403 protein-coding genes, 1 tRNA gene, 3 pseudogenes and 1 riboswitch (1 of these 408 only partly in view) are annotated in these 461373 nt (G+C 43.5%); of the genes and pseudogenes, 208 read left to right on the top strand and 199 right to left on the bottom strand.

The window, feature by feature from the left end; genetic code table 11:
* Positions 1–429 precede the first annotated feature (429 nt).
* Positions 430–2694, top strand: a complete 2265-nt coding sequence (locus SNE26_RS26955; protein ID WP_321556941.1) for a glycoside hydrolase family 3 N-terminal domain-containing protein — start codon at positions 430–432, stop codon at positions 2692–2694.
* A gap of 216 nt (positions 2695–2910) precedes the next feature.
* Here SNE26_RS26955 and SNE26_RS26950 read toward each other — a convergent pair whose 3' ends face one another.
* The 9 genes from SNE26_RS26950 to SNE26_RS26910 all read right to left on the bottom strand — a co-directional run bounded on the left by SNE26_RS26950 (position 2911) and on the right by SNE26_RS26910 (position 19493).
* Complete coding sequence (locus SNE26_RS26950) at positions 2911–4197, bottom strand: glycoside hydrolase family 71/99-like protein (RefSeq protein ID WP_321556940.1); 1287 nt, start codon at positions 4195–4197, stop codon at positions 2911–2913.
* A gap of 28 nt (positions 4198–4225) precedes the next feature.
* Positions 4226–5230, bottom strand: a complete 1005-nt coding sequence (locus tag SNE26_RS26945; RefSeq protein ID WP_321556939.1) for a family 43 glycosylhydrolase — start codon at positions 5228–5230, stop codon at positions 4226–4228.
* An 80-nt stretch (positions 5231–5310) separates the two neighbouring features.
* Entirely contained in the window at positions 5311–6456 is a 1146-nt protein-coding gene (locus tag SNE26_RS26940; RefSeq protein WP_321556938.1) for a hypothetical protein, read from the bottom strand.
* Positions 6457–6478: 22 nt separating this feature from the next.
* Entirely contained in the window at positions 6479–7183 is a 705-nt protein-coding gene (locus SNE26_RS26935; protein WP_321556937.1) for a DUF3823 domain-containing protein, read from the bottom strand.
* 19 nt (positions 7184–7202) lie between these two features.
* Complete coding sequence (locus SNE26_RS26930) at positions 7203–9020, bottom strand: RagB/SusD family nutrient uptake outer membrane protein (protein ID WP_321556936.1); 1818 nt, start codon at positions 9018–9020, stop codon at positions 7203–7205.
* Positions 9021–9032: 12 nt separating this feature from the next.
* Positions 9033–12173 carry a SusC/RagA family TonB-linked outer membrane protein gene (locus SNE26_RS26925; protein ID WP_321556935.1) on the bottom strand — a complete coding sequence of 1047 codons (3141 nt, stop codon included), beginning with the start codon at positions 12171–12173 and terminating at the stop codon, positions 9033–9035.
* Positions 12174–13317: 1144 nt separating this feature from the next.
* Positions 13318–14940 (bottom strand): SusD/RagB family nutrient-binding outer membrane lipoprotein, encoded by a 1623-nt coding sequence (locus SNE26_RS26920; RefSeq protein ID WP_321556934.1) that lies wholly within the window; start codon positions 14938–14940, stop codon positions 13318–13320.
* Between the two features lie 18 nt (positions 14941–14958).
* Complete coding sequence (locus tag SNE26_RS26915; RefSeq protein ID WP_321556933.1) at positions 14959–18270, bottom strand: SusC/RagA family TonB-linked outer membrane protein; 3312 nt, start codon at positions 18268–18270, stop codon at positions 14959–14961.
* Positions 18271–18311: 41 nt separating this feature from the next.
* Positions 18312–19493 (bottom strand): ROK family protein, encoded by a 1182-nt coding sequence (locus tag SNE26_RS26910; protein WP_321556932.1) that lies wholly within the window; start codon positions 19491–19493, stop codon positions 18312–18314.
* Positions 19494–19609: 116 nt separating this feature from the next.
* Between SNE26_RS26910 and SNE26_RS26905 the strand changes: the two genes are divergently transcribed.
* Both SNE26_RS26905 and SNE26_RS26900 read left to right on the top strand, forming a co-directional pair.
* A complete protein-coding gene (locus SNE26_RS26905; RefSeq protein ID WP_321556931.1) occupies positions 19610–20959 on the top strand; it encodes an alpha-L-fucosidase in 1350 nt (449 codons plus the stop codon).
* A 418-nt stretch (positions 20960–21377) separates the two neighbouring features.
* Positions 21378–22562, top strand: a complete 1185-nt coding sequence (locus tag SNE26_RS26900) for an alginate lyase family protein (RefSeq protein WP_321556930.1) — start codon at positions 21378–21380, stop codon at positions 22560–22562.
* Between the two features lie 118 nt (positions 22563–22680).
* Here SNE26_RS26900 and SNE26_RS26895 read toward each other — a convergent pair whose 3' ends face one another.
* Positions 22681–23586: a DMT family transporter gene (locus tag SNE26_RS26895; protein ID WP_321556929.1), complete on the bottom strand. Its 906-nt coding sequence runs from the start codon at positions 23584–23586 to the stop codon at positions 22681–22683.
* A complete protein-coding gene (locus tag SNE26_RS26890) occupies positions 23583–24230 on the bottom strand; it encodes an NAD(P)H-dependent oxidoreductase (RefSeq protein ID WP_321556928.1) in 648 nt (215 codons plus the stop codon). Before SNE26_RS26890 ends, SNE26_RS26895 begins: the two co-directional genes overlap by 4 nt.
* 76 nt (positions 24231–24306) lie before the next feature.
* Between SNE26_RS26890 and SNE26_RS26885 the strand changes: the two genes are divergently transcribed.
* The gene (locus tag SNE26_RS26885) at positions 24307–25770 is read left to right on the top strand and encodes a PLP-dependent aminotransferase family protein (protein ID WP_321556927.1); all 1464 of its coding nucleotides are present in this window, start codon (positions 24307–24309) and stop codon (positions 25768–25770) included.
* An 86-nt stretch (positions 25771–25856) separates the two neighbouring features.
* Entirely contained in the window at positions 25857–26291 is a 435-nt protein-coding gene (locus SNE26_RS26880) for a carboxymuconolactone decarboxylase family protein (RefSeq protein WP_321556926.1), read from the top strand.
* A gap of 59 nt (positions 26292–26350) precedes the next feature.
* On the opposite strand, the gene SNE26_RS26875 is transcribed toward SNE26_RS26880, so the two are convergent.
* The 5 genes from SNE26_RS26875 to uxuA all read right to left on the bottom strand — a co-directional run bounded on the left by SNE26_RS26875 (position 26351) and on the right by uxuA (position 33645).
* Complete coding sequence (locus tag SNE26_RS26875; protein WP_321556925.1) at positions 26351–27979, bottom strand: DUF5597 domain-containing protein; 1629 nt, start codon at positions 27977–27979, stop codon at positions 26351–26353.
* A 45-nt stretch (positions 27980–28024) separates the two neighbouring features.
* Positions 28025–28861 (bottom strand): alpha/beta hydrolase-fold protein, encoded by an 837-nt coding sequence (locus SNE26_RS26870; RefSeq protein WP_321556924.1) that lies wholly within the window; start codon positions 28859–28861, stop codon positions 28025–28027.
* A gap of 12 nt (positions 28862–28873) precedes the next feature.
* Positions 28874–29986: a glycoside hydrolase family 43 protein gene (locus SNE26_RS26865; RefSeq protein WP_321556923.1), complete on the bottom strand. Its 1113-nt coding sequence runs from the start codon at positions 29984–29986 to the stop codon at positions 28874–28876.
* Positions 29987–30009: 23 nt separating this feature from the next.
* Positions 30010–32190, bottom strand: a complete 2181-nt coding sequence (locus SNE26_RS26860; protein ID WP_321556922.1) for an alpha-glucuronidase family glycosyl hydrolase — start codon at positions 32188–32190, stop codon at positions 30010–30012.
* A 255-nt stretch (positions 32191–32445) separates the two neighbouring features.
* A complete protein-coding gene (uxuA, locus tag SNE26_RS26855; RefSeq protein ID WP_321556921.1) occupies positions 32446–33645 on the bottom strand; it encodes a mannonate dehydratase in 1200 nt (399 codons plus the stop codon).
* A 158-nt stretch (positions 33646–33803) separates the two neighbouring features.
* Here uxuA and SNE26_RS26850 point away from each other — a divergent pair, with 158 nt between their 5' ends.
* Together SNE26_RS26850 and SNE26_RS26845 are read left to right on the top strand one after the other, a co-directional pair.
* On the top strand, positions 33804–34835 hold the full coding sequence (locus tag SNE26_RS26850) for a LacI family DNA-binding transcriptional regulator (RefSeq protein WP_321556920.1): 1032 nt from the start codon (positions 33804–33806) through the stop codon (positions 34833–34835).
* A 17-nt stretch (positions 34836–34852) separates the two neighbouring features.
* Entirely contained in the window at positions 34853–35599 is a 747-nt protein-coding gene (locus tag SNE26_RS26845) for an SDR family oxidoreductase (protein ID WP_321556919.1), read from the top strand.
* Between the two features lie 251 nt (positions 35600–35850).
* Here SNE26_RS26845 and SNE26_RS26840 read toward each other — a convergent pair whose 3' ends face one another.
* Positions 35851–37371 (bottom strand): acetylxylan esterase, encoded by a 1521-nt coding sequence (locus SNE26_RS26840; protein WP_321556918.1) that lies wholly within the window; start codon positions 37369–37371, stop codon positions 35851–35853.
* Positions 37372–37397: 26 nt separating this feature from the next.
* Positions 37398–39326: a sialate O-acetylesterase gene (locus tag SNE26_RS26835; RefSeq protein WP_321556917.1), complete on the bottom strand. Its 1929-nt coding sequence runs from the start codon at positions 39324–39326 to the stop codon at positions 37398–37400.
* Between the two features lie 193 nt (positions 39327–39519).
* Here SNE26_RS26835 and SNE26_RS26830 point away from each other — a divergent pair, with 193 nt between their 5' ends.
* Positions 39520–41349 carry an ABC transporter ATP-binding protein gene (locus SNE26_RS26830; RefSeq protein WP_321556916.1) on the top strand — a complete coding sequence of 610 codons (1830 nt, stop codon included), beginning with the start codon at positions 39520–39522 and terminating at the stop codon, positions 41347–41349.
* A gap of 471 nt (positions 41350–41820) precedes the next feature.
* Here SNE26_RS26830 and SNE26_RS26825 read toward each other — a convergent pair whose 3' ends face one another.
* Both SNE26_RS26825 and SNE26_RS26820 read right to left on the bottom strand, forming a co-directional pair.
* Positions 41821–43149, bottom strand: a complete 1329-nt coding sequence (locus SNE26_RS26825; RefSeq protein WP_321556915.1) for a vanadium-dependent haloperoxidase — start codon at positions 43147–43149, stop codon at positions 41821–41823.
* Positions 43150–43158: 9 nt separating this feature from the next.
* A complete protein-coding gene (locus tag SNE26_RS26820; RefSeq protein ID WP_321556914.1) occupies positions 43159–46509 on the bottom strand; it encodes a VCBS repeat-containing protein in 3351 nt (1116 codons plus the stop codon).
* A gap of 270 nt (positions 46510–46779) precedes the next feature.
* Here SNE26_RS26820 and SNE26_RS26815 point away from each other — a divergent pair, with 270 nt between their 5' ends.
* Positions 46780–47340, top strand: a complete 561-nt coding sequence (locus SNE26_RS26815; RefSeq protein ID WP_321556913.1) for a thioredoxin family protein — start codon at positions 46780–46782, stop codon at positions 47338–47340.
* A 267-nt stretch (positions 47341–47607) separates the two neighbouring features.
* Here the strand turns inward: SNE26_RS26815 and SNE26_RS26810 are convergent, their stop codons facing one another.
* The 7 genes from SNE26_RS26810 to SNE26_RS26780 form a co-directional block, all read right to left on the bottom strand.
* Positions 47608–48708 carry a phytase gene (locus SNE26_RS26810; RefSeq protein ID WP_321556912.1) on the bottom strand — a complete coding sequence of 367 codons (1101 nt, stop codon included), beginning with the start codon at positions 48706–48708 and terminating at the stop codon, positions 47608–47610.
* A 56-nt stretch (positions 48709–48764) separates the two neighbouring features.
* On the bottom strand, positions 48765–50018 hold the full coding sequence (locus SNE26_RS26805) for a right-handed parallel beta-helix repeat-containing protein (RefSeq protein WP_321556911.1): 1254 nt from the start codon (positions 50016–50018) through the stop codon (positions 48765–48767).
* A gap of 35 nt (positions 50019–50053) precedes the next feature.
* Positions 50054–52822: a TonB-dependent receptor domain-containing protein gene (locus SNE26_RS26800; protein WP_321556910.1), complete on the bottom strand. Its 2769-nt coding sequence runs from the start codon at positions 52820–52822 to the stop codon at positions 50054–50056.
* A 258-nt stretch (positions 52823–53080) separates the two neighbouring features.
* On the bottom strand, positions 53081–54724 hold the full coding sequence (locus SNE26_RS26795; protein WP_321556909.1) for a tetratricopeptide repeat protein: 1644 nt from the start codon (positions 54722–54724) through the stop codon (positions 53081–53083).
* Between the two features lie 157 nt (positions 54725–54881).
* Positions 54882–57998, bottom strand: a complete 3117-nt coding sequence (locus SNE26_RS26790; protein ID WP_321556908.1) for an AsmA family protein — start codon at positions 57996–57998, stop codon at positions 54882–54884.
* Between the two features lie 417 nt (positions 57999–58415).
* Positions 58416–60893, bottom strand: a complete 2478-nt coding sequence (locus SNE26_RS26785; protein WP_321556907.1) for a glutaminase domain-containing protein — start codon at positions 60891–60893, stop codon at positions 58416–58418.
* Between the two features lie 44 nt (positions 60894–60937).
* Positions 60938–62650: an arylsulfatase gene (locus tag SNE26_RS26780; RefSeq protein ID WP_321556906.1), complete on the bottom strand. Its 1713-nt coding sequence runs from the start codon at positions 62648–62650 to the stop codon at positions 60938–60940.
* Between the two features lie 214 nt (positions 62651–62864).
* On the opposite strand from SNE26_RS26780, the gene SNE26_RS26775 reads away from it, so the two are divergent.
* Entirely contained in the window at positions 62865–63332 is a 468-nt protein-coding gene (locus SNE26_RS26775; RefSeq protein WP_321556905.1) for a DinB family protein, read from the top strand.
* Positions 63333–63391: 59 nt separating this feature from the next.
* Here the strand turns inward: SNE26_RS26775 and SNE26_RS26770 are convergent, their stop codons facing one another.
* Positions 63392–63925: an OmpA family protein gene (locus SNE26_RS26770; protein ID WP_321556904.1), complete on the bottom strand. Its 534-nt coding sequence runs from the start codon at positions 63923–63925 to the stop codon at positions 63392–63394.
* 280 nt (positions 63926–64205) lie between these two features.
* Between SNE26_RS26770 and SNE26_RS26765 the strand changes: the two genes are divergently transcribed.
* Both SNE26_RS26765 and SNE26_RS26760 read left to right on the top strand, forming a co-directional pair.
* Complete coding sequence (locus tag SNE26_RS26765; protein WP_321556903.1) at positions 64206–65387, top strand: alginate lyase family protein; 1182 nt, start codon at positions 64206–64208, stop codon at positions 65385–65387.
* A gap of 367 nt (positions 65388–65754) precedes the next feature.
* The gene (locus SNE26_RS26760) at positions 65755–67164 is read left to right on the top strand and encodes a glycosyl hydrolase family 18 protein (protein ID WP_321556902.1); all 1410 of its coding nucleotides are present in this window, start codon (positions 65755–65757) and stop codon (positions 67162–67164) included.
* Positions 67165–67567: 403 nt separating this feature from the next.
* On the opposite strand, the gene SNE26_RS26755 is transcribed toward SNE26_RS26760, so the two are convergent.
* Positions 67568–68380: a hypothetical protein gene (locus tag SNE26_RS26755; RefSeq protein ID WP_321556901.1), complete on the bottom strand. Its 813-nt coding sequence runs from the start codon at positions 68378–68380 to the stop codon at positions 67568–67570.
* Positions 68381–68615: 235 nt separating this feature from the next.
* On the opposite strand from SNE26_RS26755, the gene SNE26_RS26750 reads away from it, so the two are divergent.
* Together SNE26_RS26750 and SNE26_RS26745 are read left to right on the top strand one after the other, a co-directional pair.
* Positions 68616–69635 (top strand): sensor histidine kinase, encoded by a 1020-nt coding sequence (locus SNE26_RS26750; protein ID WP_321556900.1) that lies wholly within the window; start codon positions 68616–68618, stop codon positions 69633–69635.
* The gene (locus SNE26_RS26745; RefSeq protein ID WP_321556899.1) at positions 69632–70342 is read left to right on the top strand and encodes a LytTR family DNA-binding domain-containing protein; all 711 of its coding nucleotides are present in this window, start codon (positions 69632–69634) and stop codon (positions 70340–70342) included. Before SNE26_RS26750 ends, SNE26_RS26745 begins: the two co-directional genes overlap by 4 nt.
* Before the next feature lie 30 nt (positions 70343–70372).
* On the opposite strand, the gene SNE26_RS26740 is transcribed toward SNE26_RS26745, so the two are convergent.
* Positions 70373–70870, bottom strand: coding sequence for a hypothetical protein (locus SNE26_RS26740; protein WP_321556898.1), 498 nt, complete (start codon positions 70868–70870; stop codon positions 70373–70375).
* Positions 70871–70998: 128 nt separating this feature from the next.
* On the opposite strand from SNE26_RS26740, the gene SNE26_RS26735 reads away from it, so the two are divergent.
* Positions 70999–71595 carry a TetR/AcrR family transcriptional regulator gene (locus SNE26_RS26735; RefSeq protein ID WP_321556897.1) on the top strand — a complete coding sequence of 199 codons (597 nt, stop codon included), beginning with the start codon at positions 70999–71001 and terminating at the stop codon, positions 71593–71595.
* Positions 71596–71604: 9 nt separating this feature from the next.
* The gene (locus tag SNE26_RS26730) at positions 71605–72759 is read left to right on the top strand and encodes an NAD(P)/FAD-dependent oxidoreductase (RefSeq protein WP_321556896.1); all 1155 of its coding nucleotides are present in this window, start codon (positions 71605–71607) and stop codon (positions 72757–72759) included.
* 174 nt (positions 72760–72933) lie between these two features.
* Here the strand turns inward: SNE26_RS26730 and SNE26_RS26725 are convergent, their stop codons facing one another.
* From SNE26_RS26725 to SNE26_RS26705, 5 genes are all read right to left on the bottom strand, one after another.
* A complete protein-coding gene (locus tag SNE26_RS26725) occupies positions 72934–73956 on the bottom strand; it encodes an asparaginase (protein WP_321556895.1) in 1023 nt (340 codons plus the stop codon).
* A 37-nt stretch (positions 73957–73993) separates the two neighbouring features.
* Positions 73994–74761: a TatD family hydrolase gene (locus SNE26_RS26720; protein ID WP_321556894.1), complete on the bottom strand. Its 768-nt coding sequence runs from the start codon at positions 74759–74761 to the stop codon at positions 73994–73996.
* A 123-nt stretch (positions 74762–74884) separates the two neighbouring features.
* Positions 74885–75877, bottom strand: coding sequence for an FKBP-type peptidyl-prolyl cis-trans isomerase (locus SNE26_RS26715; RefSeq protein ID WP_321556893.1), 993 nt, complete (start codon positions 75875–75877; stop codon positions 74885–74887).
* A 61-nt stretch (positions 75878–75938) separates the two neighbouring features.
* Complete coding sequence (locus SNE26_RS26710; RefSeq protein WP_321556892.1) at positions 75939–76916, bottom strand: FKBP-type peptidyl-prolyl cis-trans isomerase; 978 nt, start codon at positions 76914–76916, stop codon at positions 75939–75941.
* A 7-nt stretch (positions 76917–76923) separates the two neighbouring features.
* Entirely contained in the window at positions 76924–77934 is a 1011-nt protein-coding gene (locus SNE26_RS26705) for a DHH family phosphoesterase (protein WP_321556891.1), read from the bottom strand.
* A gap of 217 nt (positions 77935–78151) precedes the next feature.
* On the opposite strand from SNE26_RS26705, the gene SNE26_RS26700 reads away from it, so the two are divergent.
* Both SNE26_RS26700 and SNE26_RS26695 read left to right on the top strand, forming a co-directional pair.
* A complete protein-coding gene (locus SNE26_RS26700) occupies positions 78152–78571 on the top strand; it encodes a nucleoside-diphosphate kinase (RefSeq protein ID WP_321556890.1) in 420 nt (139 codons plus the stop codon).
* Positions 78572–78722: 151 nt separating this feature from the next.
* Complete coding sequence (locus SNE26_RS26695; RefSeq protein WP_321556889.1) at positions 78723–78920, top strand: hypothetical protein; 198 nt, start codon at positions 78723–78725, stop codon at positions 78918–78920.
* Here the strand turns inward: SNE26_RS26695 and SNE26_RS26690 are convergent.
* Both SNE26_RS26690 and SNE26_RS26685 read right to left on the bottom strand, forming a co-directional pair.
* On the bottom strand, positions 78907–79197 hold the full coding sequence (locus SNE26_RS26690) for a DUF721 domain-containing protein (protein ID WP_321556888.1): 291 nt from the start codon (positions 79195–79197) through the stop codon (positions 78907–78909). The genes SNE26_RS26695 and SNE26_RS26690 overlap by 14 nt on opposite strands.
* A complete protein-coding gene (locus SNE26_RS26685) occupies positions 79190–80290 on the bottom strand; it encodes a DNA replication/repair protein RecF (protein WP_321556887.1) in 1101 nt (366 codons plus the stop codon). Before SNE26_RS26685 ends, SNE26_RS26690 begins: the two co-directional genes overlap by 8 nt.
* A 236-nt stretch (positions 80291–80526) precedes the next feature.
* Between SNE26_RS26685 and SNE26_RS26680 the strand changes: the two genes are divergently transcribed.
* The 6 genes from SNE26_RS26680 to SNE26_RS26655 all read left to right on the top strand — a co-directional run bounded on the left by SNE26_RS26680 (position 80527) and on the right by SNE26_RS26655 (position 84864).
* Complete coding sequence (locus SNE26_RS26680) at positions 80527–81204, top strand: tetratricopeptide repeat protein (protein ID WP_321556886.1); 678 nt, start codon at positions 80527–80529, stop codon at positions 81202–81204.
* Between the two features lie 159 nt (positions 81205–81363).
* Positions 81364–81858: a 6,7-dimethyl-8-ribityllumazine synthase gene (ribH, locus tag SNE26_RS26675; protein ID WP_321556885.1), complete on the top strand. Its 495-nt coding sequence runs from the start codon at positions 81364–81366 to the stop codon at positions 81856–81858.
* A gap of 229 nt (positions 81859–82087) precedes the next feature.
* The gene (gene ytxJ / locus SNE26_RS26670; protein ID WP_321556884.1) at positions 82088–82417 is read left to right on the top strand and encodes a bacillithiol system redox-active protein YtxJ; all 330 of its coding nucleotides are present in this window, start codon (positions 82088–82090) and stop codon (positions 82415–82417) included.
* Between the two features lie 160 nt (positions 82418–82577).
* Complete coding sequence (gene lipA, locus SNE26_RS26665) at positions 82578–83459, top strand: lipoyl synthase (RefSeq protein WP_321556883.1); 882 nt, start codon at positions 82578–82580, stop codon at positions 83457–83459.
* Positions 83460–83507: 48 nt separating this feature from the next.
* Positions 83508–84035, top strand: coding sequence for an RNA polymerase sigma factor (locus tag SNE26_RS26660; RefSeq protein WP_321556882.1), 528 nt, complete (start codon positions 83508–83510; stop codon positions 84033–84035).
* Position 84036: 1 nt separating this feature from the next.
* Positions 84037–84864 carry an anti-sigma factor gene (locus tag SNE26_RS26655; RefSeq protein ID WP_321556881.1) on the top strand — a complete coding sequence of 276 codons (828 nt, stop codon included), beginning with the start codon at positions 84037–84039 and terminating at the stop codon, positions 84862–84864.
* Between the two features lie 348 nt (positions 84865–85212).
* On the opposite strand, the gene SNE26_RS26650 is transcribed toward SNE26_RS26655, so the two are convergent.
* From SNE26_RS26650 to SNE26_RS26635, 4 genes are all read right to left on the bottom strand, one after another.
* Positions 85213–86718: an NAD(P)H-hydrate dehydratase gene (locus SNE26_RS26650; RefSeq protein ID WP_321556880.1), complete on the bottom strand. Its 1506-nt coding sequence runs from the start codon at positions 86716–86718 to the stop codon at positions 85213–85215.
* 64 nt (positions 86719–86782) lie between these two features.
* Complete coding sequence (locus tag SNE26_RS26645; RefSeq protein WP_321556879.1) at positions 86783–87193, bottom strand: putative toxin-antitoxin system toxin component, PIN family; 411 nt, start codon at positions 87191–87193, stop codon at positions 86783–86785.
* Positions 87190–87432 carry a hypothetical protein gene (locus SNE26_RS26640; protein ID WP_321556878.1) on the bottom strand — a complete coding sequence of 81 codons (243 nt, stop codon included), beginning with the start codon at positions 87430–87432 and terminating at the stop codon, positions 87190–87192. Before SNE26_RS26640 ends, SNE26_RS26645 begins: the two co-directional genes overlap by 4 nt.
* A 117-nt stretch (positions 87433–87549) precedes the next feature.
* Positions 87550–89049, bottom strand: a complete 1500-nt coding sequence (locus tag SNE26_RS26635; protein ID WP_321556877.1) for a catalase — start codon at positions 89047–89049, stop codon at positions 87550–87552.
* A gap of 92 nt (positions 89050–89141) precedes the next feature.
* On the opposite strand from SNE26_RS26635, the gene SNE26_RS26630 reads away from it, so the two are divergent.
* From SNE26_RS26630 to SNE26_RS26615, 4 genes are all read left to right on the top strand, one after another.
* Positions 89142–90077, top strand: coding sequence for a LysR substrate-binding domain-containing protein (locus SNE26_RS26630; protein ID WP_321556876.1), 936 nt, complete (start codon positions 89142–89144; stop codon positions 90075–90077).
* A gap of 261 nt (positions 90078–90338) precedes the next feature.
* Positions 90339–92759, top strand: coding sequence for a TonB-dependent receptor (locus tag SNE26_RS26625; protein ID WP_321556875.1), 2421 nt, complete (start codon positions 90339–90341; stop codon positions 92757–92759).
* 92 nt (positions 92760–92851) lie between these two features.
* On the top strand, positions 92852–95302 hold the full coding sequence (locus SNE26_RS26620) for a TonB-dependent receptor (RefSeq protein ID WP_321556874.1): 2451 nt from the start codon (positions 92852–92854) through the stop codon (positions 95300–95302).
* 3 nt (positions 95303–95305) lie between these two features.
* Positions 95306–96472, top strand: coding sequence for a PepSY-associated TM helix domain-containing protein (locus tag SNE26_RS26615; protein WP_321556873.1), 1167 nt, complete (start codon positions 95306–95308; stop codon positions 96470–96472).
* Positions 96473–96611: 139 nt separating this feature from the next.
* Here the strand turns inward: SNE26_RS26615 and SNE26_RS26610 are convergent, their stop codons facing one another.
* The 13 genes from SNE26_RS26610 to SNE26_RS26550 form a co-directional block, all read right to left on the bottom strand.
* The gene (locus SNE26_RS26610) at positions 96612–97643 is read right to left on the bottom strand and encodes a ferredoxin--NADP reductase (protein ID WP_321556872.1); all 1032 of its coding nucleotides are present in this window, start codon (positions 97641–97643) and stop codon (positions 96612–96614) included.
* 3 nt (positions 97644–97646) lie between these two features.
* Complete coding sequence (locus SNE26_RS26605) at positions 97647–99107, bottom strand: amino acid permease (RefSeq protein WP_321556871.1); 1461 nt, start codon at positions 99105–99107, stop codon at positions 97647–97649.
* A 195-nt stretch (positions 99108–99302) separates the two neighbouring features.
* On the bottom strand, positions 99303–99914 hold the full coding sequence (locus SNE26_RS26600) for a superoxide dismutase (protein ID WP_091172779.1): 612 nt from the start codon (positions 99912–99914) through the stop codon (positions 99303–99305).
* A gap of 191 nt (positions 99915–100105) precedes the next feature.
* Positions 100106–100579: a nucleoside deaminase gene (locus SNE26_RS26595; protein WP_321556870.1), complete on the bottom strand. Its 474-nt coding sequence runs from the start codon at positions 100577–100579 to the stop codon at positions 100106–100108.
* Entirely contained in the window at positions 100580–100915 is a 336-nt protein-coding gene (locus SNE26_RS26590) for a tRNA-binding protein (RefSeq protein ID WP_321556869.1), read from the bottom strand. It abuts the gene before it with no gap.
* Between the two features lie 58 nt (positions 100916–100973).
* Positions 100974–102059, bottom strand: coding sequence for an efflux RND transporter periplasmic adaptor subunit (locus SNE26_RS26585; protein ID WP_321556868.1), 1086 nt, complete (start codon positions 102057–102059; stop codon positions 100974–100976).
* A gap of 4 nt (positions 102060–102063) precedes the next feature.
* A complete protein-coding gene (locus tag SNE26_RS26580; protein WP_321556867.1) occupies positions 102064–105312 on the bottom strand; it encodes an efflux RND transporter permease subunit in 3249 nt (1082 codons plus the stop codon).
* Positions 105313–105328: 16 nt separating this feature from the next.
* The gene (locus SNE26_RS26575) at positions 105329–106687 is read right to left on the bottom strand and encodes a TolC family protein (protein ID WP_321556866.1); all 1359 of its coding nucleotides are present in this window, start codon (positions 106685–106687) and stop codon (positions 105329–105331) included.
* Positions 106688–106879: 192 nt separating this feature from the next.
* Positions 106880–107278, bottom strand: coding sequence for a hypothetical protein (locus tag SNE26_RS26570; protein ID WP_321556865.1), 399 nt, complete (start codon positions 107276–107278; stop codon positions 106880–106882).
* 174 nt (positions 107279–107452) lie between these two features.
* The gene (locus tag SNE26_RS26565) at positions 107453–109711 is read right to left on the bottom strand and encodes a response regulator (protein ID WP_321556864.1); all 2259 of its coding nucleotides are present in this window, start codon (positions 109709–109711) and stop codon (positions 107453–107455) included.
* A gap of 25 nt (positions 109712–109736) precedes the next feature.
* Positions 109737–110333 (bottom strand): AhpC/TSA family protein, encoded by a 597-nt coding sequence (locus tag SNE26_RS26560; RefSeq protein WP_321556863.1) that lies wholly within the window; start codon positions 110331–110333, stop codon positions 109737–109739.
* Between the two features lie 183 nt (positions 110334–110516).
* A complete protein-coding gene (locus tag SNE26_RS26555) occupies positions 110517–111605 on the bottom strand; it encodes an acyltransferase (RefSeq protein ID WP_321556862.1) in 1089 nt (362 codons plus the stop codon).
* A 69-nt stretch (positions 111606–111674) separates the two neighbouring features.
* A complete protein-coding gene (locus SNE26_RS26550; RefSeq protein WP_321556861.1) occupies positions 111675–112133 on the bottom strand; it encodes a DUF1569 domain-containing protein in 459 nt (152 codons plus the stop codon).
* Between the two features lie 219 nt (positions 112134–112352).
* Between SNE26_RS26550 and SNE26_RS26545 the strand changes: the two genes are divergently transcribed.
* The 5 genes from SNE26_RS26545 to SNE26_RS26525 all read left to right on the top strand — a co-directional run bounded on the left by SNE26_RS26545 (position 112353) and on the right by SNE26_RS26525 (position 115741).
* On the top strand, positions 112353–112805 hold the full coding sequence (locus SNE26_RS26545; protein ID WP_321556860.1) for a carboxymuconolactone decarboxylase family protein: 453 nt from the start codon (positions 112353–112355) through the stop codon (positions 112803–112805).
* Positions 112806–112839: 34 nt separating this feature from the next.
* A complete protein-coding gene (locus SNE26_RS26540; RefSeq protein ID WP_321556859.1) occupies positions 112840–113184 on the top strand; it encodes a YciI family protein in 345 nt (114 codons plus the stop codon).
* A gap of 46 nt (positions 113185–113230) precedes the next feature.
* On the top strand, positions 113231–114469 hold the full coding sequence (locus SNE26_RS26535) for a DUF6596 domain-containing protein (RefSeq protein ID WP_321556858.1): 1239 nt from the start codon (positions 113231–113233) through the stop codon (positions 114467–114469).
* Between the two features lie 282 nt (positions 114470–114751).
* On the top strand, positions 114752–115225 hold the full coding sequence (greA, locus tag SNE26_RS26530) for a transcription elongation factor GreA (RefSeq protein ID WP_090530524.1): 474 nt from the start codon (positions 114752–114754) through the stop codon (positions 115223–115225).
* Between the two features lie 123 nt (positions 115226–115348).
* Positions 115349–115741, top strand: a complete 393-nt coding sequence (locus SNE26_RS26525; RefSeq protein WP_321556857.1) for an HIT family protein — start codon at positions 115349–115351, stop codon at positions 115739–115741.
* A gap of 124 nt (positions 115742–115865) precedes the next feature.
* Here SNE26_RS26525 and SNE26_RS26520 read toward each other — a convergent pair whose 3' ends face one another.
* The 6 genes from SNE26_RS26520 to SNE26_RS26495 form a co-directional block, all read right to left on the bottom strand.
* The gene (locus SNE26_RS26520) at positions 115866–116699 is read right to left on the bottom strand and encodes a mechanosensitive ion channel domain-containing protein (RefSeq protein WP_321556856.1); all 834 of its coding nucleotides are present in this window, start codon (positions 116697–116699) and stop codon (positions 115866–115868) included.
* Positions 116700–117297: 598 nt separating this feature from the next.
* Positions 117298–118605 (bottom strand): carbohydrate porin, encoded by a 1308-nt coding sequence (locus tag SNE26_RS26515; protein ID WP_321556855.1) that lies wholly within the window; start codon positions 118603–118605, stop codon positions 117298–117300.
* 36 nt (positions 118606–118641) lie between these two features.
* Positions 118642–119292, bottom strand: coding sequence for an HD domain-containing protein (locus SNE26_RS26510; protein ID WP_321556854.1), 651 nt, complete (start codon positions 119290–119292; stop codon positions 118642–118644).
* 54 nt (positions 119293–119346) lie between these two features.
* On the bottom strand, positions 119347–119586 hold the full coding sequence (locus SNE26_RS26505; RefSeq protein WP_321556853.1) for a helix-turn-helix transcriptional regulator: 240 nt from the start codon (positions 119584–119586) through the stop codon (positions 119347–119349).
* Positions 119587–119838: 252 nt separating this feature from the next.
* On the bottom strand, positions 119839–120336 hold the full coding sequence (locus SNE26_RS26500; protein ID WP_321556852.1) for a hypothetical protein: 498 nt from the start codon (positions 120334–120336) through the stop codon (positions 119839–119841).
* Positions 120337–121512 (bottom strand): THUMP domain-containing protein, encoded by a 1176-nt coding sequence (locus tag SNE26_RS26495; protein WP_321556851.1) that lies wholly within the window; start codon positions 121510–121512, stop codon positions 120337–120339. It lies immediately after the preceding gene.
* An 88-nt stretch (positions 121513–121600) separates the two neighbouring features.
* Here SNE26_RS26495 and SNE26_RS26490 point away from each other — a divergent pair, with 88 nt between their 5' ends.
* From SNE26_RS26490 to SNE26_RS26480, 3 genes are all read left to right on the top strand, one after another.
* The gene (locus tag SNE26_RS26490; RefSeq protein ID WP_321556850.1) at positions 121601–121969 is read left to right on the top strand and encodes a DUF3127 domain-containing protein; all 369 of its coding nucleotides are present in this window, start codon (positions 121601–121603) and stop codon (positions 121967–121969) included.
* 221 nt (positions 121970–122190) lie between these two features.
* On the top strand, positions 122191–124002 hold the full coding sequence (locus SNE26_RS26485) for a HAMP domain-containing sensor histidine kinase (RefSeq protein ID WP_321556849.1): 1812 nt from the start codon (positions 122191–122193) through the stop codon (positions 124000–124002).
* Positions 124003–124116: 114 nt separating this feature from the next.
* Positions 124117–124809 carry a response regulator transcription factor gene (locus SNE26_RS26480; protein ID WP_321556848.1) on the top strand — a complete coding sequence of 231 codons (693 nt, stop codon included), beginning with the start codon at positions 124117–124119 and terminating at the stop codon, positions 124807–124809.
* Between the two features lie 141 nt (positions 124810–124950).
* Here SNE26_RS26480 and SNE26_RS26475 read toward each other — a convergent pair whose 3' ends face one another.
* The 4 genes and pseudogenes from SNE26_RS26475 to SNE26_RS26460 form a co-directional block, all read right to left on the bottom strand.
* The gene (locus tag SNE26_RS26475; protein WP_321556847.1) at positions 124951–125418 is read right to left on the bottom strand and encodes a phosphatidylglycerophosphatase A; all 468 of its coding nucleotides are present in this window, start codon (positions 125416–125418) and stop codon (positions 124951–124953) included.
* A gap of 84 nt (positions 125419–125502) precedes the next feature.
* Positions 125503–126596 (bottom strand): annotated as a pseudogene (locus SNE26_RS26470) (ISAs1 family transposase).
* 199 nt (positions 126597–126795) lie between these two features.
* On the bottom strand, positions 126796–127617 hold the full coding sequence (locus SNE26_RS26465; RefSeq protein WP_321556846.1) for a TerC family protein: 822 nt from the start codon (positions 127615–127617) through the stop codon (positions 126796–126798).
* Between the two features lie 3 nt (positions 127618–127620).
* Complete coding sequence (locus tag SNE26_RS26460) at positions 127621–128583, bottom strand: hypothetical protein (RefSeq protein WP_321556845.1); 963 nt, start codon at positions 128581–128583, stop codon at positions 127621–127623.
* A gap of 548 nt (positions 128584–129131) precedes the next feature.
* On the opposite strand from SNE26_RS26460, the gene SNE26_RS26455 reads away from it, so the two are divergent.
* A complete protein-coding gene (locus SNE26_RS26455) occupies positions 129132–129713 on the top strand; it encodes a sigma-70 family RNA polymerase sigma factor (RefSeq protein ID WP_321556844.1) in 582 nt (193 codons plus the stop codon).
* Complete coding sequence (locus SNE26_RS26450; protein WP_321556843.1) at positions 129710–130216, top strand: hypothetical protein; 507 nt, start codon at positions 129710–129712, stop codon at positions 130214–130216. Before SNE26_RS26455 ends, SNE26_RS26450 begins: the two co-directional genes overlap by 4 nt.
* 319 nt (positions 130217–130535) lie before the next feature.
* Here SNE26_RS26450 and SNE26_RS26445 read toward each other — a convergent pair whose 3' ends face one another.
* On the bottom strand, positions 130536–132809 hold the full coding sequence (locus tag SNE26_RS26445) for a TonB-dependent receptor domain-containing protein (RefSeq protein WP_321556842.1): 2274 nt from the start codon (positions 132807–132809) through the stop codon (positions 130536–130538).
* Positions 132806–133105, bottom strand: a complete 300-nt coding sequence (locus SNE26_RS26440; protein ID WP_321556841.1) for a hypothetical protein — start codon at positions 133103–133105, stop codon at positions 132806–132808. The genes SNE26_RS26445 and SNE26_RS26440 overlap by 4 nt, the downstream gene beginning before the upstream one ends.
* Between SNE26_RS26440 and SNE26_RS26435 the strand changes: the two genes are divergently transcribed.
* Both SNE26_RS26435 and SNE26_RS26430 read left to right on the top strand, forming a co-directional pair.
* Positions 133099–134238, top strand: a complete 1140-nt coding sequence (locus SNE26_RS26435) for a sensor histidine kinase (protein ID WP_321556840.1) — start codon at positions 133099–133101, stop codon at positions 134236–134238. The two genes, SNE26_RS26440 and SNE26_RS26435, sit on opposite strands and share 7 nt — an antisense overlap.
* A gap of 2 nt (positions 134239–134240) precedes the next feature.
* Positions 134241–134945, top strand: coding sequence for a LytTR family DNA-binding domain-containing protein (locus tag SNE26_RS26430; protein WP_321556839.1), 705 nt, complete (start codon positions 134241–134243; stop codon positions 134943–134945).
* A gap of 89 nt (positions 134946–135034) precedes the next feature.
* Here the strand turns inward: SNE26_RS26430 and SNE26_RS26425 are convergent, their stop codons facing one another.
* The 3 genes from SNE26_RS26425 to SNE26_RS26415 all read right to left on the bottom strand — a co-directional run bounded on the left by SNE26_RS26425 (position 135035) and on the right by SNE26_RS26415 (position 137639).
* Positions 135035–135931: an SDR family oxidoreductase gene (locus SNE26_RS26425; RefSeq protein WP_321556838.1), complete on the bottom strand. Its 897-nt coding sequence runs from the start codon at positions 135929–135931 to the stop codon at positions 135035–135037.
* Positions 135932–136005: 74 nt separating this feature from the next.
* The gene (locus SNE26_RS26420) at positions 136006–136503 is read right to left on the bottom strand and encodes a Crp/Fnr family transcriptional regulator (protein WP_321556837.1); all 498 of its coding nucleotides are present in this window, start codon (positions 136501–136503) and stop codon (positions 136006–136008) included.
* A gap of 134 nt (positions 136504–136637) precedes the next feature.
* The gene (locus SNE26_RS26415) at positions 136638–137639 is read right to left on the bottom strand and encodes a glycosyltransferase family 2 protein (protein WP_321556836.1); all 1002 of its coding nucleotides are present in this window, start codon (positions 137637–137639) and stop codon (positions 136638–136640) included.
* An 800-nt stretch (positions 137640–138439) separates the two neighbouring features.
* Between SNE26_RS26415 and SNE26_RS26410 the strand changes: the two genes are divergently transcribed.
* The gene (locus SNE26_RS26410; RefSeq protein ID WP_321556835.1) at positions 138440–139276 is read left to right on the top strand and encodes a glycosyltransferase family 92 protein; all 837 of its coding nucleotides are present in this window, start codon (positions 138440–138442) and stop codon (positions 139274–139276) included.
* Between the two features lie 124 nt (positions 139277–139400).
* Here SNE26_RS26410 and SNE26_RS26405 read toward each other — a convergent pair whose 3' ends face one another.
* Together SNE26_RS26405 and SNE26_RS26400 are read right to left on the bottom strand one after the other, a co-directional pair.
* The gene (locus SNE26_RS26405; protein ID WP_321556834.1) at positions 139401–140222 is read right to left on the bottom strand and encodes an alpha/beta hydrolase; all 822 of its coding nucleotides are present in this window, start codon (positions 140220–140222) and stop codon (positions 139401–139403) included.
* 322 nt (positions 140223–140544) lie between these two features.
* Positions 140545–141420 (bottom strand): winged helix-turn-helix domain-containing protein, encoded by an 876-nt coding sequence (locus SNE26_RS26400; protein WP_321556833.1) that lies wholly within the window; start codon positions 141418–141420, stop codon positions 140545–140547.
* Positions 141421–141544: 124 nt separating this feature from the next.
* Between SNE26_RS26400 and SNE26_RS26395 the strand changes: the two genes are divergently transcribed.
* Complete coding sequence (locus tag SNE26_RS26395) at positions 141545–142150, top strand: YceI family protein (protein WP_321556832.1); 606 nt, start codon at positions 141545–141547, stop codon at positions 142148–142150.
* 81 nt (positions 142151–142231) lie between these two features.
* On the opposite strand, the gene SNE26_RS26390 is transcribed toward SNE26_RS26395, so the two are convergent.
* From SNE26_RS26390 to SNE26_RS26380, 3 genes are all read right to left on the bottom strand, one after another.
* Entirely contained in the window at positions 142232–142735 is a 504-nt protein-coding gene (locus SNE26_RS26390) for an RICIN domain-containing protein (protein ID WP_321556831.1), read from the bottom strand.
* Between the two features lie 240 nt (positions 142736–142975).
* The gene (locus tag SNE26_RS26385) at positions 142976–144247 is read right to left on the bottom strand and encodes a DUF1501 domain-containing protein (RefSeq protein WP_321556830.1); all 1272 of its coding nucleotides are present in this window, start codon (positions 144245–144247) and stop codon (positions 142976–142978) included.
* A gap of 18 nt (positions 144248–144265) precedes the next feature.
* Complete coding sequence (locus tag SNE26_RS26380; RefSeq protein WP_321556829.1) at positions 144266–146209, bottom strand: DUF1800 domain-containing protein; 1944 nt, start codon at positions 146207–146209, stop codon at positions 144266–144268.
* A gap of 164 nt (positions 146210–146373) precedes the next feature.
* Between SNE26_RS26380 and SNE26_RS26375 the strand changes: the two genes are divergently transcribed.
* The 6 genes from SNE26_RS26375 (at position 146374) to SNE26_RS26350 (ending at position 150683) form a co-directional block, all read left to right on the top strand.
* Positions 146374–146754 (top strand): hypothetical protein, encoded by a 381-nt coding sequence (locus SNE26_RS26375; RefSeq protein ID WP_321556828.1) that lies wholly within the window; start codon positions 146374–146376, stop codon positions 146752–146754.
* 125 nt (positions 146755–146879) lie between these two features.
* On the top strand, positions 146880–147347 hold the full coding sequence (locus SNE26_RS26370; RefSeq protein ID WP_321556827.1) for a LuxR C-terminal-related transcriptional regulator: 468 nt from the start codon (positions 146880–146882) through the stop codon (positions 147345–147347).
* A 111-nt stretch (positions 147348–147458) separates the two neighbouring features.
* On the top strand, positions 147459–147998 hold the full coding sequence (locus tag SNE26_RS26365) for a DUF4199 domain-containing protein (protein ID WP_321556826.1): 540 nt from the start codon (positions 147459–147461) through the stop codon (positions 147996–147998).
* 377 nt (positions 147999–148375) lie between these two features.
* Positions 148376–149275 carry a LysR substrate-binding domain-containing protein gene (locus SNE26_RS26360; RefSeq protein WP_321556825.1) on the top strand — a complete coding sequence of 300 codons (900 nt, stop codon included), beginning with the start codon at positions 148376–148378 and terminating at the stop codon, positions 149273–149275.
* A 77-nt stretch (positions 149276–149352) separates the two neighbouring features.
* Positions 149353–150363 (top strand): NAD(P)/FAD-dependent oxidoreductase, encoded by a 1011-nt coding sequence (locus SNE26_RS26355; RefSeq protein ID WP_321556824.1) that lies wholly within the window; start codon positions 149353–149355, stop codon positions 150361–150363.
* A gap of 2 nt (positions 150364–150365) precedes the next feature.
* Complete coding sequence (locus SNE26_RS26350) at positions 150366–150683, top strand: 2Fe-2S iron-sulfur cluster-binding protein (protein ID WP_274986207.1); 318 nt, start codon at positions 150366–150368, stop codon at positions 150681–150683.
* Between the two features lie 178 nt (positions 150684–150861).
* On the opposite strand, the gene SNE26_RS26345 is transcribed toward SNE26_RS26350, so the two are convergent.
* From SNE26_RS26345 to pdeM, 4 genes are all read right to left on the bottom strand, one after another.
* Positions 150862–151647: a succinate dehydrogenase/fumarate reductase iron-sulfur subunit gene (locus tag SNE26_RS26345; protein WP_091210105.1), complete on the bottom strand. Its 786-nt coding sequence runs from the start codon at positions 151645–151647 to the stop codon at positions 150862–150864.
* Between the two features lie 103 nt (positions 151648–151750).
* Positions 151751–153685: a fumarate reductase/succinate dehydrogenase flavoprotein subunit gene (locus tag SNE26_RS26340; protein ID WP_321556823.1), complete on the bottom strand. Its 1935-nt coding sequence runs from the start codon at positions 153683–153685 to the stop codon at positions 151751–151753.
* 41 nt (positions 153686–153726) lie between these two features.
* Entirely contained in the window at positions 153727–154518 is a 792-nt protein-coding gene (locus SNE26_RS26335; RefSeq protein WP_321556822.1) for a succinate dehydrogenase cytochrome b subunit, read from the bottom strand.
* Positions 154519–154700: 182 nt separating this feature from the next.
* On the bottom strand, positions 154701–155360 hold the full coding sequence (pdeM, locus tag SNE26_RS26330; protein WP_321556821.1) for a ligase-associated DNA damage response endonuclease PdeM: 660 nt from the start codon (positions 155358–155360) through the stop codon (positions 154701–154703).
* A gap of 169 nt (positions 155361–155529) precedes the next feature.
* Here pdeM and SNE26_RS26325 point away from each other — a divergent pair, with 169 nt between their 5' ends.
* Positions 155530–155904: a DUF6249 domain-containing protein gene (locus SNE26_RS26325; RefSeq protein WP_321556820.1), complete on the top strand. Its 375-nt coding sequence runs from the start codon at positions 155530–155532 to the stop codon at positions 155902–155904.
* A 154-nt stretch (positions 155905–156058) separates the two neighbouring features.
* On the opposite strand, the gene SNE26_RS26320 is transcribed toward SNE26_RS26325, so the two are convergent.
* Both SNE26_RS26320 and SNE26_RS26315 read right to left on the bottom strand, forming a co-directional pair.
* Positions 156059–156574, bottom strand: coding sequence for a DinB family protein (locus SNE26_RS26320; protein ID WP_321556819.1), 516 nt, complete (start codon positions 156572–156574; stop codon positions 156059–156061).
* Positions 156549–157763, bottom strand: a complete 1215-nt coding sequence (locus tag SNE26_RS26315) for a HAMP domain-containing sensor histidine kinase (RefSeq protein ID WP_321556818.1) — start codon at positions 157761–157763, stop codon at positions 156549–156551. The genes SNE26_RS26320 and SNE26_RS26315 overlap by 26 nt, the downstream gene beginning before the upstream one ends.
* A gap of 208 nt (positions 157764–157971) precedes the next feature.
* Between SNE26_RS26315 and gltX the strand changes: the two genes are divergently transcribed.
* On the top strand, positions 157972–159504 hold the full coding sequence (gene gltX / locus SNE26_RS26310) for a glutamate--tRNA ligase (protein WP_321556817.1): 1533 nt from the start codon (positions 157972–157974) through the stop codon (positions 159502–159504).
* Between the two features lie 83 nt (positions 159505–159587).
* Here gltX and SNE26_RS26305 read toward each other — a convergent pair whose 3' ends face one another.
* Positions 159588–160349: a 2-phosphosulfolactate phosphatase gene (locus SNE26_RS26305; protein ID WP_321556816.1), complete on the bottom strand. Its 762-nt coding sequence runs from the start codon at positions 160347–160349 to the stop codon at positions 159588–159590.
* A gap of 190 nt (positions 160350–160539) precedes the next feature.
* Positions 160540–161625: a glycine cleavage system aminomethyltransferase GcvT gene (gene gcvT / locus SNE26_RS26300; protein ID WP_321556815.1), complete on the bottom strand. Its 1086-nt coding sequence runs from the start codon at positions 161623–161625 to the stop codon at positions 160540–160542.
* Positions 161626–161875: 250 nt separating this feature from the next.
* Between gcvT and SNE26_RS26295 the strand changes: the two genes are divergently transcribed.
* On the top strand, positions 161876–162277 hold the full coding sequence (locus SNE26_RS26295; RefSeq protein WP_321555051.1) for a hypothetical protein: 402 nt from the start codon (positions 161876–161878) through the stop codon (positions 162275–162277).
* Positions 162278–162285: 8 nt separating this feature from the next.
* Positions 162286–163221 (top strand): IS3 family transposase, encoded by a 936-nt coding sequence (locus SNE26_RS26290; protein WP_321554647.1) that lies wholly within the window; start codon positions 162286–162288, stop codon positions 163219–163221.
* A 173-nt stretch (positions 163222–163394) separates the two neighbouring features.
* Here the strand turns inward: SNE26_RS26290 and SNE26_RS26285 are convergent, their stop codons facing one another.
* From SNE26_RS26285 to SNE26_RS26275, 3 genes are all read right to left on the bottom strand, one after another.
* Positions 163395–163883: a hypothetical protein gene (locus tag SNE26_RS26285; RefSeq protein WP_321556814.1), complete on the bottom strand. Its 489-nt coding sequence runs from the start codon at positions 163881–163883 to the stop codon at positions 163395–163397.
* Positions 163884–163922: 39 nt separating this feature from the next.
* Positions 163923–164939 (bottom strand): Gfo/Idh/MocA family oxidoreductase, encoded by a 1017-nt coding sequence (locus SNE26_RS26280; RefSeq protein ID WP_321556813.1) that lies wholly within the window; start codon positions 164937–164939, stop codon positions 163923–163925.
* Positions 164940–165059: 120 nt separating this feature from the next.
* Positions 165060–165668 carry a DUF4142 domain-containing protein gene (locus tag SNE26_RS26275; protein ID WP_321556812.1) on the bottom strand — a complete coding sequence of 203 codons (609 nt, stop codon included), beginning with the start codon at positions 165666–165668 and terminating at the stop codon, positions 165060–165062.
* 198 nt (positions 165669–165866) lie between these two features.
* Here SNE26_RS26275 and SNE26_RS26270 point away from each other — a divergent pair, with 198 nt between their 5' ends.
* Positions 165867–166472 carry a hypothetical protein gene (locus tag SNE26_RS26270; RefSeq protein ID WP_321556811.1) on the top strand — a complete coding sequence of 202 codons (606 nt, stop codon included), beginning with the start codon at positions 165867–165869 and terminating at the stop codon, positions 166470–166472.
* A gap of 40 nt (positions 166473–166512) precedes the next feature.
* The gene (locus SNE26_RS26265) at positions 166513–167172 is read left to right on the top strand and encodes a DUF6624 domain-containing protein (protein ID WP_321556810.1); all 660 of its coding nucleotides are present in this window, start codon (positions 166513–166515) and stop codon (positions 167170–167172) included.
* A gap of 61 nt (positions 167173–167233) precedes the next feature.
* Here the strand turns inward: SNE26_RS26265 and SNE26_RS26260 are convergent, their stop codons facing one another.
* The gene (locus SNE26_RS26260; RefSeq protein ID WP_321556809.1) at positions 167234–168307 is read right to left on the bottom strand and encodes a tellurite resistance/C4-dicarboxylate transporter family protein; all 1074 of its coding nucleotides are present in this window, start codon (positions 168305–168307) and stop codon (positions 167234–167236) included.
* 153 nt (positions 168308–168460) lie between these two features.
* On the opposite strand from SNE26_RS26260, the gene SNE26_RS26255 reads away from it, so the two are divergent.
* From SNE26_RS26255 to SNE26_RS26235, 5 genes are all read left to right on the top strand, one after another.
* The gene (locus tag SNE26_RS26255; protein WP_321556808.1) at positions 168461–170131 is read left to right on the top strand and encodes a molybdopterin-dependent oxidoreductase; all 1671 of its coding nucleotides are present in this window, start codon (positions 168461–168463) and stop codon (positions 170129–170131) included.
* 454 nt (positions 170132–170585) lie between these two features.
* Positions 170586–171983 carry a class II fumarate hydratase gene (fumC, locus tag SNE26_RS26250; RefSeq protein ID WP_321556807.1) on the top strand — a complete coding sequence of 466 codons (1398 nt, stop codon included), beginning with the start codon at positions 170586–170588 and terminating at the stop codon, positions 171981–171983.
* A gap of 87 nt (positions 171984–172070) precedes the next feature.
* The gene (locus tag SNE26_RS26245) at positions 172071–172661 is read left to right on the top strand and encodes a fumarate hydratase (RefSeq protein WP_321556806.1); all 591 of its coding nucleotides are present in this window, start codon (positions 172071–172073) and stop codon (positions 172659–172661) included.
* A complete protein-coding gene (locus SNE26_RS26240; RefSeq protein WP_321556805.1) occupies positions 172661–173455 on the top strand; it encodes a S1/P1 nuclease in 795 nt (264 codons plus the stop codon). The genes SNE26_RS26245 and SNE26_RS26240 overlap by 1 nt, the downstream gene beginning before the upstream one ends.
* 112 nt (positions 173456–173567) lie before the next feature.
* Positions 173568–174047, top strand: a complete 480-nt coding sequence (locus SNE26_RS26235) for a low molecular weight protein-tyrosine-phosphatase (protein ID WP_321556804.1) — start codon at positions 173568–173570, stop codon at positions 174045–174047.
* On the opposite strand, the gene SNE26_RS26230 is transcribed toward SNE26_RS26235, so the two are convergent.
* Complete coding sequence (locus SNE26_RS26230; RefSeq protein WP_321556803.1) at positions 174044–174574, bottom strand: GNAT family N-acetyltransferase; 531 nt, start codon at positions 174572–174574, stop codon at positions 174044–174046. The two genes, SNE26_RS26235 and SNE26_RS26230, sit on opposite strands and share 4 nt — an antisense overlap.
* Positions 174575–174966: 392 nt before the next feature.
* Between SNE26_RS26230 and SNE26_RS26225 the strand changes: the two genes are divergently transcribed.
* The 3 genes from SNE26_RS26225 (at position 174967) to SNE26_RS26215 (ending at position 179453) form a co-directional block, all read left to right on the top strand.
* Positions 174967–176196 (top strand): DEAD/DEAH box helicase, encoded by a 1230-nt coding sequence (locus SNE26_RS26225; protein WP_321556802.1) that lies wholly within the window; start codon positions 174967–174969, stop codon positions 176194–176196.
* 427 nt (positions 176197–176623) lie between these two features.
* Positions 176624–177616, top strand: a complete 993-nt coding sequence (locus SNE26_RS26220) for a glycoside hydrolase family 43 protein (protein WP_321556801.1) — start codon at positions 176624–176626, stop codon at positions 177614–177616.
* 220 nt (positions 177617–177836) lie between these two features.
* Positions 177837–179453 (top strand): aminopeptidase P N-terminal domain-containing protein, encoded by a 1617-nt coding sequence (locus SNE26_RS26215; RefSeq protein WP_321556800.1) that lies wholly within the window; start codon positions 177837–177839, stop codon positions 179451–179453.
* Between the two features lie 186 nt (positions 179454–179639).
* Here SNE26_RS26215 and SNE26_RS26210 read toward each other — a convergent pair whose 3' ends face one another.
* The 5 genes from SNE26_RS26210 to SNE26_RS26190 form a co-directional block, all read right to left on the bottom strand.
* Positions 179640–181547, bottom strand: coding sequence for a family 20 glycosylhydrolase (locus tag SNE26_RS26210; protein ID WP_321556799.1), 1908 nt, complete (start codon positions 181545–181547; stop codon positions 179640–179642).
* 270 nt (positions 181548–181817) lie between these two features.
* Complete coding sequence (locus SNE26_RS26205) at positions 181818–182945, bottom strand: heparan-alpha-glucosaminide N-acetyltransferase domain-containing protein (RefSeq protein WP_321556798.1); 1128 nt, start codon at positions 182943–182945, stop codon at positions 181818–181820.
* A 170-nt stretch (positions 182946–183115) separates the two neighbouring features.
* Positions 183116–184897, bottom strand: a complete 1782-nt coding sequence (locus tag SNE26_RS26200) for a RagB/SusD family nutrient uptake outer membrane protein (RefSeq protein ID WP_321556797.1) — start codon at positions 184895–184897, stop codon at positions 183116–183118.
* 23 nt (positions 184898–184920) lie between these two features.
* Positions 184921–188421: a TonB-dependent receptor gene (locus tag SNE26_RS26195; protein WP_321556796.1), complete on the bottom strand. Its 3501-nt coding sequence runs from the start codon at positions 188419–188421 to the stop codon at positions 184921–184923.
* A gap of 219 nt (positions 188422–188640) precedes the next feature.
* The gene (locus SNE26_RS26190; protein ID WP_321556795.1) at positions 188641–189705 is read right to left on the bottom strand and encodes a FecR domain-containing protein; all 1065 of its coding nucleotides are present in this window, start codon (positions 189703–189705) and stop codon (positions 188641–188643) included.
* 240 nt (positions 189706–189945) lie between these two features.
* On the opposite strand from SNE26_RS26190, the gene SNE26_RS26185 reads away from it, so the two are divergent.
* Complete coding sequence (locus SNE26_RS26185) at positions 189946–190506, top strand: RNA polymerase sigma-70 factor (RefSeq protein WP_321556794.1); 561 nt, start codon at positions 189946–189948, stop codon at positions 190504–190506.
* 406 nt (positions 190507–190912) lie between these two features.
* Here the strand turns inward: SNE26_RS26185 and SNE26_RS26180 are convergent, their stop codons facing one another.
* The 7 genes from SNE26_RS26180 to SNE26_RS26150 form a co-directional block, all read right to left on the bottom strand.
* Complete coding sequence (locus SNE26_RS26180) at positions 190913–193069, bottom strand: DUF2231 domain-containing protein (RefSeq protein ID WP_321556793.1); 2157 nt, start codon at positions 193067–193069, stop codon at positions 190913–190915.
* Positions 193070–193088: 19 nt separating this feature from the next.
* Positions 193089–194114, bottom strand: coding sequence for a hypothetical protein (locus SNE26_RS26175; RefSeq protein WP_321556792.1), 1026 nt, complete (start codon positions 194112–194114; stop codon positions 193089–193091).
* Between the two features lie 243 nt (positions 194115–194357).
* Entirely contained in the window at positions 194358–195815 is a 1458-nt protein-coding gene (locus SNE26_RS26170; RefSeq protein WP_112574662.1) for a DUF1501 domain-containing protein, read from the bottom strand.
* Between the two features lie 4 nt (positions 195816–195819).
* Positions 195820–198138 (bottom strand): PSD1 and planctomycete cytochrome C domain-containing protein, encoded by a 2319-nt coding sequence (locus tag SNE26_RS26165; RefSeq protein WP_321556791.1) that lies wholly within the window; start codon positions 198136–198138, stop codon positions 195820–195822.
* A 233-nt stretch (positions 198139–198371) separates the two neighbouring features.
* The gene (locus SNE26_RS26160) at positions 198372–198875 is read right to left on the bottom strand and encodes a hypothetical protein (RefSeq protein ID WP_321556790.1); all 504 of its coding nucleotides are present in this window, start codon (positions 198873–198875) and stop codon (positions 198372–198374) included.
* A 337-nt stretch (positions 198876–199212) separates the two neighbouring features.
* A complete protein-coding gene (locus SNE26_RS26155; RefSeq protein WP_321556789.1) occupies positions 199213–199890 on the bottom strand; it encodes a TonB family protein in 678 nt (225 codons plus the stop codon).
* Between the two features lie 200 nt (positions 199891–200090).
* Positions 200091–200513 carry a VOC family protein gene (locus SNE26_RS26150; protein ID WP_321556788.1) on the bottom strand — a complete coding sequence of 141 codons (423 nt, stop codon included), beginning with the start codon at positions 200511–200513 and terminating at the stop codon, positions 200091–200093.
* 176 nt (positions 200514–200689) lie between these two features.
* On the opposite strand from SNE26_RS26150, the gene bshA reads away from it, so the two are divergent.
* The 3 genes from bshA to SNE26_RS26135 all read left to right on the top strand — a co-directional run bounded on the left by bshA (position 200690) and on the right by SNE26_RS26135 (position 203963).
* Positions 200690–201832, top strand: coding sequence for an N-acetyl-alpha-D-glucosaminyl L-malate synthase BshA (gene bshA / locus SNE26_RS26145; protein ID WP_321556787.1), 1143 nt, complete (start codon positions 200690–200692; stop codon positions 201830–201832).
* Positions 201833–201939: 107 nt separating this feature from the next.
* The gene (locus SNE26_RS26140; RefSeq protein WP_090530691.1) at positions 201940–202131 is read left to right on the top strand and encodes a hypothetical protein; all 192 of its coding nucleotides are present in this window, start codon (positions 201940–201942) and stop codon (positions 202129–202131) included.
* Positions 202132–202459: 328 nt separating this feature from the next.
* A riboswitch (Fluoride riboswitch) is annotated at positions 202460–202524 on the top strand.
* A gap of 56 nt (positions 202525–202580) precedes the next feature.
* Complete coding sequence (locus SNE26_RS26135) at positions 202581–203963, top strand: voltage-gated chloride channel family protein (protein ID WP_321556786.1); 1383 nt, start codon at positions 202581–202583, stop codon at positions 203961–203963.
* 2 nt (positions 203964–203965) lie between these two features.
* On the opposite strand, the gene SNE26_RS26130 is transcribed toward SNE26_RS26135, so the two are convergent.
* Together SNE26_RS26130 and SNE26_RS26125 are read right to left on the bottom strand one after the other, a co-directional pair.
* Entirely contained in the window at positions 203966–204712 is a 747-nt protein-coding gene (locus tag SNE26_RS26130) for a class I SAM-dependent methyltransferase (protein ID WP_321556785.1), read from the bottom strand.
* A gap of 104 nt (positions 204713–204816) precedes the next feature.
* Positions 204817–205440, bottom strand: a complete 624-nt coding sequence (locus tag SNE26_RS26125; protein ID WP_321556784.1) for a polysaccharide deacetylase family protein — start codon at positions 205438–205440, stop codon at positions 204817–204819.
* Between the two features lie 101 nt (positions 205441–205541).
* Here SNE26_RS26125 and SNE26_RS26120 point away from each other — a divergent pair, with 101 nt between their 5' ends.
* Entirely contained in the window at positions 205542–206987 is a 1446-nt protein-coding gene (locus tag SNE26_RS26120; protein ID WP_321556783.1) for a TolC family protein, read from the top strand.
* A gap of 36 nt (positions 206988–207023) precedes the next feature.
* Complete coding sequence (locus tag SNE26_RS26115; RefSeq protein ID WP_321556782.1) at positions 207024–208361, top strand: efflux RND transporter periplasmic adaptor subunit; 1338 nt, start codon at positions 207024–207026, stop codon at positions 208359–208361.
* 145 nt (positions 208362–208506) lie between these two features.
* Here SNE26_RS26115 and SNE26_RS26110 read toward each other — a convergent pair whose 3' ends face one another.
* On the bottom strand, positions 208507–208896 hold the full coding sequence (locus tag SNE26_RS26110) for a type II toxin-antitoxin system VapC family toxin (RefSeq protein ID WP_321556781.1): 390 nt from the start codon (positions 208894–208896) through the stop codon (positions 208507–208509).
* Positions 208887–209096: a hypothetical protein gene (locus tag SNE26_RS26105; RefSeq protein WP_321556780.1), complete on the bottom strand. Its 210-nt coding sequence runs from the start codon at positions 209094–209096 to the stop codon at positions 208887–208889. The genes SNE26_RS26110 and SNE26_RS26105 overlap by 10 nt, the downstream gene beginning before the upstream one ends.
* Before the next feature lie 141 nt (positions 209097–209237).
* On the opposite strand from SNE26_RS26105, the gene SNE26_RS26100 reads away from it, so the two are divergent.
* The 3 genes from SNE26_RS26100 to SNE26_RS26090 are packed head-to-tail and all read left to right on the top strand — an operon-like array spanning position 209238 to position 210953.
* Complete coding sequence (locus tag SNE26_RS26100; protein WP_321556779.1) at positions 209238–210245, top strand: NAD(P)H-dependent glycerol-3-phosphate dehydrogenase; 1008 nt, start codon at positions 209238–209240, stop codon at positions 210243–210245.
* 30 nt (positions 210246–210275) lie between these two features.
* Positions 210276–210587, top strand: a complete 312-nt coding sequence (locus tag SNE26_RS26095) for a hypothetical protein (protein ID WP_321556778.1) — start codon at positions 210276–210278, stop codon at positions 210585–210587.
* A 45-nt stretch (positions 210588–210632) separates the two neighbouring features.
* The gene (locus SNE26_RS26090) at positions 210633–210953 is read left to right on the top strand and encodes a hypothetical protein (RefSeq protein ID WP_321556777.1); all 321 of its coding nucleotides are present in this window, start codon (positions 210633–210635) and stop codon (positions 210951–210953) included.
* A 363-nt stretch (positions 210954–211316) separates the two neighbouring features.
* Here SNE26_RS26090 and SNE26_RS26085 read toward each other — a convergent pair whose 3' ends face one another.
* Together SNE26_RS26085 and SNE26_RS26080 are read right to left on the bottom strand one after the other, a co-directional pair.
* Positions 211317–213179, bottom strand: coding sequence for a DEAD/DEAH box helicase (locus SNE26_RS26085; protein ID WP_321556776.1), 1863 nt, complete (start codon positions 213177–213179; stop codon positions 211317–211319).
* Between the two features lie 376 nt (positions 213180–213555).
* Entirely contained in the window at positions 213556–214023 is a 468-nt protein-coding gene (locus SNE26_RS26080) for a DUF4293 domain-containing protein (RefSeq protein WP_321556775.1), read from the bottom strand.
* A 129-nt stretch (positions 214024–214152) separates the two neighbouring features.
* On the opposite strand from SNE26_RS26080, the gene SNE26_RS26075 reads away from it, so the two are divergent.
* The 3 genes from SNE26_RS26075 to SNE26_RS26065 all read left to right on the top strand — a co-directional run bounded on the left by SNE26_RS26075 (position 214153) and on the right by SNE26_RS26065 (position 217509).
* Positions 214153–214674 carry a DUF892 family protein gene (locus SNE26_RS26075; RefSeq protein WP_321556774.1) on the top strand — a complete coding sequence of 174 codons (522 nt, stop codon included), beginning with the start codon at positions 214153–214155 and terminating at the stop codon, positions 214672–214674.
* A gap of 56 nt (positions 214675–214730) precedes the next feature.
* Positions 214731–215543, top strand: coding sequence for a tRNA pseudouridine(38-40) synthase TruA (truA, locus tag SNE26_RS26070; protein WP_321556773.1), 813 nt, complete (start codon positions 214731–214733; stop codon positions 215541–215543).
* Positions 215544–215760: 217 nt separating this feature from the next.
* The gene (locus SNE26_RS26065; RefSeq protein ID WP_321560058.1) at positions 215761–217509 is read left to right on the top strand and encodes an ABC transporter ATP-binding protein; all 1749 of its coding nucleotides are present in this window, start codon (positions 215761–215763) and stop codon (positions 217507–217509) included.
* Between the two features lie 121 nt (positions 217510–217630).
* Here the strand turns inward: SNE26_RS26065 and SNE26_RS26060 are convergent, their stop codons facing one another.
* Positions 217631–217843 (bottom strand): hypothetical protein, encoded by a 213-nt coding sequence (locus SNE26_RS26060; protein ID WP_321556772.1) that lies wholly within the window; start codon positions 217841–217843, stop codon positions 217631–217633.
* 365 nt (positions 217844–218208) lie between these two features.
* On the opposite strand from SNE26_RS26060, the gene SNE26_RS26055 reads away from it, so the two are divergent.
* The 5 genes from SNE26_RS26055 (at position 218209) to SNE26_RS26035 (ending at position 222251) form a co-directional block, all read left to right on the top strand.
* A complete protein-coding gene (locus SNE26_RS26055) occupies positions 218209–219087 on the top strand; it encodes an ABC transporter permease (protein WP_110586228.1) in 879 nt (292 codons plus the stop codon).
* Between the two features lie 89 nt (positions 219088–219176).
* Complete coding sequence (locus tag SNE26_RS26050) at positions 219177–219470, top strand: DUF3098 domain-containing protein (protein ID WP_321556771.1); 294 nt, start codon at positions 219177–219179, stop codon at positions 219468–219470.
* A 93-nt stretch (positions 219471–219563) separates the two neighbouring features.
* The gene (locus tag SNE26_RS26045; protein WP_321556770.1) at positions 219564–220358 is read left to right on the top strand and encodes an undecaprenyl-diphosphate phosphatase; all 795 of its coding nucleotides are present in this window, start codon (positions 219564–219566) and stop codon (positions 220356–220358) included.
* A gap of 149 nt (positions 220359–220507) precedes the next feature.
* The gene (truB, locus tag SNE26_RS26040; protein WP_373695607.1) at positions 220508–221239 is read left to right on the top strand and encodes a tRNA pseudouridine(55) synthase TruB; all 732 of its coding nucleotides are present in this window, start codon (positions 220508–220510) and stop codon (positions 221237–221239) included.
* 76 nt (positions 221240–221315) lie between these two features.
* The gene (locus SNE26_RS26035; RefSeq protein ID WP_321556768.1) at positions 221316–222251 is read left to right on the top strand and encodes a bifunctional riboflavin kinase/FAD synthetase; all 936 of its coding nucleotides are present in this window, start codon (positions 221316–221318) and stop codon (positions 222249–222251) included.
* A 48-nt stretch (positions 222252–222299) separates the two neighbouring features.
* On the opposite strand, the gene SNE26_RS26030 is transcribed toward SNE26_RS26035, so the two are convergent.
* From SNE26_RS26030 to SNE26_RS26015, 4 genes are read right to left on the bottom strand one after another with little or no spacing between them, the layout of a single operon-like run.
* On the bottom strand, positions 222300–222689 hold the full coding sequence (locus SNE26_RS26030) for a zeta toxin family protein (RefSeq protein ID WP_321560057.1): 390 nt from the start codon (positions 222687–222689) through the stop codon (positions 222300–222302).
* Positions 222690–222744: 55 nt separating this feature from the next.
* On the bottom strand, positions 222745–222906 hold the full coding sequence (locus SNE26_RS26025; RefSeq protein ID WP_321556767.1) for a hypothetical protein: 162 nt from the start codon (positions 222904–222906) through the stop codon (positions 222745–222747).
* Positions 222906–223142 (bottom strand): hypothetical protein, encoded by a 237-nt coding sequence (locus SNE26_RS26020; protein ID WP_321556766.1) that lies wholly within the window; start codon positions 223140–223142, stop codon positions 222906–222908. The genes SNE26_RS26025 and SNE26_RS26020 overlap by 1 nt, the downstream gene beginning before the upstream one ends.
* A 40-nt stretch (positions 223143–223182) precedes the next feature.
* Complete coding sequence (locus SNE26_RS26015) at positions 223183–223806, bottom strand: LysE family transporter (protein WP_321556765.1); 624 nt, start codon at positions 223804–223806, stop codon at positions 223183–223185.
* Positions 223807–223972: 166 nt separating this feature from the next.
* Between SNE26_RS26015 and SNE26_RS26010 the strand changes: the two genes are divergently transcribed.
* The 3 genes and pseudogenes from SNE26_RS26010 to SNE26_RS29590 all read left to right on the top strand — a co-directional run bounded on the left by SNE26_RS26010 (position 223973) and on the right by SNE26_RS29590 (position 229105).
* Positions 223973–224899: a cobalamin-binding protein gene (locus SNE26_RS26010; protein ID WP_321556764.1), complete on the top strand. Its 927-nt coding sequence runs from the start codon at positions 223973–223975 to the stop codon at positions 224897–224899.
* Positions 224900–225139: 240 nt separating this feature from the next.
* The gene (locus tag SNE26_RS26005) at positions 225140–227698 is read left to right on the top strand and encodes a family 20 glycosylhydrolase (protein WP_321556763.1); all 2559 of its coding nucleotides are present in this window, start codon (positions 225140–225142) and stop codon (positions 227696–227698) included.
* Between the two features lie 313 nt (positions 227699–228011).
* Positions 228012–229105, top strand: a pseudogene (locus tag SNE26_RS29590) (ISAs1 family transposase).
* Positions 229106–229268: 163 nt separating this feature from the next.
* On the opposite strand, the gene SNE26_RS25990 reads toward SNE26_RS29590, so the two are convergent.
* Complete coding sequence (locus SNE26_RS25990) at positions 229269–230339, bottom strand: branched-chain amino acid aminotransferase (RefSeq protein WP_321556761.1); 1071 nt, start codon at positions 230337–230339, stop codon at positions 229269–229271.
* A gap of 130 nt (positions 230340–230469) precedes the next feature.
* Entirely contained in the window at positions 230470–231423 is a 954-nt protein-coding gene (locus tag SNE26_RS25985) for a tryptophan 2,3-dioxygenase family protein (RefSeq protein WP_321556760.1), read from the bottom strand.
* Between the two features lie 84 nt (positions 231424–231507).
* On the opposite strand from SNE26_RS25985, the gene SNE26_RS25980 reads away from it, so the two are divergent.
* Complete coding sequence (locus tag SNE26_RS25980) at positions 231508–231990, top strand: universal stress protein (protein WP_321556759.1); 483 nt, start codon at positions 231508–231510, stop codon at positions 231988–231990.
* Here SNE26_RS25980 and SNE26_RS25975 read toward each other — a convergent pair.
* Entirely contained in the window at positions 231987–233276 is a 1290-nt protein-coding gene (locus tag SNE26_RS25975) for an HAD-IB family phosphatase (RefSeq protein ID WP_321556758.1), read from the bottom strand. The genes SNE26_RS25980 and SNE26_RS25975 overlap by 4 nt on opposite strands.
* A gap of 172 nt (positions 233277–233448) precedes the next feature.
* Between SNE26_RS25975 and SNE26_RS25970 the strand changes: the two genes are divergently transcribed.
* The gene (locus SNE26_RS25970) at positions 233449–233763 is read left to right on the top strand and encodes a type II toxin-antitoxin system RelE/ParE family toxin (protein WP_321556757.1); all 315 of its coding nucleotides are present in this window, start codon (positions 233449–233451) and stop codon (positions 233761–233763) included.
* Between the two features lie 29 nt (positions 233764–233792).
* Complete coding sequence (locus tag SNE26_RS25965) at positions 233793–234086, top strand: HigA family addiction module antitoxin (protein WP_321556756.1); 294 nt, start codon at positions 233793–233795, stop codon at positions 234084–234086.
* A gap of 10 nt (positions 234087–234096) precedes the next feature.
* Here the strand turns inward: SNE26_RS25965 and SNE26_RS25960 are convergent, their stop codons facing one another.
* Complete coding sequence (locus SNE26_RS25960; protein WP_321556755.1) at positions 234097–235065, bottom strand: NAD-dependent epimerase/dehydratase family protein; 969 nt, start codon at positions 235063–235065, stop codon at positions 234097–234099.
* Positions 235066–235231: 166 nt separating this feature from the next.
* On the opposite strand from SNE26_RS25960, the gene SNE26_RS25955 reads away from it, so the two are divergent.
* The 4 genes from SNE26_RS25955 (at position 235232) to SNE26_RS25940 (ending at position 241222) form a co-directional block, all read left to right on the top strand.
* Complete coding sequence (locus SNE26_RS25955) at positions 235232–236413, top strand: formimidoylglutamase (protein WP_321556754.1); 1182 nt, start codon at positions 235232–235234, stop codon at positions 236411–236413.
* 58 nt (positions 236414–236471) lie between these two features.
* On the top strand, positions 236472–237659 hold the full coding sequence (locus tag SNE26_RS25950) for a TlpA disulfide reductase family protein (protein WP_321556753.1): 1188 nt from the start codon (positions 236472–236474) through the stop codon (positions 237657–237659).
* Positions 237660–237760: 101 nt separating this feature from the next.
* The gene (locus SNE26_RS25945; protein WP_321556752.1) at positions 237761–238891 is read left to right on the top strand and encodes a TlpA disulfide reductase family protein; all 1131 of its coding nucleotides are present in this window, start codon (positions 237761–237763) and stop codon (positions 238889–238891) included.
* A 252-nt stretch (positions 238892–239143) separates the two neighbouring features.
* Complete coding sequence (locus SNE26_RS25940) at positions 239144–241222, top strand: TonB-dependent receptor domain-containing protein (RefSeq protein ID WP_321556751.1); 2079 nt, start codon at positions 239144–239146, stop codon at positions 241220–241222.
* 455 nt (positions 241223–241677) lie between these two features.
* On the opposite strand, the gene SNE26_RS25935 is transcribed toward SNE26_RS25940, so the two are convergent.
* Both SNE26_RS25935 and SNE26_RS25930 read right to left on the bottom strand, forming a co-directional pair.
* Positions 241678–242226 (bottom strand): histidine phosphatase family protein, encoded by a 549-nt coding sequence (locus SNE26_RS25935; protein ID WP_321556750.1) that lies wholly within the window; start codon positions 242224–242226, stop codon positions 241678–241680.
* Between the two features lie 18 nt (positions 242227–242244).
* Positions 242245–242526 (bottom strand): ATP-dependent Clp protease adaptor ClpS, encoded by a 282-nt coding sequence (locus SNE26_RS25930; RefSeq protein WP_321556749.1) that lies wholly within the window; start codon positions 242524–242526, stop codon positions 242245–242247.
* Between the two features lie 99 nt (positions 242527–242625).
* On the opposite strand from SNE26_RS25930, the gene SNE26_RS25925 reads away from it, so the two are divergent.
* A complete protein-coding gene (locus tag SNE26_RS25925) occupies positions 242626–243483 on the top strand; it encodes a hypothetical protein (protein ID WP_321556748.1) in 858 nt (285 codons plus the stop codon).
* Between the two features lie 332 nt (positions 243484–243815).
* On the opposite strand, the gene SNE26_RS25920 is transcribed toward SNE26_RS25925, so the two are convergent.
* Positions 243816–246533, bottom strand: coding sequence for a TonB-dependent receptor (locus SNE26_RS25920; protein ID WP_321556747.1), 2718 nt, complete (start codon positions 246531–246533; stop codon positions 243816–243818).
* A gap of 156 nt (positions 246534–246689) precedes the next feature.
* Positions 246690–247226 (bottom strand): dCTP deaminase, encoded by a 537-nt coding sequence (gene dcd, locus SNE26_RS25915; protein ID WP_090530796.1) that lies wholly within the window; start codon positions 247224–247226, stop codon positions 246690–246692.
* A 211-nt stretch (positions 247227–247437) separates the two neighbouring features.
* On the opposite strand from dcd, the gene SNE26_RS25910 reads away from it, so the two are divergent.
* From SNE26_RS25910 to SNE26_RS25890, 5 genes are all read left to right on the top strand, one after another.
* On the top strand, positions 247438–248079 hold the full coding sequence (locus SNE26_RS25910; protein WP_090530799.1) for a 4'-phosphopantetheinyl transferase superfamily protein: 642 nt from the start codon (positions 247438–247440) through the stop codon (positions 248077–248079).
* The gene (gene lipB / locus SNE26_RS25905; protein WP_321556746.1) at positions 248079–248834 is read left to right on the top strand and encodes a lipoyl(octanoyl) transferase LipB; all 756 of its coding nucleotides are present in this window, start codon (positions 248079–248081) and stop codon (positions 248832–248834) included. The genes SNE26_RS25910 and lipB overlap by 1 nt, the downstream gene beginning before the upstream one ends.
* Complete coding sequence (locus SNE26_RS25900) at positions 248834–249553, top strand: SGNH/GDSL hydrolase family protein (protein WP_321556745.1); 720 nt, start codon at positions 248834–248836, stop codon at positions 249551–249553. The genes lipB and SNE26_RS25900 overlap by 1 nt, the downstream gene beginning before the upstream one ends.
* Positions 249554–249620: 67 nt before the next feature.
* On the top strand, positions 249621–250028 hold the full coding sequence (locus SNE26_RS25895; RefSeq protein ID WP_321556744.1) for an antitoxin Xre/MbcA/ParS toxin-binding domain-containing protein: 408 nt from the start codon (positions 249621–249623) through the stop codon (positions 250026–250028).
* Positions 250025–250486: an RES family NAD+ phosphorylase gene (locus SNE26_RS25890; protein ID WP_321556743.1), complete on the top strand. Its 462-nt coding sequence runs from the start codon at positions 250025–250027 to the stop codon at positions 250484–250486. The genes SNE26_RS25895 and SNE26_RS25890 overlap by 4 nt, the downstream gene beginning before the upstream one ends.
* 3 nt (positions 250487–250489) lie before the next feature.
* On the opposite strand, the gene SNE26_RS25885 is transcribed toward SNE26_RS25890, so the two are convergent.
* Positions 250490–251917: an L-serine ammonia-lyase gene (locus tag SNE26_RS25885; RefSeq protein ID WP_321556742.1), complete on the bottom strand. Its 1428-nt coding sequence runs from the start codon at positions 251915–251917 to the stop codon at positions 250490–250492.
* Positions 251918–252058: 141 nt separating this feature from the next.
* Between SNE26_RS25885 and SNE26_RS25880 the strand changes: the two genes are divergently transcribed.
* Positions 252059–252526 (top strand): DUF5684 domain-containing protein, encoded by a 468-nt coding sequence (locus SNE26_RS25880; RefSeq protein ID WP_321556741.1) that lies wholly within the window; start codon positions 252059–252061, stop codon positions 252524–252526.
* Positions 252526–252870 (top strand): DUF2752 domain-containing protein, encoded by a 345-nt coding sequence (locus SNE26_RS25875; RefSeq protein ID WP_321556740.1) that lies wholly within the window; start codon positions 252526–252528, stop codon positions 252868–252870. Before SNE26_RS25880 ends, SNE26_RS25875 begins: the two co-directional genes overlap by 1 nt.
* Before the next feature lie 52 nt (positions 252871–252922).
* Here the strand turns inward: SNE26_RS25875 and SNE26_RS25870 are convergent, their stop codons facing one another.
* Positions 252923–253657: an RDD family protein gene (locus SNE26_RS25870; RefSeq protein ID WP_321556739.1), complete on the bottom strand. Its 735-nt coding sequence runs from the start codon at positions 253655–253657 to the stop codon at positions 252923–252925.
* Positions 253658–253747: 90 nt separating this feature from the next.
* On the opposite strand from SNE26_RS25870, the gene SNE26_RS25865 reads away from it, so the two are divergent.
* From SNE26_RS25865 to SNE26_RS25835, 7 genes are all read left to right on the top strand, one after another.
* Positions 253748–254710, top strand: coding sequence for a stage II sporulation protein M (locus SNE26_RS25865; RefSeq protein ID WP_321556738.1), 963 nt, complete (start codon positions 253748–253750; stop codon positions 254708–254710).
* Complete coding sequence (locus SNE26_RS25860; RefSeq protein WP_321556737.1) at positions 254711–255583, top strand: hypothetical protein; 873 nt, start codon at positions 254711–254713, stop codon at positions 255581–255583.
* 7 nt (positions 255584–255590) lie between these two features.
* Positions 255591–256355, top strand: a complete 765-nt coding sequence (locus SNE26_RS25855; protein ID WP_321556736.1) for a DUF4129 domain-containing protein — start codon at positions 255591–255593, stop codon at positions 256353–256355.
* Entirely contained in the window at positions 256352–257533 is a 1182-nt protein-coding gene (locus SNE26_RS25850) for a DUF4350 domain-containing protein (RefSeq protein ID WP_321556735.1), read from the top strand. The genes SNE26_RS25855 and SNE26_RS25850 overlap by 4 nt, the downstream gene beginning before the upstream one ends.
* Positions 257534–257535: 2 nt before the next feature.
* Positions 257536–258513, top strand: a complete 978-nt coding sequence (locus tag SNE26_RS25845; protein ID WP_321556734.1) for a MoxR family ATPase — start codon at positions 257536–257538, stop codon at positions 258511–258513.
* 8 nt (positions 258514–258521) lie between these two features.
* A complete protein-coding gene (locus SNE26_RS25840; RefSeq protein WP_321556733.1) occupies positions 258522–259868 on the top strand; it encodes a DUF58 domain-containing protein in 1347 nt (448 codons plus the stop codon).
* 199 nt (positions 259869–260067) lie between these two features.
* Positions 260068–262338, top strand: coding sequence for a Tex family protein (locus SNE26_RS25835; protein ID WP_321556732.1), 2271 nt, complete (start codon positions 260068–260070; stop codon positions 262336–262338).
* 250 nt (positions 262339–262588) lie between these two features.
* Here SNE26_RS25835 and prfA read toward each other — a convergent pair whose 3' ends face one another.
* On the bottom strand, positions 262589–263662 hold the full coding sequence (gene prfA, locus SNE26_RS25830) for a peptide chain release factor 1 (RefSeq protein WP_091167385.1): 1074 nt from the start codon (positions 263660–263662) through the stop codon (positions 262589–262591).
* A 12-nt stretch (positions 263663–263674) separates the two neighbouring features.
* Here prfA and SNE26_RS25825 point away from each other — a divergent pair, with 12 nt between their 5' ends.
* Positions 263675–263824, top strand: a complete 150-nt coding sequence (locus SNE26_RS25825) for a hypothetical protein (RefSeq protein WP_321556731.1) — start codon at positions 263675–263677, stop codon at positions 263822–263824.
* Positions 263825–263961: 137 nt separating this feature from the next.
* A complete protein-coding gene (locus SNE26_RS25820; protein ID WP_321556730.1) occupies positions 263962–264309 on the top strand; it encodes an SHOCT domain-containing protein in 348 nt (115 codons plus the stop codon).
* Positions 264310–264329: 20 nt separating this feature from the next.
* On the opposite strand, the gene SNE26_RS25815 is transcribed toward SNE26_RS25820, so the two are convergent.
* Entirely contained in the window at positions 264330–265088 is a 759-nt protein-coding gene (locus SNE26_RS25815; protein ID WP_321556729.1) for a UDP-2,3-diacylglucosamine diphosphatase, read from the bottom strand.
* A 115-nt stretch (positions 265089–265203) separates the two neighbouring features.
* On the opposite strand from SNE26_RS25815, the gene SNE26_RS25810 reads away from it, so the two are divergent.
* Together SNE26_RS25810 and SNE26_RS25805 are read left to right on the top strand one after the other, a co-directional pair.
* On the top strand, positions 265204–265446 hold the full coding sequence (locus SNE26_RS25810; RefSeq protein WP_321556728.1) for a hypothetical protein: 243 nt from the start codon (positions 265204–265206) through the stop codon (positions 265444–265446).
* A gap of 11 nt (positions 265447–265457) precedes the next feature.
* The gene (locus SNE26_RS25805) at positions 265458–265808 is read left to right on the top strand and encodes a hypothetical protein (protein ID WP_321556727.1); all 351 of its coding nucleotides are present in this window, start codon (positions 265458–265460) and stop codon (positions 265806–265808) included.
* A gap of 106 nt (positions 265809–265914) precedes the next feature.
* Here SNE26_RS25805 and SNE26_RS25800 read toward each other — a convergent pair whose 3' ends face one another.
* Positions 265915–266670, bottom strand: coding sequence for a hypothetical protein (locus SNE26_RS25800; RefSeq protein WP_321556726.1), 756 nt, complete (start codon positions 266668–266670; stop codon positions 265915–265917).
* Between the two features lie 338 nt (positions 266671–267008).
* On the opposite strand from SNE26_RS25800, the gene SNE26_RS25795 reads away from it, so the two are divergent.
* Complete coding sequence (locus SNE26_RS25795) at positions 267009–269126, top strand: prolyl oligopeptidase family serine peptidase (protein WP_321556725.1); 2118 nt, start codon at positions 267009–267011, stop codon at positions 269124–269126.
* Positions 269127–269157: 31 nt separating this feature from the next.
* Positions 269158–269931: a GDSL-type esterase/lipase family protein gene (locus SNE26_RS25790; protein ID WP_321556724.1), complete on the top strand. Its 774-nt coding sequence runs from the start codon at positions 269158–269160 to the stop codon at positions 269929–269931.
* A 34-nt stretch (positions 269932–269965) separates the two neighbouring features.
* On the opposite strand, the gene SNE26_RS25785 is transcribed toward SNE26_RS25790, so the two are convergent.
* The 7 genes from SNE26_RS25785 to pdhA form a co-directional block, all read right to left on the bottom strand.
* On the bottom strand, positions 269966–275320 hold the full coding sequence (locus SNE26_RS25785; RefSeq protein WP_321556723.1) for a PKD-like domain-containing protein: 5355 nt from the start codon (positions 275318–275320) through the stop codon (positions 269966–269968).
* A 350-nt stretch (positions 275321–275670) separates the two neighbouring features.
* Positions 275671–276453: an indole-3-glycerol phosphate synthase TrpC gene (gene trpC / locus SNE26_RS25780; protein ID WP_274990424.1), complete on the bottom strand. Its 783-nt coding sequence runs from the start codon at positions 276451–276453 to the stop codon at positions 275671–275673.
* A gap of 256 nt (positions 276454–276709) precedes the next feature.
* Positions 276710–277330 carry an aminodeoxychorismate/anthranilate synthase component II gene (locus SNE26_RS25775; RefSeq protein ID WP_321556722.1) on the bottom strand — a complete coding sequence of 207 codons (621 nt, stop codon included), beginning with the start codon at positions 277328–277330 and terminating at the stop codon, positions 276710–276712.
* Positions 277331–277408: 78 nt separating this feature from the next.
* Positions 277409–278818, bottom strand: coding sequence for an anthranilate synthase component I family protein (locus SNE26_RS25770; RefSeq protein ID WP_321556721.1), 1410 nt, complete (start codon positions 278816–278818; stop codon positions 277409–277411).
* Between the two features lie 248 nt (positions 278819–279066).
* A complete protein-coding gene (locus SNE26_RS25765) occupies positions 279067–279492 on the bottom strand; it encodes a cytochrome B (RefSeq protein ID WP_321556720.1) in 426 nt (141 codons plus the stop codon).
* A gap of 292 nt (positions 279493–279784) precedes the next feature.
* Positions 279785–281443, bottom strand: coding sequence for a 2-oxo acid dehydrogenase subunit E2 (locus SNE26_RS25760; RefSeq protein WP_321556719.1), 1659 nt, complete (start codon positions 281441–281443; stop codon positions 279785–279787).
* A 119-nt stretch (positions 281444–281562) separates the two neighbouring features.
* On the bottom strand, positions 281563–282558 hold the full coding sequence (pdhA, locus tag SNE26_RS25755; protein ID WP_321556718.1) for a pyruvate dehydrogenase (acetyl-transferring) E1 component subunit alpha: 996 nt from the start codon (positions 282556–282558) through the stop codon (positions 281563–281565).
* 467 nt (positions 282559–283025) lie between these two features.
* Between pdhA and SNE26_RS25750 the strand changes: the two genes are divergently transcribed.
* Positions 283026–283631: a C40 family peptidase gene (locus tag SNE26_RS25750; protein ID WP_112658808.1), complete on the top strand. Its 606-nt coding sequence runs from the start codon at positions 283026–283028 to the stop codon at positions 283629–283631.
* Positions 283632–283693: 62 nt separating this feature from the next.
* Positions 283694–284836: a CapA family protein gene (locus SNE26_RS25745; RefSeq protein WP_321556717.1), complete on the top strand. Its 1143-nt coding sequence runs from the start codon at positions 283694–283696 to the stop codon at positions 284834–284836.
* A gap of 166 nt (positions 284837–285002) precedes the next feature.
* Here the strand turns inward: SNE26_RS25745 and SNE26_RS25740 are convergent, their stop codons facing one another.
* Positions 285003–285467 (bottom strand): FKBP-type peptidyl-prolyl cis-trans isomerase, encoded by a 465-nt coding sequence (locus SNE26_RS25740; protein ID WP_321556716.1) that lies wholly within the window; start codon positions 285465–285467, stop codon positions 285003–285005.
* Between the two features lie 64 nt (positions 285468–285531).
* Positions 285532–287277 carry an aspartate--tRNA ligase gene (gene aspS / locus SNE26_RS25735; protein WP_321556715.1) on the bottom strand — a complete coding sequence of 582 codons (1746 nt, stop codon included), beginning with the start codon at positions 287275–287277 and terminating at the stop codon, positions 285532–285534.
* Positions 287278–287890: 613 nt separating this feature from the next.
* Between aspS and SNE26_RS25730 the strand changes: the two genes are divergently transcribed.
* From SNE26_RS25730 to SNE26_RS25720, 3 genes are all read left to right on the top strand, one after another.
* Positions 287891–290344, top strand: a complete 2454-nt coding sequence (locus SNE26_RS25730) for a TonB-dependent receptor (protein WP_321556714.1) — start codon at positions 287891–287893, stop codon at positions 290342–290344.
* A 47-nt stretch (positions 290345–290391) separates the two neighbouring features.
* The gene (pnuC, locus tag SNE26_RS25725) at positions 290392–291030 is read left to right on the top strand and encodes a nicotinamide riboside transporter PnuC (RefSeq protein WP_321556713.1); all 639 of its coding nucleotides are present in this window, start codon (positions 290392–290394) and stop codon (positions 291028–291030) included.
* Positions 291031–291356: 326 nt separating this feature from the next.
* Positions 291357–292448: an acyl-CoA dehydrogenase gene (locus tag SNE26_RS25720; protein ID WP_321556712.1), complete on the top strand. Its 1092-nt coding sequence runs from the start codon at positions 291357–291359 to the stop codon at positions 292446–292448.
* On the opposite strand, the gene SNE26_RS25715 is transcribed toward SNE26_RS25720, so the two are convergent.
* On the bottom strand, positions 292445–292777 hold the full coding sequence (locus tag SNE26_RS25715; RefSeq protein ID WP_321556711.1) for a protein tyrosine phosphatase: 333 nt from the start codon (positions 292775–292777) through the stop codon (positions 292445–292447). The two genes, SNE26_RS25720 and SNE26_RS25715, sit on opposite strands and share 4 nt — an antisense overlap.
* 489 nt (positions 292778–293266) lie before the next feature.
* Positions 293267–293803, bottom strand: coding sequence for a YfiT family bacillithiol transferase (locus SNE26_RS25710; protein WP_321556710.1), 537 nt, complete (start codon positions 293801–293803; stop codon positions 293267–293269).
* 90 nt (positions 293804–293893) lie between these two features.
* Here SNE26_RS25710 and SNE26_RS25705 point away from each other — a divergent pair, with 90 nt between their 5' ends.
* The 3 genes from SNE26_RS25705 (at position 293894) to SNE26_RS25695 (ending at position 297319) form a co-directional block, all read left to right on the top strand.
* On the top strand, positions 293894–295723 hold the full coding sequence (locus SNE26_RS25705) for an FAD-dependent oxidoreductase (RefSeq protein ID WP_321556709.1): 1830 nt from the start codon (positions 293894–293896) through the stop codon (positions 295721–295723).
* A 79-nt stretch (positions 295724–295802) separates the two neighbouring features.
* Positions 295803–296792, top strand: a complete 990-nt coding sequence (locus SNE26_RS25700) for an AAA family ATPase (protein WP_321556708.1) — start codon at positions 295803–295805, stop codon at positions 296790–296792.
* Positions 296792–297319, top strand: coding sequence for a hypothetical protein (locus SNE26_RS25695; RefSeq protein ID WP_321556707.1), 528 nt, complete (start codon positions 296792–296794; stop codon positions 297317–297319). The genes SNE26_RS25700 and SNE26_RS25695 overlap by 1 nt, the downstream gene beginning before the upstream one ends.
* A gap of 66 nt (positions 297320–297385) precedes the next feature.
* Here SNE26_RS25695 and dinB read toward each other — a convergent pair whose 3' ends face one another.
* The 4 genes from dinB to SNE26_RS25675 form a co-directional block, all read right to left on the bottom strand.
* On the bottom strand, positions 297386–298504 hold the full coding sequence (gene dinB, locus SNE26_RS25690) for a DNA polymerase IV (protein ID WP_321556706.1): 1119 nt from the start codon (positions 298502–298504) through the stop codon (positions 297386–297388).
* A 174-nt stretch (positions 298505–298678) separates the two neighbouring features.
* Positions 298679–298867, bottom strand: coding sequence for a hypothetical protein (locus SNE26_RS25685; RefSeq protein ID WP_321556705.1), 189 nt, complete (start codon positions 298865–298867; stop codon positions 298679–298681).
* Positions 298868–299003: 136 nt separating this feature from the next.
* The gene (locus SNE26_RS25680) at positions 299004–299561 is read right to left on the bottom strand and encodes a DUF922 domain-containing protein (protein ID WP_321556704.1); all 558 of its coding nucleotides are present in this window, start codon (positions 299559–299561) and stop codon (positions 299004–299006) included.
* Positions 299562–299586: 25 nt separating this feature from the next.
* Positions 299587–300534, bottom strand: a complete 948-nt coding sequence (locus tag SNE26_RS25675; protein ID WP_321556703.1) for an SPFH domain-containing protein — start codon at positions 300532–300534, stop codon at positions 299587–299589.
* 94 nt (positions 300535–300628) lie between these two features.
* Here SNE26_RS25675 and SNE26_RS25670 point away from each other — a divergent pair, with 94 nt between their 5' ends.
* The 7 genes from SNE26_RS25670 to SNE26_RS25640 all read left to right on the top strand — a co-directional run bounded on the left by SNE26_RS25670 (position 300629) and on the right by SNE26_RS25640 (position 307809).
* Positions 300629–300817, top strand: coding sequence for a hypothetical protein (locus SNE26_RS25670; RefSeq protein ID WP_274985524.1), 189 nt, complete (start codon positions 300629–300631; stop codon positions 300815–300817).
* 426 nt (positions 300818–301243) lie between these two features.
* Complete coding sequence (locus SNE26_RS25665; RefSeq protein WP_321556702.1) at positions 301244–301699, top strand: FKBP-type peptidyl-prolyl cis-trans isomerase; 456 nt, start codon at positions 301244–301246, stop codon at positions 301697–301699.
* A gap of 339 nt (positions 301700–302038) precedes the next feature.
* Positions 302039–302638, top strand: a complete 600-nt coding sequence (locus SNE26_RS25660) for a tRNA-(ms[2]io[6]A)-hydroxylase (protein ID WP_321556701.1) — start codon at positions 302039–302041, stop codon at positions 302636–302638.
* A 96-nt stretch (positions 302639–302734) separates the two neighbouring features.
* A complete protein-coding gene (locus tag SNE26_RS25655) occupies positions 302735–303904 on the top strand; it encodes a sensor histidine kinase (RefSeq protein WP_321556700.1) in 1170 nt (389 codons plus the stop codon).
* A 3-nt stretch (positions 303905–303907) separates the two neighbouring features.
* On the top strand, positions 303908–304609 hold the full coding sequence (locus tag SNE26_RS25650) for a LytTR family DNA-binding domain-containing protein (protein WP_321556699.1): 702 nt from the start codon (positions 303908–303910) through the stop codon (positions 304607–304609).
* Positions 304610–304710: 101 nt separating this feature from the next.
* The gene (locus SNE26_RS25645; RefSeq protein WP_321556698.1) at positions 304711–305652 is read left to right on the top strand and encodes an acyltransferase; all 942 of its coding nucleotides are present in this window, start codon (positions 304711–304713) and stop codon (positions 305650–305652) included.
* Positions 305653–305889: 237 nt separating this feature from the next.
* Positions 305890–307809, top strand: a complete 1920-nt coding sequence (locus SNE26_RS25640) for a gliding motility-associated C-terminal domain-containing protein (RefSeq protein WP_321556697.1) — start codon at positions 305890–305892, stop codon at positions 307807–307809.
* 117 nt (positions 307810–307926) lie between these two features.
* On the opposite strand, the gene SNE26_RS25635 is transcribed toward SNE26_RS25640, so the two are convergent.
* Both SNE26_RS25635 and SNE26_RS25630 read right to left on the bottom strand, forming a co-directional pair.
* Complete coding sequence (locus SNE26_RS25635; RefSeq protein WP_321556696.1) at positions 307927–309528, bottom strand: FAD-dependent monooxygenase; 1602 nt, start codon at positions 309526–309528, stop codon at positions 307927–307929.
* On the bottom strand, positions 309525–310241 hold the full coding sequence (locus SNE26_RS25630; protein WP_321556695.1) for an SAM-dependent methyltransferase: 717 nt from the start codon (positions 310239–310241) through the stop codon (positions 309525–309527). The genes SNE26_RS25635 and SNE26_RS25630 overlap by 4 nt, the downstream gene beginning before the upstream one ends.
* A 54-nt stretch (positions 310242–310295) precedes the next feature.
* Here SNE26_RS25630 and SNE26_RS25625 point away from each other — a divergent pair, with 54 nt between their 5' ends.
* Positions 310296–311012: a hypothetical protein gene (locus SNE26_RS25625; protein ID WP_321556694.1), complete on the top strand. Its 717-nt coding sequence runs from the start codon at positions 310296–310298 to the stop codon at positions 311010–311012.
* A 210-nt stretch (positions 311013–311222) separates the two neighbouring features.
* Here the strand turns inward: SNE26_RS25625 and SNE26_RS25620 are convergent, their stop codons facing one another.
* On the bottom strand, positions 311223–313202 hold the full coding sequence (locus tag SNE26_RS25620) for a dehydrogenase E1 component subunit alpha/beta (RefSeq protein WP_321556693.1): 1980 nt from the start codon (positions 313200–313202) through the stop codon (positions 311223–311225).
* 59 nt (positions 313203–313261) lie between these two features.
* Between SNE26_RS25620 and SNE26_RS25615 the strand changes: the two genes are divergently transcribed.
* Entirely contained in the window at positions 313262–314113 is an 852-nt protein-coding gene (locus SNE26_RS25615) for a DUF4198 domain-containing protein (protein ID WP_321556692.1), read from the top strand.
* Between the two features lie 106 nt (positions 314114–314219).
* Here SNE26_RS25615 and rsmA read toward each other — a convergent pair whose 3' ends face one another.
* Complete coding sequence (rsmA, locus tag SNE26_RS25610) at positions 314220–314999, bottom strand: 16S rRNA (adenine(1518)-N(6)/adenine(1519)-N(6))-dimethyltransferase RsmA (protein WP_321556691.1); 780 nt, start codon at positions 314997–314999, stop codon at positions 314220–314222.
* A 296-nt stretch (positions 315000–315295) separates the two neighbouring features.
* On the opposite strand from rsmA, the gene pdxA reads away from it, so the two are divergent.
* Together pdxA and SNE26_RS25600 are read left to right on the top strand one after the other, a co-directional pair.
* Positions 315296–316351 carry a 4-hydroxythreonine-4-phosphate dehydrogenase PdxA gene (gene pdxA / locus SNE26_RS25605; protein ID WP_321556690.1) on the top strand — a complete coding sequence of 352 codons (1056 nt, stop codon included), beginning with the start codon at positions 315296–315298 and terminating at the stop codon, positions 316349–316351.
* 83 nt (positions 316352–316434) lie between these two features.
* Positions 316435–317622 (top strand): DUF5009 domain-containing protein, encoded by a 1188-nt coding sequence (locus SNE26_RS25600; RefSeq protein WP_321556689.1) that lies wholly within the window; start codon positions 316435–316437, stop codon positions 317620–317622.
* Between the two features lie 9 nt (positions 317623–317631).
* Here the strand turns inward: SNE26_RS25600 and SNE26_RS25595 are convergent, their stop codons facing one another.
* A complete protein-coding gene (locus SNE26_RS25595; RefSeq protein ID WP_321556688.1) occupies positions 317632–319542 on the bottom strand; it encodes a DUF4153 domain-containing protein in 1911 nt (636 codons plus the stop codon).
* A gap of 186 nt (positions 319543–319728) precedes the next feature.
* Between SNE26_RS25595 and SNE26_RS25590 the strand changes: the two genes are divergently transcribed.
* The 4 genes from SNE26_RS25590 to SNE26_RS25575 all read left to right on the top strand — a co-directional run bounded on the left by SNE26_RS25590 (position 319729) and on the right by SNE26_RS25575 (position 322202).
* Positions 319729–320712: a pyruvate dehydrogenase complex E1 component subunit beta gene (locus tag SNE26_RS25590; protein WP_321556687.1), complete on the top strand. Its 984-nt coding sequence runs from the start codon at positions 319729–319731 to the stop codon at positions 320710–320712.
* Between the two features lie 72 nt (positions 320713–320784).
* On the top strand, positions 320785–321003 hold the full coding sequence (locus tag SNE26_RS25585; RefSeq protein WP_321556686.1) for a zinc ribbon domain-containing protein YjdM: 219 nt from the start codon (positions 320785–320787) through the stop codon (positions 321001–321003).
* Between the two features lie 33 nt (positions 321004–321036).
* Positions 321037–321639, top strand: a complete 603-nt coding sequence (locus SNE26_RS25580; protein ID WP_321556685.1) for a hypothetical protein — start codon at positions 321037–321039, stop codon at positions 321637–321639.
* Positions 321640–321704: 65 nt separating this feature from the next.
* Entirely contained in the window at positions 321705–322202 is a 498-nt protein-coding gene (locus tag SNE26_RS25575) for a hypothetical protein (RefSeq protein WP_321556684.1), read from the top strand.
* 78 nt (positions 322203–322280) lie between these two features.
* Here SNE26_RS25575 and SNE26_RS25570 read toward each other — a convergent pair whose 3' ends face one another.
* Complete coding sequence (locus SNE26_RS25570; RefSeq protein ID WP_321556683.1) at positions 322281–322937, bottom strand: metal-dependent transcriptional regulator; 657 nt, start codon at positions 322935–322937, stop codon at positions 322281–322283.
* Between the two features lie 137 nt (positions 322938–323074).
* On the opposite strand from SNE26_RS25570, the gene SNE26_RS25565 reads away from it, so the two are divergent.
* The gene (locus SNE26_RS25565) at positions 323075–323518 is read left to right on the top strand and encodes a DUF5990 family protein (RefSeq protein ID WP_321556682.1); all 444 of its coding nucleotides are present in this window, start codon (positions 323075–323077) and stop codon (positions 323516–323518) included.
* A 97-nt stretch (positions 323519–323615) separates the two neighbouring features.
* Here SNE26_RS25565 and SNE26_RS25560 read toward each other — a convergent pair whose 3' ends face one another.
* From SNE26_RS25560 to SNE26_RS25540, 5 genes are all read right to left on the bottom strand, one after another.
* Positions 323616–324149 (bottom strand): hypothetical protein, encoded by a 534-nt coding sequence (locus SNE26_RS25560; protein ID WP_321556681.1) that lies wholly within the window; start codon positions 324147–324149, stop codon positions 323616–323618.
* 366 nt (positions 324150–324515) lie between these two features.
* Entirely contained in the window at positions 324516–325391 is an 876-nt protein-coding gene (locus SNE26_RS25555) for a flagellar motor protein MotB (RefSeq protein WP_321556680.1), read from the bottom strand.
* 251 nt (positions 325392–325642) lie between these two features.
* Positions 325643–326149 carry a hypothetical protein gene (locus SNE26_RS25550; protein ID WP_321556679.1) on the bottom strand — a complete coding sequence of 169 codons (507 nt, stop codon included), beginning with the start codon at positions 326147–326149 and terminating at the stop codon, positions 325643–325645.
* A 128-nt stretch (positions 326150–326277) separates the two neighbouring features.
* Positions 326278–328029, bottom strand: a complete 1752-nt coding sequence (locus SNE26_RS25545) for a S41 family peptidase (protein ID WP_321556678.1) — start codon at positions 328027–328029, stop codon at positions 326278–326280.
* Positions 328030–328092: 63 nt separating this feature from the next.
* Positions 328093–328308 carry a hypothetical protein gene (locus tag SNE26_RS25540; RefSeq protein WP_090532134.1) on the bottom strand — a complete coding sequence of 72 codons (216 nt, stop codon included), beginning with the start codon at positions 328306–328308 and terminating at the stop codon, positions 328093–328095.
* Positions 328309–328502: 194 nt separating this feature from the next.
* Here SNE26_RS25540 and SNE26_RS25535 point away from each other — a divergent pair, with 194 nt between their 5' ends.
* Positions 328503–329075 carry a porin family protein gene (locus tag SNE26_RS25535; protein WP_321556677.1) on the top strand — a complete coding sequence of 191 codons (573 nt, stop codon included), beginning with the start codon at positions 328503–328505 and terminating at the stop codon, positions 329073–329075.
* 210 nt (positions 329076–329285) lie between these two features.
* Here the strand turns inward: SNE26_RS25535 and SNE26_RS25530 are convergent, their stop codons facing one another.
* Together SNE26_RS25530 and SNE26_RS25525 are read right to left on the bottom strand one after the other, a co-directional pair.
* Complete coding sequence (locus SNE26_RS25530; RefSeq protein WP_321556676.1) at positions 329286–332708, bottom strand: ThuA domain-containing protein; 3423 nt, start codon at positions 332706–332708, stop codon at positions 329286–329288.
* A 597-nt stretch (positions 332709–333305) separates the two neighbouring features.
* Positions 333306–333417: transfer RNA gene (locus SNE26_RS25525), tRNA-Asp, on the bottom strand.
* A gap of 152 nt (positions 333418–333569) precedes the next feature.
* On the opposite strand from SNE26_RS25525, the gene SNE26_RS25520 reads away from it, so the two are divergent.
* From SNE26_RS25520 to SNE26_RS25470, 11 genes are all read left to right on the top strand, one after another.
* Entirely contained in the window at positions 333570–334046 is a 477-nt protein-coding gene (locus tag SNE26_RS25520; RefSeq protein WP_090532141.1) for an Lrp/AsnC ligand binding domain-containing protein, read from the top strand.
* 615 nt (positions 334047–334661) lie between these two features.
* Positions 334662–335600, top strand: a complete 939-nt coding sequence (locus tag SNE26_RS25515; RefSeq protein ID WP_321556675.1) for an FAD:protein FMN transferase — start codon at positions 334662–334664, stop codon at positions 335598–335600.
* Between the two features lie 186 nt (positions 335601–335786).
* Positions 335787–336128, top strand: a complete 342-nt coding sequence (locus SNE26_RS25510) for a hypothetical protein (RefSeq protein WP_321556674.1) — start codon at positions 335787–335789, stop codon at positions 336126–336128.
* Complete coding sequence (locus tag SNE26_RS25505) at positions 336118–337026, top strand: hypothetical protein (RefSeq protein WP_321556673.1); 909 nt, start codon at positions 336118–336120, stop codon at positions 337024–337026. Before SNE26_RS25510 ends, SNE26_RS25505 begins: the two co-directional genes overlap by 11 nt.
* A gap of 9 nt (positions 337027–337035) precedes the next feature.
* Complete coding sequence (locus SNE26_RS25500) at positions 337036–337719, top strand: response regulator transcription factor (protein ID WP_321556672.1); 684 nt, start codon at positions 337036–337038, stop codon at positions 337717–337719.
* 4 nt (positions 337720–337723) lie between these two features.
* On the top strand, positions 337724–339058 hold the full coding sequence (locus SNE26_RS25495) for a HAMP domain-containing sensor histidine kinase (protein WP_321556671.1): 1335 nt from the start codon (positions 337724–337726) through the stop codon (positions 339056–339058).
* A 256-nt stretch (positions 339059–339314) separates the two neighbouring features.
* Positions 339315–339995, top strand: coding sequence for an OmpA family protein (locus SNE26_RS25490; RefSeq protein WP_321556670.1), 681 nt, complete (start codon positions 339315–339317; stop codon positions 339993–339995).
* A 175-nt stretch (positions 339996–340170) separates the two neighbouring features.
* Entirely contained in the window at positions 340171–340560 is a 390-nt protein-coding gene (locus SNE26_RS25485; protein ID WP_321556669.1) for a hypothetical protein, read from the top strand.
* A 69-nt stretch (positions 340561–340629) separates the two neighbouring features.
* Positions 340630–341130, top strand: a complete 501-nt coding sequence (locus tag SNE26_RS25480; RefSeq protein ID WP_321556668.1) for a heavy metal-associated domain-containing protein — start codon at positions 340630–340632, stop codon at positions 341128–341130.
* Positions 341131–341154: 24 nt separating this feature from the next.
* Entirely contained in the window at positions 341155–341955 is an 801-nt protein-coding gene (locus SNE26_RS25475) for a hypothetical protein (protein WP_321556667.1), read from the top strand.
* 12 nt (positions 341956–341967) lie between these two features.
* Positions 341968–343359, top strand: a complete 1392-nt coding sequence (locus tag SNE26_RS25470) for a hypothetical protein (protein WP_321556666.1) — start codon at positions 341968–341970, stop codon at positions 343357–343359.
* A gap of 167 nt (positions 343360–343526) precedes the next feature.
* Here SNE26_RS25470 and SNE26_RS25465 read toward each other — a convergent pair whose 3' ends face one another.
* Positions 343527–344444 carry a hypothetical protein gene (locus SNE26_RS25465; RefSeq protein ID WP_091167247.1) on the bottom strand — a complete coding sequence of 306 codons (918 nt, stop codon included), beginning with the start codon at positions 344442–344444 and terminating at the stop codon, positions 343527–343529.
* A gap of 337 nt (positions 344445–344781) precedes the next feature.
* On the opposite strand from SNE26_RS25465, the gene SNE26_RS25460 reads away from it, so the two are divergent.
* On the top strand, positions 344782–346344 hold the full coding sequence (locus tag SNE26_RS25460; protein ID WP_321556665.1) for a family 10 glycosylhydrolase: 1563 nt from the start codon (positions 344782–344784) through the stop codon (positions 346342–346344).
* A 153-nt stretch (positions 346345–346497) separates the two neighbouring features.
* On the opposite strand, the gene SNE26_RS25455 is transcribed toward SNE26_RS25460, so the two are convergent.
* From SNE26_RS25455 to SNE26_RS25445, 3 genes are all read right to left on the bottom strand, one after another.
* Complete coding sequence (locus tag SNE26_RS25455) at positions 346498–347286, bottom strand: DUF1835 domain-containing protein (RefSeq protein ID WP_321556664.1); 789 nt, start codon at positions 347284–347286, stop codon at positions 346498–346500.
* A gap of 109 nt (positions 347287–347395) precedes the next feature.
* Positions 347396–347902, bottom strand: a complete 507-nt coding sequence (locus SNE26_RS25450) for a nuclear transport factor 2 family protein (protein ID WP_321556663.1) — start codon at positions 347900–347902, stop codon at positions 347396–347398.
* 123 nt (positions 347903–348025) lie between these two features.
* Positions 348026–349330 carry an amidohydrolase gene (locus SNE26_RS25445; RefSeq protein ID WP_321556662.1) on the bottom strand — a complete coding sequence of 435 codons (1305 nt, stop codon included), beginning with the start codon at positions 349328–349330 and terminating at the stop codon, positions 348026–348028.
* A 470-nt stretch (positions 349331–349800) separates the two neighbouring features.
* On the opposite strand from SNE26_RS25445, the gene SNE26_RS25440 reads away from it, so the two are divergent.
* On the top strand, positions 349801–350208 hold the full coding sequence (locus SNE26_RS25440) for a DoxX family protein (RefSeq protein ID WP_321556661.1): 408 nt from the start codon (positions 349801–349803) through the stop codon (positions 350206–350208).
* A gap of 178 nt (positions 350209–350386) precedes the next feature.
* Here SNE26_RS25440 and SNE26_RS25435 read toward each other — a convergent pair whose 3' ends face one another.
* Both SNE26_RS25435 and SNE26_RS25430 read right to left on the bottom strand, forming a co-directional pair.
* Complete coding sequence (locus SNE26_RS25435) at positions 350387–351829, bottom strand: SusD/RagB family nutrient-binding outer membrane lipoprotein (protein WP_321556660.1); 1443 nt, start codon at positions 351827–351829, stop codon at positions 350387–350389.
* Positions 351830–351847: 18 nt separating this feature from the next.
* A complete protein-coding gene (locus SNE26_RS25430) occupies positions 351848–355066 on the bottom strand; it encodes a SusC/RagA family TonB-linked outer membrane protein (RefSeq protein WP_321556659.1) in 3219 nt (1072 codons plus the stop codon).
* A gap of 228 nt (positions 355067–355294) precedes the next feature.
* On the opposite strand from SNE26_RS25430, the gene SNE26_RS25425 reads away from it, so the two are divergent.
* From SNE26_RS25425 to SNE26_RS25410, 4 genes are all read left to right on the top strand, one after another.
* A complete protein-coding gene (locus tag SNE26_RS25425) occupies positions 355295–355627 on the top strand; it encodes a PadR family transcriptional regulator (protein WP_091209926.1) in 333 nt (110 codons plus the stop codon).
* Positions 355628–355651: 24 nt separating this feature from the next.
* Positions 355652–357328 (top strand): PspC domain-containing protein, encoded by a 1677-nt coding sequence (locus tag SNE26_RS25420; protein ID WP_321556658.1) that lies wholly within the window; start codon positions 355652–355654, stop codon positions 357326–357328.
* Positions 357329–357342: 14 nt separating this feature from the next.
* Complete coding sequence (locus tag SNE26_RS25415) at positions 357343–357564, top strand: hypothetical protein (RefSeq protein ID WP_321556657.1); 222 nt, start codon at positions 357343–357345, stop codon at positions 357562–357564.
* Between the two features lie 301 nt (positions 357565–357865).
* A complete protein-coding gene (locus SNE26_RS25410; RefSeq protein WP_321556656.1) occupies positions 357866–360313 on the top strand; it encodes an outer membrane beta-barrel family protein in 2448 nt (815 codons plus the stop codon).
* Between the two features lie 170 nt (positions 360314–360483).
* On the opposite strand, the gene SNE26_RS25405 is transcribed toward SNE26_RS25410, so the two are convergent.
* Positions 360484–362991: a M14 metallopeptidase family protein gene (locus SNE26_RS25405; RefSeq protein ID WP_321556655.1), complete on the bottom strand. Its 2508-nt coding sequence runs from the start codon at positions 362989–362991 to the stop codon at positions 360484–360486.
* A gap of 222 nt (positions 362992–363213) precedes the next feature.
* Between SNE26_RS25405 and recQ the strand changes: the two genes are divergently transcribed.
* On the top strand, positions 363214–365388 hold the full coding sequence (gene recQ, locus SNE26_RS25400; protein WP_321556654.1) for a DNA helicase RecQ: 2175 nt from the start codon (positions 363214–363216) through the stop codon (positions 365386–365388).
* A gap of 220 nt (positions 365389–365608) precedes the next feature.
* On the top strand, positions 365609–366970 hold the full coding sequence (gene murF / locus SNE26_RS25395; protein WP_321556653.1) for a UDP-N-acetylmuramoyl-tripeptide--D-alanyl-D-alanine ligase: 1362 nt from the start codon (positions 365609–365611) through the stop codon (positions 366968–366970).
* Positions 366971–367084: 114 nt separating this feature from the next.
* Here murF and SNE26_RS25390 read toward each other — a convergent pair whose 3' ends face one another.
* The 5 genes from SNE26_RS25390 to SNE26_RS25370 form a co-directional block, all read right to left on the bottom strand.
* Positions 367085–369445: an ABC transporter permease gene (locus SNE26_RS25390; RefSeq protein ID WP_321556652.1), complete on the bottom strand. Its 2361-nt coding sequence runs from the start codon at positions 369443–369445 to the stop codon at positions 367085–367087.
* A 264-nt stretch (positions 369446–369709) separates the two neighbouring features.
* Complete coding sequence (locus SNE26_RS25385; protein WP_321556651.1) at positions 369710–372076, bottom strand: ABC transporter permease; 2367 nt, start codon at positions 372074–372076, stop codon at positions 369710–369712.
* Positions 372077–372266: 190 nt separating this feature from the next.
* The gene (locus SNE26_RS25380) at positions 372267–372542 is read right to left on the bottom strand and encodes a hypothetical protein (protein ID WP_321556650.1); all 276 of its coding nucleotides are present in this window, start codon (positions 372540–372542) and stop codon (positions 372267–372269) included.
* 4 nt (positions 372543–372546) lie between these two features.
* Complete coding sequence (locus tag SNE26_RS25375; RefSeq protein WP_321556649.1) at positions 372547–373338, bottom strand: SDR family NAD(P)-dependent oxidoreductase; 792 nt, start codon at positions 373336–373338, stop codon at positions 372547–372549.
* A 2-nt stretch (positions 373339–373340) separates the two neighbouring features.
* Positions 373341–374321 carry an NAD-dependent epimerase/dehydratase family protein gene (locus tag SNE26_RS25370; RefSeq protein ID WP_321556648.1) on the bottom strand — a complete coding sequence of 327 codons (981 nt, stop codon included), beginning with the start codon at positions 374319–374321 and terminating at the stop codon, positions 373341–373343.
* Positions 374322–374453: 132 nt separating this feature from the next.
* Between SNE26_RS25370 and SNE26_RS25365 the strand changes: the two genes are divergently transcribed.
* From SNE26_RS25365 to SNE26_RS25350, 4 genes are all read left to right on the top strand, one after another.
* Entirely contained in the window at positions 374454–374816 is a 363-nt protein-coding gene (locus SNE26_RS25365) for a TM2 domain-containing protein (RefSeq protein ID WP_321556647.1), read from the top strand.
* A gap of 32 nt (positions 374817–374848) precedes the next feature.
* The gene (locus SNE26_RS25360; protein WP_321556646.1) at positions 374849–375946 is read left to right on the top strand and encodes a Nif3-like dinuclear metal center hexameric protein; all 1098 of its coding nucleotides are present in this window, start codon (positions 374849–374851) and stop codon (positions 375944–375946) included.
* On the top strand, positions 375946–376689 hold the full coding sequence (locus tag SNE26_RS25355; RefSeq protein ID WP_243484745.1) for a zinc ribbon domain-containing protein: 744 nt from the start codon (positions 375946–375948) through the stop codon (positions 376687–376689). The genes SNE26_RS25360 and SNE26_RS25355 overlap by 1 nt, the downstream gene beginning before the upstream one ends.
* Positions 376690–376772: 83 nt before the next feature.
* Entirely contained in the window at positions 376773–377144 is a 372-nt protein-coding gene (locus tag SNE26_RS25350; RefSeq protein WP_321556645.1) for a DUF2809 domain-containing protein, read from the top strand.
* A 261-nt stretch (positions 377145–377405) separates the two neighbouring features.
* On the opposite strand, the gene SNE26_RS25345 is transcribed toward SNE26_RS25350, so the two are convergent.
* From SNE26_RS25345 to SNE26_RS25330, 4 genes are all read right to left on the bottom strand, one after another.
* A complete protein-coding gene (locus SNE26_RS25345; protein ID WP_321556644.1) occupies positions 377406–378476 on the bottom strand; it encodes a PA0069 family radical SAM protein in 1071 nt (356 codons plus the stop codon).
* Positions 378477–378505: 29 nt separating this feature from the next.
* Complete coding sequence (locus tag SNE26_RS25340; protein ID WP_321556643.1) at positions 378506–379147, bottom strand: response regulator transcription factor; 642 nt, start codon at positions 379145–379147, stop codon at positions 378506–378508.
* A complete protein-coding gene (locus SNE26_RS25335) occupies positions 379113–379943 on the bottom strand; it encodes a histidine kinase (protein ID WP_321556642.1) in 831 nt (276 codons plus the stop codon). Before SNE26_RS25335 ends, SNE26_RS25340 begins: the two co-directional genes overlap by 35 nt.
* A 668-nt stretch (positions 379944–380611) precedes the next feature.
* Entirely contained in the window at positions 380612–380986 is a 375-nt protein-coding gene (locus SNE26_RS25330) for a hypothetical protein (RefSeq protein WP_321556641.1), read from the bottom strand.
* A gap of 151 nt (positions 380987–381137) precedes the next feature.
* On the opposite strand from SNE26_RS25330, the gene SNE26_RS25325 reads away from it, so the two are divergent.
* Entirely contained in the window at positions 381138–382223 is a 1086-nt protein-coding gene (locus SNE26_RS25325) for a metallophosphoesterase (protein ID WP_321556640.1), read from the top strand.
* Between the two features lie 106 nt (positions 382224–382329).
* On the opposite strand, the gene SNE26_RS25320 is transcribed toward SNE26_RS25325, so the two are convergent.
* The 3 genes from SNE26_RS25320 to rsfS form a co-directional block, all read right to left on the bottom strand.
* A complete protein-coding gene (locus SNE26_RS25320; protein ID WP_321556639.1) occupies positions 382330–382968 on the bottom strand; it encodes a lactate utilization protein in 639 nt (212 codons plus the stop codon).
* 56 nt (positions 382969–383024) lie between these two features.
* Positions 383025–385136: an ATP-dependent zinc metalloprotease FtsH gene (gene ftsH / locus SNE26_RS25315; RefSeq protein ID WP_321556638.1), complete on the bottom strand. Its 2112-nt coding sequence runs from the start codon at positions 385134–385136 to the stop codon at positions 383025–383027.
* 90 nt (positions 385137–385226) lie between these two features.
* Positions 385227–385601 carry a ribosome silencing factor gene (gene rsfS, locus SNE26_RS25310; RefSeq protein ID WP_321556637.1) on the bottom strand — a complete coding sequence of 125 codons (375 nt, stop codon included), beginning with the start codon at positions 385599–385601 and terminating at the stop codon, positions 385227–385229.
* A gap of 47 nt (positions 385602–385648) precedes the next feature.
* Here rsfS and SNE26_RS25305 point away from each other — a divergent pair, with 47 nt between their 5' ends.
* The 4 genes from SNE26_RS25305 (at position 385649) to pfkA (ending at position 389751) form a co-directional block, all read left to right on the top strand.
* Positions 385649–386422 (top strand): biotin--[acetyl-CoA-carboxylase] ligase, encoded by a 774-nt coding sequence (locus tag SNE26_RS25305; protein WP_321556636.1) that lies wholly within the window; start codon positions 385649–385651, stop codon positions 386420–386422.
* Between the two features lie 15 nt (positions 386423–386437).
* On the top strand, positions 386438–386890 hold the full coding sequence (locus SNE26_RS25300; RefSeq protein WP_321556635.1) for a protein-disulfide reductase DsbD domain-containing protein: 453 nt from the start codon (positions 386438–386440) through the stop codon (positions 386888–386890).
* Between the two features lie 23 nt (positions 386891–386913).
* Complete coding sequence (locus SNE26_RS25295) at positions 386914–388629, top strand: cytochrome c biogenesis protein CcdA (RefSeq protein WP_321556634.1); 1716 nt, start codon at positions 386914–386916, stop codon at positions 388627–388629.
* Between the two features lie 144 nt (positions 388630–388773).
* On the top strand, positions 388774–389751 hold the full coding sequence (pfkA, locus tag SNE26_RS25290) for a 6-phosphofructokinase (RefSeq protein WP_090532241.1): 978 nt from the start codon (positions 388774–388776) through the stop codon (positions 389749–389751).
* A gap of 52 nt (positions 389752–389803) precedes the next feature.
* Here the strand turns inward: pfkA and SNE26_RS25285 are convergent, their stop codons facing one another.
* Positions 389804–391156, bottom strand: a complete 1353-nt coding sequence (locus SNE26_RS25285) for a PAS domain S-box protein (protein ID WP_321556633.1) — start codon at positions 391154–391156, stop codon at positions 389804–389806.
* A 51-nt stretch (positions 391157–391207) separates the two neighbouring features.
* Positions 391208–391744: a 5'(3')-deoxyribonucleotidase gene (locus SNE26_RS25280; RefSeq protein WP_321556632.1), complete on the bottom strand. Its 537-nt coding sequence runs from the start codon at positions 391742–391744 to the stop codon at positions 391208–391210.
* A gap of 231 nt (positions 391745–391975) precedes the next feature.
* Between SNE26_RS25280 and SNE26_RS25275 the strand changes: the two genes are divergently transcribed.
* Together SNE26_RS25275 and rimM are read left to right on the top strand one after the other, a co-directional pair.
* Complete coding sequence (locus SNE26_RS25275; protein WP_321556631.1) at positions 391976–392500, top strand: 30S ribosomal protein S16; 525 nt, start codon at positions 391976–391978, stop codon at positions 392498–392500.
* Between the two features lie 77 nt (positions 392501–392577).
* The gene (gene rimM / locus SNE26_RS25270; protein WP_321556630.1) at positions 392578–393150 is read left to right on the top strand and encodes a ribosome maturation factor RimM; all 573 of its coding nucleotides are present in this window, start codon (positions 392578–392580) and stop codon (positions 393148–393150) included.
* Positions 393151–393388: 238 nt separating this feature from the next.
* Here rimM and SNE26_RS25265 read toward each other — a convergent pair whose 3' ends face one another.
* Positions 393389–393577, bottom strand: a complete 189-nt coding sequence (locus SNE26_RS25265; protein ID WP_321556629.1) for a hypothetical protein — start codon at positions 393575–393577, stop codon at positions 393389–393391.
* The gene (locus SNE26_RS25260) at positions 393574–394179 is read right to left on the bottom strand and encodes a mobilome CxxCx(11)CxxC protein (protein ID WP_321556628.1); all 606 of its coding nucleotides are present in this window, start codon (positions 394177–394179) and stop codon (positions 393574–393576) included. The genes SNE26_RS25265 and SNE26_RS25260 overlap by 4 nt, the downstream gene beginning before the upstream one ends.
* Positions 394180–394493: 314 nt before the next feature.
* Here SNE26_RS25260 and SNE26_RS25255 point away from each other — a divergent pair, with 314 nt between their 5' ends.
* The 6 genes from SNE26_RS25255 (at position 394494) to trmD (ending at position 397211) form a co-directional block, all read left to right on the top strand.
* The gene (locus SNE26_RS25255) at positions 394494–394964 is read left to right on the top strand and encodes a hypothetical protein (RefSeq protein WP_321556627.1); all 471 of its coding nucleotides are present in this window, start codon (positions 394494–394496) and stop codon (positions 394962–394964) included.
* Positions 394961–395398, top strand: coding sequence for a hypothetical protein (locus tag SNE26_RS25250; protein WP_321556626.1), 438 nt, complete (start codon positions 394961–394963; stop codon positions 395396–395398). The genes SNE26_RS25255 and SNE26_RS25250 overlap by 4 nt, the downstream gene beginning before the upstream one ends.
* Positions 395395–395595, top strand: coding sequence for a helix-turn-helix transcriptional regulator (locus SNE26_RS25245; protein WP_176625861.1), 201 nt, complete (start codon positions 395395–395397; stop codon positions 395593–395595). The genes SNE26_RS25250 and SNE26_RS25245 overlap by 4 nt, the downstream gene beginning before the upstream one ends.
* A 16-nt stretch (positions 395596–395611) precedes the next feature.
* Entirely contained in the window at positions 395612–396001 is a 390-nt protein-coding gene (locus SNE26_RS25240) for a VOC family protein (RefSeq protein WP_321556625.1), read from the top strand.
* 50 nt (positions 396002–396051) lie between these two features.
* Positions 396052–396423 (top strand): VOC family protein, encoded by a 372-nt coding sequence (locus tag SNE26_RS25235; RefSeq protein WP_321556624.1) that lies wholly within the window; start codon positions 396052–396054, stop codon positions 396421–396423.
* Between the two features lie 107 nt (positions 396424–396530).
* On the top strand, positions 396531–397211 hold the full coding sequence (trmD, locus tag SNE26_RS25230) for a tRNA (guanosine(37)-N1)-methyltransferase TrmD (RefSeq protein ID WP_321556623.1): 681 nt from the start codon (positions 396531–396533) through the stop codon (positions 397209–397211).
* Here the strand turns inward: trmD and SNE26_RS25225 are convergent.
* A complete protein-coding gene (locus SNE26_RS25225; RefSeq protein ID WP_321556622.1) occupies positions 397208–398491 on the bottom strand; it encodes a hypothetical protein in 1284 nt (427 codons plus the stop codon). The genes trmD and SNE26_RS25225 overlap by 4 nt on opposite strands.
* Positions 398492–398655: 164 nt before the next feature.
* On the opposite strand from SNE26_RS25225, the gene SNE26_RS25220 reads away from it, so the two are divergent.
* The 4 genes from SNE26_RS25220 to rplS all read left to right on the top strand — a co-directional run bounded on the left by SNE26_RS25220 (position 398656) and on the right by rplS (position 400549).
* On the top strand, positions 398656–399222 hold the full coding sequence (locus SNE26_RS25220; protein ID WP_321556621.1) for an RNA polymerase sigma factor: 567 nt from the start codon (positions 398656–398658) through the stop codon (positions 399220–399222).
* 44 nt (positions 399223–399266) lie between these two features.
* A complete protein-coding gene (locus SNE26_RS25215; RefSeq protein WP_321556620.1) occupies positions 399267–399758 on the top strand; it encodes a hypothetical protein in 492 nt (163 codons plus the stop codon).
* Positions 399759–399763: 5 nt separating this feature from the next.
* Complete coding sequence (locus tag SNE26_RS25210) at positions 399764–400009, top strand: hypothetical protein (protein WP_321556619.1); 246 nt, start codon at positions 399764–399766, stop codon at positions 400007–400009.
* A 192-nt stretch (positions 400010–400201) separates the two neighbouring features.
* Entirely contained in the window at positions 400202–400549 is a 348-nt protein-coding gene (rplS, locus tag SNE26_RS25205; RefSeq protein ID WP_090532282.1) for a 50S ribosomal protein L19, read from the top strand.
* Between the two features lie 960 nt (positions 400550–401509).
* Here the strand turns inward: rplS and SNE26_RS25200 are convergent.
* The 4 genes and pseudogenes from SNE26_RS25200 to SNE26_RS25185 all read right to left on the bottom strand — a co-directional run.
* Positions 401510–402163: pseudogene (locus SNE26_RS25200) on the bottom strand (phosphatidylserine decarboxylase family protein); the annotation flags it as partial.
* Positions 402164–402190: 27 nt separating this feature from the next.
* Positions 402191–402997 (bottom strand): phosphatidate cytidylyltransferase, encoded by an 807-nt coding sequence (locus SNE26_RS25195; protein WP_321556618.1) that lies wholly within the window; start codon positions 402995–402997, stop codon positions 402191–402193.
* Positions 402994–403206, bottom strand: a complete 213-nt coding sequence (locus tag SNE26_RS25190) for a DUF2007 domain-containing protein (RefSeq protein WP_091167115.1) — start codon at positions 403204–403206, stop codon at positions 402994–402996. The genes SNE26_RS25195 and SNE26_RS25190 overlap by 4 nt, the downstream gene beginning before the upstream one ends.
* A complete protein-coding gene (locus SNE26_RS25185) occupies positions 403207–404058 on the bottom strand; it encodes a CPBP family intramembrane glutamic endopeptidase (protein ID WP_321556617.1) in 852 nt (283 codons plus the stop codon).
* A gap of 132 nt (positions 404059–404190) precedes the next feature.
* Between SNE26_RS25185 and dusB the strand changes: the two genes are divergently transcribed.
* Complete coding sequence (gene dusB, locus SNE26_RS25180; protein ID WP_321556616.1) at positions 404191–405183, top strand: tRNA dihydrouridine synthase DusB; 993 nt, start codon at positions 404191–404193, stop codon at positions 405181–405183.
* A 45-nt stretch (positions 405184–405228) separates the two neighbouring features.
* Positions 405229–405615: a Co2+/Mg2+ efflux protein ApaG gene (gene apaG, locus SNE26_RS25175; protein WP_121232413.1), complete on the top strand. Its 387-nt coding sequence runs from the start codon at positions 405229–405231 to the stop codon at positions 405613–405615.
* 140 nt (positions 405616–405755) lie between these two features.
* Here apaG and SNE26_RS25170 read toward each other — a convergent pair whose 3' ends face one another.
* Positions 405756–406694 carry a YXWGXW repeat-containing protein gene (locus tag SNE26_RS25170; RefSeq protein ID WP_321556615.1) on the bottom strand — a complete coding sequence of 313 codons (939 nt, stop codon included), beginning with the start codon at positions 406692–406694 and terminating at the stop codon, positions 405756–405758.
* A 34-nt stretch (positions 406695–406728) separates the two neighbouring features.
* Here SNE26_RS25170 and SNE26_RS25165 point away from each other — a divergent pair, with 34 nt between their 5' ends.
* Positions 406729–406863 carry a hypothetical protein gene (locus SNE26_RS25165; RefSeq protein ID WP_321556614.1) on the top strand — a complete coding sequence of 45 codons (135 nt, stop codon included), beginning with the start codon at positions 406729–406731 and terminating at the stop codon, positions 406861–406863.
* Positions 406864–406997: 134 nt separating this feature from the next.
* Here SNE26_RS25165 and SNE26_RS25160 read toward each other — a convergent pair whose 3' ends face one another.
* Positions 406998–407726, bottom strand: a complete 729-nt coding sequence (locus tag SNE26_RS25160) for a zinc metallopeptidase (protein ID WP_321556613.1) — start codon at positions 407724–407726, stop codon at positions 406998–407000.
* A 150-nt stretch (positions 407727–407876) separates the two neighbouring features.
* On the opposite strand from SNE26_RS25160, the gene SNE26_RS25155 reads away from it, so the two are divergent.
* The 6 genes from SNE26_RS25155 to SNE26_RS25130 all read left to right on the top strand — a co-directional run bounded on the left by SNE26_RS25155 (position 407877) and on the right by SNE26_RS25130 (position 413802).
* Positions 407877–409019, top strand: coding sequence for an FAD-binding oxidoreductase (locus SNE26_RS25155; protein ID WP_321556612.1), 1143 nt, complete (start codon positions 407877–407879; stop codon positions 409017–409019).
* A 141-nt stretch (positions 409020–409160) separates the two neighbouring features.
* Positions 409161–410138: an alpha/beta hydrolase gene (locus SNE26_RS25150; RefSeq protein ID WP_321556611.1), complete on the top strand. Its 978-nt coding sequence runs from the start codon at positions 409161–409163 to the stop codon at positions 410136–410138.
* A 162-nt stretch (positions 410139–410300) separates the two neighbouring features.
* Positions 410301–410717, top strand: coding sequence for a tRNA (adenosine(37)-N6)-threonylcarbamoyltransferase complex ATPase subunit type 1 TsaE (tsaE, locus tag SNE26_RS25145; protein WP_321556610.1), 417 nt, complete (start codon positions 410301–410303; stop codon positions 410715–410717).
* A gap of 52 nt (positions 410718–410769) precedes the next feature.
* Positions 410770–411996: an alanine dehydrogenase gene (locus tag SNE26_RS25140; RefSeq protein ID WP_321556609.1), complete on the top strand. Its 1227-nt coding sequence runs from the start codon at positions 410770–410772 to the stop codon at positions 411994–411996.
* Between the two features lie 9 nt (positions 411997–412005).
* Positions 412006–412689, top strand: a complete 684-nt coding sequence (locus SNE26_RS25135) for a M15 family metallopeptidase (RefSeq protein ID WP_321556608.1) — start codon at positions 412006–412008, stop codon at positions 412687–412689.
* 114 nt (positions 412690–412803) lie between these two features.
* Positions 412804–413802 (top strand): YihY/virulence factor BrkB family protein, encoded by a 999-nt coding sequence (locus SNE26_RS25130; protein ID WP_321556607.1) that lies wholly within the window; start codon positions 412804–412806, stop codon positions 413800–413802.
* Positions 413803–414183: 381 nt separating this feature from the next.
* Here the strand turns inward: SNE26_RS25130 and hisS are convergent, their stop codons facing one another.
* Positions 414184–415713 (bottom strand): histidine--tRNA ligase, encoded by a 1530-nt coding sequence (gene hisS / locus SNE26_RS25125; protein ID WP_321556606.1) that lies wholly within the window; start codon positions 415711–415713, stop codon positions 414184–414186.
* Positions 415714–415995: 282 nt separating this feature from the next.
* Positions 415996–417045: a hypothetical protein gene (locus tag SNE26_RS25120; RefSeq protein WP_321556605.1), complete on the bottom strand. Its 1050-nt coding sequence runs from the start codon at positions 417043–417045 to the stop codon at positions 415996–415998.
* A 1160-nt stretch (positions 417046–418205) separates the two neighbouring features.
* Between SNE26_RS25120 and SNE26_RS25115 the strand changes: the two genes are divergently transcribed.
* The 3 genes from SNE26_RS25115 (at position 418206) to SNE26_RS25105 (ending at position 421413) form a co-directional block, all read left to right on the top strand.
* Positions 418206–418877: a DUF1080 domain-containing protein gene (locus SNE26_RS25115; protein WP_321556604.1), complete on the top strand. Its 672-nt coding sequence runs from the start codon at positions 418206–418208 to the stop codon at positions 418875–418877.
* A gap of 131 nt (positions 418878–419008) precedes the next feature.
* Positions 419009–420745: a GMC family oxidoreductase gene (locus SNE26_RS25110; RefSeq protein ID WP_321556603.1), complete on the top strand. Its 1737-nt coding sequence runs from the start codon at positions 419009–419011 to the stop codon at positions 420743–420745.
* A 20-nt stretch (positions 420746–420765) separates the two neighbouring features.
* Positions 420766–421413 carry a gluconate 2-dehydrogenase subunit 3 family protein gene (locus SNE26_RS25105; protein WP_321556602.1) on the top strand — a complete coding sequence of 216 codons (648 nt, stop codon included), beginning with the start codon at positions 420766–420768 and terminating at the stop codon, positions 421411–421413.
* 100 nt (positions 421414–421513) lie between these two features.
* Here SNE26_RS25105 and SNE26_RS25100 read toward each other — a convergent pair whose 3' ends face one another.
* On the bottom strand, positions 421514–423085 hold the full coding sequence (locus SNE26_RS25100; protein ID WP_321556601.1) for an alpha-amylase family glycosyl hydrolase: 1572 nt from the start codon (positions 423083–423085) through the stop codon (positions 421514–421516).
* Positions 423086–423395: 310 nt separating this feature from the next.
* On the opposite strand from SNE26_RS25100, the gene SNE26_RS25095 reads away from it, so the two are divergent.
* From SNE26_RS25095 to SNE26_RS25080, 4 genes are all read left to right on the top strand, one after another.
* Entirely contained in the window at positions 423396–424514 is a 1119-nt protein-coding gene (locus tag SNE26_RS25095) for a zinc-binding dehydrogenase (protein WP_321556600.1), read from the top strand.
* Positions 424515–424522: 8 nt separating this feature from the next.
* Positions 424523–425320: an alpha/beta hydrolase-fold protein gene (locus tag SNE26_RS25090; protein ID WP_321556599.1), complete on the top strand. Its 798-nt coding sequence runs from the start codon at positions 424523–424525 to the stop codon at positions 425318–425320.
* A 319-nt stretch (positions 425321–425639) separates the two neighbouring features.
* Positions 425640–426035: a 3-oxoacyl-ACP synthase gene (locus tag SNE26_RS25085; RefSeq protein WP_321556598.1), complete on the top strand. Its 396-nt coding sequence runs from the start codon at positions 425640–425642 to the stop codon at positions 426033–426035.
* A gap of 311 nt (positions 426036–426346) precedes the next feature.
* On the top strand, positions 426347–426727 hold the full coding sequence (locus SNE26_RS25080) for an RNA-binding protein (protein WP_091210121.1): 381 nt from the start codon (positions 426347–426349) through the stop codon (positions 426725–426727).
* A gap of 154 nt (positions 426728–426881) precedes the next feature.
* Here SNE26_RS25080 and SNE26_RS25075 read toward each other — a convergent pair whose 3' ends face one another.
* Entirely contained in the window at positions 426882–428090 is a 1209-nt protein-coding gene (locus SNE26_RS25075) for a GAF domain-containing sensor histidine kinase (protein WP_321556597.1), read from the bottom strand.
* Positions 428091–428304: 214 nt separating this feature from the next.
* Here SNE26_RS25075 and SNE26_RS25070 point away from each other — a divergent pair, with 214 nt between their 5' ends.
* The 7 genes from SNE26_RS25070 (at position 428305) to SNE26_RS25040 (ending at position 435895) form a co-directional block, all read left to right on the top strand.
* Positions 428305–429150, top strand: a complete 846-nt coding sequence (locus SNE26_RS25070) for a dienelactone hydrolase family protein (protein WP_321556596.1) — start codon at positions 428305–428307, stop codon at positions 429148–429150.
* A gap of 81 nt (positions 429151–429231) precedes the next feature.
* A complete protein-coding gene (locus tag SNE26_RS25065; RefSeq protein WP_321556595.1) occupies positions 429232–430206 on the top strand; it encodes a lysylphosphatidylglycerol synthase domain-containing protein in 975 nt (324 codons plus the stop codon).
* Positions 430190–431320 (top strand): glycosyltransferase, encoded by a 1131-nt coding sequence (locus tag SNE26_RS25060; RefSeq protein ID WP_321556594.1) that lies wholly within the window; start codon positions 430190–430192, stop codon positions 431318–431320. Before SNE26_RS25065 ends, SNE26_RS25060 begins: the two co-directional genes overlap by 17 nt.
* Before the next feature lie 132 nt (positions 431321–431452).
* Positions 431453–432661: an ABC transporter permease gene (locus SNE26_RS25055; protein ID WP_321556593.1), complete on the top strand. Its 1209-nt coding sequence runs from the start codon at positions 431453–431455 to the stop codon at positions 432659–432661.
* Positions 432662–432701: 40 nt separating this feature from the next.
* Positions 432702–433940 carry a PP2C family protein-serine/threonine phosphatase gene (locus SNE26_RS25050; protein ID WP_321556592.1) on the top strand — a complete coding sequence of 413 codons (1239 nt, stop codon included), beginning with the start codon at positions 432702–432704 and terminating at the stop codon, positions 433938–433940.
* Positions 433941–434026: 86 nt separating this feature from the next.
* Entirely contained in the window at positions 434027–434623 is a 597-nt protein-coding gene (locus SNE26_RS25045) for a ribonuclease HII (protein ID WP_321556591.1), read from the top strand.
* A gap of 57 nt (positions 434624–434680) precedes the next feature.
* A complete protein-coding gene (locus SNE26_RS25040; protein WP_321556590.1) occupies positions 434681–435895 on the top strand; it encodes a glycosyltransferase family 4 protein in 1215 nt (404 codons plus the stop codon).
* Between the two features lie 180 nt (positions 435896–436075).
* Here the strand turns inward: SNE26_RS25040 and SNE26_RS25035 are convergent, their stop codons facing one another.
* The 9 genes from SNE26_RS25035 to SNE26_RS24995 all read right to left on the bottom strand — a co-directional run bounded on the left by SNE26_RS25035 (position 436076) and on the right by SNE26_RS24995 (position 446061).
* Entirely contained in the window at positions 436076–437044 is a 969-nt protein-coding gene (locus SNE26_RS25035) for a transglutaminase family protein (RefSeq protein ID WP_321556589.1), read from the bottom strand.
* A 179-nt stretch (positions 437045–437223) separates the two neighbouring features.
* A complete protein-coding gene (locus SNE26_RS25030) occupies positions 437224–438159 on the bottom strand; it encodes an alpha-E domain-containing protein (protein ID WP_321556588.1) in 936 nt (311 codons plus the stop codon).
* A gap of 237 nt (positions 438160–438396) precedes the next feature.
* Positions 438397–439857, bottom strand: a complete 1461-nt coding sequence (locus SNE26_RS25025; RefSeq protein ID WP_321556587.1) for a circularly permuted type 2 ATP-grasp protein — start codon at positions 439855–439857, stop codon at positions 438397–438399.
* Between the two features lie 197 nt (positions 439858–440054).
* Positions 440055–440432, bottom strand: a complete 378-nt coding sequence (locus SNE26_RS25020; protein ID WP_321556586.1) for a helix-turn-helix transcriptional regulator — start codon at positions 440430–440432, stop codon at positions 440055–440057.
* Entirely contained in the window at positions 440342–440806 is a 465-nt protein-coding gene (locus tag SNE26_RS25015; RefSeq protein ID WP_321556585.1) for a hypothetical protein, read from the bottom strand. Before SNE26_RS25015 ends, SNE26_RS25020 begins: the two co-directional genes overlap by 91 nt.
* A gap of 294 nt (positions 440807–441100) precedes the next feature.
* A complete protein-coding gene (locus tag SNE26_RS25010; protein WP_321556584.1) occupies positions 441101–441481 on the bottom strand; it encodes a VOC family protein in 381 nt (126 codons plus the stop codon).
* Positions 441482–441541: 60 nt separating this feature from the next.
* Positions 441542–442348 (bottom strand): helix-turn-helix transcriptional regulator, encoded by an 807-nt coding sequence (locus tag SNE26_RS25005; RefSeq protein ID WP_321556583.1) that lies wholly within the window; start codon positions 442346–442348, stop codon positions 441542–441544.
* Positions 442349–442625: 277 nt separating this feature from the next.
* Positions 442626–444443 (bottom strand): serine hydrolase, encoded by a 1818-nt coding sequence (locus SNE26_RS25000; protein WP_321556582.1) that lies wholly within the window; start codon positions 444441–444443, stop codon positions 442626–442628.
* On the bottom strand, positions 444430–446061 hold the full coding sequence (locus tag SNE26_RS24995) for an amidohydrolase (protein ID WP_321556581.1): 1632 nt from the start codon (positions 446059–446061) through the stop codon (positions 444430–444432). Before SNE26_RS24995 ends, SNE26_RS25000 begins: the two co-directional genes overlap by 14 nt.
* A gap of 127 nt (positions 446062–446188) precedes the next feature.
* Here SNE26_RS24995 and mutL point away from each other — a divergent pair, with 127 nt between their 5' ends.
* The 5 genes from mutL to cysS all read left to right on the top strand — a co-directional run bounded on the left by mutL (position 446189) and on the right by cysS (position 452362).
* The gene (gene mutL / locus SNE26_RS24990; protein ID WP_321556580.1) at positions 446189–448048 is read left to right on the top strand and encodes a DNA mismatch repair endonuclease MutL; all 1860 of its coding nucleotides are present in this window, start codon (positions 446189–446191) and stop codon (positions 448046–448048) included.
* A gap of 18 nt (positions 448049–448066) precedes the next feature.
* Entirely contained in the window at positions 448067–448792 is a 726-nt protein-coding gene (locus tag SNE26_RS24985; protein ID WP_321556579.1) for a rhomboid family intramembrane serine protease, read from the top strand.
* Positions 448793–448825: 33 nt separating this feature from the next.
* Positions 448826–449698: a rhomboid family intramembrane serine protease gene (locus SNE26_RS24980; RefSeq protein WP_321556578.1), complete on the top strand. Its 873-nt coding sequence runs from the start codon at positions 448826–448828 to the stop codon at positions 449696–449698.
* The gene (locus SNE26_RS24975; protein ID WP_321556577.1) at positions 449699–450808 is read left to right on the top strand and encodes an endonuclease/exonuclease/phosphatase family protein; all 1110 of its coding nucleotides are present in this window, start codon (positions 449699–449701) and stop codon (positions 450806–450808) included.
* 87 nt (positions 450809–450895) lie between these two features.
* Positions 450896–452362 (top strand): cysteine--tRNA ligase, encoded by a 1467-nt coding sequence (gene cysS, locus SNE26_RS24970; protein ID WP_321556576.1) that lies wholly within the window; start codon positions 450896–450898, stop codon positions 452360–452362.
* Between the two features lie 15 nt (positions 452363–452377).
* Here cysS and SNE26_RS24965 read toward each other — a convergent pair whose 3' ends face one another.
* On the bottom strand, positions 452378–453052 hold the full coding sequence (locus tag SNE26_RS24965) for a hypothetical protein (protein ID WP_321556575.1): 675 nt from the start codon (positions 453050–453052) through the stop codon (positions 452378–452380).
* Positions 453053–453329: 277 nt separating this feature from the next.
* Between SNE26_RS24965 and SNE26_RS24960 the strand changes: the two genes are divergently transcribed.
* A complete protein-coding gene (locus SNE26_RS24960) occupies positions 453330–454193 on the top strand; it encodes a hypothetical protein (RefSeq protein WP_321556574.1) in 864 nt (287 codons plus the stop codon).
* Between the two features lie 328 nt (positions 454194–454521).
* Here the strand turns inward: SNE26_RS24960 and SNE26_RS24955 are convergent, their stop codons facing one another.
* Together SNE26_RS24955 and SNE26_RS24950 are read right to left on the bottom strand one after the other, a co-directional pair.
* Entirely contained in the window at positions 454522–455484 is a 963-nt protein-coding gene (locus SNE26_RS24955; protein WP_321556573.1) for a MoxR family ATPase, read from the bottom strand.
* A gap of 3 nt (positions 455485–455487) precedes the next feature.
* Positions 455488–456957, bottom strand: a complete 1470-nt coding sequence (locus tag SNE26_RS24950) for a peptidylprolyl isomerase (protein WP_321556572.1) — start codon at positions 456955–456957, stop codon at positions 455488–455490.
* Positions 456958–457135: 178 nt separating this feature from the next.
* Between SNE26_RS24950 and SNE26_RS24945 the strand changes: the two genes are divergently transcribed.
* The 4 genes from SNE26_RS24945 (at position 457136) to SNE26_RS24930 (ending at position 459216) form a co-directional block, all read left to right on the top strand.
* Positions 457136–457729, top strand: coding sequence for a hypothetical protein (locus tag SNE26_RS24945; protein WP_321556571.1), 594 nt, complete (start codon positions 457136–457138; stop codon positions 457727–457729).
* 23 nt (positions 457730–457752) lie between these two features.
* The gene (locus SNE26_RS24940; protein WP_321556570.1) at positions 457753–458337 is read left to right on the top strand and encodes a non-canonical purine NTP diphosphatase; all 585 of its coding nucleotides are present in this window, start codon (positions 457753–457755) and stop codon (positions 458335–458337) included.
* A 178-nt stretch (positions 458338–458515) separates the two neighbouring features.
* On the top strand, positions 458516–458683 hold the full coding sequence (locus SNE26_RS24935) for a hypothetical protein (protein WP_321556569.1): 168 nt from the start codon (positions 458516–458518) through the stop codon (positions 458681–458683).
* Between the two features lie 50 nt (positions 458684–458733).
* The gene (locus SNE26_RS24930) at positions 458734–459216 is read left to right on the top strand and encodes a hypothetical protein (RefSeq protein ID WP_321556568.1); all 483 of its coding nucleotides are present in this window, start codon (positions 458734–458736) and stop codon (positions 459214–459216) included.
* 143 nt (positions 459217–459359) lie between these two features.
* Here the strand turns inward: SNE26_RS24930 and SNE26_RS24925 are convergent, their stop codons facing one another.
* Both SNE26_RS24925 and SNE26_RS24920 read right to left on the bottom strand, forming a co-directional pair.
* The gene (locus SNE26_RS24925; protein ID WP_321556567.1) at positions 459360–460493 is read right to left on the bottom strand and encodes a lactonase family protein; all 1134 of its coding nucleotides are present in this window, start codon (positions 460491–460493) and stop codon (positions 459360–459362) included.
* 80 nt (positions 460494–460573) lie between these two features.
* Positions 460574–461373, bottom strand: partial view of a pseudouridine synthase gene (locus SNE26_RS24920; protein WP_321556566.1) — the 3' portion only. 622 nt of this gene lie beyond the right edge of the window; 800 of the gene's 1422 nt are visible here — the last part of the coding sequence; its start codon lies off the right edge, out of view; the stop codon is at positions 460574–460576.

Here is a 461373-nt window from a genome sequence, read left to right as displayed (position 1 = left end):
TAAGGTTGATAAAGAAAGATTCTCAAAGAAGCATGTAAGCAAATATGTAGTTCATTTATTATTAATTGTTTTATCTATAATATTATGCAGACAATTCATTGCTCAGTTATTTACAGTTTCAAGGTATATCAAAATAAAGCATGGTCATTTATACTGTATTTAGTGATTGCCATATTTATATCGGTGCATATAAAAATCAACCTTTAGCGCTAACCTCTGATAACAAAGCACTTTTTTATAAAAAACAGGGATATCAAATAGTAGCAGTTTACGCTTGATAAAACGATTTCAATAAAATTGAGCAACTTATCATCATAATACATAGCTGTTAATGTTTTATTAATATGTTATTATTTGCCGGGTATAGTTTCGTCTTTAACATCAAATCACTGATGTGAAATTTAAAAACCTAACAAATACTGTAATTTTATGAAGAAAAAGTATGCCGGCGCGCTGGCTATTTTAATAGCCACCTTTTGCTCTTTTGAAACTCCCCGGAAGCCGGTTAAATATCCTTATCAAAACGCCGCTTCTTCTATTGAAAAAAGGGTTGCCGACCTGCTAAGCCGGATGACGGTTAGCGAAAAAATAAGACAACTGGATATGTATTATGGCCACGAGGTGGCCAATATGAAAGGCCACGAAGCAGAATCATACTCAGACAGTGCTAAAATAAGTATAGGTACAGAGGGTATTGGTTCGGTGCATGACCTTTACCCCCTAACGGCAGATATTACCAACCAAATACAGCGTTATGCGGTTGAACACACCCGGTTGGGCATTCCCGTGCTATTTATTGAAGAGGGCCTGCATGGCTATTCGGGATTGGGCAGCACCAGCTTTCCTGTGCCTATGGCCCTGGCCGGTACATGGGATACTACACTGGTGCATCAAACCGGACGTATTATCGCTACCGAAATGCGGGCGCATGGCGTGGCTATGGTGCTTGGCCCGGTGCTTTGCCTTCCGCGCGATCCGCGTTGGGGCCGGGTAGAGGAAACTTATGGCGAAGACCCGTATCTGGCAGCCGCTAATGGTGTGGCAATGGTTAAAGGCTTACAGGGCCGCAAACTGAGCGATTATGATGCCGTACTGGCCGAACCAAAACATTTTGCAGTACATGGCATCCCCGAAGCGGGCAGCAATACCGCTCCCGTAAATATGGGTGAACGTGAAGCAAGGTCGTCTTTTTTATATGTGTTTGAAAAGGCTGTTAAAGAAGCGCATGCCATGGGTATTATGGCTGCTTACAGTGAGCTCGATGGTATACCTTGTGTAGATAATAAATGGCTGCTGAAAGATGTGCTGCGCAAAGAATGGGGTTTTAATGGTTTTGTATTGTCAGATCTCGGGGCTATCCGCATGTCGTTAAATAATCACCAAATTGCCGCCAATCCTGCCGATGCTATCGCCCAAACGCTTACGGCTGGCCTCGATATGCAATTTTATGATTTTCCACATAGGGAGTTTTTGAGCGCGATAAAAAAAGCCGTGGCTACCAAACAGCTCAGCATGGCCGAACTTGACCGGGCCGTGAGCGATGTGCTGCGTGTTAAATTTATGCTGGGCTTGTTTGATCATCCTTATGTTGATGAATCGCTCATAAAAAAAGTATATCATACCGAAGCCAGCCGCGCTGTGGCCCTGAAGGCTGCACAGGAGGGTATAAGTTTGCTCAAAAATGATGGTAATATATTACCACTCGGGTCAAATGTACATTCGGTGGCAGTGGTAGGTCCGCTGGCAGAAAGTACTTATTTGGGCGGTTATGCCAATGAGAACAGTAAGGGTATAGCCATACTTGATGCCCTGAAACAAAAGGCCGGTGCTGATATGAAAATTACGTTCGAACCGGGTTATGATCCTAAAGATACTTCGGCCGCAGCTCAAACGGCGCATATTGAAAAGGCTGCCGATCTGGTGAATAAATCGGATATGGCAGTAGTAGTTTTAGGCGAAGATATCGGTGAAGTAGGTGAAGGAAAAGATAGGGCAAACCTTGACCTTAACAACCGGCAAACCCGCCTCATAGATGCTATACAGAAAACAGGAAAACCCATTGCAGTTGTAATGTTTAACGGCCGGCCGTTAAGCATAAACGGGCTGGCTAAGAACGTCCCGGCCATTGTAGAATCATGGTTTTTGGGTGAAACCGGAGGCCTGGCTATCGCCGATGTATTATTGGGCAAAATTAACCCATCGGGCAAATTACCGATGACCTTTCCGCGCTCCACCGGGCAAATACCCTATTATTATAATCATAAACCAACTTCCGGACATATTTATGTTGATGAAAAAAATACGCCGCTGTTTCCGTTCGGACACGGATTAAGTTATACAACCTTTGCTTATAGCGATTTAAAAATCAGCCCGGCAAGCATTCCGGTTAACGGCTTGGTTAACATTAGCGTTACTGTAAAGAACACGGGTAAGGTTGAAGGTACAGAGGTGGTGCAGTTATATATACGCGATGTTATTGCCAGCGTTACTACCCCTGTAAAAGCTTTAAAAGGCTTTAACCGCATCGGCCTGAAACCGGGCGAGAGCGGCACTGTTCAGTTTAAATTAAGCACTGATGAACTAAAGCTCTGGAACCGGCAAATGAAACAGGTTGTTGAGCCAGGTGAATTTAAAGTTATGGTAGGTAGTTCCTCTGATGATATCAGGCAAAAAGGGAGTTTTTGGGTGAAATAGATCTACGTGCAGACTCAGATGAGCAGAAAGGTATTCCGGAATACCCCGGGGTTTAGTTGACGTTACCTGGTATAACAGGTAAACAGGTGTGTTTGGGGTGAGAGCCAGGCACACTTTATTTTTGCATGGTTGTGCAGCAGGTAGAGACACTCGTAAAAAGCCTGAACTTTATGAGTTCAGGCTTTTTACGAGTGTAAGATTGATGCGGGGACGGTGTTATAGCTTAGGGACGGTAGGCCTCGTTGGTGTCAGCGGAATAAGTCCCTTAAACATCTTAGCGCCATCACCTGTAAGCCTCAGGTAATAGTCGGCCGAGCAGGCGGTACCGTCTTCATCAAGGGTTACAAATGATGAGCCTGCCGGTACAAAATCCTGGCTTTCGGCGGTTTTCGCTATTTGGTTCCCTTCATTATATTCATCAAACATCGAGATGTAAAGGCCCTGCGCACCAACACTTTTCATGTTGAAGAACTGACGCCACATAAAATCACCATGCGCCCGTTGATGCTCCTGTAAATCGCCGGGGAGAATACAAGGCTGATAATCGATACCATGGGCTTTGCAATAAGCAACATCGGGGCGGTTAACTGTACCATAAAAATTATCCGACTCGCTCTTGTTACCGATCCGGCCAACCATCCATGGCGATATCATATCCAGTGCGCTATATGCCGAAAGGAATGCAGGCTGTGAATCGCTATCCTCAGTGCGCCAATGGGTAGGCACACCACCGATAACATAACAGCCTTTGCTTTTAAACCATTTGATCACATCAAGACACTGGGCTGCCGTGAATTGGTGATTTTCATCGCTGAAGCCAAAGCCCCAGATACATACTACCGGTTTGCCATTTTGCCTGGCATAGGCAGGGGATGAGGTATAAACCGACATTTTGTTTGTCCAGTCGGTTTTTAGTTCCGATTGCATATTTTTCCATCCGCTTACATCGTACATAATGTAAAACTTAACGCCGTTTGCTTCGGCTGCTATTTTGGTTTTTGCCGCCATGGCATCACGTACAGGGCCCTCAAGTCCGCTTGGGTTAAAGCGTTGAAGGGCGGCTCCGTCTATACCGTACTGCTTCATCCATTTAAACTGAACATCAATAGTTTGGTCGGAAAATGAAGAAAATACGTTAGCTGGCTGGCCATTGTTCAGGTTAGCATACCTGGTTGGGAAGGTTTGGGTATAATCCCGTACATCAGGCCACGATTTAATAGCTGTATTGGTTGGTGATGGCTGCTGTTCCCAGGTTTGCGCCCAATGCCAGTACCTGTCAATCGGTGAGCCATCTCCAATTGCTGCAAACCAGCCCTGGTAACCTACAATTACTTTACCCACAACATCGCCAACAGGCGAGGGGGTAAGGTCTATCGTATCTTTTGGTTTGTCTGGCGGTGTAACATCGCCGCCTCCGCTACTTTTCTTTGAGCAGCTTAATGCCAGCACCACCATCGCGGCAATGCAAAAGGTTGCTGAGTTTTTACTTCTGATATTTTTCATCGATCATTGATTTAAGGGGTTCGATTGGTTATTTTGAAGCTGTAGGTTCAACCATTTTGATGGAACCATCGGCATTGTAATAGAGCTTATCCACGCAGATGGATCTTAGCCAGTCCTCATGTGATAATGCGCTGGTATGGTAAAATGAATACCACTGGCCTTTGTATTGAACAATGGAGCCGTGATTAGTATAACTATCAGTTGGGTCCATGTAAATGCCGCCGTAGGTCCATGGGCCCAAAGGGCTTTTACTGGTGGCATAGTTCATGCGGTTATGCTTTCCGTTAACATCATGGTTATCTGAATACGAGAGGTAATAAATGCCATTGCGTTTATGCACCCAGCTTGCTTCATGGAAATCCTTAAGGCCTTCCATCGCTTTCATTTCGCCGTCAATTTCTGTCATATTATCCTTTAGCCTGCCGCCTTTGCAGGTACCGCCGCCACCGTAATAAAAATAGGCCTGCCCGTCGTCGTCAATAAAAACGCAGGGGTCAATCATCGATTCAAGGCCTTTGATATAACCCTGAACGGTGAACCCGCTTGCCGGGCTTTTGCTGGTTGCTACCCCAATTTTCCAGCTGTCGTTCCATTTGGTATCGCTTGGATGCGGGAAATAGAAATAATAGGTTCCGTTTTTATAAGCGCAATCCGGGGCCCACATGAAGCCGCCTTCTTTACGGCCCCAGGGCACCTGCGCGGCGCGGAGGATCTCGCCATGATCTTTCCAATGCACCATATCATCCGTTGAGAAAACATGGTACTGATCCATCAGATCGCAACCTCTTGCCGGGTAAATATCGTGCGAGGCATAAACATACAAACGGCCATCCGCCCAAACGTGTGCAGATGGGTCGGCGGTGTACATGCTCCTGATAAATGGATTACCGGAGGTATCGGTTGTAGTTTTTTCCTGCTGTTTTGTTTTTTCCTGGGCTTTGGTGCAGCTGTTTCCCGCAAGCACAAATGTTACAGCCAGCGTTGCAGGCAAAGCTTTTATTGCCAGGGGCTTGAATAAAGTAGTTAAATTCATTACGATCTCTTCGTGTTATTGAAGCCGGCCGCAGTTTAGACTCTGCAGCCGGCTCGCTATTAATTATGATTGGGGATTAATTATTTGGATATGAACTTCAGGTCATCAACACCGGTCACCAAATCGCCGTGATCTTTGGTTTGGGTAAAGAAGAAGATCCTGAAGTGGTTAATAGCAGTGTAGTCGGCACCACCATCCCCGGTTTTTATAGACTTGTCAAAATCAAGCGTGATCTGGTTCCAGCCGTTTTTAAGCGTTGGTATTAAAGGGGCTACATCCCAGGCCGATTCATGATCATCTGATTTGCCCGAACTGGTGATCTCGATAGAACCATCAGCTTTCAGCAAGGATACGTCAGAAACATACCACCAAAAGGTGAACCTGCCATCAGCAGCGCTGAATGAACTGTTAACCGGTGTGATAACATCTTTAATAAACTGCATAAAATCGCTGCCATTGGCAATGGTATTCTTTAAATAACCTGTGCCTTCTTTTTGGCCGGTAGTTGCTATGGTTGGTGTGCCTACAGTTTGCCATCCGTCAGCTTTGTCAACATTGTCAAATACTACCGGAGGTGGGGCTGGAGCGGCCCTGAATACAAAGTCATCAACGCCGGTGACTAAATCGCCGTGGTCTTTACCAGTTGTGAAAAAGAAGATCCTGAAGTGGTTGATGGCTGAATAATCGGCTCCGCCATCGTTTGTTTTAATCGCCTTGCTAAAATTAAGGGAGATCTCATTCCAGCCGTTTTTTAGGGTGGGGATCAATGGCGCTACATCCCAGGCCGATTCGTGATCGTCGGATTTACCGGAACTGGTGATCTCGATAGAACCATCGGCTTTCAGCAAGGATACATCCGAAACATACCACCAGAATTTGAACTGGCCGTTATTGCCGGTGAGTTTGGTATCAAGTGGGGTAGACAGGTCTTTGATAAACTGCATAAAATCGCTGCCGTTGGCAATGGTATTTTTCAGATAGCCTGCGCCTTCCTTTTGGCCTGTTGTGGCTATTGCGGGAGTACCAACTGTTTGCCAGCCGTCAGCTTTATCTGCATTGTCAAACACAACAAGCGTAGGATCCACTGCCGGCGGCGCAGTGGTATCAGGCGGCGGCGGTTTCAGGTACGAAGTATCCCGTGAAATATATTTTTCTTTTTTGCAGCCTGCAGCAATCAAGCCTATCATGAGGATGGAGCAAGCCATCATTGTTTTAATGAATTTCATTTCCTTTTGGTTTTAGATTAACTTATTTAGGAATATCTACCTGTACTATTTCCGAAAAATTTGAGCTGTTGAAACTATCGCTCAGACGAACGCCCACCCGCACAAAAAAGGTACGGCCCGGAATAAGGTTGGGTACAGTAAGTGTTATCGATTTTTCGGCGGCGCTCATATCAATAAATGCCTTATTGATGGTTTTGGCGTTCACGTCCGAAAAATCACGGATAGAAGCACCTGTACCTACCAGTTTGGTAGTATTTACATAGGGCTGCACATCTTTAATGGTTGGTAAACCGGCAATAACAGGCGCGTCGATGTCAAACGTGAGCGTAAGCGTGGTACCCGTTAACGTATGTGTGAAGTTTTTGATCACGATATACGGTGTAACCATAAAGTCATGTTTGGTGCCTTTATCAATGTTAACCGTTACAGTATCAAGAACCGGCCAGAAAGCGCCGCCTGTAGGCACAATTTTATACCCGCCTTTAAACAATTTTGAATCCTCATATGTACCATCAAATTTGCTTGGAATGGTTTGCGGGGTAGTCCAGCCTATTTGCTGCAGTTTGATAGTGGTGCTGCCGCCCGAGGTAAGGAGGTTGCCGCCTTCGGATGATAGTATATTGCCCTGCAATGAAGCGTTGGGGCCATCGTAGTTATCTGTTTTTGTACATGCAGAACTTGCCAGTATAGCTATGCCCACCAAAATTCTACCGATCAGATTTTTCATATCTTTAACTTTTAAATTCTTAATAATTAGGGTTGTTAGGAAGCAGGTTAGGGTTTTTGCCAATTTCCCCGCCAGGGATAGGCTCATAATAAAACTGCTTTTGGAAACTGTACTCCCTGTTAAACAGCTCTGGCTCGGAAAGGAAAATGTATTTGTTTTCATTCAATACATAGTACGGCATCAGGCCTTTAAAATGGGCGCGGTCAAGTACCACATCGGCAATGCGCCATCTTTTCAGGTCCCAGTAATATTGATTTTCAAAGGCAAGCTCCATACGGCGCTCTTTACGCACTTTATCAAGGTCGATAGAACCATAAGGTGTTGCACCGGCGCGGCTCCGGAGCAGGTTGATAGAGGTTAATGCGTCTCCATTATTGCCTAATTCTATGGCAGCCTCAGCACGGTTCAGCAGGATTTCGCCATAACGCAGGTCAATCCATGGTTGTTCGCTGCGGTTCAGATCTACCGATGCCTGCGGTTTATTATAATCAACATATTTGCGAACATAGAAACCGGTACGGGTAAGCTCGTCACCGCCGGTCCATGGGCCGGTAAAACCTATCACCTGCCTGCCCTGGTAAAGGGTTTTGGTATCACCGGCAAGGATATATGAGCGTGAGTTTGGCTGTTTAGCCACTTCGGCAGCAGCAGTACCGCTGAATGAAGGGTAAATGCCGCGTTGCATATCAAAGGTTAAGCCCCTTAAGGTAGCGCCCGGGAAATAAATGGTTGCTACTAAACGTGGCTCAAGGCCCTGCATTAATTCAGCACGGTCATTGAAGCGTTTAGGGGTACCATCATCATTGGTTACGTTTAATGCACCCCAAAGCTGTACCAGGTCTAAAGTTGGATATGAACGTGACAGCGCGTTTGCGGTAAAGTAACGCGGCGACATAGTGTCATCCCAGCTATGCGCCGTATGGTTGGCAATAGAATATTGTTTGATGAAAATATTCTCAGGGCTGCCACTTTTCAGGAACAGGTCTACATAGTTCTGTACCTTATCCGAATTGGCATTATAAAGTGAATAATGGCCTTCCAATAATTTTGCAGCATCATAAGCAGCCTGGAAATAGGTATTGGCTTTGCTTCCCGGAATGCCTACCAAACCCTGGGCACGTGCAGGCCCGTCTACAAAATTGGTCGATCCGTATTTGGCAATACATGCTGCATATAACATCACCCTTGATTTTAATGCAGCAGCAGCATATTTATTCGCTCTGCCTGCATCACTGGTTTCAGGCATCATCTGGTAGCCGAGATCAAGCTCTGCACCGATAAAATCCCAGGTAGCTTCTTCTTTATCACGATGAACCTGTAATTCAGATAAAGGCGCGGCCGGATCCTGGGGCTCTTTAATGATAGGTACGCCGCCATAGCGTTTGGCCAAACCAAAGTAATAGTAAGCCCTTAAAAAGTGAGCTTCGCCTAACAATGCGTTTACCGTGTTTTGAGTTAAAGCAGCTGTGTGTTTAGGAAGTTCCGCAATCAGTGTATTTACGTTCCTGATATCGCCGTATGGCCAGTAACCGAAACCACCGCCTATATCCATACCACCAAACGGGCCAACTTCTTCGCCGGTAACCGAAGCTGAGTTATAAAAGTTTTCCCAGTCGTTGCTGCCTGTTTTAAATCCCTGGTCGGGCCGGTATTTAAAATCTTCGATGGGCAAATTGGTATAAATAGTTGCTAAAAATGATTTAACGCCAGATTCGCTGTCATAAATGATGTTAGGCGTAAAAATATTAGTTGGCGGGATGTCTAATTTTTGGCAGGAGGTTACCGAAGTACCCACACCGACAGAAATTGCTATGATGAGTTTATGTATTTTTTTCATGTGTTAAATGATTTAAAATGAAACGTTAGCACCCAGGTTAAAGGTCCTGTTCATTGGGTAGGTGTATCCGCCAAGGGCCTTGCCGAAATCATTGTTATCTCTCGGATTAGGCCCCTGGTGTTCCGGATCGTAGTTTTTTAATCCGGTGAATGTTAATAGATTATAACTATTTACATAAACACGAAATTTCCTAACCCCGATGGCTTTTAAAACAGCCGGCGACACCGAGTAACCAAATTCAAGCGTTTTTATGCGGAGGTAGCTGGCGTTTTGAATAGCCTTTGTACCCTGGGCATCCGGCGACCCCATAGCGGGATAATAGCCCGGAACCCATTGAGTATTTGGATCAAACACGTTTGCAGAAGGATCAGCAGTGTGCCAGCTGTCGAGGAAGCGGGTCAATGCACTTCGGCCGTACATCAGCGGAGAAGCAAACTGCTCACCATATTGCACATACACACCGGCTGCGCCTTGTAAAAGCATGTTCATATCAAAGCCTTTGTAGCTTACGCCAATGGTAAGGCCGTAGTTATAAAGCGGGATATCAGTAGTGGCAATAGGGTGGCTGTCTTTATCGTCAATTACACCATCATTGTTCCAGTCCTTGTAGTAATAATCGCCGGGGATAGTATTGTTATTGCCGCCGCCGGTATTTACGCCATAATTATAGATTTGGTTGTATGAGGTAAACTGGCCCGCATATTCCGGGCCCCACCAAACGTTTTGGTACCTGTTAGTTTGATTTTCTTTCCAGTTCAAGTATTCGTTACCCGATTGGCCGCGCAGTACTTTTAGGGCTTTTAAGCGGGTTGTACCAATGTTACCGGTAACGTTTAAGCCAACCTGACCAAAGGTGTTTCGGTACGACATATTGAAATCCAAACCCTGTACACGATCACTGTTGTAGTTAATCTGTGGCACTGCCGCGCCTACTGTGCCCGGTAATGCCACCGAAGGCTGGGCGGGCAAACCAGTCCTGTCGTTCCTGAAAATCTCAATGGTACCGTCAATTTTACCACCAAACAGGCCGAAATCAACCGCGATGTTCTTGATGGTATTCACCGACCAGGTTAGGCCGGCGTTGCCCAGCTTTGGCGCAGAACCGTTAACGGCGCTTGAACCGAAGATATAACTGTTTACGGGGTAGGTGTAACCGTTTACGTAGTTAAATGCGGGGGCGTTTGCTTCGTCACCGGTTTGGCCATATGAAGCCCTGATTTTTAAGTTTGAAAGGATATTTTCAGATACCAGGCTACGGAAAAAATTTTCCCTGGTTAAAACCCAGCCAATTGATCCGCCGGGGAAAAAGCCCCACTGGTCTGAACCAGGTTTGTAAAGGTTGTTACCATCACGACGGAAGCTAAACTCTGCAAGATATTTTCCCTTATAATCATAATTAAAACGGCCAATATAGCTTCTGTGTGCACGGTCTTGTAAAGCACCGGCATCCATACCACCTGACATATTGGAGTTTTGCAAGCCACCAAACAAATAATCAACCGGGATTTCAATATCGCGGTAAGCGTTAAAGTTATCGGCGGTTTCGTGGCTTTGTTCATAGGTAACCATGGCGGTTATGTTATGATCTTTCAGGAAGGTATGTGCATAGTTTAAGGTTACCTGACTAAGCGTGTTTAAGTGCGTATAATATGCGCGGGTAATACCGGCAGGCGAGTTTACTAAACTTGGTATATATGTATCATTATCAGCCTTGTAAGTATATAATGAAAATGATCTTCTTATGGTATTGTTATCGGCAGTACCATAATCAATATTGAATAAAGCTTTGGCGGTCAGTCCGCTTACGCCGGGGATATCATAAGTTAAGTTTAACTGGCTGGTAATGCTCTTGTTCCTGTACCGCTTGCTACCTACTTTATTGGCATCAGTAATGATAGAAGGGTTCATATTATCATCAATTACCGCGGGGTAAAGGGGATTGTCATTAGCGTAGATCTGGTGAGTTGGGATCTGGTTCCACGTATATTTATAAATGGTCCACTCATCGGTATAAGGGAGGTTTTTTTCATCCATCCAGGCTGATGTTAATACCTGTGCCTTTAAACCTTTGGTAATAGTTGCGGTAACGTTTGAGCGAAAATTGTATTTATTATAATTCAGGCTGCCGGTTTTAAAAACACCATCCTGCTTTTGATAGCCAAAATTGAAGAAATAGCTGATTTTATCATTACCGCCGTCAATATTCAAATTATGCTGAATTTGGTTGGCTGTTTTTTTGAAAACCATGCCTATCCAGTCGGCTGATTTATAAGTACCGTCAAGCCATGGTTTGATATCGGCATAGGAAAACTGCGGTGTAACGTTATGCACAAAGTTATTGGCGAAATCGCGCTTGATTTTTTCGTTGGTCAGCAACATATAGTCAACCGCGCCAACACCTTCGGGCATACCCAAAAAGGTTTGTATCGCGTCATTGACTGAATAGTTAATGTTGATCTTGCCGTTTTTTCCACCCTTTTTGGTGGTGATTATAATGGCACCACCAGCTGCGCGCATACCATAAATTGAAGCAGCAGCGTCTTTTAATACTGAAATGCTTTCAATTTCGTTTGGGTCCATACGGCCTACGGTTGACTGGTCGCCGCCAATTACACCATCAATTACAATTAATGGAGCGCCCTGATATCCCCTGATGTTTAAATTATTAGCGTAAGACCCTGGTTCGGCAGTCGTTTGTACTATACGTACGCCCGGTATTTTACCGGTTAACATGTTCACTACGCTTTCGTTTTTTGTAGTGGTGATCTCTTTGCTTTGCAGTGTGGCTATTGAGCCGGTTATGGTTGCTCTTTTTTGTACACCGTAACCAACAACAACGACTTCTTCAAGACTTTTGTTAGTGGTTTTTAAAGCAACCGTACCATCTTTAATGTCTTTAACAACAATTTCCTGGGTTACATAACCGATGTATGAGAGTTGTAAAATGGTATTGGGCCCCGGTACACTAAGTTTGAACTTTCCCTCAGCATCGGTTATGGCACCGATAGTGGTTCCCTTAATTTTTACACTTACCCCCGGAAGTGTAGCCCCATCGGTTAAGTCTATAACTTTTCCGCCGATGGTGGTTTGCTGTGCGAGCAAACTGAGCGGGAAAAGAAAGAAAATGATAAGTAAGTATCTAAGTTTTTTCATATTGTTTCTCGTTAATGATTAAGTTTTATTGGTTTTAGTTACCTTTTTCAGGTAAATGGCAGTGTATTACAGCATACCTATGGCGGGTAAGGGTGATAGCGATACATGATTTGTTGGTTTATAAGATACACCAGCCGGCTGCCAAATGCGGCGGAAACAGATAGTGTTTCGAGTTTATAATTCTATACAAATCAAGAACTGGCGATTAATAAAAAATAAATAATTGATTAATTTTCGTGATTAATGAACTTTTTTTCGCAATCGATTGCGAAGTTTTTATGCCGGATTGAAGCGCTTTCGGCTCTGCGGGTGACATGTTGCTGATACCGCTTTGATCGGCGGTTCAGATGATCTTTCGCTGGTCATTCCCAAAATGGGCTCGAACCGGAATCTCTGATGCAATTAGTAAATAACCATGCATAGAATACAACTTGAAATTCTATTAATTCTCTTTGTATCTTTACTCATGATTTACGTCAGATGGCAAGAAAAAACTGGTGAGTCATGCGGTGAGTCAATTTTGAAAAAACCTATAATTGACAGAAGATCAAAAGCGTACAGAGGCAGGTTCTGAACCCTCCCCCTCCGCTGAGAAAAGTTGAGTAGTACTTTAAATTACTCAACTTTTTATAAAGGCTGTTTTAATTCAAGACGGCCTTTAAGATTAGATCGTTTTCAGTAAATGGTGTTTGTTCAGATGGATTTTTAAACCATGAGAGTACCATAGTTCAAAACCGGCGAGAAGCTGCCGTTATTACCCGTTCTGCGATCGAATATTGATATAAAGATTATGATATGGCATCAACTTCAATAATGTTCCTTCCCGGCAAAAAAGAGGAATAGGCTTTTATTGAAAAAATGTAAAAAAAGAAGGGTTTAATCTCAAAACTAATGAGAATTTATTAGTTGATAAACGGATTCTGCACACTGATTTTGAGTTGCCTATGCGCGAAGAGTACAATAAATTCACACATGATCTTTTAGAGAAATATGAAACTACTGTATAAATAGTATTAAATAGCACACTTTCAAAACTCAACTGATTTCAATACACAGTACTGCACCGGCCTTCCGTTCCGCGATCTGCAATAAAAAAGCCGCCCACAATTGTGGGCAGCTTCTCAATCAACTATTATCTGGTTTCTCATTTTACATCCCAGAAGATCTTTGTTGTACGTGTATCTTTTGCTTTTACATCATTATAATGAGTGTTAAAGCCGGTTTCTACACTTGGATATACTAAGCGGGTTGGCGGCGTAGTATAATTGGCCAATTTACCTGTGCTTGGGAACGTAAGTTTAGGGTACTTTGTACGCCTGTACTCGCTCCAGGCCTGGGTACCTTGCATAAAGCCAAAATGTACCCATTTCTGTATCCATATTTTTGCCAGTTTTTCAGTCTGTGAACCTGTATATAGCACTGTTGGCCCGCCCTGAACTGTAGTGGTGTTGTTCAAAAGAAATACATTTATATCTGCTGCGCTCAACGTTGGCTTAACGCCGGTACCTAAACTATTCAGATAAAAATAGAAATAAACAGACTGGCTTACTGCTGTTTCATAAGCCACTTTCGGATCGCCGCCGCCCCAACGCTCAAAGGCTTCAGCTTTCAGGAAGTTAACTTCGGGCGCGGTCATCACTATACCAGGAAGTTTATTGTTGGTTAAGAATGTGGTTGGGTTAACAACTGAATATTGAGTAAACGTTCTTGAGCCTTCTTCACTTGGCATTGTTACTACCTGTGCCTTATAATCTTTGTTCGGTTTCGGGTTGTTAGGATCTGTCAGGTCTACACCCTTATCAAATATTACAGGTATCCTTGGGTCATTAGCTGGCAACATTACAGTATTTAACATATAATCAGGCGCACCATTGCTATTTCCCTCGGTAAGCGCGTTTTGCAATGATCCGGTGTAGTTGGTTAACGGTGTCAGTAAAGCATCAGTTGCCGCAGGGTTGTAATTGGCAGAATTTCCGCCATCCATTAACGGATATGATGTTGGGTCTGCCAGCATTTTAGCCACTTCGGCCTTCGATCCTGCTTCATCATAAAAAGACATACGCATTAGTAACCGCAAGCGGACAGAGTTAGTATACCTTCTCCATTTATCCACACTACCACCTAATAAAATATCCTGATTGGTAAACGCCTTACTTGACTGGTCTGATAAGGTAGCTGTTTTAAAATAAGTAGAAGCAGCATCCAAACCAGCAATGAAGCTTTTGTACAAAGCTATCTGATCGTCAAATTTCGGATTTTTAACCGTTGCACTTGTTTCAAGGCTACCTGCCTCACTAAACGGAATATCACCCCAGCAATCAACCATTTGTGATGTCTGATCGTATAAAGTTACCCGGGCAGCATTCATGATCACATCATTAGTTGCCTTATCCGTAGCCGACATTTGGTTATAAGTAACCTCCATGGTGCGGTACAAAGCCATTACGCCATTGGCCGAACCATTTGGATGGTAAAAATCCTCCCAGCGGTTACCCATATAGCCATCATTCGGCTGATATACCGTGTTAGTATTTGGTAAATAAGAGGTTTGTCCAAAATAACTCGTAGCCGTTAATACAAAGGTTCTGTAATGCCAGTACTCGGCCCTTACCCTTGTATTATTTAACATCCCGGTAAACATGTACGGAATAGTCACCGTCGCCGTTTTTTCGGGGTTATTAAATTTTTCATCGATGCTTTTTTTGCAGCTGCCTAATGATAAAGCAAGCAAAAACGCAAATCCTATATTTCTAAAATTCTTTTTCATAATTAATGACTTGTGCTATTAAAAATTCGCGTTTAATGAGAATCCAAAACTCCTGGTGGCAGGTGATGAACCTTCATCCACACCTTGCCTGTACCATTTGTCGCCAATAGGAGCTTCCGGGTCAAGATTTTTAAGTGTGCGGTATACATACAATAGGTTTCTTCCTACTAAAGAGAACCTTAAATTGTTCAGGTGCAACGCTTTGCTTACGCTTGCCGGCAACCTGTATCCAAGTACTACTTCACGCAATTTCACGTAGTTGTTTTTAAATACAGCGTTTTCGTTTACAGAGTTTTCGCCCCAATCATAAGTATTCAGGTAGTAAGAAGCCGCATCAACAATAGTGCTGTTTTTCTGTCCGCTTTCATTTACGCCTTCCAATATAACACCATCGTTGTAGGTTTTTCCTCCGCTTGGTGCAGTTCCTAAATGCTTGCCGCCACTGCCATCAATATAATAAGCTAAGCCACCATGAGCTGCATCACGATACTGTAAAGTGCTTTCGTACATACCTGCGGCGGTACCATACTTTAATGGGTTTGATACCATTTTACCGCCAAAACGGTAATCAACCAATACATCAAGAGAGAAGCCTTTGTAGTTGAAAGTATTGGCAATACCACCTACAATTTTAGGTTGTATATTACCCGCGTTCACATATTTTGATTTATCAATAGTGTATAAACCATCGCTGTTTACAATCTTGTTGCCATTAGCGTCTTTAGCTATTGGGTAAACCAATATATTACCTATAGGCTGGTTAGGCTGGGCCACAACCAATAATGCAGATTGATCGCCGGTGTAGAAAGTAAGCCTGTCAAAACCTGGCGCCAGGTTGTTTACTCTTGAATGGTTAACAGCAAAATTTAAACGCACATCCCAGTTAAATTTACCAACAATTGGCTTGCCGTTGAAACCAACCTCTAAACCATTGCTGTGTAAAGTAGCGGCATTAGCAAGTAAGCTGCCGCCACCCGTTGATGGTGCAACATTCAAGGCCATAATTACGTTTTTAACCTGGTTGTTATAGTAAGTGAAATCGAAACCTATACGGTCTTTCAGAAAACGGGCCTCCAGGCCGTATTCCTGCTCATATTTCATTTCGGGCTTTAACTGCAGATTGCCATAGGTAGCATCAAAAGTAAGCTGAGTAACAGAGCCATTTTGTGTTTGTAACGACGATTGGTTGTACAATACGTTAGGAACATATCTTGGTGCTTTATTACCAACCACACCGTATGATGCCCTTAATTTTCCATAGCTGATAAATTCAGGCATTTGAAATGCATCTGTAAACACAAAACCCGCATTTACTGATGGATAAAAATAGGTATTGTTTTGCGTAGGAAGCGTTGAAGCCGATTCATTACGTGCAGTACCTTCTAAAAATAAATAGTTTTTGTAGTTAAAGTTCAAGATTCCGAAAACGGCCTGGCTTTTCAGGAAACCACGGGTAGCGCTTGTATTTGCCACACCGTATGAGTTAGATATAGAAAAGAAATTTTCGGTAACCAAACCACCATTAGTACCTGATGATTGATCGCGGTAAGTTTCGCTGCGTGAAGTATAACCACCGCTAACAGACATACTCAGATCTTTGGTCAATTTTGGCGAATAGGTTAACAATAAGTCACCGTAAGTAACAGAATACTGTCCTTTGGTAACACCATAATAACCTGTGCTTGACGGGGCGTTAAAAGCTATAGGATATTCGTTGTACTGTTGTGACTCGGTATTGCGGCCGGTATAATCACTGCCGATACGTCCACGGAACTTTACATTTTTAAGTACATCCCAGTTTAAAGTAGCGCTGGTGATCAATCGGTTTTCGTTTTCATCTTCGCTGTTCTTTAATTGAGTCCAGAAAAAGTCCATAATATCCGCACCGCTCATGTTGTATTTGAAAGCCTCGGCTGGGTTCCTGACCGCATTGGCAAGCGTTACGTATTTATAACCTGCTGATGTTTGATAATTATCAAGCAATACATCTGCTTTTTCCGAACGATTTAAGAAGCCACCAAAGTTGGCTAAAACACGACCAAGCTGATACGGACGGTTATGGGTTAAGGTATTTACGTAGCTCGCAACGATATCCGCGCTGATTTTGTTGCTTAACTTAACAGTGGTATTTAAGTTAAAAGAGTTTTTTTGTTGTTTTTGACCGCGCTGAATACCTGTATAATCCAAACGGGTTGCAGACAAACGGTAGTTAACATTATCCGTTTGGTTTGATATAGCGATGTTGGCGTTTGAGCTATAACCTGTTTGAAACAAGTCCTTGTAATTATTAGGCTGTGGGCTGTAATCCCTGATCTCGCCATCCCACCACCTGATTTTCTGACCTTCCATTTTAGGGCCGAATTGTGCATATGAGCTAAAACGCGGCCTGTAACCTGTAGGCGAATTAGTATCAGCTAACCAGCCATCTTCGGTAAAACCACCTGCAAGATTGGTAGCACGGTCATAACCAGGACCGTAAACGTTTTGAAAATTTGGTGTAAAGGCAACCTGCTCGGCAGTACCTACATAGTTGAAATCAACACCGAGCCCTCTTGATTTTGAGCCTTTTTTGGTGGTGATAACAATAGCACCGCTCATAGCGTCAGATCCGTAAAGAGCTGTTGCACTTGCACCTTTTAACACCGTAAGCGTTTCGATATCCTGTGGGTTGATATCCAGGATCCCGTTACCTCTGATCCGCTGATCAGACCAGTACCCATCGTTGTTTGAACCACCGGCACCAGCTTCACTATTATTACGGATAATAACACCGTCTACAACATACAGGGGTTGAGTGTTGTAGTTAAGCGAGTTGATACCGCGGATCTGTACGTTTACCGCACTGCTTGAACCACCCGGAGCAGTAGTAATTTTAACACCAGGAGCTTTACCGTACAATGCCGAAGCAAAGTTGGTATTACCAGCCTCGGTTAACTGCTTTGCCGTAATTGTAGTAGTGGCATAACCCAGGGATTTTTCCTGGCGTTTGATACCGAATGAGGTAACTACTACTTCATTTAATTCGCCTTTGCCCGCAGCCAGTGTTACGTTGATCACAGCATTGTCGCCAACGGTAACTTCTTTTGGGGTGTAGCCTACAGATGAAAATTTAAGCACTGCACCTTTAGCCACTTTAATGCTGTATGCACCATTAATATTGGTTTGTACACCGGTTGTTGTGCCCACAACTAACACGGTTACACCCGGTAATGGACCGGCGTCATCGCGCACCACTCCCGTAACATTGGTTTGGGCAAATAAATTTGCCGAGATAAAAAGGGGCAGTAGCAGGACCACCCACCTTTTCAAGTTTAGATAAAATTGTTGCATGAAAATTAATTAATTGAGTTAAAAAAAGCTCTTTAATGTGTTTATGCAGGCTCGGAAATATTGCCCTGCGGACTAAGTTTATATAGATTTTCAATCACCGTGGTTACGCCTCCTAATAATTGCGCGTTGTTACCGAGGTTTGAAACTGCTAATTGGGTGTAAGTTGTTAAGCGGGGTATGCAATGCTCATTCATGGCCTGCTGGATAGGACTAAGCCATAATTTACCGATAACGCTCCCCTTCCCGCTTAAAATGATGCTTTCGGGATTCATTAAATGCAGCAATATGGCCAGGCCCTGACCAATAAAATAAGCTGCCTCGGCAATGATTTTTATTGCAAAGGCATCACCTTTAAGCGCTTCGGCAATGATATTATCTGCCGATACATTATCATATTTTACCAGGCTGCTAACTTCCCCCTGTTTCAGGCCTTCAGCAGCTTTAGCTTCAATAGCCAGCAAAGAAGCTTCTGTTTCCAGGCAGCCCTGCTTACCGCATGAGCATAGTTTTCCATTTTTATGAAGAGGCAAATGGCTAAACTCTCCCGCAAAACCGCTGTGCCCTTTAAATATCTCTTTATTGATGATCATCCCCAAACCAACGCCCCAACCCAGGTTAATGATCATGGAGTTATTGCGGGCAATGGGAAGCCCAAATTTTTGCTCGGCCAGCGCTATAGCCGTCGAATCGTTTTCAATAAATACCGGTAATTTTGCCTGTTTGGTAATGTAGGTTACCAATGTTTCTTCCGGGGCCTTAAGAAAACTCAGGTTATTCCCTAAAAACGCGTCAATAAACCCGGGCATGGTAATCCCTATAGCTAAAAATTTATCTTGCGGTAATCCTGAATTAACAACTACGGCTTTAATACAGGCTATTAATGAATGGATTGCATCCTTGTTATCGCCCAGTTTTAACTCAAACTCCTGCACTTCTCCCACAAAATCATTATTCATATTGACAATTACAATCCTTGTCAGAAACTGGTTCATAGCTACCGAAATGATAAAGCCGGTATCAGCTATCAATGAATAAGTTGCGGGTTTTCTGCCGCCGCTTGAGGCCCTTATACCTACTTCCTTCACAATATCTAACTTCATCAATTCGGCTATCCCTTTGGTCACATAAGGAATGCTTCGGCCTGTATAAATACTCAGGTCGTTAAGGGAAGCTGTTTTACTGTAATACAGCCCTTTAATGAGGTCAATATGTTTAAGAAACATGAAGCAGGGGTTTATATCTGCATATTTAAATAAATTAATTTAATAAAGAAAGAAAACTTTTTATTTTTTTTAAAAAGTATGAGATGGATTTATAAAAGCAATAGCTACTTTTGAAAATGAGAAGAAATCTATCACACCTTTTCCTGGTATTTTTTACCATGTTATACACTGGTTACGCACAGGCGCAACACCGTGTAAATCCTGACGAGATCAAAGAAAAAATGCAATGGTTTGCCGATACCAAGCTGGGCATATTTATTCATTACGGCATTTATTCTGTAAAAGGGATAGATGAAAGCTGGAGTTTTCATAATAAAAAGATCAGCTATCCGGATTATATGAGCCAGCTAAAAGGCTTTACGGCAAATCAATATAAACCAGATGAACTGGCAGAACTGATTAAAGAAAGCGGTGCCCGCTATGCGGTGATGACTACCAAACACCATGATGGTGTGGCTTTATGGAACAGCAAATACGGTCCGCTGAATGTAGTACAAAAAACTCCTGCCAAAAAAGACCTGCTAAAACCATTGTATGACGCGTTGCGCATACGCGGTATAAAAGTAGGGGCATACTTTTCGCTGATAGATTGGAGCCATGCCGATTATCCGGGCTTTTTGAAAGATAGCAGCCGGTACCAGGTTAACTCCCAACCAGCAAAATGGGCTAAATATTTAACCTTTATGAACGGTCAGCTGGATGAGCTTGCAAAACAATACAACCCCGATCTCTGGTGGTTTGACGGCGACTGGGAACACAATGCCGAGGAATGGAAAGCATCGGCTGTACGGCAAAAACTGTTAAGCTATAATCCCAACGTCATCATCAACGGACGCTTGCAGGGTTTTGGCGATTACGACACGCCCGAGCAAAACTTCCCGGTATCGAGGCCTAATTATAAATGGTGGGAGCTTTGCATGACCATCAACGATAACTGGGGATATCAGCCACAGGACACCAATTTTAAAACCCCTTATGAGATCATCAGCATTTTTATCGATGCCGTAAGCTACGGTGGAAATTTACTATTGGATATTGGGCCCAAAGGAGATGGCAGCATTCCGCAGCAAGAGGTGAACATGCTTAAAGAATTGGGTGCATGGAACAAAAAAAACAGCGAGGGGGTTTTTAATACCATAGCAGGCATGCCACAGGGACATTATTATGGCGCAAGCACCCTGTCGAAAGATTCAACCACGGTATACCTGTTTGTTCCGGCTAAAACAAGCGCTCCGGTATTGGTGAAAGGCTTAAAAAACAATATCAAAAAAATCAGTGTTCTTGGGAGCAACACACCACTAACCTATAAAATCGTCGGCAAAATTTCCTGGAGTGCCGTACCGGGATTGTTGTATATTTCCGTTCCTGAAAACCAGCAGGATAAATACATGTCTGTAATAAAAATTGACCTTAACGGAAAACTTGACCTCTACCATGGTAAAGGAGGGTTTCTTACCAATGAGTAGCATAATAACGTGAATTAAATACGGAAATATAAATGCTGAATGAATTCTCCAAAAGCCTGTAATAAACCAATTGCGGGCTTTTGTCTTTATATTAGTCTTTGAAAGCTACACCCAACCAAGCCTTATCTCCCTTTTATTACGCGGATAAACCGTATCAGGCAAAAAAAATTAAATTTTTTTTGCCATTAAAACAACCTCTTTTACCGCGAAGTACTATTGTGGGTCAAGCGTATCGATATATTTACATCTTGCTTTTAATCAATAGTTTACAATAATTTTGTTTCATCAAACCAATTATTCGGCACCTTTTTAAACAACAGTAAAACCTAATGCCGGGCAAATAGCGCACCTCGGTAGTCCTAAGCTGTTTGTTTTAAAGTTATGCCGATCATACCAGTTGTAAACTAAAAACCAATTTATGAACAGCAAACCAAAAACTACCTTTGCAACCCTATTGGGCCTCGCCCTTTTTGTGGCCTTATTTTTTTCTTATTGCACAAAAAAACAAGTCTCGCCGGCGGCGGCAAGCAATGATGCCGCCTCACCGGCATTAAAAACCCAGGCTACCGGCTTTATCCATCCCGGGATCCTCAACACGCAGCAAACGCTTGACTATGTGGGCCAACAGGCTAATTCAAATGATGCTAACCGACTGGCAGCCTATCAGTTTGTACTCAACTATTGTAACAATCATAGTCCCAGCGGTGCCTACAAGGCCACTGTGCAGGTAGCCGGCGGCGTTACAACACCCGACGAAATTGCTTTTAAAGGCGATGCCCTGCTGAGCTATGCCCTGGCACTGCGCTGGGCTAAAACCGGCACCGCATCATATGCAACTACCGTAAAACAAATTCTTGACGGCTGGGCCAGTCATTTTCAAAACTTCAGCGTAACCGGCTCTCAGCCCAACCAGGCTTCGCTTGAGGCTTCATGGGCCGCCCCTACTTTTGCCGCAGCTGCCGAAATTATCAAATACTACATACCGGCCAGCGGTGTTGGCGGCGGCTGGACGACTGCCGAAAATACCCAGTTTGTAAACTTTCTGAACAATATGAAAGACAATTACATCAACAACGTACCCAATTTCAACAACAACTGGAACGTATCTGCGGGCTACGCTAAAATGGCTATCGGTGTATTTGAAGACAGTCAAACTGTATACCAAAACGGCATTACTGCTGTAAAAACTGTGTTGCCTAATGTAATTGCATCAGACGGCTCAATGAACGGCGAGATCTGCGGTTCGCATAATGACTATGTGCATTATCAGTACTCCCTTACCGGTTTGAGTTATGCCGCTAATATTGCCGGTATCCAGGGGGATCTGTCTATCTACTCGGCAAGCAGCAGCCGCTTATTAACCGGATTTAATTACCAGTACAAGTTAATGCACGGCACCGTATCTCCGCCTTGCTCTCCCAATGGTAATGTTAACAACCCTATCTGGCCGGGTATTGAAGTGGCCAACCGTCATTACGGGACTACCGAAACCAGCTACATAGCCAGCAATTATGTGTGCGACAGTAATGGTTTGCCCAATGGCGATATCGGTTTCCTCTGCTGGACAAACTATACCCATAACAACGTGCCTACCACTTTTTAACCAAGCGTTCGCTTAATAAATCTTTTACAAGCCGCTCTGCTTTTATGACTGACCTCATTTAACGGAGCGGCTTTTATCGTTATACAAATTAGCGGCTCCATTAGCGTATATCCTGCATTTAATGTACAAAATGCGGCTTCTTACTTTTTCCAATATTCATTAATACTACCGCAAACAGGATAAGGATAACACCTGCCCACTGCAAAAAACTTACAGATTCTTTTAACAGGATGCTTGCCATGATTATAGAAACCGGTATTTCGGTAGATGCGATAATTGCTCCAAGCCCCATGCCCGTTAGCGGCATCCCCCTTGTAAACAGCAGCGGAGGAATTATCGTTCCGAACAAGGAAAGCAGGAGGCCCCAGCGCAGAAATATCCCATATGAAAACTCACTATTTAACGATGAATGAAAAACACAAACAATTATAAATAAGCCCCCCATAATCATATACAAGCTTCGTTTTAACGGGGGGAAACCAAGTTCAATGTTATTTGACGAGTACATACTTGCCGTGTATGAAATAGCTGCCATCATGCCCCAGCCAAACCCTTTCCAGTTTATATTGCCTGATTGTTTAAGCATATCTGTGGCCAGGATCGTTCCTCCCAGGATAATAAAAACCGATATGATCTTATGCAAGCCGGGCAGCTTTTTATGCAGCGCCATCTCCAGGATCACGCTGATCCACACGGTTTGCATTAATAACACAATGCCAATACTCACCGGGATATACTGAACTGCCTGGTAAAAGAACACACTGGTTAAACCCAACGAGATCCCTGCTATAATTAATTTCAATATACCTTTTGTGCCCGATGTTTTTATTACAGGCACATGCTTCTGTTTACGGAAGAGGCTTAAAACAAACAACCCGATAAAACCCATGCCGAATTGCGAAACGGTGACTTCTGCCAGACTGTAGCCTTCATGATAAGCCATTTTTACAAAGGTTGCCAGCATTCCATAGCTGCAGGCCCCAAGCGCAATAAAAACGCTTCCTTTTAGCACACTGTTTTTCATACAACCTCAATTTCCATATCTATCAGATCTTTTAGTTCCTGATACGATGTTTCTGTGGTAGTTTTAAGTTTCTCCGGCGCGTAAGATACCCCGTTAACTGAAACACCATGGATATTGCTCACCCCAATAATATTAAATACTGTTTTTAAATATGTGCTCTGGAAGTCGAGGTGTTCATTATGATCCCCCTTTTCATATCCCTGCGCCCCTCTTGAAAGCAAAAGAAATACAGTCTTATCTTGAAGTAACCCTATATACGGATTATCCATATCGGCCTTATTAAACTCAAATGTTTTATTCACCCTTACAACCTGATCTATATAAGCTTTGAGCACACTTGGCACCGACCAGTTATACATTGGCGAAGCAAGTACAATAATATCGGCCTCCAGTAATTCTGAAATATAAACATCACTTATTTTTAAGGCGTCCTTTCCCACTTCTGATCTTTCTGTCTCGGGCTTAAAAGCCGCGGCAATCCAGTTTTCATTAATGTGAGGCACGTCCTCAGCTCCCAATTCACGATACTTGATCAAGGGGTTGGCATGGATGCCTTTCCAATGATTAACAAACGCCTCAGACAGCTTTCTGCTTTGAGATTTAGCTGTTCTTGCACTTGCATTAATAACCAATACTTTTTTCATTTTACTAATTTTATACAAAAGTACCGGGCACCTGGATTATATTTGTATACCAGTTTAGATAAAAACTACAGCCCAGGTGTTACCCTATAAATCATTGATCCAGGTTGACCGGAACGCTTCCGTATCCTTACATATCCAGGTGTGCAATATGTTTATATCATTGATTACCAGTGGTACGCTACAGCCTGCCGATATCCTGCCGGGATCCCGCGTACTTGCACAATTGATTGGTATTAACAGGAACACGGTAAAACTGGCTTACGAAGAGCTGGTTAGCCAGGGTTGGGCCGAATCAGTTGAGCGCAAAGGCGTATTCGTGCTTTCAAAGTTACCAGTACTTTCCAGGCCTGCCGTTCCTGAGCCAGGTAAAAACAACCCTCACCATGAAGCTTTTACCTGGACTAATAAATTTGAAAATGCATGGATCACTAAAGGTCCCGAAAAGGAAATGCTCACCATTGATGGCGGCTTTCCGGATGTGCGCTTAACGCCGGTTGATCTGTTAATGCGTGAATACCGGAGCCTTTCCAGGAGATTATACGGAAAGAACTATTTGAAATATGGAAGCTCCAAAGGTTCGGAAAACCTTCGTACTGCTATTTGCAGCTACCTTTCACACACCAGGGGATTGAGTGTTCCTGTCGAAAATATAGTGATCACCAAAGGTAGCCAAATGGGGATCTATTTAGCTACCCAACTGCTGATTAATCCCGGTGATAGCGTAGCCGTTGGTCTTTCAAATTATGTTTTGGCTGATGATACTTTCAGATACGCAGGTGCTAACCTTGTGAGGATTCCGGTTGATACTTATGGAATGGATATTGATCATCTTGAAACGATTTTACAATATAGAAGTATCAAAGCAGTATACATCATACCGCATCATCACTACCCAACAACGGTAACCATGAGTACGGAGCGGAGGTTAAAATTGTTAAAGCTTGCAACAGAATACCGCTTTGCTATTATAGAAGACGATTACGACTTTGATTTTCATTATAACAACAAACCTTACCTGCCACTGGCAAGTATTGACCATAATCAAAACGTAATTTATATAGGCTCTGTTACTAAAACATTTGCTCCCGCTCTACGCATTGGCTTTATGACCGGGCCTTCGGCATTTGTTAACGCAGCAGCAGCGTTAAGAGAGCTGATAGACAAGCAAGGAGACACAGTGCTGGAAGAGGCATTTGCCGTACTGTTTAATAACGGCGAGATGGAAAGGTACTTCAGAAAATCGTTAAAAATTTACAGGCAGCGCAGAAATTTGCTTTGCCAGATCCTCCAATCGGATTTCAGCAACGATATAACTTTCAACGTTCCCGAAGGCGGCCTTGCTGTTTGGGCAAATTTTAATGAGCAGATTGATTTAGTAAAACTGGCCGAAGATGCCGCGAAGAAGAGACTTCAGATAGACGACGGGAGTTTTTACAAAAACGAATCTTATGCTGTTAACGGAATCAGAATGGGCTTTGCCTCTCTCGATGAAAATGAGACGATCAAAGCACTTGAGCTCCTGAAAAAGGTACTGCATTAACATGGCTGGGCCACCCTTTATTTCAAAGCTGGTATAATTAGTACCAATATCAGCGCTCTAACTTTGTATCAAAATAATTTTTTAAAATGGAAACACGAATTAAAATTGACAAAGTAGAGCCCGCCGGATACAAAGCTATCCTTGGACTTGAAGGATTTATTGAAAGTACACCGCTCACAAGAAAACATAAAGACCTGATCAAAATCAGGGCCTCGCAAATAAATGGATGCGCTTTTTGTATTGACATGCACACTAAAGAAGCCCGCAAAGCAGGCGAAACGGAACAGCGCATTTATGCCCTTAACGCATGGCGTGACACACCGTTTTTTTCAGAAGAAGAACGGGCGATACTGGCATTGACAGAAGAAGTTACTTTAATCAGTAACCATGTAAAAGATGAAACATATCAACAGGCAGCCAAAGTGCTGGAAAAAACTTACCTGGCGCAAGTAATCTTAGCCATTATCACTATCAATGCATGGAACAGGATAGGCATTACAACCAACTTGATTCCGGCGTAGCTTAATAGAAGGTGGAAAATGTTTAAAAGGCATTTTCCACTTTTAAGTATTGCCCGAAATCACCTATAATTATAAAGCTTAATACGCTGGATCCCATATTCGCCCACCGGAATCCTCAAATGTCTTCCCTGGTGGTCTTCATCACCATTTAAACGGCGTCCCGGCCGCCATTTTCCGTTAATAAATACGCCTTCGTCTACCTGCAAGATGCCTGCACGTACTCCAGCTTTAACCGGCTTAAAGCTGATCACCAGGCCGGTACCGCCTACATAAAACTCATCGTTGGGCAAGGCAATAATAATACCACCGGTTAGCAGCCAGTTTGCATCCTTTGCTTTTGGCGACCAGCCCAGCGTTAAATCATGCGAAACCGTCAGGATATAGTCCCCCATTTGCAACCGCACTGTATCCGCATCCTTACTTAACAGTACGCCCTCCATAGTTCCCTTGCGCTTTGCCTTGCTGATCTCCCCCGACAACTGCTGAATAATATTATACGATTGGCTAAGTGGTTCGCCCGCCGTTTTGTTAGCTGTTTCAATAGAAAAAGGTGAAAAACCCAGCGCCTTATAATGCCCAATGGCATAAAAAGCTTTAGCATCTACACCATCCTCAAACCGGTGCTCGGGGATAAACAATGCATTATCCGGCCGGGCGTAACGATCATTCCAGTAGCTGAAATTAGGATTATAAAAATCGGGCGACAGCAGGTCAATATCGGGCGCACCCGCTTTCCATATGTCAATTAAATGCGGCAACGGGCCTGCAGAAGGGTATTGCCCCGGCTTTTTGCCCGGCGCGTTAAGGGCGGCATTCACGTACATCGGCAGCGGGTAAACGACTTTGCCTGCTTTAGCTACAGCGTTGGCATATTCAGCAAAGTACCAAGCCATAAACAATTCGTCGGTAGCCGGGCTTTTGCCAAAAACCGATTCCCAGTTACCTGAAGTTTTATATCCTCCCTCCTGCCATATCTTTTGCATTTCCGGCACAAGCTTTTCCTTGTGCGAATTTAACCAGGTAATTAGCTTTTCCGGAACGGGCTGATTGAAAGCCTCATTGGCTAACGTTGAATGATCACGAGCGTCTGGCAACATACCAATCTCGTTTTCAACCTGTACCATCAGTACTGTGTGTAACTTACTATCGGTTTGCTTAATATGCCGCATTAACACGCTAAAAGCTTTAATATCTGCCTGCAAAGCATCTTTGGAGAATGGTGAAATGATTTCTTCGGGACCACCCATACTATTTACTACGCGCGGAAAACGCTTTTCGTTGGTTTTAACCCAACCTGGCGCATAACAGCTCATGCTATTTTTCCAGGTGCCAAACCAAAGCAGCACCAGTTTCATGTGATACAGCCGGGCACTTTTGATCAAATCATCAACCAGCGTAAAATTAAACTTGCCCTCTTGTGGCTCCAATAGTTCCCAATAAACCGGGGCTATTACCGTGTTGAGATGCATCTTTTGCAGCTTAGGCCAAATCGGGGCCATATAAGCAGTGCTTGAAGTGCTTGAGTTTCCAAGCTCGCCTCCTGTCATTAAATACGGTGCTCCATCTACCAATAATTCGGCACTACCGCCGTAATATTGTATATGCGGTATTGCTTGAATAGTATTTTGTGCCTTAAGTATACAGACTACCAAACAGCACAAAACAAATATCAATATGTGAGCCTTCATAACTCTTTTGATTACGCTGATGTAAAGAAAAAACAACCTTATCTGTTACTTACGTGCATACCCCCACGCCAGAGCTTTAAGCATGGTAACCGGCTTACCAGATAAGTGTGTAACATCATCAATAATAATATGCTTAAAAACAAGGTTTTCATAATGCCGGTTCTCTAATAACGCCGCCAGCCGCTTGTTTGGTTCAACCTGACCCCGTGTTTCCAATCCGCCCACTTCCATAAATACATTTACGGGCAAGCTTTTATATTTGGAGGCATATTTCTTTTCAATTTCAAATATAGCTCCATTACCATAGCCCAATGCAGGGCTACCTATCAGAATATTTTTGAACAGCGTTGGCTTTGTAAACAAGGTGTAAGTTGCAAACAAGCCCCCCATCGAATATCCGTACAGCGTACGATTTGCGGGATCGGTTTTTAATCCGGCATCTACCGATGGGATCAATTCCTTTTCAATAAAATCAAGAAATACCGGCGCCCCCCCGCTTTCGGCAGCATTTGGGACTGAAACCGGTGTAAAATCCCGGTTGCGTTTGTTACCGGGCGTACCAATCAGGCCACCATCGCCAATAGCCACCAATATGGGTTCGGGGATATGATATTCGGCCATCAATAGTCCTAAATACTCCAGCGATGGTGAAAAGTCGTTATCACCATCAACCACGTACAATACCGGAAATTTCTGTTTAGAAGTATCATAGCCAGCCGGGTAATGAATATAAATATCATAATCATTACCTGCCAGTTTAGAGTGCATTTGCCGGTGTTCGGAGTTAGGGATAATAACCGGCTTAACCTGCTGCGCAAAACCACGCGCCCCCAACAAATCAAGCAATGGCAGTATCAGGGTTAATGCTTTAAGGATTTTCATATCAGTTGAGATTTACAAAAACGGATCGATCAGCTTAATAGATCCATCGGCGTTATGCTGTAACTCGGTTACTTTCACATTGCGCAGGTGTGTTTTGCCCGATAATTGGGTATCATGATAAAATATGTACCATTTACCTTTTATTTCAATGATGGAGTGATGGGTTGTCCAACCCTGCACCGGTTTCATAAACACGCCTTTATAGGTGAATGGCCCAAGCGGACTGTCGCCTATCGCATAGCAAAGTAAATGCGTATCACCGGTTGAATAGGTGAAGTAATATTTTCCGTTGTATTTGTGCATCCATGAGCCCTCAAAAAAGCGGCGGTCATGATCTTTGGTTAACAGCGGTTTGCCAACACTATCTAAAATAACAGCATCTTTTACAGCGCCGTCAAAGGTTTTCATATCGGGTTTTAGCAAAGCTACTTTACAGCTTATAGCCGGGGCATCTTCCTGTTTTGAGTCGGTTTTTGAACCGTCAGCTTCATATTTTCCTGTCATCCAGCGCTGAAGCTGCCCACCCCAGATACCCCCGAAATACATATATGTTTTGCCATCGGTATCCGTAAACACAGCCGGATCAATACTGTAGCTTCCTGCAATTGGCTCAGGCTCGGCCTTAAACGGGCCTACCGGACTGGCAGAAGTTGCTACGCCGATATGGAATACATCTTTTTTATCCTTCACCGGGAAGTACAGGTAATAGGTACCGTTTTTATAAGCGGCATCAGGGGCCCAAAGCTGCCGGCCTGCCCAGGGGATATCCTTAATATCAAGCGCAACACCATTATCTGTAACCTTACCGCCAACACTATCCATCGACAGGATGTGGTAATCCTTCATGGCAAAATGGTCGCCGTTATCATTTTCGGGGATGCCTGCATTGATATCATGCGATGGATAGATATAAATTTTACCGTTAAATACATGAGCCGAAGGATCAGCAGTGTAAATGGAACTGATGAGCGGCTGGGAAAGGTATTTTACTTTTTTGCCTGTATCTGCTTTTGCGCTATCGGCTGTATCAGCTGTTTTTTTTGTTGATGAATCACATGCACTCAAAATGCACAGTGGTGCAAAAAGTGCGAGGATTAATTTTGCGGCGGTAAATTGCTTACTCATTGGCGTTTGGTTTATGGTGGTGATTAATTGGTCATGTAATTGTTCCCTCCTATGCCCGGCACGTAGTAAAATTTCATCTTTTTATAATAGTCAAGCGGGTGCCGCGGCTTTGCATAGGTGGCTCCGATGGGCATTTTTGAAAACGTTTGAAAATATAAAACACAGGCATCGCGCCAGGTTGTGGCCTCGTTTAACTGAACCTGCATCAGTTGCCGCACTTCGGAAAAACGTTCGGCGTCTATCTTACCCTGCATTTTATCCCAGGTGAGCCCCATCTGCTTAACGGAATCGGCTCCGTTATAATAGTGGCGAACCAGCTCATCCCACAATGATCTGCCCGAGTGCATTTTGTAAGTCCAGCTTAAATGGTGAAACCAAAGCAGGTATTCGTCGGGGCAGGTTTGCAGGTTTTCCCAGCGCGTTTTAACCTGCGGTGCATATTGCGAGAGCGCATTACTGCCCGTGCCGGTACGGTCAAAGCCTATCCCTGCCGAATCTGCCTTATGATAATAAGTGGCATTCCAATCCGGGCGACCGGCATTATCAACCCATGGGCCAGGGCCATAATGCGTTGATACCCCCATGATGTGGTGCAGGCCAAGCGGGGTCATATAATTAACCGTATTTTCTCTTGATTGCAGCATGAAGTTTTTTACAGGCGAGATAAAGCTCTCGTCATTGGTAAAGGTCATTTTGAGCCAGTCGGCGGCAATTACCGCCGGTGGTTGCTCCGGGTTCCAGGCCATGCGGCCGAAGGCATACCAGTTGGCCTGTGCAAAAGGGTGGCCGCACCAGTTTAAATCAGTGCCGATATTGGCCACCCCGGCCATCCCGGTTATCAGTTTTTTGTTAAAATCACCTTTCAATATACGTGATACTGTTGAACCTTTACCACGCGTGTATGTATCCGATTGCAGGCATTCGGCAAATAACGGCGCTTCATAAACCAGGTGTGTTGAAAAGCCAAGGTATTCCTGCGTTAACTGGAACTCCATCATCAGCGGCGTATTGGGCATAGCCCCAAACAGGGGATGAAATGGTTCCCGCGGCTGAAAATCTATCGGGCCGTTTTTTACCTGGATGATCACATTATCCTTAAACTTGCCATCAAAAGGCTTAAACTCGTTATAGGCTTGTTTAAAACGGTCGTCCGGAACTTTATTATCATAAACAAAGGCACGCCACATCACTATACCATGATGCGGGGCCAAAGCATCGGCCAGCATATTTGCTCCGTCGGCATGTGTACGGCCATAGCTTTGCGGACCGGGTTGCCCCTCCGAATTAGCCTTCACCAAAAAACCGCCGAAATCAGGAATGTAGCGGTAAATTTCATCAGCCTTATCAGCCCACCATTTTTTTACTGCGGGATCAAGCGGATCGGCAGTTTTTAAGCCCCCCAGCTCAACCGGGCTGCTGAATTTTACCGACAGATAAATCCTGATGCCGTATGTTCTGAATACACTGGCCAAAGCCTGCACTTTTAACAAATATTGAGGCGAAAGGATCAGCGCATCGGCATTTACATTGTTTACAACCGAACCATTAATCCCTATCGAGGCATTAGCCCGCGCATAATCAATATAACGCTGATCAACCACTCCTGGCAGCTTGTGCCAGTTCCAGATGGATGAGCCCGCATAGCCCCGCTCTACCGTACGGTTCAGGTTATCCCAGTGATCCAGTACCCGGTACATCATCCTCGGATGATCTGAAAGATCCAGTTTATTAATAGATTGATAGGTTTGGATCAGCTTTAAAAAATTGAAAACACCATACATAACGCCGGCATCGGTGTTAGCAATTATGATGATACATTTCTTTTGCCTGACAAGGGCAGTTTTGATAAGATACCCCTCGCTGCCGATGCTATCGGGGGCAGTTATCGAAAAAGCCTTTAGTGACTGCGGCGTACCTATTATAATAGTTTGCCCATTAGTTATGCTTTTAGTATCTCGTGGCTTTAGGGCCAGCATTCCATCAAGGCCCGTTAAGAGCTCGGCCTTCGCAGCCTTAAGCTGGTCTGATTGTGCCGGGAAGATCATGTATTGCAGCTGTTGCCTGTAAGCAACGGCCAATTGCCGGTTGGTTACCTTATTATATTCAAGCCATAACTTATAACCATTATCCGCATAAGCTTTATTTATCGCCGCCATGAAAAGCAGCGCCAACAAACACATGTTCTTTATTGAATATTTGGCCATGGCATTATTAATTCAGCTTATAAACCATTAAGGTGATTTATAAAAACACAATTGATCTGTTAAAAAAATTCATGAATGAAACAGGCTAAAGCCATGCCTCATTTAATACGGTTTATAAAATTTTTAATTTTATGCAATCGATTGCAAGATATAAACTTTTATTACATTTAGCAATAGGAATTTAATTATTGACGCCTTAACTAAGTAGCTATTTAGAGCTGGAAAACCGCTTTAAAGCTACCTTACTTATTACAGCTATTGCTCGTCGTACAGGATGCGTTTAATCCCCATCTCCAATCCGCGCAACTCGGCCAGGCCCTTTAACCTGCCAATTACCGAATAACCCGGATAGGTATTATAATTAAAGTCATCAAGTAGTTTATGTCCGTGATCAGGCCGCATGGGGATAGCTATATCGCTCCGGCCTGCATTTTCACGGGCTATCTGTTCATTGATAATAGCTTTCATCACGGCATACATATCAACGCTGCCTGTTAAATGATCGGCTTCATAAAAGCTGCCATCCGGCTGCCGGGCAACGTTGCGCAGATGTAAAAAGTGGATCTTATCACCCAGGCGGCTTATAATTTCAGGGATATCATTTTTGCCCGAGGCACCTAACGATCCGGTACAAAGCGTGATACCATTGGCAATTGAAGGGTAACTATTTACAATATCAGTCAAATCATCCAGGGATGAAGCTACACGGGGCAGCCCCAGGATAGGAAACGGGGGATCATCAGGGTGGATACACATTCTGATGCCCAGTTTTTCGGCATATGGGATTATCGCCCTTAAAAAATAAAACAGATTTTCCTTTAACGCATTAGCATCTACCTCACTATATTTATTAAGATGTTCTTTAAATTCGGCAATAGAGAAAACCTCATCTGTACCGGGCAGGCCGGCCAATATCGTATTGGTTAACAGCGTTCTGTCTTCATCACTAAGCCCATCGAGGTAATGTTTTGCAGCTGTCTGTTGTTCGGTGGTAAATTCGGTAAAGGCATGTTCCCGCTCTAAAATATACAAGTCAAAGGCTGCTAAAGCCGGAGCGTTGTAAAGCAATGCCGATGCACCGTTTGCTAAGTGATGATCGAGATGCGTGCGGGTCCAGTCCAATACGGGCATAAAGTTGTAACACACAGTAAAAATCCCCTCGTCTGCTAAGTTTTGCAGTGTTTGGATATAATTATCGATGTACCTGTCACGCCCCGCACTACCAATTTTGATACTTTCGTGAATATTTACGCTCTCCACAACCGCCCAGTTAAAGCCTGCGCTTTCAATTACCGCCTTCCTCTGCCTGATCTCATCCCGGCTCCAAACATCCCCACAGGGTACGTGATGAAGCGCGGTAACTATTCCGCTTGCGCCTGTTTGTTTTATTGCATTTAAAGTTACCGGGTCGCCGGGGCCAAACCATCTGAAGGTTTGTTCTAAATCTGGTACCATATTATTTAAAAACCGATTACTATCAGCGCGATAAATTTATGCAACCGATTGCATAAATCGCAATACTTTGTTAATATTTTTATACTTTTATCCATTAAACAATTTCGCAGCAGTTATTATCAAGCCTGCAACATCGTTTAAGCAATCAAATTAATTATATGCCGGGCAGCGAAAAAGAGATAACCATATATGACATTGCCGAAAAATTAAAGGTTTCGGCAGCTACGGTTAGCCGTGCGCTCAAAGATCATCCGCGGGTTAATAAAAACACCAAAAAGAAGATTATTAAGGCAGCCGAAGAAATGGGTTACCGCTCCAATTCATTCGCCAGCAATTTACGCCGTAAAAACAGCAACATCATCGGCGTTATTGTGCCGCGGCTCAACAGCAGTTTCATGTCGGATGTTATTGCAGGCATCGAAAAAGTGGTGAACGACAATAACTACAACCTCATCATCAGCCAGTCGTTAGAGACGATGAAGAAAGAGATCAGCAACGCCAGGGCTATGCTGAATAACCGGGTTGACGGGCTGCTGGTTTCATTGGCTTATGATACCACCTGCATTGAGCATTTCGAACCTTTTATTAAGCGCAAGATCCCGGTGCTGTTCTTCGACAGGATCATTGAACATGCACATTATCCGCAAATCTATATTGATAACTTCAAAGCCGCTTACGAAGTAACCAACCACCTGCTTGAACAGGGCTGCAAAAGAATAGTACATATTACCGGCAACCAATTGCGCAATGTTTACGCCGAGCGTCTTCGCGGATACAAAAAAGCGCTCGAAGCACACCAAATTGATTTTGATGAGCAACTGGTGATCATCAACGACCTAAGTGCTAAAGAAGCTGCAGCTGCTACCGAAATTATTTTACAAATGGATCCCCTCCCCGATGGCATATTTACAGTTAATGATGTGAGTGCTGTAAGCTGTATACAAGTGCTGAAAAAAGCAGGCATCAAAATTCCCGAACAAATAGCCATAGCCGGTTTTAACAATGACCCGGCAGCGTGCGTGATTGAGCCCAATCTCACTACCGTAAATTATAAAGGATATGAAATGGGCGAAGTTGCCGCCAACATGCTTATCAATCATTTAACAAACCGGCAGGACCTGCAGCAAACGCATAGCCTCATCCTCAGATCGGAATTGATAGTACGCGAATCGTCATCCAGAAGAAAATAACATTTTTTTAAATCTCCATGAACTTAAAAACCAAACTTGCTATTGTAACCGGGGGAGCCTCGGGCCTTGGACTTGCCACCACCAAAAAATTTATAGAACAAGGCATCAAAACCATCATCATCGGCAGGGACGAAGCAAAATTGATTACGGCAGCACAGCAGTTTGGTAAGCTTTGCAGTTATAAACAATACGACCTGAGTGACACAAACGGTGTCCCGCAATTAATAGCGGAAATTGAGGCTGAATTTGGGGCGCCTGATATTTTGGTTAATAATGCCGGCATCAACCACAAAAAAGCTTTTGCCGAAGTAACTGACGAAGAGTTTTCAAAGGTGATCCAAACCAATCTTACTTCGGTATTTGCTATAAGCCGCGAGGTAGTAAAAACCATGTTAAAAGCAGGCGGCGGGAACATAGTTAATATCAGTTCAATGGCTGCACAATATGGCATCCCGTATGTTATTGCCTATACCGCATCTAAAACTGCTATCGAAGGCATGACAAGGGCCATGGCCACCGAGCTTTCACCGCAGGGGATCAGGGTTAATTGCGTTGCACCTGGTTTTATAGCTACAGATATGTCGGCAAAGGCGCTGGACAATGATCCTGCCCGCAAGCAAAAGGTAATGGGCCGTACCCCGATGGGTAAATTAGGAGAACCCGCAGATGTAGCCGAAGCCGTTTATTATTTAGCTACCGACAGCGCCAAATATGTAACTGGGGTTATTTTACAGGTTGATGGGGGTAATTCGATAGGGTTTTAATATCCTCTTATGGTCATGCCGAATTTATTTCGGCACCCCACAGGAAAAGCCTGCATTAAAATCATCAACAATAATCTGTTAATTAATTTTAATGCAAGTCTAATGGAACTTGTTTCAACACCCCACTTGCTAAGCAACCACGCTTAGCAAACCGGTTACTTGTCCTGTGGGGTGCCGAAACAAGTTCGGCATGACGGCGTGGAGATGTCATTTCTCTTTCAGAGTCCAACGGATTTATACAATCTGGTAAATCACTTTCCTCCTTCTTTACCATAATGCATCAGCTTATTAGCCCAGGCAATAAAGTATTTTACATTGGGTGCATCGGTATGGCCGCCATCATGCTGGCGCCAGGCAAGCTCACCATCAAGCAAGCCGGTGTTAACAGGCGGCTTTTTTTCAGTTTTGTAATCATTTGATACTCCAATATCTTTTGCACCAAGCAGCTTAAATACAGAGCCGGCCGCCACCGTTGCCATATAGCTTCCCTGCTGATCGAGCCATTTGGCATCACCTTGTTCCGGAACACCGTAGCTAATAAAAGTAAACCTGGGTGCGCATAAGGCAATCAGCTCATGTGCATCTACCGGAAGGTCTTTAGCGGTTTTGGTACCAAAAACAGCATCCGATGCACCATATTTCATAAAGTTACCGGCCATCCAATAATATCCGCCGCCGGTAAGGCTTTCCACTGCTTCTCCAAAGTTTCGGCGGTGCAGCTTGGCCCCTCCCTCACCCGACGAACCGATCAGCCCCATGGCAAACCGCTGCTCAAAAGCCAGTGTTACCAGCGCTGCTTTTCCATAACGGGATACGCCTTCAATACCTACATGTTTGGTATCGACAGCCGGTTCAGTTTCCAGGTAATCCAATGCACGTGCCGCTCCCCACGACCAGGCACGCAAAGCGCCCCAATCCTCCGGCTTACGTGGCTGGCCTTTATTTACGAGGCCGATAATCCCTTTGGTTAAACCTTCGCCATTATCAGCCTGTATCGATGAAGGGTCTATCAGCACATAACCCCAGCCATTGGCTATCAGCTGCGTGGCAGTCGGCGGGTCGCCCTTCATTACCGGTAAACCGCCCGGGCCAAAAGGAGATTGTTCGGCAATAGGGTTATAGGCGGGATATTGCTCAAAAATGGTTTTAAACTCAGGGTGCTCTTTTAAAAGAAGTTCTTTCAATGCAGCGTTGATCTTTTCTACATCTGCAGGCGAAGGCTGGGCCGGCGCGGGCAAAGTGCTCCGGCCAAACATCATCAGTACAGGTACCGGTCCTTTGGCATTTGCTGGAACTACTAAGGTCATTTCAATATTTACGTTGATAAGCGGGTAAGCCGTATTATCAACATGACCGATAAGCTGTTTGGCAATTACCGGATAAAAGCCAACCCGCTCTTTGTCGGTTACCTTAACTGCCCAGGTTACTTTGGGAACGTTAGCGGGGATGCGGCCATAAACTTCGCGCTCCAGGTCTTCCACAATTTCGGGGCGGCGCTGTTTCCACCACATTTCGGCAGTAGTGACTTTTTTGCCATTCTTTAGCGTAAGGGCATCCGGTAAATCCGGGTACGGGTTAGCCAGCGCCTCATCATAATTAGCATGATTGGGGGCCGATTCATCACCGCTTGGCCCGTTACGCAAGGTTTTAATGCCCAACTGCTTCATCATGTTCTGATGGTCCTGATCGGCGGTAAAATTTACCGGGGCGGCATTTTGCGCTTTCGCCCCTACAGCGCATGTGAGTAAAAAAAAGAAGGCAGTACTTTTCATTGCTCCTGGTTTTAATTGGTTTATGGTTATTGCAGCTTATCGGTTTGGAAAGGTGATGCTGGCAAGCCCTCCTTATTATACAGGTTCGCCCCATCAGGATTATCGGCCCAGGCATACCTAACATGCAGCGGCGCGGGGATTTTATCGCTCCAAACCACCACTTTATTTCCTTTAATAATAGCTTTTGCCCAAACAAACTTTTTATCGGCCCCTGCTATTGCAAATTGCGACAGTTCTTCACTATCCCCAGCAATAAGCCCCGCACCTGTATTTTTAAAAGTAATCTCAACCTTATTCCCCTCAATTTTAGCCGATTGGTAAATCGGTCCGGATGGTACTACGTCTACATCGCCATAGGCCACATTTTCGGCAGCCCGGGCAAGCCGCTCCCCTACAGTTTTTTTATTGAGGGGGTGGATATCATTCCATTCGCCGGCATCGATGGTTACTGCCATACCTGTATTGGGGACTTCAAGGGCATTAAGCTGCCCATCGCGCAATTGGGCCCAACTGCTTTCGGTCGGTAAGTATTGTGCCTCGTTAAAGTTGGGAAGTTGGGCATAAATAAAAGGGATATTACCCTCCTGCCACCTGCTGCGCCAGTCGGCAATAAGGGCTTTCAGCAATTTACCATATTCTGATGCGCGGCTGGAATTACTTTCGCCCTGGTACCAAACCATCCCTTTAATGGTATAATTGATAACAGGTGCTACCATGGTATTGTAAAGCCCCGTTGGCTCATTCTGGGCCGAAAATTCAGGTTTTATCCAAACCGGTTCAAACACCTGCCCAACCTTGTATTGCCAATCGCCGCGAAGGTCGGTAGTATCTCCTGCTATTGCCAGATAGTATGGTTTATCAGGCACAAAACCTCCTTTGCCCGCTGTATTGATAACACGTACCACAATAATATTTTTACCCGGCCTTAATAAACCGGCGGGTACCGCGTAACGCCTTGGGGGGTACTGATAAGTAATGTTCCCTACCTTGCTGCCGTTAACATAGGTTTGATCGGCATCTACTATTCTGCCTAAAAAGAGTTTAGCAGCTTTACCCTGTACCGATGCCGGCAGGTTAATTTCTTTCCTGAACCATACCACCCCATTCAGGCCTTTTATACCCTGATCGGCCCAATAGCCCGGCAGCCAGAAATGATGCCAGTTATGCGGCCGATAAGTGGTATCATACCATGGTTGGGGCTCATTTAAGCCTTTATCTGTATCAGGCTGCTCTACAGGTTGCGGGTGTTTTTTCAATACGCTATCCATAAAAGCAGTACTACTAAATTGGGCAACCCTATTATGATATGATTGAATGTTTTTTAAACCCTCGCTGCCGATCCAGGCCTCAATAGGTGTACCGCCCACGCTTGAATTGATGATACCTATGGGCACATGGTATTTTTGATAAAGTTGCTTTGCAAAAAACCAGGACGCGGCGCCAAAACCTAAAACAGTTACAGAATCGGCTTTAGCCCATTTGCCGGGCAGCAGGTCCTGATGTTGTTTGGTTACATCAGCTTCTGTTTTTACAAAAAAATTCCTGATCTGCGGATAATTGGCTTTTGCAATTTCATCAGGATATTTTTCCTTAACCCGCTCCATGGGCAAAACCATGTTGGACTGGCCCGAGCAAAACCATACATCGCCAATTAAAATATCGCGGATAGTGACATGGTTACTACCGGTGATTTCCATAGTATATGGCCCCCCGGCTTTCATTGGCTGAAGGGCAATTTTCCAGGAACCGCTTTGGTCGGTAACTGTACGGTATGTTTTATGCTGAAAATTAACGGCGACCTTTTCACCTGCATCGGCCCATCCCCAGATTTTTACTTTCGCGTCGCGTTGTAACACCATGCCGTCCGCAACCAATTGCGGCAGGCGCACTATTCCATAGCACGGTAATATCAAACAAGCGAACAGCGCGACAAGTAATAGCTTCACTGACCTCATAACTCCGAAATATTTATTGATGGTTTATTTGACTAAGTAACAAATAAAAAAAGATTTGTGCAATCGATTGCACAAATCTTTTTTTATTTAATTTTTATTTGGTCAATAAATGATCATAAATGCAACCGCAGGCCTGCAACACGGTTGTAATGAACATTTTTTTGTTTAAAATCGCATTTATCAAAACCGGCAGATGGCTAAAACAAGAAATATCAAACCAGAGCAAAAGATTTCGTTCAGAGAGCGCCTGTCTGCATTGAGCAATCTCCCGGAATTTTTCAGGCTGGTATGGCAAAGCAGTCCGGGTAAAACAACGGCAAGCTTTTTATTACGCATAGCGCGCTCAGCCATGCCGGTTGCCTTGTTGTATGTAGGCAAGCTGATCATCGACCAGGTGGTATTGCTCAACCGCCACGGCGGAAGCCAGCATGACTTATGGAAACTTGTTATTATCGAATTTTTGCTCGCTGTGGCAACCGATGGCCTAAACCGGATGATCAGCCTGATGGACAACTTGCTGGGTGATCTTTTTGCTAACTACACCTCAATGCGCATCATGCGCCATGCGGCTACACTGGACCTGGAACAATTTGAAGATTCTGTTTTTTATGATAAACTGGAGCGGGCAAGGCAGCAAACTGTTGGCCGTACCGTGCTTTTGTCGCAGGTAATGAGCCAAATCCAGGATTTCATATCCATGACATTCCTGCTTACCGGTTTACTGACTTTAAACCCCTGGCTGATCCTGTTGCTGCTCATATCGATCATTCCTTCATTTATGGGGGAATCTTATTTCAACAGCCAAAATTACGCACTCACCAGGAGCCAGACACCCGAAAGAAGAGAGCTGGATTACGTACGCTACCTGGGTGCCAGTGATGAAACGGCTAAAGAAGTTAAGATCTTTGGTTTGGCTGATTTTATTATTAACCGCTTCAAAACATTATCAGATAAATTTTATGCCGATAACAGCAAACTGGCCGTGCGGCGTTCGGCCTGGGGCACCTTCTTTTCTGTTTTAGGCAGTATTGGCTACTATGCCGCATACGGATTTATTATTTATCAAACAGTTACCGGCAGGTCTTCTGTAGGTACACTTACCTTCCTGGCGGGTTCATTCCGGCAATTGAGCAGCCTGATGGAAAATTCGCTGAACCGCTTTACATCAGTTTCACAGGGAGCTATCTACCTGAATGATTTCCATGAGTTTTTTGAGATCAGGCCAAAGATCAAAGCTGCGGCATCTCCTTTACCATTTCCAAACCCGATAAGGCAAGGCTTTACATTTGAGGATGTGGGTTTTAAATATAACAATGCCGATTCATGGGCCAACAGGCACCTGAACTTTACCCTGCACCCCGGCGAAAAAATTGCCCTTGTTGGCGAAAACGGCGCAGGCAAAACTACGCTTGTTAAGCTGCTGGCCCGCTTATATGACCCAACAGAAGGCCGTATCCTGCTGGATGGTGCAGATTTGAGGGATTATGACATTACCGATCTCAGGTTAAACCTGGGCATTATTTTCCAGGATTATATCCGTTACCAGATGAGTTTTTCGCAGAACATAGCCGTGGGTAACATTGATGAACAGGACAATACCGAACTGATCCGTAAAGCTGCCCGGGAGAGCCTTGCAGATGCGCTTGCCGCCAAACTTCCGCTGGGGTATGAACAATGGCTGGGCAGACGGTTTAACGAAGGGGTTGAATTATCGGGCGGAGAATGGCAGAAAGTTGCGTTGGCCAGGGCCTATATGAAAGATGCGCAGGTGCTGATCCTTGACGAGCCCACTGCTGCGCTTGATGCCCGGGCAGAATACGAGGTTTTCCAGCGTTTTTCGTCTTTAACCCAGGGTAAATCGGCCGTGCTTATTTCACACCGGTTTTCAACGGCGCGACTGGCTGACCGGATCATCGTATTAGAAAAAGGCAAGATCCTTGAGGCCGGCACACACCAGGAGCTCATGGCTAACAACGGCCGTTATGCCGAATTATTTAGTTTGCAGGCGGCAGGGTATCAGTAAAAATGCGGTTTAAGCAAAGTATCCGTTAGGCTTTGAAAATAAAATGACACATCTCCACCACGTCATTGCGAGGCACGAAGCAATCGCGAACTGTACAGAGAGATTTGCAAAGCTGCTCTGCTAATAGGGGATTGCTTCTTACATTATAATGACGTGATCGTAAATTGTTGATTATTAAGATATTTTTTCGATGCGTTTTATGATATGGGCGTTGCCGTTAGCTAACGGGCCGGTCCGCCAGCTGGCGGATGCAAGTCCTCGCCTTGCCTGCCCCCGCAAACCCAACCCGCGCTGTGGGCTTTACGCTGCTATCCCTAACGCGCCCCCGCCCAACATCCCTAAAGTATAGCTTGTACGTCATTACATTTTTTTTCAGGATTTTTCTGATGGTTACTCGCAATGACGATCTTCCTATTCGTTTTTAACCGAACTTCGGGGTTCAGAGCAAAAAAACTCTACCACCAGGAGCCTTTATCTATTACTTCCTTTCCCGTTTAGCTTAGCAACAACAAGGTTACCAACCTTGTTCCCCTGCACAATACCATTATCAATAGCATCCATAAAATGAATGCCTCCCCAAAATCTCGAAATAGCTGCTTCTTTGGCGGCCTGTGTAAACGAGTTGAAATGCCTTGGCGGGATACCATAACTCACTTCAACATCATCGGTATATTTAAAATTATCGCCCAGGTAATGCGTGAGTATAACCGCGGCCGTTGTTGAAACCACCGAATGCCCGCTGATGTACTCGGGGAATGGCGGGGTTTGCAGCAGAGGTTTCCAATGCGGGTCTATATACCTGCGGATGGCAGTTTCGGGGCGGATGCGGTTGGTGCGGTATTTATCTTCCCAGCAGCAAATAAAACCATCCAGCAGGCCTATGGCTACGGCGGTATTGATCTGCACCGTTTTGGAAAAACCGGTTTTGGCCTGCTTACAGGCAATAGCCGTTATCCCCATCCAATGTGCCCCCGGCGAGATTTTTTTAAGGCCGATGAGCATGTGCCCGTCATTTTGAACGGCAAAAGGGTTACAATCCCAAAAATTGGCGATATCCTTTTCTTCCTGCTTTAAAGCATTGCCGCTTTTGGCGTAGCTCATCTGCAAAAACTTATAAAAAAGCGAGTTTTTATCGGTTGAAAAAGGGATAGGCGCATCGGGCACAAATTGCGCGGCCGAATCAAGCATCATGGGCCGGATGGTGTTAAAATATGGTTCAACCGGTAACATATATGCAGGCGGCGTAAGGTCCCAGCTGCCTGGTGTTTGCTTAAGCTTATAACGCGGATAGTTGTTTATTTTCCGGTAGCCATCGGCCTTGGCGTAAGCCAGGATTTGTTTACTGATTGTTTTGGCATAGCTTTTTGAACTGTCGATAACTTCGCTGCTGAAGCCGATATTTTTGCACGAATCAATAAAGGAAGATTCATACCCCAGCATCAAAGCCCCCGAGGGCAGCAGTTTGGCAGATGTTTCAAACATAGCCAGTACCGTGCTTAACTGATAATTATAACCTGTATTTTGTTTGGAGTGTTTGATATCCGGATATTGATTCAATACCCCGCGCATACTGCCGATCTGTTTGTCGTTTTCGGCAACTACCTCGTACCCGGCAAGGCAGGTATAAGCAAAAAAACGGGCGGCCAATGGCGGGTTGGTAACATCATGGATCATTACGCTGGTCATATGGCCAACAACCTTGCTCACATCCTGGTTGGTTAATTCGGGTTGCTTTTTCGGGCTGCAGCTTATCATCGCGAATAAGCCACAGGCAGGTATTAGCATCAACAATTTTTTCATTGCTTTTTATTATTGCTTATATGCCTTTAGTTTGCCTTTATCAAGGGCAAATAGTAAAACATTATTTAATTGAAGTACGCTCCTAACATCTCCCCTGATGTTGAAGCCCGATTGCTGCTGGTTTATATATTGATAGTTGCCCTTACCATCTCCCTTAAGCAATACGCCGTAATTGGCATCATATTTACCAAAGCGTATCCGGGCCTTGTTGATGTTGCCGCAAAGCAAAAGATCATCCTTGCCATCATGATCATAGTCAAATGAAGCAATGGTAAAAACCGGCGAATACTGGGCCTGTAAGGGTAATCCCGCCTGCTTTAATTTTCCTTGTGCATTACTGATAAAGCATGCTGTAGCCAGTTCATTAGCTGTCAGTTTTTTTACATCTTTCATTTCTTCGGCAGTAAAAATCGTGTCCATTGTGGCATCAGCATAACTTTTATAATCGGGGAACCGGCCCCGCATAACACTCAACTGATCAAGCAATTCATCGCGGCTTACAAAGGGATAACTTTTATGCTGAATGTAAAAACAAAGCATCGGGTCAACAGAGCCGTTATCATCAAAATCCTTGTAAAACATTTCCGCAGGTTCGGCATCGCTTGCTTTACATTGCGTATTTAAACCAATATTTCCGGCTATAATATCGGGATGACCGTCATGGTTGATATCGCTTACCTGTAAACAATTCCACCAGCCGGCATATTTTTTATCAAAATATTTTGTTGTGGCATCGGTTAGTTTGGCGCCGCTATTTTCAAAAACCGTAATCGGCATCCATTCGCCGGCCAGCACCAGGTCGGGCCTTTTATCGCCGTTCATATCAACCCAGGCGGCATCGGTCACCATACCTATATTTTTTATTACGGGATTATATTTTGCGGTTTCATCGGTAAAATGCCCCTTACCATCGTTAATCAAAATATAGCTTTCAGGCGCCTCGGGATATTGCCCGGGTATTACCCTGCCGCCAACAAACAGATCGGGGAAACCATCCCCATTAATATCGGCTGCTCTCACACAGCTTTTACTGCTGGTCATTTTGGGCAAAGCGCCATTAGCTTTGCTGAAGTTGCCTTTACCATCGTTGAGGTACAGCCTGTCCTGCAGCAGCACATCATCTGGTTTATAATCGGCATAACCGCCGGAGCATGCATACAGGTCGGGTTTACCATCGCCGTTGGCATCAAAAAATAAAGCTGCAGCATCGGTACTATTCTTGTCGGCCTCAAATGCGGGGACAGCTTTGCTTATAAACTTCCCATCTTTTTGCTGCAGGTATAAAACACCCGCTTTGCCGTCATGAGCACCGGCATAAATATCCTCCAGCCCATCGCTATTTGCATCGCCTTTGGTAAGGATGGAACCCGAAAAGGATATGGAGTTTACCATTAGCGGCTGCCGTTTAAAATCATTGGTGGTATTATCGCTTTCGCTTGATGCTATAGGGGCAGGTACCTCATTAAATACCGGATTGATTTGCTTTTGCGCCGGACTGGTACCCGACGCGTCCTTTTCATTTAAAACAAGCTGCTTATCTGCTTTTACTTTTTGAAGCACCTGCGACTTGCCGCTTTGCCAGGTGATCCTTAATGAATCTACCTGTTTATCTTTTCCCAATCCAAAATGAAGTACAGCCGACACGGTTGACTGGTAACCCCGGTTTGGCATTTGTTCCAGGTACTGCGTTTTAGTGCCCGAATAAATGCTAATCTTAGCACCTATCCCCTCCGTATTGCCCCCGCTGCCATTTAATTTTATAGATAAATAATGGTTGTCATTTTGCTTAGCCGCCTGGTTTTCATAAACAAAAGCAGGTTGATTGATATTGTTTACCACCAGGTCAAGGTCACCGTCGTTATCCAGATCGGCGTAGGCAGCACCATTGCTGTTTGATGGCAACGTTATGCCCCATTGCTCGCTTGTATTGGTAAATGTGGTATTACCATTATTTTTAAACAGGTAACTTTTCATTTGCGATGACGGCATCTGGTTTACAATATCCAGCAGGTCCTGCCGCATTACGCGCCTGTCTTTAAGGTTATCGCCCATAAACTTCAGGAAATCCATATTGGTATAGTCGCGGGTATAGCCGTTGCTTACAAACAGGTCTTTCCAGCCATCATTGTCATAATCGGCAAACAGGGGCGACCAACTCCAGTCGGTATTGGAAACCCCGGCCAACTGTCCTACTTCGCTGAACGAGTTATTGCCATTGTTGATCTGCAACATGTTACGCATATACTGGTAATAAAAGCCCACCCGCAGGTTCAGGTCGAAGGCTTCATAATTATCAACGCCGAACAGTAATTTTTGCCGTTTGTTATCTTCAGGAAGCATATCCAGGGTGTAGATATCGGGTTTGCCATCATTGTTAATATCGGCTACATCATTCCCCATGGAGTAAAACGAACTATGACCGATCTGTTTCTGAAGCTCATCGGTAAAACTGCCCTTCCCATTATTAATGTACAACCTGTCGGGAATGCTGTAATCATTTGATACGTAAATATCCGGCCAGCCATCGCCATTAATATCGGCAATACCGGCAGCAAGGCCATATGACAGCGATGTGTTGATAATGCCTGCAGCACCGGTAACATCAGTAAAATGATTATTGTCATTCCGCAGCAGCCTGATCCCCGATTCGTTATCTTTTTTGGCCGACATCTCTTTAACAAATGCATCATCAAGAATGCTGATCCGTGCGGGGTTGTGGTTAACTAACAACAGGTCGAGATCGCCGTCCCGGTCATAATCAAAAAAGTATGCCTGTGTACTAAATGATGGAAAATCGAGGCCAAAATCAGCAGTCAGATCTTTAAACATGGGTACCCCGGCGGCATCGTTGCCCTGGTTTATAAACAGTTGGTTCACCCGCTTTTCGGCCCTTATTTTACCCGAATAACATATATATATGTCCAGCTTACCATCGCCGTTAACATCGGCTATGGTAACGCCCGTTTTCCAGGGACCGGGCCTGCCTGCTACACCGGCATCGGCAGTAATATCCTTAAACTGCATATTACCCTGGTTCAGGTACAATTTATTATCGGTCATGTTGCCGGTAAAATAAAGGTCCTGCATACCATCGCCGTTTAAATCGCCAACTGCCACACCGCCTCCGTTATAGAAATACTCATACATCAGCACGTTGGTGTTTAAACCCTCGGTTAAGGTATTGGCAAAATCAATATGGGTTTGCCCTTGCTGCAATAGTTTAAATAGTGGTTGCTGGGAATTGGCGGAGGGTTCGTGATTACATCCCGCGGATAGCATCAGGGCACATACAACAGGGAACATCAAAAACGATCGTTCTTTTCGCTTTTTAAGCGGGAGGGGGCACCGGAATATCTTCATTTTGGTTTATTGTGGCTACGATAAATAGGCATCGCAAATTTGATGTCAATATAACAATTATTCTGAATGGAAAATATCTTTAGAAAAATAGCTTTTAAGCGACTGTGCGGAGCAGATTGATACCCTTATGAATAAGGGGGATACCGGTACAGTTAATCATAGCCTTGTAAAGGTTGTCGAAATTAACCTACATCAACAAAATTCCCCCGCACATTATTTAATTTCATATCGTAAAAGGAATTGCCATAAATGGCTCCAAATGCAATTATTATGGATTTCACAGCATATCAGCAGCTATTTTTCGATATTTTGAATAGCCCTAATCCGCCGGCCCCTTATGACAACCCGGATTATTTAAATTATACAAAGTTAAATTGGTCGCGCCAGCAGCGATGGTTAAAGGTTGGGGTCCTAAACCCGGATCTGACAAATGCCATCGAAAGGATCAGCAAACCACAATTATGGACGGTTATTACCGAGGCCTGGTGCGGCGATGCTTCGCATACCATACCATTCCTGCATCGCCTTTCGGAGCTAAATCCGCTCATAAAAGTTGATTATCAGTTAAGGGATTCGCCGCCGTTTTTGATCGAGAGTTACCTTACCAATGGCACCCGGTCAATCCCCAAGATCATTATTGCAGGCGAAAATAATCAAGCCCCTGGTACCTGGGGGCCCCGGCCGGCCGAATGCCAGCGATTATACCTTCAAATGGTTAAAGACCATGTTGAAATGGGCGAAAAAAAGATAGCATTGCAGAAATGGTATAATGAGGATAAAGGCGAAAGCTTTCAGCTGGAGTTTTTAGATATTATAAATCAGCTACAATGATTTTGGCAAAAACCAACTTTCATCCAAAGGCTACTGTATGTGTACCCATTTAAAAAAAAGTCATTACGATAGGGCCGGATGGGCGTGAACGATGGGCGAAAGAGAAATCTTCTACATCGGGCTAAGCAACTATGCCTGTAAAAGCAGGGCGTAGAAGATTTCTCCTCGCCTCCAACGCACAAATCCCACCCTGGGTCGTCGAAATGACATTTTTTATATAATAGTACAATAAAAAAGATATGGGCACATAGGAGTTTTTTTATACCGTTATTTTACCTTAAGCTCTTTACCGGCTATATCTTCCCAGCGGTAATAGTGAAAAGTTTTATCGGTGCTCATTACCACAAAAATGCCATGTTTAAAAGTGTCGTTTAAAGGTGTCGCAGTTACATCACTGCCGTCACTTTGCCTTGCGGCTACGTTAGCTATCTTCAAAAGCTTATGCTCAAAAGGATTTGCTTTGGTGCCTTCCCTGCTGAAGATCTGAAAGCGGTTTGCCCCCTGGTCAGATACCAGGATGTAGCCTGTAGTATCGGTTAATTTATAAATTGAGATCCCTTCATGATCGGCATTAAAGCCTGTAGTACCGAATATAGCCAGTTCCTGATCGCCCTTTTCCGGGTCGGCATAATACTGGCGTACGCCTACTTGTTCGTCTGAGTAGTAGATATATCCCAGCTCATTATCAACAGCAATGGATTCAATTTCCTTTTTACCGCTGTATTTGCCAAACTTACGAACCAGCGTGGCTTTAACGTTGCCGGTACCATCATCCTCAAGCAAATATTGCCAGATATACCCACCCGTTTGCGGCCCACTTTTACGGCCGGCTATAGCGTACATTTTTCCATCTTTTGCAGTATAGATGGAGATGCCCATCAAATCGCGGTATTCAAAACCGGTTTCGCCAACAAATGCGTCAATGCCGCCATTATCTACGGGTTTCATATCAGGCAATGAATAGATCCGGAGTTTGTGGGTCATGCGTTCGGTAGTAATAGCAATATCAGTGGGTTTGCCGCCGAGCATTAAACCATAGGCCAGGTCAACGTTGTTTGGCCGCTTTAAGCCACGCACAACCTTATCCTTAATAATTTTACCCTGCAAGTCGAATACATAAAGCGCGCCGTCGCTGTTTTTATCGGTGCCTATGATCAGGCTTTGAGCAGGATCGGCAGGGTTGATCCATATGGCCGGATCATCGGTATCGTATAACACAGGTTCGGTAATAACCACCGGTTTTATTTCGGGTGCTGTACTGCCCGGGATGGTAAGCCCTTTACTGTGGCGTATCTGGCTTTGGCCGCAAGCGGTATTACCTATAGCTACAACAAATAATATATATGTTAATTTGCTTAATTTATTCATTGATCATTATTAAAAATGATCCTGCAGGGGAGTGCAGGATCATTGCCATGAGTTAATTATTTTGTTCCGAAAGCGCCGATGTAATTAGCCGGATCAGGAGATACATAAGTTATCCCGTTTACGGTAATCCCAGCAGCATGGTGACGGGTAAAGTTGGTTATACCATGGTTTAAGGCAGGCGAACCGCTTTGCAAATGAAAATCCCAATTGGTATCAAAAACTGCGTTCAATACGGGGGTAGATTCAGGATAGTTCACAAATTTAGGATCGTTATCGCCGGCTTTTGTACCGATAATATCGTTAACACCACCAACAATATTTGTTGACGGCTGAAACTGATCTACCGTAGTTTGATCATAACCGTAATAAAGGTTATTGCTGATAATGGTACGTTTATCTTCGGTAGATTTGGTGTCGCGTTTGATACCAAAACGGGTATTTGCAAACAGGTTGTTGTAAATATCGGCATGTACGTTATTTTCCAGCCAGATAGAACCGCCCTTTGCCGATGGCCTGCGCCAGCCGGTATTTATCATGGTGTTATTATAACAGATGATGTAAGCCTGCGGCGTACGGTCGCCCGAGTTTGATAGCTTTAAAGCATTGGTATTGGCACTGTATACCAGGTTAAAGCCAACATCAGCTAAACAACCCGATTTAAAGTTCATAGCCTCGCCACCGGTAACACCTGTGGTATAAAATGTATTGTTAGCAAAAATGATGTTACCACCTTCAATATAAGTACAATCCTCCTGAAAGTTACGTACGGTTGAATTTACAACGATAAGCTTACCGTTAACATTCGAAAACCACAGGGCCGGTAAGTTTTCGCCGGCTACGGCTTTGTAAAGCCCTTGTTTTACTGATGTTGAAGCATCAGACGTTGTATTACCGCCATACTCTAAAATGGTGTGGTCAAGCACCAGTTCGGCGCAGGTTTTAGCTGCCAGGATACCGCCCCACATTTTACCAAATTTTTTGGCGTCGGTACGGTATTCCGGGTTCACTGTTATCCTTACAGGGTTTTCGGCAGTACCTAACGAGTAAAGGTTACCTTTTACTATAAACTCCGGCTTGGCAAGGGTATCCATCAATACAGTTACACCCTCTTCAATAGTAAGTGATTTACCTTCGGGAATAATAATATCACCTTTGATGATCTGCGTACTGCCTTTGGCCCAAACGCCGGATACTTCACCACTCGCCGAACCATCGTTTGAGCTTGTATCAACATCAAGGTTAGCTTTTCTGCAACTGCTAAAGGCTATGGCCGATAGCAGCACTGCCGCGAATATTTGTTTTAGTTTCATTGTAATGCCTTTTATTTATGGTTGATAAATTTTTTTTAAAGTTTGTAGCGAACACCTATCAGGTAGGTTTGCTTATAGTAATCGCTGCGGATCAATGTTTGTCCGTTTGCTACGATGTTATCATCTTTCAGGGTAGCGTTTTCAGGGTTGGTACCTTTCAGGAACAATTTAGCCGGTGTGTTAAGCAAGTTGCCCGCTTTAATGAATACACTCAGGTTATTTTTGAAACGTTTTTCGGCCGATGCGTCCATCTGGATAAAACCGCGCTGCCAAAGGTCATTATTCAGGAACTGTGATACCGTGTTGATGCGCGGCCCGGTATAGGCTCCGGCAATTTGTGCATCCCACCCTTTTTTAGTGTCTTTATACAAAAATGACAGGTTGGCGATATGTTCTGACTGACCGTACAATGGCCTTGTTTGATTTACTGTAGTCAGGTGAGTATCACCATTGGCATCAGCGATATAAGTATCTTTGATGGTAGTGATGCGCGAATGGGTATAAGTATAATTAGCTTTTACGCCAAACTTGTTAAAAAACTTAACCAAATCAAGCTCTAATCCATAGTTTTTAGCTGTACCAAAATTGCCCGGAACATAATAAGTATCCTGACCACGGGTTGCATCCGCCTGGAAACTATACTCTATCGGGTTTTTAATCTGTTTGTAAAATACACCGGCTAAAAATTGCATGCTTGCATCAGGGAAAAGCTCATATCTTAAATCGTAATTATCGGCAATAGCATGTTTCAGGTCGGCGTTACCACGTTCATTATAGTCCTCACCTGGCCTGGTTCCTGGTATAATCTCAAAAAAGCCAGGCCTGTTAATCGATCTGAAATAAGAGGCATGCAACTGGTTTTTATCACTTAAGAAGTATTTCAAGGTTAAGCTCGGCAATACGTCTGTGTATATTTGATTACCCGTAGGGCGTGATTCACCCTGTGGGAAAAGCATGTGATAACCCTGATTAGTATGCTCAACGCGTGCCCCGCCAACTACCTGGATAGTATTTGTAGTAAATTTAAACATACCATAACCGGCACCTATCTTTTCGGATGCATCATTAGTTAATGAGTTGGCAACTGCGCCCGTCTGGTTGGTTACGTTAAAGTTTAGCTGGGTGTAATTTGTAAAATCGGTACCATATAATGCATCTGGATTGGCAGCGGTAAGGTTGTAATTGTTATAGAAGCTGCTCCGTTGTTTATCGCGGTATAAACCACCGGCAGAGAAGTCAACATTAACACCGCCAACGGGCGCGGTATAAGTCAGGTCGAGGTAGCCAGCTTTATCCTCGTCGGTGTTACGCTCCCAGCGATGAGTAAGCGATGTACCGTTTGCAAGGTAAGTACGCCTGTCAACAAAGTTTTCACGAACACCATTTAAGTCGATGGTAGTATTATTAGGGACCTCGTTTTCGGCAGAAGAATAAACTGCCGACCATTGTACCTTAAGTTTATCATTAAACAGTTTATGATCGCCGCGTAGTGTTCCGCTGTAGATTTGCTGTTCGGTAAAGCGGCTGCGGGTTGAATAACCTAACTGGGCGTTTCCTTTGTCCGGATCATAATCAGTTGAGAAATTGGTAGACTTCTCATCGCGGACCTGGATGCTGGTTAAGTTAACATAGGTATTAACAAAGCTTAGTTTATTGCGGCTGTTTAATACATAATCAAGTTTTGAAAACAAGCCGTAACGTTTTTGTTGTTCAGAATATTCCCTGTCATTCCGGCTGGTAACCGCCGCATATTGAGACGTTGGAACAACTTTAGTGTCATAAAGCACGCTATTGCTACCGCGATAAGTATTTTGGTAACTACCAGCTACCAACACGCCCAATTTGTTATTGAAAAAGCGCTGGCCTAACGACAAGCTACCAACAAGGTTTGGTGCAGGATGTTTAAGCGAATAATTTAATGTCCCGGTACCAAAATCGGCCTGTGTTGCCTGATAGGTTTTACCGTTTATTTCATAAGGGGATTTATGGTTTATACTTGAATAATCGTAGCTCATAAACTTACGATCAAAAAGTAGCTGGCTGTAACCACCTGCAATGTTAGCGTTAATTTCAAAGCGTTCAGGAGCGTCTTTCATCACCATGTTAACCACACCACCCACAGCGTCGCCTTCCAGGTTTGGGGTAAGTGTTTTATAAACTTCCAGCCTTGATAGCAGATCTGAAGGAAAAATATCAAGCGGTACGTAACGATATTTGTTATCAGGGCTTGGTATTTTAACACCGTTTACCAGCGTGTAGTTATAACGTTTATCCATACCGCGTAAAATGGCATATTGGCCATCGCCGTTAGTATTACGCTCAACCGATACACCGGATACGCGGGAGATCACATTAGCAACCGTTAAATCGGGAGATACTTCGATAGCCCTGCCCGATACAACGTTCATTACCTGTGTAGCCTGTTGCTCAATACGGCGGGCCGTTCTTTCGGTCGAGCCGTTTCTTTGTGATACAACACTAATTTCCTGCAGTTGCTTGTTCGCTTCTTCGAGGTATATTTTCAGACGGGGGGTATCATCTTTGGATATTTCAACCACCTGCACAGCCGTTGTGTACAAAATGTAAGAAACCCGTATTGTGTAAGTACCTTTGGGCACATCCTTCAATTCAAATGAACCATCGAGGCCGGTTGTCGTAGCGATCTTCGTTCGGTCGAGGCTAACGGTGGCCCCCACCATAGGCTCGCCGGTTTTCCGGTCATAAACATGACCTTTCAGCTTGGTTGCGTTAGCGGCGGTAACGCATAACAGCAGGAATAATAATGTTTGTAAGTATTTTTTCATTTTGCGAAACGATTAATGCAATTGTGATTTGCTTTTTGACGGCGCAAAAGTGTTTAAATCAGCAATACATCTGCTAAAACCTGCCGTTACAAAAAGGAAACAGCGTTACACAAGGCGTATACGCAACAGCAGCATAAAATTACAATTAATTGATTTTCAATATTATAACAAAAACCAAACCCTCCATTATCATTCAGTTACCGTTACATTAAGCTAATGTTAAGTATCGAAAAGATGTAAAATTGGAAGGTATTCGGATTACAGGGCCTGTATAAAGGTGCTGAGATTTTCGCCCTGATCGATATTGAGTTTCTTCCTTAAACGGTAACGGGCCACCCGTAAACTATCAATAGAGATGCCCAATAAACCGGCAATATCCTTCGAATCCATATTGACTTTAAGCAGGGCTATCAGGCGTAGATCTGTCGAGGTAAGATCATTGCTTTGCTGCTTCAGCTTATCAAAAAAGCTTTGGTGAACCTGTTCAAAGGCAACGGTAAATTCCTTCCAGTGCTGCTCATGATTAAAACTTTGATTTATTTGCTGTATAATTTGCTGCATCTGCCGCTTCTGATCGCGCTTATCTTCTTTTACCATATCCTGCAGTGTATTGCGCATACTCTCCAGCAACTGGTTGTTCTTGATGAGGTTTAAGGTATGAGAAGATAGCTCCTGCCCTTTGAGTTCCAGCTGCTGCTTAAGGCTTTCTTCTTCCAGTTGTTTGTTCTTCAGCTCCAGCTCCATTAAATCGCGCTGAGCCTCAAATATCGACCGGTTTTGCTCGGCCAGGGCACGCTGGTCACGCATTTTAAGGCGTTGCCTGCTGAAGGTCACAAAGCCGAGTATGACAAGCAACAGGAAAATAGTAACGCCGGCAATGGTAACTATCTGGTTGGTTTTACGGATGTTATTAAGCCGGGTAATTTCATCGCTCTTTTTATCCATATCATATAGCACCTGCAAAAATGAAGTTTGCTTGATGCTTTCTCTTGAGTAAACCTCAAGCGAGTATTTACGGCTGAGCTCCAGGTAATGATAAGCGCTATCCAGCCTGTTCAGAAGCTGATATGATTTGCCCAGGTCACGGCAGGAGGCTGCCAGCTGGTACATGTTATCTGTTTTTAATGATAACGAATATGCCTTTCTCGATTGCTGAATCCCTTCTTCATATTTACCGGTTTTCCGCAAAATATCGCCTATATTATTGATCACCTCAATACTCGCGACTTCATTATTGTACTTGTTATAGATCTCTAACGATTTTTTAAAGCAGGAATAAGACGAATCATAATTGGCCAGATCCTCATGAATACTGCCAAGGTTCTCGTATATTTTTGCCTGCCCATAATCATCTCCGATGCGCTGATAGCTGTTTAGCGCCAGGCGTTGGTAATAAAAGGAGCTGTCATACTTATGATGCTTTTCATACAGGTGGCCAATAGCACCAAAGATCTCGGCCTGGCCTTTTTTATTATTGGTTGCCTTGTATAAAGACAACGCCCTTTTATATAATTGGAATGATTTATCCGACTGCCTGTTATAATAATACAGAATCCCCATCTTGCCCCAATTTTCGGCCAGTAAATCCTTATTGCCTATCTCCCCGAATACCTTATCCGCATGCAAGTAAAAATCGAGGGCCTGCGCATAATGTCCCTGGTTAAAACAGACCTGACCCATTTGCTGCAGGCTCACGCCGGCTTTAAGGTTATCATTATCCTGAACAGCATCGGCGTGGATCTTTTTCAGTACGATCAATACCGAATCGGGATGCTGCTGCCCAAGTGACTGTAACTCCTGAAAACGACCTGTTTTGATTAATTGAGCCCAAACCATTGTACCCGATGTTAACAAAAACAGGTACAGCGTTAATTGAATAAGCCTGGTGTAGAGTTTAATCATATCTGAAAATTGAGCCTGACCACTACGCGAAAAGAAAGCCACCCTTACTACCAAAGCAGCAAGAGAGCATACAAAAGAAGCACTTCAATGTTACTTTAATGTTAACTAACTACGGCGTGTTAACTATATTACATTCAATAGGCCGCTTAACCCGCTTCTATTCTTCATCCTGGGTTTCTTTCAACTCATCTTCCTTTTTACCCTTACCCAAATGGATCAGTGGTTTATCCTGGGTTCCGGTGATAGTCATCGGGATCCCGAAAATACCGAAAGGCGGTAGTCCTAACCTGAATTTCAGGTTCAGTTTACCATCCAAACCCACCTGCCCTTCAAACCTTGGCCTGAAACCTGCAATGCGCATTTTAGTGCGCTCGATAGTCATGATATTGTTAGCTATAGTACTTTTGATATCAACCTTTTTCACATCGCCATGGCCAACACTGTCGTGCCCGGTTTGTTTACCAACAGCACTCAGCAGTTTCAACCCATATACCTTAACCTGTTTTACCGAGAGTACACCGCCGCCTTTTAATGATGGATAAACAGGTTTCATATCGCTGTTAAGCTTACCGGCCAGTTTATAATCTAAGGATACAACACCCTGCACATGCTCTGCAGAGCTGGCCATATCGTGAAACAATTTGATTTCGCGGTAAGCACGCTGAATGTCAAATTCTTTGGCGTTGATATGGTAATCAAAAAATGCTTTTTGCGGGTTGATGCTGCCGTAAGTAGCGTCCATTAGTACAGGTGCACCTATCAGGCTGAAACCGGTTTGCTTAAGTACAATTTGCCCGTTGGTGATGTTCATCGCACCTTTAGCGTCGCTGATATCCAAACCGTTATATTTCACTTTTTTTACATCGGCGGCAAAATTAAGATCGAGGTTGGAAGGCACCAGGATTACTCCCGACGATTTGGTTGGTTTGGCAGATGGCGGCAGGCCTGCAAAAGCCATAAAATCATCAGCAATGATCAAATCGCTTTTCAGGTTAAACTCACCTTTTAGTGGTGAATTCGGCTGCATAGCATAACCTATCACGTTTGACAAAGCACCATCAAGCACCACTATCGATTTACCATAGTTAGCCTTAAACTGGTCGAACTTCATTTTATCCTGGTTAAAGCTAAATACACCGTTGGTGATAAAAAACGGTTTCGGGAACAGCTCTGTTGTAAGCTTAATATTCTTCACCTTCATACTGCCTGAGTTGGCCAGTTTCTCGTAATGGCCTGTAGTAGCATCGCTTTGTTTGCCTTTCAGTTTAAAGTTGGTACTTACAAAGCCATTTACATCATATCCTTTTACTGCAAATACTTTATAAATTTTACCCAGGTCAAGGCTACCGCGCGAGGCTACATTATAATCAAGATCATCAAAGTTGCGCAGGTTGGCCCTGAGCAGGAATGGCTGTCCCTCAAAATTGAACGACACCGGCTTAATGTTCACCTTAAGACCTTTTAGCGAACCGGTATTGTTAAAAATATTCACGCTCACCTGCACATTTTGCATAGGGTGCGGGTAATATTTGGTTTGGATGTAACCGTTTTTCAGGTTGATCTCAGCATTGGTAACCGGGAAGATCCGGCGGGCAGGGATATATCTACCCTTGCTTTGCAGGTTAGCATCAAAATCGCCCCGAAAATCAATACTATCTACCGGGTAAAACTGTTTGATATCGTCTAAATGAAATTTGGCATTCAAACCGGCGTCAATTAATGCGCCAGCTTTGTTGCTTAGTTTCAAATAGCCTTTGATGTAATTATTAAGCGCATTAATATTCAGGTTACGCACATCCATGGTGGCGTTGGCAATATTATGATCGGGACAGGCGGCATCCAGATCAAAACTGATATTATTGATGGCCTGCGGTAGCTTGGTGTATTTAAAATACCCGTTCCTGAACGTCGATTTCAGTTTAAATTGAGGGATGCTGGTGATCACCGTATCTACCTTTTGCCTCAAGCCTGTCTTTTTAATACCGGTGGTATATTTACCCTCAGCTAATAAATGTAAGCCGTAGCGGCCTTTCACCTGAAATGGCTTAATCCCGAATACTTTATACCATTGCTCCAGGTCAATTTCGGTATTCACCTTGGCGTAAATGTAGGGCGATTTGATGCCCTTAAGTTTCAATACCGAACCAAAATAATCCTTACCGATATTGAAGTAAACCGAATCAACATTAACGGTCAGGCTATCCGGGTTGAGGCCGGGCAAACTGGCATCCATATTCAGGTACAGATTTTTAACGGGTGCCGGGGTATTTTTATTGGCGATGAAACCATCGCGCACTTTCATGCTGATGCTTAAATTGGGCATGATATTTTTTGACGCGATGTATTTGCCGGTAAGATCCAACTGAATAATGCCGTTACCGTTGATATCCATATCATCAACATATCTGGCATATTCGTCAGGTATGGCGGTAAAAATATCGCCAAGATCATTCTGATCGCTCCTGATCTTGAAATCCATATCATAGCCATCTTTCAAAAACTCAAACCTGCCTTTAAACTTAACCGGGAGCTGGTTGATGAGCAGATCATTTTTCTGGAAAGCGAAAGCCAATGATTTGGTATTGATACTGGTAACCAGGTCGGCATTTACCTTTTTCTTAAGCACGTAGGCTTTGTTGCCGTAATAAAAATCTACCGAAGCAGCATCTACATGGCTATAAAGATCAAAGATATCCTTGCTTAAATCACCGCTGCCTTTGTAATTAAGTTCGCGCGCGTTGATCTGCATGGGCAGCGACCGGTCGTCATATACCAAATGGCTTTTTTCTATCAGGATCTGCTCAATCCCTAACGATGCACTGGCAGTATCAGCTTTATTATCCTGCTTTGGAGGTGCCGATTTATAAACATTGTAATTGGCTTTACCGGCGCTGTCAACCTGGATATTGATCAATGCATGATCAAGATAGATCTTATTTACATTGATCTTGCTTTTAAATACCGATGAAAGATCGATAGCTAATGAAATCTCTTTTGCCGAAATCAGCGTATCATTCTGAAAAGGCACACTGCCATTCAGCACAAAATCATTAAGCGTTAGTGTTAGCGACGGGAATTTTTTAAAGAATGACAAACGCGTGCCTGAAAAAGAAAGCTTGCTGTTTACGCTGCCAGCCGCCCATTGTTTAATTTTTTGAGTTACCGTTTCGGGGAAAAGGTAAGGCAACAGGAACATCAACAGCAACAAACTCACAATAGTAATGGCGCTTATTTTAAGCGTTTTAACCAATATTTTTTTCAAGGGGAGCGGCATAGAAATTATTATAGCTAACGAAGCATGAAAGTAATCATAAAACGCAATTATTTAATATCAAATAATGATGATTGTAATGTTATGGAAAAGTGATGGTTAACCTGAAGTGGTACGGTAATAACACCCACCACAAGCTACCTGCCACAGGTAAAACGAGCCCCTTACCTTTACTGCTCGAGGTTACCTTTACTGCTCGAAGTTTAGCGACAGCGTAACTTCGTCCCAAAATGATGGAAGCATTCTGCTTCCGTAGCCTTGCCATGTTTTAGTGCAATAATGTTTTTAGGGTTAAGCTGAAAGCTTAACCTGTTTTAGGACGAAGTTACGCTACCGCTAAACTTCGACCAGGACGGGCTGTAATAACAAAGGGCCCGCTATGCAAGCCCTTTGTTAATTGGATAGAATAAAATTACTGACTTATTTAGCCGCCAGTTTATCCCGTAAGGTTTTCATATAATAACCGCCAATCACGCTGCGGGCCTGGAAGCCTACCATTTTACCGTTGGTAGTTTCGTGCCAGTCGCTTAGTGGTACGCGCGATGAGGTTTCGGTAGCAAATTTGTAAACCGGAGCAACTAAAGCGTTGAAATCAGCTTTGTTATCAGCCATTGCTGCTGTCCACAGGATCCAATCGCTTTTGGTGTAAGTTTTACGGCTATCCAATGGCAAACCAAAAGCATTTTGATGAGCAAGGTAGAATTTAAGCTCTGTGTCATACACTTTTTGAGGGAACAATTTCAAGCCCAACACTTTATCCCAAACCATGTTATATTTCTGGCTCCAGGTGTCTTTGCTGTCAAATACCAGGCCGTAGTGGTCGCCCGCATTGGCCTTTTCTTCCCACTTTTTAGCCATATCTTTAGCCATCGCTTTGTACTTTTTGGCGGTAGCCGCGTCGCCTAACATACCTGCTAATTCGCCATAAGCATCAATAGCTACGATGGCTTTTACCGATAAGTTGGCATTGTGCGCAAGGTGACCGGCAAAGTCATCAGTACATAATTGACTACCCGGATCAAAGCCTGATTTGGCAAGGTACTCTGTCCAGATGGTTAACGTTTTCCAGTGTTTTTTTGCATAGTTGGCGTTGCCTTCAACTTTTGCTAAAGCAGCATTAAGAATGATCATGTTCCCGCTTTCTTCTACCGGCATATCTTCGCCATAAGTTTGGCCGTTAGCCAATGGGTAGGTACCCAAATCGTGCGATGAATATGGTTTATTCCATTTACCGCTTTCGCTGAAGTAGAAAATACCATTCATCATACCCTTCAATAAATCAGGATTGTAAAGCAGGTACATTGGAGCAGATGGGTAAGTAATGTCTACCGTATTGATTGAGCCATTGCTGAAGTTTTCTTTAGACAAGAACAACAATTCGCCTTCAGGGCTTTTAACCACCTGGTGCGCGGCTATGCTTTGGCGGTAAGCCATTACGCATAATTTAGCGTATTTTTCACCACCGGCTTTAACAGCATCGGCCCAGATTTTAGCATCTGTTTTTACACATGTGCCTATCACCTTAGCGTAAGCTTTGGTAGCATCACTCAATACGCCTTCAATAGTTGCACCCGGAGTATTCCTCCACCATGGCCTTAAATTGTTTTTGAAGTATTGAATAGCATAGATATCATCATACCCAACAGAAATAAATTTAGATACCGGGGTAGCGGTCACTTTGCCAAATGGCAATACGGTGTTCAGCATGAACTGTTTTCCGGTTGCGGTGGCAGTACCGGTTTGAGCTCCCATAAAGGCAGATACAGCATCGCCTTCGGGAGTAATGTATTGTTTAGCGCCTGCTGTTGACGAAGCAACATAAACATAGCCCCAGTCAATACGCAGGTTATCACCTTTTTTCTGTAATACAGGTTGTTCAACAGTACCGGCTTTTAACAACTTAAGGCCGTTTTGGCTGTATTTTGATGCCGTAACTTCCTGTGATGGCGTATTTACAGCGAGATTACTTGATACCCCCTGGTAGATCTGAACATCATGCGCTTTACCATCGGTTGATTTCAATTGGTAAGTAATGTAAGATACCGGGGTAGTGAACAATTTCAGATCGCTCATAACCAGTGGCGAAGTGAAGGTAAGTTTCAGGTTTACCTCGCCTGCTTTAAAGTTATATACTGTTTGGGTAGCAGTAACTTTAACACTGGTTTGCTCGACCAGTTTAACGGCTTCGTCATCCTTGCTCAATACTTCTTCGGCAAGACCAGCGTCAATAAACGAGCCACCACCGGTGTTTTTGCAATGGATAGCCAAAACATTTTCGCCTACTTTTAAATTTGATTTTGCGCCGGCCGGCAATGCAACAGTTTCAAAATCGCCGTTAGCGCCACCTTCAGCAGCAATCTGCTGGCCATTCAGGTACACTTCAGCTTCATCATCATGATAAATTTTCAACATTAAACGGCCTTTTGGTAATTCGGCAATATTGAATTTACGACGAACCCAAATGTCTTTACCTCTCCAGTCGGTGCCTTTGCTTGCGCGCTCATCACCAAATGGAGCAGCGCTGCTTTTCCATGCCTGATCATTAAAGCCTGGTTTTTCCCAGCCTGCCGCCGGGGCAGTTTCGGCCTGGTACTGGCCGGTGTATGATTTTTCGTCGGTAGCGGCCAAAATGGTTTTATAATTAACGGCCGATGCTCCCATAAAACGGTAGTAATTGCCATCAACCTTAATAAGGCCCAATAATGATTGGTCTTTCCCTGTCCAGTGTTTGGTGGTCGACTCATTCAGCTTATCCGTGTTTGACCAGATGCTGAAATAAGTGTTGTGCGTGATCAGCGGATAGGACGGCATCTTATCCTGAGCTAACGCTGTTTGTGCAACAAACGACGCTGCCAATCCGGAAACGAGCAGGTACGTTTTTTTGAAAATGCGATTCATAAATTACGTTTTACTTTTGGGTTTTATTTAGTGTTGGGTTTTTATTATTTACTCTTATTTCCCGGCTTTGGAAAAACCTGGTGTGTATTTGCCCAGCTATGCCAAAGGCTATCCAACTGGTGCACCTTATCCGGATATTTCGATTTCAGATCGGTAGTTTCGGTTTTATCCTGCGACAGATCGTACAAATGCCAGGTAGTATCATTACTTAGCGATACCAGCTTCCAGTTTCCTGAACGCGCATACCGTGCTCCAAAGTGCTCGTTAAACAGATCTTCATGGCCTGCGGTCTGTTTGCCTTTAAAGCTTGGCACAAGGCTGATACCGGTAGTCGGCGGAATATTATGCCCTTTATAGATTTTAGGATATTTAGCCCCGGCCAGTTCAACAAAGGTGCTCATGAAGTCCATCACATGGCCTACATGATCATTAAAACCTCCCCTGTTGGCAACAATTCCCTTCGGCCAAAAGGCGATCATCGGCGTGTGGATACCGCCCTCGTATGATTCGGCCTTCCAATATTCATACGGGGTGTTAGCTACATTTGCCCAACGGGGACCGATAGATGAATAAGTAGTTTCCGGACCGGGCAAAGCTTCCTTTTTTGTGGCATAGACAATTTTCCGCCCGTCGCGTGTTTCGTTAGGGCGATCAAAGCCCGGACCATAAGCAGCGCAGTTTTCAGCACTGGCGCCATTATCTGAAAGGAAAACAATAAGCGTATTATCCAGTTGACCGGTTTCCTTCAGTGTTTTGATGATACGACCGATGCCCTGGTCCATCCTGTCGATCATAGCGGCATGAACCGCCATTGCCATGGCATCCCATTCTTTATTAGGATTGTTTTCCCATTGCAGATCGCCTTTCCAGCGGTTGGGTAGCTTTGTTTTTGCGGGATCAATAAGGCCAAGCTTCACCATTTTTTTGTATCTCGCTTCGCGGATTACCTGCCAGCCCGCTTTGTATGTGTCTTTGTATTTCGCAATATCCCCGGGTTTTGCCATCAGCGGCCAGTGCGGTGCATTTTCAGCAACGTACAAAAAGAATGGCTTTAACGATTTAGCGTAGCCCTTGATATAGGCCACCGCCGTATCGTTAATGGCATCTGTATGATAGTAGTTTTTGGGGACAGTTTTAATGGGGACAGTACCGCTAACCAAGCTAAAGGGATCATAAAAATCAACCACGCCCCAAATGGTACCAAAAAATTTCTCGAACCCGCGGCTGGTTGGGTACTGGCTAATGGGCGAAAAATCGCCAAAGTCTTTATGATGGTTTAACCAGGCCATCTGGTCCTGCGGGTCAGGCTGCCCATTGGTGTTGGATACATGCCATTTGCCCGACATGGCTGTGTGGTAACCTGCGGATTTCAAAACTTCGGCAAGGGTAACTGCATTATCGGTAATGTGGCCAAGGTAGCCGGGTTGGTCTTCGGCATCGGTCATTTTGCCTATGCCTGCCTGTTGATTGTATAAACCTGTAAGTAGGGACGCCCTTGTAGGGCAACAACGCGATGTGTTATAGAATTGCCTGTACCGGATACCATTTTGCGCAAGATAATTGATATTAGGTGTATTAACCTCGCCGCCATAACAGCCCAGATCAGAAAAACCCATATCATCGGCCAGGATCACGATAATATTCGGGCGTTTCCTTACCGGCTCAGGCTGATTCACGGCTTTAGTTTGCCATGCAGCTGAAACAAGCACTATTGCACCGGTACAAAATAAACCGGCATATAGTTTATATTTATTCATAGGCGATCAAATTACCTGCGCCGGAGCTGGTTAAATTTACGTTTTCAATAAAGCAGGAAGGTTAAAAATGACCGGGGCTTTTATGCATGAACATACAGCACAACGGACAGTTTTGCACCTTCCAAATTAAAGCAATCATTTTACACAAAACGGCTCAATCATTAGTAAAATCGTATCATTTTTGTGATGAACTTTAAAATCAACCGTAAGGCATATGAGCTTATATACATCACTCTCTGCAAGACTAAAAACCCAGCACCTCACCATAGAACAATTGGTTGCCGGCATAAGCAATGATAAATTAATTACGCCACCGACACCCGGCAAATGGAGCGCTTTAGATAACATAGCCCACCTGGCACGCTACCAGAAAATATTTACCGGCCGGATGCATCAGATTCTTAATGAAGATACACCTGTATTTGACCGCTACAACGGTGATCTTGATCCTCAGTTTTCGCCTTTCAGATCAATGAATTTGGCAGAGCTGCTGAATATAATTAACGCGGACAGGACAACAATTATAAACCTGTTGTCAGGACTTACCGACACCGAATTATCGCGCATTGGCGTACACCCTAAGTATGGCAGGCTTACCATTTTAAAATGGGCCGAGTTTTTCATATTGCATGAGGCCCATCATTTATTTACCATATTTCAATTAGTTAACGGTACCGAATAGTTTTGACAACAAAAAAGGCAGCCCAATGAGCTGCCTGTAGTTTCTATTAAAGTTTTTATTTACTGTGCCAACTTAACCTCAACACGACGGTTAAGCACACGGCCATCTTCGGTAGTGTTATCAGCTATCGGTTTGCTTTCGCCCCAGCCTTTTACAGTAAGGTTATCCCCATTAACGCCGCTGTTTACCAAATACAGTTTTACAGAGTTTGCCCTATCTACAGATAATGACATGTTATGCTCGGCTGTACCTTCGGCAGAAGCGTTGCCATTTAAAACAAACTTAGCCGATGGGTCTAATTTCAATTCTTTAACAATATGATCTAAAGTTTGGTACGAAGCAGTTTTTAACACTGCTGAGTTAAACTCAAACTGGATATTGCTGAAATTATAATCTGGTTTCTCCGGTGCAGGAGCAGGGGCCGGCGGAGGAGCTGGCGCCGGTTTTGGTGCAGGCGGAGGTGTTGCAGCTTGTTGTGTTGGCTGGGCCGGTGGCGGTGTTTGCACAACCGCTTTTTTGGTTTTGCAGGCTTGGGTAGTGATAGCTAAAACAGCTATTGCAAGAGCTAATAAAGGTGTTTTTAGAGTTTTCATATCTAATGATTTGCGTAAACATAAAAAACGTTGGCATAATGTTTATAGTGCCCAACCATAATTTTATGGCTGAATAACGCTTTTTACATACTGATGTAGATTATTTAATCAATAGTTATGCCATTTGCCTTGGAGAGCCTGCAAATCCTAATAAAGAATAAATGCGCTAAGAGCTTTTTACTTCAACGTTATCGTGAAAAAACGGCTCCGCCAATCCCCTACATACCAAAAACAATTATCCACTATTCTTATCTTGTCGGCACCATTATAAACCATTACCATGAAAAAATTATTTGCTGCAATATTAATTGCTGTTATAATCCTTAGTCAATTTGCATTTACGCTCAAACCATTAAAACCAGATAAATCTCCTGCAGAAAAAGCTGCCGAACAAACCCTCAAAAAACAAATGATGACCGAAGCTGCGTGGGCCATGCAACAACAGCCTGTTACGGTAACTGCGTCATCCTCACCAAGGAGCGCCGGCGGCAAGCACGACTTTTTTTCGGAAGCCGATTATTTCTGGCCCGATCCCAAAAACCCGGATGGCGCATACATTAACCGTGATGGCATGACCAACCCTGATAACTTTATAGAACACCGTAAAGCCATGATCCGCTTTAGCAAGATCATCGGCTCCCTGGCATCGGCCTATAAAATAACCGGCGATGTAAAATATGTTAAACAGGCTGTTATCCACCTTAAAGCCTGGTTTATTGATCCCGAAACATTGATGAACCCAAGCCTATGGTTCGCCCAGGCAGTTAAAGGGCAGTTCACCGGCCGTAATTATGGCATCATCGACACCATTCACCTCATGGAAGTTGCACAGGGTGTTATCGTTATGGAAAAGGCGATAGATGCCGAAACTGCGGCCGCTGTTAAAAAATGGTTTACCGACTATACCCAATGGCTCATGACCAGCAAACCCGGTATGCAGGAAAGGGATGTTAAAAATAACCACGCCACCTGCTGGGCCATGCAGGTGGCCTCCTTTGCCAAACTTTGTAAAAATGAGGTAGTGCTTGATTCGATTCGCATACGATATAAAACCATATTACTCCCCCGCCAGATGGGCCCCGACGGCAGTTTCCCTTTAGAGCTGGCACGTACTAAACCCTATGGCTATTCTATTTTCAATCTGGATGCCATGACCATGCTATGCCAGATCCTTTCAAGTCCGCAGGATAACTTATGGAACTTTGAAACACCGGATGGCCAATCCATCAAAAAAGGCATAACTTACTTATATCCATTTGTGGCAGATAAAAGTAAATGGACTTTAAAACCCGACGTAATGTATTGGGATAACTGGCCAATTGCACAGCCTTCCCTGCTTTTTGGTGCTAATGCCTACCATGAAAAAGCATGGTTAACAACCTGGCAAAAACTGGATCATAACCCTCAGGTTGAAGAAGTTATCCGGAATTTACCCATCAGGCACCCGCTTATCTGGTTTTAAACCGGGTAAGTGATTTTCCCCATCAACGCTTTTTCCTGTCTATAATAATATATAAACTGTGAGTTAAGCGTATCATCAAAATATTTTTTTATCGGGAAGGCGGGTTTTCTCTGTATATCATCACACTACAAAAGCACTACTACGCTTGTGATTGAATCGTATTGAGGTTATTATAAGGTATTTACAATAAGATGTTTATATAATTTTACTCATACAAAAACATCTGTTACACCTATTAACGCGCCTTTCCTGGTATTAGTATGCGATATTCATAAGTATCATGAATTTGGTTAACAGGTTTGTGTTTTATTGCCCGGCTCATTTATAAACCAAATAATACATCTAAAACCACTTAACAAATTAACTTATGAGATCGAAATTTAACTCTTACCTCCTTGGCCTGATCCTAGCCGCCCTCGCAGCGCTATCATCCTGTAAAAAGGACAACATGAACCAGTTTAAAACCGGCGGTGATTCTAACAGCGATAGCAGTAAGCCGGTTACTATTAACAATGCAGTACCTATTGCCTCATTTAAAGTAATAGGCTACCTGCCCAGCTGGCAGGGCGATGTAAATACGGTACAATACAGTAAACTAACCCATATTAATTACGCTTTTCTTACCCCCACCAATACCGGGGGACTGAACCCGCTTGATAACCTTTCAAAATTCACCAGCCTGGTATCAAACGCACACAGCCACAATGTTAAAGTAATGATATCTGTTGGCGGTGGCGGCGGCGGCGATGCCTTCCATCCTATTGTTGCCAATGCCGGTTACCGTACCACTTTTGTTAATAATATGGTTAACTTTTGTAACCAGTACAATGTTGATGGTGTGGATATCGACTGGGAATTCCCATCGGCAGGTACCGAAACCAATAACTTTTATTTATTACTGCAGGAACTATCAACTGCCATGCATAACAGCGGCAGGTTATGTACCATCGCCTCCATCTCGGTTGGGGCTACTTATGTTACCAGCAATATGTTCTCCATCCTCGACTGGATCAACGTCATGGATTATGACGACAACAACTTCCAGCACTCAACCTACCAATCGGCTGTTGATTGTTTAAGTTACTGGGCAGGCCGCGGTTTACCTGCTGCCAAAACTATTCTGGGCGTTCCGTTTTATGCCAGGGATAACCGGTACGATTATTCAACCAAAAACTATATAGATGTATTGGCGGCCGGTGGCAGTCCCAACTCGGATACTTTTCAAACTTTTGGCTATAATGGTATCCCAACCATTAAAAGCAAAACCACCTTGGCCCTTAACCAGGCAGGGGGTATGATGATCTGGGATCTGGGCGGCGATGCTTCAGGTGCCAACTCCCTGCTTTCGGCCATGAACAATATTATTACCGGGGGCACTACCAATCCTCCGCCAACTCCTCCGATAGGCACCGTAATTTCGCTTAAAGGCTTTAACGGCAAATATGTAAGCGGCGAAAACGGTACCCAGGCCATGACCTGCACCCGCACCACCGCCGGCGACTGGGAGCATTTCACCGTACTTGACGCAGGCAGCGGCAAAATCTATCTGCGCAGCATGGGTAAATATGTATCATCAGAAAACGGTACCCAGGCCATTACCTGTAACCGAACCACACCAAGCGACTGGGAAAAGTTTGACTGGATTGTTACCACCGATGGCAAAATAACGCTGAGGGGTAACAACGGCAAATTCATCTCCAGCGAAAACGGAACGCAGGCTATGACCTGTAACCGGGCTACCGCATCGGGTTGGGAAGCATTTGGGTTGAATCAATAAACTATTAACTGCTTATACAAGAGGAGGCTGTATCATAAATCATGAACAGCCTTTTTTTTACTTATTCAGATAGTTAAGCGATATATAGTTTTAGGTTGGATTGACTTTACTAACCAAAGCCTGTATAGTTAAAATAGGATTTACTCACAAATCTGTATAGCTATTTCCGGGCGAGCCAAAGGGGGTTAACAGGGTTAACATAATTCAGGGTTAACATTTTCTTATATTATTAACAATCAGATAGTTGAATGTTTTTTATGAAAAAAACATGTTAACCCCCTTTTTGTATAAATATTATCGGCTAAATTTCAATTCATAGGTAACACAACACCGAGAGTGGTCAATTTTATTTATGATACAGCCTCTGTTTTTCAGAGGATTGGTACATTCTTTCGATGTATTTTTACTTCGCGAACCTCGGTGGCAGGTTGGTTGCAGCTCCCATCATTTTTATTTTGTAGCGATAACCTCCGCCAAAAGAATCCTCTTCTTTTAAAAACTCATGGTTCTTTTTGCTGATCCAGTAGGTTTCGGTAAAATGCCGGCCATTGTAATCGCTTTCGTTATACAGTTTCCAGCAATCAACCTTATTACCATCCAATGTGGTAATCACCTCGCTGCCGGTTACTTTGTATAAAACATAAAGCGGTGCAGGGATCCCGGCCTCATAAAAGGGGATAGCAAAACTTTTGCCTTCGGCAAGCGGTAACATCTCGAAGGTTTCAATGTCTAAATTCCAGTTAAAGTTGGCGAAGGTACAATCAAGCTTAAAATTCTTAGCCTCGTTATTGGCAACGGTGTCTGCACTTATCACTTTATCAGCAGCCCAGTTAAAGGCTTTTGTTTTTTTGTCGATGGTTTCTGAATGATAAATCGGCGCAAAATCCGCTGCTTTATTAATAGAATAGATAGAGCGATACGATAAGCTGTCGCTGCCATACCAGTGTTGGGTTATAGTAAATACCTTTTCACCGTTACGGGTTTCGAGGTTTATATCGCGCAGCCAGAGCCAAAATTTCAGGCTCCGGTTGTCCCTTGGGTTTTGAAAATACACAAGGTATTGCTTTAGCCCGGGTTTAAGCTTCGATGTAAGCAAGCGTTTGTCTTTTACGCGGATGGTATCAGTTTGAGCAAATACTTTAGGCGTATGCGATAGCAGCAGTAACAGGCTAAGGCTTACAGCTACTATTTTTTCGGCTAATTGTTCGGTTTTCATAATAATTTGATGATTTGATAAGGATACTTTTCTGTTAACAATTCAAAACTGCCCTTTATCAACCGCCCGGTAAAATCGGTTAAACCACTGCCGCGTTCTTTTTAGCCTAATACTGTATTTATTCAATAATGTGCCTGCGGGCCAGCTTATTGAACATTCAGGGCCATCTATTGAATAAATGCCGGCAACGATTTAAAACCGGCATCAACAAACAAAAAGCTTAGTAATTTTAAAAATGCAACTATTTAAAACCCGCCCATCCATTATACAACTCCAGCTTTTGATATGGTTAGCGGTGTCGCTGTTGCTGTTTTTTTCTTATCTGCCGATGGACGGAGTGGGGCAATCGGCCGTTTATACCATTGTTAACACCACGTTTTACGCGGCTATTATATATGGTAACATCCTGTTCCTGTACCCTGTGTTTTACCAAAAGGAAAAATATGTGTGGTATGTATTACTTGTGATCATTTTTTTAGTAGCAACAGGTGTACTCCGTGGTTATTCAACCCTGCTTATTTATAATACTTTTTTTGCTAAAACACCCGAACATATCAGCCAAAAAGCCATCATTAATTATGTTTCGGGCGGAGTGCTCATTTTTATTATGAGCCTAATCTTTCGTATAGCAATAGCCTATTTTAAGTTAAAGCAGCAAACCGAAGAGATTATGATCCAAAAAAGCCAGGCCGAACTAAACCTGCTTAAATCACAAGTGCAGCCGCACTTTTTGTTCAATACGCTTAATAATATTTATTACGAGGCTTACCGTGAAGCCCCCCGTACCGCGGCATTAATTGAGCGGCTTTCGGACATTATGCGCTATTTTGTTGATGAAAGCCCCAAGGATGATGTAGCCATCGGTACCGAAGTGCAGTTTATTGAAAATTACATTGCGTTAGAAAAAATCAGGATCAGGCACGAGGTAGTTGTTTTTTTTGAAAAGAATTTCAATTCAGATCTTCGCATCCCTCCTATGCTGCTCATGACCTTTGTAGAGAATATTTTCAAGCACGGCATCGATAAATCGAGCGAGCAAAACCTTATTGGTATATCTTTGGTTCAGCAGGGTGATTACCTTTTTTTTAAAACCAATAACGCTATCCACACCGAAGTAGCAAGCAAGCGGGCTGCCGGTTTTGGCATTGTCAACTTAACCAAAAGGCTGACCATGCTGTACGGATCAAATTTTGACCTGAAAATTGATAAAAGTAACAACACCTTTGCGGCGTTTTTAAAGATCCCGGTAGCATGAACTTAAGCTGTATCATAATTGATGATGAACCTAATGCGGTAAACCTGCTGGAAATCCTGGTGCAGCAAAGTACGCAGTGGCAGCTTAAAGCCAAATGTTATAACGCGCTTGAGGCACTGGGCTTTTTAAAAACCAATAAGGTTGATTTTATTTTTCTGGATATCAACATGCCGCAGCTAACGGGCATGGAGCTTGCAGGCCTGTTGCCGCCACAAACCAAAATTGTTTTCACCACTGCCTACTCAGAATATGCTGCCGAAAGCTATACCTATCAAACTATCGATTACCTGCTGAAACCTATCACACTGAAACGTTTCCTGGCAGCCATGCAAAAGATCGAAGCGTATTTTGGCAAGTCCGAACCTGTAATTCAGCAAACCCCTGTTCATGATGAGGGTTATTTCTTTATAAAATCGGGCAAGGTATTGCGCCGGATATTGCTCGATGACATTTTATACTTTGAAGGCGAAAAGGAATATGTGAGGCTGGTAACCGGGCAGGAACAGCTACTTATTTATCGCCGGCTTAAAGATATTGAAGAACAACTTTCGGCCCCTTTTGTACGCGTTCACAACTCCTATATTGTAAATACCAAACAGCTGGTAAAAATTCAGGATAACCATATTTATATTGCCAATAAACATATCCCCGTGAGTGAAAAATTTAAGGATGGTTTTATGGCTATAATTAATAAAAGGATATTTTAACCGTGTAACATATGATAATGACGAACGCGTTCAGTCTTTAAAAACCTTTCCAGCAATCATGTTGTCTTTTTTTAAGGCGAAATTGTGTTGGCTATCGAAATAATAATGTTCACTGTTGCGATATTCGCCTAAATTGATAGTATCAAACTCATCCAGGTTCAAAGTGCGCATTATTCCTATTTCTGCCAGTGCAATATTTATGGACCGGCCGTGCCATGCGAGGATTCCGTTTTTATATAAAGCGGCATACTGATCGCCGATCCCTGCAAAATAATCTGTTTTGATTAACGCGTAATCATTTAAATTCAATTCGCGTGCAAAATAATGAATTAGCTCGCAGTCCCATTCAAGATCCTCAATAGTCGAATCGCAACTCAGATTCAATTTACCTGACCAATACAAAACCGAGTCCCAATCAAGTACTACAATGGCGTAACCCAATTCATAAGCAATAGCAAGGCCATATGCTTTTGCCTTTTCTTCATTAATAGGCCCCTTCCCGATAATTGCGTCTATGTGATGCCCCATGATAATCCAAAATTACTTCTGTCAAAGATATTCGTAAAAGCTTCCCATTATAAAATAAAAAATGTAAATGCAATTATAAGTAAATGTTTATTTACTTATAATTGCATCATAATTCAGTTTATCACATTATGAGGCCAAAGAATTTAGAAAAGGAACAAGCCATCCGCACCATTGCACTTGATATTATTGCCAATGAAGGTTTGGAAAACCTGAGCATGCAGAAACTGGCCAAGGCAGCCAATGTATCGCCCCGTACCATCTATATCAAATATGAGGACAAGGACGACCTGCTTATCAAGCTTTTCATTACTGAAGTTTTGGGCGCTTATGAAGCCGCCATTTTAGAGGATTTCAACGAAGAGATGGATTTTGAAACCGGTGTAAGAAAACTCTGGAACAATGGTTTCCAATATTTGAAAAATAACCGTACACACTTCGCATTGATCCTGTATGGCAAATCCTCGCCGCTATTGAATAAAGCGTATCAAAAACAAAATATCCGTCAGGGTCAGTTTTTTGCGCCAATTCACCGGTTTATGGAGGCTAAAATAAAAGAAGGCGTCATTCATGATCTTCCTTTTGATGTACAGCGGGCATTATTGTTCTCGCCGCTGCTCGATCTGGTGAACGAGTATTTCGATCACATCGACAGGCCGGTACAGATCATTACCGATGAAGTGATTTCGGTTTGTTGCGACGCAGTAATAAAAGGTATGATGAAATAATTAAACAACATGAAAGCAATTAAAAACAAAAATATAGCCATTGTAGGCGGCGGTCCGGGTGGGTTAACCCTTGCCCGGCTCTTGCAAATGAACGGTGCTAAGGTAAATGTTTACGAACGCGATGCGAACCGGGAAGTGCGGGTGCAGGGTGCCACGCTTGACCTGCATGAAGAATCGGGATTGAAAGCGTTAGAAGCGGCCGGCCTGATGGATGCCTTTAATACCAACTACCGCCCCGGCGCCGATAAATTAAGGGTTGTAGATAAACACGGCAACATTGTACTCGATGAGCATGGTGCAGATGGCGGCTCATACAACCGTCCTGAAATTGACCGGGGACCGCTGAGGAAAATCCTGCTTGATTCCCTACAGCCGGATACAGTAATTTGGAACAGCCAATTTGTATCGCTCAGTAAACAAGAGAATGGCGTAATTAAATTAGAATTTAAAAAAGGCACTACCGCCTATGCCGATTTAGTGATAGCCGCCGATGGTGCTAATTCAAAAATCCGTCCATATATTACTCCTATTGAGCCATTTTATGCCGGAGTGAGTGTGATAGAAGGTGCAGTTTATAATTCGGAAAAAGCAAGCCCCCGGATCCATGAGCTTTTGAACGGCGGTAAAATATTTGCTATGGGCGATGAAAAAACACTGATAGTAAGCTCAAAAGGTGATGGCAGTCTGGTATTTTATGCAGGCATCAAATCGTCCGAATCATGGCTGCAGGATAGCGGAATAGACTTTAAAAACAAGGCGCAGGTATTTGCCTGGTTTAAACAGGAGTTTGCGGGCTGGGACACCATTTGGGATGAACTGTTTGAGAATGCCGAACCTGTATTTATTCCCCGCCCTCAATATTGTATGCCCTTAGATCAAACCTGGAAAGCTTTACCTAACCTAACCATGCTTGGCGATGCCGCGCACCTGATGCCACCCTATGCCGGCGAAGGTGTTAATATGGCCATGCTTGATGCATTGGAACTGGCGCAACACTTATTAAGTGATGAATTTGAAAATACCGGCGATGCAATAGCAGCTTACGAAAAACAAATGCGCACAAAAGCATCAGAAACTGCCGCTATGACATTGGAACAAACAGATTCATTGCATTCGGCCGATGGATTAAAGAATTTGGTGGCAATGTTTAACCCGGAAGAGTAGTTCAACAATGAACTTGTTTCGGCACCCCAGGGGACGAGTAGCCAGTTGGCTTAGTCAATTTGCTCAGCATAGTTGCTTAGCAAGTGGGGTGTTGAACCAGGTTACATGACCATATTTAAAAATGTCATCCTTCGCTATTGCCCAGGATGACATTTTTATTTTGAAATTGCACTATTACGATACTGTAATCTCGCCCCTCAAATCCGTTTCCAGCCATTCTTTTACCTGCAAGGGGTCATCGCTTTGGCCCAGCAGGTACATCATTTTGGTAACAGCCGATTCAAAGGTCATATCATAGCCGTTAGCTACGCCGATATCTTTCAGGTGTTTACTGGTTTCATAACGCCCAAGTTCAACCGTACCTACTTTGCACTGTGAGATATCAAGGATCACCTTGCCGCTGTCGATAGCGTTTTTAAGCAAATCGATAAACCAATTGTCGGTTGTGGTATTACCGGCCCCAAAGGTTTCCATTACTATGCCGCGCACGTCGGCGCTTAAAATGTTTTCAACCACTTTAGGGCTTATCCCCGGGTATAGTTTTAATACGCCAACATCATTCACCAGGTTGTTGTGTACAATAAGCGAGCTTTCATCTTCAGGCAGCCTGATATCGTTCGCGCTAAAACGTAAATGAACGCCCGACTCGGCCAATATGGGATAGTTTGGTGACCGGAAGGCCTCAAACTTTGATGAATTATATTTAAATGCCCTGTTACCACGGAACAGCTTATAATCAAAATAGATACAAACCTCGGGTACGCGGGCGCGGTCATTCTTTTTAGCTTTGGCTATTTCAATAGCCGTCATCAGGTTTTCCTTTGCATCGGTGCGGATGGCACTTATAGGCAATTGCGAGCCTGTGAAAATGATGGGCTTGCCTAAGTTTTCTAACATAAAACTTAATGCCGATGCTGTATAAGCCATCGTATCCGAGCCGTGTAAAATCACAAAACCATCATTATCATGATAGTTTGACTGGATCAAGCCGGCCAGTTCGCTCCAGATTTCAGGGTTCATGTTTGATGAATCAATGATCTCATCAAACGAATGTACTTTGATACGGCAATTAAGCTTTTCAAGCTCGGGCACGTTATCCATTATTTGCTCAAAGTTGATAGGCTTGAGCACCTTTGTAACCGGATCACTCATCATACCTATTGTCCCTCCGGTATAGATGATCAAAATTTGGCTCATTAATTAAGTTTATGCTGTATATAAATATTAAACAATTTTAAATTCCGAATACAAGCCTGGAATTTTCGGTAGTGACCTCTGCCACTTTTTCAATGCTTGTTTGGTGAAGCTCTGCTACCTTTTGGGCTATATATACCAGGTAGGAGCTTTCGTTAGGTTTACCCCTGAACGGAACGGGCGTAAGGTACGGAGAATCTGTTTCTAAAACTATATGTTTAAGGTCAATTTCCGGTATTACTTTGTCAAGCCCCGAGTTTTTGTAAGTAACTACCCCACCTATGCCCAGGTAAAAATTAAGGTCGATCACTTTTCGGGCCTGTTCAACAGTACCACCAAAACAATGAAAAATGCCGCGCAACTTTTCATCCGCTTCCTGCTTCAGCACCTCATATACTTCATCAAAAGCATCGCGACAGTGGATCACAATGGCCAGATCAAGGCTTTTGGCCCAATTGATCTGTTTCACAAATGCATCTGCCTGTTCCTTTAAATGCGTTTTATCCCAATAAAGGTCAATCCCAATCTCGCCTATGGCATAAATCCCGTTTTGCTGATGGGCATTCATAATGGCCAAAAGTTCTTCTTCCCAATTCTCCTTTACATCACAGGGATGTAAGCCCAGCATCGGGTAACAATATTGGGGGTACTCGTTCGCCAAACCATAAACCAGGGGAACAGAAGCCGCATCAACATTGGGTAAAAACAAACGGGTAATGTTATTATCGATACAACGCTGCATTAACGCTGCGCGTTTTTCAGGAATGGTTTCGTAGTATTGATGGGTGTGCGTGTCGGTTAAAACCATGCTGCAAAAATAAACCTTGAATACTTAATAACGAATTTATAGCGGTAAAGTATCGATACTTTCAATTAATTACCTGACGACTGCAAACAAAAAACCTCCTGCTTTTGGCAGAAGGTTTTTTTATCAGTTCTTTTTAGCGGCGGGTTTCTTTGCGCCGGCTTTTTTTAGCGGGGCTTTACCCGCGGCCGGTTTCGGGGTAACCGCGGCATGTTTACCCGGTTTTACTTTAACCAGTTCGATATCAAATACCAATGTGCTGTATCCGGGGATCTCCGATCCGTAGGGACGCTCACCGTAGGCAAGGTTTGAAGGAATGATAAATGTTGCTTTTGAACCTTCATTTAATAAAAGCAAACCTTCATCCCAACCTGATATTACCCTGTGCTCGCCCAAAACAACGCTTATTGGCTCATACGGGCGGCCGGGCTGTTGTATGCCTGCCGCTTTGGCGTTTGCTTCAATACTGGTATCAAACAGTTTCCCGTTAAGCAACTTCCCGGTATAATTTACCAGCACAGTATCGCCGTTAAGCGGCTTCCTTTTTGTTGTTGGGCTTGTTATTACATATTTTAAGCCCGATGCTGTAGTAACAGGTTTAAGACCATGTGTTGTAATGTAGCTTTCTCTGTCGGCTGTTTCGGCTTGTTTTAGTTTTTCAAGTCCGGCATTTCTTTCGGCAATGGCCTCATTTAATGATTGTACCTTCTCTATCTTTAAAATAAAAGTAAGAAAACTGCCTTTAGGTAAAAACGGCGGACGGGCTTCTTCATGTCCGACAAATACCGAATCGGTTGGGATCTTAACTATCGCGCTATCCTTTGCCGCCAGCAGAGGGAATATTTCCATCAGATCGCCTACATTTTGCGAAGCTTGTACCTGGGCCTGTACAGGATGCCCGGCCTTATAACTACTAAACAATACCGAATCTTTATCGGTTTTCTGGATGAAGTTAAAGGTAAGCACATCGTTGAGCTTAGCCTTGTTGCCTGGGTTAGCCGTATAGACCTGGTAAAGGGCGCCTTTAGCGGTTTTCTGTAAACCAGCCGTTTGAGCACCTGCGCTTAAAGCAAACACTGAAAGCGCCGGCAATAAAAAAGAAAAAATACGTTTTTTCATAAGTTATAAATAAAAAAGCCTTTCCTGTTTTAAGCAGGAAAGGCTTTGTAAAACATGATAACTATTTCGTTGTCGGAGTTGGCATTTGCATTTGCGGCATAACCGGTTTTGGTGCATTTGGATTTGGGTGGACAATATTCACCAGCTCAACTTCAAACACAAGCGGCGTATAAGGCTGCATTTGTTGGCTTCCCTGGTCGCCATAACCTAATGACGATGGAACAACCAATACGGCCTTAGTACCTTTGTTAAACAATTGGAAGCCTTCATCCCAGCCTTTGATCACTTTACCTTCACCTACCGGAATACGGATTGGCTGATAAGGGTTCATCGGGTTGATCTGCATTTTTTCTTTTACAGCTACTGCTTTAACACTTGTTTCCAAAACTTTGCCTGTAACAAGCCTTAAAGTATAATTAATTACTGCTGTATCACCAACTGCTACGTTAGCACCACTGCCCGGCGCTGTAACTGCATAATTTAAGCCTGATGCTGTTTTTACAAATTTCAGGTCTTTATGCGCATCTAAATAACCCTGGATCTTAGCGGGCTCTTTACCTTTAAGTGCATCGGTTTGACCTTTCATGTATTGAGTAACACGATCACGGAAAACTTGCTCGGTAAGCGCGCCTTTGGCAACTACTTTTTCAATTTTAATGGTATAAACCAGGTATTTACCTTTAAAGCCCGGAGGGCGTTGCTGGCCACCTTTAAATACAGAATCGGCAGCAATTTTAAATGTGGCGCTATCACCTTCGCCCAATAACGCTAAGCCAGAAACAATATCACCTTTCGTCTGGGGTTTAGGCATCAGCGTTGGTATAGGCTGGCCATTATCATAAGAGTTATTGATAATTGAATCCTTATCGGTTTTGAGGATCATGTTCAGTGTCAAAAAGTCACCTTCCTTAACTTTAGGATTGCCTTTTGAGCTGTGGATATTATAAAGCAAGCCGCCTTCGCCCTGCTTAAACCCACCGTTGCAACTTGCAAATCCAATAGCCGCAAGTGACAGAAACATCAGTTTTCTTTTCATCATTACTTTTTTACTGTATTAATAGTTTTTTATATTCAGGTAAAATTTGTTTAAATTGTTGTATAACCTGTTCAAGGCTATCTTCAGAATGACCACCGGCCGCATTGCGGTGACCGCCGCCATTAAAGTACTTTTTGCAAATCTCGTTGGCCGGGAACTCTCCTTTTGAGCGTAACGAAAGTTTTACCCTGTCGCTTCGTTCAACTATGAAAGCAGCCAAACGGATGCTTGCCATCGATAATGCATAATTCACCACGCCTTCTGTATCGCCTGTTTCAACATCAAAGCGTTCCAGGTCATGCTTGTTAACTGCAATTATAGCTGTATTAAATTCGGGCAATACCTCCAGGCAATTAGCCAGGCAATGACCTAAAAAGCGCAGCCTGTTTTCAGATGCGCTATTATACACCAGCTCATGAATACGCCAGTTAACTGCACCGGCATCTATCAAATCGGCAACTATGCGATGAACTCCGGATGTAGTGTTAGGAAGCCTGAATGAAGCCGAATCGGTCATGATGCCTGTGTAAAGACAGGTTGCCACATCCTTATTTACAAGTTCTTTGTGGTGCAGCTCGTTTACTATAAAATCATACACCAGTTGCGCAGTAGCACAGGCGTTGATATCCCAGTGTCTATAGTCGTCAAAATCGGCAGGCTCCAGGTGATGATCGATCATGATCTTATAGGCGTTGCTTTCTCCAACCAACTCCCCCATGTCATTGATACGGCTCAAAGCATTAAAGTCAAGGCAGAATATAAGTTTCGCGTCGGCTATCAGGGCGGCGGCTTCTTCCCGGTGCTCGGTATAAATAATAACATTCTCGTTACCGGGCAGCCAGCTTAAAAAATCAGGATAATCTGTAGGGGCAATAACCCTGGCATGATGGCCTTGCTGTATTAAATAATTATATAAGCCTAATGACGACCCCATAGCATCACCATCAGGTTTATGATGGGTAGTGATCACTATCTTTTGGGGTTTCGTTAAAAGGTCAGTAAGCGAAGCTAAATCAAACATCAATTCTTAAAAAAAGAGTTGCAAAGCTAAATAAATTAATCAAATACAAACCATCTAATTTAATTCAAAAAGCTTTATCTTACAGTTACAAAAGCCTATTTTTGCCGCAAATTTTAAATGCCACTATAAGCTATAGTAAGCTTATGGTTTAAAACTAATTAAGCAAAGGCATTTTTTCAGTCTATTTATATAACCCAAAAAAGAAACAATTATTTCAATGAAAACCAACAGAACATTTACCATGATAAAACCTGATGCTGTTGCTGACGGTCATATCGGTGCTATTTTAGACATTATAACAAAAAACGGCTTTAAAATTGTAGCGCTTAAATACACTCAATTATCTACCGAAAAAGCCGGACAGTTTTATGAAGTGCATAAAGAGCGTCCTTTTTATAACGGACTGGTGGAGTTTATGTCATCAGGCCCTATTGTAGCGGCTATTCTTGAAAAAGACAATGCTATTGCCGAATTTCGTAAATTGATTGGGGCCACTAACCCGGCCGATGCTGCCGAAGGCACTATCCGTAACCTGTATGCAAGGTCAATTGGTGAAAATGCCGTTCACGGTTCAGACTCGGACGAGAACGCCGATATTGAAGGAAACTTCTTTTTCTCGGCTTTTGAAAGGTTTTAAGTAACTTATTTCGGGTGTAATTACGTAACCCAAAAGTTACACCCGAAATTTTTACGTTTTTTTTGTAATTATGGTTACGTTTTTTGTAACTTTACAATACACTGCCTAAACTATATTACATATTTAATAAACCCAATTAATCTCACACAGTATGAAATCATTATTCAAATACATATTTTACGTACTTATACTGGTGATGCTGGTTATTGGATCGCTAATGCTTTACAGAACTCACCCGGAAGCACAGCTCGCTTTTACTATTCCCGGGTTGTTCATCCTTGCTTACGCAAAGCTTACCGATGATATTAAATTAAAGCATAACGGCTTACGCATGCTTAGAGGAAGATAATTTCCTCAACAAGCACACTTTTAGCTTCATTATTTATCTTTTCAATTATCTGGCTGCGCATCAGCATCAATTCATTTTTTATTACTGATGATTCTATCCGCAGGAATAATTTCTTATCGCGCACAAATAACTCTTTGGTGCGATTGGCTACCGATTTGCCTACCAGGTCGGGCCAGGCCGTAATAATACCGGTTTCGTCAAAACGCCGTTTAATCTTATACACATTAAGCATTTGCTCAATAGCTTCCTTAAGTGTTTTGTCGTTAGTTTTACGCATCAATCGCTCCTCCTTTTACTTTAAATAGTTTAACAGGCACCCCTATTTTATTAAAAACGCTTTCAACCCGCTCAACCCCGGTATCAGTTATAAAAACCTGTCCAAAGTCATTATTTGATACCATTTGCATTAATTTGGTAACCCGGCCATCGTCAAGCTTATCAAAAATATCATCAAGCAAAAGCAAGGGCTTAAACCCTTTTTGCTGATATAGAAAGGTATATTGAGCAAGCTTAAGTGCAATTAAAAATGATTTCTGCTGCCCCTGCGATCCAAACTTTTTCATAGCCATGCCATGGATAATGAACTGCAGGTCATCTTTATGAATGCCCGCCGTGGTACGCTCCAATACCTTATCCCGGTCAAAACTCTTTTTTAATAAACTATCGAAATCATCGGCAAGCAATTGCGATTCATATACCAGGTCAACTTGTTCGGCATTATCGCTCAAAAAACTATAATGCTTATTAAAAATAGCAACAAAACCCTCCATAAAGGCACGGCGCCTTTCAAAAATGCGATTGCCCGAAGCACTCAATTGTTCATCAATCACCTCAAACAAGCCGGCATCATATCGCCCCGTATCCGCTACCTGTTTTAAAAGTGCGTTACGATTGGTAAGGATTTTATTATAAGTGATTAACTCATCTAAATAATGGTTATCTGTTTGCGATATCACATTATCAATAAACTTGCGGCGTTCTTCGCTCCCCTCGGTTATGATACTGGTATCATTTGGCGATATCATCACCAGCGGCAACAGCCCGATATGATCGGCCAGGCGCTGGTAGTCCTTTTTATTGCGTTTAAACTGCTTTTTCTGATTGCGCTTCACTGAGCAGGCAACGGCTTCGGGCTGATTGTTTTTATTAAAGATGCCGGTAATGATAAAAAAATCGGTGTCTTGCTTAATCTGCTGGCTGTCTATCGGGTTAAAGTAGCTTTTGCATAACGATAGGTAATGAATAGCATCAAGCAAATTGGTTTTGCCGGCACCGTTGTTACCTGTAAAAGCATTAACCCCCTCGCTGAAAACCAGTTCGGCCTCATCGTAATTTTTAAAGTTGATAATTGACAGCTGTTGCAGGTGCATGGGATGGCAAATTTACGGTTTTATTTGGTTGTTAATGGTTCATGGTTGATAGTTCATGGTATTACCGTCATTTATAAACAAAATTGCTTCTCCCTAAATACCCCAAAAACTACAAGCCCGGGGCCATGAACCATGAACTATCCACTATGAACTATCTCTCTTTAAAGATTTAATACAAAAGGTATTGCCAGTAAATTTGAAAACCGTATTTTTGCAAACTTAATTTTAGAACAACAATGTCAAAAACCCAGGCGAACACCAAAGTTGCAGCACCGGAAAACAATTTTGGTCAGAGTGGCAAATTTGTACGCGAGAACCAAAAAAGCTTACTGTTTATTGTAGGGGCCATTATTGCCCTTATTGCAATCTATTTCATTTACATTAAATTATACTTAGGTCCGCGTGAAGTAACTGCTGCTAACCAAATGTATAAAGCGCAGGATTTTTGGCAGCAAAAAAACTGGGATAAAGCTATTAAAGGCGATGCCGGTTTCCCTGGTTTTGAAAAGATCATCAGCGATTACAGCAATACCAAAGCTGCTAACCTTGCTTACTTTTACCTGGGTACAGCTTATTTAAATAAAGGCGATTACCGCAAAGCGATCGACAACCTGACCAACTACCGCGGCGACGATAACATGGTAGCAGCCGAAGCTTTTGGCAGCACCGGCGATGCTTACGTAGAACTGAAAGATTACGAAAAAGCCGAAACCTATTTCAGCAAAGCTGCTGATAAAGCAAAGAACAAATTTTTATCGCCGCTTTACCTTAAAAAGTTGGGTTTAACTTATGAGGCTCAAAAAAGCAATAAAGAGGCTGCTGAAGCTTACAAAAGAATAAAAACTGAATACCCTGAAAGCGCTGAAGCTCAAAATATAGACGAATATATAGCGCGCGCAGAAGCGAAACAATAATTTTAATATCGGATTTCGGATGTTCGATTTCGGATTTATGAAGTAGTGATATTACAACTTACATAATTCAGAGATCGAACATTTTTTATTTATGGCCTTTTATTTACATATGCGCCATAAACTAAACCCGAAATCGAAATTCCCAAATCCGAAATCAATATGGCTACCCATCTTAAAAACCTTTCCGACTTTTCGAATACCGAAATACCTTCGGCAGCACCGTACCGCTTCGGTATAGTTGTAGCCGAGTGGAATGCCGAAATTACCAATGCACTTTACCAGGGCGCATACCAAAGCCTGGTAAGTAATGGCGCACTGGCCGAAAACATTTTTTCATACCAGGTACCGGGAAGTTTTGAACTTACTTCAGGAGCCGAGCTTTTACTTAAAAAGGGCCACCTTGATGCCGTAATTTGCCTCGGCTGTGTAATCCAGGGCGAAACAAGGCATTTTGACTTTATCTGCAATGCAGTAGCAAACGGAGTAAGCAATGTTGCTATAAAGTACTCAAAACCTGTTATATTTGGCGTATTAACCACTGATAATCAGCAACAGGCTATTGACAGGGCGGGCGGCAAACATGGCAATAAAGGCGATGAAGCGGCTATTACCGCCATCAAAATGGCGGCCCTTGCTGAAACATTAAACAGTTAAAACCCGTTAAAACAATTAATTTTAGCTCAACATGAAAAAATTAGTTTACATAGCACTTATAGCTGCGGCAGTTGCAACAGTATCATCCTGCTCAAACAAATTGTGCCCTGCTTACGGTTCATATCCTAAAACAGGCCGTTAACAGTTAATTGTCATTTTTAAACCTGTTTAAACACACTACACAGTTTTTGTGTTATAATTACGTTATAGCATTTTAACTATTAATAATATGAACTGGATTTCGTTGGAGACGGCCGATCAGCTTATGGCGATCAAACAACAAGAAGGCTATAGCCTTATATTTAAACATAGTACACGTTGCTCCATCAGCATGATGGCAAAAAGGCGCTTTGAGCTTGACTGGGATAACCTCCCCGAAAATATGTCCCTTTATTTTTTAGACCTGATCAAATACCGCGACCTGTCAAACCAGGTAGCGCAGCTGTTCCAGGTTCACCACGAATCGCCGCAACTATTACTCATAAAAGACGGCGAGTGCATTCTTGACCAATCACACAGTGGCATCTCCGTTGATGAAACTTTGGAGGTATTGAATTAGATTTTGTTCATGGATCATAGTTCATGGTTCATGGGTTCACAAAGTATTTTTAGCATTAATTACGTTACTGCAAATGCTCATGATCATTTTGCAGTCATTTGCTGCTACTATGAACTATGAACCATTCCCCATCAACTAAATATTTAACTACATTTGCATTATGATTGATTTGCCGGTAGTTCCTGCTGTTAGCCAGCCTGTACGCAAGCCTGATTGGCTTAGGGTTAAGCTTCCTACAGGAAAAGAATATGCTCACGTACGCAGCCTTGTTGATACCCATAAGCTGCATACCATATGCGAAAGCGGTAACTGCCCTAACATGGGCGAGTGCTGGGGTGCCGGCACAGCCACTTTCATGATCCTTGGTAATATTTGTACCCGTTCGTGCTCGTTTTGTGCTGTTGCCACCGGCAGGCCTTTAGCTGTTGATATTGATGAGCCAAACCGGGTAGCAACTTCTGTAAAGCTGATGCAGGTAAAACATTGCGTTATTACCTCTGTCGACCGCGATGATTTGAAAGACGGCGGCTCCATTATCTGGGCCGAAACTATCAATGCCATCCGCCGTGAAAGCCCCGATACTACTTTAGAAACCCTGTTGCCCGATTTTAAAGGCAATTGGGATAATCTTGCCCGCGTTTTGGAAACCAGGCCCGAAGTGGTTTCACACAACCTGGAAACTGTAAGACGCCTTACCAAAGAAGTGCGGATCCAGGCAAAATATGACCGCAGCCTTGAAGCTCTGAAACATATTTCAGAAGCCGGTTTGCGTACAAAATCAGGCATTATGCTTGGTTTGGGCGAAACCGAGGAGGACGTTTTAGAAGCAATGGATGATTTGCTTGCAGCAGGTGTACACATTCTTACCCTGGGACAATATTTACAACCCACACGCAACCATCACCCGGTGATAGACTGGATCCACCCCGATCAATTTGCACGTTATAAGGAATTTGGCCTTCAAAAAGGTTTCAGGTATGTTGAAAGCGGCCCACTGGTACGCTCATCTTACCATGCAGAAAAACACTTGTTTGAAATGTAATAATTCCTTTATATCTTCACGGGGTTGAGTAAAAAACGAAAAATATCGATGACGGAAGAAGAACTGGTGCTGTCATTGCAGCACCGGGAAAAAATCGCCGTCGAAGCCCTATATGATATGTACTCGGCCTCGTTATTCGGGGTAATATCACGCATTATAAATGACACCACTATAGCCGAAGATGTTTTACAGGAAACTTTTGTAAAAATCTGGCATTCCTTTTCAAGCTACAGTACTGAAAAAGGCCGTTTATTTACCTGGATGGTTAATATCGCGCGCAACCTTGCGATAGATAAGATCAGATCGAAAGATTTTAAGAATCAAAATAAAAACCAGGAGATTGAAAATAACGTAACTTTCATTGACGGGCAAAGAAACACGGTTTACAAACCTGAGTTAATGGGTGTTAAAGATTTAGTGCAAGCACTAAAGCCCGAACAAAAGCTGATCATTGAGCTGGTGTATTTTAAGGGCTATACCCATGTGGAAGCTGCCGAAGAATTGGGCATTCCGTTGGGTACCATTAAAACCCGGTTAAGAATGGCTATCCAGGAACTCAGAAAACATTTTAATTGAAGTGGAAGATTTAAAAGCATATATTGAAACAGGGATACTGGAGCTTTACGTTTTGGGAGATGTTACCCCGGCCGAAAAACTGCAGGTTGAAGAGCTGGCTTCAAAGCATCCTGCTATTAAGGCTGAGCTGGACGAAATTGAACGCTCAATAGAACTGTATGCTGAAGAAAACGCGATTGAACCATCTGAACACTTGCGCAGCCGCATATTAGGAAGTTTACTTACTAATTTCGGTGACGATAACAACTTTCCTACGCAAACCCATACAGAACGAGAAAAGGTTGTGGCTACGCAACCCGGTAAAGAAAAAGAAATCAATTTTTATAAATATGCATTTGCTGCATGCCTTGCTTTACTGTTGGCAAGCGCAGTAGCTCTGTATAATCTTTATAGCCGCCTTAACGATACCAATACCCGACTAAATGCAATGCAGGTACAAAACCAGCATTTTAGCACTACGGTTAGCGCAAAGGATAACGAGTTAAACCTTTTAAGAGATACATCATATAAACTGATCCGCCTGAAGGGAACTGCAAAATCGCCCGAATCGGTGATGACTGTAGCCTTTAGCCCATCTAAACAAAAAGTGGTTATTGACATGGAAGGCCTTAAACTGCCTGCAAATGACCAAACTCACCAGTATCAGCTTTGGGCATTGGTGGGTGGTAAACCGGTTGATCTGGGTGTATTTGACGCCACAGCAGATTCAAGCGGGTTCAAAAACATGAAAGCAATAGCCTCGGCCGATGCCTTCGCGGTAACACTTGAGCCAAGAGGTGGTAGTGCAAGTCCAACATTATCACAAATGATGGTACTGGGAAAATACTAAAGCAATAAAAAAAGCCCCCAGGGGCGTTACAATAATAAAAAAGCTTACATTTTTTCAGATTTATTCTGAAAATGATGTAAGCTTTTTGGTTTTTATACGTTAGGTACTTGTATTTCGTGTAAACCTAAACTACACGGGATTAATAATTTAACATTTTTTTAACGAAAACCAAAACCAATTATTAGTTTTTTTGTAACTAATAGGAACGTGCAAACGTCTTATGATTAGTTAGGACATAAACGAGAAAGTGAACCAGATAATCCTGACTCCCGGATTTGAGTATTTAGTTCTTTATAAGATCAGTTAATAGTTAATTAAAACGGCTGTATGATACTTGCAGCCGTTTTTTTATGCCCTTAATTTTGCCATAGTAACAGGCAATTGTGTAATAAGCTTACCTGGTAAAACAACATGCATCCGGTTTGGCAACGCCAGCTCATCGCCAGCCTTACCATGTATATAAGCACCGATGATGCAGGCTTGATCAGGCGGATACTTTTGCCCAAGCAAGGCAGCTATTACCCCGGTAAGTACATCGCCCATCCCTCCGCTTGCCATAGCAGCATTTCCTGATGAGTTAAAATAAGCTATACCCCCAGGCGTAGCGATAATGGTATAATCATTTTTCAGCAGGATACACAGGTTTAGCTCCTTTGCCTTTTTTATTGCGGTTTGCAGCCGCTGCCACCAACTGGTATGATCGCCAAAAAGCCTGTCAAACTCTTTCATATGCGGGGTTAATATGCTCCCCGCAGGTAGCTGGGTTAATAATGCCTTATTTTCTGCAAGCAGGTTCAATGCATCGGCATCAATAACTAACGGTTGTTTATAGTTTTTGATGATCGCTTTTAATAATGCTAAAGCATCATCATCCTTGCCTAATCCAGGCCCGATAGCTATTGAGCTAAATTTATCCCATTCAATATCAGGCAATTCATCGCTGTTCCTGACTATGGCCATAATTTCGGGCAGGTAACTGTTTAGGGCTGTTAAACCACTTTCGGGGACACAGGCAGTTGTAAGGCCCGCCCCTGCATGTGCGGCAGCTGATGAGCTTAATAACGCCGCCCCCATGGTTTTTGCCTGTCCCGCAATAATCAGCACATGGCCAAACGTCCCTTTATTGCTGAAACGATGGCGTGGTTTTAGTATTTGCCGCACATCTTTTTCCTCAACAAGCTGGTATGTTGAATTTAACGATTGTATAAATTTTTCATTAATGCCAATATTTACGGCTTCCCAGCAATTGATATAAGGCGCCGATTCCGGCAGCAGGAAATTGATCTTAGGTTGCTGAAAAGTAATTACCAGGTCGGCTTTGATGGCTATGGTATCTTTGGGTACTTCTCCTTCAGAAAAAAAACCTGTTGGTACATCAACAGCAACAACTGTCCGGCCCAAATCATTAATAAACTTAACCAGCTGTTCGTAATTGCCGGTGAGCGGTTTGTTCAGACCGCTGCCAAGCAGGGCATCAATAATTACCGGGCTGCTATCCGCCGGGATCTCTTCATCTTTGGCAAGTTCTTTTATAGATACGCAGGTTTGCTTTAGTCTTTCAAAATTGATGTTAAAATCCTCCGACGCCTTATCAGAAAACCGGGCTATTATAACTTTGAGCCTATTATAATGATGATCACATAAAATACGTGCAATGGCAAGCCCGTCGCCGCCGTTATTCCCTGTACCACAGTAAAAAGTTATCGGCTCGTTTTTATCTGGAAAGCGGTTAACGAACCAACCAACAAAAGCTTTTGAGGCACGTTCCATCAAATCAATAGAAGCAACAGGTTCATTAGCGATAGTATAAGCATCGCCCTCGCGAATTTGTTCGGCAATTAATAAAGGAAGCATATATCCTAAAGTAAGGATTTGGGAGATTTGTTTTAAGAGAAATTATTGGCCGATATGCTGAATTTTAAAGTAGCTTAACGATATCCAGGAACTCATTAGCAGAAATTATCTTGACAGAAGGAAAGACAAGCTGTTTTACAATGTTAAAATGAGAATCATTGGTAACTAAGTAATCAGCATTTGCCGCAACTGCTACATCAAAAAATTTATTATCATCAGGGTCGTTTCTTATTAAGTTCCAGGAATAGTATACTTTTTGATTGATCACGTTAAGGGCTTCAACAAAAACTTCGAGTATTATTTCTGCTGTTTTCATGCCCGAACGAAGTTGAATTATTTCTTCGTACTCATAAACTATCTCATCCGACACAATAAGATTATATTTTTCATCAATAAAAGCATCCCATATTGGCCGATACTCACTCTTTTTCCCTATTGCGATTAGAAGAATGTTCGAGTCAAGTACAATGTTCATTGATGCTTTTTGGAAGAGCTACGGAAATGTTCCTTACTTAACTGTTCGTAAGTTTCTGCTGTAATGTTATTCGCGCTTTCCCATTCTTCAATCGCTTCATCCAGTTGCTGAGAAAGAAGTTTAACAGCAAGACGCCTTATTTGGGCAAAATCCGCCGCAGGCAAAGGCTTTTTTAACAGCCTTAGCATCATTACCTGTTGCTCGTTTAAAGAATCGGAGGTTAACTCTTTTGCTCCCATATTCAAATATAACAAATTTGAAGCTAATATTTAGTCGATTTAATTACTACAGGGCCTATCTATCAAAACAAAAAAGGCGACCAAATGGCCGCCCTCTGTTATCAAAAGTTATAGGGGTTAAATAGTTTGAGGCATTTGCTTCATGGTTTCGGCCAGGTCAAGCTCCAGGCCTTTGGCAACAGCCATTCCTAAATTGATATCAGCCCTGAACCAGTGGCAAAGCTGGCGATTAATAATCATCTCCTTTTTAGGCCCTTCAATACCGCTCATCGAGTTAACGATGTTGGCAACCAAATCTTTCTTTTGCTGACTATCCATCAGGCGGTATAGATTACCCGGTTGGGTATAATGATCATTTTCGCCTTCAGCGTTACGGTCGTACCAATCGCCTACCGGGCTGCCAAAATCCCAGGCCGGTTCCTTGTAGCTTTGGTCAACCTCGATATCATCAAAGCTATTAGGGAAATAATTGGGATTTGATCCCCCGTTGCCATTAACAGCCATCTGCCCATCGCGCTGATAATTGCTTACCAGGTAAGGGCATTTGTTTACGGGGATCTGCTCGTAGTTACCGCCTAAACGGTACCGGTGCGCATCAGGATAGGAGAGGATCCGGCCTTGCAGCATTTTATCGGGCGAGTAACCAACGCCGTCGATAACATGTGCAGGTGCAAATGCCGCCTGCTCTACATGTGCAAAATAATTATCAGGGTTTTCATTTAACTCCAGTACACCTACATCAATCAACGGGTAATCGGCATGCGGCCACACCTTGGTTAAATCAAACGGATTGATATAGTAAGTTTTGGCATCGGCTTCGGGCATCACCTGTATTTTGAGTGTCCATTTAGGAAAATCACCGTTATCGATGGCAGTTAACAGGTCATGCTGTGCAAAATCAGGAGCCTTACCGCGCATTTCCCCTGCTTCGGCATCGGTAAAATTTTTGATGCCCTGCTGGGTTTTAAAATGGAACTTAACCCAAAACCTTTCATTGTTGGCATTAATGAATGAAAAGGTGTGGCTGCCAAAGCCATCCATATGTCGATAACCATAAGGTGTACCGCGATCGCTCATTAAAATAGTTACCTGGTGAAGACTTTCGGGGTTAAGCGACCAAAAATCCCACATCATCGTTGCACTCTTGCAGTTGGTATATGGGTCGCGTTTTTGGGTATGAATAAAATCGCCGAATTTTTTAGGGTCTTTTATAAAAAATACCGGGGTATTGTTACCAACCAGGTCCCAGTTACCGTCTTCAGTATAAAATTTAATAGCGAAACCACGCGGGTCGCGCTCTGTATCGGCCGAACCTTTTTCTCCGCCTACCGTTGAAAAACGCAGAAATAACTTTGTCTGCTTACCTATAGTGTTAAAGATCTTTGCGCGGGTATATTTTGAAATATCGTGAGTAACCGTAAAAGTGCCATAAGCACCTGACCCTTTAGCGTGAACTACACGTTCCGGGATCCTTTCCCGGTTAAAGTGAGCCATTTTTTCATGCAGGATATAATCTTGTAGCAGGATTGGTCCGCGCGGGCCGGCTGTCATAGAGTTTTCATTTTCTACATAAGGCCTGCCAGATGCGGTGGTCAATTTCTTTTTATTTGTTTCCATACTTAGTTGGTTTGATAATTCAAACCTCATGAAAATATTTCAATAGAAAAAATCAATAATTATTATCTTTGCATAGCATTTATCTATATTACATGACTATTACACAACTGGAGTATATTGTGGCTGTTGATACATATCGCAGCTTTGTTTTGGCAGCCGAGAAATGTTTTGTTACCCAGCCAACATTGAGTATGCAGGTACAAAAACTGGAGGATACCCTTGGCGTTAAGATATTTGACCGCAGCAAACAACCCGTTGTACCTACCGAAATAGGCATTGAAATAATTACCCAGGCACGTATCATGTTGTCGGAAAGTGAAAAGATCAAAGAGATCATATCCGACAGGCAAAAGGAACTTTCGGGCGAATTAAGAGTTGGCATTATCCCTACCGTTTCGCCCTATGTATTACCCAAGATCATCCATGGTTTTATCGAAAAATATCCGCAGGTAAAACTCATTGTGTGGGAGCAAACTACCGAAGAGATCATTCAGCAATTAAAATTGGGCATGCTTGATTGCGGCATTCTTTCTACCCCGCTGCACGAAAGCAACCTGACCGAGATCCCTGTATTTTATGAAAACTTTGTCGCCTATGTATCAAAAAACAGCCGACTCTCAAAAAAGAAAAATATTGTTCCGGATGATATAGACATGGAGGAGATCTGGATCCTGAACGAAGGCCATTGTATGCGCGAACAAGTGCTGAACATTTGCCAGCGTCGCAAATCAACCCGCGGTTTTCAGCATTTTGAATACAATACCGGCAGCGTTGAAACCCTAAAGCGCATGGTGGACCAAAATAACGGAGCCACCATACTACCCGAACTGGCCCTGTCTGAATTGAGCGACAAACAACTGGATAAAGTACGCTACTTTAAATCTCCCGAGCCTGCCCGCGAAGTAAGCATTGTGATACAGCGCAATTTTCTAAAGCGCCGCATGATAGAAGCTTTGAAAGCTGAAATACTGGAATTTGTACCTAAGCGAATGAAAAGTAAAAAGAAAAAGGAAGTGATGGATATTTAAATCATAATACCCGTCTCCTTTCAATAAAAGAAACTATAAATCAGACTTACGAAGCTTTGAAAACTTCGTAAGTCTTTTCTTTAATAACAGCATCTGGCTTATAAAAAGCCCTGTCCTCCAATTTAAGACCCTATAAAACGCAACCTAAACAACTGATTTACAACTACAATAACTACTCTATTTAGATTTATTATAAATAATTTGCATTGTAACACTTGCCTGCCTATTTTTGCGCAGTTATTTATATTTAGTCTAAATAAAATGGATCAACCCCAACCATCTTTTCAAAAGATCTTTTCTCTTTCAATTTTAGCAATCCTGCTACTTATCAACACCATCCCTGTCATTGCGCAGCAAACAAGGGGCGTTCTTAAAGGTAAAGTTATCACCGGTAAAAATGAGCCGGCCGAAAATGTTTCGGTAACACTTAAAAATACCAAGTTTGGTGCCATAACCGACGAAAACGGTTTATTTGAAATTAAGGCGTTGCCAGGGAACTATACACTTGTAATATCCGGAGTTGGTGCAAAAGGCCAGGAAAAAGCTGTAACCGTAACGGCGGGCCAAACAACCAACCTGCAAACCATAACTGTTGATAATACCATTCATGGTTTGCAGGAAGTAAATATCAATGCAAACAAAACCAATAAATTTAAACGCACCCGCAGCGAGGACGTGGCTAAAATGCCTTTGGCTAATCTCGAAAATCCGCAGGTATATAATACCGTTAGCAGCCAGCTGATACAGGAACAATTAATTTTTTCTGTAGATGACGCGTTAAGGAATGCTCCCGGATTACAAAAAATGTGGGATGCTACCGGCCGTGGCGGTGATGGCGGCGCTTACTTTAACAGCCGTGGTTTCATAGTGCAAAGCTCTATGCGTAACGGCATTGCAGGTAAAGTTACCAACAGCGTTGATGCCGCAAACATTGAAAGGATAGAAGTTATCAAGGGCCCATCGGGTACTTTATTTGGTAATGCCTTAACATCTTATGGCGGGTTGATCAATCGCGTAACCAAAAAACCTTACGACACCTTTGGTGGTGAGGTGAGCCTGTCCGGCGGTAACTTTGGTTTTTACCGGGGTAGTGCCGACATCAACACACCGCTTGATAAAGATAAAAAATTACTTTTCCGTTTAAATACGGCCTTTAACCACGACGGCAGCTTTCAAAACAACGGCTTTTCACGCAATGTGGTTATCGATCCAAGCATCGTTTACAAAGCCAATGACAGGTTAACCATCAGTGCCGATGCGGAACTATCTTACGGTAAAAACGTAGGTAAAACCATCTTCTTTTTCCCATACGGACAAACAGTTGAACAGATGGGTTTCAGCAGTGCCGATAAATCAAATATTGATTACAGGCAAAGCTACCATGGTGATGGCCTTACCCAGATATCTCAAAACAGGAACTTCTACGGCGAAGTAAAATACAAGATCTCTGATGCCTGGACTTCACGCACTAACCTGAGCTATACACATAGTTATTCAGACGGTCATGGTCTTTACTATTATCTGTTACCGGGCGATATGATTTCACGAAACGACCAGGCTACCCGCAACAGCAAGGACGACATGTTTGAAATTCAGCAAAACTTTAACGGCGATTTTAAAATTGGCAAGTTCCGGAACAGGTTTGTTGGCGGTTTGGATTTCTTCAGGGAAAACTCAAAACAGTACTTCTATGGCAGCACACTTGATACCGTATCCGTAACGGGGAATTATAACTATGGCAATTTTAACGGTGCCGCGCTGGACGCCATGTATGCAGCAGGCAACATAGGTTTTACCTATCCGGCCATGTATAAACGTAACACCTACAGCGCCTACGTATCAGATGTGTTTAACATTACCGATCAGTTAATGGCATCGGCAGGCTTACGCGTAGATAGGTTTGATAATAAAGGCAACTATGACCCTGTTTCGCAAAAAACCTCCGGCGCTTATAAACAAACCGCGTTCTCTCCAAAGTTTGGCCTTGTTTACCAGCCGGTAAAAGATCACGTATCGTTATTTGCCAACTATCAGAATAGCTTCAACAACCAAACAGGTACCACCGAAAACAACAAACCGCTTAAACCCGAGCAGGCCAATCAAATTGAAGGCGGTGTAAAACTTGATCTTTTTGATGGCAAACTAAGCAGCACTGTAAGCTACTATGATATCAAGGTAAAAGATATCGTACGCCCATCTACTGTAAACCCGGCACTTTCTGTACAGGACGGCACCCAATTCAGCAAAGGTTTTGAGGCCGAAGTAATTGCGAACCCGGTACCAGGATTAAACTTAACCGCAGGTTTTACTTACAACAATTCAAAGCTTACCAAAACTGCCGACGCAACTATTGAAGGCCTTCGCCCGGCTACTGCGGGTTCACCTTACCAGGCTAATTTCTGGGCAAGCTATAAAATTCAGCAGGGAGCCGTTAAAGGTTTAGGCTTTGGTGTTGGCGGCAACTACGCCAGCGACAACAAGGTTATCAACAGCCACACTTTAGGTGTATTCACCCTGCCATCGTATACCATACTTAATGCATCAGCATTTTATGATACCAACAGGTACAGGTTTGGCGCCAAGCTCGACAACTTTACCAACCAAAAATACTGGATTGGTTACGGTACCATGAACCCGCAAAAACTAAGAAGTTTTGCATTGAGCGCTACTTATAAATTTTAACACAAAGCTTAAAATAAAAAAATCAGGTACGTAACCCCGCGTACCTGATTTAAACGCCCGCCCTACATCAATCATATAAAACCCCAAACACAATGTCAAAACCTTTACACGCCTTATGTAAACTACCACTATGTAAACTACCACTCCTTGCATTGATGGTAGCTTTATTACTTTTCAATACCGGCCCTGCCCTGGCCGACGTTAAACCCGGTAGCATAACCGGTACTATTACCACTGCCGATGGCCAAACCGTTCCCGGAGTTACGGTAAGCCTTACAGGCACAGGGGTAAAAATGGGTACTGTTACCAACGAAAGCGGAAGGTTTACCTTCAATAAAGTAAAGCCGGGTAACTATACCATCAAGGCAACATTTGTTGGTCTTGCTCCCGAAGAAAAAACAATTGAACTGGCCGATGGCCAGCGCGCAACCGTAAACTTTATGCTTCGCGAAAATGCTAACCAGATTGGCGAGGTATTAATTTCGGACCGTAAACAGAAATATAAGATTGATTCGCCGTCGCCAAGTCTGAGGCTCAATGAGCCTTTATTGCAGGTTTCGCAAAATATCCAGGTGGTTACATCAAAGGTACTGACAGATCAGCAGGTGACCAGCATGAGCGATGGTTTGATCCGTAACGTGAGTGGTGCTGTAAGGTTAGAGCACTGGGGCGATTTGTATACCAACATTACCATGCGGGGGTCGCAGATCCAGGCTTTCAGGAACGGCTTTAACGTAGTAAGCTCATATTGGGGCCCGCTTACCGAGGATATGAGCTTTGTAGATCATATCGAATTTGTAAAAGGACCGGCCGGCTTTATGCTGAGCAACGGGGACCCAAGCGGTTTATACAACGTTGTTACCAAAAAGCCTACCGGCGAAACAAAAGGCGAAATCAGCTTTACCACCGGCAGCTTTAATTTAAACCGCGCAACGCTTGACCTTGACGGTAAATTAAGTAAGGATGGAAAATTCCTGTATCGCCTGGATTTATCTGCGCAAAACAAAAACTCGTTCCGTGCTAATGAGTTTAATGACCGCTATGTTATTGCGCCTGTAGTTTCATACCAGCTTGACGATAAAACCAAGCTTACGGCCGAGTATATTTACCAGCGCGCGCATACCTCTGACGTTGGTTCATATTATGTATTCAGCCCGAAAGGCTATGCCGTTTTACCACAAAATTTCACCCAGTTACCTGCAGGCCTGCCCCCAACTAATATCAACGATCACAGCTTCACATTGAACCTTACACATCAGCTAAGCGACAACTGGAAGCTGACCGCGCAGGCCGCCCGGTACAATTATTCGCAATTGGGAACTTCTATGTGGGCCGATTCTGTAAATGCTGATGGTTCTTATTACCGTAACGCCGGGATCTGGGAAGCAAAAAGCACCATGTCATTAGCCCAGGCATTTTTAAATGGCAAGGTAATTACCGGTAATGTTGTACATAATATTTTGGCCGGGGTTGATATGGGCGATAAAAAATATATTGCCGATTATGCCCAGACAAAATCTCTTGATGTTGGTACACCATTTGATCCCTATCAGGAGGGTGTGCCAACACGCGATAACCCGTCTAACGGTTACCCTACGTTTGATCGCTCGTTAAACCTCGAAGCACGTGCGGCTGCAGGGTATGGCTTGATCAATACACGTTATTCCAGCCTGTATTTACAGGATGAACTTGGTTTTTTTGACAATAAAGTCAGATTAACATTAGCGGGCCGTTATACTTATGTGCAAATGTCAGACTTTAACACGCCCGAAGAAGCGAAACATTTTAGCCCGCGTATAGGCTTGAGCGTATCTATCGATGATAATACTTCGGTTTATGGCTTGCGCGACCAAACATTTTTGCCGCAGGCAGGTAAGGTTTCGGTTGGTAAATTACAACCGCTAACCGGTACCAATACCGAGTTTGGTATTAAAAGAGATTGGGCGGGCGGCAAATGGAACACCACGCTTTCGGTATACCGCATATTAAGAAACAACGAATTAACTGCCGACCCTAATACTGCACCAAACTCAGGTTTGACTATCATATTTGGTCAAAAAAAATCTCAGGGTTTAGAGTTTGACCTCCGCGGAGAAATTGCACCCGGTTTAAACCTTACAGCAAACTATGCATACACCGATTCGAAAGTAAGCAAGGTAAATCCTGACCTGGCCGCGTCTCCGGATAATACCATTAAAGTAGGTGACGTAGTTCCGGGCTACGTAAAACATGTTGCCAATGCCTGGCTAAGCTATAAATTAAGCAGCGGCGCACTAAAAGGCGCCGGCCTATCTTTGGGCGGAAGCTATTATGCCGGCCGCCAAACAGATACCTGGAGTGTTGGCCTGGAAAAATTGCCAAACTATTTTAAAATGGACAGCGGTTTATTTTGGGAAGGCTCAAAAATGCGGATAGCCGGCAACGTATTTAACGTTTTAAATAAATACACTTACAGCGGCTCATACTATTCATACCTGAAAGCTTATTACTGGCAGGCAGATGCACCGCGTAACTTTCGTTTAAGTATAGCTTACAGATTTTAGTGAATGACACCTTTTAAAAAAACACTCCTATTCATACATCGCTGGCTCGGATTTATATCCGGGCTTGTGGTGTTTATAGTGAGTATCACCGGTTGTATCTTTTGCTTCCAGGACGAGATCCAGGATGCCGTACATGGCTACCGTAAAGTCGAAATACAAAACAAGCCATATATAGCACCTTCAATCCTTAAAGCCGAAGCGCTGAAAGGCCGCAAAGGCGCTACCGCCAGTTATGTTTACTATTACGGTATCGGTCGCCCCGCCGGTGTATTGGTAACCGATAAAAAAGAAGGTCTCCTTTTTGTTTACCAAAACCCATATACTGGCAAGATCACTCATACAGAAAGCCCAACTTCAAATTTCTTCGTCATTGTTGAATACATTCACTTGTACCTGCTATTACCCGCCAACATAGGCAGTATGGTGGTAGGTATTTCGGTAATTGTTTTTGTGGTGCTGATGATTACCGGCATTATACTCTGGTGGCCTAAACGTAAAAGCGACCGTAAACGCAGCTTCACTATTAAATGGAACGGCCGCTGGCGCAGGGTAAATTACGATTTGCATAATGTTTTGGGCTTTTATGCCACCAGTGTAGCTATCATATTAGCCATAACAGGTCTGTCAATCTCTTTTGACTGGATGCGTGAAGGCATTTACTATGCTGCTAATTTGGGCAAAGCCCATCCCGAAGAAAAAGTAGTTTTCAAGTCTGATTCGTTGTTGAACGGCAAGATGGATACTACGCAGGTTATCAACAAAGCATATTTAGCAGCAAAAGCAAGTTCGCCAAAAGCCGAAATGTTTTTGATTTATGACGATGCTGCTAAAGCCGGTGCCATAGGTGTAACCGCATACGCGCAAGCCCTGCACTACTATAAAAGTGATAGCTATTCCTTTGATAAATACACAGGCAAATTATTGAACCGTACCGCGCATGAGCAAAAAAGTGCCGGTATGAAAATGAATAACATGAACTATGATATTCACGTAGGGCAGATTTTGGGTTTACCAGGCAAGATCATCGCTTTTCTGGCCAGCCTCATTTGCGCCAGTTTACCCGTCACCGGCTTTATCATCTGGCTGGGTAAACGCAAAAAATCCAAATCAAAAAAGGTAAAATCGGTAGTGCACCGGCGCACGGTAAGGCAGCATTTACCGGCTAAGTAGCTTCCTCTTTCACACGTCATTGCTGGGTACGAAGCAATCCCCAAATAGCAGAGCGGCTGTACAGGTTGGCTCTGTAAAGTCAGGGGATTGCTTCGTACCCAGCAATGACGCTTTAAGAGAAATCCGCAAAACTCCCCCTTTAGGGGGCCGGGGGGCTTACCACCACCCCATCATCCAACGGGTGCCCGGTACAGGTCAGGATCCAGCCCTGGGCAAGATCAGCATCGGTAAGCACATCATTCTTTACCATTTCAACTTTACCGCCGGTACATTTCATCATACAGGTTGAGCATACACCACCACGGCAGCTATAAGGTAAAGGGATATTGTTCTGCAAAGCAGCTTGTAGTATGGATTGATTTTCGCCTACCACAATATCATGCAGCTCGCCCCGGTATTGTATTTTGATGTTTTTGGGTGGAAAACTGGTGTGACCGCTTGTTACGGCAACAGTTTCAAGTACAAAATTTTCGCGGCGGATTTTTGCCTGATCAATCCCCATATACACCAGGTCAAACCGGATCATGCGCATGTATGCAAACGGGCCGCATAAGTAAAATTCAGCATCAGCTAAATTAAAGTGTGTATGCTGTTTAACCAGCTTCTCAACCTTATCGGTATTAAGACGGTTAGCCTCACTGCTTAACAGATGAATAATGGTTAACCTTTCGGGATGATCAGCTGCCAGTTTATCCAGCTCGTCCTTAAATAAAATGGAAGCAGCATTTTGGTTACTATAGATGAGTACCAGCCTGCTTTTACCTTTCTTGCCAAGCACATATTTTAATTGCGAAAAAATGGGGGTAATGCCACTTCCACCGGCAAATAAAAAAATATCTTTTTCCTGCTGATAGCTATTGATTGTAAAACGACCCGCCGGAGCAAGGGCACTCAACACATCGCCTTCTTTTATTTTGGAGAGCATAAAGCGTGAGATCTCTCCATTAGTGATGCGCTTAATAGTTATTGCCAGGTACCGTTCATCGGGCGATGAACTTAACGAATAAGAGCGCCTGATCTCTTCCTGCCTGTGATTAAATATCAGGGTAATAAACTGGCCCGCTATATACGGGATAAGATTACCATCAATACTACTCAAATAAAATGTAGCAGTATCAGGAGTTTCCCATTTTATGCGTTCAACTTTTAGTTTTAAAATATCTTCAGTCATCTATTAGTAGCGCTGTTGCTTATCCGCAAGCATTCTGCGGATAACGCTGTTCTTTTTGCCGTAAGTATAGTAGATAACCAAACCAATTGCAAGCCATATGACCAAACGCAGCCAGGTATCGCCGGGTAAAAATGTCATCATGGCAAAACAGGTCAGGATCCCCAACACCGGCACCAATGGCACAAGGGGTGTTTTAAACGGCCGGTGAATATCGGGCTGCTGCTTACGTAAAATGAGTACGCCGGCACAAACCATAACAAATGCAAGCAGGGTACCAATGCTGGTCATTTCTCCAACCACGCGTATCGGTACAAAGGCAGCAAAGAGGGCTATAAAAGCGCAAAGCATGATATTTGATTTCCATGGTGTGCGAAATTTGGGATGCACTTCAGAAAAAATCTTCGGCAGCAAACCATCTTTCGACATAGAGAAAAACACACGTGATTGGCCTAACAGGTCGACCAAAATCACCGAGGTATAACCTATTAAAATAGCCAGTACAATAGCTTTACTCAACCACTGGTAATGCGTTTTTTCAATAGCGATGGCAACCGGAGCACCCGAACCTATAAATTCCTTATAGTTAGCCATGCCGGTCATTACGTGCGCAAATACAATAAAGAGTACCGTACAGATCAGCAGCGAACCTATGATCCCGATGGGCATATTACGTTGCGGGTTCTTAGCCTCCTGTGCTGCGGTTGATACAGCATCAAAACCAATAAACACAAAAAACACCAGCCCTGCGCCTCTCAATATGCCCGACCAGCCGTAATCACCCCAAACACCTGTATTTTGCGGAATGTAAGGATGATAGTTTTGTGGGTTAATGAACGACCAGCCCACGGCTATAAATACAATTACCACCCCAACTTTTAAGGTTACAATGATAGCATTAACCAATGCCGAACCTTTTGTACCCCGGATAATGATGCTGGTAACCAAAATCACAATTAAGGCGGCAGGCAAATTAATGATCCCGTTAATGATATCACCATTCGCTGTTTTGGCAGTTTCAAACGGCGAAAGCGTAAGCTGCGGGGGCAGGTACAGATCAAACCAGGATAAAAACTTAGTAAGGTACTGCGACCAGCTGATGGCCACCGTTGCCGCACCTACGGCATATTCAAGCGCAAGGTCCCAGCCTATGATCCAGGCGAAAAGCTCGCCCATGGTAGCGTACGAGTAGGTATACGCACTACCCGCAACGGGAATCATGGCCGAAAACTCGGCATAGCAAAGGGCAGCAAAAGCACAGCCAACAGCAGCAATTAAAAAAGAAATAGTTACCGCAGGCCCTGAATGCTGGCCAGCCGCGATACCGGTTAACGAAAATAAACCGGCCCCGATAATGATGCCTATCCCAATTAAAATAAGATTAATCGGTCCAAGCGAGCGTTTTAATGAATGTTCCCCTTCCTCCTTTGATTCGCGGAGCAGGGTTTCTATGGGCTTTTTGATCATGATATAAAGTCCACAAAGTTAGTAGATTATTGACGGGATAGGTTAGAGGTATATAATTAGGAGGTAAAATAAGAGCGTAATAAATACCTCTTAAGCCTCCGCTCGGCTCCGGCCGGGCGGAGGCAGTTTTTTGGAATAAAAAAAGCGGCAGGACCATCAGATCCTGCCGCTTCAAATTTATAAGCTTAAATAATATTAAGCAGTTGCTTTTGCGTAAAGCTCGGCAACGTGGTTCCAGTTGATCACGTTCCAGATAGCCGCTAAGTAATCAGGGCGGCGGTTTTGGTATTTCAGGTAGTAAGCATGCTCCCAAACGTCGATACCTAAAATTGGGGTACCTTTAACTTCAGCGATATCCATTAATGGGTTATCCTGGTTAGGGGTTGAAGTTACAGCTAATTTTTTATCGGCAGTAACAATTAACCATGCCCAGCCAGAACCAAAACGGGTTGCACCAGCTTCAGATACTTTGGTTTTGAAATCGGCAAATGAACCGAAAGTGCTTTTAATAGCATCAGCTAAAGCACCTGTAGGTTCGCCGCCGCCGTTGGGTGATAACAAAGTCCAGAACAAAGTATGGTTGTAGTGGCCACCGCCATTGTTACGTACAGCAGCAGGGAATTTAGAGATATTTTTAATGATATCGTCGATATTGCTTTCAGCCTCGGGCTTACCTTCCAAAGCTTTGTTCAAGTTGGTAACATAAGCCTGGTGGTGTTTGCCATGGTGAATTTCCATGGTCAGTTTATCAATGTGCGGTTCCAGAGCATCAGTAGCGTAGGATAACGCCGGTAGGGTAAATGCCATAATTTTAGTTGTTTATTTTAAAGTTTACTGTTTGTTGTGACGTAACAAATATAAGCGTTGATTGAAGTTTTTGTTCTAAATAATTGTCATGTTTTCTTTAGGTCATAGTTAATAGTTCATGGATCATAGCAATTTTCCATCAAGTATTACTCCTTCTGCTATGAACTATGATCCATGAACTATCAATTACCCTACTTCTTCCGCTTACTTTTAAAAAAATCCTTCACCAGCTGGCTGCATTCGGCTTCGCGGATACCGCCGGTGATCACTGTTTTGGGATGGGTTATTTTTTGGTTGATGCGGCCGAATCCGAGTTTGTTATCATAAGCCCCAAAAACGATCTTGCTTACCTGGAACCAGTAAGAAGCCCCTGCACACATTACACAGGGCTCCATAGTAACGTACAGCGTACAGCCTTGAAGGTATTTACCCCCAATTAAATTGGCGGCTGCGGTAAGGGCCTGCATTTCTGCATGGGCCGATACATCGTTAAGCCGTTCGGTAAGATTGTGCCCTTTGCCTATAATGCGGCCATTGTAAACCACGATTGCCCCGATCGGGATTTCATCTTCCTCCAATGCGTAACGGGCTTCTTTTAGTGCTTCGCCCATGAAATATTCATCGGGCGATATAGAGGCCTCATCCTCGAAACTGATATATCTCATTTAAATAAGTTTGCTGCCGTTTGGCACAGGCTTTTCAACAGCGGTTAATACAATGTCTCCGTTCTCATCGGCGAAACCGGTAACCAGAAACTCCGACATAAAATTGGCGATCTGCTTTTTAGGAAAGTTAACCACGCCTACAATCTGCCGGCCAACCAATTCTTCTTTGGTATAATGCTTCGTGATTTGTGCGCTTGACCACCGGATGCCGAACTCACCAAAATCAACCCTCACTTTAAAGGCCGGCTTACGGGCTTCGGGAAAATCTGCCGCTTCCAGTACAGTACCTACGCGCAGTTCTACTTTTTCAAAATCATGCCAGGTGATGGTTTCCATAGGGGCAAAGGTAAAAAAATATGCCTCTCTCTCTTCTCCAAAAGCTACCCTTAAGCTGTCAATTAATATTCGCCCCCTCCTTCACCTCATCACTGGCATTTTTAAGAATAGTATCATTGGCCTTCAGGTTCCCAAATATCTCGGTTGAGTCATGTCTCGATAACCCTTCCTTTATATCCGTTAAGGCTGCTTTACCATCTTTTACCGCAATTACATACTCCCTTTCGGTAGAACGGATAATGGCATTATTTGGCACTAACAATGACTTTGCGCCCGAAAGCATTGGGATTTTCACTTCGGCATACATACCTGGCTTTAATGTGTTTTGATGGTTTTGCACATCTATCTCAATAGCTTCAGAACGCATGCTGCCCAACGCATTGGCCGACCGGCTGATCCTGGCAGTTTGTTCGGTACCCGGCATGGCGTTAAATACGAATTTAACATGCTGTTTCAGATCAACCTTGTCCACATAATCTTCAGGGATATATACTTCCAAACGTAATTTACGGGTATCCTGCAATATCAGCATGGGCTGGTCTGTGCCTTTACCGGGCGCCACCAAAGCACCCGGCGAAACATTACGCTGTATGATCATGCCGTCAAACGGTGCACGGATGTTAAGATAATCCTGCATGGTACGCACCGATGCTACATTGGAGCTTTCCGAACGGGCCATAGCTTCGTCGGCCTTCATTTTTGCCAGTGCGTTATCCAGCTCAAGCGGCGAAACCGAACCCGGCTCTTTGGCTGCTTCTTTCAAACGCTGGTATTTTTCCTTGCTGGCAACGGCGTTTTCGCGGGCCTGCAGATAGCGCGAATCGGCAGCCTGGAGTTGAGATTCCATTTCGGGCGCTTCAAGCGTGATAAGCAGCTGCCCCTTTTTTACGAGTGTACCGCGGTCGACAAAAACGGTTTTTACGAAACCATTTATTTTAGGAAACAGGTTCACCTCGTTATAAGGTTTCAACTGCCCCGGCAGCCTGACCTCGCTTGACAACGCTTTTTCGGCCACGGTGCCGGTTTCGTATTCCTTTGTTTTTTGGGTGGATTTGGATGCTGTGAGATCCACCGGTTTTTGGCTGCCCGCACAAGCGGCCATTAAGCTGATACTGCTTAGCAGTATGATATATTTTAGTTTCATAATATTAACTGTTGAAGGTTTCAAGTTGTTGTTGAGGTCCATTAACATTTACATCCTTCATTAAGGATGGTGAATCATAAGTGGTTTTTTGCTGCACCCAGGCAAATACCTGCGGTAGTATAAACAGGGCAGCTAATGTTGAGGCAAATAAGCCGCCTATCACCGCGCGGCCCAAAGGAGCTGTTTGCTCGCCGGCTTCGCCCATGCCCGATGCCATGGGGACCATGCCTGCCATCATAGCCAAACTGGTCATGAGGATAGGTCTTAACCTGATAGACGCGCTGGTAATAGCCGCCCTCGTCGAGTCCTTATAATCGAGCCTTAATGTTTCGGCATTGGTTACGATCAGGATGGCGTTAGCTACCGACACACCGGTAGACATGATCATCCCCATATAACTTTGCAGGTTAAGTGTAGAGCCGGTGAGTAACAAAGCGGTCAGCGAACCCAATATTACCGCCGGCACAGTTGAAAGTACTGTGAGCGATAGTTTAAACGACTGATAATTAGCAGCCAGCAACAAAAAGATCACCAGGATGGCAAACAATAAGCCGTTTTGCAGGCTATCCAAAGTTTCTGTTAGCAGGCTCGACATCCCCTTAATTTCGGCCAGCAAACCTTTGGGAGGAGTACCAGCTGATTTAATGGCTTGCTGTACAGCAGCAGTAGCCGTACCCAAATCCTTTTTATAAATATTAGCGCTTACAGTTAAAAAACGCCTCGGGCCGGCGCGGTCATATTCGCCAGGTACATAGTTAACCTTGAAGCTGGCAATATCGCCCAGTACCGGTGTGCTTTGCCCCCTTACCAGCGGGATCTCCTTCAACTCATCCATGGTATTCATGACGTACTCGGGGATCTGTACCTGCACCTGGTAGGTGTAGGCAGATTTTTCATCCAGCCATTGATTTTTTTCGGTAAAGCGGCTTGATGAGGTACTTGCCGTAACCGAGCGGGCAATATCTTTAATATCCAGGCCCAACTGGGCGGCTTTCAACCTGTCCAGCGTTATTGCCACCACCGGGAATTTTAAAGGCTGGTTAATCTGCACATCCCGCAGGTAGCTGATCTTTTTAAGGCCGGCCAAAACTTTGTTCGAGTAGCCTTCTATCTGCGCCATATCCTTACCAGCTACCCTTATTTCGATAGGTGTAGATGCGCCCTGGCTCATGATCTTCTCCGTCATATCGATAGGTTCAAAGGTGATACGCAACCCGGGGATACGGGAGGCGATATTTTTGCGCAGGGCATCTTTCAGGTCATCCATGTTGATGTGGTAATCCTCATCAAGGTTAACCTGTAAAACAGCCTCATGAGTACCGGTATTAAATACATAAAGGTTACTGGTACCGTAGCTGCTGGGCACTATCCCCACATAGCCCGATGTAATGGCTACGTGATGGTTTACCGTGCTGTCGATAATTTGCAGTACCTGTTTCAGCTTACCTTCAGTGCGCTCAAGCCTTGTACCATCGGGTTCTTTGATCCTGATCTGGAACTGGCCGTTGTTGAGCTTCGGCATCATATCCTTCCCGATAAAAACAAAGCAGGCCCCGGCCAATCCCAAAACAACCACAAGGTATACGGGCACTATCAGTTTTTTCCTGGGCATCCAGCTTTCAATGATTCGCATAAAACGCATTTTTACCCGTTCAAACAGGTCGTTCTTTTCGGGATGTTTCTGCTCCTGCTGCAGGTGGTGGTTTACCTGTCCTTCTTCCGGCCGGTCTAAAGCTTCGCCGGCATGGGCATGCAATTTCCCATGCTCATAATGCTGATAGGTTTCGGCCTTGATAAGCCAGTTTGATAAAATAGGCACCAGCGTTTGCGCTATGATGTACGATACGATCATAGTTAAACCAATGGACAGCGACAGAGGCAAAAACATTGCCTTTGGCACACCGTTCATCATAAACGACGGCGCAAATACGGCAAGGATACAAAGCAGAATGAGCAACAACGGGAACGAAATCTCCTGGCAGGCATCATAAATAGCCTGTGCCTTGTTTTTGCCCATCTCCAGGTGCTGGTGAATATTTTCGATGGTTACTGTTGCCTGATCGACCAGGATCCCGATGGCGAGGGCCAGCCCGCTCAGTGTCATAATGTTGATGGTTTGACCAAACAGGCCCAGCAGCAATACCCCTAATAATATAGATACCGGGATGGTGATCACCACAATTAAACTGCTGCGCCAGTCGCCAAGAAACAGCAGCACCATCAAACCGGTGAGTATAGCACCTAAACCACCTTCGGTTATCAGGCTTTTTACCGCGTTTATCACGAAGATGGATTGGTCAAACTCATACGAGATCTTCACATCATCGGGCAAAAGGCTTTGTATTTCAGGGATCTTACTTTTTAGCGCCTGTACCACACTCCAGGTACTGGCATCGGCGGTTTTTACCACCGGGATGTAAACGGAACGCTTCCCGTTTATTAATGCGTAATCCACCGTAACATCGCTGGCATCGGCAACGTGGGCAATGTCTTTTACCAAAACAGGCACCCCGTTTTTGGTTATCACCGGGATATCGCCAAATTGGTCGGGTTGTTTAATAAGCGTATTAATGGTGGTAACAAACATGGTGTTGCCCAACCGAAGGTTACCTGATGGCGACATCACGTTGAAGTTGGCCAGTGCGCCTACCACCTCATCGGCCGTGATGCCGTAACTGCGTAATTTATTAGGGTCGACGTTTACAGTGATCGACCTTGAATTGGCGCCAAACGGCGGCGGCGCCGAAAGCCCCGGTACTGAAGCAAACATCGGCCTTACTTTGGTGGCTGCCAAATCGTAAATTTCCTTAAGGCTGCGCGATGGGGCCGATAGCACCATTTGCCCTACAGGTAATGATGATGCATCAAATCTTACCACTTGCGGCGGTAAGGCACCTGGCGGAAAAAACTTCATAGCCCGGTTAACCTGTAGGGCAACCTGCGCCTGTGCTTCAGCCATATTGGTGCTTTCATAAAAACTAAGCTTAAGCATGGTTAAGCCCTGTATATTTTTACTGGTAATGTTTTTTACACCGTTAACATATAAAAACTGATCTTGCAAACGGGTGGAAAAGAAACCCTCCATTTGCTGCGGAGACATCCCCCCGTACGATTCTATAACATATATAGTAGGCAGGTTTAGCTGCGGGAAGATATCTATAGGAATATTTATTGCACTAAGCACTGCAAATATGAGCAGGCTAAAGGTTATCACTACAGTAGTGACAGGCTTTTTTAGTGCTGATGTGACCATTGACATAATTAAATTATTAAAAAAGGTTTAATACAGTATTTACCTGGTTGCTGGTAACAGCCTGCTGGAACAGGGCATTTGAATAGGCATACCTGGCCTGTACATAATCAGTTTCGGCGCGGTAAAGGATATTGAGTGCAGCGTTAAGTTCAATGATATCGGTTAAGCCGTTTTTGTATAATGACAGCTTTTGCCGGTACCCATCGGAAGCCGCTTTAAGCTGATGGGGGATCTCAACCAGGCGCTCCCGGGCCGTTTGGAGCTCCACGCCCGCCCGATCTGCGCTAATGGCCAGCAATTGCTTTTGCTCGTCCAGCTTCCGGAGCGTATAATCTGTATTGGCACGCTGCGTTCTTAGTTTCAGTTGCTTGCGGCGCAGATCGAACAGGTTGTAAGAAATGCCTATACCTACGAGGTAGTTATTCCTGTCGAAACCCCAGCCGCTGCTGAGGCTGTTAAAATGATCGTTCGCATCAACACTCGATCCCCTGCCCCAAACGGCGCCTTCCAGTAATATTTTAGGATTGTAGCTTTTTTTAACCAGTGTTTCACGCTGTAAGCTGTTTTGATATACCGATTTATAATAATTGATCAACGGGTGGTTAATAGTATCGATAGCCAAAGGCTCCAGGGCGGTTGCGGTGTTGATAAGATTTGTTTCGGCGGCGGTATCGGGTATTATCGTCTGATACGGTAAACCGCTGACAGCCGAAAGCTGTAACTGGACCTGCTTCACCTGGTTGTTAAGCTCAATATAATTTAAACGGGCTTTTGACAGCTCGGCCTCGGCTATGCTGGTATCAACGCCTGCCCTTACCCCGCTTTTGGCGAGCGACTGTACCGACCGGCGGATCTCCTGGTTGCGTTTTATATTTTGCGCCTGGATATTGAGGAAGTTTTCCAGTTTCATCAGGAGCAGGTAATTGCCTATGGCATAGGCCTGCAACTGATATTTGGAATCGGCAAACTGGTTTTGCTGTACCTGGATATCAGAGTTGGCTACTTTATTCTGAGCACCATAAGCACCAAAATTATAGATCTCCCAGTCGAGCGCGACCACCCCGACGTTGGCTGAGACAGTGGTGGTATTACTTTCGGTACGTACCCCCCTGGAGTTGGATGGGATGATGCCAAAGCCAAAGTATGGCCCTGCAACGTTGTTGTTGGTACCATAATCAGCCTGGTAATTTAATTTAAGGTTGGGGAGCCAGCCGCTCCGGGTTTCGGTTGCCTGGGCTTGCTTAATCGCTGTCGCTGCCGAATCGGTTAGTAATGCAGGTGCGTTTCTGTTTACGCTGTTGAGCAGGGCTTTTAAACTAACCGGTGTGTTATTTTGCTGCTGCGCGTAACCACAGGCTGTTATTAGCAGGCCCATTAACAGGCAGCAGAACTTCTTTGAAATTCGCATATCTTGATTTTCCGGAATATGCCTACCGGGAAATGCCTGCACAAACTGATCGTAAATACAGATCAGTAAGTACTGCAAAAAATACCGGTAAACGATGGATAATTAATTGAAAAAATGATCGGTAAAGCATCGAAGGCAGAGTACCTCCGGATGGTCAGATCAAATACGGAAAGTGCGAAGAGAAAGATAAGTATATTGATAATGGGGCTTAAACCCGAAGGATCGAAAAAATGGCTTCGGATTCAATTTCCATAGCTGCAATGCAAAAAACAGCAGTATAAAGCTGCCCACAACAGCACTGATCAGATCGGTAACGGACTTCTTTTCTTCAAGGGTTGATTTGTCCGGTCTTTGAACATAGCTTGATTCGCTGAAGCTGTTGTGCAGGTTCTCCATCTTGCGTTTAAAAACCGAATTAAATCCTGTTGAACGTGTACAGGCCAGTTGCGTTAAGCGGGGGAGGAAAAAAACATGACTGCTCGCGATAAGCAAATAAAACGTCATTACCGATAATATCCGCAACGATTTTAAAAACTCGGTATTTCGCTTATTCAACATATTACTTGTGCTGTACAAAAATGAAAAAAATAACCTATTTGTTTTGCAAAAGTATTGTTGCATTTATCTTCTCAATACAATCATGAAAAAGGTGCCAAGTACAGATATTGGGAAGACAAAAACCTTCCCTACACTCTGCGTTTTAAACAAACCCGGGCAGCAATAGCCAATACATTAACCCTGACGAGCTATAGTTTTGTTATTAGCCACAGTATACCATTTCGAAAGCTTATTCATCAGCTCATCAAGTTTTACAGGCTTGCTCAGGTAATCATTCATACCGGCCTGCAGGCAATCCTGTTCATCGCCGGCCATGGCATTGGCTGTTAGCGCAATAATAACAGGTTGCTTAATGTTTTCTTTACGGATTACGCGGGTAGCTTCAAGCCCATCCATAACGGGCATCTGCATATCCATTAAAATAAGCTCATACTCGTTTTGGTACAGGGCCTCTATCGCTTCGAGCCCGTTTTTGGCCATACCCGGCTTATAACCCATTTTATTTAAAATGTGCTTAATAACGTGCTGATTAACCTCGTTATCTTCGGCAATAAGGATATTGAAGGGATATTTATCACTAAAATCAACCGAAAGTTTGCTCTTTATTTGTTTATCATCGGTTTGGACCGGTTTATTCCTGAGTGCCATAAAAACCTGTTTGCCCAGCACTTGTTGTTTTATCGGCTTGCTCATAACAGAGGTAAACAGCGTTCGCTGATCTTTTATAAATTCTTCGCCAACCGAACTTAGCAATATAATAGGAAGGTGGCTGTACCCTTCCCTGATGATGCGGGCCAGCATAACCCCATCCATTACAGGCATGTTCATGTCGGTAATAACCAGGTCAATGTCTTTATTTTTTTGCAGGATCACCAAAGCCTCGGCCGCAGACTCGGCTGGTACCGATCTAAGGTTCCAGTTTTCAAACTGGCGATTTAGGATTGACAGGTTGGTGTGGTTATCATCAACTATAAGTATTTTTTTGCCGCGCAGCTCCTCAAGATCAAAACTTGCAGGCTGCTGGTGGGAAATCTCGCCGGGATAGGCGTTTATAGTAAAGAAAAACTTTGTACCGGCACCGGGTTCACTTTCGACACCTATGCTGCCGCCCATTAGTGCAACAAGCTTTTGGCAAATGGCCAAACCTAAACCGGTACCCCCATATTTACGTGTAGTGGAGGAATCGACCTGTGAAAATGCCCTGAACAGGCGGTGCAGCTTATCCTGCGGGATGCCTATACCTGTATCCCAAACGTCAAACCGTAATTTCAGCAAACCATCGGGCTGTTTATCAACACATCTAACCTTAATGCCTACTTCGCCTTTCTCCGTAAATTTTATAGCGTTGCTTACCAGGTTGATAAGTACTTGCTTAAGTCGCAGCGGGTCGCCGATGATGCCTGGTGATATATCTTCCGCAATTTCATAAACCAGGTCGAGCCCCATTTGTCCGCCTTTAACTGCAAACATATCCATCACATCTTCAATACACTGTCTCAGGTTAAAATCATCCTGTTCAAGGTCAAGACTGCCTGCTTCTATCTTTGAAAAATCAAGAATGTTATTGATCACATGGATGAGCGTTTCGCCGCAGCTGATAATGGTTTCGTTAAACATACGCTGCTCATCATTGAGCTCAGTTTCGTTCAACAAAGCCGACATCCCGATAACCCCGTTCATAGGCGTACGGATTTCGTGGCTCATGGTAGCCAGGAAAATACTTTTTTCCTGGTTAGCCTGATCGGCCGCCAGGCGTGCCTTTTGAAGTTCCTGGTTCGAGTAGTTCAGTTCCTGGTTTGCGGCTGCCAAAACCTCTTCATTATGTTTACGTTCAAGCGATAGCTGGGCTTCCCGCTGCAGATCGGCCATTTGCAGGGTTTGCACTATCCTAAGTTCATTATACTTGCGCAACTGGTAGGCCCAAAGCCCGCATATGAACATGATAACCCCGGTAAGCAATACATGTATAATAAATGTTTGAAGATCAAAGTAATTGAGCTGGGTGAAAAATATGCTGCCATAACCAATATCCTGCAGATAGCTGAAAACAGCATGGTGTACAATAACAACTAAAAGCAATGGCAATTGTAGCCTCCAGTTTTGGTAGGTGATAAGCAGCGCACTCGAAATAAAAGCAAAAAAGTGCATCTCAAACAAGCCGTGCATCTGGTAAATATACTGAGCCATAAAAATGCCCAGTACAGATGCCAGCACGTATTGGTATAAAGAAGAATTAGGCAAGGCTATTTTAGCGGTATAGTATGCCAGCAGGCAAAGGCCGCCAACGCCAAAGGCTATAAGCCAGGTATCATAAAAACAGGCCAGTGCTAAACCAACTACAAAATGTAAAGGCAGGAAATAATCCATCAACCTGTCTGAGCGGTCTTTGATCTCGGTTTGAAAATTAATGTTTTGAGCTATGTCTGCGGTCACTATGATTGATATTTAGGGGGTAATATTAATTATGACAGTCGGGCAGTCGACAGCCGTATGAGGTTAATGCAAGCTTATTAAATGTCAGGCATGTATTGTCGTTTAGTAAACCATTAATAGCCACTTTGGCAAAGCTTGTTTTTTCATCGGTACAATAACGGCTTACGTTATAATTGCCGCGATAGTACAACCTGCTGCCTGTATCAATAAGGGCAACCTGGGGTGTTGAGTAAACCCCGCAAGCCTCAGCAACCGATGGGTCAAATATCACAGGGAGTTTCATCCCAAACTTATCCCGGATCTCGCTTTCGGTGAAATGTTTGCTGCTCATGATCACGATGGCAAAATTCACCTGCCTGCGGTATTGCTGGGCAATAGCTTTAAACTGTTTGATATTAAACCTTGAACAGGGGCAATCCGGGTTGAAAAAGTGCAGGAACAGCGGTTTGCTGTGATCCTGGTAGTGCTTTGGATTGATGGATACAACCGTGCCCTGCTTTACTGCTTTATAGTTTTTGGGTACAGGAGTTGGCAACTGGTATTGCAGCTCATTATACCAAAATAAAGCGCCAACAGCGATTAAAAGTATCACAAGCCAACCAACAACTAACGTTTTTTTCATTGTACCAAAGGTTGGCATACTTCAACAGAACAACTGGAAATCAGCACAAAACCACTTGTAAAAATAATTATTTTTAGTGTACAAACAACACTTTTTCGGCATTTTAAACATACAGGTTTTAATTTAACCGTAGGCTAAACCCTTCCTTAATCTTTAATTAAACTAACGAATAGGCCATGCAGTTTATTTAGCAGCCTGTTTTTTTCTTCTTTCGGTTAGGTAACGGCGTAATGGGATATCGTACACTACCATAACCAGGTAAGCAAACGTTACCAGTACAATTAATCCAGGTATAATGATATACGCCAGGTGAGCAGCATCGGGTTTATTCGCTGCATAGTAACTACCAAACATCCACATCACAAAGTAATGCGTCATGTATAAGGGGTAAGAAATATTGCCCGAAAAAACACATATTTTGTGTAAGCCGTTATTAAGAACAGCACCTGCCCCCAATGCCACCAGCAATGGGAAATAAATAATAACCACAATAGGCTCGGCAAGCCAGTTCCATGATGAAAACGGCATCAGGAAAGCCAGCATTAATAAAACCGAAAGACCAATAAAACCAATCTTGTTTTTGATAATCAGGTTATAACGGTAAACCAGCAAACCAGCAGTAAAAGAATACGCTATCCGCACACCTCCATCCCAAAAAGTGTCGCCGCTCCAGCCGCCCATTAAATTACCCGAACTACCGGCTACGCAGCAAATCGCTATCGCCGAAAGTATAACAAGTATTATCAAATAACGCCGGGCAAAACGGTAAAGCACAAGCGCATAAACAATATTGGCCACATATTCCCAAAACAATGACCACGCCGGGGCATTGAAGCCAAATAAGTTGAAATATCGCTCGGTCATGGTAGCGTTAGGGATCATTAATATCGAGCTAAAAAATAAAAGGAATATACTGCCCGCGCTACGAGCAATGGGCTGGGTATTAAACGGATCAAATATAAACCCTAACAAGCCCAATACCGAGCCAAAAACAACAAGCGGGTGCAACCTGATCAACCTCGATTTGAAAAATTCTTTTATACCTATTTTGCCGATCCTGTCGTCATAAGCATAGCCGATTACAAAGCCCGACAGGCAAAAGAAAAAATCAACCGCCAAAAAACCGTGACCTATAAAATCCTTACTATAGTCGGGATAAGCAATCTCCATAAAATGGAAAGTAACAACTGCTATAGCTGCTACGCCCCGCAGGCCGTCAAGAATTTCAAAATGTTGTTTGGTTTTAAGGATGCCGGGATTTAGTTTTTCCATGCGCTATATCGATTTACCTGGTATGCCGGTAAAGAAAGGAAAATTTAGCCGTAAGTTCAAACTATGCACTTAACAGCCAAACTGCGTAAGGTGGTGGTCAATATGCTTATAGAACATGTTGTTCCATTCGGTAATGGTTAAGGGACCAAATGAATGCGACCCGCGGCCATCAAAAGCTTTTTCGCCCAGTTGCTGTGTTTTTTGGATGTAGGCTATCAACCGGGCTTTTTCGGTATTGAAATCCCTTTCATCGGTAATAAGAAATGCAGGCGCGGTGGGGTTGTTGTGTTTATATGGAGTTTCACTCACCACTTTATTTTTAACCATCATTTTCAGGATCAGTTTCATGAAGGCACCGGGCCTGGGGTGCTTATCTTCATACACCATTTCGTACGTTACACAGCAGTGCGCCAACATTTGTGCAACGTTCATTTTACCCCATCCGGGTGAGGTTTGAGGCGTAAGTTTGTTAAGCCGGCTGATCACATCATCAGCTACCTGTACAGTAAAAATATTGGGTAAGGCCATGAGGGAAAGATAGGTATTTTTATGCAGAGATGCATCATATGCGTGTGTAGTTAAGCAGGAAAAATCTGCAAGGCGGGAGGTGTACGTGATGCATCTCTACAGAGAAATTCCCGAATTTAATTCCAGTCATCAAAAAAAATAAAAAATATTTTTTTTCATTTTGTCCAATCTGCCAGGCATGGTTGTCATTGGGTTTTAACAACATAAATTTTAAACAAAATGGAACAGAGAATCAGCATGTGGGAAAAAGGACAAAATGCCTTAAAACCATTATTCGGTATTAACACATATCTTAAAAAATCCCCCCTTGAGCTATCCCTTCGTGAGCTGGTAAATTTCAGGGTATCGCAGATCAATAAATGCGCTTATTGCCTTGACATGCATTATAAAGATGCACGTGCCAAAGGCGAAACCGAACAACGCTTATATGGCCTGAGTGCGTGGGAAGAATCACCTTATTATACCGATCGTGAAAGAGCAGCCTTTGCCTGGGCCGAAGCCGTTACCGCCTGCCATGTAACCGACGAAGTGTACAACATAGCCAAGGCGCAGTTCAGCGATGAAGAACTGATAGACCTTACGTTGTCCGTTACCACCATTAACACCTGGAACCGCATCAACCTATCGTTTCCGAATACTCCGGGTACATACCAGGTTGGCCAGTTTGAATAAACAGCTTATATTAACAACATTAAAACATAGCCTTATGAATGAGTTTTTGTTAGTGATCCACAGGGATCTGAAAAGTAAAGATGCCAGTCCCTCGCCGGAGCAAATGCAGGCAGCCATAAAACCCTTCCAGGATTGGATAGGCGGCATCGCGGCCCAAAACAAACTGGTTGGCGCTCCCAAACGCTGGGATGGAGATGGCCGGACAATTAAGCAAAATACCGTGATTAATGGCCCCTATGCCGAAATTAAGGAATCGATAGGCGGCTTGTTCATCATCAGGGCCGAAGATTATGATGAGGCTGTTGAAATTGCCAAAGACTGCCCGATATTGCAATGGGGAGCTACAGTTGAAGTACGGATGGCTGTACCTGCCGTATAAAATAAAATGCCTTTGTACTTTTGCAAAGGCATTTTTATTTTAACCTATGCAACCCAAAGAACTTTTACCTCACCTGTTCCGCACCGAGTACCGGAAAATTGCTGCAGTGCTTTGCCGCCTTTTTGGCATTGAACATATTGAAATTGCCGAAGATATTGTGAGCGATACTTTCCTTTCGGCCACCGAAAACTGGGGTTTGAAAGGCTTACCTGATAACCCGACTGCATGGCTTTATACTGTTGCAAAAAATAAAACTAAAAACTACCTGAAGCGGGACACCATTTTTAAGCAAAAGCTTTTGCCCCAAATAAAATATACTACCGATAGTACAGGCGAGATGGAGATAGACCTGTCTGCCAAAAACATAGCTGATAGTCAGCTGGCTATGATCTTTACGGTTTGCAACCCGGTTATTTCGGCCGAATCGCAGGTGGCGCTTGCTCTTAACCTGCTTTGCGGCTTTGGCATACAGGAAATTACCGATGCTTTTTTAGCAAATAAGGAGGTGATATACAAACGGATAAACCGGGCGAAGGAAAAGCTGAAGGAGGCGGGGATCCAGATTCAACAGCCAAGCCTGAGCGAGATCGGCAACCGGTTGGAAACTGTTTTAACAACCATTTACCTGCTGTTTTCTGAAGGATATTACTCAATCTCCCAAAACGTTACCCTCCGTCGTGATCTTTGTGCCGAAGCAATGCGGCTTAATTACCTGCTTATTGAAAACCGGAGCACCAACACTCCTGCGGTAAATGCCCTGTTTGCCCTGATGTGTTTCCATGCCTCGCGGTTTGAGGCCCGCAGCAATGATAATGGTGAAATGATCCTCTATGAAGACCAGGATGAATCACTTTGGGATAGGGATCTCATTAATAAAGGCATCCATTACCTAAACCAGGCTTCAACCGGATCCTCAATAACTAAATATCACCTCGAAGCCTGCATTGCTTACTGGCATACCATTAAGGAAGATACCGCCGAAAAATGGGAGAATATATTACAACTATACAATAACCTGCTCATGTTGGAGTATTCGCCCATCGCGGCGCTGAACCGGACATTTGCCCTTGCCAAAACCAATGGAAAACCTGTGGCAATAGCCGAAGCCGAGAAGCTGAACCTGATCAATAACCACTTTTATTATTCACTGCTGGGCAACCTGTATACCGGTGTGGATAATCAAAAAGCCTTACAGCACTACGAAACTGCCATGAACCTGGCAACATCTGTAAATGACAAGGCAACCATGGAGGGGAATATTGAGCGGTTGAAAAATTTTGATTAACTTAAGGATAAACAGGTCGCAATAAGAACTTTGAACTATACCTTCTATTAGCCCGGAATAAAAGCAATCTTATCAACCCAATCAAAAAAATTCCCTTCTTAAAAATTTGGATAATAAAACTTAAATCACTTATCTTCGTTAATTACCAAAACGCAAGACTATGTAAGCAGAGGGCTTACATAGTCTTGTTTGCTTTTATAAGCATTGCGTCCTTTCTTAAAACAGGGAAGGGCGGTTTTTTTTGGTTAATCAACAGTAATAATATTAATTAATTTTTGCGTTATGGCAGAGGTATCATACTATACCAAAGATGGTTTAGAGAAATTAAAAGAAGAACTACAGAGATTAAAAACAACCGGCCGTGCCGATATATCAAAAGCTATTGCTGAGGCACGTGACAAAGGCGATCTGTCGGAAAATGCCGAATACGATGCGGCTAAAGAGGCACAGGGCTTGCATGAGGCCAAAATAGCCCAGATGCAGGAAACGCTGGCTAATGCGCGCCTGCTTGATGAATCAAAACTTGACGTTTCAAAGGTGCTTGCATTGTCAATAGTAAAGATCAAAAACCTGAAAAACGGTGCTACCATGAGCTACCAGCTGGTATCAGAGAGCGAAGCCGATCTTAAAACAGGTAAAATCTCGGTAGCATCGCCAATAGCTAAGGGCCTGCTTGGCAAAAAGGTTGGCGAAAAAACAGAGATCACTGTACCTGCTGGTAAAATTGAATTCGAGATCCTGGAAATAAGCCGATAGTTGATTAGGTGAGTGGTTGATTGGGAGAGTGGTTTTATCCGGCTTCCCAAATCAATTACCCACCTGATTTTACTATTAAATACAATCACTCACCCAATTAACGTAATCAACCACTCACTATCCATGACCATCTTTTCAAAAATAGTTGCAGGCGAGATCCCCGCTTATAAGGTGGCCGAGAACGATGAATTTTTGGCTTTTTTAGATATTTTTCCGCTTACGGAAGGTCACCTGCTGGTGATCCCTAAAAAGGAGGTTGATTATCTTTTTGATTTGGATGACGAAACTTATACGGGGCTGCAGCTATTTGCCAAAAAAGTAGCCCTCGGTTTAAAAAAGGCTGTTCCCTGCCCCCGGGTTGGTGTAGCTGTTATGGGGCTTGACGTACCTCATGCGCATATCCATCTTATACCGATGAATGATATGAGCAGCATTAACTTTTCGCTCCCTAAACAAAAATTCACACCCGAACAATTTAACGCTACAGCCGAAAAAATCAGGCAGGCAATAGGTTAATAATTGGAATGAGGTTATATAACCCATTACCTTTATACAAGGCAATTAATAATCAAGCTATTAGCTTTTATATAATACAAACAAAAAGGCCGCATCATGATATAAATGATGCGGCCTTTTTTGTTTAGGCAATAGCGGTAGTTGGGCTATTGCGCTGTGTAATATAAAAGTGAGGCTGGGATATCGCAATCTGATGCTCGTCAAACGCTTTTTTAATAAGCTCCTGTGCTCCAAAAAACACAGTCCAGTAATCATGTGCTTTTGCATAAGGACAAATACCAATGGCGATTTTACCTGCATTTATTTTTGAAACATTAACAACCGGGGCCGGGTCCTGCAAAACAAGCGGATGCTTAAGGCAGGCATTAGTGGCTATCTGGCGTATAATATCCATATCGTTTTGAGGCTCAATCTCCAATGAGATATCAACGCGGATATTGCCATGCCTGCTGTAATTCACAACAGTGTTATTTGATACTGCGCCATTTGCCAGGATCACCGTTTTATTATCGGGTGTAAGTAAAATGGTGTTAAAGATCTGTATTTCTATAACCGCGCCGCTCTGTCCCTGCGATTCGATGATGTCGCCTACTTTAAAGGGCTTAAATACCAATATCAACACACCGCCTGCAAAGTTGGCCAGCGACCCCTGCAATGCCAGCCCTACGGCCAAACCAAGTGCGCCAATAATAGCAACAAATGAGGTAGTTTGTATGCCCAGCATACCTGCAACAGTTATCAATAATAACACACGCAGGCCAGCCATCAGCAGGCTGCTGAAAAACGATTGCAGCGATACATCAATTTTGCCTTTTTTCATCGATGTATTAAACAGGCGGCCCAGCCAGTTAATAAGATAAAGGCCGATAACAAATGCAAGCAGGGCACTTAATAAATTAAGCCCGAAGGTGCTGATCCAGGTAAGAAACATGTTAGTGTAAACAGTTACATTTTCCATAATTAAGAAGCTTTAGGGTTTATTATTATAAATTTATTTGGTTTCTGTTATTTGATGATTGAATAGCTGTTTTAAATACAGCTTTGTTAATATACACAAAAAAGGAGTTAACCAACTTTTAAATAAAAGATTAACAAGTATTTAACAGTATATATTTATGATAATAAATCTGCTTTTAGTCAGCTGTTTTAATTAATTCTAAAACAGGGTTTATTATTTGTAAAATGAAAAAGGTTCAGGTTAATTGATTTTCCGGACAAGGCATAATCATAAAAGCCGAACGATGTTGTGGTTAATGATTGCTGCCTTGGAGCAAAAGAGGAGACGGCGTTTTTTTTCTACAAACAGGTAGCCTCTAAGAGGCAGCATCTCTGGTTTACTAATAATCATTTACCAGAAAAGGATGCTTGCGATCTGGTTTTCGGAGATTAGCTTTCCTTTACCCTGTTAGGGGCTACCTGTTTATAGGGAAACAAGCGAAAATACTTTGTCTGTATAGGTTACCCAAACCATGTAGCCTGGTTTGTTAATTTTCTTTGATGGTCATCTCAGGCATATCCAAATATAACATTTGAATATGCCACTGGCAACTTTGCCTTTAAAACTCTACGTGTGCCCTTAATGAAAGTACATTTACCGGCCCCCTATCCTTATTATAGGCGGGGTTCAGCAAAAACTGGTAACCGGGTGTAAGCCAGAATTTCTTTTGATATGCGTTTATTTTATAATCGAGCTCGGCAATAAACTCGGTGCCGTAGTTAAGCCTGCCATCGCCGATGATAAAACCGTAACCTCCGGCTGCAAGGTAATCGCGGTGAGCGTTTGAGATACCATTGGCTACAAAAGCCAGGCCCAGTTCGTCGTCATCGCGGCTCCATGAACTGCCTTTAAGTACACCGCCAAAACTCAATGAGCGGTCAATCTCGGTAAAATACCATGTTTGGGTTTTACCATTATTATAACTCAATTTGGCAAATACCCCAAAATCTTTGGTCAGGTACTGGTCGGCACTGATGCCGAAACCATATTTATGCCTGCCATAAGCTTGCGTAGTGTCAACATTGGGCGCAACAGGGCTTTGTGCAAGCGCCAGTCGATAATCGCCCATTTTGCCGTTGTTACGGAAGCCTAAGATCCTGAACGTGCCTTTTTGTCCATTAAGTGTATAGCGTTTTTCGTATTCCAACGTCTGGGTATTGGCCTTACCAATTTTTTGATCCCAGATGGCGCCGTTGGCAGTGGTGGTTGACATGGTAAAGGCAAAGCGCAGTGTCCAGTTTGGCTGCCCCAATTCGGTATGGACACCCATCACATACCCGCGGGTATTGGCGGGATAATCCCATGCGCCGTTATCCATTAAGCTCCAGTTCATGAACTGCGTACGCGGATCGTGGCTAAATTCATTGCCGTCATAAAAATCGGCCATACCAAATTTACCTACAGTAACCGAAAAGTAACGCTTGCTTTTTAAACCGGCCAACTGGTTGGCGTCATCGCTGATGGTGTCTTTATCCTTGCCCCATTCAAAGTTTTGGGTAAAATACAGGCGGGCTATATAGATTTTTGGCTCCGCGCCGCCTACACGAAAAGTTTCGCCATTAGGGAAACCGGCCGCACCCAGTGTTTTGCTCAAGCCCGAACCGCCAGAAAGTTCGGGGTTAAAATAGGCTTCGGCGCCTTTCCAGAGCCTTGCGCCGCCAAAAAGCGTGGTGGTAATTGAGCTTTGTGTTTCTTCTTTGGTAAGTAAACTGTTATCGCCGTTATAATCGGCATGAAACGATGGTTTGTACTGGGTAATTACCGTTTGCTGGAAATGGAAATTGAACCGCTGGCGCTTAACAGTATCCTGCCCCAAAGCAGCGGCAGTAATTAACACGGGTATTATAGTAAGTATAAGTTTTTTCATGGGCTGTCAATTTTGGCGCAAAAGTAAGCTTTCGCGTTAACTTGAACCACATTCGTCAAAAAACTGTTTTAAATAATCTTCCATAAAAGTGTGCCTTTGTTCGGCAAGCGCTTTACCGGCAGGCGTATTCATTTTATCCTTAAGTAATAATAGCTTTTCGTAAAAGTGATTAATGGTTGGAGCGGTGGTGTTTTTATATTCCTCCCTGGTCATGTTAAGGTTTGGCGGTATTTCGGGATTGTATAATTCGCGGCCTTTAAAACCTCCATAGGTAAAGGCGCGGGCAATACCGATGGCCCCAATAGCGTCCAGCCTGTCGGCATCCTGTACTACTGCCAGCTCGGGCGAATGAAAGGACAGTTTATCAAAGCTGGCCTTAAACGACATATGCCTGATGATTTGCTGCACATGCTCAATAACACCGGCATCAACATTCATACTTTGCAGGTAATTGCCGGCAGTACGCGGGCCAATCTCTTCATCGCCGTTATGAAACTTACTATCGGCAATGTCATGCAGCAGGGCAGCAAGCTCAACTATAAGCTGATCGGTTTGTTCTGTTTTATTGATGAGTTTTGCGTTTGTCCAAACGCGGTGAATGTGCCACCAGTCATGGCCGCCTTCGGCATCCCTAAGCGTATTGCGCACAAAATTTACAGTGGCTTCAATGAGTTTATTATGTTCCATCTTTTGCAAAGATACTAAGCAAAAGACAGAACAATGGGGGTTGTATATAAAACGTTAAGCAGCGACTATTTTTTCTGTATTGATGAGTTCGGCAACTTCAATCTCCAAAATAGCAGCAATCTGAAAAAGCCTTTCAACGGTTATTTTTGTATAGCCTAACTCAATTTTGCTATACGCGTTTTGTGATATACCCAGCTTGGCTGCAAGGTACTCCTGGGTGTAATTCAGTCCTTCCCTTGTATGCCTTATATTAGCAGCGATGGCCTTGATCTTGAAGTTTAGCATATCTTTCATCCATTTACATATTAATTCATCTATACTAACGAAAATATTGGGGTTATGGATTTCAGAATTTCATTTTTTTTTAATGACAATCAACTGAAAAGCTGATATTTTATATTTTTTTAATTAAAAATCAACACCCCAGTGTAACAGCAAGCATAAATACACAGATTTTAACAACTATATTAATTAATAATAAAGACCAAAAAAAAGCGACAGACCATAAGATCTGCCGCCTCCATATACTTTTTATTTTTAAAAAAACTACTCGCCTAAATCGTAATTAACAATTACTGTGGGCAATAAAGTAGCCGTTTCAAGCGGTACCTGGTTATAAGATATAATTGGCTTGCGTTTGCTGTAATAATCAAATGCTGCCTTTATAGTTGCGTTACTTGTATTTGCCGGCGTATTAAAGTTGATGGAAAACGGCAAAATAAAATCATGCAGTTTTTCATGATCGGGGATGATCCATTTATGGTTTGATTTTTTTAATGCCTCAATTATAGGTATTACCAGTATGGCATCATCCGCATAATAAACAATTATTTTTTTGATCACTCCCTTTTCATCAGCAGTAAACTTAAACACGGCTGTTCCGCTTGCTTTCTTTTTAATGATTTCTGGTGATACAACAAGGCTGTCTTTAAAAAACCGGTTCATGATAGGGCTGCCGCCCTGAAATGGAAATGCTAATTGTGTTTGTGCCTTAACCAGTACTGATGATAAAATAAGTGCTATAAATAATAGGATCTTTTTCATTTAATTTTCTTCTTTCGGTTCGCGTTTGCTGCCCAGGTACAATTCATACTCAAACAGGCGGCAATCAAGCTTACCATTATAAAATTCAATTTTACGGGCTGCCTTTAAGCCTATCTTTTTGGCCAGGTCAGGATTGCCCGTAAAAACATAACCATTATAACCGAGGCATTTCTTTTTCAAAAAATCGCCTATCCGTTTATAGGTGATCTCCAGTTTAGTGTGCACACCCAAACGCTCGCCGTATTCAGGGTTAAACATTACCACACCAGTTTCTGCCGGAACCTCAGTATCTTCAAAATCACAAACGGCAAAATCGATCAAATGTTCTACACCGGCAGTTCTGGCATTTTTGCGGGCGATGTCAACCGCGTCCTCAGAAATATCGGTGGCGATGATCTTAAAGCCGGTTTCCTTTTTTGCTTTATCTTTTAAATTGCGCCGTTCGGTAAAAAATACGGTTTCATCGTAACCCAGTATGTGCATAAAGCCGTAATTCATCCTGAACAAGCCGGGAGATTTATCAGTGGCCAGCAATGCCGCTTCAATAGCGAGGGTGCCCGAACCGCACATGGGGTTAATGAACGTGCTTTTCATATCCCATTTGGTAGCCATGATGGTTGATGCCGCCAAAGCCTCCAGCATCGGTGCCTTGCCGGGTATTTTACGGTAGCTGTGCTTGGCCAGGGTTTCGCCCGATGTATCCAGGAAAATTTCGGCGCGGTCATCCTGCCAGTAAAGGTGTACGAGGGTTTTATTGACCTCGGGGCCCGAATCCGGCCGGATGCCTTTGATAGATTTGATCCTGTCGGCAATGGCGTCCTTTACCTTTACGTTGGCAAACAGCGGGGTAAGGATGTGCTCGTTATTTACATTTGATGATACCGAGAAATAGCCGGTGAAATCAATCAGCTTTTCCCATTCAATGGTTACCAGCTCATCGTAAAGCTCTTTCGGGTCGCGGGCGGTAAAGGTTTTTAACGAATACAGGATCTGGCTTGCGCAGCGCAGGTTCAAATTAAGCGGAATGGTATCTGTAACGGTACCTTTTAGTTCGACCCCTGTGGGAAAAACGCGGACCGGCTCAAAGCCTAAAGCTTCAACTTCCCGTTGCAGGTAGGTTGAAAGCCTTTTGTTACATGTAATTATGATTTTACTTTCGGTGTGGAAAACTTGCATATTAATTCGGTAAAATTAAGAATTAAAAAGCCCCTATTTTAATTTCTTAACTATTAACTTTACATTTTAAATTATTTGAAGACTAATTATGGAAGTTAAAGGTAAGGTACATGAAGTGTCGGCCACTCAGCAAGTAACCGATTCACTTAAAAAACGCGAACTTATACTTGAATATATTGAGAACCCTCAATACCCTGAATATTTAAAGTTTGAAGCTATACAGGATCGTTGCAATTTGTTGGATAACGTAAAGGTTGGAGATGATGTAGAGGTTTCTTTTAACCTTAAAGGCAGGCCGTGGACAGATAAAATGGGAAAAAAAAGCTATTTTAATTCATTACAGTTATGGAGGGTTACCCCGCTGGCGGCTGCCAACAACGCCCCTGCTGCGCCGCAGTATGCAGCTCCCTCAGCTGATATCAGCTCATCAGCCGATGATGACGATCTGCCATTCTAAAATAGAAAAAAGCGTGAGTGAAATATTTCAAAAGGCCCTGTTAAAGGGTCTTTTGTTGTTTATAAGCTTCCCGTTATTAAACCCGTGGCCTTAAATGGGTATCTCTGTAATTGATACAATAAAATATTAAGCAGCAGAGTTTTAAATTGAATGTACATTTGTTAAATTTTGTTAAATGCAATTTTTGTGTGCGGATTTAGGATAATTTTGTTTGTTAACAAATGAAGAAAAGGAGCATAGGTTTAATTATTGGCTTAATGAGCTTTGCGCTGTTGGGCGTAATGGCTATGCAATTTTATTTTCTGAGGCAATCATACCAGATGCAGTCCGATTCGTTCGACCGCCAGGTGAGGGAGGCTATGAACAATGTGGTAGATAAAGTTACCCGCCAGGATGCAAATAACTTTTTGAAAACCAAAACCCAGCAAGCTGCCATCAGCACCGATAATGAAGAACAGGGTATCAGCACAATAAAAGTAGCGGGCATACCAAAAGCAAACAAACATCCATCTGCCCGCGAAAAACGGATTGCTTTACTGCGCGATAGTTTGCAGCGCATGATCCAGCGTAAAAAAATGGATGATGAGCTTAACGGCTTACTGCAAACAGAGGGTACGGTTGATTTTAAAGTACGTGTTGAAGAATATACTGACGAGTTTGGTGTAGTACATGAACAACTTACGCCCGAGATAGTGCATACCCGTATTACCCGCAGGGTAGGTCGCCCTAAAAAACTTCATAAGTACGATACCTTGAGGTACGTGTACGTCGACCCTCAGTTTGGCAAACAAATGATCTCCGTACCGCGCATTAATCCCTTGTGGGTACAGGAACAAACCCGTAAGCAAAAGGAGCGGCAGGTTCAGCAGATAAAAAAAATGCTGGAGACCGATTCGCTTGAAAAGGTTAACAGTTTGAGCAATAAGCCAACTGTTATCGAAAACCTGGCCGAAGAATACCGTAAATCAGGCGAACCGTTGAATAAACGGATCAACCCGTTCTGGATAGATTCGTTACTGCGTTTTGAGCTTCATAATAAAGGCATTTTCCTGCCTTTCAGCTATGAGGTTACAACGGCCAACAGCGACTCGCTGATATTTTCAAATGCCAGTGACAGCCAGGGCGAAAAGTTGCCTGTTTTTGTTGCAGCAAACACTTATCAAACGCCCATTTTTACCAAAGAGGTGATCAATGACCCCGGGAAGATCAGGCTCTCATTTCCGCAAAAAAACTCATTGATATTAAGCAATATGACCGCCACTATGGCTACAACCGGCGGTCTTACCATGGTGCTGATCCTCTGCTTTGGTTACACTATCTTTTCGATATTGAGGCAGAAAAAGATCTCAGAAATGAAGATAGATTTCATCAACAACATGACCCACGAGTTTAAAACCCCGGTATCAACCATCATGATAGCCAGTGAAGCTTTAAGGGATAATGAAATTGCCGAAGATAAAAGCAGGGTAGCCCGCTTAGCCAACATCATTTTTGAAGAGAATGCCCGTTTAGGCAGCCATATCGAGCGCGTATTAAACATTGCCCGCATTGAACGCAATGATTTTAAACTGGATAAAAAACCGGTTGATGTAAATGAGATGGTTACCATAGTGCTTGACAGCATGGCGCTCAAACTGCAAAAATGCAATGCTAAAACCACACTGCACCTTGATGCCGAAAATGCCTATATCATTGCCGATGAACTGCATTTTTCGAACGTGTTGTATAACCTGGTTGATAACGCCATTAAATACAGCAACGAAGCGCCTGATATAACGATAAGCACATTTGTTAAAAGCGGGCAAATTGTTATTAAAGTAGCCGATAAAGGTATAGGCATGAGCCGCGACCAGCAATCAAAAATATTTGAACAGTTTTATCGCATACCTACCGGCAATGTACACAACGTTAAAGGTTTTGGCCTGGGCTTAAGCTATGTTAATACCATAGTAAAACGCCTGAATGGCACCATAAGCGTGAAATCAGAAAAAGAGAAGGGCTCGGAGTTTGAGCTGAAGTTTGCGATAGCATAAAAGGAGTCCGAAAGTCGGGATGTCCAAAGTCCGAAAGATGGAGGAGGCTTCCCGGATATAATTAAAATTAACTTCCGGACTTGCCGACCTCGGACTTCCGGACTTAAAAACAACATGAAAAAAATACTACTGGTTGAAGACGATGCCAATTTGGGCCTGTTGCTACAGGACTACCTGCAATTGAAAGGTAAGTTTGATGTTGTTTTATGTAAGGATGGCGAAGAGGGCTTACGCGCCTTTACCAAACAAACATATGACCTGCTGATACTGGATGTGATGATGCCTAAAAAGGACGGTTTCACGCTTGGCAAAGACATCCGCAAGATCAATGCCCAGGTACCTATTATTTTTGCTACAGCCAAAGGCATGATCGAAGATAAAACCCAGGCCTTTAATTTGGGGGGAGATGATTATATTACCAAGCCCTTTCGCATTGAGGAGTTACTGCTTCGTATAAATGCGTTGTTAAAACGTACGGATAATATCGGTAAAAAGGAAGAGGAGAAACAAACCTCCTTTAAAATTGGGAAATATACGTTTGATTATACCACTCAGATGATCATGACATCAGAAAACCAGCAAAAGCTATCTACCAAAGAGGCCGAGCTACTGCGTTTGTTGTGTGTGCATAAAAACGAGGTGCTTACCCGCGAAGAAGCCCTGCTGAACATCTGGCACGATGATAATTATTTTAACGGCCGTAGTATGGATGTATTTCTGAGCAAAATTCGTAAGTATTTGAAAGATGACCCTAACGTGGAGATCATCAACGTGCATGGCCGGGGATATAAGCTGCTGATCAACTGATCTGAGGATTTAATTTTTGTTTTGAAACAATTGGAATAATATAAGCGCAAAGTGGCAACCCACACACCTGCTATGCAACATATACAACATGTTGGTCTTATATGATCTGATTTTATGGGTTGATTAAACCCGGGCTTTTCATTAATGTGCTGCAAACTTCATCCACACAAAATATCCTACCCAAAGCAGGATATTGGAATAAACGCCAGCCAGCAGGTCATCCATCATTACACCTAAACCGCCACCGAGATCTTCCATCTTGCGTACGCCAAGTGGTTTCACAATGTCAAAAAAGCGGAACAACACCAAGCCTGCTAAAAGGAAATAAAAATTAGGGGGAATAAAAAGCATAGCTATCAGCATGCCGGCAACCTCATCAATTACCACCCGCGAGCTGTCTTCGCCCCAGTCGGGTTCAACCTTGTTACCTACAAATACACCAAGCGCGGTAATCAATACGGTAATGGCCAGCAGGTACCAGGGGTTTTGCAAAGCCGGGCTTTGCCATAGCAGCCAGATAAAGCCGCAGGTAACAATGGCAGCATAAGTACCCCCGCCTTTCAAAAACCCTATGCCAAAAATGGATGCTATTGTTTTATTTAAGAACATTTGTTTTGTTACTAATCAATCGTTTTTAATTGCTCTGAAAGAGCAAAGTTCTTGTTCCCCTCTTCAGGGCAGGGCTGTTGCATTCTAATTTAATAGTTGTTTCAACCTGTTGATATCGTTGCAAACAAGCCTTTGTGCTTGTGCGAGATTTGGGTAATCATTTATCCTAAATACATTAATAACTATGTTTCTGAACACAGAAGTATTTTCAGGCGCATTGGATGTTCTAATTCGTGAAGCGTCTTCGTTAAATGTCACGTCCTTTACCCAATGAAGACTGTTTTCTATACTCCAATGGCTTTTAATACCATGGCAGAATGTTTGCGCATTACCGATTAAGCTACTGATGAAAAAGGCGTATTCTTCCCGGATACGTCCTTTTTCTTTTACCCAGCGATGCACTTTAATAAGTTGGCTTACCCCAGCCCATGTGTTACTGATTTCCTCTGTTCCCGGGTACACCCAAACTGTTCTACGTTCTATTCGCCCTTTGTTTTTCAACAACTCAACAAACTTACTACAAACCATTGCCTCGTCCGATGTAATGGTTTCGATCTTTTTGTAAAGGTTCTTTTGATTCTTCTTCACACCTATTATATAATTGTTATCTGTATCAATAATAGCCTCTACCGTTTTTTTTGACAATGTAATGCGTCAAGTGTAAACGTTACCCCCTGTAATCCTAAACTGGAAATAAGCTGCTGAACTACAGAGATTTCACTTTGTTTTGAGTTGTCAACTAAACCATGGCCAACGACTTGATTACTCCTGCTACTATACAAGCTTACCAGGCTTACAAATCGTTGTTTGTCAAGAGAATAATCGCTCATCGTCCCTTTCATTGCCTTACCATCTATATGTAGCCATTCATTTTTAGACAAATCAATATGCTGACTGGCCCATTTATGGAAACTCTCATTTAAGCTGTTAAAGTCTAAATCTTGTATTACACGTCTTATAGTATAAAAGCTTGGAAGGCGGGCTTTATTAGGCTGAAAGAAGGCCAAAAGATCGACTTCATTCCGCTTTATAAAATCACCCATCGAACGATAGCCATGATAACCGCTCATTGTACTCATTAACACAAGCAACAGAATGAAAGTCTGGTCATGGCGCTGGCCTGCCTTTCGCCTTATATCCGGTAACTCTGATAAATACGCTAATATGCTCTTATCCATCCTAACTTTTTTGACCTCAAGTTAACTTATAATATTTAGAATGCAACAGCCCTGCTCTTCAGGGGGGGCGCGCAGGATAAGAGCGATAGCAGGGGTGTGTTTATGCGATTAGAATACCGAAGTAGAAACACACCCCTCCGCCCCTCTCAAGAGGGGAATCGCGCTTGGCCTGCGCTTCTAACTGCCACTGCCAACCAACCTACTGTTTATCCAGCACATCCTCCGCAGCTTCAGCTACTTTGGGTTCAATGGTATGCCTTTTAGGAAAGTTGAACAGCAATGACGTTAGCACGGGGATAATAAATAAGGCCACAGTAAACACCGAAGTGAAAATATCGGCGCCTTCGCCTTCCATTAGTTTTGAAAATCCGGCTTCAGGGTAAAGATGAACGTATAACGACGAGGCCAGTTTAATACCCAGCACGCCAATCACAATAAAAGCTACTGTTTCCAGGAAAGTGAATTTTTCCATCAGCCTTACAAAAGCCTGGGCCACAAAACGCATAGCCAGGATCCCGATAAACACGCCAATATAAATCAGCATTTTATGATCGGTGAACGCTACCGCCGCAAAAACATTATCAATAGAGAAGGCGAGGTCCATCAGCTCCACTAAAGCGATGGTTGCCCATAAATTACCAATAAGGCCTACGGTTGAGCGGTAAAGCCAGTTTTTGTTTTTATCAACAGTTTCTTCTTCATTGTCGCCGTCGGCCTTTTTCAGTTTACCTTTAAAATAATTGAAGCTCAGGTATATGAGGTAAAGGCCGCCAAGTGGTTTCAGCCACCAAACAGATACCAGCCATGCAGCTAAAAACAAACAAACGCCCCGTAAAACATATGCGCCTATAATACCATAGCGTAATGCTTTTTTACGCTGGTGCGGGGGCAGGTCAAGCACCATGGTGGCCAGTACGGCAGCATTATCAACAGAGAGCAGGCTCTCAATAACAATCAGGTTTAAGACGATCAGTAGGCCGGCCTTAAGGTCGGGGCCAAGCAGGTAATGTAAAAACTCCATAAATTATATAATATCGGTATTAAGCATTGCTTTTAAAATATTGGCCTGCACATCCACATCGCTCAGGTTTTGTAAAAAATTGATGTCGGCTATTTTTTTATAGTTTTCGGCTAATAAGCTTTTTATTTCGGGCGGCATGTATGCTTTCATGGTTACTACATCGCTTTGCAGCTTATCAATTTTATCCTGCAGCTCGTGCATCAGCTTTTCCCTTTTCGATAGATTGTTATTATGCTCGATGCCCGAAAGCTTTGTAACATCGCAAAATAGGAATAAATTATTGGCAGGCGAAAATAAAAAGTGCCTGTCTTCATCCATAAACTTATACACTTCCAGTATCAGGTTACCAGCCTTTAAACCACAGTAAAACTCCGTACGAAACTCACGTTTTAACAACACCCCCATCAGCTTACGCTGAATAACAGCATAATTATTATGATAGGTATCGTTATAGCTATGCTGCACCAGTTCATTATAGAGCTCGGGCGTTATGTTGTAAAAAAAATCGGAACCATAACGCAGGCTAAAGGCATTGATATTTTTAGAGAAAGGATAATCGGTTGAGTTATCTGAAAGTACCTGGTAAAGCTTCCGCAATGAAAGGTTTACTTTCAGCGCCTGCCTTTGCCTGTCAATCTTGAAATCCTGCTCGGTGAGCACATTGTCATCCATCTTATCAATCATCTCCCGGGTAAGCTGGATCTCGTCGAGCACAAGGCTTACATTGTTCTCGTTGTTCTTCTTGATCTTGCGGAGCAGGTCGACCAAACTGGTGGTAAATTGTACATGAAAAAGTTCCAGCTTATTGATATCGATTTCGGGATTGGTTTCAAAAAGTTTATGGATAACCTGGGTACGCAGGTAGATCTTATAAATGAGTTCATCTTCAAAAAACACCGATAGCAGCTGAAGCTTGCTGAGCATCCTGTTTGAGCCATTTAAAATATTTAGCCTGTTTTCATCCATCAACGTACGATATCCCTTATATTAAATGTAAAAATACAAAATTATGAGATTGAATATTGGGGTGTATGTTACGAATAAAAGGGGTGCATATTTGGATTATTGAATTTAAACAACACAATCTAAATTGAACCTAAATTTGCGTTGGATTGAAGCGGATACTGGCCTGGAGCATAATGCCTGCAGGCGTATGAGCGTAAAGCCCGGCCGCAGGCAACGCGCGTAAAAGAGATTGGTGATCGGTGATTAGAGGTTAACTGGTTTGTCTGAACTCGAATTTTTTGAATTAAAGAATTAACAGAATGCTAAGTAAATTCTTAAAATTCGTTTAATTCGAGTTCAGAAATGGCGTTGCCTGCGGCCCGGGCTTTCCGTTACAAGTCCTCGCTTTTCCTTCTCGCAATTCCAACCCGCGCTGTGGACTTTTCACTGCAATCCCTAACGCGCCCCACACACAATCCTCTAATACAATACCTATTACCATCAAAATAAATTATATTTACTTAAAGGTGTAACCTGGTCTGTAAAAGTGTGGTCATAGAGGTTATATAATGCAGAGCAAGCTTTCAGATATCGAACTTATTGAGCAAACCCTGACGGGTAACCAGTTCGCGTACGCTGATTTGGTTAAGCGGCACCAGCGTTTTGTTTTTACACTGGCCATGCGTTTTGCAAAGGGCCGGGAAGATGCTGAAGAGATTGCGCAGGATTGTTTTGTGAAAGCGTACCGCTCGCTGGCTTCGTTCCAGGGGCAGTCGAAATTTAGTACATGGCTGTATAGTATAGTTTATACTACAGCTATGACATTTTTAAGAAAGAAACGGGTGGATACCGATTCGATTGATGATGAAGGTACCTTTGTACAGGTTGAAAGCCATGAATCGGCGTATGATACTAACAATGCAGAAAACAAATCGCGGTCATATTACCTGAACCAGGCAATTGAGCAGTTACTGCCCGATGATGCCACTATCATTACCTTGTTTTATAAGGGGGAGCAATCGTTAGAAGAAATTGCCCAAACAATGGGGATTGAAACAAATACCGTTAAGGTTAAACTATTTAGGGCACGCCAGCGTTTGAAAGAAAAGCTGGAGCGCAATTTAAAACACGAGGTGAAAGAACTGATATGAATACCATCGAAGAAAAACTTTGGAACTATATTGATGGTACCTGCACACCGGCTGAGCAGGAAACCATTGCCCGGCTTATTGAGGAAGACGAACTGTACAAACAAAAGTACACTAAACTGCTGGTGTTGAACCAGGAATTTGCTGATCTGGAACTTGATGAACCATCAATGGCTTTTAACTATAATGTAATGGAGGCTATCAGGGCAGATCAGGCGCTGGCACCTCTGAAATCAACTATAAATAAAAAGATTATACTGGGTATTGCTGCCTTTTTTGTGCTAAGCATATTGGCCCTGCTGGCAATCACCCTTTCAAATGTCCAAATTTCAGGAAATCCGTTCAGTGTTGTAAACATTAAACTACTTGCAGATGTTAAATTGCCCGCAGCTAACAGCATTTTCAACAGCGCCTTCATGAAAAGTTTTTTCGTATTTGATGTAATTTTGGCGCTATTTTTAACTGACAGTTATCTGCGTAGAAAAAAAGCTGCAAAAGAGGCATAAGTGTTCAGTTTTCTATATGCCAAATTATCCATAGTGTCACATTAACACTATTTGCGACTGCCGTTTGTAACAGAAATATCAGTTTTAACCTAAGATTAATGTATCAACAAGGATACATTAAATAAAAATTTAAAAAGTTGCCAACTTTGGCACAGTGATTGTAATAAGATTCACGAACTGGTAAACTTACCGGTTTAATTGTGATAAGGTTTAGGTTGAAAGTCTCCCGACGCAAGGTTGGGAGGCTTTTATTTTTTACAGCCAACCTCTTCCTCAAATCCATAACAAGTTCCATCTAAAAAATCCCCCCGGATAGGAGTTATTTAAAGAAATAACTGAGATGCACCAAGGCTGCGAACTTTGTTCCTGCCGTAAAAGCTATTCCATCAACAGGCGCCTGGTTTTTTAACCGGGTAACTGTTTCAAATTGAGTTTCCTTCCACCGCACATTGAACAGGTTATTTATCGTTAAACCAATTTCATATTTGGGCTGGGTATAATTCCATACCAGGTCATTGATGAAATAGCCCCTGGCAGTCAGGCTATAATCGGCATTTGCAGGGCGGTCACCAAGATACCGGTAGCGTAGGCTTCCGTTCAAACCGTTTTTAAAAATATAAGTTATGCCGCCTGCGCTGCTCCAAACTGGTGCTAAAGGAATATTGTTTGCCCCGGCCGGGTCGTCCGGCGAACGCCCGCATGCGTAATTAATGTCCGCATCAAAGTATAAGGATTTGAGCGGTTGGTAGCGTCCGGACAAGTCAAAACCAATGCGGCGGGTACGGCCACTAAATTCTACCGAACCTCCATCACCAGCATATACATATTCTTTTTCCAGGTAACTGTACCATAAGGCGGCGTTGAATAACAGGGTTTTTGCAGGCTTAAATACTGTGCCCAAATCGGCACCGTATGCTGCGGGCAAAGTTTGCAAACCTCCCCGTGCCACAACCACCCGTGTATCATTGGAATGGAAGCCTTTCCCGGTTAATAAATAAAGCTGGGTTTTGTCATTAACCTGGTAATAAAAATTCAATTTAGGGCTCACTACATTATTATTGGCGGTATAAACACCAATACCGTTAAGCGTGCTGTCAGTAGCCAGTTTGTTATTATACCGGTAATAAAACTGATCAAACCTTAAACCTGCGCTCACGGAAAATTTTGAGCTGAACCGGAACGTTTCATTCAGGTAGGTTCCGGCACTCAATTCGGTAATATCACCTGATTTAATGGGATTGATAACAGTGAAGTTATTCGCCGTATGCGACAATTCCGAACCCCTGGTCATATCCAGCCGGGTATTGATCCCTGCTTCCGTTGTCAGCCTGGTGTTGCCAATATAACCTTCATGAAGATAACTGCCGTTGTAGCCATACAAATTGCGTGATTCCCGTTGACGGATCTCGTCACCATGAACTGTATCTGCAAGATAAAACGTAAAATTAGTATGCAGATCAAATTTATAACGCGAATAATAAAACTGGTTTTTGAGGATATCGTGATTTGGAAGCCCGGTTAAAAGCTGTGCATTCACATTGATGCGCGATGTTGTTCCGCCTTCGTTGGGGTCAAGCGCGCCGTAAAAACCAACGATACCATCGTTCACCGCGCTTTCCGGAATCTGGCCCGATGCTTTCCAGGCGCTGGATAAGGCAGAAGTGCTAACCGTTAGCCAATTATTAGCATTTAACCTCCCATGATATTTGGTGAAAAAGTTGAAGCGTTTAAAGTGTTGCGGATTGTTAAAATAACTATCGCTGTACCGGTATTCTGAAGCGGCATACCAGGACTGGTTATCGGCTTTAGCTTTTTCACCAAGCAGGTTGACCATGCCAAACACCCGGTAAGTATTATATTGCCCGCCTTCTATTTTAACCTGGTTTGAACTGATTGCGTTGGCTGTGTTAAAGTTCACAAACCCGGTAACTGCCAGGTCGCCTTTCTCTGCATTATACATGCCTTTTTGATAGTTGGTACTTTCAATTGTTTCCGGGATGATAAAATGACTGTCGGCATAGCCCTGTCCATGTGCTTGTGATACCATATTGATTGGCATACCGTCAACACTCATATTGATATTGGTACCATGATCATTGTCAAAGCCCCTTAAAAAGATCTGTTCGGCTTTACCGCCTCCCTGATGCTGACCAATAAACAGGCCCGGAACTATACGCAGTACTTCCTGCGAATTGGAAACACCGCGTAATTTTATATCTGTTTCGCTGATGGCTTTATAAGGGTTCGGGTTATTAGCGGTGATCACCACATCGGTCAACAGGGTCTGTTTCGGGCTCAGGCATATCAGGGGCTTAAGGTCGGGTTCGGTAAGTGGAATAACTTTTTTTTGGTAGCCCACGGCGGTAATTGTAAGGGATAGTGCCGCCGGCCCCACGTTCCTGTATGAAAAGTGCCCGGTCTCGCCTGTAATAGCTGTTTGGTTTACCGGGTTTAAAACAACGGTAACGCCGTTAACCGGCACACGGGTGGCACTGTCAATAACCATTCCCGAAATAGTTTTTTGCTGCGCATACAGCCCGTGGCTGCTCAATAGCAGAAGTAGTATATTTAATGCAAATATCTTAAGTTTCATGTTATCAATACCAGGCGCATGTTTCTGCTGATTGAGAATAAATGCCCGGGTGCTTTTTCCCCCAATGTAAACGTAACGGCAAACTTTAATTTAAGACAGCTGGCATAGATGAACGGCCCTTTTTTAATGATGAACAGATCGCCATGTTTCAAATCAGGGCCTTTTCTCCTGCTATTCGTTTCCTGCAGAATTCCCCTTTCAGCTAATTGAATGGGTATTTCATCTATACATTTGGCCCGGTCACCGATTGTTTGTTTCCCTGTAAAAACCGATTGTGTTACTTTACTGTATGTCACGAATTAAAACGATTTCAGTGGCCCTGCATTTGGCCGGCTGGATAACGCTTATGGCCATTCCACTGATCTTTTTGCATAGCGGCAACGGCTTTGGCGATATCATGATCCTTTTGCACAACGCCGACTACTGGCTGTTCGGACTTACTTTTATGATTGTTTTTTACAGCAATACTTTTCTTGTTCAGCGGCTGCTGCTCAATAAAAAATACGTTTCCTATAGCCTTGCTGCATTTGTTTTACTGTTTGGGGTATTTTGTATCCGCCCATTTGACCGGTTGCTCCACATTCATGAAAAAGAAAGTTTTGGCGGCTCTCCGGCCAGATATTCATCCTTCATTCAGCCCGGCAGTGGAAATCATCAATCGGGAAAGCTGCCGGGGCAAGGCCCTGGTTTGCCATCCTATCGGGACAGGCCTTTAAGCAGGTCGCCATTTAAACAGCCGCTGGATATTACCAGTTTCTTCATTTTTTTTACGCTTCTTGCCTTTAGCGGGGCTACTAAGGTCATCCGGAAATGGCTGCTTACCGAGCAAAAGGCTGCCCGGGCAGAAGCAGACAAAGCAACCGCCGAACTCTCTTTTCTGAAAGCACAGATCAACCCGCATTTTCTGTTCAATACCATGAACAATATTTATACGCTTGTTTTAACGAAGGATGATCATGCAGCCGACAGCGTTATGAGGCTTTCAAAAATTATGCGCTATGTTACGGAAGATATAACCGAAAATTTTGCCCCGCTGCAGCGTGAAATTGATTGCATTACCAGTTATATTGAATTGCAGCGTTTACGCACAGGCAGCCTCACCATTGTTGATTTTGAGGTAGATGGCGAGGTTGACGGAAGACAAATAGCCCCCCTGTTGTTAATGACCTTTATTGAAAATATTTTCAAGTATGGCGTTAGCAAACATGAAGGATCAACTATCACAATCAAACTGGCTATCCGCGAAACAACCCTGTTTTTTTATTGTAAGAACCGGATTTTCAGTTCAGGTAACAACGAACATACCGGCATCGGGATAGGGATCAAAAACACGCGCCGCCGTTTAGAGCATTTGTATAACGGCAGGCATATATTAAATATCAGCAATGATAACCAGGAGTATATTGTTCAGTTAACCTTACAAACTTAATCATGAACTTAAAATGTATAGCCATTGATGATGAGCCTTTAGCATTAAAGCTCATTAGTGAATATGTATCGCAGTTTCCGGCCCTGCAGCTTATCAAAACATTTGAAGACGCAATTTCAGCAGCCGAATTCTTAAAAAGCAAGGCGGTCGACCTGGTTTTTTTGGATATCAATATGCCTGATATCACCGGTATTGACCTTGCAAGATCGCTGACAGTAAAGCCCATGATCATTTTCACAACATCCTACCGGAACTATGCTTATGAAGGCTTTGAGCTGGAAGCTGTGGATTTTGTTGAAAAACCAGTAGAACTTGAACGCTTTACCCGGGCAATAGAAAAAGCGCTTATGATTCATCAGTATAAAAACGAGGCGAAAGGCAAACCTAATGATATAGACGAAAGCCTGTACGTACAATCGGAATACCGGGTTATAAAGATCGCGCTGAGCACAATCAGGTATATCGAAAGCATGGAAAATTATATCCGGATCCATTTAACCAATGATAAACCCGTGCTTACACTAATACCTTTAAAAGAAGTATTGAAAAAACTGCCCGCGGCTAAATTTCAGCGGATTCACCGCAGCTATATTGTTCCGGTAAACAAAATAAGATCGATACAAAATCGTAAAGTGCAATTGGCGGGTATCGAGCTGCCTGTAAGCGATGCTTATTATGAAGTTGTTCGCGGTTTGGTTGTTTCATAACAGCTTGTGACAATGATAAAAAGGAGCTGTTGCACATTATACAACAGCTCCTTTTTCTTTGGGTTAAACTGAAAGCTTTGGTCAAACCTCTATTTCAGCAAATAACCTGCAGCGCCTATATCAGCAATTAATCCTGTCGCTTTGGGGTGCCAATTTAAGGTAGCGCGCGTTTTTTCGCTTGATGACGGGCAACCCAATGATGCAAAGTGCAAAAACCAGCCAAAATGCGCCGCCGCTTCATCCCCGGTTTTGCTCAATACAGGCAAATGCAGGCCCCCGCCAATAGCTTCAGCAATTTCCCGGAATGCGATGCCTTCTTCAGCTACGGCATGAAATACGCGAAGTTCCGGTTGCTTTTCTATGATCAGGCGATATAAAACCGCGGCATCTAAACGATGAACTGCGGGCCAGCGATTACTTCCTTCAGCTATATAGACCGATTCTCCTTTTTCCCGGGCCATGTTAATGATCATCGGTACAAAACCATGATCGCCCTTACCATGTACACTTGGCGGCAGGCGCACCGTATAAACCTTTACACCTTTTGCAGCTGCAGCCACAGCGGCTTCTTCTGAAGCTACTCGCGGAATAACATCTGATCCTCCAGGCGGCGCGTCATCTTCGGTAACCAGCCGGCCATAATTCAAAAGCCCTACTCCGGAGGTAATAACTAAAGGTTTGTTTGTTCCGGCCAGTGCATCGCCCAGGGCCTCGATTACCTTGCGATCGGCCTCACAGTTGGCTTTAAACTGCGAAAAATCGTGGTTAAAGGCCGTATGGATAACAGCATCACAGGCAGCGGCCCCTTGCTGAATAAATTCAAGGTCATTGACATCGCCGCGGTATACTTCGGCACCGGTTGACGCCACCTGTTCGGCACCCTTATCTGAACGGACAAGGCCCAGTACCTCATGACCCGTGCCTAAAAGTTCTTTTACTATTGCTGAGCCTACAAATCCGGAGGCTCCGGTTACAAATACACGCATACATTAATGATTTTGTTAATACAAAATTCACTAATAAAAATCCGCTAAAAATGGTCAGCTGACCATAATTTCAATTAGCGCTGAAGCTGTGCGTGACGGATCCGGGTAAGGGTTTTTATGGAGATGCCAAGATAAGCGGCAATCATGCGCAAGGGCAAACGAGCCAGGTAGTCTGGAAAAGTATGGACAAAATCCTCGTACTTTTCTTCGGGCGTTGCGCTTAATGAAATAAGGATCCGCTTTCGGCTGTAATGGATGTTACGGGCAATGAGCCCTTCGGCAAATTTTTTCAGTTGCGGCACCTCCGTCAGCAACATATCAAAATCTTTTTTCTGCCAGCAGAGTATTGTACTGGGTTCTACCGCTCCTATGCTCACTTGTGCGGGTATCTGGCGGTCGTAACTTTCAACATCAAGCGTCCAGCTGTTTTCGGGCGAGAATTGCAGAATATGCTGATTGCCATCGGCAGAAATATTGAAGGTGTACAGTAATCCGTTCAGTACAAAAACTTTATGCCGGCAAATTTCGCCTGCGCTAAAAAAGAGTTCGTTACGACGCAACTTCCTTGCCACTGCCAGATCACTGACCCGTTGGATCGCCTCTTCAGACAGGTTGCTTCTTCGCAGATATGTTTCAAATTCCGGATGCATCATCCAAAAATAATAAACATTTCAATAGTAAACGGGCTATCACGAAAGCATGGAACTCAAATATTAAATACTTTTTCCGGCTTCTTTTTGATATGCGTGTACCAAAAATCGCGTGACCTCACACCCCAGATAAAGCGGTTTACATCGCGTTGTTGTGATATTTCACTGCGCTTGGTTAAGTAATATAGTTTATGGGCATTTTGTTTAAGGAGCCACCATAAACGCAGCGACAAAAAATGGCTGGTATATCCGCTATAAAGATTATACAGCCTTTTTACAAATTCAGGGTTCTTGTTCGACTTAAATTTTAAACAATGAGCTATCCATTTGATATCCTGTTTTAGCTTTTGACCTTTAGTTTCCGTGTTTCTATCCTTTACAGTACTGCTTTCAGCATGACGACGATACTTAACCAGGCACTTTGGTATAAAATCTATAGTACCAATATTTACAGCAACATAACTGAGCCACCAATCGTGATAAAACTCTTTATTAAAAGGAAGGGCGTGCTTCAGTAAATCACGCCTCGCCATAATAGCATGGCCGGAAACACAATTTTGCAGCAGGAAAACTTCCGGGTCGTTGCCTTTATAAAAATTATAAACATCCGACATTTTGTAGTTGTAATTACTCCCGCTATCATTAACCACTTCCGAGTTATAATAAGAAAAGCGTTGGCCGTATTCATCAATAAACTCCGAATCATGATAAATAAGCTGGTTATTGCCTATTGCGTTTACCTGTAATTCAATCTTTTCAGGGTGCCATAAATCATCCTGATCACAAAAAGCGATGAGTTCTCCTTTTGAATAGCCAAAGGCTATTTCAAAGTTTTTTGCGAAACCGACGTTACGGTCATTTTTATAAACATGAAACCGGGGATGCAAAGCTGCATATTGCTGCAGAATATCACATGTGCTATCCGAAGAGCAATCATCAACTGCTATAATTTCAACGTTTTCATAAGTTTGTGTAATCAACGTGTCCAATTGCTGACGCAGGTACTTCTCTCCGTTGTATGTGCACAATACAATAGAAACAAGGGGGGTATCTTTCATAGATAGTAAACTTTTGTTCATTACTTAGTATTAACGTAAACTTTTAACGAATAATTACAATGCAATCATTTTTTAACATATTTAACCCATCGGAGTTAACTTATACGATATATTCCTGAAGAAAACTTCAAGCAATATTGATGCCTTTTTTGCGGCCGTACTTAAATCAGGCATAACCGCAGATAACCAAGCGATTTTGTATTAATCACATAGAGGAGGGGGAGGAAGCCTTTACAATTGTATATATGTTTTTATATCTTTGGGATTTATACCCAATAACATAATTGTGTTACAAACAGCTTTCATTTTCAGTATTATAGTTTCTTGCTTCAAAAACAAGATTTTGCGGTTTAAATAATCGCCAGAAAACAATTAATTCCGGATCATCATGGCATTACTGCCCAACTTTTTAAAAGGCAACCGGAAAATTGACATAAAGGGTAAATTACCTCAGAAAGCATGTAGCGTTAACGAAAATTTTATCGTAATTAAAAAAACACTAATATTTTATTATCCGGTAATATGAAAGGATATCATAACCTGAAATCTGCCGACAAAAATTATATTGAAAAAACTATATCACGCGTTATTAAACAAGCGTAATAAGTATTGGCCTTCCGCTATTACAAATCCATGTTTGCTGATTATGACGATTTGTTTTCGTTTGCGAAGGAACGTAAAGACTTATCAAAAATGAATTTTGCAAGAAGATTTGCCCGGCGGCATAATACCTGATAAGCCCTTGTACAACAAGTTGACCGGTAACTAAACCTTATTCACAAACTAATCTGTATATATCTATGCATGCCTTAAAATATTTTACAAAATCAAAACAGCACTACAAGCTCACTGTTTGCGCCATCATAAAAGACGAAAATACTTACCTTGAAGAATGGATAAATTATTACTTATTAATTGGAGTAGAGCATTTTTATCTTTATGACAACGAGAGTAAAATTTCCGTCAAAGAAACGTTGAAGAAACTGAAGTTAAGCTCCTATGTAACTGTTAGAAAAATAAAAGGGCAGGGCCAACAGATGAATGCCTATAATGACTGTGTTAAAAGGTTTGGTGAATCCACCCAATGGATAGCATTTGTTGATATGGATGAATTTATTGTTCCTAAAGCATATCCATACAATCTGTCCGAATTTCTTGAAGATTATAAAGAATATGGCGGCCTCAACGTTAACTGGCTTATATTTGGTTCAAACGGCCATAAAAAACGAACCAATAAACCACAATTGGAGAGCTTTGTATTACGATCGGAAACAAATTTCCCCAAAAACCGCCATACTAAATGTATCATTCAGCCAAAGTTTGCCGACAAGTGTGATAACCCCCATTATTTTTATTACACGAACGAAAAGTTTGCGGTAAATGAAAACTTTGAGCCGGTGGCAGGTGCATTTTCAGATGTGAATGTAGATAAGATTCAAATAAATCATTATTACTGCCGGTCGGAAGAAGAATATCTGGAAAAAATTAGCCGGGGTGCCGGTGATATGATCAGGTTTAGAAAAATGGCTGATTTTCACGAGCATAATGATGATACAAACATTGTACAGGATACAACGATACTTGAAATAATTAAAGTTAAAACACAGGATAAATTAAAAATGGAACCGGTGGGATAACTTGTATATAATGTTTAAATTATTCTTTAATAATAATTACTGAGAAACATTAGTAAAATCGACTGCCTTTTACGGGCAGTCGATTTAGTTATAGTTATTTAATTTAACAAAATAACTTTTTATATTATTCTTTAATAAAAGCTAAAAGATCTTTGTTGATGGTTGCAGCCTCGGTAGTAGGCATACCATGCGGGAAACCCGGGTAAGAGATCAGTTTACCATTTTTCAGGTGCTTTATAGACTTTAGTGCCGAGTTTGCAAACGGAACGATCTGGTCGTCTTCGCCATGCAAAACAAGTACAGGAATATCCACGCTTTTAAGGTCTTCTGTAAAATCTGTTTCCGAAAAAGCTTTAACACAGTCATAATGTGCTTTTATACCACCCATCATGCCCTGGCGCCACCAGTTGTCCCTGATGCCTTGTGAAACTTTAGCACCTTCGCGGTTATAACCGTAAAACGGAATAGTTAGGTCCTGGTAAAATTGATTTCTTTGAGTTGCCGTACTTTCACGGATCCCGTCAAATACAGCAATCGGAACACCATCGGGGTTACTTTCGCTTTGAACCATAACAGGAGGAACCGCACTGATCAGCACAGCTTTGGCAATGCGGCCTTTTCCATATTTTGCAGCGTAATGAATAACCTCGCCACCACCTGTAGAGTGCCCGATGTGGATTGCATCCTTCAGGTCAAGTGCCTCAACAAGCTCGGCAACATCGGTTGCATAGGTGTCCATTTCATTACCTGTTGCGGTTTGGCTTGAGCGTCCGTGACCGCGGCGGTCGTGCGCTATAACCCGGTATCCTTGTTCAAGGAAGAAGAACATCTGGGCATCCCAGTCATCGGCAGATAGGGGCCAGCCGTGATGAAAAACCAATGGTTGCCCGGTTCCCCAGTCCTTGTAATAAATTTCGGTTCCGTCTTTTACTGTAATTTTACTCATTTTGTTTTTCAATTATGGTGATTAATAAAACGCTGAAGATGCAGGGCAGTTTTTAACAAATGATTATCAGTGTAACACCTTTATGCTTTTCTCAGGATGTTTTTGTTTATCCGAAAGCAAAGCTGATAGGCAGTCCAAAAGTAGTAAATTAAAGAGGGGGCATTCAAAATCGTATCGAAATTTACCTGTATGCGATAAATCAGCTATTTTTTTGACAGAAAGGTTTGAAGATATGCATTGCTGCTATAAAAATCATTTGTAAAAAGCCGTGTTACTGTATTTTGGCCTTTGGATTACCTGTAGTTTGTAATCACAAAAGTAATTACCCGTTGATTTCCAGCTTATATCCCTTGCCGTGTATATTCACCAGTTTAATAGCCGGATCATGCTCCAGTTTTTTGCGTAGTTTTGATATGAACATATCAAGGCTCCGGCCAACAATTACGCCTTCATCTTCCCAAATCTCCTTCTGAAGCCTGCTCCTTTCAATGATCACATTTGGCGACCGGGCGAAGATGAGCAGCAGTTTGTTTTCTTTTAAGGTAAGTTCGGTAACCATTCCGGCACTTTGCAACTGCCGCCTGGCCGGGTTAAATATGATATTACCCATTTTAAAACCATTATCCGGGGCAGGGCTGTTTTCAACTATATTTTTTCGGCCTTTACCCGACATTGAAATTACAAGCCCGATAAATGCCAATAAAGGTATCCCGCCAATTAAATAGCCTTTTTGAGGCATATTCAATCCCTGGCTTTTGAATTTGAGGTTGATCACATAACAGCTTTTAGGCTGTTTCCGCCCCGAGCAGGGCATTATGTTATCTTTTTTATTTTTGAATATAGCATAGCCAAATATCACATCCTTCCCTGTACAATTCAAAACGCTCACAATATAGTCGTTAGCCAGGTTGTCCTTTGCCAGCGCACTGCCGATTGCTTTTTCGAGCGAATCAGGCTGAAAAGAAAATTCATTTTCAAACCGTAACTGGTACTCATTTTCGGCAACCTTTTGTACCGGCATCACCCGCGACGTACTATCACCTGAATATAACAGCACCTCATGTCCAATTCTGCGGAGCAGAATTTCCTGCCGGGCCATATCAAAGTCATCCTTACCGGTAAAGCTGAAAGCCACACATAAAAGGGTCATGAGCAGCAGACAACCAAGCCCCAGCAGGCGTTTGGTTGTCTTATTCATTGGTGATTTGGAGCCGGCCATATTCCTGGAGATTTAATTTACAAAGTTTACAATTTTATTTACAATATCAGCAATAACAAACATATTGAAGCTGAGTAGGTTTGCGCCATAAATCAATTAAGCAATGTTAAAAGAATCCGCAATTATCCTGTTGCTGTCCATGGCCCTGCTCCCGGCCGCGGCACAGCAAACCTACCATTTAGATGTTAAAAAAAGTAAAGTTTTATGGGATACCCGCAAAACCATGGGCGGTCATTACGGCTATCTGCTTTTTAACTCGGGCAACCTGGATTATACAGCCGGCGGCGAACCTAAAAACGGAACCTTTAGCCTGAATATGAACACTATGCGCAGCACCGATCATGCCGATGCAGCCGGGAATAAAAAGGTAGATGAAGAGTTGAAAAAAGAAGGCTTTTTTGCAATAGACCGATACCCGGAAGCAACCATGGTTGTTAAAGAAATTACACGCGTTGGCCAATCAACCAATTTTAAAGTGGCCGGCATCCTTACTATAAAAGGGATCAGTAATTCCATTGAATTTATGGCAGCTATCATCAAAAAGAACGATATTATCAGCGCTAAAGCAAATACAACAATTGACCGTATTAAGTGGAAAATCGATATGCAGCCCAAACGTGAAGCATGGGATTTCTTTTCGGCCATAAAAAACACAGTTATCACCGACGAGATAGCAGTTTCGCTGAATCTTTTATTTACGGCTGATTAACGCACTGTTGCAGGCAGATACAGTTGCATAATCCTATTCATCGCAATATTACCGCTTAGCACAGCATCTTCAGATAGTGAATCACATGGCAGGCGATTGTGGGTAAATATCCCAATACTGGTCTTTTGTATTTGTCTTTTTAGCTAAAACTATCTGTGAGTTAACTGCTCCCTTTTTATCAGATGGAGTAATGTATAAGTCTGTTCCTTTCAGTTTAATCATGAAAGTATCTTTATCTATCGCCTCAAATTCATATTGCTGATTGGCGCTGTTTGCATTAAGCGGTTGTTCCTCTAAAGCTACGTTTACATCAGCATCGCCCTTAGGCTGAAATGTTTTATTGGTAAGCAAATTCTGAAGCTGATAGGTATTCGCTGCAATATGTTTAAAATTCCAGGTCATGCATTTCCAGTTTTCGGGATAGTAAGCAACCAGTGGGGTACCGTTTTCTGAATGTGCGTCTTTAACCCGTAACAGCATCCCGGTTTGCTCATTCTTGATTGCATAATTGCCTTTTATTTCCTGTGCAGAAAGCGTTAAACTAAACAATAGGAAAAGGCTGAACAGACAGATGGTTTTTTTCATGGAAATGAACTGTTTAAACGAATTTAACTTAAACTGCTAAATGGGGGTTATTCATATCGGTTCAGTTTTTAGTCGATATGTATCAAAAATAGCTTTTGAAACTTGACTGCACTTTACCAACGCCCGACTTCAGCCGGGCGCCTTTATGCAGCAGGATGCCCGCGATTGCATACAGGCCAGTGTGCTGTGCAATAGTTACCACTTGCCAGGAGGCGAGCGGCGGCAGTACTTCGGTCTTACTTACCCTTTCATCACATTCACCCTATCCCCTTTCCAGTCGGGAAACAGTATATGATCATTATTTATGGAGAGATGCTTATCAGCTACTGAACTGAACACACTTCTAAAGTCGGTAGTTACCGCAAGGTCGCGGCCATCTTCAAGGTTCTCGACGGCGAGCGGCTTCACATCGCCATAAACTAAACCGCCGCTTACATTATTACCTAAAATAAAATTACATGAGGCCCTGCCATGATCGGTACCACCTGTCCCGTTTTGATGTACGGTACGGCCAAATTCGGTCATGGTCATTACAGTAACATCGTCCTGGTAGGCGCCAAGGTCAGTCCACAGGGCCATCATACTGTTGCTTAGGTCGGCAACATTCCGGGCGAAGATGCCATTTTCGGTTCCCTGGTTAAAGTGGGTATCCCACCCGTTCGATTCGGCAAAGGCAACTTCCAGTCCCACATCCATTTTAATGAGTTGGGCTATTTGTTTCAGCGAATTGCCCAATGCCGAGTTGGGGTAAACAGCGCCATTGGCAGGTGTATAATTTTTAACATCGGTTTTCTGCAGCATTTTCATGGCCTCAAAACTTTCCTTTCCGGTTTGTTTCAATAAACCCGATGCGGTTTGATCATACAAGTCTTCAAAACTTTTTGCTGCCATATTAGCTCCGGCAGGATTGCCCCGCATTTGAATGGCAAAATCCTGCAAATTGCTGATGGCTACCGAGGGATTATCGCCATAAAAAGAACGCGGCATGGCCGATGTCATGCTCACCGCTGTAAAAGGAGTAAGTGCATCATGGCCAAGCAAACCCACGGCGCGGTTAAGCCAGCCGCTTGAGGTGCCTTTATTGAATGGAGTGCCCGATTCCATATAGTCCTGTGCATCAAAATGCGAACGGGTATTATTGGGTGAGCCTATGCCATGAACAACGCCCAAACGCTTTTCGCGGAACATGGGTTCAAATGCCTTCATGGCAGGGTGCAAACCAAAGCGCCCGTCCAGGTCTATCAACGGGTTGCCCGCACCATTTTTGGCTGCCGACATGAACAGGTTTGGCCGGGCTGCTTTCAAATAATCATCTGTAAATGGGGTAACAGCCATCAGGCCATCCATAGCGCCCCGCTGAAAGATACATACCAGCGTTTTTTTCTTTTTATAGGGTGATAAGATCTTTTCGCTCGCAGCTGCCTCGGCTAAAAAACCGGGTATCCCGCCCAGCAATCCTACGCCTAAAAGGGCCAGTCCGCCCGATTTTAAAAATCCTCTTCTTGATACCATTTATTTATCCTCCTGCAATTAACGCCTCTGATATTCGGGCGAGCCAATGATAACCCCAACCACCTGCGCCAGCATAGAGTTGTTACCCGTGTTAGTTTGCATCGCTATAAAATTATTTTTTCGTTTACCTTTTAAGCCCGCCTGCTGATCCATCATCTCATCGTTGGCAGCCGCCGGCACCGCGGTTGCGGCAGGAGTTTTGGCGCTGGCTTTGTCAACCTTTTCCATAAGTTTGGGATCGTTAAGCATCGGGGTAAGCCGCTTGATGGTTTCATCAAGCTTACGGCCCGGCATAATGATCTTACTATAGGTCATGAGCGCGGCTTGTGCGCTTTCGGGCTCGTGATGGTTATTGAGTGCTGTAAGACCAACCTTTACCCCGGGGATCCGGCCCGATGCCAGCGCCAAACCAAAGTTCATACGGTTAAGCAATGCTCCGGTATTGATCCAGTATTGGCCTTTATCGGGGAAGCCGGTCGGGGCCTGGTAATAGTACATCTTTTCGCCCATTTTATTGATCCAGTTAAATAACTGGTAAGGCTGGGTAATATCGGCATGTAAGGAACGTACCGAGCCTATGGCCAGCTCAAAAGGCGATTTTGTTTTTTCCCTTACGGCTGCCGCGCTCCAAAATTCAGGCGCATTAACCATGGTGATCAATACCTGTTTAATATCACCATCCTTATTCATAAAAGTACGGGCCATTTTATCAATAAGGCTTTGCGGCGGGCTATCGCTCACAAATCGCACAGCTATTTTCTTTGATATAAATTTCGCCGTAGCTTGTTGATGTCCCAGCATATTAAGCAGTTGCACACCCTCATCGTACCCGCCTCCGGCTGCAAAATGATGGCCTAATACCGTCTTTTCGCCATTATCATGCTTGTTGGGGTTAAACAGAAAATCGCTATCATGTACAAAACCGCGGCTTTGCAGTTTTTCATCTCCAATGCGGGTCATCAGTTTTTGCCCGGCTTGTCCGTAAGTACCCATTGGGTAAACCGACCAGCCGGTAAGCACTTTGGCAGCCTGGGTAACATCCTGCTGGGTATAGCCGCCATCAACGCCAAGGGTATGCAGTTCCATTACCTCGCGGGCATAATTTTCATTAAGCCCCTGTGCTTTTTTTGCTTTGTTTAGTTTGGGCATATTGGTAAACCGACCTGTATCGGCACTTTGCATTTGCTGTATCAACCGGCGACGGATTGGCACATTGCCTTGCTCCATATTGTCCTTATTCCCCGAGCTGCTGAAATTATCCAAATAATATAGCATAGCCGGCGATTTGGCAGTAGCTAATAACAGATCATTAAATTTGCCAAGGGCATTCGGGCGGATCACATCGCGCTCATAAGCGGGAATAAACTGGGAGCAGTCGTTTTTTACTATAGATACATTGAAATGATTGAACCAAAAGCTGGTCATTACTTCCTGTAATTGATTATTGCTGTAAGCAGCTCTTAATATTTTTTGGTTGATGAATTGGCGTAACAGCTCCTGCTCGGGTTTTAGTCCGTTTTGCTGCATGTAGTTTTGCAACTGATCGCGATAAGCCTTGCGATCTGTTTTTACCGAATCTTTGTTGACTACACCATCCCTGACAGCCATTCGCAAAACCTGCGCGCCTTTGGGGTATTGGGCAACAACTTCTGTATTACTCAGTTTTAAGGCATCGTATTTATTTAAGAGTTGATTAAGGGAATCATCCGGGAGTTGGGCATCCAATTGTTGGGCAAACCACTTTTCAAGGCCTATTTTGGCTACTTCTTCTACTTCGCCCGGGGTTGCCCCATAAGTAAAACGGCTCAATAAATGAGCCGCAGCCTGTTCGGCTGTTAAACCCGCCTGTTTATAGGGAAATTTTAAACTTGCAGTAGGATAGCCCGGCAAAAAGGCAGTAAATACGGTAAACAAACACAACAACACAACAAAGCCACACCAGTACTTAACAGCCTTTTTCATAGTATCCGGGTTATTAAATTAAAAATTTAACTTTTGCATTAGTATGACCATAAAAAAGCCCTTTGGTTTAATTTAATTGTAAAACAAACTTAAATGTATGGCCATTTAAACTAAAACTGATCTATATTGTCAATAAATTAATTATCTGCAAAAAATAAAAAAACATGAAAAAACTACTGATGCTACTGGCCCTTGCCGGCGGACTAAACTTCGCAGCCAACGCACAAAAAAAGGTTGAAAAAACGCCTGCTCAAAAAGCGGCCAACAAAACCGAGCACCTGCAAAAAAACTTAAAACTTACTGCCGACCAGGCTAAAAAAGTGAACGTTATCCTGCTTACCCAGGCAACAAGTATCGATAGCCTGAAAAAACTGAAACAAGATAAAAAAACAAGTCACCTGGCCGATCAAAAGATCAAACAACGCACTGCTACCGGCTTAAACAAGATTTTCACCCCCGAACAACAAAAAGCCTATGCAAAATTAAAGGCTGATAAAAAAGCTAAGAAAGACGCGGCTAAAACAGGCGATAGCGCTGATGAATAAAGGGAACCAAAATTTTCAGGATTAGATTATAAGTTTAAGAGCGGGATATTCCCGCTTTTTTGTTTTGTGGGCTTTTCTGCTTATCTTAAATAATCCTAATTTTAAGATAATTCAGTGATTATAATATGGCTTCAAATCTATTGGCTAAAAACAAACATACCATACTGTACGCGGTAGCGCTTGCATTGCTGTTGTTTTTGTTGAAATGGCTTGAGCTTAAACTGATCATTATTGATAATGCCTATGAAGCTTACATGGGTGCTATAGCAGTATTTTTCACCGTACTGGGAATTTGGCTTGCACTTAAACTTACCAAACCCAAAACAGTAGTTGTTGAAAAACAGGTTTACATTAACAATGGCCCCGAATTTACCATTAATCAAACCGAACTTGATAAGCTCGGCCTTAGTAAACGTGAGCTGGAAGTTTTGCAACTGATGGCCGAAGGGCTAAGTAACCAGGAAATTTCTGAGCGGTTGTTTGTATCGTTGAATACCATCAAAACGCATTCGGCAAAGGTGTTTGAAAAAATGGAAGTTAAGCGCCGTACCCAGGCTGTCGAAATGGCCAAACGGTTGTGTATCATTCCCTGAGCATGCTCATACTTTAGGGTTAAATTGACTTGTGTTTACAAAATCACCCTAAAGTATGACCTTCAAAATATACCGAACTATCAAATTTGTGCTATCAAAACATAAAACGATATGAAAAAGAATGTACTTGTTTTTGGATCAATCTCCGGTTTGATCATAGCGGCAACGATGAGCATTTCGGGTGCCCTGTGTTACAACAACCCCAATTTTCAGGGCAGCATGTGGGTTGGCTACGGTTCTATGCTGCTGGCTTTCTCATTAATATTCGTAGCCATCAAAAACTATCGCGATAAATACAATGGTGGCGTCATCAGCTTTGGTAAAGCTTTTAAGATAGGTTTTTACATTGTGTTGATCACATCAACTGTTTATGTACTTGTATGGCTCATTGAATTCTATAACTTCTATCCCGATTTTATGACCAAATATGTAGCTCATGTTTTAAGGGATGCCAAAGCCCATGGCGCAACAGACGCGGAACTTAAACAGCAAACCGCAAGTATGGCTACTTATGTAAACATGTATAAAAATCCTTTGGGTGTTATCATACTTACTTATATGGAAGTACTGCCTGTTGGCCTGGTGATTGCTCTGATAGCGGCATTGATATTAAAACGTAAGAATGCCAGCCCGCAATTGGCTACAAGTTAAAAAACACATCGGTATAACTTTATGCCATTGCGTGCAGTGTGGCAATCGCACGGAAGCATAGCCGCCCCTGTATAGTATGCGATTGCTTCACTGCAATGACATGATTGTAAGTTGTTGATTATTAAATATATTTTCGATCTGTTTTATAGGTTTGGGCGTTCCCGTTAGCCAACGGGCCGGGCTTTTCCGTTACAAGTCCTCGCCTTGCCTTCCCACAATCCCAACCCACGCTGTGGGCTTTCACTGCAATCCCTAACGCAGCCATCGCACAACATCCTTAAAATAAATTTCTTAAGTCATAATTATTTTTTTCAGGTTGCCTTGATGCTTACTCACAATGCCATACCGGATAAACTATTTATTCCTAAATTGGCTCAATGATATTTGATTTCAGGCTGAAGGTTTTTTATACAGTAGCACAGCGGTTAAGCTTTACCAAAGCTGCGTCCGAGTTATTTATCACCCAGCCCGCGGTCACCAAACATATCAAGGAACTGGAGCAGCAGCTCAGCGTACAATTGTTTAAACGAAACGGCAATAATATTTCCCTTACCACTGCCGGCAAGATCCTTGAAAAATATGCCGAAAAGATTTTCCAAACCTATACCGACCTGGAAACCGAACTGGCCCAGCTTAATAACCTGGAAGCCGGTACGTTGCACATAGGGGCCAGTACCACCGTGGCGCAAACTATTTTGCCCAAGCTGCTGGCTCTGTTCAAAAAAACATATCCAAAGGTTACTTTCAACTTTATCCAGGCCAATACAGATCAGATCTCGCAGCTGGTATTGGCCGAAAAAATAGATATTGCCATTGTAGAAGGGGCTGCCCATTCGCCGCAATTATCCTATACCGATTTTGTTAAGGATGAAATTGTACTGGTGACCAGTGCTAACAATAAGTTATCCAAAAAGGCCGAGATCACACCTAAACAATTACCCGCAATTCCGCTGGTTTTAAGGGAAGCCGGATCGGGCACCCTGGATGTTATCTTCAATGCCCTGGCTGCGGTGCAGATCAACCCTAAAGATCTGAATATCGAGATTCAACTGGAAAGCAGTATCGCCATAAAACAATATCTTTTATACTCAGAAACAGCAACTTTTCTTTCTATCCAATCGGTAGTGAGTGAACTAAAATACAACGAGCTCACTATTATTGATGTTAAAGGATTAGAGATTTTCCGCACTTTTCAGTTCATTCAACTGCATGGAAAACACAGCAAGCTGATAGAATTATTTAAGCGTTTTTGCCTCGCCAGTTATAACTTAAAGTAATCGCATATTACTTTATATCATTTGATTGTCAGTTGGTTTAGCGGCAAATTTGATTGCTGAAACAAAGGCGATCATATATGGAAAAAATTACTACCGATATCTGCATTATAGGCGCGGGGCCTGTTGGTTTATTTGCTGTTTTTGAAGCCGGGCTGCTCAAAATGCGCTGCCACCTTATTGATGTGCTGCCACAGGTTGGCGGCCAGCTTTCTGAAATCTATCCGCATAAACCTATTTATGATATTCCCGGCTATCCCGATGTTACCGCACAGCAACTGGTGGATAACTTGATGCTGCAGATAGCCCCGTTTCATCCCACCTTTAGTTTGGGCGAGCGGGTGGAAAACCTGCAACGCAATGAAGACGGATCCTACAACATCAGCACGAATGATGGTACGATTGTGCATTGCCAGGTGGTGGTAATTGCCGGTGGCCTTGGCTGCTTTGAACCCCGTAAACCGGAAATTGACCGCCTTACGGATTTTGAGGGAAAAGGTGTAGCCTATATGGTGAAGAACCCCGAACATTTCCGTAATAAAAAAGTGGTGCTTGCAGGTGGCGGCGATTCTGCACTTGACTGGGCTGTCTTCCTGAGCAATGTAGCCGAACGGGTTACACTGATCCATAGGGGGGATACTTTCCGTGGAGCACCCGATAGTGCCGAAAAAGTATTTGAACTGGCCAGGGAAGGTAAGATCGACCTGATCCTTAAATCAAACGTAGTTGCTTTAACCGGCGATGATCGTTTGCAGGAGATCACCCTGCTTGATCGCGACCAGCAGGTGAGCCATATTGAAGCCGATCACCTCATTCCTTTATTTGGCCTTAGCCCCAAACTCGGCCCTATTGCCGACTGGGGTTTGAATATCGACAGATCGGCCATTGCAGTAAATACCGTTGATTACAGCACTAATATTGAACGTATTTACGCCATTGGCGATATCAATATCTACCCCGGTAAGCTTAAGCTGATCTTATGCGGTTTTCATGAGAGTGCTTTAATGGCCCAAAGTGCCTTCAAATATGTTTACCCCGAGCAAAAACTGAGTTTTAAATACACTACCGTTTACGGTGTTAGCGCTTTTTAGCCATGATAAATTTAACCATAATTGACCGCGACGGAGGCAGCAGGCCCGTTGAAATTCCGGAAGGCATAAACCTGAGCCTGATGGAAGTGTTAAAGGCATCTGAATATGATATACTGGCCACCTGCGGCGGCATGGCGCTTTGTGCCACCTGTCACGTACAGGTGATAGAAGGGCCCGAAGAGTATTTTACTGCTACGGATACCGAACTCGACGTACTGGATACGCTACCCTACGCCCCGCCTGCAAGTCGACTGGCCTGCCAGATCAGGATCTCTGAAGATATGGATGGGATGGTATTTAAGCTGGTGGGAGAGGAGTAAGTCGGAAGCCTTAGTTCTAAGCCTTAAGCCGGATCAAAAAAAATTTGCGTGCTTATTCCCAAACACGCAAGAGCGTTTTTATTACCTTATTTTATCACGTCGCTTATCAGCTTCTGAACAAAACATAAAACGGCCCGGGCAAGCCGGGCCGTTTACGATATCCAAAACAAATGATCAATTAATGATTTTGTTCGTGTACTTCTTCTTCCCTGAACAGTTTCGCGCTGAAATAGTCGTTGTTCATGCGGGCAATGTTGGTCAGTTTAATTTCCTTAGGGCATTCAGCTTCGCAGGCACCAGTGTTGGTACAGCTACCAAAGCCTTCTTCATCCATCTGGGCAACCATTGATTGCACGCGACGGTAGCGCTCTGGCTGGCCTTGCGGCAATAACCCTAATTGGGTGATCTTAGCCGATACGAACAGCATGGCCGAAGCGTTTTTACAAGCTGCAACGCAGGCACCGCAACCAATACAGGTAGCCGAGTTGAAAGCCTCATCAGCAATAACCTTAGGGATTGGGATAGCGTTACCATCAGGTACGCCACCGGTATTTACCGAAACATAGCCACCAGCTTGCTGGATCCTGTCAAATGCAGAGCGGTCAACCGCTAAGTCTTTTACAATCGGGAATGCTTCTGCGCGCCATGGTTCAATGGTGATGGTTTCACCATCGTGGAAGGTACGCATGTGCAGCTGGCAGGTAGTGATACCGCGTTTCGGGCCGTGCGGGTGACCGTTGATATATAATGAACACATACCGCAGATCCCTTCGCGGCAGTCGTGGTCGAAGTTAATTGGCTCATCACCTTTGTGGGTAAGGCTTTCGTTAACCACGTCGAGCATTTCAAGGAACGACATGTCAGGCGAAATGTTCTCAGCTTTGTAGCTTACAAATTTACCCGCGGTTTGAGCATTTTTTTGACGCCATACTTTAAGCGTCAGGTTCATATTTCCGTTACTCATCTTTTACTTAGATTTGAGATATCGTTATTTCAGTTGATTAAGTGAGTGGTTGATTGGGTGAGTAGTTTTAACTTAATCAACTACTCACTTAATCAACCATTCACTATGCATAATTACGTTGAGACAGGTGTACTGCTTCAAATGTTAGTTGCTCTTTATGTAACTCTTCCGGCTGATTTTCGCCTTTAAACTCCCAGGCGGCTACAAACGCGAAGTTTTCGTCATCACGCAATGCTTCACCATCTGGTGTTTGCGATTCAACCCTGAAGTGGCCACCGCATGATTCTTTACGCATTAAAGCGTCGTCGATCATCAGTTCGCCAAGCTCGATGAAATCGGCCACACGACCAGCCCTTTCTAACGAAGCATTTACTTCTTCGTTTTCGCCGGTTACGATGGCGTTTTTCCAGAAATCAGCTTTCAATGCCTGGATCAGGCCTTTTGCTTTTCTCAGGCCTTCATCGGTACGGGCCATACCGCAATATTCCCACATGATGTGACCGAGGTCGCGGTGGTATTCATTAACGGTTTTTGTGCCCTTTAATGCAAGCAATTTATTTACATGGGCAATTACATCCTGTTTGGTTTGCTCAAAAGCAGGGTGGCTGGTATCAACCTTTTTAGGACCGGTTTTAGCCAAATAATCACCAAGGGTATAAGGGATTACGAAATAACCGTCTGATAAACCCTGCATCAATGCTGATGCACCAAGACGGTTGGCACCGTGATCGGAGAAGTTACATTCGCCTAAAGCATATAAACCAGGAATGGTAGTGCTCAGGTTATAATCAACCCAAAGGCCGCCCATGGTATAGTGGACCGCCGGGTAAATACGCATTGGTTGTTTATACGGGTTTTCGTCGGTGATCTGGATATACATATCAAACAGGTTACCGTATTTGGCTTTAACAGTTTCTTCGCCTAAACGTTTAATGGCATCAGCAAAGTCAAGGAATACCGCGAAGCCCGAACCACCCACACCTCTGCCTTCTTCAACCATTTCCTTGGCGTTACGTGAAGCAACGTCGCGCGGAACAAGGTTACCGAAAGCAGGATATTTACGTTCCAGGAAGTAATCGCGGTCATCTTCTTTAACCTGGTCAGCTTTCAAAGTACCTTTGCGTAATTGCTCGGCAATTTCAACAGTTTTAGGTGCCCATACCCTACCGTCGTTACGCAGCGATTCAGACATCAGCGTTAACTTAGACTGGTGATCGCCGGATACCGGGATACAGGTCGGGTGAATTTGAGTATAGCAAGGGTTACCGAAGAAAGCACCGCGTTTGTGTGCCCTCCAGGCTGCCGTTACGTTTGAGCCGATGGCGTTTGTTGACAGATAGAACACGTTGCTGTAACCACCGGTGCACAATAATACCGCGTGGCCTGCATGGGTATCAATAGCACCGGTAAGCATGTTACGGGTAACAATACCTTTGGCATGGCCATCGATAGTTACCACGTCAAGCATTTCGTGGCGGGTATAAACTTTAACTTTACCGGCATGGATCTGGCGGTTAAGGGCAGAGTATGCACCTAATAACAGCTGCTGCCCTGTTTGGCCCCTCGCGTAAAATGTACGCGATACCTGCGAACCACCGAATGAACGGTTATCCAGCAAGCCGCCATATTCGCGGGCAAAAGGCACGCCCTGTGCAACGCACTGGTCAATGATGTTTACCGAAACTTCGGCCAGGCGGTGAACGTTGGCTTCACGGGCGCGGTAGTCACCACCTTTAATCGTATCGTAAAATAAACGGAAAACACTGTCACCGTCGTTCTGGTAATTTTTAGCAGCATTGATACCACCCTGTGCGGCGATAGAGTGCGCACGGCGGGGGCTGTCCTGGAAACAAAATGCCTTAACATTGTAACCCAGTTCGGCCAGTGTTGCAGCCGCCGAAGCACCGGCCAAACCTGTACCTACGATGATGATATCGTATTTACGCTTGTTGGCGGGGTTAACCAGCTTCAGATCAAATTTATGCTTGCTCCATTTTTCGGCTAATGGGCCTTGAGGAATTTTAGCATCTAATGTCATCTCTTCTTTGTATTTATGTTTGTGGCTTTTGGCCAGCTAACTTAGTGAGCTCCCTGGGTTGATAAGTAGTAGTAATAAACCGGCATGGCGGCGAAAAGCAGCGGAATGATAACCGCGAACAGCCATGTGCCAATAAAGTAAACTACCGGGGTATATTTACGGTGCACCCAGCCCAGCGTACGGAACGCACTCTGGAAACCATGCAGCAGGTGAAATGCTACAGCACCCATGGCTATTACGTAAAATATAACGTAAATAAGGTTGCTGAAGCTGGTAGTAACACGTGCGTGCAGGTCTTTTACCCTAACAACTTCCACATTGTTTTCGGTTGATACCGAGTGGCTGAATTCGGCATTGGCCGGGGTGTAATCGCTAACTTTTGTTTCGCCTGTTGCCAGGTCGGTACGGTACTCCTTAAAGCCCATAGTTTTGTCGTTATGGTAACGGAACCAGAAATCGCCCATGTGGATAACGATGAACAGGAACAGGACTGAACCCAGCAGGCCCATGTTTTTTGATGACCATGAGGCATCAGATTTTGCCGCTACTGCATAACGTACAGGGCGGGCTTTACGGTTCTTGACAGTCAGGATCAAGCCGTATAGTGCATGCACTAAAATGGAAAGGTACAACAGGTATGCAATTACTTCAATAGGCGGAAAATGCGTAAGGAAGTTGGCATACACGTTAAAACTGAAACCGTCATCGTGTTTAAACAACAACAGGTTGCCGCCTACGTGCACAATTAAAAAGGTACACAGAAACAAGCCTGTTAAAGCCATGATCAGCTTTTTGCCCAGCGACGAGTTTAAGGTTTGTTTGAATTCGCTCATTATGAATTGGATTTGTTAGGCAAAAGTATTTATTAAATAACAAAACATAGAAGAGGTTTTGGCTTATTGAAGATCAAAAAACTATTTAGAATCAATCTAAAGCAATGCACTAGTATTCAATATACAAATACAATACTATGACGGGTAATTCATTGAAATAAAGAGGGTTTTACGAGTAAAAATCAGGCGATAGCCACAACCTTATCTTTAAGTACAGCAAAGATCCTGTCGTTTTGAAGGCTTCGGATTGCTACCCGCCCGGTAAATTTTCCGAATGACGGTAGTATTCCCTGCCTGCTGCCGAAGGCAAAACACGGCAGTGTGATGCTTTGACGTGCCCGACCGCTTAAGTTTACCCCAGGATGGATATGCCCACAGAAAACGTAACCTGCCTTTTCCTCCTTGTCATTGGCAAGCGGATGGTGCATCATCAGAAACGGCCCGATCAACAATTCGTCGTGCAGTTCGATATTCAGGTTATGGTAATGCTTATCTGCAATGATATCGTGATTGCCGCGGATCAGGATGATCTGTAACGCCGGGAACTGACTTCGCCAGAGAATGAACCAATCCCAGTCGTTGTTCAAGTCGCTGTGGAACAGATCGCCCAGGAAAATCAGTTTCTCCGGTTTGTGTTCGTAAATCAGATCGGAAAGTACGGCCAGGTCGCTTTGTTCCATATCCCGCGGTACTGCTATCCCGGCCTTACGAAAATGCCCAACCTTCCCCAAATGTACATCGGCAATTATCAGGGCGTTTTGCTGTTGCCAGTAAATTGCTTTTTGCGGAAGCAATAAAAGGTCCTGCCCCAGCAGGTTAAAAGGAGTAGCCGCACTTATCATTGAGGCAAAGTTAATAAATGCCCCCCTGCCCCCTGAAGGGGGAGCGAAAATATTTTTTTATCAGGGTGTAACCTGTTTAAAAAACGTGTGGTCATAGCTTACAAATACACCGCAATGGAGTATTTACAGAGAAAAAAAACAATATTACTTAATTAAAAAAACAAATATTATGGGACCTGGACAATTGGGCGTATTAGCCGGAATAATAATACCCCTCAGCTTATTCGCGATGATCTTCGGCATCGTTTACTTAAACAAACGGGAGAAATTAGCAATGATAGAACGAAACATGGATCCAAGGAGTTATAAACCACAATCGGCTCCGTATCAAAATTTAAAATGGGGCTTATTGCTCATCGGCTCAGGTATCGGTTTATTTTTAGCATATGTTTTAAACCGCAGCGTATTCAATAGCTTTGACGATGATGTTTTCTTTTTATATGTAGCGCTGATAGCTATATTCGGAGGGGCGGGCTTGTTTTTATCATACCGCATCGAAAAAAAGGAAGTGCTGGATAAAGAAGAATTGTACAAAGAGAAATAGGACATTCATTACGTCCCCCTTCCGCCCCTGGGCAAACCACAGAGCTTAGACTTACGAAGTAAAAACTTCGTAAGTCTTTATTTTTAAACGCCTTGTCTTCTCCTCACTAAAAGGGAGAACTTCCCGATTTGTTACGATGCGTAATATAAATACCTTACCCTATCCCGTACCGCTCTTTAAATAAATTTAGGTGATGGCGCTCATGCCCGGCCAGCATAAATACAAATGCCGCAACAGTAAACAAATGGTTGCTGGCAATACCGTTACGATTTAGCTGCTCATCGCTGAATGCTTTAATCATATAAAGGTTAGCCTGGCGCAATGCACGGAACTCTTCGGCAAGGTCTTTTATATTTTGACTGTTAAAATCGGTATTATTAACATAAATATCCTGGTCAAAACCCGGCAGTTCGATATGATTGCGCGAAAACACCAGGGCACGATAGGCAAAGGTGCGTTCGGTATCAATCATATGGCCCAGTGCCTGCTTAACTGTCCATTTCCCAGGGGCATAAGTATACAGTCCCTGTTCGTCGGTTAGGCTGTTGAATAGCTGGTAGCTGCTCTCCATTTGCTGCTCAAGCATGTTAATTACATCATTGTCGCCAACAAGCCCCACATATCCCGCTGCAAATGGCGAATAATCACCTGGTTTTGGTTTTGTTATCATTTCGCGTATTTTTTAGTACAATCCTAAAAGTTGTTCCTTTACCTACTTCCGAATCTTTTACAAAAACCTGCCCGTTATGGTAGTTCTCCATGATCCGTTTGGTGAGCGATAAACCCAGCCCCCAGCCTCGTTTACGGGTAGTATAGCCAGGCTGAAAAACAGTATCAAACTTTGAACGGGGGATGCCTTTGCCGGTATCTGTAATGTCAATAAAAATCTGGTTCTTAACCTTGTTGCCGCTAATTTCAACCTTGATGCTACCCTTGCCCTCAATGGCGTTAACGGCATTTTTTAACAAATTTTCCAATACCCAGTCAAACAACGGAATATTGAGCCCGGCTTTGAGGTGCGGGTTACCTGTCATTTCAAAGCTGATGTTTTTGCTTACACGAACTTTAAAATAATCAACAAAATCTTTCACTACAGCATAAACGCCGTGCTCCTCCAGTACCGGCTTGGAACCGATCTTTGAAAAACGGTCGGCTACAATTTCCAGCCGCTTTACGTCGTTTTCCATTTCCGCCATCAGAACATCGTCTTCGGCGTTGAATTTCTCCTTCATCAACTCTATCCAGGCCATGAGGGATGATATTGGTGTACCCAGCTGATGCGCGGTTTCTTTGGCCAAGCCAACCCAAACCTGGTCCTGCTCTGATTTGCGCGACGAGCTAAAGGCCGTATACGCCATCAACAAAAATATGGCAATTACTGTAAGCTGGATATATGGAAATAAACGAAGTTGCGTAAGTAGTGCCGAGTCTTTATAATAAACATAATTATCATCGCCCAACACTTTAAACTTTATAGGCGGGTGCTGGCCTTTCATATAATTAAGCTCTTCCTTAAAATAGGCCGGATCATATTTTTTCTTTTTATACTCAGCTTCCAGCTTAGTATAAGCTTTGGTAGTATCCAATCCGCGCTGTAAAATGATCTCTCCTTTTTCATCGGTAATAATAGCAGGCACGGTTAAGCTATCACGTACAGCAATTACATAATTGAAAAAATCGTCATCGTCTGAGTTTAGTAACTGCCTCATGCTCATCGCCCAAACCTGCGCGCGGGTGCGCTCAGATTTTGAAATGTTACGTACCAGGTAACTGGTATAAAATAATGAACCGCTGGCAATTACTACTGCAAAGGCAAGGAGCAAATATTTCCAACGTTTTTTCTGTTGATATGGGTTCATGCTGGGCACAGCCCAAATAACGTAAAATTGCTTTGTAAAATATAATTTTTGTTGGGAGGGAGATATCCGGAAGTCGGAAAGTCCGCAAGTCCGCAGATTGATCTGGTAAAAGTTCGGATTTTACTTTCGGGCAGACTTTTAAACTCCTAATCTTTCGGACTCGCGGACTTTCCGACTTCCGGACTTATAAACTATCTTTGCCCCCATCATGACCGATAAAAAAGTAAGAGTCCGTTTTGCGCCGAGCCCTACAGGTGGTTTACACCTTGGCGGTGTGCGCACTGTGTTGTTCAATTATTTATTCGCCAAAAAGCATGGAGGCGATTTTGTTTTGCGAATTGAGGATACCGACCAGACCCGCTACGTGGAAGGTGCCGAAGAATATATTTTAGACTGCCTGAAATGGTGCGGCCTTCACCCCGATGAAAGCCCGGTTGCCGGCGGTCCTTACGCCCCGTACCGCCAAAGCGAACGTAAACCACTTTACCGCGAATATGCCGAACGCCTGGTGATGGAAGGCCATGCCTATTACGCCTTTGATACTGCCGAGGAGCTGGACAAGAACCGGAAGGAAATCCCCAATTTTCAGTATGGCCTGGCCTATCGCCATACCTTAAGAAACTCGCTTTCATTGCCTCAGCACGAGGTTGATGCATTACTTGCTGCCGGAACGCCACACGTGATCCGCATCAAAATGCCGGAGGGTGAAACGATAAGTTTTAATGACATGATCCGCGGGTATGTGAGCTTTGAAACCGGTCTGGTTGATGATAAGGTATTGTTAAAAGCCGATGGTATGCCTACTTACCATTTGGCTGTTGTGGTTGATGATTTCCTGATGAAGATCACTCACGCTTTTCGCGGCGAAGAGTGGTTGCCTTCGGCCCCGGTACATTTGCTGCTTTGGGAGTATTTGGGCTGGAAGGCCGACATGCCCCAATGGGCACACCTGCCGCTGATTTTGAAACCCGATGGACATGGTAAATTGAGTAAGCGCGATGGTGCACGTTTAGGTTTCCCGGTATATGCCATGAACTGGTTTGATGCAAAATCAGGCGAGTTAACTCCAGGTTTCCGCGAGCTTGGTTTTTTACCCGAAGCATTCCTGAACCTGCTGGCTACTTTGGGCTGGAACGATGGTACCGAACAGGAAATTTTTACGCTTGATGAACTGATCGAAAAATTTTCGATAGAGCGGGTAAATAAATCGGGCGCTAAGTTTGATTTTGAGAAGGCCAAATGGTTCAATGCCGAGTGGATTAAGAAGTCTGAAATCGAAAGTCTGAAGTCGGATGTTATAAGAGTATTTGCTGATAAAGGAGTTACCATTGAGGACGACGACCATCTTGGAAAAGTTATTGGTTTGATCAAAGATCGTTGCGTGTTATTACCTGATTTTTATCAGCAGGCAGGTTTCTTCTTTGAGCAGCCAAAGGAATATGATCTTAACGCCGTAAAACCCAAATGGACAGATGCCAAAACAGAATTTTACCGCGAGTTCATTGCTTTACTAAATAATGAAGCAGCTATTGATGCGCATGACCTCGAAACTAAATTCAAAGCCCTTGCCGAAGAAAAAGGATTAAAGGTTGGCGACGTGATGCTGCCTTTCCGCATTATGCTGGTTGGCGGCAAGTTTGGCCCACATGTGTTTGATATTGTTGCGTTGCTTGGTAAAGAAGAGACTATCAGCAGGATTGAAAAGGCGCTTGTAGAGTTCGCTGCCCCCCCCGCCCCCTAAAGGGGGTGCTTACTTACGTTGGCTCTTTCTGGGCATCAACAACTTATGTCATTGCGACGCTTGCTCACAATGACATAAGTATTTTAAACCTCTAAACTCACCAGCTTTTCAGCTTCCAGAACGGGGATAGCTGTAGTCAAATCAACCTGTAAACAAAACTCAATATCTTTTTCAATGCCTAATTTTTTCAGGCGCTCGCCGTGAGAGGTTTTCTTGAGATAAACATTGATATCGTTTTTACCAACCTGGAAAAGATCATTGGCGGCTATCGCGGCATCGTCCAGTGCAAATCCTTTATCTTTTAACTGCTCAATTACGGCACCGGCGAACAGGGTATCCTCCAAATTAAAATTGTTTTTCCAGCCGGCGCATACCAGCAGCACGTTTTCGTTTTGGGTGTTAAGCCAGTTGCTTAAAGCGGTAAGGTTCAGGAACGAACCAATAACAATTTTTTTTGCGCTGCGCGACAGATGAAGCGCATGCGTGCCGTTGGTAGTGGTTAACACAATTGTTTTACCAGCTACTTTTTCTTTAGTGTATGAAAATGGCGAGTTGCCAAAATCAAAACCCTCAACTACCGATCCGTCGCGTTCGGCGGCAAGAAGGTAATCCAGCCCTTTCTCTCTATACGCGGCACACTCCTCAACTTGTGATACCGGTATAATAGCCTCAGCACCGTTTTCAATACCATAACATATAGATGATGTTGCCCTGAAAATATCAATAACCACTACAATGTAGTCTTCCACATTAAAAAGCGGCAGTAATGCCGGGGTTAGGCAAACGTGTGCCCCCCGGCCTCCGTTAGCTAACGGAGGAGTTTGGATATTGATATTTTCAGACATTTTTGAATTTAAATTAATGAATAATAACAGAGAGATAAAAAGCCGGGGCTGCGCGATTCCCCTCTTGAGAGGGGCGGAGGAGTGTGTTACGCATTAATGAATAAATATCGCATAACACACCCCTGCTCTCGCTCTTTCCTTCGCGGCCCCTTTCAAGAGGGGAGTTTGAAAGCGTCCCCCCTTCAGGGGGTTAGGGGGCTTTATAAAAAGGAGGCTTTACAATCTGTGCCTTAATTTTATTATCCCTGATACTGATAAAGATCTCGGTACCTTCTTTGGCGAAAGCGGTATCTACATAGCCCATACCAATAGCTTTTTGTAAAGATGGTGATTGCGTACCCGAGGTTACTTTACCTATAGTATTGCCATCGGCATCAACGATAACATAATCATGGCGGGGGATACCGCGATCTATCATTTCAAAGCCTACCAGTTTGCGGTTTACGCCCGCTTGTTTTTGGGCTTGCAGCGCCTCGGCATTGGTAAATTCTTTATTGAATTTGGTTACCCAACCCAAACCAGCTTCAAGTGGTGAAGTGGTATCATCTATGTCGTTACCATAAAGGCAAAAGCCCATTTCCAGGCGTAAAGTATCGCGGGCACCTAAGCCAATTGGCTTAATGCCGAATGGTTCGCCTGCTTTGAAAATAGCATCCCAGATCTGTTCGGCATATTGATTTTCAAAATAGATCTCAAAACCACCTGCACCGGTATAGCCGGTGGCTGATATCAACACGTTGTCGACACCTGCAAATGTGCCTTTTTTAAAGGTGTAATATTCCATGGATACCAGATCAACCTCAGTTAGGCTTTGCAAGGCTTCAGCAGCTTTAGGGCCCTGGATAGCCAGCAGTGATGTACGGTCGGATATGTTTTTCATATCCACGCCGTTGGTATTGTATTTGGAGATCCAGTCCCAGTCTTTTTCAATATTTGAGGCATTAACCACCAGCATATAGGTTTTTTCGTCGATCCGGTAAACCAGCAGATCGTCAACAATACCACCGTTTTCATTCGGCACGCATGAGTACTGCACTTTGCCATCGTATAATTTTGAGGCGTCGTTACTGGTAACCCGCTGAATCAGATCAAGCGCGTTCTCACCTTTTAAAATGAATTCGCCCATGTGGCTTACGTCAAAAACACCAACGGCCTTACGCACGGTTTCGTGTTCGGCGTTAATGCCAACGTATTGAACGGGCATGTTGTAACCGGCAAATGGAACCATTTTGGCGCCGGTTTTTACGTGGATATCGGTTAATGCGGTATTCTTCATTGTCAACTTAAATAATGGCCGCAAAGGTAACTATTCTGAAGCGTAATCAGTATCGCTGATTAGTTTTGATCGCGTTGATTTTAAATCGTATTGAAAACAAAACGACGGCTTTGTTCCCTCCGGGCCCTCTGCAAGTTTAAGTTAATCCACAAAATTCACCAACCTGAATTTCAACACGAGGCACCTACGGAGCCGGAAAATATGCTCTTTCTGTCTTGTCCTGAAATGAGTTTACACAAAAATAAACTACATGGAAAAGATCATTATTGATGGAAAAGGACATTATTCACTTGAATTTAAGCATTCAGTTATCAAAGAGTATTTGGCTGGCAGTGTTAGTCAAAAGGCGTTGTTGAGGAAATATGATATCAAGATACATAGTGGCATAACGCGTTGGATGCAGAAGTTAGGTTATGCAGAAGTTTCGGAAAAAGACAGATATTTGTCATCAGTAAAACCACTATCCTTGCCCGCAAAGAAGCCCCATAAAGATCCGCCTACAGGTGCCTTGTCGCAAGAACAACAACGCATCAAAGAACTCGAACGTCAGCTTGAAGATGAGCAGCTTCGCAGTGAAATGTACAAGCGTATGATCGAGATTGCTGAACGTGATCTTAATATTCCTATCCGAAAAAAGTCGGATACCAAGTGATCCATGAGATGAAAGACATGTATACAAGGATCAGCCTTGTACGATTATGTCGGTTACTTGGTATTACCCGTCAGGCCTATTATCAGCACTTTTGGCAACAAGAAGCATCTGGAATAGAGGATACACTTATATTGCAGGAGGTTGTCAGCATTCGCCAAGACCACCGGGCAATGGGTGGCAGGAAGCTTTATGAAAAGCTGCACCCTTTTTTGCTTGATCATGGCATTAAAATGGGACGGGATGCACTGTTCGACCTGTTGTCAGCTAATGGACTGTTAGTAAAGAAACGCCGCAGGCGGCATGTGACGACCTGGTCGGGTCACCGGTTCAACAGATGGCCGAATATCATACGCAGCCTGGAGGTCGTCAGGCCTAACCAACTGTGGGTAAGCGATATCACCTACTGGAAAGTAAAAGAAGAACATTTGTACATCAGTTTGATAACGGACGCTTATTCGCACAAAGTAGTTGGCTATCATTTGGCTGATACCTTAGAAACGATCGAAACGATACAGGCCTTGAAAATGGCTTTAAAAGACCTGCCTGAACAATTGCCGGAGGCACTTATACATCACTCGGACCGGGGAGTGCAATATTGCACAGAAAGCTATGTAAAGCTATTACAGGACAGATACATCAAGATCAGTATGACCGAGAACGGTGACCCATTAGAGAATGCCGTTGCTGAACGAATGAACGGCATTCTTAAAGAAGAATATCTTAAGCATCACCGGCCTGAGAATAAGCAACAAGCAAAACAATTACTGGATAGAGCTATCGAGTTGTATAACAAACACCGGCCACACTTCAGTATCGGTCTGCTAACGCCCCAACATGTGCATGATAAAAGCTTGCTACCTCAAAAATTGTGGAAGAACTATTATCGCAAAAACACTAACATTGTAAACGTATCACAGGACATCACTACACTTGTAAATACATAACAGGACTATCTCATAAAATGTAAACTTTTTTTAGGACGAGACAGCGCACATTTGGATTCATGTTTCTTCAGAGGCTCTTGCAGAGGACCTTGAAGGGCACCGATATCAGCGGACTGAAAACAACAAAGCCGGTTAACGCGACGTTAACCGGCTTCAGCTATAAGTTAGCTGCTTTATACTTTTTTAAGCGTTTCCATCAGCACCGGAATTTTTGGTACTTTGGGGTACGACTGAAATAATTTACCGTACTTGTTATAAATGGCTATATATGGGGTGGTTTGCACACTGTAAAACTTTTGCACCAGGTACGTATAACCTTCGGTACCGATGGTGATGTTATGGTACTTGGCCAGGTCAAAATCGCGCTGAAAGGTTTGGATCCCTTTAAGCATAGGCATAAAGGTGATCATCACAATCTGCACATCTTTTAACTTGGGCAGCTCGGGTTTCAGATCATACATCAGGTGCTGGCAATGGCTGCAATCGGGCGAAAAATAGATCACCATTACCGGTTTGTTTTTTTTCAGATTGGCAGGAGTAACGTAAACACTGTCTGTAGTGAGGATGTGATAGGGCGGTAAGCCCGAGTTGACAGGTGGCGTTTGTGCCTGGCTGCAACCTGTGGCAATAATCAGACAAAGCAGCAAATACAGTTTCTTCATTATTTTAATTAGCATTTAATAAGCATAGTTACAACATTTTTAGCTTTCAAGCAATTCAATTTGCCAGGCAACATGCTCTTCAGTTACCGGGAATAACGCATTTTCGCGCACGGTATGATACACCGCATTAAATATGCCATTATAATTACCTTTTGGTGACTTTATCCACTCCACGGTTTTCTGTCCGTCGGCACCCACCAATACCAGTTTACCGTCGCTGCCTTCGGGTTCAATGCCAAAGCCTTTGTCGGTTGGCATCATATCAGCATCAAGCTGGGCTTCCTGTACATCGGTACGCATTTTAACAAAGCTGCCCAGCGTGCCGTGTACTACAAAACCGTAGGTGTGCTCGGCTATTAACAATCCCGAGGTTAAATAAACATTAAGCTGGTTAGGGTATTTGAGATGGATGTTGAAATAATCGTCAACCTGTGATCCTGGCCGGTGCGTAGCAGTGGTTTTTTCATAGCTCAGCGGCCTGCCGAAAATACTGATCGCATTATCAACCAAATGCGCACCAAGATCATAAGTAAGGCCACCGCCCGGAATGCCCGCCGTTTCCTTGAATTGTTTTGCACCGATGTCCATGCGGTACCTGTCCAGCCTGAAATGGACCTCGATCAATTCCCCTAACCTGCCGCTTTCAATCACCTCCTTTACCGAAAGGAAACCGCTGTCATAACGGCGGTTTTGGTAGATCATCACTTTCAGATCGAGCTTTTTACCCAGGTCAAACAAGGCTTTTACCTCGCTTGAGGTTACGGCTGCAGGCTTCTCGATCAGTACATGCTTACCTGCATTTAGCGCTTGCACGGCATAATCAAAGTGGGTGTTGTTAGGAGTGTTAACGACAATAAGCTCTATTTCATCGTCGTTAAGCAACTGGTTGATGTTATCGTAGCTGATCACATCTGGATATTTTTTGCCGGCTTTTTTTTCATGGCGCTCAACCACGGCCTTAAAAGTAAAGCCCGGATTGGTAATTAAAAACGGGGCGTGAAAAATCCGTCCCGACATTCCGTAGGCCATGAGGCCGGTTACTATTGGTTTCGACATATTAAAGTAGATTTTGCTGTGTTAAAAGTATCGTTTTAGCCACATACGTACAAGGGGATAAAACAGAAAAAGGGAGATTGTTACATCTCCCTTTTCCGGTGTGAATTAATCAATAGCTGATTACTTCATACCTTTTTGAATAGTCTCAATTTCGGCCAAATGGTGTTGGATAACAGGTAATGTTTTAGCTGCAAAGGCTTTAAGGTCGGCATCTTTGCAGTTTTTTGATGCATCTTCAAACAGTGATTCAACTTTTTTATGCCCTTTAACCATCGCATCAACATAGTCCTTGTCAAAATCAGCGCCTGATTTGGCTGCCAGGTCGGCTTTCATTTTCTGATGCTCATCATCAGGTGCCGATGGCAGGGTAATGTTTTTAGTTTTGGCTATGGCCATTAGTTCGTCGTTTGCTTTGCTGTGGTCGGTAACCATCATTTTAGCAAAATCTTTTACTTTGGCATTGGTTGCCTTTTCGCTGGCCAGCTGGCCAACAGCAACTTCGGCTAAGCCGGCATTGGCTGCTTCAGTTGCAAATTTTGCATCATCGGCAGTAACGGCAATGCCTGTTGCACCGGTAGTAGTAGTGTCTTTTACTTTGTTGGCGCTGTCGGCAGTATCTGTTGTTGCTGCCGCTGTGCTATCGCCGCTGCCGCTTTTTGCTCCGCCATTACAGGCCTGGAATGATAATGCCGCCAGGGCCATCATTGCAATTAAACTTAACTTTTTCATAGTAGTGTTTTATGTATTTGTTTTTACAGTTAACATTTTTTAGTTAATTAAGTTTGATTTTCTTATTTGTAAAATAAAAAGCGAAAGGTAATTGGAATGCCGTTTATTAATATTTAGTTTTTAATAAATATTTAACATTTGTTTAAAAGCACTTTTATAAGTTGTGGTTTATAATAACGCGACTAAATTATACCTGATATGTTAATAGGATCATTGTTTTTGGGCAAAGTGCATGAGGTTAACGGGCAGTGGATAGAGACCAAATTTGTGGTTATTGGCATTCCGCTGTTCCCAACCAGTTCCATGCTGGTAACCCGGTCGGCCTGGCGAAGCCGCAACGGGTTTAATATTCCGCTGAACCACCAAAGCATCATTGCAGGCTACGCGCGCATGTTTTCGCTTATTACCGCTTTTATTGCTTTTATATTATTTTTTATTGAACGCAATTCAACCGCCTCTGTAATAGGGGGAGCGGGTTTGTTGCTATGGCTGTACTTTTATTTTGTATTTGGCAGTGCCGATACAGCCGAAGCCGAGGAACGCAAAAAAATGGGCGACTTAACCGGCCTTTATATCAAACCCGAATGGCTTGATCATGATGATGCCTGCAGGATATATGAGCGTCTTGAAAAAAAGTACCGGGCAGAGTTTGATGGCGCCGACTGGCTTACCGATCTGCAGCAAAATGAAATTGCACCGGCCAAACTGCCGCTGCTGTATGCCTTATCGCGGTTCAATTATTCGTTAGGGGCTACCGAGGCTAATAAGAAATTATTTGAAAAAGCCGATAGTTTATATCTGTGATACAGGTTTTTGCGTTTTATTTGCTTAAACCTTGCTTATTATGAAAAACCTGATCATTGCTTTAACGCTGTTGCTAATAGCAGGCAGTTCATTCGCGCAACAAAAGTTTAACCCTGTTTTAAAGAAGCAGCTTGACAGTGTGCTGGCGCTTGATCAAAAATACCGGGATACCCTTACCTGGCTGATGACACCAGGCAAGAGCGATTCTGTATTAAAGGCAATATCCATGTCTTCCGGCAGGGCAATGTCGCATTATTGGGGGCTTCAAAATCGTATTGATTCGGCTAATGTTGTTTTTGTTGAACAATTATTCAAAAAATACAGTTACCCCGGCAAAACACTTGTTGGCGAACCAACCAACGAGGCTGCATGGTACGTAATCCAGCACTCGCCTAAAATAAATCAGTACATGCCCCTCATGAAAACCGCTGCCGAGAATAAAGAATTGCCCTTTAGGCTGTATGCCATGATGCTTGATCGTCAGTTAATGAACGAAGGGAAGGAGCAGATCTATGGTTCGCAGGCTACATCAAAGCCATTGCGTAACGGGCAAAAAGTTGGCTATTATGTTTGGCCAATAAAGGATGCCGCTACTGTGAATGAGCGTCGTAAACAGGCCGGCTTTGATCAAACCGTTGAAGAGAACGCCAAAAGATTAGGGATTGATTATAAAGTGGTAAAAATTGAGGATGTGAAGTGATTGTCCTTTAAATATTGATTGACATTTTCCCGGGGAATTCACGGGTTTTGGCTGGCCCGGGTTATTTAGGAGGAAAAATAAACCGGATAAAACTTCGTGCCATCCCGATAAAAACGATAGCCCAGGCTGCCATCGATAAATAGATAAAACCGTTTGAGATGTGCATAACAAACGGGAGACCAAGTACTTTTGAAAAATTAAAAGTGGCTACCGTATACATCCCTGCCGGAAACACCAGCGACCAATACTGCGGATCATATTTGAGCGGCACCCGCTGTAAAATATGCCGCCATACAGGAAGCAAAAATAGTATAGGAAGCCACCAGGTAGCAAAGGCCCAAAACAAAACTGTAAAGCCGGGTAAAAAATACTGAATACCTGCTATCCATTCATGGGTACGGGCGTAAATCAGCAAACGTGAACCTGCCAGCGTGGTTATGGCAACTGCTCCCATATTTATCCAATAAGGCGGAGTAAGTAATTCGGCTTTCATGCTCAAAAAAAGCCAGCGGTATATAATCAGGGAAATAAATACCATGTAATGCATGCCTCCTATTAAAAAAGCGCAAAATGAAATAAAAATCACCACATCGCGGCAGGCCATTTGGCCGGCAATTAATGCGCCCAACACAGCAACAGATTCGGTTGCAACTACAATAAGCAGCCAGGCGCCGCTTAAGCTTGCTTCCACACCTTGCTTTGGTTCTTTAGCCGTAATCACAATAAAAAAAGTGTAGGTGATCAGTATCCATAACGCTATGCCCAGCCACCATAAAAATACAGCCACCTCCTGATGATTGGTCATTAAAGCAAACTGGTTGCCCAAAACATTATTAGCGGCAACCATGGTTAAAAAAGTTACACCGCGCGATGAGCTGGTGATATCTTTCCAAACAGCCGTTGGATATTTAAAAACCCGCAGAAAGAAAATCACCCATAACACGATGTAAAAACCAATATTCGCTGCAAACAGGGTATTGGCAATGATGGGCATATGGTATAAAAAAGCGCCGATGGAAACTATGCCTGTTGCCATTACCAATGCAAAATAACCCGGAAAAAAGGATTGGAGCGAATGGCCTGTGATGGGCTCGCCTGGTTTTGACAATGGCGGATGTTGTTCTATTACTTTCAATATGTGGTTTATATATAATGGTTATGGCGTTTAAGCCATTGCATTTGGTATTATTAATTAATAAAGATCCACAAATTATTAATTACCTTTAACAGTGTTGTAATACTTTAAATAATATGTAAGTTTTTACGTAACTATTTACACCTACCTCATATGTTTACCAATTTTAACGCAGCGGAACAAGCGGTTCATTTCCCGGCAGACAGAAGATTATTTTTAGGAATTAAGCCTTATATATTTGTTATTACCGGTGCTTTGTTACTGGCCACGGTTGGCGTTGCATGGATGCAGTATCTTACATGGGGACTGCCCGCCGATCCATCCGCTTCTTTCCTCCCGGTTACCGAAGCCGACCCAAAAGGCTTCCCCTGGTGGTTATGCCTGAGCCATTGGGTTAACTTTTTCTTTTTGATTATTATCATCAGAAGCGGACTTTCCATCCTGGCAGACCACCCGCGTTTGTACTGGAATAATGATTGTACGCCCAATTCTGAATGGATCAAATTCACCCCCTTAAAAATACCCGATAATAACCTTTGGACAGCAAAAGATGAAGCCCGCTATTTAAGTCCGGTTGTTGGCCTGCCGGGTTACCGGCACACCGTAGGCCTTGCCCGTTGCTGGCATTTTATCAATGTTCCGTTTTTCCTTTTAAATGGCGTGGTATTTACCATACTGCTTTTTACCACCAATCAATGGAAACGGCTTGTACCTGTATCATGGCAGATCCTGCCCGATTCATGGAACGTATTTGTGCACTACGCCACCCTGAATATGCCGGTTGAGCCAAACGGGTTTTATCATTATAATGCGCTTCAGCAACTCTCTTATTTTGGGGTGGTATTTATACTTGCACCGATAGCCATGCTTAGCGGTATGGCCATGTCACCGGCTATTGAAAATCGTTTTCACTGGCTGCCAAAGCTTTTCGGGAACAGGCAGGGTGCCCGTTCTGTTCATTTTTTAGTAATGCTTGGCTACCTGGCGTTCATTGTAATCCACGTGAGTATGGTTGCGGCGACAGGACTTGTCCGCAACATGAACCACATCATCAACGGAACAGATAATCCCACAGATACTTCAGGGCTTTACATTGGTTTAGGCTTTATATTGTTTATCATAGCATTTGGTTTTTTAGCGCACTGGCTATCCTGGAAAAGGCCCCGTTTGCTGCAAAAGGCAGAAGCCGCCATTAACGGAACGCTTTGGAAACTATCTATCAATAAGTTTAAACCCCATATTTATTATCAGCCAAAAGATATATCACCCTACTTTTGGGCAAACGGAAAAATACCCAATTCTGAAGAATGGCACACACTGGCTGCTGATGGGTTTAAAGATTATAAGCTTAAAGTTGGCGGACTGGTTGATAACCCGGTAGAGCTATCTCTTACGGACTTGATTGAGCTTGGCAAGGAGCAAAACATCACCATGCACCATTGTATCCAGGGATGGTCGGGCATTGCAGAGTGGGGCGGTGTACCTATAAAGGCACTTGTTGAGTTGGTTAGGCCACACGCAAATGTTACAACGGTGGTTTTTTATTCATTTGGAGAAGGCCTATATGGCGGAACCTACTATGACACCCATACGCTGGATAATTGCATGAAGCCGGCATCGATTCTGGCCTGGGAAATGAATTACGAGCCACTTACCCCAGCTTACGGCGCTCCGCTCAGGCTCAGGATAGAGAATCAGATAGGGTATAAAATGGTAAAATGGATTGCCCGTGTTGATTTTGTGGAGAGCCACGAAACAATTGGCAAAGGCTTCGGCGGTAAAAATGAAGATGACGAATATTTTGATTTGATTGCAAATACATAGAAGATTAATTGAACGGAATTCGCGTTAGATTGCAGCGGATACCGGCCCACGAGCGTAATGCCTGCGGGCGTATGAGCGGAAAGCCCGGCCGGAGGCAACGCCCATGTCCGAACCGTGATTTTTAGGATTTTGGGATTGTCCGGATTTTTGTGCTTGTCTTCGCGCCGTTGTTGGTGATGACAACACAACCACTGTTCGGAATATTTTCTAATTCCCTCGTGCCGTTGTTGGTGTTGTCACCAACAACTTTTCTTAACTACAATCATGATATCTTCCATTTGCTAACGCAATTGCTTGACGCAGAGTTGTTGGTGACAACACCAACAACGGGCGAGAACGCCAACCAAAAGCTTAACCCCGGTTCAGAATAATTTTTCTCCTATCAAAAAGTTTACACCCTACATTCCCCCGCATCATATAAAAACATAACTTTGCCCCTGCAAAATTTAATACCATGAGTTTCAGAACCGAACACGATACCATGGGCGAGGTACAGGTACCTGCCGACAAATACTGGGGAGCGCAAACCGAACGCTCACGCAATAATTTTAAAATTGGTCCGGAGGCATCAATGCCAAAGGAAATTATCGACGCTTTCGCATACCTGAAAAAGGCTGCCGCTTTTACCAATACCGATTTAGGCGTATTACCTGAAGAAAAGCGCGACCTGATAGCACAGGTTTGCGACGAGATCCTGGCCGGGCAGCTGGCTTCGGAGTTTCCGCTGGTGATCTGGCAAACTGGCTCGGGCACACAATCAAACATGAACGTGAACGAGGTGGTTGCTAACCGTGCGCACGTATTACAAGGCAATAAACTGGGCGAAGGTAAAACCTTCATCCACCCAAATGATGATGTGAACAAATCACAATCATCAAACGACACCTATCCAACCGCTATGCACATAGCGGCTTACAAGATCCTGATTGATGTAACCATCCCGGGCATCGAGAAACTGCGCGATACTTTGCAGGCTAAGGTTGAAGCTTTTAAATCGGTAGTGAAAATCGGTCGTACCCACCTGATGGATGCTACCCCACTCACTTTAGGCCAGGAATTTTCAGGTTATGTATCACAGCTTAACCACGGCTTAAAAGCATTGCGTAACACGCTTGACCATCTTTCAGAACTTGCCCTTGGCGGTACTGCTGTTGGTACAGGGATCAATACACCTAAAGGTTATGATGTTAAAGTTGCTGAGTACATTGCTCAGTTTACCGGCTTGCCATTCATCACTGCCGAAAATAAATTTGAAGCGCTTGCCGCTCACGATGCTATTGTTGAAAGTCATGGCGCACTGAAACAAATTGCGGTTTCATTAATGAAAATTGCTAACGATATCAGGATGCTGGCCTCTGGTCCGCGTTCGGGTATTGGCGAGATCCATATCCCGGATAACGAGCCTGGTTCATCAATTATGCCGGGTAAAGTTAACCCAACCCAAAACGAAGCTGTTACCATGGTAGCCGCACAGGTTATGGGTAATGATGTGGCTATTTCGATAGGCGGCTCAAACGGTCATTACGAATTGAACGTGTTTAAACCGGTTATGGCGGCCAACTTCCTGCAATCGGCAAGGTTAATTGGGGATGCTTGTGTGTCGTTCAATGATCATTGCGCTGTAGGTATTGAGCCAAATTACGAAGGCATCAAAAAACACCTCGAAAATTCATTGATGCTGGTAACCGCGCTTAACCCGCACATCGGTTACGAAAACGCGGCAAAAATTGCTAAAACAGCTCTGAAAAACGGCAGCTCACTACGTGAAGCAGCTATTGGCTTAGGCTTACTAACCAACGAGCAGTTTGACGAGTGGGTACGCCCCGAAAATATGATAGGCAGTTTAAAATAGGCCTCACCCCAACCCCTCTCCGGATGGAGAGGGGCTTTTTAATGCATACAGTTTATGCCAAAACGCTTTAATTTGCGCTATCTCTCAATGACTAAGGCTTTAAGCCTTATGCCGTCGGCGTTCAAAAAGGCCTTTCGCCTTTCGCCTTTTGCCTTTCACCTTCCAACTTTCAGTTTAAAAAACACCTTTCGCCTTTTACCTTTCGCCTTTTGCCTTATAATGGTAGCCTCCTGTACCCGTAACCCCGATATGCAGGAACCGGGGGATAGTAAACTACAGGGCGAATGGAAACAGGATAGCGTGCCTGCGCAGAAAAGCCTGGTAACATATTCGCTATATGATATCAAATTCAGCTGCGATTCATTTCTTTTGAAGATTAGTACCGTTAGCAAGGTTAACTACGGAGCCGATACTTGCATGAGCAAAGGGCATTGGGATGAATATATTCGCGGAACATACTCGCAAAGGCAGGATACGCTGCATATCAAAGGGCAGTTTTGCAATGCTGATGGCTCCTATAAAAATGAACAGGGCTGTTTCAGGTTTGGCGACTATGAAGAATATTTTAAAGTTCACCGCAAAGGCGATTCGCTCATCAGGTTTGTAAGTACATCCAACGTAATACCCATTAACGCGCATCTGATAAAAAGAACAAGCTGTATTCCAAAACCATTGTAATGAAAACACAAACCTTAAAAAAACTTTTACTGCTGGTGGCGATATTTTATATCCCGCTGCAAAGTATGGCCTGGGGCACCAACGGTCACCGCATTTGCGGCCAGATTGCCGATAGCTACCTTACCCCCAAAGCCCGCAAAGCCATACAGGCTATTTTAGGCGATGAAAGCATCGCCATCACCAGCAACTGGGCCGATTTTATTAAATCAGACCCGGCCTACAATTACCTGTATAACTGGCATTTTATTAACCTGGAAAAAGCTTACAGCTATCCGGACCTGCAGGCTTATTTAAAGGCCGATACGATTACCGATGCTTATACCAAAATGAATTTCCTGGTGGCCGAACTTAAAAAGAAAACTACTACCAAAACCAACAAGCTGCTTTACCTGCGCATGCTGATCCATATTGTGGAGGATGTACACCAGCCGCTACACACCGGTCACCTGAGCGATAAAGGCGGTAATGATGTAAAAGTACAATGGTTTGGTAAAGACAGTAACCTGCACTCGGTTTGGGACAGCGAGCTGATTGACCTTCAGCAATTAAGCTACACCGAGTACACCGCCATGATAAACCACACAACAGCTGCTCAGCGCACCGAGTTACAAAAAGCGCCAATGAGCCAGTGGATATACGAAAGCAACCAGCTGGCTGATAAACTATATGCCGAAACTAAAACCGGCGATAAACTTGGTTACAAATATAACTTTAACCATATAGCTACTCTTAATCAGCAAATGGTAAAAGCCGGCGTACGTTTGGCCGGTGTATTGAATCAGATTTTTGGTTGATTTTTTGAGTGAGTGGTTTATTGGGTTGATTAAGTGAGTGGTTGCATACCAGTCGGCTTTCAACGCGGAAAACCACTCACTTAATCCAACCACTCACCTAATCAACCAACACATGAAAATACTAATGGTATGCCTCGGCAACATCTGCCGTTCGCCGCTGGCCGAAGGGATCATGCAGCACCTGGCAGACGAAAATGGTCTGGGCTGGGATGTTGATTCGGCAGGTACGGGTAGATGGCATATAGGCGAAGCTCCCGACAGGCGTTCGATCCGCGCCGCACGCAACCATGGCATTGATATCAGTAAACAGGTTTGTCGCCAGTTTAAACGAAGCGACTTTGACGATTTTGACCACATCTTTGTAATGGATCGCAATAATTTGAGCGATGTGCTTGATATGGCCCGCAACGAAGAACAGGCCGCTAAAGTAAAGCTCCTTTTAGGCGATAAGGTAGTGCCCGATCCTTACTATGACGACAACCAGTTTGAACCGGTTTTTGAATTGATTGAAAACGGTTGTAAGGATATTATTAAAGAGTTACACCCCCCTCTAAATCTCCCCCGGCGGGGAGACTTTAATAAACGCTTTTAAGCCCTCCCTTTCGGGGAGGGTTGGGTGGGGTTCTTTACCCGAAAAAACGGCACATCCTCACCATACCAAAATACAATCCCCTCACGCACAAATCCTGCTTTGATCAGCACCCTTTGTGATGCCGCGTTTTGGGGATGGGTAACTGCGCAAACCTCTTTTAAGCCAACTTTATTTAATCCATAATTGATCAGCGCTTCGGCCAATTCGGTGGCGATGCCCTGGCCCCAATATTTGAGGTGCAGGCGGTAGCCCAGCTCAATGCGGCTTTTGTCAAAATCGCTGGGTTTGAGGGCGCAAACACCTATAAAATCGTTATCGGCGATATTAAATACTCCCCATCTGCCCAGGCCCGATCCGTTTTGGTATTCTTTCAGCGTGTCTTTAAATACCTGTTTGCTCTCTTGCGGAGTACGTTTCTTTACGTATTGAGTAAGGCGGTCATCGGCATCGATCAGGGTAGAGAGTTCTTCATCTTCGGCTGTAAATTCGCGGATCAGTAAGCGCGGCGTTTTAGTGATAATATTCATAGGTGTTCAAAAATAAATTTTTGAATTGATTGTAAAGGTAACATGAGTGTCATTAAAGAGTTGCGCCTTGATTTATATTTCCCTTTAACCGCAGGGAATAACCAGGGAAATGGCTTTTAATCGCACGCAGATTAAGAAACGATAAACGAAAAATCTTCGCACTAATTTTTACGTATTAATCGAATTACACGAATTTCAAATTGACATCAATAAAAAATTCGTGTAATTCGATTAATTGTGTCCGATTTGAAAATCAATTCGTGTAAAAATTTTTCACCCCCATTTATTCATAGGTCTGACCATTTTAATGCGTTTGCACCGAGCGAATAAACCCTAAAACCCTCATTTACCGTTAAATTTTTATACCTTGCATAATTTACTTATAAGATATAGTGACTTTCCAGGATTTTAAATTTAACGAGCAATTATTTGAAGGTGTAGAGAGTATGGGTTTCCTGAACCCTACACCCATACAGGCCATGGCTATCCCAACCATTATGGAGGGGCGCGACCTGATTGCATGCGCTCAAACCGGTACAGGTAAAACCGGCGCTTATTTGCTGCCTGTTTTAAACAGCATCAGCAAAACCAATAAACACCATACCAGTGCCCTGATCCTTGCCCCAACCCGCGAACTTGCCCAGCAAATAGATCAGCAGGTTGAAGGCCTTGCCTATTTTACAGGCATCAGCTCTATTGCTGTTTTTGGCGGCGGCGATGGTATTGTTTACGAACAGCAGCGCCGTGGCATTCAAAACAATGTAAATATTATCGTAGCTACTCCCGGCAGGCTTATCGCCCACCTTACATCGGGTGTGCTGAAGCTCAATCATCTTACCCACCTGGTACTTGATGAAGCCGACCGCATGCTGGATATGGGTTTTTCGGATGATATTATGAAGATCATCAGCTACCTGCCTAAAGAAAGGCAAACGCTGTTGTTTTCGGCCACCATGCCGGGCCGTATCCGTTCATTGGCCAAAGCTATTTTGAAGGATCCGGAGCAGATCAATATCGCTATTTCGCAGCCGGCTGTAGGTATCGACCAGCAGGTTTACCGGGTGCATGATCAGCAAAAAACGCCGCTGGTACAGCACATCCTGAAAGATTCGGCATTTACAAGCATCATCATCTTTGCATCTCGCAAGGAAATTGTTAAAGCGTTATACAAAGAATTGAAGGCCATCAAGATCAACGCCATGTCCTTCCACTCCGACCTGGAGCAGAAAGAGCGCGAAGAGATCCTCCTTAAATTCAAAAACAAACAATTACCGGTTATCATCGGTACCGATGCCCTTTCGCGCGGTATTGATGTTGAGGGGATTGACCTGGTAATTAACTACGATGTTCCCGGCGATCCGGAAGATTATATCCACCGTATCGGTCGTACGGCCCGTGCTGCCACAACCGGTACTGCCATTACTTTTGTTAATCACCGCGACGAGCGCAAGCTTAAGAACATCGAAAAGCTGATAGAAAAACCTATTAAGCTGATGGATCTTCCCGATGAATTGGCTGCAATACAGCCCGTTAAATCTGAACTGGCACAGGGAGATGCTAAAAGAAAGCCCAACCGTCGCTGGGGAAAAAAGAAACCGAAACAACAGAATACGGGTAATTAAAAGATTTTCACGAATACTTTTAAGTTGAACACAATTTAATCGAATTACACGAATTAACAGGAGTTATATTGGCGAATTGATTTTAATTAGTAGCTCACAGCAGGGAAATCGCTATTTAAAATAGTTCGATCTGTTTTACTAAAGCCCATCTGAAAATTTCTACACGAATGCTTTGCAAACCATTCACAATTAATCGAATTACACGAATTTTTTATTTAATTTAAGATTCGTGTAATTCGATTAATTGGTAAAAATTCGTGTAAAAATTTTTCTATCTGCATGTGGTTAAAAGCGATTTCTCTGTAGCTCGCTGTCTAATCCCGATAATCTCAAATTCGTGTAATTCGCTTCAATTCGAATAAATTAGTGCACCATTACTAAAACGTTTTATCAATTTTAATATCTTAGACCAAAAATCTATTTCCCAATGATCATCCCTAAAAAACTTGTTTTACTGGCTGTGTTTGGTACTGCACTCACTACATCTGCAAACAAAGCATTAGCGCAAGAGAAAAAGACATCCGGTAACCCTATTGTTGAAGGCTGGTATGCCGATCCGGAGGCTAAGATCTTTAATAAGCAATACTGGGTGTACCCTACCTACTCTGCTAAATATAACGACCAGGTATTTATGGATGCCTTTTCATCGCCCGATCTGATCAACTGGACAAAACACCCGCGTATTATTGATACTGCTGCCGTAAAATGGGCAAAGCGCGCGATGTGGGCACCTGCGGTGACCGAGAAGGATGGCAAATATTATATCTTTTTTGGCGCTAACGATATCCAGAACAATAACGAGGTTGGAGGCATAGGTGTTGCCGTTGGCGATAAACCAGAAGGCCCGTTCAAAGACCTTTTGGGCAAACCGCTTATCGGGCAGATCATCAATAAAGCGCAACCTATCGACCAGTTTGTTTTTAAAGACGATAATGGCCAGTACTACATGATCTACGGTGGCTGGGGCCAGTGTAACATTGTAAAACTAAAAAATGATTTTACCGGCGTTGAACCATTTGATAATGGCGAAACCTATAAACTGATCACTCCCAAAGATTATGTTGAAGGCCCTGTGATGTTTAAGCGCAAAGGCAAATACTACTTTATGTGGAGCGAAGGCGGCTGGACTGGTCCGGATTATCGTGTGGCTTATGCCATTGGCGATTCGCCATTTGGTCCGTTTAACCGTATTGGGACGATATTAAAACAGGACGCGAATATTGCCACGGGTGCAGGTCACCATTCGGTGATCCAGGTGCCAGGTAAGGATGAATGGTATATTGTTTATCACCGCCGCCCATTAACCGAAACCGATGGCAACCACCGCGTTACCTGTATCGACAAAATGTACTTTGATAAGGATGGCAAGATCCTGCCGGTTAAGATCACCAATGAAGGTGTAACGGCGAGGAAGTTATAGCCCCCTCTTTCTACATCCGTCATTGCGAGGCACGAAGCAATCCCCAACTTTACAGAGAAACCTGCATGGCTGCTCTGCCTCTTGGGGATTGCTTCGTGCCTCGCAATGACGTTTTTATTACCATATATATCGAACAATTCCCCCTAAAAGGGTGAATGTGATATTTCCTGATATTTAGTATCTTAAACCGTTTTTTGACTGACATTATTCCTTTATCATTATGACGCGATCATTTCTTCGGGCATTAGTAATTTTACTGGCCCTGACTGGCAGCAACCGCTGTTTCGGACAAGCCGCCGAAAACTTACCCACCGATTATTTAAGCAAGGAGTTTCATGCCGGACGACGCCAGGCCCTCCGTGACCTGATGCCTGCCAATTCGGTAACGGTGATCTTCTCGTATCCTGAGCAGGTGTTTTCGAACGATGTTAATTATGTATACCATCCTAATCCCGACCTATATTATTTTTCGGGATACAAGGAGCCAAACTCAGTTCTTTTAGTGTTTAAAGACATGCAGGCCGATGGCGATAGTAGCTATAACGAAGTTTTGTTTGTGCGGCACCGTGATGCAGGCCGCGAGCAATGGACGGGCCGCAGGCTGGGTGTAGAAGGTGCCAAATCGCAACTTGGATTTAAGCGGACTTACAACAGCGAGGATTTTGCAAAATTCCCGGTGGATTTTAAAAAGTTTGCCAATGTGTATTATGACGTGCTTCCCGAAGATGTTACCGGAGATGGATCGACCGGGGAGTTGAAAAAACTTGTTGCATCATTTAAAACGAAGGCAGGCATAGCGGAAACCAGCAGGCAGGTTATCGGCGATCTTAATATGATAGCAAGAATGGTTACTCCTCAAAACATTGGCCGCTTCATGGCTTATTTTAAAGATAAGTTTGCAGATGAAGACCATAAAAACAACCCACTTATACAGCAATTGGTGGCCAGGCCTGATTCTGTTACACTTGCCGATGTTAAAGCAAAAATTGCTGCAACTTATGGAGGCAATACCGGCTTTGCTGAATTTACGAGCAAGCTTCGTGGTGTAAAAACACCCGAGGAGATGGCAGTATTGAAGAAGGCTGTGGAGATCTCAAGCCTTGCTCACCTGGAGGTAATGAAGTCGGTTAAACCGGGCATGAGTGAGCGTGAGGTTGAAGGGATCATGACCTATGTTCATAAAAGATACGGGGCAGAGGATGAGGGCTATCCACCAATTGTAGGCGCAGGCGCAAACGGCTGTATCCTGCATTATGAGGAAAATTCGGCCACAAAAATCAATAACCAGTTATTGCTGATGGATGTTGGCGCGGAATACCATGGCTACTCTGCCGATGTTACCCGAACTGTACCGGCCAACGGTAAATTTACCGAAGAACAAAAAGCCATTTACCAATTAGTATACGATGCACAGGAAGAGATCTTTAAACTATGTAAAGCAGGTGTTCCCTATGCCAGTCTTGAACAAAAATCGGCAGAGGTATTATCGGCCGGATTAATTAAGCTTGGTATTATCAAGGACGCTTCAGAAGTGCGCAAATATTATCCGCATGGCTGTTCGCACCATTTAGGGCTTGATGTGCATGATAAAGGCGGCCGCGGCAACCTGGAAGAAAATTGGGTGATCACCGTTGAGCCGGGCATCTATATCCCTGCCGGCAGTCCATGCGATAAAAAATGGTGGAATATAGGGGTACGGATTGAGGACGATGTACAGATAGGTAAAGACAGCGGCACCATTCTATCCATCGATGCACCACGCAAATGGCAGGATGTTGAAAAAGCTGCAACTGAGAAAAGCATTTTTGAAGCAGTTAAGTTTCCGGAGTTGAAATAAAAAAACGCCGCCGCTCGTCTCCTGCCGAGTGGCAACTATTCCCAGGCCTCTGGCCTGCGTAACCAAACTTCGGCGCCCAAAGGCTGTTTAAATAGTAAACACTCGGCCGGAGCCAAGCGTTGGCGATAGAGAAACAAGAAGCCCTCCGAAATTCAATCCGGAGGGCTTCTTGTTTATAAATTATTCTTACTTCTTAATCCTGCTTTTCAACTCAGCTAATGGCATGGTAACCATGCGGCCTATTGGCTTTTTACCGCGATAGGTGATCACCCTTAATGTAGTTGCATCTTTAGGGGCATCTATCGGCGCTGTATATTTAGGGTAAAACCTGTCGGGGAACGAATTATCAAAGCTGTAATAAGTATCCAGTCCGTTCACCTCATTGGTTAAAGTGATTTTTAACGTACTGTCAGCATTCAATGTAGCATCAAATGATGGGTCGTAAGCGCTTGGGGCTATCTTGGTTTCGGCTTCGTCAAAGCGCGGGAAATGTTTCTCAACCCTGCTGAAAAATCCGTCCCAGTTTTTAGCGCCCTTTGGCGACCATACATCCTCGGCAATAGCCATACCACGTGGCCAGGTCATATATTCGGCCTGGCGAATGTTGTACACCTGCTCTGTCCACAGGTTGGCCTGTCCGCCTTTAATGAGGCGTGCATCAACGCTGTCCGGTACCGGCTCCCATGAGTAAGTTTTGTTAAGGCGAAGTGTGGCGTAGATCTTAGTTTCGTTCACACGGTCGCTTTGCATGTAATCAAGATATGCAAACGTTGTTGGACTCATCACCACTTCATGACCGGCTTTGGCAGCAGTGATCCCGCCCTGGATTCCCCTCCAGCTCATTACAGCAGCATTAGGACCTAAACCACCTTCAATGATCTCATCCCAACCCATGAATTTTTTACCTTTTGATTCTACAATTTTTTCAAGCCGTTTTTCAAAATAGGCCTGTACCTCATTCATACCCTTCAGGTTTTCTTTGGCCATCAGCGCTTTTATGGCATCACTTTGCTCCCAGAAGTTTTTGGCACACTCATCGCCGCCTAAATGGATATAACCGAATGGGAACAATTGTGCAACCTCGGTTACTACTTTATCTAAAAAAGTATAAACGTTTTCATTTGCAGGGCAAAGGGTATTATCAACAATAGCTTTATTGTGCGGACCGCTCCAGTCCATAAAAGGCTCGCCCGAGTTTACTACGTATTTATCGGCACCGGGAGTACATGAAAGCTCCGGGTAAGCCACTACAGCAGCAAGGCTGTGGCCCGGAACATCAATTTCAGGCAGGATGTTTACAAACCTGTCTTTAGCGTATTGTACCAGTTCTTTGATGTCTTCCTGCGTGTAAAAGCCGCCGGAAGTACGTGGCTCATCTGCCGCTGGAGGGCTAAAAGTACCAAACTGGCCCACCTTTTTAACATTATGTGCCCCTACTTCGGTTAACCGTGGCAGGCTTTTGATCTCCACACGCCAGCCTTCATCATCGGTAAGGTGTAAATGCAGCAGGTTGAATTTGTATTTAACCATAGCGTCGATGTATTGCTTAACCTCGGCCTTGGTAAAGAAGTGACGGGCTACGTCAAACATCAATCCTCTCCAGGCAAACCTTGGGTAGTCGGTAATCTCAACTGCGGGAGCAGTCCATTTTACGCCTTTGGCTGCTTCCTGTCCTTCAATTTCTTTAGGCAACAACTGAAAAAATGTTTGTACCCCGTAAAATAACCCGGCGGCATCATTAGCGCGGATCACTACCTTTTTAGGTGTTACCGATAGTTTATATCCTTCGGTTTTGATCAGGGTATCGGTTGTTTTGTTTAAAACGAGCCTGATGGGCGCTGTCGGCGCGATACTTTTTATAGTTATGAATGCACCTGTAGCCGTAGATAGTTTTCTTTTAAGATAGACGGCTACATTTGCCACATCGGCCGAAGAACCGGCCTCTACAACCACCGTTTTGGGCAGCACAAACTGGCCGGTAGTTTGGGTAACTTTTACCGGCTGCGGGATAAGCGCGAGGGCCGGTTTGGCTGTTTGGGCTACAGAAAGCAGGTGCGCCATACAGCCGCAGAGCAATAAGGATAATTTCTTCATAAAGAATTGTTTATTTAATTGGATGTACGCAAATTAAACTTTTTAAATAAAATTAAAAAGTATTTTCTGAACCATGTTTTTGGGGATTTAAAGATGAGCGGGATTTTTTTGTCTGAACTCGAATTTTAAGGAATTTTTTGAATTTGCAGAGCATGCGGCCGTGAGGACATGGCCGCCGGGCAAAAAATCCCGCCATCCTACAAATCTCCCAAAATCCCGGTTCAGACAAAATCGGTGAAATCAAAATCAATCTGTGTAATCCCCCACAAATCACACCCTGATATAGATATTCCGCTTATCAAGCACATAGGCAACCAGCCAACAGATCAGCATAAAGCTAATGGCAAACAGCAATGAGCCAACAGGTCCGGGAGCTATGGCCTGGTAAAAAGAGGCGTTTATCCAATCAACGGCGTTTGTTCCGCTTATCATGAACATGCTTACGGGGATCAGTAATATTTCAGAAAGCACATAAATAGGCAGCGGGTTTTTACCCATGATGGTAAAAAAGCGCGCCCAGTTACCTTTGTTCCAGTTATTGATTTCCAAAGCGTAGATCAGGGCCGACAGGATCACCAGATCAAGCCCGGTGGTAACCAGCACAAATGAGCTTGTCCACAGTTTTTTATTAATCGGGAAAACCATATTCCAGCAAAGGGCCAGGAAGATAAAGAGGCAACCTGTTAATAACAATTTGGTGGTAGTATCATAGCCCTTCCCTTTTTGCTGGATGAATTTACCTGCGTAGTAACCCACTACCACATTAACAATAGCCGGTAATGTGCTCAGTACGCCTTCTGGTTCAAAAGGGATCCCTTCGCCGTGATACAGGTGATCAACACCAAACAAAAATTTATCGAGATAGATACCTGCGTTACCGGTCATGCTCAGCGGGTCGGCGGGGTTGCCGTATACCAGCAGGATGATCCAGTAGATGATCAAAAACAAGCCGGATAAAACAAATACCGTACGTTTAGACAGAAAATGGATCATGAGCGAGGCAAAGCAGTAACACAGTGCAATGCGCTGCAAAACCCCCATAATACGGGTATGGGCAATAGGTTTTAAGTGGAAGCCCCCGTTTGTTGAAAAGAAAGGGAACCAGTACATCAAATAGCCTATTAAAAATATGAGCAGGGTACGCCTGAAGATCTTGCTTAAAACAGCCGCATTACCCATTTCCTGGTAGCGTTTCATTGAAAAGCTCATGGCGTTGCCTACTGCAAACAGAAAGGAAGGGAACACAAGATCGGTTGGGGTGAAGCCGTGCCATGCGGCATGCTCAAGGGGCGAAAAAGCGGCTGCCCCGCTGCCTGGCGTATTTACAATGATCATGAAGCATAAAGTCATGCCACGAAATACATCCAGCGATAAAAACCGCGATGATGATTTGTCCATAAATGGGTTTAAAAATGTTTATAATCAAGCTTTTCAGAAGCAGGGATGTTAAGGCAAGATAATAAACTTACCGGGAAAGCATATTGTCCCGGTAAGTTATAAGTCGTTTACAAAACGAACGCGCCAGTTTTAATAGCTTTTAGCTTTGCGCATTTTGCTTTTAGCTTTAATTAATGATATCCCGGGTTTTGTTTCAGTACCGGCGACCCGCCCTTGGCACTCAAGTCAATTTCTGACAACGGGATCGGGTAATATTCGCTTTTACCTTTAACAAACTTGCCACCTTTTACATCATTTGTCAATGTGCTTTGATAAGCGATGTAAGCATTAAGCTCGATATCGGCTATACCCCAGCGTACCAGGTCAAAAAAGCGGTGGCCTTCCATTGCAAGCTCAATTTTACGCTCAAAATAAATGGCTTTAAGCGCAAAGTCTTTGCTGGCAAAGGCCCCGGCAGGGTAAGGGTTTATTTTATAATTGGCGGCAGCTGTATTGGTAAAACCCCCGGTTGGGTCTTCGTCATCTTTATATTTATGTACAAAGCCGTCGGGGTTAGCGGCGCGGTTGCGCACCATGTTTACATAGCTTTCGGCTTTATCCAAACTACCCACCTGCGCCTCAACTTCGGCAGCCATTAACAGCACATCGGCATAACGGATGAGATTGTAATTAATGCCCGAGCCCGGGGCCCATGAAGTATTATCGCCGTTTACATCCTGTTCGGCCTGGCCGTAAACATTTTTAATAGGCGAATAAGGGCCTCCATATTGCTGGTCCCTTATCCAGTCGGCACCCGGGTGTAATCCCCAGTCAAGGTAAGGAACCCCGCGACGGCCAACAGTCCAGTCAAGCCGTGGATCTATAGTACCGGCATCCGGTGTGAAATTATCAGCAGAGGCCAAATCCATATCGGTTTTGATAGCGTGGCTGTTGTAATCATCAAGATAAGGCAGTCCTGTAGCCGAATTGGTGCGGAAGTGATTAGCCAGATCAATTGATGGCTGGTAAAAACCGCAACAACTGAACGGACTGCTGTTACCGTAAGGAAAGTTCAGCATATCGCCGTTATTGGCTTGCGACGGGCCGTTTGGATCGGTATTAGCTGCTGCCTGTACCGCAAAAACAGATTCGGCGCTATTGTTGGTTGATGCCCTGAAATTGTCATTATACTTAGCATTGAGCGCATATTTTTTACCATCGGAAGTTATCCCCTGCGCAATAACCGCATCGAATACCACTTTGGCTTCGGTATATTTATGCTCGTATAAGTAAGTTTTGGCTAAGTATGCACCCGCGGCCCATTTATTTGCGCGGCCAACCTCGGGCTGCGTGTTAGGCAGGTTATCATACGCGTACTTAAAATCCGCTTCAATTTTTGGCCAGATATCAGTGGTGTTTGGCTGATTGATGTCGGTGGTTGTTTCATCAAGATAAGGTACATTGTTGAACATCTTTTTCAGATCGAAATAATAATGTGCCCTTAAAAAGCGTGCCTGGGCCAATATATTAGTTTTGTTTGATGCAGATATCGACGTAACCTTATTGGTTATTTTTATGGTATTGTTTGTGCGTGCTACGCCTTCATAGTCGGCCCTCCATTTGCTATCGAAAAAACCGTTGCTGGCATCGGCATTATATTTCATCATGGGCTCAATTTGCTGCTGATCACCGGCAATACTACCCTTTGAAGCGTCACCGCCCACCACGCCGCCGTAGATCCAGTTATCGGGCGAAGCTTCCCATGCGCCGCCGCCGCCTACTGAGGCATCGCCGCCCTGCTGGCCATCCAACACAGCATAGGCACCTACAAGCAGTTCATTCGCTCCTGATTCTGTTTCGAGAAATTGTGGTTCAAGGGCGCCGTTAATAGGCTTGTCGAGAAATGATTTTTTACATGCGCCAAGCAATAACGTGCTTAAAAGCGCTATGGAAATATATTTTTTAGCTTTCATTGTAATCCGTTTAAATATTGCTGTTATAATGAAAAATTAATTCCGAATAAAAAGGTGCGCGGACTGGCGTAACTGCCTTCGTCAATACCAAAATCTTTGGTGTTACCGCTCAGCTCGGGGTCAACACCACTGTAACCGGTTAAGGTGAACAGGTTGGTTGCCGATACATAGAGCCGCAGTTTCTGGATGCCGGCCTTTTTCAAACCCGGAAGGTTAAATGTGTAGCCAACCTGGGCATTGCGCATGCGTACATAAGTGCCGTTTTCAACAAAGTATGAGTTTGGCGTGGCGCCGCTGCTTGTTGATGCATCAAGCTCCTGGATAGGCGCTTTGGCGTTATGATTGCCTGGTGTCCATGAATCATTAAGCGCGGTGTAACTTTTGGCCGTGCCGAATGACGCATAAAAATCTCTCCAGTATTTAACACTGTTCCATAATTTATTGCCGAATGAGCCATAAAGGAAAATGCTGGCATCAAAGTTTTTATAGTTTACGCCCAGGTTTAAACCGGCGGTAACTTTAGGGTTAGGATTACCGAGGAAGGTACGGTCGGCATCGGTAATGACCCCATCGCCGTTTACATCCTTATAACGGAAACGGCCAACCTTAACATCCGACTGGTAGAAGGCATTAGGATCATTGGTTATTTTTTGTGCGCTTGCATCTGCGGCGTCAATTTCGGCCTGTGAGTTCCAGAAACCGGCAATCTGGTAGCCATAAAACTCGCCTAATGAATGGCCAACCTGGCTGCGGGTAATTGGCCCGTCAAACCGGCTTGATGCCGCACCCGGAAAGTAGTCCCTGTCGTCAGATACCCTTAATACCTTGTTGTTATAGGTAGTCAGGGTACCGGTTGCGTTAAAGCTCAGGTCGCTGCTTACTTTAAAGTTGCCTGTAATTGAAAGGTCCAAACCATCAGTTTTCATTTTACCTACATTTTGCGCAGGAAAAGCACCGTTGCCGGCTGTACCTAATTGCGTGGCATTATACAGGAGGTCTTTAATATCTTTACGATAATAATCGGCAGTTACAGCTATTTTGCCGTCAAGCAGGGTGGCATCAAACCCAAAGTTGGAGTTAATGTCCTTTTCCCATAAGGCATGCGGGTTTGCTGTTTGGTCCTGGTAAAAGCCGGGAGTTAAATTAAGTGAGCCGTCTATAGGGTAATATGACTGGCCTATATCATTGCTGAACGTAACATGAGCATCCTTATCTCCCATATTAATCTGGTTGCCCATAATACCCCAGCCGCCTCTTAATTTTAGATCGGTGAGCCAGCTGATGCCTTTCATAAAGTTTTCCTGCGAGATGCGCCAGCCTGCACTGAATGCGGGGAAGTAGCCATACCGCTGGTCAACAGGAAACTTTGAAGAACCATCACGGCGGATAGTAGCGTTAAACAGGTATTTATCATTGAAGGTGTAATCGAGGCGGGCAAACTCTGAAAATAACGAACTATTGGATTTACCACTATAGGTGTTCTTGTTATTTGTACCGGTAGAAAGGTTTACATAATCGGGATCAAAAGTGTAAAAGCCCTGGATGCTGCCGCCAACAAACCTGTCATGATCTTCAACTGCCTCGGTACCAACTACCACGCTAACGTTATGCTTGCCAAATGTGTGTTGAAAGCTTAAGGTATTTGTCCAGTTATAAGTATAACTGTTATCTGAGCTTTCGCTATAAGTGTTTACTGAAGAGTTTTCCACGTTTTCATAAGTAGGGAACGTGAAAGAGTGATCATTGCTGTTGATGATATCGCCGCCAAAGCTTGTGCGTAAAGTAAGGCCTTTGATAATGTCGGCTTCGGCAAACACGTTGCCTAAAATACGATAGCTTGTTGATCCGTTATTTTTTGTACGCTGCTGTATAGCTACCGGGTTATTGGCATCGCCAAGACCGGTACCATAGCTGCCGGCATAGTTGCCCTTAATGTCATAAACAGGAATGATGGGCTGTTCCCTTAACCCGTGTGCAATAACGCCGTCGGGGTCATTGGTGCTTACCTGCTGGTGTGTTTGCCCGTTGTTTACCTGCGGTAATTTGGTTATGGAGTAAGATAGGTTTTCGCCCACCCTGATGTGTTTGGTTACATTGAAATTGGTGTTTGAGCGTAAAGTATACCTTTTAAGGTAAGTATCGATCAAAGTACCCTGCTGATTAAAATAATTAAGCGAGAAAAGATAATTAGCCAAATCGTTACTGCCGCTTAACGATATATTATGGCTGTTCATCGGGGCCGATTTAAATAGCTCATGATACCAGTCGGTACCGGCCTTATTAGCCCTCGTGATCCGGTAAAAATTGCCAAGATCAGCGGCCGATGTATAGTTAGGGTTTACATAATATTTTGAAGGATTAACAGAAGGATCACCTTCTTTGGCACCGGCTGGTGTGATATAATCAGGCAATGTAAAACCTGTGCCTGTACCGGTTGGGTTGTACAGGGGATCTTTAATGGAGTTATCACCCGAATTTCTTTGGGCGGTAAGCTGCAGATCGGCCATTTGCTGCGGCGTTATGGTGTTCCAAACATTACCGCCTTTAGGCCGCTGTGTACCATAGTAAGCATCGTACTGAATGTTTACCTTGCCTTTACCTCTTTTTGTGGTGATGATGATAACACCGTTTGCCGCCCTTGCTCCGTATATTGATGCAGAGCTTGCATCTTTTAACACCTGGAAGGTTTCAACATCATTAGGGTTTAATGTGCTTACGTCATAGGTTTCCACACCATCAACCACATATAATGGTGTATTATTACCAAAGGTGTTAAAACCCCTGATATGTACCTGCGGTTCTTCGCCCGGCTGGCCCGAGCCGGTCACCGTAACACCCGATGCCTGGCCTTGTAACTGACTGTTTACTGATGAAGAGGCCTGTTTATTAAGGTCTTTAACGTTTACTACCGCAACAGCGCCGGTAAGGTCCTTTTTCTTTTGAGTGGTATAACCAACCACAACCACCTCGTTCAGCGCTTTTGATTCTTCAAGCAGGGTTACATTAATAGTGGTTTGCCCGTTTACCGGAATAGCCTGCGTGGTAAAGCCTAAAAAGCCAAATTCAAGCGTGCCGTTGCCATCGGGCAGGGTAAGGCTGTATTTACCGTCAACGTTGGTAACTGTACCTAAATTACTGCCCCTGAGCTTTACGCTTACGCCCGGTAATGGCTGTCCGTTAATGTCTTTAACTACACCTGTTACGGTTACCGTGACAACAGGTTGTGCATCGGCTGGTTTTATAATGATGATATCATCAACCACCTGGAAAGTGAGCGGCTGTTTTTGAAGCACCTGTTTCATTACCGACTCAATAGGCGCATCCTGCACGTCCACGTTTATTTTCCTGTCAACGTCAACCTGGTCAAGCCGGTAAAAAACAGTGTACTTACTGCTTTTTTCAATCTGCTTAAACATTTGCTTAACAGAAATATTGTTTACACTAAAGTTGTAAACGTTTTGTGAATAAGCGGCAGCGTGTATTTGCATAATGCCCGTTAAGAGCAGAACGGTTACCAGCTTCATAATTTTGATCGTTTTTTGCCACGGGCCGGCGGCCAGAATGGACTTTCTGTAAAAATTAATCATAAATTTGTTTGTTAATCAGTTAATACGATGCTTCCCCAAGCGTAGGGTATTAGCTTTGATTGCTTTAGCCCGGGCGTGTTGGTAGCACATCCGGGTTTTTTATGTAAAAGAGAATGTTAGTTTTTGATCATAGTTTCCTTTTTTGTTTTAGTTAGATTAATCATTATTGTTGTTTCGTGTAATGTTTACTGTGTTGCCGTTTACTGAGTAATTGATGGCTGTATTGGCCTTTATAATAGCCAGCACTTTTTCAATGCTCGGAATGTTTTTAAAGCTGCCCGAATAACGGATGCTGCTCAATTCGGCATCGGTCATGTTTATGGTTACGTTATATCTTCGTTCCAGCACTTTAGCAATATCGCTGAGTGTTGCGCCATCAAACACCAGCAGGTTTTCCTTCCATCCGTCATAGCGGTCAAGCTTTGCCGAGTCTATCTCTGATACCTGGATCTCGTTCAGGCTTTTGGGCTCGGGGGCTGCATAGCTGTAATTCTCTTTTTTAGGGTGATAGTAGATCCGGAGCACCTGCCGCGGCTTTACATAAATGCGGCTCATTTCATGCGCATTGTTATCTGCATTTCCCTCTACAGATACCTCGCCTTTTACTACTGTGGTTTCAAAAAACGGGTCGGAAGCATAGGCCTTAAGATTAAACTTTGTACCGATATCCCTTATCGTATAGTTTTTTGTATTTACAATAAAAGGGATCTCCTTTTTGCCGGGGGCGATATCAAAAAATGCTTCGCCCTCCAGGTAAACGGTGCGCGTTGTTTTACCAAAATCGGCCGTATAATTAAGTTTACTGCCCGCATTAAGCCAAACCTGTGTGCCATCGCTTAAAACAACCTTTTTTATTGACCCGGGGGTAACAGCTATTTGCCTTACACTCTCCACATTTTTTGAATACCTGTTATATAAGGTAGCCGTAACAGCCGCAAATAAAGCAATAGCTGCAGCCGCTTTGCCCCAGGTGATCAGCCTTGCATAGCGCGATGGCTGCCTGGGCTCTATATCGGCCGAAAGTTTATTGTAAGCATCATCTTTATTTACAACCATTGGCTGCAGGTAAAGCATGTTATGCCAGGTTTCGTACAACTGCGCAAAATACTGCTCGTTCTCGGGGTGCGCACTTATCCATTGTTTAACCTGCTCAAGCTCCTGTGCGGTAGCTTCGCCGGTTATGTATTTTACCAACAGTAGTTTTACTTCTTCGTTATCCATTTGTAATATTATCGTTAAGACAATTGAAAAAACAGATACCCTCAAAAGAGCGTGAAATATTTTCAATTTTATTCGGCTTTGGCACCAGATGGGCCATGCATATTGCGCGTAACCGTTTTTTTACAGAATGTTTGGGGTTAGCTTTTCATTATTTCCATATTAAATTTGATAAGAACCGGAAAAACTTGTAGCTTGTTAAAGTTTTTTAAAAAGTATTCGGATTAATTAAAGGCAGGATTAATGATCCAGGAAAACAAACTACCTATAACCACATTTACACAGGGTGATGCAAAATCATTTGAAACCCTGTTTAAGCTGTATTATACCCGGTTAACCCTGTTTTCCAATCGTTTTGTGAACGATTTAGCCATCGCCGAAGAAATTACCGCCGATGTGTTTACCCACCTGTGGGAGCGCGGGCATGAGGTCACTTTTTGCTCATCGGTAAGCTCCTATCTTTTTAAAATGGTGCAAAACCGGAGCCTCAATTATCTCAAGCGCCAGAAAATAGAGAACCTTTACGTTAATTATCTCGAAAAAAATAACCTGTTTGATGAGCTGCGCAATACGCTGGAAAATGGATTGGAAGAAAAGGAACTTGCCCTGCAAATAGAAGCCGCCATTGCTACCCTCCCCGAAAAATGCCGTGAGATTTTTGTACTGAGCCGTTTCAGCGATATGAAATACAGAGAAATTGCCGTACAGCTAAATATCTCTCCCAAAACCGTGGAGCGCCAGATGGGCATCGCCCTTGAAAAACTACGCCAGGTGCTGAAGCATGTGACGTATATGTTTTTTTAAGGGAAAGATTAACATAAATTCTCCACCCGTCATTGCGAGGCACGAAGCAATCGCGAACTGTACACAGCAGCCATTCAAGCCTCTCTGTATTTAGGGGATTGCTTCGTGCCTTATAATGACGTGATCGTAAATTGTTGATTATTAAGATATTTTTTCGATGCGTTTTATGATATGGGCGTTGCCGTTAGCTAACGGGCCGGTCCGCCAGCTGGCGGATGCAAGTCCTCGCCTTGCCTGCCCGCAAACCCAACCCGCGCTGTGGGCTTTACGCTGCTATCCCTAACGCGCCCCCGCGCAACATCCCCTAAAGTATAGCTTGTACGTCATTACATTTTTTTTCAGGATTTTCCTGATGGTTACTCGCAATGACGTGGGGAGAATAAGTTTCGCTCAACCGTATCTCCTCTCAATTCAAAAACACCTCATCCAAAAACACCCAGCCTGGTTTGCCTTTAGCCGGATGCCATGCCGGAACACTTTTAAGCGATTGGGCAACCAGTTTTATGCAGGATACCGGTTGAGAAGATCTTAACTTGCATTCCAATGGGATCAAAACAAACAGATCAGATTTTTTTGGTGTCCTTGTTTTAAGTATGCTTAACAGCTTGAGATGGTTTTGATCGGTGCCTCCCCAAACCTCAACCCCGGCGGGCAAAAAGATCTGGGACCCTGTATTACGCATGACGTTGAGGCTAACCGAATGCAGGTCAATTGGTTTATTAAACCACATGATCACAGCCAGGTCTTTTTGCGAGGCCAGCCATTTTCCGTTGCCAAAGTTATCACCACCTAATTCTTTATCGATAATTGTTTTAGCGCCATCGCCTTTGTATTTGTCATCAGGATACTTGACAAAGCTAATGCTATCGGGCGTATAGGCGCATTTATAAATATTAAACTGTACGGTATCGCTGCCAACCCAGCCCGCTTTAAATGCCCTTGTCCTGACCACCGTACTTTGGGTAAATACAAGCCCCGGTTTGTAAGATGCAGCCTTGATACTATCAGGTACCGAACCATCGGTAGTGTAGCGGATATCCACACCTTTTATGGGGTTGGTAAGTTGTAAAGCATAACTCTGCTTAAATATAACCGCCGTGTTTTTTAACTGCGGACTGGTGAGCTTCATTACTTTACCATCATCCCTGAAGCCGGTGAGCAGGCTGAGTTTGGGATTTTGCTTCTGGAGCGATTGCAGATCGGCCGGGTTCAGGCCGCTATCCCATATCGCCAGTTCATTAACGCTTTTTATGGCGATGAGCTGCTTTACATCGGCTGTAGTAAGCTTAACACCAGCCAATGAAATACTTTTGAGATATTTTAGGCCCGCTAACTCCTTTAAGCCTTTGCCCGTAACATCACTGAAGTTGAGGTTTAACCTGCGGAGGTTTTCAAATTTGGCAATGGTTTTCAGCTCGGCATCCTTTACGGGCATCTTGTTCAGATCGAGTGATACCACCTGTTTTTTTATAGAACTCAACTCATCCAGCACTTTTACATTATAGGTGCTTTTATTATAAATATTAACCGCCAGCGCCGGCGACTCGCTCGCCAGCGGATAAACCACCCGGTAGTTGTTGTTCAGCTTTTGAATTTCCTTTTCGTTGGCTGCCGAAAAATCATATTCCTCTTCTTCGCTTTCGGCAGGTTTTAGGTGAGTGGCGGCAATCATCCGCAATGAATCGTTGGCAGGCAGGTCGATCACTTTTTTACTGAAACCGGCCTTGCTTTTTATCCACAGGTAAAGCAGCATTTTTTCATCATCAGTAAGTTGTGTTTTGCCGGTTGGCGGCATGTGTTTTTTTTCGTTTTCGGGCAGGTGTACGCGTTGCAGCAGCAGGCTCATAGCCGGGTCGCCGGTTATGAATAGTTTGCCGGTTTTTCCTCCCTTCGTGATCGCTGCCGAATCGGTAAGCATTAAGCCGCCCTTCTTTTTATCGATATTATGGCAACTCTGGCATTTTACCTCAAATATCGGGCGGATCACATCATTATATACCAATGCCTGGTCTATAGGTACTACATTTTTGCTTTTATCCATTACCGGGCCTAAAACAAAATCATTCCCGTGGGTAAGGTTGCCGCCGAGATGCCCGGCAACAATCAAGCAAAAAACGGTTATCACCGCTCCGGCCTTAGCCAGTTTTACCGTATATTTTGTGGTATGACGGATCAGATAGACGCCATACCCGGCAAAGGCCACGCTTACACCAAACCATTTATGCCATTGTAAAGTATCACCCTCATATCCCGGTTCCCTTGACAGGAACAAGCCCATAATAACTGTTATTGACGAAAGTAAAGCCCCAAGCAGCAGCAGGTAACTTGTAAAAGTTTGATACAGTTTTTCGTTAACAAACTCTTCCCGGTAACGGAAAAACTCCATCACCATGGCCAGCATCAGTATCACTATCGGGAAATGCAGGATAAGTGGGTGCATGCGGCCAACCGGTTGCAACCAGCGGGGCACAACCAGGCTATCGCCTGCTATGAGTAATACAATAATGAAAATATTGAGGGCAAACAATACCCCCTCTGCAATACCTTTATGGCTGCTTTTCATATATGGCGAGCTATGTTAGTTAAACCCTTGTAAATTTATAAGGGTACACCTTGCCCGATGCCCATTGCGCTACGTACAAATTCTCGTCGTTATCCACACACACATCATGTGGGTTCAGGAAGATCTTTTCGGCCTGCGCCATAGGTTGCAGCACGCCATCGGTATACACAGGCTCGGTACCTCCAAGGTTTGATACTACTTTATTATTTTTATCCAATATGGTGGTGAAGCCGGTATTTTCCTTGCTCAGATCGGGCGAACGAAGCACGGCAGCATACAAATGATCGCCTTTTATTACCGGGCGACAAACACATGCGCCGGGCAGTTTAATCACTTCCTGCAATTTACCATCCATACTGAAGCGTTTGAAGCAGTTGCGGGTACGGTCGGTAACTAATAATGTTGGTGTACTGTACCGCCTGTCGATCACGATGCCGTGGGCGTTATCCAAATGTTCATCCCCTTCACCCTTGCCGCCGAAGAAGCCTTTTAGCTTGCCATCCTTATCATAATGGGTAACGTATTGTGCGCCATAGCCATCGGCTATAAAAATGTCACCATTGCTGTCGATGGTAGTTTCGGTAGGTACAAACTCTTCGGCTTTTTTGTATACGCCGGTTTCCAGCGGTACGTCAATGGTCATTAAAATGCGGCCATCCAGCGTGGTTTTGTAAACCTGGTGTTTTACGGTATCAGTAATGAACAATACTTCGGTGCCGTTTTCATTAAACAGCGTGAGGCCGTGTGCGCCGGGAAAATCATGCCCCCAGGTACTTAGCAACTTGCCCGATTTATTGTAGATGAGCACGTTATTCTTAGTTTCATTGGTAAGCAGTAAAATGCGGCCTTTTGAATCCTGCACCATTTCATGGCAATCATTCACCGGGTTTTTCTGCGAATCGGCTTTGCTCCAGTTTTTATCCATGCGATAGCGCATATTGCCATGGCCATAAATCGGCCCGTCATCTTTTGCTAACAAATCTTTGGCTATAAAAAAGCCTGCTGATAAAACTGAAGTGTGCTTGATAAATTCTCTTCTTTCCATACCGTTGATTTTTTATGATTGCGTTGATTTCGCTGATATTATTTCTTTTGATTATACCGATTGCTGGGTGATTACACCGATTTTTTTGATTCCTTGTCCCTCCCGTCATTGCGAGGTACGAAGCAATCGCGAACTTTACAGGGCGGATTTGTTTAGCTGCTCTGCCTCTTGGGGGTTGCTTCGTACCTTATAATGACGTGTTTTTTTAAAGCCCTCTCCCTTTAGGGGAGGGTTTGGGTGGGGCTATGCTATTATCCCCTTCACTACATTTCCCGCCACATCCGTTAATCTATATCTCCTGCCCTGGCTTTTAAAAGTTAGTTTTTTATGATCGATGCCTAACTGATTTAAGATGGTGGCATGGAAGTCATGCACATGTACCGGGTCTTTTACAATGTTGTAGCCAAACTCATCGGTTTCGCCGTAAACAATGCCTGGTTTGATGCCGCCGCCGGCCATCCAGATACTGAAACAGCGTGGGTGGTGGTCGCGGCCGTAATTGGCCTTTTCCAGTTTGCCCTGGCTGTAATTGGTGCGACCGAACTCTCCGCCCCAGATCACCAATGTTTCATCCAACAAGCCGCGTTGTTTCAAATCAGTAACCAACGCTGCCGACGCCTGGTCGACATCTTTGGCCTGCCCTGCCATTTCCTGTGGCAGGTTGCTGTGCTGGTCCCAGCCCTGGTGATAGAGCTGGACAAAGCGTACCCCGTTTTCGGAAAGCTTACGGGCCAGCAGGCAGTTGGCTGCATAAGTACCGGGGATAAGGCATTCCGGCCCGTACATTTTCACAATATCATCCGACTCCTTGCTTACATCCATAATTTCGGGTACGGCGGTTTGCATACGGTAGGCCATTTCATATTGCTGTACCTTGGTGTTTATTTCCGGGTCGCCAAACTCTTTGTAATTCATGTCGTTAAGTTCGGCCAGTTTATCAAGCATTTTGCGGCGCTCGTGGCGGTTCAGGCCTTCGGGATCGTTTAAGTACAGGATCGGGTCTTCGCCGCTGCTGAACTGTACGCCCTGGTGAATGGAATCCAGGAAACCATTGCTCCACAGTTTAGAGTAAACACCCTGCCCGTTGCCTTTGCCTTTGGAGAGCAAAACAGTAAAGGCGGGCAGGTTTTTGTTCTCACTGCCGAGGCCATAGCTTACCCACGAGCCCATGCTGGGGCGATTACCCTGCTGTGCGCCTGTCTGGAAAAAGGTAAGCGCAGGGTCATGGTTAATAGCGTCGGTATTCAGGGAGCGAATGATGCAGATATCATCAGCGATTTTGCCTATGTGCGGGAACATATCGCTGATCCATGCACGCGATTCGCCATATTGTTTAAAATCATAAAAGGAACCCACCAGCGGGAACGAAGCCTGCTTGGCCGTCATGCCGGTCAATATCTGGTTGCCGCGAACAGATGCGGGCAACTCTTGCCCCATCATTTCGCGCAGTTTAGGTTTGTAGTCAAATGATTCCAGCTGCGAGGGCGCTCCATCCTGGAACAGGTAGATCACCCTTTTTGCTTTCGGTGCAAAGTTGGGGATGCCGGGGATGAAATCAGCTTCGGCTTCATCTCCCTTGCCGCTAAACAGATCGGGAATGAGCAACGAACCTAAGGCCACACTGCCAATGCCCAAACTAAGCCTTGAAAGGAACCTGCGCCGGTTGATGTTAAGCCTGTTTTCTAAAAAATCTTTTTCCATGTGCTCAGGTTTTTGTTATTGCTTCTTCCAGATTATACATGGTATCAACCACTTTCATCATAGCTGCCAGGGTTACTTTATCCAGGTTGGCCGGTACCGGGTACTCGCCTACGGTGAGTAGTTTTTCGGCATCTGCCTTTTTCATGCTTTTCAGTTCATCCGCATAGTACGAGGTTAAAATTGCCAGTTCTTTTTCCTGCGGATGGCGGCACAGGATAAGCCGGAACGCTTTCGTTATTTTTTCTGTCGATGTACTTTTATCCTGTAAAAGCTTTGCGGCTAAAACTCGGGCGCTTTCCAGCACAGTCGGATCGTTCAGCATTACCAAAGCCTGTAGTGGCGTATTGGTACGCAGGCGTTTTACCTCGCACTGGTCGCGGTTGCTGGCATCAAAAATGCCCAGCGATGCCGGCGGAACGGTACGTTTAATTAATGTATACATACCCCTGCGGTACAGGTTTGGCCCATGTACTTGTTTATAATTAGCCAAAATACCCCTGCCCGACGTGGCATTTTCCCAAAGACCGGGCGGCTGATAAGGGTTAACACTCGGGCCGCCGATGGTTGGATTAAGCAGCCCGCTGCTGGCTAAAACCAAATCGCGTACAAACTCGGCAGGTAGACGGCCCCTTGGGCCCCGGGCTAATAAAGTATTATCCGGATCTTCCTTCAGTTTTTCGGGTGTGGCCGCTGCCGACTGCCGGTAAGTGGCCGACATTACCATCTGTTTTACCAGCCGTTTAATATTCCAGCCATGATCGCGGAAATCAACAGCGAGCCAGTCCAGCAGTTCGGGGTGCGACGGCAGATCGCCCTGCATGCCGAAATCGCCCGAGCTTTTTACAATACCCTTGCCAAAAAACTCCTGCCACATCTGGTTTACAAATACGCGGGCGGTAAGCGGGTTGTTTTTATTGAACAGCCATTCGGCCAAACCCAGGCGGTTTTTAGGATAGTTATTAGTGAATGGCAATATCGATTTGGGCGTACCGGCCTGCACCTCATCGCCATGGGCATCATAATTGCCACGTTTGAGGATATAAGTTGGCCGCACCTTGTCGCTATCGGTCATGATAGATACGATGAGCTTATCGGTATCGCGCTTGTTCACAAAAGTTAAAATCTTTTTAACATCATCATTGCTGATCTTCATCATGGGGTTTTTAGCATAGGTTTCGGGCCCACCCACGGTTGACTGTAGCCCCACTTCCTTCACATTGTTAAAAAAGGCATAAACCTGGTAGTATTCTTTTTGTGAAAATGGATCGTATTTATGGTCGTGGCAATGTGCACATTCCAGCGTAACACCTAACATGGCTTTGCCAAAAGTATTGGTACGGTCGGTTACGTAGCTTACGCGGTATTCCTCATCAATTACACCCCCTTCTTCGGTTATTTTGTGGTTGCGGTTAAAGCCCGTAGCCAGCAACTGCTCCTTAGTGGCGTTGGGGAGCTGGTCGCCCGCCAGTTGCCAGGTGATAAATTTATCGTATGGCAGGTTTTCATTATAGGCATGGATCACCCAGTCGCGCCATGGCCATTGGGTACGGTAGTTATCATCCTGGTATCCGTGCGAATCGGCGTAGCGGGCAACGTCCAGCCAGTGCAGCGCCATTTTTTCGCCGTATTGCGGGGCGGCCATTAGTTTATCCACCATTTTTTCGTAAGCGTTGGGGCTTTTATCGGCCAAAAACTCATCCATCAATGCTAATGATGGAGGCAGACCGGTAAGGTCAAGCGAGATGCGTTTTAATAGACGCTCTTTATCCGCCTCAGGGTTAGGCTCCAGGTCCGCACGCTCCATTTTTTGCAATACAAAATTATCGATAGCGTTTTTAGGCCATGCAGTATTTTTTACCTGCGGAACCGGGTAATTTCTCGGAGCGACAAATGCCCAGTGCTTTTCATATTTGGCGCCCTGTTTTATCCATTTGTGAATGAGCTCAACCTCATAGGGCGATAATCTTTTGAGGTTTGACGAGGCCGGGGGCATCTGCTCGGTGGTGTCTTTGGTAGAAATACGGCGATAAACCTCCGATTGCATAGGATCGCCGGGGACAAGTGCATGCGATGATGGATTATCTTTTAATGCCTTATAAGCGCTCTCCGGAAGATCAAGCCTAAGGTCGGCTTCACGATGAGAAGCATCAGGGCCGTGGCATTTATAGCACTTGTCTGAAAGTATCGGCCGGATATTAAAGTTGTAGCTGATGGTATCGGGCACCTGCTCTTCGGCTATCCCGCCCGATGAATGGCAGGAATAAAGCGTGTACAGCATGCAGATGGCTATTGTAAGCCACACATAATACAACTTCCGGTACATGGGTTTAAAATTGGTTAAAACGGTAATTAAAGTTATGTAATTTATGCCACAATTTGCAAATACATATTTATGTCCCCAAATTGATTTAGCGGGGCAATATAGTATGAAAAATGATATGTTCATACATTTTGTATAAATGTTTTAACATATACGCATTTAAGGACATTTTAAAAGAATAAACCGGGAATAGCCAATGAGCAATAAATTGAGTCGCCGGGCTGATATTTGTTTTTTTAATGTAAAGGGGCAATGGTCTGATTGCTTGTCTTTTCCAACTTTTTAATATCCCGGTAAACGATATATAAAGGAATGATCCCGAAAATACCGAAGCAGCAGTCAATGAAGCGCCAGTAAACGGGGATACCGCGGATAGGGCCGGCAATAAAGGCCAGCGGGAATACCATTACACAGGCAATCATGCCAAACTCAATTATCCAGATGTTTTTAACCGGGTCTTTCAGCGGACCAACAAATGTCATAGCAATAACCAAGTGACCGAAAGCCAGCCAGTCGGTACCATAAGCCAGGTAAGGATAGTTTTGATTGGTTATTTTTACGGCGAGATAAACATTGGTTAGCCAGTCATGCATAAATCCTGGAAATACGGAGGCATGATTAGCAAGCCAGGCAAGTTCAGTTTCGATAGGGAAGGCGGTTACACCACTTAAAACCAGACCGATGATAAATATAATTACCCAGGTTTTTATTTTTTTGCGAAGTTCAGGTTCGGTTTTCATAACCATGGAAAGATAGTAAATTTATGGATTGTAGGTGCCTGGCAAAGGCGCTAAGACGCAAAGATTTTAACTCGCGCTCTTTTTAACGAGTGCGTAACCTGGGCTTGCGTTTGTAACGCAAAGGCGATGCAATCGCTAATCCATATTAAGCGCTCGTTGCAAACGAGCGCAAGATTAAAGTTGCCCGGAAGAACAAACAAAAATCATGTCATTGCGAGCGTAGCGTGGCAATCTCGTAGCCAATGCATGTCCGATCTACATAGCGACGAGATTGCCACGTCGCCTCAGCGCTCTGTCCGCGCCACTCCTCGCAATGACATATTTTTCACCTACCCAATTAGCGGGCCGCGCAATACTTCTTTATAAAATTATCGGCCTTATCGCTGCCAATATTGCGGATAAAATTCCAGTCATGGCAAGCGCCTTCTTTGTCGCCTTGTTTAAATTTTTCGGCGGCCTGGCTTAGTACATCGTTTATAAAATCATCATCGTAGCCGAGTTGCTTTTTGAGGTTGATGATGATAGCCTCTTTGGTGGTATCGGCCTTGCCTTTGTATTTGTTGCTGTAGTAATTGGTAACCGCGTTTTCCAGTTCCTGCTGGGCTTTATAGCTGGCAATGGCGCTTTGCATATCGCGGATGCTGGCAGGTCCGCAACGTGCTGGGTCAGGATCAAAACGAATGGGTTGAACGATATTGGTTTTGAGATTATACCCCGCCGGGACCGCCCACTGGCCCGATGTAAGTTTAATAACCCTCAAAGCTTCATCGTCAAGGTCAATGCCAGGGCCGCCCTGTACTTTAGCATCATGTACCACACCATCTTTGTCAACCATAAACGAAACGTTGATGGTTCCCGAAATACAGTTTTGCCGCGAGTACTCAGGATAAATGATCTTTGTCTTCAGGAAATCATTAAGCGCCTGCTGTCCGCCTTTAAATGCGGGCTGCTGGGCAAACAAATTGCCTGCTGTAAAAATGATCAATGCGATATGGAGGCACAGTGCTTTAAGCATAGTATAAATATCGACAATAAATTGTAGATTATGTTTAGAATAGCCGTAGAAAGAAATATGCTTGAATAACTAAACTGATGGTCATATTTGTTTTTAGTGCCCCATTTGCAATGCGGCTTGCCAATCAAGCCGCTGTCATTTGCTGACCACCTGTTTTATTTGTATAACTAAATCCGAAACCGAAAATCCGAATTCCCAAATCAAAGCACCTGGTTAAACTCCAATCGCTCACCATCCGGCCCGGTGATATTAAAATATTTGCAGCCGTTTTTCCAGAATTGTAAAAACACAGGCTCCGGTTCAAGTATGTTAAAACCGGCCTCTTTAACAGTTTTAAAAGTACGGTCGATATCATCAACATCAAAGGCTACATGATCAATGTGCCCGTTTGATCTTGAGCGGACCCCGGCCAATGAAGCTTCCGGTAGTTGGTAAAGCTCCATAATCATATTGCCGCGCTGCATCATAACGCAGGTGCCCGTACCGCCATTATCGGTAAAGGGGGCTTGCATTACATTGTTAAAGCCCAGCCTGCTGTAAAATTGTTGTGATGCTTCAATATTGGTTACCGGCACGCCAATATGTTGTATACCGTTTATTGCTAAATTTATATGGTTGCTCATGTTGATAATCAGTTATTTATTATTGGTTTGATATATGTTTAAACATTTGGTATGAGATATGGTTGGCAACGCAGGCAAAATAAATATGCGGTAATTATCATCCATCCATCATTTTACACAAGCTTAACATATTTGATGTAAATTGCTGTTAAACTTGCACCAATTAAAACATATTAATGAAGATCGGAATTGTTTGTTACCCAACCTTTGGCGGAAGCGGGGTTGTTGCCACTGAACTGGGTAAAGCCCTTGCAGACCGTGGCCACCAGGTTCATTTTGTGACCTATAACCAGCCGGCCCGGTTGGACCTCTTTTCCGAAAACCTGTTCTATCACGAAGTTTCGGTTGCCAACTATCCACTGTTTGATTTTCCGCCGTATGAACTTGCACTGGCAAGCAGGCTGGTTGATGTGGTACGTCATGAGCAATTGGATGTATTGCATGTGCATTATGCTATACCCCATGCTTCGGCTGCATTTATGGCCAAGCAAATATTAATGACCTATGGTATTTATATCCCGGTGGTAACTACGCTGCACGGTACCGATATTACGCTGGTTGGTAAAGACCGCACCTTTAAACCTGTTGTTACTTTCTCCATCAACCAAAGCGATGGCGTAACAGCCGTATCGCAAAACCTGAAGGAGGATACCTATAAGTTTTTTGATATTAAGAAGGATATCCTCGTGATCCCTAACTTTATTGACCTTAGCAGGTTCAGCCTTAAACCTAAGGATCATTTTAAGAAAGCGATTGCACCTTCGGGCGAAAAGATCCTGGTGCATACCTCCAACTTCCGTAAGGTAAAACGTACCGAAGATGTAGTGAAGATCTTTGCTAAAGTGATCAAAAAGATCCCGTCGAAATTGCTGATGGTGGGCGACGGCCCCGAACGTTCCATGTGTGAGCAGCTTTGCCGCGATTTGGGCGTTACCGACAACGCGCGTTTTTTGGGTAAACAGGATGCTGTTGAAGAGATCCTTTCTGTATCCGACCTGTTCCTGATGCCGTCGCAATCTGAGAGTTTTGGTTTGGCAGCGCTCGAAGCTATGGCTTGTAAAGTGCCGGTGATCAGCAGTAATGCCGGTGGTTTGCCCGAATTAAATGTTGATGGCGTAACAGGATTTTTGAAAGATCCCGGGGATGTGGACGGTATGGCAGAAAAAGCAATATTTATTTTGGAAGATGAAGAACGTTTAGCTAAATTTAAAGAAAATGCACTGGCGCATGCCAAAGAGTTTGAATTATCTACTATTTTGCCCAAATATGAAAACTTTTACCTTGAGGTAATTGAGCAAAATAAAGCTAAATCTGTTTAACCAACAGTTGTAATAAACCTGATACAATTCAAAAAATATTCTTAAAAAGTTAAATCTTATCGGTTTCGTTAATTAATTTAGTTTTTCACTCCTAAAAGTTAAAACTTATGGCAAAGCACACACTAAAAAGCGGACAACTCCTTAAGTACATCGGAAAAAAATGGAAAAACCTGCACATTGGTCATCCATTAAAATTTATGGGGTACGATGAGAATAGTTTCGCCGACATCTGGGTGGAATACCAGGGTAAATTAATGCTTCTGGCACTTAAGGATGTGGAAACACTAAGCGTTGCTTAAGTAGAATAACTTGAGCCGGTCTGTTCAAAAGACAAGGGGAAATAGCCTTACTCATGCATACGTGCTAAGTAAGGCTATTTTATTTTGTAGATGCTGTAGATTTTAAAATCCCCTCTTGAGAGGGGACGCAGAGAAAAAAGTGGTAGCAGGGTGTATTTCTGCAATCGATAAGCAAAGTGTAGGAGCACACCCTTCCACCCCTCTCAAGAGGGGAATCGCACAATCCCACGCTTTTTATTCATTAGGGGCAACTATTTTAGTTCCTAATGCACTTCCGTATTAAAGCGAATCCCCGTTTTATTTTTAACAAAAGAAAGCTATATTAGCCTCATCAAAAGGAAATGGTGTCTTCCTACTTAACCGCCCTAAAAAGCTGATGGCGCCTACAGACAATTAACTCGCAGGCTTTGCTCTGTGCTAATTTTTTGTGGGTAATAAATATCAGCATCATGCAAAATCAACTTTTTTCGTCGCAACATTTCACAATCCTGAAAAACGCGCTCCGGTGGACGGCAATCGTCATTCCTATAGCCGCTGTTATAGGCAGCGCCGTAGCCTTGTTCCTGTGGTTGCTGAGCTGGGCCATCCATTTTCGGTTTACGCATAACTGGTTGTTGTATTTGCTGCCGATGGCAGGTATAGCCATATACTTTATCTATAAACTCTTCGGCGGTTCGGCCGAGAAGGGGAATAATTTAATTATCGACGAAATTCATAACCCCGGCGGCGGTGTTCCTAAACGGATGGCCCCGCTTGTGCTTATTACTACCATAATCACTCATTTGTTTGGCGGCTCGGCCGGGCGCGAGGGAACGGCGGTGCAAATGGGCGGCAGCATAGCCCAGATGGTAGGCAAACAGCTTAAGCTGAACGAAGCTGATACCCAAACAGTACTTACCGCGGGCATAGCAGCAGGTTTCGGTGCGGTATTTGGCACACCGTTGACAGGCGCCATTTTTGCCATGGAAGTGTTAACTATCGGTCGCGTGCAATATAATGCCCTGTTGCCCTGCCTCATTGCCGGTATTATTGGCGATATTACGGTGGCCGCCTGGGGCGTTCATCATACGCCTTACCATATCGACATTATCCCGGTTATTCCGCATTGGTTTTCGGGCTACGTTTCGACCGATCTGTTGCTGATCATCAAAACGATAATAGCATCTATCGCTTTCGGGCTGGCCAGTTACCTGTTTGCCAAAATGGTACATGGCATCAAAAGTTTTTTTACCAAATACGTAAAAACGCCCTGGTTGATCCCTTTTATTGGCGGTATTATCATTATAGCCCTTACTTATATCAACGGAAAACCCGATTACTTAAGTTTAGGGGTAGATGCCGAACATGTTGGTGCTGTTACAATCCCTTCAGCCTTTCATGCCGGTGGCGCCGATAGCTGGAGCTGGCTCTGGAAAACCATTTACACCACGATAACACTTGGCACAGGTTTTAAAGGCGGCGAAGTAACACCGCTGTTTTATATTGGCGCTACTTTAGGCAATACACTATCCGGTTTGCTCGATGCCCCGGTTAGCCTGTTTGCGGCATTAGGTTTTATAGCTGTTTTTGCGGGGGCAACTAACACACCGCTGGCTTGTACCTTTATGGGGATAGAACTTTTTGGCGGTGAGCATGCCCTGTTATTTGCCATAGCCTGCTTTACAGCCTACCTTTTTAGCGGGCACACAGGTATTTATGGTTCCCAAAGAATTGGGGTAACTAAGCTCAGTAATGATCCGGCTGATGATAAAACACTTTCGGAGGCGATGAAAAGACGCGGATATTTATACCATAAGCTGGCAAAATATAGTTTCCTTAAAGCGAAGCGATAAGCTTATTTAGTAGCGGTAACCACAATATAAGGAGATAATAGCTTTGATTCTACCGGAATAATTTTGGTGAAAACTTTGCCTGCTACCCAAACCAGTTTGGTGATTGCTTTAGCCAGTGCAGGCTTATTTACCTTATCTTCCAGCCAAACCGAAAATTTGCCGTAATAATAAGCCTCAACATTTTTTAAGCCAAGTTCTTTGCAATACTTAGCCAACAGCGCGGGGTTCATGCTGCTGATGTTATGCTTTTCGTAGTTATTAAGATCGTAGTTTCGTTGTACCCAGCCGTTAACCCCGGTAAAGTTGGGCAGGGTAATGAACAGTGTGCCTCCCGGCTTAAGGAAGGAGAGGTGTTTTTCAATAATGCCTTTAGTATCGTTAAAATGCTCTATCAATCCACACGAAAGCACCAGGTCATATTCGGTTTCGGGCTGATATTTGAACAGATCGCCTTCAATAACTGCAATGTCCTGATCATTGAGCTGGTTGGCGCTCAGTACCTCCTTCAAAACCTTAGGGTGTACGTAGAAATCAAAAAGCGTGGTTTTCACACCAAAATACTTCTTTAAAAAAATAGCAAAATAACCCGGAAAGCCGCCAAGCTCAATAGCCGAAGCCGGTTTATTGGCATCAACGATGTTTTTTAGCAGTTTATGAAAAGTATAATTAGCAGGCACGTTAAAAGCCAGGTCTTTTTTTGATTCCCAGTAACCGGCCCAAAATGCTTTGTCGGTGAGTTCGTTGCTCATGGGTGCAAAGGTATAAAAAGTAGGCAGTTTCCAGTTGGCAGCGGGCAGTTTCCAGCATTAAGTAAGCAGTTTGCTGTAACAAGATATTACTGCCAATTGCAAAGTTATAACTGCAAACTATTAAAGCTGTACCCCTCCTTACTCCAAACTTCCAAAGCCCCCGGCAATACATATTCCAATCGTTTAAAAGCTTTGATGCTGTCATGAAATACTACCATCGATCCTGCTTCGGTATGTTTGAGCACACCTTTCAGGCAATCTTGCGGTTTAAGGGCCATGTCGAAGTCGCCGCTGAGCACATCCCACATAACGATATGCAGATTGGGTTTTGCCGCTTTCAGTACCCGGATCTGCTCCCTTTTGATCCTTCCGTAAGGCGGGCGGAACAAAGGGCTGTTCAGTAGCTTATCGGCCTCTAAAAAATTATCAAGATAGGTTTGGGTATCGGTTTTCCAGCCTTTGAGATGGTTAAAGGTGTGGTTGCCTATGGCATGGCCTTCGGTTTTTACCTGTTCAAAAATATCAGGGTGTTTGCGTACATTGTCGCCAATACAAAAAAAGGTGGCTTTGGCATTGTATTGTTTTAAAATATTTAATACGGCCGGTGTAACAATTGGTATGGGGCCGTCGTCAAAAGTGAGATAAATGCAACGGTCAGTTGATCTTATATCCCAGGTAAGTTCGGGATAAAGCTTTTTCAGCAGCCAGGGAGTTTTAACCAGGTACATACAGATGAGGTAGTTTGTGTTTTATCCCTATTAACAACATTTAACAAAAATAAACACTGCAATGTAATGAACAGTTGCTTACCATTGTATAGAAAAACCTTATGAAACTAAAATTATTACTATCAGTTAAAGCAACGTTCATTTGCACAATTATATTTTCGGTATGCGGCTTTAATGCCCGCGCGCAGGAAGTAATAGGCTTGCAAAAGGCGGTAGACCTGGCCCTTGAACGCAACCTTACAATTAAACAAGCCGAGTTTACAGCTGCTATCACCAACGAAGACCTTAAACAGTCGAAATATAACCAATTGCCAAATTTAGCCGTAAGCCCGCAGGGCTCATTCAACTTTGGCCGTAATATCGACCCTTCGACCAACCAGTTCAGTAACCAGCGGATCTTAGCTGTAAACGGTAATTTCACCTCGCAGGTAACACTGTTCCAGGGCGGGCAGTTACGCAATACGGTGATTCAGAACAAGATTTTGCTTGATGCCGATAAAACCAACGTTGCCAAGGTAAAAAACGACCTGATATTAAACGTGGTTACCACTTACCTGCTGGTGCTAACCAACCAGGATCTGGTAACTGCCGCGCAACAACAAATTGACGTATCTAAAATAGCTTTAGACCGTGCCCAGAAAAGCTTCGATGTGGGTAACCAAACCCTTGCCGATTTGTCGCAAGCCAAAGCACAGCTGTCAACCAACGACCTTAACTATACCAATGCCGAAAATCAGCTGGAGCAATCCTTACTGACCTTAAAGCAATATATGGAAATGGATCCCGGTACCGACATTAAAGTTGAAAGGCCGGATATCAGCAAGTTAAACAATGTACAAACCGTATATAACGCCCAGGAAGTTGTAAAAACTGCCCTCGCTGTAAACCCGGATGTGTTATTGGCCGAACAACGCCAAAAAGCCGCGGCGCAGGGTGTTAAAATAGCCCGGGGTAATTATTATCCGTCTGTAGTATTATTTGGAGCGGCAGGTTCATACTTCTCTGATGCAAAGAATACACCTTTTGGTGTTACACCAACCGGGCGGTTCGATACGCTGGGTTTTGTTCAGGGCTCCCAGCAGCCGGTTGTTACCCCCAATTATAAAGTGAGCTATAAAAGTAACCCGTTCTTCAGGCAACTGAGCGATAACTTTAACCAATCGGTAGGGGTGAGCCTGCAGATTCCGATTTTTAACAGGTTTCTGTCACGTACAGCTGTTAGGAAAGCAAAACTTCAAAACCAAAATGCAGAAGTTACAGCACAACTGGCCCGTAACAATTTAAGTAAGATCATTTACCAGGCCGTGTGGGACCTGCAGGCTGCCGATAAACGCTATCAATCGGCTACGCAAACCTACAATGCAAATAAGGATGCGTTTAATATTATCCAACAACGCTATACTGTAGGGCTGGTTAACTCGCTTGATTATAATACATCACTAACCAATCTCAACAAATCGCAGTTTGATATGATTGAGGCGCAATACCAGGTGATTTTCAGGAGCAAAGTAATCGACTATTATTTAGGTAACCCTATAACACTTTAATAAAATCTTAACCGTAAAATATCCAAATTCACCGTCATGGGAAAAACTACTAAATATATTCTGATAGGTCTTGGTGCACTGATTGTCCTGCTGATCATTGCTAAAGCAACGGGCTTGATAGGCAAGCCTGCGCTAACCCAGGTAGCTACCGAAAAGGCCGAAACACGTGAGATAAATGAAACCGTATCGGCCAGCGGAAAGATCAAACCGCATGTTGAGGTTAAGATAAGCCCCGAAGTATCGGGTGAGGTGGTTGAGCTGCCAATTAAAGAGGGCGATGTGGTTAAAAAAGGCCAGTTGCTTTGTAAAATCAGGCCCGACATTTTAAAATCGGGGTATGACCGTGCTATCGCATCATATAATACTCAAAAAGCAAGCGTCGGTAACTCAAGCCAAATGCTTAAACAAGCCGAAGCTACTTATGCTAACCAGGCCGGTATTTACAAACGCAGTAAAGAACTTTATGATAAAAAGGTGTTAACCGTTTCGGAATTTGAAAATGCCAAAGCTGCATATGAAGGCGCTAAAGCGTCGCTTGAAGCTGCCAAACAAAATGTGGTAGGCTCACAATACGGGTTGGCACAATCACAAGCATCGGTTAAGGAAGCACAGGATAACCTGGCGAAAACTACCATTTACTCACCTGTGGATGGTGTGGTTTCAAAGCTTTCTGTTGAAAAAGGTGAGCGCGTTTTGGGTACCCAGCAATTTGCCGGTACCGAGATCATGACCATATCTGATCTGAGCAAAATGGATGTGAATGTTGATGTGAATGAAAACGACATCAACCGCATTTCCCTCGGTGATTCATCAAAAATTGAGGTAGATGCATTTTTAGGCAAGAAATTTACCGGTGTGGTAACTGAAATAGGCAGCTCGGCAAACGTGGTAGGTACCTCTGCCGACCAGGTAACCAACTTTACCGTGAAGGTGCGGATCAATGCCGAATCATATGTTGCCCTGTTAAAGAAAACGGCCGATAACCCATCGCCGTTCCGCCCGGGGTTAACTGCTACTGTTGATATCAGCACCAACTCGGCTAAAGCCTTGTCGGTACCAATTCAGTCAGTAACCACACGCGAGGAAAAGAAAGAAAATAACGGTCCGCCGAAAGCTGATGATGATAAAAGCAAACCGCAGATCAGCCCGGTAGCTAAGGAATATGTATTTGTACTCAATGCCGGAAAATTAAAACAGGTACAGGTAATAACCGGCATCCAGAATGACAGTTACATCCAGGTATTATCCGGCCTTAAAGGAGGCGAAGAAGTTGTATCAGCTCCATATTCGGCTATTTCAAAAACACTTAGCGATGGACAGATGGTTGAAAAAGTGGATAAATCTAAACTGTTTAATGCTGATAATACTAAGTAATTGATAGGCAGATGTGCAGATTTTAAATGCGCAGATGAAGAATTAAATTTTGTAACGCCCGGCTTCGCCGGGCGTTTTTTGTTATAACTGCCGCGGGTTTAGCGATAGCGTACCCCGTGACGGGAAAGAGGAGTCTATCGCAATATCAGGCCCACGGATTAATGACTTTTAATCCTCTGATTTGATCAAAATCCTTGACATTCCTTGTTACAAGTGTAAGTTCATGAACTAATGCTGTGGCAGCAATTATTGCATCAGGAAGTTTTATGCGATTTGCTTTACGGATTTCTGCAGTCTTAAGCTTTACTGCTTTTTCGAGTTCGAAGATAGTTACGTCGTTAATAAAATCAGCCAGCAGTTGAAGATCAGCATCAGAAGTTGTTTTCCAGCAAAGTAATTCAATCTCGGTAATTGCCGATATTGTTGGAAGACTTTCTGTTAATAATTCTTCAATAAACTTTTCTGTTATAGGAGGAAATTGTTTTTGTAGGAAATAGATTGCTGTATTGCTATCCCAAAGATAAGTTATTCCCATCCGTCTCTCAATTCTTTTAATTGGGCGTCAACTTCGGGTAATGGCTGTTTAGTCATTGCTCCCTTATATTTAGCAATCCAATTTTTATTTTTGGAGTATTCCTTAGTTTCGGTATGTACCCGGATCAACTGAAGAAGTTCCATGTCTTCCAAAAGCTTCATGGCCTTTTCGTTTATAATATCTACGGTTACTGTCGTCATGTTTCAAATCGCTGTTATACAAATTTAATCAATTCTCATCTTAATTCCTGCATCTAAAAGTCATGTGGCCATTCTGCATAATATTTCATTAATTTGCTTAGCCGATTAAAACCTGGCACATAGATTTTCTATTATTTATTGATGGATAAAAAATTAAACAAGATCACAGTTGTTGGCGGGGGGAGCTGGGCTACGGCCAATATCAAAATGCTTATCGACAACACCACCCCAAAAGAAATTTTTTGGTGGATGCGTAATGCCGAAGCTGTGGAACATCTGCAAAAGTTTGCGCGTAACCCGCATTACCTGAGTTCGGTGGAGATCAAACTTCCCGAACAAAATATATCTACCGATCTGAAACCGCTTATCGAGGCTGCTGATATTGTATTGCTTAATGTACCGGCTGCTTTTTTGAAAGATGCGCTAAAAGATATTACAGCTGCCGACCTGAAAGGAAAGAAAATAGTATCGGCCATTAAAGGCATAGTGCCCGACGAAAACCTGATAATTGCCGAATTTCTGCATCAAAAATACGATATATCGTTTGATGATTTTATGGTGATCAGCGGGCCATGCCATGCCGAAGAAGTTGCGCTTGAAAAATTATCATACTTAACAATAGCCTCAGGTGATACTGAACTGGCATCGGCTTTTGCAGGCATGATCAATACCCGGTATATCAAAACCAATATATCCGACGATATCTATGGCACCGAATACGGCGCGGTATTAAAGAATGTGTACGCCATTGCCAGCGGTATTTGCCATGGCGTGGGTTATGGCGATAACTTCCAGGCGGTGCTGATATCAAATGCCATTCGCGAACTGGAGCGTTTTGTGGCGGCTGTGCACCCTATCGACAGGGATATCAAGGAGTCGGCTTACCTGGGCGATTTACTGGTTACAGCTTATTCGCAATTTAGCCGTAACCGTACATTTGGCAATATGATAGGCAAAGGATATACAGTAACATCGGCCCAACTGGAAATGAACATGGTTGCCGAAGGATACTATGCAGTAAATTGCCTACATGAGGTTAACAAGCAATATGGGGTAAGCATCCCTATTTGCGAGGCTGTTTATGCTATTTTATATCAAAAACGCTCACCTGTGATAGAAATGAGAAATTTGGCCGAAAAATTGAGTTGATTTTATTAAAAAAACTTAATTACCGTCAATATGAAAAATCTGTTTAAAATAGCCTTGTTTGCTGCCGGTACGTTTATGGTTGCCCCGGGTTTTGCCCAAACGCATAAAGACTCAACCCTTGGTGGTAAGATCAGCAAAACCACTAAAAAGATAGGCCATAAAACATCCGAAATTGCGGCTAAAGGCGCCGCTACGGTAGCCGATAAAAAATATGCCGGCAAAGTTGGCCCCAATGGCGAAACCATTTACATTGATAAGTACTCACATTATTTTTACGTGAATAAGAAAGGGCACCGTGTTTACCTGAAAAAATCTGAATTGATAGATAAACCGGCCCAATAATTAAATTCAAAAAGATATAAGCCGTTCTAAAAATCCTGATCCGTCATGAAAAAGTTTGCTCCGATATTTGCTGCAATTGCAGGCACGTTATTGATATATTCTTGTTCGCAGCCACCCGCTGCCAATAAAAAGCTGGAAGGTAACTGGAAATCAAAAGATGGTTCAACCAAACTCTCAATAACCGATAAAGATTTTATTATGGATGACGGGCAGGCCAGTAAGGAGGATTATTTTGTGAAAAAAGATACCATTTACACCTCATACCAGGGAAGCAGGCCTTATACCAAGTTTTGCATTAAGGAGCTTACCGACAATAAGTTAACACTTAGTTATCCCGATTCGGATATTGTTGAATTTAGCCGTTAATGTGAGCGTAAAGCTGAATGCTAAAGCCTAAAGTTCGTAAGTTTTATCGATAGGCTGAAGTTTGCTTATGAACAGAAAAATGCGGACTTATATATAAAAACAAAAGCCTTTGTTCCCGTATGCAGCGGTAAAAAGGCTTTGTTAACAAAACTAAACTAAAACTAATGCTTCTTACTAAAGGAAGCTCATGAAAACCACCGCGTGAGGTTCTAAGTCTGAAGTTCAATATTTTCTACTTTGAACTTCCGATTTTCGATTCGGACTTATAAGTCACCTGGTGATTTGTATTGGATTCAAGAGTTAGGATACAAGAGCTGGTACTTTTCAGCCCTGGCTCTTGTATCTAAAACTCCTGGTTCTTAATTAAAATCTCCTTCTGCGTTCCGGGCGATCTTCACGGGGTTTGCCTGAAAAATCACGGAAACCACCGCCACCATTATGTTCGCGCTTTTCGTTACCACGATAGCCACCGCCTTCACGACGTTCGCCACCACGGTATCCGCCTTCACGACGATCACCACCTCGGTATCCTCCTTCGCGACGATCACCTCCGCGATATCCGCCTTCGCGGCGTTCGCCACTGCCACGGTTATCGCTGGTACCTTCGCCAGAGATCTCTATTCTCACAGGGCGACCTTTATATTCGGCTTCTTTGAAGCTGGCCATCACTTTATCAACGTCCTCGTTCTGTACTTCAAAGAATGAGTACACACCTTTAACATCGATCTTACCTACGGTACGACCGCTGATTTTGGTTGTGTTGCAAATGTAACCCAGCAAATCGCCACGGTTAAACTCGTCAACAGAACCTAAGTTTATAAACAAACGGGTAAAGTTGCCTCTTACGCCATTGCCGCGTTCGCCGCGTTCTTCAAACCTGTTACGGCCTTCTTCAACGCTGGCATTCAGGTCGGGAGCGTTTTTATAGTAATCAAGGAAACGGTTAAATTCAATTGAAGCAAAACGTTTAATGAAATCCTCCTTGGTGAAATCTTTAAACTCGTCGTAAATACGCGGCAGGTACTGCTCAATCTGTTCTTCGTTTACAGTAACGTTATGTACTTTGTGAACGATAGAGAATAATTGTTTTTCGCAAACATCGAAACCTGTTGGGATTTCGGCTTTTACAAACTTTTTACCAATAACACGCTCAATCTGACGAATCTTGCCTAATTCTTTAGCGTTTACGATAGAGATAGATACACCTGTTTTACCGGCACGGGCTGTACGACCGCTACGGTGGGTGTAATTTTCAATTTCGTCAGGTAATGAATAATTGATAACGTGCGTAACGTCATTAACGTCGATACCACGGGCGGCAACGTCAGTAGCAATTAACAATTGCAGGCTGCGCTCGCGGTAGCGTTTCATCACTTTATCGCGTTGTTGCTGTGAAAGGTCACCGTGCAATGAATCGGCATTGTAGCCGTCTTTGATCAGTGATTCAGCAATTTCCTGAGTTTCAATTTTGGTACGGCAAAATACGATCCCAAAAATATCAGGGTTAAAATCAACAATACGTTTAAAAGCGGCATACTTGTCACGTGCACGTACTATATAGTACTCGTGCTCGATATTGGCATTGCCGGTGTTTTTTGCGCCCATAGTAAGCTCAAACGGATTGTCCATGTACTTTTTGGCAATCCGCCTAACTTCGGCAGGCATGGTGGCCGAGAATAGCCAGGTTTTTTTCTCTTCGGGTGTGGTAGATAAGATACTATCAATGTCTTCCTGAAAGCCCATATTGAGCATTTCGTCAGCCTCATCCAATACTACATACTTCACAGCCGAAAAGTCGATAGCCTTACGGTTTATGATATCAAGCATACGACCTGGTGTAGCTACTACGATCTGAACGCCGCGTTTGATCTGGCGTAATTGATCCATAATGCTTGCACCTCCATAAACGGCAACAACGTGTACGTTGTTCATTTTTTTGGAGTAATTCTTGATGTCGTTCGCGATTTGTAAACAAAGTTCGCGTGTTGGGCATAAAACAAGTGCCTGTGGATGATTTTCTTCGAAATCAAGCAGTTCCAACAATGGTAGGCCAAAGGCAGCAGTTTTTCCGGTCCCGGTTTGGGCTAATCCGACAAAATCGTTGCTGCCTGTTAACAATACCGGGATTGACTGCTCCTGGATTGGTGTAGGATTTTCAAATCCTAACTCAGAGATGGCATTAACAATATCATGACGGATTCCCAGTTCAATAAATGGGTTGTTCATGAATTTAAATAACGAATCTGGCAACATCGCCAAATCGGGCGCAAAGATAGTGTTAATGTTTTATAAATCCAATAGGCGTGTTGCGATAAAATGAAGTTTAGTGCTATTATTGAGAATAAGCTACTAATTGACTGAAAAAAAACCAGTTAATTAATAATTTCGTAACAAGCATTGCTCTCTTTAGTGGTTTCTAAAGGTCGATTTTTAGATGACGAAGCCTTTAGAGAACATGGAAATCATAAATCCATCACCTGGTTTTTACACCGGGATTGCAAAAAAGGGACTTAGCCTTTAGTCACAAACTCCAGGTATAGAAAAAGAAAAACCAGACTTGTAACTTCCGACCTGGTACTGTCGACTTAACGTTAACCCGGGCCTACCTCAACCTATCGGCCGATTTTACCAGCTTCTCATCTTTCTTAATGCTTTTTTGGGCAAAGATGATCAGTATGATACTTAATGATGTAAGGAACAGGCCAATGCCCATCGTGCGCGTATCAAGCGTAATGTTGCCTGCTGCACCTTTAACAGTTTGTGCCATCCAGAAACTATAGCCGATAAGCACCAGTATAGCGCTGTAGCAGAAGGCTATTTGCTGTTTGCGGTTTTTATATAGAAAAATGATAACCAGCGGTACAAGGGCTACAATAGCTGTTATAACGGTAAGTGCAACAAATGTTTGCGTATGTTGCTGCACACCGTTCACATCCTGGTAAATACCGGTAACCATGATGCTTGAGGGCTTATCATTAATATAAACGTTATGGGCAAGCGGAAAAAAGAAAAGGGCGAACAGCACAAGGCTGGCGAATAGAAGGTAAATGCTTTGAATGCGTTGCAGCATGATATTGAAAATTATAAAGGCAAATATAAATGTTTTGCTTATTGGAGGAACACTAATTTATTAGCGATATCGGTTGCGTTATATGATAATTATTTAATGTACATTTATTCGTATTTAAATCGTTGTTATATGGCCCCTATTAGTGAACAAAACCCCGAAGACGTTAAATTTGAGAATGCCCACTTAAAAAGGATTTTCCTTGAGCACCTGAACAGTATTTATTTTGGCAAGAAACATTTGATTGATTTTTTTGAAGAGATAAAAGAGCTTGCATCCCTGGCCTATTTAAAGGAGGCTGTAGAAGAATGTTATGAAGCCACCCACAAGCAGCTTATCCAGCTTGACTCGATTTACGATGCCATTAATGAAACGCCATCAAAAACAATGGTGCTTGGCATAAAAGCGATGACGCTTGAAGCCTATATATCGGCCATTAAAACCGGGAAAACAGCCATGGAGCGCGACGTGTTCATTGTATTTTATGTACAGATCATTGAAGGTATTGAGATAACTTATTTTGATGTTTTGCGAAACCTGGCAAAAGCCATTGGCTATAGCAATACCTTTATAAATAAGCCATTCAATCTCGCTGTAAAGAATAAACTGGCGTTTGAGGCAATTTACAAGGCATATATAACCGAACCGGCATAAATACTATGACCAAATTATGAGCCTGCCATAGGCGGCAGATTATTAACTTTGCCCTCGTGAGCACCAATCAGCGTTATTTTATTGAACTGGCCTACAACGGCACCGCCTATCACGGCTGGCAAATACAGCAAAATGCCATAAGTGTGCAGGAACTGTTAAACAAAGCGCTGAGTACCATACTGCGGCAGCCTATAGAAACAACCGGTTGCGGCCGTACAGATACAGGAGTACATGCTAAAGAATTCTTTGCGCATTTTGATGTGTTAGTTAATGGTTCATTGTTCATAGATCATAGTAAGGCTGTTGACCATGAACCATCAACTATTAACTATGAACAAGTGGTGAGGGGCCTCAACGCCCTGCTCCCACCTGATATCGCCATAAAAAATATTATCCCGGTGCATGCCGATGCTCACGCCCGGTTTGATGCTACATCGCGCTCATACCAATACCATATCCATTTTAATAAAGACCCTTTTTTGCAGGGGGCTTCCTGGCAGTTGCGTGATGTGCCCAATATCGATCTGATGAACAGGGCAGCAGCTATCATAATGGAGTACATTGATTTTAGCTGCTTCAGCAAATCAAATACCCAGGTAAAAACTAATAATTGTAAAATAACCCGTGCTGAGTGGGTGAAAACCGGCAGTGGCATAGTTTTTAATATTACAGCCGACAGGTTTTTGCGCAACATGGTGCGGGCCATTGTGGGTACGCTGATGATGATCGGTCGGGAAGAAATGCCCCCCGAAGGCATCCGTGAAATTATCGAAAGTAAAAACCGCTCAAATGCCGGCACCAGCGTACCTGCCTGCGGCTTGTATTTAACGGAGGTTAAATATCCATACCCGTTAAGCCCCGCCCCCTAACCCCCTGAAGGGGGAACTACGGCGGAGAAGGGTAAATGGATTTGACGATATATAATTATACTTTAACTTTGAGATAGTGGCTAAAGACGAAAAAGATAATAAACAGGAAACTCCCCCTTCAGCGAACGGTGGAGCAACCAAGCAAGCAGCATCCCCTTCAGGGGGCGGGGGGGGCATAACCGGAAAGGCCCTCGACTGGAAGCTGCTCGGTAGGGTAATGCACTATGTTAAGCCATATAACAAAACATTTGTAATAGCCACCTTTCTTACCATTTTTATAGCGGCTAATGCTTTGCTACAGCCAATCCTGATTCAGCGTACACTGGATGTTAATATTTTGAACGACGATTATAATGGTCTCGTTTTTATGGTTGAGCTGATGATAGCTCAATTGATCATTCAAACCATTGCGCAGTATTACCAAACTTATTTAACCAACGCGCTGGGCCAATATGTGATCCGCGATTTAAGGATTGATATTTTCAATCACATCACCAGTTTAAGATTAAAATACTTCGACCGTACGCCTATCGGTATGCTCATCACCCGCACGGTATCCGACCTGGAAACTATTGCCGATATTTTTTCGGAAGGCTTGATCTCTATTATGGGCGATATGCTGCTGGTAGTTGCCGTGATTGGCTACATGCTTTGGCAGGATTGGCGGCTGGCCCTCATTACCCTCATCCCGATGCCATTCCTTTTTGCATCAACCTATGTATTTAAAGAGGCTATCAAATCATCATTCCAGGAGGTGCGTACCCAGGTGGCACGGCTCAACACTTTTTTGGCCGAGCATATTTCGGGCATCAGCGTAATCCAGATCTTCGCCCGTGAAGACCAGGAGATGCGCAAGTTTAAAGCCGTAAACGAAAAGTACCGCGATGCCAATATCCGCTCCAACTGGTACTATTCGATATTTTTTCCTGTAGTAGAAATTTTGTTTGCCATTTGCATGGGCCTGCTGGTTTGGTATGGTTGTAAAAGGATGTTGTCTGACAGTCAAATGATGAATATTACCGCATCAGGTAAGGGTATCACTCCCGGATTGATCACCAGTTTTATCGTATTGCTCAACATGCTATTCAGGCCCATCCGTCAGCTGGCGGATAAATTTAACACCTTGCAAATGGGGATGGTAGGTGCCGACAGGATTTTTAAAGTACTGGATACCGATGAGGTAGCCGAAAATAAAGGCACACTTACAACAGGCAGGCTGCAGGGCGATATCAGTTTTGATAAAGTATGGTTTGCTTATAATGATGAAAACTGGGTGCTGAAAAACATCAGCTTCCATATCAAACCCGGCGAAACACTGGCATTGGTTGGCGCAACCGGCGCAGGTAAATCATCAACCATTAATATCCTGAACCGCTTTTATGAAATTGGCAAAGGTTGTGTAAGAGTTGATGGACATGATATTCATGATTATGATGTAAACTACCTGCGCTCACAGATAGCTACTGTAATACAGGATGTTTTTTTGTTCAGCGATACCATTGCCAATAATATCAGCCTCAATAACCCCACTATTACCCGCGACCAGATCGTAGCTGCAGCCAAGGATGTTGGCGCACATGATTTTATCGAACGGCTGCCGGGCGGGTATGATTATAATGTGATGGAGCGCGGCTCAACACTTTCGGCAGGGCAATCACAGTTGATCTCTTTTATCAGAGCTTTGGTTTATAATCCTGCAATTTTGGTTTTGGACGAAGCAACTTCATCTGTTGATACCGAAACGGAGATCCTGATCCAGAATGCCATCAATAAATTAATGGAAGGCCGTACCGCCATAGTGATAGCCCACAGGCTTTCCACCATTCAAAATGCCGACAGGATCATCGTGCTTGACCATGGCGAGATCATGGAAATGGGTACCCACCAGGAACTACTCAAAATTGAGAACGGCCATTACCGTAAGTTGTATGACCTGCAGTTTAATTCGGCAGGGATTGCGAGGTGAGCACCCCCACCCACCCTCCCCGGAAGGGAGGGCTCAATGATTGATTATTTTAAAAGTCTCCCCTTCCGGGGGAGATTATTCGCAATTAGTTTGTTTTTAGTGCTCATGAGGGTTACGCCGTTTAGAGGGGGCCGTTCTTCGGTACACTCTTAACCGAATGAACCGGCTGTTCTTCCTTTTCATGTTTTCTGGCAATATCGCCACCATGCGGACTATCTACATGATATTGTTTATCTTCTTTACGCACCTTGCTTTTATGCCCATTATCGGCCGGCCTGTGGGTCGGGGTATCTGATGGTGAAGGTTTATCTTTTTCGTTTGCTGGCTTTGTCATGTTTAGATAACAATAGCAATGGCGCTTTGTTTAACTCCAGATTTATATCAGAATTAACTGTTTAATTTGTCTGAACCAGGATTTGAGGGGATTAATATGATTTCGCAGATTGTATCTGGTGGAAGGGAAATCTGTGTAATCCGGAAAATCTACCCAAATCCAGGTTCGGGTCGGTGTTAATAAATGTTAAATCTGTTAAGCTAAAGCGTTATTAAACGATATTTATAAGCAATAAACTTTTACCTTTAGGGTGGGTTTCTTATTTTCGCACAAATATGATGTTAAATATACGGTTGAGATCGGGATTGGCGTTAAGCTTCTTTTCTCAAATCTTATATCTCACATCTCATATCTAAAGCAAGTAAATGGAAGAATTTGAAGCAAGCGCATCCTCCAAAAAGACAAAAACCATCTACATTTCAACTGTATTTGGTATTGCCATGGTGTTGTTAATGGTAGGGCTGCTGGGTTTAATACTGGTGTACGCTAAAAATATTTCGAGCTATGTTAAAGAAAACATCGTGCTTAATATTTTTGTTGATGATGCCGCCCACGAAAGCGATGTACTACAGCTTCAAAAACAGTTGGATGGCAACGTAATGGTAAAACAAACCCAGTACGTAAGTAAAGAGCTTGCCGCCCGTAACCTGCAAAAAGACCTTGGTGAAGACTTTGTAAAGTTTTTAGGTTATAACCCGCTATCGCAATCAGTTGATGTTTACCTGAAAGCAGAGTATGCTAACAACAAGGATATTGAAAAGTTTAAAGCCGAACTGCTTAAGAACCCATTGATAAAAGAGGTTAAATATCAACAATCACTGGTTGACCAGATGAACCAGAATGTTACCACCATCAGTTTGATCATCCTTACCTTCGCCGGTATTTTTGTGGTACTTTCGGTAGCGTTGATTAACAATACCATCAGGCTGGCTATTTATTCGCAGCGTTTCCTGATCAAATCAATGCAGTTGGTAGGGGCTACAAAAGGGTTTATCCGCAAGCCTTTTTTATTGTACGGGATCTGGCATGGTTTATTAGGCGGTTTAATCGCCATTATCCTGTTGATAGGTACGCTGTATGTAGCTTACGATAATGTACCCGACCTGGTGTTTTTACAAAACTACACCGAGTTTGGCATCGTGTTTTTAGTTGTTGTTGGCCTGGGTATTTTTATATCAGGCTTCAGCACCTTTTTAGCGGTTAACAAGTTTTTACGTTTAAAAATATACGATCTGTACAGATAAGGTTAAAGGCAAAAGGTTAAAGCTGAAAGGTTTGATGCCGGCCTTAAATCGATAATTCAAAACTCGATAATTCAATAATTAAAAAAGATATGGCACAAAAATTTAAACCAGCCGGCCCTGTAAAAACAACTGCTGCAACATCGCCGGCAGCTACTGGTGCTGCAAAAGCTACTGCGCCTGCGCAGCCGGTACAATTTATATTTGATAAAAGTAATTACCGTATGCTGATCATCAGTGTGGCGGTTGTGGCTTTCGGCTTTGTGCTGATGTCGGGTACAACTGATATTTACAGCACCACTAAAATTGTCATTGCCCCAATAGTAGTTTTGGGCGGCTTTGCTTTAGGCTTCTTTGCTATTCTTAAAAAGCCTTCGGTTAATTAATCCACTATCTACTCATTTACAGCGGGTATGTTTAAAATAAAGCATACCTGCTATAAATAACATATACCCTCTACCTCAACCCCTGAACCCCTAATGAATCTCATCCATGTTATTATCCTTGCAATTATTGAAGGGATAACTGAATTTTTGCCCGTATCGTCGACAGGGCACATGATCATTGCCTCATCAGTAATGGGCATAGCCGCCGATCCTTTTGTTAAACTTTTTACTATTGCCATACAACTGGGCGCAATCTTATCAGTAGTGTTCCTGTACTGGAGAAGGTTCCTGCAATCGGTTAATTTTTATCTAAAACTGTTCGTCGCTTTTATACCGGCAGCGGTGTTTGGTGTATTGTTTAGTAAAAAGATAGATGCTCTGTTGGAGAGCGCGCTTACTGTTGGTATTACCCTGTTTGTTGGCGGCATTATTTTATTGTTTGTTGATAAATGGTTTAACAAACCTGTGGTTAAAGAAGAAAAAGATATCAGTAATTTAACTGCTCTTAAAATAGGCTTTTTCCAGTGTTTGGCCATGATCCCCGGTACATCGCGTTCGGCTGCTACCATTGTTGGTGGTATGGCACAGAAACTGAGCCGTACTGCAGCTGCCGAGTTTTCATTCTTTTTAGCTGTGCCTACTATGTTTGCCGCAACTGCAAAAAAGCTTTATGACTTTCATAAAGAAGGGCATGTATTTACCGGCGAAGAGATTAAGCTGCTGGCCATAGGCAATATTATTGCTTTTATTGTTGCCATGCTGGCTATTAAAACATTCATCACTTTTCTTGAGCGCCGTGGCTTCCAGATTTTTGGCTGGTACCGTATTGTGATTGGAGCTGTTATTATAGGATTAATTTTGAGCGGACACCCGTTGCAAACGGTGTAAGCCTTTAAAGTATATCGCGTTAATTTGCGCCGCGCCGGATCAGTCTCATGTCAGAGGAGATTGATCCGGCGTAGTAATTTATAGCTTGTCCGGCAATAGGGCCGAAAATCGTACCTTTGCGAAAAATCGGATAAATTGATCCGGTATAAATAGAAGATTTGAAGAACACGTACACTAAGATAGAGGAATTTGCTGAAGGTCAGCTCCTGCTGGTTAATAAACCGTATCAATGGACAAGCTTTGATGTGGTTGGCAAACTCCGCAATTCATTTAAGCCGCTTAAGCTGAAGGTTGGCCATGCAGGCACGCTCGATCCGCTGGCTACCGGTTTGCTGATCATTTGCACTGGTAAAATGACCAAGCAGATTGATACTTTCCAGGCCGAGGAAAAGGAATATACCGGTACCATGGTATTGGGTGCAACTACGCCCTCATATGATATGGAAACGGAACCAGACAAAAGTTTCGACATCAGCCAACTCACCGAAGAAATGCTCCGTAATAACTGCGGACAGTTTATCGGTGAAATCCAGCAATATCCCCCGGCACACTCAGCCATTAAAGTTGATGGCGAACGTTTGTACGAAAAGGCCCGCCGCGGAGAAGAAGTAGAGCTAAAGCTGCGTAACGTAACTATAACCGAGTTTGAACTAACCGGTATTGAGCTGCCCGAGGTGGATTTCAGGGTGGTATGCAGTAAGGGTACTTACATCCGTTCGTTGGTGAATGATTTTGGCGCTGCTTTAGGCAACGGGGCCTATCTTTCAAAACTAAGGCGCACACGCAGCGGCAACTTCAAAATTGAGGATGCCTGGGAAGTAATGGAACTGGTAAATACTGTAAGGGAATTAAAAGTATCAAATGTGCCTACTGCTCGGTAAAGGAAATTTACAAAGCGCAAACACTCCGGTTATTAATCCCATCAACTAAAAATTAACTTTGTGTTTTACTCATATAATGAGGGTTTACAATAATATTGACGAATTTACAGCGGTAAACAATGCAGTAGTCACCATCGGTACATTTGATGGGGTACACATAGGGCACCGTAAAATTATATCAGGCATTAAGGAACTGGCCGAAAGCACAGGAGGCGAAACGGTGATCCTTACTTTTTTTCCGCACCCGCGCATGATCCTGCACCCGGAGGATGAAAGCATAAAGCTGATAACCACCATTACCGAAAAGGCCGAACTAATGGAACGCCTTGGGGTTGATCATCTCATTATAACCCCTTTTTCAAGGGATTTCTCCAATCAATCTGCCGAGAGCTATATTCGTGATGTGCTGGTTAACAAAATCGGTACAAAAAAAATAGTGATCGGCTACGACCACCGCTTCGGTAAGGACAGGCAGGGTGGCTTTGAAGACCTGCAGCGCCTTAGCCCTGTTTATGGTTTTGATGTGGTAGAGATTCCCGAACAGGACATCAACGAAGTGGCCATCAGCTCAACCCGTATTCGTAATGCCCTGTTAAGCGGTGATATTCATTTGGCCAATGCCTTTTTAGGCTATCCTTTCTTTATTACCGGAAAGGTTGTCCGCGGCGACCAGATCGGTCGTCAGCTTGGTTATCCGACAGCCAATATCGTGGTTGAAGAAAAATATAAGCTTATTCCGTGCGATGGTATTTTTGCGGTAACCGTGATTGTAGCCGGGCGCACATACAAAGGAATGGCCTATATCGGCAGCCGCCCAACGGTTAATGGCCTTACCCGCAATATCGAGGTAAATATTTTTGATTTTAACGAAGAAATCTATAATCAAACTATCCGTATGGAGTTTCATCATTACATTCGCGGCGATGTCAAATTTTCATCACTCGAAGAGTTAAAAGTGCAGCTGGCACAGGATAAGGTGGATGTATTGAAGGTGATGGGCCTGGATGCTTAGATTGAAGCCTGTTTAATCCTGACCAGGATATAAAAACAATTACAGGAGTTAGGATTGAGCAATGATTTGAAGCAGTTGCTGCGCCCAATAAGGGGGTTGCTCGTTCTCTTCTGTTATTTGTCCGTTGATTATGGTCATTAACGGAACCATTTCATAATCATCATTTAATCGTTGCAAGTTTTGGTATAGATGTACAGATGTAAATCTGTTATAAAACTTGCGGAGATTAGTCAGGCTTTCGGTATAATTTATGTTGATATATTCTAACGGAACAGCATGTCCGCCTTTAGCCACTCGTAACTTTACTCTTTCTATGCTTGCTTCAACGGAATCAAGCCCCATAAATACCAGGCGGGATTGGTAACCCTTATCTTTAAACTGCTGAACTGAATTAATAACGTCAGCATCGCGAAAATTAGTTTCAAACGCCGCATCTATCTGAGTCTTAGCTTTTCCTCTTTCCAGTCGGGAAAGTGTGTATCATTAATCGATCTCATGACCTGGCTTTCATCAAGACCGTAAATAGTTTTTTGAGTTCGGTAAACAGGAGGTCGCCATCAAAATATGGGGTACCGGGAGGTAGCATTGACGAAGCCAGTGTGCTTTTTCCAGCACCATTTGGCCCGGCAAAAACATACAGCTGTGGAATTGGCATTAACGGATAACTTTAACAGTTTTAATTAGTCCTGTTGCGGCATCTACGCGTACAATCTCCCGATGGTCCGAATATTGACGAACAAAAGTACCGAAGTCTGGATAATTTTGATTGCGGTAACTATTGTATAAGCCCGAGTTAAGATTTTCCTGTTGAATTTGTACAACCCGTGGCTGTATCAACTCTGATTGTTCGGAAAGTGTCCGCTCAAAAATCGGTTTGAATTTTTTAGCCATAAACAAAGATAATCATTTGCCTATAAAATGCTAAACTTCCTCAGTGCTTAAAAAATGACAGATAAACCTGTTTCACAACATGATACATCGCGAAAGCGAAAAATAATATAGCTATGCTGGTATTGATCAATTTGGTGCTTAGCGCAAATCGTTGCTGTATATACCTGGCAAATTTGGCGTAGATAAACAGGCATAAAAAAGCACCTGCTGCCGAACCCAGGCTAAAAATAACAAGGGCTACCCGGCCGTCAAGGATCCATTCATGTGTGATAAGGTATGTGCCGGTCACCATCCAGAAGGGCACCTGCATAGGGTTTAAAAAGCCTAATAAAATACCGTATTTAATACTGGCATGTTCGGAGTAGTTGGCTTTAGGCGGCTTGTTACGATGCACCCAGGTGATATATCCCATTACGCCGAAAAGCACTACCATTATCCAGTCGATAACTGTATTGAGCTGCAATTGCCCCGAAAGCCAGCGGGCAGCATGCATTATGAAATAAGTAAAGAAAAATTCAACAGCCGAAAAAGCGGTTATAAAACGTACAGCTTCCTTAATGCCACGGTTTATAGTGATCTGTACTAAAGTTAGGTTTATGTTGCCAGGGGGAATATAGCCTATAAAGTTGGCTATGATCCCGATGAAGAATGTTAGAAATATCATCGCAGCAAAGATAGGTTGTTAATCGGAGTTGGCAAATAATGTCTGAACCATGATTGACGGGATTTTAGGATTACCAGGGTTTCTGCTTTTGAATCCGATAATCTGACAAATCCGTTTAATCCCGGTTCAGAATCTTCCTTACATTTGCAAACTTTAACTTGTTAACATGCCAACTGAAAAAATAGTTTCGTTACTCCCGGCCGCTACCGAAATAATTTGTGCTTTAGGACTTGAGGAGAATTTAGTGGGCCGTTCGCACGAATGTGATTTTCCGGCATCTGTTAAACATTTACCCATATGTACCGAAGCTAATTTTCCTGATGGTTTAAGCAGTGCCGATATTGATGTAAAAGTGAAAGAGATCCTGGCCGATGCGTTATCGGTTTATACCGTAAAGCGCGAACAAATTAAAACCCTTGCACCGGATGTGGTGGTAACCCAGGCCCAATGCGAGGTTTGTGCTGTATCCCTGAAAGATGTTGAAGAAGCGCTGGAAAACTATCTTGATAAGCAGGCGCAAATTATCTCGCTGCAACCCAATAATCTTGATGATATCCTTAACGATATTACTACCATTGCTAATGCGCTTGACGTACAGCAGGCAGGTACCGAACTGCTTGAAAGCCTGCAGGAACGGGTTGACATTATTAAGCATAAACTGAAGTTTATAGATAGCAAACCCACCGTTGCCTGTATTGAATGGCTGGAGCCAATAATGATATCCGGCAACTGGGTACCAGGCCTGGTAAACATAGCAGGCGGAACGCCCGTTTTAGCGCAGGAGGGCAAGCACTCGCCATATGTTGAGTGGGATGACATCCTGCAGCAGGATCCGGAAATTATTGTGGTGATGCCTTGCGGCTTCAGTATTGAACGCACCATGCGGGAGATCAACCTGCTGTTGGACCGCCCGGGTTTTGCATCACTCAAAGCGGTGAAAAACGACAGGTTTTATATTGCCGATGGGAACCAATATTTCAATCGTCCCGGTCCAAGGATTGTAGATTCCATTGAGATCCTGGCCGAAATTATCCGCCCCAAGCAGTTCATATTTGGTTATGAAGGGGAAGGATGGATTAAGTTTTCGGTGTGATAAAATACTGCCGCAGGTTTAGCGATAGCGTAACCTGTGGTGTAGGGTAGCTTAAGCTTTCAGCTTAAATAAATGGGAAAGCTGAAAGCTTCAACAATGCCAGTCATGGGTTACGCTATCGCTAAACCCGCGACAGATAAGAAGACGCATGTGATGCGCTCTACGCAAAAAACACTTATTAAAATAATTTAAAAAGTGATATATTTACCTGTCTGCTATCTCCCAGGCACAGGATCAATTATGAACAAAATTTTTACGCTGATGGTTGTCGCCGCGGTTTTTGTATGCAGCGGTTTTAAAATTAATGATGATAAAAAACCGAACATAACCGACCTGCACCTCACCTGGCAGGTAATGGATAATAACTATCAGAATAAAAATCAAGCCCTCACCGCACTGGTGATTGCCAATAAAAGTCATGAGGTTTTACCGGCAGGGGGATGGAAGATCTACTTTAATTCCGGGCGGGGCTTTACCAAAGCAGCCGTTAGCAATAACGCCCTGATTGAGCAGGTTAACGGCGACTTATACAGCATAACCCCAACATCCGGCTTTAAAGACCTGAAACCCGGCGAAACCGCCCGCATTGAATTTGTGTGCGATGATCCTGTGGTAAACATCACCGATGCGCCCGAAGGGCCATACCTTGTTTGGGATACACAACCTGAAAAAGGCTATTCTTTCGGCTCATATGATATTATGCCGTACAAACCAACCTACCAGGGCTTAATAACCCCCGAAATTGTTTATGACAGGAATAAAACGGTTACCGATATTCCTGCCGATCAATTGGTGAAAGTTTTTCCTACGCCGATTAGTTATAGCCCGGGCAGCGGCACCTTTTCGTTTTCTGCGGGTGTTCAAGTTTCATCAGCTGATGCACGGTTCAGCAAAGAAGCAGTTGTTTTAAGTAATTATATTGCTGGCCTTTTCGGAAAAAAGAGCACAGGCAAATCTTCAGGCAAAATTATTTCATTTGAATATAAAGCCGGTTTGGGTAATGAAGCTTACGAGCTAAGTGTGAAGCCAACCAATGTGGTTATCCGGGCATCTGCAAGTACAGGCATCTATTATGGCATCCAGTCATTCAAAAGCCTGATCCCGGCGAGCGCTTTAGCTAAAACACCATCTTCGGTACAAATCCCCTGTGTGGAAGTTACAGATGCCCCCCGTTTTGCGTACCGTGCAGTGATGCTTGATGTAGCCCGTAACTTTCAGTCGAAACAACAGGTGCTGAAACTGCTGGAAGCGATGGGTATGTACAAGCTTAATGTATTGCACCTGCATTTAACAGATGATGAGGGATGGAGAATAGAGATTCCGTCATTACCCGAGCTTACTTCTGTTGGCTCGAAACGCGGGCATACACTTGATAGCAAACGCCACCTGCCACCGTCGCACGGCTCCGGTCCGGAGATTAACAATCCTTTCGGCAGCGGTTATTATACTAAGGCCGATTATATCGAGATCCTGAAATACGCTAACGACCGCCATATTACCGTAGTACCTGAAATTGAAACACCCGGCCATGCCCGCGGCGCTATTAAAGCGATGAATGCCCGCTACGACCGACTGATGGCCGAAGGTAAAAAGACTGAAGCCGAAAAATATCTGCTGTATGATCCCAACGATAAATCTGAATATCGCTCGGTACAGTATTGGAATGATAATGTGATTGACGTATCGCTGCCATCAACCTATAACTTTGTGGAGACTGTTGTCAACGATTTGATCAATACTTATAAAGAAGCGGGCGCACCGCTGTCTACCATTCATTTTGGTGGTGATGAAGTACCTGCCAACGTATGGGAAAAATCACCGGCGTATGTGGCGCTCAAGGCCACACATCCCGAAATACAAAACACAAACGATCTGTGGTACTACTTTTATGGTCGCGTTAATGAGATCCTTAAGGTGAAAGGCATCCTGCTTTCGGGTTGGGAAGAAATGGCGCTTCGTAAAACTACACTCGACGGTCAGCCAGCTTACGTACCAAATCCGGATTTTACAAAAGAACACCTACAGGTTGATGTTTGGAACAACGTGTTAGGCGGAGGACAGGAGGATTTGGCTTATCGTTTGGCCAATAGTGGTTACAAAGTGGTGCTAACCTGCGTTACCAACCTGTATTTTGATATGGCTAACTATAAGTCGTTTGATGAGCCGGGCTATTATTGGGGCGCGTTTTTGGGCATTGATAAATTCTTCTCATTTATCCCGTACGATTATTTTAAAAATGCTGATGTTGATAAGCAAGGCAACCCGATAAACAGGAATATCTTCATCGGCAAGCAACGCCTTACGGACTATGGCAAAAACAATATCGTGGGTTTGCAGGGTGCACTATGGGCCGAAACAGTGAAAGGCCCGGAACGGATGGATTACATGATCTTCCCGCGCCTGCTTGGCCTTGCCGAACGTGCCTGGGCGCAAGACCCGGCATGGGCTACCGAAAAAGATCCCGCAAAAAGTAAAGAAGAATACCAGGTGGCCTGGTCAAACTTTCTGAATGTTTTGGGTAAACGTGAGCTGCCGCGCCTTTCTTATTACAACGGCGGTTATGATTATCGTGTGCCAAAACCGGGCATTAGTCTTCAGGATGGTAAATACCTGAGCAATGTTGAATTTCCGGGCTTAACTATCCGTTATACAACCAATGGCAAAGACCCTGATACCGGTAGTAAGGTTTATACCGGTCCGGTTAATTATAACGGTGGTGTTATCAAATTCCGGGCTTTTGATCCGAAAGGGCGGGGAAGTAATATTGCTGAAGGAGGAAGTAATAATTTGAACCCGTAATTCAGTTTGCAGTTTTAGGTTTGCAGTTAAAAAGCCTTTATATTTTGCGCAGCAAGATATAAAGGCTTTTTTAATAATCCACGGTTGCCGCCGCTTGGCTCCTGCCGAGTGGCAACTATCCCACGGCCTCCGGCCGCCGTAAACAAGCATGGCGTACAAAGGCCAGAGGCCTTGAAATAATCGACACTCGGCTGGAGCCCACAGCCGTTAACCTAAGCAATTAATTGAACAAAAGGTTTTAAAAATCCCCTCTCGAGAGCAGGGCTGTTGCATTCTAAATATTATAAGTTAACTTGAGGTCAAAAAAGTTAGGATGGATAAGAGCATATTAGCGTATTTATCAGAGTTACCGGATATAAGGCGAAAGGCAGGCCAGCGCCATGACCAGACTTTCATTCTGTTGCTTGTGTTAATGAGTACAATGAGCGGTTATCATGGCTATCGTTCGATGGGTGATTTTATAAAGCGGAATGAAGTCGATCTTTTGGCCTTCTTTCAGCCTAATAAAGCCCGCCTTCCAAGCTTTTATACTATAAGACGTGTAATACAAGATTTAGACTTTAACAGCTTAAATGAGAGTTTCCATAAATGGGCCAGTCAGCATATTGATTTGTCTAAAAATGAATGGCTACATATAGATGGTAAGGCAATGAAAGGGACGATGAGCGATTATTCTCTTGACAAACAACGATTTGTAAGCCTGGTAAGCTTGTATAGTAGCAGGAGTAATCAAGTCGTTGGCCATGGTTTAGTTGACAACTCAAAACAAAGTGAAATCTCTGTAGTTCAGCAGCTTATTTCCAGTTTAGGATTACAGGGGGTAACGTTTACACTTGACGCATTACATTGTCAAAAAAAACGGTAGAGGCTATTATTGATACAGATAACAATTATATAATAGGCGTGAAGAAGAATCAAAAGAACCTTTACAAAAAGATCGAAACCATTACATCGGACGAGGCAATGGTTTGTAGTAAGTTTGTTGAGTTGTTGAAAAACAAAGGGCGAATAGAACGTAGAACAGTTTGGGTGTACCCGGGAACAGAGGAAATCAGTAACACATGGGCTGGGGTAAGCCAACTTATTAAAGTGCATCGCTGGGTAAAAGAAAAAGGACGTATCCGGGAAGAATACGCCTTTTTCATCAGTAGCTTAATCGGTAATGCGCAAACATTCTGCCATGGTATTAAAAGCCATTGGAGTATAGAAAACAGTCTTCATTGGGTAAAGGACGTGACATTTAACGAAGACGCTTCACGAATTAGAACATCCAATGCGCCTGAAAATACTTCTGTGTTCAGAAACATAGTTATTAATGTATTTAGAATAAATGATTACCCAAACCTCGCACAAGCGCAAAGGCTTGTTTGCAACGATATCAACAGGTTAAAACAACTATTAAATTAGAATGCAACAGCCCTGCTCTCGAGAGGGGATTTTTAAAACCCGTTTGTTTAATTAATTGCTTAAGTTAACGGCTATGGACTGGAGCCGGGCGGCGGCAAAATATAACATAAACGCAAAACGCCCCGGATTTTCCGAGGCGTTTTGCATTCTATATCAATAATGATTATTCACTAACCAGGTAATTCCAGTTATGGGTATCGGGAGCGTTACCATATTTAATAGCATCAAGTGTATCAAATACCTTGTTCGAAAACTCACGTGTTTTCGGATCGCTCAGGAAATACTCTTTGCCTTCGTAGCTGATTGAAGCTACAGGGGCTATGGTTGCGGCGGTACCGGCACCAAAGGCATCGGTAAGTTTACCGTTTTTAGCACCTTCCACAATCTCGGCTACAGAAACCTTGCGCTCTTCAACAGTAATACCCCACTCTTTAGCTAAGGCAATCACGGTATCGCGGGTTACACCATCCAGTATCGTGTCTTTTGCTTCGGCGGTGATCAGTTTACCATCTAACAGGAACATAGCGTTAGCTGCACCCATTTCTTCAATAAACTTATGCTCTTTGGCATCTGTCCATATTAACTGGTCAAAACCTTCTTCGGTTGCTTTGCGGGCAGGCAGCATGGAGCTTCCGTAATTACCAGCAGCTTTGGCATAACCCATACCGCCTTCAGCAGCGCGGGTATAGTGTGTTTCAATTTTAACACGCAATGGTTTTGAAAAGTAGGGGCCAACCGGGCCAACCAATACCATATATTTATAAGTAGAAGACGGTGTTACGCCCAGGTACGGATCAGTAGCAAACATGAACGGACGGATGTACAAAGCATGGTTTGGCTTTGAAGGAACCCAATCGCGGTCAAGATCAACCAGGGTAGCTATACTTTGCAGGAAGATCTCTTCGGGCAAGGTTGGCATGCAAAGGCGCTCGGCCGATTTGTTGAAACGGATAGCATTTTTATCCGGGCGGAAAACAGTGATTTTTCCATCCGCGTGTTTATAGGCTTTCAGTCCTTCAAAAAACGCTTGTCCGTAATGAAGTGCTGAAATTGCAGGGCTTAGACCAATTTCGCCATAGGGAATGACCGAGAGATTTTTCCATTCACCGTCCGCGTAATCGGCCACAAACATGTGGTCAGAAAAAGTTTTTCCAAAAGGTAAGTTGTCGAAGTCCGTTTGCTGCAAACGGGAAGCAGTAGTCCTGCTGATCTTGATGTCCAATGTCTCGGTCATGGCATTATAAATTAATAAATAATAGAAAATGGCAAGTTAACTATTTTTGAATCCAAAGCCAAAAAATCACGCTGTTAATTGGTGATTATCACATATACACTGCGCAATTATGACAATCGGGTTGCGATTTTTAAATACCGCTCAGTACATCATCAACCCAGGCTTTGCCCCAATTATCTTTCTCTTCGTCCGTCCAAACCCAGGGGTAAAAAATCCTTTTTTGAAAGCGCGGAGGCAGGTATTTTTGCCAGTTGGTACCGCCTGTTGCCTTAATATCCTCCGGCTCGCGGTTCAGGTACCGCACGGCCGATTTATAATGAGAAAGCGGCCAGTTTACGTTGACATTGATATCCAGCTGGCGCAATTCGTTGCGTAATTCAGGAGTCAGTTCTGATGATGAATCAAACTGTTTAGCCAGTGTATTAAAGTTGTGCTTAACGGCAGCTTTGCCCAGCTCAATAAATGTTTTTGAGTATTTTTTCTCGAACTGTTTAAGCGTCAAAGTCTTTTTACCGGTCGAAAGTTCGGTAGCGCCAAACTTCCAGTACAGGTATTCAAATTGCGCTTCAATAGTTGCATGCTGCAGTTCCTCACGTTTATCTTTAGCAACCAGGTTTATAAAATCCGTAGCATAAATCTCGATCATCCGGTACTGGCCCGACTGGAAACCGCTTGCCGGCAGCAATGACATTCTGAACTTCAAAAACTGCTCTTTCTCCATCCCGTCAACCATGATTTCGAACGAGTGGGTCAAAGCACCAAAATACCGGTTGATCCTTTTTAGCCGCGCGGTAAAAAACTCAGCAGTCAGCGGGCTTGCTTCGGCAATTTGCTTGCACTCATGCAGGGCAAGCTTAAAATACAGCTCCGTGATCTGGTGATAAATAATAAAGATCTCCTCGTCAGGAAATGGTGTTTTAGGGTTTTGTAAACTAAGCAGGGTATCCAGGTGGATATAATCCCAATAGGTTAAAAAATCGGCATAAAGCAGGCCATCAAGATATGAGTTCATATCCTGGCCCATGGCTTCATATTTTTCCTGCAGTTGGTTTAACCGGTCTTCAATTTCGGGAGAGAAATGCATACTTCAAAGGTAATAAAATAGTATACTGCTAAAACATATCCGTATTAGGTTGTTATAAAGGATACAAGCCTTATAAATATTATTATGAAGATCAGGAAGATACTCATCGGCATTGATGAAAGCGAGTTTTCACGTTATGCAGCGGCCTACGCTTTTGATATAGCCCATACCTATAGTGCCGAAGTAGGTTTGGTACATATAGTTGAACCTATCATAGTGCCCACCGATACCCAGGACGGCTTATTAGGAGGGATGCCATTTGATCCTAATATAAACCTGCCAGGCACAGAATTAGAAACATTGCAAACCGACCGCTCTGCCGCATTGCTGAATCAGACAGCAAAAGAATGGGGCGAAGGACTGGAGATAGCTCAATTTACCCAATACGGCTCAACAGCCGAGGGCATTATTGAATGCGGCCAAGAATTTAATGCCGACCTGATAGTTTTAGGCACTCATCGCCGTACCGGTATCGATAAATTCTTTTTAGGTAACGTTGCCGAGCAGGTGGTCAACAAATCGTTGATCCCTGTATTGGTTGTACCTTATATTGAAGCGAAAAATTAATATAAAAGCCTGAACTTGATAGTATGTTCAATGGCTTTTAACTCATTCAACACTTCGGTATCATAGCCTGTGTTAACATCGGTAATTACATAACCTATTTGCGGGTTAGTAACCAGGAACTCACCCACAATGTTAATATTATGGCGGGCGAACACATCGTTAATTTTAGCCAGGATCCCCGGTACGTTTTTGTGGATGTGAATTAAACGGTGCGCATTGTTAACACGCGGCGGTTGCAGATCGGGGAAATTACAGCTGGTATGTGTTTTGCCCTCGTTCATGAACGCCATTACCCTTTTCGGAAGGAAGTCGTTGCTGTGCGGATTATGCCTCGGGTCGTCAAATATAATGATCCCGTTTTCGGCAGCGGCATCGGCCAGCTTGCGGTTACATTTGCCAAAAATACCAATCACCTTTAACCTGCCTGCATTTTGAACCTGCTCAGCACTTGGCTGATGTTCTTCGTCGCAAAACAATACGCCGGCTTCTTCAAGATATTTTTCTTCAACGCTTTCGCGGTGGCGCATGTTGTATCCTTCTTTTTTGAGCTGGTCTAAAGCATCCTCATCCACATTACCCACAACCAAGCATTTAATACGGTTTTTAGGGTAGGAGATGGCACGGGGTAGTTTATTCAGATAGAGGAATTCGTCAAAACTTGGGGTAATATGGTCGGCCTTCTCGGCTACCGATTTACGTTCGATGTTTTCGGTAAAAGCGAAGAACTTTTTGATCATGCCCGATTCCTTTAACTGGAAATCAGAATAGCCGTCACCGATACCATAGATATCGCCCGGTAACTGGAGCTCTTTCAGCAGCTTTACCTTGCCACCCTCCTGCGAAAGCGGGTTTTCGCGGTCATAACCTATGATATTGCCTTCCTCGTCAAACACAAAAGTGTTGGCGTAGATATTTTCTTTTTTAATGTGATATTCGGTTACTACCGGTGTAATGAACTCTTTGAACCCGCCAGATACGATCAACACCTCGTCCTGGTGATTTTTAAAGAAAATAGTATTTCGCGAAAAAGAAGTGGAAACCTTCTTTTTAAGATGGCTGATCAGTTGCTTTAAATGATCGCGGTTGGCGTTGAGTAGTTTTACCCTGCGCTCTAAACTTTCGGTAAAGGATAGTTTACCTTCCATCGATGCATTGGTCAAATCTTCAATCTGCTTGTAGATATCTTCGCGGTCGGGACGATTTTTGAGAGAGATCCGGGCCAGTTCATCAAGGGCCTCAACCTGTGTAAAAGTGCTGTCGAAATCAATAATAAAGTACTGCTCCATCTTGGGTGCAAAGGTGCGAAAAAATTTACTGATGAAGTATAGAGAGTTTGTAGTTTAAATTGAAATAACCTTTTTTTGGTAATTTCATCATTAATTGATATATTTGATAACGTTCAAACAGTTTTAAAGCAAAAACAATGAAAAAATCAATCACATTTAATAAACCGTAGCGATGCATGTAATAATTGAAGATCACTTTCTGGGTGAAGTGGCCAATTACAACAAAGTAACCGGAAAATCACCTTTTCCGGACGAAGTGATCAAAGCTTTTAAAAAACGCTTATACCAAATCAGACAGGCAAAAAATACTGCTGATTTGCGGATGATTAAAAGCCTTCATTTTGAAAAACTAAAAGGAAAGAAATACGAGGGTAAATATTCGATACGATTGAATATATCTTACCGTTTAATATTTCGGATTGAAAACAACGAGATCAGCAGATTGGAGATCATTTGTATTGAAGAGATCAACAATCACTACTCATAAATTAGGGCCAGGAGCCCATCATACTAATTATGAATAATCAGGTATTAGATCATAATGGTAACGAAGTTGAAATAGAAGCATTTCATCCGGGCGAATTTTTGCAGGAAGAAATTAAAGAAAGGGCTATCCTCAAAAAGGATGTAGCTAAAGCCCTCCATATTTGGCCCCATCACTTAAGCGAGATATTTGCAGGCAAAAGAAATATTTCTGCAAAGCTTGCTGTAAGGCTTGAAAAGCTATTAGGTATCAGTTCCCATTATTGGTTAGGTTTACAAATGGAATATGATTTGTTTGTTGCCAGAGAAGAAGAGCTATCGGTTTAACCCGCTCAACCTACTTTAAAGCCGAGCAAACCTCCGTTATAGTTTTACTTATCGGCTTAAACTCAAACCCTATCGCCTTTTTAATTTTTGAATTATCAAACTCGCGGGTCAAGGAAGCTGCCCGGGCCGATGTTTTGTCGATGGCCGGATCTCCTCCGGTCAAAGCAGCTGCAACAGCCGCTCCACGCCAGGCCAGTTCCATCATCCAGGGCTTAGCAAAAATAGCAGGTGGTTTAATTCCGAATCCATTCGCGATCTCGGTAACCATCCCTTTATAATCGCGGTTTTCGGCGCTAATGATGTAGCGTTCGGCGGTGATATTGCTGTTCATTAAACCTGTCATACATTTGGCAACATCTTCCACATCAACAAAACCAATAGTGCCTGAAGTGTAAAATTTCAGCCCCTTTTTTACTGTATTGAACAACACACCGCTTCCCTCAGTACCGGCACTTGCACCTATAATAAGCGAAGGGTTAACAATAACAGCATCCAAACCCTCGGCAATACCCCGCCAAACTTCCATCTCACTTTCCAATTTGGATATGGCATAGCCATCATTTTCTGTTGATTGCTCCAGGTGATGGTTTTCGGTAATTAACTCGCCGGGTTTAGCTGCGCCAATAGCAGCTATTGAACTTACGTGCACCATTCTTATACCACGCTCGTTGCACAGGTTAACCAGGTTGGCTGTCCCCGTAACATTAGTGCTGATCATTGGCTTCTTATCAGCCTGTTTTAATGAAACCCAGGCGGCGCAGTGATAAACCTGTGTAATGCCATCAAGCGCATCGGCCAAGGCAAAAATATCCATCATATCGGCGTCAACCCAGTCGATGCCTTGCTGATAAGGCAACAATAGCTTTGGGATAACGGAGCTTGCCCTTTTGGTACAACGGATCCGTTGCCCGGTAGTGGTAATTAAAAGTTTTGCCAGTTCGGCCCCGAGAAAACCAGTTGCGCCTGTTATTAAGATCATGATGCAAATGTGATTATTTTTTAGCTCAAAGCAGAAAGGCTAAGGCCGAAAGCTTTCTTTTTTAAACTTAAGCAACATGGTAAGAAAAGCTTTCTGCTTTTGGCCTTAAGCTTTCGGCTAAAAAATCCGCACATTTGCACATCTGAAATCTGCACATTAAATAATTATGTCATTAGCTGATTTTTTTACGCCGATTGATCTTAAAAAGATAGCTCCTAAAAAAGGCTATTATACCAGCCAGCTTGGCGATAAAATTGTGCATTATTCTGTCGATTTTCCCGATCTGGAAGAGAAAACGGATATTGCTATCATTGGCGTTATGGATGATCGCAATGCAACCGGCAACCCGGGCTGTTCGCTTGGGCCCGATTATATCCGCGAAAAACTTTACCAGCTCAATGAAGGCGGCTATTCTGTAAAAATCGCAGATCTCGGAAACATTCGTGCCGGCGAAAAAGTGACTGACACTTACGTCGCTGTTAAAACCGTAGTGGCCGAACTGATCAAAAAAGATATCATCCCGGTTATTTTAGGTGGCGGACAGGATATTACCTATGCCCAATATATGGGCTATGAAGAGCTTGAACAAAAGGTTGACCTGGTGGTGATCGATTCGCATTTTGACCTGGACGAGGATGACCATGGCGGCAGTATCGAAACAACCTCCGGCTCCTATCTCAATAAAATATTCCTGCACGATCCAAATTACCTGTTCAACTTCAGCAATCTTGGCTACCAAACCTATTTTGTAAGCCAGGACAGCCTGCGGGTGATGGATAAGCTTTTTTTTGATGTACACCGCTTAGGCGAACTGAGCGGCAACATTGCTGTTACTGAACCCACTATCCGCAATGCCAGTATGGTAAGTTTCGATATCGGCGCCATCCGCGCTGCCGATGCCATGGGAAATGCCAATGCCACGCCAAATGGTTTTTATGGCGAAGAAGCCTGCCAGCTCTGTCGTTACGCGGGCTTTAACGATAAGCTTACTTCGATAGGTTTTTATGAATTTAACCCTGCTTATGACAGTAACGGGCAAACCGCCTGGCAGCTGGCGCAAATGATCTGGTATTTTATTGATGGTTTTTATAACCGTAAGAGAGATTTTCCGCTTAATCCAAAATCACAATATCTGATCTATAAAACCAGCCTAACCCATGAAGACCAGGAAGTAATATTTGTAAAAAGCAAAAAATCCGACCGCTGGTGGATGCAGGTGCCCTATCCTTCAGCCGGTTCACCTAACGAGCGTTTTCATTTGGTACCCTGTAGTTATGCCGATTATAAAACGGCAACCTCGGGCGAATTGCCGGATCTTTGGTGGCGTACTTATCAAAAATTAAACTGATATTCACAATTTTAACCCATGCTCAAACGTTAGCAGCGTAGAGTTTTTATATATTTTAATGAAGAAATTATTTTTTTACATAGCCGCCATGCTGCCGGTAACGGCACTTGCACAGGCAACAGATACCTTTGTTATTAATGGCAAATTAGGCAATGTCACCGCACCTGCCAAGGTATATTTATCGTACCAACTGGGTGCTAATAATGTTACCGATTCGGCCAATGTGGTTAACGGTGCATTTTCATTTACCGGCACTATCTTTAACCCCGTTAATGCCACATTAGCCGTTAACTATAAGGGTTTACCCCTCGAAAAATTTATCGACGGCAGCTATAAATATGCCGATAACGGCAGTCTGATTTCAAAAACTGCCGACGACATAGATTTTTTCCTGGAAAAAGGTACCATCACAATCGTCAGTAAAGATTCGATAGATAACGCACAGATCACAGGCTCTAAACTCAATGCTGATAATGTAAAACTCCAGGCCCAGTTAAAAGCCATCAATCAAAAAGGCGAAAAACTGATGGCTGAGGCCAAGGCAGCAACGCCTGAACAGCAAAAATCGGCAGCTTTCAGGAGTGCCGTGCAGGCAAGGTATAAAGCCCTGCAAACAGAGCAAAAAACAACCTTGAAAAGCTTTATTGCAGCCAACCCCGACAGTTATTTAAGCTTGCTTGCCCTGACTTCAGTAAGCGGTCCTGCTCCCGACCTTGGCGAAGTTGAGCCATTATACAATTCTTTGTCGCAAAACATCAAAGATACCGAGGCCGGCAAAATGATGAAGGTGCAGCTTGACGCCCTAAAAGTTACGGCTATCGGCTCCGAGGCTCCTGATTTTATACAAAACGATGTTAACGGAGCTCCTGTAAAGCTATCGTCGTTCAGGGGCAAATATGTATTACTTGATTTTTGGGCCTCATGGTGCGGTCCCTGCCGCCAGGAAAACCCGAATGTGGTGCGTAACTATGCAAGGTTTAAAAACAAAAACTTTACGGTAGTTGGGGTTTCTTTAGACAGGCCCGACGGCAAATCGGCGTGGCTTGCTGCCATTAAAAGTGACGGATTGGAATGGACACAATTATCCGATCTTAAATTCTGGAACAACCAGGCTGCTGCCTTGTACTCGGTAACATCTATCCCTCAAAACTTCCTGATTGATCCGCAGGGAAAAATCATTGCAAAAAACCTGCGCGGCGAAGATCTTGATGCCAAACTGGAACAGCTGTTTGGGAAATACAATTAATTGTTGCTAAGGCCCTGCCAGGGCAATATTAATTAATATGTCATATTCACCGTTGAATTAGCCGGATATTTAATACCCGGCTAATTTTATTATATTGCGATATGAACTTGACCTCAATTAAAAAAATAGCTTTAACAGCAATTGCAAGCGCCCCTGCTTTAGCTTTTGCCCAGGATGCCCAATATACTGTGCAAGGTAAAATTGGCGTCTATAACGCACCGGCGAAAGTCTATGTGCAATATCGTAAAGATGGAAAAACGGTTGTTGACTCGGCAGTATTAAACGGAGGGAACTTCAAATTTACCGGTAAAACAAGCACAACAACACCTGTAAGCGGTTATATTTTGTTTAACCCCAAAGGTACCGGCCTGCATAGCTCAGAAGATTACCGTTCCATTTACCTGGAACCGGGTACCATCGAGGTAACCGCAACTGATAAAATTGCTGATGCAAAAATAGCAGGCACCAAAACCAATAACGACAACGAAAAATATAACCAGGCCGAAAAACCGATCAACGACGCATACGAAGCGCTTGCTGCAAAACGTAAAACCGCTACCCCAGAGCAACTGGCCGAATTAAACGCCGAAGAAAAAAAGATAGACGATCGGGATGCACAGGTAAATAAAAAGTTTATCCAGGAAAACCCCGATTCATATGTAAGCCTTAACGCGCTTGAATCATATGCTTACAGTGCCGATTACGTAGATATTGCCCCATTGTTCAGCAACTTTAGCCCTGCTATTAAAGCAACCGAAGCAGGCAAGAAATTTGCCGACCGCCTGCCGAAATTAAAAGCCGTGGCATTAGGTGCTATAGCACCCGAATTTGCCGAAGCTGATACTGCCGGTAAAATGGTGAGCCTGTCATCATTCCGCGGTAAATATGTACTGATAGATTTCTGGGCATCATGGTGCGGCCCTTGCCGCCGTGAAAACCCTAATGTGGTAAAAGCATACAATACTTACAAAGGCAAAAACTTTACTATTCTTGGTGTATCGTTAGACAGGCCAAATGCTAAAGATAAATGGCTGGCAGCTATCCACAAAGATGGCCTTACCTGGAACCATGTATCCGATCTTAAATTCTGGGACAGCAAAGCTGCCGATCTGTATGCCGTACGCGGCATCCCCCAAAACTTTTTATTAGATCCTAACGGCAAGATCATAGGTAAAAACCTACGGGGTGAAGACCTGGAGAACAAGCTTGCGGAGATTTTTGGAAAGATTTAATGCCATTTTAGGTCATTGATCATAAAGCCTTGGCAAATCAATTTGTTAAGGCTTTTTGTTTATTCCTCATCCCTGAGATTTAAGGAACAAAAGGAAAATGGCAGGCATTGTCCAAAAGCCCAACTTACGAGTTTTCAAAACGTCGTAAGTTTCAACTCTGTCAGCTCACAACATCAAGATATTTACAAACGGGCGATATGCTTTTACAAGTATAAACACCTATTTTTGAGGGCTATCCCTGATTGTCAATCTATGCTAAAACGCTTTACTCTTATAACTTCTATACTTGCTGTTGCTATTACAGCCAATGCTCAAAATAAAATACGCTCCAAAAAAGACACTACCGAGCTTAAACCCGTGATCATTAAAGGTTACTTGAGCGATCAGCCTGTAATAAGCGTACCGGCATCAGTAAGTGTGCTTAATGCGGCCCAGCTCAGGATTCAGCCCGATAATTCATTTGTAAACGCGTTAAATACAGTTCCAGGGGTACGTACCGAAGAACGTTCGCCGGGCAGCTATCGTTTATCTATAAGGGGTAGCTTGCTTCGTTCACCTTTTGGGGTAAGGGATGTAAAGATCTACTTTGACGATATCCCACTTACCGACGCCGGGGGCAACAGCTATTTAAATGCCATTGATATAGCGGGCATACAAAAGGTTGAAATATTAAAAGGTCCGGATGGTAGCTTATTTGGGGCCAACTCGGGTGGGGTGGTGATCCTTAGTCCGCTTAACCGGTATAACGACAGTACCTATATTTCAGCCGGCATAAATGGCGGCTCGTACGGGTTGTTTCATGAAAAAGCTGCGGTACAATTAAAAACCACCAATTACCTGCTCAACATTAACCAAAGCTTTCAAACCTATCACGGTTACAGGCAAAACAGCGATACGCATCGTAACTACCTGCAACTGGCCGATAGCTGGAACTACAGTGGTAAAAACACATTAAAAGCACTGGGGATTTATTCTGACCTGGCCTATCAAACACCGGGGGGCTTAAATTTGGCCCAGTATACAGCCAATCCGAGATTAGCCCGCCAGCCTACACCAACTTTGCCCGGGGCTATTCAGCAACGTATAGGTATCACCACCAAAATGTATTTAGGCGGCCTAACCAACGAATACCATTTCAATAATCACATCCGCAACGTACTGGCTGTTTTTGGGAACCATGTTGATTTCGCCAACCCTTTTATCACCAACTATGAGCAGCGGAGCGAAAACACTTATGGCTTCCGTACTTATTTTGAATTAACCGGCGATAAGAAACCCAATTTAGACTGGAAAATTGACCTCGGTTTTGAATGGCAGCAAACCAACTCACACATTGCCAACTATGGCAATAAGAAGGGGGTAAAAGATACCATCCAAACCATTGATGATATTCACACCAACCAGCATTTTGTATTTGCCCGTTATGCTGCTGATGTGTACAAACGCCTGCATATCGAAGCGGCGGTAAGCTTAAATGATTATGGTTATGATTTTAAAAACTTATATCCGCTTAATCAAAACAACTTTACTAACCGCAACTTCAGCGCACAACTGATGCCGAGGCTGGCTTTGTCATACCAGATAAGTAATGATTTTGTATGGAGGGCAACAATTAGCAGAGGGTACTCAACTCCCACAACTGCTGAAGTAAGGCCAACAGATAACGTTGTTAATACCAGCCTGCAAGCCCAATACGGTTGGAATTACGAAACGGGGTTTCGTTTGCGTAACCACGATGAAAGTTTGATGTTAGATCTGTCGGTCTTTTATTACCGTATCACTAATGCTATTGTACGACGCGTAAACACCGACGAAACAGAACATTATATTAACGCTGGGGGCACTAACCAACCCGGCACAGAAATATCCTTTTACTATTGGATAATAAAGCAAAACAGGAGCTCATTTATCCGGGGGCTGTTATTTAATGAATCATATACGTTCAATCAATTTAAATTCAGAAGCTATGCCAATGCTACCAGCAATTACAGTGGTAATAGCCTTACAGGTGTGCCAGATTTCGTTTACGTAACAAGTCTGCAAATTAGGTTTCCTCAATATTTGTCACTATTTATTCAACATAATTATACGTCGAGTATTCCGCTTAACGATGCCGGCTCTGTTCGCGCAGGGCATTATAATCTTTTACAATCAAGAATTAGTTATCAGCCAGCCATCGGCCATAAAACACATTTTGAAATATTTGCTGCCGCGGATAACTTGCTGAACCAAAAATATAGCCTGGGTAATGATTTGAATGCTGTGGGTAACAGGTATTATAATGCAGCACCGTTGAGGAATTATTCGGTTGGGATGAATTTTATATATTAGATGGCTTATGGTTCATAGATCATAGTAAACACCGCCGACGCTCGGCTCCTGCCGAGTGTCGATTATTTCCAGGCCTCTGGCCTGTGTACGACATGCTTGTTTACGCCGGCCAGAGGCCGTGGGATAGTTGCCACTCGGCGGCAGAGGGGTTAACAGGGTTAACACAATTTTTAATATTTCAGTTTAAGTAATTGATCTACAATTGATTAATAAAAAAGGGGGGTTAACGCGAAAGATTTGCTGAAATATTTAGCTCATGGCCGGGGAAGAAAAAGCGCGGAATTGTGCGATTCCCCTCTTGAGAGCAGGGGTGTGTTTCTGCTACAAGCTTATCAGCGCAGAAACACACCCCTCCGCCCCTCTCAAGAGGGGAATCGCACAATTCCGCGCTTTTTCTTAGGTTAGCGGTATGGGCTCCGGCCGGGCGGAGGCGTAAATGAAGGGGAGGGGTTAATTTAAAAACTACATCCCGCGGCCGGTGTAATCCCTTCTTTATCCATCATTAATGATGGCTTTCCTTTTTTGAAGGTCACTATCCAAATACTGTCGAAATCATTATCCGGCCATTGCAGGTCTTTAACTTTAAGGCCGAGGGCTTTCAGTACAGGCTTAATCTCGTTGTGTTCCCATACTATAAGGATGGTGCCTTTTTTTGAGGTAAGCTCTTTAGCCACGCCGTTATCATCCTCTTCTTCAAAATTACTGTTGATAGAGAGATTATATTTTACAGCAAACGGCGAGATGGTTTGGAACATGCGTGCCCTTGGGGTGGATTTACCCTGGTGCATGGCCGGCACATAAATATGATCGGGCAGGCCAAATTTAGCCTTTAAAACCTCGGGAAGTTTAAGCGCACGGTTAAAACCGGCACATGAAAGGTTATCCCCAACATCCGGCTTTTCGGCATGGCGGATAAATACCAGTTTCAGGTTTTTACCCTGCGCAAAGGCGGCCAGGCTTGCCCAACCGACTATCAAAAAAAGTAAAAGAATTTTTTTTATCATGTCGGTTACTATTTGTGTTTATTCTACGGAAACTGTTAAACCCTCCTGCAGAAGGATCTTTCGGTAGATCTCCATTTCGGTAAAGGAGCCTTCCAGTACGGCGCATTTGCCTTCGTTATGTACTTTCCATGCTATCTTTTCGGCTTGGGGTTCGGAGTAATCCAGGTATTTCATCATGCAGTGGATCACGTGGTCAAAGGTGTTAAAATCATCGTTCCAGAGTATTAAACGATGCATCTCTTTAAGTCCTGCAAGTAACTCTTCGAGGGTAAATGTTTCTTCCTGTACTTCAGTTGGCATACGTAACTACAAATTTACTCAAAAACAATAATAAAAATGTTAAAATCGTGTTCCATGGTCTTAAAAATCATGTTACACAAAACCCCTAAAAAATTTCACATGAAAAAAGCATCCCCGGCTTTTGTTTTAGCATTAACTGCACAACTTTTAACAGCTCACCATTTATCGGCCCAAAGTACTCAAAACAACTTACAGGCCCCACCCGCTAATATTAACATTGATGGCAACCTGAAAGACTGGGGCGATAGCCTACGTTATTATAACGAAGAAAAGAGGCTGAACTACGCGCTGGCCAATGATAAGGATTACCTGTATGCCGCTATCCGCATTAGCGACAGGCTTGATAAAATGAAAGTGTTAAATGCAGGGATTACACTGAGCATTGACCCTAAAGGGAAAAAGAAAGATAGTTTTATGCTTACTTTTCCGTTGGCAGCACCGGATGAAAAGCCGGAGTTTGCCAGGCTAAGAGATGATAACGGCGAAATTACCCAGGCCGACCGTGACGAGCTGATGCGCGAGCGGATAACCAAGCTGCGATATATTAAGGTTGTTGGGTTTAAGGATATTGATGGCGATATGATCACCACATCAAATACCTACGGCATTAAAACAGCCATAAATTATGATGCCAATGGCGACCTGGTTTATGAAGCTGCTATCCCGTTAAGCTTTTTCCATGCCGGTAATGATGCCTTTAAAAGCGAGTGGGCTTTTAATTTTAAGATCAATGGCTTTCAGCGCCCGGCAGGTGGCAGTGGTGCAGGAGAAGGTGAGGGCGGAAGCTTTGGCGGCGGTGGCGGCCGCGGAGGAAGAGGTGGCATGGGCGGTGGCCGTGGCGGGAGAGGCGGTCGCGGGGGTATGGGTGGCGGTGCAGGACGCGGTGCCGCAGGCGGTTCCGGCGAAATGTCAAAATCCGTTGATTTTTGGGAGAAGTATTTTTTGAGTAACAAATAAGGTGCTTGTCAGCCATAAGGCCCGAAAGGTTTAAACATTAGTATTGCTTAAATCTTTCGGACTTCCCGACTGCGGACTTCCGATTTAATACTTCCTTCGGACTTCCCGACTGCGGACTTCCGATTTAATACTTCCTTCGGACTTCCCGACTGCGGACTTCCGATTTAATACTTCCTTCGGACTTCCCGACTGCGGACTTCCGATTTAATACTTCCTTCGGACTTCCCGACTGCGGACTTCCGATTTAATACTTCCTTCGGACTTCCCAACTGCGGACTTCCGACTATCCCTACTTCTTTCGGACTTGCCGACTTCGGACTTCCGACATAATATTACTCCACCTTATACCTATAAACCTGCCGTCCTAAATTACCATCAGCATCAATACCCTCAATTATTACGCGGTACGTACCTTTAGCATCGGCATTAAAAAAGCTCATCGACGTATTACCGTCCTTATCTGTTAGCAAGCCCGGAGCCCAGTAAATGGTGCTGCGAAGGTCCTGCATTTGGGCATTGGTTTTAGGATCATCATACTTAGGCGAATAAAATTCGCGCGCTTTATAATAACCCTTAGGAGCATAAGTGACAATGCCCGGCGCATATTTGGTGTAAACAGTTTCACCGCCGCGCTTGGTTGTAATAACTAAAAGGCCGCCCGCTCCCCTTGATCCGTAAATCGCGGTGTTGCCAATGCTACGTAAAACTTCAATAGTGGCAATATCGGTTACATTTAAGTTATCCAGGAAATCGGTTCCCACATAGGTTCCATCAAGCACAATTTGCATAGGAGTTCCCGGGCTGCGGGTTGAATAAGGCGTGCCGTTACGAAAAATCACACCGGTTAATCTGCCTTGTAAAATCTGAGATAGCATTCCTCCCCCATACATCAGGTTCTGACTGGTAAGTGTTTGGTCGGCATTGCCCGGCCCGTTAAGGTTGGCCGAATTTTTAAAAGGGTTTTCCCGCTTTTCGCGGATCACTACTTCTTTTAATACGATAGTGTGATTACCGATGCCGTATTTTACCTGGTCATCATAAAGCTTTTTACTGTTTAAGAGGTAAGCCGATGCACCATCATTGATGTTCACCTGCAGATCGGGTGCGTTTTTATTAGGTCCAACGGGTTGCGGGGTTACGTTGTCAAGCGTAATATCGAGGTTTTTGCGGTCTTTGGCAGTGCGCGCCTGGATCACAAATTTGATGCTATCCCTAAAAACGAGGTCTTTGAATGTAAACTTGCCTTCAGCATCGGCAACAGTATCAATAATAAAGGTACCACCCGATGTTGAAAACAGGGTAACCTTGCCGTTTGGTACCGGTTTGCCCCCGAACGTTTTGAGATGACCTGTTACCTCCAATGATTTTTCGGGCTTGAAAACTATGGGGGTAAATTTATCAGCAAGCAGCTGTTTCCATTCAAAGCGATGGTAGCCCTGGGTAAGCATCAGTGCGTCAAGGTTGGCCTTGGTTTCGTTGCTTATATTGGTAAAGTAGTAGTTAGGTTTTTCTATATATCCTTTCAGGTCTGACGTAAGCAGCAAGGTTGAAAATATCGAACTTTCGTTTACCTCATCTGTATTAACTTTTGATTCATCAATAACCGATGCTGAAAAACTACCGACAATGGGCTTATCCTCACTGTTTTTAGCGTTGAGGTTTATGGTCACTTTTTCGCGCGGCTTGTAGCTCTGTTTTTCTGTGGTGACAGCAAGTTTAAGCTGATCGGGGTTTTGAACAAAGATGAGGCGCTCATTCAGTGGCTCGCCGGTTGCCGAGAACAGGGTGAATTGTACTATACCCGATGGAAATTTATTTTTAGGTATGGCAGCCGAAAAGGAGGTTGCCCCGTCCTTACTTTTGCCTGCATAACAAAGCTCACCGCCCGATTGCGCTATCAGCGTTAAACCCGATAATGAAGCTGTGCCATTGCCGGTGTTTTTACCGGGGATGATGGATACAAACACCTTATCGTCGCGCATGCTGTTGACACTTAATACATAGCCATTATCAACTGCTTTGGGCAAATCAAAAACACCTTCCGAGCCATCAGCATAAGTAATGTGCGCTTTATAGGTTTTACCACTTTCAGGCTCAAAGGTAATAGTACCCATGCCAAAATGACTTTCGCCCAATGGCGCAACCTGGTTGTTTTGATCGTCGGCAATAAAACCTTTAATATCAACTCCTAACCCGTCTGCGCCAACGGCTTTAAAAGCCACTTTTTCAAAAACACCATTAATTAAATTTCCGCTCTCCGGGAAAAACTGAACATCAACCTTATTTGATAGTGTTTTTATGGGCACGGCTTTCGCAATAGTATGTTTTTCATCAAGCTTCACCTCGGTATTGATATGGCCGGATGTTATGGAAACTGCCTGGTTAGTGGTAAAACCGGCTGTGAGGTTGCCTTTGTCGTCGGTTATGCCTTTGCCCCGTGAGATAGATTTACCATTTATTTCAACTTCATAACTTACAGGCTTATTAACGTAGGCTATACCGTTAAGATCGGTATAGGTAATAACAGCAGTTACCTTTTGTTTACCATTTAAGGTATTGTAGGTATAGGCGGTTTTGGTGAATACCTTGTTACTGATACCGTTTACAATAGTTATGGTTTTATTGAAAAAATAAGCTTCGCCTTCGTTACGCATCCAGTTGGTATAAGCGCGGATCCGGTAGTTGCCTTCTGCCATACTATCGGCCAGGGCAAAGTCACCTGCTGCCAGGCCTGCTGTTAGCGGGAGCTTAAGGCTGCGTTTTACTGAATCGTTATCATCAATAAGGTCGACATTCAGGGTTTCGCTGTAAGCCGAAAGCTTATGCTCACTGCCGATGGTAACATAGGCCTTAAACCAAATATCCTCGCCAATGGCATAATAGGGTTTGTCAAAGTGCAGGTAAACTTTTTCCTGCGGATGATCGGTGCGCCATTTATCAAGCTGCGCAATGATTTTTGTTACCAGCTCATCATCGGGTTTTACAAAAGCTAAAGTAGCACCAACAATAAGGGTGATAAGGGTCCCGACCGATAGGCGTTTGAGGTTCATAGAAAGATAAATCTTGAACTACCAAGATACGCAAAAAGTATTTACGTATTTATAATAAGTATGATACTGTTTATAGTACTAAGTCTGAAGTAGTAAGTCTGAAGTCCCAAGTCTGATTTCTTCCCAGACTTAGCACTTAAGACTTTCGACTTAACACTACCACTTATTCTTCCACATCATGCTTTCAACAGGGCGTGTAGTAGGGTTGTTGTATTTGGCGTTGGCCTTGCTGTTGTACAGTGTTTCAATCTCGCCCTCAACTACAAAATAAATAAGCTGGCCAATGGGCATGCCGGCGTAAATGCGTACCGGCTGGGCACATGAAATTTCAAGTGTCCAGGTATTGCAGAAACCAACATCTCCTTTGCCTGCTGTCGCATGGATATCGATACCTAAACGCCCGGTGCTTGATTTGCCTTCTAAAAACGGAACGTGGCGATGGGTTTCGGTATACTCCATAGTTACGCCCAGGTAAAGCGTATTGGGCTGAAGCACAAAGCCATCCTTCGGAATTTCAAAACCATCTATCTCATTATGAACTTTAGCATCAAGCACCCGGCTACGGTAGGTGGCTAAATATTTGCCCAAATGAACGTCGTACGAGTTAGTACCCAGGTATTCGCGGTTAAATGGTTCAATAATAATATGGCCTTGTTCAATTTCTTCGAGGATGCGCTTATCAGATAGTATCATACAGGCAGGTTATTGCTGGCGCTAAATTATGAAAATTAGCCTAATCGGCACCGGCTTTTATAAACAATATTGGCAGGCGAAATGCGTTCAGATAGCGCAGAAACGGCCCCTAAACCTAATATGGTTCAGCTGATTACGAATATGTAGCTGCGTTGATATTATTTAATTTTTTTTGACATATGTTTGCAACCTATTTTGCAATTTTACTTTTATGGCGATAGCATACAGGCAGCGTATTGATGATGACACCGAGTTTGCACTCTGGCGTATCGAGGAGGAGGCTACAGACCTGTACAGCCAGTTACAACTTGACCAGCAGGAAAAGGATTTTGTGGAGAGCCTGAGCAATGGCAAACGCCACCTGCACTGGCTGGGGACCCGCGTATTGCTGCGCAAAATGCTCCGTACCGATGAGTATATTGACTGCAAAGTTGATGAGCATGGCAAGCCCTACCTGGTTAACCTGCCTTACCATATCTCCTTAAGCCATTCGTTTGATTATGCCGCTGTGATGATCAGCAAAACATACAAGGTTGGGATTGATATAGAGCAGATTAAACAAAAGGTTGAGCGTATTGCCAACAAGTTTATGCGTAAGGAAGAGCTGAAATTTATAAATGGCCCGCAAAAAATTGAGCAATTGTATGTTTGCTGGTGCGCCAAAGAAGCTGTTTATAAATGCAACGGGCAAAAGGAGGTTTCATTTGCCGATAACATTTTTTTGGAGCCTTTTCAGTTTGAACACCATGGCGTGGTGAATGCGCAATTGAATAAAAAAGATACCACCATTGATTATACCGTAGGCTATCTGCAATATGAAGATTATATGATAGGCTACGTAAAGGGCGAGTGATGAAAAACAAGAAAGTATTTTTTCAGGATTGGGGCCTGATTGATTATCAGCAGGCCTGGGATAAACAGGAAACCCTTTTTAGTGAAACGGTTAAAACTAAAATAGACAACCGTAACCGAGAAACGGCTTATGAAGCAGCTGCTAAAAATACCGGTACTGCTGTTGCCTACGATACCATCGAAGCCGACGAAACTTTTAATTACCTGGTTTTTTGCGAACATCCACACGTGTATACCCTGGGTAAAAGCGGCAAGCCTGAGCATTTATTGTTAGATGAGGCGGGTTTGAAAGAAAAGCAGGCGGTTTATTACCCGATAAACAGGGGCGGTGATATTACTTATCATGGACCGGGGCAAATTGTTTCATACCCGATACTCGACCTTGATAATTTTTTTACTGATATCCACCTGTACCTGCGTACGCTGGAAGAAGCGGTGATCCTTACCCTTGCCGATTTTGGATTGAAGGCCGGTCGTTATGAAGGTTATACCGGTGTGTGGTTTGATGCCGATAATGACAAAGCCCGTAAAATATGCGCCATGGGTGTACGCTGCAGCCGTTGGGTAACTATGCACGGCCTCGCGCTCAATGTAAATACCGATCTTGGCTATTTTAAAAATATAGTGCCCTGCGGCATTGACGATAAGGCTGTGACCTCTATACAGCAGGAACTTGGGCATGAGGTTGATATTAATGAAGTTAAAAAAATCCTTAAACATCACATTTCCGTACTTTTTGGTATGGAGATATTATAATGAAGGGAATAATTTTAAGTTTACTTACAGCAGTTACATTATCGGCCTGTACGGGCAAAAACACGCCGGCGCCGGTTAGTTATAATTCCCTGCCAAAACCAGTTACAGTGATACAGGATACCCTAACATACCTTGCCCTCGGCGATTCATATACCATAGGCCAGTCCGTGCCCCCTGAACAGGCATTTCCTAATCAACTGGCTAACCAATTAAACGGCTTTAAAGTAAATACCCCTACTATTATTGCCCGCACCGGCTGGACAACCGATGAGTTGATTGAAGCTATTGATCAAAGCGTCATCAAAAGCAATACTTATGATGTAGTCACGCTGCTGATAGGTGTAAATGATCAATATGATGGTTTAAGCCAGGAAAATTACCGCATTAAGTTTGAACAGGTTTTAAATACGGCCATTAAATTTGCTGGCGGTATCAGGGAGCATGTATTTGTACTGTCTATCCCTGATTATGGAGTTACGCCTTATGCTCATGGGCAGGATGCCGTGATTGGCCCAGAGATTGATCAGTTCAATGATATTAACCGTAGCATAAGCGGCAATGCCAAAGTTAACTACGTTGAAATTACAGGCATCTCTAAATTAGCGGCAAATGACTTATCGTTACTGGCCAGTGACGGTCTGCACCCATCGGGTAAAATGTATGGGATGTGGGTTGATAAGCTGAAGGCGGCTATGGGAACTGTTTTTGTGCAAAAATAGATTGAAAATAAGATTTGTATTTTAACGACAATTGTCGTAAATTTATAGTCAATTTACAATAAAGGCCATGAGTACTCCAAAACCCTATAAGTTTCTTGAAGACGATGAGGTTAATTTAACCTTCATGGTAAGGGAGGGCATATCATTTCCTTATCTTACCAAATTATCAAATCATATCCATTTTAATATAGATGACTGGGCTTCGTACCTTCATCTTTCCGAGCGTACAATTCAACGCTACAAAAAAGAAAACAAAACTTTTGATCCCATCTATTCTGAAAAGATAATCATGATCGAATTACTTTATAAAAAGGGCATCGAGGTTTTTGGCGATGAAAATAAGTTTTACGCCTGGATGGATTATAAAAGCATCCCTCTGGGCGGGGTAAAACCTAAAGAACTTTTAGATACAGCCTTTGGGATCAATATGATCCGCGATGAGTTGGGGCGCATTGAACACGGTATACTTGCATGATCGTTTATCGCTTAAGTAAACAGGCTTACATTAATGACTTAAGTGGCAGGGGGGCCGAACTAAACGGTGGCCGTTGGAACAGTAAAGGAACCGCTGTAGTTTACACCTCCGCATCACGTGCTTTGGCTGTACTTGAAGTTGCAGTACATACACCACTTGGATTTATGCCTTCTGATTATTTTATGGCGACGATTGAACTGCCTGATAATGCCGAGATTTTTAAGCCTGTCATTGATCAGCTACCCGAAAAGTGGAATAGTAACCCCCTGATCAAAGCAACACAGCAAATCGGGGACAGCTTTGTAAAAGCTAACAAATATTTAGCGCTCCAGGTACCATCTGCCACTGTTACCGGCGATTTTAACTACCTGCTTAACCCTTTACACCACGATTTTAAAGCCGTAAAAATTATTGCAACCGAGTTTTTTGAATTTGATTCAAGACTATTTAAGAAGTAAGCATTAACACTCCGGCAAACTGATTGGGATATTGATTGCCAGCCCGCCATCACTTGTTTCTTTATATTTCGAGTTCATATCCAGCGCAGTTTGCCACATGGTTTTCACTACCGCATCGAGGCTTACCTTGGCTTTTTCGGGGTTGCTTTGCAGCGCTAATTGTGATGCTGTAATGGCCTTAATAGCGCCCATAGTATTACGTTCAATGCAGGGAACCTGTACCAGCCCGCCGATAGGGTCGCAGGTGAGGCCGAGGTGGTGTTCCATAGCTATTTCGGCCGCCATAAGTACCTGCCGCTGGGTGCCACCCATACATTCGGTCAAAGCAGCCGCAGCCATGGCCGATGATACACCTATTTCGGCCTGACAGCCGCCCATAGCTGCTGATATGGTAGCTCCTTTTTTAAAAATGCTCCCAATCTCGCTTGCAGTAAATAAAAAGTTGATGATCTTTTGTTCGGTATTTACATCGCAAAAAGCGATATAGTATTGCAATACAGCGGGGATTACACCGGCGGCGCCGTTTGTTGGCGCAGTAACTACACGCCCAAATGAAGCATTCTCCTCATTAACAGCCAGGGCAAAACAGCTTACCCAATCCAAAGTGTTTTTAAAACTATCGCCGGTGTTCCTGATGGCTGCAACCCATTCGTCGTAATTGCTGTATTTATTATTACCGATGAGTTTTGCGTTCAATTTGGCGGCGCGCCTTGCCACATTTAACCCGCCGGGCAATTGGCCGGTAGTGTGACATCCCCGGTATATGCACTCTTTTAATGCTGTGAAGATATTCAATGCTCCGGTACGGGTTTCCTGCTCGCTGCGCCAGGCCAGTTCATTTTCGGCCACAACTTCTGAAATCCGCAGACCTGTTTTGATACACCAGTGCAACAGATCGGCGGCGGTATCAATAGGGAAGGGAAGATCGACCTCCGCTTTTGATTGTCCTGAAGCACCTTCCTTCACCACAAAACCACCTCCTATAGAGTAATACGTTTCAGAGATTGCCTTTCCGGTACTTAAAAATGCCTGGAAAGTTACCGCGTTTGGATGATAAGGTAAGCTTTCGTTAAACAGGAACAGCAGGTCATCATCAGCATAAAAACTCAGCGGCAAAATGCCACCGATGATCAGTTGATGCGAATTTTTGATCTGCTCAATTTTAGGCGTTACCTGGTCAACTTCAAAAGTAACAGGGTCATCGCCGCTTAAACCCAATAGTATAGCTATATCCGTACCATGCCCATGCCCCGTTTTGGCTAATGAGCCATATAATAAGATCTTAACCTGCTGCACTATCGGCAATACTCCCTGTTGCTCAAGCGACTGCACAAACTGCTGTGCGGCACGCCAGGGGCCAAGCGTATGCGAGCTCGACGGGCCTATGCCTATCTTAAACATATCAAAAACCGAAATTTGTTCTCTTTGCATCAGGTCAAAATTAATGATAAATTATAATTACAGGTTCTATAATAAATACGTTGCGCCTTGTAGTTTTGATAAAAATAATTTATAATTTGCAGTGAACTTAAACAAATAATAACACTTAAAACTTAAACACTAAACAAAATTATGGATTCTTACACTTCTTCTTCCGACATGTCGAATGGCATGGTCGCGGCTTTCCTCGCCGTATTGCTTATCCCACTAATCATTACCAGTCTTATACAAATTATTAGCATGTGGAAAATTTTTACCAAGGCGGGTAAACCAGGTTGGGCATCAATAATTCCTATTTATAGCGCTATAGTATGGCTCGAAATTATTGGAAAACCTATGTGGTGGCTAATCATGTTTTTAATACCTTGCACCGTTCCTATTTTTGGTATTTGGGCATTAAATCTTCTCAACAAAAGTTTTGGAAAAAGTGAAGGTTTTACAGTTGGGTGTATTTTTTTACCCTTTATCTTTTTCCCAATTTTAGCTTTTGGTGGAGCCCAATATTTAGGCCCATCGGCCAAAGAAGCGCAAGGTACCGCATTTAATCCGAACGATTACCGTGATCCTTTCAATAATCAAAATCCTCCACAAAACTATTAATGTGGCTAAATAATACCATAATATATGCATCCTGCAGCCCGTTGGGGTTTATCCACTGGCTGCAGGGGCATTTATTACCTTGTCCTTTTAAATATCTTACCGGTATTGATTGCCCGGGCTGTGGCTTTCAACGGTCGGTAGTAGCCCTTATTCAGGGCGATCTTCAAAAAAGTTTTCTATTATACCCAGCAGCAATTCCACTGATCCTGTTTTTTATTTACGGCATAGCCGATATAATTTTCAAGCTCGATACCGAAAAAGCAGTAATAAAGAAAACGGTATTTATGATAAACGGCAGTATTGTGCTAATCAGCTATTTTTTAAAGATGTCGCATTTATCTTAAGCTGAGCGCAGAATGCACAAAGTTAATTTGCTTTATATAGAGTTAACTTAGCTTATTGATAAGGCTCGGACATGGCGCTTACATGGCTGTAATCTTTAATAATGGCCTGTAAAAACTGCAGGTCATTCATATTCGGGGGCAGGGTGGATATTTTCAGATGTTCTTTTAATTTGAGCGCCATATTGTAAACCACAACGGCATTATGCGTTTTCATGTAATTGTGTATCACATCGGCTATCAGCCTTACATTGTCGTCGTTTAGTTCAGCTACCTCTTTAAAAGTAGGTTCATAATCATCGCCGGCCGGTCTGAAAGTAAGGTTATCAATTTTGGTACGCGGATGTGTTTTTACCATGGCTGTTCCGGCTACCACATCGCCTATGCGCTGACCGTTTTCGGTTACCAGGGCACAAAGCAGCGCGCCAAGATTAAGTGTAATACCAAAATCAACCATGCGCATCAGCCATCTTAACAGGTACTGCCCAAAACGGGGACGGTTGCCATTGAGGCTTATCACCCGGATCTTCATAATCCGCTTGCCAACACTTTGACCGTTAAGCAGCGTTTCGCAGGCCAGGTCATAAAATACAAATATCACTGCCATTATAATTGCACAGATAACCAGCGCAGTTTCGGGCATTTTACCAATAATCAAAAAAATAAAGATGAGGTAAAAGGAAATGAAAATGGCGTAATCAATTATGCGGGCAACTATACGTTCGCCAAGCCCGGCGATCTCGTAGTCTATATCAATGTTTTGTGTTGTGTGTACGGTTATGGTTTGCATCTTAACAAAGATATATTTGTTAGTGTAAATTATGATTGTATATTAAAGATTTGTGAGTATTTTAACAAAAAATAAAACCTGCTTTTAAAAATGCGTGAGGCGCTGTTTATCAAACAAAATACCGAAAAATGGAAGGCTTATGAAACCGATAAGCCAACCGACCCGGACGAGCTTGCTGCCGCATTTATAGCCATTACCGACGACCTCGCCTATTCCAAAACTTTCTTTCCGCAATCAAATACAACAAAGTACCTCAACGGGCTTGCGTCAACCTTTCACCAGGACATCTACAAAAATCAAAAGGAGAAAAGCAACCGGTTTGCCATTTTCTGGCGATACGAATTGCCGCTGCTGTTTTTTCAGTACCGCAGGCAGTTATTATATTCGCTCATCTTTTTTGCAATTTTTACCTGCATGGGGGTTCTTTCGGCCAAGTATGATAATCATTTCGTGAGGCTTATCCTTGGCGATGATTATGTGAACATGACCAATGATAACATTGCTAAAGGCGACCCTTTTGGGGTTTATAAAAGCAGCTCATCAGGCCTTATGTTTTTGATGATAGCCGCCAACAACGTTTATGTTGAACTGCGCTTTTTTGTGATGGGCTTGTTTTTTTCAGTCGGTTCATTGTACGCCAGTTTGATGAACGGGGTTATGCTTGGCTCGTTCCAATACTATTTTTTCAGCAAGGGGCTGGGGATCCAATCCATCCTGGTGATCTGGATCCATGGAACGCTTGAAATGTCGTCGTTTATTGTGGCCGGAGGCGCAGGGCTGGTGCTTGGTAACAGCCTGTTGTTTCCTAAAACATATACGCGGCTGCAATCATTAAAAAAAGGGGCGCTTGAGGGCTTGAAAATTACAGTAGGCCTTATCCCTATCATATTATTAGCCGCTTTTTTTGAAAGTTTTGTAACCCGGCATACCGAAATGCCTGTTTGGCTAAGTATTATTATATTAGCCTCATCGTTACTGTTCATGATATGGTATGTGATACTGTACCCTGCAAAATTGAATAAAAACCTAAGCTATACTAACACTGATCATTAAATGAAATATATTATTGAACTGAGGAGGATCCGTGATTTCGGCGAAATAATAAATGATACCTTCACCTTCCTGAAACAGAATTTCAAACCGCTTTTTTCGTCATTACTCGTTATCTGCGGCTTTTTTGTGCTGGTTGGTACTGCTACTACAGCATTTTCGCAAATTGCAATTTATGACAGTGCTGCTTCAACTCAAATATCTGATTATAATAGTGGCCTTAACGCAGGTTTAGGCGTTATTGCAAATGCCCTGGTAACCGTATTAAGCCAGTTTTTTATTTATTTAACTACCCTTTGCTTTGTAGCCGTTTACCTGGAAAAAAAGGGAGAAAAGCCAACCGCGCAGGATGTATGGAATTATTTTAAACATTATTTTTTTCGCTCGCTGGGGTCTGCGTTTCTGTTGATGATCTTAACCTGCCTTGGTTTTCTGTTTTGCTTTATACCCGGTATATATTTAATGCCTATATTTTACCTGGTATTGCCCATAATGGTGATGGAAAATGCCAGTTTTAACTACTCTTTTAACAAAGGCTTTAAGCTTATTAAAGATTATTGGTGGACAGTATTCGGGATCATATTTGTTTGCTCGCTGATAGTAAGTGTTTGCAGTTCAATTGCTACTGTGCCGCTAACACTTGTTGCGTCACTACGCCTTTTTGTTTCACTAAAATATGTTTCGTGGCCAATTATGATATTCTTCAGTATGCTTCAAAACATCCTGATGCTTACTTACGCTATCCCAACCATTGCTATAGCGTTGTGCTATTTTAGTCTTGAAGAAAGAAAAGACGGAACCGGCATCTTAGAACGTATAGAAGCATTTGGCATCCATACCGATAAAGCCGACGACCTGCCTGCCGAACAATACTGATTGAGTTATGCCTAAACCGATACTAATCCTATTCATACTGTTGTGCTTTGCCCTCAATCCGGCGGTGGCTAAAGTTGGCGGAAAGGCTGTTCCCTTAAAAACAGATAGCGTTTCTAAAAAGAAGCCCGCGGTTGTACGCATGGATAGCTCGAAGGTTAATATACATCGTTTTAATGAAAATGCGCTTGATAAATACCGGGCCGACAAAGAGTATCAGTATAACGACAAAAGCATAGGGAATGAGCTGTCATTTTGGGACAGGTTCTGGAATAGGTTTTGGCGTAATTTGTTTGGCAGCTTAAGCGTAAATCCTGGTCTCGGAGTTTTTTTAAAATACTTCTTTTTAATACTGGCAATAGGTGCGCTGATCTTCTTTATTATGAAGCTTCTTGGTATGGATATGGGCAACCTGCTGCTGGGCAAGTCGCGCAAAACACCATTGGCCTATACCGAATCGGCGGAGAATATCCATGAGATCAATTTTGATGAGGAAATTGAGAAAGCGATTTCAAACCATAATTACCGTTTAGCCGTTCGCCTGCTTTACCTGCGAAGCCTGAAACAGCTTAGTGATGATGGCCTTATCCAGTGGCAGCCCGAAAAAACTAATTCGGCTTATGTGTATGAGCTTAACAATCCTTCTGTACGGCAGTCTTTTGTTTCGCTAACCAGGCAGTTTGAATATGTATGGTATGGCGGTTTTAATATTGATGGCGCTGCTTTTGGCAATATTAACCAGTTGTTTCAAAACTTTAAAAAACAGCTGTTATGAAGGACCTGAAAATTTACTTTATAATAGCCACAACTTTGTTTGTTATTTACATAGTAGCAAACATGAATAAGCCGAAAGAGGTTAACTGGATGCCTACGTTCAGCAATACCGATAAGATTCCTTACGGTACGCGGGTACTTTATGAGCGTGCCCGGGATATTTTCCCCGGTGCTGTGATCAAACCTAAACGCCAGGCCATTTACAATACTATTGCCGAAGATTCCATCAAAGGATCATCATACATTATCATAGCTGCGGGCCTAAATATTACCAAACCCGATTTTAAACAGCTTAAGAAATATATCACTGCCGGCAATGATGTTTTTATTGCCGCAGGGTTTTTAGGGGCCGATTTTGAAAAGGAGCTCAAAATAAGCATCACCAATAAATTTGTGGTTAACGGTAACGATCATACACTGATACACTTTGTAAACCCTGCCCTTTCGCCCGAGGTAAATTACTTTGTTGATAAAGGTGTTACCGCCGGATATTTTACAAAATTTGATACATCCCGGGCTGTGGTTATAGGTGAAACCGACGATCATAAGGCCAACTTGTTGAAATACCCTATGGGAAAAGGCAACCTGTATTTAACGCCCAATCCCGGGATGTTTACTAATTACAGCCTGCTGAAATCACAGGGTGCTGAATGGGCTTCAACAGCTTTATCTATGGTGAAGAAAACACCGGAGATAGTTTGGGACGAATATTACACGCAGGGCACCGGCGAAGACGACTCGCCGATGAGGGTATTCCTGGGGAATGCACAATTAAAAGCCGCTTACTATCTCGCCTTGTTTAGCCTGCTGGTATTTGTGCTGTATGAAGTAAAAAGGCGTCAAAGGATCATACCTGTTATCAAACCGCTTGAAAATTCTACCGTTGATTTTGTTAACGTAGTTGGGCAGGTTTACTATGAACGAAGGGATAATATAAACATTGCCAGGAAAAAAATGCAGTATTTCCTGGCGTATGTCCGTGAAACTTACCGGATAAAAGCCAACCGGCCGGGCCCAGGGTTTGTGGAAGAACTGGTTAACCGTACCGGTGTTACTGTAGATGTTGCCCGCGAATTATCCGGTGCATTTATTTTCATCAGCACTCACGATATCGTAACCGATCATGAGCTGATCAGGCTCAATCAACTTATTGAACAATTTTATATCCAATCCAGGTAAATATGGAAAACGAATTTTTTGAACAACGCACCGATCTCACCAAGCTAAGCACTGCCGTTGAGCAAATAAAAGCCACGCTGGCAACCATCATCGTAGGCCAGCATGATTCTATCGATCTGCTTATTGCCGGGATCCTGGCCGATGGGCATATCCTTATTGAAGGTGTGCCGGGCGTTGCAAAAACACTTACAGCAAAACTTATAGCCAAAACAATAGATGCCCGGTACTCGCGCATCCAGTTTACGCCGGATCTGATGCCTTCGGATATTTTAGGAACATCTGTTTTTAACCCCAAAACAACCGAATTTGAATTTAAGCAAGGACCGATATTCGGCAATATTATCCTGATTGATGAGATCAACCGCGCCCCTGCAAAAACACAGTCGGCTTTGTTTGAGGTAATGGAGGAACGGCAACTCACCATTGACGGGCACCGCTATAAAATGGAAGAGCCGTTCACCGTTTTCGCAACGCAAAACCCGGTTGAGCAGGAAGGTACCTATCGTTTGCCTGAAGCACAGCTTGACAGGTTTTTATTTAAAATAGAGGTGAAATATCCAACGCTTGAAGAAGAAATAACTATCCTTACCCGTCAGCATCAGCAAAAAACTACCGATCAGCTGAGCCTGATCCAACCACAGCTGTCGGCTGCTGATATTAACCAGTTGCGCAACCAGGTGAGGGCCTTGCATGTGGAAGATAAAATACTTGAGTTTACAGCTAAAATTATCCACGAAACACGTAACAGCAAATCCCTGCAGTTGGGTGGCTCACCGCGTGCGTCGCTGGCTATTGTTAATGGCGCCAAAGCGCTTGCTGCTACCAGGGGGCGTGATTTTGTTACGCCGGATGATATTATTTATGTGGCCACACCGGTACTGCGCCACCGCATTATGTTAACACCTGATAAGGAGATGGAAGGCGTAACCCCCGATGAGGTAATAACCCAGGTAATACAAAAAATTGAAGTGCCACGATAGTAAAGCGCGTGAAAAAACTATTCGGACTATTATATACCAATTTGTTTTTAACTAACCGTTTATTCGGTGCGGTTGCCGCCTGCGTGGTATTGTATTTACTTTCGTTTTTCTTTCCGTGGCTGGGCGTTGTGCCTGATGTGGCTTTTTATGCCCTGCTGGCGCTGCTGATTACCGATCTGTTCATACTTTACCGGATAACTGATGGGGTATTTGCCAAACGCCTTGCGCCAGAACGGTTAAGCAACAGCGATGAGAACGAACTTAGCATTTACATCGAAAACAGGTATAGTTTCAGGATTAACACCGGTATTATTGACGAGGTTCCTGCACAGTTTCAGAAACGTGATGTTTGGTTTGCTACAACCCTTGCCCCCGGCGAACGTAAGCAGATCAATTACATGCTGAGGCCAACGCGCCGGGGCGAATATGAGTTTGGTTTTATCCGGGTTTTTGTGCGTTCGGCCATTGGCCTGGTATCTAAACGCTACAATTTTGAGCAGGCCGAAACTTTGCCCGTTTATCCTTCGTTTTTACAAATGCGTAAGTATGAGCTGATGGCCATTTCAAACAGGCTTACTGATATCGGCATTAAAAAAATCAGGCGGATTGGGCATAGCATGGAGTTTGAGCAGGTAAAATCTTATGTTCCAGGCGACGACTATCGCACCATCAACTGGAAAGCCACAGCACGGCGCGGCGACCTGATGGTGAACTCCTATACCGACGAGAAATCACAGCACGTTTACTGCATTATTGATAAATCGCGGGCTATGCGGATGCCTTTTGAAGGGCTCAGCCTGCTGGATTATGCCATTAATGCAAGCCTTGTACTTTCAAATGTTGCCTTGCTTAAAGAAGATAAGGCCGGGTTAATAACCGTGGGCGAGAAAATAGGTTCGGTGGTGCCAGCTGATAAGAATTACGCGCAGCTCAATAAGATAATGGAAGTTTTATACAAGGAAAAAACCCGTTACCTGGAAACTAACATGGAGGCGCTTTATGTCACAACACGCCGGGTATTAAAGCAACGTAGCCTGGTGGTATTTTTCACCAATTATGAAAGCCTACCCGCATTACAACGGCAATTGCCATTTTTACGCCGGATAACTAAATTTCACCTGCTGTTAGTTGTCTTTTTTGAAAATACCGAGTTAAAAACCCTGAGCGAACAACCGGCCAAAGATGTTGAAGGTATTTACATAAAAACCATTGCCGAAAAGTTTGCTTATGATAAAAAGCTGATGGTAAAAGAACTGGCCAGCCACGGGATCCAGTCGATATTAACAGCACCGCAAAGTCTTACTATCAATACGGTGAACCGGTATTTGGAAATAAAAGCGAAGCAAAAAATATAGATAATAGGATCAGGAATTAATTTTAGTTTGAGCCCGGGCCGCGGGCAACGTTGAGATAATTTTAAAAAGCCGGCTAACAAAATGTATCCTATATTTACACTGCCAACAATAGCCCGATCAAAAACTTTCAACTTTTTGTTAGCAATCTTTTTTTGAATTGTAAGCCGATTCCCTCAACTTCGCAGTCCGAATTTTGATTATGAGTATTCATTATAAAATAATAGCTGCAGAGCTTTCTGTAGCCGAAAAGCAGGTTACCGCTACGGTAGGCCTGCTTGATGAAGGAGCTACTGTTCCTTTCATTTCACGTTACCGTAAAGAGCTTACCGGCAGTTTGGATGAGGTACAGGTTGCCACCATCCGCGACCGTGTACAGCAACTGCGCGAACTTGACAAACGCCGTGAGGCCATCCTGAAATCGCTTACAGACATGGGCAAACTAACGCCCGGGCTGGAAAAACAGATCAACGAGGCCGAAACGATGGTTACTTTGGAGGACCTTTATCTTCCGTATCGCCCAAAACGCAAAACCCGTGCTACAGCGGCCCGTGAAAAAGGCTTACAGCCATTAGCCGATGTTTTATTAGAACAAAAAAATATCGACCCCGAACTGATAGCTGCCGAATACATCAGCGACGAAAAAGGTGTAGCCAGCGTTGATGAAGCTTTAGCCGGCGCAAGGGATATCATAGCCGAAACCGTTGCTGAAAATGCCGAAGTACGTACCAAAATCCGTGAGCTGTTTGTAGAGAAAGGCACTTTTGCTTCAAGAGTAGTTGAAGGCAAAGAGGAGGCAGGCATTAAGTACAAAGACTATTTTGAATGGACTGAGCCTGTTAAAACAGCGCCATCGCACCGCGTATTAGCCATGCGCCGCGGCGAGAAGGAAGAGATCCTATGGCTCGACCTGAAACCTGAAGAAGATGATGCACTGGAGATATTGGAAAATTCAGTTATCAAAGCAAACAACCCGGCTGCCGGACAAATCCGTTTGGCTATCACCGATGGCTATAAACGCCTGTTAAAACCATCGATGGAAACAGAGGTGCGCCTGCTTACCAAAAAGAAGGCCGACGAGGAAGCGATCCGTGTATTTGCCGAGAATGCCCGTCAGCTATTGCTGAGCGCGCCGCTTGGTCAAAAACGCGTAATGGCGCTTGATCCCGGTTTCCGTACAGGTTGTAAACTGGTTTGTTTGGATGAACAAGGCAAACTGCTTGAAAACACTACTGTTTATCCGCATACCGGTGCAGGCCAGGCCCGTGAAGCCGAAAAAACGGTACAGCACCTGTTCCAGAAATATAATATCGAGGCTATTGCTATAGGTAACGGTACGGCAGGCCGCGAAACAGAAGTATTTGTGCGCAACCTGAATTTACCGGGCGTAACTATTGTGATGGTTAATGAAAGCGGTGCTTCTATCTATTCGGCATCTGAAGTGGCAAGGGAAGAGTTTCCGGACTATGATGTCACCGTAAGGGGGGCCGTATCTATCGGTCGCCGCCTGATGGACCCATTGGCCGAACTGGTAAAAATCGACCCAAAATCGATTGGTGTAGGCCAGTACCAGCATGATGTTGATCAGAACAAGCTGCAAACCTCCTTAGATGACACGGTGATCAGCGCAGTGAACGCGGTGGGTGTTGAGCTAAACACCGCCTCAAAACAGATCCTGGCTTATGTATCAGGCCTTGGTCCGCAACTGGCACAAAACATTGTAGAGTACCGCAACCAGAACGGCGCTTTTAAACGCCGTGAGCAATTAAAGAAAGTTCCGCGTTTGGGCGATAAGGCATTTGAGCAGGCAGCAGGCTTTCTCCGGATCCACAATGCCGAAAACCCGTTAGACACCAGTGCAGTTCACCCCGAGCGATATGGTTTATTAGAGCAAATGGCTACGGATATGAAATGTACGGTGAAGGACTTGATGAGCAATCCGACCCTGCGCAAAAGCATTCCGCTGCAAAAATATGTTTCCGAAACAGTTGGTCTGCCAACCCTGAACGATATCATGGCCGAACTTGCCAAGCCGGGCCGCGACCCGCGTGAGCAGTTTGAGGCTTTCAGCTTTACAGAGGGCGTAAACGCCATCGGCGATCTGAAAGCAGGCATGAAGCTGCCGGGCATCGTCACCAACATTACAGCTTTTGGTGCTTTTGTTGATATCGGCGTTCACCAGGATGGCCTTGTTCACCTGAGCCAGATCACCAACCGTTACATCAAAGACCCGAACGAGGTACTGAAAGTGCATCAAAAGGTTGAGGTAACCGTTACCGAGGTTGATGTGAACCGCAAGCGCATTGCCCTATCCATGAAAGAGAACGACAAAAGCGAGCCCAACCAGCGCCGTAACGATGACCGCCGCCCGCAGGGTAACAACAAGCCTAACTTCAATAAAAGAGTTGAAAAAGAGCCGGAAACTGATATGGCTTTGAAACTGGCTGCTTTAAAGGGGAAATTTAAGTTATAATATAAAACGGTGTTATTCTCGCTCTTATCTGTAAAACCCGGTCATGTTGAACTTGTTTCAACACCCCACTTGCTAAGCAAGCCTGCTAAGCAATTTGCGACTTATCTCGTGGGGTGCCGAAACAAGTTCGGCATGACGATCTTTTTTTTAAGTATCAGTATTAAACTCCCTGAATAGTTCACCATAAACAAGAAATCCCCAACCATCAGGCTGGGGATTTCTTCGTTATAATAGAATATCTGATCGATACTTATGCTACTGTCCCTTCTTTCAGCTTCTCAGCGTTCTCTGCAAACTGAAGCGATTCAAGGATTTCCTGCAAATCGCCGTTAAGTACGCCCGGCAGGTTGTAAATGGTCAAACCGATACGGTGCTCGGTTAAACGGCCCTGCGGATAGTTATAGGTACGTACCTTGGCCGACCTATCGCCGGTTGATACCATGGTTTTACGTTTTTTAGATGTTTCTTCCAGGTGCTTTTGCAGCTCCATTTCATACACCCTCGAACGCAATACCTGTAAAGCCTTATCGTAGTTTTTCAATTGCGATTTCTGATCCTGGCACTGGGCAACAATACCTGTAGGAATGTGGGTTAACCTCACGGCCGAATAGGTAGTATTTACCGACTGACCACCCGGCCCTGAAGCACAGAACAGATCTTTGCGGATATCACTTACCTGCAGATCGATGTCAAACTCATCAACCTCGGGCAATACTACTACCGAAGCTGCCGATGTATGCACCCTGCCCTGCGTTTCGGTATCGGGCACGCGTTGTACACGGTGTACGCCCGACTCGTATTTAAGGGTTCCGTAAGCGTCTTCGGCGTTTACGTTAAATACAATCTCTTTATAGCCGCCACTGGTGCCTTCGGTATAGTCAACCAGCTCGGTACGCCAGCCGCGTTTTTCGCAATACCGCATGTACATGCGGTAAAGGTCGCCGGCAAAAAGAGCGGCTTCATCGCCACCGGTGCCACCACGGATCTCCACGATAGCGTTTTTAGAATCTTCAGGATCTTTAGGGATCAGCATCAGGCGGATCTCTTCTTCTTTTACTTCCTGCTGTGCAAGCAATTCATCAAGCTCCATTTTGGCCATTTCACGAAACTCTTCATCTTTTTCGGTAGCCAGGATCTCTTTATTGGTTTCGATATTGCTCATAATGTTGCGGTATATATGATACTCATCAACAATTTTGGCAAGGTCTTTATATTCTTTATTTAACTGGGCAAAACGTTTCATATCCTGCATCACTTCAGGATTGCTCAGTTCACCTTCAACATTTTTCCAGCGCTCGTATATCAGCTCTAATTTATCTAACATATTTTATAAATAATGATGCAGCTAAAACTGTTTGATATTGAACCGGCTTATGAAAGACTTAACGTTTCGGGGCGGTTTACAGGCATGCTGCAAAAAGTGCACAAAAGTACGCATTTTTTCTGTAAGAAAGATGCCCCATATCGCTACAGACCTCTGCGCTAATCAGTTTATTACAATCGTCAAACATTGGCGGCTTGTTGGAAAATGATGTACAATGTAATTTAGCTGTTATATGAAAAAACTTATTTATATATTCGATTTATTATTTAAAATATATCTAAACCTTAAATCTAAAAACTATGGGCGGATTAGGCGCACCTGAAATCATTTTAATCGTCATTGCTCTCGGCTTAATGTTGGGATACGCAATTCTTTTCCCTGTTTGGGGATACAATGCCGGGAGTAAGCGAACCATCGGCGCAGTTCCTGGCCTGTTTTTAGGGCTGTTTCTTAATTTTATCGGGATAATAATTGTTTATTGCAGTCCCCGCATTCAGAATAAGGGCTTTTATGATTTTCCAAAACAATCATCGGCAGACGAATTGCAAAAATTCAAACAGCTATTTGATAGCGGTGCAATAACCGAATCGGAGTATAATGCTCAAAAAAACAGAATTTTAAATTCCGGTTATAAGGAACAGTATTAACACCTGGCAATTATTAGGATCTATCGATCCCCCTTCTCAAAATATTCCAGCTTCAGCTCCTTGCCATCAAAAACGGTATAAGAAAAGTATGAAATCCATTCGCCAAGGTTAATATAACGGCTTTGAGGGGTTATTTGAATATCAAGCGGCATATGGCGATGGCCAAAAACAAGGTAATCGTAAAAGTTGGTCTTTAATTCTTCGCGGCAAAAATTTACCAGCCATTCCTGTTCGCCTGGTTTTGGGTTTTCTTTTTTTGCATTGGTATCCCGGCTGTGGCGGCTCCACTTATTGGCTATGCCTACACCAAGATTTGGATGGATACGTGCAAACAACCATTGGCAAAACCTGCTCCTGAAAAAACCTTTTAAAAACTTGTAAAAGTTATCCCCCGGGCCAAGCCCATCTCCGTGATGAATGAAAAACTTCTTTCCGCCCCGTTCAATTTTTAATTCATTGCTGATAATAGTTGCGCCCAGCTCATTTACAAAATAATCAAACATCCACATATCGTGGTTGCCTTTAAACAGGTAAAGCTTCACGCCGGCATCGGCAAGTTCGGCAAGTTTGCCCAGGAAACGGATATAGCCTTTGGGCACTACCGATTTGTATTCAAACCAAAAATCAAAAACATCGCCAACCAGGAATACTTCGGCGGCATCATGCTTAATGCTATCGAGCCAGCGCACTATCTTATCTTCGCGTTGGCGGCCTGAGGCGTATGTGCCTGTACCTAAATGAAAATCAGAAGCAAAATAGAGTTTGTCGCGAACCGGCATATCCGGCAAAAATACGTTTTAGCAGTCAAACAGAAAAGATAAAGATTGTTACACAATAACCACAAACCAACAGCGTACCTTAGTGGTTATTCACCATACATTAAAAATTAAAATTATGGCAATCCCCGAAAACCCAAATCTTGATGATGCCCAGGAAGATAAGGATCCCGGCAACGAATTTGAACAGAACGAAGGCCAGGATACCGGTAACGAAATAATAGATAACAGCGAACCGGATGTTGCCGGATTAAATGCAGCCAGTCGCGCATCTGAATCGTCTTTTACCTTAAATTTTGAGGATGGCTATGCTCCCGCTCCGGATAAAAAGGATGACGATGAGCAATCACTAAAACACTGATATACCAAACAATGAAAAAACTATTACTGCCGGTATTGATCCTGGCCTTTTTTGCCGGCAAATCATCGGCACAGCAGCCGAAAGGCTTTACAATGGCCGATTTTAAGAGCAATGCAGGCAAAACGGGCACCTTGTGCGATACCGTTTACTCCTATAAAGCGGTGAGCGATACATTAACACTGTTAAATATGGGCGCGGCTTACCCAAGGCAAAAATACACCATAGCCGTAAAGGGTAATAAAATAAAACTCGATTTTGCTAACATAATAGGGAAGCACATTTGTGCAACAGGCGTATTCGAATTTTTTAAAGGCCAGCCCGAAATTGTGGCCGATAAGCCCGAGGATATCACGGTTAACTGATCATTTCAATGACGATAAAACAAGAAAGGGAAGATCATTGATCTCCCCTTTCTTGTTTTATGTAATATTATAGCTTTAAGCTTTCTGCATTCCGCTTTTAGCTTAATTAAAATGCTTTGTACAAACCGAATACAATCTGTCCTTCAGTAATTGGCTGCTTGGTTACCAAACGGCCCACATTAAGCGTACGGCCGGTTGTGGTTACATCATATCCCGCCGACTTAACATAGTTACCTTTAAGGGATAAGCCCCAGCCGGCACCCATATCAAACCTGATTGCTGCACTGCCGCCATAAGCAAAGGCATAACCTTTGGCACTTTGCTGGGTTATACTGCCGCTTTGTGCATCAACACCGGTAACAGATATGGTTAACAATGGTGAGGTTTGACTTTTAATAGCGCCTGCCGATGCCCTTAAATCAAATGATAAGCTGCGCCATACAAAAGTATATTGCGGGCCTACCAGTAAGTTAAAGCTGCGGTAACGCTTATCAGCAGTTACAGTCCCTTCGTCGGCTTTAAAATCAGTAGTATATCCCTGCGATAGTATCAGGTCATCGTCATATGAAAAATTGCTTTGGTCCTGGTATGAAAAGGTATAGCCGATCCCGAAATTTCTGTACAGGTAATATGCCCCGTCAAGCTGGAAGGTAACGCCCCTGTTTGCAAAGCCCGATTTATTATTGCTATAATCTGTTTTTTTGAAATCACCCAATGGATATGAAATCCCCATACTTAACCCTACATAAGGTTTAAGTTTTACTTTGGTTTCATCATCTTTATCGTTGGTATCCTGAGCCTTTGAAGTAAATGCCAGCAGCATTAAAAGACCTGCCGTAAAAAAAGTAAGGGTTTGTTTCATGTTTGTTATTATGTAACTGTATTACCGTAGTTTCGCTGCATCCATAGCCGCAAAGCAAACGTGTAAAAAAACGCATTATTATTGATACTGTATGATAATAAGATCCGCTTTCGGGTTAAAATTACACCGGGTATCAGCTGCAAAAAATTAAAGGGGTTAGTTTTTAATAACTTGCCCTTATTTTACAGCAGTTTTTTCACGCCGCTAATATAGCCTGCCACGGGCAATTAAACAGCAACCAGGTGCAAAATTAACAACTTTTAACCTTTTGAACCGTTATTGCCTTGCGGCAATGTAACCTGAATGGCTATCTTTAGTTGCCTGTAATTTAAACAACCATGACAAGAACGTTCTGTTTATTAGCATTAGCTGTTTTAATTTGCAGCAATACACATGCACAAATGACTATAAAAACACTCCCATATCCAAAAACTAAAAAAATTGATGTTATTGATACCTATTTTGACACTCAGGTACCCGATCCATACCGCTGGCTTGAAAATGACCATGCCGATGATACCAAAGCCTGGGTTCAGGAAGAAAATAAAGTAACTTTCAACTACCTTGATCAGATCCCTTACCGGGCCGATATTCACAAGCGCCTGGAGTTTTTATGGAACTACGAAAAATATAGTGCCCCCTTTAAAGAAGGTAAATACATTTATTTTTATAAAAACGACGGGTTACAAAGCCAAAATGTACTGTACCGCCAGTTGGGCGAGAACGGTGCACCCGAAGTTTTCCTTGACCCCAATAAATTCTCCGCCGATGGCACCACCTCCTTACAAGGTATCGAGTTTAGCAAAAATGGTGAGCTTGCAGCCTATCAGATCTCTGAAGGCGGCTCGGACTGGCGCAAGGTCATCGTTATTAACACCGGCGATAAAAGCGTTGTTGGCGATACCCTGAAAGATGTAAAATTCAGCGGACTGGCATGGCACGGCACCGATGGCTTTTATTACAGCAGTTATGATAAACCGACAGAAGGCAGCCAGCTTTCGGGTATGACACAGTTTCATAAGCTTTATTACCACAAGCTGGGCACGCCCCAAAGTACCGATAAGCTGATTTTCGGCGGCGATAAAACCCCTCGTCGTTACATAGGTGCTTACCTTACCGAAGACGAGCGTTTTTTGGTGATCACAGCCGCCACCTCAACAACCGGCAACGAGCTTTATATCAGGGACCTGAGCAAACCCGGCAGCCAGATTGTTAACGTTGTGAACAATTTTGATAACCAGCACAGTGTTTTGGATAACGTAGGGAGCAAGCTTTATATCCTCACCAATATCTACTCGCCCAATTTTAAAATAGTAACGGTTGATGCCGGCGAACCGGGTATCACCCATTGGAAAAACCTGATCCCCGAAACTAAAAACGTATTAAGCGCCACCACCGGCGGAGGTAAAATTTTTGCCGAATACCTGCAGGATGCCACCTCGCTTATCAAACAATACAATATGGACGGCAGGCTTGAACGTACTATCCAGCTGCCTTCAATCGGCTCGGCTTCGGGTTTTGGTACAAAGAAGGAGGAAAAGGTAACTTATTACACTTTTACCAATTACATATATCCTCCTACCATTTTTAAACTGGATATTGAAACCGGTGCCTCCTCTGTCTATAAAAAATCGGGGGCAAAGTTTGATCCTGAGCAGTACGAATCAAAACAGGTGTTTTATACCTCAAAGGATAAAACCAAAATCCCGATGATCATCACCTATAAAAAAGGGACAGTGCTTAACGGGCAAAACCCAACGTTGCTGTATGCTTACGGGGGCTTTGGCGTTAGCTTAACTCCGGCCTTCAGCACATCAAACATCATATTGCTTGAGCATGGCGGTATTTATGCTGTCCCTAACCTGCGCGGCGGCGGCGAATATGGCGAAATCTGGCACCGCAAAGGCATCAAACTAAAAAAACAAAATGTGTTTGACGATTTTATTGCCGCGGCCGAATATCTGATCAAAAACAAATACACCTCGAAAGATTACCTCGCTGTTTCGGGCGGCTCTAACGGGGGCTTGCTTATTGGCGCTATGTTAACCCAACGGCCCGACTTGTTTAAAGTGGCCTTCCCTGCCGTAGGGGTGCTGGATATGCTGAGGTATAATAAATTTACCGCCGGTGCCGGCTGGAGCTATGATTACGGCACTGCCGAAGATTCGGAACAAATGTTTAAATATCTTTATAACTACTCACCATACCATGCCCTTAAACCGGGCATTTACCCTGCCACCATGGTTACCACTGCCGATCATGACGACCGCGTGGTACCGGCCCACTCTTTCAAGTTTGCCGCCCGCCTGCAGGAATACCAGCAGGGAACAGCCCCAACGCTTATCCGTATTGAAACCAATGCAGGTCACGGCGCCGGGCAAAGCACAGCCCAGCTAATAAATGGCCAGGTTGATAAATGGGCTTTCATGTTCTGGAATATGGGTATTAAATGGTAATAGGGTCAATTTTTAAGTATACAATTTATAAATGAAAAAATATCTGTCAGTTGTTTTGCTGTTGTTCATCTTTTCAACAATAGCGTTAGCTCAGCATAAGAAGCCTGCTCTCAACATCGTATTCATCGGCAACAGCATTACCCAGGGTGTGCAGCTGGCCAATCCGGCTACTGAAGCCCCGCCTGCAACAGCAGCCGCTTATCTGCAAAAACAAAAAAACCTGGATACGGTAAGTTTCAGTAACCAGGGGCACAGCGGTTATACCACGCTCGATTTTTTGCCCGGCACGGGCACTTTTGCTAAAGTTGAACAAGCGGCCAATGCTTTTACCAATGGGGAGGCGCTGCTGATATTTTCGATAAAACTTGGCACAAATGACAGTGCCATACACGGGCCGCACGGAGCGCCTGTAGCGCCCGAAGATTATCAAAAAAACTTAAAAACCATAGTTGATAAGCTATTAGCCGATTTCCCTAAAGCGATTATCATTTTCCAGCACCCGCTGTGGTATAGCACCAATACATATAACGGCTCAAAATATTTACAGGAAGGCCTGAGCAGGTTGCAGAGTTATGTGCCGATGATAGATGAGCTTGTAAAAACATATGCTTCAACAAACCCCAAACAGGTTTTTGTGGGCGATACGAAAGCTTTCGCCTATTTCGAAAAAAATCATTCAACCGATCTGATCCCCGAGAATGGTAAACAAGGTACTTTTTATCTTCACCCCAATAAAAAAGGGGCCGAAGCCTTAGGCACTTTTTGGGGGATGGCTATCAATAAAATAATAAAGCGTTATTTTTAAATAAACATTTACTGTTGGTTTAATACCTTATCCATCACCTTAAAATCACCACGTACCCCGATAAAACAACGTTATTCATCTTGGTATTTACTACATAATAGTAAGTACCGGAAGGCATCGCTTTCCCCTGATAAGTACCGTCCCAGGGCTTGGGGTACCCTACAGAATGAAATAAAAGCTGCCCGTAGCGGTTGTAAACATCAACGGTAGAATTTTCATACGCTACAAGGCCTTTAATTTCCCAGTAATCATTTACTCCATCGCTGTTGGGTGTAAATGTATTGTTGATTGTTATCACTGGCGCCACTTTAATTGCAACCTGGCTTTCGTTCACACAGCCGTTTGATTTATCGGTAATTTTAAGTTTGTAAATTATATCCTGGTCGCCGGTTACTATAGGGTTTTTAACAGTGGCGTTGTCAAGACCAGTGGCCGGTGTCCATTCATAGGTTACGTTTTCACTGCCTACCACCGGGTTTAAAGTGATGGTATGCCCTTTTAAAACATATCTTGTATCGCCGGCTGCATCTGCCTGCACCGTTGGCGGCGGAACAAAATTAATGGTAATATCATCAGTAGGGGTATGACAATCATCAGCCTGGGTTGCCGTAAGCGTTAATTTAACCGAGCCATTGGCTATATCAATAGGATCAGGCTGAAAAGTTGGATTAAGTACATTATCAGAAGGGATAAATCGCCCCAACCCCGATGCCGATGTCCATTTTACGGTAGTTCCGGAAAACACCTGTCCGTTTAGCGGCACCATCGGGCTCTGGATACAAACATTATCGATGCTTGTCGGCCCTGCGTCTGCTCCGGGATTTGGTGCAAACGTAATTGTAACATCCCTTGATACCGGCGCACAATCATCTTTGCCGGTTGATGTAAGAGTTAAAGTGACTGATCCCGCATTCCTTTCTGCTGTTGTCGGAGTATATCGTGCTTTGAGATCATCCTGTTTGGAGAAGCCGTTGAGCGATCCCCCGGTCCAGGTCCCTGTGCCGGTAGCACTTTGTACGCTGCCATCAAGCTGTATGTACGGAGCACTGACACAAACAGTTTGCGGGCCTCCTGCATCAACAATTGGGATGCTGTGTACCTCAACCGGTACCATACTTGGCTCGCCCGGGCAGTCGTTTACTATCAAATACAAACTATAAGTCCCTGCATTAGCAGCTGTAGCTTTTGGAATAGTTACGCTTGCCGTTGTCCCTTCTGATCTAAAATTATTAGGGCCGGTCCACAAATATGTTGCACCTGCAATAGGCTGAGTTTGCAGTATAATGTCATTGCCTTCGCAAACGGGGCTGTTACTGTGCCCTTCAATCTGCAAGGTCTGGGGCCTTACAGTTACCGTATATTTAACAGGGGCACCCTGGCAGCCAAAGGCCACAGGGATTATAGTATAAGGCACCTGAACGGAGGTGGTCAATGTATTAACCAGCGTTTCATTAATAGGGTTTGCAGTTTGATCAGTAACCGCCGCATTGGTGATACCGGGAACAGCAGGTCGGCTCCATAAAAACGTAGCCGAGGGTATATTTGATGTTATGGTATGCGCCAACGGCGTGTTATTACATATTATTTCGCTGGAGGTTTCATTGGTAATTGATATTCCCGGATTAACCGTTACCTTAAGTTCATATGGCGTTGCTGTGCAGCTGCTTGTTTTATAATTAAAAATATAAGTAACTTCAATAGGGGTATTGGTTGTATTATAAAGCACTTCCTTTATGGTAGGGGCAGCCTGCCCTGTTACCGCAGCATTACTGATACCATCAACCGCTGCCCGGCTCCAGGTAAAGCTCATTACCGGGCTACTAAATTGAGCCTGGTAATTGGTACTTGTGCCGTTACAAACCGGACCGGGGGGGGCACTGGTAACAGTTGGCAAAGCGTTTACCGTTACTGTGTAATTGAATATGGGCCCGGGGCAACCGTTTAAATAAGGTGTTATGTTATAAGTCACATCAACAGCTGCACCACTGGGATTAGTGTTAATAAGTGTTTCGGTAATTGAGCTTGTTGTTTGGCCTGTTACCGCTGGGTTGCTGATACCGGCAACGGCAGGGCGGTCCCATGAAAAAGTTGTACCGGGCTGATCGGCAGTCATGGTATAATTTAACGCTGTGCCACTACACACAACGTCGCTGTTACCGCTTGTTATGTTCGGGGCAGGCGTAACCACTACGTCAACTTTAGTACGCTCACTGGTACAATCGTTAACCTTGGTCTCAACATAATAAGTGCGGTTGGTTGTTAAATTTGTTGTAGTAAATGGGTTTCCCTGCTTTATAGGGCTGCCGCCAACAGGAACGTTGTACCATGTATAAGTACCCGTTGAGCCACTTGCCGTTAGCGTTGCCGGCTGGCCCTCACAAACCGGGCCCTGGGTAACCACCGGCGGCGAAGGCGGGGCCACCGCCTGAACCAATACAGGAGTACGCTTGCTGGTAATCCCCCCAACCGTGGTTTCAACATAGTAAGTAATATCGTTCAGTATTGGCGGGGTAGTAAATATAGGGCCAACTTTAAGGGCTGGTCCGCCTGTAGCATCGCTGTACCAGCGGTATGTTCCACCCGGCGCAGTGGCTGTGAGGTTAGTTGTACTGCCTTTACAAACAGATTTACCAGGGGCAGTTGGGGCTGCGGGTACCGGATTTATAGTTATGGTAACCGTGCTTGACTTTGACAGGCACGGACCGGCAGGATTATCAGATGTTAAAGTTAGTTTTACCGTTTTTTCGCCGGGAGCCGGGGTGTAAATAGCATTTTTATCTGTTGGGTCGGAGAAGGTACCCGCGCCGCCAGTCCATTTTACAGATGTAGCTCCTCCTTCAAAATTTCCGGCCAGTTGTACCGGAACGCCCTGCTGTACGGTTTGATCCGGACCGGCATAAATCATAACCTTATTGTAAATAGTTATCTGGCTGGTAGCGATACTTTGTGCACAGCCGCTGCTCGCGGCAATTGTATTGGTAACAATGTATGTTCCGGTATGGCTTTTGTCCAGGTCTATCTCGCCGGTACTGGCATTTTTAAATACTATATTACCGGTTGATTCGCTGAATACGCCGGCGCTTGCCCCCGGCTGAAAAACAGGCAGCGGGTTTTTTACATTGTTACAGATAGGGGTATCATATGAAAAAGTAGCATCCGGTGTTGTTACTATGGATATGCTTTGGCTGGCCGTTCCCGCACATGTGCCCCCATAGGTAAAAGCAATAGTATATTTACCTGTCGTACTTGCTGCCACATTGATCTCGCCGGTTGTGTTACTTACAAAAACAAGCCCTGGTGTTGACGAAAAGGTACCTCCTGCCGGATTATAAATAACAGGCGCAACATTACTTCCTGAAGTACATATCGTGCCCGAAGGATAACGGAACTGAGGGTCAATAACAGGTGTTATCGATACGGTGAAAGCAGTACGCGGACTAACACATGTACCATTGACCGCCTGGGCATAAAAAGTTGTTTGCGCAAACAAGGGGTCGGTAGTATAAGTGTTACCTGTATGCACCGGCGTACCGCCTGCTGCATCAGTATACCATTGAATGGTTTCGCCCGAAGCCGGGGCGCTTAAACTGGCTGGTTCGCCCGGGCATACCGTTGCGGTACCATTAACAGTTGGAGCGGCAGGCGGTGGGTTAACCTGCACGGTTACCGCAGTACGCGGGCCGCTGCAGCCATTAGCTGTGCTTTGTACATAATAAGTTGCATTTGCTGTTAGCTCGGGCGTAACATAGGTATTGCCGGTTATTAAAAGATTGCCGCCGGTGGCCTGGTCATACCACTCATAATCATCGGGTGAGCCTGTTGCTGTAAGTGTAGCCGCGGTACCGGAACATATTGCCGGAACCGGTTGCACGGCAGGGGCAGGGATAGGGTCAAGTACAGTCACTGTAATTGCCGATCTGTCGCTGATACACGCCCCTACCGTTGTTTGAACATAATAGGTGGTGGTAGCTGTTAAAGCCGGGGTTATAAATGTATCACCAGAAAATATGGAAGTGCCGCCGGTGGCCGCGGTGAACCATTGAAAAGTTCCGCTTTGTGCCGATGTTGCAGTTAATGAAGTTGATGACCCATTACAGATTATCGGTCCGTCAGGCACTATTGGTTGCTCGGGGGCAGGAGTTACAGTAACGGTTACCGGGGTGCGGCCGCTTGTACACCCGCCGGTAGTATGCTCAACATAATAAGTTTTATCACTTGTTAAAACCGGGGTTTGAAAAGTATTGCCGGTACCAACCGAACTGCCACCTGTAGCCGCCGTATACCAGTTATATGTACCGGTGGGCGACGGATCGGCTGTTAAGGTAACACTGGTGCCATAACAGGTAGCCGGCGATTGCGAAGGCGGCGCGGCAGGTACCGGCGTTACAGATACAGGCACTGCAATGCGGTTACTTGTACAATCGCCTGTGCGTGTTTGCACGTAATAGGTTACCGGAGATGTAAGCGCCGGGGTTGTATAATCCGGACTTGAAATTAGCGGTGTACCACCCGACGGCACATCATACCATTCAACCACCCCTTCAGCATCGGCGTGCAGGTTAATTGATGATCCTGAACAAACACTGTTGGAGCCTACCACCGGAGCGGGCGGCGGTGCATTGATCCGGGCAACTACAGGTATACCGGAGCTGGCACAACCTTTAATTACCGTAAAAAGATAATAGGTGGTATTTGCAGTTAAAGCGGGGGTTATAAAGGTTGCATTGTTGCTCAAAGGCGTACCTGTTCCCGACGAATTTGCATACCAGGCATAACTATCGGCTCCTGATGCTATTAAGGTTGCAGAACTGCCCGAGCATACCGGATCTGCCTGAACAGTTGGCCGGCCTGTTACATTAACAACAACCGAGCTTCGTGTACTGGTACAGCTGCCTATCGTCGTTTCTACATAAAAAACGGTACCCTGGGTAATTGGGGCTGTTACATATGGATTACCCGTAAACAGGAAATTGCCATCAGCATCGTACCACTGGTAAGTCCCTCCGGGAGCCGTTGCCGTTAATGTTGCCGAAGTATTAGGGCAAACAACCTGGTTGCCAACCGTAGGCGGGTTTGGAGAAGCGACAGCAGTAACCGAAAAACTGGCAACTTTTGGCTGGCAGCCGGGGGTTTTATCGCTAACCGTAACAGTATAAGTGCCGGCTTTGTTTACGTCAATAGACGGTGTATTTTCACCCGTGTTCCAGATATAGGTAAATGGACCTGTACCGCCTGATAGATTAGCGGTTAATGTTACATTCTTTCCCGAACATATCGTATTCGCTGTTGAGGATATAGTTACATTCAATGTACAAACTTGACTATACCCGGCAAACGAACAAATGATCAGCAGGAATAGTACAAGTAACGGCTTATTAATGTTCTTCATAAGTCTCTTTATACTCAATAAATGTGGCTGCAAGCGGCGCATTTTAACGACTCCCCTTATTGAGCACAGTTTTAAAGATTGGCAGATAATACTGTTATTTTATACCAACCCGGCAATGATGTGTGCCTTTTTACGTAAAATACTAAAAATATGTTCAATAAAACATGAACAAAATGAACAATGAAACCAGCGTGAAAGAATTTCTTTTATAGGTTAAAAAAATGCCCGGTTAGGAAATAACCGGGCATTAAATTTGTTTAATAGTGTACCTTATACAATTTATAGGATCTGCCGGCAATCATCTCCCAACCGGCAGCGTTGTAAATAGTATTCAAAATTTGTCGGCAGGCTTATAACAAAGCCACAAAATCACGCATGGCCTGTCCGGGATCCTGTTGTTTCATAAACGTTTCGCCAATAAGAAAACCATTAAAACCTTCCAGTTTAAGGTGCCGGATAGTTTGAGGATCGCTGATAGCGCTTTCCGAAATCTTCATAAACTCGGCGGGGATATGTTTGGCCAATTTGTACGAGGTTTCTACCGATACAGTAAAATCGGCCAGGTTGCGGTTATTTACACCGATGGCATCCAGGTTAGGGTTAATGCTGCGTTCCAGCTCTTCAAGGTTATGTACCTCAAGCAACACATTAAGGCCAATACTTTTGGCAAGTTTGGCCAGGGTATCAATTTCGGCAGGGGTAAGTATAGCGGCTATAAGCAGGATGATATCGGCGCCTAATGACTTGGCTTCTATCACCTGGTACTCATCAATCATAAAATCCTTGCGCAGTACAGGGATGCTGTTTACCGAACGCGCTTTTACCAGGTCGGCTTTGCGGCCCATGAAGAAGTTTCGGTCGGTTAAAACTGAAAGCGCCGAAGCGCCGGCAGCGGCATAATCCGTGGTAACGGCACTAACCCGCACCTTATCGTTAATAATCCCTTTTGAAGGCGATTTACGTTTAAACTCGGCTATGATACCGGTACGTGCCGGATCGAGCAGAAATTCTTTGAAAGAATATGTTTCACGGTGAAAATGATCCGATTCTTCAAGTACGGTATACGATGTACGTTTTTTTGCCGAAGCAACTTCTCTTTTTTTATTGGCAACTATTTTATCAAGTATCGTCATAAAGCCCCCTAACCCCCTAAAGGGGGAATGTTTATTTTTTGTTGATAACGAACATGCTTGTCATGTTGAACTTGTTTCAACACCTCACTCGCTAAGCAACTATGCTAAGCAAATTGGTTACCGTTCCTGTGGGGTGCCGAAACAAGTTCGGCATGACGTAAATGTTTATAATTTCACTTTCACAGGATTGCGGGATCCAACTCGCAATAACGTTTTAATTATATCAATTTTTCAAAGTTATCATTATTCCTTAAAACTAAGCCTTTAGCCAGTTTTGCATCATTTCCTTACCATAATCGGTCAGGATTGACTCGGGGTGAAATTGCACGCCCCTCACATCATATTGCTTATGCTTAAGCGCCATGATAGAATTATCGGCTTCATCAATTGCGGTAACCTGCAATGAATCGGGCAAATCATTTCCGCTTACTACCCATGAATGATAACGCCCAACTTTAAAACTTTCGGGCAAACCGGCAAAAAGCTCTTCGCCGCCATCGATAACTTTTATAGGTGTGGCTATACCGTGCATAGGCTGGTTAAGGTTATACAAACTGCCGCCAAATGCTTCGGCAATGGCCTGCTGACCAAGGCACACGCCAAATATGCTTTTAGTCGGCGCATACTTTGCTATCACATCCAGCAGCAAACCGGCCTCTGAAGGGATGCCCGGCCCCGGCGAAAGGATGATCTTATCAAAAGCATCCACATCCTCAATGGCAAACTGGTCGTTCCTCCAAACCTCGCACTCCAGGCCAAGCTCATTAACCAAATGCACCAGGTTATAGGTAAAGGAATCGTAATTATCGATTATTAAAATTCGCCCCCCCCGCCCCCTAAAGGGGGTGCTTGAAGGAGTATTTATATTTTCGTTCATTGCTTTATATATCTTAAAAAACTATCAAATTTAACTATCCATTATAATTCCCCCTTTAGGGGGTTAGGGGGCGTCGCTTTACAACTCTTCCGCCAATTCAAAAGCCCTTCTCAAAGCCGAAATCTTGGTATCAACCTCCCTCAATTCGCTTTCGGGAATTGAGCCTGCTACAATTCCGGCACCTGCCTGGTAATGCAGCGTATTGTTTTTGCTCAAAAACGAGCGGATCATGATGGCATGGTTAAAATCGCCATTAAAACCCAGGAAACCTATAGCACCGCTGTAAAAGCTGCGTTTGATGTTTTCGTTTTCGTCGATGATCTCCATGGCCCGGTATTTTGGAGCACCGCTCAGCGTACCCGCCGGGTAAGTATCAGCCACAACTTTGAACGCAGATACACCGGGCTTCAGTTTTCCGGTTACATGCGATACCAAATGGATGAGGTGTGAATAATACTGAACTTCCTTGAACGCTTTAACAGTTACATTTTCGCAATGACGGCTCAAGTCGTTACGGGCCAGGTCAACCAACATCACGTGTTCTGCCGATTCTTTGGGGTCATTCTCGAGGTTTCGGGCCAGCTCGGCATCACGTTCATCGTCTCCGCTGCGCTTAAAAGTTCCGGCTATCGGGAATATGTTGGCAACGTTATTTTTTATGGTGATCTGCGCCTCGGGCGATGAGCCAAAGATCCTGAAATCGCCGAAATCAAAATAAAACAAATATGGTGATGGGTTGATAGAACGCAGGGCGCGGTAAACGTTAAATTCATCACCGAGGAAAGTACGGGAGAACGCCCTTGAAGGCACTATCTGGAAAACATCGCCCCGGTAAATATGCTGTTTCATCTTTTCAACTATAGCAATAAACTCATCGCCCGTAAGGTTCGATTTTTCGTCGCCATTGCTTTTAAAGCTATACTCGGGGAAGTTTTTGTTTTTGATGAGATATTCCAGTTTTTCGATACCGCCGTTGGTTGGCGCACCTTCGGGCTGGTTGTGGAATATGTAGAGCTCGTTTTTAAAGTGGTCGATAGCGATGATGTACCTGTAAATATGGTACTGCATCACCGGGATCTGGCGTGTAGCATCATCGCTTTGCTTTAGTTTGATGGTTTCATAATGTTCAACGGCCTCATGGGTAAAATAACCGAACAATCCGTTGGTGATCATTTTTAGCGGTAGCGAATCGGTTTCAAAGCTGCCGGTAAAACTGTTAAGCTGATCAATTAAGTTAAACGTACCTGCCTCATGCACTTCCTGGCTGCCATCGGGATACTGCTTTTTCAGCACACCATTGTTAAGCACAATGCCGCTGAGCGGTTCGCAGCAAATATAGCTGGTGCTGTTTTCGCGGCTGTGATAGTCCGAGCTTTCCAGCAGCAATGAGTTGGGGAATACATCGCGCAGGCGAAGGTAAATGCTCACGGGCGTGGTGGTGTCGGCCAGCAGCTTTTTATAGGTGGTAGTAATTTTAAATGTGCTCATGTTTATTTTTCAAATATCTTAAAACAAAAAAACCCGGCGAATTGGGGTCGCCGGGTTTCCTATTTAGGTTCACAATTGATTAGGTTGTCTCTGATCAAAAAGCGCAAGCCGGCTGCCAATTTAATTGGTGCCACCAGCTGTTTGTATGTATGTTTTTAATCATCGCGGTCACAAATTTATAAAGAAATTTGAATTGTCAAATTTTTTGTGAAATTATTTATTTGCTAAATCCTATTAGCTACGTAGAATTACTGTGGAATAAGCATAATACCTACCGCAATAAGTACAATCCCTATCAAATAAAAGACAGCAATGGCTTTATGCTTAGCTTCCGGCAGTGCAGCTTTCTTCGATTTGCTGTGCCCGATAGTGATCAAAACAATGGCAATAAGCATAATTACCCAATGCTCAACCGTAAAATAACGGGTGATCGGGTTTTTCATGGTATCCTTGCTAAACTGCACCATCGGACTAATGAAAAAGAGGATGATGCCCAGCAAAAATTGCGTATGAACCGAGATCATGGCAAACAGGTTAAGTTTGCGGTTGCCCTCGCCATATGGTCTTTTACCCAACCAGCCCATAAAGGCACGCACAAGGGCTAATAATACCAATACAATAACAATGTACCTGAAACCGAAATGGAATTCCTTAAAAAAGCTATAAAGTGTCATACATCAAAATTTGCCGTGAATATACAACATATCGGTCATTGATGTCATTAGGTCATTGTGTCATTTTTCTGTATGGATGCCTTGTTTTATACCATACTGCCGCGGGCTTTCAGCCCGTGGTTGCGCATTGTTTCAGCTTTCAGCTGAAGGAATGTAAGCTACAAGCTTACCTTGTGGTTACCACGGGCTGAAAGCCCGCGGCAGTTTTTAATATAAAACAAAAAAAGCGATGAGCCTAAACCCATCGCTTTCCAAATCCGAAATCGAAAATCCGATATCCGAAATCAATAAATTATATCAACAGCCTTACCGGCTCTTCTAATAATTGTTTTAATGTTTGCAGGAAGGCAGCAGCTGTAGCACCGTCAACCACGCGGTGGTCGGCACTCAGGGTTACCTTCATGATGTTGCCAGGTATTACGGCACCATTTTTAACAACCGGAACAGCCTGGATCCCGCTTACTGCAAGGATACATGCGTTAGGTGTGTTAATAATAGCGGTAAACTCGTCAACGCCAAACATACCAAGGTTTGATATGGTGAAGGTTGAACCTTCCATTTCATTTGGCTGCAGTTTTTTAGATTTTGCTTTGCCTGCAAACTCTTTCACTTCAACCGAAATGTGGCTTAATGATTTACCATCCGCAAATTTGATAACCGGAACCAGCAAACCTTCGTCAACAGCAACGGCAACGCCAACGTGAACATGCTCGTTAGTGCGGATCTTATCGCCCAGGAATGATGAGTTGATAGCAGGGTGCTGCCTTAAGGCAACAGCGCAGGCTTTAACAACAAAATCATTAAATGAAATTTTAACCGGGGCAACCTCATTCATACGGGTACGGGCTGTAATAGCCTGATCCATATCAATGCTCATGGTTACATAGAAATGCGGAGCAGTGAACAAGCTTTCGCTTAAGCGGCGGCTGATAGCTTTACGCATTTGAGTAACCGGCCTTTCGCTAAATTTCTCTTCGCCGGTAAAGGTTGGCAATACGATAGGCGCTTTTGCAGCAGGTGCTGCAGAGGGAGCAGCGGCAGGTGCAGCTTCGGCAGCAGCAGCCGGTTTAGCCGACGGTGTATATTCTTCAACATCTTTTTTAATGATGCGGCCGCCTTCGGCGCTGCCTTTTACGTCATTAAGGTTGATGCCTTTATCTTTAGCTATTTTACGTGCAAGCGGAGATGCTTTAACGCGGCTGTCATCATCAGATGAGCTTTCAGTGGCAGCAGCAGTTGCCTCTGTTGTTTCGGCTTTAGCTTCCGCGGCAGGTGCTGCTTCGGCGGCGGCAGGGGCCGAACCACCATCCTGTAATAATGGGGTAATATCGGTGCCTTCTTTACCTACTATAGCAATGATATCATTTACCTTAGCAGCTTCACCTTCTTTTACACCTATATATAATAAAGTACCGGCTTCGTAACCCACAACTTCCATGGTGGCCTTATCAGTTGCCACATCGGCCAGTGAATCATCAGCTTTTACCTTATCGCCAACTTTAAAGTTCCATTTTTCGATGGTGCCTTCGGTCATAGTGTCGCTCAGCAAAGGCATGCGGATCACCGTAGCCGGGATGCTTGACAGGTCAACCTTTGGTGCGGCTGGTGCCGGAGTAGCGGCAGGTGCTTTATCAGCAGCAGGAGCTGCTTCTTTGGCCGGTTCTGCAGCAGCGCCGCTGCCAGCCTGATCAAGTAAAGATTTATAATCTTCGCCTTCTTTACCTAAAATGGCAATTACAGAATCAACCGGGGCAGCAGCACCTTCCTGTATCCCGATGTACAGTAATACGCCATCCTGGTACGATTCAAAATCCATGGTAGCTTTATCGGTTTCAATCTCGGCCAGTACATCGCCCGATTTAACCTTGTCGCCAACTTTTTTATGCCATTTCGCTAATACCCCTTCGGTCATGGTATCGCTCATTTTAGGCATTTTTACTACTTCGGCCATATATTGATAGTATTATTAATTCTGTATAAATATAGTTAGTTCTTAGTCGAAAGTCGGAAGTTCAAAGTCTGAAGTCAAAAAAACTTAATACTTATGACTATCGGCTTATGACTTAAAACTTAGTCCCTGATATAAGGGTAATCTTCCTGAACATATACATCGGTATATAATTCTGAAGCATCCGGCCATGGCGACTCTTCGGCAAATTGTACCGCCTCATCAACAATAGCTTTGATTTTAGCATCCATTTCGTCAAACCATGCCTCATCAGCATATTTTTCGGTAAGGATGGTTTGTTTGGTAACCTCAATCGGGTCTTTTGCCTTGTAGCTTTCAAGCTCATCTTTGGTGCGATACTTTTGCGGATCGGACATAGAGTGGCCTTTATAGCGGTAAGTACGCATTTCAAGGAAGGTTGGGCCTTCACCTGCACGTGCACGCTGAACTGCTTCGTCCATTGCTACGTGTACCGCAGCAGGGTCCATACCATCAACAGCTTGTGAGGGGATCCCATAAGGCAAACCTAATTTATAAATATCTGTTTGGATGGTTGTACGCTCAACAGAAGTACCCATGGCGTAACCATTGTTTTCGCAAACAAAAATTACAGGCAGTTTCCAAAGCGCAGCCATGTTAAAGGTTTCGGTAAGCGCACCCTGGCGTACGGCACCATCACCCATGTAGGCAATGTTCACAAACTCGGTACCTTTATATTTTTCGGCAAAAGCAATACCGGCACCCAATGGTACCTGGCCGCCCACAATACCGTGGCCACCATAAAAATGTTTTTCTTTATCAAACATGTGCATAGAACCGCCTTTGCCTTTTGAGCATCCGGTAGCTTTACCATACATTTCGGCCATAATGGCTTTTGGAGTTACACCTTTGGCAAGTGCATGAGCATGATCGCGGTATGCGGTGATCATACTGTCTTCAGGTTTAATTACAGACATGGCTCCGGCTAAAACAGCCTCCTGCCCAATATACAGGTGGCAAAAGCCCCTGATCTTTTGTTGTCCGTATAACTGTCCTGTTTTTTCTTCGAACCTGCGCATCAATAGCATCTGTTCGTACCACATCAGGTAGGTGTCCTTGTTTATTTCGATTGAACTCATGTATTAAACAACCTTTTTGGAGTAAAGCGCAAATCTAATTATATCCTGCAAAATATCGAAACCTCAAGCAAATTGTTGCAAAATTTTATTTGGCGGCTTTAAAGTGTGTTTGAACACAACAAACCAGCTGTTTATAAGTTTGGCATTGCCTATTGGGTTGAAATAAAACTTAAAAAAACACATCAGGAGGCAATAAATTATCGTTTTACGAAGTTTTAAAGGCGTTGTTTTTCGCAAAAGACTAAAAAAAGCCTTCAAATAATTACAACCAAATTACATTAATACGCGTACAAAAGCCTGTTTATTAAAAGGATGTGTAATAAAAAGCTCTTTTTTATATTTTTTGAAAAATAAGCTGCATTTATTTGCAATTTTAAAAAATATAAATAGTTTTGTAGAGCACGATAGACATAGTGTCTGATTTAATAAACAATTTGTTGTCCTAACTCAACAAACAAACTGATTAAATGAAGAAATTTGCCCTGGCTATTGCCTTACTTTTCAGCGTCGTAGCTTCACAAGCTCAAACCAAAAGTGCCCAAAGCACCAGTGATGACAACAAAGACGACCAGGAAAGTTTAGGTAAAGCATACTTTTCCCAAATTATGGGAGTTGCTTTATCTGCTACCTCAAACATGAAACTCTTTCACTTTGTTTACGATTGGATTGGTACCCCTTACCACTTTGGCGGAAGCTCGAGAAGAGGCATTGACTGCTCAGCCTTCACCAAAGAATTGTACAGCGAAGTTTTTAACCTTGATATTAAACGTAACTCACGCGATATTTTCAGCATGGTTAACCCTGTTGGTAAAGATGAGTTAAAAGAAGGCGACCTGGTTTTCTTTAAGATCCATAGCCGCAGCATCTCGCACGTAGGTATTTATTTAGGTAATAATAAATTTGCTCATGCTTCATCAAGAGGTGTTGCTATCAGCAGCCTTGACGATGCTTACTACAGCCGTTTCTTTTACAAAGGCGGCAGGTTGTTAGCTTCATTTAAGGATGAGTTTAAAGGTTCGGCATCCACGGGTAGCAACGATATGGGCGACGACGTAGACGAAAGCAAGAACTAAACGATTTTGAAATAAATAAACTAATTTGGTCCCTTCATCCCGATGAGGGGATTTTTTTTATAATGAAATTTTTATTGCTTACAGCAGCCTGCCTGGCGCTGTTTTTACAGGCGTGTAACCATCCGCCAAATAAAAAACAAATCCTGGCCCCTGCACCTAAACCGGATACTGCCACTACAACAACCACCGCCGTTGTTAAGTCTGATTCATCCATATCCATTGCCGCCGTTGGTGATATGATGCTCGGAACATCGTACCCCAATAATTATACCCTCCCACCCGATAGCGCTAAAAATAGTTTTAATGTTATTGCCGGTGAACTAAGGAGCGCCGACGTAACCTTTGGCAACCTTGAAGGCAGCTTGCTTGACGGAGGGAATCCGGCTCATTATAAGCTACATCGACGAAGTAAAGCTTATTTATTCAGGATGCCCACGACCTATGCCAGTGTGTTTAAAGATGCAGGATTTAACTTACTAAGCCTGGCCAATAACCATATAGGCGATTTTGGTGATACGGGCCGGATGAGTACCACTCATGTGCTTGATAGCATAGGGATTAATTATGGCGGCTTACTGAGCCACCCCTCCGCAGTATTTGAACGGAATGGCGTTAAATATGGCTTTTGCGCTTTTGCCCCCAATGCCAATACTTTACCAATTCTTGATCTTAAGAACGCCTCCCGCATTATTAGCGACTTGAAACAGCAGTGTGATATTCTCATTGTATCGTTTCATGGCGGTGGCGAAGGCGTAGCTTACGAACATATTCCTTTTGCAATGGAATCCTTCATCAGCGAAAAACGGGGCGATGTAAATGCCTTTGCCCATAATGCTGTTGATGCCGGTGCGGATATTATATTGGGCAACGGCCCGCACGTGAGCCGGGCTATGGAGGTTTATAAAAACCGGCTGATCGCTTACAGTCTCGGTAACTTTTGCACTTATAAATCAGTAAGTGTGGCAGGTGTTTGCGGCCTGGCGCCATTATTAAAAGTAAAGCTGAACAAAAAGGGGGAGTTTTTGAATGGACGTATCATATCGTTGAGGCAGGCGCATGATAAAGGTTTGGAGCTTGATACGCTTAACCGGGCTGCCATTCGGATCAGGCAACTTACCGAAACCGATTTCCCCGATGCAGGATTGCTGATATCTGATACCGGAGTGATCAGTCTTAATCCGGTTATTCAAAGCGAGAATTTATAAATAGGAAACGAGCAGGAATTGAACGCTGTATCTACTCACCCCGACATCGCGATAATTTAAGGAAAAAAGCGCGAGCTTGTGCGATTTCCCCCTTGGGAGCGGAGGGGGGTGTTTCTGCTTTGATAAGCTCGTAGTAGCCGCAACAATTAAACTTATTTTGGGAAGATTAGTTAAATTCTGTTAAATCGACGGTGAATACCATTACCGAATTTTCGGGGATCCGGCCTACGCCATTTGCACCATAGGCAAGGCCCGATGGTACAATGAGCAATATGGTGCCGCCTTCTTTTACCAATGGGATGCCTATTTGCCAGCCTTTAATCAAACGGTCTAACGAGCTTGAAAAACCGCTCGCTTTATCAACTACCATATCATTTAACAACGCTGCGGTATAATTTACAGTGACCAACGAATTTTCGTTAGGATTTCTCCCCTTACCTTCAGATAAAACCTGGTAATAAATACCGGAAGGATGTTTCTGCACTTTGATCTGCGGGTTGGCCTTCAGGTAAACCCGGATCAGTGAATCATCTGTTTTAGCTTGTTTAGCCCGGTTTAACTTCGCTGTATTATCACATGATATCATCAGTGTAATAATAACCGCGCTTAGCAACAAAAGATATTTTTTCATGATAGGGATCCAAATAAAAGCCCCCTTTGTAATAAAGGAGGCTTAGTTTTATGTTTTGGGTTAGTTAAACCGTTGTTTTTATTTTTAGTTCGGTCATTTGTGCTTCGGCAATGGTTGATGGCGAATCGATCATCACATCGCGGCCCGAGTTGTTTTTAGGGAAGGCGATCACATCGCGGATAGAATCCAAGCCGGCAAAGATCGATGCCAAACGGTCGAAACCAAATGCGATACCACCATGCGGAGGTGCTCCATATTCAAAAGCATCCATCAAAAAGCCAAACTGTTTTTGGGCTTCCTCCGGCGAGAAACCAAGGTGCTTGAACATCAGCGATTGCAGGCCACGGTCATGGATCCTGATAGAGCCGCCGCCAATTTCGGTACCGTTGATCACCAGGTCATATGCATTAGCGCGTACGGCACCCGGTTCGGTGTCCAACATGGCAATATCCTCGGGTTTTGGCGAAGTGAACGGATGGTGCATAGCATGGTAGCGTCCACTCTCTTCGTCCCACTCCAGCAGCGGGAAATCAACCACCCAAAGCGGAGCAAAAGTATTTTTATCGCGCAGGCCTAAGCGGTTGCCCATTTCTAAACGCAGCTCGTTCAGTTGTTTGCGTACTTTATCAGCACCACCGGCCAGGATCAGCATCAAATCGCCTTTTTCGGCATTGAAAGCAGCGGCCCAGTTGGTTAATTCGTCTTCGCTGTAAAATTTATCAACAGATGATTTCAGGGTGCCGTCCTCGTTGTAGCGGCAATAGATCATGCCGGTTACGCCAATTTGCGGGCGTTTTAACCATTCGGTCAGTTCATCAACCTGTTTACGGGTATAGCTTGCGCAGCCTTTGGCATTGATACCAACAACCAGTTCGGCATTGTCAAAAATGCTAAATCCTTTGCCTTTAACAATATCATTCAATTCAACAAACTCCATCCCAAAACGCAGGTCGGGTTTGTCAGATCCGTATAAACGCATCGCATCTGAATACAGCATGCGCGGCAGTTCAACTAAATCAATGCCTTTTACCGTTTTAAACAGATGGCGGGTGAGGCCTTCAAAAATATTCAGGATATCTTCCTGGCTTACAAACGAAAGCTCACAGTCAATCTGGGTAAATTCAGGCTGGCGATCGGCACGTAAGTCCTCGTCCCTGAAACATTTCACGATCTGGAAATAACGGTCAAAGCCGCTCACCATCAGCAATTGCTTAAAGGTTTGGGGCGATTGCGGCAGGGCGTAAAACTCGCCGGCATTCATGCGGCTTGGCACCACAAAGTCGCGTGCGCCTTCAGGGGTCGATTTGATCAGTACCGGGGTTTCTACCTCGATAAAGTCAAGTTTATCTAAATATTTACGCACTTCCTGCGCCATTTTGTGGCGAAGCACCAGGTTATTGCGGATTGGGTTACGACGAAGATCGAGGTAACGGTATTTGGCGCGAAGTTCCTCGCCGCCATCTGTTTCATCCTCAATCAGAAACGGCGGTAACTTTGCCGCATTAAGCACCTCGATATCAGCAACAACAATTTCAATTTCGCCGGTAGGGATCCTGGTGTTTTTGCTTGTGCGCTCAATTACATCACCGGTAACTTTGATCACAAACTCACGACCAAGCCCGCGGCTTTTTTCGCGCAGGGAGGCGTCGCTATCTGTGTTAAATATCAATTGGGTTAAACCATAACGGTCGCGCACGTCGATAAAAGTGGTACCGCCCAAATCGCGCGATTTTTGTACCCAACCGCATAAAGTAACGGTTTGGCCTAAATGGCTGATATTTAATTCGCCGCAGGTATGAGTTCTAAGCATAGCAATGTTTTATAAAAGTCTGCAAAAGTAGGTTTTTGATTTCGGATTTCAGATTTTCGATTTCGAATTTAGTAACATGTTAATTTAAAAGCCAATAAAGCCTGTAAAAACAGTTTTTGCCATTGGCAGATTTGCAACATTTCAACATAGCAAATTCTTGCCAAGGCGTTTATACACAAATAAAAATACAACAAGCACAGTGTGTTTGCACCTTTACGAGCTTAATAAGTTTTTGCTCATTTTAATAGTGACTTTATTAAAAAGAAACGATAATCTTCACAATTTCGAAATCCCACGTACTAAATCCGAAATCAAAACATATCTTTGCTTCAATATAATTCTCAAGGGGTGCCTTGCTTTGGTTGCAAAACAAACCACGTGTTGTTTTACCAAACTGAAAGACAGGCTGAGATCATACCCAGGAGGTAAGTTAGAAGTACTAAGTTTTAAGTTCAAAGTCAATCACGACTTCTGACTTAACACTTTCGACTAAAGACTTTCCCCCACACCTGATCCGGATAATGCCGGCGTAGGGAAAGGTAAATAAGTTAAGTGTACTGCCGCTTTACCCTGACGTGCAGATGGATTAACTCAATTTTTGTTTTACAACATTTTGAAAAATTTATTCGTGGCTATTATGGCCCTGCTGCTGCCTGTCATGGCATCGGCCCAGCTTTCCATTTCAGGAAAAGTGAGCAATCAATCCGGCGAAGCATTGCCTGGCGCAACTATTTCTATTTTAAACCTGCAACAAAGTACAGTTACCGATGCTGCCGGCAAGTATAGCTTTAACAACCTTAAAAAAGGCAATTACACGCTAAAAATCAGCTATGTAGGTTATAAGCAGGTAACGGTAACTACAGCTATCAGCGTTGATAAAATCCTTGATTTTACATTAGGCCCAGGTACTTTAACCGCCGATGAAGTTACGGTAACTGCCACCCGTGCTGGCAAAAACTCGCCTACGGCGTTTACCAACCTCAGCAAAAAGGATCTCGAAAAAAACAATTTCGGCCAGGATTTGCCTTACCTGCTTAACCAAACACCATCGGTAGTGATCAACTCTGATGCCGGCACAGGTATTGGCTATACCGGTATCCGCATTCGTGGGTCGGATGCATCGCGCATTAACGTAACCGTTAACGGCATCCCCCTAAATGACGCTGAAAGCCAGGGATCCTACTTTGTCGATCTGCCCGATTTTGCATCATCTATCAATACCCTGCAAATCCAGCGTGGTGTAGGTACCTCAACCAATGGTGCAGGCGCCTTTGGCGGTAGTATCAACGTACAAACCGCTACCCGCAGGGATACCGCTTATGCCCAGCTTGATAATTCGGCAGGTTCATATGGTTCATTAAAAAATACCGTAAGCGTAGGGACTGGTCTGCTTGGCGGCAGGTTCAGTATCGATGGCCGGTTGTCGCGGATCCGGTCTGATGGGTATATCGCCCGTGCATCGTCCCGTCTGAAATCATTTTTTGTAAGTGGTGCCTATTATGGTGATAACAGCACCTTACGGCTTAATGTATTTTCGGGCCATGAGCGTACTTACCAGGCCTGGAACGGTGTGGCAGATTATGTAATAGGCGATGATACCCGTCCGGATAACCGTACGTATAACGAACTTGGTGATATGGGCAATGGGGCATTCTACAAAGACCAGGTTGACGATTACCTGCAAAACCATTATCAATTATTGTATGATAAAAAGTTTTCGGATAAACTGTCGTTCAGCGGGGCCCTGCATTATACTCATGGCGAAGGTTATTACGAAGAGTACAGGAAAGGGGATGCGGTAAGTAATTATGGTTTATCACCTGTTATTTATGGTACCGATACTATTTCAACCACTAATCTTGTTCGCCGCCTGTGGCTTAATAATGATTTTTACGGGGTAACCTATGCATTAAAATATCAGCCCACTACAAAATTGAACCTGAACCTCGGCGGCGCTTACAATGAATATAAAGGCGCACATTATGGCAATATCATTTCCAGCGAAGAAAGCATTGGTGTTGGCCCCAATTATGAGTATTACCGCGATAACGCCAAAAAGAAAGATTTCAACATTTTTGGCCGTGCCGAGTGGCACGTAGATCAGTTTTTATTGTACGCCGATATGCAATACCGCCATATAAACTATTCGTTCTACGGCATCGATAAAAACCTGAATAATGCGCAGCAAACAGCGCAGTTAAATTTCTTTAACCCTAAAGCCGGCGTTACTTACCAGTTTAATGAACACAGCAATGTATATGCCTCTTTCGCGGTAGGTAACCATGAGCCTAACCGCGATGACTATGTCGACTCGCCTCCGCAAAACCGTCCTAAATCCGAAAACCTGAAAGATTTTGAGGCCGGTTATCGTTTCAGTTCATCTGTTTTCAGCGGAGAGCTGAATGGTTTCTATATGTTGTATAAAAATCAATTGGTATTAACCGGTTCGCTGAATGATGTAGGCAGCCCGGTGCGCACCAACGTAAAGGACAGCTACCGCGCAGGTTTGGAGCTTAGCGGAAAAGTAAAAATTACCAATCAACTAAACTGGAGCGTTACGGCAACCCTTAGCACCAATAAGATCAAAAACTATCAGCAGTTCTTCTCCAACTACGACAACGGTACGCTGGTTGAGGAAACATTTGCCAAAACTGATATCGCCTATTCGCCGTCACTTACAGGTTCAAGCGTGGTTAGTTACAGCCCTGTTAAAGGCGGAGAAATTGCTTTCATCAGCAAGTATGTAGGTAAGCAATACCTGGATAATACCATGAACCGCAACCCCGAAGGTTTTGGCATAGCACCCGATAATGCCGCTAATCCTTATGCCGCCAACCGCCAATTGAACAGCTTTTTTGTGAATGATGTAAGACTAAGGTATACCTTCAGCATCCGTTCGGTTAAAAACATTGGGGTAGGCCTGCAGGTTAATAATATCTTCAGCGAGAAGTACGAGAACAACGGTGCTACCTATCCGGATATCGAGGGCGGGCACCTGGTAAATTATAACTACTTTTTCCCACAAGCACCGCGAAACTTTATGGCATCGTTGAGCTTGGGATTTTAAATGAACACTAATTTTACGAATTGGATCGAATTTCACGAATTTAAAAATTGGATATACAACACTTAATACAGTTGTTCATTGAACAAATAAAGGAAACTACCTGGCTGCAATGGCTTGCCGTTGCGCTGGGCGTTACTGAAGTATTACTGGCCCGTGTAAATAACATATGGCTGTACCCGGCAGGTATCCTGGGTACGGCCATATCCATATACCTGCTAATGGATGTGCACCTGTATGCCGAATCGGTATTGAACGGATATTATATAGTTATGAGCGTTTACGGCTGGATCTATTGGGTGAAAAAACGCAACGAGCCGCCGGTAAAAATAACCTACTCTACCAAAAACGAATGGGTAATAAGTTTAGCCATAAGCATTGCAGGCTGGGTGGTTTTTTACTACACGATCAAAAACCTGCCTGCTAAATATTTTACACCATCAAACGTGCCCGGATGGGATGCTTTGGTATCTTCAACGGCATGGGCGGGCATGTGGCTGCTGGCCCGCCGCAAAATGGAGAACTGGATCTTTTTGAATATCTCTAACTTTTTTGCCGTACCGCTGCTGTTTTACAAAAAGCTGCCCATGTTTGGGATGCTTACTATTTTCCTGTTCATTGTGGCTATATGGGGATACTTTGAGTGGAAAAGACAGGTGGAGGCCGAGCGGTTGGTGGTTGGAGATTAGAAGTTAGGAAAACATTCAATAACCAGGCTGTATCAGGTGTTCAATTTTAAAAGTGTAAACACACTGGCGTTTTTTGAAAAATAAACACTATTGATAATCAACATTTTACAAAATGATCAAAATACGACTTTAATCGAATTGAACAATTTTGCATTGATAATCAGTGTCTTATATATTTAGGAGGTCAAAGCATTGAACACCCGTTTTTCAAAAATTGAACACTGACAAAATACTGTCAGTATTTTTTGTTATTCCCGGTGGCAATTGGGGATTGCCAATTACGCTTTCGGCCTTTTGCTTTCGGCTTTAAGCTAAAAAAATATTTCATGCATCCATCACAAAACTTAAAACCCGAATGGGTTGATATCATCCGGGGCGCGGCTCCTGAAGCCGAACAGGCAGGCAAGCTGCAACCCCGTCAGCTGGCACTTATTTATGAGCAGGGCTGGTTTAAATTTTTAGTGCCGCAGGTTTATTCCGGCTTGCAATTGGCCCTGCCGCAGATGGTTCGGTTGGAAGAAAGCCTGGCCTGGGCCAATGGCAGTCTCGGTTGGGTAGTAACCTTGTGCAGCGGCGCAGGCTGGTTTGGCGGTTTCCTTGATGCTGGATTGGCATCGGAAATCATGACCAATCCGCAATTGTGCCTGGCCGGCAGCGGGGCATCAACCGGGACAGCTACGATCAATGGCGATGGCTATATTATCAATGGCACCTGGAAATATGCCAGCGGTGCGCACCACGCAACACATATCACCGCAAACTGTATCATTAAAAAGGGAGAGCAAACTGTTTTGAATGACGAAGGCGAGCCGCTGATGCTACCCTTTATTTTTGATAAGAAAGATGTGCGCGTTTTCCCGGCATGGAAATATGTAGGCATGATGGCCACGGGGAGCGATGCCTATGAGGTAAAAGACCTGTATGTTGATAAAAACCGATGTTTTAAGATTGATCCGCAGTATACGGTTGTAAACGAACCGTTGTACCGCTATCCGTTTTTGCAGTTAGCCGAAGCAACATTAGCAGCTAACCTTTCGGGCCTGGCGGTTCATTTTCTTGACCTTTGCGGACCTGCCTTTGATGAACGGATGAAAAACCCACGCTTAACCGGGCCTCAAAAAGTATACATCAAACAATTACTGGCCGATCATACTATTTTACTTAACGAAACGCGAGCAGCATTTTATAATGCTGTTGATAACTCATGGAATAACTTTGAATCGGCAGATAATAATGGCTTGCAGGAAGTAAGTTTGATGAGCCGTAAGCTGGCCAAAGTTTCGCGGGAGGCTGTCGATAAACTTTATACTTATTGTGGATTATCGGCTGCGAATCCTGATACGGAAATTAACCAGGTTTGGCGGGACATCCACACAGCAGGGCAGCATTCGCTGTTAACCTTTGAATCGATTGATTAAAGATATTCGTTCAACTCATTTCTTAAAATAGCTATCAGTTCGGGATCATTGAACTGATAATTATCTTCAATATCAAGCACAATAAGTGTTTTGCCATTTATGCTGAAGCGTTGTTTCAGTATTTCTTTATGCTTTTGCTCCATTACAAAGATCACATCGGCACGGTCAATCATTTTTTGATTTACCCTAACCCGCGCTTTATCACTTGTACCTGCCGAAGAAGCTTTATGCACAGGATGGTTCCTGAATAAAGCATCGGCTGTAGGGCTGCGCCACTGGTTTTTACTGCAGATGAAAAGAAGGTTTGGCATTGAGGGATTAGTTTTCATTGAAAATATTAAATTCCCCTCTCGAGAGGGGCGCGATGGGAAGTGCGGCTGCAGGGGTGTGTTTCTGCGATTAATTTACCCTGATGTATGCGCCATGCAGATTCACTGTTCAAATTTACTTGACAGATATTTAGAACGCGGTGATCCTCAGGGTCCTCTGCGAGAGACCCTGAGGGGACATAATCTTATACGCCATGCATAACGGGATGGCTGCTTGTAGAAGATTTCTCCTCACCTCCGCCGCTTAATCCCGCCCGAGGTTCGTTCGAAATGACATTTTTAAAAAAGACACGGACAAATTGTATTCAAATTTAACGTCCCCTCAGGGTCTCTCTCAGAGGACCCTGAGGTATACGCCATGCGGATTCGCTGTTCAAATTCACTTGGCAGATATTAGAACGCGGTAAACCTCAAGGCTCTCTGCGAGAGACCCTGAGGGAACACAGGAGGCAACCTTTCGCCTTTTACCTTTATCCTTTCACCTCAAAACTAAACTTTAACAAACCTTTTCACCGTTTCGGTCACATGCGCCAAATGGTGATTGCTGTGCCACGCATACAGGGCCAGTCCTTTTTTTAGCGATACGGTTTCGCCTGATGCCGGGTGTACAAAAGTACGCGCCCATTCGTTTTCGGTGAAACTTTCAAACAGGGCCACAAAATGCTGATGGATGCCTTCCAGCATTTTTAATGATGGCTCAACCGGCAGGCGGTAATCGGGCAGCAGCGCCCAGTCGGCCTCCTCATATGGCTTTATGGTTGGGTTATTTTCGGTAAGGGCAAGCTTAAAGCGGGTAATGGAATTCATGTGGCTATCGGCCAAATGATGGATCACCTGGCGCAGTGTCCAGCCGCCTGTACGGTATGGGGTATCCAGTTCCTGGTAATTAAGGCCGGCAATTGCATGACGCAACTTCCCCGGCAGGGTAGCAATATCTTCAATCCAGCCGCGCATATCTTCGGCAGTGTACGAAGCCGGGGGCGCAAACTTCCCGATAGGGTATTTCATTTGTTCGTCTGTCATCATAAATGTTAAAAAAATTTAAATTAGGTATTATTTTATACTACCACAAGCTTTTGGCCTATTTTAGCGTTCTGTAGATTGTTAATTTAACTGATGATAAAAAAGTTACTGGTCGTACTTTTTGTTTTTAACTGTACGCTCTCCTTCGCACAAACCATTAAAACCGACATATTAGTCATAGGCGGAGGCGCAAGCGGAACAGCGGCGGCCATACAGGGTGCGCGAAGCAAGCTAAAAACCATGCTGGTTGAACAAGGCCCCTGGCTGGGCGGCAGCATGACATCGGGCGGGATGTGCGTTATTGACGGTAACCGCAATTTACCAACAGGCATCTGGGGCGAATTCAGGCGCAGGGCGCGGGATTTCTACAGCAAAACCCCGGGCTATGATACTGCCTACAACGCGGTATTAAGATTTGAACCCTATACAGGGGCGGCCATTCTCAAAAAAATAACCGATACGGTGAAAAATCTAACCGTAAAATTAAACGCCCCATTTACAGGCATTAAAAAAGACGGCACCGGCTGGGATGTAAGTATCACCCTCGACGGAAAAACAACCACGGTAAAAGCCAAAGTAGTAATTGACGCTACCGAAACCGGAGATGTAGCTGCCAAAGCAGGTGAAACCTATGTTTATGGCTTTGAGAGTAAAAAGCAAACTAACGAGGCCCTGGCGCCTGATAATGAATCGGCACAATTGCAGGACCTTACCTGGATTGCCATTTTGAAAGATTTTGGGTTTTCGGCCGATAAAACTATTCCCAGGCCCGAAGGGTATGACGCCGCTGCATACACTTGCCTTAAAGGGAAGAACATTAAGCAGATGCTTACCGATGGCAGGCTGCCCAACGATAAATACATGATAAAATGGGCCGAATGCGGAAACCAGTTTCTCGTTACCGCAGATAATTTAAAACCCGAAAACCGGGAGGCTTTTTATACCAAAGCCCGACTGCATACTTTAGGCTTGATATACTATTTGCAAACCGAATTGGGGTACAAAAACCTCGGTTTGGACGATGGCTTTACCACGCCCGACCACCTGCCATACATCCCATACCTGCGCGAGGCCGGTCGCGCGACAAAAGGATTGGTGAGGATGATGCTGGATGATGTGTACAAACCTTACAACCGCGAATCAAAACTTTACCGTACAGCCATTGCTGTTGGCGATGCCTCGCCGGGCCAGCACTATACGGATGCCAATCCTCCGAAAGTTAATTATCCACCTTTCCCTGCCTATAGTGTGCCGCTGGGGGCTATCGTATTGAAAGACCTGGATAATTTACTGGTAACGGAAAAAGCCATGTCGGTAACACACCTGATAAATGCCAGCACCATGTACCCATCAGTACAAATGGCTATTGGGCAGGGTGCCGGGGCAACCGCAGCTTTCTGCGCTTTTTTTAAAACCACAACGCAAAACTTAAATGTGCGAATCATCCAGGGCGAACTGCTGGACTTTAAAGCATGGATCATGCCTTTTGCTGACGTTAAACCAACCGATCCATATTTTAGGGCTATCCAGCAAATAGGTGCTTCCGGATTATTAAAAGGGGTACAAAAAGCAGAGGGGAACACCGCCCGATTGCTGTTCCAGCCCGATTCATTAGTGGCCACTGCCGAAATAAAACCAACCCTGGAAGAAACCTATACCCGCGGGTTTTTATGGTTCAATAAGGAAAAACCCGGCCCGGTGTTCACCATAGGTAACTTGTTGTCGTTTATCAGCGAAACTACGCTAACCGATCCGCATACTTTAGAGATTGCCATGCAAAAAGCCTGGAAAGATCAATATAAATTCGCCTCCCCATTTGATATGAAACGGCCGGTGACCCGCCGGGAGTTTGCCATACTGGCCAACAGGTTTTTTAACCCTTTTGCGCGTTCGGTGGATATTGCGGGGAGGATGGTGAATTAGACAGAACCATGAAGTTTTGAAGCAGGATTGATAAAAACTGTCTTATATTTACATTAATAAGAAGTATCCTCACTTATTTATGGCGGAAATAAACGATATACAGATTAAGAATTTCAAGTCGATCAAGTCTCTTAAGATTAGTGACTGTAGACGCATTAATCTTTTTATAGGCCGCCCTAATGTTGGTAAGTCTAATATCATTGAAGCGCTTTCACTTTTCACTACACCATTTCTTCGCGTTTCAGGTGCAAAATCCTTCACCAACCTGGTTCGTTACGAATCAGAGCCTGAAATATTTTATCGTGGCAATACCGGAGATCCGGCTATTGTGGATACAGGACGCAATGTTGCACAGGTTTTTTATGATCGTGAATCTGGTTTAGAAATTTCATTAGATGCACCGACTTATTCAATAAGGCTCAAGATTGACGACAATTCCAATGTTAAACCCTCTAAGTTAAGTAACATCGCGCCTGCGAGTATCAGGCGTTATATTTTCAACCCAAATACAACTTATCATAAAGGTACAGCCAGAACATTAATTCCCCCCTACGGTTACAACCTATTGAATGTTATTGAACAGAATGAAGATCTGCGTACCGAAATCTCCGGTTGGTTTGAGGAATATGGGCTATCTTTAGTATTTGACCGCGCGAGCGAGCAGTTAAAAATTTTACAAAATAATAAACGGAGTAAGGATATCTTCCTGATACCATATAATTCAGTGGCTGATACCCTTCAGCGAATGATATTTTTCAAAACGGCTATTGCAAGCAGCACAAATTCAGTATTGCTTTTTGAGGAACCAGAGGCTCATTCATTTCCACCTTATATAGCGAAGATTACGCAGGAAATGATTTACAATCAGAGTAATCAATATTTTATTGCTACTCATAGTCCGTTCATCCTTAATGATTTTCTTGAGAATGCCATAGAAGATCTTTCTGTTTATCTGGTTGATTATGAGCGTCACGAAACTAAAGTCGTGAGGCTGACAGATAAACAACTCCACGAAATTTATCAAAATGGGGTCGACCTCTTTACCAACAGCGAAAGTTATTATATCTAATGGACATTTGCTTTATCCCCGAATGCTTTGTAGATACTAATTTGCTGGAAACACTTGTACCTCCGCAAAAACAATATAATCATCAAAAAGGCTGTGGTACGGTAACTAAAGTGATGAAGGAAAAGTTTAAGGATGATTTTTCGGTTGGCCTTATTGACAAGGACAAAAAGCAAGTCGATTATTTAAAGGAGTTTGATTTGGTAATTGATCGCGATCCTATTTTCTTACATAAACATAAAAACAGGCCGCATTACATAATCCAGATAAGTCCGGCTATTGAACAATTTATACTTAACGAAGCGACGGATGTGGGCATTGATATAGCCCATTATGATCTCCCGTCTGAATTACTCAAACTCACGAAAATATCAAAGTCGACAACCAGCAAGAATGATCAGAGATTCAAGAGATTATTTACTGACCTCATACAAAATCAAGCTTCTAATCTGATAGTATTAAGAAAGTGGATTAAATATCTGAAATCAGAAACCTACAAAGTCAATATAGATGCAATGAAAAAGCTTTAGTAGAAATTGGGTGATAGCATAAACCTCTGTTAAAATATTACCTGTATTTTTAACTCACCTAATTATTCACAACTCCAATTCCAACTGATCTCCCGGCCCAAGCTCTTTGTCATCCCGTTGCTTAACCTGCAATTCACCAAAGTTCGAAAGTGAGATGCCCAATAATCGCACTTTTACGTCATCAACGCCAGTTGCCGCCATCAATTGTTTAGCCGTGTTGCTGATCGTTTCCAGGTCGTTTACCGGGGTTGTGAATGATTGATTTCTGGTAATCTGTTTAAAATCGTGATATTTTACCTTGAGGGTGATGGTGCGGCCTTTCAATTCATATTTCAGTAGACGGTTATGTACTGTGACCGCTATTTTATCCAGTTCGGCCTCCATTTCTTCGAGTGTGGTCAAATCATAAGCAAAAGTATCTTCAGCACCCAGGGATTTGGTTTCACGATGGGGCTGCACTTCCCGATTATCAATACCGCGCACTATCTGGTAATAAAATCGCCCTACTTTACCAAAGTGACGGGTAAGTTCACTTTCTTCAAGCTTTTTCAAATCGGCTCCGGTGTGCAGGCCCATTTGCTTCATTTTTTGAGCGGTTACCTTACCCACGCCAAAAAACTTTTCGACAGGCAGCTGCTCCATAAAGTTCTCGATGCTTGAGGGGCCGATAAATTTGAGGCCATCGGGCTTGTTGATATCGGAGGCAATTTTAGCTACAAATTTATTGATAGACACACCTGCCGATGCAGTGAGTTGTAGTTCGTCCTTAATAGCCTGCTTAATGAGCTTGGCTATCTCAATGGCCGAGCCTATGTCCTGCTTATCGTTGGTTACATCAAGGTAAGCTTCATCAAGTGAGAGGGGTTCGATCAGATCGGTATAACGACTGAAAATTTCCCGGATATGCTGTGATACCTCGCGGTAAACATTAAACCGGGGCCGTACAAACATAACATGCGGACAAAGTTGTAATGCTTTTTTCGATGACATGGCCGAACGGATCCCGAACTTCCGGGCCTCATAACTGGCGGTAGCTACCACGCCTCCACGCCCTTCAGGTAATCCGCCAACTACCAAAGGTTTGCCCCGGTATTCCGGAAAATCCCGCTGCTCAACCGACGCGTAAAAAGCATCCATATCAATATGGATAATTTTACGGTGAATATTGGGTGATTGCTCAGTCATGCCAGGTGAAAGCAAATATAGGTGGGATGCAGGCTTGCTGCAAAGTGTTGTGGTAGGCTCAAGCGTCCGGGCTTAAACTCAAATGCTCACGTGCGCCAGCAGAAGGTTTTTTACATACGCTGGTGCACGCGTGCCGAGTGTACCCCAACAGATATCATGAGGTAATTAAATACATTACTTAACCATTTGTTGAAGAACCACTATAACTCCAGACACTACACAAGCTATACCAATTATAAGCAATTTGATGTCTGACCCTAAAATGCTTTCTCGTCTGTTTAAAATATTTCGTCCTTTAACATAGGCCAGCCATGCACCATAAATTGCTACCGCAGAGCCTGCAACTACATATATAATATTCATTTGTTAGTTAGTTTTTAGTTGTAAGCTTAAAAAACCCTGGACGTGATTATTATTTTATGAATTAATTGCGCTGGGCCTGCGGTAGCGAAAATAACATGTTCAAGCGAAGGACGCCTGAACATGCAATGAAAAAAAACTAACTCTCCGTATCCTCCGGCAAAAACTTAAGCTTTTGTTGAAAATACAGATCCCAGCTATGTTGTTGCTTACGGTCGGTCATGTGCGCGGTATCCTCGTCATAATCAGCATTAAGCTGTTTATACTTGGCGTCGATACGGTTAAAGATGGCCATAGCCTCGTAATTATAATTATTACTGAAGCGGGTTTGGCTCACTGTTCGCAATAGCTCCTGTTGCTCCAAAAAGGCAATGGTGTAATGCCCTTGCTCATGTTTCAATACTTCGCTGAGTTCCTGGGGGGTGCTAACCCGGCTTTTATCAAGCCATGATTTATTGTTATTAAGGATCAGCCTGATGTTGAAATTAAGCCGGTAGCCCCCCTGCTCGCGCCGGGCCTGGTAGCGGTAATCGATAGTACAATTGGTATAAGCTACAACGCCGCCGGCATTAGCCCGCGGCGTTCCCCAAAAATCATTGGCGGTAAGCTGATGAAATGATTGCGCCGAAGCCGGCGTGATCATCGCTAAAAAACACATGGCCGTAAGACCGATCCCTTTCACTATATTTCTTTTCATTTAAAAAAATGGCGGTTTTATACTTTTACTTTTTGACGTTGTCGGTATGTAAAAGGTTTAAGGCCATCATTTCTTTTAACGTATGTTGCATCTGATCGGTTGAGCCATCAAGGAAAATAACATTCCCCTTTGAGTTTTCGGAGAAGTGTTTGATAGATTCTGTCCACATGGTGAATAATATTACCGAGGTATCCATATTGGCTTCGGCCATTTCTTTGGCGGCTACGGTCATACCGCGGGCAACCTCCTCGCGGAACAGCGCAATACCCTGGCCGCGTAGCTGAGCTGCCTCACGCTCGGCCTGTGCCGAAATTTTAATGGCGTTACCCTCGGCCTCGGCAGCTTTGGTTTTGGTGATGAGCAGGGCCTGGCCTTCGTTTTCGGCGGCGGCTTTCAGGTTGTTTGATGCCACTACCTGGCTCATTGATTTCATGATCACCTCGTCAAAAGTGATATCGTTCAATTGGAGGTCCTGAAGGTGGTAGCCCCAGCCTTCCAGTATCACATCCAGCTGTTCTTTTACATGTTCAACAATATCGCGGCGTAATATCAATACTTCGCTCTGGCGCTTGGTAGCCACAAAGGCACGGATGGAACCTTCAACCGTACGAATGAGGGCCTGCATCAGGTTACGTTCGTCAACAAATTTAAAGGCTACGTTCTTGATGGTTTCTTCCTGCTGATCCAGTACCGAGTATAGCAGCATAGCTTTGAAGTAAACATTGGCCTGGTCGTAAGTTACCGCCTGGAACTCCAGCTCAACAGAACGGTTTTGGATAGAGATTTTAGAATAGATGTTTTCGATAAAGGGGATCTTAAAATTTAATCCCGGTGTAAGGATGCGGCGGTACTTGCCAAACACGGTTATTACAACTATTGTGCCCTGTTTTACAGACACAAACGAGGTGAAAATGGTAATTAGGACAACAACAAAAATGATGATTGTTATCAATGATCCAAATGATTCGGGCATGGTTTGGTTTATTATGTTTAAAATAAATGTAACATTAATTATTGGTGTGTTATTTGTTTTTTAAAAAATGCTTATAAAACACAACACACCTGTCATGAACTTAAAACGAACTTTCGGAGCTATATTGAGCGTGCTTGGTATAGTTGGCCTTATTTATACCGGTGTAGCTATCATAAACCATAGCGCACAAGTAACCACCATGGTGGTAATAGGTATCATCTCGTTAATATTTTTCACAACGGGTATCAGCCTGGTGCGGAATACTAAGGATGAGGCGGCTTAAATGAATTTTAAACGGCATTTTAGATCAATCGCATGGTTTACTTGCCCGGTCTGCGCTTGGCTGGGCCACCTCTCTCCCTCTGCACCGCAAAGAGGGTAAAAGAAATGTTAAAATCCCCTCTCGAGAGCTACTGTATGTACAAATGTCATACGAACGAGCAAGCGCAGGGAAATTGATGCGCAAGGAGAAATCTCCTATACGATTTGCATGGCCGAATGTCCGCTTTTAGGAGATTTTTCCTCACCTCCGGCGCGCAGTTCCCCACGGGTTCGTTGTATCACAACGTTTTTTTAGTTGTGATAAAATTAAACGATGTGTACACACGATAGTTTTGAGAGGGGGCGCGGAGGAACGAGTGATGGCAGGGGAGTGTTTCGTTTTGTTACTTTTACCTGTGAAATTAATTTCAACAGAACCCTTAACTACATGAAGAAATTCTTATTATTCGTATTCGCCCCATTGGTGATCTTCACCTCATGCTCAAAAGACAAATTCGACGCTGCAAAACAGGCAGCTGCAGATGATGCAGCCATTAAAGCTTACATCGGTACCGATACTGCCTTTCATGCCACTGCCGATGGCTCTGGTGTTTATTACAAGATAGTAACCCAGGGCACCGGTGCAAATCCAACCATTAAATCGACCGTTAAAGTAACCTATACCGGCAAACTATTAGATGGAACTACATTTGATTCCGGCACCATCAACCAAAGCCTGCAGGGTCTTATCAAGGGTTGGCAATCGGGCCTGCCGTATGTCAAAACCGGCGGTCGGATTATTTTGGTGATCCCCTCAAGAGAAGGCTACGGCAACAGTGCAGCCGGAAGCATCCCCGCAAATTCGGTTTTGGTATTTACAATTGATCTGCTTAGTTTTAGTTGATTTAACTAACACTACAGAAAACACTGCTGTTATTGTTTGCACTATTATTTTTTACTGTCTGCATGTTTCAAAGATAAATCGCACGATCTGCAGCAAGTTGTTTTGAATAAAGACGGCAATACCAAAAATTATCTGGCGGCACATTCCAAAATCACCGCAACAAAACATACATCAGGTGTTTACCATGTGCCGAGCACGGGAACCGGTACCCATGCCTGGGCCAAATGCTATTAACGAAGGCTATCCCACAAGGATGGCCTTCATTTTTTAATCTCCACGGTAAAAATACCTTTTACCTTTCGCCTTTAACCTTTCACCTCCAAAAACTATCTTTGTATCGTGAGCGAGAAAACTATTTTAAAACTGCAGTTGCCTACCGATCCGCTTTGGGTTAAAAATGTGGTTGAGAGCAATATTGAAGAAATTTTGACCGATCATGCTTTTTGTGAACAAAAGGCGGCCAGCAATGCTATTACCCTTATTGTTCAAAACCCAAACCTGAGCGAATTGGTACAGGAAATGGCCCTGCTGGTACAGGAAGAAATGGATCATTTTAAACGCGTACATGATATTATTATTGAACGTGGTTATATCCTCGGTCGCGAGCGTAAGGATAACTATGTGAACGAGCTCAGAAAATTTATTATCACAGGCGGGGGCCGCGAAGCCCAGTTGATTGACAGACTGCTGTTTTCGGCCATGATAGAGGCCAGGAGCTGTGAACGCTTTAAAGTGCTGTCCGAAAATATTAATGATGAACAGCTGGCCACCTTTTACCATGAGCTAATGGTAAGCGAAGCAACCCATTACTCCATGTTTATTCGCCTGGCCAAAAAATACGCCGAAGAAATTGATGTTGAGGCCCGATGGAAACAATTCCTGGAGTATGAAGCCCGGGTAATTCAGAACTATGGTAAGGGCGAAACTATTCATGGGTAAGTTTTAAGTCCTAAGTCGAAAGTCATCAATTTTTATGACCCCTTAACTTAAGGCTTAGAACTACAGACTTTCGACTTTCCTACTTACATTTACATCATGTCGCGTTTTAAAGTATTTTCGGTTGTTATACATATTGCCGGCTGGTTGCTGTTCATGGCCTTTCCGCTGGTTTTTTTAAATACCCGGGGCCAGTACAATACCTCTATCGTTTCTTTTTTGCAAAAACCTGCTTACTTGGTATTTTGTATCACCTATATCTCCCTTTTTTATAGCAACGCCTACCTGTTTATTCCTCAGTTCTTTTTAAAAAAGCGATATGCGATTTATAGCATCATTTGTATTGTTTTATTAGCCTGCGTTTATATGCTTCACCCGTTCGACAGCTTGCTACGCAGTTCCGAAGGCCGGAGAATGCACAACGGGATGATGATGCCCGGTCCGCCGCTATTTGACAGGCCTCGCTTAGGCGATAAGGGCCCTGATACGCAGCGCCGGTTTGACAATCCTCCATATTTTCATCCAGACTCATTGGAGCGAAGAAGTGGTTTCGGACCCCGTACCAGGCCGATGAAGCCCTTTGATAGTACCAGCCTGTTTATTTTCCTGATGATCATGGCATTAAGCACAGCCATAAAAACGGTGCAGCAATGGCAGCTTACCGAACAGCGTGCTGCCCGGGCCGAAGCCGATAAAACCAGCGCCGAACTATCATTCCTGAAAGCGCAGATCAACCCACATTTCCTGTTCAATACACTCAATAATATTTACACGCTTGCTGCTATTAAAGATGATAAGGCAGCTGATAGCATCATGAAGCTCTCGAACATTATGCGCTATGTTACTGATGATGTTAGCGAAGATTTTGTGCCGCTGCAAAGCGAAATTGATTGCATCAGCGATTATATTGAGCTGCAGCGCCTTCGCATCGGCAAAAACACTATCGTAAACTTTGAAGTCGTGGGAGAAATCGACAGAAAAAAAATTGCTCCCCTCATAATGATGACCTTTATTGAAAATGTTTTTAAGTATGGCGTAAGCAAGCGCGAACCTTCTGCTATAGATATCAGGATTAATATTCACGAGCCCGATATTTCATTTTATTCAAAAAACCGGATCTTTGGCGTGCAGAAAAGTGAGTACCAGCGCACCGGCATTGGCATAAACAACACCAAACAGCGACTGGAACATTTATATCCCGGCAAGCATCTGTTAAATATAAGCAGCCTGAATAATGAGTATATTGTTCAACTTACTTTACAAACTTAAATTATGGTGCTTAAATGTATAGCCATTGATGATGAACCGCTGGCCTTAACGCTGATAAGCGAATATGTATCGCGCTTCCCTGCGCTGCAAATGGTTAATACTTTTGAAGATGCCATATCCGGCGCCGAATTTTTAAAGAATACTCCAATAGACCTGCTTTTTGTTGATATTAACATGCCGGATATTACCGGGATTGACCTTGTACGCTCTTTGCAGGCAAAACCCATGGTAATATTTACTACCGCCTATAAAAACTTTGCTTTTGAGGGATTTGAACTGGAAGCGCTTGATTATATTTTAAAACCGATAGATATTAAACGCTTTACCAAAGCTGTTGAAAAGGCAGTTGATTACTATAAATACCGAAACAAGCCCGCTACCGAAGAGACCGACGAAAGCCTGTATGTATATTCCGAATACCGCATGGTTAAAATAGACTTAAGCACTATCGAGTATATTGAAAGTATGGAGGATTATATCAAGATCCATATTACCAATGATAAAACTATCCTTACGCTGATGCCGATGAAAAAGGTTTTGGAAAAACTGCCTTCAACCAAGTTTCAGCGCATCCACCGCAGTTATATCGTACCTGTTAACAAGATCCGCTCTATTCAAAACCGTAAAGTACAACTTACAAACATTGAGCTACCGGTAAGCGAAACCTATAATGATTTTGCACGCAACTGGTCAAAACAGAAATAAAATGAACGCTATTATCTTAGCAACTCTCATGATCGGTTTATCAATAACAATTAATCAATTGGCTTCAAGTTTTGTGCATTCCGCTTTTTAGCTTTATATAAATGACTTTAGCAGATAGTAAGACCAAACAACATATCCAGCAGGTTGATTATATCAGGGCAATAGCTTCATTGGCAGTTGCTTTGTTTCATCTTGGCGGTAAATCATTGCCCGGCTTACGCTATGGCTGGCTGGGCGTGCAGATGTTTTTCCTGTTGTCCGGCTTTATCATTTGCTGGGCTATTCCTGAAAATTATAGCTGGGCCTTGTACCCCAAATACATTTTAAAAAGAATAACGCGCATTGAGCCCCCTTACATAGCCTCCATATTATTGACCATTTTGGCCGGGTATTTATTAAACGCAAATTACCGGCCTGATGTCAGTAACATATTAACCCACTTAGCTTATATCAACAATTTTACTGGCCGCCCATACCTGAACCCGGTTTACTGGACGCTGGGGATTGAGTTTCAATATTACCTGTTCATCGGCGTTTTCTTTCCAATCATTATAAAAAAGTGGGGCGCCATCTCGCTGCCCCTGATTTGTTTACTGCCTTTATTTATACCCGTACCCGGATCAACGCTGTTAAACGTTTTTCCGTTTTTTGCTCTTGGGATATTATATTACCTGCACCTAACAGGTAAAAGAGGGTTAACTGAAGTTTTGATATATGGCGTAGCCGTAACTGCTATTGGTTTATATAGCGCAGGATGGCTTCCTATGACTGCCGGCCTTTTGGCCCTTGCCTTTTTAATACTGCCTTTAAAGCGCTACCCGGTTATTGCGTTTTTTTCCAAAATCTCTTTCTCGCTATACCTTACCCATGATGTTGTTGGGAGCAGTCTTGTAGCTTTTATGGGTATGCACCTGCCAAAAACATTTGCATTTAGGGCGCTTGAATTTCTAACGGGCATAGTTGTGAGCATCAGTTTTGCTTACCTGTTTTACCGCCTGGTTGAGCTGCCCTGTTTAAGATTATCCAAACGGATCAGGTACTGATTGCCTGGTTATTTACGGACATTCTAACCTCTTTTCCAATCCTTTTTACATTCGCCCATACAAAACGGCTATTCATCGATACATTATTGATGAAAACCGGCTTTGCCCGCATATTTATACCATAAACCAATTATAACCCCATAAATGGTTTATTAGTACCCCTTTTCATAATAGTTGCGATAGTAGCGTCTGTGTGTTAGTAGTACATACAGGCGCTTTTTTAAAAACAGTATTCCGTTGGAAGCAAAAAAGTTACTCCCCCTAATCAGCTTTTTTCTCATTTTATTAGTTCGTAAAACAAATGCTCAAAGCCTTGGCGACCCTGTGGTGAGCATTACCTTTGGCTCGGGCAGCTCAACACATTCGGGTGCATTGCCTGCCGATTCGGGCTCGACGAGCTATACCTACAGCAGTGCCAATTTCCCGAGTGACGGCTCTTATACCATTGAAAATACTACTGCGGGTGCAGGTAATGTTTGGTGGTCGGCTACAGACCATACAGGTAACACAGGCGGCTATATGATGGTGGTAAATGCCAGCGTATCCAAAACCGATTATTTTTATAAGCGTACCATTACTGGTTTATGTTCCAATACCACCTACCAGTTTTCGGCCTGGGTGGTAAATTTGTTAAGGAGCAATGATATCAGCCCGCCAAATATCACTTTCGCTATTGAAAAAACCGACGGCACAATTATCCAAAGCTTCAATACCGGTACCATTGCCCGTACCAGCAGCAATTACCAATGGGTGCAGGAGTCATTTAACTTCACACTGCCCGCAGGTGTTGGTGATGTGGTGATCAAGATGATCAACAACAGTGCCGGCGGCGCCCCTGCCAATGACCTTGCTATTGATGATATTGTTTTCAGACCGTATGGGCCGGTTATAGAAGCCAGCTTCAGCAGTTCAAGTTCAACCATCACAGCATCGGCTTGTTCAGACATTCCGCAAACCTATACACTCAGTACAACTATCCCCAGCGACTATACCGTTTTATGGCAATACAAAAATGGCAATGGCGCATGGACAGACCTTACGGGGGCCAGCAGCACCAGTTCAAGTTACCGGATAACATCGCCAACGGTAGCCGGTACTTATTACTACCGGGCAGTAACGGCGCAGGCAGGTAACATCAATTCGGCGCTTTGCCGGTCGGCATCCAATGTGCTTACGCTAACGGTTGGCGCACCGCCTTCATCAACGGCAACAGCCAATACACCGGTTTGTGCGGGTACAACATTAACGTTAAGTGCATCAACCGGGACAAGCTATAAATGGACGGGGCCAAATGGCTTTACATCGGCCGTTCAAAGTCCAACCATCAGTAATGTAACAGCAGCAGCGGCGGGTACTTATTATGTTACGGTTAAATCATCGTCGGGATGTGAGGTAGTGGCAAAAACGGTTCCTGTTGTGGTGAATGCCCAGCCTGTAGCAGTTGTTGATGCAGTTGAGCCAATTTGTGAGGGGAGTTCGGTTACTTTAAATGCCAGCGGCGGCTCAACGTATTCATGGTTGCCGGTAACGGGCCTTTCAGATGCTAACATCGCCAACCCAGTTGCCAGCCCCACAGATAATACACTTTACACCGTGACAGTAAGTAACGGTACCTGTACAGCCACTGCTTCAGTACAGGTGGATGTGATTAAAAAGCCTGTAGCCAATGCCGGGCCCGACAGGTACATTACCCAGGGCCAGTCGACCACACTTAATGGCAGCACCAAAGGGACCAACGTAAGCTATTACTGGACCCCGACTGATAACCTGAGCAGCAGTCTTGAACTTACGCCTACTGCCTCGCCAATGGAAGATATCACCTACACCCTGCATGTGGTATCAAACTCAGGATGCGGTGACGAAGCTACCGATCAGGTATTTGTACGCGTTTATAAAAAAGTAGTGATCCCCAATACTTTTACACCCAACGGTGACGGGGTTAATGATACCTGGGCGATAGAGGCGCTGAATACTTACCCAACCTCAACAACGCAGGTATTTAACCGCTATGGCGGACTGGTGTTTAAAAGCACAGGCTATCCTGAAGCCTGGGATGGCAGGTCCAACGGCCAGGGTATTCCGTCGGGAACATATTATTATGTGATAGATTTGAAGAATGGTAATGTGATGAGCGGCTGGGTGATGGTGGTTCGTTAGTTTTTGGGTTCATGGTTCATGGATGATAGTTCATGGCAGAATCGCAGAGCGGGTGGCTTTTAGCTTGATAGTAAACAGCAGAATTGCAAAGCGAACAAAGGCGGCCATCACCATGATCTATGAACCATTAACTACTCCCACTACATTCAATAAATAATTATCCATCATATCAATATCCACTACATCATTTAAAAAGCCGATGTGCATATCCGGGCGGATGATGAGGGCTTTCTTTTGGTTTTCTTTGATGTCGAAAGTATCGAAAATGGGTTGATTTTTTGCCGATGGCGGCAGGTAAAAAAAGTTGAGATTGGCCCCATAGTTTTGGGTGATCCATTTGGCGATGGTAAACAGGTCGAGCTCTTTGAGCTTGCCTAAACAGATGAGCGTGAAGCCTGGTTTGCTGCACCATTCATGCAGGTCGGTTTGCACCTCCCGTTTTTCGTCGAACACTTTGAGGTAAGGCAGCCTGTCGCCTGCTTTGATCTGGCTGGCATGGCTTAAGTTAAGGTTTATCGTGCTATCACGATAGGATATGCCGGTTTGTGATACCCGTTTAAAAAAGGCTTCGCGAAGGTTGGGTTTACTCCACACCCATTTTAAAATAACAGGCAGCAAATATTTCTTCAGTAAGTTAATGAACCAGTTACGCGACAGGATCATTTTAAAGATCCGGTCGGTGGTATTGAGCAATTCTTTGGCTACAGGCATCCTTTCCTGGGCGTAGCTATCTAAAACCGATACCTTAAGCTGGCTGTTAACCACACCTGCCAGTTTCCAGGCCAGGTTATAAGCATCCTGCAAGCCGGTATTCATACCCTGCCCGCCAACCGGCGAGTGGATATGCGCAGCATCGCCAATCAAAAAACAACGCTGCGCCCTGAATTTATCGGCCATGCGGTGATGCAGGCGATAGGTAGTGAACCAGTTGGTTTGTTCAACGATAATTTGTTGTTGAGTTACATCCCGTAAATGCGGTAACACTTCTTCAATTTGGAGCTCGTCTTTTTTATCAAATTCATCGGGCAGGTTACCTACCACACGATAGCTCCGTTCATCAGGCATAGGAAAAAAGCCTGCGAAACCTTTTTTTGAGAGGAACAGTTTAACCTTATCGCCAAAATCAGCCTCTATTTTTATATCGGCCAAATAAAATTGATGCTGGTAGGTATCTCCGTTAAAAGGAATATTCAGTTGCTTGCGCACAGTGCTATGGGCACCATCTGCCGCAACCAGCCAGTCGCAGGTAATGGTTTGTTTATCCTCACCGCTTTGCAGCTTCAGTGTTACCTTATCAGCATCCTGGTTTAACGACAGCAGCGAAGTGTTCCAATATACGGGGCAGCAATTAAGGGTGATAAAATCCAATAATAACCGCTCATTTTTGCTTTGAGGGTACATTTGGATAAAGGGAAAAGCTGTTTGTGTTTCGCCTGCGTTTTCGAGCGACAGGCTGGCAATTGCTTCACCTTCCTGGTTAAACTGTACACCGCCTCCGCGTTTACCATCATTGAGCACTTTATCAATAACACCCATTTGGCGGTAAATCTCCATAGACCGCGACTGCACTGCCAGCGCCTTTGAATGTGTTGTTGGCCCCTGCCTGCTATCAATAATTACCGGCTGCACACCGTAGCGTAAAAGCTGGGCGGCCATCATCAAACCCGATGGACCGGCGCCTACTATTACAACCGGGGTATGCTGCTGGCTTATGGTCATTTATTGCCGTGATAGAGTAAAAAGATGGTTGGACGTTTATGCAGATCAGGTACTTTCTTTTGCCATTCGGCAATGGTTTTAGTTTGCACAAGTTCTGTAGCGGCGGTTAAATCACAAGCTATACAAAGCTTGGTTTTGGGATTGCCTGTTTTCAGGATCTCCTCCAGCATGGGGTTATTGCGAAAAGGGGTTTCGATAAATAGCTGGGTTTGATCAAGCTTAACCGCTGTGTTTTCCAGCTCTTTGATTTTTTTGGCACGGAGCACTTTATCAATTGGCAGGTAGCCATGAAAGGCAAAGCTTTGGCCGCTAAAGCCTGAGGCCATCAGTGCCAGCAAAATAGAGCTTGGCCCAACCAATGGCACCACTTTGATACCCATCCTGTGGGCTTTGTCTACAATCTCGGCACCAGGATCGGCCACACCGGGGCAGCCGGCCTCACTCATCAAGCCAACATCATTACCCGCTTGCAGGCCTTTAAAAAAATCGGCCTTGCCCATATCGCGGTTATGTTTGCCATAATCGTGGATCACCAGCTCGCTTTGCGGGGTTTTCAATCCGGCCTCTTTTAAAAAGCGGCGGGCAGTTTTTTCATTTTCCACAATGTACTCTTTGATACTGTTTATGGTATCAACAAGGTAGGGCGTAAATGATTTTGCGGCCGCGTCATCGGCCAGCGGTACGGGAATTAAATAAAGGGTTCCATAGGGCATATTGCAAAGTTGGTGTTTTTTGTTTAATTTAAGCTATCAAAAGGAGGCGGAAAAATGAGGCAATTAGGCGCAAACTGGTTTATTGAAGGTCATATCGACTTTGAATACAAAAAATATATCCTGCTAAGTTACCTGCAGGAAATTAACAGCCATTTTGATAACAGCCGGCTATACCCCAACCTGGCCGACCTGATATTTCATTACAATAACCTCATCGATTTTAAAAAGAATAAATCGCTGCTGCAGCAAGCCTTTCCGCAACGCTTAACACAGGCTGATATCGAAGCCGTAAAGCTCACCTATCAAAAGATCATTATGGATGATCAAAGTATGCAGGAGATAGAGCAGATCATTACTTACGCCTTAGGCAAAATGGACCCAGCTATAAAAACCGGCAGGGACATTTATGATTTTGTAGAAAGTCATGTGAATATCGATCCGGTGGGCATTATCCCTTTAATGCCTTATCACGGTTATTTTTCGTTACAGAACGGCAAGGAACGAACCAACCGGATCTACGAATACCAGATCACTATTTTTGAAGGCAAGGATGATAAATACCGCGGCATTAACGTAGCTTTTGTTGATGCCTACGAACAAAGCATCACCAATACCCCCGAAAGTATAAAACTGCATCTCATTAATCGTAATAAATTTATGCCCAACCCCGCTGTTTACTATGTGCACAGCGATATTACTTTCCCGCTTGAACAAACATTGCTGCCCGTGGCTAAAAGGAGTTTGGTGAAGTATATATCGAGCGCAGCGTAGATGTGCTAACAGAAGTTGATTTAAATAGCTACCCCACTGGTTGAAGTTTAGCGTTAGCCTAACTCCGACCCAAAATGGTTTAAGCTTTCAGCTTAAACAGACAGCGGCGATTGTATGGTACGCGGAAGCAGAATGCTTCCATTATTTTAGGACGAAGTTACGCTATCGCTAAACTTCGACCAGTAACTGTGTGCAAGCGGGAAGTTATGCTTAATAAGCCAACAACTTCCCCATGCTTTCTTCCAATCTTGCCTTGGCCAAAAATTGGTCTTCCAAAGCTTTGTTCATGGGGATAGCTGTATCCAGGCTGCCGCAGCGCATTACAGGAGCATCGAGGTATTTAAAACAATGCTCTGCGATGTGAGCGGCAATTTCGGCTCCGAAACCGTTGGTTAGTGTGTCCTCATGTAATATCAGCACCCGGCCTGTTTTTTTAACACTGGTTTCCACCGCTTCCTGGTCCCAGGGTTGCAGACTGCGCAGATCGATGATCTCTATGGATTGATCAGGGTGTTTGTCTGCATATTCCAATGCCCAGTGTACCCCAAGGCCAAATGTGATTATGCTGGCCTTCTCGCCTTGCTTAATCACATTAGCTTTGCCAATTTCGATCATTACTTCATTATCGGGCACATCAGCGGTGATGCTGCGGTACAGGTATTTGTGTTCAAAATAAATTACCGGGTTAGGGTCGTCAATGGCGGCAAGCAGAAGGCCTTTAGCATCTGCCGGGAAGGCCGGGTAAACAACTTTTAAACCGGGTGTTTTGGTAAACCAGGCTTCGTTGCTTTGCGAATGGAAGGGGCCTGCGCCGGTACCTGCGCCTGCGGGCATCCGTATTACCACATCAACGCCCTGCCCCCAACGATAATGTGTTTTGGCAAGGTTGTTAATGACCTGGTTAAAGCCGCAGGTAACAAAATCTGCAAACTGCATTTCAACTACGGCTTTATAACCATTAAGCGCAAGCCCCATGCCTGCACCAACAATTGCCGATTCGCAAATTGGCGTATTGCGTACGCGGGCTTTGCCAAACTCATCAACAAAGCCCTGGGTAATTTTAAAAGCGCCGCCATATTCGGCAATATCCTGCCCCATGATCACCAGGTTTGGGTGTTTGCGCATGGCTTGTTTAAGCCCGTCGCTAATGGCGTCTATATAACGCTTACCGGTGACCGGCAATGGTTTTGGCTGCACGGCAGGAAAGCTATAAGGCTTGTACATATCCTGCAGTTCGGTTGCCACATCCGGTACAATATCTGTTTCGGCATAAGCCCTTTCAATTTCGGTTTCAATGAGGGCGGCAAACTCCTTACGAATAACAGGGATCATGTCTTTAAACAAAACCCCTTCGGCAAGCAGGTACTTTTCAAAGTTTGTAACCGGGTCTTTTCCTGCCCACCACTCAAATAAATTAGTGGGAACATATTTGGTGCCTGATGCTTCTTCATGGCCGCGCATCCTGAAGGTCATGCATTCCAGCAAAACAGGGCGCGGATTTTCACGAATGGCTTTATTAAGTGAGGTTATCGTGTTATAAACTTCAAGCAGGTTATTGCCGTCAATGCGGCGGCCCTCAATACCGTAGCCAATGGCTTTATCAACCAGCTCACGGCAATTATATTGTTCGCTGGTTGGGGTAGATAGGGCATAGCCATTATTTTCGATCAGAAATATTACCGGCAGTTTCCAAACAGAGGCAATATTAAGTGCTTCGTGAAAATCCCCTTCACTGGTAGCACCCTCGCCGGTAAAAACAAGTGTTGATTTTTTTTTACCCGATAATACATCCGCTAAGGCAATACCATCGGCCAGGGCAAGCTGCGGGCCAAGGTGCGATATCATACCGATGATCTTATACTCCTGGGTGCCGAAGTGGAAAGAGCGGTCGCGCCCCTTGGTAAAACCCGAAGGTTTGCCCTGCCATTGCGCCATCAAGCGCGAGAGGGGGATATTTCTTGATGTAAAAACACCAAGGTTACGGTGCATGGGCAAAATATATTCGTCGGTATTCATGGCCAGGGCGCTGCCAACAGCTATGGCTTCCTGGCCAATACCCGAAAACCATTTGCCAATGCGGCCCTGCCTCAGCAGGATCAGCATCTTCTCTTCAACCATGCGCGGAAACAGCATTTTCTTATAAAATGCCAGCAAAGTATCATTATCGAGGTTTTTCCTGTCAAAAATCATAACGTAAAACTACTGAAGTTTTTAAAACTTTGTATGTTTGGTGATACTATCCAAAAACTATGAAGCGCACCTCCATTTTCATCATTATACTACTGCTCATGATCGGCTTTGCGGCCAGCTCGCAGGATTTTTTCTTATTGCCACATAATTTTTACGTTCACAAAGGCGATAAGCTTAACCTGCACTTATTGAGTGGCAACGAGTTTAAACCCGAAAATGAATTTAAGTATGCCGCTGCAAAGGCAACTAAATTTATGGTTTACGAGGGCTCCAAAAAAACAGATCTTTCAAAAGTCGGTAACGCTGCCGATAGCAGCCTGCTTACTTATGAGCTGCAAAACTCCGGGCTTGCGCTTTTTGAACTGGTAAGGGAAGATGAAACAGAATCGGAAAGGAATAAATTTATCAGGGCGCTTGAAAGCGAAGGACTTGATAAAATGGCCGAAGAAGCCCGGGCCAGCAGCCAGCAATACTTTGTTGAAAAGTATCACCAGTCAAGCAAAACGCTTATTTCTGTTGATAAAGCTAACGGCAAGGACTTTGATAAACCGCTGGGCGAGGAATATGAGATTGTGATACAGCAAAACCCATATAAATCAAGCTACGGTGACGATGTTACCGCCCAGGTGCTTTTTAAAGGTAAACCTATAAAGGATGCCGTGGTGATCCAGTATGTGCGTACTTTGAACGGCACTATCGTTCCGCAAAAATTATTGAGCGACAGCAACGGTTTGGTGTTTTTTAAACTGAGCCGCGAGGGGGTATATATGATCAGCTCAACCCATGTTGAACCATCGCAGGATAAAAAGGCCGATTATGAAAACTGGAGCACTACTTTCACCTTTGCCTTCAGCAATACCGATGATGTGCCAAATTCATACAGGGAGTTTGGGTTTGGGAATAAGCATTGATTTTAGTTAGCAGCAGTTGCAGGCTTTAGCGGCAGGTAAAAAACATAGAGGTGTCATTGTGAGTCTTCCTTTCTGCGGGAAATTTAAAGGGGCTAACGTTAATTACCTACCTGCTTGCCGAAACTGCGTTAGTAAGTTTTACAAAATCCTCCACGCTCAATCTTTCCGCACGCAGATCGAGAACAGGCTCATCAGTCAATTTTTCTTTGTTAATGAGCGATGATATGGCATTACGCAGGGTTTTGCGGCGCTGATTAAAACCGGCTTTTACTATCTGCCAAAACAGTTTCTCGTCGCAATCAAGTGTTTGCTTATCGTTACGAGTAAGCCTGATCACTGCCGAAAGCACCTTTGGCGGCGGATTAAACACACCGGCCTTCACCGTAAATAAATACTCCACTTTATAATAGGCCTGTAAAAACACGCTGAGTATACCATACTCCTTGCTGCCTGGTTTGGCGGCACAGCGTTCGGCTACTTCCTTCTGGAACATGCCCACTACCTCAACCACCTGCTGTCGGTTATCAAGCACTTTAAACAGGATCTGCGATGAGATATTGTAAGGAAAATTACCGATAATGGCAAAGCTTTCGGGGAAAATACTTTTAAAATCAAGCTCCAAAAAATCGGCATTGATAAGGCGGGTACCTAATTGCGGGTATTTCTTTTTCAGAAAATCGTACGATTCAGTATCGATATCAATAAGTGATGTTTCGTATTCGGTTTTTTGCAGCAGGAAGTCAGACAGTACACCCATGCCCGGCCCTACCTCAAGCACATGACCGAAACGCCCTTCGGGTTTCAGGCTGTCAACTATCTTTGCTGCTATGTTTTTATCAGTAAGAAAATGTTGCCCTAAATGTTTTTTTGCCCTTACCAATGTCATTATTAATCAAATATTTGAGCAAATTAAATCATATTTGTGCTTTTATCAGGAACTATAAGCTTAAAATCTTTTATTTGCAGGTGCAAAGATAGGTTAAAGGCGAAAGGTTAAGGGTAAAAGGTTTGCCTTAAGCACTAAGCTTTTATAAACCATTAAAGGTTAAAGGCGAATGGTAAAAGGCAAAAGGTTGGTTAAGCTTTTATAAACCATTAATAATCATCACTGTTAAATACACTGAAATCACTGCTTAAAAATCGGTGAAATCATAATTTAATCGGTGAAATCCACATAAAAAAATGAGCGATAAATTAAAAATTGGGATCAGCATTGGCGATGTAAACGGCATCGGTTTGGAAATAATTATTAAAACTTTGGCCGATAGCAAGATTTATGATTATTGTACGCCTATTGTTTACGGGCATACTAAGGTGGCTTCGTTCCACCGCCGTGCAACCCAGGTTAATGAGCTTAATTTTTTGGTGATCAATGATCCTTCGCAAACCCATTTCCGCAAACCTAACATGATCAACTGCTGGGAAGAGGATGTAAAGATCGATATAGGACAGGTTACTGAAGCGGGTGGCAAGTATGCCTTCAAATCATTGGAGCGTGCCGTTTATGATCTGAAAGAAGGTTATATCGACGCATTGGTTACCGCTCCTATCAATAAAGACAATATCCAAAGTGAGCAGTTTCACTTCCCAGGCCATACCGAATACTTGCAGCAATATGATGGCGCTGCCGAATCGCTGATGTTTTTAGTGAGCGATACTTTACGTGTTGGCGTGGTTACAGGCCATATCCCTGTATCAAAAATTGCCGAAAGCATTACCGCCGAAAAAATATTGGCTAAGCTGAAACTGATGAACCACAGTTTGCAAAATGATTTCTGGGTGCGCAAGCCAAAAATTGCCGTATTGGGGCTAAACCCCCACGCCGGAGATAACGGGCTTATCGGCAGCGAGGAAAAAGATATCATTATGCCTGCTATTGAAGAAGCCCGCTCAAACAATATCCTGGCATTTGGCCCGTACTCGGCTGATGGTTTTTTTGCCAACGGTACTTACCTGCAGTTTGATGCTGTACTGGCCATGTATCACGACCAGGGCCTGATCCCTTTTAAACAGATCGCCTTTGAAACGGGAGTTAACTTTACAGCCGGTTTAAACTTTGTACGCACTTCGCCCGATCATGGCACTGCGTACGACATAGCAGGTAAAAACCAGGCTTCGGAGATCTCTTTCCGCGAAGCGCTGTTTACGGCTATCCACATTGTAAAGAATCGCAGGGAAGGGCTCGAACTTAATGAAAATCCGCTTTTATTCAGCAAGCTAAGCCGCGACAGGGATTAAAAAAAGCCGTGTAATAGTAATGTTTCAATTTAATTACCGTTAAATTAAAACATTTACGCCGCTTGTTGCATTTACATGACTGAATGAATAATTTTCTTAGCCGCATACGTTCAATAGATGCATTCCGCGCTGTAACAATGTTCCTCATGATATTTGTGAATGACCTGGATGGCATTCCGAATACCCCAACATGGCTTAAACACGCAGGCTCAAATGTTGATGCGCTGGGTTTGGCCGATACTATTTTTCCGGCATTTTTGTTTATAGTGGGGCTTTCAATTCCCTTCGCTTTTCAAAACAGGTTAAAGCAGGGCGATAATTTCAAACTACTATCGCGGATAGTGAGCCGCTCGTTCGCGCTCATTTTTATAGGTTTTTTCCATGCCAACATGGAAACCTATAATGAAGCTGCCACCCTGTTACCCAAACCCGTTTGGGAAAGCCTGGTTACATTCAGTTTCTTCTTCATTTTTTTAGATTACGGCAAAGACACGTCACCAACTAAACGTTATTTGCTGCAGGGCTTCGGCATATTGTTACTTGCCGGCATGGCATTGCTATACCGTACCAGCGACCCCGGGCATACCTGGCTGCACTTTACCTGGTGGGGTATTTTAGGCCTGATAGGCTGGTCGTACATGCTTTGCGCGCTTATCTATTACTACTCCGACGGGCATTTATGGGTGCAGTTGGCGGCCTGGATGTTTTTCATATTCTTTAACCTGGATGTGCACTTCGGCTTTCTTGATTTTATCGATAAGCTACAGGGCTATATCTGGATAGCGGGTAACGGCGCTATGCAGTCGTTCACCATGGCGGGGGTATTTATTTCGGTGTTGTACATGCGCCTTAAGGCCAATAACGAAATGAAGATGCTTTGGGTGGCCATGATCCTCATTGCGATAATTTTGTTTAACCTGGGCTTTATAGTACGCTATTTTAGCGGAGGCATCTCCAAAGAACGCGACACCCCTTCATGGGTGCTCATTTGTACCGGCATTAGTTTGGTGGTATATGCTTTCTTTATTTTCCTGGTTGATGTTAAAAACAAATACAACTGGTTTAAGGTGATAGAGCCTGCGGGCACCAATACCTTTACCTGCTACATAGTGCCTTTTTTGTTTTATCCTATATATGAAATGAGCAGGATAGGCTACCCCGAATACCTGAGCCAGGGCACCGGGGGCCTTATTAAATGTATTGTATTTGCCTTTGTAATGGTATGGCTTACGGGGCTGTTGGATAAGATCAATATCCGGATAAAGATATAAACCTGCTGTTTATTTTATTTTGATCAGATACTTACCATTGGTCGAGTTAATCACAGGTAATCCGTTTGCTTTCCGTTCAAAATCTATCCTTTCAAATATTAAAGTAACCTTATATCCTGGGGTTTCATTGGTGATTTGCATAAAATTGGCAGGGAAAGCATATTCATGGTGCATGTAAGGTATATCATTTTCCTTTTGACTGTAAATCGCCATTTTAATGGTATCCGCAAACATCTTATTTATGATCTGATTCGGCTCAAAACGTAATGTTTCATCATTGATTTTTAGAATGTAACTTTTCCGGTTAATGTTGGTTTGCATAATCTTTAAACCATTATAGTTACTGACTATACTATCTGACGATGCGTAATCATCCAACATGACATCGTAATCCTTAACAACAGTGATGTTATCTTTTTTATAAAAAAAGTATTGTTCTGTCCGGGATTTTTCCGTGTCAGTTGTATCGCCATAAGCATAGTATATTTCAAAATGATGTAAGCCCAGCTGCCTTTTTGCCCAATCAAATTTGTAGCCGCGTAACTCGTCCCTATCAACGATTAAGTTGGTATACTTTCCTTTTTGTTTGCCTAATGAATCGGAAACTCTCTTAAGGTCTCTTTTAAAATAAGGCTGTAAGGCATTGAGATCATATTGATAAACAAAATATCTTAATCGTTCAACAGCTTGTCCACCCTCTCGCTTGCTGATCTTGGTGCTATCAACCGGCATCAGTATGCCATCCTTAAATCCATTATGCTTTTTAAAAAAGTTAATAACCATCCTTCTTTGCGAGTACATGCTTATGGTAAACGCGCTTTGCGGACCGTAGATGCTAAACAGCGTTAATATGCAGAGTGAGATTGGAATGATCTTAATATTCTGCTTTCTAAACGATAAAAAATAAATCGAAACAAACAGCAGCCATAAAGCAAGCGCGATTAAAAAATATCTGAACTCGGTAACGCCGTAACTAAAAACACGGGTACCTACTGCCACAAACAGCAGCCCTTGCAATGGGATCAGCAAAAAGTAAAAATTGCGGGTATAGGTTTTAAGCCATTTATTTTCATTTTGCTCACGGATGGGATATACCAGCAGCAATGATAAAATACCGAATACAGCATAACCTAATATCAGGTTTGATACAAGGCCTTTAGGGAGCTTCCACTCCATAAGGATCTTGATTTCATAAGCCAGTAAAATGATCAAATATACCGTTGAAAGCGGGATAAGCACATACTGGGTAAAGATCTTGAGCCCTTTAGGATAGCTTGCATCTTCATTAAGTGCCGGGGTATCTGTTGGTACTCCCGCTAAAAAGAAAAGGGTAGTGAACATCCCCGTGATCCATACCCACAAAACCTGGTAGGTATCTGATTCAAATTTAAAATTAAACAGGATGTTTGTAGCCCCAATTGCAGCAGCCAGGCCGGCAAATAACACTACGCCGTATAGCATACTTGCTAAAATGCGCAAAAAGAGCGTTTTATTAAATTGCCAAAACCCCTGTATTTGCCCTTTGCCGGTAAAAGCCGCAAAGGCCACCATTAAGTGAAAGGCCAAACTAAGCAGGAAGAACCGGGTGTAATCTGCCTGTCTTTCGGGTGGATTGATCATAAAGATCAACGCAATAGCTATCACGGTTGCAACTATTTTTACGAGGATTTTTTTTCCTGTCTCCCATCCCTTGCTTTGGGTATATAAAGTAGCCGAAAGGCTTAGCAAAAAACCAAGGTTGGCTATCATGATGGCGCGCATACACCAGTTTTCACTTATACGGTTAAGGTTATCAAGCTCAATCTTCGCAGTAGCAGCTATGGTGCCGGCCAAGGCGAAGAATGTTTCAAAAGGGTAGCGTTTGATGGTATTTGCTGCGCTTTGTGCCAGGTTTTTTATCGACGGGAATTTCATCTGCATAATAAGGTTTAGGTACTAATGTAGTACTTATTTATGTTTTTTAAGTTCCGCTTTGGATTTTGCCCCTTTGCAGGATGATGAAAATGTAAAATATATGTATTAAAAACCAAACCAATACCACGGTTAATTGCATTTAACACATTAGTGTTTATATTTGCGTTCGCAAAAAAACATCATTTTACTATAATGAGAGAAATACAATTCAGAGAAGCGCTAAGAGAGGCCATGGTCGAAGAAATGCGCAGCGACGAGAATATATACCTGATGGGTGAAGAGGTTGCCGAATATAACGGCGCGTACAAAGTAAGCCAGGGAATGCTGGATGAATTTGGCGCAAAGCGTGTTATAGATACGCCCATCTCTGAATTGGGCTTTGCCGGTATCGGCATTGGCTCGGCGATGAACGGCTTACGTCCCGTCATCGAGTTCATGACTTTCAACTTTTCACTCGTAGCTATCGATCAGATCATCAACGGCGCTGCCAAGATGATGTCAATGAGCGGCGGCCAGTTTTCGGTGCCGATTGTTTTCCGTGGCCCTACCGGTAATGCAGGTATGCTTAGCTCACAGCACAGCCAGTGCTTTGAAAACTGGTATGCCAACTGCCCGGGCTTAAAAGTGGTTGTACCATCAAACCCTTACGATGCTAAAGGCCTGTTAAAATCAGCTATCCTTGATCCCGATCCGGTTATTTTCATGGAGTCGGAATTAATGTACGGCGATAAAGGCGAGGTTCCTGAAGAAACTTATTATATCCCGCTGGGTAAAGCAAAAGTTGTTAAAGAAGGCAGCGATGTTACTTTAGTAGGCTTCGGCAAGATCATGAAAGTGGTTGTTGCAGCAGCTGCCGAACTGGAAAAAGAAGGCATCCATGCGGAAGTGATCGACCTGCGTACTGTACGCCCTATCGATTATCCTACAGTTATTGAATCGGTAAAGAAAACAAACCGTTTGGTAATTATTGAAGAAAGCTGGCCTTTAGGTTCAATTGCCACCGAGGTTGCATTTAAAGTACAAAAAGATGCTTTTGATTACCTTGATGCGCCTATCCTGCGTATCATGGGCGGCGATGTTCCGCTTCCATACGCTCCAACTTTGATCCAGGAATACCTGCCAAACCCTGAAAGGGTGATCAAAGCGGTTAAAGAAGTAATGTACGTTACCAAGTAATCGTTTCTAAACAAAATATTTAATTGGGCCCGATATGAAAATACCGGGCTCTTTATTTTACCCTACACACTAATGGACGAACTAATAGTAAAAGACAGCAACGGAAATATCCTGAAGGATGGCGATTCGGTTACACTTACCAAAAGCCTGAAAGTAAAAGGCGGCGGCGTTACGCTTAAACAAGGCACACTGGTAAAAAAAATCCGCCTTACAGACAACGAAGAAGAGGTTGACTGTAAAGTTGACGGTATGAGCATTGTATTGAGAACCGAGTTTTTGAAAAAGCGATAATATTATCCACCTCATTTTCTTTATAACCTTATCATGATGAAACGCATTTTTACATGCATTTTTATTTTAACAGGCTTGTTTGCTTATGGGCAAAAAATCAAAGTAACGCAGTTGGAATATGTGGATGCCGGTACCATTTTAAAAGAAAACCAGGCTATTATCTATGGCAGCTTTATCCAACGCCTCACTTTTTGGCAAAACGGTTATCAGCAAACGATCAGGATCAGGAATCTCGAAACCAATGAGCTGTTTTCATTTGAGGTGAAACCAAATCTCAGGACGAGAAAGGAAAACCCATTTTGCTTCTTCATAAAACCGGGCACTTACGAAATTGTAAATTTTTACTACTCAAAAGGCAAATGGTATGGAGTAGAGTATAATACAAGACCCGTTTTCCGGGGCCTCGACTTTGAAATTAACGTTAAAAATAAGGTCGACAGCGGACTTATCAAATGGGAAGACCTGCACCGCATTGTTTTTAAAGTTGATAATAGCAAGCTCACCTACCTTGGGCAATGGCATTTTGAATCCGGCCCGCCTTCATTCAGTGATAACAAAACCACCCTCGACAAAAAGCTAAAGGAAGATTATTATTTTCTCGAATTTGAAAAGGCCGCCATTGTGCTGCCCTATTAAAATTTACGCCGCTGCCAAAATATTTTTATAAAAATGCCTACTTTTAAAAATTAATATTTTTGAACATGCGTTACACCTACTTTAAAGCATTTAAATCCTTATTTTTTATAGTATCGGCGCTGGTATTCACCGGCAATGTTGCTTTGGCGCAAACCCAGCCGGCCGCTGCCACCACAACTCCTGCCGCCCCTGTGGCCGGTGTACAAACCCACATTGATAAGTTTTTTAAGGAATACGACAAGCAAGGCACAGCCCGTGCAGTGGTTGATATTTTTAAAACCAATAAGCTGATGGATTCAACCCGGCTTACCGGGCTTATTGTTAAAATAGATTCCATGCGGAGCATAATTGGTAAGTATCTTGGCAAAGACCTCATTATGCAACGCAAGGCTTCAAACAGCCTGGTATTGTACAGCTATCTGCTTAAACATGAAAGCCAGCCGGCCCGTATCACTTTTATGTTTTACAAACCCAAAAATGAATGGGAGATCTATCGCCTCTATTTTGATGTAGATGTTGACAGCGAACTTGCAGAGTCATCAAGAGTAACGGGGAAACCTTAAGAGCAGGTTAAAGGCGAAAGGATAAAGGTGAAAGGTTTTTATAATCGACGACAGGGAACTTTTTACCTTTAACCTAAATTAATCTACTAATATATTTTCGCCAAACTTTTGTGAAACCGTGGTATCCTCGCGGTTTTCAATTTTTATCACCAGCGAATGGTCGTATGGGATTTTTTCAATCAACTGAATTTTTGTGCCTATGCCTATGTTAAGCCGTTGAAGGTATTGCAAAAATGAACTGCTGGTATCGCGCACAGCGGCAACATGGCTTTGAGAACCAGGTTTAAGCTCAGACAGGCTTACAGAATAGGATTTGGGCATTTTGCCATTAGCCTTAGGTATAGGGTCGCCATGCGGGTCATATTCGGGGAAACCCAGGAATTTATCCAGCCTGTCGGCAAGGGTGGCATCGCTGATGTGTTCCAGTTCTTCGGCAATATCATGGATCTCATCCCAGTGATAGCCTAATTTCTCCAGTAAAAAAACTTCCCAAAGGCGATGGCGGCGTACAATTAATGTAGCATCCTTTAAGCCCTGCGGGGTTAACCTCACACCATTCTTTTTATCATATTCTATCAATTGCTTTTCGGTAAGCTTACGGATCATATCTACCACCGAGGCCGGGTTATTGCTGAGTGATTCGGCAATGGCGGTGGGTGTTATTTTAAAATCTTTCCCCTGTAATGCAAGGCGATAGATAGCTTTTAAATAGTTTTCTTCCGAAAGCGTGTACATCAGTAATTGATTTGATAAAATACAAACATAAGCAAAAGCAGGGCGCTTATTACATACCTAACGTAAGGTATTGCTTCGGTTTAAAAGAAAATGCTGCGGGTAAAACTTTTGAAGATTGCTTTTAATTATAATTGTATATGGATATTCAACTTTGTATTCTTCTGCAAAATCCTCCGGCGGGGGTAGATTTCGGAATTCAAAAGGGTAGCGGAAACAGATATGAAACGATTCAAACACAACGATCCGATGGGCTGGATATGCAATTTAGACTGACGATCCAATTAAAAAACGATCCGCAGAAGATTAATGAACCTCGATTTTCAGGGCCCTTTGTACAGGGAACGCCTGCAAGTCAATTCATTTATATTGACGTTGGCGAATTTGCAGGGCAGGTGGGAGGTTGGAGCCGCAGAGTTAAAATTCCACTTTCCGGAGTAACCTGGGACATGATTACCCAGCTTAGCCATCATTCTGCCGCGTGCCTTACAACGAGCTTTCCGGGAACAGCAAAAGACGGCAGTCCTATTTGTGCTACGGTCAAACCCTTTGAAGGTTGGAAGGTAGATATGCTTTCAAACTGAGACTCTATGAACTTTATTAATTAGCCGCAAATATGCATTGGAAACAAAACAGGCCTCCTTTTTTCAGGAAGCCTGTTTTGTTATATGATGTTGTTTATTAATGGTGCCCGTGACCACCGCCGTGGCCATGTCCGTGTCCGCCACCACCGTGACCATGATCACCGCCGCCATGCCATCCGCCTCTGTTTGGGTTACCGCCGTGCCACCCGCGGTTGCCGCCGCGCCAGTGATTGGCATACCTTACATCACGGCTATTACGGATAATCACCTGGTCATGACGACCGCGATAGCCGGAATAATGACCCCTGTAGTATGCATTGCGCATCCATGGGTTACGATCATTTATTACAACCTTGTAACCATTGTAAACATTGTAGTTACGATACCTTACAGGTAAATACCTGCGATGAACCCATACGTTGTTTTCATAGTAAACATAATTATGGGTTGGCACATCGTAGTAAGCATCAATATCAGGCATGTAATAATAGTTTACATAATCGTATCCTACAGGCCCCCAATCAGGCTGGCTGCCTATGTTAATCCCTAAACCAATACTAACCTGTGCAGAAGCTATTTTTGCAGTGAAGCAGCTTAATAATATAACTGCCGATAAAATCATCTTTTTCATAACGCGTGTAATAAGTTATATTTATATGACTATGGTTAAAGCCCATGGTTTAACCTGTCTTAATATCTGTTGCTCCATTTATTCAAAACAAATGCCATTATAATGGCAACCTTAGTGTAATGAAGTATGCACAATTAATTGTAGCACAGCAAGTGTTAGTTATTTTCCGTCTTAATTAAATGAGCAATATTTTCAATTAAAAAAACTGTATTTTGTTATCATCCGGTTAATAATTGTATGATAAATAAAAGCCTTCCGGCCCTGATTTAGCTCTTGCAATATTGTCTGCAAAAGCATACAGAAATGACCGCACACAAAAAAAGCCACCCGTTGGGGTGGCTTGAAATAATGGCAGCTAAACTAAAACTATTGTTTAGCCGGAGCAGGCTGATCGGCTGGTGCTTTTCCTATCAAGTCCATAAACTGATCCAGTTTTGGTGTTATGATAATTTGTGTACGCCTGTTTTGCGCTTTACCTGTCGGGGTTGAGTTATCTGCGATAGGGTTATACTCACCACGGCCGCCGGCGGTTAAACGTTTAGGGTCAACCTGGTAAGTGGTTTGCAGGGCCTGCACCACTGACGATGCACGTAAAGCACTTAAGTCCCAGTTGTTGCGGATATTCTTCTGTGATATAGGCACGTTATCAGTGTTACCTTCAATCAGCACATCATAATTGCTATAGTCCATAATGATCTTAGCTATCTTGCTTAAAGTAGCGCCTGCTTTATCAGATATTTCATAACTGCCCGATTTATACAGCATGTTATCAGATAATGAAATGTAAACCACTCCCTTCAACACCTTTACATCAACATCCTGGGTTTCCTGCGGAGTTAATGAGCGGGTAAGGTTGTTAGTTAATACCATATTAAGCGAGTCGCTTTTGTTTTTAGCGTTAACCAGCTGTTGTATGTAACGGTTTGAAGCATTAATTTCATCAACCAGCTTAGAGATGTTCACATTGCCCTGGCTGCTTGAATTTAAACATTTATTCAAAGCATCCTGCAAAGCGGTTACGTTTGTTTTTTGCAGCTCAATTTGCTCTTCAAGGCTTTTGTTGCGGCTACGTGCTACGGCAAGGGCCTGTTCGCTGGTTTGGTATTTAATGCTCAGGTCTTTGGTGCTGTTTTGCAATTGGGTGTAATTAGCATCCAGTTCTTTGTACTTTTTGCTGCTTACACAGCTTTGGCCTAATACTGCTGTTACAAGCAGGGCCAAAATGGATATTCGATATTTCATAGTGTAATTTGATTTAAATCGTTTAACAATAAATCGGTTAACTAAGTAACGAATATAATGTTTGTTTATAGCTCAACCTATGCTGGTAAACTATAAAGTTAACCGGAATGTGACATAAGGGGGCAACTTTTGTGCCGAAGGCCGGCTATGCCCCACCATGAAGATACAGCGGGGATTTAAAGAAAAAAGGACCGTCCTTTTTAGGGGACAGTCCTTCATAAAAACAATCAAAAATATAACTATGCAAAAACTTAATCGCGGTGGCCATTGCCATGTTTGCCATGATCATCGTGACCGCGTTTATTCCCGTTTGATTTGTGTTTTACGTCAACCCTGCGTACGGTTTTGCGTTCAACATAATGGTTACGGTATTTTTCATCATGACTATCGCGAATTACAACCTGGTCATGACGGCCGCGATATGAAGCGTATTTGCGTTTGTAAACATCGTTACGAACCCATGGGGTACGCTCATTAACAACAACCTTATAGCTGCGGTAAACATCAAAACTGCCAAAACGCGGCGGCAAAACAGCGCCATGAACCCAAACATTGTTATCATAATAAACATACTGATGGGAATTGATATCGTAATAGGCATCAATATCGGGCAGGTAATAATAATCTACATGGTCATAACCTACAGGCCCCCACTCGGGCTGACTGCCAATGTTAATATTTAAGCTTATTTGAGCACTGGCTATTTTTACAGTTAAGCTGCTTACTAAAATAGCAGCTGTTAAAATTATCTTTTTCATGTGGTGTTATTGTTTTGTTTGTAGGTATGACAATAACCGTGCATAAAAGTTTAACCCCCTTACATGTTGCAACGGGTAACTAATTGGTTACAATGTGTGTTTGAAATTAAAACCGACTGGTATTCAGCCTATTCATCGTCGCTATCTTTATCGGCTGCTTTTTTAGCCGCCATGGCCAGTACAGGTTTTCCGATAACTTTATAGCTGCCTTCGCCTTTGAGTATTGACGCCAGCTGGGCTTTATCCTGCATGGTTTTTACGCCCTGTGCAAGTTCCTTGTCGTATTTAAAATTGGTTTCGTAACGGCCTTTTTCGTAGTAATAGCGTGACGCTATTTCGTTTTCAAGTACTTGCTTTATTTCGTCTTTGTGTTGAATAAGGTCGTTCTTTTTGCTGGCGATCAGTTTGGTTTTCAAACCCTCATACTCGGCCTGGATATCGTTGAACTGTTTATCCTTAGTGGCTTCAACTTTTAACGTGGTTAATAATTTTTCGGATGTGGTGGTATAGCTATAGTTTTTATCGGCCAGATATTTTATAAAATCATTGTATTCGCCATCAGATAGTGTAAACGAACGGGCATCGGCAATTTTAGCGTGCTTATCGCGGTAAACGGTTGCATAATCAAATATCAGCAGCTTACCTACCAATGCCTGGGTAACGTTGGCAAATTTTTCCTGTTTGATAAACAGGTCCGGGTAAATCCCGCTGCCATCATAAACAGAACGGCCGTTTTTTGTTTTAAACTCATGGATCAGCGAATCAGCTACTTTTACCACGCTGCCATCGTCTTTACGGTGGCTATAATCCAGCTCCTGGATACAACGGCCCGAAGGCACATAGTATTTGGCAATGGTAATTTTTACCAGGCTGTTATAGGGTAAATTGAAAGTTTGCTGTACCAGCCCCTTACCATAACTGCGCTGCCCGATGATCACTGCGCGATCAAGGTCCTGCAGCGAGCCTGCAACAATTTCACTTGCCGATGCCGAATGGCTGTTAACCAATACCACCAAAGGCAAATCGGGTTCGAGCGGCGCGCTGATGGTACTGTAAGTAAAATTCTTTTCCTTTATTTTCCCCTTTTGCGATACGATCTCTACATCTTTCTGCACAAAAAGGTTTACTATTTTTACGGCTTCCTGTAATATGCCGCCGCCATTTGAGCGAAGATCAAGGATGATACCGTTGGGGGTTTTCTTTTTTAGTTCGATGAGCGCATTGGTAACTTCGGCGGCCGAATTTTCAAGGAATTTATCCAGCTTAATGTAACCCATGTTGCCATCAACCATGCCAAAGTACGATACGTTGGGCTGTTTGATCTCATCACGAACCAGGTTTTTTTCAAAGGGCTGAGGTGTGTTATCCCGTTTGATGAACAGTTTTATGGCTGCGCCCTTTGAGCCTTTAAGCAGCTGGCTCACCTGGTCATTATTTTTGCCGTTAAGGTCAACATCGTTTATCTTCAGAAGCTGATCGCCGGGGTGTACATCTCCTTTTTGGGCCGGGAAGCCTGCAAACACTTCCGATACAAATACTTTACCGTTGCGCAAAAAAATACTGGCACCAATGCCGCCATATTGGGTACTTACGTAATGCAGCTTATAGTCTTCAATTTCCGATTCGGGCACAAACTCGGTATAAGGATCAAGGCCATCGAGCATGGCGTCAACGCCGGTTTTTACCAGTTTGGCCGAATTGATATCATCAACATAATTGATATTAACCTCTTTATAAACCGAGGCGAAAACATCAAGGTTCTTCGAAATCTGGAACAGGTCGTCATTAAAACCCACTATGCCCGCGGCCAGCAATGCAATACCTGCAAACAAGCCTGCCCTTTTGTATCCTTTTTTGAACACTAAACCCTGTTTCATCATTTATCCTCGAAAAAAATAAAAATACAAAAAAGCTATCCAGTTTGTATAACCGCAGTGTCTATTTTACAGTCGGTTGGTATCAATATTAACCAGGGCCTTTTTTAGGGTGAAAACCACATATTTACGGTCGCGATTTACCAGGTCCATCAATTTGGTAATCAAGCTTTCCTCCTGCCCTTCGCTGTATTTCAACTGCTCGTCTGTAAGGTGGTTATATTTACGTTGAATCTTAATTTTTACGCGTTCCCAATCCTTGTTTGTAATACTGATTTCAGCCATGTTCAATTTATTTTCAGCAAAAATATAAAAAATACCAAGTTGCTACTGTTTAATTGTTTGGCTCGTGTATTGATAATATCTAATACGGCTCAAATATGGGCCTGGTTTATATCAAAGTAAATTAATAGCGTAAGGCTGTATACAATTTTAAAGGATGATGTGCGTTTACGGCTTTACATTTAACATCGAAAAGTATGAAAAAGTATCTATTAAGTGCAGTATTACTGATAGCTGTAAGCATCAGTGCAAAAGCACAATTTTCATTAGGCGTAAAGGGAGGTGTCAATTTTTCAAAAATCGGCTCCGATAACTTTAACGACAAAAACCTGACCGGTTACCAGGCGGGTTTATTTGCCCGCTTGGGCAACAGCGTTTATTTACAACCGGAGCTTTACCTGAGTGGCACCGGCGGTAAGTTTGAATCAAATGATAATAACACCGCTTTTAGTGGTAAAGTAAGGTTCACTAACCTGAATGTGCCTTTATTGGTTGGTAAGTCATTTGGCGAAAAAGATCTGAACTTCCGCATTATGGCAGGGCCTATCTATACTTACACGCTTGATCAAAGTACCAGTCTTGGCAGCAATATCAGTAATGCAGCAAATGACTTTAAAAAGAGTAACCTTGGATTTCAGGCAGGTGCCGGTGTTGATATCGGCTCAATCACTGCCGATTTGCGCTACGAAGGCGGTTTAACCAAAGTTAGCGATAGCTTTGCCAAACGCCAGAATCTTTGGGCATTGAGTGTGGGCTTTAAGATTTTTTAAGCTTGAATAAAGTTCGTGAGAGTATGAACTTTGGGAATGTAAAATGGCCCGGCAGGTTACCTGCCGGGCCATTTTATAAAATCTATATCTATCCGTCATTGCGAGGAACGAAGCAATCCCCAATTGGCAGAGTCGCTCTGTATAGTTCGCGATTGCTTCGTTCCTCGCAATGACGGTGGCATAAAAGTAAAGGCTGTTAATTACTATTCCCTACTTCGCGCTAAACACTACCGATGTTACACCGGCTGTCATAGCGGCTTTACTTGCCGGTTTATAAATAAAGAATAGTTTGTGCATTTTGCCATCCGTTACCGGTGTAAGCGTTACGTGCACAGCGCCACCCTTTGCATCTTTGCCCGGCACCGGCATACTGCCTTTACCTGCAAGTGTTCCTGTTTCCGAATCAAGTCTTACTTCAAAATTAAGCGGTGCGCTTGGCGGTGCCTGCCAGAAATTGGTAAGGTTAATGGAACGTACACCGGTAAGATCGATGTTGTCCAGCTCAAACCAGCCTTCGGTTGGCGGATAGATCATCAGGTTAATGCCGTTATATTTAAAGGCGGTAAACCCGTTGAACTTTTCGGTGCCTTTAAACAGGTAAGTACTGCTGTTTAATGATACTATGCTGCTTCCGGTTAATTTTTTAATGTCATTGCCGCCATCATCAGTGTATTTGGCCGATAAAACCAGCGCTGCCGATTGTTGTTTTTCGGGCGGAGCTGGTAAAATAGTGCCAGATGCAGCTAACGACGGTTTTTGATTACTGTTATCAAGCGAAAGCACCCAGTTAATGATCTGGTCAACGTCGCCCTGTTTAATGTTTGGATGGGCAGACATAGCTGTTTCGCCCCAAACACCTGCGCCACCTTTAATTACCTTTTGGGTAAGCTTAGCCATTGCATTAGGGTCTTTTTTGTATTTGGCTGCAACCTGCACAAATGACGGGCCTATTGATTTGCCATCTTCTTTGTGGCAGCTTTTGCAATCCATAGTCAGCATGAGGGTTTTGCCGCGGTTTTCGGGCTCGCCCTGCTCGTGCTGTGTAGCCGATTGTGCTTTATCGAAGCCTTCGATATAATCAAGCCCAACATAAATGCGTTTTGGATCTACCGCTTTGGTGTCAGGTCCATCGGTTACGTTAACCACATATTTGAACGGCACGCCCGGCAGGTAAAATGACTTGTTGCCGCCTGTAATGGTGATAGTAACCGTTGGCTGCTCATTGCCGGCATATACACTAACAGGTGCACTTTTGCTCGATGTGCCTTTATCATCTTTTGCTTCAACGGTAATTTTATAATCGCCGGCGGTGGTGTAAGTGTAGCTTAATGTTGGCGTTGTAGTTTCTTTGGTTACGCCATTGCCCAGGTTCCAGGTATATGAAACATTGTCCTTTTCAGGATCCTGAGCTTTAACTGCAAGCTTAACTGTAAATGGCAGTACGCCTGAAGTTTTATCAGCCTTGAACGATGAAATTTCCGGCGGGCGGTTTCCGGAGATATAGTCAATGCGGAACAGGCCGGCATCGGGGTTATGCGAAAACCAGCCGCTGCCATATTCCAGGCCGTAAAGCCTGCCATCGGGACCAACCTCCATATCAATCATGGAGTTTACTTTCAGTTTGGGGAAGAAAGGCTCCATCTTATCAAAATCACCTTCAGGAGTTAGCGTGATAGCCTTTATCCAGCCGCGCATCCAGTCGTACGCCAAAAACCTGCCGTTATAATAATCGGGCAGGCGGGTATCTTCCGGGAACATATCAGTATAATAAACCGGGCCGGCCATAGCGTTCCTGCCGCCTGCGCCAACCTGCGGAAAATCAGCTGATGGGCCGTAAGGATACCAGATAAACGCTGACTGTGCCGGCGGCAGATCGGTTAAGCCTGTGTTATTACGCGAATTATTAACCGGGTGCTTAGGATCAAACGCCGGGCCCGATTTGCCGGTAGCGTAGTCATAAATATGGTATGGTTTGTTATCGCCCACAAAATATGGCCAGCCAAAGTTGCCCGCTTTTTTTGCCTGGTTAACTTCGTCATAGCCCATCGGGCCACGGTTGTCAAGGCTGTCATTGTGAGCATCAGGGCCAACTTCGCCCCAGTACAGGTAGCCATTCTTCTGATCTACCGAGATACGGTATGGGTTCCTGTCGCCCATTACATAAATTTCGGGGCGGGTTTTTGGCGTCCCTTTCGGGAACAGGTTACCTTCGGGGATATCATAAGTGCCATCGTCATTAACTTTAATACGCATGATCTTACCCCGCAGATCGTTGGTATTACCTGCCGAACGGCGCGCATCAAATTGTAAGTGGCCGGGCCTGTCATCCAAAGGAGCATAACCGCTGGTTACATATTTCTGCCCTTTTTCGTCAAACGGGGTTGAGTTGTCGCCAGCCGATAAAAACAGCATTCTATCAGGACCGGGGCCGAAGGCTATTGAACCGCCTGTATGGCAGCAGATATCGCGCTGGGCTTTTACCTCCAAAATAACTTTCTCGGTCTTTTTATCCAGCGTATCATTTTTAAACGTAAACCTCGAAAGGCGGTTTACCGAGCTATCGGCCGGGCTGTAATAAATGTAGATCCAGTTGTTTTTTTCAAAGTTAGGGTCTTTAGCCAGGCCAAGCATGCCTTCTTCGGCGTTTACATTGGGCACGTGAGCTTTCCAGTACACATCAAAAAAACCAACCTGTTTTACCTTTTGGGTATCATGCTTGTACAGCATGATCTCGCCGCGGCGCTGGATCACCATAATATCCAGGTTCGGCAATACGGTCATCTCGGTAGGCTCAAAAAACTCGCCGGTTGATAGTTGTGTTTTTTTAAAGCGATCTTCATCGGGCGGCAGCTGGGTTTTAGCCTTGCTGTAATCCAATTCTTTATTTTCGCCTATGGCGTATTTGATACCGGCAAGCAGCATTTTCAGGTAGCCTGTTTCTTTATAAGTTTCGTCGGTATGTCCCATGGCCGTATAAAATGCGCGGCCACCATCAAAATCATGAAACCAGGTGGCGGGATGCAGCCCCATGCGCTTGCCTCCTTTATAGGTGCTTTCATCAAGGGTGATGAGCACATGAACATCACTGGCCAATGGTTTGCGGAAACTGTAAAACTCATCAGTACGTTTCCATACTTTAGGCAGGTCTTTAGTTGCATCATTATTGGCATCAACTATATTATAGGTACCGGGCTGTACATTCGGGTTTTTATCATGGATACCCGGGTGGTCATAAAACCAGGCGCCAACCAAACGGCCATACCATCCCCAGTCATATTCGGTATCAGCGGCAGCGTGGATGCCCGCATAACCGCCTCCGGCCTGGATGTAACGTTCAAAAGCAGCTTCCTGCCTGTAATCAAGTACATCGGCAGTGGTACTTAAAAAAATAACGGTTGAATACTTTTTGAGGGTGTCCTCATTAAACATGGCCGAGTTTTTTGTAGTATCTACATCAAAGCCATTTTCGGCGCCAAGCTTTTTGATAGCTACTATACCGGCATCGATAGATGCATGGTGGAAGCCCATGGTTTTTGAAAATATAAGCACCCGCGGCTTGTTAGGGCGTGTTTTGTTACAGGATAAGTAAATGCAGCTAAATGCCACAAGAACCATCAGGACGATTTTTTTCATATCGGCTTATTGTAGGTTTTGGATTAATTGGTTTTGAATGCTGGTGAATTTAGAGTTTTGGCAGCAAATTACTCAATCGATTGCAATAAATTGTTGCCTACCAAATTTATAACTAAATCTTTACGAAACAATATCCAATGTGTAAAAATGACACACTATTTTTTAATGTAATTTTGACGGTTTTTACCGCACCCGGCCATATACAGAAAAGTTTATTTCTTTTTAGGCTTTCTTTGGCAAATTAACCGTAAAGAAATCTGGATGATGTTAGGAGGATTTTCCTGGCATGCTGGTTACAATACTTTTTGCAGAAATGCAGTGTAAAAAACCTATAAAAACAGCAAAGCCCCTGATGGGCAGGGGCCTTTACTAACCAATTATAAACCTAAATTATGAGAAGAGCTGTAGGAGAAGGAGTCGAACCTTCACGGAGTGGTTATTTTTATTGCTAAAAGTTTCCCAATTTCTCCGCCACCGCGACAAGGAGGTGTGTCTGCCAAAAATTTCACCATCCTACAGTGTTGTAAGTTTCAAGCCCGAAGTCTTCAGTTCTAAGTTTTTTTTACCTATTACTTTAAGCTTCGTATCTTAAACTTGCTGTTGGGGAAGGATTCGAACCTTCACAGAGTGGTTAGCCCGCTTCGGGTTTTCCATGATCTCCGCCACCGGGACAAGGAGGTGTGTCTGCCAAAAATTTCACCACCCAACATTGTTTTTCTTTTAAAGAACAGCTAAGCATTTCCCTTTTGCTTGTTACAAATTTAATAGGACTATCTATTTCTTGCAAATATTTCAACAAAAATATTTTATTTTTAATCAAATTTTAATTAAACTTGTATTTCAATATAGATATTCAAATTTATGTCCCACAGAAAAGCTCAAAATTTAGAAATTGATAATCTTGACATCCAGATTTTATCAATATTAATGAAAAATGCTACCACTCCATACACCGAGATAGCTAAAGAGTTGATTGTTTCTGGCGGAACCATACACGTGCGGATGAAAAAGTTAGAGGAGATGGGTGTAATAAAAGGGGCCAGCCTTGAGGTAGATCCGCAAAAGTTAGGATATGACATCACTGCATTCCTGGGTATTTACCTCGAAAAAGGATCACAGTATAACGAAGCTGTAAAGCAGTTAAAAACAATTAAAGAAATTGTTGAGCTGCATTACACTACCGGCGAATGGAGCATTTTTGCCAAAATTGTATGTCATGATACCACACACCTGCGCGAAGTTTTGAACGAGCAGATCCAGGGCGTAAGGGGTATTCAACGCACCGAGACCTTCATTTCACTTGAAGAAAGTATCAGGAGGCAAATAACGCTGGAATAAATTTTTACTCAAATTATTGAAACGCCTATAGCCTGGTTTTACCGGGCTATGGGCGTTTGTTTTTAATAGATAACATATTAATTGCGAGTGAGCACCGGGAACCCCGGAAAATTCGTAATGACATTCAAATATATTTTAGCTATGGCAGCACGGGGCTGCGCCATAGCCGTTAACATAAGGAAGAAAAAGCGCGGGATTGTGCGATTCCTCTCTCGAGAGGGGATTTTTAAACCCCTATGTTCAATTAATGCTTAGGTTAAACTCCTTATAATGATGTCTCGTAGTTTAAACAATCTCCCCATCTTCTGAAGCTGCTCTTAAGTTAAGTTGCTGCAAGTCCATTTTATTTCAAAAGCACTATCCGATAGGCCCGCTGCAACTCCGTCTTCTTCAGTTCGCGTCTCTGCCCGCTTTAACTCTTTTTATCATTTAAGTGTTAAAAAATGTCAAAATCAGTTAATTATATTAATTAAAAAGCCTTTTTCATCTCAATTTCATAAAGCGCCGCTACTTTAGTTTTTGTAAAGGATTGATGTAGCGTAATTGATCAAACTTGCGTAAGGTAATTTACGGTGCATTGTGTGTTCATTTTTAGATACTTAAAAGATTATTATTATGCTGGCTATAAAAACTTTAACCGATAATTTAACAGTCTACAAACGCAACATACGTTTAATGGGCGATAAATTTGAGATTAGTGTAGTGGGCAATAACCCCCTGCTGGCCGATGAGCAAATTGACATTGCCATTGATGAAATTAACAGGGTTGAAAAACTGCTTTCGGCTTTTAGCGACGACAGCAGCATCAACCAGATCAACCGTAATGCCGGTATCGCCCCGGTAAAAGCCGATGGCGAAACCTTCAGGCTTATTGACAGGGCGCTGCAGATATCTGAACTTACCTACGGTGCATTCGATATTACCTACCTGGCCGATAACGCAGCCAGCGAAATCGCAGCCGATAATACTTCAGTAAAAACCGCTAAACGTACACTATCGCTGGCCAGCTACAAAAACATAGTACTTGATGCTGTAAAGCAAACCGTTTTTCTGAAAGAGAAAGGGATGCGTATAGGCTTTGGCGCAAACAGCAAAGGATACGCTGCCGACAGGGCTAAATACGTATTACAAATGAATGGCGTAAGCAGCGGCGTGATCAATTTTGGCGGCGACCTGCTTGCATGGGGCTTACAGCCTAACCTGCAGCCCTGGACTGTTGCCGATGCCGACTTTACTCAGCAAAACCAACCCTTTGCCGACCTGGAGATCAGTAACCTTGCTTTTGCTACTTCGGTTAATGCCGAAAAATATGCAAGCATCAGCAATAAAAAATTCACCAACGTATTTAACCCTAAAAAAGGATTCCCGGTTAGCGGCATTACAAGCGTAAGCATCCTTAGCCCTACCGCCGAATTTGCCGACGCCCTGGCCACTCCAATACTCACCATCGGTGTTAATGCCGGCTTATACATGATCAATCAGCTTAACCAGGTGGCCTGCGTTATCATTGATGATCAAAACCGGGTTTATCCGTCAAAAGACATAGCTCTCTGACTTTCAAACGTTAAAGTACACTCATAAGCCTTTCATCATAATTGTGATCTGTTATAATTCATTTGCATCGGCATTTTTACAAGTGTCTGCGCAAATGAATTGTTATTTGTTGTACCTTTCTCATTTTGGTGTAAACATTTAAATTAACCCTTATTTGAGCCTTATTTTTACCTTTTCGTCTCCTCAATGATAAAGTGGTTTGCGTATATTGTCCTGTTATTGATATTTGCAACACGTATATCATTTGCCAATGCTCTTACAAAAAACATTGATGCACCTGCTCATACCGGTAACAAAAAGCCGGGTGTGTTGTCGTATACTTCATTAGCGGCTGATACTACCACCAAGACCAAAAAGCAACTGGAGGATGAAAAGAAAAAAATTAAAGAAATAGCCAAAGCAAAGCGGCAGGCGAAGCCGGCTACTGTTGATGACGATGCTGTACCGCCTAAGCCCAAACCAAAAAGGCAGCGCCGGCCCGAAGGCATGGAGCGCCCGCCCGAAATACCGAGGAGAAATGGCAGTTAAACAGGTTAAACAATTTACCATATTGATGAAATACCTTTGCTTACTTTTTTTTATGGCTGCAAGCAGTACCGTATTTGGTGCGGATATTGATTTGCGCCTTTTTGCCGGTAAGCATCCCTTAGTAGCCGATTCTGACACCATTATTCGTAAACGGTCAATTTCGGCCGGGGTAAGTTATGGCAGCGATGTGCTGTTTTTTGGTCGTACCGGCCCTGTAAAATATCCTTTTGTTACTGCCGATCTGATCTATAATACCAAATCGGGTATTTTTCTATATGGATCGGCATTTAAGGTTTTGGGTTATGCCCCTGTTGATGAGGTTGATTTGGGCGGAGGGTATTTTTATAAATTTTCAAAAGCTTTTTCCGGTTCGGTAAGTTATACCCGGTTCATTTTTGCCAGGGATGCTGCGCAGGTTATAAAGTCGGCTTCTTCAAATGATATCAATTTTAAAAACTCGTACGATTGGCATTACCTGAAAACAAGTGCCGTGCTCGATTATCTTTTTGGCAAATCGAACGATATTTTTTTAACGGTAAGCAATTCAAAATATTGGGAAAGCAGCTGGAGCATTTTTGATGACCAGGATTTTCTTTCCTTTAATCCTTCCTTTAATTTTATCCTGGGTACGCAGAATTTTGTTCAGCGGTATTCGCTTGATCATCATTTCAGGGACGAGGCTGCCAATATCTCCATACAATATGACCCGCGTTACGCCAGCCGCAACCGCCGGTTCAATATGCTTAATTACAGTTTCAAGATCCCGGTGGCTTATAACCGGCCGCATTATACGTTTGAATTTTCGTACAAATATTCTATCCCCGTTAACGTAGAAGGAGTACTGCTCAACCGGCGCGAGTCATTTTATAATTTAACTTTTTACTACGTTTTTTATTAGTCATAATACATGAATGTTTTAATAATAGAAGACGAAACAGCACTTGCCCGCGAACTGGAGATTTTTCTTTCAAACTATAACTATATCTGCGAGGTTTGTTTTGATGGCACTTCGGCATCTGAAAAAATTGCCACAAACCTGTATGATTTTATATTGATAGACCTGGGCCTGCCCGATTATGACGGCCTTGACCTGCTCAGGGAATCAAAAAAGAATAATTCGGAAGCGGCCTGTATCATCTTAACAGCACGCGCTGAAATTAATGACCGGATCAAAGGCCTCGATCTTGGCGCCGACGATTATCTGCCTAAACCTTTTTCGTTGCTTGAGCTGCAAAGCCGCATGCAGGCCATCATCAGGCGCAAGTTTGGGGTTAAAAATAACATTGTTGAACTGGGCGGCTTCCTGATAGACCTTACCGCACGTACTATATCCTACTATAACAGCGTTGTAAATACCATTACCAAAAAAGAATTTGACCTCATAGCCTATCTGATATTACATAAAAACCGTACGCTTACCCGCATGCAGCTAAGCGAGCATATCTGGGGCAGCGTGGTGAATAATGATTACGACAGCAATTATATTGATGCGCATATTAAAAATATCCGTAAAAAATTAAATGCCTTTGCCCCGCCCGACTGGCTGGAAACGGTACGTGGTTTGGGCTATAAAATAAAGATCAACGCCTGAGTATTTGAAATTAGGAACAAAACTTACGCTTTTTAACGCCATCTCCAAGCTGGTTATCGTGATACTGTTTGTATTGCTTGTTCCTGTATTGATCAAAAATATCAGTCGTAATTATGTGGACAGCAAGCTTATCAAACAAAAAAACAAGCTGCTGCAAATTGTAAAAAGCAAAGGAATTGAAACCTACATCGAAAACGGCGAAGGCTATGGCAGCTACCTCCCGCTTAAAGAAGAATACATCAGTTTGGACGAGGTTGATCCCGATTATTTCCTGGATACTATAAAAAGAGGCAAACGCCTTTTTAGTGAGGGGGATACTTTAGAGTATCGCATATTAAGCCACACCTTTAAGGTTAAGAACAAAAACTACCTGCTGGAGATAGGCAAAAGTGTGGATACTTTGGATGAAACCAGCGTTCCCCTGCAAAATATAGCTTTCCAGGTATTGCTGGGAATGATATTGCTGACTGTGCTGGCCGACCAGGTGTATTCAACCTATGTACTTAAACCCTTACGGCTTATTATTAAAACCAAGCTTGTAGGCCAAAAGTTCCCTAATTTTCATACCTACCGGCAGGTGCGTACTACCACATCAGATTTTCAGCACCTGGATATCAGTATCCATAACATGATCGAAACTATTGCCGATAAGTTTCATAAAGAGCGGGAGTTTATCTCCAACGCATCACATGAACTAATGACGCCGATCTCTATCCTCCAATCAAAAATCGAGAATATGTTTGAGGAAGAGGATATCAACGATGAGCTTAAAGGCAGGTTATTAGAGATGCAAAAGATCCTGAACCGGTTGAAAAGCATTACTAAAACGTTGCTGCTCATTTCCCAGATAGAAAACGAACAGTTTTTAAAAGAAGACAAGGCATCGGTATCCGAATTATTGCAGGAAGTTTATGACGAGATCTCCATCCGCCTGCAGGATAAAAACATCAGCTACGGGATGTCGATGCCTGAAAACTGGCATTTTGTCAATATCAATAAATTTTTACTCTTTAACCTTTTCTTTAACCTCATTAACAATGCCATTAAATATAATCATGAGGGTGGCAGTATTAAGGTAACAGGCATTGCCGTAAATGATAAATATATGATCAGCATTGCTGATACAGGTATCGGTATTGATGAAGACGCCCTACCGCTGATCTTTAACCGCTTTAAAAAATTCAGGCAGTCGTTACAGCAGGATAGTTTTGGACTGGGCCTGCCTATTGTAAAATCAATTGCGGCCTTTCACGATATTGAAATTAATGTAATTTCTGAAAAAGATAAAGGGAGCACCTTTAAACTTATTTTCCCTGCTACATTGATAGTAATTTCCTAAAACTGCAAAAAAGTATGCCAAATTGTACTGTAGCAAAAATTTTACCGCTGCTTTGTACTAAAAATCGGGCAGTGTTGCGAAAATCGATAATCCCGCATTCTTTACTTCATTGAAATTAACTTTACTTATCATTAAAAAAATGTTGCTATGATTGATGGAGGATATTCTTTTAACAGAAGCGGTCTATAATACTGCCATCCGGTTTTTTTGGCATCTGCTTTGTAAAAGTAGGGTATAACATAATTATACAAGTACGATGAGAACGCTTAAATTAAAAGTAGCCACCCTTGGTATAGCATTAGCTACAGCAGGCATATTAGGCTCAGGATGTAATTCACTTACCAAAACACAAAAAGGTGCTGCCATTGGCGCAGGTGCAGGTGGTACAGTAGGTGCATTTATTGGTAAAGCTGCCGGTAATACTGCATTAGGTGCTATTATAGGTGGTGCTGTTGGTGGTACCGCAGGTGCTTTTATCGGCCGTAACATGGACCGGCAGGCTGCCGAAATTAAACAAACAGTGCCAGGCGCCACAGTAACACGCGAAGGTGAAGGCATTTTGGTTAAATTTGATTCAGGTATTTTATTTGATACCGATAAATCAGATTTGAAATCTGCCGCTCAAACTAACCTGCAAAACCTCGCAGCTTCGCTACAAAAAAATCCGGAAACCAATATCACCATCATTGGCCATACCGATAATACTGGGTCTGACAGTTACAATCAAACCCTTTCGGTAAAAAGGGCAGATGCCGTAAAATCATACCTGGCTGCGGGCAATGTGGCCTCATCACGTATGACAGTGACCGGCAAAGGCGAAAGCGAACCAATTGCCGATAACACCACCGCCGATGGCCGTGCACAAAACCGCAGGGTTGAGATCACCATTGTGGCCAACGAAAAAATGAAGGAGCAGGCTAAACAGGCTGCCCAGTAATTAAAGAGCATAATAAGAATTGATTAAATAGTTTTACAAAAATGTCCCCGGTCCGCAAGGCCGGGGACATTTTTGTATGTGCCAAAATCACTATTTGCACACTTGTTAAACTATGAGTTATCCCAACTGATAAAAACATTTTGTAATCAACAAGTTAATCACCTACTTTTGTAGTATGGTAAAAAGATCAGGAGCAATATTACTCACTATGCTGTACACGGTTACAGTATTGGGCTTTGCTCTTAATTTCCATATTTGCGGCGACTATGTAGCATCGGTAAAAATTGATGCCCCGGCGGTTAACTGCAAAATGGACCAAAAAGGCGGCAAAATGAAATGCTGCAAGGATAAGCAGGTTGAAGTAAAAGTGAAAGACGCTCACCAGGGCGAATCAACTTCGTTTTTAGCAAAAATGTTTGGTTTTGAGTTGCCAAGCTGGTCGTTTGATAGTCTTTTCCCGGCCTTGCCATCTTCTGCATCCGACAAATTTTATGACCGAGGCCCTCCTGATCCGCCGGTTCAGGGCATCGCCACATTTATCCGCAACTGTATCTTCCGCATTTGATCTGTTAATTGTTAAACCCGGTAAACCTTATCAGCAGTTTATTCTCTAACAATTAATTACACGATCAACATGAAAACTTTAAAAATATTCATCATCATATTTGCGCTTTCTGTAACAGCAGCTCAAGCTCAATTTACCAAAGCCGAACTCCAGGTTAGCGGCCTTACCTGCGCCCTTTGCGCCAAATCAACCGAAAAAGCATTACGTACACTGCCGTTTATTGGCGAGATCAAAACCGATCTTATCCGTAACACTTACCTCATTACCTTTAAAAATGATGTGCCGGTAAATTTCGAGCAGATCAGCAAAAAGGTTCAGGGTTCGGGATTTTCGGTTAACAGCTTAAAAGCCACTTATAATTTTGCCAATACCAAAGTTGCCGAAAATACATTTAACTACGGGGGCGATACTTACCGCCTGCTTAACGCTGCCGATAAATCATTTACCGGTGATGTGAGCTTTACCGTGGTTGATAATGGCTTTGCCCCCAAATCGGTATCAAAAAAATACCTTGGCCAGGTTACCGACACTGCCCCTGCAAGTGGCCGCGTTTATCATTTAGCTATATAGGCCCTTCATTTAACATCATTTTTTATGAAGAGGATATTATTGGCTGTTTGCCTTATGGCAATGGCTTGTCCCGTATTGGCACAGGAACTGTATGTAAATACAGAACCTGCCAGCAATATGGCAACCAGCTCATTGGGCATCCGCGTGGAAAACCAGGGATACTTTAAGCCATCGTACAAAAACCGCAGTACTATTGAGGCCATGTATGGCGTTAGCCGCCACCTGATGGTGCACGGCTCGGTTTACATGTCTGATTATTATAGTTCAACCCAGCATTTTGAAGGTGGCAGCGTATACGCCAAATACAGGTTCCTATCTGTTGATACCGTTCAGCGGCATTTCAGAGGGGCATTTTTTGCTAAACTTTCAAGCATCAACAATCCCATAGTCAACCGGGAAATCACTTTAGAAGGTGATAACAGCGGAGCACAGGGAGGTGTGGTTTTTACCCAGTTGCTGCATAAGCTGGCGCTTTCGGGTTCGGCAAGCTATTTGCGGGCTTTTGATAATCGCGGAGATTATGAAGCCCCCACAGCACAGGTACGCAATGCTGCGGCCTATACGCTATCGGGCGGGTATTTACTGCTGCCGCGCAATTATCGCGATTACAAGCAGGTAAACCTTAACCTATATGTAGAGCTGTTGGGCAAAACCAACCCAGGCCATGGTGAAAGCTATCTGGATGTTGCGCCGGCCCTGCAGCTGATCTTTAACAGTACCTGCCGGCTTGATTTCTCGTACCGTACGCCTATCTATAATGATATGCAACGGAATACTAAAAATATGTACCTCATCAGGCTGGAGTACAACTTTTTTAATCTTTAACCCTACACTACTATGAAAGCATATATTTTGTTCATTGCCATGAGCCTGGCCGCTGTGGGCGCATCTGCCCAGCACCATCACGATATGAAGATGAGCGATACCACAAAAAAGAACATGCGCATGAACAGCACCAAACCTATGGTTATGGATGGCATGGATATGGGCATTATGAAAATGGACACGCCCATGCACCATATGATGATGACCAGCCAGTTCTCGCGCAACCTCCCCATGAACCGCGATGGCTCGGGCACTTCGTGGGTGCCTGATGAAACTCCGCTGTATGCCTACATGATCCATGGTAAAAAATGGATGAGCATGGTACACGGCAGTTTTTTTGCACGCTATAACAACCAGGACCTGTTTAACTCGGGTAAACGGGGTGGCAGCAACAGGATTGATGTACCTAACTGGCTCATGTTCATGACCCAGCGGAAGGTTGGCAATAATGGCCTGTTCTCCATTAATACCATGTTCTCGTTCGATCCTTTTTTGGTGGGCAACGGCGGCTATCCGCTCCTATACCAAACCGGCGAATCATACAAAGGGCAAAAACTGGTCGACAAACAACACCCGCATGACCTTTTTGCAGAGTTGAGCGTGGCTTATACCCAGCGAGTGGCCAAAGATGCCGACATCTCCTTATCGTTCGGTTACCCGGGAGAGCCGGCTTTAGGCCCGCCGGTGTTTATGCACCGTCTTTCGGCCATCAATGATCCCGATGCGCCGCTTGGTCATCATTACCAGGATGCTACGCATATTACCTTTGGTGTTGCAACATTGGGCTTCCGCATTAAAAATGTAAAACTGGAGGGATCGATATTTACCGGACGCGAGCCGGACGAGCACCGCTATGATTTTGATAAAATGCGGTTTGATTCATACTCGGCCCGCTTATCCTATAACCCATCCAAAGAGTGGGCCTTGCAGGTATCCGACGGATGGATCCACAGCGCGGAAGAAGCAGAGCCGGGGCAAAACGTGAACAGGTTCACTGCATCGGCCATCCATACCAAAATGCTGAACAAAAACAGCTACGTGGCAACTACCCTGGTTTACGGGCAAAACCATTATTCGGATAATCATAAAACGCAGCCATCTGTTTTATTAGAGAATACTTTCCAGCTCAATAAAACTGCTGTTTACGGCAGATATGAATTTGTGCAAAAAGACGCCGAAGAACTGGACATGCACGATGCTTATCCGCTTAACCCCAACTTTAATATCAATGCTTTAACCCTGGGCGTAAACCGGATTTTGAGCAGCTTCAAAAACACCAACATTACAGGCGGTGTGCAGGCTACGCTCAATGTTTCGCCATCGGCGTTAAAGCCGCTTTACGGAAGTACCCCGGTTGGCTTTGAAGTTTATTTAAGGATAAGCCCGGCATTGATGAAAATGTAATGATCACTAATTTTTCGAATTAGGTCGAATTTCAGGAATTGGAATAATGCATAATTCCGCTGTTTCACTGGGACATCAAACACAAAGAGGCCCGGTTTGCTATGCAAACCGGGCCTCTTCTTTTTATTCGTGAAATTCGACCTAATTCGAAAAAATTGGTGTCAATATTATTTAAGCGTCACACCTGTTTTACCCATAGTACCGCCATCAGCATAAAGCATAATGGTATAAGTACCTTTCTGGAATGGCAGGGTTGGGTTTATCCAGTCGATGGTGTATTGTGTGCCATCATCCTTAAAATCAATGGATGTTTTATAGGTGTATTGCAGGTCCTGGCCATCGGCGCTGAAAGTTCCTGAATCAGGTGCTGTGATCAGGTTGCCGGTTGGATCAATCACACGTACGTAAATATCGTGCATGGCTTTTGTAGCCAAAGTATTGCTGGCTACGGTGAAGTTGATCTTCAGTTTTTTAGCCGGGTTTGCACGGGTTACGTCCACCTCTTTGCCGCTGCCCTTTATTTTATAGGCCACTACATCTGAGGTTGCCAGCTTGAGCGCCTGGGCTACCTTCACCTTAGCACCAAGATCTTCATTTTGTTTAGATAGCGTATCCACCTTTTTGGCAACCGTTGCCAGATTGGTCTTTAAAGTGTCCCTTTCAGTGGTGAGCGATGTATTCTGCTTTTTAAGCTCATCAATGTCGGCAGTATACTTGGTTACAAAATAACGGAGTTGTTTTACATCCTCCTGTACTTTGGCAAGTTCCTGTGCGGTAAGCTTACCTTTAGCCAGCTTGGCCCTCAGAACTTTAATGGTCGACTTTAACGAGTCGTTTTTGGCGGTTAGCGCCGCGGTCATTTTGGCTTTGCCTGCAGTGACCTGTTCAACCTGCGATTCAAGACTGTCAAGCTCGGTTTGCAGCCTTGTTTGCTCATCATGCTGATAAACTATTTTTTTATCGGAGTTGTTTTTTTGCAGGTACAGATACACATCGGTACCCAATAAAGCAAGCACTACTACAATAAGAAAATAAATGACGTTTGAGTTTTTCTTAGGTTGTTGTTGCCCAGATTGGTTTTCCATAGCAATTAAATGTTAAGTTTTAGCATAGTTAAGCAAGTGGTATAACAAAAGCTTAGCTATAGTGTTTAGTTTTTAACGAAATATCAACTGTTAATTGATGTAAAGCGCTTTCCTGCAAGTATATACAGATGCGTTTATCCTTAATGGTTAACATATTGAACGTTAAAACACTAAAAATATGATTTTTTAAAAAATTATTACATCAATTGTTTTAGGCGTGGAGCTAAAATAACTACAAAATGTTTAAAACACAATAAGGCTTCAATTTTTATACTTCATAATAAACCTGCTACGTTATGAGTTTATATCTTTGCAACTTTCAATTTAATTCTATTTGATGCATATATACCAACGGTTCATACTTCTGATTATAATCCTGTTTACAAGTTTAACAGTTAATGCGCAGCCGGCCGATCTTGTACCGGCACCGGTTGATGTAAAAATGCAGCCCAAACGCGAATTCAGGGGAGTATGGATAGCTACCGTGGTTAACATCGACTGGCCAACCAACTCCAAATCCCCGTCAGAAAAGCAGAAACAAGAGCTTATAGATATCTTAAATTCGCACCAGGAAACCGGGATCAATGCGGTTATGCTGCAGGTACGGCCCGCTGCCGATGCGTTTTATGCCAAAAGCCGTGAGCCGTGGTCAAAATATTTAACCGGTAAACAGGGCCAGGCCCCCAGCCCCAACTATGATCCGCTTGAGTTTGCCATCACCGAAGCACATAAGCGCGGCATGGAGCTGCACGCCTGGTTTAACCCTTACCGCGCCACGTTTGATGGCAACTTTGCAGCGCTTAGTCCGCAGCATATCACCAAAATAAAGCCCGAGTGGTTTTTTACCTATGGCGGGATAAAAACATTTAATCCCGGTTTGCCCGAAGTGCGCGACTATATTGTACAGGTAATACTGGATGTTGTGGATAATTACGACATAGACGGCGTACACATGGACGATTATTTTTATCCATATCCCATTGCCGGACAAAAGATCAACGACGAGGAAACATTTAAAAAGTACGGCGAGGGTTACGATAATATTAAAGACTGGCGCCGCCACAACGTCGATTTGCTGATACATATGATTGCCGATAGCGTACATGCACATGATCCTAACATGAAATTTGGTGTAAGCCCTTTTGGCATCTGGGCTAATAAAGCCCAAAATGAAGAAGGTTCCGAAACCAATGGCGGCTCGTCATATTATGAAAACTATGCCGATACCCGCAAATGGGTAAAAGAGGGCTGGATAGATTATATTAACCCGCAGCTTTACTGGCAGATAGGCAACCGTGCCGCTGATTTTCAAAAGCTGCTTGACTGGTGGAGTGACAACACCTATGGCAGGCACTTATATGTAGGCCAGGCAGCTTACCGCATCAACGAGCGGAAAGTTCAGGCGTTCAGGAACCCGGCCCAGCTACCTCAGCAAATAGAACTTATTCGTGATAACCCAAGGGTACAGGGCAGTGTTTACTTTAGCTCCAATTCGCTCACCAGCAACCCCCTTGGCTTTACCGACTCACTACGTGACAATTATTACCAATACCCGGCCTTACCTCCGGTAATGCTGTGGCGCGACTCAATACCTCCTAACGCCCCACAACAAGTTACGGCTAAAGCCGTAGGTAAAGGTGTAGCAATAAGGTGGCTTACCCCAACTTTAGCTAAAGATGAGGAGCCGGTTTACGGCTATGTGATCTACCGCTTTAATGATGGTGAAAAGATAGACATCGACAATCCTAAAAACATTCTCAAAATCAAATATGATCCCACGCCTGGATATGATGACAATACCGTTATCAAGGGCAAAACCTATTTTTACGTAGTCACGGCATTGGACAGGATGAAGAATGAGAGTGAACGATCACCTACGATAGCTGTCACGGTGCCGTAAGTCACTAATAACTTGTTGTCATTTTGAAACGAGGAACGAGTGAGAAATCTTATGCACCTTGATTGGCGAATGAGTATAGTTAGTTTGCATGGCGTATAAGATCTCCTTCCCCAATGCTCAGGCCCTCCCCGCTCAGTCGTATTATAGGTTTTATTAAATGGTAATCAACCCTTTTTCCTTCAGTTTATCCAGGTAGATATCAATCTCCGAATCGCCCATACCAAAAATAGTTTCAGTTTTCCAAAAGGTTATGTAAATGGCCGTTTTGGTTTTAGCGCCGCTATTATAAATATCCAGTAGCTTTTGTTCGATATAACTTAATCCATCGGCATTGGTTTGCATCCGTTTCAGGTGCGCTTTTAGTGCAGGCTTAAGTAGCGGAACGCCGCCCCAAAAGGTATTTTCATTGAGCCATTTTTCTAACCCGGCGAGGTCATTATTAACGTATAACCTCCAGGCATCGGCGGCCAGGCCGAGCTCCCATTCGTTCAAGCGTTCGCGGGCATCGTACAATTCTTCAAATTGTTCGCCGGTTAATTCGCCCAGGCCTTTCTTATTATCAAACTGAACACAATCGGCCAGGCAAATGAGGTAAATGGCCGGGGCCGACATATCTGTTTTTAGCGATAACATTTCCAACACGCCCAGCAGGTTTACCTGGCAATGCAAATCGAACTCAAACCAAAGGTTAATCTCGTTATACCGGCTGTTTAGCTTGCCAAGCTCATCTATCACTTTATGCTGATATTCATTTGCCGGGGCATTGAATGTTGTCCCGATCCAATCGCGGCGCGCACTCCAGAAACTCCCCGAAAGAATATTTTCCTGTAAGGGGCCTTCAGAAAACACCTCGCGCCAAACCATAACATCGCCGTCGAGCCCGGTTTGATCAAAACCATCTAACGCGGCATCGCCATTTAATATGTGTAAGATAGAGTTCATAAAAGCTAAGTTATAAATAAAACCGGGGCCTTTCCTGAAGCGGGAATTTTGTCAACCTTAATTTTAAATTCAGATTGCAAAAGTAGCAGGTTTATAATACAGGAGGTGTTTACATGCCGTTGCGCGGTACCCAGGCCTGGCTTTTAATGAGCCATTTACCGCTCACTATCCTTAATACAAATGAAAAAGCCCCCTGCTCTTCAAAATGTTCGCCATTTACAAGGCCGGTATATTCAACAGGAGCTATGAGGTAAACTATTTCATCGGTTTGCTGAAAAGTTTTGATACGCTGCAAATCAACTTTAAAACCACTGATCTTAAAATCCTTAACCGCTTTTTGTACCGAATTTATCCATTGTACACCCGCCAGTTGACCATTCCACGAAAAGGGGGGCTGTTCATCGGCCACTACGGCATTAGGGGCGTAAAGATCAGATACTGCTTCGATATTGAAAGTGCCGGAAGCTTTTATTACAGTTTCCACAACCTGGCGCACCTCGGGCTTTAATTTAGCTACCGTATCGGCAGGCAGCATCATTTTTGCCGAAGCTGTCATGCCAGGCAAACTGCTCATCAACATGCACAGGCATAAAAGGGGTAGTAAATGCTTTTTCATGATCTTAACAATTTCACACTTATGCTATTAAGGCCGTTCAATATACGAATAAGCCGCTGTAAAAATACTTTTTGACCGCTATTGTTTCAGCTTAATTAAAAAGAACTATCGGGTGTTGAATACTTATCTTTTGTTGCCCATGTAATCAATGGCCAGGTTGCATAAGGCTTTTACACCTAAACTAAAGCCGCTTTCGTCAATATAAAAATCGGGCGTATGGTGCGACGGTGCTTTCAGCGGATCGCCCCCCTTTGGCATACCGCCCAAAAATATGAACAAACCCGGTACCTTTTCCTGGTAAAAACTAAAATCTTCGGCACCGGTTACTGGCGGACGCAACAGCACATTAGCGGCACCGGCGGTTTGCTGCAGGCTGGGCAGCATTTTTTGGGTAAGCTCAGGATCGTTATAAGTTACAGGATAGTGGTTACTGTAGGGGATCTTTACCGTAGCTGTAGCTCCTTGCGCTTCTGCAATTTTAGTGGCTATTTCTGTTACCCGTGTAATCAGTAATTTTTCGTCGGCAGGAGTAAAGGAGCGGAGCGTGCCCAGCATTTCAACCGATTCGGGGATAATGTTTGAACGGTTGCCTCCCTTTATAGCGCCAATAGTAACTACCGCAGGGTTTTCGGTTACATTGATATTACGGCTTACAATGGTTTGCAGGTTATTGATGATCTGGGCCGATGTTACGATCGGGTCCACGCTCGACCATGGATAAGCCCCGTGGGCCGACCGCCCTTTTACGATGATCTGCATATCATTAACCCCGGCCATGGTACCACCCGGACGATAGGTTATTTTGCCAACCTCTGTTTGCGAATTAATATGCAGCCCAAAAACTACGTCAACTTTTGGGTTCTCTAAAACGCCTTCCTTTACCATCTCCTCAGCTCCGCCTTTCTGTCCGGGTTCAACACCTTCCTCCGCGGGTTGAAAAATGAATTTTACGGTTCCGTGCAAATCTGCCTTCATTGACGAGAGTACCCGGGCAACAGCCATCAGTATGGCCATGTGCGAATCATGCCCGCAGGCATGCATTACACCAACTTCCTGTCCGTTGTAAGTAGTTTTTACTTTGGATGCAAATGGCACAGGTGTACGCTCAATAACCGGCAGGCCATCCATATCCGCCCTCAAAGCGACAACGGGGCCCGGATGCCCGCCTTTTAAGACCCCAACCACGCCGGTAGTGGCTATGCCGGTTGTTACCTCAATACCTAATGACTGTAAATGTTTAGCAATGATGGCCGATGTACGCACCTCATGATTGCCCAGTTCCGGATGTTCATGAAAATCCCGGCGCCAGGTTATCACCTGCTCCTGCAAGGCATCGGCTTTAGCATTTACTTGCTGGCGCAACGCGTTTTTTTGCGCCAATGCCTGCAATGAAAAAATACATAAGGATAAAATAAGGCTTGCTTTCATACGGGTTGTTTGGAGATAGTAATATAAGCACAATAGTTTGAATATGGTAGATTGGGAGAGTACTGGCTTATCGGCCCCAATAAATAGGTGACAAGCGTGTTTCGTCTCTTGAGAGGACAGAGTGTTAACTTAAGCCGGCGGGGGGGTTAACAGGGTTAACAGAAATTCATTTTATTACATATATATTATTGACAATCAATTACTTAAATAATACACGGGGTTAACTCCGGGGCCGCCGATTAGCCCGGGTTGAGAGGGTGTTAACTTAAGATAGAAAACCCGGGGTGTTGTGTAATTCCCCTGTCAAGAAAGGCGGCGTATGTTGGCAGAGCAGGTGACGAACGCAGATGTTCCGCTCCTCATCGTTATTCCAGCGCGTGCCCGTGCAATAGGGGAATTAAGTCTCCTATTTTAATACCTTCCAACATTTTTATTACCTTAAGCCCTCACATCAATAAAAATATCTTTAAATGGCACTATTAGGCAATTTAGGCAACTACAAAAACTTCGGACTGCTGATCATCCGTATCGGGCTTGGCATCATGTTTATTTATCATGGCTATCCTAAATTAATGGGCGGCGTAAAAAGCTGGGAACACCTTGGCGGATCGATGAAATACGTAGGCATTCATTTTTGGCCGATAGTTTGGGGATTGCTGGCCGCTGTAGCCGAATGTTTTGGAGGCTTCCTCCTTATCATCGGCCTTGTGTTCAGGCCGGTTTGTATCTTATTATTTATTAACCTCGTGGTTGCTGCTTTGATGCACCTGCGTACAGGCGGCGGGCTTAGCGATGCCGCTCATGCTATTGAGGATGCCATTGTGTTTGCCGGTTTAATATTTATAGGGCCGGGGAAATATAGTGTTGATAAAAAATAAATTATTATAACATGTTGACACATAAATTATTGAGCTAAAAAGCCAATAGTATTCATCCGATATTTTCGCCTGCAGATATATTATCTGCTTGCGCACTATTTATATGGCTAATTTCAAATAAAAAGGGGTGCAGTTAAATGATAACTGTACCCCTTTTTTTATTTATTACTTCTAAACATCATGGTTTGTCCCACCATACGCGAGTATCTACAACATCGGAGCCTCCATATGGGAAAGCAGCAACAGCCGCTTTATAATTATCTCCATTTAAATTAGGCTCTGTAGTTGGGTAACCAAATCTACGAGGTATTTTGCCCCCTGGATTTACAGCATCTGGCGCCGGAGTAAGATTCGGAATGCCAGTTCTTCTCCACTCAGACCAGCCTTGCTGACCAACACCATAAAGAGTAATCCAGGTTTGCTCCTGAATTTTAGCAACCGGTGTAGCTATCGCAGTCACACCAATAGTTGTTAAATAGGTATCAACATTACCTGTAACCTTCCATTGTGCCCATGAATCGCTTATTCCTTTTTTTGTAAGGTCAAAGGCATTTTCACCCGTTGAATAAGTAATGGCAGCTTCAGCACGTAACAAGTCGATGTATGATGCAGTAATGAGGTAAACAGGCGCATCGGCTGTTTTCCAAGCTGTTGCAAAAATAGTACTGTAATCAGGATTGGCCACAAGAAATGTTTGATTATGAGCTCGGTTTAAACCGTACGGAACCCCTTTAACATTGCCGCTTGCATTTACTTGTCCATAAGCAAATACGCGTGGATCAGCATAGGCATTTAATTTACCGGTAACAGTACCACTTATCGCAAGAATAGACGCACCTGTTAACCCATAAAAAGGGTTAATGAACGTACCTCCTGGATATTTTACACCAAAATTATCAGTATTACTGGTAATATACCCTGCAGCGTCAGTCAATGCTGCGGTAAACTGAGCTTTACCCGTAGCCGGATCAACTTTTGAAAGGCGCATTGCTAACATTAAACGTAATGAATTAGCAAATTTTTTCCACTGGCTTAAGTTCCCATTGTAAACTATATCGCCAGTAATGGGATTACCGGTAGACTGGAAAGATGCAATTGCTTCCTTCAGCTCTTTAAAGAAGTCTGCATAAATAGCCTGTTGTTTATCATAAGGTGCAGTGGTATTTTGCTTTAGTGCCTGACTATATGGAATATCACCATAACGATCAGTAGCCAATGAATACCAATAAACTTTTAATATCCTGGCAATTTGTATTTGATTAACAGTATTCCCAGCCTGTGCTGCAGGATCAGGCTTAGCCGACGCAGTGTTAATGATATTTTGCAAGTCATATAAACGACCAGCATAGAAACCACTCCATGAAACATTACTTTGCGCATACAGCTGATTATCAGGATATTGAACCTGACTGAAATATTGCGCGAAATACTGCGTACTGGCAAGCGTCGCATCTGACGTTAAACCTACGGCGAGTTGAGATTCAACACTTGTTAATAAGGCCGAGGCTACAGGTGTTCCAGCTGCATCTGGGTTTACGTTACGTTCGGACAACTTAGTACATGCCCCTAAACCCAGAGCTAACATACTAAGGACGGTATAATATTGAAATTTCTTTTTCATGATAATTTTCTTTTTTGATTAGAAGCCAGCCTTCAGTGTTAAACCTAATGTCCTTGATGGAGGCAATTGACCACTTTCTCCATAAGCGTTCACAAATTCAGAAGGGTCAAAATTCCTGTTTTTGGTATAAATTAACCACAGGTTACGACCAAACGCACTTATAGTAAGATTCTGGATAAATTTATTAGCTGCCGTACCTTTAAGATTGAAAGTGTAACCAATGTTAGCTTCACGGAGTTTTACGTAGCTTAGATCAAAAATGTGCATTTCATTGATCTTATTTGCACCATTACCATCATAGTAATCAATAGCATCGACATACATATCAACAGGTGCTCCATTTTTATCAACGCCTTTAACATGTACACCTCCACCATCGGCAACAGGGTCACGAAGAGGCCTTCCTTTATCATTGTTTCCTGCAGTATATTGATACAAGCCTGAAAACCCACCCCAAAGATCAGAAAGCGAGAAATATTTACCACCTTTAGAAAAGTCCACAGTAAAGTTCAGTGAGAAATTTTTATATTTAAAGGTGTTAACCATACCACCGGTAAATTGCGGTAATACCGAACCAAAGTTCATGTTATCCTGAAAAGCATACAAGCCAGTGGCCGGATCAATAACCGGCTGACCGTTTATCCTTTGAATACCACGTCCGCGAATTTGACCATACTCACCTCCTACGATAGCCCATACACCCGGGGCATATGCTGTGGTACCTGTAGCACTTGAATAATCAGCACCGCCTAGGTAATAGGTTTGGATACCAGGTGCAAGTTCCAATACTTTGGATTTGTTTCTCGCAAAGTTTGTACTGATGTTCCACGAAAAACTATTTGTTTTAACTGGATAACCATCAACTGTAAGTTCAACACCTTTGCGCTGAATCTTGCCGGCATTAATCAATTTCTGAGTGAAACCACCTACCGAGCTTACGTCAACTGTAACGATCTCGTTTTTCTTTGTTTCACTGTAATAGGTACCACTAAACCCTAAACGGTCATTCAGGAACCTGATATCTAAACCACCCTCAGCCGAGGTTGATAACGATGGTTTTATGCTACCGTCAATAAGTTTATCTGGTGTAGAGATTGTTGGTGCTCCGTTCCATTGTGCACCGGGTGTATAATACAAACTAAGGTTGTAAGGATCAAGATCCGAACCTACTTTTGCCCAGTTTCCACGAACCTTTAAAAAGCTTACTGCCGGAATGGCGTTTGTAACATATTTAGTTAACAACGCCGACAAACCAACCGATGGGTATAAATAGGAGTTAGCACTTTTAGGCAGAGCCGAACTCCAATCATTACGTAAGCTAAAATCGGCAACAAGAATATCGTTCCAGTTAACACTAGCACGACCATAAACAGACCTTACCTCTTTATAAGTACGTTGTTGAGCATAATAGCCGGGCTGTACTTTACTATTTGAAATAGCAAATACATCAGGCACTATTAAACCGCCCTTTGTACCGTTTTCGATGTAGCTATAGCTATTGTACCGATCATTGCCACCGATGTTTGCATCAATGTTAAAGTCGCCAAATTTTTGATTATATGATGCCAGAACTTCGTAGTTATTTTCAACACTTCTTATTTCATAAGTATCATAAGTAGCTCTCACCGGACGGCCGCTTTTGGTGGTTGCGGTTGAGAACTCATTTATAGCTAATGGTGAAGATAAGTCAGACGTACTAATCTCGAAAATAGTAGGCAGGAAAGATTCGTAATGGGTATTCCTTTGATTTTTCCTTACAGTACCGCTAACTTTAAAATGATCATTCAATTTATAAGTTAAAGCGATGTTACCATAAATACGGTCTTGAGTATTGATCGCATAAGCCTGGTTGAAATAGGCATATGGGTTAGTCCAGTACAAAGTGCCGCTGTAAATAGAATTTGCATTTATCCCGTTTGAATCATCAAGGTTCCATGAAGGAAGTTTACCTGTAGGCGTCCTCAAATTTTGGAGTTGTTTAAGGATATTTATATCCAAATCACGATGAAACCATGAATTGAACGAACCTGACGCATTATTACCATATGCATCGCTAAATTCACCACGGGTTCTTTGATTGACATAATTAATGTCTGCACTAACTGTGAAATGTTTAGATAAATCATATGACAGGTTACTTTGAATGAAATTTCTTTTCAACCAAGACCCCGGTATTTCTCCATGTTCATCTTGATTAGTATAAGAAACCCGCGCGTTATAACCATCACCAGCCTTACCGAAGTTAATATTATTTAGCAGTTGGCGACCTGTATTATAAAAATCTCTTACGTTATTTGGTTGAGGAGTTAATTTAGCCGTCTTGAATGAATATTGAGTACCAGGTATCCACGCATACCAGGGAATATATTCGCTTCCATCCATTTTTGGCCCCCATGAAGCATCATCAAAATAGGTATGGTATTTCTTTCCATCCAAGGCTTTCCACTCAACCGGATCGCCGTCTGCCCAGTTAAAAGTTTGCCAGCCAGCACCCGCAGTTCCACCCGAATATTCATTTTGATACTTTGGTAAAGTACTTACACTATTGAATGCTACTGTCGAGGTGAAATTAATACCAACACCAGGCTGTTTCTTTGCCTTTCTCGAAGTAATCATTAATACACCCGCGTCAGCACGTTGACCATAAAGTGCAGTAGCAGAAGGACCTTTCAACACCTGAACATCTTCAACATCATCCATATTAATGAAGTTAATATCGTCAACAGGGGTGCCGTCTACCACAAATAAAGGTTGATGCTCATTAATTGTAGCGGCACCGCGTAAACGAATCAGTGCTTGCGAACCTAACTTTGCATTAGATTGGCTACGAACCTGCACACCCGCAATTTTACCAGCCAATGCCTGATTAATGTCTGTTTGGCGGGTAGAGGTCAACTGCTCTCCTTTTACCCCCTGTTGGGCGTAAGAAAGATTATCAGCTTTTCTTTGGATACCAAGAGCTGTTACGACCACCTCATTTAATTGACGGTTAGAGGCTTCAAGTGACACATTTACAATGTCGCCAGTTACCGTTCTTTCAAGCGTAGCATACCCAACAAAGCTAAAAATGAGAACTGAATTAGTTGGCGTGCTGAGTACGAACTTACCAGCTGCGTTTGTTTGAGTGCCGCTTACTGTCCCTTTAATTTTTACTGTTACTCCCGGAATGGGTAGGCCGTCATCTTTGGCCGTAACCGTACCAGTAACTGTACGGTTTTGCGCGAATACTTGCGTCATAGACAACACAAGTAAGCACAAACTTACGAGTAGAAGTTTTTTCATTTCGTTAATAATAAGATCAGTTAATAGTTAATTAATCATAAAAGTAATGTTACGTTATCAAAAAGTCAAGTAATTTCTTTCAAAACGTCATTTTTTTTTCAAAAAGCCAAGTTTCAGCTAAATGAATAATAATTATAATACTATGTATTGCATAATACAATCTAAAACATATATCTTTGTATTATGATCGTCGAAAACACCCAAACCCAAATGAGAAAAGGCATACTGGAGTATTGCATTCTCTCTATCATAGCTAAGGGCGAAACATATGCATCAGACATAATTGCTGAACTTAAGAAAGCCCAACTGCTTGTAGTTGAGGGTACTCTGTATCCTCTTTTAACCCGTTTAAAAAATAATGGACTGCTCACGTACAACTGGGTGGAGTCAATTTCCGGGCCGCCCCGAAAGTACTATGTGCTCTCAGACGAAGGTCGCGCGGTGCTTGAACAACTCGATAAAACCTGGCAGGAACTGGTATTTGCTGTTCAAACAGCTATCGGAGAAAGAAAATAGAAAAACCTACAAATCACTTTAATCATGAACAAAACAATTATCATAAACATAAACGGCATGGTTTTTCACATTGAAGAAGATGCCTACGAAGTGCTGAAGAATTATATGACGGATGTAAAACGTCATTTTTCAACTTCGGCCGATAGCCTGGAGATCACAACCGACATCGAAAACCGCATTGCCGAAATGTTTAACGAGATCCTGGCACGCGACGCTAAACAAGTTATTGTTGAAGCCGACGTGAAGGAGGTTATTGAACAAATGGGCAGCGTACAGGATTTTGAAACTGCCGAAACCGACGCCAAAACCGCAGGCGGCAGTCCGTTTGAATATAATACTGAACGCCGCAGGCTTTTCCGCGACCCGGACGATCACCTGATCAGCGGTGTATGCGCCGGTATTGCCAATTATTTCGACATTAACCCGGCCTGGGTAAGGCTTGCTTTTGCTATCCTGGTGCCTTTTGCCGCCATGGGCCTTATTATATACATTATTTTATGGATGGTGGTGCCCAAAGCCATTACCCGCGCCGACCGTATGGCCATGAAGGGCGAAAAGCAGGACCTGAAGGGTTTTAAAAAGAGCTTTGAAGAAGAGTTAAGCACCGTACGTGAAAACCTTCAAAACTTTAAGCATGAAGCCAAACCTTTCATTTACCAGGTGCGCGATCTCATCAGCGATATTTTTGAACATCTTGCAGCTTTTTTAAGAGGCACCGGCAGTTTACTTGGCAAACTATTGGCAGCGGCTGTTTTATTAACCTGCCTTGGCATGACCGTAGCGCTCATTGTATCGCTTATTGGCTTATTTGCCGCTGGGAATATGGGGATCTATACCTTGTTCCCTTTCAATATAGCTAACCACCAGGCTAACGGGATCTTTATGGTAAGCGGCTTTTTAGTGTTAGCCATACCGCTATTAGCAATCATTTTATCAACTATTGGCTTCCTGTTTAAAAAAGCTTCATTTAACCGTTCAATTGGTACTACCTTATTATGTATCTGGTTAGCCTCATTGGGAGCAGTTTCTTACTACGGCGTAAAAACTGCGGCCAGCTTTCGCGAGGGCGGTAAATTTACCCAAACCATTAAGCTTAAGCCAACTGCAAACAATACCTATTACCTGCATCTCAATGACACCAAATATTTAAGCAACGAGGACAGTACCCGCCTTAAAATAAACGAGCGCTTTAAAGGCATGATCATTTTAGATGATGACTTTAACGGCGATGATATGCCAAATCATAATGTTACCATTGATATTGAAAAAAGCGATGTGCCGCAGCCTGTACTGATCGAAACTTTCAGCGCCCGTGGCAGCAACCTTGAGGAAGCCCTGATCAACGCCCGCAGTGCAGCTTATCGTTTTGAACAAAAAGATTCGGTTTTGAATTTTGACCGCCATTTGGAAATGCCCAAAGGCTTTTTATGGCGCGGACAGGAGCTACGTCTTACCTTAAAGGTACCGCTTAACGCTAAGATCATTATTGATGAAAAGCTTGACCGTAACATTACTTTTAATATATATGAGTGTAAAGACCAGGTTAACAATAACGGCATCACCACGGCTACTTACATCATGACTGCAAACGGATTGGAGTGCAAAACAGACACTAACGCAACGGCTGATAAGATCATGGAAAAGATAAAAGCATCAAAAGACGGAGGGGTGCCGGATACTACCATTATGCCGGAACATTAAAAAGCCACCTGTCTGTGAAAACCATTTTTAAATATATAAGCCTGCTAATTTTTAGCGGGCTTATTATACCTTTTTACTTCCTGTTTCAAACAGGCAATAACCCGCTTTTAAACAGCAGGGTAAACAACCTTAAATCAAACATTCCCCGCCAAAATGAACTGCCAATTACCTTCAGGATTATTAAGGATATGGCAAAAAATTTAATGCCTGCATTAAAAAGTGAAAATAATCTGTAACCAACACCCCTGTTTCTGCATCTTACTATAAAAGCAACACAATTACCATTTCCGGGTAATCCGGCAATATAAATTTAATAAGCGTTAAAAAATGGCCCAAAAGTCAGGTGGGATTGTTTTGCAAAAAAATTAAATTAAAAACATGAACACAATGAAAACAACTGCTTATATCTCATAATTACTAAAACCCTAAACGCCGCAAAACATATCGGCACTAACTAAAAACTTATTTACAAATTTTAAAAAAGAAGTAATTCTTTACCGGCATTGTATTGCCCATACTTTTTAAACCGAACTAAAAATGAAAACTTTCATACACAACATATTTTATACACTGCTGCTTGTTGCTATCAGCTGTAGTGTATCCTTTGCCCAGCAGGCCGCGCCTGTTGCCAAAGTATCAGGAGCCTTGGTCAATGACCAGGGCAAACCGCTTGATTATGCAACAGTAAGTCTTTTACGTGCATCTGATTCAACCGTGGTTAAAGGTGCGCTAAGCAACGATGCCGGTGTTTATGTTTTTACCAACATAAAAGCGGGCAGCTATATCGTTAAAGCTTCTGTTGTTGGTTATCAAAAGGCTGTAAGCAAAAGTTTTAGTGTACCTGCAAATGCATCGCAGGTTACAGCCCCTGCTTTGAACCTGCACACAGGCAGTACCGAATTAAAGGGAGTAACTATTACCGCCACCAAGCCCCTTATTGAACGTAAAATTGACCGTACCGTAATGAACGTTGAAAACAGCGTACTGGCAGCCGGCAATACCGCTATGGAAATTTTAGAACGTGCCCCTGGCGTTACTGTTGATAAAGACGATAACATCAGCCTGAAAGGCAAACAGGGAGTAACGGTAATGATAAACGATAAGCTAACCTATCTTACTGCTGCACAACTGGCCACCTTATTACGCTCAACCGATGGCAATACCATTAAATCTATCGAAATCATTACCAACCCTTCGGCAAAATATGATGCAGCCGGCAACTCGGGGATCATTAATATCAAATTAAAAAAGAATGCCCAATCAGGCACCAACGGCAGCCTTACCGTGGGTGGTGCAAAAAGTAAGTATTGGCGCGATAATACCAGCCTTAACCTTAACCATAAAGATGGCGCACTTAATGTATTTACTTCATTAAGCAGGGGTGATAACAAACGCGGGCATGATATCGGCATTAACAGGATCATAACTGATTCACTTGGCAACAAAACTTATTTCAACCAAAAATCAAGCCTGCCAAGCATCAACCATTATAATAACTATCGTTTAGGGGCCGACTATGACCTCACCTCAAAACATACTATCGGCTTTGTGGTAAGCGGCTATTCAAACAGTGAAAAAGATTTGAATGACAATACCACTATCATAGGTAAACAATTTGGTGTGGCAGATTCGTCATTGCATACTACATCTGATATCAGGCAAACCTATAAAAACTTTGCACTTAACCTTAATGACCGACTGAAACTTGATACAAGCGGCCAGGAACTAAGCATCGATCTGGATTATTCCAAATTCAGGAATAATTCAAACGCGATGTACAATACCAATTACTTTTTGCCCGACGGCAGCATACAGCATGCCCCGCAGATGCTCCGGAACCAAACACCATCAACCATAAGCATCTACACCGGTAAAGCTGACTATACCAAACCGCTTACCAAAACCATTAAACTGGAAGCCGGGGTAAAATTCAGCAGTGTTAAAACCGATAACGACCTGCAGGCGCAGATCTTCAGCAATGGTGCTTATATTAATGATACTACACGTACCAACCGCTTTATTTACACCGAAAAAATTAATGCGGGGTATTTGAACCTGAATAAGCAATTCAAAAAATTCTCTGTACAATTAGGTTTACGTGCCGAGCAAACCCGGTCTACAGGTAACCTGATCGGCAGTACACCTGTTAAGAGAAGCTATTTAAACCTGTTCCCAAGCGTATTCATTAATCAAACCCTCAATGATAAAAACGAAGTAAGCTTTTCATACAGCCGCCGTATCGACCGTCCGGGTTATGATGACCTGAACCCTTTTATCTATTATCTTGATCCATACACCTATTCACAGGGCAACGCGTTCCTGAACCCGCAATACACTCAAAATTTTGAGCTTAACTATACTTATAATAAAACCATCAACGTAAGCCTTGGTTACAGTCATACTACTGATGCTATCACCGAACTGATATTAACCGAAGGTAAGCGCTCGTTTGAAACACACCAGAACCTGCAAACCCAAACCGGTTACAATGTTAACCTCAATACTCCATTCACTATTACCAAATGGTGGGAGGGCAATGTTAACGCGACCGCGTTTTACCTGGGCTTTAAGTCCGATACCCTTGCCGGGCAGAAATTTAACGATGGGCAATGGGCTTTCCAGGGTCGTACAACCCAAACATTCAAGTTTGCAGGCTACCGTTTTGAAGTAACGGGCGATTATCAATCATCATTAACCTACGGTATTTACAAGATCAGGCCGCGCTACTCGGTAGATATGGGGGTCAGTAAATCGTTCATGGAAAAGAAATTCAATATCAAAGCTTCATGTGATGATATCTTCAACATTCGCCGTAATGACTTGAGCAGCCAGGTGGTGAACAATAATTTTACCATCAAGCAAAAGAATGATACCCGCGTAATGCGCCTTACCTTTACCTATAACTTTGGCAACAACTCCATCAAAATGCGTGAGCACCGTTCAGGAGCCGACGACGAAAAAGGCAGGGTGAAGGGGAATAATTAAATCAAGCGCATGCCCCCCCCGCCCCCTAAAGGGGGAGCTTTTGATTAGCATATTCTTGATAAATACAAAAGGCAGGTTCCCATTTTGAAGAACCTGCCTTTTAATTATAAGAGCGATGTAGCTGCTCCCCTTTCAGGGGGCTGGGGGGCGAGGGCTGGGGGCCGAGGCTATTACTGCCCCACCATAAACACCGCGTTGCTGAACAACAGCTTGCCGTTTTCCCAGAAACTGCGGAATAGCGGATCATCAACCATGTAAACTACCGAACCGCGGCCCATGGGTTGTACACCCAATAATAAACCATTGCTGATCTTCTTTTTTGATTCCTGGCCAACAAAGCCCGATACGTAGCCATCCTTTTTTATGGTACCTACGTTCCAGCCGTCATCGCCCGAAAAAAGATCATAGATATCGTCATTCAGCTTTAACGAATAGTAATAATCAGGCAAGCCAAAGCCAAGCGGATGTGTATTATCAAGGTTCAGTTTATAAATTGCACCGGGGATGGATTCGCTAAGGGCCAAACGGTCACGATCTCCATACAGCTTAACTGTTTTATCTTTTTCCTTTTCTTTATCCTTGTCTTCCTTTTTTTCTTCCTTCCTTTTAATGAGGAAGCCCTTTTTATCAACCAGTAACGATACAGCGTTATCTACCGCTATCAGCTTACCACCGTCGCGGATCCAGTTTTGTAATTTCTCCGAAGGAAAATCTTCATAACGACCATCGGGGCAAACCACCACATCAAACTCTCCCAATTTGGTGCGACCTAAATCCTGGTACCTTATTAAAGTAACAGGGTACCCGATTTGTGCTTCAAACAAATGCCAAACCTCGCCCATTGCCTCCGAGTTAACACCATCGCCGGCAATTAAGGCAATTTTAGGCTGATGAATGTACCTCACAGCGTCCGAACCGATATCTGATCCTTTATCAACAAATCCTGTTGAAATAGGAGTGATCTCCTGGCCCAAACCAGCTGCCGTTTGCGTTACAACCTGGTCAAAATCGGCAAGGTCATTACCTGCACGGGTAACTATTAACGAACCTGCTGTAAACTGCTTGCCTCCGGCTTCAAATGGCTTTTCGGCATAGCGTACTTTGATTCTCTTTTTAAGCAGGGCCGCCAGGAATTTTACATCATTAACCGATTGCCATGCCGATACATAAGCATAGGCATGGGTATTTACCAGCGGCTTAGGTGCGGCAACACTCCACTCGGCGCCGGCAGGTTTAAACGATTCTTTTAAACCATAAGCCTTTAATCCATAAGCATACGGAAGCGACCATGCGGTAATATCATAAGTATTGGAATCGGGTATAAAAGTTTTGGGCTCCAGCAATACATGCAGTAATACCGCTTTGGGCTGATAGGCATTAACTACCAGGTCATTGGCGCCAACATTGTATTGTTCTGTTTTTTGAGAAACATAGTTAAAGCCGGTAACCGTTTTATTAGCTAAACCGAAGCCATACTGAATGCCGTTGCGGCCCAGCATTTTTGCCAGCGCGTTAATTTTATTGTTGTTATCGTTTTTAATAATGTAAGTTTTGTACTCGCCCGGAGGATTGGCGCGACTGTTATCAAAAAACTTTTTGTACTCATCCAAAAGCTTTTGGGTGTTTAACGCAGCTATTTCAAGTGTGCTTAAACTTGTTGAATGGTGGTGGGCCACACGCTGCACCAGGGTAAGGGTATCCCCGCTGCGGGTAACCACAGCCAAACCGGCACTGATGCCGCCCTGCTCATAGGTCATGCCGATAGAGCCATTATATAAAGGATAAGTATCGCCGTATGACGGGTACAGCAGATCAAACTCATATTTGGTGAAATACATCCAGCCGTTCTGGTCAAAATATTTAGCGTTGTTTTTACCGATAGTGATCTGGAACTGGCGCTGCCATGCGGTAATATCTTTATGATATGGCTCGGCGGCAGGTGCAAAATAATACGGTGCGTTATAACCCTGCTCATGGTAATCTACATGTACCTGCGGCAGCCATTGATTATACAGGCCTACACGTGCCTGGGTTTCTTTTTGCTGCTGCCAGGCCCAGTCGCGGTTAAGGTCAAAGTAAAAATGATTTACCCTGCCGCCGGGCCATGGTTCGGCATGCTCACGCGATGTTGGGTTGGCATCGGGCACGGCACCAACTACCGAGTTATAAAAATTCACGTAACGGTCACGCCCGTCGGGGTTTAAACATGGGTCGATAACAACCACCATGTTTTTGAGCCAGGCCTTGGTTGCAGCATTCTCCTGATCAACCAGGTCAAACAAAGTCCACATAGCGGCTTCGCTTGATGCCGGCTCGTTGCCATGTACGTTATAGCTTAGCCAGGTAACAACCGGCATGGCAGTGCTGCCGCCGCCGCTTTCAATACCAGCCAGTTTAAGGTTATTATGGCGGATCTCATCCAGTCTGCCGATATTCTCGTCGGATGCGACAAACATAGCCAGTAAAGGCCGGCCTTCATTAGTGGTACCAAATTGCTGCAGCTTTACATTTTTTGAAACCGACGCAACGTATTTAAAATATTCGACAATACGATAATGAGGGGTAAAGTGCTCGCCCAATTTATACCCCAGGAACTCCTGCGGCGATTGGATCTTTTGTGCAAAGGCTGAGCAAAAAAAACTTATAAATACAAATAGGAGTAAATGTTTTTTTATCATAAATATATAATAGATATGTAGGAGAAAAGGGATAAGCTAATATGCAGAAAAATATTGGCAGATGTGCAAATGATTAGTCGATATTCAGGTTCCGGATTACTTATCGCTATATATAATGATTAGGCACTTACTTATCTATCATTTGCACATTTGAAATCTGCACATCTGTAATCTAAAATTTGCACATTTGCACATCTGCACATTTGAAGCATATCAATAAATATGACACCTATCCAGGCCCTGCAAAAATACTTTGGTTATAGTGCCTTCAGGCATGAGCAGGAGGCTATTATTCAAAATATACTTAAGGGACAGGATGTAATGGCGCTGATGCCTACCGGCGGCGGCAAATCATTGTGCTACCAGTTGCCTGCTGTGCTGCTCGATGGCCTAACTATTGTAATCTCGCCGCTTATTGCGCTGATGAAAGACCAGGTGGATAGCCTCAACGTTAACGGCATCCCGGCGGCATTCCTCAATTCATCGTTAAATCCCGAGGAAACCCGGGTATTGGTAAACAGGTTGAGGGATAATGAGATCAAACTCCTGTATCTTGCCCCCGAGCGCTTGTTCAGCGCCGAAAGCAGGGAAAACAAAGAGAACAAACTCATCCCCTTTTTAAAAACTCTGAAAGTTGCACAGATAGCCATTGACGAGGCGCATTGTATCTCGTCATGGGGCCATGACTTTAGGCCCGAATATTTAATGCTTGCAGGCCTTAAGGAAGAATTTCCGTCGGTTCCGGTTATTGCGCTTACAGCTACTGCCGATAAGCTTACGCAAAAAGATATCCTCGAAAAACTCAATCTGAAATCGCCGGCAATATTTGTATCCTCCTTTAACAGGGCAAATATCACTTACCGGGTATCTCCCAAAAAGAATAGCTTTAAACAGCTCATCGCCTTTTTAAATGAGCATAAGGATGAGTCGGGGATTATTTATTGTCTATCCCGCAAATCTACCGAGGCTTTGGCCGAGGATTTAAAGGATGAAGGCTTTGCTGCCGAAGCTTACCATGCCGGATTAAGCAATGAAATAAAAGCCCGTAACCAGGAAGCATTTTTGCGCGATGATATCAAGATCATTGTAGCTACCATCGCCTTTGGCATGGGCATCAATAAATCAAACGTGCGCTATGTAGTGCATGTTGACCTGCCTAAAAACATTGAGGGTTATTACCAGGAGACCGGCAGGGCAGGGCGCGACGGTTTACCATCCGAAGCATTGCTGCTTTACTCGCCCGGTGATGCCATGAAGCTACAGGCCTTTGCCAAAGTGGAAGGCAATGAGCAGCAAAGCCGCATTATGCTTAACAAGCTTAATGACATGGTGAAGTATTGTCAGCTGCTCTCCTGCCGCAGGCAATATCTCATGAAATATTTCGACGAGGAATTTCCGGCTAAATGCGGATCATGTGATGTTTGCCTTACCGAGTACAAACGTTTTGATGGTACGCTCATTGCCCAAAAGGCGCTCTCGGCGGTTGCCCGGTTAAATGAGCGTTTCGGGGCTAATTACGTGATAGATTTTTTACGGGGATCAAAAAGCGATAAGATCCGTGAAGAGCATAAGCAGTTAAAAACCTACGGTATCGGCGCAGATATCAGCAAAGCCGACTGGCAGCACCATATCCGCGAGCTGGTTACCATGGGCTATCTGCAAACCGCAGGCGACGAATACCCGGTTTTAAAACTTACCGCGCAAAGTGCAGCTGTATTAAAGGGTGGCCAAAAAGTTGAGTTTATTGAAATAGAAAAAGTTGAAGAAGTTCATCATGAAGAAAGCTTGCCTTATGAAGCAGCGCTGCTTAATCAACTTAAAGAAGTTAGGCGGGGCATTGCCACAAACGAAAATGTGCCTGCCTATATCATAGTATCGGATGCTACTTTATTGGAAATGGCGACTTATCTGCCCCAAAGTTTGGATGAGTTGCGAATGATTTCTGGTTTTGGCGACGTTAAACTGGCACGTTACGGCCGGGAACTGCTGCAGCCGGTTAAAGCTTATTGTGCCGAAAAAGGCCTCGGTTCAAAAATAAAACATAAATCGCCCAAGCGAGAGCGTAAGGTTAAATCAGGGCAGGCCGCATCGTCGTCCCGCAGCAGGGACACAAAGGCCGAAACCTTTGCGTTATTCCGTTCGGGAAAAACGGTAACTGAAATTGCGGCCGAGCGAGGGTTCACCGCAGCTACCATAGAAACACACCTAAGCCATTACGTGCAGAATGGGGATCTGGATATAACCGAAATAGTTCCGCAGAAAAAGATTGCTGTTATTGCTGATGCAGTTGAAAGCTACGGTGCCGAAAGACTATCGCCCCTAAAAGAGATTTTAGGCGATGATTATAGCTATGGAGAGATCAAAGCGGTAATTGGCTGGATGAACAAGGAGGAATAATTTTTGTTAGGCTTAACGTGAAATAAAAAGCAATGCCTTGCGCGATTCCCTTCTTGAGAGGGTGGAGGGGTGTGTTTATGCTTTGATAAGCTCGTAGCAGAAACACACCCCTGCAACCACACTTTCCTCCGCTCCCCCTCTCAAGAGGGGAATTAGTCAAGCTGTTATTAAACTTATTTAAATGATATATTTTTGACTTACCATTGAGATATTAACAACCATGATTACAACCCAACAACTCTACGATATATACCTCAAACACCCGGTAATCAGCACCGATACCCGAAAGATAACACCGGGCAGCCTGTTCTTCGCGCTTAAAGGTGATAAGTTTGATGCCAATACCTTCGCCCAAAAAGCTTTGGAGGCCGGTGCGGCTTACGCGGTAATTGATAATCCCGACTATAAACTGGGTGATCAATATTTATTGGTTGAGGATGTATTAACCGCCTTACAGGGCCTCGCCCGCCACCACCGCCGCCAGTTGAGCATTCCGGTCATCGGCCTTACAGGCACCAACGGTAAAACCACCACCAAAGAGCTGATCAACGCCATACTGTCGCAGCATTTTAAAACCCAGGCCACCCAGGGCAATTTAAATAACCATATAGGTGTACCGCTTACCATTTTAACCATTGATGCCGGTCATGAAGCTGCAGTTATTGAGATGGGGGCCAATCATCAAAAAGAGATCGAGTTGCTTTGCAGTATAGCCCAGCCTTCGCATGGATTGATTACTAATATAGGTAAGGCGCACCTGGAAGGTTTTGGCGGGATAGAAGGCGTAAAGAAAGGGAAAGGGGAGCTGTATGATTATTTTGCCCCCCAACCCCCTGAAGGGGGAGCAGGTAAAGCAGGTGGCGTTGTTTTTGTAAACAGCGATGATGCTGTTTTAATGGAAATGGCGGCTGCCCGCCGTTTAACTCATGTGGAATATTATGGTACAGATGCCATTGATAACCTGATCAGCGGTGAACTGCTTGAAAACTCGCCTTTACTTACTTTAGAGTGGACCAACAATAAAACCGGCGATAGCTATAAGGTTAAAACTCAATTAACGGGCACTTATAACCTGCCTAATATTTTGGTGGCTATTTGCATTGGTACCTATCTCGGCTTATCGGCGAACGAAATAAACGCCGGGATTGAAGGCTATCAGCCTAAAAATAACCGTTCGCAAATTGTACAAACGGCTACCAATACCCTCATTTGCGATTATTACAATGCCAACCCCAGCAGCATGTTTGTAGCTATTGAAAACGTTGGGAAAATTGAGGCAAAAAGGAAAGTGCTTATTTTGGGCGATATGTTTGAAATGGGGACAGAAGCAGCTGTTGAACATGCATCAGTTATCCGCAAAGCGATGGATACACCTGTTGATGAACGGATTTTTATCGGAAAGGATTTTTTAGCTGCTTCGCAGTCCATGGACCATGGATCATGGATCATAGACACCAATAAATTTTATGAAACTGCCGAAGACGCTATTGCAGTTTTGAAAGCGAGACCCATAACCAGTTCTACCATACTGATCAAAGGATCAAGAGGGATGGCTTTGGAGCGCCTGGTGGAACTGTTTTAAGTTCTTTTCGATGTAGAGACGCATCACATGCGTCTCCCATAGGACAGGCAAGCCATAAAAGCGCAACTAACATACGGGAGGCGCATGTGATGCGCCTCTACAGTTATAAACCTACTACTCCCGCCTCAAACTATCAACCGGATTAGCCAGCGCGGCTTTAACCGATTGAAAACTGATAGTGAGAAAAGCAATTAATACAGCGATCGCGGCAGCTAATATAAAGGCTGTCCAGCTTATACCAACGCGATAAGCGAAAGCATCAAGCCAGTGGCTCATAGCCAGCCAGGCAATCGGGAAAGCCACAACGATAGCAATAAGTACCAGCTTAATAAAATCTTTAGCTAACAGGGCAACAACATTTGTAACGGTAGCACCCAAAACTTTCCGTACGCCAATTTCGCGGGTACGTACCTGGGCGGTGTAGGCTGCTAAGCCAAGCAGACCAAGGCAGGAGATTAAAATAGCTATCCCCGCAAAATAGTTAAACAACGTTCCTTCCCGCTGTTCGCCCTGGTAAAGCTTGTTAAATACATCATCCAAAAAAACGTAACTGAAAGGGAACTCGCCGTTGTATTGTTTAAACTGGCTGCCGGCGGCAGCAATTGCTTTGGGAGCATCATTGCCTGTGGTTTTGATGTAAATAGAAGTGTAACTGTCGGGCGCGTAATAAAATACTGCCGGTGCTATTTTTTCGCGCATACTGGCGAAGTGAAAATCTTTAACAACCCCTATAATAGTACCCTCGGTTTTGCGCAGCCTGAAACGCTTGCCAATTGGGTTTTGCAAGCCAATTTCTTTAACTGCAGCTTCATTCAATATAAAATGAGTACTATCACTCACAGCGCCATCAAAACTATGCCCTTGCTGCATCTTTAACTTAAAGAAAGAAATAAAATCTTTGTCAATCCCCTGCGGGTGCACGATAAATGTTTGCCCGGTGGCTTTGCCATCCCAATCATTATCCCCCGAAATACCGCCGATGTTAACAATATTGCCGCTTGATCGGGTTACCGCTTCAACACCCGGCTGTTTTAAAAGCTCGGCTTTAACAGCATCATAATGCCCCTTCATATCCCGCATCCAAAAAGCTAACACATGGCTTTTATCGTAACCTAAATTTTTCGACCGGATGTAATTAAGCTGGCTGGTAATAACAATGGTGCTGATGATCAGCACTACCGAAAAAGTAAATTGCACCACTACCAGGATCTTACGGAAAACCACATCGCCAATACCATTGGATATTTTACCCTTAAGCGCCTTTAAAGGTTCAAAAGATGATAGCAACAATGCGGGATAAATACTGGACAATAAAAGTGTAGCAGTGATGGTACCCGCAATAACAAACCAGATATGATAGTTGGAAAGGTTAAATACCAATTGCTTACCTGCAATTTCATTAAATACAGGAATGACATTATAAATTACCAATACTGCTAAAACCGACGAAAGGATAAACAGCAAAGCCGTTTCCACCACAAACTGCATAAACAATTGTGTTTTTGCTGCGCCGATGATCTTTCGCATGCTTATTTCCTTGGCACGCAGCATGGCCCGCGCGGTTGAAAGGTTAACGTAGTTAATGCAGGCAATCACCAATATTACTAAGGCGATAATAATAAAGATATGTACAGTGCTGATTCCCCTGTCGGTACCATCTGCATTGTAAAGGTGCATTTTAGTAGCCGGCAGCAAGAGGTAGTCGGCATCGGTATCTTCGGGCTTCCGTTTCAGATGAACCTTATTCAAATCGGCCGATAACTTTTTTAACGAAGTGCCCGGCTTCAACAGCAAATAGGTTTCATAAGCATAATTGTTGAAATCATGGTTCAGATCAACCTTATTGTTGGTAAACATATATTTGATATGATAGCTCATAGGCATGATCATATCATAATTAATGCTTGAGTTAAGCGGAAAATCATCAATGACACCCGATACGGTAAAGTTTTCCTTATTATCGGCCACAATAACTTTCCCCAAAGCATCCCCATTGCCGAAATATTTTTCTGCCGTTCTTTTTGTGATCACTACCGAGTTATCACTTGTGAAAGGTTTTTCCTTGTTACCTTCAATCAGTGGGAAATCAAAAACAGTAAACAGGGATGGATCGGCAAAGCCCACCGCCTGCTCACTGAATACTTTATCCTGGTATTTATACAACGAAAAAAACCAGTTATTGGTTATCCGTACCTGGTTTTGCACAGCGGGCAATTCCTGTTTGGCCAACGGCCCCATTGGTGCTACTGTAGTTTGCCAGATCTGCTTGCTGGCCCCGGTACCGCCAAAAAGTTCTACCCGGTAAATATTAGCAGCGTTTTTATGAAAGCTATCAAAGCTAAATTCGTCCTGCACCCAAAGCAGGATCAGTATCCCAATGGCGAGGCCCACAGTTAACCCGGCAATATTGATTACCGAATAAAATTTATTGCGGACAAGATTGCGCCAGGCGGTTTTGATATAGTTTTTCAGCATAATAATATCAGCTTTATCAGATAGTATGATAATTAAAATGATGCCAATATTACAAACCGCTAACTATCAGTAATTTACAAAAACACCCAATATACTATCGTTCGGATACGGACAGCGGGTGTTCATTTATGTTACGGAGATTGAGCCGAAAAATATAAAGGGTCTACGGAAAATATTCTTCTGATAAACCCTTTATTATCGCCAGTAAAAAGCTACATTAAATCACCCCAGCCTAAAATTATGACTCCTTACGCTCTCAAAGCATCATTCGATTCTTAAGCTCTTTATTGGATTAACACTTGCCGCTTTTATAGATTCATAACTAACCGTAAGCCAGGCAATACCCAAAGCCGTTGCCGAGGCCACAAAAAATATCAGCCAGCCAACGTTAATGTGATAAGCAAATCCTGACAACCAGGTATTCGTCGCGAACCACGAAACCGGTAAGGCAATGCATATAGCTATCAGGATAAGCCTGGTAATTCCGGATGATAATAGATATACAAGATTTAAAACAGATGCGCCCAATACCTTGCGTACGCCAATTTCCCTGGTACGTTGCTCGGCTATAAAAGCTGATAAACCATACAAACCAAGGCAGGAAATAAAAATACCGATGATGGCAAACAGCTTAAAAATATTACCCATCTGTTGCTCTCCGTGATAAAGGTTGGCCATTTGCTGATCGACAAAATTGAAACTAAAAGGATATGCAGGACTAATTTCCTTACTTATTTTTTCCAAAGCCCCGATAGTTGCAGGGGTAGCTCCGGGCTTGGTGCGGATAACAACCGAGCCGCCACGGTTTGTTAAAGAAATGATCAACGGTTCGATAGCCGACTGTGCCGGTTTAAAATTAAAATCTTTAACCACACCGATAATAACGCTTGGTTTATTATATAATGTTATCGGTTTTCCTATCGCCGCTGCTGCATTGGTGAAGCCCATTAAGCCCAGCAGCTTTTCATTAATGACACAGTTATTCGAATCGGTTTTAATCGATTCAGAGAAGAAACGTCCGGTCAGTAGTTTTAATCCGAATAAGCGGGCAAAATTTTCACTTACATTTATCGCAGGGGTCGGGTTACCCTGCGCTTTGGGATCTTTGCCGGGCCACGAAGCATTCGCACCAGCGCCCACATCAATGGGAAGTTCGCTTGTAATAGCAAAATCACTGGTTAGCGGGTTTTGTCGCAGCTCATTTCTCAATAGCGCCGCCTTACCTTCCATGTCACTATTCATATCCATATATAAAAGGCTCGATTTATTAAAGCCCGGGTTCCGCTCTCTTACAAACTTGAGTTGCTGATAAATAACCACTGTGCCAACCAGCAACACAACCGAAACTACAAATTGGGTTACCACCAAAGCATGGCGGAAAAATAAATTGCCGCCCATTGATTTTACATTTCCCTTAAGCACTTTAACGGGGTTGAAGCCGGATAAAAACAGCGCGGGATAACTGCCCGATATCACCCCGGTTACTAAGGCAATACACAGTAGGCTAAGCCAAAGCCGGGCATCGGTAAAATTAACCGTAAGTTGTTTACCAACCAGCTGATTAAACATCGGCAGGGATAAAATCACTATCCAGAGTGCCAGCAATAATGATAAAAAAGCAATAAATACCGCTTCGCTTAAAAACTGCAATATCAGCTGAAACCTTTGCGCCCCGGCTACCTTCCGTAAGCCAATTTCCTTAGCCCTTCGGGCCGAGCGCGCGGTAGCCAGGTTCATAAAATTGATACAGGCAACAGCAAGTATCAAAATAGCCACAACAAAAAACATCCTCAAGTATAGTGCATTACCATGCCCCGGCAAATCCATCTCAATCGCCGGGGCCATATGAATTTGGGTGATAGGCTGAAGATGGAACGCGCTTTTCATTTGCGGTTCGTGTTTATGATAGATTTGAAAAATCTGGCTTTCCAGTTTTTTTAAATTGGCCGGGCTCGGATCAAAGTTTTTATCCAACTGAACATACGTGTGGAAATAGGGTGCTTCCCAGTGGTATTTTTCCACCTTGGGATCAGCTCTGTATAACGCAGCCGTCGGCATTACAAAATCAAATTGCATATGTGAGTTAGCGGGCACGTTGGCTAAAACGCCGGTCACTACTACGTTTTCACTATTGTCTTTTTTTAAAAACTTGCCGACCGGGTTTTGATCGCCAAAATATTTCACCGCTGTCGCTTCGGTTATTAAAACGCCATCAATCTGTTTTAAAGCTCCAGTAGGATCACCCTTTACAAGCGGGAATGAAAATACATCCAGAAAATTCGGGTCGGCATAAAGCACGCGGTCTTCAACAAACCTTTTATCGTTTGCTTCAAAAAGGAAACTCTTAGGGCTTATACGTACTGAATTTTTAACAGCCGGCAATTGCGCTTTCACTGAAGGGGCCATTGCGGTGGGGGTGCCAGCCAGGTTTAAGCCATCCACGTCCCAATTTATACGGTATAGCTGCGTTGCGTTTTTATGAAACTTATCATAGCTTTTTTCATTTTGTACCCAAAGTAAAATCAGGATACTTGCTGCAAGGCCAATGGCTAAACCGGAGATATTAATAATAGAATAGACTTTGTCCTTAATTAAATTACGGTAGGCGAATTTAAAGTAAGTTCTGATCATGGTTATGTAGGTTTAAAGGTTTATCAGGGCAAGTAGTATAATACGGCTTTAAATTTCATGCCATGATGTAAATTATTAGTAATGAACCAATTGAAAAACAAGGTAAAATAATATTGTTCGAAAACGTTACATCCAGTGTACGACTTTAAACGGAAATAATCACGACTGATTTACCCGGGGTGGCAGCTAATTAACCTTCCAAAACCGGAGTTATAATGTTATGGTTCATCAGGATCCGCATCAGCATCTCAACCGAAAAATCGCGGGTAATATCAATACTGATAAAATCAGTCTCGCCATTTTTTATCTCGCATGCATCGCGGTCAAAATATAATACCAACCCGCGCATGCTGCCCGAAATAATAACGATCCTTTCGTTATTGATAAGCTTAAAGCTATTGCGTGTACGCTTAAAAAAGCTGCACAGGTTTTTAATATGCCGGTAGGTAAGTATTGAAATGATCATGCTGTCAGCTTTTAATAATGGTGGCCAGGCGCTGCCTTATAATGGTGTCTTTAACAGCGGCAGGCAGCAAACTGTTTAATAAAACAAGCACCCTGTTTATCATACCGGGGATAATTTCTTTTTTTCCTTTCAGCAAGCCGTCCACCGCTATACGTGCTACGTGCCCGGGCTCCATAATGGTTGCCTTTGATATGCCTTTGAGCTTATTATTCATTACCAGCAGCTCGGGCTTGGTATTGATCCCTCCGGGGCTAAGCAGGCTGATCTTTACATTTGAGCCATGAAGCTCAAGCTGCAAACACCTGGTAAAATACCTGATGAATGATTTGGTAGCTCCGTAAACCTGCTTTTTAGGTACCACAAACAAGCCGCCCAAACTGCCTACATTTAATATGTACGAAGTACCAGCAGCATCGGCCTGGGCCAGGAACAAGCGCGTAAGCAGTACAGGTGTAATCACGTTCAGTTCAATTTGTTTTTTGTAAAACCCAATGTTCAGATCTTCAAACCACGACCAGTTGCCTAAACCCGCATTATTGATAAGCAAGTGGGCTGTAATTTGCTCATCACTAAGGTAATTAAAAATAGCCGGGTAACTTTCGGCAAGCGTTAAATCAATTTCAAGATAATTTACTTTAACCTCAAAGTTTTTGCGGATAAACGATGCCAGTTCAGGCAAGCCCGACGCAGGCAATGAAACCAGCACCAGGTTTATGCCACGCGAAGCCAGCTCGATGGCAAATGATTTGCCTAACCCTTCGCTGGCGCCGGTTATGATGGCGGTTTGGTTTGTCATGTTCAGGCTTGTTTAAGATAGTTAACTGTTTTGTGCATCCCTTCGGCAAAAGGGGTTATCCGGTAGCCCAGTTGGGTTATGGCCTTATTGCTGCTGTACTTTTGATCGTACTTTAAACGTTCGGCAAATTCAGGTAAAAAGAAAGGGCGTAACCCGGTAAGCTGTGCTTTTAACTTTTCAATGTGGCTGTAAAATTCAATTGCTTTTAAGGGAAGATGAATAAGGCGGTGCTGCTTACCGGATACTTCGTGTACTGTATTGAAAAAATCATTAAAGCTGATATCCTCTCCCCCTAAAATATAGCGTTCGCCGCTGGTTCCAATATTCATAGCCGCCAAATGCCCATCAATCACATCGGTTAAAAAAGCATAATTGGCTACCTGTTCGCCACTACCGGGTATAAAGCGCCATTTGCCGCGCAAATAGGCCGACACCATTTTGCCAACGGTATTACTTTCGGTAACCGGCCCCTCGCCATACACACGCGAAGGGTTTACCGTAACCACATGCACCCCCTGCTTTGCAAAATTTTGCACCTCAAGCTCGGCCAGGTATTTGGTGCGCTCATAGGCAATGGGGAAGCCTGCAATCCGCGGATCGTTCTCGTTCATGGGGTGTTTAACAGTTGGGCCCCATACGCCGCAGGTAGAGGTATAGACAATTTTTTGTACCCCGGCATTGGCGGCAACTTCAAGCACATTCCGTGTACCAACCACGTTGGTTTCGTGGTAATCATCGGGGTTGCGGCACCACATTTTGGCAAGGGCTGCGGTATGGTAAACTTGTTCACAGCCCTGCATGGCCCTGCTCAGGCTTTGCCGGTACAGGATATTGCCGGTAACCGGCTCAATATTTTTATGCTTTATTAAATAGGGGTGATCGGTATTGCGGCATAAAGCTTTAACATCATAACCCTGCATAGCCAGCGATAAAGTGAGCTGCCTGCCAATAAAACCTGTTGCCCCGGTTACTAAAACTTTCATACAGGTATTACAACCCGTTATGAGTTTACCCCTATGCGGGGAAAAGAAATTTCAAATCATTTTTTAACCTATAGTTTTAATGCGGTAAATATTTAAATTTGACTTATTGATATAATAAAGCCTTTACCCAATATGAACACATACCAGGATCCGTATAATGCATTTGCAGGTTTTTCGCCAGAGGAGCTAAGCTTTTTACAGCACGCAACGCCCGATCTGAACGAAAATCAAAAGAAATACTTTTATATGGTTTACAGCAACAAGCGCAAAAACTCGCAAGATGTGTTGTTGTTTACCTTGCTTGGGTTTGTTGGCTTTGCAGGCATCCAGCGTTTTGTATTAGGCCAGATAGGGATGGGCATATTGTATTTTTTTACAGGGGGCATCTGCGTAATCGGCACCATCGTCGATCTGATCAATAATAAGTCGATAACTTTGGAGTATAATAAGAATATGGCTTATGAAAGTTACCAGATGGCTAAAATGAGTAGCTAAACAAAGCCGTTATTTATCTCTAAAAAAACTTAATGAAACTATCTGCCCTAACCGCATACCTTGAAAGCCTCGCGCCACTTAATTATCAGGAAGATTACGACAATTCAGGCCTGATAGTTGGCAACCCGGAGCAGGAGCTGAGCCAGGCCCTGATCTCGCTTGATTGTACCGAAGCTGTGGTTGATGAGGCTATCGCTACCGGCTGCCAAATCATCATATCGCACCATCCCATCGTTTTTAAAGGGTTAAAAAAATTCAACGGTAAAACCTATGTGGAGCGGGTGGTTGAAAAAGCTATCCGTAAAGGTATTGCTATTTACGCTATTCACACCAATTTGGATAGCATCATGACCGGTGTTAATGCCCGTATTTGCGAAACGTTAGGCTTAAAAAACAGCCGCATACTGCTACCCAAACATAACCTGATCAAAAAACTGGTTACCTACGTTCCGCTAAACCATGCCGATGCTGTACGCGATGCTTTGTTTGCAGCAGGTGCAGGCAATATTGGTAATTACAGCGAGGTTAGTTTTAATGCAGAGGGAACAGGGACATTTAAAGGCAATGATGCCGCTATCCCTTATGTGGGCGAAATTGGCAAACGCCACAAGGAAAATGAGATCCGTATTGAAATGGTATATCCGGCCAATTTGGAAAGCAAGATCCTGATGGCTTTGATCCTTGCCCATCCGTATGAAGAAGTTGCTTATGACCTTTACAATTTAACCAACCAGCACCAGCAGATAGGGTCAGGCATGATAGGCGAGCTGGAAATGCCGCTCAATGAGGAAAGTTTCCTGTTTCATGTAAAGGACAAGATGCGCACGCATGTGATCCGGCATACTAAATTATTGGGTAAACACGTTAAAAAAGTAGCTGTTTGCGGTGGTTCGGGAGGCTTTTTGCTGAAGCATGCCATAGCCGCCGGAGCCGACGTTTTTATCACGGCCGATTACAAGTATCACGAGTTTTTTGATGCCGAAGGAAAGATAGTTATCGCGGATATCGGACACTTTGAGAGTGAACAATTTACGCAGCAATTATTGTATGAAATAATTAGAAAAAAATTCCCTATCTTTGCCGTCCGTTTAACAGAAGTAAATACAAACCCCGTCAAATATTTTATTTAATGGAACAAACCGTAGAACAAAAGCTTAAAGCTTTATACGAGCTACAAACTATCCACACCAAGATTGACAGGATCCGCCAGGTAAGGGGCGAATTGCCAATGGAAGTTGCCGACCTTGAGGACGACGTTGCAGGCCTTGAAACCCGCATCCAAAAGATCAAAGGTGAACTTGACGATGTGGAAGATGACATAGTTACCCGTAAAAACCTGATCAAAGAAGCTCAGGCAAACATCAAAAAATACGAAGGCCAGCTTAACGAGGTTAAAAACAACCGCGAATATGATGCTATCTCAAAAGAAATTGAGATCCAGGGCTTAGATATACAGGTGAGCGAAAAGAAGATCCGTGAGTACGGCTTCGAAATCACCAACAAAACACAGGTTTACGAAAAAGCACTGGCTGACCTGGAAGCCCGCCAAGCCGACCTTGACGCCAAAAAAGAAGAGTTAGGCACCATTACTGCCGAAACTGAAAAAGAAGAAACCGAGTTGAACGCACAAGCTGCAAAAGCCACTCAAAACATTGAAGAGCGTTTATTAACTGCTTATACCCGTTTACGTCAAAATGCTAAAAACGGCCTGGCAGTAGTAACTATTCAGCGTGATTCATGCTCTGGCTGCTTTAACCAGATCCCGCCTCAGCGCCAGTCAGACATCCGTCAGCGTAAAAAGATCATCGTTTGCGAACATTGCGGACGGATCCTTGTTGACGAACAAATGGCTTTAGAAGCTGAAGAAGCATAAGGAACCACTTATAAAGTTAAATATATCAAAGGCACCCAATGGGGTGCCTTTTTTGTTGCATTTATTTAGCCGATATTTATCCTATGCCTAAAAACCGAATAACCTATTTGATATTAACAATAGCAACCATTATCCTTGGGCTGCTATCCCGCCATTTTAAGTTCATCCCTTTGTTTATAGGCGATATTTTATGGGCAAGCATGGTTTACTTTATCATGCGGTTTCTGTTTATTACCAAAACTGCCAGGTTCAATATTATTGCGGCTTTGCTGTTTTGCTTCGCGATAGAGTTTAGCCAGCTTTATAAAGCGCCATGGATAAATGACATCAGGCACACACTGTTTGGCAGGCTCGTTTTAGGCGAAGGCTTTTTGTGGAGCGATTTGCTGTGTTATGTTGTTGGGGTGGGGATGGGTGTTGGGAGTGAGAAGCTGTTGTTAAAACGCAGTAAATAAAATAACATTAGTCTTATTAAGCTACCGAACTGGTTAAGCTACCGAACTGGGTCTTCCCATTGATTTCTTAGCTTAATTTGAATAGTTAAAGGATTATTTTTTTTGGGGGATCTTTCCATTATATTTTTTTGCATTAAAGCCCTTAAACGAATCATTCCTATAAATAGCGTCTTCGATCGCTTTTATATCATCCTCCGATGCTCCATTTTTTAATATAAAAACCATATTAATTCCCTCATATCAAATTTAAAAATATCCTTCTCAAAACATACTCGTCTGTTTCCCTTTCCTTGGCACAAATAAGCTATAGTCATATTCCGGCATCTGCCTGTCGGCCATAAAGCGTTTGCAGGCCATCCTGAACATCTGGTGAATGGATTCGGCTACTTTACCATCTCCGCTCATCCGGCGACCGTAGTCGCTGTCATTCAGCTTGCCGTCATGCGTCGAGCGGATCATGTTCAGTACCTTTTCGGCCCGGTCGGGAAAGGCTTTGTAAATCCAGTCGCTAAAAATTTCGGCTATGCTGCCGTTGAGCCGCACCATGGTAAAACCGGCGGCTAAGGCGCCCCTGTCGGCCGCGGCTTTAATGATATTGGGTACTTCATTACTGTTTAATCCGGGGATGATGGGCGCGGCCATTACACGTACCGGGATACCTCTTTCCGAAAGCTTCTGCACTACTGCCAGTCTGCCGGTTGCAGTTACGGTGCGCGGCTCCAGCTTTTGCCTCAGCTGCTCGTTAAGAGAGGTAATGGATATATTTACATGCACCAGGTTCAGCCTGGCCATATCTGTAAGCAAATCGATATCCCGCAGTATAACGTTGTTTTTGGTGATAATACTTACCGGGTTCTTATACTTCCAAAAAACCTCCAGCAGGGCCTGGGTTATTTTAAGCTTACGCTCAACCGGCTGATAGCAATCAGTATTACCAGACAGCATAATGCAAACCGGCTTATAATTTTTTTTGTTGAAATACTGCTCAAGCAGTTCTGGCGCATTAGGCTTAATGATGATCTTCCGTTCAAAGTCAAGCCCGGCGCTAAAACCGTAATATTCATGAGTGTTACGTGCATAACAGTAAATGCAGCCATGCTCGCAACCCTGGTAGGGGTTTATCGAGTACATATGGCTCAAATCGGGACTGTTTGATTTGCTTACTATTTTTTTCGGAGTTTCTTCAAAAAGCTGCGTGTTGCTATTTTCAAGCAAAGGCTCGTCAATGCCCTCGATATGATCAAGTACATACTTGTTTTTCAGAAACTTATTGTGCGTATTTACCTGCGCCCCTCGTCCTTTAAAAAAATCCGGATTTTCCTCATGTGACATTGAACAAATTTGCTAATAAATTTAGCAAATTACAATTCAATCAGTTTATTTTTTATGCTGTATAAAACCAGCCCAACGCGGCTTTTGATCTGGAGTTTTTCAAAAAGCTGGTCGCGGTAGCTATCAACGGTGCGTACGCTGATATTCATGGTTTCGGCAATTTCCTTATAAGTAAGTTCGGTGCCGGTAAGACGAAGAAACTCGATTTCGCGCGGGTTAAGCTTGATATTCTCTAATTTACTGTTAAAGTTGGTGATCAGGTGGCGGGTTACAAACTCGGGGTAGTAAAGTTCCCCCTGCGCCACTTTCAAAAGGGCTTCTTCAACCTCATGTGGTTCCGAGTCTTTAAGCAGGTAGCCTTTCACACCCATTTTTACCATGAGCAGTACCTTTTCGGCATCTTCAAACATAGATAGTATGATGATTTTTACACCGGGATGTTTGGCCCTAAGCACCTGTGCAGCTTCAACGCCATCCATTACCGGCATGCTGATATCCAGCAATACAATATCCGGAACAGTGCCATTGTTTATGGTATTTACCAGCTCCTGCCCGTTTGCAGCCTCAAATAGTATGTTGTATTTTTTAAAATTGGTAACAAGAGCAGCCATACCACTCCTGAAGAGTTTATGATCGTCAACTAAGGCTATTTGAATGGGTTCCTTTAGCATAAATTTGTTGTACCAGGGGATTGAACGACAATTTTATCTGGCAACCCTTACCAGGCGAGCTGGCAATAATTACGTCCGCGCCTACTAAAGCTGCCCTGTTTTCAATGTTCCGCAATCCCGAACCGCCCTTATTATCAACCTTTTCGGTATTGAAACCAGCACCATCATCTTCGATGAGCAAATTAAACATTTGTGCAGTATAATACAAACCGATTTTGAGGTTAGCTGCCTTAGCATATTTCAGGGTATTATTTACAGCTTCCTGAAATATCCGGAATATCACCAGCTCAGGCTGTTCGCCTAAACTATATACATCACCTTCAACATCAAAAACAACATTAATAATACCGCTGCGGGTTAAACGTTCAGTCTCAGTTTCAAGGGTTTTTATGAGCCCCTGTGAGCTGATGTGTTCAAAGCTCATGCTTTTTGAAAGGTTTCTCAAATCATTAATGGTTTGCGAAACCAGTTCACGGTTTTCATTTACGCGGGCTTTTTTTTCATCATCAAGGCTATTGTTAAGCAAGCCAAGGTTCAACTTCACAAATGACAATACCTGGGTAATATTATCGTGGATCTCGCGGCTTATATCATTAAGCGTTTGCTCCTGGATCTCTATCTGCGTTTTAAGCATTTCCTGCTTAAATGAGGCTTTAAGATGTTCCTTTTCAAGCTGATTTTTATTTTGCTTTTTTTGATATACCAGCATAAAGCTAACCATGAACACCCCTAACAGAAGCAATAGAGCTGTACCTGCAATTATTATGAGGATAAATTGTTCTTCCTGAAAAAGCATATAAAGGAAAATGAAAATAGGCCGTTTATGATTAACGAGTTAAGATTTAACAATGTCATTGCTAAAAGATAAAAGTGATAATTGTTTTTATACACCATAAAGCTAAAGCATGCATAATAAAAAGTCATTGCAAGATAAAAGAAGAATATCCCCGTTATCGCTAAAAACGGCGGATGGCTAATCAATTCTATATACTCGTCATTATCATCATTTAATAACCTGTAGTAATAGTTACAGATAAGCCAGAGGCCGAATAAATTTTGTATCACTATTGCTATGGTTGCTCTTTTCCAAAAACCCTGAATAAAAAATATATCAATAAACGAGAAGAGAACAATAATACCAACAGCTATATACCCTTTTTGCTTACGTTTCTCATCTTTACCAAACGACATAATGAATATCGAGTAGCAAATAAACTCCAGTATGTCGTCGAAATTATTGCACCACGCATTTGTATGGTTAATAATAAGCAACTTAAATATGGCCGGATAATTATAAATCACATCAAAAGCTAAAAGTGGCAAAAACCATTTAAACTTTTTATCAAGTGACTTATACGCAAAAAGGCAGCATACAAAAGCTACCACAAACATTACGTAATAAAAGATATCGAGCATGAACGCTAAAATAACATATAATAGCGTTCATGCAGCTTATAAATTTTATCAGGCCACCGGGCAGGCAGGCGGGCAGTCTCTGCCAGAGTTCACAAGGGCAAGCATGCTTCCCTCCATTGCCATCGCGTGATCTGTTTGTATAGCATCTATATGTTCATTTGCTCTCTTCCCTGCAACTGTACCCACAATGGCAACCGATGTTTGGTGTGGAGCATCTTTATGATCTGCGTCATGCACTCCAAAATGAATCCTCACACCTGTAGCTTCCGGTGGCAAATTGTTAACAAACTCCTTCAGTTTATCTATCGGGAGCCACGTCGATTCGGTATCATTAACGCCATGATGTCCATCAATAACTGCTTTTCGGGTGCTTTTGTACCGCGCAACCATTTCCCTGGCGGTTTTTAAGTCAATAGGTTCCATATTATTTCGGGGAATTTAAATTAAGTCACCAAACTAAATAATTATTACCAAACAAACTATCCGTCATTTCACCGTTTTTCATCCCGTTTAAACACGGTAAAAGTAACTGGCAACTTACAACACAATACACCATATAATACGTTAAAAAGTCATGCGCAAGTTTTTACAAAAGCTTTTAACTAAACCAGTAGCACGCCTGGCCGACAAGCTCTCGTCACGACCGGATAAGAAACGGGTTAACAGATCATTGAACCGGTTATACAAAAGCTTGCTAACCGGGTCGGGTAAAAAAGGCCTTGTAATACCTTTCGATGCAGAAAAAGGTAAATTCATTATCTTTTCCGATCAACATAAGGGCGCGCGGGATGATATGGATATCTTCGCCCTTGCCGAGAAAAACTATCTTACAGCGCTTGATTATTACCACGACCAGCAATTTTTTTACATTAATCTTGGCGATAGCGAGGAGCTTTGGGAAAACCTGTTCATCACCATAAAAAAGCATAACAAAGCCACATTTGAAAGCGAGAAGCGGTTCATACAACGTAAAGAATTCATGAAAATCTTTGGCAATCACGATCTGTATTGGGATAATGATCCCTTAGCGGCAGTTGGATTAAAGCAAATTTATGATGAAGTAATTAAGATCTATGAAGGTGCTGTTCTGCAAACAACCCTTCATGATAAATCACTAAATATATTCATGACGCATGGCCACCAGGGCGATTTGCAAAGCGATGGCAACTGGTTCAGCAAATGGTTTGTATCCAATATCTGGGCGCCTTTCCAGGCGTACCTTAAGGTTAATATTAATACCCCGGCAAATAATGACCTGCTCAAAACAGATCATAACCGTATTATGTATGAATGGAGCCAGAGGCAAAAAAACACGCTGCTGATAACCGGGCATACGCATCAGCCGGTATTCAGGTCATTAACCCATCTCGAAAAACTGTATAACGATATCGCGAAAGCAAGGAAAGCAGGAAACGATAAACTGGCCGATGAGCTAAACAAACAGATCGTTAACCGGCAAGTGAAGGGTGATGTAGCTCCCGATTTCAGCGCCTGCGACCCAAGCTATTTCAATAGTGGCTGCTGCTGTTACGATGATGGCGATATAACAGGCATCGAAATCTCAAACGGCCACATCCGCCTCGTTAAATGGGAATACAACAAACTAAACCAAAGTGAAAGAATAGTATTGGAGGAATGCAGATTGAAAGATCTGTTTTGAGGCGAAAGGCGAAAGGTAAAAGGACAAGGGTGAAAAGCAAGCCTGCTAAAGCAAAATCCCGTTAATCCTTAAATCCTAAGAATCTGGGTTCAGACAAAATCAGCGGTCACCCTTCCAGCATAAAAACAAAAAGCTCTTTGGGGCCGTGTGCTCCTAATACCAGTGTTTTTTCAATGTCGGCGGTACGGCTTGGGCCGGTTACGGTGCTGATCATGGATGGCAGCTGGTTACCGTATTTGGTTTTGATGAGTTTAAAACCATCTTTCAGATCCATAACCATTTGCGAAGTATAAGCCAGTACAATATGCACCGGTGGATAGATGCTTAACCTGCGACCGGCCATATTGCCGTTAGAGAGCAGGATGCTGCCGTTACGGGCAATCAAAGCCTCGCAAAGGGTAAAGCCTACTTCGGCCTGATCAAAGTCTTTATCGGTTTCGTAATGAGGGTATTCAAATTGGTTCAGGATCTCCTGCAGCTTTGGTTCCCAGCAGTAAATTTTGTGCCATTTACGTTCTTCGGCAAGGGTAAGCAGGTTTTCGATAAATTGCAGCTCATCTTCACAAAAAACAAACTGGCCCGCTACATTAGTAAACTGTTCGGCGAAGACTACCTCGGGCATTTCTTCGGCAGGGGGATAAAGGGGCAGGTCTTCCAGCTGAGGGTATGGGTTATCCCTTTTCTCCAAAAGCGCTTTCCTGATTTTTTTAAGCAGTTTTTCTTTTGATGTGGTGATATCCCTCATAGCTAAAAAAGCAAAGCCACCAGCTTTGCCGGTGGCTTTGTATGATAATTTAAAAATTAAAGTTTCGGATCTTCGCTCTCTATTCTTGAAAGTTCAGGATTAGTCAGCGTATCAGGAATGGCGTTATTATCCACATCCGGGTTTAACGCGGCCTCTCCGTTTACAAACTTATCATAGGTTGTACGTTCATCAAACGGACGTTTACCTAAAATCTCTTCCAGGTCGCTTTGGAACAACACTTCTTTCTCCAATAGTTTTTGAGCTATCTTTTCCAAACCGTCACGTTTCAGGTTCAGCAGATCTTTGGTTTTTTGATAAACCACATCAACCAGTTTACGCACTTCAGCGTCAATCATTTCGGCCGTAGTATCAGAGTATGGTTTGTTAAACTGGTACTCGCCCTGCGGGTCATAGAACGATACATTGCCTACATTACCATTCATACCATAAATTTTGGTCATGGCATAAGCAAGTTTAGTAATGCGTTCCAGATCGCTCAGCGCACCGGTAGAAATTTTGCCGAAAACGATATCTTCAGCAACACGGCCACCCATTGATACGCTCATTTCATCAAGCAATTGCTCGGTTGTATACAAAAACTGCTCTTTTGGCAGATATTGAGCATAACCTAAGGCGGCAACACCACGCGGCACAATAGACACCTTAACCAAAGGATCGGCATGTTCCAGGAACCAGCCTGCAATAGCGTGGCCTGCTTCGTGGTAAGCAACAATGCGTTTTTCTTCGGGAGAGATGATCTTGTTCTTCTTTTCTAACCCGCCGATAACACGGTCAATAGCATCCTGGAAATCGGTCATATCAACCGACTCTTTATTTTTACGGGCGGCAATCAACGCGGCCTCGTTACAAACGTTTGCAATTTCTGCACCTGCAAAGCCCGGGGTTTGTGCCGATAATTTTTTGGCATCAACACCATCAGATAATTTGATAGGCTTCAGGTGAACTTTGAAAATTTGCTCACGGCCGATCAAATCCGGTTTATCGATAGACACCTGCCTGTCAAAACGTCCCGGACGCAATAAAGCTGAATCCAGTACATCCGGACGGTTGGTAGCAGCTAAGATAATAATACCCGAATCGGTACCGAAACCATCCATTTCAACCAGCAACTGGTTCAGGGTGTTTTCGCGCTCGTCATTACCACCTACTATATTGTTTTTACCACGGGCGCGGCCAATGGCATCAATCTCATCAATAAAAATGATACAAGGTGCTTTGTCTTTAGCCTGGCGGAACAAATCACGTACACGTGATGCACCCACACCTACAAACATCTCCACAAAATCAGATCCTGAAAGTGAGAAGAAAGGCACCTGGGCTTCGCCCGCAACAGCTTTGGCAAGCAAGGTTTTACCTGTACCCGGCGAACCTACAAGCAGCGCGCCTTTAGGGATTTTACCACCCAGGTTGGTATATTTCTTAGGATTTTTAAGAAAATCAACGATCTCCATTACCTCCTGTTTGGCTTCTTCCAAACCGGCAACGTCATTAAATGTAACGGTTACCTGGGCTTCTTTATCAAACAGGGTAGCTTTTGATTTACCGATGTTAAAGATCTGGCCGCCCGGGCCACCGCCCGAACCACCGCTCATGCGGCGCATGATAAAAATCCATACACCGGCAAATAATATTACCATGATAACACCCTGTACCAGCCAGTTTGATAACAGGCTTTCGTGTCCCTGCTCAAATTGTAAAGATACTTTTTGGTCATCAGGCACATCTTTTTGGGCATCAGCAATTGACTTTTTCAGGCTTTCGTAAGAGGCATCAGTAAAAGTAAACTGCGGACCGCTGTTGGTACTTGTATTAAAAAAGTTTTTTTCTTTGGAGGTGTTATTAACAAAATATGGTTTTGACAAACTTTGCTGCTTAATGTAAACATCGGCCATTACCAGGTCGCCGCTTTTATAAGCTACAATTTTTTGAACATCATTTGTGCGAAGCATGTTGGCCTCAAATTCCTGGAAAGTAACCGGTTTGCCCGATCCGCCGTTTAACAAGGCCGGGATCAGTAAAAAAGCCAAAATAACAATACCATATAGCCACATGATATTGAATTTAGGCGGTTTTGGTGAGGGCTTCTTGTTCACAATTTTACGGATAGGTCTTGGATTTTCTGATTTAGAATCTTTAATATCTTTCATTTCTTTTTACGAGCTCAAACTTACAATCTATAATTTAAATTTTACGCGGTAACAGTAAGACTATGCGTTGAGCCTTTTTGTGACGGATGTTTATGCACTTTTATAATATTTAATATCTGCATCGCCCCACAAATCTTCCACTCCATAAAACTCACGTTTATCGGTCCTGAACACGTGGATCACAACATCCACATAATCAAGCAGTATCCACTCGCCATACTCAAGACCCTCTTTGCGCCAGGGCTCGGTTTGGGTGGCTTTGAAAATTTCATCCTCAATGCTATTTGCTATAGCTTTTACCTGTGTCGACGAATCAGCATGACAGATCACAAAATAATCTGCTACCGAACTGAATATATTACGAAGGTCTAACCTGATAATATCGTTACCTTTTTTTTCCTGGATACCATGTATTGCCAGCTCTGAAATAAAGGCAGATTCACTTAACACTTTGTTTTTTACCATCAAAAAGAATTAGTTTTGAACGTTTTTGAGTATAAAATTATTACACTTTGCAAAATAACATATTTTCAGGATTATTTGTTGGTCAAAATTTAGTAACAATTAAACAAGTTGACTCAACAAATAGTTTTCTTAAAAATCTACTGTCAAATTCCAAGCCAGTACCCGAAGGTACGGTCATTATGGCAGAAGAGCAATATGCAGGCCGTGGCCAGCAACAAAATACCTGGCATAGCGAACCCGGAAAAAACCTTACTTTCAGTCTTTTATTAAAGCCTCATTTTTTACCCGTTGATGCCCAGTTTGACCTTAACCGCGCGGTAAGTTTAGGCGTGCACTATGCCCTGCAACCCATTTTAGGCGACCAGCTAAAAATAAAATGGCCCAATGATATTTATTATGGCGACAGGAAACTTGGCGGTATGCTCATTGAAAACACCATACAAGGCGGGCAACTCAAAGACTCCATTATTGGCATAGGATTGAACATAAACCAGGAAAATTTCCCAACTGGCGCCTCAAATGCCACCTCTGTCAAACAAATCTTACAAAAGGATTATGATTTAACACTGTTATTATCTGAAATTTGCAAACACATTGAGGTATACTACCTTAAACTTAAGGCCGGACAGGTTGATTTTGTAAGGAATAGTTACTTAAGCCGACTATATTGGTTAAACGAGGTTAAAAGCTTTGAGTCAAACAATGGGGTTTTCAATGGTACTGTTAAAAATGTACTGCCGAATGGCTTGCTGGTTATTGAAGATACTAACGGGCAGCAATCGGAGTTTAACCTTAAAGAATTGAAATTTTTAAATAAATAATAAAGTAAAGCACAAATGAAGAAACTATTGGTATTGGTAACTGCGCTCATCATCAGCGCCGGCGCTTACGCCCAGATCGAATCGCCGGTGAGGTGGTCATACGCGGCAAAAAAGGTAAATGATAAAGAAGCGGTAGTTTTTTTAAAAGCAACCATACAAAGCGGCTGGCACATTTATTCACAAACCGTAAAAGACGGCGGCCCAATCAAAACCTCATTTGACTTTACCCCATCAAAATTATATGCTGCTGTTGGCAAAACTACCGAACCAACTCCGGTAACCAAATACGAAAAATCATTCAGCATGAATGTTAGCTACTTTGAAAAGGAAGTTGTTTTTAGCCAAAAGATCAGTTTAAAATCACCCAAAGCAACAGCAGTTACAGGTAAATTAACCTACATGACCTGTAACGACATGAAATGCCTGCCGCCCGAAGATGTTGATTTCACTATCCCTTTAGGTAAATAATTCAGCACACCTTAACAGTAGTCATGAAATTATTAAATAAAGGTGCTTTCCTGCGCGCCGGGCTTGTTGCATTAATTACCCTGATCATCCTAAACATAGCCGGGGCAAATCCGGCTTATGCCATACAAAAAAAAGCAGCTGATACTTCGGTATCAGCCGCCGATGTTACTTTTACCGATATTCCTACCGCTGCCGATAGCTTAGCTATTAGAAAAAAACAAGCCGATTCGGTAAAAAAGGCAGAGGCTGAAAAAAAACTCGTTACTACCTCTGCAAACCCGGATGAAAAACCTAAAACCCTTTGGCAAATATTTTTCGGTTGCTTTTTAGGCGGCTTTGCCGCATTGATAATGCCATGTATTTATCCTTTGTTACCCTTAACGGTAAGTTTTTTTACCAAAAAGAGTGGAAGCAAAAGCAAAGCTGTAGGGCAATCATTATTATATGGTTTATCAATCATTATAATATACGTTTTATTAGGAGTTATTGTGTCTTTGCTATTCGGGCCAGGAGCACTTAATGCATTGGCAACCAATGGAATATTTAATTTCCTTTTCTTTTTATTATTGGTAGTTTTCGGCGTATCATTCCTTGGCGCTTTCGAAATAACATTACCCAGTTCGCTGGCCAATAAGTTGGATCAAAATTCAGATAAAGGCGGGGTTGCCGGTATCTTTTTTATGGCGGCTACATTGGTAGTAGTCTCTTTTTCGTGTACGGGTCCCCTAATTGGAGGTTTACTTGCAGCAGCTGCAACAAAAGGAGAACGCCTTGGACCAGCTGTAGGCATGTTTGGATTTTCGTTGGCACTGGCATTACCCTTCACGTTGTTCGCTCTTTTCCCTTCATGGTTAAAAAGCCTGCCAAAATCGGGCGGTTGGCTTAATAGTGTAAAAGTTGTATTAGGATTGCTTGAAATTGCTTTTTCGCTTAAATTCCTGTCGAACGTTGATCTGGCCTATCACTGGAACTGGTTTGATCGTGAGGTATTCCTTTCATTGTGGATAGCATTAGGTGTGATTGGAGGATTGTATCTTATCGGTAAAATCAAATTTTCACATGACAGTGACCTGCCATACTTATCGGTTCCGCGTACGTTTATCGCTATAATTGTATTTGCATTTGTGTTTTATATGATCCCTGGGTTATGGGGTGCCCCGCTGAAAGTTATCAGTGGTTTTTTGCCGCCACCCGCTACACAAGATTTTGATTTATCAAATATTACAAGTTCCTCGCCCGTTCAGGAGCAGAAAGTATCTATAAAGGATAAAAAGTACGAAACGGTTTTCGCACGCGGTAAACATAAAGGTCTAAACGAGTGGTATGATTATGACCAGGCATTGCAAGTATCTAAGGAGTTAAAAAAACCAGTACTTATTGATTTCACAGGCTGGAATTGCCCTAACTGCCGTAAAATGGAGAACGAAGTTTGGACTGATGCAGAAGTACGCAAGCGGATTCAAAATGATTTTGTATTGCTTGAGCTTTACGTTGATGAAAAAACAGCCCAATTACCTGCCAGTGAAGTTTACACGTCTGAATTGTCGGGTAAAAAAATCACGAGTCTTGGCGACAAAAATGCCGATTACGAAACCACTAAATTTAATACAAATTCGCAGCCCTATTATGTTATAACCGATAGCGAGGGTAATGTACTTGTTCCTCCACAGGGAGCAAACTTTAGCATTGATAATTATATAAAATTTTTAGACAGTGGCATAGCTGCTTACAAAAAATAGAGATCGGGTTAAAAAAATAAGTGTAAATTCGCGCAAAATTCAAATCCCGCGTTTTATTGGTTAGGCGGGGTTTAAATTGATAACAATATTTACAACCCTAATTAGTTATGAATAGGTTAGCCCGTTCATAATCAAAACAAAAAAATGACTCAGATCAAAAATATCGGCGTTTTTACTTCAGGTGGCGATGCACCGGGAATGAATGCTGCCATAAGGGCGGTTGTACGTGCCGCCATGTATTACGGAATTGAAGTCACGGGGATCCGCCGTGGTTACGACGGCATGGGCAAAGGTGATTTTTTTACCATGAACCGTAAATCCGTTTCAAACATTATTCAGCGTGGTGGTACAATACTTAAAACTGCAAGGTGTGATGAGTTCAGAACACCCGAAGGTCGTAAGGCAGCATATGAGCACCTGGTAAAAAATAAAGTTGATGCATTGGTAGCTATTGGCGGCGACGGTACCTTTACCGGCGCTAAAGTTTTTGGCAGCGAATATGATATTCCGGTGGTTGGTTTACCGGGTACAATTGATAATGACCTGGTTGGCACCGATTTTACAATCGGTTACGACACAGCCATTAACACTGTTGTTGACGCCGTTGACAAGATCAGGGATACTGCCGAATCGCATGACCGTTTATTTATTGTTGAGGTAATGGGCCGCGACTCGGGCCTGATTGCTTTACGTACCGGTATTGCTACCGGCGCCGAAGCTATCCTGATCCCCGAAAGTAAAACCGGGCTCGAAGGTTTATTAAACCGCCTTGAGTTTGGCCGTAAAGACAAAACATCGCGTATAGTAATTGTTGCCGAAGGCGAAGATGCCGGCGGCGCGTTTGAGGTTGGCAGGTTAGTACAGGAAAAGTTCCCTAATTATGATACCCGCATCTCTATTTTAGGCCACATACAGCGCGGCGGTGCACCAAGCTGCATGGACAGGGTATTGGCAAGCCGTGTTGGCGCTGCTGCTGTTGAAGCTTTAAGAGACGGGCACCGCAACGAAATGATAGGCCTCATCAATGGCGAAATTGCTTATACCCCGTTTGAGCATGCTATCAAACATCACCAGGGTATTGATCCAAATATGATCAAACTGGTTGAGATGCTTTCTATGTAATTAAGCTAAAACGATAAATAAAACAGGCCCGGCTTAATCAAGCGGGCCTGTTTTATTTGGCAATAGTGCTGTCAACCACAAGCCTTATCGCGGTATCAATTTCAGCACTCACGGTAAACAGGTGTGCTATGATCTCCTTATTTTCGGGGTTATAGAAATCTTCATGATCCATTAAGCCGATAAGTCCCAGCATACTTGCCACCGGCCGTCGCAGCTCATGTGAGCTTAAAGAAGCAATGTTCCGTAAACGTTCATTCTGGCCCACAAGCTCCTTTTGTATTTTAAGCCTGTCGGTGATATTATGGCCAAAGCATCCTACACCTATAACATCGCCCCCAGCGGTATAAATAGGATTGAAACTAACTTCATAGTACAAACGCTGCCCACTCACAGGGTCGGTGCTTTCACTAATTATATCATACCGCTCTCCGCTTAAAGCACGGTTATAATAAACCGTCCAATCATCAGTTACTTGCCTGCTAAATCCTTCATGCTTATAAGAGTATTGCCCTTTATAAGGCTTTACACCTGTTAAATGGGTTACCTGCTCAACATAAGCCTGGTTCATATACATATACCGCAGTTCTTTGTCAATCGACCAGATATGGTCCTGGGTATTATTGATCAAGGCTTCAAGGCTGTCTTTCATTTGCAGAGCCTCTTCGCGCATTTGCATTTGCGGTGTAATGTCCCTGCCTATGCCTTGTATTTCAACTACACTTCCGTTGCCATCGGCTATGGAAACAAATTCCCATTCGGTGTCATACAGGCTTCCATCTTTAGCAGGTTTTTTGTGGGCAAGCCTGATGATTTTGCCCGGATTATTAATACAGTCTACAAAAGCGTCCTGGCACAGTTGCGCATCCTGCGGAATGGTAGTTTTCGAAAAATGATGTCCTATTATGTCAGCCTCGTCATAACCAAAGGTTTTAAAAAACCGGCGGTTAGCAAAGCTAAATTTACCATTGATATCAATCCTTACCAGGAAATTGGTTTGCGAATCAATAAGCGAATTGAGGAACTGCTCGCTCAGCCCAGGCCTGCTGAACGGGATCAGGGTATGAACACCATCGAGGGCAGAGGTTATATTACTTAATATGATTTTATGGCCGGTAAGCCCGTCAGCAGCAAGTGTCCGTTTTTCGGTTAACTGCTTTTGGCCGGCTTCCAGGTGATAAGTCATCTGAATTGACTCGTTCATAGCAAGCCCATCGGTAAGTTGCTTTATACCGGCAAAAGTTTCAGGCTTTACCAGCCCAATCAAAAAATCAACACTTTGACGTAGATGATCGGCACCTACTTCAAAAAGACTGTAAAAGCTTTCACTTACAAACAGATATTTTTGTTCGTCGATATCAAAAACAATTGTACAATTTCCGTTTGCAGCCGGATTTGGGTTAAACATAAACAACTGTAAATACTTAAAGATAAAGCTATTTATATGATAAACAAACAACTACAATAATTTAGCAGCAACTTCCTTCCAGGTATTTACCCGTTCATAGTCGGTAAGCAGCATATTATGCGGTGAGGTATACAGGATTTTACGGCCATTAAATGTGGCGAAGTTTTTAATCCGGTCGTCGATCATAATATCCACATCCAAAATCTTGTGCCCGCAAAAAATAATGTTTGTCCATGAAATGAATGGAAAATGCTCCTCAAGCCATTCCTGCTTATCCTCCAGCGAGTACTTGAACTCCATAGCTGCCGATGCTATGTACACGTCATATTTTTCATGCAGGGCTTTCACTACTTCCTGTGCATCCGGCATCACCGGGATATCCCTGAAAAAACCGCGCTCGTTGATATAAACCCGCAGGGTTTCGCTTAAATGCGGCGGCAGGATCTCCCTAAACTCCCTGCCCTCCATATTGCCCAGGCTTATTTCTTCACCATGCCTTTCTTTATACATACTGATGAATTTGCCAATGGTATCGGCAATAACTTCATCCATGTCAATTGCTATGCGTGTTTTTCTGTTGATGCTCATGGCAGGTAAATTGCGATTTTTTTAAATTACTGCAATGTTAAGTTTAAAAAACAGCTAAATAAACCAAATCATGTCCTACAAAAACAACCATTCACCAGTCAACCCAATCAACCATTCACTTCAACCATAAATAATTAATTATCAACCATTTTTAATTATGATAAAAATTAATACCTTTGCATCCCCGCAGAAAGAACTCCGGGGATAATGTTGAATACATAAAAATTTACAATGGCAACTAAGATCAGACTACAAAGACACGGTAAAAAAGGTAAACCTTTTTATTACATCGTGGTAGCAGACTCACGCGCTCCACGTGATGGACGCTTCATTGAGCGTTTAGGTTCATACAACCCAAACACAAACCCCGCAACTATTGACATTAATTTCGACAAAACTTTAGATTGGGTTAACAACGGCGCCCAGCCTACCGATACTTGTCGTGCTATCCTTTCATACAAAGGTGTGCTGTACAAAAAACACTTACAAGGCGGTGTTAAAAAAGGTGCTTTAACCGAAGAGCAACTGGAAACCAAATTTGCTGAATGGCTTGACCAGAAAGAAGGCAAAATTACCGGTAAAAAATCCAGCCTTAACGTTGCTAAAGACGAAGCCCGCAAAGCTGCTTTAGCTGCTGAAGCTAAAAAGAGCGAAGAAAAAGCTGCTGCTATTGCTGCTAAAAACGCTCCTGCTGCCGAAGAAACTGAAGCTCCTGCAGAAGATGCAGCAACTGAAGAAGCTGAAAGCGCAGAATAATTATTTGATTAAGCGTACAGAAGGCAATAAGAACATTTTGTCTTTAATTTTTACGCTTGATTTCTTAAATCCGAATAATGGCGAGGCAAACAGCTTCGCCATTATTGTTTAACTCATTTTATATGAAAGCTGAAGATCATTTCAGAATAGGCAGTGTACTAAAAACCAAAGGCTTAAAAGGTGAGCTACAGATCTACGTTGATTTTGATGGCATAGAAGCTATTAAATTTAACGCGGTGTTCATTGATATTGCCGGCAAAATGATCCCTTATTTTGTATCATCAATAAAATACCTGCAAAAAAACAATGCTTATCTTAACCTGGAAGATGTTGATACCATTGAAAAAGCATCGGCACTGGTTAAACGGGATATCTACCTGCCCAATAAGCTGAAGCCAAAGAGAAAGAAAAGCGAATTTACCCTGAACGATGTGGAAGGCTTTATCGCTATAGATGAAACCCACGGCGAACTGGGCGAAATACTAACTGTACAGGAATATCCACAGCAATTGATAGCTACTGTGCAGTACAAAAATAAGGAAGTACTTTTCCCGCTTAACTTAGAGATCATTAAAGGAATAGATGTTGAAGGTGGTGAAATTTACATCGATTTGCCGGAGGGATTGCTGGATATCTATCTGGAAGGATAGCTTTTAGAATAAAGAAATAAGATATTTGAACCCTATGCCCGTGTCCTCACGGGCATTTTCTATTTAAAATGATTTGTCAACAGACTGGTAACTGTACACCACCTGGAAAAATTTAAAAAAAATTAGACATGAGAAAAATCCATCCGCAACAAAGTACGTGGATAAGGACATTTATGATACTTGGCAATTGAACCTATTGTATTTTGTACATATAGGCTATTATTTTCTAACCATAATCTTATTTCCCACAATATTTACAAGATGCGGTAGCTCGTGGGCCTAAACTCTTGTTAAAGGTCTCCCTTATGGAGTCTCTTTGCTTAAAATCAGACGCTTCGTAGTCTTTTATCCATTGTTGGATTTCTAATCTTTCAGCATAGTCTAAATCAGTATATGCTAATTTAATGTTTTCAGTTTTTTGACTCATGATTTATATGTTTGGTATTTAAGTGAAAAGTTGCCACAAACGTAACAGTCTGTAGATATAATAGATAATGGCATTATTTCGCATCCGTGACATTTTTCTTTATGCTCACGAAGCGAATATCTCATGCCTCGTCTCAACTCCCAATCTTTTATTCCGTGTTGGGAATCTTGTTGATTTCTAAGCGTTTTTTCCAATTCGATTAAATCATACTCCCTTTTTAAATCTAAATACTTCAACGGTGGCGTTTTACCCAATTTTTTGTATTTGGAGTATAAATTATCATAAGAAACCTTTGCTTCATATGCATATGATAACTCATCGTCCCATTTATATAAAATAGTAATAAGCGAAAATATGAATTGAATTATCATTACAGGAATGGCTATGTATACAATCCAAATAAGTGTGCTATTGTGTATCCCATATCCTAATACGGTTGCTCCTATTAATGCTGGCACGAGTATTCCCAATGCTTTAATAAGATATACAACCTTTCTAAAAAGGTTAGCTCTTTTTTCAAAAATATATGAATATCCAAAGCAGTGAAACGCTTTATCATGGCATTCAAGCCTAATTGCATCATACAACTCTAAATCAGTCATCTTTTTTTCGTGTTAGCTACTTTCATATTCTCCGCCATCCTAATCATTTCTTCGTGCGTTATTTGCCTTATACTAAGATATTAAAGATTTATAAGCCAATCTATATTAGCAGCTTTTTTTAATAATATCCTCAATTCCTACATCGGCTTTTATTTTACAAGGATTTGATAATGGCCGGATCTCATTGCCAAAGGGGCGAAAGCTATTTATCACCGAGGGCATTTTTTATTTGGCGTGATTAAAAAAATATTTTGTCAAATATATTTGACATTTGTAAAGTTTATTTTACTTTTGGTAAGCCAAACTTTACAATTATGAAATCACGATTCTTATTTCCGTCAAAAGTCCGGTTCCTGGGGCTGTTTTTATTTTTAGCAGGAATTGCCTTTTTTATTTATTCGCAAAACAGCTCAAAAGAGATTTTTGTATGGCACAGTTTCTCAACTGGAAACAGTTTTTGGGGAGCTTCAAGAGATGAATCTTTTGATGATGAGATCCAGTTGCTTATGGTATTATCAGGTTTAATTTTATTAGCGTTTTCAAAAGAAAGCGTTGAAGATGAGCATATAGTACAACTCCGGTCAGATTCTTTACAATGGGCCGTCTACGTTAATTATGCTGTTTTCGCGGTACTCATCTTCGCCTCCTATGGCATTACTTTCCTGATGTTCACGATGTATAATGTATTAACCCTGCTGGTATTTTTCATCGTCCGTTTCAGGTGGAAGATGTTTTTATTAAACAGAGGCTTAACAACAGAAGTTAAAGGAGCAATGCAATCATGAAATCACGCTTTTTATTTCCGCACTGGTTCAGGTACCTGGGGCTTGCGCTTTTCCTGATCCATATCCCCATTGTGATGTTTAAAAAAAAAATGGGCTTCAGCATGCACGATGAGCCCGTAAGCGACGACCTGTTTAACAGTCATCACATTTTTTTTATGACCACTACGCTGCTCATGGCTATCGGTTTGTTCTTTATCGCATTTGCTAAAGAACGGATAGAGGACGAACAGATCTTTAAGCTCCGGCTTGATTCCCTGCAATGGGCTATTTATGTAAATTATATACTTTTGGTGCTGAGTTTAATATTAAGTAAAGACACCGAACATATTTTGTTTTTAAATTTATTGGTACCGCTTGTGTTTTTTATTGTCCGCTTCAGGTGGAAGATTTTTCAGAACAACCGCCTTATCAATAAGGAAGAGGGGCAGGCATGAAAAACAACATCAGGGTTGAGCGGGCCATCAAAAACATAACCCAGGCCGAGCTTGCAGAGCTTATCGGGGTGTCGCGGCAAACCATTAACACCATCGAAAGTAACAGGTACGTGCCATCTACCGTGCTGGCTTTAAAAATAGCCCGTGTATTTGGCAAACCTGTAGAAGACGTTTTTTCGTTAGACGAAGAAGATTAACCAAATCAATATAACCATGGCAACAAAACCAAGCTTCGCACCGCAGTTAGCCATTCCGCATGGTGTAACCGACATCAGCTTTTACATTAAAGCTTTAGGCGCGGTTGAACTAAGGCGCTTCAGCAATGATGATGGCAGCATCCATGTATCAGAGCTATCGATAGATGGAACCATTTTTCACCTGCACGAGGAAACAGAACGAACGGCTGTGCTTTGCCCCGGTACCACAAAAGCTACCAGTGTTACCATCGGTCTTTTTGTTGATGATGTGTACGCGGTGATGGAATCTGCAAGACGAGCAGGTGCAAAGATAGCTTCTGAGGTAACGGACTGGGACTATGGCTACCGCCAGGGCGACTTTATTGATCCTTTTGGGCATCGATGGATGATTGAGAAAGCGATATAGTGTATAGAAGCAAGCAACAAGAATCAAGAGACAAGATAAAAAGCACTATTATGGAAAAGCAACCCACCTACGGCAACGGCAAAATATGCTACATCGAAATTCCGGCCAATGATATCAGCGTATCATCAAAGTTTTTTCAGGCAGTTTTCGGCTGGCATATCCGCACCGACAATCATGGCTTTGCCTCTTTTGACGACGGCGTGGGCGAAGTAAGCGGCATGTGGGTAACCGGTCGTGAGCCAATGGGCAAAGCAGGGTTACTGATCTCCATTATGGTTGACGATGCAGAAGCAACGCTTAATCTGATAGAGGCCAACGGAGGTATCATCGTTCAACCCATAGGTAAGGATTTCCCGGAGATCACGGCACATTTTACTGATCCTGCGGGTAATTTATGGGGAGTTTATCAGCATCGGGGATAGGCTATAGAAAAAAGATTGCAAGACTCAGGAATCAAGACAATTTCGGAGACAGCACATTTTTCAGTAATCTTGCATCCTGATTCTTTTATCCTGAGTCTGAAGAAAATATGCGTTTCGATATCATCTCTGTATTGCCAGGTTTGCTTGAAAGCCCTTTTGCTCATTCCATTTTGCAGCGTGCGCAGAAAAAGGGGATTTCTGAAATTGTTGTTCATAATCTGAGGGACTATGCCACCAACAAGCAAAAAAGTGTTGATGACTACCCTTACGGCGGCGGTAGCGGCATGGTGATGACCATCCCTCCGTTTGCGGCTTGTATTGAAAAATTAAAATCAGAACGTGAATATGACGAGATCATTTTCATGTCGCCCGATGGTGAAACACTCAATCAGGCTATCGCCAACCAGCTTTCCATCAAAAAAAATATCATTATCCTTTGCGGTCATTATAAAGGCATCGATCAGCGTATCCGCGACATTTATGTAACCCGCGAGATCTCGATAGGCGACTATGTACTTTCGGGCGGAGAGCTACCCGCAGCCGTACTGGTTGATGCAGTAGTGAGGCTTATCCCCGGCGTATTGAGTGATGAAACATCCGCCCTGTCTGATTCATTCCAGGACGACCTGCTGGACGCCCCCGTTTATACCCGCCCGGCCGACTGGAACGGCCACAAGGTACCCGAAATTCTTTTAGGAGGCAACACACCCGAAATAGAAAAATGGCGCCACGAGCAGGCCTTAGAGCGCACAAGGGCCAGAAGGCCTGATTTGTTGGATAACGATTAAACAGCCCCCTCTTTAAACCTGAGGCTCATTTTTGGCATTTTATTAATAGTGCAGGCTATCCAAAAAAGCAGTATCGGCACTATAACATCCAATTGCCTCACGTAAGCACTTACAAAGCCACTAAGTAAAAAGTAAACCGTAAAAAGCAGCATTGTTAGCTTAACCGGATAGATGATCTTCTTCCGGTTAATTATACTTACGGCTAAACAAATAACGGAAGTCCACAAAAGCAGGGACCCTGTAATAATGTTACTTATTGTTTGAGTAACCTGATAGGTATATGAATAAGGAAAATCAAAAAGCATCCGCGAGATGTTGTAGAGGTAATTTTTTACAAATTTTTTAGGTGCCTGTTTAATGTTCCTAATTGCGGCCTTTTTAAAAAGCTCATCCTGTTCAACGGCCTGGTGCGCCATGATAAAAGATATCTCTTTGGCATGATTTGCTTGCAGCAGCGAATCGCCTTCGGTTGATTTAAACGGCATCGGGAGTATTGAGTTAGACAGATAGGGAACCTTCCAGTCGCCATATTCCAAGTCATAAGGCGAACTCATCCAGTACAAACTCATCCCTCCGGAGTTTCCCCAGTAAAAAATCTTTCCGGTAAGGTGTTGGGTATAAGAAAGGTATGGCACTGTAGTAAGCAAGGCTATAGCGAAGATACAAACTGCCTTAATACAAGATGTTCTTATCGCCTTTATAATACTTAACAGCAAACAGATAACCAAACAAAGCAATATCACATAACCGAAAATGATTTTGGTTAAGGCCAGGAAACCAATCAGAAAACCTGAAAGTACAACGTATACTGTTTTACGTTTCACATAATACAGGGTGATGCTGTATACAATACTTACTATTAAAAATGAAGTAAAAACCTCGGTATAAATAGCGGGTAAAAACTGGTAAAGATTAATATAAAATGCCCATATAACAGCAAATAGCATTGCCAGTTTTTCCTTAACCACATAACGCAGGGCCTGATAAAAAAATACCACCGACAGGTAAAAGAAAAGCGCATTTAATAAGGAATACCAAATAATTGGCAAATGCAACGCAGCACAAGGCATAAGTACAATAGGATAACCCGGACCACTCCATAAATTGATATCAGGTGCGGGGGCCGAATAAAAACCACGAATTAAGTTAGATGCAAAACCCACGTACCTGGGCTCATCGCCATACAGCACTGGGTATTTAAATTTCAATACACGATAAACGTAATAAATCAGGAACGGTGAAAACAGGAAATAAGGGTTTTGTTTTAAATTAAAACGCATACGGTATGGCATATATCAATGATACCAATTTATAGCCTATCTCCTGATATATTTATTCAAAATTCAACCTTGCGTTAAAACACAACTGTCATTTTAACGATGTTCTTTTCCTAAATTAGATTGCAACCAAATAATGCTTACTGCATTATAGTGCCGTTGCAGCTATGAACCCTAACCACACCGAAGCCCAGCTTATTGAACAATGCCGAACCAACCCGGCTGCCTTTGGGCAGGTGTTCGACCGTTGGTATAAACCGGTATTTGGCTATATTATGCGCCGCTGCGGAGATTATGACCTGGCAAGGGATATCGCAGCCGAAACTTTCCTTAAAGCTTTTTTGAAGATAGGTTCATTTAAATGGAAGGGGATAGGCCTGTCATCATGGCTTTATCGTATTGCTACCAACGAGCTTAACCAATATTACCGCGGCAGCAAATACAAACCGGAGTCGCTACAACAACTGCTGGAAAATCCGCAGATGGAAAAGCTGCTGCATGACCATGCAGGTAACGAGCGCGAAATGATGGAACAGGAGCTGAAAGCATTTAATGATTATAACCGCATCCGCCAAAACCTGCTTAAGCTTGATATTAAATACCAGGAGGTAATTTCCTTAAGATACTTTGAACAGAAAACCAATATGGAGATCAGCGAGATCCTGGATAAAAATGAAGGCACAGTAAAATCACTGCTCTCGCGCGGGCTGGAGAAATTAAGAAATATGCTTTAACCGCTGCAACCAAAACCAATTAATGCATTATAAGGGTAATTAACATGAAAGATCAAGATGAATTTTTAAAGCAAATGGAAAATTTAAAAGTACCCGATGTAAATCCATCCCAACACCAGGATATGGTGAAAATGGCCATCATGAACGCCGGGCGTTCGGCAGCCCTGGGATTATGGCTGGTGATAGTGCCCTGCTACTTTTTGCTGTGCGTATTCATGTATTATCACTTCCACATTAATGCAAACTGGTTTAGTGCTATGTTCAGCGTGATGGTACAGCTGGAAAAAGTACCTTATATTGATTATGTTGGCCCGCTGGTATTATTTATCCTGCCTATTGTATGCATAGTCATCAACCTGCTTTCTATTATTCATGTACAGGTTCGGCCAATAGATCCCGACAGGCGCAAAGTAAAAGAGCTCAATATCAGTATCAGGTTAAAACTGTGGAACATTGTATTGATCCTTATCAGCCTTGCCATTGTGTTCGCGTTCATCAATTTCGCCATGACAGAAAACATATCCATCAAAAACTAATCATCATGAAATTAAACTGGTTTACCCGCAAAGGGATCATCTACCTGCCGGTGTCTATTATTGGCTGGATCATATTGGCCGTAGCGCTTGCTTATGCTGTTTTTACTTTTGTTGATATCGATAAACGCTCGCACTCGGTGAGTGATACGCTCATTAATTTTGTATTCAACCTGCTTTTAATCGGGCTGATATATACGCTTATCGCTTATTTTACGGAGAAGAAACCGGTGCCGGATATTATTGAAAAATAAAGTCAGTCCTTAATCCTCAGGTATGACTTACGGAGTTTTAAAAACTTCCTAAGTCTGCGTAAACCACAACGCGTTGTTAATAAAAATACTAAATGTGGAAATTTTTAAATTTGGCTTTCTTTTATTGAAAATAATCCCTATACTTGCAATCCGATTTTTACGGGCTAAAAATCGCATTAAGAGCTTAAAATCATGGATTTAGTAAAATTTGTTGAAGAGCAATCAGTAGAAAAAAAGCAGCTTCCATCCTTCAAAGCTGGTGATACTGTAAGTGTTCACTATAAAATCAGAGAAGGAAATAAAGAACGCGTTCAGGTTTACCAAGGTGTTGTTATTCAGCGTAACAGCGTTGGTGTAAGCGAAACTTTTACTGTGCGTAAAGTATCAAATGGCATTGGCGTTGAGCGTATCTTCCCTGTTAACTCTCCAAACATCGACAAGATCGAAGTTAACAGCGTTGGTAAAGTTCGCCGTTCTAAACTGTACTATCTGCGTGCCCTTACTGGTAAAGCAGCTCGTATCAAATCAAAACGCGTTTAATTTATCCAGCCGCTTAGCGGTATATAGAATATAAAAGGCCTTTCTGAAGTAATTTCGGTAAGGCCTTTTGCTATATGAAGGTTTTTAGGCTGCCATCATAGTAATTAATTGATTTTCAGACGAAAGCTTTTAGTTACAGAACCAACTGCCGCGGGTTTGTAACCCGTGGTGAACCATAACTTAAGCTTTCAGCTTAAGATAAAGCTGAAAGCTTCGCTCTTAGCGCTTTCCGAGTCTTGACACGCAAGCCCTTAGCGCAAGTCTTGAGCGGAGAGATGTGCGATTGGTGACTTGTGCTTTCCGAGTCTTGACATGCAGGCCCAAGTTACCCCCTCAGCTATCCCGCCCACAAAACTTGAGCTAAGGAAAAATAGATTATTAAAGCTGAAAGCTTCAACAATGCAGAGTCACGGGTTACGCTATCACTAAACCCGCGACAGCGGAGAGATGTGCGATTGGTGACTTGTGCTTTCCGAGTCTTGACACGCAAGCCCAAGTTACCCCTCAGCTATCCCGCCCACAAAACTTGAGCTAAGGAAAAAATAGATTATTTAAAGCTGAAAGCTTCAACAATGCAGGATCATGGGTTACGCTATCGCTAAACCCGCGACAAAGGGTGCTATCCAGGCACAAAAAAAGCAGATGAGTTCCCCATCTGCCTTTCTTATATAAAACGTATGCTAATTATTCGCTGTCCGCTTCTTTAGCCGCATCATCGCCAGCTTTTTTTCGTCTTGGTGCAGATGACCTTTTCTTAGTGGCCTTTTCTGTAGTGTCTTCTTCCGTAGCTGGGCCTTCTGCGGCTTCGGGATGATCAACCACCAGCGAAGGAGCCGGCGTTATGCTATTCATAGTCGGTGTTTCTTCTACCAAAACAGCAGGATCTACCGGTGCCGCAGGCGGCTCAGGAACAACAATTACATCAGGTTTTGCAGCTTCTTTTAAAGGCTCAGCATCAACCAGCTCGGCTAAAATGGTACGACCACCTTTTACTACATCACCGATGTTCACCAGGATCTTAGTGCCCAGCGGCAGAAAAACATCCACTCTCGAGCCAAACTTAATAAAGCCAAACTGCTGGCCCTGATCAACAATATCACCTTGTTTTACATACCAAACTATACGGCGGGCCAGCGCACCGGCTATCTGCCTGAACAACACGGTTACACCTTTACTGTTTTCGATAGCTATGGTTGTACGTTCGTTTTCGGTTGATGATTTCGGGTGCCAGGCCACCAGGTATTTACCTTTGTGGTATTTAAAATAGCTTACCACGCCTGCAATAGGATTGCGGTTAACATGCACATTAACCGGCGACATGAAAACAGATAGCTGAATGCGTTTATCTTTCAAAAATTCGGTTTCTTCAGTTTCTTCTATTACTACAACCTTGCCATCCGCAGGGCAAAGGATAGTATTTTCGGCGGTTTCAATATCAAAGAACGGACTGCGGAAAAACTGCAGGATGATCAAAAATAAAGCACCCGAAAAAATGTAAACTATCCATTTTAATGTATGTGCTGTAGGCATGTAAAACTGGATCAGCGCATTTAATACAAAAATGAACAGGATAGTAATAGCGAGTGAGGTATAGCCTTCTTTATGTATGGTCATTTATTTATAGGTTTTAATACAAAACTACTAATTTGAAATTAAGTACAGGTATGCATATACAATTGGCGCGGCCATCAGCAGGCCGTCAAACCTGTCGAGCAGGCCACCATGGCCCGGTAATATGCCCCCAGAGTCTTTTACGTTTAGGCTGCGCTTGAACATGGATTCAACCAGATCGCCCATGGTGCCAAAGTTTGAGATGATAAGCGACATGATGATCCAGTCGAAACAGTTGTACTCTGTATAAAAACGGCTCAAAATATATGCCGCAAACGCGCAGATGAGGATACCACCGATAAAGCCTTCCCATGATTTTTTAGGCGAATGCCTTTCAAACAACTTATTACGGCCAAACTTGCTCCCCACCAGGTAAGCCCCGGTATCATTGCTCCACAGCATAATCAAAAAGCCAAGCGGTACATGAAAGTTAAATACCCCGTCGCCGCGGGTAAAAGCCATGGCATGGAAAAATATGAACGGCACAACGGCCATCAATAAGCCTAAATAAGTGAAACCGATATTAGTGAATGGCGCGGTAGATTTTTTATATAGCTCGCCTATCGGGATGAAGCTAAATAGTATGGGCAGCAGTATAATATATTTATATGCCGGGAAATAGCAATTGGCGGCGAAAAAGAAAAACAGGATTGCCCCGGCAAGGGCGCCTGTAAAACGTTCGGGCTGCATGCCGCCTTGTTTAACCAGTTTGTAAAACTCCAGCAGGCAAAACAGGCTCAGCAACAAGTAAAAAACACTAAATACATAAGGGCCTAACAAATTAGACCCAATCATTACGATGATAAAAAATAAGCCAGTTATGGCGCGTTGTTTCATATATTAATTTGATTGAGGATCATGATCTCGATAGCCTTGCTAAAATCCTCCTGGTGAATATAAACCTCTATTTCGCCAAAATTGCGGTGCGATGAATCCTGTTTATTAAGCAAAACGGTATCAATATGATTCCCGGTAAGCATCTGCTTAACAATTTCTGATTGGTAAAAATTAGTTGAAGTAAAAATTTTGACCCAGTTTTTTTCCATTTAACTAAGCAGCGGACTTTTTCCTTTAGCAGTATTTCTGTACATAAAAAGCAAAATTAAAATAATTATCACGCTTAATGCATAGCTCTGGTAATTAAATACGTGCTGATCGTTAGGGTCAAGGGTTATTCTTTTCTGTTGATACAGGTACAGGATCACCACCTGGGTGGCATTATTTAAAAAATGAGCCCAAACGCTTGTCCAGATGCTGCCGCTCCACATTACAAAATATCCAAAAAACACACCCAGGGCCACACGCGGCAAAAAGGTAAAAAATTCCATGTGGAATGCGCTAAACAGAATGGCAGTGATCCAGATGGCAGCATGAGGATTTTTTGTAAGCCTGATCATAATAGTTTGCAGCGCTCCCCTGAATAAAAACTCTTCGGCAATTGCTGTTAATAAACCAACAACTAAAACCGCGAAAAGCATATCCCACACAGTTTTCATCTGCAGCATGGCTTCGGTTGCTTTTTGTGCCTGGGCTTCCATAGTACGCAAAGCATCTTCAAGGCTTTTTAAAGATGCCGGTAATGCCAATTTTTGATTAACATTTACCAGCACTTCCATAACCGGCGATGAGCAGATCATGATCGATAAGATCAGCACCAATAATACCGGCGGAAATTTAAAGGTAGCTTTCAGATAGTCTGCAGGTTCCCTTACAATAAAGCGGGCAAAAATTAAGGGGGCTATAAATAAAGGTAACGTAGTACTAACGATCTGCAGCGTCCATAACGCCGGTCCCAAATGTGGGTTTTGTGTATTAAAACCGAAAGTGTCGCCAAGGGTTTTCATGCCGAATATTGCCCAGATAATACCCGCAGCTATTAAACTGCACACAATCAGCATCCCAATGGTTAGCGCAATTAGTATTATAAACTGTAAAAACGGTGTTATTTGACTTCTCTGTGGCTGATGCGCTTGATATGGGTCTTTTATCATTCGATGTAAAATTCGTATTTTTGCAGGCTAAAGATAAGGATGTCTGTACAAATAGGAAATATTGATTTAGGAGAGTTCCCGCTGTTGCTGGCGCCGATGGAGGATGTGAGTGATCCGCCCTTCCGTTATGTGTGCAAGCAAAACGGCGCGGATATGATGTATACAGAGTTTATTTCAAGCGAAGGCCTGATCCGCGATGCGGCAAAAAGCAGGCAAAAGCTGGATATTTTTGAATACGAGCGGCCTATCGGCATCCAGATCTTCGGCAGTGATATTGACCACATGCGCGAAGCTACCGAGATAGCTACGCTGGCCAATCCCGATCTGATGGATATTAACTATGGATGCCCGGTAAAGCAGGTGGCCTGCCGCGGTGCCGGTGCAAGCCTTTTACAGGATATTGATAAAATGGTTGCCATGACCAAGGCCGTTGTTGAGGCCACGCACTTACCCGTAACCGTAAAAACCCGTTTAGGCTGGGACGATAACACCAAAAACGTTTATGAAGTTGCCGAGCGCCTGCAGGATGTAGGGATTAAGGCACTTACCATACACGGCCGTACCCGCTCACAGATGTACAAAGGCGAGGCCGATTGGGCATTGATCAGGGATATCAAAAAAAACCCGCGGATAAAAATCCCCATTTTCGGCAATGGCGACATCGATTCGCCCGAAAAGGCAGCCGCGTGGCGCATGGAATACGAGGTTGACGGCATGATGATCGGTCGGGCGGCGATTGGTTATCCATGGATTTTCCGCGAAATAAAGCATTATTTTAAAACCGGCGAATATCTTGATAAGCCAACAATTACTGAGCGAATAGCAGCCTGCAGCGCCCACTTGCACAAATCAATAGAGTGGAAAGGGCCAAAAACGGGCATTTTTGAGATGCGCAGGCATTATTCTAACTATTTTAAGGGTATCGATCATTTCAAGGAGTTCAGGATGCGCCTGGTTACCGCCGCTGATCTTGAATCAGTTAACCAGATCCTGGCCGAGATCGAAGAAAAATATGCCATTGAAATGGCTTAATATTTGCTCCCTTTCCATATATTTGAAATAAACGATACTTGTCACATGGTTACCACTATAACTGAGGGTGTTAAGGTTTCCATAGAAACCATATATCAGCCGGAGTATTCAAACCCGGCAAATGATCATTTTATGTTCGCCTACAAGGTAAGCATCGAAAATATGACCAACTACGCCATCAGGTTGATGAGCCGTCACTGGTATATATTTGACTCAAACGGAGCAAAGCGCGAAGTGGAAGGCGAAGGTGTGGTAGGTCAGCAACCTGTTATTGAACCAGGTCATACCCATGAGTACGTATCGGGCTGTAACCTCAAAACAGATATGGGCAACATGAAAGGCGAATACCACATGTTACGCCTGCTTGATAACGCCAATTTTAATGTGCAGATCCCGGAGTTTTATTTAATAGCGCCGTACAGATTGAATTAGTCGCCCCCCGGCCCCCTGAAGGGGGAGTTTGAATTGCAAGATTTTTATACTAAATAAAAAGAAAGCCGGATAAAATTATCCGGCTTTTTGCTTTTAAATTATTCGCCATAGTTCCCCCTTTAGGGGGGTTAGGGGGCAACTTATCGTTGCCTTTCTCCGTGCAGTTTTTCTTCGCGTGGGGCCGGGGCTTGCCTGCGTGGAGCTCTATTGCTATGCTGCGCAGCGGGCCTTGCAGCGCCATTATTTACAGCTGCGACATTTGTCCTCCTGGCTGGAGAATGGCTGTTAGCGGAATTGTCGGCAGATGGTGCAGCATTACCGTTATGAGCCGAGTTAGCCGCTGCATTTGCTCTTACTGGTGCTTGCGACCGGTTTCCTTCCGGCCTAAAGCGGCTTCCGTTAACCTTGTTCATGGCAGCAGTGGCAGGGTGTCCGTTATTATTTCTTGCAAACTGACTTTTGTCTTTCCCCGCAACCTGCCGGTGGGTAATTTGATCTGAGGTTGGTTGTACGTGTTTTTCCTTTTCGGCGGCGCGCTCCTGCGGTCCCGGTTTTGCAGTTACGCCTCCCGGCCCGTTAAAGCTATTGTTATTAACGGTAACGTTATTAATAACTGTTTTATTGATATAGGTATTATGAACAACCGTTTTATTAACATTCACAACAGCGGTGTTGTACTGAAATGAATTACCTGCCCAGCGGCCGCCAACGTAACCACTGCCTGTGTAACCATAACCATAATTAACCCCTCCGTAAAACCCGATATGGCGGCCCCAATAACCTTCATGGTAAACGTATACGGTGCCGTTATAACCCCAGTAACCAGGCGTCCATAAATAACCTGGCGATGGCGGGCTCACCCACACTCCCGGAACCCAGTAATATCCGCCATCCTGGTCATAAGCCCAATAACCAGGTGTCCACAAATACCCGTCAACAGGGCAGGGCGGCTGGGTATAAGTTGGCAATACCGGCGGTGCTATATTTACAGAAATACCTATACTGATTTGTGCATAGGTTTTAATGGATGCTATTGATACTATCAAAAGCACCATAATTACACTTGCTATCTTTTTCATGATCTATGATTTTAATCAAACCTACCCGTGTAACATGAACATTACATTAAGTTTCGGCGGGATAAATGAAAGGATCATGAAGTTAGAGACAACAAGAAATCAAGACAGCAAGATTCAAGAGGCAAGACAGAAAGAAAGTTTTGAAAATAGAAAAGCCCTAATTGTATAATCAATTGGGGCTTTTCTGGATGTCAACCTAAAACAAGTCTTGTTTCTTGACTCCTGACATCGCTTCTTTTTGCTGGCTCTTGAAATTCTGCTTCTTTTTCTTGGCTCTTAGGTCTTGACTTCTTGCTTCTGATCTTAATTCCTCCTGTTAAACAAAAACGAAGCATAATAAACCAGCGTTGCCAATGCGCTCAGCGCGGCAACTACATAGGTCATGGCAGCCCACCAGAGGGCGTCTTTAGCCTGTTCTTGCTCCTGGCTGGTTTGTACAATGCTGTAATTATTATTTAACCAGGCCAATGCACGGCGGCTTGCATCAAACTCAACCGGTAGGGTTATAAAGCTAAAAAATGTCACCAATGCCAGCGCCGCAACACCTATCGCCAAAACATATGGGCTTCCTGAAAAAAACAACAGCATGATACCGATAAACAACGTCCACTGGGTAATGGTTGATGCTACGTTAATGGCGGGTACCATTGCCGAACGAAAGCTGAGCCAGCCATAAGCTTCGGCGTGTTGTACAGCATGGCCGCATTCGTGTGCAGCAACTGCGGCGGCGGCAATGCTCCGGCTGTAAAAAACATCGGTGCTCAGGTTAACTGTTTTTGTTTCGGGATTGTAATGATCGGTAAGCTGCCCCTCTACACAAATTACCTGTACATCAAATATGCCATGGGCACGCAGCATCTTCACGGCCACTTCCTGGCCTGATAGACCAGACATTAAACCAATTTCAGAATACTGCTTAAATTTACTCCTGAACCGCCATTGTACAATAAAGCTTACCAGGGCAACAATAATCATCAGGAACCAGGCCGAGTTTGGCGCGATGTATCCCATAATTAATGATATGTGATTCATATGATATTGATAAATATAAGTTAAAACTAAGTAGGTTGAAACCTTACAAACGTTACAGCGCTTGTTCAAAAACTATTCCGCTTTAAGCAAAAAGTTTAAAAGCATCAGGTCGCCTCAAAGTTTTTGCTTCCCGAATAACTATTTTTGAGCATGTTGGAGCCATCATTTTCATACTGGGAACGCACAGCCTTTACCGATAACGCCGATGTTATCATTATTGGCAGCGGACTCATTGGCCTTAGCGCCGCCCTTCAGTTAAAAAAACAGCAACCAACCTTAAAAGTTTTAGTGTTGGAGCGCGGCTTTTTACCATCAGGAGCCAGTACTAAAAACGCTGGTTTTGCGTGTTTTGGTACAGTTTCGGAGCAAATTGAGGCAATAAATCATTCATCTCAAACAGAGGCCATGCGTTTGGTTGCTTACAAGTGGAAAGGACTGCAGCGCCTAAGGGAAAATTTAGGTGACGCTAACATCGATTATTATCAATACGGCGGCCATGAACTGTTTATGGATCATGAAGAAAGCCATGCGCGTGAATGCATTGAACAAATAGATCATCTCAATAAATTAATACAGCAAGCCATAAACAAGGCTGACATTTATTCAGTAGCCGATGAAAAAATTGCAGGTTTTGGCTTCAATAAAGTGAAGCATATCATATACAACCCGTTTGAAGGGCAGATCCATACCGGTAAAATGATGCGTGCTTTATTATATAAAGTATATCAGTTGGGCGTACTGGTGCTTAACAATTGTAGTATCTCCGTTATTGAGCAGGAAGATAAGCACATCTGGCTAAGCACGTCGCAAGGTGCTTTTAAAGCGGGCAAAGTAATTTTGGCTACTAATGCATTTGCAAGTCAGCTATACCCTGAGCTTGATGTAGTACCCGGCCGCGGGCAGGTAATGGTCACCAAACCTGTTCCTGGTTTAAAGCTTAAAGGCACTTATCATTTTAACCAGGGTTATTACTATTTCCGTAATATTGATGACCGGATACTGTTTGGCGGCGGCCGCAACCTCAATTACAAAGCCGAAGAAACCTGGGATTTTGGGCATACAGATGTTGTGAAGCAGCAACTGATAACCTACCTCAACGAGGTGTTGCTGCCCGGTCAAAATGCAGAGATTGATTACTGGTGGAGCGGCATCATGGGTTTCGGGCAAGAGATCAGTCCGATAGTAAAACAGGTGCAGCCGGGGATTTTTTGTGCTGTGAGGTGTAATGGCATGGGTGTGGCTATGGGGAGTTTGGTGGGCGAAGAGGTGGCTGAATTGATGCTTAGTTCATAAAACTCAACTTTTAGTAGAAGGCACAAGTCAGCTCTGCACAAGAGTTGCGCCAGCGGGGCGAAATATATTTTCACCGGGTCAAACTCCCCCTTTAGGGGACCGGGGTGCAAACATTTAGTTCTGTCCTCTGTATTTTTCTGTATGCGTAAAATACTGATACTTCTCCTTCTGACATCAACAGGTATTGCTGCAAATGCCCAAACCGATACGCTTTCCATCACGCTCGAAAATGTAAAATACCCATACCCGGTAAATTTTATGCCTGTAAAAGTTGAGAGACAGGATCTTCGCATGGCTTATATGGATGTTAAACCGGCTGCTCCAAACGGTAAAACGGTAATGCTTTTTCACGGTAAAAACTTTGGCGGCTATTATTGGGCAGATGTGATCCGGGTGTTAACCGATAAAGGCTACCGGGTGATTGTGCCAGACCAAATAGGCTTTGGCAAATCGTCAAAAGCATTTATCCATTACAGCTTTCATCAACTGGCAAGGTTTAACAAAAACCTGCTGGATAGTTTAGGGGTTCATAAGATCACTTTAATGGGCCACTCCATGGGCGGGATGCTGGCTACCCGCTTTACGCTTATGTACCCGGACAAAGTTGAAAAACTGCTGCTTGAAGACCCGATCGGTCCGGAAGATTACCGCACATTTGTTCCCTATGCAAGTGCCGAAGACGATTATAAAACCGAATTTAAAACCAGCTACGAAAGCGTTAAGAAATACTATCAAACATCTTACTTCACCATCTGGAAACCCGAATATGATTATTTAGTTACCATTGGCGCCGGCGTAAGTAAAAGCGCCGATTTCCCTCGTTATGCTAAAGTAGCCGCGCTTACTTTTGAAATGATCTATGAGCAGCCCGTTTGTTACGAGTTCGGGCTCATTAAAGTGCCTGCGGTATTGTTTATAGGCAAAGAGGACAAAACCATAGTAGGCAAGGCCTTACTTACCGACGAAGAAAAAGCCAAACATGGCCAATATAAAATATTAGGGCCCGAAACGGCTAAGAAGATCCCCGGCTGCAAGCTTATCGAGTTTGATAACTGCGGGCATATCCCGCATATTGAGGTTAAGGAGGCTTTTTTTAAAGCCTTGACGGCTAATTTATAATTTATGGATTTTGAGTATTTTTGGTAACCTTACTAATATATGTAAACACACGTCATTGCGAGGAACGAAGCAATCCCTATTAGCAGAGCAACCAGGCAAAGCTGCCCTGTATAGTTTGGGATTGCTTCGTTACTCGCAATGACGTAAAAGAGAGTCAAACACGTGCAACTATCTGTAAATTCAACTTCCCAATTACCGCAGGCTGCCGAAGCCATCCTGGCTAACTCGGCAGGGAATAAAATTTTTCTTTTTTATGGCGAAATGGGAGCCGGCAAAACAACGCTCATCAAAGCTTTATGCGAAGAGCTTGGTGTAACGGAACAGGCCACCAGCCCAACGTTTTCTATCGTGAACGAATACACCGGCCGCGACAGCAGGGTTTTTCATTTTGATTTCTATCGCCTTAAAAATCAAACAGAAGCATTGGATATGGGCTATGAGGAATATTTTTACAGCGATGCCTACTGCTTTATTGAGTGGCCCGAAAAAATTCCCGACCTGCTCCCGAACAGCTACACCAACATCCGGATCCGGGTTTTGGACAGCAACTCGCGCAGCATCAGCATCGAAAATATTTAGTTTTATCATATATCGTTTTTTCTTATCTTCAACAGCCTTAAAAAAACACATCATGAGTTCAGGGATATACAGCGGGTTTTCGGATATTGCCAAGCAGGCAATGATGCAGCCCCAGGAGTCGTTGCTGGAGGTAAAAAGCAAAAAGAACAAGCTATACATCGGCATTCCTAAAGAGGTGTCCTTCCAGGAAAACCGTGTGCCCTTAACCCCGCTGTCGGTAGCGTTGCTGGTTAATAACGGGCACGAGGTAATACTGGAGAGTAATGCCGGGCAGGCCGCCAATTTTTCGGATAAGGATTACAGCGAACAGGGGGCTCAGATAGTTTATGATACCAAAAAGGTTTACGAGGCCGATATCATTATCAAAATTGCCCCGCCCACAACTCATGAAATTGAGTTGATGAAGCCCGGGCAGCTCCTCATCTCCACCCTGCAAATCGCTACGCTCAAGGCCGAAAGCATCCAGGCGCTGATGGCCAAAAAGATCACCGCGCTAAGCTTTGAGCACCTGCGCGATGAGGGCAATACCCTTACAGTGGTAAGGGCCATGAGCGAAATTGTGGGCGCTACCTCCATACTCATCGCAGCCGAATATTTAAGCAATGTTTTTGAAGGCAAAGGCCTGATGCTGGGCGGTATAACCGGCGTTCCGCCAACCGAAATCGTAATTCTTGGCGCCGGCACAGTAGGTGAATACGCAGCACGCACTGCCATATCATTGGGTGCCGAAGTTAAGGTATTTGACCCATCGATATACAAACTCCGCCGCCTGCAAAACAATATCGGCAACCGGGTTTTTACTTCGGTGGTACAGCCTATTGTATTGGAAAAAGCCATCACTACCTGCGATGTGGCCATAGGTGCGCTTCGTGCCGAAGATGGCCGCAGCCCCTGCATTATTTCTGAAGCTACAGTCAGCCGCATGAAACGCGACTCGGTGATCATTGATGTAAGCATTGATCAGGGCGGCTGTTTTGAAACATCCGAAGTTACCAACCATACCCACCCGGTTTTTCGCAAATATGATGTAATTCATTATTGTGTGCCCAATATTGCATCACGTGTAGCCCGTACGGCTACTTATGCGCTCACCAACATTTTTGCACCGATACTGCTTGATATCGGCGATATGGGCGGTATCAAAAACCTCATCTGGCAAAAATCGGGCGTTCGTAATGCGGTTTATATTTACCAGGGGCAGCTTACCAATAAACACATCGGCGAGCGCTTTTCTATTCCCTGCAAAGACCTCGACCTGCTGATCGTATCGAACAGATAAACAGATAATATGAATCACCGGTATTTGATCTTGTTGCTATTTATCGCCGGGACATTACGCGCGAGTGCTCAACATTATAAATATATCGACAGTACAAAAATTTATGGTATTGACCGCTATAAACGACAGGTTAAAGCAAACCCTGATAAACAGCTGGTTGAAATAAAGAAATATATTCCAGAGATCATCTTAGATCTGCGGTATGCTACCGGCAACAATTTCATGCACCGCCGCATGTACACTACAGGCAAAGCATTTGCGCGCCTGCCTGTAGTGAAAGCGCTTCAACAGGTTGAAGCCGAATTAAAAGGACAGGGCCTTGGCCTTAAAATTTACGATGCCTACCGCCCCTATTCAGTTACTGTTAATTTTTATGAAATGGCCCCTGATACCAATTTTGTAGCCGACCCGCGCAAAGGGTCAAAACATAACCGGGGCTGTGCTATTGATCTCTCCCTCATCAATCTTAAAAGCGGTACAGAGCTGGATATGCCAACCGGCTTTGATAGCTTTAGCCGCAAGGCCGGTGCAAATTATATGAATTTACCGCCGCAGCAAATTGCCAACCGCGAACTGCTGAAAACAGTAATGGCCAAATACGGCTTCAAAGTGCTCTCAACCGAATGGTGGCATTATGATTTTATAGGCTGGGCCGGGTATGAGTTGATGGATATTCCCGTTCAAAGTTTATAGGCTTTTCCTGTGCCCGCCGCTTCAAAACTTACAACTTTTATTACAAAACCTTACAAAAGGCATTAATATTGCTTAACCGTACATAAGCAGGCGTTAACCCACAAAAACACAGGCATGAAGTTTTTAAGCAAAGCATACTTTAAACAACTATGGAAGGTGCTGCTGGCATCGTTCACGGGCTTTTCAAAAGATAATGGCTTAAAATTAAGTGCCTCGCTGGCTTATTACACCGTTTTTTCAATTGCCCCATTATTAATTATTGTAATATCGGTAGCCGGCCTGGTTTTTGGACAGGATGCCGCAACTGAGCGGTTGTACCCCGAAATTGTTCGTTACGTTGGCAAAACACCGGCAGCACAAATTCAGGATGCCTTAAAGCACCTTGCGCTATCCGGGAAATCGGGTATAGCTGTTGTTATTGGTGTGGTTACGCTTTTATTGGGTGCAAGCAGTATTTTTATCGAGATCCAGGATTCGCTTAACATAATCTGGAGGGTTAAAGCCAAACCCAAAAGCGGCTGGGTCCAGCTTTTGAAAAACCGCTTCGTGTCATTTTCACTCATCATCAGCCTGGGCTTCCTATTGTTGGCGTCGCTCATTATCAACCTGGTCATAAGTGCCCTGAAGGATCAGATCCAGCATTTTTTTCCCGGTATCGATTCTTTTACGAAAGTATTTGTCCAGGTGCTAAACCTGGGCATTACCCTGGTGGTGATCACTACCTTGTTTGGCATCATATTCAAGTTTTTGCCCGATGTTAAGATCAAATGGCGGGATGTGCGCAGCGGCGCGGTATTTACAGCTATTTTGTTTATGATAGGCCAGTACCTCATCAGCCTTTATATTCAATACACAGCACAAGGTTCGGCATACGGTGCTGCTGGTTCTATTATTGTGATATTGGTTTGGATCTATTATACATCCGCCATATTGTACATCGGGGCCGAGTTTACCCAGGTATTTGCAGAAGCCAGCGGCAGCCATATCGAACCGGCAGATTACGCCGTTCATGTCCAGCAAACCGAAGTCGAACACCGCGTAAAAACCCTTCCTCCCCAAAACCCGCAGCTTGAAGGACACTTAAAAAAAGATGAAGGAGAGGGAAAGGGGTAGGAAACACAAAGATAAAAAGGGTGCTGAGTTATTAAACCCGGCGGCCTGTGAAGATAGCATGACATCTCTCCGTCGTCATGCCGAACTTGTTTCGGCACCTCACAAGAAAGGTAGACGGCTTGATTAGCAAGCGGCTTAGCAATTGGGATGCTGAAACAAGTTCAACATGACCGTAATTTTTAACTTGTCATGGGTAGCCTGTCGAAGCATTGTGGGCAGGGCGTCTGCGCCCGAGTCTTCGGCAGGCTCAGACTGGCAGGCCAAATTTTGTGATCACAACTTCACAGTCCCCCGGATTTAATCACCCAACACGATCTAAATCATAAAGGAAATGAAAATAACACGCGTACAAATCAAATCCTGCCAATCCCATAAATCCGTTTAATCCCGGTTCAGTTTCGTTACAATCTCATCCGCCGTTAATTTCTCCTGTACCCCGCTTGCCATATCTTTAAATGTCAATAAGCCTGTTTGCATTTCATCGCCGCCGATAACCACCACATAAGGGATGTTTTTGTTGTTGGCGTACTCCATCTGCTTTTTGATTTTAGCTCCCGCGGGATAAAGCTCGGTGTTGATATTGTTGCGACGGAGCTGCTGTAATAGAGGTAAACTATAAAGTTCGCCTTCTTTATCGAAATTGCATATAAGTACCTGTGTGGTTTGGTTGCTGCCGGCCGGGAAAAGGTTTAGCTCTTCCAGTACATCGTAGATCCTGTCGGCCCCGAAGGAGATGCCTGCGCCGGTAAGGCCTTTTAATCCAAACATGCCGGTAAGGTCGTCGTACCTGCCGCCGCCGCCGATGCTGCCCATATTTACTTCGTTGGTTTTCACCTCGAAGATGGCGCCGGTGTAGTAGTTCAATCCGCGGGCAAGCGTAATGTCCAGTTCCAACTTTGCGGTTTGCAGCGGGCAACGTTCTATATAGCCGAAAACGATTTCTATTTCATCGCAGCCTTTTAAGCCGATTTCTGATTGAGCCAACGCTTCGCGAAGGCTTGCAAGCTTTTCTGTATTGTTGCCCTCAAGCAGGATAACAGGTTTTAGTTTGTCGATGTCCGCATCGGTAAACCCTTTTTCAAGCAGTTCTTTGATCACGCCATCAAGACCGATCTTGTCCAGCTTGTCGATAGCTACAGTCAAATCAATAATATTATCAGATTTATCTATAACTTGTGCAATGCCCGATAGTATTTTTCTATTATTGATCTTAATGCTGAAATCTTTCAAGCCAAGCCAGGTTAAAGCCTCGTCATAGATCATAATAAATTCAGCCTCATTCAGCAGGGAATCAGAGCCAACTACGTCAGCGTCGCACTGGTAAAACTCACGGTAGCGGCCACGCTGAGGCCTGTCGGCACGCCAAACCGGCTGCACCTGGAAACGCTTGAACGGAAAAGTGATCTCGTTTTGGTGTTGAACAACATAACGGGCAAATGGCACGGTTAGGTCGTAGCGGAGGGCTTTTTCGGAGATTTCGGGTGCCAAACGTTTAGTTACTAAAAAAGATTTAACTAAATTTACTGCATCCTCTTTCCATGTTTCATTTATGATTTTCCAGATTTCCGTATACTTTTCTGGCTGATTTTCTTTGTAAAATTCTGCTATAAAATTAAAATCATCTCGAGATTCTAAACTTTTGAAGAGCTCTTGATTTATTAATGCCTTATAAGTATTTGTTTTTTCAAGAAAATCTCCACTATCTAAGATTTTGAAGATAAGTTTGTCTCCCTCATCCCCATATTTACCAGTCAAGGTTGATGCGTTTTCCATAGTCGGCGTTTCTATCTGCTGATAGCCGTATTTGCGGAAAACGGATTTAATCGTATCGAAAATATAATTGCGTTTCACCATTTCGGCCGGTGAAAAATCGCGGGTGCCTTTGGGTACAGATGGTTTAATGGATGCCATGCGGCAAATGTACAAAAAAGAGGGTTATGCGTGTTGGGAGGAGTGGTGTTGCGTGACGGTTACTTAGCATGCGAGCCACAAGCCGGGAGGCTTGCGGCAGCGATAAAAAAAGGAAAAGCAGTTTCGTATGCGAAACCGCTTTTCTTCTCCCCTTTTGCCAACGCTCGGCTCCAGCCGGGTGTTGACTATCAAACGGCCTCTGGTCGTCGGAGCCTTGTTTTGCAGGCCAGAGGCCTGGAAATAGTTGCCACCCGGCTGGAGCCGAGCGGCGGCGTAGGTTGTTTACTTATGCGTATGAAAGCTCAGGCTTGTTGCAAAGCCAATGGTAACATAACCATAGCTGTCTTCAAAAAACTGGTTGTAATCATCCTGTCCGCGATAGCCTCCGCCAACCATGAGGGCGGCATCCGGCATAAACGGAAACTGGTAATAGTATTTCAGGCTTACATTTAAACGTTTCTTGAAATCAAAGGTCGAGTAATTATCGTACTTATCAGCAATATAAGTAAAGTCGAACCGGATGCGCTGCCAGTTTTGATAGATCTTTTTGCTCTTATCTGTTGGATCGGTATAGGCTTTAGCAAAGTTATACATGCGGCTGCCGTTAATGCGAATAAAGCCATAATGATCTTTCAAACCTTCAGACAAACCAAGGTTAAACAGACCGGCGTGGACCTCTAAACCCAGGTTATCATAACGGTTGATGATCAGGTCTTTTTTATCAAAGCGTTTACCGTTGTAATAAGTTAAGGTATAAAAGTTGGTTGTGAACTTGCCGCTATCCCGGTTAAAGCTGCCGTCGGGATTAAGCGATGGTCCGCGTACCCCGTTTGAATGGTGCGAATATCCAAACGAAAAGAACTTTGGATTGTAAGTATCCTCATTCACCCTGAAATACAGTGTACCGCCCGGCATAAAGCTCGGCGATTTTACCGGCGCACCCTGTGAGGCCAGCAGGCGGATCTTCACCCTTGGGGTAAACACAAAAAAGAAACGAGACTTTGGCGTGCTGAACAAAACGAAATTAGGCGCCAGGTCGGCAGTGAGTTGGGTTTTTACTTTGTTAAAGTAATCGTTCCCCCCTTCGGATACCCGCAGGTTTTGCTCGTAAATGTGATCGAATGCCTGGTTAACGAGGCGCTTTTTCATCAGTGCGCTGTCGGCCAGCGTATCTGCAGGGGTGGCTGTGCGGATGTTCGCAGCCGCTTTATTATTGTCAACAACAATAAAAAGGAACAGTATGCAAATTGTTTTTAATGCAAACGTAAAATTGAAACGCGACGTTAAACCGGACTTTTTGAAATCCGGTTTTATAAAATAAAAATTGATCAATGTAGTAAGTGTTAGTTACCGATAGTGTTTGGGTTGCAGTTAATTAGGCTTAGCCGTACGTGTTAACATATGCGTAACCATAATGGCGCAATATTACTTATTATAAGTTTTTTCGCAATCGGGCATATGTCAGCATTAAGTAAATGTATCGGTAATCGGCATCTTGTGACATTAGCCGGAAATTAAGAAGGTTTGCCGGCTGATTCTGCGGCGCTAACGAATAAGAAATTTTCACACTAATTTTTTCAAATTAATCGAATTACACGAATTTTTCAATCGCATAAAGTTGAAATTCGTGTAATTCGGTTAATTGTGGTAGGTCTGAAAATAATTCGTGTGAAAATTTCTTACGGCGTTTTTAAATACCAGCGAACCGGCGCGAATATGCTGTGTTGACTTGCAGGGGCGGGTACTCACTTAGCTGATTGTTTGTTAAACCCGGACTTATTTTGCCCCTCCGGGGCAAAACAACACATTTCAATCCGGAATTATGGCGGCGCGATTTTGTCAGTATTGAGCATTGTGCATTCTGTTTAATCTGAAAAACTTAAAAATCCATAAAAAACAGCTAAAACAAATATGGCTTTTCAGGCCGGTATATTGAAACACTTTTCAAGTACTCCTTTAAGTTTTAATAGCTGATAGCCAATTATTTAGTGGTGTTTCATGTGGTTTTTAGATGCTTGATTATCAATGTGTTTCATAAAAAAGCGATTCTCTGTTTCACTCTCAAAAAATGGGACATTCCTGTTTTTAAAAGAAATAACGGCCGGTGGGCTTTCAATTTTTTGTGGGGAATCAAAAAATTGGGACACACCATTTGTTACAATTAGATACTCTTTCTGTGCCATCCATCTACCGTAAATTGTTCATTGTAACCAAGCTTTTACCTCGTTTTCGCAGGCTTATACTTTATTTTTGCGATAATCGTTTTAGCATTAAAAAAAAGCCAATATATTTATCGCAACCTAAAAAAATGTTCGCTTAATTTGTAATTAAAACGTTTTATCAAAGCAATGATCTTAAAATAGCTTTTTACGCTTTTTAAGTCTGCATTTACCTTGTACAGAACAAACAAAAATGAAACCAACAGGAAACGCCTTAACCAACCAAAGCTATTTAAATGGCAGTTCCGATACTATAAAAAACAACTATAATTTATGAAAAAGATCATGCTTGGCCTGATGGCCATCCCGGCACTTTGTTTGTCGGCGTCGGCACAAACCAAGGGTTACACTCCCCTGTTCGATGGTAAAACCACCACCGGATGGCACACTTATCTTAAAAAAGACGCTACTGCCTGGAAAGTGGTTGACGGCACACTCCAGCTTGACCCTAAAGCCGAAGGCCAGGGCGATTTGGTTACCGATGGCGAGTATGAAAACTACGAGCTTGTTTTAGATTGGAACATCAGCAAGGAAGGGAACAGCGGTGTTATCTTCGGTGTGCATGAAGATCCTCAATTTGGCGATACCTACCTTACCGGCATTGAAATGCAGGTACTTGATAATAAAGATGCCAGCGACAATAAAAAAGCTAACCATCTTGCGGGTTCATTATATGATATGAAAGCTCCGTCAAAAGATGTGGCAAAACCTGCCGGCGAATGGAACAAAGTTAAATTGCGTAAAAAAGACGGCCAGCTTACTTTTTGGCTCAACGGAACCAAAATTGTTGATGTGAAAATTGGCAGCGAAGAGTGGACGCAATTATTAAATAACAGTAAGTTCAAAACATGGAAAGGCTTTGCCGCCTATCCTAAAGGGCACATTGCCTTGCAGGACCATGGCCATTTAGTTAGCTTCCGCAACATCGGCATTAAAGAGCTTTAATATTTTTTATGAACAGGGTACGGATATAGTGCCCTGTTCATATCTTTATACCATACTTAAATTGTGTTTAACGTGCCCCTGGCATGTGTAATTTCCTCTCCGTATAAGAAAGAAGGATACTTTGATATAATATGAGCGATCTGCAAATTAAAAAATCATCAGCCACCTATGATGTGGTGATTGTTGGTTCGGGTGCCGGTGGGGGTATGGCCGGTTACGTTTTGGCCAACGCCGGGATAAAAGTTTTGATGCTTGAGGCCGGTGCTTACTTTGACCCTGCTAAAGATTCACAACAATTAAAATGGCCATGGGAGTCGCCACGCCGTGGTGCCGGTACAACCCGCCCTTTCGGAGATTTTGACGCTGCCTTTGGCGGCTGGCAAATTGATGGTGAGCCTTATACCACAAAAGATAAAACAGAATTTTTCTGGTTCCGCTCGCGGATGCTGGGCGGCCGTACCAATCACTGGGGCCGGATCTCGTTAAGGATGGGCCCGCGTGATTTTCAGGCCAAAGACGGCCTTACCGATGACTGGCCAATCACCTACGACGATGTAAAACCATACTATGATAAGGTTGACCGTATGATTGGTGTTTACGGCACAAAAGAAGGTTTGGAGAATGAGCCGGATGGCATCTTCCTCCCTCCACCCAAACCAAGACTTAATGAGTTGTACATTGTAAAAGGCGCTCAAAAAGCTGGTGTTAAAATTATCCCGGGCCGTGGTTCGGTATTAACAGAAGCTTTGCCGGGTAATAAAGACCGAGGTGCATGTTTCTTCTGCGGGCAATGCGGTCGCAGTTGTAAAGTTTACGGCGATTTCTCGGCGTCATCATGTTTGGTGATCCCGGCCATTAAAACAGGTAACTTAAAGGTGATCACCAACGCCATGGTGCGCGAGGTAATCACCAATGCCGAAGGCCTGGCCGTTGGCGTATCGTACGTTAATAAAGAAGATCTGCAGGAGTACCAGGTTAACGCCAAAACGGTTATCCTTGGTGCAAGTGCCGGCGAATCGGCCAGGATCCTGCTCAACTCAAAATCTGCCCAGCACCCGGGTGGTTTGGCAAACAGCAGCGGTGTTGTTGGTCATTACCTGCATGACTCTACCGGTTCAAGCGCAGGTGGTTTCCTTCCGCAACTGATGGACCGCAAGCGTTATAATGAAGACGGCGTGGGTAGTGTGCATATCTACTCGCCATGGTGGCTTGATAATAAAAAACTGGACTTTCCTCGCGGTTACCACATTGAATATGGGGGTGGCTTGCACATGCCATCATATGGTTTTAGTGGTGGGATCCAGAATATGAACGGTGTTGTGCCGGGCCGCGATGGTAAAATGAAAGAGGCCGGTGGTTACGGCGCATCGTTAAAGGATGATTACCGTCGTTTTTATGGTACCCAGTTTGGCATGGCCGGTCGTGGTACAGCTATTGCCCGTTATGATAACTATTGCGAAATTGATCCCAACGTAGTAGACAAATACGGCATCCCGGTATTGCGTTTCCACTACAAATGGGCCCCTGATGAAATTAAACAGGCTAAGCACATGCAGGAAACCTTCCAGGAAATAATGCACAACATGGGTGGCGCAATCTATGGCGGACCTCAAGGGCCTGAAACCAATTACGGTTTGGAAGCCCCGGGTAAGATCATCCACGAAGTAGGTACCATCCGTATGGGTAACGATCCTAAAAAATCAGCCTTAAATAAATGGTGCCAGGCGCATGATTGTAAAAACCTGTTTGTAGTTGATGCCGCTCCCTTTGTACAGCAGGGCGATAAAAACGCAACGTGGACTATCCTTGCCTTATCAATGCGTACCGCAGAATACATTATCCAGGAAAGAAAAAAATTAAACGTTTAACAAGCTAACATAAAAATTTTATGAACAGACGTGACTCCCTTAAAGCCCTTGGCTTAGGAACACTTTCGGCAGGATTATTACTGGAGGCCTGTAAAACCGATACTAAAAAAGGCGCGGAAGAAACAACCACCGCAGCAGCCGGCGACGAAGCAGGCCGCCAGCCTTTTGAGGTTGAGCGTGACAAGAAACTGCATGCCGATAAATTTTTTACTGCCACCGAAATGGCTACCATCACTGTACTGGCCGATATCATTATCCCTAAGGATGATAAATCGGGCAGCGCATCAGATGCCAAGGTTCCTGACTTCATTGAGTTTATTGTAAAAGATATGCCCGATCACCAAACCCCGATGCGTGGTGGTTTACGCTGGCTGGATTTACAGTGCCTTAACCGCTTCGGCAAGCCATTTACCGATTGCAGCAAAGATCAGCAGATCCAGCTAATTGATATGATTGCTTACCCCAAAAAGGCCAAACCAGAAATGGCCCAGGGCGTCGCTTTCTTCAACCGCATGCGTGATCTTACCGCTTCGGGCTTTTTCACCAGCGAAATCGGCGTGAAAGATATTGGCTACGCAGGTAACCAACCCGGCAAATGGACAGGCGTACCTGATGACATCCTGAAGCATTACGGCATGGAAAATGTGAAAGCTTCGGCTTCGATGTAAGAGCCCCACCCAAACCCTCCCCGGATGGGGAGGGTTTTAAAAACAAGCCATACCACAACAAAGTTTAATTAACTTAAAAGTCTCCCCTGCCGGGGGAGATTTAGAGGGGGCTGATCTCCCATGCCCCAACTCCAAACGCCGGTAAATTTACCGCCAGCTTCCCCGCTTTCAGCTTCGGTTTTGCTTCACCAATAATATTAACCGGTTTTCCGTCGGTATCAATATTTACGCTGGCTTCTTTATCTGCCAGGTTTATCGCCACCAGTATCATTTGCCCGGCGTCCTTCCTCATAAAAGTAAAAACATGATCATTGTCATTATTGATGGTTTTATAGCCGCCGTCAACAAATGCCGGATTGGCCTTGCGGATAGCGATCATTTTTTTATAGTAATGCCATAATGAATTAGGCTCCTGTTTTTCTTCTTCAAGTGAAATGCCATCATTAGGCTTATCGTTATTGAACTGATCTTTCCAGGGGCCGGTTTGTTTATACCACAGGGCCATGCCTTTGCCCGTATCGCTTTTGTACCATTCAAAGGCTTCCCTGTCGGGGATCTCATTGGCATCGGTAGCGCCGAAGTTTGCCGTGGTGCCGGTCATCCCCAACTCCTGGCCGTAGTAAATGGAAGGGATGCCGCCCATCAGCAGGTTAAAAGCGCAGCCAACTTTCAGTTTAGCCAAATTGCCCTTTACTGCGTAACTAAAGCGAGGTACATCATGATTCTCGATAAATACCACCTGTTGTTTGCCGGGAGGCAGCATGGCCAGTGTTGAGTCGGCATTGGCTAAAAGCAGCTTTTTATCAAACGACCGGATAGCAAAGCAAAGCCGCAAGCCAAATACCCGGTCAACGCCTCCGCGTTCCAGGTATTCGGTGCCAAGGCTAAACCAGTTGGCTTGTTCGGCTACGATCTTTATTTGAGGGTTAATGGAGCGGAGTTTGGTTAATAATGGGTTCCAGAAAGTATCGAATAAGTGCGGAAGGCGACCTTTATTATCCAGGTCGTCCATCATATGGTCAAGCCGGAAACCATCTACCCCATCGTCAAATTTACCATCGCCATTGGGATCTATCCAGTAGCTGAACAGTTTAAGGTTATATGCTTTTGAAGCCTCGCTGTTAAGGTTTGCGGTAGTTATTTTACGCGTTACGCTGTCATAGCCTTTTAGCCCGGTAAGGTTATATACTATGGTTGATGGCTTTTTGTTGTCTTTATCATCCCATAAAATATAATCGCTGTATGGCGACTTGGGGTTTCCGAAAGCCTCCTTCCACCAGCGGGAATCTTCAGTAACATACTGGGTTTCCATATCCATATAAAATTTCATCCCCCGGCGGTGCAGCTCTTTAATCAGTTTGAGATAATCGGCATGGGAGCCATATTTCGGGTCGATCTTTTCAAAATCGATAGCAAAATAATTATGGTAAAAAACAGATTCATAAAGTGGGGTAAGCAGTATGGATGTTATGCCAAGCTCCTGCAAATAATCAAGTTTTTGGCGGATGCCGTTCAGGTCGCCGTGATAATCGCCGTTGCTATCATAAAAGCTTCGCTGAAATATATGGTAAATAATCTCGTTGTTACCCGGCACGCCGGGCATGGCATTAACGCCGGAGGAAATTAAACCAAACGATAAACAGCCCAGGATAAACAGCTTGTTTAGTTTCATAGTTTTATAAATTGGAGCTTAAAGTAACGTAAAGCATTGGCAATTAACAATAACTGCAGGTGTGAAAAACTGGCGTATTTTATCCGTTGATGCTTTAAATATATTATCAAATGCCATGAAAAGCCCTTGATGTGATAATATAGACCATTTTTTGGACAATTTGCTAAAGTTTTAGAATCATGGCTTAACCTATTTTTGTTGCATAGGTTTGGTGTATTTAGCACTGCTAATATGGCAAGCTATAGTTATAGCTATTATTTGCACAACCGGTTTAACGGCGTATGAAAAGCGTTCAACATATCCCCAAATTATGGCTATAATATGCAAGGCAGCTATTGCCAATGGAAAGGGTGGTTTTTCGGTACAGGATATTGTGGTGAACGAACCGAAAGATGATGAAGTGCTGGTTAAAATAAAAGCAGCGGGACTTTGCCATACCGATCATGACTCGTTAAGCTGGGGAAAGCAGATCATTATAGGCCATGAAGGTGCCGGTATTGTGGTTTCGGTTGGAAAAAATGTTAGCAGTATATTACCCGGCGATAAGGTGATCTTAAACTGGGCCATGCACTGCGGCAGATGCTTTCAGTGCCTTGAGGGTAACCAGCATTTGTGTGAAGTAGCCTCGCCGGTTGCAGCCGGCGGCAATGGCTACACTCCGGGCCATGCCGGTCTTAATGGCACAACACTTAATGGCGACCCCATTTTAAGGTCTTTTAATATTGGTACTATAGCCGGATATACTTTGGTAAAAGAGTCGGCAGTGGTAAAAAACACTTCGGAAACCATGTCATTCCCTGCGGCAAGTATTATCAGTTGCGGTGTAATGACAGGTTATGGATCTGTGGTGAATGCCGCTAAACTAAAAGCCGGGGCATTGGCTGTAGTACTGGGTACCGGTGGTGTAGGTCTTAATGTGGTGCAGGCTGCAAAGATCGCCGGGGCAGAAAAGATCATCGCTATTGATATAAATCCCAATCGCCTTGAAATGGCCGTTAAGTTTGGTGCAACCCACACTATTTTAGCCGCCAAAGATGATACCGGCCTGCTTAAAGCTGCCGGGGAAGTAAGAAAACTTACTGATGGCCGCGGGGCCGATTATGCTTTTGAATGCACAGCTATTCCCGAATTAGGCGCAGCCCCCTTAGCCATGGTGCGCAATGCCGGCACGGCAGTTCAGGTAAGCGGTATTGAACAGGAGGTCACCATTGATATGCGCCTTTTTGAGTGGGATAAAATTTATCTGAACCCCCTCTATGGTAAATGCCGCCCGCAGATTGATTTTCCGGACATAGTACAATTGTACGCCGATGGGCACTTATTACTTGAAGAAATGATTACACGTACATATTCTATAAACGAACTTGATAAAGCTTTTGACGACATGCTGAAAGGCAGAAACGCTAAAGGGGTTATCGTGTTCGACTAAAAAAGCTCATGCCATTTAAAACAACAGAAATTTCCAATCCGCAATATGAAAGTAATCAGCTTCGGCTTATAACTATAAAAACCCCCAATTTAAAGGGCCGGGGTGATATTTGCGTATACGTTCCGCCGGGGGCCAATAAAAACGAGGTTTTACCTGTGGTAATATTACTGCACGGGGTATATGGCAGCGCATGGAGTTGGGCCATGAGCGGAGGCGTTCATTTAAAAACCAATGAGCTGATTGAAAAAGGCGAATTGCCAAGAATGATATTAGTCATGCCGTCGGACGGGCTTTGGGGCGATGGCTCGGGCTATTTGCCGCATAGTGGCTTTAATTTTGAGCAATGGATAGCCGATGATGTGCCCACGGCTGTAATGGAAAATATTCCCGGTGCAAAGCAAAATTCTCCGCTGTTTATTGCCGGCCTTTCTATGGGAGGTTTTGGCGCTTTAAGGATCGGTGCAAAATACGGGCATAAATTTAAAGCCATTGCCGGGCTATCGTCTATAACAAGCTTGCCGCAGATCAAACTTTTTGCCGGTGAGCCCTTAAAAACCTATGCCCAGGATATTGTAGCCGATGAAGATGTGTTTGCAACATTTAAAAAATACAGGGATCAGCTGCCGCCTGTCCGTTTTGATTGCGGTATTAATGATTTGCTGATTAACTACAACCGCGACCTGCATAAAAAGCTGGATAAGGAGAAAATCCCTCATATTTATGAAGAAAACCAGGGTGGGCACGAGTGGTCATACTGGGCAAAACATATTATTTCGACCCTTAAATTTTTTGCCGGTAAGTTGTAGATAAGGGAGTTAATATAAACTAACGACTGGCTTATAATGTGCGAATATCATTATTTTGTCAGTTTTAATTAGTCGGGCATACCATTTTGGCAATTAGCAACGTTTATCTACTTTGTAGGTTAACGCCTGCAAATAGTGATAAGGTTTAGGTTTAAAGCCCCCAAGCAGCGAGTGCAAGGGGGCTTTTATTTTACCGGCAGGTTTTCTGCACAACAAAAATTTGATCTTTTCACCTATTTTAGTTTTTTGTTTGATATCATAAATGGGCGATCTGAAGAAAGAATTACATCAACTATGCATTAGTTACGTGCGTAAAATTATGGAGGCCACAGAGATTGCCATTGCCGATGCGCAAAAGGCCTCCACCGATGATACCAAAAGCAGCGCGGGGGATAAATATGAAACCGGGCGTGAAATGGCGCAGCAGGAAACCAACCGCAATATGGCCCAGTTAAATGAAGCCAACAAACTGCTGGTAGCCTTAAACCGGATAGGTACAACAGGTGCATCAATGCATGCCGAGCCTGGCAGCGTGATAGTTACCAGTAACGGCAATTTTTATCTTGCTATAAGCGCCGGTATTTTAACGCTTAACGGCAAAACGTATTTTGCGGTGTCGCCGGCATCGCCCGTGGGCAATATGCTTACCGGTAAAAAAGCCGGGGATGAGTTTACGCTGAATGGGAAGCGCTACCGGATTGAGTCGGTAGTTTAGGGATTTTGAGGTTAATTTGCTTCCGGAAAATAACTTTGGTTACAGTAATATTTAAAAAATACGGACTTGCCGTTTTTTTCATATTTATTTTACAAAAACGTTATATTTTCAAAACAAAATGAATTGCCCTTTGTATTAATTCGTTGGCTGCCACCATTTATTTTCTCAAAACGCGAAAAAAAGTAATTTTTTTTAAAATAAAAGCACTCATTCACATAAACATGCAGTAATCATCAAATATCTATTACTATATTTGATGTTAACAAAACGTGGGTAATTAACAAAGCAGGCCCATTAAAAACTAAATATTAATGAACATATTCGTAGGAAGTCTTCCTTTTACTTTAGGGGAAGCCGATTTAAAGCAGCTTTTCGAAGCTTATGGTGAAGTTAACTCCGTAAAAATTATTATTGACAGGGAATCAGGAAGAAGCAAAGGGTTCGGATTCATTGAAATGGCAGATGATGAGGCAGCACAACAAGCTATAAGCGGCCTAAACGGTTCTGAAGTTAAAGGAAGATCAATTGCAGTAAGCCAGGCAGAAGAGAAAAAGCCAGGTGGTGACCGCAGAAGCAGTGGCGGTGGCTACGGTGGCGGTAACCGTGGCGGCGGTGGTTACGGTGGCGGCAACCGCGGCGGCGGTGGCGGCTACTCAAGAGATAACCGTGGCGGCGGCGGCAAAAGCTGGTAAAAATATAACCTAAAGTAAAATACCGGGCTCTTTAGGCCGGTATTTTATTTTAAGTATTGCATCTATAATCTACCTTCAGGAAAAACAACTTTTTTAGGGATTTTTTGCCTACGCAATTCTCTATGCCCTATAGTTACTCCGGACAGGTTTTTTATCACTGCATTTTTTGTGGGAGCCTTACCTCAAATATAGTCCCTTCGCCAGGCTTTGAGTAAATCTTGATTGATCCTTTAAGGGTTTCAATCAGATGCTTTACTAATGCCAGTCCAAAGCCAAAGCCGGCTTCGCCGATTGTACCTGTTGTTGAAGCCGAATTGCCTTTCAGTATTTTTTCGATACCTTTTTCATCGATGCCAACCCCGCTGTCCTTTACCTGGATTTGCAATATATTGACATGATCGTTAAGCTCAAGGCTCAGGTCTACATCAACATAGCCGCCGGCCGGAGTAAATTTTATAGCATTCGAGATCAGGTTACCTGTTATTTGTAACAGTTTATTCCGGGCAAAGGGAATCCGCTCCGATTCGGATGGGGTTTTAACCGTAAGCAAAATGTTTTTGTTCCGGGCTTGCGGAATAAAAAGGCGTTCTATTTTATCTTTAAATATCAGCAGGTTAAAGTCCGCTCCATTAGATATGGGTTTGTGATCATTTTTATCGGCACTCAGGATCTCATCTGCAAGTTCCAGTATCGACCGGCCGCTTTTATGGATCAGGTTGATAAACTCCAGCACTTCTTCTATTTGGTTTGCCTCCCCTTGTTCGCTGATGAATTGGGCCAGACCAATGATGCCGCTTAACGGCCCGCGGATATCGTGAGCCACCTTTTTCTGGATTTCGCTGGCTTCAGCAAGCTTGCTTTTTAGTTTGCCAATTACTTTCAGGTCTTTCAGCCTGCTTAGTATTTCATCGGCAATGATCTTTAAAAGTTCAACCTTTTCGGGTGTGAGCTCTTTAACGTTTTTATCAAGGACACATAAGGCGCCGATATTGTGATCGTCGCTTACCTTTAGTGGTATGCCATAATAATATCTTAATCTGGGCCCGTCGGTTACATAAAATTTATCCCTGAAACGTTCGTCGGTCCGCAGGTCTTCTACCTCAAAATATTCGCCGTCTATAATAGTATATTGACAAACCGAATCCTCACGGGGCATTTGTTCAATTTCCAGTCCGTGACCACTGATACTCCATTGTGTATAGGAGTCAATAAGGTTAACAAGCGAAACCTCGGTACCAGTAACCTTGGCCGCCAGCTTGGCCAGGTCTTTAAAACTGTCTTTATGTTCGGTATAATCAAGATCAAATTCCGACAGGCTTAAAAGCCTTTCCATTTCATTATCAGGAATTGGCGGGACAGGCATATTAAAAATATATTGGTATATTATTATATACGTGCTTTTGCTTCGTAAGGTTCCATGGAGAATAGACAGGTATGCATTAAATTTTAGGTAATTATATATTACATTATCATAAATTTATGCCGGTTAATCACATTAGCCCGACAACTAAAACCATGTTGCCAACGTAATTGTTTTAAATACACGTCAGCTTTAATTAACATAAAATTTTACCTCCATGAAAAAACTGTTTTTATTAACGTTATTTATCAGCTTAGCCACTATGACTTTTGCGCAGCGTAAAGTGGTTTGCTGCAGTAATCCATCGGCAACGCAGCAGTTTGCCATGCTGGCCTCCAACGCCCGGTTCAAAATGTCGCACAAAAATCCTTTGCCAATCCGCTTTCAAAGCAGTATAGGCGAGGCCATCACCTACAAAACGCCGGATGGTAAACAAGCATCAGCATTTTTTATGAAAGCCAAAAAACCTACTAATAATTATTTATTGGTGATACATGAATGGTGGGGCCTTAATGACTATGTAAAAAGAGAGTCAGAAAAACTGTATAATGACCTGGGTAACGTCAATATCATCGATCTTGACCTATATGATGGTAAGGTAGCAACCACACGCGAAGATGCGGGTAAATTTATGCAGGCTGTAAATGACGACAGGGCCCGCGCTATAGTAAACGGAGCGATAGCTTATGCCGGCCCCAAAGCACATATTGCTACTATTGGCTGGTGTTTTGGCGGTGGATGGAGTTTGCAAACCAGCTTGCTTGCCGGTAAAAAGGCGGTAGCTTGTGTAATGTATTATGGTATGCCCGAGCAGGATGTTAATAAATTAAAAACCTTAAACGCCGATGTGCTGGGAAACTTTGCCAATAAAGATCAGTGGATTAACCCTAAGGTTGTAGCCAAATTTGATGCTGATATGAAGGCCGCCGGAAAAAAGGTTTACCTGCACCAGTATGATGCCGATCATGGTTTTGCAAACCCGAGCAACCCTATTTATAACAGCGATGCTACCAAGGACGCCTATGCAAATACGCTGACGTTTTTAAAAACAAGATTGAAGTAAACAAAACTAACCATGTAGTGTTGTATGGGGCAAGCTTTGGCATGCCCCATTTTTTTGTAACATTGCATAAAATTTATCTATTTGACACGCTCTGCTAAAAAGGTTGTTTCGTATCTTCTTAAGGCCGGTATATTAATAATTGCAGGGTGGTTTATTTACCGGCAGTTCAACAAAAAAAATAACGACCTAAAGCAGTTTGAACATTTCGCATCGCAAATAAGTACTACCCATGTTGTTATTGTCATGGCGCTGGTAATTTTATTGATGTTTTTGAACTGGTTCCTGGAAGCACTTAAATGGCGCTATATAACCAAAACATTGATCAATATTTCGGTATGGGAAGCTGTTGAGGCTGTTTTTTGCGGCCTTACCTGGGCAGTAACTACACCTAACCGGCTGGGCGAATACGGGGGGCGTGTTATGTTTTTACCGCCGCGCAAACGTGTTCCGGGTATTTTTGCCATGGGCGTGGGTTCATTTAGCCAGGGGTCGGTAACCAACGTTTTGGGGGTAATGGCCATGATCTGGTTTGTCGCCAACTACATTCATGCCAATTTAGTGCTGGCCTGGGGGGTAACTGCCATTGGCGTTATAATTGCGGCCGTGCAGCTGGTATTTTATTTTCACATAAACTGGGCGGTTACTTTGCTTGACAGGGTTTGGTTCATCAAAAAATACCACCGCTTTTTTGAAGTAATAGGCAGGTACCACACCCACGAACTTATCAAGATCATGGGTTTTAGCATTGCCCGGTATGTCACATTTTCAATGCAGTATTGCCTGGTTTTTCAGCTGTTGATGCCGCATATGGCTGTTGTACCCATGATGCTCATGCTGATGCTGTTTTTCGTGGTGTCATCGGCTATCCCATCGCTTGATCTTTTTGATATTGGTGTACGCGGCTTTACTGCTTCGCACCTGTTTGTGTATGTGACAGATCAAAATATCGCCGTAATAGCCGGTGTATCGTCAATATGGCTTATTAATTTATTTATTCCTGCTATTTTAGGATCGTTGTTCGTTTTAAAACTCAAATTCTTTGACCGCGCTGATTAGTATTATTTCGTTATTTTCCATCGGGCTTTATGTGCTGTTGCTGATCTATCTCCGGATAGGCTGGGCAAAGGTCACTATCCCTCCTGTTGTTGCCCAAACATTTAGCACCAAAGTTACTGTACTTATTGCGGCCCGTAATGAGGAAGAAAAGATCCACCTTACCATTGAAGATATTTTGGCCCAGGATTATCCCAAACACCTGGTGGAGATCATCATTGTTGATGATCATTCAACAGATAATACTGCAGCCATCATCGGCAGTTATGCGGCACAGGGCGTAAAGCTGCTGCAGCTCAGGCTTGGCGAAACACTTAACTCCTATAAAAAGAAAGCGATAGCCGAAGCCATTAAACTTTCAACAGGCGAGTTAATGGTGGCAACAGATGCTGATTGCCGTATGGGTAATCAATGGCTGCGTACTATTGTTGGCTTTTATGAACAGCATAACCTGGTGATGATTTCATCGCCGGTGACTTATTTCCAGGAGCAATCGGTATTTGAGCGCATGCAAACACTTGATTTTTCATCGCTTATTGGTATGGGAGGCTCTTTTTTAGGTCATGGCTTTGCTGCCACCTGTAACGGGGCAAATTTTGCTTACCGTAAAGACGTATTTTATGAGGTTGGCGGTTTTACCGGCATCGATGACCTGGCTTCGGGCGATGATGAGCTTTTATTGCACAAGGTTGGGGAGCGTTATCCCGGCAGGATAGGCTTTTTAAAACGGCGCGAAGCAATTGTATATACCCACGCAAAGCCTAATTTAAAAGAGTTTATGCAGCAAAGGCGCCGCTGGGCATCAAAATCAACCAAGTACAAAAATAAAAAGATGGTGGCCTTTGCGCTCAGTATCTGGCTGTGCAATTTTATGCTGCTGCTAACAGCTGTGCTGGGTATTTTCGATATCTGTTTCCTGAAATTGTTTTTGCTTACCATCGGAATTAAATATGCGATAGACCTGTTATACATGACACCGATCATGAACTTTTTAAAACGGCGCGAACTGCTGCTGTACGTAAGCTTTGTTTTGCCGCTTAATGTCATTTATTTTGTTATTATCGGTTTTTTAGGAAAAAACAAGAAGTATGCCTGGAAGGGCAGGATCGTTAGGTAAGGCGAAAGCTGTAATTTATGCTTTAAGCCTTGGGCTTTCAGCTTCATAATGCGTTTGTAAAGAAAGCAGCCATTATTGTTAATTGCGCCTATTTAAACGATATTTAGCCAACACACATGAACTATTAACACATTGGCCGAAATTACACCAGCAAAACGCACCTGGCGTGTTTTTAAGCGCAATAAAATTGCTGTAGCCGGGCTGGCATTTATCCTGCTTACCATGCTTGTTGCCATACTGGGTTATCTCATCATGCCCGATGATACCCCCCTGGCCAATAACATGATCATACAGCTCAGTATAAAAAAGCCGGGCTCAACCTATATGATGTTAAAACTCCGGAAAGCGGAAGCTGTGGATACTGTAAATGTATTTGCCAGAATGCTGTACGGCCAGCCATCGTTTTATAAAGAAATCCCAATAACCGGCTATCACTTTGTTAAGGATTCCATTTATGTTAACGGGTATATTGGCGATGAGGACAAGCCCGAAAAAAAAGCATTCAATATTTTCGAGGTGATGACCGGGCAAAAGCCAGTTTATAAAAACGGGCAGGTTACATTTAATTATAACGGACAGGTAGTTGTAAGAGTGGCCAATGCTGGTGTTTACCAAAGATTTTGGGCAAAGGTTTACGAAGAGAACATCGGCTTTAAAACTTTTTGGCTTGGTACTGACGGTTATGGCCGCGATATGCTAAGCCGCCTGCTCCTGGGCACACGAATTTCGCTTGCTGTTGGTTTAATGTCGGTTATCATCAGCATGTTACTCGGGATTACAGTGGGTGCCATAGCGGGTTACTTTGGGGGATGGGTTGATGCATCATTAAGCTGGCTGATGAATATTTTATGGGCGCTGCCTGCCCTGTTGCTGGTGATAGCCATATCATTTGCGTTAGGTAAAGGCTTGTGGCAGATATTTATAGCGGTTGGTCTTTCCATGTGGGTTGAGGTGGCGCGCCTGGTGCGCGGGCAGGTAATGGGCCTTAAACAGGTGGAGTACATTGAGGCCGCAAGGGCACTGGGTTTTAGTAACAGGCGCATTATAGCCAAACACATTTTGCCCAATATAACCGGGCCTATACTGGTGCTGGCATCATCAAACTTTGCATCAGCTATACTTTTAGAGGCGGGGCTTAGTTTTTTGGGCTTTGGCGCACAGCCACCTATGCCAACCTGGGGCGGCATGATCAAAGAGCATTATGGGTATATTGTTATGGATTCGGCTTTTTTGGCTATCATTCCGGGTATGGCCATTATGCTGCTGGTTTATGCTTTTAACCTGGTTACCGTTGGCTTGCGCGATGCCTTTGATATAAAATCACAAAGTACTCGTATTTAAAAATTATTTCTTCTATTTTAGTCAGCGTACTTATATCAATATGCTGAATGTAGACGACGGTTCCGGCGAAGACGAATTGATCAGGCTTTTGCTCAAACGGCAGTCGGAATTAAATTCTTTATTGGAAATTACGCGGGCCATAAATAAAAATACCGCTACTCCTATCCTCATTCAAATGCTGGAAGTTATCCTGCAAAACTATTTGCAGGTAGGCAAGCTTAGGTTTTTGATTGAAAAGGATGATAAGTTTGCCTGTATAGCCAAGTATGGCGGCGACGTTGAATCGTCGGTAGTGCTGGCCCGGGCCTGTAAAAAACTCAGTAAAGTTAAAGCGCCTATAGCTATTGCCGGGCACCGCGATCCTGTCCTAAAAAAATACAATTACTTTATCCCGGTATATCACAAAAGCAAAGCGCTCGCCTACGCCCTTATCGGCGATTTTAATACCTCGGGCGAGATGCTTAACAACGATCTTAATTTCATCCAAACGCTGATGAACGTGATTATTGTGGCGCTTGAAAATAAAAAACTTTTCCGCGAGCGGCTGCAGTCCGAACGTTTTCTGCGTGAGATGGAGCTTGCAGTAGAGGTGCAGAATATGCTGATCCCCATGCGTGAACATAAAGACGACAGTGTGGAGATCGGGGCCAAGTATCTTCCGCATCAAAACATCGGCGGCGATTATTTTGATTTTATCCGCCTTAATGAGCATGAGTTTTTATGGTGTATTGCCGATGTATCTGGCAAGGGTATTTCGGCTGCTTTGCTGATGGCCAACTTTCAGGCCAGCCTGCACGCCTGGGCGGCAGTTGAGGATGATTTGACCAATATTATTGACCGTTTAAATAAAATTGTACTCAGCAATACCAAAGGCGAACGGTTTATCACCCTGTTTCTTGCGCGATATAATCAAAAAAAGCGGCGGCTTAACTATATTAATGCAGGGCACAATCCAACCATACTTTATTCGGAAGGCGGGGCCATTCCGCTTAAACTGGGTACCACCATGATCGGTGTTTTTGAAGACCTTCCCTTTTTAAACGAGGGCGAGGTTGATGTGGATCCCGGCAGCCTGATCTTTAACTATACAGATGGGCTCATGGATTTTGAATCGCCCAGTACCAAAATATGGAACGAGGACAAATTACTTGATTTTGTGCTGGCGCATGGCGAGCTTTCGCCCGATAATTTTAACCAGGCCCTGATGGATTACCTGAGCAACGTTCATAAAAGCAAGCCCATTGATGATATTACCCTGCTTACGCTGAAGATTTTTTAAGCAAAGGATGCGTTAACCACATGTTGAAAAACTCATCATACTAATTGTTTTACTAACACGTTTACAACTCTTATTATATTTGCCGGATGTTATCAGCCAGGTACCAGTACGAATTTTTGGAAGCAGGATGCGATGAAGCGGGGCGAGGATGTTTGGCCGGGCCTGTTTTTGCCGCCGCAGTTATTTTACCCCATGATTTTGACCACCACCTGCTGAATGATTCCAAGCAAGTTACTGAAGAGATCAGGTACCAGCTTCGTACTGAGATTGAGGAAAAAGCAGTGGCTTATGCCGTAGCATCTGTTGATAATCTGGAGATAGACGAGATCAACATTCTTAATGCATCATTCCTGGCTATGCACCGGGCCATCGAAAAACTACATCTTGAACCCCAGTTTCTGATCATCGACGGTAACCGCTTTAAAAAATACCGGAACATCCCACATGAGTGTATTATACAAGGCGATGGAAAATATTTCAGCATAGCGGCTGCATCCATATTGGCTAAAACTTACCGCGACGATTATATGATGCAAATAGCGGCCGAACACCCGGAATATGAATGGCATACCAATAAAGGCTATCCTACTATCAAACACCGCGAAACAGTAATGAAGATTGGTTTTACGCCTTATCACCGCCGTACTTTCAGGGTAACCGATCCGCAGTTAAGTATTTTTTAATGAAGTTTTGAATACCACGTTCAGGATGGTATTTTTGTTAAAAACCAAATCCACCGTTTGAAGATCCTAATTTTAACACATCGTGTACCATTTCCGCAGAATGGCGGTTACGCTATTGTGGTTTGCAATACCATTAAAGGGTTGATTGCGCTTGGGCATGAAGTGGCGCTGGTGGCTTTAAACGGGAAAAGATATCACGGCAGTGTACAAACAGGCGAAGATGAACTGATGCAAAAGATCAGGTACACATCATACGATATCAACATCAATGTATCGGTACTTGATGCCATAACCAATCTGTTCAGCAAAAAATCAAATGATGTTGACCGCTATTACGATGCCGAGTTTGAAAAGCTCCTGCTGCGCGAATTGCGCCAAACGGTATATGATGTTATCCAGTTTGAAGGCCTGTTTGTAACGCCTTACCTGGCGGCTATGCGTAAACATACAAAAGCCAGGTTAATTTACCGGTCGCACAATATTGAACACCAGGTATGGATGAGGCTGGCACAACGAAAAAGCGACCTGTTTAAAAAATGGTACCTGCACCTGCTGGCCCGGAGGGTTAAGGATTACGAACTGCAGCAGCTCAATAAATTTGATGCCATTGCGGTATTTACCAATGAGGATAAAAAAACCCTGTTATCATACGGTGTTACTATTCCGGTTGATATTTTTCCGGTGGGTATTTCTTTGCCCGATTATAAGCCGGACTATAATAAGACGGAGTTTCCGAGTTTGTTTTTTTTGGGTTCGTTGGATTGGATGCCCAACCGGGAGGGGATTGAATGGTTTATTGAAAATTTTTATAAAGACCTCACCGAAGGCGACCTTCGCGTAAAGTTTTATGTCGCCGGGCACAATATCCCCGATAGCTTTGATGATTACGAAGCGATGGGGAAAATCTTTATCCAGGGTGAGGTTGACGATGCTTCTGAGTTTGTGAATAGTAAGGCTATTATGGTGGTACCCTTGCTTTCGAGCGGCGGCATGCGGGTTAAAATAGTAGAGGGTATGGCCATGGAAAAGTGCATTATCTCTACCTCATTAGGTGCCGAAGGTATCAACTTTACCAACGGCACCAATATCCTTATTGCCAATAACCGGCAGGAGTTTTATAACGCCATTGAACGCTGTATTACCGACGAAGAATATTGCCGTAACATTGGCCTCAACGCCCGCCGTTTAATTGAGGAACAACACGATGTGCATGTAATAGCACCGGGCCTGGTTGCTTTTTATCAAAGCCTGGACCTTGATTTGCCTGAGTAAGGAATTCCCTATGCCGTTGCTGGCGTTGTCACCAACAGCTTTTCATGCCTGATTACTCTTATAATCGTGAAAAGGCTCTGACCTATTTAACGCAATAATTGCATAGCGCAGAGTTGTTGGTGACAAAACCAACAACGGCGTAGCTACATCCCATACTGCCAACTGCCACTGCAAGCTGACCTACTGCTGTTGTTGCTGCTGCTGTTGAATGATCTCCATATATCGCTGATAGCTGTTTTTAGGAAATTCGGTTACTACGTGCATGGCTGGTGTTTCGTGGGTTTTATCCTCAAAAACAATGGTATCGGCATCATCAACAATTACTGATACTTCCAGTTTGTGCCCGTAAGCCCCTTTGTAAACACCTTTAACCGGCGAACAATCTGAAAAATTGCGGCCCACAGCGAGGCGTACATGGGTTTCATTGGCAATACAATTATTTGTTGGGTCGATGCCAAGCCAGCCGTAGTCGGGCACATACACTTCGGCCCAGGCATGGGTGGCCCCTTCGCCGCGCATGGCGCTGCTATGGGTGCAGATATAACCACTTACATAGCGTGATGGTATTTTAAGCTGGCGGAGCATCACCATTAAAATATGGGCGAAATCCTGGCAAACGCCTGCTTTCAGCTTCCACACTTCATCCAGTGTGGTTTCAACCGTGGTAACGCCTTTGATGTACTCGAAATTTTTGTATACCCAGCCGCAAAAACGGAGTGCTATCTGGAACGGTGTTTCATCTTTACGCCGTTCCTGTTCAACTACTGCCTGCAACTCGGGCAGGCCTTCAAAATATTCCTGTTTTAAAAAATCAATATATGGCACCATGTATTGAAGCCGCTTAAGATCTTCCCATTGCTGCTCCGGAAAAATGTCATTTACCGGCAGGGGGCGCTGGCGGGTAATAACAACCAGCTTTGAGTTAATGACCATCATATTGTGCTGGTCGCTGTAGGTAAAGCTGCCAACCTCGTTACCATAATAATCGGTATGGGTATCAACTACCGGGTTGCCTGTTATGTTCAGCTCCTGTTTTACCACTTCCTGGTATTCATCTTTTATCGGAAACAGGATAATCTGGTTGGCGCTGTCACGAACAGGGCCCTCATAGGTGTATTTGGTGATATGTTGGATCTTAAATTCAGGCATTTTTTTAATTTTTTAATTTGAGGATTTGAAAATATGCCAATTTGAAGATTAGTTAATTTGAAGATTTGAAAATGAAGAAGGAGAACCGGCATTTTCAAATCAAAACAGTTTTAATTAGTTTCCTGGATAGCCAGGCATACATCTTCAAATTTTCAAATCGGCACATTTTCAAATTATGTTTATGAATTAGCAAAATAATGCTGGTTTAGTGAATTGCCTATGCCGTATAGTTCACTCCTGATCTGGGTGAGGAACAGGTGCAGGCCCTCCTGCTTGATGCTTTTTACCGAACTGTATTTAATGCGGCTTTGCAGCCTGCCTATCTGGAACGACATTTCCCGGTAATCATCAGCATTGCTGTCGTTCTTCAATCTGTCGAAATAGCGCTGAATATTATTTACCGAATAGATAACCGAGCGGGGGAAGTCGTTGTTTAGCACCACCTGTTCCAAAACGTTTTCGGCCTCAAAGCCTTCACGGTAGGTTTTTAAATACAGCTCGTAACCGCCCAAAGAAAGCAGCAGGTGTTTCCAGTAGGTAGTATCCGTAAGCAGGTCGGGATTATCACTTATCGAACTAAATTTAGTATCCAAAATATCAACCGACTGGATAGCCCGCTCCAGGTATTTGCCAATGTTCATAAATGCACGGCCCTCGCCGCGTTCCATGGTTATTTCGACCGTACCGTAATAAAGCATTACCTGTTTTATTAAAACATCCAGTACACCTATAGGGTCTTCCCGGTGCAGGGCACGTTCCAGGCGCGGATCTTTTACGGTATGGTAATATTCATTCAGGCATTGCCACAGATCTTTGGTAATGTGTTCCTGTACGCCACGGGCATTTTCCCGCGCCAGGGTGATGATATTAAGTATGGAATTAGGATTATTTTTCCCGGTAACCATATACTTTAAAACCGACCGGCTGTCGTTTTCCAGTTTTTCGGCCTCAACAGCATCCAGCCCGGCAAAAATCCTCATGACAGGTTCCCAGGTAAATTCCTGCACCGTATCCTGCGATGAGGCATAATTAATTTTGAGCATCCGCAGCATACCATCGCTGCGCTCGATGTAACGGCTTAACCAATAAAAACTTGCTGCAACCCTGCTTAACATAAAAGCTCCCTAACCCCCTAAAGGGGGAATGATTATGCCGGCGGTCTTACCACCAGCTTGTTAGTTATATTTTAATTCCTTTATTCAAAAAGCGCGGATTTGTGCGATTCCCCTCTTGAGAGAGGTGTAGGGGTGTGTTTATGCATATAATAAGCTCATCGCAGAAACACACCCCTGCTACCATATTGCCTCCCGCGCCCCCTCTCGAGAGGGGATTTATTCGCAATTCCTCCCCCTTTAGGGGGCCGGGGGGCTTAACACCCACGTGTCCTTACTGCCGCCACCCTGCGAGCTGTTTACCACCAGTGACCCTTCTTTTAAAGCCACACGGGTTAAACCGCCGGGTACTATTTCAATGCCATCGGGGCCGTACAGTGCGTATGGCCTTAAATCAACCCTGCGTGGCTTTAATTCGCCCTGCATATAACAAGGTGCCGCCGAAAGACTGATAGTTGGCTGAGCTATGAAGTTACGCGGATCTTTCAGGATTTCCTTTTTATATTCATCAATTTCCTGTTCGCTTGCCGCATGGCCCATCAGCATACCATAGCCGCCGCTGCCATTGGTTTTTTTAACCACCATTTTATTGAGGTTTTTAAATACCATTTCGCGTTCATCCGGATTGCCTAACTGGTGTGTTGGCACATTTTTGAGTATAGGTTCTTCGTTCAGATAATAGCGGATCATATCCGGCACATAGGCATAAACAGCCTTATCGTCGGCAACGCCGGTGCCCGTTGCATTTACTATGGCTACGTTTCCTTTACGGTAAGCACCCATGAGGCCTGCAACACCCAACATGCTTGCCGGGTTAAATACCAGCGGGTCAAGAAACTCATCGTCAACCCGGCGGTAGATCACATCAACCTGCTGTAGGCCGGTTGTGGTTTTCATGTACACTTTATGGTTATTTACTACCAGGTCGCGTCCTTCTACAAGCTCTACACCCATTAAGCGGGCCAGCGTGGTATGTTCAAAATAGGCCGAATTATAAATACCTGGCGTAAGCAAAACAATAGTTGGGTTATGGATCTGCCGCGGCGAAAGTGCCAGCAGGTTTTTATATAATATAGATGGGTACTCGGTAACGCTGCGCACACTGCATTGCGGTAACAGATCGGGAAAAAGCCGTTTGGTGATCTCCCTGTTCTCGAGCATGTAGCTTACGCCTGATGGGGTGCGCAGGTTATCTTCAAGCACATAAAATGTGCCGTCTTCATCGCGGATAAGGTCGATGCCTGAAATGTGCACATAAATATCATAAGGCACCTGGAGCTGGTACATCTCGCGCAGAAAATGCGGGCACGAATAAATAATATCAATAGGTACTATGCCATCCTTTACAATAAACTGATTGTGGTAAATATCCTTCAGAAAAAGATTAAGCGCGTTAAGGCGCTGCTTGATGCCCCGCTCAACAAAAGCCCATTCATCAGCCGTGATAATACGGGGGATAATATCAAAAGGAAAGATCTTTTCAATACCCTCACCGCTGTTATAAACGGTAAAGGTGATGCCCTGGCTCATAAAAAGGCGCTTGGCAAGCTCCTCTTTTTTGTTCAGGTCGTCCGCCGATTCTTTCGAAATGTAGTCTATAACTTTACGGTAATGCTCCCGAACATTCGCGTCTAAGCCATACATTTCGTCCCAAACGTTATCAATTGGGCTGTATTGGTCAAAATAAGCTGATTCTTCCATGAAAAAATTACAATAAATTAAAAATTGATAATCAGTTATCTTTCAGAATTGTAATTTATGAAGTGTTTTTGATAAAAAAGCAAATTATTTTGAAATTATTGAAGATATTTTAATCAAATTTTCAATTCGTGGCGATTTTTGAAATATAATTCTTGTTTTTATCGGTTTGTTAATATAAACTGACGGGGTTTAACGTCCTAAACAAGGGCATGCAGTCGTCCCCCCGCTTTCCTGAAATCCGAAGGATTCATACTCCTGTATTTTTTAAAAATACGGTTCAGTTGGCTCTCATCATTGAACCCCAGCTCGTTTGCAATTTCGGCCATGCGCATGTTGCTGTTCAGCAAACGGTTCTCAATCAGCTTCAGTTTGTAATTGATGATATACTGCTGCATGGTTTCGCCGGTATGTTTTTTAAAATATTGGCCGGGGTAGTTTTCAGAGGTTCCAGCTTTATCGGCTATGACTTTAACTTTTAGTGCTTTTAAAACGGCCTGAATAAGGGGCGGCTGATCAACGGCGAAAACGACCAGGGGATGGAGCTTAAAATAACCAACAGGGCAATGGTTAGCCAAATGGCCGTGGTTTTAAATTTGTCCTTATCCATTGTTTTTCGTTTGGCTTTTGATGAGGCAATGGTGATCAGCGTAATGCCGATCGACATCATGGTAACGTGCTCCATACCAAAAAACCTGATCTGCCGCTCGTGCACCGCTTCTTTAAAATGGCTGATGAAATAATTGGCTATCGGGCTGATGAAATACAGCCAGAGCCCGATAGTTAGCTGGATATGGGCGATATTGGTGGTAATAATCCGTATGCGGTCGTCAAATTTTGAATAGCTTTTGTTAGTAAGCCATCCGCTGTAAGCGCGATAAATGGCAAAAAGCAGGCTGGCCAAAACAAACCAGCGCGTGAGGGAGTGTAATGCTAAAATAAAAGCGTACATATATTAATGTATGACGACCGGCAAAGGAAAAGATTTTATCCGAAATAAAATTATTTTGATGCCAATCCCCTTATATAAATTTCACCGGGTTTATCAGTTGGGCGCCTTAACGAATCTTTAAATTATATCCATTTGAGCATAAATATTATTCGCAAGAAATAACCCTTATCCAAAACAGAGCTGATTCATGGTATTACCGTATTTCCCAAAAGGGGGCATTATATAGCGTAATTGCACTAAGCTCTGATATGCAATCTGTTGAGATATATGAATTAACGGGCGACTAAAACCCTTTTATAACGGATTAGTAACCCACCATGTATTTCCGAATGGGTCTTTTACCCCTGCACTCCTACCGTATGGCTGATCGGCCGGCGGCATAATGCTTTCGGCCCCGCTATCAAGGGCCTTCCGGTAAGTTTCGTGACAGTTTTCTACATACACAAACATGCCTGCATTTTGCTGTTGATAAGTATTGGTACAGTCGGCAAACATGATGGTGCTGCCATTGATGTTAACCTCGGCATGCATAATGGTGTGTTCATCGCGCATGGTTTTAAATTGTTCCGTTGCGGCAAAAACCTTTTGGGTAAATTCGATAAACTGAGCGCCGTTTTTAACAATGAGATAAGGCATGACAGCCTGGTAATTTTCGGGAATGTTTATTGTTGCCATAGCTTGTTTTTTGCTCAAAATTAGCTGTCTTACTGTCCTCAAAATTGTAAAAACCGGACATTATGCATTCCGGTATTCAGTTCCCTCAGCTTTTCCTGAAAAATAAAAGCCCGGATGATAGCCCGTAAATTCTTTTACATCATGAATAAAATGCGACTGGTCGTAATACCCGCATTCCAGCGCTATCTGGGTTAGTGTTTTATTGGTATTGTACTGCTTCAGCGCATCCTGCAGGCGTACCAGCCGCATATAGGTTTTAGGACTAAAGCCCGCAGACTCCTTAAATTTACGGTCAAACTGCCGCGCCGATAAATTATAGGCATCAGCCAGTTGAGCAACCGTTCTGTATTGTTTATTATGGATCACGTCCCTGACCGCTACCGCTATGCGCTCGTCTTTTAACACATTTTGACGTAACCGGGCTATTAAAAAGGCCGACAGGACCTCTGCCCTTTTATAATTATTTGCGGCTACCATGATCTGCTCTTCCAACTCCCGGCCGGGCCGGCTTAAAAATGTATCGAAATCAAATGCGAGGTTACTGGTTTGGCTGCTGGGAACATTAAAGAAACATGGCACCGCGAACGGGTAGATATAGGCACCGAAAATGCCAAAGCTTTCGGCTGTTATAAACCTGCGGTATTGTGTAGTTTGAAATTGAATGCCTGATAAGCTTGGGCTTTGCTCATTCTTCTCATTCAATTCATTAAACGACGAACGGTAGTGAAATACCAATTCGGTGCAACCATCAGCAACAGAGCGATAAATATACGACGAATGATCCGGCTCCAGCTCATGCTCCAGCACCCAGTAAAATCTTACATAAGGTTTAAGCTCGGCCGGTGGCTGGATAGTGAAATAGCGCATCGTTTTGATTTGAGATTTCGGATGTTTGATTTCGGGATCAAATAAATTTAGGGTTTTTATTATTTAAAAACATTATCGTAAAACTTAAAAGGCACAAGTAGCTTCACCCTATTCCATCCCCTCATACTTGCGCCAGGATAAATTAATTCTCCGCAAACCAAGCATCATTTGGAGGTAAGAAGCAATCCCAACCTATGCAGAGAAACTTGCATAGCCTCTCTACCAAACGGGGATTGCTTCGTACCTCGCAATGACGGATCTTTAATAAAAGCAGCTTCTACAACCCCTTCGCAATTGCTTCATAAACCACATCCTGGATCCTTGGCCTGATATTAAGGCTACCTAATTTACTGCCTACAGAAGGGTTCACCCTGTTTGAGAGGAATATATAAACCAGGTTATATTTCGGATCGACCCAGATACAGGTGCCGGTAAAACCAGTGTGCCCGTAAGCCTGGTCTGATGCCAGTTTTGATGGATAATGCCTTTCAGCTATCGGGTCCCAGCGGTCAAATCCCAATCCGCGACGGCTCACCGGCGATTGTTTGGAGGTGAACAGGTCAACCACTTCAGGTTTAAAATACTGGGCACCACCGTAACTGCCTTTGTTTAAAATCATCTGGTATAATATAGCCACATCATTAGCACTGCCAAATAAGCCGGCATGCCCGGCAACACCACCCAAAAGCGCCGCTGTTGGATCATGAACATATCCATCCAGTAATGACATTCGGTACTCCTTATCATTTTCGGTAGGGATTATCCTGTCGGGTGTAAAGCGGTATAGGGGTAAAAAGCCTGCAGTTTGCATCCCCAGCGGGGTATAAAAATGCTGCTGTACATAAATGTTGAGCGGCACGGCAGTGATGTTTTCAACAACCTCCTGCATAAACAGCATGCTTACATCACTATATACGTACTGCCCCCGTGTTTTCAGCGGAGAGTTCAGCATATCGGGCAGCATTACATCTTTATAATAATCTTTGCGCAGGTAGTAATGATCAGATACTTTTGTTGGGTAAGCGGCAGACGAATCCGTACTGTGATCAGTTGGCTTTACCTTCTCAAACGATTGGATATCGGGAATTAAACCTGCCTGGTGCAACAGCACTTCGCGGATCCGGATATCGTTCTTATTGCTTTTACGGGCAAGGGGAATATAATCTCCAAGGGTTTTCTCCAGGCTTAATTTACCCTGGTCGGTAAGCTGCATGGTTTCCATGGTGGTTGCCGATACCTTGGTCATCGAGGCAAGGTCAAAAATATCGGTCAGCTTGTCTGGCATCACATTATCATAGGTGTGATAACCGTAAGCTTTATTAAATATCACCTTACCATCTTTGGCAACCAACACTACACATCCGGGGGTGGCATGTTCACGGATAGCTTCCTGTGCTATCTTATCTATCTCCTGCAGGTTGGCTGCATTTATACCGGCTTCTTCGGGAACGGTATATTGCAGCCTCGTTTTCTCGGTAGCAAAGCCCATCCCTGTTTTATAAACGGCACTATAGTTTTTTGCTAATTTTTGAGAGATACTTACCCCACCAAATATTGCTTCGGCACTGTACATGGCCGATACCGCAGATACCCTCTCCGTCCAGATCACGGGGGCGGTTATAACATCCAGTTTACCCAATAACGAACCACTGCCAAAAGCAGCGACAATTATATTCTTGTTTTTTTGATTGGTGCTGATAAAATCAATCACATCCGGATTGCTTAAATCGGCATCATTTACCTGTACTATAATGGTATTATAAAACTTCAGGTCGGAAGTAAGGTTAGCCAGTGTTTTATTACCCGAATAAGCGGCACCATCAAACAACTGTACATTGTTATATTTATTAAGCAGGCTATCAAAAACAGCGGCGTACTGGTTATTGAAATGTACGCTGGCAATTTTCAAATCTTCCAGCTTTTGCAGCGGCACCAGGTATGAGGCATTGTTAAGCAACACTGTTGAGTTGCCAACTAATCTTTCTTCGGCAATGAAGGCCTGCCCTGTTAACGGCGGATTTTGTGCACAAGCGGTATTAAATAATGCAAACCCTAATAGTACTAAAGGAACACGGCCCCATTTATTTTTTATCATATACTTTAACTCCGTTTATATAGGTTTGGGTCACTTTGGTTGCCGGGATCTCGCTGCCTTTTACTTTCATAATATCCTTATCCAGTATCACAAAGTCGGCGTATTTACCGGGTTCAATGCTGCCTTTTTCTTTTTCTTCAAAATTGGCTTTGGCAGCCCAAATGGTCATCCCTTTTAATGCTTCAATGCGGCTTAGCGCGTTTTCGGGCTGGAAGCCACCTTCCGGGAAACCTTTCAAATCCTTGCGCTCAACCGCTGCATAAAACGTATAAAGCGGATTAATGTTCTCAACCGGGAAATCGGTACCCAAAGGGATCCACCCGTTTTGCTTTAGCAATTGTTTATAGGCATAAGCGGTTTTAAGCCGTTCGCGGCCCAGTCTTTTACCGGCCCAGTACATATCTGATGTCGCGTGCGTAGGCTGTACCGATGGGATAATGCTGTATTGGCCAAACATGTCCAGGTCCTGCGGTGATACTATCTGCGAGTGCTCGATGCGCCACCTCAGGTCGTTCTTGCCTTTTAAATTGGCCGCATAAATCTTAAGCATTACCCGCACTGCCGAATCACCGATGGCATGGGTACACATTTGGAAACCACGAGCCGCTATTTTGGGAGCTATTTCTTCAAAATGCTTGGGGTTACTCAACAAAAAGCCGCTCCATTTGGCCGAGTCGGCATAGGGTTTTAGCAGGCAGGCCCCTCTTGAGCCAAGGGCGCCATCGGCATAAACTTTAAAAGCCCTTACATTTAACCGGGGTGTTTTAACAACTCCCTTCTTAAACAGGTAATCATAATTTTCCTGCCTGTCGGCCAGCATCACATACAGGCGCATTTTCAGGTCGCCTTTATTTTGCAGCTCGGCAATGGTGTTTACCATGGTATAAGGCAGCCCGCAATCATCAACGGTAGTTAGGCCAGCGGCAAAACAATTTTTCTGTGCCGATAGCAAGGCGGTATCTATAATAGCAGCGGTAGGTTCCGGAATTTTACGGGTAACTATACCTACCGCGTTATCAACCAAAATACCGGTAAGTTTCCCGTTACTGGTTTCTATTTCGCCGCCACTAATGGTTTGCCCCGGCTTAACACCGGCAATGTTCAGTGCGGCCTGGTTAGCTATAGCGGCGTGCCCGTCAACGCGGCTGAGGATCACCGGCCTCATCGGGAACAAGGAGTCAAGCCTGGCCTTATCCGGAAAATGCTTATTAGTCCAATCGTTTTGGTCCCAGCCGTTACCAATGATCCAGCCATCGGTATTGCGTTCGGCATAAGCTTTTACCGAGTCGATAATTTCGGGCCAGCTATGGGTGCCTACCAGGTTTACTTCCTGCAGGCCCATACCATATTCATAAAAATGGGCGTGGGCATCAATAAAGCCGGGATAAACCGCGGCGCCCTGCGCATCAATCACTTCGCGGGCGTTGTATTTTTGTTCAAGGGAATCGGCATTGCCTACTGCAAGTATCTTTCCTCCGCTTACTACAAATGCGCTTGCTGTTGTAAAATTGCTATCTACGGTGTACACAACCGCATTTTTTACCAGCATATCGGCATTGTATTCCTTTTGTTTGCAGGCCGCTGCCAGTAATAGCAGCGCGGGCAATAGTCTCTTCATAAAGTAATTGTATGTTTATTGTAATTGTATTAAACCACAAAAGTATATACAACTATCAAATCATAAAGTTATGCCTTCAAATATTTAATTTAGCATCGAAATAGAAATTGGAGGGAATTTTTTTTAGATGTCAGACATTATACAGCTTTTACCGGATGCCGTTGCCAACCAGATTGCCGCGGGCGAAGTAGTGCAGCGACCGGCTTCTGCGGTAAAGGAATTGGTAGAAAACGCGATAGATGCAGGTGCCGATAAGATCCAGCTTATTATTAAGGATGCAGGTAAATCACTGATACAAGTTATTGATAATGGCTGCGGCATGAGCCTTACCGATGCCCGCATGTGCTTTGAGCGCCATGCAACTTCAAAAATACGCAAGGCTGAAGATCTGTTTGCCATCCGAACCATGGGCTTCAGGGGTGAAGCGATGGCATCCATCGCCGCTATTGCCCAGGTAGAGATGAAAACCCGCCGCCATGAAGACGAACTGGGCAGTTGTATAACTATTGAAGGCTCTGAAGTAATAAGCCAGGAACCATGTGCGGCTAACGCGGGCACATCCATCTCCATAAAAAACCTGTTTTATAACACCCCTGCCCGCCGTAACTTTTTAAAGAGTAACCCGGTGGAGATGCGCCATATTATCGACGAGTTTCAACGGGTGGCCTTAGCACACCCCGAAATTTTTTTCACCCTTCATCATGATAGCCAGGAAGTTTATCATTTGCCAGGCACTGCGCTAAAACAACGGATAGTACACCTGTTTGGCAATAATTATAATCAGCGGCTGGTGCCTGTTGAAGAAGATACAACGATTATTAAGTTGCGCGGTTTTGTAGGCAAACCGGAGTTTGCGCGTAAAACCCGCGGCGAGCAGTTTTTTTTTGTAAACAACCGCTTCATCCGCGATTCATACCTTAATCATGCTGTAACAACCGCGTTTGAAGAACTATTGCCCGACGATTGCTTTCCGTTTTATGTGTTGTTCATCGATATCGATCCTTCAAAAATCGATATCAACGTACACCCAACTAAAACAGAAATCAAATACCAGGATGAAAAGGCTATTTACGCTATTATCCGGTCGGCAGTAAAGCGGTCATTAGGAAGATATAACATTACGCCCAGCCTGGATTTTGACCAGGAAAACAGTATCGAGCATTTGATTACCCCCAAGCCATTTGAAGAGATCATAGCCCCTACTATTTCATTTAACCCAAACTTTAACCCCTTTGCCGATAAAGAGGAAAAACCCAGGCAGGAGCATCCTTTTTTAAGGGAAAGCGGAGGTTATAAAAAAGACCCGATTCCGCAAAACTGGGATACTTTGTATGAGATCAGCAAAAAGGAAACCCTTTTTCAGCACGAGATCCACGAGGAAAAAACCATTGCGGTTGATGAGCAGGATGTAAGCAAGCCAAGCGAACGTCAACTGTTCCAGATCCATAACCGGTTTATCCTGTCGCAAATAAAATCGGGCTTTATGCTCATTAACCAGCAGGCCGCGCACGAGCGCATTTTGTACGAACGCTTTTTACAGCAACTGCAAAATCATTCGGGTGTAAGCCAGCAAAGTTTATTCCCGCAGTCGGTAACACTAAACGGTGCCGATTTTGAGTTATTGAAGGAGCTTTTGCCTGATATCCGGTCGCTGGGTTTTGACATCCGCGAGTTTGGAAAAAACACCGTAGTGGTAGAGGGGATCCCGGCCGAGCTGAACAATGTTGGCGAGCATGAACTTTTAGAACATTTACTGGAAGGTTTTAAAAACAATATGGCCATCCTAAAATTAGATAAACGTGATAACCTGGCCCGCTCGCTGGCCCGCAATGGTGCTATTAAAACCGGCACCAAATTATCTCTGGAGGAAATGAACCAGCTTATCGACCAGCTTTTCGCCTGTCAGTCACCCAACCAGGCATTGAATGGTAAGCCCGTAATCAGTACCTTTACGATGAACGAATTAATGGAACGATTTGAAAAATAGCCCCAGGCTAAATTATATATGAACGGATACAATCAATCGCCTTTTGCTAACCTGACACCTGTTGTTAAAAACCTCCTGATTATAAATATAATATGCTTTTTGCCATTTGTACTGTTCGGGCAATTTTATGATGCTAAAATAGTGCCGCTGTTAGGCGGCTTTTATTTTAATTCACCTTATTTCAAGCTATGGCAAATCATTACTTACATGTTCCTGCATGGGGGGTGGGGCCATATTTTCTTCAACATGTTCGCTTTATTTTCTTTTGGCCCTATTGTAGAATATGCTATCGGCCCTAAACGGTTTCTCAAATTGTATTTTTTGTGTGGTGTAGGCGCCATCCTATTTCAAATATTAGTGCAGGCAATAGAAGTACACAGTATGATAGGCCGGTTTACCATTGATCATCCGTCCCTCCAGTCATCTTATTTGGAATATGGTGCAAATGCGCAAAAACTTTTTGATATTTATGGTACACCTATAGTTGGTGCTTCCGGAGCGATATTTGGTTTGCTTATAGCCTTTGGCATGCTGTTTCCAAACCTCGAACTGATGATATTGTTTATCCCTGTTCCTATCAAGGCGAAATATATTATACCTGTATATGTAGTGATAGAATTGTTTTTAGGGGTTAAACAATTTTCGGGTGATTCGGTGGCGCATTTTGCACACCTTGGCGGAGCGCTTATCGGATTTTTATTGGTTAAAATTTGGAGACTACAACGACCAAACAATTTTTATTAATAACAGTAGTTATCTTTGTAATATAGCTTTATTATGAGCACCCTCTGGCAAAATATCCACTACAAAATGCTGCGCTCCGGCAATAGGCTGAACCTGCTTATAGGCATTAATGTGATTGTTTTTTTAGTGATAAATATTTCGGCAATAGTTGAACAACTACTAACACATTTTGGCGGCAGTATCATTTTACTTTATGCCGATAAATACCTGAATATGCCGGCATATCTGCCCGGTTTGCTCAAGCATTTCTGGACGCCATTGACGTATATGTTTATGCATGCCGGTATACTGCACATCCTGTTCAATATGCTTTGGCTTTATTGGATGGGGCAGATCTTTGAAGAATATCTGGGCAATAAGCGTACTATAGGGTTATATTTAATGGGAGGGCTCGCCGGCGCTTTGTTATACCTGCTGGCACTAAACCTGCTGCCTGCATTTACAAGTGTTAATGCTGCGCAAAATAGCACCATAGTTGGCGCATCTGCCAGCGTAATGGCCATTGTGGTAGCTACGGCCACCTTGCTGCCTAATTATACCATATCACTGATTTTATTTGGGCCGGTAAAATTAAAATGGCTGGTATTTGTAATTCTCGTTATTGACTTTTTGGGCATTGTTGGTGCAAACGCGGGGGGCGAAATTGCACACCTTGGCGGTGCTTTAATGGGATTTGTGTATATTAAGCAATTGCAAAAAGGGCATGATTGGGTAGGAGGAATAGCCGGGCTGTTTAAACGGAAACCCAGGTTAAAGGTGGTTTCAAATAATATGGGCAAAAACGCATCCGATTACCCGCGCCAGGAAGAGGTTGACCGCATTTTAGATAAAATATCACAATCGGGCTACAATAGCTTAAGCAAACAGGAGCGTGAAATTTTATCGCGTGCAAGCAAACAGGAATAAATGATAAAAAAAAAGCAAAGTATTTTTAGCAGGGTGTTATTATGGATAAACCTGTTTTTCTGTTTTGCTTTATTGATCGGTTATTTCGCCCCTTCTGTTGACCCGCGTAAGTACTGGCTATTTGCTTTCTTCGGCCTTGCCTATCCCCCTATACTGCTGGTTAATATAATCATGATGCTTTACTGGCTGCTGCGCAAACGCTGGCAGTTTTTGTTTTCGCTGGTCAGTATTTTACTTGGCTGGGGGGTACTTAATAACAATATCGGGTTCAGGTTTAAGTCGAGCTTTTCACTGCCTCCGGGGCTCAACGTTGTACATGTCATGACCTACAACGTGCATAACTTTAAACATTTCGGCTTCAATAATGATATATCAACCAAGCATGAGATCCTGGAGATCATCAATAGCGAACAGCCGGACGTGATAGGGTTCCAGGAGTTTTATACCCGCAATAAAGGGCAGTATGAAACACGCGACTCGATCAACAAGATATTAGGCAGCAATAACTTTTACTTTGAACCCTTTAATTTTAACAGCAGTGAAGCTATTGGCATGGCTATTTTTTCGAAATTCCCCATTGTGTCAAGAGGGATGATCCGCCTTGCAACAACCAGAACGTCCGGCAACCAGTGCTTATATGCTGATATAAAAAAAGGAGATAAGATTTTCAGGTATTACAATATCCACCTGCAATCCATCAATTTTGATCCGGATGATTATAAGTACATCGACAGCGTATCAAAGAAAGGAAAAACAGATATCAAATCAACCAAACGCCTGGGAAGCAAGCTTAAAATAGCATTTATGAGGAGAGCTGAACAGGTTTTCAAAGTAAAGGCGCATGCTGCTCAATGCCCTTACCCATATATTATAGCCGGCGATTTTAATGATACCCCATCGTCATTCGCGGTTAACCAAATGGCCAAAGGATTAAACAATTCATTCCGCGAAAAAGGCTCGGGCTTAGGCCGCACTTATAACGGCGACTTCCCTAATTACCAGATAGACTATATCATGAGCAGTCCGCAATTTTCAGTTTTCAACTACAAGGTGATCGAAAAAAAACTTTCAGACCATTATCCTTTACGGAGCGATCTTGTACTGAATTAATATAGATCATTGCTCTTGGTTTGTAAAAATAAACCCGAAAGCCGGCAGGCAGTAACTTAAAATTGAAAAAATCGTAAGTTTGCGCTCATGCAACAAAATTTGTTTGTTTACAACACTTTAACCCGTAAAAAAGAGTTATTTAAGCCCATTAACGCGCCGCATGTTGGTATGTATGTTTGCGGGCCTACTGTTTATAGCGATGTTCACTTAGGCAATTGCCGTACTTATATATCTTTCGACCTTATGTTCAGGTACCTTACAGCTATTGGCTACAAGGTGCGCTACGTACGTAATGTGACCGATGCAGGCCACCTTGAAGGTGATGCGGGCGACGAGGGTGAAGACAAAATTGCAAAAAAAGCCAAGCTTGCACAGCTTGAGCCAATGGAGATAGTACAAAAATACACCGTTGGCTTCAGGGACGTGATGAGGATCCTGAACAACCTGCCCCCAAGCATTGAACCTACAGCTACCGGCCATATCATTGAGCAGATAGAAATGGTGAAGGAGATACTTGCCCGGGGCTATGCTTACGAGGTTGACGGCACCATTTATTTTGATGTTGAAAAATATAACAAAAGCCAGGACTATGGCATACTAAGCGGCCGTAATCTCGAAGATCTATTAAATAACACCCGTACACTTGGCGGTCAGCAGGAAAAACATGGCAAGCTTGATTTTGCACTGTGGATAAAAGCCAAACCCGAACACCTGATGAAGTGGCCTTCGCCGTGGGGCGTGGGCTTTCCGGGCTGGCACCTGGAATGCTCGGCCATGAGCCAGAAATACCTTGGCAGTCATTTTGATATTCATGGCGGCGGGATAGATCTTGTGCCAACGCACCATACCAATGAAATTGCCCAAAATGTAGCTTGCTGCGGTACCAACCCGGCCAATTACTGGGTGCATACCAATATGCTTACGGTAAACGGCCAAAAAATGTCGAAATCATTAGGTAACAGCTTTTTACCGCACGAATTGTTTAGCGGCGAAAACTCGATATTAAACAAAGGCTACAGCCCAATGACCGTGAGGTTTTTCATGCTGCAGGCCCATTACCGCAGTACGCTTGATTTTGGCAACGAAGCCATGGAAGCATCCGAAAAAGGGTTTAAACGCCTCATGAACGCCTTCACCCTGCTTACCGACGGATTAAAAGCATCTGCCACTACCGAAGTTGAAATAGCACCATTAATGGAACGTTGCTATGCGGCTATGAACGATGATTTTAACAGCCCGGTTTTAATTGCCGAGCTATTTGAAGCATCGCGTATCATCAATTCGGTATATGATGGTAAATTGAAAATTGATGCCGCTAACCTTGAGCAGTTAACTGCGCTTATGAATTTATTTGTGGTTGATGTACTGGGCTTACAGAATGAGCAGGCGGCTAATGACGATCTGCCAAAAGTGTTAAACTTTATTGTCGACTTGCGCAGCGGGGCTAAAGCCAATAAGGATTATGCCACATCGGATAAGATTCGTGACGGTTTATCACAAATAGGTTTCCAGCTAAAAGATAGTAAAGAAGGCACCACCTGGAGCAAAGCCTGATAAGAGGGGATGATTTTAAAGCGAGTTGTAATAGCTGAATAATTTAGCTAAGGCGGCATCGCTTTTAAAATCAACTTTGTTGGTTTTGATATACTCCTGCATTTTATCGGCCTTATCGCTCATTGCTGCAAGGATGGTTTTTTGCGACGGCCGGATCCTGGTCATTTGGTTATTAGCAAAAAGGTAGTAGCTGTTGGCCATCATGAAGGTTTTGGTGGTCACCTGCGAAGCAAAACCCGTTGACTCAAGTACTTTTTTCTTGTAATAACGGAGCAGTTTTACCTTCCCGTCTCCTACTACCTGGTAAAAAGTTTTTGGGGTTTGATCATCTACAGCCGGGAAACCGCTGCTAAAGTTCATATCCGTTTGGTCACTTTCTTCAAGCGCAATGCCTTTTATTGAAAAACCTTTCACCGGGTCAACAAAGGCCTGTACCGATGAATCCCGGGGGCTCTTAAACAAAAGTTCATCCCCGTAAATATTATAGTTCAGTATTGCACTAGCTTTTTTGCCGTTAACGAAATCAACAGTGCCATTCAGCCAGTTATCGGTAAGGAGGGGGCTGCCTTGTATGCCATCGTTGGTTTTAAGATAATATGGACGGCCGGTATAGTCAGAAAGATATTGCGCTTTAGCCTTTATACACAGTAGTAAAAGTACAAATACGCAGTATAGCTTATACTTTTTCATGAAAGCAATTTATATTGATTTAAACAAAAACAGATTAGTTGGGTTATGAAGTTAAGTGTTTTTTTATTCAACTTCATTATTAAGTAAATTTAATTATTTACGCATATTTTTTATGATCAAACCCGCTCTCTGCAATTATTTGCCCATATCTTCGTTTCAGCATAGAACAAAAATAGTGCAATTGTTAAATTATGCTATGCAGTTTAATGCATTTTGACTATTGCGTTTCCGACTTAAAATTTATTACTAAATTGCTCCCTAAAACCCGAATATAAATATGAAGAAAATAATATTAGCTGCTACATTTATTGGTTATAGTGTTTTTGCCCTTGCGCAGGACGCTGTTAATGTAAACAAGGTAGTTAGTGTTGAACAAGCTTTTGATAAGTTAGTTGAACGTAAAGGAATAAAAGATGGTTTCCTGGCAGTTGCCGATCCCGATGGCATCATATTTAAGCCCGATGTAGTAAAGATTGTTGATTTTTATAACAAGATTGACAAACAGGCCGGAAAACTTAGCTGGCAGCCCAAATTTGCCCGGATCTCGGCCAACGGCGACCTGGCATTCACTGCCGGCCCTTATGTATATCAAAACGGCAAAACGGAAGATGACAAGGTATTTGGCGATTATGTGTCGATCTGGCGCACTAATACCGAGGGTAAACTGAAACTACTTATCGATTTGGGCATTCAGCACCCCGAAGCCGAAGAAGAAGTAGTTACCGATTTTAAAGAACCTGATCCGGCACAGCGTTCAGGCCCAAGTAAGGACCCGTTCGGCGCCAAAAACGTTATCATCGGTACCGATAAAACATTTAATCATGGGTTAACATTATCGGCTATGGCCAGCTATAGGGAGTTTTTAAGCCCGGAGGGCCGCTATTATTTCCCCGGCTTTCCACCAATGACCGGAACCGATGTGGTTATGAAGTTCATTAATAATGAGGCTATAAGCATCACTGCCGAAACTACCGATGGCGGTCGTGCCTCGAGCAATGACCTCGCTTATACCTATGGCCACGCCCGTATCACCAAGGGCAATGTTGTAGGCAATTACAATTATGTAAGGGTTTGGGAAATTGACAAATCAAAAAAATGGAATATCCTGCTTGAGATTTTCTCACCGATAGAGAATGAGTAGTCTTTTAGTGATTGGAGGTTGTTGTGAGAGATTAGAGGTTGGAGATCAGAGATTAGTCCGAAAAGTGATTTGGAGGTTAGAGATCAGAGATTAGTTTGAATACGAATCATAAATAAAAGGAGAGAGCCTTGTGATAAATCACAAGGCTCTCTCCTTTTATAAACTATCCTCATGCCCTCATGTGTAATGGGTAATGGAAAGGCCTTGTAAGCTAAATTATAAGGCCTTTTACTTTATTGACTATGAGAAAACGAATCTTCAACTATTTCTAACCTAACCTCTGATCTCCAACCTCTAATCTCTCACAACAACCTCTAATCTCTCTAAATCAAAACAACTGCTCAATAATATCCGCAGCTGATAATCCTTCGGCTTCGGCATGATAGCTGCGCACTATACGGTGGCTTAAAATAGGTTTGGCTACAGCCTGCACATCTTCAATATCGGGTGAGTATTTTCCGTTAAGCACGGCATGGCATTTAGCACCTAATACTAAAAACTGCGATGCCCTTGGCCCGGCGCCCCAGCTTAGCAAACGGTTAATTTGTGGTGTAGCAAACTCGCTGTTAGGCCGGGTTTTTGATACCAGCTTTACTGCGTATTCCATTACATTATCGGTAACCGGGATATTGCGCACCAGTTGCTGAAAATAAATGATCTGCTGGGCGTTTAATATTTTGTCAACCTCGGTTTTATTAGTGCTGGTAGTGTTCTTAACAACCTGCAGTTCTTCTTTAAATGAAGGATAGCTAAGGGCCACGTTAAACATAAACCTGTCCAGCTGTGCTTCGGGCAGTGGATAAGTACCTTCCTGCTCAATAGGGTTTTGGGTAGCCAATACAAAAAAGGGCTGTGCAAGCTTGTGCGTTACGCCGGCTGCGGTAACTGCTTTTTCCTGCATGGCCTCAAGCAGGGCCGCCTGCGTTTTTGGCGGCGTACGGTTTATTTCATCGGCCAGGATAATGTTTGAAAAAACAGGGCCGTGGATAAATTTAAAGTTGCGGTCTTCACCTAATATTTCGGAGCCTATGATATCTGAAGGCATCAGGTCGGGCGTAAACTGGATCCTTTTAAAATCAAGGTCAAGCACCTGTGATACCGTTTGTACCAACAAGGTTTTTGCAAGCCCGGGCACACCAACCAATAAACAATGCCCGTTACTGAAAATAGAGATCAGCACAAATTTTATCACTTCATCCTGACCTACTATTACTTTACCTATTTCGGCACGAATTTGCTGGTAGGCCTGTTTTAAAGCGTTTGCGGCTTCTACATCAGAGCTGTGTTGCATAAATTATTTAGATGATGATTTGGTTTTGGTTTCGGGTATCACGAGCGACGGGTTGGTATTTACCCATTTCTTCAACACATCATATGCCTGATATTCTTTATCAATTTTAATGAAGGTTTCCTTGCGGCGTTTTTCAAACCATTGAGATACAGTCCTGTTAACCTTGTCATTATAGGCATATTCCTTAAGCTTAGGGAAATCCTGCTCTAAATTAGCTTTATGGGCATTTGTGGCCGATTTTAGCATCAATATTTTGTAGCTTTTTTTACCGTCGGCACCAGTAAACAAATCGGGTTTTGAAACGCTGCCGATTTTCATAGTATCGGTAATAAGCGCCACTTTAGGGTCAAGCTTATCGGTTGGGATAAATGTTGAACGGTTTTGTACATCCTCGGCATTAAGCATCATACCACCATTGTATTTGGTGTCCTTGTCATCTGAGTAAAAGGCTGCGGCACTTGAAAAATCAACGCCTACATTTTTATCTTTTACAAGTAAGGTGTAAATACTATCGGCTTTTGCTTTTGCCCTATCCAGGCTGGCCTGGGTAACAACCGGTGTAATCAGGATGTGCCTTACGTGCACCTGTTCGCCGCGGCGTTCAATCACCTGCAAAAAGTGGAAACCAAAATCCGTTTCAAATACAGGGGAAATCTCACCTGCTTTTAACTTAAACGCGTTAGCTGTAAATTCCTTCACAAAAGTGGTACGGTCGGCAAATCCAAGGTCGCCCCCTTCAGGCGCCGAACCCGGATCCTGCGAATAAAGCCTGGCCAGTGTACCAAAATCTTCGCCCTTTTTAACGCGCTGCCTCAGTTCTTCGGCTTTTGCCTTATAAAGATCCTTTTCTTCTTTGTTCAATTTCGGCTGAAAAACAATCTCCCCTACTTCAACCTCTTTGTTAAACGAAGGCAGGCTGTCTTTAGCAATACCGTCGTAATATTTTTTAACATCCTGCGGGGTAACATTCAGTTTTTCGGTAATGTGCTGCTGCATTTTTTGAGCTACCATCTGCTCCTTCAGGTCGGGCCTGATCTCATCTTTATATTGAATAACCGAACGGCCTAAAAATGCTTCCAGTTTTTCCTGCCCGCCCGCGCGCTGCGTCATCTCGCGCATACGGCGGTCAACATTGGCGTCAACATCTTCTTCCTTTACTTCGATACTATCAATAGCCGCCTGTTGGGCAAGCAGTTTTTGGGTTAACAAAGTTTGTAAAATACGGGCTTTAACAGAAGGGTCAGGTTGGTTTCCCTGTACCAGGAAATTAGCGTATGACAGTTCAATATCAGATAACAGTATCGGGCTGCTACCAACTACTGCTGCAATTTTATCAAGCGTTTTGCCGGGTGTGGGGGCAATAACCGAATCGGCTTTAACCAGTTTTTTTGCTGCTGTATCTTGTGCTACCTGTGCCTTTGCAAATGTTATTGTTAAAATAAAACTTAGTACTAATACTCCTAACTTTCTCATGTAACGCTGTTATGCTAAATAAAACGGGATAGTTAACCCGTTAAAAACTACGAATTTCGGTAAAATTTATTAATTATAACCGAACAAATATTTTCTGTAAAACCAACCGGCTATAATTGTGCTAATATGCCTATAAAGCTTGAAACCGTTTAACTACTTTTGGTTAAAATTTGTTAAAGTGAAAGTTGAGAACCCGGCCGCATTTCGTTTTGTATTAGAGGATGAACTTTACCTGCTCAACGCAGATAAACTGTTATATGATAAAATTACTGAATCCGAACCTGCAGCAGCAGTACCACTATCCCCCACAATTGAAAATACAAAACCAGTATCACTAACAATTATTCCGTCTTTAACTCCTGAACCTCAGGCTGTAATAAAAACGCCGGTTGATGATTTTAAGTATCTGGGTAAAAACTTAAAGAACTTTTTGGTACTAACATGCTATAAAACTACTGAGTTTATAATAGCCGAACATTTAACCGCCCTTGAAAACATCCTTAAGCGTAAAGAACTTAGCCACGAGGATGTGGCTATATTCAACCTGGCAAACTACAATGAAACCAAATTCAGCCAGTTGAAAACATTTTTTAAGCCAACCAAAGTACTTGTTTTAGGCGGGGACGCCCTGCCGCAGGATATAAAGGTGCTTAAGCCTAATAAACCGGTAACCTCAAACGGCATCACTGTGCTGTACAGTTATTCATTTGATGAAATGATGGATAATGTGGATTATAAAAAAACCTTTTGGGAGTTGGTTAAAACATTATAAATAAAACACGCCATTAAAACAATATGCAGCAATTAGTTTTTGCTACCAATAACCGCCATAAGCTTGATGAGGTTTCGGCCAAGCTCAATGGGGCTATCCAGTTACTAACCCTGAACGACATTGGTTGTTACGGCGATATTGAAGAAACAGGCACAACTTTTAAAGCCAATGCATCTATCAAAAGTCACCATGTATATGCCGAATATAAGCTTAACTGCTTTGGCGATGACAGCGGGCTTGAAATAGATGCCCTGAACGGGGAACCGGGTGTTTACTCGGCCAGGTATGCGGGTGCCCATGGTAATCACGCTGCCAACATCAGTAAAGTGCTTGATAATTTAAAAGGCGAAACAAATCGCAAAGCCCGTTTCCGTACTGTAATTTCATTGATCTGGAATGGCGAAGAGCGTTTTTTTGAAGGCACTGTTGAAGGTACCATCCGGCAAGGGTTAAGCGGGAGCGGGGGTTTTGGTTACGACCCCATTTTTGAGCCCGAAGGATACGACATTACCTTTGCCGAGATGAGTATGGAGGAAAAAAATGCCATCAGTCACCGGGCAAAAGCAATGGAACAGTTGATCGCATTTTTAAATGAAGCCGGTGAATGATCACTTTGGGGCAATCAGTCTCAATTTAAACTTAGCACTTTACTATAGCGTTTTTGCCCGTTGTGCAGGTTTCTTTTTCTGTTTGGTAAAACGTTAAACTGAATTTATTCGATATTAGTGATATAAACGAAACCTTGCCGGGATATCCCCCGTAAAATAGAGCTATAAGGAATACCCTATGAACATTATTAAGCAGATCGGTAAAATTTTATCGGAAAGGGATGCTAACCCTAAGTTTATTAATAGCCTTAAAAAAGTTCGGGAGGCCGACCAAATTGCCGAATCAATCAATAAAAGGTTAAATGAATTAGAAAAACGCACCCGGCAGCAAGCGGTGAATTTATAATTACACACTTTGGCAGGATTTATGCTATTTATGCATAAAAATATACTGTCATGAAAAAGTTAATTCAGACCTCAATCGCAATCCTTTCACTTGTTTTGGTCATTTCGGCCTGCTCGTCAACCAAAAACACAACTACGTCTAATGTATCGCGCGGTAAATTTGTTGGTACCTGGACCTGCAATAATGTAAGTTATGACGGCCTTGTACAAAATGCAGTACAGAGCGTATTTGATCAGGCCCCTCCCGAAGCCTTTGTTGGCAGCACATGGAAGCTCACCAACAGCGGTAACGGCATCTACACTTTAACCAACGGAACATCGCAAACCATTTTCTGGTCGGTTTATAACGGTGGTACAACGGGTACCCAATTCCAGTTCAAAAAACTTTATGAAGGGGATAAAGCCAAAAACGTATCAGAAGGATATCGTTTAGATATTGCCAGCAACGATGGATCAACCATGACCCTGAAATCACCCGTTACTGTAGGCAATAGTACAGGATACATTGTTTATTCGTTCACTAAAAACCCTTAATTGAGGTTAAAGGTAAAAGGTTAAAGGAGCCCTTCTATCTGATAAAATGAAAAAGGCGAAGTTTGGAATATCTCAAACTTCGCCTTTTTCATTTTCAGCGCGAGGCCAAACCTTTCGCCTTTTACCTTTATCCTTTCACCTCCTTACTCGGCTGGTGCAAATTTTAAGCATACCGGGTTGCCGATATCAACTCTGATGCCTGTTTGGGCAAGCTTGCCGGTGTTTTGGTCTATTTTGAATACCCACATGTTATCGCTGTTCTGGTTAGCTACTATCAGGAAGTTACCCGTTGGGTCGATAGCAAAATCGCGTGGGTTTTTGCCATATGTCGACTGGCGGGCTACAAAAGTAAGCAAACCTGTTTCCTGGTTAACAGCATAAATATTGATCTCGTTGGTTTCCAAACGATTTGAAGCATACAGAAAACGGCCGTCGGGCGATAGGTGGATGGCGGCACCTGCGGTTTGGCCGGTAAAGCCATCCGGCAACATGGTAATGGATTGTTTTTGTTTTAACTTGCCATTATTGTAATCAAACGCTACAACGTTCGATCCCATTTCGGTGACTACGTAAACAGTTTTTTTATCAGCAGAAAACTCCAGGTGCCTCGGGCCTTCTCCGGCGGTAACACTTACAAAAGCCGGTGTTGCGGGTACAATGCGGGGCTCTTTTGAAGGACGGTAACGGTAAACATTTATTTTATCGGTGCCGAGGTCATTATACAATACATATTTTTCATCGGGCGTAAGAACTGCCATGTGTGCATGGGCCGATTCCTGCCGCTCTTTGTTTATACTATGACCATCATCGTGCACTGTTTGGATTCCGTTAGCTATCGAACCATCTTTATTTAAAGGCATTACCGCAACGTTGCCGCTTGAGTAGTTGGCGATAATCAGGTTTTTTTGCGCTTTATCAACCGATATGTGGCACGGATCGGCACCCAGGGTTGATTGCTTGTTAATAAAAGTCATTTTGCCCGTTTTTGGCTCGAACGAAAATGCGCTCACCTCACCTTTGGGCAGTTCATTAACTGCATAAATAAATTTATTATTAGCGCTTAATGTTAAATACGACGGATTGTTTACACCATCAATCTCACTGAGATAGGCCAGTTTGCCGGTTTCGGCATAAAAGCGGTATACCACAATGCCTTTACTTTTGCCGGTGGTATAAGTACCAACCACCAGGTCGAAAGTTTTAGGCCCTGTTTTTTTATTTTGTGCGAATGTTAGCGCCGGTGAAAGCATAGCTATGATCAAAAGAAATTTCTTCATGGTTGATTTAAATGGGTTATTGCTGTGCAAGATAACAAAATAGACAAAAAAAATGCCCCGCTGTTTAACGGGGCATTTTATTATTTCATTAGGTGTTTTAACTGGATCACCTCTTTTTCCTCAAGGTAACGCCAGCGGCCACGCGGAAGGTCTTTTTTGGTAAGGTTGGCATAAACCACCCTGTCCAGTTTTACCACTTCGTAACCCAGGTGCTCAAACATACGGCGCACAATGCGGTTTTTACCGCTGTGGATCTGGATGCCGATCTCACGTTTTGAGCCGCCGGTAACGTATGATACCGAATCGGGCTTAATAATCCCATCTTCCAGCTCAAGGCCGAAAGTTAACTTATTCAGGTCGCCCTGGGTTAAGCTTTTACTTAATTCAACCTGGTATAATTTAGTGATGCTGTTACGCGGGTGCGAAAGCTTATCGGCCAAATCACCATCGTTTGTCATTAATAACAAACCGGTAGTGTTACGGTCAAGACGGCCAACAGGATAAATACGCTCACGGGTAGCTTTTTCAACCAGGTGCATAACGGTACGGCGCTCCTGCGGATCATCGGTTGTAGTGATATAATCCTTTGGTTTATTTAATAATACATAAACCATTTTCTCGCGTTTCAGCGTTTCGCCGTTGTATTTAATGGTATCCTTAAACGGATCAACTTTGGTGCCTAATTCGGTCACCACTTCGCCGTTTACAGATACCACGCCTGCAGTAATCAGCTCATCGGCCTTACGGCGTGAGCAGATGCCCGCGTTTGATATGTAACGGTTCAGGCGGATCAGTCCGTCGTCTTCTGATTTTTTAGCAGGGGCATTTTTACGGCCGCGCATGGTTTTAGGGGCATCCTGTTGGTTTTCCCTGTCATGCG

This window comes from Mucilaginibacter sp. cycad4, assembly GCF_034263275.1.
Taxonomy (GTDB): Bacteria; Bacteroidota; Bacteroidia; order Sphingobacteriales; family Sphingobacteriaceae; genus Mucilaginibacter.
This window is presented reverse-complemented; position numbering and strand designations above follow the sequence as displayed.

Coding starts and splice junctions, on each gene's coding strand:
- SNE26_RS26955 (WP_321556941.1), top strand. CDS start 430: ATGAAGAAAAAGTATGCCGGCGCGCTGGCTATTTTAATAGCCACCTTT.
- SNE26_RS26950 (WP_321556940.1), bottom strand. CDS start 4,197: ATGAAAAATATCAGAAGTAAAAACTCAGCAACCTTTTGCATTGCCGCG.
- SNE26_RS26945 (WP_321556939.1), bottom strand. CDS start 5,230: ATGAATTTAACTACTTTATTCAAGCCCCTGGCAATAAAAGCTTTGCCT.
- SNE26_RS26940 (WP_321556938.1), bottom strand. CDS start 6,456: ATGAAATTCATTAAAACAATGATGGCTTGCTCCATCCTCATGATAGGC.
- SNE26_RS26935 (WP_321556937.1), bottom strand. CDS start 7,183: ATGAAAAATCTGATCGGTAGAATTTTGGTGGGCATAGCTATACTGGCA.
- SNE26_RS26930 (WP_321556936.1), bottom strand. CDS start 9,020: ATGAAAAAAATACATAAACTCATCATAGCAATTTCTGTCGGTGTGGGT.
- SNE26_RS26925 (WP_321556935.1), bottom strand. CDS start 12,173: ATGAAAAAACTTAGATACTTACTTATCATTTTCTTTCTTTTCCCGCTC.
- SNE26_RS26920 (WP_321556934.1), bottom strand. CDS start 14,940: ATGAAAAAGAATTTTAGAAATATAGGATTTGCGTTTTTGCTTGCTTTA.
- SNE26_RS26915 (WP_321556933.1), bottom strand. CDS start 18,270: ATGCAACAATTTTATCTAAACTTGAAAAGGTGGGTGGTCCTGCTACTG.
- SNE26_RS26910 (WP_321556932.1), bottom strand. CDS start 19,493: ATGTTTCTTAAACATATTGACCTCATTAAAGGGCTGTATTACAGTAAA.
- SNE26_RS26905 (WP_321556931.1), top strand. CDS start 19,610: ATGAGAAGAAATCTATCACACCTTTTCCTGGTATTTTTTACCATGTTA.
- SNE26_RS26900 (WP_321556930.1), top strand. CDS start 21,378: ATGAACAGCAAACCAAAAACTACCTTTGCAACCCTATTGGGCCTCGCC.
- SNE26_RS26895 (WP_321556929.1), bottom strand. CDS start 23,586: ATGAAAAACAGTGTGCTAAAAGGAAGCGTTTTTATTGCGCTTGGGGCC.
- SNE26_RS26890 (WP_321556928.1), bottom strand. CDS start 24,230: ATGAAAAAAGTATTGGTTATTAATGCAAGTGCAAGAACAGCTAAATCT.
- SNE26_RS26880 (WP_321556926.1), top strand. CDS start 25,857: ATGGAAACACGAATTAAAATTGACAAAGTAGAGCCCGCCGGATACAAA.
- SNE26_RS26875 (WP_321556925.1), bottom strand. CDS start 27,979: ATGAAGGCTCACATATTGATATTTGTTTTGTGCTGTTTGGTAGTCTGT.
- SNE26_RS26870 (WP_321556924.1), bottom strand. CDS start 28,861: ATGAAAATCCTTAAAGCATTAACCCTGATACTGCCATTGCTTGATTTG.
- SNE26_RS26865 (WP_321556923.1), bottom strand. CDS start 29,986: ATGAGTAAGCAATTTACCGCCGCAAAATTAATCCTCGCACTTTTTGCA.
- SNE26_RS26860 (WP_321556922.1), bottom strand. CDS start 32,190: ATGGCCAAATATTCAATAAAGAACATGTGTTTGTTGGCGCTGCTTTTC.
- uxuA (WP_321556921.1), bottom strand. CDS start 33,645: ATGGTACCAGATTTAGAACAAACCTTCAGATGGTTTGGCCCCGGCGAC.
- SNE26_RS26850 (WP_321556920.1), top strand. CDS start 33,804: ATGCCGGGCAGCGAAAAAGAGATAACCATATATGACATTGCCGAAAAA.
- SNE26_RS26845 (WP_321556919.1), top strand. CDS start 34,853: ATGAACTTAAAAACCAAACTTGCTATTGTAACCGGGGGAGCCTCGGGC.
- SNE26_RS26840 (WP_321556918.1), bottom strand. CDS start 37,371: ATGAAAAGTACTGCCTTCTTTTTTTTACTCACATGCGCTGTAGGGGCG.
- SNE26_RS26835 (WP_321556917.1), bottom strand. CDS start 39,326: ATGAGGTCAGTGAAGCTATTACTTGTCGCGCTGTTCGCTTGTTTGATA.
- SNE26_RS26830 (WP_321556916.1), top strand. CDS start 39,520: ATGGCTAAAACAAGAAATATCAAACCAGAGCAAAAGATTTCGTTCAGA.
- SNE26_RS26825 (WP_321556915.1), bottom strand. CDS start 43,149: ATGAAAAAATTGTTGATGCTAATACCTGCCTGTGGCTTATTCGCGATG.
- SNE26_RS26820 (WP_321556914.1), bottom strand. CDS start 46,509: ATGAAGATATTCCGGTGCCCCCTCCCGCTTAAAAAGCGAAAAGAACGA.
- SNE26_RS26815 (WP_321556913.1), top strand. CDS start 46,780: ATGGATTTCACAGCATATCAGCAGCTATTTTTCGATATTTTGAATAGC.
- SNE26_RS26810 (WP_321556912.1), bottom strand. CDS start 48,708: ATGAATAAATTAAGCAAATTAACATATATATTATTTGTTGTAGCTATA.
- SNE26_RS26805 (WP_321556911.1), bottom strand. CDS start 50,018: ATGAAACTAAAACAAATATTCGCGGCAGTGCTGCTATCGGCCATAGCC.
- SNE26_RS26800 (WP_321556910.1), bottom strand. CDS start 52,822: ATGAAAAAATACTTACAAACATTATTATTCCTGCTGTTATGCGTTACC.
- SNE26_RS26795 (WP_321556909.1), bottom strand. CDS start 54,724: ATGATTAAACTCTACACCAGGCTTATTCAATTAACGCTGTACCTGTTT.
- SNE26_RS26790 (WP_321556908.1), bottom strand. CDS start 57,998: ATGCCGCTCCCCTTGAAAAAAATATTGGTTAAAACGCTTAAAATAAGC.
- SNE26_RS26785 (WP_321556907.1), bottom strand. CDS start 60,893: ATGAATCGCATTTTCAAAAAAACGTACCTGCTCGTTTCCGGATTGGCA.
- SNE26_RS26780 (WP_321556906.1), bottom strand. CDS start 62,650: ATGAATAAATATAAACTATATGCCGGTTTATTTTGTACCGGTGCAATA.
- SNE26_RS26775 (WP_321556905.1), top strand. CDS start 62,865: ATGAGCTTATATACATCACTCTCTGCAAGACTAAAAACCCAGCACCTC.
- SNE26_RS26770 (WP_321556904.1), bottom strand. CDS start 63,925: ATGAAAACTCTAAAAACACCTTTATTAGCTCTTGCAATAGCTGTTTTA.
- SNE26_RS26765 (WP_321556903.1), top strand. CDS start 64,206: ATGAAAAAATTATTTGCTGCAATATTAATTGCTGTTATAATCCTTAGT.
- SNE26_RS26760 (WP_321556902.1), top strand. CDS start 65,755: ATGAGATCGAAATTTAACTCTTACCTCCTTGGCCTGATCCTAGCCGCC.
- SNE26_RS26755 (WP_321556901.1), bottom strand. CDS start 68,380: ATGAAAACCGAACAATTAGCCGAAAAAATAGTAGCTGTAAGCCTTAGC.
- SNE26_RS26750 (WP_321556900.1), top strand. CDS start 68,616: ATGCAACTATTTAAAACCCGCCCATCCATTATACAACTCCAGCTTTTG.
- SNE26_RS26745 (WP_321556899.1), top strand. CDS start 69,632: ATGAACTTAAGCTGTATCATAATTGATGATGAACCTAATGCGGTAAAC.
- SNE26_RS26740 (WP_321556898.1), bottom strand. CDS start 70,870: ATGGGGCATCACATAGACGCAATTATCGGGAAGGGGCCTATTAATGAA.
- SNE26_RS26735 (WP_321556897.1), top strand. CDS start 70,999: ATGAGGCCAAAGAATTTAGAAAAGGAACAAGCCATCCGCACCATTGCA.
- SNE26_RS26730 (WP_321556896.1), top strand. CDS start 71,605: ATGAAAGCAATTAAAAACAAAAATATAGCCATTGTAGGCGGCGGTCCG.
- SNE26_RS26725 (WP_321556895.1), bottom strand. CDS start 73,956: ATGAGCCAAATTTTGATCATCTATACCGGAGGGACAATAGGTATGATG.
- SNE26_RS26720 (WP_321556894.1), bottom strand. CDS start 74,761: ATGGTTTTAACCGACACGCACACCCATCAATACTACGAAACCATTCCT.
- SNE26_RS26715 (WP_321556893.1), bottom strand. CDS start 75,877: ATGAAAAAACGTATTTTTTCTTTTTTATTGCCGGCGCTTTCAGTGTTT.
- SNE26_RS26710 (WP_321556892.1), bottom strand. CDS start 76,916: ATGATGAAAAGAAAACTGATGTTTCTGTCACTTGCGGCTATTGGATTT.
- SNE26_RS26705 (WP_321556891.1), bottom strand. CDS start 77,934: ATGTTTGATTTAGCTTCGCTTACTGACCTTTTAACGAAACCCCAAAAG.
- SNE26_RS26700 (WP_321556890.1), top strand. CDS start 78,152: ATGAAAACCAACAGAACATTTACCATGATAAAACCTGATGCTGTTGCT.
- SNE26_RS26695 (WP_321556889.1), top strand. CDS start 78,723: ATGAAATCATTATTCAAATACATATTTTACGTACTTATACTGGTGATG.
- SNE26_RS26690 (WP_321556888.1), bottom strand. CDS start 79,197: ATGCGTAAAACTAACGACAAAACACTTAAGGAAGCTATTGAGCAAATG.
- SNE26_RS26685 (WP_321556887.1), bottom strand. CDS start 80,290: ATGCACCTGCAACAGCTGTCAATTATCAACTTTAAAAATTACGATGAG.
- SNE26_RS26680 (WP_321556886.1), top strand. CDS start 80,527: ATGTCAAAAACCCAGGCGAACACCAAAGTTGCAGCACCGGAAAACAAT.
- ribH (WP_321556885.1), top strand. CDS start 81,364: ATGGCTACCCATCTTAAAAACCTTTCCGACTTTTCGAATACCGAAATA.
- ytxJ (WP_321556884.1), top strand. CDS start 82,088: ATGAACTGGATTTCGTTGGAGACGGCCGATCAGCTTATGGCGATCAAA.
- lipA (WP_321556883.1), top strand. CDS start 82,578: ATGATTGATTTGCCGGTAGTTCCTGCTGTTAGCCAGCCTGTACGCAAG.
- SNE26_RS26660 (WP_321556882.1), top strand. CDS start 83,508: ATGACGGAAGAAGAACTGGTGCTGTCATTGCAGCACCGGGAAAAAATC.
- SNE26_RS26650 (WP_321556880.1), bottom strand. CDS start 86,718: ATGCTTCCTTTATTAATTGCCGAACAAATTCGCGAGGGCGATGCTTAT.
- SNE26_RS26645 (WP_321556879.1), bottom strand. CDS start 87,193: ATGAACATTGTACTTGACTCGAACATTCTTCTAATCGCAATAGGGAAA.
- SNE26_RS26640 (WP_321556878.1), bottom strand. CDS start 87,432: ATGGGAGCAAAAGAGTTAACCTCCGATTCTTTAAACGAGCAACAGGTA.
- SNE26_RS26635 (WP_321556877.1), bottom strand. CDS start 89,049: ATGGAAACAAATAAAAAGAAATTGACCACCGCATCTGGCAGGCCTTAT.
- SNE26_RS26630 (WP_321556876.1), top strand. CDS start 89,142: ATGACTATTACACAACTGGAGTATATTGTGGCTGTTGATACATATCGC.
- SNE26_RS26625 (WP_321556875.1), top strand. CDS start 90,339: ATGGATCAACCCCAACCATCTTTTCAAAAGATCTTTTCTCTTTCAATT.
- SNE26_RS26620 (WP_321556874.1), top strand. CDS start 92,852: ATGTCAAAACCTTTACACGCCTTATGTAAACTACCACTATGTAAACTA.
- SNE26_RS26615 (WP_321556873.1), top strand. CDS start 95,306: ATGACACCTTTTAAAAAAACACTCCTATTCATACATCGCTGGCTCGGA.
- SNE26_RS26610 (WP_321556872.1), bottom strand. CDS start 97,643: ATGACTGAAGATATTTTAAAACTAAAAGTTGAACGCATAAAATGGGAA.
- SNE26_RS26605 (WP_321556871.1), bottom strand. CDS start 99,107: ATGATCAAAAAGCCCATAGAAACCCTGCTCCGCGAATCAAAGGAGGAA.
- SNE26_RS26600 (WP_091172779.1), bottom strand. CDS start 99,914: ATGGCATTTACCCTACCGGCGTTATCCTACGCTACTGATGCTCTGGAA.
- SNE26_RS26595 (WP_321556870.1), bottom strand. CDS start 100,579: ATGAGATATATCAGTTTCGAGGATGAGGCCTCTATATCGCCCGATGAA.
- SNE26_RS26590 (WP_321556869.1), bottom strand. CDS start 100,915: ATGGAAACCATCACCTGGCATGATTTTGAAAAAGTAGAACTGCGCGTA.
- SNE26_RS26585 (WP_321556868.1), bottom strand. CDS start 102,059: ATGAAACTAAAATATATCATACTGCTAAGCAGTATCAGCTTAATGGCC.
- SNE26_RS26580 (WP_321556867.1), bottom strand. CDS start 105,312: ATGGTCACATCAGCACTAAAAAAGCCTGTCACTACTGTAGTGATAACC.
- SNE26_RS26575 (WP_321556866.1), bottom strand. CDS start 106,687: ATGGGCCTGCTAATAACAGCCTGTGGTTACGCGCAGCAGCAAAATAAC.
- SNE26_RS26570 (WP_321556865.1), bottom strand. CDS start 107,278: ATGTTGAATAAGCGAAATACCGAGTTTTTAAAATCGTTGCGGATATTA.
- SNE26_RS26560 (WP_321556863.1), bottom strand. CDS start 110,333: ATGAAAAAAACGTTAGTTGTTGGTTGGCTTGTGATACTTTTAATCGCT.
- SNE26_RS26555 (WP_321556862.1), bottom strand. CDS start 111,605: ATGGAAAAACTAAATCCCGGCATCCTTAAAACCAAACAACATTTTGAA.
- SNE26_RS26550 (WP_321556861.1), bottom strand. CDS start 112,133: ATGGCCTTACCCAATATTTTTACTGTACAGGTAGCTGATGATGTGATC.
- SNE26_RS26545 (WP_321556860.1), top strand. CDS start 112,353: ATGGAACAGAGAATCAGCATGTGGGAAAAAGGACAAAATGCCTTAAAA.
- SNE26_RS26540 (WP_321556859.1), top strand. CDS start 112,840: ATGAATGAGTTTTTGTTAGTGATCCACAGGGATCTGAAAAGTAAAGAT.
- SNE26_RS26535 (WP_321556858.1), top strand. CDS start 113,231: ATGCAACCCAAAGAACTTTTACCTCACCTGTTCCGCACCGAGTACCGG.
- greA (WP_090530524.1), top strand. CDS start 114,752: ATGGCAGAGGTATCATACTATACCAAAGATGGTTTAGAGAAATTAAAA.
- SNE26_RS26525 (WP_321556857.1), top strand. CDS start 115,349: ATGACCATCTTTTCAAAAATAGTTGCAGGCGAGATCCCCGCTTATAAG.
- SNE26_RS26520 (WP_321556856.1), bottom strand. CDS start 116,699: ATGGAAAATGTAACTGTTTACACTAACATGTTTCTTACCTGGATCAGC.
- SNE26_RS26515 (WP_321556855.1), bottom strand. CDS start 118,605: ATGAAAAAACTTATACTTACTATAATACCCGTGTTAATTACTGCCGCT.
- SNE26_RS26510 (WP_321556854.1), bottom strand. CDS start 119,292: ATGGAACATAATAAACTCATTGAAGCCACTGTAAATTTTGTGCGCAAT.
- SNE26_RS26505 (WP_321556853.1), bottom strand. CDS start 119,586: ATGAAAGATATGCTAAACTTCAAGATCAAGGCCATCGCTGCTAATATA.
- SNE26_RS26500 (WP_321556852.1), bottom strand. CDS start 120,336: ATGAAAAAGATCCTATTATTTATAGCACTTATTTTATCATCAGTACTG.
- SNE26_RS26495 (WP_321556851.1), bottom strand. CDS start 121,512: ATGCAAGTTTTCCACACCGAAAGTAAAATCATAATTACATGTAACAAA.
- SNE26_RS26490 (WP_321556850.1), top strand. CDS start 121,601: ATGGAAGTTAAAGGTAAGGTACATGAAGTGTCGGCCACTCAGCAAGTA.
- SNE26_RS26485 (WP_321556849.1), top strand. CDS start 122,191: ATGAAGAAAAGGAGCATAGGTTTAATTATTGGCTTAATGAGCTTTGCG.
- SNE26_RS26480 (WP_321556848.1), top strand. CDS start 124,117: ATGAAAAAAATACTACTGGTTGAAGACGATGCCAATTTGGGCCTGTTG.
- SNE26_RS26475 (WP_321556847.1), bottom strand. CDS start 125,418: ATGTTCTTAAATAAAACAATAGCATCCATTTTTGGCATAGGGTTTTTG.
- SNE26_RS26465 (WP_321556846.1), bottom strand. CDS start 127,617: ATGGAGTTTTTACATTACCTGCTTGGCCCCGACCTTAAGGCCGGCCTA.
- SNE26_RS26460 (WP_321556845.1), bottom strand. CDS start 128,583: ATGGATGAAAACAGGCTAAATATTTTAAATGGCTCAAACAGGATGCTC.
- SNE26_RS26455 (WP_321556844.1), top strand. CDS start 129,132: ATGCAGAGCAAGCTTTCAGATATCGAACTTATTGAGCAAACCCTGACG.
- SNE26_RS26450 (WP_321556843.1), top strand. CDS start 129,710: ATGAATACCATCGAAGAAAAACTTTGGAACTATATTGATGGTACCTGC.
- SNE26_RS26445 (WP_321556842.1), bottom strand. CDS start 132,809: ATGAAACTTAAGATATTTGCATTAAATATACTACTTCTGCTATTGAGC.
- SNE26_RS26435 (WP_321556840.1), top strand. CDS start 133,099: ATGTCACGAATTAAAACGATTTCAGTGGCCCTGCATTTGGCCGGCTGG.
- SNE26_RS26430 (WP_321556839.1), top strand. CDS start 134,241: ATGAACTTAAAATGTATAGCCATTGATGATGAGCCTTTAGCATTAAAG.
- SNE26_RS26425 (WP_321556838.1), bottom strand. CDS start 135,931: ATGCGTGTATTTGTAACCGGAGCCTCCGGATTTGTAGGCTCAGCAATA.
- SNE26_RS26415 (WP_321556836.1), bottom strand. CDS start 137,639: ATGAAAGATACCCCCCTTGTTTCTATTGTATTGTGCACATACAACGGA.
- SNE26_RS26410 (WP_321556835.1), top strand. CDS start 138,440: ATGCATGCCTTAAAATATTTTACAAAATCAAAACAGCACTACAAGCTC.
- SNE26_RS26405 (WP_321556834.1), bottom strand. CDS start 140,222: ATGAGTAAAATTACAGTAAAAGACGGAACCGAAATTTATTACAAGGAC.
- SNE26_RS26400 (WP_321556833.1), bottom strand. CDS start 141,420: ATGAATAAGACAACCAAACGCCTGCTGGGGCTTGGTTGTCTGCTGCTC.
- SNE26_RS26395 (WP_321556832.1), top strand. CDS start 141,545: ATGTTAAAAGAATCCGCAATTATCCTGTTGCTGTCCATGGCCCTGCTC.
- SNE26_RS26390 (WP_321556831.1), bottom strand. CDS start 142,735: ATGAAAAAAACCATCTGTCTGTTCAGCCTTTTCCTATTGTTTAGTTTA.
- SNE26_RS26385 (WP_321556830.1), bottom strand. CDS start 144,247: ATGGTATCAAGAAGAGGATTTTTAAAATCGGGCGGACTGGCCCTTTTA.
- SNE26_RS26380 (WP_321556829.1), bottom strand. CDS start 146,209: ATGAAAAAGGCTGTTAAGTACTGGTGTGGCTTTGTTGTGTTGTTGTGT.
- SNE26_RS26375 (WP_321556828.1), top strand. CDS start 146,374: ATGAAAAAACTACTGATGCTACTGGCCCTTGCCGGCGGACTAAACTTC.
- SNE26_RS26370 (WP_321556827.1), top strand. CDS start 146,880: ATGGCTTCAAATCTATTGGCTAAAAACAAACATACCATACTGTACGCG.
- SNE26_RS26365 (WP_321556826.1), top strand. CDS start 147,459: ATGAAAAAGAATGTACTTGTTTTTGGATCAATCTCCGGTTTGATCATA.
- SNE26_RS26360 (WP_321556825.1), top strand. CDS start 148,376: ATGATATTTGATTTCAGGCTGAAGGTTTTTTATACAGTAGCACAGCGG.
- SNE26_RS26355 (WP_321556824.1), top strand. CDS start 149,353: ATGGAAAAAATTACTACCGATATCTGCATTATAGGCGCGGGGCCTGTT.
- SNE26_RS26350 (WP_274986207.1), top strand. CDS start 150,366: ATGATAAATTTAACCATAATTGACCGCGACGGAGGCAGCAGGCCCGTT.
- SNE26_RS26345 (WP_091210105.1), bottom strand. CDS start 151,647: ATGAGTAACGGAAATATGAACCTGACGCTTAAAGTATGGCGTCAAAAA.
- SNE26_RS26340 (WP_321556823.1), bottom strand. CDS start 153,685: ATGACATTAGATGCTAAAATTCCTCAAGGCCCATTAGCCGAAAAATGG.
- SNE26_RS26335 (WP_321556822.1), bottom strand. CDS start 154,518: ATGAGCGAATTCAAACAAACCTTAAACTCGTCGCTGGGCAAAAAGCTG.
- pdeM (WP_321556821.1), bottom strand. CDS start 155,360: ATGATAAGTGCGGCTACTCCTTTTAACCTGCTGGGGCAGGACCTTTTA.
- SNE26_RS26325 (WP_321556820.1), top strand. CDS start 155,530: ATGGGACCTGGACAATTGGGCGTATTAGCCGGAATAATAATACCCCTC.
- SNE26_RS26320 (WP_321556819.1), bottom strand. CDS start 156,574: ATGATAACAAAACCAAAACCAGGTGATTATTCGCCATTTGCAGCGGGA.
- SNE26_RS26315 (WP_321556818.1), bottom strand. CDS start 157,763: ATGAACCCATATCAACAGAAAAAACGTTGGAAATATTTGCTCCTTGCC.
- gltX (WP_321556817.1), top strand. CDS start 157,972: ATGACCGATAAAAAAGTAAGAGTCCGTTTTGCGCCGAGCCCTACAGGT.
- SNE26_RS26305 (WP_321556816.1), bottom strand. CDS start 160,349: ATGTCTGAAAATATCAATATCCAAACTCCTCCGTTAGCTAACGGAGGC.
- gcvT (WP_321556815.1), bottom strand. CDS start 161,625: ATGAAGAATACCGCATTAACCGATATCCACGTAAAAACCGGCGCCAAA.
- SNE26_RS26295 (WP_321555051.1), top strand. CDS start 161,876: ATGGAAAAGATCATTATTGATGGAAAAGGACATTATTCACTTGAATTT.
- SNE26_RS26290 (WP_321554647.1), top strand. CDS start 162,286: ATGAAAGACATGTATACAAGGATCAGCCTTGTACGATTATGTCGGTTA.
- SNE26_RS26285 (WP_321556814.1), bottom strand. CDS start 163,883: ATGAAGAAACTGTATTTGCTGCTTTGTCTGATTATTGCCACAGGTTGC.
- SNE26_RS26280 (WP_321556813.1), bottom strand. CDS start 164,939: ATGTCGAAACCAATAGTAACCGGCCTCATGGCCTACGGAATGTCGGGA.
- SNE26_RS26275 (WP_321556812.1), bottom strand. CDS start 165,668: ATGAAAAAGTTAAGTTTAATTGCAATGATGGCCCTGGCGGCATTATCA.
- SNE26_RS26270 (WP_321556811.1), top strand. CDS start 165,867: ATGTTAATAGGATCATTGTTTTTGGGCAAAGTGCATGAGGTTAACGGG.
- SNE26_RS26265 (WP_321556810.1), top strand. CDS start 166,513: ATGAAAAACCTGATCATTGCTTTAACGCTGTTGCTAATAGCAGGCAGT.
- SNE26_RS26255 (WP_321556808.1), top strand. CDS start 168,461: ATGTTTACCAATTTTAACGCAGCGGAACAAGCGGTTCATTTCCCGGCA.
- fumC (WP_321556807.1), top strand. CDS start 170,586: ATGAGTTTCAGAACCGAACACGATACCATGGGCGAGGTACAGGTACCT.
- SNE26_RS26245 (WP_321556806.1), top strand. CDS start 172,071: ATGACTAAGGCTTTAAGCCTTATGCCGTCGGCGTTCAAAAAGGCCTTT.
- SNE26_RS26240 (WP_321556805.1), top strand. CDS start 172,661: ATGAAAACACAAACCTTAAAAAAACTTTTACTGCTGGTGGCGATATTT.
- SNE26_RS26235 (WP_321556804.1), top strand. CDS start 173,568: ATGAAAATACTAATGGTATGCCTCGGCAACATCTGCCGTTCGCCGCTG.
- SNE26_RS26230 (WP_321556803.1), bottom strand. CDS start 174,574: ATGAATATTATCACTAAAACGCCGCGCTTACTGATCCGCGAATTTACA.
- SNE26_RS26220 (WP_321556801.1), top strand. CDS start 176,624: ATGATCATCCCTAAAAAACTTGTTTTACTGGCTGTGTTTGGTACTGCA.
- SNE26_RS26215 (WP_321556800.1), top strand. CDS start 177,837: ATGACGCGATCATTTCTTCGGGCATTAGTAATTTTACTGGCCCTGACT.
- SNE26_RS26210 (WP_321556799.1), bottom strand. CDS start 181,547: ATGAAGAAATTATCCTTATTGCTCTGCGGCTGTATGGCGCACCTGCTT.
- SNE26_RS26205 (WP_321556798.1), bottom strand. CDS start 182,945: ATGGACAAATCATCATCGCGGTTTTTATCGCTGGATGTATTTCGTGGC.
- SNE26_RS26200 (WP_321556797.1), bottom strand. CDS start 184,897: ATGAAAGCTAAAAAATATATTTCCATAGCGCTTTTAAGCACGTTATTG.
- SNE26_RS26195 (WP_321556796.1), bottom strand. CDS start 188,421: ATGAAGCTGGTAACCGTTCTGCTCTTAACGGGCATTATGCAAATACAC.
- SNE26_RS26190 (WP_321556795.1), bottom strand. CDS start 189,705: ATGGATAACGAAGAAGTAAAACTACTGTTGGTAAAATACATAACCGGC.
- SNE26_RS26185 (WP_321556794.1), top strand. CDS start 189,946: ATGATCCAGGAAAACAAACTACCTATAACCACATTTACACAGGGTGAT.
- SNE26_RS26180 (WP_321556793.1), bottom strand. CDS start 193,069: ATGAAAAGCAGCCATAAAGGTATTGCAGAGGGGGTATTGTTTGCCCTC.
- SNE26_RS26175 (WP_321556792.1), bottom strand. CDS start 194,114: ATGGAAAGAAGAGAATTTATCAAGCACACTTCAGTTTTATCAGCAGGC.
- SNE26_RS26170 (WP_112574662.1), bottom strand. CDS start 195,815: ATGGAAAAAGATTTTTTAGAAAACAGGCTTAACATCAACCGGCGCAGG.
- SNE26_RS26165 (WP_321556791.1), bottom strand. CDS start 198,138: ATGTACCGGAAGTTGTATTATGTGTGGCTTACAATAGCCATCTGCATG.
- SNE26_RS26160 (WP_321556790.1), bottom strand. CDS start 198,875: ATGAAAACCGAACCTGAACTTCGCAAAAAAATAAAAACCTGGGTAATT.
- SNE26_RS26155 (WP_321556789.1), bottom strand. CDS start 199,890: ATGCTTAAAGCACTGTGCCTCCATATCGCATTGATCATTTTTACAGCA.
- SNE26_RS26150 (WP_321556788.1), bottom strand. CDS start 200,513: ATGAGCAACCATATAAATTTAGCAATAAACGGTATACAACATATTGGC.
- bshA (WP_321556787.1), top strand. CDS start 200,690: ATGAAGATCGGAATTGTTTGTTACCCAACCTTTGGCGGAAGCGGGGTT.
- SNE26_RS26140 (WP_090530691.1), top strand. CDS start 201,940: ATGGCAAAGCACACACTAAAAAGCGGACAACTCCTTAAGTACATCGGA.
- SNE26_RS26135 (WP_321556786.1), top strand. CDS start 202,581: ATGCAAAATCAACTTTTTTCGTCGCAACATTTCACAATCCTGAAAAAC.
- SNE26_RS26130 (WP_321556785.1), bottom strand. CDS start 204,712: ATGAGCAACGAACTCACCGACAAAGCATTTTGGGCCGGTTACTGGGAA.
- SNE26_RS26125 (WP_321556784.1), bottom strand. CDS start 205,440: ATGTACCTGGTTAAAACTCCCTGGCTGCTGAAAAAGCTTTATCCCGAA.
- SNE26_RS26120 (WP_321556783.1), top strand. CDS start 205,542: ATGAAACTAAAATTATTACTATCAGTTAAAGCAACGTTCATTTGCACA.
- SNE26_RS26115 (WP_321556782.1), top strand. CDS start 207,024: ATGGGAAAAACTACTAAATATATTCTGATAGGTCTTGGTGCACTGATT.
- SNE26_RS26110 (WP_321556781.1), bottom strand. CDS start 208,896: ATGGGAATAACTTATCTTTGGGATAGCAATACAGCAATCTATTTCCTA.
- SNE26_RS26105 (WP_321556780.1), bottom strand. CDS start 209,096: ATGACGACAGTAACCGTAGATATTATAAACGAAAAGGCCATGAAGCTT.
- SNE26_RS26100 (WP_321556779.1), top strand. CDS start 209,238: ATGGATAAAAAATTAAACAAGATCACAGTTGTTGGCGGGGGGAGCTGG.
- SNE26_RS26095 (WP_321556778.1), top strand. CDS start 210,276: ATGAAAAATCTGTTTAAAATAGCCTTGTTTGCTGCCGGTACGTTTATG.
- SNE26_RS26090 (WP_321556777.1), top strand. CDS start 210,633: ATGAAAAAGTTTGCTCCGATATTTGCTGCAATTGCAGGCACGTTATTG.
- SNE26_RS26085 (WP_321556776.1), bottom strand. CDS start 213,179: ATGAACAACCCATTTATTGAACTGGGAATCCGTCATGATATTGTTAAT.
- SNE26_RS26080 (WP_321556775.1), bottom strand. CDS start 214,023: ATGCTGCAACGCATTCAAAGCATTTACCTTCTATTCGCCAGCCTTGTG.
- SNE26_RS26075 (WP_321556774.1), top strand. CDS start 214,153: ATGGCCCCTATTAGTGAACAAAACCCCGAAGACGTTAAATTTGAGAAT.
- SNE26_RS26065 (WP_321560058.1), top strand. CDS start 215,761: ATGCACTATGTTAAGCCATATAACAAAACATTTGTAATAGCCACCTTT.
- SNE26_RS26060 (WP_321556772.1), bottom strand. CDS start 217,843: ATGACAAAGCCAGCAAACGAAAAAGATAAACCTTCACCATCAGATACC.
- SNE26_RS26055 (WP_110586228.1), top strand. CDS start 218,209: ATGGAAGAATTTGAAGCAAGCGCATCCTCCAAAAAGACAAAAACCATC.
- SNE26_RS26050 (WP_321556771.1), top strand. CDS start 219,177: ATGGCACAAAAATTTAAACCAGCCGGCCCTGTAAAAACAACTGCTGCA.
- SNE26_RS26045 (WP_321556770.1), top strand. CDS start 219,564: ATGAATCTCATCCATGTTATTATCCTTGCAATTATTGAAGGGATAACT.
- SNE26_RS26035 (WP_321556768.1), top strand. CDS start 221,316: ATGAGGGTTTACAATAATATTGACGAATTTACAGCGGTAAACAATGCA.
- SNE26_RS26025 (WP_321556767.1), bottom strand. CDS start 222,906: ATGCCAATTCCACAGCTGTATGTTTTTGCCGGGCCAAATGGTGCTGGA.
- SNE26_RS26020 (WP_321556766.1), bottom strand. CDS start 223,142: ATGGCTAAAAAATTCAAACCGATTTTTGAGCGGACACTTTCCGAACAA.
- SNE26_RS26015 (WP_321556765.1), bottom strand. CDS start 223,806: ATGATATTTCTAACATTCTTCATCGGGATCATAGCCAACTTTATAGGC.
- SNE26_RS26010 (WP_321556764.1), top strand. CDS start 223,973: ATGCCAACTGAAAAAATAGTTTCGTTACTCCCGGCCGCTACCGAAATA.
- SNE26_RS26005 (WP_321556763.1), top strand. CDS start 225,140: ATGAACAAAATTTTTACGCTGATGGTTGTCGCCGCGGTTTTTGTATGC.
- SNE26_RS25990 (WP_321556761.1), bottom strand. CDS start 230,339: ATGACCGAGACATTGGACATCAAGATCAGCAGGACTACTGCTTCCCGT.
- SNE26_RS25985 (WP_321556760.1), bottom strand. CDS start 231,423: ATGCATTTCTCTCCCGAAATTGAAGACCGGTTAAACCAACTGCAGGAA.
- SNE26_RS25980 (WP_321556759.1), top strand. CDS start 231,508: ATGAAGATCAGGAAGATACTCATCGGCATTGATGAAAGCGAGTTTTCA.
- SNE26_RS25975 (WP_321556758.1), bottom strand. CDS start 233,276: ATGGAGCAGTACTTTATTATTGATTTCGACAGCACTTTTACACAGGTT.
- SNE26_RS25970 (WP_321556757.1), top strand. CDS start 233,449: ATGCATGTAATAATTGAAGATCACTTTCTGGGTGAAGTGGCCAATTAC.
- SNE26_RS25965 (WP_321556756.1), top strand. CDS start 233,793: ATGAATAATCAGGTATTAGATCATAATGGTAACGAAGTTGAAATAGAA.
- SNE26_RS25960 (WP_321556755.1), bottom strand. CDS start 235,065: ATGATCTTAATAACAGGCGCAACTGGTTTTCTCGGGGCCGAACTGGCA.
- SNE26_RS25955 (WP_321556754.1), top strand. CDS start 235,232: ATGTCATTAGCTGATTTTTTTACGCCGATTGATCTTAAAAAGATAGCT.
- SNE26_RS25950 (WP_321556753.1), top strand. CDS start 236,472: ATGAAGAAATTATTTTTTTACATAGCCGCCATGCTGCCGGTAACGGCA.
- SNE26_RS25945 (WP_321556752.1), top strand. CDS start 237,761: ATGAACTTGACCTCAATTAAAAAAATAGCTTTAACAGCAATTGCAAGC.
- SNE26_RS25940 (WP_321556751.1), top strand. CDS start 239,144: ATGCTAAAACGCTTTACTCTTATAACTTCTATACTTGCTGTTGCTATT.
- SNE26_RS25935 (WP_321556750.1), bottom strand. CDS start 242,226: ATGATAAAAAAAATTCTTTTACTTTTTTTGATAGTCGGTTGGGCAAGC.
- SNE26_RS25930 (WP_321556749.1), bottom strand. CDS start 242,526: ATGCCAACTGAAGTACAGGAAGAAACATTTACCCTCGAAGAGTTACTT.
- SNE26_RS25925 (WP_321556748.1), top strand. CDS start 242,626: ATGAAAAAAGCATCCCCGGCTTTTGTTTTAGCATTAACTGCACAACTT.
- SNE26_RS25920 (WP_321556747.1), bottom strand. CDS start 246,533: ATGAACCTCAAACGCCTATCGGTCGGGACCCTTATCACCCTTATTGTT.
- dcd (WP_090530796.1), bottom strand. CDS start 247,226: ATGATACTATCTGATAAGCGCATCCTCGAAGAAATTGAACAAGGCCAT.
- SNE26_RS25910 (WP_090530799.1), top strand. CDS start 247,438: ATGGCGATAGCATACAGGCAGCGTATTGATGATGACACCGAGTTTGCA.
- lipB (WP_321556746.1), top strand. CDS start 248,079: ATGAAAAACAAGAAAGTATTTTTTCAGGATTGGGGCCTGATTGATTAT.
- SNE26_RS25900 (WP_321556745.1), top strand. CDS start 248,834: ATGAAGGGAATAATTTTAAGTTTACTTACAGCAGTTACATTATCGGCC.
- SNE26_RS25895 (WP_321556744.1), top strand. CDS start 249,621: ATGAGTACTCCAAAACCCTATAAGTTTCTTGAAGACGATGAGGTTAAT.
- SNE26_RS25890 (WP_321556743.1), top strand. CDS start 250,025: ATGATCGTTTATCGCTTAAGTAAACAGGCTTACATTAATGACTTAAGT.
- SNE26_RS25885 (WP_321556742.1), bottom strand. CDS start 251,917: ATGCAAAGAGAACAAATTTCGGTTTTTGATATGTTTAAGATAGGCATA.
- SNE26_RS25880 (WP_321556741.1), top strand. CDS start 252,059: ATGGATTCTTACACTTCTTCTTCCGACATGTCGAATGGCATGGTCGCG.
- SNE26_RS25875 (WP_321556740.1), top strand. CDS start 252,526: ATGTGGCTAAATAATACCATAATATATGCATCCTGCAGCCCGTTGGGG.
- SNE26_RS25870 (WP_321556739.1), bottom strand. CDS start 253,657: ATGCAAACCATAACCGTACACACAACACAAAACATTGATATAGACTAC.
- SNE26_RS25865 (WP_321556738.1), top strand. CDS start 253,748: ATGCGTGAGGCGCTGTTTATCAAACAAAATACCGAAAAATGGAAGGCT.
- SNE26_RS25860 (WP_321556737.1), top strand. CDS start 254,711: ATGAAATATATTATTGAACTGAGGAGGATCCGTGATTTCGGCGAAATA.
- SNE26_RS25855 (WP_321556736.1), top strand. CDS start 255,591: ATGCCTAAACCGATACTAATCCTATTCATACTGTTGTGCTTTGCCCTC.
- SNE26_RS25850 (WP_321556735.1), top strand. CDS start 256,352: ATGAAGGACCTGAAAATTTACTTTATAATAGCCACAACTTTGTTTGTT.
- SNE26_RS25845 (WP_321556734.1), top strand. CDS start 257,536: ATGGAAAACGAATTTTTTGAACAACGCACCGATCTCACCAAGCTAAGC.
- SNE26_RS25835 (WP_321556732.1), top strand. CDS start 260,068: ATGAGTATTCATTATAAAATAATAGCTGCAGAGCTTTCTGTAGCCGAA.
- prfA (WP_091167385.1), bottom strand. CDS start 263,662: ATGTTAGATAAATTAGAGCTGATATACGAGCGCTGGAAAAATGTTGAA.
- SNE26_RS25825 (WP_321556731.1), top strand. CDS start 263,675: ATGATGCAGCTAAAACTGTTTGATATTGAACCGGCTTATGAAAGACTT.
- SNE26_RS25820 (WP_321556730.1), top strand. CDS start 263,962: ATGGGCGGATTAGGCGCACCTGAAATCATTTTAATCGTCATTGCTCTC.
- SNE26_RS25815 (WP_321556729.1), bottom strand. CDS start 265,088: ATGCCGGTTCGCGACAAACTCTATTTTGCTTCTGATTTTCATTTAGGT.
- SNE26_RS25810 (WP_321556728.1), top strand. CDS start 265,204: ATGGCAATCCCCGAAAACCCAAATCTTGATGATGCCCAGGAAGATAAG.
- SNE26_RS25805 (WP_321556727.1), top strand. CDS start 265,458: ATGAAAAAACTATTACTGCCGGTATTGATCCTGGCCTTTTTTGCCGGC.
- SNE26_RS25800 (WP_321556726.1), bottom strand. CDS start 266,670: ATGAAACAAACCCTTACTTTTTTTACGGCAGGTCTTTTAATGCTGCTG.
- SNE26_RS25795 (WP_321556725.1), top strand. CDS start 267,009: ATGACAAGAACGTTCTGTTTATTAGCATTAGCTGTTTTAATTTGCAGC.
- SNE26_RS25790 (WP_321556724.1), top strand. CDS start 269,158: ATGAAAAAATATCTGTCAGTTGTTTTGCTGTTGTTCATCTTTTCAACA.
- SNE26_RS25785 (WP_321556723.1), bottom strand. CDS start 275,320: ATGAAGAACATTAATAAGCCGTTACTTGTACTATTCCTGCTGATCATT.
- trpC (WP_274990424.1), bottom strand. CDS start 276,453: ATGACGATACTTGATAAAATAGTTGCCAATAAAAAAAGAGAAGTTGCT.
- SNE26_RS25775 (WP_321556722.1), bottom strand. CDS start 277,330: ATGAACGAAAATATAAATACTCCTTCAAGCACCCCCTTTAGGGGGCGG.
- SNE26_RS25770 (WP_321556721.1), bottom strand. CDS start 278,818: ATGAGCACATTTAAAATTACTACCACCTATAAAAAGCTGCTGGCCGAC.
- SNE26_RS25765 (WP_321556720.1), bottom strand. CDS start 279,492: ATGACACTTTATAGCTTTTTTAAGGAATTCCATTTCGGTTTCAGGTAC.
- SNE26_RS25760 (WP_321556719.1), bottom strand. CDS start 281,443: ATGGCCGAAGTAGTAAAAATGCCTAAAATGAGCGATACCATGACCGAA.
- pdhA (WP_321556718.1), bottom strand. CDS start 282,558: ATGAGTTCAATCGAAATAAACAAGGACACCTACCTGATGTGGTACGAA.
- SNE26_RS25750 (WP_112658808.1), top strand. CDS start 283,026: ATGAAGAAATTTGCCCTGGCTATTGCCTTACTTTTCAGCGTCGTAGCT.
- SNE26_RS25745 (WP_321556717.1), top strand. CDS start 283,694: ATGAAATTTTTATTGCTTACAGCAGCCTGCCTGGCGCTGTTTTTACAG.
- SNE26_RS25740 (WP_321556716.1), bottom strand. CDS start 285,467: ATGAAAAAATATCTTTTGTTGCTAAGCGCGGTTATTATTACACTGATG.
- aspS (WP_321556715.1), bottom strand. CDS start 287,277: ATGCTTAGAACTCATACCTGCGGCGAATTAAATATCAGCCATTTAGGC.
- SNE26_RS25720 (WP_321556712.1), top strand. CDS start 291,357: ATGCATCCATCACAAAACTTAAAACCCGAATGGGTTGATATCATCCGG.
- SNE26_RS25715 (WP_321556711.1), bottom strand. CDS start 292,777: ATGAAAACTAATCCCTCAATGCCAAACCTTCTTTTCATCTGCAGTAAA.
- SNE26_RS25710 (WP_321556710.1), bottom strand. CDS start 293,803: ATGATGACAGACGAACAAATGAAATACCCTATCGGGAAGTTTGCGCCC.
- SNE26_RS25705 (WP_321556709.1), top strand. CDS start 293,894: ATGATAAAAAAGTTACTGGTCGTACTTTTTGTTTTTAACTGTACGCTC.
- SNE26_RS25700 (WP_321556708.1), top strand. CDS start 295,803: ATGGCGGAAATAAACGATATACAGATTAAGAATTTCAAGTCGATCAAG.
- SNE26_RS25695 (WP_321556707.1), top strand. CDS start 296,792: ATGGACATTTGCTTTATCCCCGAATGCTTTGTAGATACTAATTTGCTG.
- dinB (WP_321556706.1), bottom strand. CDS start 298,504: ATGACTGAGCAATCACCCAATATTCACCGTAAAATTATCCATATTGAT.
- SNE26_RS25685 (WP_321556705.1), bottom strand. CDS start 298,867: ATGAATATTATATATGTAGTTGCAGGCTCTGCGGTAGCAATTTATGGT.
- SNE26_RS25680 (WP_321556704.1), bottom strand. CDS start 299,561: ATGAAAAGAAATATAGTGAAAGGGATCGGTCTTACGGCCATGTGTTTT.
- SNE26_RS25675 (WP_321556703.1), bottom strand. CDS start 300,534: ATGCCCGAATCATTTGGATCATTGATAACAATCATCATTTTTGTTGTT.
- SNE26_RS25670 (WP_274985524.1), top strand. CDS start 300,629: ATGAACTTAAAACGAACTTTCGGAGCTATATTGAGCGTGCTTGGTATA.
- SNE26_RS25665 (WP_321556702.1), top strand. CDS start 301,244: ATGAAGAAATTCTTATTATTCGTATTCGCCCCATTGGTGATCTTCACC.
- SNE26_RS25655 (WP_321556700.1), top strand. CDS start 302,735: ATGTCGCGTTTTAAAGTATTTTCGGTTGTTATACATATTGCCGGCTGG.
- SNE26_RS25650 (WP_321556699.1), top strand. CDS start 303,908: ATGGTGCTTAAATGTATAGCCATTGATGATGAACCGCTGGCCTTAACG.
- SNE26_RS25645 (WP_321556698.1), top strand. CDS start 304,711: ATGACTTTAGCAGATAGTAAGACCAAACAACATATCCAGCAGGTTGAT.
- SNE26_RS25635 (WP_321556696.1), bottom strand. CDS start 309,528: ATGACCATAAGCCAGCAGCATACCCCGGTTGTAATAGTAGGCGCCGGT.
- SNE26_RS25630 (WP_321556695.1), bottom strand. CDS start 310,241: ATGCCCTATGGAACCCTTTATTTAATTCCCGTACCGCTGGCCGATGAC.
- SNE26_RS25625 (WP_321556694.1), top strand. CDS start 310,296: ATGAGGCAATTAGGCGCAAACTGGTTTATTGAAGGTCATATCGACTTT.
- SNE26_RS25620 (WP_321556693.1), bottom strand. CDS start 313,202: ATGATTTTTGACAGGAAAAACCTCGATAATGATACTTTGCTGGCATTT.
- SNE26_RS25615 (WP_321556692.1), top strand. CDS start 313,262: ATGAAGCGCACCTCCATTTTCATCATTATACTACTGCTCATGATCGGC.
- rsmA (WP_321556691.1), bottom strand. CDS start 314,999: ATGACATTGGTAAGGGCAAAAAAACATTTAGGGCAACATTTTCTTACT.
- pdxA (WP_321556690.1), top strand. CDS start 315,296: ATGAGCGATAAATTAAAAATTGGGATCAGCATTGGCGATGTAAACGGC.
- SNE26_RS25600 (WP_321556689.1), top strand. CDS start 316,435: ATGAATAATTTTCTTAGCCGCATACGTTCAATAGATGCATTCCGCGCT.
- SNE26_RS25595 (WP_321556688.1), bottom strand. CDS start 319,542: ATGCAGATGAAATTCCCGTCGATAAAAAACCTGGCACAAAGCGCAGCA.
- SNE26_RS25590 (WP_321556687.1), top strand. CDS start 319,729: ATGAGAGAAATACAATTCAGAGAAGCGCTAAGAGAGGCCATGGTCGAA.
- SNE26_RS25585 (WP_321556686.1), top strand. CDS start 320,785: ATGGACGAACTAATAGTAAAAGACAGCAACGGAAATATCCTGAAGGAT.
- SNE26_RS25580 (WP_321556685.1), top strand. CDS start 321,037: ATGATGAAACGCATTTTTACATGCATTTTTATTTTAACAGGCTTGTTT.
- SNE26_RS25575 (WP_321556684.1), top strand. CDS start 321,705: ATGCGTTACACCTACTTTAAAGCATTTAAATCCTTATTTTTTATAGTA.
- SNE26_RS25570 (WP_321556683.1), bottom strand. CDS start 322,937: ATGTACACGCTTTCGGAAGAAAACTATTTAAAAGCTATCTATCGCCTT.
- SNE26_RS25565 (WP_321556682.1), top strand. CDS start 323,075: ATGGATATTCAACTTTGTATTCTTCTGCAAAATCCTCCGGCGGGGGTA.
- SNE26_RS25560 (WP_321556681.1), bottom strand. CDS start 324,149: ATGAAAAAGATGATTTTATCGGCAGTTATATTATTAAGCTGCTTCACT.
- SNE26_RS25555 (WP_321556680.1), bottom strand. CDS start 325,391: ATGAAATATCGAATATCCATTTTGGCCCTGCTTGTAACAGCAGTATTA.
- SNE26_RS25550 (WP_321556679.1), bottom strand. CDS start 326,149: ATGAAAAAGATAATTTTAACAGCTGCTATTTTAGTAAGCAGCTTAACT.
- SNE26_RS25545 (WP_321556678.1), bottom strand. CDS start 328,029: ATGATGAAACAGGGTTTAGTGTTCAAAAAAGGATACAAAAGGGCAGGC.
- SNE26_RS25540 (WP_090532134.1), bottom strand. CDS start 328,308: ATGGCTGAAATCAGTATTACAAACAAGGATTGGGAACGCGTAAAAATT.
- SNE26_RS25535 (WP_321556677.1), top strand. CDS start 328,503: ATGAAAAAGTATCTATTAAGTGCAGTATTACTGATAGCTGTAAGCATC.
- SNE26_RS25530 (WP_321556676.1), bottom strand. CDS start 332,708: ATGAAAAAAATCGTCCTGATGGTTCTTGTGGCATTTAGCTGCATTTAC.
- SNE26_RS25520 (WP_090532141.1), top strand. CDS start 333,570: ATGTCCCACAGAAAAGCTCAAAATTTAGAAATTGATAATCTTGACATC.
- SNE26_RS25515 (WP_321556675.1), top strand. CDS start 334,662: ATGCTGGCTATAAAAACTTTAACCGATAATTTAACAGTCTACAAACGC.
- SNE26_RS25510 (WP_321556674.1), top strand. CDS start 335,787: ATGATAAAGTGGTTTGCGTATATTGTCCTGTTATTGATATTTGCAACA.
- SNE26_RS25505 (WP_321556673.1), top strand. CDS start 336,118: ATGGCAGTTAAACAGGTTAAACAATTTACCATATTGATGAAATACCTT.
- SNE26_RS25500 (WP_321556672.1), top strand. CDS start 337,036: ATGAATGTTTTAATAATAGAAGACGAAACAGCACTTGCCCGCGAACTG.
- SNE26_RS25490 (WP_321556670.1), top strand. CDS start 339,315: ATGAGAACGCTTAAATTAAAAGTAGCCACCCTTGGTATAGCATTAGCT.
- SNE26_RS25485 (WP_321556669.1), top strand. CDS start 340,171: ATGGTAAAAAGATCAGGAGCAATATTACTCACTATGCTGTACACGGTT.
- SNE26_RS25480 (WP_321556668.1), top strand. CDS start 340,630: ATGAAAACTTTAAAAATATTCATCATCATATTTGCGCTTTCTGTAACA.
- SNE26_RS25475 (WP_321556667.1), top strand. CDS start 341,155: ATGAAGAGGATATTATTGGCTGTTTGCCTTATGGCAATGGCTTGTCCC.
- SNE26_RS25470 (WP_321556666.1), top strand. CDS start 341,968: ATGAAAGCATATATTTTGTTCATTGCCATGAGCCTGGCCGCTGTGGGC.
- SNE26_RS25465 (WP_091167247.1), bottom strand. CDS start 344,444: ATGGAAAACCAATCTGGGCAACAACAACCTAAGAAAAACTCAAACGTC.
- SNE26_RS25460 (WP_321556665.1), top strand. CDS start 344,782: ATGCATATATACCAACGGTTCATACTTCTGATTATAATCCTGTTTACA.
- SNE26_RS25455 (WP_321556664.1), bottom strand. CDS start 347,286: ATGAACTCTATCTTACACATATTAAATGGCGATGCCGCGTTAGATGGT.
- SNE26_RS25450 (WP_321556663.1), bottom strand. CDS start 347,902: ATGAAAAAGCATTTACTACCCCTTTTATGCCTGTGCATGTTGATGAGC.
- SNE26_RS25445 (WP_321556662.1), bottom strand. CDS start 349,330: ATGAAAGCAAGCCTTATTTTATCCTTATGTATTTTTTCATTGCAGGCA.
- SNE26_RS25440 (WP_321556661.1), top strand. CDS start 349,801: ATGGCACTATTAGGCAATTTAGGCAACTACAAAAACTTCGGACTGCTG.
- SNE26_RS25435 (WP_321556660.1), bottom strand. CDS start 351,829: ATGAAAAAGAAATTTCAATATTATACCGTCCTTAGTATGTTAGCTCTG.
- SNE26_RS25430 (WP_321556659.1), bottom strand. CDS start 355,066: ATGACGCAAGTATTCGCGCAAAACCGTACAGTTACTGGTACGGTTACG.
- SNE26_RS25425 (WP_091209926.1), top strand. CDS start 355,295: ATGATCGTCGAAAACACCCAAACCCAAATGAGAAAAGGCATACTGGAG.
- SNE26_RS25420 (WP_321556658.1), top strand. CDS start 355,652: ATGAACAAAACAATTATCATAAACATAAACGGCATGGTTTTTCACATT.
- SNE26_RS25410 (WP_321556656.1), top strand. CDS start 357,866: ATGAAAACTTTCATACACAACATATTTTATACACTGCTGCTTGTTGCT.
- SNE26_RS25405 (WP_321556655.1), bottom strand. CDS start 362,991: ATGATAAAAAAACATTTACTCCTATTTGTATTTATAAGTTTTTTTTGC.
- recQ (WP_321556654.1), top strand. CDS start 363,214: ATGACACCTATCCAGGCCCTGCAAAAATACTTTGGTTATAGTGCCTTC.
- murF (WP_321556653.1), top strand. CDS start 365,609: ATGATTACAACCCAACAACTCTACGATATATACCTCAAACACCCGGTA.
- SNE26_RS25390 (WP_321556652.1), bottom strand. CDS start 369,445: ATGCTGAAAAACTATATCAAAACCGCCTGGCGCAATCTTGTCCGCAAT.
- SNE26_RS25385 (WP_321556651.1), bottom strand. CDS start 372,076: ATGATCAGAACTTACTTTAAATTCGCCTACCGTAATTTAATTAAGGAC.
- SNE26_RS25380 (WP_321556650.1), bottom strand. CDS start 372,542: ATGATCATTTCAATACTTACCTACCGGCATATTAAAAACCTGTGCAGC.
- SNE26_RS25375 (WP_321556649.1), bottom strand. CDS start 373,338: ATGACAAACCAAACCGCCATCATAACCGGCGCCAGCGAAGGGTTAGGC.
- SNE26_RS25370 (WP_321556648.1), bottom strand. CDS start 374,321: ATGAAAGTTTTAGTAACCGGGGCAACAGGTTTTATTGGCAGGCAGCTC.
- SNE26_RS25365 (WP_321556647.1), top strand. CDS start 374,454: ATGAACACATACCAGGATCCGTATAATGCATTTGCAGGTTTTTCGCCA.
- SNE26_RS25360 (WP_321556646.1), top strand. CDS start 374,849: ATGAAACTATCTGCCCTAACCGCATACCTTGAAAGCCTCGCGCCACTT.
- SNE26_RS25355 (WP_243484745.1), top strand. CDS start 375,946: ATGGAACAAACCGTAGAACAAAAGCTTAAAGCTTTATACGAGCTACAA.
- SNE26_RS25350 (WP_321556645.1), top strand. CDS start 376,773: ATGCCTAAAAACCGAATAACCTATTTGATATTAACAATAGCAACCATT.
- SNE26_RS25345 (WP_321556644.1), bottom strand. CDS start 378,476: ATGTCACATGAGGAAAATCCGGATTTTTTTAAAGGACGAGGGGCGCAG.
- SNE26_RS25340 (WP_321556643.1), bottom strand. CDS start 379,147: ATGCTAAAGGAACCCATTCAAATAGCCTTAGTTGACGATCATAAACTC.
- SNE26_RS25335 (WP_321556642.1), bottom strand. CDS start 379,943: ATGCTTTTTCAGGAAGAACAATTTATCCTCATAATAATTGCAGGTACA.
- SNE26_RS25330 (WP_321556641.1), bottom strand. CDS start 380,986: ATGGAACCTATTGACTTAAAAACCGCCAGGGAAATGGTTGCGCGGTAC.
- SNE26_RS25325 (WP_321556640.1), top strand. CDS start 381,138: ATGCGCAAGTTTTTACAAAAGCTTTTAACTAAACCAGTAGCACGCCTG.
- SNE26_RS25320 (WP_321556639.1), bottom strand. CDS start 382,968: ATGAGGGATATCACCACATCAAAAGAAAAACTGCTTAAAAAAATCAGG.
- ftsH (WP_321556638.1), bottom strand. CDS start 385,136: ATGAAAGATATTAAAGATTCTAAATCAGAAAATCCAAGACCTATCCGT.
- rsfS (WP_321556637.1), bottom strand. CDS start 385,601: ATGGTAAAAAACAAAGTGTTAAGTGAATCTGCCTTTATTTCAGAGCTG.
- SNE26_RS25300 (WP_321556635.1), top strand. CDS start 386,438: ATGAAGAAACTATTGGTATTGGTAACTGCGCTCATCATCAGCGCCGGC.
- SNE26_RS25295 (WP_321556634.1), top strand. CDS start 386,914: ATGAAATTATTAAATAAAGGTGCTTTCCTGCGCGCCGGGCTTGTTGCA.
- pfkA (WP_090532241.1), top strand. CDS start 388,774: ATGACTCAGATCAAAAATATCGGCGTTTTTACTTCAGGTGGCGATGCA.
- SNE26_RS25285 (WP_321556633.1), bottom strand. CDS start 391,156: ATGTTTAACCCAAATCCGGCTGCAAACGGAAATTGTACAATTGTTTTT.
- SNE26_RS25280 (WP_321556632.1), bottom strand. CDS start 391,744: ATGAGCATCAACAGAAAAACACGCATAGCAATTGACATGGATGAAGTT.
- SNE26_RS25275 (WP_321556631.1), top strand. CDS start 391,976: ATGGCAACTAAGATCAGACTACAAAGACACGGTAAAAAAGGTAAACCT.
- rimM (WP_321556630.1), top strand. CDS start 392,578: ATGGCGAGGCAAACAGCTTCGCCATTATTGTTTAACTCATTTTATATG.
- SNE26_RS25265 (WP_321556629.1), bottom strand. CDS start 393,577: ATGAGTCAAAAAACTGAAAACATTAAATTAGCATATACTGATTTAGAC.
- SNE26_RS25260 (WP_321556628.1), bottom strand. CDS start 394,179: ATGACTGATTTAGAGTTGTATGATGCAATTAGGCTTGAATGCCATGAT.
- SNE26_RS25255 (WP_321556627.1), top strand. CDS start 394,494: ATGAAATCACGATTCTTATTTCCGTCAAAAGTCCGGTTCCTGGGGCTG.
- SNE26_RS25250 (WP_321556626.1), top strand. CDS start 394,961: ATGAAATCACGCTTTTTATTTCCGCACTGGTTCAGGTACCTGGGGCTT.
- SNE26_RS25245 (WP_176625861.1), top strand. CDS start 395,395: ATGAAAAACAACATCAGGGTTGAGCGGGCCATCAAAAACATAACCCAG.
- SNE26_RS25240 (WP_321556625.1), top strand. CDS start 395,612: ATGGCAACAAAACCAAGCTTCGCACCGCAGTTAGCCATTCCGCATGGT.
- SNE26_RS25235 (WP_321556624.1), top strand. CDS start 396,052: ATGGAAAAGCAACCCACCTACGGCAACGGCAAAATATGCTACATCGAA.
- trmD (WP_321556623.1), top strand. CDS start 396,531: ATGCGTTTCGATATCATCTCTGTATTGCCAGGTTTGCTTGAAAGCCCT.
- SNE26_RS25225 (WP_321556622.1), bottom strand. CDS start 398,491: ATGCGTTTTAATTTAAAACAAAACCCTTATTTCCTGTTTTCACCGTTC.
- SNE26_RS25220 (WP_321556621.1), top strand. CDS start 398,656: ATGAACCCTAACCACACCGAAGCCCAGCTTATTGAACAATGCCGAACC.
- SNE26_RS25215 (WP_321556620.1), top strand. CDS start 399,267: ATGAAAGATCAAGATGAATTTTTAAAGCAAATGGAAAATTTAAAAGTA.
- SNE26_RS25210 (WP_321556619.1), top strand. CDS start 399,764: ATGAAATTAAACTGGTTTACCCGCAAAGGGATCATCTACCTGCCGGTG.
- rplS (WP_090532282.1), top strand. CDS start 400,202: ATGGATTTAGTAAAATTTGTTGAAGAGCAATCAGTAGAAAAAAAGCAG.
- SNE26_RS25195 (WP_321556618.1), bottom strand. CDS start 402,997: ATGAAACAACGCGCCATAACTGGCTTATTTTTTATCATCGTAATGATT.
- SNE26_RS25190 (WP_091167115.1), bottom strand. CDS start 403,206: ATGGAAAAAAACTGGGTCAAAATTTTTACTTCAACTAATTTTTACCAA.
- SNE26_RS25185 (WP_321556617.1), bottom strand. CDS start 404,058: ATGCTGATTGTGTGCAGTTTAATAGCTGCGGGTATTATCTGGGCAATA.
- dusB (WP_321556616.1), top strand. CDS start 404,191: ATGTCTGTACAAATAGGAAATATTGATTTAGGAGAGTTCCCGCTGTTG.
- apaG (WP_121232413.1), top strand. CDS start 405,229: ATGGTTACCACTATAACTGAGGGTGTTAAGGTTTCCATAGAAACCATA.
- SNE26_RS25170 (WP_321556615.1), bottom strand. CDS start 406,694: ATGAAAAAGATAGCAAGTGTAATTATGGTGCTTTTGATAGTATCAATA.
- SNE26_RS25165 (WP_321556614.1), top strand. CDS start 406,729: ATGAACATTACATTAAGTTTCGGCGGGATAAATGAAAGGATCATGAAG.
- SNE26_RS25160 (WP_321556613.1), bottom strand. CDS start 407,726: ATGAATCACATATCATTAATTATGGGATACATCGCGCCAAACTCGGCC.
- SNE26_RS25155 (WP_321556612.1), top strand. CDS start 407,877: ATGTTGGAGCCATCATTTTCATACTGGGAACGCACAGCCTTTACCGAT.
- SNE26_RS25150 (WP_321556611.1), top strand. CDS start 409,161: ATGCGTAAAATACTGATACTTCTCCTTCTGACATCAACAGGTATTGCT.
- SNE26_RS25140 (WP_321556609.1), top strand. CDS start 410,770: ATGAGTTCAGGGATATACAGCGGGTTTTCGGATATTGCCAAGCAGGCA.
- SNE26_RS25135 (WP_321556608.1), top strand. CDS start 412,006: ATGAATCACCGGTATTTGATCTTGTTGCTATTTATCGCCGGGACATTA.
- SNE26_RS25130 (WP_321556607.1), top strand. CDS start 412,804: ATGAAGTTTTTAAGCAAAGCATACTTTAAACAACTATGGAAGGTGCTG.
- hisS (WP_321556606.1), bottom strand. CDS start 415,713: ATGGCATCCATTAAACCATCTGTACCCAAAGGCACCCGCGATTTTTCA.
- SNE26_RS25115 (WP_321556604.1), top strand. CDS start 418,206: ATGAAAAAGATCATGCTTGGCCTGATGGCCATCCCGGCACTTTGTTTG.
- SNE26_RS25110 (WP_321556603.1), top strand. CDS start 419,009: ATGAGCGATCTGCAAATTAAAAAATCATCAGCCACCTATGATGTGGTG.
- SNE26_RS25105 (WP_321556602.1), top strand. CDS start 420,766: ATGAACAGACGTGACTCCCTTAAAGCCCTTGGCTTAGGAACACTTTCG.
- SNE26_RS25100 (WP_321556601.1), bottom strand. CDS start 423,085: ATGAAACTAAACAAGCTGTTTATCCTGGGCTGTTTATCGTTTGGTTTA.
- SNE26_RS25095 (WP_321556600.1), top strand. CDS start 423,396: ATGGCTATAATATGCAAGGCAGCTATTGCCAATGGAAAGGGTGGTTTT.
- SNE26_RS25090 (WP_321556599.1), top strand. CDS start 424,523: ATGCCATTTAAAACAACAGAAATTTCCAATCCGCAATATGAAAGTAAT.
- SNE26_RS25085 (WP_321556598.1), top strand. CDS start 425,640: ATGGAGGCCACAGAGATTGCCATTGCCGATGCGCAAAAGGCCTCCACC.
- SNE26_RS25080 (WP_091210121.1), top strand. CDS start 426,347: ATGAACATATTCGTAGGAAGTCTTCCTTTTACTTTAGGGGAAGCCGAT.
- SNE26_RS25075 (WP_321556597.1), bottom strand. CDS start 428,090: ATGCCTGTCCCGCCAATTCCTGATAATGAAATGGAAAGGCTTTTAAGC.
- SNE26_RS25070 (WP_321556596.1), top strand. CDS start 428,305: ATGAAAAAACTGTTTTTATTAACGTTATTTATCAGCTTAGCCACTATG.
- SNE26_RS25050 (WP_321556592.1), top strand. CDS start 432,702: ATGCTGAATGTAGACGACGGTTCCGGCGAAGACGAATTGATCAGGCTT.
- SNE26_RS25045 (WP_321556591.1), top strand. CDS start 434,027: ATGTTATCAGCCAGGTACCAGTACGAATTTTTGGAAGCAGGATGCGAT.
- SNE26_RS25035 (WP_321556589.1), bottom strand. CDS start 437,044: ATGCCTGAATTTAAGATCCAACATATCACCAAATACACCTATGAGGGC.
- SNE26_RS25030 (WP_321556588.1), bottom strand. CDS start 438,159: ATGTTAAGCAGGGTTGCAGCAAGTTTTTATTGGTTAAGCCGTTACATC.
- SNE26_RS25025 (WP_321556587.1), bottom strand. CDS start 439,857: ATGGAAGAATCAGCTTATTTTGACCAATACAGCCCAATTGATAACGTT.
- SNE26_RS25015 (WP_321556585.1), bottom strand. CDS start 440,806: ATGTACGCTTTTATTTTAGCATTACACTCCCTCACGCGCTGGTTTGTT.
- SNE26_RS25010 (WP_321556584.1), bottom strand. CDS start 441,481: ATGGCAACAATAAACATTCCCGAAAATTACCAGGCTGTCATGCCTTAT.
- SNE26_RS25005 (WP_321556583.1), bottom strand. CDS start 442,348: ATGCGCTATTTCACTATCCAGCCACCGGCCGAGCTTAAACCTTATGTA.
- SNE26_RS25000 (WP_321556582.1), bottom strand. CDS start 444,443: ATGATAAAAAATAAATGGGGCCGTGTTCCTTTAGTACTATTAGGGTTT.
- SNE26_RS24995 (WP_321556581.1), bottom strand. CDS start 446,061: ATGAAGAGACTATTGCCCGCGCTGCTATTACTGGCAGCGGCCTGCAAA.
- mutL (WP_321556580.1), top strand. CDS start 446,189: ATGTCAGACATTATACAGCTTTTACCGGATGCCGTTGCCAACCAGATT.
- SNE26_RS24985 (WP_321556579.1), top strand. CDS start 448,067: ATGAACGGATACAATCAATCGCCTTTTGCTAACCTGACACCTGTTGTT.
- SNE26_RS24980 (WP_321556578.1), top strand. CDS start 448,826: ATGAGCACCCTCTGGCAAAATATCCACTACAAAATGCTGCGCTCCGGC.
- SNE26_RS24975 (WP_321556577.1), top strand. CDS start 449,699: ATGATAAAAAAAAAGCAAAGTATTTTTAGCAGGGTGTTATTATGGATA.
- cysS (WP_321556576.1), top strand. CDS start 450,896: ATGCAACAAAATTTGTTTGTTTACAACACTTTAACCCGTAAAAAAGAG.
- SNE26_RS24965 (WP_321556575.1), bottom strand. CDS start 453,052: ATGAAAAAGTATAAGCTATACTGCGTATTTGTACTTTTACTACTGTGT.
- SNE26_RS24960 (WP_321556574.1), top strand. CDS start 453,330: ATGAAGAAAATAATATTAGCTGCTACATTTATTGGTTATAGTGTTTTT.
- SNE26_RS24955 (WP_321556573.1), bottom strand. CDS start 455,484: ATGCAACACAGCTCTGATGTAGAAGCCGCAAACGCTTTAAAACAGGCC.
- SNE26_RS24950 (WP_321556572.1), bottom strand. CDS start 456,957: ATGAGAAAGTTAGGAGTATTAGTACTAAGTTTTATTTTAACAATAACA.
- SNE26_RS24940 (WP_321556570.1), top strand. CDS start 457,753: ATGCAGCAATTAGTTTTTGCTACCAATAACCGCCATAAGCTTGATGAG.
- SNE26_RS24935 (WP_321556569.1), top strand. CDS start 458,516: ATGAACATTATTAAGCAGATCGGTAAAATTTTATCGGAAAGGGATGCT.
- SNE26_RS24930 (WP_321556568.1), top strand. CDS start 458,734: ATGAAAAAGTTAATTCAGACCTCAATCGCAATCCTTTCACTTGTTTTG.
- SNE26_RS24925 (WP_321556567.1), bottom strand. CDS start 460,493: ATGAAGAAATTTCTTTTGATCATAGCTATGCTTTCACCGGCGCTAACA.